At 73.1% G+C, this 461373-nt stretch carries 380 protein-coding genes, 7 tRNA genes, 5 pseudogenes and 2 riboswitches (1 of these 394 only partly in view); of the genes and pseudogenes, 234 read left to right on the forward strand and 158 right to left on the reverse strand.

Features of this window, described 5'->3' with window-relative positions; all coding sequences use genetic code 11:
- The 3 genes in view from AC5WRL_RS01570 to AC5WRL_RS01580 are tightly spaced (at most 36 nt apart) and all read left to right on the forward strand, a layout consistent with a single transcriptional unit that may run on beyond the window.
- Positions 1-14827 carry the 3' portion of a non-ribosomal peptide synthetase gene (locus tag AC5WRL_RS01570; protein ID WP_496086386.1) on the forward strand. The gene continues 770 nt to the left of window position 1, outside the view, so the window shows 14827 of its 15597 coding nt (coding positions 771-15597); its start codon lies beyond the left edge, outside the window; the stop codon is at positions 14825-14827.
- A 14-nt stretch (positions 14828-14841) separates the two neighbouring features.
- On the forward strand, positions 14842-15066 hold the full coding sequence (locus AC5WRL_RS01575; RefSeq protein ID WP_496086387.1) for an MbtH family protein: 225 nt from the start codon (positions 14842-14844) through the stop codon (positions 15064-15066).
- 36 nt (positions 15067-15102) lie between these two features.
- Entirely contained in the window at positions 15103-17424 is a 2322-nt protein-coding gene (locus AC5WRL_RS01580) for a lantibiotic dehydratase (RefSeq protein WP_496086388.1), read from the forward strand.
- Between the two features lie 35 nt (positions 17425-17459).
- Here AC5WRL_RS01580 and AC5WRL_RS01585 read toward each other — a convergent pair whose 3' ends face one another.
- Genes AC5WRL_RS01585 through AC5WRL_RS01595 form a run of 3 tightly spaced genes read right to left on the reverse strand, consistent with a single transcriptional unit; the run spans position 17460 to position 29350 of the window.
- The gene (locus AC5WRL_RS01585) at positions 17460-23057 is read right to left on the reverse strand and encodes a type I polyketide synthase (protein WP_496086389.1); all 5598 of its coding nucleotides are present in this window, start codon (positions 23055-23057) and stop codon (positions 17460-17462) included.
- Between the two features lie 37 nt (positions 23058-23094).
- Positions 23095-26952 carry an amino acid adenylation domain-containing protein gene (locus AC5WRL_RS01590; RefSeq protein ID WP_496086390.1) on the reverse strand — a complete coding sequence of 1286 codons (3858 nt, stop codon included), beginning with the start codon at positions 26950-26952 and terminating at the stop codon, positions 23095-23097.
- Complete coding sequence (locus AC5WRL_RS01595) at positions 26945-29350, reverse strand: lantibiotic dehydratase (protein WP_496086391.1); 2406 nt, start codon at positions 29348-29350, stop codon at positions 26945-26947. Before AC5WRL_RS01595 ends, AC5WRL_RS01590 begins: the two co-directional genes overlap by 8 nt.
- A 265-nt stretch (positions 29351-29615) precedes the next feature.
- On the opposite strand from AC5WRL_RS01595, the gene AC5WRL_RS01600 reads away from it, so the two are divergent.
- From AC5WRL_RS01600 to AC5WRL_RS01640, 9 genes are all read left to right on the forward strand, one after another.
- The gene (locus AC5WRL_RS01600; protein WP_496086392.1) at positions 29616-30728 is read left to right on the forward strand and encodes a hypothetical protein; all 1113 of its coding nucleotides are present in this window, start codon (positions 29616-29618) and stop codon (positions 30726-30728) included.
- The gene (locus AC5WRL_RS01605) at positions 30725-32698 is read left to right on the forward strand and encodes a non-ribosomal peptide synthetase (RefSeq protein WP_496086393.1); all 1974 of its coding nucleotides are present in this window, start codon (positions 30725-30727) and stop codon (positions 32696-32698) included. Before AC5WRL_RS01600 ends, AC5WRL_RS01605 begins: the two co-directional genes overlap by 4 nt.
- Positions 32695-34452, forward strand: a complete 1758-nt coding sequence (locus AC5WRL_RS01610) for a beta-ketoacyl synthase N-terminal-like domain-containing protein (RefSeq protein WP_496086394.1) — start codon at positions 32695-32697, stop codon at positions 34450-34452. Before AC5WRL_RS01605 ends, AC5WRL_RS01610 begins: the two co-directional genes overlap by 4 nt.
- Positions 34449-35807, forward strand: coding sequence for a DUF6002 family protein (locus tag AC5WRL_RS01615; RefSeq protein ID WP_496086395.1), 1359 nt, complete (start codon positions 34449-34451; stop codon positions 35805-35807). The genes AC5WRL_RS01610 and AC5WRL_RS01615 overlap by 4 nt, the downstream gene beginning before the upstream one ends.
- Before the next feature lie 144 nt (positions 35808-35951).
- A complete protein-coding gene (gene argC, locus AC5WRL_RS01620; protein WP_496086791.1) occupies positions 35952-36980 on the forward strand; it encodes an N-acetyl-gamma-glutamyl-phosphate reductase in 1029 nt (342 codons plus the stop codon).
- The gene (gene argJ, locus AC5WRL_RS01625; protein WP_496086396.1) at positions 36977-38134 is read left to right on the forward strand and encodes a bifunctional glutamate N-acetyltransferase/amino-acid acetyltransferase ArgJ; all 1158 of its coding nucleotides are present in this window, start codon (positions 36977-36979) and stop codon (positions 38132-38134) included. Before argC ends, argJ begins: the two co-directional genes overlap by 4 nt.
- Positions 38131-39057 carry an acetylglutamate kinase gene (argB, locus tag AC5WRL_RS01630; RefSeq protein WP_496086397.1) on the forward strand — a complete coding sequence of 309 codons (927 nt, stop codon included), beginning with the start codon at positions 38131-38133 and terminating at the stop codon, positions 39055-39057. Before argJ ends, argB begins: the two co-directional genes overlap by 4 nt.
- Positions 39054-40262: an acetylornithine transaminase gene (locus AC5WRL_RS01635; protein ID WP_496086398.1), complete on the forward strand. Its 1209-nt coding sequence runs from the start codon at positions 39054-39056 to the stop codon at positions 40260-40262. Before argB ends, AC5WRL_RS01635 begins: the two co-directional genes overlap by 4 nt.
- 28 nt (positions 40263-40290) lie before the next feature.
- Positions 40291-40824 carry an arginine repressor gene (locus AC5WRL_RS01640; RefSeq protein ID WP_496086399.1) on the forward strand — a complete coding sequence of 178 codons (534 nt, stop codon included), beginning with the start codon at positions 40291-40293 and terminating at the stop codon, positions 40822-40824.
- Between the two features lie 140 nt (positions 40825-40964).
- Here the strand turns inward: AC5WRL_RS01640 and AC5WRL_RS01645 are convergent, their stop codons facing one another.
- Both AC5WRL_RS01645 and AC5WRL_RS01650 read right to left on the reverse strand, forming a co-directional pair.
- On the reverse strand, positions 40965-42008 hold the full coding sequence (locus tag AC5WRL_RS01645) for a polyprenyl synthetase family protein (protein WP_496086400.1): 1044 nt from the start codon (positions 42006-42008) through the stop codon (positions 40965-40967).
- Between the two features lie 204 nt (positions 42009-42212).
- A complete protein-coding gene (locus AC5WRL_RS01650) occupies positions 42213-42764 on the reverse strand; it encodes a GNAT family N-acetyltransferase (protein WP_496086401.1) in 552 nt (183 codons plus the stop codon).
- A 295-nt stretch (positions 42765-43059) separates the two neighbouring features.
- Here AC5WRL_RS01650 and argH point away from each other — a divergent pair, with 295 nt between their 5' ends.
- The gene (gene argH, locus AC5WRL_RS01655; protein WP_496086402.1) at positions 43060-44493 is read left to right on the forward strand and encodes an argininosuccinate lyase; all 1434 of its coding nucleotides are present in this window, start codon (positions 43060-43062) and stop codon (positions 44491-44493) included.
- Positions 44494-44554: 61 nt separating this feature from the next.
- On the opposite strand, the gene AC5WRL_RS01660 is transcribed toward argH, so the two are convergent.
- Positions 44555-45556: a Gfo/Idh/MocA family protein gene (locus AC5WRL_RS01660; protein WP_496086403.1), complete on the reverse strand. Its 1002-nt coding sequence runs from the start codon at positions 45554-45556 to the stop codon at positions 44555-44557.
- Between the two features lie 159 nt (positions 45557-45715).
- On the opposite strand from AC5WRL_RS01660, the gene AC5WRL_RS01665 reads away from it, so the two are divergent.
- The 6 genes from AC5WRL_RS01665 (at position 45716) to AC5WRL_RS01690 (ending at position 59867) form a co-directional block, all read left to right on the forward strand.
- A complete protein-coding gene (locus AC5WRL_RS01665) occupies positions 45716-46567 on the forward strand; it encodes a DUF4132 domain-containing protein (RefSeq protein WP_496086404.1) in 852 nt (283 codons plus the stop codon).
- Positions 46564-51594 carry a hypothetical protein gene (locus AC5WRL_RS01670; protein ID WP_496086405.1) on the forward strand — a complete coding sequence of 1677 codons (5031 nt, stop codon included), beginning with the start codon at positions 46564-46566 and terminating at the stop codon, positions 51592-51594. The genes AC5WRL_RS01665 and AC5WRL_RS01670 overlap by 4 nt, the downstream gene beginning before the upstream one ends.
- Positions 51591-52766, forward strand: a complete 1176-nt coding sequence (locus AC5WRL_RS01675; protein WP_496086406.1) for an ATP-binding protein — start codon at positions 51591-51593, stop codon at positions 52764-52766. The genes AC5WRL_RS01670 and AC5WRL_RS01675 overlap by 4 nt, the downstream gene beginning before the upstream one ends.
- A 2-nt stretch (positions 52767-52768) precedes the next feature.
- Positions 52769-56731 carry a DUF5682 family protein gene (locus AC5WRL_RS01680; protein ID WP_496086407.1) on the forward strand — a complete coding sequence of 1321 codons (3963 nt, stop codon included), beginning with the start codon at positions 52769-52771 and terminating at the stop codon, positions 56729-56731.
- A 69-nt stretch (positions 56732-56800) separates the two neighbouring features.
- On the forward strand, positions 56801-58627 hold the full coding sequence (locus tag AC5WRL_RS01685) for a hypothetical protein (protein ID WP_496086408.1): 1827 nt from the start codon (positions 56801-56803) through the stop codon (positions 58625-58627).
- Positions 58628-58895: 268 nt separating this feature from the next.
- Positions 58896-59867, forward strand: a complete 972-nt coding sequence (locus AC5WRL_RS01690) for an aldo/keto reductase (protein ID WP_496086409.1) — start codon at positions 58896-58898, stop codon at positions 59865-59867.
- A gap of 13 nt (positions 59868-59880) precedes the next feature.
- Here the strand turns inward: AC5WRL_RS01690 and AC5WRL_RS01695 are convergent, their stop codons facing one another.
- A complete protein-coding gene (locus AC5WRL_RS01695; protein WP_496086410.1) occupies positions 59881-60561 on the reverse strand; it encodes a lysophospholipid acyltransferase family protein in 681 nt (226 codons plus the stop codon).
- Positions 60562-60767: 206 nt separating this feature from the next.
- On the opposite strand from AC5WRL_RS01695, the gene AC5WRL_RS01700 reads away from it, so the two are divergent.
- Positions 60768-61961 carry a glycerophosphodiester phosphodiesterase family protein gene (locus AC5WRL_RS01700; RefSeq protein WP_496086411.1) on the forward strand — a complete coding sequence of 398 codons (1194 nt, stop codon included), beginning with the start codon at positions 60768-60770 and terminating at the stop codon, positions 61959-61961.
- Between the two features lie 221 nt (positions 61962-62182).
- On the forward strand, positions 62183-62698 hold the full coding sequence (locus AC5WRL_RS01705) for a GNAT family N-acetyltransferase (RefSeq protein ID WP_496086412.1): 516 nt from the start codon (positions 62183-62185) through the stop codon (positions 62696-62698).
- Positions 62699-62730: 32 nt separating this feature from the next.
- On the opposite strand, the gene AC5WRL_RS01710 is transcribed toward AC5WRL_RS01705, so the two are convergent.
- A complete protein-coding gene (locus tag AC5WRL_RS01710) occupies positions 62731-63204 on the reverse strand; it encodes a hypothetical protein (protein ID WP_496086413.1) in 474 nt (157 codons plus the stop codon).
- Positions 63197-63574 carry a hypothetical protein gene (locus AC5WRL_RS01715; RefSeq protein WP_496086414.1) on the reverse strand — a complete coding sequence of 126 codons (378 nt, stop codon included), beginning with the start codon at positions 63572-63574 and terminating at the stop codon, positions 63197-63199. Before AC5WRL_RS01715 ends, AC5WRL_RS01710 begins: the two co-directional genes overlap by 8 nt.
- Before the next feature lie 563 nt (positions 63575-64137).
- Between AC5WRL_RS01715 and AC5WRL_RS01720 the strand changes: the two genes are divergently transcribed.
- From AC5WRL_RS01720 to AC5WRL_RS01755, 8 genes are all read left to right on the forward strand, one after another.
- Entirely contained in the window at positions 64138-65205 is a 1068-nt protein-coding gene (locus tag AC5WRL_RS01720) for a methionine ABC transporter ATP-binding protein (protein ID WP_496086415.1), read from the forward strand.
- On the forward strand, positions 65205-65873 hold the full coding sequence (locus tag AC5WRL_RS01725) for a methionine ABC transporter permease (protein ID WP_496086416.1): 669 nt from the start codon (positions 65205-65207) through the stop codon (positions 65871-65873). The genes AC5WRL_RS01720 and AC5WRL_RS01725 overlap by 1 nt, the downstream gene beginning before the upstream one ends.
- A gap of 98 nt (positions 65874-65971) precedes the next feature.
- Positions 65972-66835 (forward strand): MetQ/NlpA family ABC transporter substrate-binding protein, encoded by an 864-nt coding sequence (locus AC5WRL_RS01730; protein WP_496086417.1) that lies wholly within the window; start codon positions 65972-65974, stop codon positions 66833-66835.
- A gap of 121 nt (positions 66836-66956) precedes the next feature.
- Positions 66957-67565: a GNAT family N-acetyltransferase gene (locus tag AC5WRL_RS01735; protein WP_496086418.1), complete on the forward strand. Its 609-nt coding sequence runs from the start codon at positions 66957-66959 to the stop codon at positions 67563-67565.
- Between the two features lie 56 nt (positions 67566-67621).
- Positions 67622-68857: a precorrin-6y C5,15-methyltransferase (decarboxylating) subunit CbiE gene (gene cbiE, locus AC5WRL_RS01740; protein WP_496086419.1), complete on the forward strand. Its 1236-nt coding sequence runs from the start codon at positions 67622-67624 to the stop codon at positions 68855-68857.
- A 2352-nt stretch (positions 68858-71209) separates the two neighbouring features.
- Positions 71210-73093 (forward strand): nicotinate-nucleotide--dimethylbenzimidazole phosphoribosyltransferase, encoded by a 1884-nt coding sequence (gene cobT / locus AC5WRL_RS01745; protein WP_496086420.1) that lies wholly within the window; start codon positions 71210-71212, stop codon positions 73091-73093.
- Positions 73094-73210: 117 nt separating this feature from the next.
- Positions 73211-74467 (forward strand): uroporphyrinogen-III C-methyltransferase, encoded by a 1257-nt coding sequence (gene cobA / locus AC5WRL_RS01750; protein WP_496086421.1) that lies wholly within the window; start codon positions 73211-73213, stop codon positions 74465-74467.
- Positions 74464-75336, forward strand: coding sequence for a TrmH family RNA methyltransferase (locus AC5WRL_RS01755; RefSeq protein ID WP_496086422.1), 873 nt, complete (start codon positions 74464-74466; stop codon positions 75334-75336). Before cobA ends, AC5WRL_RS01755 begins: the two co-directional genes overlap by 4 nt.
- Here the strand turns inward: AC5WRL_RS01755 and AC5WRL_RS01760 are convergent.
- Together AC5WRL_RS01760 and AC5WRL_RS01765 are read right to left on the reverse strand one after the other, a co-directional pair.
- Entirely contained in the window at positions 75270-75548 is a 279-nt protein-coding gene (locus AC5WRL_RS01760; protein WP_496086423.1) for a hypothetical protein, read from the reverse strand. The two genes, AC5WRL_RS01755 and AC5WRL_RS01760, sit on opposite strands and share 67 nt — an antisense overlap.
- Entirely contained in the window at positions 75545-76360 is an 816-nt protein-coding gene (locus AC5WRL_RS01765; protein WP_496086424.1) for a phytanoyl-CoA dioxygenase family protein, read from the reverse strand. Before AC5WRL_RS01765 ends, AC5WRL_RS01760 begins: the two co-directional genes overlap by 4 nt.
- Positions 76361-76430: 70 nt before the next feature.
- Between AC5WRL_RS01765 and AC5WRL_RS01770 the strand changes: the two genes are divergently transcribed.
- The gene (locus AC5WRL_RS01770; protein WP_496086425.1) at positions 76431-77219 is read left to right on the forward strand and encodes a helix-turn-helix domain-containing protein; all 789 of its coding nucleotides are present in this window, start codon (positions 76431-76433) and stop codon (positions 77217-77219) included.
- Here AC5WRL_RS01770 and AC5WRL_RS01775 read toward each other — a convergent pair.
- On the reverse strand, positions 77204-78301 hold the full coding sequence (locus tag AC5WRL_RS01775; protein WP_496086426.1) for a serine/threonine-protein kinase: 1098 nt from the start codon (positions 78299-78301) through the stop codon (positions 77204-77206). The genes AC5WRL_RS01770 and AC5WRL_RS01775 overlap by 16 nt on opposite strands.
- Positions 78302-78617: 316 nt before the next feature.
- On the opposite strand from AC5WRL_RS01775, the gene AC5WRL_RS01780 reads away from it, so the two are divergent.
- Positions 78618-78785, forward strand: coding sequence for a hypothetical protein (locus AC5WRL_RS01780; RefSeq protein ID WP_496086427.1), 168 nt, complete (start codon positions 78618-78620; stop codon positions 78783-78785).
- Positions 78786-78976: 191 nt separating this feature from the next.
- Here the strand turns inward: AC5WRL_RS01780 and AC5WRL_RS01785 are convergent.
- From AC5WRL_RS01785 to AC5WRL_RS01805, 5 genes are all read right to left on the reverse strand, one after another.
- Positions 78977-79051 (reverse strand) — tRNA-Val (locus AC5WRL_RS01785).
- Positions 79052-79070: 19 nt separating this feature from the next.
- Positions 79071-79142: transfer RNA gene (locus tag AC5WRL_RS01790), tRNA-Val, on the reverse strand.
- 24 nt (positions 79143-79166) lie between these two features.
- Positions 79167-79238 (reverse strand) — tRNA-Val (locus AC5WRL_RS01795).
- Position 79239: 1 nt separating this feature from the next.
- A tRNA-Cys gene (locus AC5WRL_RS01800) sits at positions 79240-79310 on the reverse strand.
- Positions 79311-79332: 22 nt separating this feature from the next.
- Positions 79333-79405, reverse strand: a tRNA-Gly gene (locus AC5WRL_RS01805).
- 116 nt (positions 79406-79521) lie between these two features.
- Between AC5WRL_RS01805 and AC5WRL_RS01810 the strand changes: the two genes are divergently transcribed.
- From AC5WRL_RS01810 to AC5WRL_RS01820, 3 genes are read left to right on the forward strand one after another with little or no spacing between them, the layout of a single operon-like run.
- A complete protein-coding gene (locus tag AC5WRL_RS01810) occupies positions 79522-80601 on the forward strand; it encodes a chorismate-binding protein (RefSeq protein ID WP_496086428.1) in 1080 nt (359 codons plus the stop codon).
- Complete coding sequence (locus AC5WRL_RS01815; protein ID WP_496086429.1) at positions 80576-81403, forward strand: aminotransferase class IV; 828 nt, start codon at positions 80576-80578, stop codon at positions 81401-81403. Before AC5WRL_RS01810 ends, AC5WRL_RS01815 begins: the two co-directional genes overlap by 26 nt.
- Positions 81404-81411: 8 nt before the next feature.
- Entirely contained in the window at positions 81412-82254 is an 843-nt protein-coding gene (locus AC5WRL_RS01820; protein WP_496086430.1) for a GNAT family N-acetyltransferase, read from the forward strand.
- A 469-nt stretch (positions 82255-82723) separates the two neighbouring features.
- On the opposite strand, the gene AC5WRL_RS01825 is transcribed toward AC5WRL_RS01820, so the two are convergent.
- Positions 82724-83233: a DsbA family protein gene (locus tag AC5WRL_RS01825; RefSeq protein WP_496086431.1), complete on the reverse strand. Its 510-nt coding sequence runs from the start codon at positions 83231-83233 to the stop codon at positions 82724-82726.
- Positions 83234-83342: 109 nt separating this feature from the next.
- On the opposite strand from AC5WRL_RS01825, the gene AC5WRL_RS01830 reads away from it, so the two are divergent.
- Complete coding sequence (locus tag AC5WRL_RS01830; RefSeq protein WP_496086432.1) at positions 83343-83747, forward strand: hypothetical protein; 405 nt, start codon at positions 83343-83345, stop codon at positions 83745-83747.
- 85 nt (positions 83748-83832) lie between these two features.
- On the forward strand, positions 83833-84033 hold the full coding sequence (locus AC5WRL_RS01835) for a hypothetical protein (RefSeq protein ID WP_496086433.1): 201 nt from the start codon (positions 83833-83835) through the stop codon (positions 84031-84033).
- A gap of 17 nt (positions 84034-84050) precedes the next feature.
- Here AC5WRL_RS01835 and AC5WRL_RS01840 read toward each other — a convergent pair whose 3' ends face one another.
- Together AC5WRL_RS01840 and AC5WRL_RS01845 are read right to left on the reverse strand one after the other, a co-directional pair.
- Entirely contained in the window at positions 84051-84623 is a 573-nt protein-coding gene (locus tag AC5WRL_RS01840) for a CGNR zinc finger domain-containing protein (RefSeq protein ID WP_496086434.1), read from the reverse strand.
- A gap of 181 nt (positions 84624-84804) precedes the next feature.
- Positions 84805-85218, reverse strand: coding sequence for an SsgA family sporulation/cell division regulator (locus AC5WRL_RS01845; protein ID WP_003959770.1), 414 nt, complete (start codon positions 85216-85218; stop codon positions 84805-84807).
- Positions 85219-85553: 335 nt separating this feature from the next.
- Here AC5WRL_RS01845 and AC5WRL_RS01850 point away from each other — a divergent pair.
- The 3 genes from AC5WRL_RS01850 (at position 85554) to AC5WRL_RS01860 (ending at position 88386) form a co-directional block, all read left to right on the forward strand.
- Positions 85554-85625: transfer RNA gene (locus tag AC5WRL_RS01850), tRNA-Val, on the forward strand.
- Between the two features lie 166 nt (positions 85626-85791).
- On the forward strand, positions 85792-87771 hold the full coding sequence (gene thrS, locus AC5WRL_RS01855) for a threonine--tRNA ligase (RefSeq protein WP_496086435.1): 1980 nt from the start codon (positions 85792-85794) through the stop codon (positions 87769-87771).
- A 54-nt stretch (positions 87772-87825) separates the two neighbouring features.
- The gene (locus tag AC5WRL_RS01860) at positions 87826-88386 is read left to right on the forward strand and encodes an HIT family protein (RefSeq protein ID WP_496086436.1); all 561 of its coding nucleotides are present in this window, start codon (positions 87826-87828) and stop codon (positions 88384-88386) included.
- A 48-nt stretch (positions 88387-88434) separates the two neighbouring features.
- Here the strand turns inward: AC5WRL_RS01860 and AC5WRL_RS01865 are convergent, their stop codons facing one another.
- Positions 88435-90111 (reverse strand): AbeC-like domain-containing protein, encoded by a 1677-nt coding sequence (locus tag AC5WRL_RS01865; protein ID WP_496086437.1) that lies wholly within the window; start codon positions 90109-90111, stop codon positions 88435-88437.
- Positions 90112-90343: 232 nt separating this feature from the next.
- On the opposite strand from AC5WRL_RS01865, the gene pgsA reads away from it, so the two are divergent.
- From pgsA to AC5WRL_RS01940, 15 genes are all read left to right on the forward strand, one after another.
- A complete protein-coding gene (gene pgsA / locus AC5WRL_RS01870) occupies positions 90344-91015 on the forward strand; it encodes a phosphatidylinositol phosphate synthase (RefSeq protein ID WP_496086438.1) in 672 nt (223 codons plus the stop codon).
- Positions 91012-91944, forward strand: coding sequence for a phosphatidylinositol mannoside acyltransferase (locus AC5WRL_RS01875; RefSeq protein ID WP_496086439.1), 933 nt, complete (start codon positions 91012-91014; stop codon positions 91942-91944). The genes pgsA and AC5WRL_RS01875 overlap by 4 nt, the downstream gene beginning before the upstream one ends.
- A complete protein-coding gene (locus AC5WRL_RS01880) occupies positions 91941-93137 on the forward strand; it encodes a glycosyltransferase family 4 protein (RefSeq protein WP_496086440.1) in 1197 nt (398 codons plus the stop codon). Before AC5WRL_RS01875 ends, AC5WRL_RS01880 begins: the two co-directional genes overlap by 4 nt.
- Positions 93138-93182: 45 nt before the next feature.
- Positions 93183-93725, forward strand: coding sequence for a hypothetical protein (locus AC5WRL_RS01885; RefSeq protein ID WP_496086441.1), 543 nt, complete (start codon positions 93183-93185; stop codon positions 93723-93725).
- A 157-nt stretch (positions 93726-93882) separates the two neighbouring features.
- Positions 93883-94797, forward strand: coding sequence for a pyridoxal 5'-phosphate synthase lyase subunit PdxS (gene pdxS / locus AC5WRL_RS01890; protein WP_496086442.1), 915 nt, complete (start codon positions 93883-93885; stop codon positions 94795-94797).
- A 7-nt stretch (positions 94798-94804) separates the two neighbouring features.
- On the forward strand, positions 94805-95422 hold the full coding sequence (gene pdxT, locus AC5WRL_RS01895) for a pyridoxal 5'-phosphate synthase glutaminase subunit PdxT (protein WP_496086443.1): 618 nt from the start codon (positions 94805-94807) through the stop codon (positions 95420-95422).
- 60 nt (positions 95423-95482) lie between these two features.
- Positions 95483-96235: a YebC/PmpR family DNA-binding transcriptional regulator gene (locus tag AC5WRL_RS01900; protein ID WP_496086444.1), complete on the forward strand. Its 753-nt coding sequence runs from the start codon at positions 95483-95485 to the stop codon at positions 96233-96235.
- Between the two features lie 90 nt (positions 96236-96325).
- Positions 96326-96895, forward strand: coding sequence for a crossover junction endodeoxyribonuclease RuvC (gene ruvC / locus AC5WRL_RS01905; RefSeq protein WP_496086445.1), 570 nt, complete (start codon positions 96326-96328; stop codon positions 96893-96895).
- Positions 96892-97515: a Holliday junction branch migration protein RuvA gene (ruvA, locus tag AC5WRL_RS01910; protein WP_496086446.1), complete on the forward strand. Its 624-nt coding sequence runs from the start codon at positions 96892-96894 to the stop codon at positions 97513-97515. The genes ruvC and ruvA overlap by 4 nt, the downstream gene beginning before the upstream one ends.
- A gap of 54 nt (positions 97516-97569) precedes the next feature.
- Entirely contained in the window at positions 97570-98640 is a 1071-nt protein-coding gene (ruvB, locus tag AC5WRL_RS01915; protein ID WP_496086447.1) for a Holliday junction branch migration DNA helicase RuvB, read from the forward strand.
- A gap of 161 nt (positions 98641-98801) precedes the next feature.
- Positions 98802-99275 carry a preprotein translocase subunit YajC gene (gene yajC, locus AC5WRL_RS01920; RefSeq protein ID WP_496086448.1) on the forward strand — a complete coding sequence of 158 codons (474 nt, stop codon included), beginning with the start codon at positions 98802-98804 and terminating at the stop codon, positions 99273-99275.
- Between the two features lie 115 nt (positions 99276-99390).
- The gene (secD, locus tag AC5WRL_RS01925; protein ID WP_496086449.1) at positions 99391-101283 is read left to right on the forward strand and encodes a protein translocase subunit SecD; all 1893 of its coding nucleotides are present in this window, start codon (positions 99391-99393) and stop codon (positions 101281-101283) included.
- 1 nt (position 101284) lies between these two features.
- The gene (gene secF, locus AC5WRL_RS01930; RefSeq protein WP_496086450.1) at positions 101285-102442 is read left to right on the forward strand and encodes a protein translocase subunit SecF; all 1158 of its coding nucleotides are present in this window, start codon (positions 101285-101287) and stop codon (positions 102440-102442) included.
- Positions 102443-102446: 4 nt separating this feature from the next.
- Positions 102447-103007 (forward strand): adenine phosphoribosyltransferase, encoded by a 561-nt coding sequence (locus tag AC5WRL_RS01935; RefSeq protein ID WP_496086451.1) that lies wholly within the window; start codon positions 102447-102449, stop codon positions 103005-103007.
- Between the two features lie 221 nt (positions 103008-103228).
- Positions 103229-105658 carry a RelA/SpoT family protein gene (locus AC5WRL_RS01940; protein WP_496086452.1) on the forward strand — a complete coding sequence of 810 codons (2430 nt, stop codon included), beginning with the start codon at positions 103229-103231 and terminating at the stop codon, positions 105656-105658.
- Between the two features lie 96 nt (positions 105659-105754).
- Here AC5WRL_RS01940 and AC5WRL_RS01945 read toward each other — a convergent pair whose 3' ends face one another.
- Together AC5WRL_RS01945 and AC5WRL_RS01950 are read right to left on the reverse strand one after the other, a co-directional pair.
- Positions 105755-106942: a DUF349 domain-containing protein gene (locus tag AC5WRL_RS01945; protein ID WP_496086453.1), complete on the reverse strand. Its 1188-nt coding sequence runs from the start codon at positions 106940-106942 to the stop codon at positions 105755-105757.
- A 412-nt stretch (positions 106943-107354) separates the two neighbouring features.
- A complete protein-coding gene (locus AC5WRL_RS01950) occupies positions 107355-108200 on the reverse strand; it encodes a peptidylprolyl isomerase (protein ID WP_496086454.1) in 846 nt (281 codons plus the stop codon).
- A 128-nt stretch (positions 108201-108328) separates the two neighbouring features.
- On the opposite strand from AC5WRL_RS01950, the gene AC5WRL_RS01955 reads away from it, so the two are divergent.
- The 4 genes from AC5WRL_RS01955 to AC5WRL_RS01970 all read left to right on the forward strand — a co-directional run bounded on the left by AC5WRL_RS01955 (position 108329) and on the right by AC5WRL_RS01970 (position 112461).
- Positions 108329-109042, forward strand: a complete 714-nt coding sequence (locus tag AC5WRL_RS01955; protein WP_496086455.1) for an MBL fold metallo-hydrolase — start codon at positions 108329-108331, stop codon at positions 109040-109042.
- Between the two features lie 12 nt (positions 109043-109054).
- Positions 109055-110317, forward strand: coding sequence for a histidine--tRNA ligase (gene hisS, locus AC5WRL_RS01960; protein WP_496086456.1), 1263 nt, complete (start codon positions 109055-109057; stop codon positions 110315-110317).
- A 95-nt stretch (positions 110318-110412) separates the two neighbouring features.
- Entirely contained in the window at positions 110413-111048 is a 636-nt protein-coding gene (locus tag AC5WRL_RS01965; RefSeq protein ID WP_496086457.1) for a vitamin K epoxide reductase family protein, read from the forward strand.
- Between the two features lie 45 nt (positions 111049-111093).
- Positions 111094-112461, forward strand: a complete 1368-nt coding sequence (locus AC5WRL_RS01970; protein WP_496086458.1) for a replication-associated recombination protein A — start codon at positions 111094-111096, stop codon at positions 112459-112461.
- 24 nt (positions 112462-112485) lie between these two features.
- Here the strand turns inward: AC5WRL_RS01970 and AC5WRL_RS01975 are convergent, their stop codons facing one another.
- Positions 112486-113268, reverse strand: coding sequence for a DUF2470 domain-containing protein (locus AC5WRL_RS01975; protein WP_496086459.1), 783 nt, complete (start codon positions 113266-113268; stop codon positions 112486-112488).
- Positions 113269-113323: 55 nt separating this feature from the next.
- On the opposite strand from AC5WRL_RS01975, the gene rpsD reads away from it, so the two are divergent.
- Positions 113324-113935, forward strand: coding sequence for a 30S ribosomal protein S4 (rpsD, locus tag AC5WRL_RS01980; protein WP_043176910.1), 612 nt, complete (start codon positions 113324-113326; stop codon positions 113933-113935).
- On the opposite strand, the gene AC5WRL_RS01985 is transcribed toward rpsD, so the two are convergent.
- The gene (locus tag AC5WRL_RS01985; protein ID WP_496086460.1) at positions 113932-116190 is read right to left on the reverse strand and encodes an ATP-binding protein; all 2259 of its coding nucleotides are present in this window, start codon (positions 116188-116190) and stop codon (positions 113932-113934) included. The two genes, rpsD and AC5WRL_RS01985, sit on opposite strands and share 4 nt — an antisense overlap.
- Positions 116191-116402: 212 nt before the next feature.
- On the opposite strand from AC5WRL_RS01985, the gene AC5WRL_RS01990 reads away from it, so the two are divergent.
- The 13 genes from AC5WRL_RS01990 to nusB all read left to right on the forward strand — a co-directional run bounded on the left by AC5WRL_RS01990 (position 116403) and on the right by nusB (position 129260).
- Positions 116403-116837, forward strand: a complete 435-nt coding sequence (locus tag AC5WRL_RS01990) for a DUF948 domain-containing protein (RefSeq protein WP_496086461.1) — start codon at positions 116403-116405, stop codon at positions 116835-116837.
- 11 nt (positions 116838-116848) lie between these two features.
- Positions 116849-117196, forward strand: a complete 348-nt coding sequence (locus tag AC5WRL_RS01995; RefSeq protein WP_496086462.1) for a DUF6167 family protein — start codon at positions 116849-116851, stop codon at positions 117194-117196.
- Positions 117196-119862, forward strand: coding sequence for an alanine--tRNA ligase (gene alaS / locus AC5WRL_RS02000; protein ID WP_496086463.1), 2667 nt, complete (start codon positions 117196-117198; stop codon positions 119860-119862). Before AC5WRL_RS01995 ends, alaS begins: the two co-directional genes overlap by 1 nt.
- A gap of 5 nt (positions 119863-119867) precedes the next feature.
- Positions 119868-120332, forward strand: coding sequence for a Holliday junction resolvase RuvX (gene ruvX / locus AC5WRL_RS02005; RefSeq protein WP_496086792.1), 465 nt, complete (start codon positions 119868-119870; stop codon positions 120330-120332).
- Positions 120333-120458: 126 nt separating this feature from the next.
- The gene (gene mltG / locus AC5WRL_RS02010) at positions 120459-122231 is read left to right on the forward strand and encodes an endolytic transglycosylase MltG (RefSeq protein WP_496086464.1); all 1773 of its coding nucleotides are present in this window, start codon (positions 120459-120461) and stop codon (positions 122229-122231) included.
- Positions 122231-123073 carry a shikimate dehydrogenase gene (locus tag AC5WRL_RS02015; RefSeq protein WP_496086465.1) on the forward strand — a complete coding sequence of 281 codons (843 nt, stop codon included), beginning with the start codon at positions 122231-122233 and terminating at the stop codon, positions 123071-123073. Before mltG ends, AC5WRL_RS02015 begins: the two co-directional genes overlap by 1 nt.
- A gap of 97 nt (positions 123074-123170) precedes the next feature.
- Positions 123171-124355, forward strand: coding sequence for a chorismate synthase (aroC, locus tag AC5WRL_RS02020; protein WP_496086466.1), 1185 nt, complete (start codon positions 123171-123173; stop codon positions 124353-124355).
- Entirely contained in the window at positions 124352-124867 is a 516-nt protein-coding gene (locus AC5WRL_RS02025) for a shikimate kinase (protein WP_496086467.1), read from the forward strand. The genes aroC and AC5WRL_RS02025 overlap by 4 nt, the downstream gene beginning before the upstream one ends.
- Positions 124864-125967 carry a 3-dehydroquinate synthase gene (gene aroB, locus AC5WRL_RS02030; RefSeq protein ID WP_496086468.1) on the forward strand — a complete coding sequence of 368 codons (1104 nt, stop codon included), beginning with the start codon at positions 124864-124866 and terminating at the stop codon, positions 125965-125967. Before AC5WRL_RS02025 ends, aroB begins: the two co-directional genes overlap by 4 nt.
- Before the next feature lie 119 nt (positions 125968-126086).
- Positions 126087-127004 (forward strand): AAA family ATPase, encoded by a 918-nt coding sequence (locus AC5WRL_RS02035; RefSeq protein ID WP_496086469.1) that lies wholly within the window; start codon positions 126087-126089, stop codon positions 127002-127004.
- Between the two features lie 79 nt (positions 127005-127083).
- Positions 127084-128196 (forward strand): aminopeptidase P family protein, encoded by a 1113-nt coding sequence (locus AC5WRL_RS02040; RefSeq protein ID WP_496086470.1) that lies wholly within the window; start codon positions 127084-127086, stop codon positions 128194-128196.
- A gap of 70 nt (positions 128197-128266) precedes the next feature.
- Positions 128267-128833, forward strand: coding sequence for an elongation factor P (gene efp, locus AC5WRL_RS02045; RefSeq protein ID WP_496086471.1), 567 nt, complete (start codon positions 128267-128269; stop codon positions 128831-128833).
- A 1-nt stretch (position 128834) separates the two neighbouring features.
- Positions 128835-129260 (forward strand): transcription antitermination factor NusB, encoded by a 426-nt coding sequence (nusB, locus tag AC5WRL_RS02050; protein ID WP_496086472.1) that lies wholly within the window; start codon positions 128835-128837, stop codon positions 129258-129260.
- Between the two features lie 118 nt (positions 129261-129378).
- On the opposite strand, the gene bldD is transcribed toward nusB, so the two are convergent.
- Entirely contained in the window at positions 129379-129879 is a 501-nt protein-coding gene (bldD, locus tag AC5WRL_RS02055) for a transcriptional regulator BldD (protein ID WP_019434753.1), read from the reverse strand.
- 194 nt (positions 129880-130073) lie between these two features.
- Here bldD and pyrR point away from each other — a divergent pair, with 194 nt between their 5' ends.
- From pyrR to AC5WRL_RS02130, 15 genes are all read left to right on the forward strand, one after another.
- Complete coding sequence (pyrR, locus tag AC5WRL_RS02060) at positions 130074-130649, forward strand: bifunctional pyr operon transcriptional regulator/uracil phosphoribosyltransferase PyrR (protein ID WP_496086473.1); 576 nt, start codon at positions 130074-130076, stop codon at positions 130647-130649.
- Between the two features lie 93 nt (positions 130650-130742).
- A complete protein-coding gene (locus AC5WRL_RS02065; RefSeq protein WP_496086474.1) occupies positions 130743-131711 on the forward strand; it encodes an aspartate carbamoyltransferase catalytic subunit in 969 nt (322 codons plus the stop codon).
- Complete coding sequence (locus AC5WRL_RS02070; protein ID WP_496086475.1) at positions 131704-133008, forward strand: dihydroorotase; 1305 nt, start codon at positions 131704-131706, stop codon at positions 133006-133008. Before AC5WRL_RS02065 ends, AC5WRL_RS02070 begins: the two co-directional genes overlap by 8 nt.
- Positions 133005-133616, forward strand: coding sequence for a PH-like domain-containing protein (locus AC5WRL_RS02075; protein WP_496086476.1), 612 nt, complete (start codon positions 133005-133007; stop codon positions 133614-133616). Before AC5WRL_RS02070 ends, AC5WRL_RS02075 begins: the two co-directional genes overlap by 4 nt.
- The gene (carA, locus tag AC5WRL_RS02080) at positions 133613-134749 is read left to right on the forward strand and encodes a glutamine-hydrolyzing carbamoyl-phosphate synthase small subunit (protein ID WP_496086477.1); all 1137 of its coding nucleotides are present in this window, start codon (positions 133613-133615) and stop codon (positions 134747-134749) included. The genes AC5WRL_RS02075 and carA overlap by 4 nt, the downstream gene beginning before the upstream one ends.
- Positions 134742-138074 (forward strand): carbamoyl-phosphate synthase large subunit, encoded by a 3333-nt coding sequence (carB, locus tag AC5WRL_RS02085; RefSeq protein WP_496086478.1) that lies wholly within the window; start codon positions 134742-134744, stop codon positions 138072-138074. Before carA ends, carB begins: the two co-directional genes overlap by 8 nt.
- A 1-nt stretch (position 138075) precedes the next feature.
- Positions 138076-139197, forward strand: a complete 1122-nt coding sequence (locus tag AC5WRL_RS02090) for a quinone-dependent dihydroorotate dehydrogenase (RefSeq protein ID WP_496086479.1) — start codon at positions 138076-138078, stop codon at positions 139195-139197.
- Positions 139194-140039, forward strand: a complete 846-nt coding sequence (gene pyrF / locus AC5WRL_RS02095; RefSeq protein WP_496086480.1) for an orotidine-5'-phosphate decarboxylase — start codon at positions 139194-139196, stop codon at positions 140037-140039. Before AC5WRL_RS02090 ends, pyrF begins: the two co-directional genes overlap by 4 nt.
- A 212-nt stretch (positions 140040-140251) precedes the next feature.
- Positions 140252-140575: an integration host factor gene (locus tag AC5WRL_RS02100; protein ID WP_496086481.1), complete on the forward strand. Its 324-nt coding sequence runs from the start codon at positions 140252-140254 to the stop codon at positions 140573-140575.
- 36 nt (positions 140576-140611) lie between these two features.
- Positions 140612-141163 carry a guanylate kinase gene (gene gmk / locus AC5WRL_RS02105; RefSeq protein ID WP_496086482.1) on the forward strand — a complete coding sequence of 184 codons (552 nt, stop codon included), beginning with the start codon at positions 140612-140614 and terminating at the stop codon, positions 141161-141163.
- 52 nt (positions 141164-141215) lie between these two features.
- Positions 141216-141509: a DNA-directed RNA polymerase subunit omega gene (rpoZ, locus tag AC5WRL_RS02110; protein WP_496086483.1), complete on the forward strand. Its 294-nt coding sequence runs from the start codon at positions 141216-141218 to the stop codon at positions 141507-141509.
- Between the two features lie 249 nt (positions 141510-141758).
- Complete coding sequence (coaBC, locus tag AC5WRL_RS02115) at positions 141759-142973, forward strand: bifunctional phosphopantothenoylcysteine decarboxylase/phosphopantothenate--cysteine ligase CoaBC (RefSeq protein ID WP_496086484.1); 1215 nt, start codon at positions 141759-141761, stop codon at positions 142971-142973.
- 212 nt (positions 142974-143185) lie between these two features.
- Positions 143186-144394 (forward strand): methionine adenosyltransferase, encoded by a 1209-nt coding sequence (gene metK, locus AC5WRL_RS02120; RefSeq protein ID WP_496086485.1) that lies wholly within the window; start codon positions 143186-143188, stop codon positions 144392-144394.
- 45 nt (positions 144395-144439) lie between these two features.
- Complete coding sequence (locus AC5WRL_RS02125; RefSeq protein ID WP_496086486.1) at positions 144440-146569, forward strand: primosomal protein N'; 2130 nt, start codon at positions 144440-144442, stop codon at positions 146567-146569.
- 253 nt (positions 146570-146822) lie between these two features.
- Positions 146823-147332, forward strand: coding sequence for a hypothetical protein (locus AC5WRL_RS02130; RefSeq protein ID WP_496086487.1), 510 nt, complete (start codon positions 146823-146825; stop codon positions 147330-147332).
- Here AC5WRL_RS02130 and AC5WRL_RS02135 read toward each other — a convergent pair.
- Positions 147313-148059, reverse strand: coding sequence for a TioE family transcriptional regulator (locus tag AC5WRL_RS02135; RefSeq protein ID WP_496086488.1), 747 nt, complete (start codon positions 148057-148059; stop codon positions 147313-147315). The genes AC5WRL_RS02130 and AC5WRL_RS02135 overlap by 20 nt on opposite strands.
- Before the next feature lie 59 nt (positions 148060-148118).
- Between AC5WRL_RS02135 and AC5WRL_RS02140 the strand changes: the two genes are divergently transcribed.
- Positions 148119-149324 carry an erythromycin esterase family protein gene (locus AC5WRL_RS02140; protein WP_496086489.1) on the forward strand — a complete coding sequence of 402 codons (1206 nt, stop codon included), beginning with the start codon at positions 148119-148121 and terminating at the stop codon, positions 149322-149324.
- A 12-nt stretch (positions 149325-149336) separates the two neighbouring features.
- Here the strand turns inward: AC5WRL_RS02140 and AC5WRL_RS02145 are convergent, their stop codons facing one another.
- Together AC5WRL_RS02145 and AC5WRL_RS02150 are read right to left on the reverse strand one after the other, a co-directional pair.
- On the reverse strand, positions 149337-149984 hold the full coding sequence (locus tag AC5WRL_RS02145; protein ID WP_496086490.1) for a class I SAM-dependent methyltransferase: 648 nt from the start codon (positions 149982-149984) through the stop codon (positions 149337-149339).
- 75 nt (positions 149985-150059) lie between these two features.
- Positions 150060-150548 (reverse strand): hypothetical protein, encoded by a 489-nt coding sequence (locus AC5WRL_RS02150; protein ID WP_496086491.1) that lies wholly within the window; start codon positions 150546-150548, stop codon positions 150060-150062.
- A gap of 238 nt (positions 150549-150786) precedes the next feature.
- On the opposite strand from AC5WRL_RS02150, the gene fmt reads away from it, so the two are divergent.
- The 14 genes from fmt to AC5WRL_RS02220 all read left to right on the forward strand — a co-directional run bounded on the left by fmt (position 150787) and on the right by AC5WRL_RS02220 (position 163942).
- Positions 150787-151716: a methionyl-tRNA formyltransferase gene (gene fmt / locus AC5WRL_RS02155; protein ID WP_496086492.1), complete on the forward strand. Its 930-nt coding sequence runs from the start codon at positions 150787-150789 to the stop codon at positions 151714-151716.
- A gap of 84 nt (positions 151717-151800) precedes the next feature.
- On the forward strand, positions 151801-153234 hold the full coding sequence (locus AC5WRL_RS02160; RefSeq protein ID WP_496086493.1) for an RsmB/NOP family class I SAM-dependent RNA methyltransferase: 1434 nt from the start codon (positions 151801-151803) through the stop codon (positions 153232-153234).
- Positions 153235-153277: 43 nt separating this feature from the next.
- On the forward strand, positions 153278-153967 hold the full coding sequence (gene rpe / locus AC5WRL_RS02165; RefSeq protein ID WP_496086494.1) for a ribulose-phosphate 3-epimerase: 690 nt from the start codon (positions 153278-153280) through the stop codon (positions 153965-153967).
- A 149-nt stretch (positions 153968-154116) separates the two neighbouring features.
- Complete coding sequence (locus AC5WRL_RS02170; protein ID WP_496086495.1) at positions 154117-155106, forward strand: sugar-binding transcriptional regulator; 990 nt, start codon at positions 154117-154119, stop codon at positions 155104-155106.
- A gap of 165 nt (positions 155107-155271) precedes the next feature.
- Positions 155272-156708, forward strand: coding sequence for a GuaB1 family IMP dehydrogenase-related protein (locus tag AC5WRL_RS02175; RefSeq protein ID WP_496086496.1), 1437 nt, complete (start codon positions 155272-155274; stop codon positions 156706-156708).
- Positions 156709-156951: 243 nt separating this feature from the next.
- A complete protein-coding gene (locus tag AC5WRL_RS02180; protein WP_496086497.1) occupies positions 156952-157410 on the forward strand; it encodes a phospholipase in 459 nt (152 codons plus the stop codon).
- A 93-nt stretch (positions 157411-157503) separates the two neighbouring features.
- Positions 157504-157635: riboswitch (FMN riboswitch) on the forward strand.
- 176 nt (positions 157636-157811) lie between these two features.
- Entirely contained in the window at positions 157812-158894 is a 1083-nt protein-coding gene (ribD, locus tag AC5WRL_RS02185) for a bifunctional diaminohydroxyphosphoribosylaminopyrimidine deaminase/5-amino-6-(5-phosphoribosylamino)uracil reductase RibD (RefSeq protein ID WP_496086793.1), read from the forward strand.
- Positions 158895-159482, forward strand: coding sequence for a riboflavin synthase (locus AC5WRL_RS02190; protein ID WP_496086498.1), 588 nt, complete (start codon positions 158895-158897; stop codon positions 159480-159482). It begins immediately after the preceding gene.
- Positions 159479-160138: a nicotinamide riboside transporter PnuC gene (gene pnuC / locus AC5WRL_RS02195; RefSeq protein WP_496086499.1), complete on the forward strand. Its 660-nt coding sequence runs from the start codon at positions 159479-159481 to the stop codon at positions 160136-160138. The genes AC5WRL_RS02190 and pnuC overlap by 4 nt, the downstream gene beginning before the upstream one ends.
- A complete protein-coding gene (locus AC5WRL_RS02200; RefSeq protein WP_496086500.1) occupies positions 160135-161445 on the forward strand; it encodes a bifunctional 3,4-dihydroxy-2-butanone-4-phosphate synthase/GTP cyclohydrolase II in 1311 nt (436 codons plus the stop codon). Before pnuC ends, AC5WRL_RS02200 begins: the two co-directional genes overlap by 4 nt.
- Positions 161446-161498: 53 nt before the next feature.
- The gene (gene ribH / locus AC5WRL_RS02205) at positions 161499-161984 is read left to right on the forward strand and encodes a 6,7-dimethyl-8-ribityllumazine synthase (protein WP_496086501.1); all 486 of its coding nucleotides are present in this window, start codon (positions 161499-161501) and stop codon (positions 161982-161984) included.
- A 247-nt stretch (positions 161985-162231) separates the two neighbouring features.
- Complete coding sequence (locus AC5WRL_RS02210; RefSeq protein ID WP_496086502.1) at positions 162232-162504, forward strand: phosphoribosyl-ATP diphosphatase; 273 nt, start codon at positions 162232-162234, stop codon at positions 162502-162504.
- A gap of 72 nt (positions 162505-162576) precedes the next feature.
- Positions 162577-163425, forward strand: coding sequence for an ATP phosphoribosyltransferase (hisG, locus tag AC5WRL_RS02215; protein ID WP_496086503.1), 849 nt, complete (start codon positions 162577-162579; stop codon positions 163423-163425).
- Positions 163426-163432: 7 nt separating this feature from the next.
- Positions 163433-163942, forward strand: coding sequence for a PH domain-containing protein (locus tag AC5WRL_RS02220; RefSeq protein WP_496086504.1), 510 nt, complete (start codon positions 163433-163435; stop codon positions 163940-163942).
- On the opposite strand, the gene AC5WRL_RS02225 is transcribed toward AC5WRL_RS02220, so the two are convergent.
- Together AC5WRL_RS02225 and AC5WRL_RS02230 are read right to left on the reverse strand one after the other, a co-directional pair.
- Positions 163939-165825 (reverse strand): AAA family ATPase, encoded by a 1887-nt coding sequence (locus AC5WRL_RS02225; protein WP_496086505.1) that lies wholly within the window; start codon positions 165823-165825, stop codon positions 163939-163941. The two genes, AC5WRL_RS02220 and AC5WRL_RS02225, sit on opposite strands and share 4 nt — an antisense overlap.
- 13 nt (positions 165826-165838) lie before the next feature.
- Positions 165839-166411 carry a uridine kinase family protein gene (locus AC5WRL_RS02230; protein ID WP_496086506.1) on the reverse strand — a complete coding sequence of 191 codons (573 nt, stop codon included), beginning with the start codon at positions 166409-166411 and terminating at the stop codon, positions 165839-165841.
- Positions 166412-166564: 153 nt separating this feature from the next.
- Here AC5WRL_RS02230 and AC5WRL_RS02235 point away from each other — a divergent pair, with 153 nt between their 5' ends.
- Positions 166565-167929, forward strand: coding sequence for a C39 family peptidase (locus AC5WRL_RS02235; RefSeq protein WP_496086794.1), 1365 nt, complete (start codon positions 166565-166567; stop codon positions 167927-167929).
- 4 nt (positions 167930-167933) lie between these two features.
- On the opposite strand, the gene AC5WRL_RS02240 is transcribed toward AC5WRL_RS02235, so the two are convergent.
- A complete protein-coding gene (locus AC5WRL_RS02240; protein ID WP_496086507.1) occupies positions 167934-168728 on the reverse strand; it encodes a phosphotransferase enzyme family protein in 795 nt (264 codons plus the stop codon).
- A gap of 165 nt (positions 168729-168893) precedes the next feature.
- Here AC5WRL_RS02240 and AC5WRL_RS02245 point away from each other — a divergent pair, with 165 nt between their 5' ends.
- Complete coding sequence (locus AC5WRL_RS02245; protein ID WP_496086508.1) at positions 168894-170090, forward strand: acyl-CoA dehydrogenase family protein; 1197 nt, start codon at positions 168894-168896, stop codon at positions 170088-170090.
- A 7-nt stretch (positions 170091-170097) separates the two neighbouring features.
- Here AC5WRL_RS02245 and AC5WRL_RS02250 read toward each other — a convergent pair whose 3' ends face one another.
- Positions 170098-170532, reverse strand: coding sequence for a hypothetical protein (locus AC5WRL_RS02250; protein ID WP_496086509.1), 435 nt, complete (start codon positions 170530-170532; stop codon positions 170098-170100).
- A gap of 201 nt (positions 170533-170733) precedes the next feature.
- Between AC5WRL_RS02250 and AC5WRL_RS02255 the strand changes: the two genes are divergently transcribed.
- Positions 170734-172764, forward strand: a complete 2031-nt coding sequence (locus tag AC5WRL_RS02255) for an acetoacetate--CoA ligase (protein ID WP_496086510.1) — start codon at positions 170734-170736, stop codon at positions 172762-172764.
- 32 nt (positions 172765-172796) lie between these two features.
- A complete protein-coding gene (locus AC5WRL_RS02260) occupies positions 172797-173687 on the forward strand; it encodes a DUF8829 domain-containing protein (RefSeq protein WP_496086511.1) in 891 nt (296 codons plus the stop codon).
- Positions 173688-174354: 667 nt separating this feature from the next.
- Here AC5WRL_RS02260 and ptsP read toward each other — a convergent pair.
- Together ptsP and AC5WRL_RS02270 are read right to left on the reverse strand one after the other, a co-directional pair.
- Positions 174355-176025: a phosphoenolpyruvate--protein phosphotransferase gene (gene ptsP, locus AC5WRL_RS02265; protein ID WP_496086512.1), complete on the reverse strand. Its 1671-nt coding sequence runs from the start codon at positions 176023-176025 to the stop codon at positions 174355-174357.
- A 14-nt stretch (positions 176026-176039) separates the two neighbouring features.
- Positions 176040-176489 (reverse strand): PTS sugar transporter subunit IIA, encoded by a 450-nt coding sequence (locus AC5WRL_RS02270; RefSeq protein WP_496086513.1) that lies wholly within the window; start codon positions 176487-176489, stop codon positions 176040-176042.
- 193 nt (positions 176490-176682) lie between these two features.
- On the opposite strand from AC5WRL_RS02270, the gene clsA reads away from it, so the two are divergent.
- The 9 genes from clsA to AC5WRL_RS02315 all read left to right on the forward strand — a co-directional run bounded on the left by clsA (position 176683) and on the right by AC5WRL_RS02315 (position 185768).
- The gene (clsA, locus tag AC5WRL_RS02275; protein ID WP_496086795.1) at positions 176683-177291 is read left to right on the forward strand and encodes a cardiolipin synthase ClsA; all 609 of its coding nucleotides are present in this window, start codon (positions 176683-176685) and stop codon (positions 177289-177291) included.
- Positions 177292-177427: 136 nt separating this feature from the next.
- Positions 177428-179920: a sugar phosphate nucleotidyltransferase gene (locus tag AC5WRL_RS02280; protein WP_496086514.1), complete on the forward strand. Its 2493-nt coding sequence runs from the start codon at positions 177428-177430 to the stop codon at positions 179918-179920.
- A gap of 93 nt (positions 179921-180013) precedes the next feature.
- Positions 180014-180907 carry a DUF881 domain-containing protein gene (locus AC5WRL_RS02285; RefSeq protein ID WP_496086515.1) on the forward strand — a complete coding sequence of 298 codons (894 nt, stop codon included), beginning with the start codon at positions 180014-180016 and terminating at the stop codon, positions 180905-180907.
- Positions 180904-181236, forward strand: a complete 333-nt coding sequence (locus AC5WRL_RS02290) for a small basic family protein (RefSeq protein ID WP_019434707.1) — start codon at positions 180904-180906, stop codon at positions 181234-181236. Before AC5WRL_RS02285 ends, AC5WRL_RS02290 begins: the two co-directional genes overlap by 4 nt.
- 5 nt (positions 181237-181241) lie before the next feature.
- Positions 181242-182135 carry a DUF881 domain-containing protein gene (locus AC5WRL_RS02295; RefSeq protein ID WP_496086516.1) on the forward strand — a complete coding sequence of 298 codons (894 nt, stop codon included), beginning with the start codon at positions 181242-181244 and terminating at the stop codon, positions 182133-182135.
- A 430-nt stretch (positions 182136-182565) separates the two neighbouring features.
- Entirely contained in the window at positions 182566-183009 is a 444-nt protein-coding gene (locus AC5WRL_RS02300; RefSeq protein WP_496086517.1) for an FHA domain-containing protein, read from the forward strand.
- Between the two features lie 78 nt (positions 183010-183087).
- Positions 183088-183561 (forward strand): bifunctional nuclease family protein, encoded by a 474-nt coding sequence (locus AC5WRL_RS02305; protein ID WP_496086518.1) that lies wholly within the window; start codon positions 183088-183090, stop codon positions 183559-183561.
- A gap of 143 nt (positions 183562-183704) precedes the next feature.
- A complete protein-coding gene (locus tag AC5WRL_RS02310; protein ID WP_496086519.1) occupies positions 183705-184313 on the forward strand; it encodes a MerR family transcriptional regulator in 609 nt (202 codons plus the stop codon).
- Positions 184314-184352: 39 nt separating this feature from the next.
- Positions 184353-185768 carry a DNA polymerase IV gene (locus AC5WRL_RS02315; RefSeq protein WP_496086520.1) on the forward strand — a complete coding sequence of 472 codons (1416 nt, stop codon included), beginning with the start codon at positions 184353-184355 and terminating at the stop codon, positions 185766-185768.
- Here the strand turns inward: AC5WRL_RS02315 and AC5WRL_RS02320 are convergent.
- A complete protein-coding gene (locus tag AC5WRL_RS02320) occupies positions 185720-186127 on the reverse strand; it encodes a PRC-barrel domain-containing protein (RefSeq protein WP_496086521.1) in 408 nt (135 codons plus the stop codon). The genes AC5WRL_RS02315 and AC5WRL_RS02320 overlap by 49 nt on opposite strands.
- Before the next feature lie 149 nt (positions 186128-186276).
- Positions 186277-186374: riboswitch (glycine riboswitch) on the forward strand.
- Positions 186375-186562: 188 nt separating this feature from the next.
- On the opposite strand from AC5WRL_RS02320, the gene gcvP reads away from it, so the two are divergent.
- Positions 186563-189463, forward strand: coding sequence for an aminomethyl-transferring glycine dehydrogenase (gcvP, locus tag AC5WRL_RS02325; RefSeq protein WP_496086522.1), 2901 nt, complete (start codon positions 186563-186565; stop codon positions 189461-189463).
- 70 nt (positions 189464-189533) lie between these two features.
- On the opposite strand, the gene AC5WRL_RS02330 is transcribed toward gcvP, so the two are convergent.
- Positions 189534-190103 carry a hypothetical protein gene (locus AC5WRL_RS02330; protein ID WP_496086523.1) on the reverse strand — a complete coding sequence of 190 codons (570 nt, stop codon included), beginning with the start codon at positions 190101-190103 and terminating at the stop codon, positions 189534-189536.
- Between the two features lie 259 nt (positions 190104-190362).
- Between AC5WRL_RS02330 and AC5WRL_RS02335 the strand changes: the two genes are divergently transcribed.
- Positions 190363-191856 (forward strand): glutamate-cysteine ligase family protein, encoded by a 1494-nt coding sequence (locus tag AC5WRL_RS02335; protein WP_496086524.1) that lies wholly within the window; start codon positions 190363-190365, stop codon positions 191854-191856.
- Positions 191857-191968: 112 nt separating this feature from the next.
- A complete protein-coding gene (locus AC5WRL_RS02340) occupies positions 191969-192778 on the forward strand; it encodes a CPBP family intramembrane glutamic endopeptidase (RefSeq protein ID WP_496086796.1) in 810 nt (269 codons plus the stop codon).
- On the opposite strand, the gene AC5WRL_RS02345 is transcribed toward AC5WRL_RS02340, so the two are convergent.
- Both AC5WRL_RS02345 and AC5WRL_RS02350 read right to left on the reverse strand, forming a co-directional pair.
- Positions 192751-193581, reverse strand: coding sequence for a PhzF family phenazine biosynthesis protein (locus AC5WRL_RS02345; RefSeq protein ID WP_496086525.1), 831 nt, complete (start codon positions 193579-193581; stop codon positions 192751-192753). The two genes, AC5WRL_RS02340 and AC5WRL_RS02345, sit on opposite strands and share 28 nt — an antisense overlap.
- A 45-nt stretch (positions 193582-193626) precedes the next feature.
- On the reverse strand, positions 193627-194304 hold the full coding sequence (locus AC5WRL_RS02350) for a pyridoxamine 5'-phosphate oxidase family protein (RefSeq protein WP_496086526.1): 678 nt from the start codon (positions 194302-194304) through the stop codon (positions 193627-193629).
- A 46-nt stretch (positions 194305-194350) separates the two neighbouring features.
- Between AC5WRL_RS02350 and AC5WRL_RS02355 the strand changes: the two genes are divergently transcribed.
- Complete coding sequence (locus AC5WRL_RS02355) at positions 194351-195688, forward strand: aminotransferase class I/II-fold pyridoxal phosphate-dependent enzyme (protein ID WP_496086527.1); 1338 nt, start codon at positions 194351-194353, stop codon at positions 195686-195688.
- Between the two features lie 109 nt (positions 195689-195797).
- On the opposite strand, the gene AC5WRL_RS02360 is transcribed toward AC5WRL_RS02355, so the two are convergent.
- From AC5WRL_RS02360 to AC5WRL_RS02375, 4 genes and pseudogenes are all read right to left on the reverse strand, one after another.
- Positions 195798-197306: a hypothetical protein gene (locus tag AC5WRL_RS02360; protein WP_496086528.1), complete on the reverse strand. Its 1509-nt coding sequence runs from the start codon at positions 197304-197306 to the stop codon at positions 195798-195800.
- Between the two features lie 447 nt (positions 197307-197753).
- Positions 197754-199000, reverse strand: a pseudogene (locus tag AC5WRL_RS02365) (SMI1/KNR4 family protein).
- 52 nt (positions 199001-199052) lie between these two features.
- Complete coding sequence (locus tag AC5WRL_RS02370; RefSeq protein ID WP_496086529.1) at positions 199053-201611, reverse strand: alpha-L-arabinofuranosidase family protein; 2559 nt, start codon at positions 201609-201611, stop codon at positions 199053-199055.
- Positions 201612-201624: 13 nt separating this feature from the next.
- On the reverse strand, positions 201625-202788 hold the full coding sequence (locus AC5WRL_RS02375) for an aldose epimerase family protein (RefSeq protein WP_496086530.1): 1164 nt from the start codon (positions 202786-202788) through the stop codon (positions 201625-201627).
- A gap of 381 nt (positions 202789-203169) precedes the next feature.
- On the opposite strand from AC5WRL_RS02375, the gene AC5WRL_RS02380 reads away from it, so the two are divergent.
- From AC5WRL_RS02380 to AC5WRL_RS02405, 6 genes are all read left to right on the forward strand, one after another.
- Positions 203170-204030: a HipA family kinase gene (locus tag AC5WRL_RS02380; RefSeq protein WP_496086531.1), complete on the forward strand. Its 861-nt coding sequence runs from the start codon at positions 203170-203172 to the stop codon at positions 204028-204030.
- Entirely contained in the window at positions 204027-204425 is a 399-nt protein-coding gene (locus AC5WRL_RS02385) for a DUF3037 domain-containing protein (RefSeq protein WP_496086532.1), read from the forward strand. Before AC5WRL_RS02380 ends, AC5WRL_RS02385 begins: the two co-directional genes overlap by 4 nt.
- A 77-nt stretch (positions 204426-204502) precedes the next feature.
- Complete coding sequence (locus tag AC5WRL_RS02390) at positions 204503-205264, forward strand: SDR family oxidoreductase (protein ID WP_496086533.1); 762 nt, start codon at positions 204503-204505, stop codon at positions 205262-205264.
- Positions 205265-205355: 91 nt separating this feature from the next.
- On the forward strand, positions 205356-206030 hold the full coding sequence (locus tag AC5WRL_RS02395; RefSeq protein ID WP_496086534.1) for a uracil-DNA glycosylase: 675 nt from the start codon (positions 205356-205358) through the stop codon (positions 206028-206030).
- Positions 206031-206305: 275 nt separating this feature from the next.
- The gene (tuf, locus tag AC5WRL_RS02400) at positions 206306-207484 is read left to right on the forward strand and encodes an elongation factor Tu (RefSeq protein WP_496086535.1); all 1179 of its coding nucleotides are present in this window, start codon (positions 206306-206308) and stop codon (positions 207482-207484) included.
- Positions 207485-207551: 67 nt separating this feature from the next.
- Positions 207552-208406, forward strand: coding sequence for a spermidine synthase (locus tag AC5WRL_RS02405; protein ID WP_496086536.1), 855 nt, complete (start codon positions 207552-207554; stop codon positions 208404-208406).
- A gap of 10 nt (positions 208407-208416) precedes the next feature.
- On the opposite strand, the gene AC5WRL_RS02410 is transcribed toward AC5WRL_RS02405, so the two are convergent.
- Complete coding sequence (locus tag AC5WRL_RS02410; protein WP_496086537.1) at positions 208417-209370, reverse strand: DUF8017 domain-containing protein; 954 nt, start codon at positions 209368-209370, stop codon at positions 208417-208419.
- 19 nt (positions 209371-209389) lie between these two features.
- The gene (locus tag AC5WRL_RS02415) at positions 209390-210250 is read right to left on the reverse strand and encodes an EamA family transporter (protein WP_496086538.1); all 861 of its coding nucleotides are present in this window, start codon (positions 210248-210250) and stop codon (positions 209390-209392) included.
- Between the two features lie 111 nt (positions 210251-210361).
- On the opposite strand from AC5WRL_RS02415, the gene AC5WRL_RS02420 reads away from it, so the two are divergent.
- Positions 210362-210928 carry a helix-turn-helix domain-containing protein gene (locus AC5WRL_RS02420; protein ID WP_496086539.1) on the forward strand — a complete coding sequence of 189 codons (567 nt, stop codon included), beginning with the start codon at positions 210362-210364 and terminating at the stop codon, positions 210926-210928.
- Between the two features lie 25 nt (positions 210929-210953).
- Positions 210954-211508, forward strand: coding sequence for a YbaK/EbsC family protein (locus AC5WRL_RS02425; protein ID WP_496086540.1), 555 nt, complete (start codon positions 210954-210956; stop codon positions 211506-211508).
- Between the two features lie 24 nt (positions 211509-211532).
- Here AC5WRL_RS02425 and AC5WRL_RS02430 read toward each other — a convergent pair whose 3' ends face one another.
- A complete protein-coding gene (locus tag AC5WRL_RS02430) occupies positions 211533-212438 on the reverse strand; it encodes a serine hydrolase (RefSeq protein ID WP_496086541.1) in 906 nt (301 codons plus the stop codon).
- On the reverse strand, positions 212435-213340 hold the full coding sequence (locus AC5WRL_RS02435) for a LysR family transcriptional regulator (protein WP_496086542.1): 906 nt from the start codon (positions 213338-213340) through the stop codon (positions 212435-212437). The genes AC5WRL_RS02430 and AC5WRL_RS02435 overlap by 4 nt, the downstream gene beginning before the upstream one ends.
- Positions 213341-213466: 126 nt before the next feature.
- Between AC5WRL_RS02435 and bla the strand changes: the two genes are divergently transcribed.
- Positions 213467-214414, forward strand: coding sequence for a class A beta-lactamase (gene bla, locus AC5WRL_RS02440; protein ID WP_496086543.1), 948 nt, complete (start codon positions 213467-213469; stop codon positions 214412-214414).
- A gap of 4 nt (positions 214415-214418) precedes the next feature.
- Here bla and AC5WRL_RS02445 read toward each other — a convergent pair whose 3' ends face one another.
- Positions 214419-214847: a CoA-binding protein gene (locus tag AC5WRL_RS02445; RefSeq protein ID WP_496086544.1), complete on the reverse strand. Its 429-nt coding sequence runs from the start codon at positions 214845-214847 to the stop codon at positions 214419-214421.
- 59 nt (positions 214848-214906) lie between these two features.
- On the opposite strand from AC5WRL_RS02445, the gene AC5WRL_RS02450 reads away from it, so the two are divergent.
- The 8 genes from AC5WRL_RS02450 (at position 214907) to AC5WRL_RS02485 (ending at position 225481) form a co-directional block, all read left to right on the forward strand.
- Complete coding sequence (locus tag AC5WRL_RS02450) at positions 214907-215539, forward strand: IMPACT family protein (RefSeq protein ID WP_496086545.1); 633 nt, start codon at positions 214907-214909, stop codon at positions 215537-215539.
- Between the two features lie 98 nt (positions 215540-215637).
- On the forward strand, positions 215638-216729 hold the full coding sequence (locus AC5WRL_RS02455) for an LLM class flavin-dependent oxidoreductase (RefSeq protein WP_496086797.1): 1092 nt from the start codon (positions 215638-215640) through the stop codon (positions 216727-216729).
- A complete protein-coding gene (locus AC5WRL_RS02460) occupies positions 216726-217376 on the forward strand; it encodes an FMN reductase (protein WP_496086546.1) in 651 nt (216 codons plus the stop codon). The genes AC5WRL_RS02455 and AC5WRL_RS02460 overlap by 4 nt, the downstream gene beginning before the upstream one ends.
- Positions 217377-217448: 72 nt before the next feature.
- Complete coding sequence (locus AC5WRL_RS02465; protein WP_496086547.1) at positions 217449-218504, forward strand: pectinesterase family protein; 1056 nt, start codon at positions 217449-217451, stop codon at positions 218502-218504.
- A gap of 48 nt (positions 218505-218552) precedes the next feature.
- A complete protein-coding gene (locus tag AC5WRL_RS02470) occupies positions 218553-219338 on the forward strand; it encodes a class I SAM-dependent methyltransferase (RefSeq protein ID WP_496086548.1) in 786 nt (261 codons plus the stop codon).
- Between the two features lie 76 nt (positions 219339-219414).
- Positions 219415-220572 carry an exonuclease SbcCD subunit D gene (locus AC5WRL_RS02475; RefSeq protein WP_496086549.1) on the forward strand — a complete coding sequence of 386 codons (1158 nt, stop codon included), beginning with the start codon at positions 219415-219417 and terminating at the stop codon, positions 220570-220572.
- The gene (locus AC5WRL_RS02480) at positions 220569-224615 is read left to right on the forward strand and encodes an AAA family ATPase (RefSeq protein WP_496086550.1); all 4047 of its coding nucleotides are present in this window, start codon (positions 220569-220571) and stop codon (positions 224613-224615) included. The genes AC5WRL_RS02475 and AC5WRL_RS02480 overlap by 4 nt, the downstream gene beginning before the upstream one ends.
- 32 nt (positions 224616-224647) lie before the next feature.
- A complete protein-coding gene (locus AC5WRL_RS02485; RefSeq protein WP_496086551.1) occupies positions 224648-225481 on the forward strand; it encodes an SDR family oxidoreductase in 834 nt (277 codons plus the stop codon).
- Positions 225482-225552: 71 nt separating this feature from the next.
- On the opposite strand, the gene AC5WRL_RS02490 is transcribed toward AC5WRL_RS02485, so the two are convergent.
- Together AC5WRL_RS02490 and AC5WRL_RS02495 are read right to left on the reverse strand one after the other, a co-directional pair.
- Positions 225553-227244: a DUF885 domain-containing protein gene (locus tag AC5WRL_RS02490; protein WP_496086552.1), complete on the reverse strand. Its 1692-nt coding sequence runs from the start codon at positions 227242-227244 to the stop codon at positions 225553-225555.
- A gap of 104 nt (positions 227245-227348) precedes the next feature.
- Positions 227349-227891, reverse strand: coding sequence for a GNAT family N-acetyltransferase (locus AC5WRL_RS02495; RefSeq protein WP_496086553.1), 543 nt, complete (start codon positions 227889-227891; stop codon positions 227349-227351).
- A gap of 160 nt (positions 227892-228051) precedes the next feature.
- Between AC5WRL_RS02495 and sigJ the strand changes: the two genes are divergently transcribed.
- Positions 228052-228981 carry an RNA polymerase sigma factor SigJ gene (gene sigJ / locus AC5WRL_RS02500; RefSeq protein ID WP_496086554.1) on the forward strand — a complete coding sequence of 310 codons (930 nt, stop codon included), beginning with the start codon at positions 228052-228054 and terminating at the stop codon, positions 228979-228981.
- Positions 228982-229034: 53 nt separating this feature from the next.
- On the opposite strand, the gene AC5WRL_RS02505 is transcribed toward sigJ, so the two are convergent.
- Positions 229035-229784 (reverse strand): SDR family oxidoreductase, encoded by a 750-nt coding sequence (locus AC5WRL_RS02505; protein WP_496086555.1) that lies wholly within the window; start codon positions 229782-229784, stop codon positions 229035-229037.
- 128 nt (positions 229785-229912) lie between these two features.
- Here AC5WRL_RS02505 and AC5WRL_RS02510 point away from each other — a divergent pair, with 128 nt between their 5' ends.
- Positions 229913-230644: a GntR family transcriptional regulator gene (locus AC5WRL_RS02510; protein ID WP_496086556.1), complete on the forward strand. Its 732-nt coding sequence runs from the start codon at positions 229913-229915 to the stop codon at positions 230642-230644.
- Here AC5WRL_RS02510 and AC5WRL_RS02515 read toward each other — a convergent pair.
- From AC5WRL_RS02515 to AC5WRL_RS02540, 6 genes are all read right to left on the reverse strand, one after another.
- Positions 230634-231767: an ROK family protein gene (locus AC5WRL_RS02515; protein WP_496086557.1), complete on the reverse strand. Its 1134-nt coding sequence runs from the start codon at positions 231765-231767 to the stop codon at positions 230634-230636. The two genes, AC5WRL_RS02510 and AC5WRL_RS02515, sit on opposite strands and share 11 nt — an antisense overlap.
- Positions 231768-231817: 50 nt before the next feature.
- On the reverse strand, positions 231818-233248 hold the full coding sequence (gene purB, locus AC5WRL_RS02520; protein ID WP_496086558.1) for an adenylosuccinate lyase: 1431 nt from the start codon (positions 233246-233248) through the stop codon (positions 231818-231820).
- An 11-nt stretch (positions 233249-233259) separates the two neighbouring features.
- A complete protein-coding gene (locus AC5WRL_RS02525; protein WP_496086798.1) occupies positions 233260-234018 on the reverse strand; it encodes an SGNH/GDSL hydrolase family protein in 759 nt (252 codons plus the stop codon).
- Between the two features lie 25 nt (positions 234019-234043).
- On the reverse strand, positions 234044-235084 hold the full coding sequence (locus AC5WRL_RS02530) for a hemolysin family protein (RefSeq protein ID WP_496086559.1): 1041 nt from the start codon (positions 235082-235084) through the stop codon (positions 234044-234046).
- The gene (locus tag AC5WRL_RS02535; RefSeq protein WP_496086560.1) at positions 235081-236391 is read right to left on the reverse strand and encodes a hemolysin family protein; all 1311 of its coding nucleotides are present in this window, start codon (positions 236389-236391) and stop codon (positions 235081-235083) included. The genes AC5WRL_RS02530 and AC5WRL_RS02535 overlap by 4 nt, the downstream gene beginning before the upstream one ends.
- A 90-nt stretch (positions 236392-236481) precedes the next feature.
- Positions 236482-237219, reverse strand: coding sequence for a Mut7-C RNAse domain-containing protein (locus tag AC5WRL_RS02540; RefSeq protein WP_496086561.1), 738 nt, complete (start codon positions 237217-237219; stop codon positions 236482-236484).
- A gap of 81 nt (positions 237220-237300) precedes the next feature.
- Here AC5WRL_RS02540 and AC5WRL_RS02545 point away from each other — a divergent pair, with 81 nt between their 5' ends.
- The 4 genes from AC5WRL_RS02545 to AC5WRL_RS02560 all read left to right on the forward strand — a co-directional run bounded on the left by AC5WRL_RS02545 (position 237301) and on the right by AC5WRL_RS02560 (position 242546).
- Positions 237301-237972, forward strand: coding sequence for a TetR/AcrR family transcriptional regulator (locus AC5WRL_RS02545; protein ID WP_496086562.1), 672 nt, complete (start codon positions 237301-237303; stop codon positions 237970-237972).
- Positions 237973-238058: 86 nt separating this feature from the next.
- The gene (locus AC5WRL_RS02550) at positions 238059-239585 is read left to right on the forward strand and encodes an MDR family MFS transporter (RefSeq protein ID WP_496086799.1); all 1527 of its coding nucleotides are present in this window, start codon (positions 238059-238061) and stop codon (positions 239583-239585) included.
- Positions 239586-239745: 160 nt separating this feature from the next.
- Positions 239746-240567, forward strand: a complete 822-nt coding sequence (locus AC5WRL_RS02555; protein ID WP_496086563.1) for an SAM-dependent methyltransferase — start codon at positions 239746-239748, stop codon at positions 240565-240567.
- Positions 240568-240719: 152 nt separating this feature from the next.
- Entirely contained in the window at positions 240720-242546 is a 1827-nt protein-coding gene (locus AC5WRL_RS02560; protein ID WP_496086564.1) for a hypothetical protein, read from the forward strand.
- Here the strand turns inward: AC5WRL_RS02560 and AC5WRL_RS02565 are convergent.
- A complete protein-coding gene (locus tag AC5WRL_RS02565) occupies positions 242503-243825 on the reverse strand; it encodes an MFS transporter (RefSeq protein ID WP_496086565.1) in 1323 nt (440 codons plus the stop codon). The genes AC5WRL_RS02560 and AC5WRL_RS02565 overlap by 44 nt on opposite strands.
- Positions 243822-244481 (reverse strand): GntR family transcriptional regulator, encoded by a 660-nt coding sequence (locus tag AC5WRL_RS02570; RefSeq protein WP_496086566.1) that lies wholly within the window; start codon positions 244479-244481, stop codon positions 243822-243824. Before AC5WRL_RS02570 ends, AC5WRL_RS02565 begins: the two co-directional genes overlap by 4 nt.
- 185 nt (positions 244482-244666) lie before the next feature.
- Here AC5WRL_RS02570 and AC5WRL_RS02575 point away from each other — a divergent pair, with 185 nt between their 5' ends.
- Complete coding sequence (locus AC5WRL_RS02575; RefSeq protein WP_496086567.1) at positions 244667-246616, forward strand: heparinase II/III domain-containing protein; 1950 nt, start codon at positions 244667-244669, stop codon at positions 246614-246616.
- Between the two features lie 48 nt (positions 246617-246664).
- Here AC5WRL_RS02575 and rocD read toward each other — a convergent pair whose 3' ends face one another.
- The 4 genes from rocD to AC5WRL_RS02595 all read right to left on the reverse strand — a co-directional run bounded on the left by rocD (position 246665) and on the right by AC5WRL_RS02595 (position 249894).
- On the reverse strand, positions 246665-247912 hold the full coding sequence (rocD, locus tag AC5WRL_RS02580; RefSeq protein ID WP_496086568.1) for an ornithine--oxo-acid transaminase: 1248 nt from the start codon (positions 247910-247912) through the stop codon (positions 246665-246667).
- Positions 247912-248724, reverse strand: a complete 813-nt coding sequence (gene ddaH, locus AC5WRL_RS02585; RefSeq protein WP_496086569.1) for a dimethylargininase — start codon at positions 248722-248724, stop codon at positions 247912-247914. Before ddaH ends, rocD begins: the two co-directional genes overlap by 1 nt.
- Before the next feature lie 103 nt (positions 248725-248827).
- A complete protein-coding gene (locus tag AC5WRL_RS02590; RefSeq protein WP_496086570.1) occupies positions 248828-249343 on the reverse strand; it encodes an Lrp/AsnC family transcriptional regulator in 516 nt (171 codons plus the stop codon).
- 59 nt (positions 249344-249402) lie between these two features.
- On the reverse strand, positions 249403-249894 hold the full coding sequence (locus AC5WRL_RS02595) for a DUF1990 domain-containing protein (RefSeq protein WP_496086571.1): 492 nt from the start codon (positions 249892-249894) through the stop codon (positions 249403-249405).
- A 165-nt stretch (positions 249895-250059) separates the two neighbouring features.
- On the opposite strand from AC5WRL_RS02595, the gene AC5WRL_RS02600 reads away from it, so the two are divergent.
- From AC5WRL_RS02600 to rhaS, 10 genes are all read left to right on the forward strand, one after another.
- Positions 250060-250227 (forward strand): hypothetical protein, encoded by a 168-nt coding sequence (locus AC5WRL_RS02600; protein ID WP_496086572.1) that lies wholly within the window; start codon positions 250060-250062, stop codon positions 250225-250227.
- A gap of 77 nt (positions 250228-250304) precedes the next feature.
- Positions 250305-250811 (forward strand): MauE/DoxX family redox-associated membrane protein, encoded by a 507-nt coding sequence (locus tag AC5WRL_RS02605; RefSeq protein ID WP_496086573.1) that lies wholly within the window; start codon positions 250305-250307, stop codon positions 250809-250811.
- 23 nt (positions 250812-250834) lie between these two features.
- Complete coding sequence (locus tag AC5WRL_RS02610) at positions 250835-251446, forward strand: TlpA family protein disulfide reductase (RefSeq protein WP_496086574.1); 612 nt, start codon at positions 250835-250837, stop codon at positions 251444-251446.
- A gap of 10 nt (positions 251447-251456) precedes the next feature.
- Complete coding sequence (locus AC5WRL_RS02615) at positions 251457-253283, forward strand: ABC transporter ATP-binding protein (RefSeq protein WP_496086575.1); 1827 nt, start codon at positions 251457-251459, stop codon at positions 253281-253283.
- Positions 253280-253738 (forward strand): S26 family signal peptidase, encoded by a 459-nt coding sequence (locus tag AC5WRL_RS02620; RefSeq protein ID WP_496086576.1) that lies wholly within the window; start codon positions 253280-253282, stop codon positions 253736-253738. Before AC5WRL_RS02615 ends, AC5WRL_RS02620 begins: the two co-directional genes overlap by 4 nt.
- A gap of 83 nt (positions 253739-253821) precedes the next feature.
- Entirely contained in the window at positions 253822-254589 is a 768-nt protein-coding gene (locus AC5WRL_RS02625; RefSeq protein WP_496086577.1) for an AfsR/SARP family transcriptional regulator, read from the forward strand.
- 232 nt (positions 254590-254821) lie between these two features.
- The gene (locus AC5WRL_RS02630; RefSeq protein WP_496086578.1) at positions 254822-256342 is read left to right on the forward strand and encodes a sugar ABC transporter ATP-binding protein; all 1521 of its coding nucleotides are present in this window, start codon (positions 254822-254824) and stop codon (positions 256340-256342) included.
- Positions 256339-257334 carry an ABC transporter permease gene (locus AC5WRL_RS02635; RefSeq protein WP_496086579.1) on the forward strand — a complete coding sequence of 332 codons (996 nt, stop codon included), beginning with the start codon at positions 256339-256341 and terminating at the stop codon, positions 257332-257334. Before AC5WRL_RS02630 ends, AC5WRL_RS02635 begins: the two co-directional genes overlap by 4 nt.
- The gene (locus AC5WRL_RS02640; protein WP_496086580.1) at positions 257324-258310 is read left to right on the forward strand and encodes an ABC transporter permease; all 987 of its coding nucleotides are present in this window, start codon (positions 257324-257326) and stop codon (positions 258308-258310) included. The genes AC5WRL_RS02635 and AC5WRL_RS02640 overlap by 11 nt, the downstream gene beginning before the upstream one ends.
- 21 nt (positions 258311-258331) lie before the next feature.
- Positions 258332-259420 carry a rhamnose ABC transporter substrate-binding protein gene (gene rhaS, locus AC5WRL_RS02645; RefSeq protein WP_496086581.1) on the forward strand — a complete coding sequence of 363 codons (1089 nt, stop codon included), beginning with the start codon at positions 258332-258334 and terminating at the stop codon, positions 259418-259420.
- 48 nt (positions 259421-259468) lie between these two features.
- Here the strand turns inward: rhaS and AC5WRL_RS02650 are convergent, their stop codons facing one another.
- Complete coding sequence (locus tag AC5WRL_RS02650; RefSeq protein ID WP_496086582.1) at positions 259469-260182, reverse strand: GntR family transcriptional regulator; 714 nt, start codon at positions 260180-260182, stop codon at positions 259469-259471.
- A 150-nt stretch (positions 260183-260332) separates the two neighbouring features.
- On the opposite strand from AC5WRL_RS02650, the gene manD reads away from it, so the two are divergent.
- From manD to AC5WRL_RS02680, 6 genes are all read left to right on the forward strand, one after another.
- Positions 260333-261550, forward strand: a complete 1218-nt coding sequence (gene manD, locus AC5WRL_RS02655) for a D-mannonate dehydratase ManD (RefSeq protein ID WP_496086583.1) — start codon at positions 260333-260335, stop codon at positions 261548-261550.
- On the forward strand, positions 261547-262992 hold the full coding sequence (locus tag AC5WRL_RS02660) for a mannitol dehydrogenase family protein (protein ID WP_496086584.1): 1446 nt from the start codon (positions 261547-261549) through the stop codon (positions 262990-262992). Before manD ends, AC5WRL_RS02660 begins: the two co-directional genes overlap by 4 nt.
- A 76-nt stretch (positions 262993-263068) precedes the next feature.
- The gene (locus AC5WRL_RS02665) at positions 263069-264463 is read left to right on the forward strand and encodes an MFS transporter (RefSeq protein WP_496086585.1); all 1395 of its coding nucleotides are present in this window, start codon (positions 263069-263071) and stop codon (positions 264461-264463) included.
- Positions 264460-265497 (forward strand): L-idonate 5-dehydrogenase, encoded by a 1038-nt coding sequence (locus tag AC5WRL_RS02670; protein WP_496086586.1) that lies wholly within the window; start codon positions 264460-264462, stop codon positions 265495-265497. Before AC5WRL_RS02665 ends, AC5WRL_RS02670 begins: the two co-directional genes overlap by 4 nt.
- Positions 265494-266474, forward strand: coding sequence for a sugar kinase (locus tag AC5WRL_RS02675; protein WP_496086587.1), 981 nt, complete (start codon positions 265494-265496; stop codon positions 266472-266474). Before AC5WRL_RS02670 ends, AC5WRL_RS02675 begins: the two co-directional genes overlap by 4 nt.
- Complete coding sequence (locus AC5WRL_RS02680) at positions 266461-267099, forward strand: bifunctional 4-hydroxy-2-oxoglutarate aldolase/2-dehydro-3-deoxy-phosphogluconate aldolase (RefSeq protein WP_496086588.1); 639 nt, start codon at positions 266461-266463, stop codon at positions 267097-267099. The genes AC5WRL_RS02675 and AC5WRL_RS02680 overlap by 14 nt, the downstream gene beginning before the upstream one ends.
- A 117-nt stretch (positions 267100-267216) precedes the next feature.
- On the opposite strand, the pseudogene AC5WRL_RS02685 reads toward AC5WRL_RS02680, so the two are convergent.
- A pseudogene (locus AC5WRL_RS02685) lies at positions 267217-267579 on the reverse strand (RNA-guided endonuclease TnpB family protein); the annotation flags it as partial.
- Between the two features lie 240 nt (positions 267580-267819).
- Here AC5WRL_RS02685 and AC5WRL_RS02690 point away from each other — a divergent pair.
- The gene (locus AC5WRL_RS02690; RefSeq protein ID WP_496086589.1) at positions 267820-268248 is read left to right on the forward strand and encodes a hypothetical protein; all 429 of its coding nucleotides are present in this window, start codon (positions 267820-267822) and stop codon (positions 268246-268248) included.
- A 134-nt stretch (positions 268249-268382) separates the two neighbouring features.
- Positions 268383-269510 carry an NAD(P)-dependent alcohol dehydrogenase gene (locus AC5WRL_RS02695; protein ID WP_496086590.1) on the forward strand — a complete coding sequence of 376 codons (1128 nt, stop codon included), beginning with the start codon at positions 268383-268385 and terminating at the stop codon, positions 269508-269510.
- A 3-nt stretch (positions 269511-269513) separates the two neighbouring features.
- Here AC5WRL_RS02695 and AC5WRL_RS02700 read toward each other — a convergent pair whose 3' ends face one another.
- From AC5WRL_RS02700 to AC5WRL_RS02710, 3 genes are read right to left on the reverse strand one after another with little or no spacing between them, the layout of a single operon-like run.
- The gene (locus tag AC5WRL_RS02700; RefSeq protein ID WP_496086591.1) at positions 269514-271106 is read right to left on the reverse strand and encodes a Na+/H+ antiporter; all 1593 of its coding nucleotides are present in this window, start codon (positions 271104-271106) and stop codon (positions 269514-269516) included.
- 44 nt (positions 271107-271150) lie between these two features.
- Positions 271151-272194, reverse strand: a complete 1044-nt coding sequence (locus AC5WRL_RS02705) for an NAD(P)-dependent alcohol dehydrogenase (protein WP_496086592.1) — start codon at positions 272192-272194, stop codon at positions 271151-271153.
- Between the two features lie 32 nt (positions 272195-272226).
- Positions 272227-272604, reverse strand: a complete 378-nt coding sequence (locus AC5WRL_RS02710) for a DUF2255 family protein (protein WP_496086593.1) — start codon at positions 272602-272604, stop codon at positions 272227-272229.
- Between the two features lie 235 nt (positions 272605-272839).
- Here AC5WRL_RS02710 and AC5WRL_RS02715 point away from each other — a divergent pair, with 235 nt between their 5' ends.
- The gene (locus tag AC5WRL_RS02715) at positions 272840-273727 is read left to right on the forward strand and encodes a helix-turn-helix transcriptional regulator (RefSeq protein WP_496086594.1); all 888 of its coding nucleotides are present in this window, start codon (positions 272840-272842) and stop codon (positions 273725-273727) included.
- On the opposite strand, the gene AC5WRL_RS02720 is transcribed toward AC5WRL_RS02715, so the two are convergent.
- The 3 genes from AC5WRL_RS02720 to AC5WRL_RS02730 all read right to left on the reverse strand — a co-directional run bounded on the left by AC5WRL_RS02720 (position 273722) and on the right by AC5WRL_RS02730 (position 274777).
- Positions 273722-273949 (reverse strand): hypothetical protein, encoded by a 228-nt coding sequence (locus tag AC5WRL_RS02720; protein WP_496086595.1) that lies wholly within the window; start codon positions 273947-273949, stop codon positions 273722-273724. The two genes, AC5WRL_RS02715 and AC5WRL_RS02720, sit on opposite strands and share 6 nt — an antisense overlap.
- 16 nt (positions 273950-273965) lie before the next feature.
- Complete coding sequence (locus AC5WRL_RS02725) at positions 273966-274478, reverse strand: ECF-type sigma factor (RefSeq protein WP_496086596.1); 513 nt, start codon at positions 274476-274478, stop codon at positions 273966-273968.
- A 146-nt stretch (positions 274479-274624) separates the two neighbouring features.
- Entirely contained in the window at positions 274625-274777 is a 153-nt protein-coding gene (locus AC5WRL_RS02730) for a hypothetical protein (protein ID WP_496086597.1), read from the reverse strand.
- A 487-nt stretch (positions 274778-275264) separates the two neighbouring features.
- Between AC5WRL_RS02730 and AC5WRL_RS02735 the strand changes: the two genes are divergently transcribed.
- On the forward strand, positions 275265-278414 hold the full coding sequence (locus tag AC5WRL_RS02735; protein ID WP_496086598.1) for an NACHT domain-containing protein: 3150 nt from the start codon (positions 275265-275267) through the stop codon (positions 278412-278414).
- Positions 278415-278515: 101 nt separating this feature from the next.
- Positions 278516-279799, forward strand: a complete 1284-nt coding sequence (locus AC5WRL_RS02740) for a glycosyltransferase 87 family protein (protein ID WP_496086599.1) — start codon at positions 278516-278518, stop codon at positions 279797-279799.
- Here AC5WRL_RS02740 and AC5WRL_RS02745 read toward each other — a convergent pair.
- From AC5WRL_RS02745 to AC5WRL_RS02805, 13 genes are all read right to left on the reverse strand, one after another.
- Positions 279732-280967 carry an acyltransferase family protein gene (locus tag AC5WRL_RS02745; RefSeq protein WP_496086600.1) on the reverse strand — a complete coding sequence of 412 codons (1236 nt, stop codon included), beginning with the start codon at positions 280965-280967 and terminating at the stop codon, positions 279732-279734. The genes AC5WRL_RS02740 and AC5WRL_RS02745 overlap by 68 nt on opposite strands.
- 74 nt (positions 280968-281041) lie before the next feature.
- Complete coding sequence (locus AC5WRL_RS02750; RefSeq protein WP_496086601.1) at positions 281042-282322, reverse strand: SGNH/GDSL hydrolase family protein; 1281 nt, start codon at positions 282320-282322, stop codon at positions 281042-281044.
- Positions 282319-283656 carry an SGNH/GDSL hydrolase family protein gene (locus AC5WRL_RS02755; RefSeq protein WP_496086602.1) on the reverse strand — a complete coding sequence of 446 codons (1338 nt, stop codon included), beginning with the start codon at positions 283654-283656 and terminating at the stop codon, positions 282319-282321. The genes AC5WRL_RS02750 and AC5WRL_RS02755 overlap by 4 nt, the downstream gene beginning before the upstream one ends.
- Positions 283653-285269: a GMC family oxidoreductase gene (locus AC5WRL_RS02760; RefSeq protein WP_496086603.1), complete on the reverse strand. Its 1617-nt coding sequence runs from the start codon at positions 285267-285269 to the stop codon at positions 283653-283655. Before AC5WRL_RS02760 ends, AC5WRL_RS02755 begins: the two co-directional genes overlap by 4 nt.
- Positions 285262-286014, reverse strand: a complete 753-nt coding sequence (locus AC5WRL_RS02765; protein WP_496086604.1) for a 4'-phosphopantetheinyl transferase family protein — start codon at positions 286012-286014, stop codon at positions 285262-285264. The genes AC5WRL_RS02760 and AC5WRL_RS02765 overlap by 8 nt, the downstream gene beginning before the upstream one ends.
- Positions 286011-286775 (reverse strand): thioesterase II family protein, encoded by a 765-nt coding sequence (locus AC5WRL_RS02770; RefSeq protein WP_496086605.1) that lies wholly within the window; start codon positions 286773-286775, stop codon positions 286011-286013. Before AC5WRL_RS02770 ends, AC5WRL_RS02765 begins: the two co-directional genes overlap by 4 nt.
- A 1-nt stretch (position 286776) precedes the next feature.
- Positions 286777-287787, reverse strand: coding sequence for a R2-like ligand-binding oxidase (locus tag AC5WRL_RS02775; RefSeq protein ID WP_496086606.1), 1011 nt, complete (start codon positions 287785-287787; stop codon positions 286777-286779).
- 56 nt (positions 287788-287843) lie between these two features.
- Positions 287844-288884 carry an HAD-IIIC family phosphatase gene (locus AC5WRL_RS02780; RefSeq protein ID WP_496086607.1) on the reverse strand — a complete coding sequence of 347 codons (1041 nt, stop codon included), beginning with the start codon at positions 288882-288884 and terminating at the stop codon, positions 287844-287846.
- On the reverse strand, positions 288881-290020 hold the full coding sequence (locus tag AC5WRL_RS02785; RefSeq protein ID WP_496086608.1) for an acyl-CoA dehydrogenase family protein: 1140 nt from the start codon (positions 290018-290020) through the stop codon (positions 288881-288883). The genes AC5WRL_RS02780 and AC5WRL_RS02785 overlap by 4 nt, the downstream gene beginning before the upstream one ends.
- A complete protein-coding gene (locus tag AC5WRL_RS02790) occupies positions 290017-290283 on the reverse strand; it encodes an acyl carrier protein (protein WP_496086609.1) in 267 nt (88 codons plus the stop codon). Before AC5WRL_RS02790 ends, AC5WRL_RS02785 begins: the two co-directional genes overlap by 4 nt.
- A 49-nt stretch (positions 290284-290332) precedes the next feature.
- Entirely contained in the window at positions 290333-291184 is an 852-nt protein-coding gene (locus AC5WRL_RS02795; protein WP_496086610.1) for a 3-hydroxyacyl-CoA dehydrogenase family protein, read from the reverse strand.
- Positions 291181-300537 (reverse strand): SDR family NAD(P)-dependent oxidoreductase, encoded by a 9357-nt coding sequence (locus AC5WRL_RS02800; RefSeq protein ID WP_496086611.1) that lies wholly within the window; start codon positions 300535-300537, stop codon positions 291181-291183. The genes AC5WRL_RS02795 and AC5WRL_RS02800 overlap by 4 nt, the downstream gene beginning before the upstream one ends.
- A 16-nt stretch (positions 300538-300553) precedes the next feature.
- A complete protein-coding gene (locus AC5WRL_RS02805; protein WP_496086612.1) occupies positions 300554-302392 on the reverse strand; it encodes a fatty acyl-AMP ligase in 1839 nt (612 codons plus the stop codon).
- A 261-nt stretch (positions 302393-302653) separates the two neighbouring features.
- On the opposite strand from AC5WRL_RS02805, the gene AC5WRL_RS02810 reads away from it, so the two are divergent.
- From AC5WRL_RS02810 to AC5WRL_RS02825, 4 genes are all read left to right on the forward strand, one after another.
- Positions 302654-303889, forward strand: a complete 1236-nt coding sequence (locus tag AC5WRL_RS02810) for a beta-ketoacyl-[acyl-carrier-protein] synthase family protein (protein WP_496086613.1) — start codon at positions 302654-302656, stop codon at positions 303887-303889.
- Entirely contained in the window at positions 303886-304800 is a 915-nt protein-coding gene (locus AC5WRL_RS02815; protein ID WP_496086614.1) for an acyl-ACP desaturase, read from the forward strand. The genes AC5WRL_RS02810 and AC5WRL_RS02815 overlap by 4 nt, the downstream gene beginning before the upstream one ends.
- Before the next feature lie 32 nt (positions 304801-304832).
- The gene (locus tag AC5WRL_RS02820; RefSeq protein ID WP_496086615.1) at positions 304833-305081 is read left to right on the forward strand and encodes an acyl carrier protein; all 249 of its coding nucleotides are present in this window, start codon (positions 304833-304835) and stop codon (positions 305079-305081) included.
- A gap of 233 nt (positions 305082-305314) precedes the next feature.
- Positions 305315-305914, forward strand: a complete 600-nt coding sequence (locus AC5WRL_RS02825; RefSeq protein WP_496086616.1) for a DedA family protein — start codon at positions 305315-305317, stop codon at positions 305912-305914.
- 28 nt (positions 305915-305942) lie between these two features.
- Here AC5WRL_RS02825 and AC5WRL_RS02830 read toward each other — a convergent pair whose 3' ends face one another.
- The 8 genes from AC5WRL_RS02830 to AC5WRL_RS02865 all read right to left on the reverse strand — a co-directional run bounded on the left by AC5WRL_RS02830 (position 305943) and on the right by AC5WRL_RS02865 (position 314031).
- Positions 305943-307190 (reverse strand): Nramp family divalent metal transporter, encoded by a 1248-nt coding sequence (locus AC5WRL_RS02830; protein ID WP_496086617.1) that lies wholly within the window; start codon positions 307188-307190, stop codon positions 305943-305945.
- A 10-nt stretch (positions 307191-307200) separates the two neighbouring features.
- Entirely contained in the window at positions 307201-308181 is a 981-nt protein-coding gene (locus tag AC5WRL_RS02835; RefSeq protein ID WP_496086618.1) for a phosphotriesterase family protein, read from the reverse strand.
- 49 nt (positions 308182-308230) lie between these two features.
- Entirely contained in the window at positions 308231-309772 is a 1542-nt protein-coding gene (locus AC5WRL_RS02840; protein ID WP_496086619.1) for an MDR family MFS transporter, read from the reverse strand.
- A 156-nt stretch (positions 309773-309928) separates the two neighbouring features.
- Complete coding sequence (locus tag AC5WRL_RS02845) at positions 309929-310744, reverse strand: DUF4097 family beta strand repeat-containing protein (protein WP_496086620.1); 816 nt, start codon at positions 310742-310744, stop codon at positions 309929-309931.
- Positions 310741-311376, reverse strand: a complete 636-nt coding sequence (locus AC5WRL_RS02850; protein ID WP_496086800.1) for a response regulator — start codon at positions 311374-311376, stop codon at positions 310741-310743. Before AC5WRL_RS02850 ends, AC5WRL_RS02845 begins: the two co-directional genes overlap by 4 nt.
- Positions 311373-312605: a sensor histidine kinase gene (locus tag AC5WRL_RS02855; RefSeq protein WP_496086621.1), complete on the reverse strand. Its 1233-nt coding sequence runs from the start codon at positions 312603-312605 to the stop codon at positions 311373-311375. The genes AC5WRL_RS02850 and AC5WRL_RS02855 overlap by 4 nt, the downstream gene beginning before the upstream one ends.
- Complete coding sequence (locus AC5WRL_RS02860; RefSeq protein ID WP_496086622.1) at positions 312602-313237, reverse strand: DedA family protein; 636 nt, start codon at positions 313235-313237, stop codon at positions 312602-312604. The genes AC5WRL_RS02855 and AC5WRL_RS02860 overlap by 4 nt, the downstream gene beginning before the upstream one ends.
- A gap of 128 nt (positions 313238-313365) precedes the next feature.
- Complete coding sequence (locus AC5WRL_RS02865) at positions 313366-314031, reverse strand: LuxR C-terminal-related transcriptional regulator (protein ID WP_496086623.1); 666 nt, start codon at positions 314029-314031, stop codon at positions 313366-313368.
- A 645-nt stretch (positions 314032-314676) separates the two neighbouring features.
- Between AC5WRL_RS02865 and AC5WRL_RS02870 the strand changes: the two genes are divergently transcribed.
- The gene (locus AC5WRL_RS02870; RefSeq protein ID WP_496086624.1) at positions 314677-315357 is read left to right on the forward strand and encodes a response regulator; all 681 of its coding nucleotides are present in this window, start codon (positions 314677-314679) and stop codon (positions 315355-315357) included.
- Between the two features lie 19 nt (positions 315358-315376).
- Here AC5WRL_RS02870 and AC5WRL_RS02875 read toward each other — a convergent pair whose 3' ends face one another.
- Positions 315377-315784: a response regulator gene (locus tag AC5WRL_RS02875; protein WP_496086625.1), complete on the reverse strand. Its 408-nt coding sequence runs from the start codon at positions 315782-315784 to the stop codon at positions 315377-315379.
- Positions 315781-316974: a sensor histidine kinase gene (locus tag AC5WRL_RS02880; protein WP_496086626.1), complete on the reverse strand. Its 1194-nt coding sequence runs from the start codon at positions 316972-316974 to the stop codon at positions 315781-315783. The genes AC5WRL_RS02875 and AC5WRL_RS02880 overlap by 4 nt, the downstream gene beginning before the upstream one ends.
- A gap of 151 nt (positions 316975-317125) precedes the next feature.
- On the opposite strand from AC5WRL_RS02880, the gene argG reads away from it, so the two are divergent.
- Positions 317126-318571: an argininosuccinate synthase gene (gene argG, locus AC5WRL_RS02885; RefSeq protein ID WP_496086627.1), complete on the forward strand. Its 1446-nt coding sequence runs from the start codon at positions 317126-317128 to the stop codon at positions 318569-318571.
- 91 nt (positions 318572-318662) lie between these two features.
- On the opposite strand, the gene AC5WRL_RS02890 is transcribed toward argG, so the two are convergent.
- Entirely contained in the window at positions 318663-319712 is a 1050-nt protein-coding gene (locus tag AC5WRL_RS02890) for an ABC transporter substrate-binding protein (protein WP_496086628.1), read from the reverse strand.
- Positions 319713-319767: 55 nt separating this feature from the next.
- Here AC5WRL_RS02890 and AC5WRL_RS02895 point away from each other — a divergent pair, with 55 nt between their 5' ends.
- The 6 genes from AC5WRL_RS02895 (at position 319768) to AC5WRL_RS02920 (ending at position 326192) form a co-directional block, all read left to right on the forward strand.
- A complete protein-coding gene (locus AC5WRL_RS02895; RefSeq protein WP_496086629.1) occupies positions 319768-320847 on the forward strand; it encodes a FecCD family ABC transporter permease in 1080 nt (359 codons plus the stop codon).
- Complete coding sequence (locus tag AC5WRL_RS02900; RefSeq protein ID WP_496086630.1) at positions 320844-321881, forward strand: FecCD family ABC transporter permease; 1038 nt, start codon at positions 320844-320846, stop codon at positions 321879-321881. The genes AC5WRL_RS02895 and AC5WRL_RS02900 overlap by 4 nt, the downstream gene beginning before the upstream one ends.
- 110 nt (positions 321882-321991) lie before the next feature.
- Positions 321992-322804, forward strand: a complete 813-nt coding sequence (locus tag AC5WRL_RS02905) for an SAM-dependent methyltransferase (protein WP_496086631.1) — start codon at positions 321992-321994, stop codon at positions 322802-322804.
- A gap of 153 nt (positions 322805-322957) precedes the next feature.
- Entirely contained in the window at positions 322958-324298 is a 1341-nt protein-coding gene (locus AC5WRL_RS02910; RefSeq protein WP_496086632.1) for an extracellular solute-binding protein, read from the forward strand.
- A 31-nt stretch (positions 324299-324329) separates the two neighbouring features.
- Complete coding sequence (locus AC5WRL_RS02915; protein ID WP_496086633.1) at positions 324330-325277, forward strand: carbohydrate ABC transporter permease; 948 nt, start codon at positions 324330-324332, stop codon at positions 325275-325277.
- 6 nt (positions 325278-325283) lie between these two features.
- Positions 325284-326192, forward strand: a complete 909-nt coding sequence (locus AC5WRL_RS02920) for a carbohydrate ABC transporter permease (protein ID WP_496086634.1) — start codon at positions 325284-325286, stop codon at positions 326190-326192.
- Positions 326193-326325: 133 nt separating this feature from the next.
- Here the strand turns inward: AC5WRL_RS02920 and AC5WRL_RS02925 are convergent, their stop codons facing one another.
- From AC5WRL_RS02925 to AC5WRL_RS02935, 3 genes are read right to left on the reverse strand one after another with little or no spacing between them, the layout of a single operon-like run.
- Positions 326326-326685: a DUF6256 family protein gene (locus AC5WRL_RS02925; protein ID WP_496086635.1), complete on the reverse strand. Its 360-nt coding sequence runs from the start codon at positions 326683-326685 to the stop codon at positions 326326-326328.
- A gap of 8 nt (positions 326686-326693) precedes the next feature.
- Positions 326694-326942, reverse strand: a complete 249-nt coding sequence (locus AC5WRL_RS02930) for a DUF6186 family protein (RefSeq protein WP_496086636.1) — start codon at positions 326940-326942, stop codon at positions 326694-326696.
- A 49-nt stretch (positions 326943-326991) separates the two neighbouring features.
- Positions 326992-327882, reverse strand: coding sequence for a hypothetical protein (locus AC5WRL_RS02935; RefSeq protein ID WP_496086637.1), 891 nt, complete (start codon positions 327880-327882; stop codon positions 326992-326994).
- Between the two features lie 204 nt (positions 327883-328086).
- On the opposite strand from AC5WRL_RS02935, the gene AC5WRL_RS02940 reads away from it, so the two are divergent.
- The 3 genes from AC5WRL_RS02940 to AC5WRL_RS02950 are packed head-to-tail and all read left to right on the forward strand — an operon-like array spanning position 328087 to position 331060.
- Entirely contained in the window at positions 328087-328860 is a 774-nt protein-coding gene (locus AC5WRL_RS02940; protein WP_496086638.1) for an SDR family NAD(P)-dependent oxidoreductase, read from the forward strand.
- Positions 328861-328896: 36 nt separating this feature from the next.
- On the forward strand, positions 328897-330042 hold the full coding sequence (gene dgoD, locus AC5WRL_RS02945) for a galactonate dehydratase (RefSeq protein ID WP_496086639.1): 1146 nt from the start codon (positions 328897-328899) through the stop codon (positions 330040-330042).
- A 40-nt stretch (positions 330043-330082) separates the two neighbouring features.
- Positions 330083-331060: a sugar kinase gene (locus tag AC5WRL_RS02950; RefSeq protein ID WP_496086640.1), complete on the forward strand. Its 978-nt coding sequence runs from the start codon at positions 330083-330085 to the stop codon at positions 331058-331060.
- Positions 331061-331067: 7 nt separating this feature from the next.
- On the opposite strand, the gene AC5WRL_RS02955 is transcribed toward AC5WRL_RS02950, so the two are convergent.
- Positions 331068-332330 carry a cellulase-like family protein gene (locus tag AC5WRL_RS02955; protein WP_496086641.1) on the reverse strand — a complete coding sequence of 421 codons (1263 nt, stop codon included), beginning with the start codon at positions 332328-332330 and terminating at the stop codon, positions 331068-331070.
- Positions 332331-332342: 12 nt separating this feature from the next.
- On the reverse strand, positions 332343-334670 hold the full coding sequence (locus tag AC5WRL_RS02960) for a beta-galactosidase (RefSeq protein ID WP_496086642.1): 2328 nt from the start codon (positions 334668-334670) through the stop codon (positions 332343-332345).
- Between the two features lie 148 nt (positions 334671-334818).
- Between AC5WRL_RS02960 and AC5WRL_RS02965 the strand changes: the two genes are divergently transcribed.
- Positions 334819-335535: a FadR/GntR family transcriptional regulator gene (locus AC5WRL_RS02965; protein WP_496086643.1), complete on the forward strand. Its 717-nt coding sequence runs from the start codon at positions 334819-334821 to the stop codon at positions 335533-335535.
- Positions 335536-335555: 20 nt separating this feature from the next.
- Here the strand turns inward: AC5WRL_RS02965 and mnhG are convergent, their stop codons facing one another.
- The 7 genes from mnhG to AC5WRL_RS03000 form a co-directional block, all read right to left on the reverse strand.
- Positions 335556-335900 (reverse strand): monovalent cation/H(+) antiporter subunit G, encoded by a 345-nt coding sequence (mnhG, locus tag AC5WRL_RS02970; protein WP_496086644.1) that lies wholly within the window; start codon positions 335898-335900, stop codon positions 335556-335558.
- Positions 335897-336163 (reverse strand): MrpF/PhaF family protein, encoded by a 267-nt coding sequence (locus AC5WRL_RS02975; RefSeq protein ID WP_496086645.1) that lies wholly within the window; start codon positions 336161-336163, stop codon positions 335897-335899. The genes mnhG and AC5WRL_RS02975 overlap by 4 nt, the downstream gene beginning before the upstream one ends.
- Positions 336160-336756: a Na+/H+ antiporter subunit E gene (locus AC5WRL_RS02980; protein ID WP_496086646.1), complete on the reverse strand. Its 597-nt coding sequence runs from the start codon at positions 336754-336756 to the stop codon at positions 336160-336162. Before AC5WRL_RS02980 ends, AC5WRL_RS02975 begins: the two co-directional genes overlap by 4 nt.
- Positions 336753-338255 (reverse strand): Na+/H+ antiporter subunit D, encoded by a 1503-nt coding sequence (locus AC5WRL_RS02985; RefSeq protein ID WP_496086647.1) that lies wholly within the window; start codon positions 338253-338255, stop codon positions 336753-336755. The genes AC5WRL_RS02980 and AC5WRL_RS02985 overlap by 4 nt, the downstream gene beginning before the upstream one ends.
- Positions 338252-338689, reverse strand: coding sequence for a Na(+)/H(+) antiporter subunit C (locus AC5WRL_RS02990; RefSeq protein WP_496086648.1), 438 nt, complete (start codon positions 338687-338689; stop codon positions 338252-338254). Before AC5WRL_RS02990 ends, AC5WRL_RS02985 begins: the two co-directional genes overlap by 4 nt.
- Positions 338686-341565, reverse strand: coding sequence for a Na+/H+ antiporter subunit A (locus AC5WRL_RS02995; protein ID WP_496086649.1), 2880 nt, complete (start codon positions 341563-341565; stop codon positions 338686-338688). The genes AC5WRL_RS02990 and AC5WRL_RS02995 overlap by 4 nt, the downstream gene beginning before the upstream one ends.
- Positions 341566-341710: 145 nt before the next feature.
- Positions 341711-343024 (reverse strand): DUF6236 family protein, encoded by a 1314-nt coding sequence (locus AC5WRL_RS03000; RefSeq protein WP_496086650.1) that lies wholly within the window; start codon positions 343022-343024, stop codon positions 341711-341713.
- A gap of 113 nt (positions 343025-343137) precedes the next feature.
- Between AC5WRL_RS03000 and AC5WRL_RS03005 the strand changes: the two genes are divergently transcribed.
- A complete protein-coding gene (locus AC5WRL_RS03005) occupies positions 343138-343980 on the forward strand; it encodes a hypothetical protein (RefSeq protein WP_496086801.1) in 843 nt (280 codons plus the stop codon).
- An 8-nt stretch (positions 343981-343988) separates the two neighbouring features.
- Here the strand turns inward: AC5WRL_RS03005 and AC5WRL_RS03010 are convergent, their stop codons facing one another.
- Positions 343989-344411: an ArsI/CadI family heavy metal resistance metalloenzyme gene (locus tag AC5WRL_RS03010; protein ID WP_496086651.1), complete on the reverse strand. Its 423-nt coding sequence runs from the start codon at positions 344409-344411 to the stop codon at positions 343989-343991.
- Positions 344412-344491: 80 nt separating this feature from the next.
- Between AC5WRL_RS03010 and AC5WRL_RS03015 the strand changes: the two genes are divergently transcribed.
- From AC5WRL_RS03015 to AC5WRL_RS03040, 6 genes are all read left to right on the forward strand, one after another.
- Entirely contained in the window at positions 344492-344878 is a 387-nt protein-coding gene (locus AC5WRL_RS03015) for an ArsR/SmtB family transcription factor (protein WP_496086652.1), read from the forward strand.
- Complete coding sequence (arsB, locus tag AC5WRL_RS03020) at positions 344875-345948, forward strand: ACR3 family arsenite efflux transporter (RefSeq protein ID WP_496086653.1); 1074 nt, start codon at positions 344875-344877, stop codon at positions 345946-345948. Before AC5WRL_RS03015 ends, arsB begins: the two co-directional genes overlap by 4 nt.
- Positions 345941-346354 (forward strand): arsenate reductase ArsC, encoded by a 414-nt coding sequence (locus tag AC5WRL_RS03025; protein WP_496086654.1) that lies wholly within the window; start codon positions 345941-345943, stop codon positions 346352-346354. Before arsB ends, AC5WRL_RS03025 begins: the two co-directional genes overlap by 8 nt.
- A 95-nt stretch (positions 346355-346449) precedes the next feature.
- Positions 346450-347001: a hypothetical protein gene (locus tag AC5WRL_RS03030; RefSeq protein ID WP_496086655.1), complete on the forward strand. Its 552-nt coding sequence runs from the start codon at positions 346450-346452 to the stop codon at positions 346999-347001.
- 45 nt (positions 347002-347046) lie between these two features.
- A complete protein-coding gene (locus tag AC5WRL_RS03035) occupies positions 347047-347613 on the forward strand; it encodes a hypothetical protein (protein WP_496086656.1) in 567 nt (188 codons plus the stop codon).
- Positions 347610-348818: an MAB_1171c family putative transporter gene (locus tag AC5WRL_RS03040; RefSeq protein WP_496086657.1), complete on the forward strand. Its 1209-nt coding sequence runs from the start codon at positions 347610-347612 to the stop codon at positions 348816-348818. Before AC5WRL_RS03035 ends, AC5WRL_RS03040 begins: the two co-directional genes overlap by 4 nt.
- A gap of 2 nt (positions 348819-348820) precedes the next feature.
- Here AC5WRL_RS03040 and AC5WRL_RS03045 read toward each other — a convergent pair whose 3' ends face one another.
- From AC5WRL_RS03045 to AC5WRL_RS03080, 8 genes are all read right to left on the reverse strand, one after another.
- Positions 348821-350104, reverse strand: a complete 1284-nt coding sequence (locus AC5WRL_RS03045; RefSeq protein ID WP_496086658.1) for a hypothetical protein — start codon at positions 350102-350104, stop codon at positions 348821-348823.
- Between the two features lie 90 nt (positions 350105-350194).
- The gene (locus AC5WRL_RS03050) at positions 350195-351493 is read right to left on the reverse strand and encodes an NlpC/P60 family protein (protein ID WP_496086659.1); all 1299 of its coding nucleotides are present in this window, start codon (positions 351491-351493) and stop codon (positions 350195-350197) included.
- A 398-nt stretch (positions 351494-351891) separates the two neighbouring features.
- A complete protein-coding gene (locus tag AC5WRL_RS03055) occupies positions 351892-352935 on the reverse strand; it encodes an LLM class flavin-dependent oxidoreductase (protein WP_496086660.1) in 1044 nt (347 codons plus the stop codon).
- On the reverse strand, positions 352935-353177 hold the full coding sequence (locus tag AC5WRL_RS03060; RefSeq protein WP_496086661.1) for a tautomerase family protein: 243 nt from the start codon (positions 353175-353177) through the stop codon (positions 352935-352937). Before AC5WRL_RS03060 ends, AC5WRL_RS03055 begins: the two co-directional genes overlap by 1 nt.
- A 2-nt stretch (positions 353178-353179) precedes the next feature.
- A complete protein-coding gene (locus AC5WRL_RS03065) occupies positions 353180-354667 on the reverse strand; it encodes an aldehyde dehydrogenase (protein WP_496086662.1) in 1488 nt (495 codons plus the stop codon).
- Complete coding sequence (locus AC5WRL_RS03070; RefSeq protein ID WP_496086663.1) at positions 354660-355391, reverse strand: alpha/beta fold hydrolase; 732 nt, start codon at positions 355389-355391, stop codon at positions 354660-354662. The genes AC5WRL_RS03065 and AC5WRL_RS03070 overlap by 8 nt, the downstream gene beginning before the upstream one ends.
- 10 nt (positions 355392-355401) lie before the next feature.
- Entirely contained in the window at positions 355402-355953 is a 552-nt protein-coding gene (locus AC5WRL_RS03075; RefSeq protein WP_496086664.1) for an amino acid synthesis family protein, read from the reverse strand.
- On the reverse strand, positions 355950-356579 hold the full coding sequence (locus AC5WRL_RS03080; protein ID WP_496086665.1) for an amino acid synthesis family protein: 630 nt from the start codon (positions 356577-356579) through the stop codon (positions 355950-355952). Before AC5WRL_RS03080 ends, AC5WRL_RS03075 begins: the two co-directional genes overlap by 4 nt.
- Before the next feature lie 238 nt (positions 356580-356817).
- Between AC5WRL_RS03080 and AC5WRL_RS03085 the strand changes: the two genes are divergently transcribed.
- Genes AC5WRL_RS03085 through AC5WRL_RS03100 form a run of 4 tightly spaced genes read left to right on the forward strand, consistent with a single transcriptional unit; the run spans position 356818 to position 360092 of the window.
- Positions 356818-358434: a BCCT family transporter gene (locus AC5WRL_RS03085; RefSeq protein ID WP_496086666.1), complete on the forward strand. Its 1617-nt coding sequence runs from the start codon at positions 356818-356820 to the stop codon at positions 358432-358434.
- Positions 358421-358846, forward strand: a complete 426-nt coding sequence (locus AC5WRL_RS03090; protein ID WP_496086667.1) for an ester cyclase — start codon at positions 358421-358423, stop codon at positions 358844-358846. The genes AC5WRL_RS03085 and AC5WRL_RS03090 overlap by 14 nt, the downstream gene beginning before the upstream one ends.
- A gap of 26 nt (positions 358847-358872) precedes the next feature.
- Positions 358873-359376, forward strand: coding sequence for a flavin reductase family protein (locus tag AC5WRL_RS03095; RefSeq protein ID WP_496086668.1), 504 nt, complete (start codon positions 358873-358875; stop codon positions 359374-359376).
- 35 nt (positions 359377-359411) lie between these two features.
- A complete protein-coding gene (locus tag AC5WRL_RS03100) occupies positions 359412-360092 on the forward strand; it encodes a GntR family transcriptional regulator (RefSeq protein WP_496086669.1) in 681 nt (226 codons plus the stop codon).
- A gap of 113 nt (positions 360093-360205) precedes the next feature.
- Here AC5WRL_RS03100 and AC5WRL_RS03105 read toward each other — a convergent pair whose 3' ends face one another.
- From AC5WRL_RS03105 to AC5WRL_RS03130, 6 genes are read right to left on the reverse strand one after another with little or no spacing between them, the layout of a single operon-like run.
- Positions 360206-362104, reverse strand: coding sequence for an FAD/NAD(P)-binding protein (locus tag AC5WRL_RS03105; protein WP_496086670.1), 1899 nt, complete (start codon positions 362102-362104; stop codon positions 360206-360208).
- Positions 362101-363141, reverse strand: coding sequence for a dipeptidase (locus AC5WRL_RS03110; RefSeq protein WP_496086671.1), 1041 nt, complete (start codon positions 363139-363141; stop codon positions 362101-362103). The genes AC5WRL_RS03105 and AC5WRL_RS03110 overlap by 4 nt, the downstream gene beginning before the upstream one ends.
- A 28-nt stretch (positions 363142-363169) precedes the next feature.
- Positions 363170-363967 carry an ABC transporter permease gene (locus AC5WRL_RS03115; protein ID WP_496086672.1) on the reverse strand — a complete coding sequence of 266 codons (798 nt, stop codon included), beginning with the start codon at positions 363965-363967 and terminating at the stop codon, positions 363170-363172.
- Positions 363964-364887 carry an ABC transporter permease gene (locus tag AC5WRL_RS03120; RefSeq protein ID WP_496086673.1) on the reverse strand — a complete coding sequence of 308 codons (924 nt, stop codon included), beginning with the start codon at positions 364885-364887 and terminating at the stop codon, positions 363964-363966. Before AC5WRL_RS03120 ends, AC5WRL_RS03115 begins: the two co-directional genes overlap by 4 nt.
- Positions 364884-366053, reverse strand: coding sequence for an ABC transporter ATP-binding protein (locus tag AC5WRL_RS03125; protein WP_496086674.1), 1170 nt, complete (start codon positions 366051-366053; stop codon positions 364884-364886). Before AC5WRL_RS03125 ends, AC5WRL_RS03120 begins: the two co-directional genes overlap by 4 nt.
- Entirely contained in the window at positions 366046-367122 is a 1077-nt protein-coding gene (locus AC5WRL_RS03130) for an ABC transporter substrate-binding protein (protein ID WP_496086675.1), read from the reverse strand. Before AC5WRL_RS03130 ends, AC5WRL_RS03125 begins: the two co-directional genes overlap by 8 nt.
- A gap of 574 nt (positions 367123-367696) precedes the next feature.
- Between AC5WRL_RS03130 and AC5WRL_RS03135 the strand changes: the two genes are divergently transcribed.
- Positions 367697-368485 (forward strand): GntR family transcriptional regulator, encoded by a 789-nt coding sequence (locus AC5WRL_RS03135; protein ID WP_496086676.1) that lies wholly within the window; start codon positions 367697-367699, stop codon positions 368483-368485.
- The gene (locus AC5WRL_RS03140) at positions 368482-370713 is read left to right on the forward strand and encodes a zinc-dependent metalloprotease (RefSeq protein ID WP_496086677.1); all 2232 of its coding nucleotides are present in this window, start codon (positions 368482-368484) and stop codon (positions 370711-370713) included. The genes AC5WRL_RS03135 and AC5WRL_RS03140 overlap by 4 nt, the downstream gene beginning before the upstream one ends.
- Before the next feature lie 84 nt (positions 370714-370797).
- On the opposite strand, the gene AC5WRL_RS03145 is transcribed toward AC5WRL_RS03140, so the two are convergent.
- Entirely contained in the window at positions 370798-373080 is a 2283-nt protein-coding gene (locus AC5WRL_RS03145; protein WP_496086678.1) for a glycosyl hydrolase, read from the reverse strand.
- Between the two features lie 243 nt (positions 373081-373323).
- A complete protein-coding gene (locus tag AC5WRL_RS03150) occupies positions 373324-374352 on the reverse strand; it encodes an ArsR/SmtB family transcription factor (protein WP_496086679.1) in 1029 nt (342 codons plus the stop codon).
- Positions 374353-374524: 172 nt separating this feature from the next.
- On the opposite strand from AC5WRL_RS03150, the gene AC5WRL_RS03155 reads away from it, so the two are divergent.
- Positions 374525-374998, forward strand: coding sequence for a peptidase inhibitor family I36 protein (locus AC5WRL_RS03155; RefSeq protein WP_496086680.1), 474 nt, complete (start codon positions 374525-374527; stop codon positions 374996-374998).
- A gap of 32 nt (positions 374999-375030) precedes the next feature.
- On the opposite strand, the gene AC5WRL_RS03160 is transcribed toward AC5WRL_RS03155, so the two are convergent.
- The 4 genes from AC5WRL_RS03160 to AC5WRL_RS03175 form a co-directional block, all read right to left on the reverse strand.
- Positions 375031-375939 (reverse strand): SAM-dependent methyltransferase, encoded by a 909-nt coding sequence (locus AC5WRL_RS03160; RefSeq protein WP_496086681.1) that lies wholly within the window; start codon positions 375937-375939, stop codon positions 375031-375033.
- A 62-nt stretch (positions 375940-376001) separates the two neighbouring features.
- The gene (locus tag AC5WRL_RS03165) at positions 376002-377105 is read right to left on the reverse strand and encodes an alcohol dehydrogenase catalytic domain-containing protein (RefSeq protein ID WP_496086682.1); all 1104 of its coding nucleotides are present in this window, start codon (positions 377103-377105) and stop codon (positions 376002-376004) included.
- Positions 377102-378511 carry an aldehyde dehydrogenase family protein gene (locus tag AC5WRL_RS03170; protein WP_496086683.1) on the reverse strand — a complete coding sequence of 470 codons (1410 nt, stop codon included), beginning with the start codon at positions 378509-378511 and terminating at the stop codon, positions 377102-377104. Before AC5WRL_RS03170 ends, AC5WRL_RS03165 begins: the two co-directional genes overlap by 4 nt.
- Positions 378512-378519: 8 nt before the next feature.
- Positions 378520-379275: a (5-formylfuran-3-yl)methyl phosphate synthase gene (locus tag AC5WRL_RS03175; protein WP_496086684.1), complete on the reverse strand. Its 756-nt coding sequence runs from the start codon at positions 379273-379275 to the stop codon at positions 378520-378522.
- 247 nt (positions 379276-379522) lie between these two features.
- Here AC5WRL_RS03175 and AC5WRL_RS03180 point away from each other — a divergent pair, with 247 nt between their 5' ends.
- The 7 genes from AC5WRL_RS03180 to AC5WRL_RS03210 all read left to right on the forward strand — a co-directional run bounded on the left by AC5WRL_RS03180 (position 379523) and on the right by AC5WRL_RS03210 (position 390874).
- Entirely contained in the window at positions 379523-380380 is an 858-nt protein-coding gene (locus AC5WRL_RS03180; protein ID WP_496086802.1) for a helix-turn-helix domain-containing protein, read from the forward strand.
- 165 nt (positions 380381-380545) lie between these two features.
- Positions 380546-381409: an ABC transporter ATP-binding protein gene (locus AC5WRL_RS03185; protein WP_496086685.1), complete on the forward strand. Its 864-nt coding sequence runs from the start codon at positions 380546-380548 to the stop codon at positions 381407-381409.
- An 89-nt stretch (positions 381410-381498) separates the two neighbouring features.
- The gene (locus AC5WRL_RS03190) at positions 381499-382563 is read left to right on the forward strand and encodes an iron-siderophore ABC transporter substrate-binding protein (RefSeq protein ID WP_496086686.1); all 1065 of its coding nucleotides are present in this window, start codon (positions 381499-381501) and stop codon (positions 382561-382563) included.
- Positions 382560-384662, forward strand: coding sequence for an iron ABC transporter permease (locus AC5WRL_RS03195; protein ID WP_496086687.1), 2103 nt, complete (start codon positions 382560-382562; stop codon positions 384660-384662). The genes AC5WRL_RS03190 and AC5WRL_RS03195 overlap by 4 nt, the downstream gene beginning before the upstream one ends.
- Positions 384663-384690: 28 nt before the next feature.
- Complete coding sequence (locus AC5WRL_RS03200; RefSeq protein ID WP_496086688.1) at positions 384691-385752, forward strand: peptidase C39 family protein; 1062 nt, start codon at positions 384691-384693, stop codon at positions 385750-385752.
- Positions 385753-385905: 153 nt separating this feature from the next.
- Positions 385906-386721: a LamG domain-containing protein gene (locus tag AC5WRL_RS03205; RefSeq protein ID WP_496086689.1), complete on the forward strand. Its 816-nt coding sequence runs from the start codon at positions 385906-385908 to the stop codon at positions 386719-386721.
- A 205-nt stretch (positions 386722-386926) separates the two neighbouring features.
- On the forward strand, positions 386927-390874 hold the full coding sequence (locus tag AC5WRL_RS03210; RefSeq protein WP_496086690.1) for a glycoside hydrolase family 2 TIM barrel-domain containing protein: 3948 nt from the start codon (positions 386927-386929) through the stop codon (positions 390872-390874).
- A 53-nt stretch (positions 390875-390927) separates the two neighbouring features.
- Here AC5WRL_RS03210 and AC5WRL_RS03215 read toward each other — a convergent pair whose 3' ends face one another.
- Together AC5WRL_RS03215 and AC5WRL_RS03220 are read right to left on the reverse strand one after the other, a co-directional pair.
- Positions 390928-391230: a hypothetical protein gene (locus AC5WRL_RS03215; RefSeq protein WP_496086691.1), complete on the reverse strand. Its 303-nt coding sequence runs from the start codon at positions 391228-391230 to the stop codon at positions 390928-390930.
- 50 nt (positions 391231-391280) lie between these two features.
- Entirely contained in the window at positions 391281-391880 is a 600-nt protein-coding gene (locus tag AC5WRL_RS03220; protein WP_496086692.1) for a flavodoxin family protein, read from the reverse strand.
- Positions 391881-392064: 184 nt separating this feature from the next.
- Here AC5WRL_RS03220 and AC5WRL_RS03225 point away from each other — a divergent pair, with 184 nt between their 5' ends.
- A complete protein-coding gene (locus tag AC5WRL_RS03225; protein ID WP_496086693.1) occupies positions 392065-392937 on the forward strand; it encodes a helix-turn-helix domain-containing protein in 873 nt (290 codons plus the stop codon).
- A 76-nt stretch (positions 392938-393013) separates the two neighbouring features.
- Here the strand turns inward: AC5WRL_RS03225 and AC5WRL_RS03230 are convergent.
- Positions 393014-393235 (reverse strand): annotated as a pseudogene (locus tag AC5WRL_RS03230) (LLM class flavin-dependent oxidoreductase); the annotation flags it as partial.
- A 16-nt stretch (positions 393236-393251) separates the two neighbouring features.
- On the opposite strand from AC5WRL_RS03230, the pseudogene AC5WRL_RS03235 reads away from it, so the two are divergent.
- From AC5WRL_RS03235 to AC5WRL_RS03260, 6 genes and pseudogenes are all read left to right on the forward strand, one after another.
- Positions 393252-393997: pseudogene (locus tag AC5WRL_RS03235) on the forward strand (MFS transporter).
- 748 nt (positions 393998-394745) lie between these two features.
- Complete coding sequence (locus tag AC5WRL_RS03240) at positions 394746-395291, forward strand: GNAT family N-acetyltransferase (RefSeq protein ID WP_496086694.1); 546 nt, start codon at positions 394746-394748, stop codon at positions 395289-395291.
- Between the two features lie 13 nt (positions 395292-395304).
- Positions 395305-396288, forward strand: a complete 984-nt coding sequence (locus tag AC5WRL_RS03245; protein WP_496086695.1) for an amino acid ABC transporter permease — start codon at positions 395305-395307, stop codon at positions 396286-396288.
- A gap of 17 nt (positions 396289-396305) precedes the next feature.
- Complete coding sequence (locus tag AC5WRL_RS03250) at positions 396306-397058, forward strand: amino acid ABC transporter ATP-binding protein (protein ID WP_496086803.1); 753 nt, start codon at positions 396306-396308, stop codon at positions 397056-397058.
- 38 nt (positions 397059-397096) lie between these two features.
- On the forward strand, positions 397097-398071 hold the full coding sequence (locus tag AC5WRL_RS03255; protein ID WP_496086696.1) for an ABC transporter substrate-binding protein: 975 nt from the start codon (positions 397097-397099) through the stop codon (positions 398069-398071).
- 564 nt (positions 398072-398635) lie between these two features.
- Positions 398636-398863: a hypothetical protein gene (locus tag AC5WRL_RS03260; protein ID WP_496086697.1), complete on the forward strand. Its 228-nt coding sequence runs from the start codon at positions 398636-398638 to the stop codon at positions 398861-398863.
- Positions 398864-398995: 132 nt separating this feature from the next.
- Here AC5WRL_RS03260 and AC5WRL_RS03265 read toward each other — a convergent pair whose 3' ends face one another.
- Both AC5WRL_RS03265 and AC5WRL_RS03270 read right to left on the reverse strand, forming a co-directional pair.
- The gene (locus AC5WRL_RS03265) at positions 398996-399559 is read right to left on the reverse strand and encodes a helix-turn-helix domain-containing protein (RefSeq protein ID WP_496086698.1); all 564 of its coding nucleotides are present in this window, start codon (positions 399557-399559) and stop codon (positions 398996-398998) included.
- Positions 399556-399903, reverse strand: a complete 348-nt coding sequence (locus AC5WRL_RS03270) for a winged helix-turn-helix transcriptional regulator (protein ID WP_496086699.1) — start codon at positions 399901-399903, stop codon at positions 399556-399558. The genes AC5WRL_RS03265 and AC5WRL_RS03270 overlap by 4 nt, the downstream gene beginning before the upstream one ends.
- 100 nt (positions 399904-400003) lie before the next feature.
- Between AC5WRL_RS03270 and AC5WRL_RS03275 the strand changes: the two genes are divergently transcribed.
- Positions 400004-400942 carry an NmrA family NAD(P)-binding protein gene (locus AC5WRL_RS03275; RefSeq protein ID WP_496086700.1) on the forward strand — a complete coding sequence of 313 codons (939 nt, stop codon included), beginning with the start codon at positions 400004-400006 and terminating at the stop codon, positions 400940-400942.
- Positions 400943-401047: 105 nt separating this feature from the next.
- Here the strand turns inward: AC5WRL_RS03275 and AC5WRL_RS03280 are convergent.
- Positions 401048-401121: transfer RNA gene (locus AC5WRL_RS03280), tRNA-Pro, on the reverse strand.
- Between the two features lie 58 nt (positions 401122-401179).
- A complete protein-coding gene (locus AC5WRL_RS03285; protein WP_496086701.1) occupies positions 401180-402610 on the reverse strand; it encodes a lipase maturation factor family protein in 1431 nt (476 codons plus the stop codon).
- A gap of 92 nt (positions 402611-402702) precedes the next feature.
- Here AC5WRL_RS03285 and AC5WRL_RS03290 point away from each other — a divergent pair, with 92 nt between their 5' ends.
- From AC5WRL_RS03290 to AC5WRL_RS03315, 6 genes are all read left to right on the forward strand, one after another.
- Positions 402703-403689: an acetylxylan esterase gene (locus AC5WRL_RS03290; RefSeq protein WP_496086702.1), complete on the forward strand. Its 987-nt coding sequence runs from the start codon at positions 402703-402705 to the stop codon at positions 403687-403689.
- A gap of 141 nt (positions 403690-403830) precedes the next feature.
- Positions 403831-405435: an ABC transporter substrate-binding protein gene (locus AC5WRL_RS03295; RefSeq protein WP_496086703.1), complete on the forward strand. Its 1605-nt coding sequence runs from the start codon at positions 403831-403833 to the stop codon at positions 405433-405435.
- Between the two features lie 92 nt (positions 405436-405527).
- The gene (locus AC5WRL_RS03300; RefSeq protein WP_496086804.1) at positions 405528-406496 is read left to right on the forward strand and encodes an ABC transporter permease; all 969 of its coding nucleotides are present in this window, start codon (positions 405528-405530) and stop codon (positions 406494-406496) included.
- An 8-nt stretch (positions 406497-406504) separates the two neighbouring features.
- The gene (locus AC5WRL_RS03305) at positions 406505-407395 is read left to right on the forward strand and encodes an ABC transporter permease (protein ID WP_496086704.1); all 891 of its coding nucleotides are present in this window, start codon (positions 406505-406507) and stop codon (positions 407393-407395) included.
- A 44-nt stretch (positions 407396-407439) separates the two neighbouring features.
- Positions 407440-408357, forward strand: a complete 918-nt coding sequence (locus AC5WRL_RS03310) for an ABC transporter ATP-binding protein (RefSeq protein WP_496086805.1) — start codon at positions 407440-407442, stop codon at positions 408355-408357.
- On the forward strand, positions 408350-409057 hold the full coding sequence (locus AC5WRL_RS03315) for an ABC transporter ATP-binding protein (RefSeq protein ID WP_496086705.1): 708 nt from the start codon (positions 408350-408352) through the stop codon (positions 409055-409057). Before AC5WRL_RS03310 ends, AC5WRL_RS03315 begins: the two co-directional genes overlap by 8 nt.
- On the opposite strand, the gene AC5WRL_RS03320 is transcribed toward AC5WRL_RS03315, so the two are convergent.
- Positions 409041-409253 (reverse strand): hypothetical protein, encoded by a 213-nt coding sequence (locus AC5WRL_RS03320; protein WP_496086706.1) that lies wholly within the window; start codon positions 409251-409253, stop codon positions 409041-409043. The genes AC5WRL_RS03315 and AC5WRL_RS03320 overlap by 17 nt on opposite strands.
- Positions 409254-409377: 124 nt before the next feature.
- Here AC5WRL_RS03320 and AC5WRL_RS03325 point away from each other — a divergent pair, with 124 nt between their 5' ends.
- The 3 genes from AC5WRL_RS03325 to AC5WRL_RS03335 are packed head-to-tail and all read left to right on the forward strand — an operon-like array spanning position 409378 to position 412208.
- Entirely contained in the window at positions 409378-410499 is a 1122-nt protein-coding gene (locus tag AC5WRL_RS03325) for a sensor histidine kinase (protein WP_496086707.1), read from the forward strand.
- Positions 410496-411155, forward strand: coding sequence for a response regulator transcription factor (locus AC5WRL_RS03330; RefSeq protein ID WP_496086708.1), 660 nt, complete (start codon positions 410496-410498; stop codon positions 411153-411155). Before AC5WRL_RS03325 ends, AC5WRL_RS03330 begins: the two co-directional genes overlap by 4 nt.
- A gap of 24 nt (positions 411156-411179) precedes the next feature.
- The gene (locus AC5WRL_RS03335) at positions 411180-412208 is read left to right on the forward strand and encodes an MsnO8 family LLM class oxidoreductase (protein ID WP_496086709.1); all 1029 of its coding nucleotides are present in this window, start codon (positions 411180-411182) and stop codon (positions 412206-412208) included.
- A gap of 16 nt (positions 412209-412224) precedes the next feature.
- Here AC5WRL_RS03335 and AC5WRL_RS03340 read toward each other — a convergent pair whose 3' ends face one another.
- The 6 genes and pseudogenes from AC5WRL_RS03340 to xylB all read right to left on the reverse strand — a co-directional run bounded on the left by AC5WRL_RS03340 (position 412225) and on the right by xylB (position 417902).
- On the reverse strand, positions 412225-413043 hold the full coding sequence (locus AC5WRL_RS03340; RefSeq protein WP_496086710.1) for an SAM-dependent methyltransferase: 819 nt from the start codon (positions 413041-413043) through the stop codon (positions 412225-412227).
- Between the two features lie 114 nt (positions 413044-413157).
- Entirely contained in the window at positions 413158-413940 is a 783-nt protein-coding gene (locus AC5WRL_RS03345; RefSeq protein ID WP_496086711.1) for a bestrophin-like domain, read from the reverse strand.
- Between the two features lie 9 nt (positions 413941-413949).
- Positions 413950-414687, reverse strand: a complete 738-nt coding sequence (locus tag AC5WRL_RS03350) for a hypothetical protein (protein WP_496086712.1) — start codon at positions 414685-414687, stop codon at positions 413950-413952.
- 106 nt (positions 414688-414793) lie between these two features.
- Positions 414794-415012 (reverse strand): annotated as a pseudogene (locus AC5WRL_RS03355) (N-acetylmuramoyl-L-alanine amidase); the annotation flags it as partial.
- Positions 415013-415169: 157 nt separating this feature from the next.
- Positions 415170-416396 (reverse strand): ROK family protein, encoded by a 1227-nt coding sequence (locus AC5WRL_RS03360; protein WP_496086713.1) that lies wholly within the window; start codon positions 416394-416396, stop codon positions 415170-415172.
- 72 nt (positions 416397-416468) lie between these two features.
- The gene (xylB, locus tag AC5WRL_RS03365) at positions 416469-417902 is read right to left on the reverse strand and encodes a xylulokinase (protein ID WP_496086714.1); all 1434 of its coding nucleotides are present in this window, start codon (positions 417900-417902) and stop codon (positions 416469-416471) included.
- Between the two features lie 122 nt (positions 417903-418024).
- Here xylB and xylA point away from each other — a divergent pair, with 122 nt between their 5' ends.
- Positions 418025-419197 (forward strand): xylose isomerase, encoded by a 1173-nt coding sequence (gene xylA, locus AC5WRL_RS03370; protein WP_496086715.1) that lies wholly within the window; start codon positions 418025-418027, stop codon positions 419195-419197.
- A gap of 46 nt (positions 419198-419243) precedes the next feature.
- Here the strand turns inward: xylA and AC5WRL_RS03375 are convergent, their stop codons facing one another.
- Positions 419244-420287 carry a LacI family DNA-binding transcriptional regulator gene (locus AC5WRL_RS03375; protein ID WP_496086716.1) on the reverse strand — a complete coding sequence of 348 codons (1044 nt, stop codon included), beginning with the start codon at positions 420285-420287 and terminating at the stop codon, positions 419244-419246.
- A gap of 243 nt (positions 420288-420530) precedes the next feature.
- Between AC5WRL_RS03375 and AC5WRL_RS03380 the strand changes: the two genes are divergently transcribed.
- Positions 420531-422120, forward strand: coding sequence for a glycoside hydrolase family 43 protein (locus tag AC5WRL_RS03380; RefSeq protein WP_496086717.1), 1590 nt, complete (start codon positions 420531-420533; stop codon positions 422118-422120).
- Between the two features lie 197 nt (positions 422121-422317).
- Here the strand turns inward: AC5WRL_RS03380 and AC5WRL_RS03385 are convergent, their stop codons facing one another.
- Positions 422318-424225: a glycoside hydrolase family 127 protein gene (locus AC5WRL_RS03385; RefSeq protein WP_496086718.1), complete on the reverse strand. Its 1908-nt coding sequence runs from the start codon at positions 424223-424225 to the stop codon at positions 422318-422320.
- A 134-nt stretch (positions 424226-424359) separates the two neighbouring features.
- Between AC5WRL_RS03385 and AC5WRL_RS03390 the strand changes: the two genes are divergently transcribed.
- Both AC5WRL_RS03390 and AC5WRL_RS03395 read left to right on the forward strand, forming a co-directional pair.
- Positions 424360-426138 carry a family 43 glycosylhydrolase gene (locus AC5WRL_RS03390; protein ID WP_496086719.1) on the forward strand — a complete coding sequence of 593 codons (1779 nt, stop codon included), beginning with the start codon at positions 424360-424362 and terminating at the stop codon, positions 426136-426138.
- Positions 426135-427574 carry an RICIN domain-containing protein gene (locus AC5WRL_RS03395; protein ID WP_496086720.1) on the forward strand — a complete coding sequence of 480 codons (1440 nt, stop codon included), beginning with the start codon at positions 426135-426137 and terminating at the stop codon, positions 427572-427574. The genes AC5WRL_RS03390 and AC5WRL_RS03395 overlap by 4 nt, the downstream gene beginning before the upstream one ends.
- Positions 427575-427734: 160 nt before the next feature.
- On the opposite strand, the gene AC5WRL_RS03400 is transcribed toward AC5WRL_RS03395, so the two are convergent.
- The 5 genes from AC5WRL_RS03400 to AC5WRL_RS03420 all read right to left on the reverse strand — a co-directional run bounded on the left by AC5WRL_RS03400 (position 427735) and on the right by AC5WRL_RS03420 (position 432417).
- Positions 427735-428676: a DMT family transporter gene (locus AC5WRL_RS03400; RefSeq protein WP_496086721.1), complete on the reverse strand. Its 942-nt coding sequence runs from the start codon at positions 428674-428676 to the stop codon at positions 427735-427737.
- Positions 428677-428887: 211 nt separating this feature from the next.
- A complete protein-coding gene (locus tag AC5WRL_RS03405; RefSeq protein ID WP_496086722.1) occupies positions 428888-429652 on the reverse strand; it encodes an alpha/beta fold hydrolase in 765 nt (254 codons plus the stop codon).
- A gap of 183 nt (positions 429653-429835) precedes the next feature.
- On the reverse strand, positions 429836-431041 hold the full coding sequence (locus AC5WRL_RS03410; protein ID WP_496086723.1) for an ROK family transcriptional regulator: 1206 nt from the start codon (positions 431039-431041) through the stop codon (positions 429836-429838).
- Positions 431038-431343 carry an SGM_3592 family protein gene (locus tag AC5WRL_RS03415; RefSeq protein ID WP_496086724.1) on the reverse strand — a complete coding sequence of 102 codons (306 nt, stop codon included), beginning with the start codon at positions 431341-431343 and terminating at the stop codon, positions 431038-431040. Before AC5WRL_RS03415 ends, AC5WRL_RS03410 begins: the two co-directional genes overlap by 4 nt.
- Positions 431344-431451: 108 nt before the next feature.
- Positions 431452-432417, reverse strand: a complete 966-nt coding sequence (locus tag AC5WRL_RS03420) for a TerC family protein (protein ID WP_496086725.1) — start codon at positions 432415-432417, stop codon at positions 431452-431454.
- A gap of 223 nt (positions 432418-432640) precedes the next feature.
- Between AC5WRL_RS03420 and AC5WRL_RS03425 the strand changes: the two genes are divergently transcribed.
- Positions 432641-433870: an MFS transporter gene (locus AC5WRL_RS03425; protein WP_496086726.1), complete on the forward strand. Its 1230-nt coding sequence runs from the start codon at positions 432641-432643 to the stop codon at positions 433868-433870.
- On the opposite strand, the gene AC5WRL_RS03430 is transcribed toward AC5WRL_RS03425, so the two are convergent.
- Positions 433854-436160 carry a glycosyl hydrolase family 95 catalytic domain-containing protein gene (locus AC5WRL_RS03430; protein ID WP_496086727.1) on the reverse strand — a complete coding sequence of 769 codons (2307 nt, stop codon included), beginning with the start codon at positions 436158-436160 and terminating at the stop codon, positions 433854-433856. The genes AC5WRL_RS03425 and AC5WRL_RS03430 overlap by 17 nt on opposite strands.
- Positions 436161-436226: 66 nt before the next feature.
- Positions 436227-436595, reverse strand: coding sequence for an ATP-binding protein (locus AC5WRL_RS03435; protein WP_496086728.1), 369 nt, complete (start codon positions 436593-436595; stop codon positions 436227-436229).
- 265 nt (positions 436596-436860) lie between these two features.
- Between AC5WRL_RS03435 and AC5WRL_RS03440 the strand changes: the two genes are divergently transcribed.
- Both AC5WRL_RS03440 and AC5WRL_RS03445 read left to right on the forward strand, forming a co-directional pair.
- A complete protein-coding gene (locus AC5WRL_RS03440; RefSeq protein WP_496086729.1) occupies positions 436861-437685 on the forward strand; it encodes a Sco1979 family transcriptional regulator in 825 nt (274 codons plus the stop codon).
- 2 nt (positions 437686-437687) lie between these two features.
- Positions 437688-437924, forward strand: coding sequence for a DUF397 domain-containing protein (locus AC5WRL_RS03445; protein WP_496086730.1), 237 nt, complete (start codon positions 437688-437690; stop codon positions 437922-437924).
- Here AC5WRL_RS03445 and AC5WRL_RS03450 read toward each other — a convergent pair.
- Positions 437878-439110 (reverse strand): MFS transporter, encoded by a 1233-nt coding sequence (locus tag AC5WRL_RS03450; RefSeq protein ID WP_496086731.1) that lies wholly within the window; start codon positions 439108-439110, stop codon positions 437878-437880. The genes AC5WRL_RS03445 and AC5WRL_RS03450 overlap by 47 nt on opposite strands.
- A complete protein-coding gene (locus tag AC5WRL_RS03455; protein WP_496086732.1) occupies positions 439107-442061 on the reverse strand; it encodes a glycoside hydrolase family 2 TIM barrel-domain containing protein in 2955 nt (984 codons plus the stop codon). Before AC5WRL_RS03455 ends, AC5WRL_RS03450 begins: the two co-directional genes overlap by 4 nt.
- A 259-nt stretch (positions 442062-442320) precedes the next feature.
- Between AC5WRL_RS03455 and AC5WRL_RS03460 the strand changes: the two genes are divergently transcribed.
- Entirely contained in the window at positions 442321-443133 is an 813-nt protein-coding gene (locus AC5WRL_RS03460) for an SGNH/GDSL hydrolase family protein (RefSeq protein WP_496086733.1), read from the forward strand.
- Positions 443134-443773: 640 nt separating this feature from the next.
- On the opposite strand, the gene AC5WRL_RS03465 is transcribed toward AC5WRL_RS03460, so the two are convergent.
- On the reverse strand, positions 443774-445048 hold the full coding sequence (locus tag AC5WRL_RS03465) for an SWIM zinc finger family protein (protein ID WP_496086734.1): 1275 nt from the start codon (positions 445046-445048) through the stop codon (positions 443774-443776).
- The gene (locus tag AC5WRL_RS03470) at positions 445045-447906 is read right to left on the reverse strand and encodes an SCO1167/SCO6262 family helicase (RefSeq protein ID WP_496086735.1); all 2862 of its coding nucleotides are present in this window, start codon (positions 447904-447906) and stop codon (positions 445045-445047) included. The genes AC5WRL_RS03465 and AC5WRL_RS03470 overlap by 4 nt, the downstream gene beginning before the upstream one ends.
- 190 nt (positions 447907-448096) lie before the next feature.
- Here AC5WRL_RS03470 and AC5WRL_RS03475 point away from each other — a divergent pair, with 190 nt between their 5' ends.
- The 4 genes from AC5WRL_RS03475 to AC5WRL_RS03490 all read left to right on the forward strand — a co-directional run bounded on the left by AC5WRL_RS03475 (position 448097) and on the right by AC5WRL_RS03490 (position 451632).
- Entirely contained in the window at positions 448097-449209 is a 1113-nt protein-coding gene (locus AC5WRL_RS03475) for a fatty acid desaturase family protein (protein ID WP_496086736.1), read from the forward strand.
- Between the two features lie 43 nt (positions 449210-449252).
- Positions 449253-449435 carry a tail-anchor membrane protein gene (locus AC5WRL_RS03480; protein WP_496086737.1) on the forward strand — a complete coding sequence of 61 codons (183 nt, stop codon included), beginning with the start codon at positions 449253-449255 and terminating at the stop codon, positions 449433-449435.
- Positions 449436-449636: 201 nt separating this feature from the next.
- Positions 449637-450029 carry a roadblock/LC7 domain-containing protein gene (locus AC5WRL_RS03485; protein ID WP_030738511.1) on the forward strand — a complete coding sequence of 131 codons (393 nt, stop codon included), beginning with the start codon at positions 449637-449639 and terminating at the stop codon, positions 450027-450029.
- A gap of 496 nt (positions 450030-450525) precedes the next feature.
- Entirely contained in the window at positions 450526-451632 is a 1107-nt protein-coding gene (locus AC5WRL_RS03490; protein WP_496086738.1) for a DUF6397 family protein, read from the forward strand.
- A gap of 23 nt (positions 451633-451655) precedes the next feature.
- Here AC5WRL_RS03490 and AC5WRL_RS03495 read toward each other — a convergent pair whose 3' ends face one another.
- A complete protein-coding gene (locus AC5WRL_RS03495; protein WP_496086739.1) occupies positions 451656-454169 on the reverse strand; it encodes a DEAD/DEAH box helicase in 2514 nt (837 codons plus the stop codon).
- A gap of 126 nt (positions 454170-454295) precedes the next feature.
- On the opposite strand from AC5WRL_RS03495, the gene AC5WRL_RS03500 reads away from it, so the two are divergent.
- Positions 454296-455081 (forward strand): metal-dependent hydrolase, encoded by a 786-nt coding sequence (locus AC5WRL_RS03500; RefSeq protein ID WP_496086740.1) that lies wholly within the window; start codon positions 454296-454298, stop codon positions 455079-455081.
- A gap of 129 nt (positions 455082-455210) precedes the next feature.
- Here AC5WRL_RS03500 and AC5WRL_RS03505 read toward each other — a convergent pair whose 3' ends face one another.
- The gene (locus AC5WRL_RS03505; RefSeq protein ID WP_496086741.1) at positions 455211-457028 is read right to left on the reverse strand and encodes an ABC transporter ATP-binding protein; all 1818 of its coding nucleotides are present in this window, start codon (positions 457026-457028) and stop codon (positions 455211-455213) included.
- Entirely contained in the window at positions 457025-458797 is a 1773-nt protein-coding gene (locus AC5WRL_RS03510; protein WP_496086742.1) for an ABC transporter transmembrane domain-containing protein, read from the reverse strand. Before AC5WRL_RS03510 ends, AC5WRL_RS03505 begins: the two co-directional genes overlap by 4 nt.
- Before the next feature lie 199 nt (positions 458798-458996).
- On the opposite strand from AC5WRL_RS03510, the gene AC5WRL_RS03515 reads away from it, so the two are divergent.
- The 3 genes from AC5WRL_RS03515 (at position 458997) to AC5WRL_RS03525 (ending at position 461171) form a co-directional block, all read left to right on the forward strand.
- Positions 458997-459365: an ArsR/SmtB family transcription factor gene (locus tag AC5WRL_RS03515; RefSeq protein ID WP_496086743.1), complete on the forward strand. Its 369-nt coding sequence runs from the start codon at positions 458997-458999 to the stop codon at positions 459363-459365.
- Between the two features lie 63 nt (positions 459366-459428).
- Positions 459429-459848 carry a DUF6886 family protein gene (locus AC5WRL_RS03520; protein WP_496086744.1) on the forward strand — a complete coding sequence of 140 codons (420 nt, stop codon included), beginning with the start codon at positions 459429-459431 and terminating at the stop codon, positions 459846-459848.
- Between the two features lie 723 nt (positions 459849-460571).
- A complete protein-coding gene (locus tag AC5WRL_RS03525; protein ID WP_496086745.1) occupies positions 460572-461171 on the forward strand; it encodes a hypothetical protein in 600 nt (199 codons plus the stop codon).
- Positions 461172-461373 lie beyond the last annotated feature (202 nt).

Consider the following 461373-nt stretch of genomic DNA (forward strand, 5'->3'; position numbering starts at 1 on the left):
CACTGTGCTGCTCGCGGCGTTCACCGCCCTGCTGGCACGCACCTCGGGCAGCCAGGACGTGGTGGTCGGCGTCCCCGTGTCCGGCCGCGTGCTGCCCGAAGTGGCCCCGCTGATCGGCATGTTCGTCAACACGGTCGTGCTGCGCACCGACACCTCAGGCAACCCGACCTTCGGCGAACTGGTGGCCCGTACCCGCGACGCGGTGGCCGACGCGCTGGAGCACTCCCAGCTGCCGTTCCAGAAACTGGTCGAGGAACTGGCGCCCGAACGCGACCCCAGCGTCGCCCCGCTCTACCAACTCGCGTTCAACTACCTGCCCGACTCCGGGAACGAACAGATCGACACCGGCACCGCCAAGGACGAACTGGTGCTGGAACTGGGGCCGACGGAGGGACGGCTGAGCTTCCGCACCGACCTGTTCGACCGCCGCACCGCCCAGGCACTGGCCGACCGCTACGTACGGCTGCTGGCCGCCGCCACGCCGCACACCCGGCTGGCGGACCTGCCACCGGCCGGCCCCGAAGAGGACGGGGACCCGGGAGCGGACGGCCGGGGCCCGCACCGGGAGCTGCCGCCCGGGCTGGTGCCCGAGCTGTTCCAGACCCGGGTGGCCGCCCGGCCCGGCGCCCCGGCGCTGGCCGGTGACGGCATCCACCTCAGCTACGCCGAACTGAACAGCCGCGCCAACCGGCTCGCCCGGCTGCTCGTCGCGCGCGGCGCGGGCCCCGAGTGGCGGATCGCTCTGCTGCTGCCGAGATCCACGGAGATGATCGTCGCCGTGCTCGCGGTCTTCAAGGCCGGCGCCGCCTACGTCCCGGTCGATCCCGGCCTTCCCCCGCTCCGCCGCGAGTTCCTGCTGACCGACTCCGCGCCCGCGCTCGTCCTCACCCTCGGCGCGACGGCGGACGAGCACCTCCACACGGCCCCCGTACTGGCGCTGAACGACCCGGCGGTGCTCGCCGAACTGGCCCGGGCCGACGACACCGACCTCACCGACGCCGACCGGACGGCCCCGCTGCTGCCGACCTCCCTCGCCTATGTGCTGTACACCTCCGGATCCACCGGCCGGCCCAAGGGCGTGGCGGTCTCGCACACCGGGCTGAGCAACCTCGCCCACACCCACATCGACCTGCTCGGCATCGGGCCCGACGACCGGGTCGCCAACCGGTCCGCCTGGTCCTTCGACACCTCGGTGCTGGAACTGCTCTCCACCCTGCTGGCCGGCGCCACGCTCGTCGTCAGCCCGCACGAACCGGCCCTCCTCGGCGCGGAGCTGACGGACTGGCTGCGCCGCAACGCGGTCACCCACCTCCTCGCGCCGACCCCCGTCGCGGCCACCCTGCCCGCCGGTCCGCCGCCCGCCCTCCGGCTGGTCCTGGCCGGCGGCGAGGCATGCCCGGCCGAACTGGCCGGCCGGCTGGGCTCCGACGTGTCGTTCGTCAACTCGTACGGCCCGACCGAGACCACCGTCGTCGCCACCGCCTGGCGGGGCCGGCACCGACCCCCGACCGCCGTCGCGCCGATCGGCCGGCCGATCCCCAACACCGACTGCTATGTGCTGGACGCCTGGCTGCGCCCGGTGCCGACCGGGGTCCCGGGGGAGCTGTACGTCGCCGGCCCCCATGTCGCCCGCGGCTACCTCGGCCGGTTCGCCCTGACCGCCGAGCGGTTCGTGGCCGACCCGTTCGGGGCGCCGGGCACCCGCATGTACCGCACCGGTGACCGGGTGCGCCGCAACCACGACGGTGACCTCGAATTCCTCGGCCGGACCGACCGGCAGTTCAAACTGCGCGGCTACCGGATCGAACCGGGCGAGATCGAGACCGCGCTCACCGAACTCGCCGGCATCCGGCAGGCCGTCGCGGTGCTGACGGCCGAGGACCCGGCACGGCTGATCGGCCATGTGGTGGCCGAACCGGGCGCCCGGCCCGACCCCGAAGCACTGCGGGCCCACCTGGCCACCGTGCTCCCCCGGCACATGGTGCCGGCCCGGATCATGGTGCTGGACGCGCTGCCGCTGCTGCCCAACGGCAAGCTCGACCGCGCCGCGCTGCCCGCCCCGCCGCCGGTCGGGGACGGCGCCGGAGCCGGCCGGCGGCCCGTGACGGAGCGGGAACGGGTGCTGTGCGCGGCCGTGGCACACGCTCTGCGCCTGGAGGAGGCCGGCGCCGACGACGACTTCTTCCAACTCGGCGGCGACAGCATCTCGGCGATCACCGTGGTGGCCCAGGCGCGCGCCGCCGGACTGCGGATCACCGCACGGCAGGTCTTCCAGCACCGCACCCCCGCCGCGCTGGCCCAGGTCGCGCTCGCGGACGCTCGCCCGCCGGCACCCGGCGCCCCCGCCGGTGGCGAACCGGCCCCGCTCGTACACCTGGACCCAGCCGACCGGGACCGGCTGGCCGCCCGGCACCCCGGCCACCACGACGTACTGCCGCTCTCCCCGCTGCAACGCGGACTGCTCTTCCACGCCCGGTACGACGAGGACGAGCCGACACCCGACGTCTACACCGTGCAACTCGTCCTCGACCTCACCGGCCGGGTGGACCCGGACCGGCTGCGGGCCGCCGGGTCGGCGCTGCTGCGCCGCTACCCCAATCTGCGCGCCGGGTTCTGGACCGACGGCGCCGAACCGGCGCAGGTGATCCCCGCCCCGGGCCCCATGCCCTGGCAGGAACTGGACCTCCGCCCGCTGGACGCCGGACGGCAGGACGAGGAGATACGTTCCTTCCTCGACGCGGACCGGGCGCGCCGGTTCGACCTGTCCGCACCGCCGCTGATCCGCATGAGCCTGCTGCGGCTGGCCGACGACCGCCACCGCCTCGCCCTCACCAGCCACCACATCCTCATGGACGGCTGGTCCCTGCCGATGCTCCTCGACGAACTGCTCACCGGCTACGCGGGCGGCCCGGAGCTCCCGCCGCCGCCCGCCTTCCGCGACTACCTCGGCTGGCTGGCCGCGCAGGACCCGGAGCGGTCCAGGGCGGCCTGGCGGCAGGCGCTGGACGGCGCGAGCCCGTGCGCCGTGGCCCCGGGCGGCGCCGCCACCCGGCGGTCCGGCACACCGCGCCGGGTGGACGTGCCGTTCACCGCCGCCGAGACCAGCGCGCTCTCGGCGGCGCTGCGCGCCACCGGCGTCACCCTCAACACCCTCGCACAGACCGCCTGGGCCGTGGTCCTGGGCCAGCTCACCGGCCGCGACGACGTGGTCTTCGGCGGCTCGGTGGCGGGGCGGCCACCGGAGATCCCCGGTGTCGACCGCATGATCGGCCTGTTCACCAACACCGTGCCGGTACGCGTCAGGACGCGGCCGGCGGAAACCCTGACCGACCTGCTCAGGCGGGTCCAGGACGAACAGTCCGAACTGCTCGCCCACCAGCACACCGCCCTCGCCGACATCCAGCGCGACGCCGGCGGCGACCTGTTCGACACGATGACGACGGTCGAGAACTACCCCGACGCCGCGGGGCTGCTGACCGGGGGACCGGCCGGGGACGGCGGCGATCCGGACGGCCTGCGGCTGACCGGGGCGAGCGTCGACGACGCCACCCACTACCCGCTCAGCCTCACCGTGGTCCCCGGCACGCGGCTGCTGCTCCGCCTGGAGTACCGGCCCGACCTGTACTCCGCCACCGAGGCCGGGTCGATCGCCGCCCGGCTGCGGCACGTTGTGGCCGGCGTGGTGAGCGGCGCGGACGTACCCGTCGGCCGGCTGGCACTGGCCGACGCGGCCGAGCGTACGGCGCTGCTGGCCCGGGCGGCCGGGCCCGTACTGCCCGGCGGGCCGGTCGAAGGCCCCGCCGAGCTGGTGACCAAGTGGGTGGCGCCGGCCGGCGACCGCATCGCGGTGACGGACGGTGCGACGGCGCTCGGCTACGCGGATCTCGACCGGCGTGCCGACCATCTCGCCCGGCTCCTGACCGCAGGCGGAGCGGGCCCCGACACCGTCGTCGCGCTGGCGCTGCCCCGGACGCCCGCCCTGATCGTGGCGGCCCTGGCCGTCGCCAAGGCGGGCGCCGCGTTCCTGTGGCTCGACCCCACCTTGCCGGAGCGACGGCAAGCCCAACTGCTGTCCGGCGCAGGGGCGCTGCTCGCGGTCACCACGGCGGGTGACGGCGCGGGCCTGCCGCCCGGCCTGCCGGTGGTGACTGTGGACGCGGCGGACCACCGGGGCGCTGTGTCGCCCGCGGATTCGCCCCCTTCTGGCCAGCATGCCGTTATCGCGGCGGGTGACGGTGCCGAGCACGGTGGTGGTGCGCCGCTTGACGCTGCGCCGCGTTCCGATCTGCCGGTTCCGGCCGGGGATGCTCCCGGTCAACGGGGCGGCGAGCCGCCTTCGGCCGCCCCGCGTCCCGAGCCCCGTGTCGGCACCGCGATAGGTGACCGTGCGACGCTGCCGGCCGGTCCGTCGGTTCCGGACCCGCACTCGCACCCGCACCCGCACCCGGACGCGCCGGAGCACCGGGGCGGGGTGCCGTTCCCGGTTTCGTCGCGTTCCGATCGACTCGCTGTCGTCGCGGCGGGTGACGGTGTGCCGGCCCCGACCCCGGCGTGTCCGGACCATCTCGCCTATGTGCTGCACACCTCCGGGTCCACCGGAACTCCGAAGCCGGTGGCCGTCACCCGGCGCGGGGCGCACACCATGGTCCGGGCCCAGCTGGCCCGGTTCGCTCTCGACGGCGACAGCCGGATGGCACAGCTCGCGCCCTGGAGCTTCGACGCCGCGATGTCCGAATGGCTCACGGCCATGGCGGCCGGTGCCGCCGTCGTGCTGCCGCCCGCCGGGGAGCCGCTGGTCGGCGAGGCACTGGCCCGCTGGATCGACACCGCCGGGGTGACCCACGTACAGCTCACCCCCGCCGTACTGGCCACCGTGCCCGAGGGATCCCTGAGCGGGGTACGCACCCTCGTCGTCGGCGGCGAGTCCTGCCCGCCGGAGCTGGTGGCCCGCTGGGCACCCGGCCGGCTGATGATCAACGCGTACGGTCCCACCGAGGCGAGCGACACCGTGACGCTCGCCGACTGCCGGCCGGACGCCGGCGCGGGCTCCGCCCCCGGCGCCCGGGTGCCCATCGGCACCCCGGTGGCGAACACCTCGGTCCATGTGCTCGACGCCGCGCTGCGGCCCGTCCCGCCCGGCACCCCTGGCGAGTTGTACGCGGCCGGCCCCGGCGTGACCCGCGGCTACCTCGGCCGCCCGGCGTACACCGCGGAACGCTTCGTGGCCTGCCCCTTCGGGCCGCCCGGCGCCCGCATGTACCGCACCGGCGACCTGGCGCGCTGGACCACCGACGGCGAACTGGAGTTCCTCGGCCGCGCCGACCGCCAGGTCCAGCTGCACGGCGTACGGGTCGAACCGGCCGAGGTCGAGGCCGCGCTGGCCGACTGCCCCGGCGTCGGCCAGGCCGCCGTGCTCGCGGTCGGCGAACCGCCCCGGCTGGTGGCGTACGCCGCGCCCCGCCCGGGCGGCGAACTGCCCTCGCCCGCCGACCTGATCACCTGGCTCGCCCGGGTGCTGCCCCGGAACCTGGTGCCCTCCGCCGTGGTCCCGCTGCCCGCGCTGCCGCTCAACCGCCACGGCAAGATCGACCGGCACGCGCTGCCCGACCCGGCCGCGCCACGCCGCGCCGCCCACCGGGAGCCGGGCACCGAACGCGAACGCGTGCTCTGCGCCGCCGTCGCCGCCACCCTGAGCCTGGACCGGGTCGGCCCGGACGACGACTTCTTCGGCATCGGCGGCGACAGCATCACCTCGATCCAGCTCGTGGCCCGCGCCCGGGCGGCGGGACTGCGGCTGACCGCCCGGCAGATCTTCGAACACCGGACGGCCGCCGCACTGGCGGCGGTCGCCACCGCGCTGCGCGCCGAGGACGACGCGGACGTACCGGTCGGCCCGCTCGCCGCGTGGCCCATCGCCGCCTGGCTGCGCGACCGCGCGGCGCCGCTGGAGCGCTTCACCCAGTCGACCGTGCTCGGCACCCCCGCCGGCACCACCGAGGACCAGCTGCTGACGGCCATCGGCGCGCTGCTCGACCGGCACGACGCGCTCCGGCTGCGGCTGCTGCGCCCCCGGTGGACCCTGGACATCGCCCCGCGCGGCGCGGTCTCCGCCGCCGACTGCTGGCGGCGCGTCGACGTACGGGGGCTGGACCGGGACGCCCTGCGCACCGCGATCGACACCGAACGCGCCCGCGACGGAGGCGGGTTCGACCTCGCCGCCGGCGTGGTGCTGCGCGCGGTGTGGTTCGACGCCGGACCGCGCGAGCCCGGCCATCTGCTGCTGTCCATCCATCATCTGGCCGTCGACGGATACTCCTGGCGGGTGCTGCTGCCCGACCTGATCGCCGCCGCCGGCGCTGCGGCGGCCGGGCAACCGGTACGACTGCCCGCCGTGGGCACCTCACTGCGCCGCTGGACCCGGCTCCTCCACGAGCAGGCCGGCTCCAGCGACCGCCGCGCCGAACTGCCGTACTGGCTCGGAGTCACCGCCCCGACCGAGGCCCCAGCACTCACCCGGCAGCCCCTGGACCCGGCCCGGGACACGTACGGCCGGGCCCGGTTCCGTACCCGCCTCCTCCCGGCGGAGCTGACCGCCGAACTGCTGACGACGGTCCCGGCCGCCTTCGGCGGCACCGTCCAGGACATCCTGCTCACCGCGCTGGCCATGGCCGTCGCCGAGCACCGCCGGGGCCGCGGCGAACCGGACGACGGCAGCCTGCTGGTCGATGTCGAGGGCCACGGCCGCGAGGAGATCGCCGAGGGCGTCGATCTCACCCGCACCGTGGGCTGGTTCACCAGCATGTACCCGGTACGGCTGCGGCTCGGCGAGCCGCAGCCGGCCGAACTGTACGAGGGCGGGCCGGCGGCCGGCCGCGCCGTGAAGCGGGTCAAGGAGCAACTGCGCTCGGCGCCGGACGGCGGCCTCGGCTACGGCATGCTGCGCCACCTCGACCCCGACAGCGCCGCCGCCCTCGCGGACGGCGCCGCCGCCGAGATCCTCTTCAACTACCTGGGCCGGTTCGACGGGCGATCGGACACCGGCGCCTGGAGCCCGACCGTGGAGTCGGGCGAACCGGCCGGCGGGCTCGACCCGGACATGGCCATGCCGCACGCCCTGGAACTCAACGCCATGGTGGTCGGCGGCCCGTCCGGGCCCGCCCTGGCCGCGACCTGGTCCTGGGCCCCCGGCGCGCTCGACGACGCGACCGCCGCCGCGCTGGCGGATGACTGGCAGCGGGCGCTGCACGCGCTGTGCGCCCACGTACGCGCCCACGGCGGCGGCCGTACCCCGTCCGACTTCCCGCTCGCCCGGCTGGACCAGGACGAGGTCGACCTGCTGACACGTCAGCAGCCGGACGTCCGCGACATCTGGCCGCTCACCCCGCTCCAGGAGGGCCTGCTCTTCCACAGCGGCTACGACGACGGCCCCGACCTGTACACGATGCAGCTCTACATCGACCTGACCGGCCCGGTGAACGCCGCCGCCGTCCGGCACGCGGGCCGGCTGATGCTGCGCAGGCACCCGAACCTGCGGGCCGCGTTCCGCTGGCAGGGCCTGCGCCGCCCGGTCCAGATCATCACCGACCGCGACGACTTCGCCTGGCGGGAGACCGATCTCAGCGACCTGGCGGAGACCGACCGCCGGGCGGCGCTGGACCGGCTCCAGGCCGCCGACCGCGACCAGCGGTTCGACCTCACCCGGGCCCCCCTGATGCGGATGGCCCTCATCCGGCTCGCACCGGACCGGCACCGGCTGCTGGTGACCCACCACCACACCCTGATCGACGGCTGGTCCACCCCGCTGTTCGTACGGGAACTCCTCGCCCTGGCCGCCGACGGGGGCGACACCGGCACCCTGCCCCCGGTGCGCCCCTACCGCGACTTCCTCGGCTGGCTCGACGCCCAGGACCCGACCGCCTCCGTCGCGGCGTGGAGGCGGGCGCTCGCCGAACTGGACGGCCCCACCCTGGTGGCCGGCGACCGTGGTACGCGGCATCTGCCGGTCCGCCCGCGCGAGCTGACGGCCGAGCTGGACGCGGCCACCACCGCCGCCCTCACCGCCGCGCTGCGCGAACACGGGCTGACCCTGCACACCGTCGTACTCGGCGTATGGGCCACGGTGCTGGCCCGGCTGACCGGCCGCGACGACGTGGTGTTCGGCGCCACGGTGTCCGGCCGGCCGGGCGAACTGGACGGATCCGGCGACATGCTCGGGCTGTTCATCAACACGGTGCCGGTACGGATCCGGCTGCGTCCGGGTGACACGGTCGGGCACCTCCTGCGGGAGATCGCCGCCGGCCAGGCGGAGCTGCTCGCCCACCACCACGTGCCGCTCAGTGAGATCCAGCGGACGACGGGGCACGACGCGCTCTTCGACACCGCCGTCGTGGTGGAGAACTTCCCGGCCGGACCGCAGGAGGACCCCGGGGAGGCCGACGCGATGCGGGTCGCCGGGGCGGGCGGCTACGACGCCACGCACTACACGCTGGACCTGACCGTGGCGCCGCACGAGCGGCTGCGGATCGTGCTGCGCCACCGGCCCGACACCTTCGGGCAGGACGCGGCGGCGGCCGTCCTCGACCAGGTGATGGAGCTGCTGCGTACCGTGGTGGCCGAACCGGACGCCCCGGTGGGGCGGTTGCGGGCACCGGCCGGTGCCGAGCGGTCCCGCCGGCTCGCCGTGGGCGCGGCCCGGCCGTGGGCCGGCCCGCCCCCGCTGCCGGCGGACGGCCTCCTGCCGGAGCTGTTCGAGGCCCGGGCCGCCGCCTGCCCCGAGCGGACCGCCGTCGCCGACGGTGACCGGGCCGCGAGCTATGCCGAACTCAACGCCCGGGCCAACCGGCTGGCCCGCCTCCTGGTGGCCCGGGGCGCCGGGCCCGAGCGGGTGGTGGCGGTGGCGATGCCGCGTTCCGTGGACGCGGTCGTCGCCGTCCTGGCGGTGGCGAAGACCGGCGCCGCGTTCCTCCCGGTCGACCTGGACTATCCGGCGGAGCGGGTGGCGGTCATGTTCGCCGACGCGCGCCCCTGCCTGGCGGTGGCCACGGCCGCGACGGCCGGCGCGCTTCCGCCGGAGGTCGAGCCGCTGCTCCTCGACGAGGCGGCGGGGCGGGACGCGACAGCGGCTCCGGCCGCCCGGGGCGCGGGCGCCCGCACCGGGCGTTCCGGGGTGACCCCGACAGCTCCGCTTCCGGGGTCCCACGACGAAGCAGAGCCGGAGCCCGGCGGACCACGTCGGGCGAGCACACCGCCCAACGCCGAGCGGGCGGGCCTCCCGGAACCCGCCGCAGCCGCACCGGGCGGCGCGGGCCCGGCGGTCGCCGATCTCACCGGCGCCGACAGACTTGGGCCGCTGCGGGCAGCGGAGCGGGCGGGATGCTCGGCGGACGACGCGCCGGGTCCGGCGGACTCCGGCCCCATCGGTGCCGTGGGGGTGGCCGAGCGGGCGGGTTCTTCGGCATCTGCCGGCGTCGTACCGGCGGTCGCCGGTCGTGCGGGCGACGTGATCGGGCTGGCCGGCGCCGATCTCTGCGACGCCGATCGGCTCGGGCCGCCGTCGGCAGTGGAGCGGGCGGGGTTCGCGGCGGACGCCGGCCCGACCGGTGCCGTGGGGGCGGCTGAGCGGGCGGGTTCTTCGGCATCTGCCGGCGTTGTACCGGCGGACGGCGATCTCACCGATGCCGATCGGCTCGGTGCCCTGCGGTCGGGGCAGCCGGCCTACGTGTTGTTCACCTCGGGCTCGACCGGCCGGCCCAAGGCGGTGGCCGTGACCCATGCCGGGGTGGCGAACATGGCCGCCGTGCAGATCGACCGGTTCGGCGTGGACGCCGATTCCCGGGTGGCGCAGCTCGCTTCCTGGAGCTTCGACGCGGCCATGTCCGAGCTGTTCACCGCGCTGCTCTCCGGGGCCACGCTGGTACTGCCCCCACCGGGCACCGTGCTCGCCGGCGAGCCCCTCGCGCGCTGGATCGACCAGCGCAAGGTCAGCCACGTCCAGTTGACGCCCGCCGTCCTTGGCACCCTGCCCGACGACGCGCTGGCCGGCGTCGGCACCCTCGTCGTCGGCGGCGAGGCGTGCCCCGCCGAGCTGGCGGAACGCTGGTCGGCCGGGCGCCGGATGATCAACACGTACGGGCCGACCGAGGCCGCCGACACCGTCACCCTCGCCGACTGCGGCCCGGCGGCCGGCGCCGCTGTCGCGCCCATCGGCCGGCCGGTGCCGCGCGTCGGCGCGTACGTGCTCGACGCCACCCTCCAGCCGGTCGCCGAGGGCGCCACCGGTGAGCTGTACGTGACCGGCGCCGGGCTGGCCCGCGGCTATCTCGGCCGGCCGGGGCGCACCGCGGAGCAGTTCGTGGCCTGCCCGTTCGGGGCGCCGGGCGAGCGGATGTACCGCACCGGTGATCTGGTACGCCGCCGGCCGGACGGCCTGCTGGAGTTTCTGGGACGCGCCGACCAGCAGGTGAAGATCCGCGGGGTCCGCGTGGAACTCGCCGAGATCGAGGCCGCCGTCACCGCCCTCCCCGCCGTGGCCCGGGCGGCCGTGGTGGTCCGCGAGGACCGGCCGGGCGACGCCCGCCTGGTGGCCTACGCGGTACCTGCCCCCGGCGCCCCGCTGGACGGCGCCGCCGCCCGCCGGAGCCTGGCCAGGACGCTGCCGCGCGCCCTCGTGCCCGCCGCCGTGGTGGCGCTCCCCGAACTGCCCGTCACCCCCAACGGCAAACTCGACCGGGCCGCGCTGCCCGCGCCGCCGCCCGCCGCGGCCGGCGGCCGGGCGGCCCGTACCCCGGCCGAGCAGGTGCTGTGCGACCTGTTCGCCGACGTACTGGGCGTCCCGCTGGCCGGCGCCGACGACGACTTCTTCGACCTCGGCGGCCACTCCCTGCTCGCCACCCGGCTGACCGGCCGGGTACGCGACGCCCTCGGCACGGACGTGGACATCAGGACCCTGTTCGAGCACCCCACCCCGGCCGCCCTGGCGGCGGAGCTGGCCGGCCGCGAGGGCGGCCCGGCACGCCCGCGCCCGGAGCCCGCCGACCGGCCGGCGCGGCTGCCGCTGTCGCACGGGCAGCGCCGGTTCTGGTTCCTCAACGAGCTGGCCGGCGGCGCCGTCAACAACAGCATGCCGCTCGCCCTGCGGCTGCCCGGCGAGGCGGACGCCACCGCCCTGCGCCAGGCCCTCGACGACGTGGTGGCCCGGCACGAAAGCCTGCGCACGGTGTTCCCCACCGGGCCGGACGGCGTCCCCCACCAGCACGTGCTCGCCGATGGCCGGGCACCGCTGACCACCGCCGCGTGCGCCCCCGGGGAGCGGCCGGCGGCGATGGCCGCCGCGCTCGGCCGGGGCTTCGACCTCGCCACCGAAACCCCGCTGCGCGCCCACCTGTTCACCGCCGGCCCCGGCCAATCCGTCGTGCTGCTCGTCCTGCACCACATCGCCGGCGACGGCTGGTCGCTCGGTGTCCTCGCCGAGGACCTGCACACCGCGTACGCCGCCAGGCTGGCCGGCCGCGCCCCCGGGTGGCAGCCGCTGCCGGTTCAGTACCCCGATGTCACCCTGTGGCAGCGTGCCCTGCTCGGCGCGCCGGAGCGGCCCGACAGCCGGCACTCCCGCCAACTGGAGCACTGGCGCCGCACGCTGGCCGGCCTGCCCGACTGCACCCCGCTGCCCACCGACCGGCCGCGTACCGCCGCCACCGGCGACCACGGCGGTACGGTCACCCTCGATGTCGACGCCGAACTGCACGCCCGCCTGCTGGGCGTCGCCCGGCGCACCGGCACCACGTTGTTCATGGTGTTGCAGACGGCGCTGAGCGCCCTGCTGACCCGGCTGGGCGCGGGCACCGACATCCCGATCGGCACGCCGGTCGCCGGCCGCGGCGACCCGTCCCTGGACCGGCTCGTCGGCTGCTTCGTCAACTTCCTGGTGCTGCGGGCCGACACCGGCGGCGATCCGACGTTCCGCCGGCTGCTGGAGCGGGTCAGGGAGGCGGACCTCGCCGCCTACGCGCACCCGGACCTGCCCTTCGAGTCCCTGGTCGAAGCCCTCAACCCGGCCAGGACACCGGCCCGGCATCCGCTGTTCCAGGTGGTGCTGTCCCTCCAGACCGCCACAGCGGCGGCCCCGGCTGCCGAGGGCGGCTTCGAGGAACTGCCGGTCGAACCGGCCACCGCCCAGTTCGACCTGTTCTTCGAGGTCACCGAGCGGCGCGGCAGCGACGGCGCCCCGCGGGGCCTGGACTGTCACCTCGGCTACCGGGGCGATCTGTACCACCGCTCGACCGCCCGGGCGTTCCACCGCTGGTTCGGGACGCTGCTGAGCGCCATGGCCACCGACCTCGACCAGCCCGTCGGCCGGCCCCAACTGCTCACCGGCGGCGAGCGCCGCCGCGTACTGGAGGACTGGAACGCCACCGGGGCGCCGGCCGCCCCGGACGTGGTGACCGCCTTCCAGCGGCAGGTCCTGCGTACCCCGGACGCCGCCGCCGTCATCGGCGAGAGGGCCACCCTCAGCTACGCCGCCCTCGACCGGCGGTCCAACCGGCTCGCGCACCATCTCATCGGCCGGGGCGCGGGACCGGGCGCGCTGATCGCCCTGGAGCTGCCCCGGACCGAGGATTTCCTGGTCGCCGTGCTCGCGGTGCTCAAGACCGGCGCGGCCTACCTGCCGCTCGACCCCGGCCACCCCGCCGACCGACTGCGGCACATCCGGGCGGACGCCGCACCCGATCTGGTGCTGACCGCCGTGCCCGGCGACGGCGAGCCGGCGGTGGCCGGCTGCCCGGACACCGCGCCCGGCGACGCGGATCAGGCGGCGCGCCCGCCGTCCCCGTCCGACCCGGCGTACGTCATCTACACCTCCGCCACCACCGGTCCGCCCAAGGGCGTGGTCATCGGCCGGGGCGCCCTCGCCAATCTGCTCGCCGCGCTGCGCGACGTCCTGCGGCTGGCCCCCGGCGACCGGATGCTGTCGGTGACCACCGCCGCCTTCGACATGTCGGTGCCGGAGCTGTACGCCCCGCTGCTGAGCGGCGCCGCCGTGGTGATCGCCGGTCCGCAGACGGTCCGCGACCCGGCGGCGCTGGCCCGGCGGTGTGCCGGGACCGGGGTCGGCGTCGTGCACGCCACCCCCTCGCTGTGGCAGTCGCTGGCCGAATCGGTGCCCGGACTGCTGCCCGGGCTGCGGAAGTTCACCGGCGCCGAGGCGCTGCCCGCCGGGCTGGCCGGCCGGCTGACCGGCGCCGGCGGCGAGCTGACCAATCTGTACGGTCCGACCGAGACCACCGTGTGGTCCACCGCCGCCCGGCTCTCCGGCCCGGTGGACGGGCAGCCGATCGGCACCCCGCTGGCCAACACCCGGGCCTATGTGCTCGACGAACGGCTGCGGCCGGTGCCCCCCGGGGTGACCGGGGAGCTGTATCTGGCCGGCGCCGGGCTCGCGCACGGCTATCTGCGCCGGCCGGCGCTGACCGCCGAACGGTTCACCGCCTGCCCGTGGGGACCGCCCGGCGAGCGGATGTACCGCACCGGGGACCTGGCCCGCTGGACCTCCGCCGGGCAGCTGGAGTACGGCGGACGGGCCGACCAGCAGATCAAGCTGCGCGGCTTCCGGATCGAGCCGGGCGAGGTCGAAGCGGCCCTGGTCTCCCATCCGGCCGTGGCCAGGGCGGCGGTCATCGCGCGCGAGGACCGGCCCGGCGACCGGCGGCTGGTGGCGTACGTCGTACCGGCGGCGGGCGGTGCCATCGACCCGGCGGCGCTGCGCGCGCACGCGGGCCGCACCCTGCCGCCGTACATGATGCCGAACGCCGTCGTCGCGCTCCCCGTCCTGCCACGCACCCCGAACGGCAAGCTCGACCGCGCGGCGCTGCCCGCGCCGCCGGCCGCGCGCGCCGGCCTCGCCGCCCGCAGCCACCGCGAGGAACTGCTGTGCCAGCTCTTCGCGCAGGTGCTCGGCGTCCCCGAGGTCGGCGTCGACGACAACTTCTTCGACCTCGGCGGCCATTCGCTGCTGGCCGCCACGCTGGCCGGGCGGATCCGGGCCGAACTGGGCGCCGAACCCGGCCTCGGCCCGCTCTTCGCCCACCCGACGCCCGGCGCGCTCGCCGCCCGGCTTGACGGGGGCGGCGGCGACCGCGGCCTCGGCGTACTGCTGCCGATCCGTACCACCGGGCGCCTGGCGCCGCTGTTCTGTGTGGCGCCGATCGCCGGCCTCGCCTGGTGCTACACGGGCCTGCTGCGCCACCTGGACCCCGAACGGCCCATCTACGGCCTCCAGTCCCGGCTCGCGGCCCCGGACCGCCCGCTGCCCGGCTCGCTCGCCGAGGTCGCCGCCGACCACCTGGAACAGATCCGCGCGATACGGCCCACCGGTCCGTACCACCTGCTCGGCTGGTCGTACGGCGGGCTGGTGGCGCACGAACTGGCCGTGCGGCTGCGGCGCGAGGGGGCGCCGGTGGGGCTGCTGGCGCTGCTCGACGCCCACCCGGTGGCCGACGGCGACCTGGCCGTCCCCGTCGATCCGGTGGCCGCGCTGCACCGCCTGCTGGGCCCGGAGACGGCCGCCGAGCTGGCCACCGACCTGGCCGGGGTGGTGGCCAACAACGCCCGGCTGGCCGCGGCACACCGCCCCGGGCGCTTCGACGGCGCCATTGACCTGTTCCACGCGACGGCCGGACCCGGCCCGGACCGCTCGGCCGCCTGGACCGATCACACCACCGGTGACCTGCGCGTACACCGGATCGCCTGCGCGCACGACGACATGACCCGGCCCGAGCAGCTGCGCCGCATCGGCGCCGAGCTCGACAGCCGGCTGAGACGACAGCCCTGAAGGAGCAGCACACCATGACCAATCCGTTCGACGACGCCGAGGGCCGCTTCCTGGTCCTGGTCAACGACGAGGGCCAGCACTCGCTGTGGCCCGCGTTCGCCGAAGTGCCCGCCGGCTGGACGGTGGCGCACCCCGAGGACAGCCGCCAGGCGTGCCTGGACTACGTCGAGACGCACTGGACGGACATGCGGCCCCGCACTCTGGTGCGGTCGATGGAGGACGCCGGGCCGGCGTCCTGATCCGTCCCCCTCCCAGCAGCCACTGATCAGGAGCCGGTGACCACCTTGTCCGACCATCTCGTTCCCCTGCCCGGCACCCCGTGGAGCGTGTGGCGGCACACCCTCGTGCGCTCCGCCGGGTTCCCCGCCGACGGCGTCGCCGCCTTCGGCGCGCCCGGGCTGGCCAGGACCGTGGACCGGCTACTGGCGGGCGACGCCGGTGCGTCCGCCGACCTCGACGCCGCGTTCGCCGCCGCGCTGACCGACCTGGGCCGGGCCGTCCACGAGGTGTGCGCCGACCCGGGGTTCCGGCAGGCGGTCACCTGGCAGAACCCGGGAGCGCTCAGCTCCGTGGCCGGGGTGCTGCGCGACGGCCCCGGGGCGCGGCGCAACGAACGCCGCCGCCGCCGGGAGGAGATCGTCGCCAAGTACTGGCAGCGGTACTGCACCAAGAACGACACGATCGGCTTCTTCGGCCCGATGAGCTGGTCGACGGTGGACAACGGCGGTCCGCGCCTTGAGGTACGGCACGGGCCGGCGCTGGTGCGGCGCGGCGCGGTGCACTTCGAGTGGTGGGCGCTCGACGCGCTGGCGCAGCGCCTGGCGGCCGATGAACGGCTGCGTCCCTGGCTGCCGGTGGCCGTGCAGCCGCAGCTGCGGCTCGACGGCCGCCGCCTGCTGTGGCCGAACCGGCCCGCGCAGGAGCTGCCGGCCGGCGCCGCCGAGCTGGTGGCCCGCTGCGACGGGCGCCGGCGGGCCGGCGAGCTGGCGGCCTGGCTGACCGGGGACGGTACGTTCCGCCGCCCGGCCGATGTGTACGCGCAGCTCGACGAGCTGGCCGCCGCCGGGGTGCTGCGGCTGGGCTTGGACCTGCCGATGGACCTCGGCGCCGAACGGCTGCTGCGCGAGCGGCTGGCCGGCATCGGCGACACCGGGGCCCGGGCGTGGGCGCTGGCGACGATGGACCGGCTGTGCGAGGCCCGCGACGCGGTGGCCGCGGCCGAAGGACCGGACGAACTCGCCTCCGCCATGGGTGCGTTGGAGGACAACTTCACCGACATCACCGGCCAGGACGCCCGGCGGCGGCCCGGCGAGACCTACGCCGGCCGTACCCTGTGCCATCTGGACACCGTCCGCGACCTGGACATCACCGTCGGCGGGGACGTCCTGGCCAGGCTGGCCGGCCTGGCGCCGCTGCTCCAGTCGGCGCGCTGGCTGTCGGCCCGGATCGCGGAGGCGTACACGGCGGCGCTCACCGGGCTGTACCACGAGCTGGCCGCCGACGCCGGCGCGGTGGAAGTACCGCTGCACGAGCTGTGGTTCATGGCCCAGGCGCTGGTCTTCGGCGAAGAGCGGCCCGCGGACCCGGTGGTCGCCGACTTCCTGACCCGGTGGACGGCGGTACTCGGCCTGGCGGACGTCCGGCCCGGCACCGCCGAACTGCGGTTCACCGCAGGCGAACTCGGCGCCCGGGTCGCCGAGGCGTTCCCGGCCGACCGGCCCGGCTGGTCAGAGGCCCGGGTGCACAGCCCCGACATCCACCTGTGCGCCACCGACGCCGAGGCGCTGGCCCGTGGCGACTACACTCTGGTGCTCGGCGAACTGCACATCGCCTCCGCCGCGTTCGACACCCAGTTCTTCGCGCTCGGACACCCGGAACCGCACGTGCTGCGCGAGGCCCTGGCCGCCGACCTGCCGGACAGCCGGGTCCGGCTGCTGCTGCCGCCCGACTGGCCCCGGCACTGTTCCCGCAACGCGTACTGGATGCACGGGCCGCAGGATGTGGAACTGGGCTTCGTCCCCGCCCCGGGGGCGGACCCCGACCGGCTGGTACCGGTCACCGCCCTGACCGTGACCGAGACCCCGGACGGGCTGCTCGCCCGGGCGGCGGACGGCCGGCGCTGGCCGATCCTCGAAGTCTTCGCGAACCTGCTGGGCCTCCAGGCGTTCGACACCTGGAAGCTGGCCGGCGCCGGCGGCCACACGCCACGGATCACGGTCGACGACCTCGTCCTCGTACGCCGCACCTGGCGGTCCACGGTCGGCGCCGGCGGGCTGGCCGATGTCACCGGCGAGCGGCAGCGGTACGTGGCGGCCCGCCGCTGGCGGCTGGCCGCGGACATGCCCGAGCAGGTCTACGTCCGGGTCGCCACCGACATCAAGCCGCAGTTCGTCGACTTCACCAGCCCGGTGTACGTACGCCTGCTGTGCACCATGCTGCGCGCGGCCCGGGCGAAGGGCGGCGACGAGGTGGAGGTGATCGTCACCGAGGCGCTGCCCACGGCCGGGCACGCCTGGCTGGCCGATGGGCAGGGCCGCCGGTACTCCTCCGAGCTGCGGCTCCAGATCATCGATCCGGAGCCGCCCGGCCGGCCCTGACCACCCCTGACCACCCGGCCCGCGCCCGCCTCCGGTCAGCTCGGGCGCGGGCGCGGCAGGACCGGAATCGTGGTGGCCCCGGCGGTGGCGGGGCGCGCCGCCGCCGGGGCCTGCGGCTGGGCCGCCAGCAGTTCGGCGATGCGCTTGGCCATGCCCGCGACCGTGGGGGCGTCGAACAGCGTGCGCATCGGCAGCCGTACCCCGGTGGCCTTGCGGATCTGCGCGACCAGTTGCACGGCCACCAGCGAATTGCCGCCCAGCTCGAAGAAGTCGTCGTCCTCGGCGATGTCCTCCTCGCCGAGAACCGCCGTCCACACCCGGCCGACGGTGGCCACCAGGTCATCGCCGCTGTCCCCGGCACCGCCGTCGGCGCCGCCCGCCCGGCCCTGGCCGGCCGCCCCGGGTCCGGCGAGCACCGGCTCCGGGAGCTCGCCGCGCAGCACGGCCAGCGCCCGCCCGGCCCGCTCGGCGCTGCCGCGCAGCATGGCGTCGTACCGTCCCGGGGTGATCAGCACATGGGCCGCCGGCGCCGCGGCCACCACCCGGCCCAGCGCCACCAGACCGTCGGCGGGCCCGATCGCCCAGGGGTCGGCGGGCTCGGCGTCCGGCGCCGCCGGCTCCGGCGTGGTGGCGAGCCCCGCCCGGATCGCGTCCGGTTCGACCGCGCGCAGCATGAAGTCGGCGACCGTGACGAGCGGCCGTCCGGCGTCGTCGGTGACGGCGAAGTCCCAGGAGACGATGGCCGCGGCGTCGTCGTGCGCGCCGTCCCGCCACCGGTGCACCCACACCGCGGAGTCGAGCGGGGCGTGGATCCGTACCCGGCCGTAGCCGATCGGCAACCGGGTACCGCCGCCGCCGGGACCGACCGGCATGGTCGCCACGTCCAGCAGCGCGGGATGCAGCGGCCAGTCGGCGCCGTCCGGCTCGGCCGGGGCCAGCCGCACGAGTTCCTCGTCGGCGCCGAGCCACGCTTCGCGCAGGCAGTGCCAGCGAGGCCCGAACGTCAGGACCGGGTTGCTGTCGAGCTGCTTGCCGAAGTGCTCGACCTCGGCCGCCGACGCGGCGCACCGCCGGCGGATCGCCGCGAGGTCGAGCCGCGCGGTGCCGTCCGGCCGGACCCACGCGGCATGCCCACGGGTGTGGGTGTGCACGGAGTCCCCGCGCACACCGGCCACGGTGAACTCCACCCCGTCGGCGACCGGCCGCAGGGTGACGCGCAGCTCCGTAGGGGCGCCGTCGGGGGCGGTGACCGGCTCGATGAACGTGATGTCGGACAGCTCCAGTTCGCTGTCCACCTCCGGCGCGGGCCGCCAGGCGGTCACCGCGGCCCGTACGAGTTCGAGCTGGCCGGTACCGGGCATCACCGGCACCCCGGCGATGCGGTGCTCGTCGAGCAGCCAGTGCCGGGCGGCCGAGACGGTGCCCCGGCAGTACGCGGGGGCGCCGCCGGCGGCCGGCACCAGTTCGGTCAGCACCGGGTGGGCGATCGGTACGGTGCCGGGGGCGGCCGGCCGGCCCGGGCGGTCGCGGGCGGCGGCGCGGGCCGCCATCCCGATCCGGCCCCAGGCGCCCCAGCCCAGCGACAGCACCGGGGCCGGCCAGCCGTGGTCGGCGGCGGCGTAGGCGTCGAGAAAGGCGTTGGCGCCGGTGTAGTCGGTGTCGCCGATGCCGCCGACCACCGAGGAAACCGAGGAGAACAGGACGACCGTGTCCAGCGGAAGGTCCCCGAACACGGCCCGCAGGGCGAGGGTTCCGGTTACCTTCGGCGCGAGCACCGCGCGGGCGGCGTCCAGCGTCTTGACCTCCAGCATGCCGTCGCCCGGCAGGCCCGCCGAGTGAATGATGCCGTCCAGTCGCCCGAACCGCGCCAGCAGCTCTTCGCGGACCCGCCGCAGAGCGGCCGGATCGCACACATCGGCGGCCACCGGCAGCACCTCCGCCCCGGCCGCCTCCATCCGCTCCACGGCGGCGATCGCGGTGCCGGCCCGGCCGGCGGTGCCGCGCAACGCGCCCCACCGGTCCCGGGGCGGCAGCCCGGAGCGGCCGAGCAGGACCAGCCGGGCCCGGCAGCGGCGGGCCAGGTCCTCGGCCACCGCCAGTCCGAGGCCGTCACAGCCGCCGGTGATGAGGTAGACGCCTTCGGTGCGCCAGGGGCCGGCCGTGTCGTCCGGCAGCGGCACCCGGTCGAAGCCGCGTACCCACAGCCGGCCGCCGCGCAGCGCGAGCGGCCGGTCCGGGTCGAGGGCGGGGTCGCGCCACAGCGCGGCGGCCAGCTGGTCGGCGGCCCGCCCGGTGAGGCTCTGCCCGGCGTCGAGGTCGAGGTGGCGGGCGCTGGCGGCGGGAAGCTCCCGGTTGACGGCGAGCACCGCCCCGGCCACGGTCGCGTGTTCGGGGCGCCGCGCGTCGCCGCCGACGACGTCGTGCACGCCGGCCGTGACCACATCGAGGTGCACCGGGAGGTCGGCGGCCTCGGCGGCCAGCGCCCGGGCCAGGCACACGAGGCTGAGATAGCCGTGCTCCTGGGCGGAGTGGGCGGCGGCGATCGGGTCCGCGCCGGTCGCGGGGGCGGGCGACCAGGCGTGGACGATCCGTACGCCCTCGGTGAGGACCCCGTCGGCCAGCAGGGCCCGCACCAGGGCGAGATAGTCGTCGGGATCGGCGGGGCGTACGGTGTGGCCGCCGGCGCCGTCGGGGGCGTAGCCGCTGCCGGGGCGTACCCGGGTGACCGCCGTCCCGGCCCGGGTCAGCGCGGCGGCCAGGCCGTCCGTGCCCTCGCCGGCCTCGAAGAGTACGCAGCCGGGGGCGGGTCGGGCCGCGGGGGTGGGGGGCAGCCGCCGCCACACCGGCACCTGGAACCACTGGGCCGGCTCGGCCGGGGTCAGGTCCTGGTCCTCCGCGCCGGTGGTGATCCCGGCCGGGGCGGTCGCGGCGCGCGGCGGATCCGGCTCGATCCAGCAGCGGACCCGCTCGTACGGGTAGACCGGCAGCGGTACCCGGGCCGCCCGCTGCCCGAACGCCTCGGGGTCCAGCGGGAATCCGCGGGTCCACAGGGCGCCGGCGGCGGTGTAGCAGACGGTCGGGTCGTCGGCGGACTCGGTCGGCCCGGGCAGGCTGGGCAGCACCAGCGCGTCGCGGCCGGTCTGCATCCGTACCAGCCCGGCGAGCTGCCGGCCCGGGCCGCACTCCACGAACGCCCAGTCACCCTCGGCCAGCAGGGTGCCGACACACTCCCCGAAGCGCACGGTGCCGCGCAGGTGCCGGGCCCAGTACGCCGGGTCCGCGGCGTCCTTGGCCGTGAACCAGCCGCCGGTGACATTCGACAGGAAGCGCAGTCGCGGCGCCCGCCGGGGCACCGCGGCCACGGCGGCGGTGAACTCGGCGAGGATCGGGTCCATCATCGCGGAGTGGAAGGCGTGCGAGGTGCGCAGCTCGCGGCTGCGGATGCCGTCCTCGGCCAGCGCGGCGGCGAACTCCGCGACCGTGTCGGCCGGGCCGGCCACCACGCACACGCCGGGACCGTTCACCGTGGCGATCGACAGCGCCTCCGGCAGCCTCGGCGCGACCTCCTCGGCCGACCGCTGCACGGCGAGCATCGCGCCGGCGGGCAGCGCGTCCATCAGCCGGCCGCGCAGCGCGACCAGCCGCAGCGCGTCGGGGAGTTCGAACACCCCGGCGAGGGTGGCGGCGACGTACTCGCCGATGGAGTGGCCGACCATGGCGTCGGGGGAGTGGCCCCACGAGCGCCACAGCTCGGCCAGCGCGTACTCCACCGTGAACAGCGCCGGCTGGGTGTACGCGGTGCGGCGCAGCCGGTCCTCGGCGGCGTCCCGTTCGGCCCGGGCGGCCCCGGGGTCCGGGCCGCCGCCGTCGGCGAACAGCAACTGCCGCAGATCCAGGCCGAGATCCGGGGCAAGGAGTTCGGCGCAGGTGTCCACGGCGGCACGGAAGACCGGCTCGGTGCGGTAGAGCGACGCGCCCATGCCGGCGTACTGGGCGCCCTGGCCGGAGAACAGCCAGGCCAGCGCGGGGCGTTCCGGCCCGGCCTGGCCGGCCGGCCGGCGCTTGCCCGCCCGCAGCGCCGCGACCGCCGCCGCCCGGTCGGCGGCGACCACCACCGTACGGTGCCGGTGCTCGCGCCGGCCGGCCCGCAGCGTGTGCGCCACGTCGGCGAGGGCCAGTTCGGGCCGGTCGGCCAGGTGTGCGGCGAGTTCGTTCGCGGTGGTGGCCAGCGCCTCGGGGGTGCGCGCGGACAGTTGGAGCAGATGCGCCGGCCGCTCCGAGGGGGTGCCGGCCGGGTTCGGCGGCGCCTCCTCCAGGATGACGTGCGCGTTGGTGCCGCCGATCCCGAACGAGCTGACCCCGGCCCGGCGCGGCGCGCCGTCGCTGTCCCAGGTGGCCAGCGTCGCGTTGACGTAGAACGGGCCGGTCTCGAAGTCGATGGCGGGGTTGGGCGATTCGTAGCCGACACTGGGCGGGATCATCCGGTGCCGCAGCGCCAGCGCCGCCTTGATCAGCCCGGCGGCCCCGGCGGCCTGGCTCAGATGGCCCATGTTGGACTTGAGTGAACTCAGCCCGCACCAGCCCCGGTCGCCGCTGTCCCGGCCGTACGCCTGCGACAGCGCCGCCACCTCGATCGGGTCGCCGAGCCGGGTGGCCGTGCCGTGCGCCTCGACATAGCCCACCGTCCGGGGGTCGACCCCGGCCACCGACAGGGCGGTGGACACCACGGCGGCCTGCCCCGCCACGCTGGGCGCGGTGAAGCCCACCTTGTCGGCGCCGTCGTTGTTGACCGCGCTGCCCCGGATCACCGCGTGCACGTGATCCCCGTCGGCCTGGGCGTCGGACAGCCGCTTGAGCAGCACCACGGCGCCCCCGGAGGCCCACACGGTGCCCGTCGCCCCGGCGTCGAAGGGGCGGCAGCGGCCGTCGGCGGACTCCACCCCGCCCTCGACGTGCCGGTAGCCGTGGTGCAGCGGCAGCTCGATGGACGCGCCGCCGGCCAGGGCCAGATCGCATTCCCCGCCGCGCAGCGACTCGCAGGCGGTGTGCACGGCCACCAGCGAGGTCGAGCAGGCCGTGTGCACGCTCACGCTCGGTCCGCGCAGATCGAGGTGGTACGAGGTGGTGGTCGTGACGTAGTCGGCGAGATTGGCGTTGGACAGGGCCATCGAGCCGTCGAGCGCGTCGCTCACCGCGCGGTTGGCGCCCAGATGCCGCCAGTAGTACCGGGTGGGACCGACCCCGCCGTACACGCCGATGTCCCCGTCGAACCGCTTCGGATCGTAACCGCCGTGTTGCAGCGCGGAGTCCGCCAGCTCCAGAAAGAGCCGGATCTGCGGGTCGGCCAGCTCCGCCTCCCGGCGGGTCATGCCGAAGTAGCCGTAGTCGAACGACTCGGGGTGCTCCAGGGCGGACACCACCGGCACGTACGACGGGTCGTCGACCACCTCGGGGGACACCCCCGCCGCGAGCAGTTCGGCGCGCGGCACGGCACGGGTCGACACCACGCCGTCGACCAGGTTGCGCCACAGCGCGTCGACATCTGCCGCGTCGGGCAGCCGGCACGCCATGCCCACGATCGCGATCGGTTCGACGTCGTCTTCGCCGCCGGGGGTGTCGTGCGGGGTCGTCATTTTTGCCTCTCCGAGTCCGGAAACCGGGCGATGCTGTTCAGTTCGGCCCACGCCGCCGCGCGGCGCGGGACGGGGCGCGGCGCCGGCGGGCCAGGCCCCGGTCGGTGCCACGGTCCGCCCCGGCCGCCGGCGCGGCACCGTCGAGATGGGCGGCGAGCGCGCGGATGTTGGGGTGATGGAACAGGTCCACGACCCGCAGCTCCCGGCCGAGCGCGTCCGAGAGTCGCTGCCGCACGGTGACCAGCAGCAGTGAGGTACCACCGACGTCGAAGAAGTTGTCGGTGACCTTGATGTCCTCGCGCTCCAGGACCTGCCGCCACACGGCCAGCACGGCCGCCTCCGTACCGCCGCCGGGGACGGGGGACGCCGGGAGAGCAGGCGGCCCTCCCGGCCCGGGCCCGGCGGTCGTACCCTCCAGCAGATCGGTGTACGGATCGAGGCCGATCTCCCCGGCCGGGCGGTCCGGCGCGTCGAGGAAACCCTTCAGCAGGTGGACGTACGCGGCGAGCAGCCGCTCCGCGCGGCAGGCCGTGAAGCGGTCGGTGTTGTGCACGAGTTCGATCCGGTAGCGTCCGCCGTCCTCGGCGGCGTACACCGTCAGGTCGAACGGCGCCCCGGGCACCGGCACCGGCTCCGACGAGACGTCGAGCCCCGGCAGTTCGAGCCGGGGCTGCGGAAAGTTATAGGCGTTGAACAGCACCTGGACCAGCGGCTGCCGGGACGCGTCCCGGGGCAGCCGCAGCGCCTCCACCAGCCGTTCCACGGGCGCCTCCGGGTGGGCCAGGGCGTCCAGCAGTTCGTCCCGGGCGCCCCGTACCTGGGCCCGGAAGCTCCGGGCGGCGGCCGGGCGCAGCCGCAGCGGCACCACCTCGATGAAGAAGCCCACCAGATCCAGGAACGCGGGATGCCGGCGGTCCACCGCCGGGGTGCCGATGACCAGGTCCTCCCGCCCGGCGAGCCGTCCCGCGAGCTGACCGAGCACGGCCAGCAGCACCGCCGACGGCGTCGCCCCGCACTCCCGGGCCAGGGCGTGCACCGCCGAGGTGGTCCCGGCCCCCAGCAGGGTCTCCACCCGCCCGCCCCGGAAGCTCTGCTCGGCCGGGCGGGGATGGTCCCCCGGCAGTTCCAGCACCGGCGGCACGCCGTCGAGGTGCTCCAGCCACCAGCGCAGATCCGTCTCGGCGCGGCGGTCCGCCCGGTCGGCCCGCCAGGCGACGTAGTCGGCGAACGAGGCCGGGGCGGGCGGCAGCGGCGCCGCGCGGCGCGCGTACGCCGTACCCAGATCGTGCAGGAACAGACCCTGCGACCAGCCGTCGAAGACGGCGTGGTGGGCGGTGACCGCCAGCACGTGCTCGTCCGCGCCGACCCGGAACAGGGCCGCCCGCCAGAGCCGGTCCGCGGCCAGATCGAAGCGGGCCGCGGCGGTGCGGTGCAGTTGGGCGGAGAGGGCGCCGGCCCGTTCCGCCGGCGGCAGCGCCGTCAGATCGGTGACCGGCAGCGGGACCTCGCCGGGCGGGTCGATCAGCACGGCCGGCGCGCCGTCCACGGTCGGGATCCGCCAGCGCAGCACCTCGTGCCGCCGGGCGACCTCGGCCAGCGCGGAGCGGAGCGCCGCCGGGTCCAGCGGGCCGCGCAGCCGCTGCGCCAGCGCGATGTTGTAGGCGCCGCTGTCCACCGTGAGCTGGTCGAGGAACCACAGCCGGCGCTGCGCCGCCGACAGCGCCGGCGGATTGCCACCGGTCAGCTCCTGACCGGCCGGGGGAGCGGCGGCCAGGGCGGCGGCGATGCCGTCGACCGTACGGCCGCGCAGCACATCCTCGATCCGGATGTCCCGGTCCAGGTCGGCGCGCAGCCGGGCGACCAGCCGCATGGCGCCGAGGGAGTGGCCGCCGGCGTCGAAGAAGGTGTCGTCGCCGGACCGCACCGGCGCGCCCAGCACATCGGCCCAGGCCCGGGCGACCACGGCCGCCTCCTCGGTGTCCGGCTGCCAGCCGTCACCGGGATCCGTGCTGTCCGGTGCCGCCAGCCGGTGCAGCGCCGTCCGGTCGGTCTTGCCGGAGGCGTTGCGCGGCAGCGCGTCGAGCCGGACGAACCGCGCGGGCACCATGGCGTCCGGCAGCAGCCGGGCGCAGTGCTCGCGCAACTCCGCGTCCGAGGGTGCCCGGGCGGGGGTCACAAACGCCGTCAGCAGCGGGCCGGCCGGGGCCGGGACCAGATCGACGACCGCCTGCCGGACCCCGGGGTGGCCGGCGAGGACGGCCTCCACCTCGCCCGGCTCGACGCGGTGCCCGCGGACCTTGAGCTGCCGGTCGGCGCGGCCGAGATAGCGCAGGGCGCCGTCCGGCTCCCAGGCCGCCAGGTCGCCGGTGCGGTACAGCCGCCCACCCGAACCGGAGAAGGGGTCGGCGATGAACCGTTGCGCCGTCAGGCCCGGCTGACCGAGGTAGCCACGCGCCAGCCCGACGCCCCCGACCAGCAACTCGCCCGCGGTGCCCACGGGTACCGGCCGCAGCGCCGCGTCCACCACGTACACCCGCAGATCGGGCAGCGGGCGGCCGATCGGCACCGGCTGCCGGGGCCGGTCGCCGGTGGCGTCGTGGGCGGTGGCCTCGACGGTGGTCTCGGTGGGTCCGTACGCGTTGACGAAGCGCAGCCGCGGCGCCTCGGCGGGGCCGGCCCAGCGCCGTACCTGATCGGGCGCCACCGGTTCGGCGGTGGCCACCAGCACCCGCAGCGCGGCGAAATCGCCCGGATCCAGCAGCGGCAGCATCGACACCGGCGGGGTGGCCCAGGTGACACGGTGCGCGGCGGCGAACCGGCCGAGCCGGTCGGGCGAGCGGCGATCGGCCTCCGGCACCAGGGCGACGGTGCCGCCGGCGGCCAGCGTGCTGAAGATCTCCAGCACACTCACGTCAAAACCGAAGGAGGCGGTGGCCAGGGCGACGGTGTCCGCACCGATCCCGAACCGCTGCGCCGAGCCGGCCAGAAACGCGGTCACACTGCGATGGCTGACAACGACACCCTTGGGAACGCCGGTCGACCCCGAGGTGTAGATCACGTACGCCGGATGGTCCGGCAACAGGCGCGGTGAAACCAGCAGGCCCGGTGCGGCGTGGTGCGGTGGTCCGGTCGATCCGGGGGTGTCCGTCACGCCGGCCGGCTGGATCGGGGAGGTGACGGGCGGGAACTGGTGGTCCGTGGAGGGACGGTGCGGAGCGCCGGTATACGCCGAGGCGCCCGCGTGGCGGGTCCGATGGTCCGGTGACGGGCCCGACGGGAGCCGATCGTCCAGTGCGGCCCGGGCCGGGTCGCCCCCGACGGCGTCCTGGTCCCGGTACGGCTGTCCCCGTTCCTCGTCGAACCGCCGGCCGGTCCGGCCTTCCGGGCCGGTGCCCGCACCCGCCGTGCCGCCGGCACCCGCCGTAGCGGCCACGCCGGCCGGTTCCGTGGCCGGAGCGGGGCTGCCCAGCGGTACGAACAGCCGGTCCGGTGCCGTGTCGGCGAGCAGCGCGCGGCCCTCGGTGTCGACGACGGCCAACTCCGTGCCGGCGTCGTCGAGAATGGCCCGCAGCCTTGCGCGGGGGTGTGCCGGGTCCAGCGGCACATACGCACCGCCCGCGAGCATGACGCCCAGCAGCGCCGCGATCGTGTCTGGCCGGCGTTGGCCGCACACCCCGACCGTGACCTCGGGGCCGACGCCGAGGTCACCCAGCGTCCGGGCGAGTTGGCCGGCCGAGGCGACCAGTTCGGCGTAGGTCACCGCGCGGCGGCCCTGCCGTACCGCGATCGCGTCCGGGTGCCGCCGTGCCGCCGCCAGGACGGCATCCGGCACGGTCGGCGCGCCCGCCGCCGGCGGCTCCCCGCTGCCCCGGTGCCCGGGCACGGCCTCACTCATCGGTGCCTCGGTGCCCTCGCCGCGTGCGGCCTGCGGCGTGCGGCGGCACCAGCGGGTCGCGGACCTGCATCCGCAGCTCCGAGTAATAGGTGCGCCCGGCGGCGTCCGGCACCCAGGTGTCCTCGGGGAGCGGCAGCACCTCCGTGATCACCACCTCCACATCGGGCCCGCCGTCCAGCGCGGCGCGGCGCACCATGGAGGCGAGCGAGTACACCAGCGGTGGGCTGGTCAGATCCGCGTACGTCGGTTTGAGTTCGGTGCCCAGCCGGATGAACACCCGGTCCGGAAGGCCGAGTTCCGAGGCCCAGCGGCGGGCGGCGAGATACCGCTCGGCATACCCCTTGGCGGTGGCCAGACCGGTCGCCCCGACCGTGCTGCGCCACGTCTCGCGCTCCACGACGAGCCGGTCGATCGTCACCCGGGGGGTGTGCGGGCCTGCCGCGACCAGCTTGAACGCGTCCGCCGTGTGCATGGACAGGAAGTCGGCGAACAGTTCGAGCAGCGGCCACTCCTGCCCGTCGGGGTGCCGTGCCACCAGGTCGCCGTCCCGCTCGGTCACCGTCAGCGCGGTGACCGGCAGCAGCCGGGAGTGCTCGGCGCCGGGCGCCGGTGCGAAACCGAGCTGCCAGTTGTCCGGCGACCACAGCAGGTCGGCGACCCGGGCGGTCATCCGGGGAAAGTCGTCCGGCAGCAGCAACTGCACCCGGTCCGTGCCCAGATCACGGTCGATCGCGGACCGCAGGGCACCCGGCCGGGGGTGAGCCCGGCTGAACACACCGGTGCACAGGGTCAGATAGGCCGCGTGCAACTCGCCGAGCACCACGGTGTAGTCGCCGGCGGCCAGCCGCTCCGCACTGGCCGCGGCGATCTGCAGGTCCGGGCTGTGGATCCGGGCGGTGGACCAGCCGGGCCCGGGCGCGGCGAACAATTCGCCCGCGCGGGCGGCCAGTTCGGCCGAGCGCAGCTGTACCCGGGTGGTTCCCGGCGTCGGCTCCGTACCGCCCGTCAGCTTGGCCCACCGGTCGGCGAAGGCGGCCACCACGTCGTCGACCGGTCGCCGGCCGGTGCCGAAGAACAGGCCGTGCGCCAGGTAGCGCAGATCGCCCAGCGGTACGTCCCGGGTGCCGAGGTCGGCGCACAGGTCGGCGTACACCTCGCGCAGCGCCTGCCGGTACGCGGACGCCAGGGTGTGGCTGAGCCAGCGCGCGGCGGTGAGCAGGACGTCGAGCGCGGGCGCCAGTTCCGCCAGCAGCGGCCGGCCGAAGGACAGCTCCAGATCGCGTACGGAGTCCTCATGGCACAGCGTGCGGCCGGCGTACGTCTCCCCGGCCCGGCGGGCGCTGTCGAGCCCGGTCAGCTCGGTGAACACCTCGTTCAGCCGGGCCGTCGCGGCGTGCAGGGCGGCCGGGTCGCCGGCCGCGGCGGCCACCGTGGCGCGGGCGGCGTCCAGCCGGTCGAACTCCTCGCGGGCGGCGGTGCGGGCGGCCGGATCGCCGATGGCGTCGATGGCCGCGTGCAGAATCGGTTCGGCGGTGAGGTTGAGCGGCAGATCGATGCCCCAGCGCAGCACGCCGCGCTCGGTGAGACGCTCCAGCAGCATGAACCCGTCCGCCTCGCGGCGCACGGGGTGGCCGGCGTGCGCGACGAGTTCGGCCACCAACTCGGCGGCCGGGCGCGGCCCGGTCAGCAGACCGAGCAGCGCGGCCTCGGCGGGGGCGAGTTCGGTGGGCGCGGCCACCGGACGGTGCAGCATCCCGTCCCGTACCCACAGGTGCGGCTCCAGCGCCACGGGCAGGTGCGGCCGGAAACGCGGATCGGCGGCCAGCCGGTCCGCGAACGCCGCCAGGGCCCACCACTCGAAGTAGACCTGCCGCCCGGTCACCAGGCCGGGGCCCGGACGGGCCGTCACCACGGTGTCCTCGTCGGTCAGCCGGACCCAGCACACCGGGCCGAAGAAGCCGATGGTGTCGTTCTTGGCGCAGTAGCGCTGCCAGTAGCGGGCCACCACCGACTGCCGGCGGCGGGTCTTGCGGTCCTGCGGGGGGTTGGGGCCGGCCGCGCGCAGCCCGTCCAGGGACGACAGCACCCCGGGGTTCTGCCAGGTGATCGCCTCGCGGAACAGCGGGTCGCCGGCTATCTCGTACAGCCGGGCCCCGATGACGGCGGCTGCCTCCCCGAAGGCCGCGCGGTAGCCGGCCTCATCGAGGTCTCCGGCGAGCCGGGCCCCGGCGGCCGAGGCGGCGGCGGGCGAGGCGAAGACGCGCAGTCCAGCCGCCGGGAATCCGGTGGAACGCAGCACCGCGTCCCGCCACACCTGCCAGCCGGTGCCGGGCAGTTCGGCCAGCCCGACCGGCTCCTGACCCGCGCCGTACACAGCCGGCGCGGAGATCGGCGGCACCCTCAACCCAGGCTCCCCCCGGAAAACGCCCACAGTTGCCGGTGGTCGGCCGGCACCACACCGCCGCCCGGAACACCGGCCGGAGGGGGCTAAGTTGATCTCGCACTGAGTGGGCATGCTAGCCACGCCACCGGTGCTTGGGAAGTGTTCGCATACCTTTGCCGCGACCCCCTCCGGCACGGCTGGTGAGGCGTTACTATCCAGCCGTGCCGATACCGAAGATCACTTTCGCGACCGCGAGACCGCACGGACGGGACCCGGTGCGATGACGGCGGCGCCGAAGGTCGTGGTGATCGGCAGCGGTTCGCTGGCCACCGCCGTCTGCGCCGCCCTGGCCACCGCGCCCGGGCCGCCGCTGCGGGTGGTCGTGGCGGCCCGCGGGGAGAGCACGGGCCGGCTGTGCGAGCTGGCCGGCACCCGGGCCGCGCTGGCCGGTCGCGCCGTACGTTTCCGGCCACGGACCACCGGCCCCGATCCGCGGGCCGCGCTGCCCGCGTTGATCCGGGAGGAGGAGCCGGACGGTGTGCTGCTGTGCGCCTCCCACCAGTCGCCGTGGGAGCGGCGCGCGGCGCCCTCCGCCTGGACCGCCCTGCTCGGGCGCGGCGGCTTCGGCCTGACCCTGCCGCTTCAGGCGGACCTGGCCGTGGTGGCCGGCCGGGCGGCGGCGGAAGCCGGCGCCTGGTTCGTCAACGCCTGTTTCCCCGACGCGGTCAACCCGGTGCTGGCCGCGCTGCCGGTGCCGGTTCCGGTGCTGTGCGGCATCGGCAACGTCGGGCTGCTGGCGGCGAGTCTGCAGGCCCGGCTCGGCCTGCCCGACCAGCGTCGGCTGCGCCTGGTCGGCCACCATGTGCACCTCAACCCGCCGGGCCCGGCGGGCGAGGCGCTCGGCTGGCTGGACGACGAGCCGCTGGACGGCGTCACCGAGGCGCTGGCCGGCCAGCGGGCCTGCGAACGCCCGGCCCTCAACCAGGTGACCGGACAGGCCGGGGCGATGCTCATCGACGCGCTGGCGACCGGCTCCGAGCTGGACACCAGCCTGCCGGGGGTGGCCGGACTGCCCGGCGGCTACCCGGTGCGGATCAGCGGCGGGCGCCTCGCCCTGCGACTGCCGGCCGGACTGAGCCCGGCCCAGGCGGTGGCCGCCAACCAGCGCTGGTCGCGAGCCGACGGCGTCGTCGTCGAGGACGGGCTGGTCAGGTTCGCCCCGGCCGCGGCGGCGGCGCTGGCGGCGGCCGAACCGGGCTGGGAGCGCACGGAGTTCCCGGCCGAAGAGACCCCGGACGTCTGCCGCCGGCTGCTCGCGCTGCGCGAGCGGCTGCGCCGCACCCCCGCCGGGCCGCCGCCCCCCGCACCGGAAGGGAACGGTGAGCCCGGATGACCGCCACGCATGCCCACGAGGGGCGGCACCCGCACGAACCCATCCCCATCCCCATCCCCATCACCTTCGCCGACCGGCACCGGCGGCAGCCCGGATACCGGCCGCTCGCCCGCCACGGCACGATCCCGGCCGCCTTCGCGGCGCAGGCCGCCGGGCGACCCGACGCCCTGGCGGTGCTCGGCGAGGGCGAGCCGTGGACGTACCGCATGCTGGCGGACGCGGCGCGGCGAACGGCGCGCGCACTGCGGGCCGCCGGCCTCCGGCCGGGCGACCGGGTCGGCATCCTCCTGGAGCACTCGCCGCAGACCGTGGCCGCGATCCTGGGGGTCCTGTACGCGGGCGGCTGCTACGTACCGCTTGACCCGGCCCATCCCGTACCGCGCCTGGCCCAGCTCGTCGCGCTCGCCGGCCTCGACATCGTGATCTCCGACGGGGCCGTCCCGGCGGACCGGCTGCGGGCCGAACCGCTGCGGGTGCTGCCGCCGCCGGACCCGGCCGGCCCCGGCGGGCCGGACCTCCACCCCGACGAGCGGCCGGCCCACCCCGACGACCTCGCCTATCTGCTGTGCACCTCGGGGTCCACCGGCCTGCCCAAGGGCGTGCCGCAGACCCACCGCAATGTGCTGCACGGACTCGCCAACCACATCGAGAACTTCCGCATCACGCCCGCCGACCGGCTGAGCGTGGTGTCCTCCTTCAGCTTCGACATGGCGGTGACCGACACCTTCGCCGCACTGCTGGCCGGCGCGGCCACCGTCGTCGTGGACGTACGGCGGCACGGCCCCGCCCACCTCGCCCAGGCCCTGGCCGACCGGGGCGCCACCGTCTTCCACTCCACCCCGACCGTGTACCGCTACCTGGTCGACGCGCTCGGCGGGCGGCGCCTGGACACGGTCCGCGCGGTGGTGCTCGGCGGCGAGACCGTCACCCGGCACGACGCCGTGCTCAGCCGCGCGCACTTCGCGCCGGACTGCGTGTTCGTCAACGGATACGGGGCCACCGAGGCCAGCTTCGCCGTCCAGGACCACCTGCCGCCGGACGCCCCGCTGGAGCACGAGGTACTGCCCATCGGCCACCCGCTGGCCGGATACACCATCTCGCTGCTCGGGCCCGGGGGCGAACCCGCTGCCGACGAGGGGGAGATCGTCATCCACAGCCGGTACGTCGCGCCGGGCTACTGGCGGGCGCCCGAGCTGACCGCCGAGCGGTTCGGCCGCGACGGCGACGGCGGCGTGGCGAGCTACCGCACCGGCGACCTGGGGCGCCGGCTGCCGGACGGCAGACTGGCGTATCTGGGCAGGCTGGACCGTCAGGTGAAGATCCGTGGCATCCGCGTCGAACCCGGCGAGGCCGAGTACCACCTCGCGGCGCTGCCCGGCGTGCTGCGGGCGGTGGCGGTGGCCCGGCCCGACGCCAAGGGCCGCACCGAACTGCTGGGGTACGTGCAGCCCGCCGCCGGCACCCGGCTCGATCCGGGGGAACTGCGCCGCCGACTGGCGGACCGGGTGCCGGAGCACCTGGTGCCGCGGCTGCTGACCGTCCTCGACACCCTGCCGCTGACCAGCACCGGGAAGGTGGACACCCGGGCCCTGCCCGACCCGCCCCCGCCGCCGCCCGCGGCACCGGGCCCGGTGCCGCGTACCGCCACCGAAGAGGCGATAGCCCGGGCGTGGTGCACGGCCCTGGGCGCACCGGAGGTCGCCACCGACGCCGGCTTCTTCGATCTGGGCGGCAATTCGCTGCTGCTGACCGATGTGCAGCGGCTGCTGCGGGACAGCCTCGGGGTACCGGTGCCGCTGCTTGACCTGTACCGGTATCCGACCGTCGCCGCGCTGGCCCGCCACCTCGACGGCGCCGCCGACGGCGCCGCCGCCGCCCCCGCCGCCGACGGCGGCGCCGCGCCCGGCCTGCGCCGGGTCACCGAGCGGGCGGCGCGCCGCGCCCGCCGTGACGGGAAGGGGCGGCGGTGAGCGAGTACGACGACCGGATCGCCGTCGTCGGCCTCGCCGGGCGGTTCCCCGGCGCGGACAGCGTGCCGGAACTCTGGCGGCTGCTGCGCGACGGGACCGACGCCGTCCACGACTACACCGAGGCGGAGCTGCGGCAACTCGGCATCGGCCCGCGGCTGCTGGCGGATCCGGCACTGGTACGGTCCGGCGGGGCACTGCCGGGCGGCGCGCTCGACGGCATCGCCGCCTTCGACGCGGAACTCTTCGGCTTCGACGCCCGGGACGCCGCGCTGCTCGACCCGCAGCACCGGCTGTTCCTCGAAGCGGCCTGGGACGCGCTGGAGGACGCCGGCTGCGATCCCCGGCGCCACGACGGCGAGGTCGGGGTCTTCACCGGCATCTCCACCAACCGGTACTTCCTCCACCACCTGCTCGGCAACCCCGCCGCCACGGGTGGCGGCGACCCGGACGACTGGGAGGCGCAGCTCGCCACCCGGCCCGGCGCCGACTATCTGCCCGCGCAAGTGGCCTACCGGCTCGGCCTGCGCGGGCCGGCGATCGCCGTCCAGACCGCGTGCTCCAGCTCCCTCACCGCCGTCTGTACCGCCGCGCAGAGCCTCCTCGACTACGGCTGCGACCTCGCCGTCGCCGGCGGCGCGAGCGTCGCGCTGCCGCGCCACCGGCACACACCCGAGGGCCTGGTCTCACCGGACGGGCGGTGCCGGGCCTTCGACGCGGCGGCCGACGGCACCGGCTACGGCTCCGGGGCCGGCGCGGTGGTCCTCAAGCGGTACGCCGACGTCGACCCGGACCGTGACCGGGTGCACGCCGTACTGCGCGGCTGGGCGGTGAACAACGACGGCGCCCACCGCGCGGGTTTCGCGGCGCCGGGGGCGGACGGGCAGGCCGCCGTGGTCGCCGAGGCGCTCGCCCGCGCCGAGGTGAGCCCGCACGAGCTCGGCTATCTGGAGGCGCACGGCAGCGCCACGGTCCTCGGCGACGCCATCGAGCTCGCCGCCCTGCACCAGGTCTGGCGGGCGGCCGGCCCATCGCCCGCCGGGTCCTGCGCGCTGGGCACCGTCAAGGCCAACATCGGCAACCTGGACGCGGCGTCGGGCATCGCCGCGCTGGTCGGCGCGGTCCGCGCCGTCGCCGAGGGCACCGTCCCCGGCCATCCGCGGTTCCGCGAGCCGCACCCGGAACTCGGCATCGGGACCGGGCCGTTCACCGTGCCACGGACGCTGCGGCCCTGGCCGCACGGCGGCAGCCGGCTGGCCGGGGTGAGCTCGTTCGGGCTGGGCGGCAGCAACGCCCACGTGGTGCTGGAGCAGGCCGCCCCCTCCGCCCAGGCCCCGGCGCCCGGCTGGCAGTTGCTGCCGCTCTCGGCGCACTCACCGGCGGCGCTCGACGCGGCGGGCCGCCGACTGGCCGGGCATCTGGAGACCGCCGGGGCCGGTCTGCGGCTGGCCGACGTGGCCTACACCCTGGCCACCGGCCGCCGGGTCCTGCCGTACCGGGCGCTGATCGCCGCCCGCGACACCGCCGAGGCCGCCGTGGCGCTGCGCCGGCCCGCCGCACCGCTGCCGGCCGGGACCGGCCCTGAGCTGCGCGCCGTCGCCGACTCCTGGCTGCGCGGCGCGGACACCGACTGGACGCACTACCTCAAGGACCGCCCGGGACGGGTGTGCACGCTGCCCGGCCACCCGTTCCGGCGCCGGCGGCACTGGATCGACCCGCCGGCCCATCGGGCAGCAGAACGGGGAGGCACCACATGACCACCGCACTCGTCGCCGAGCGCAACCTGATCCTCGACTACTACCAGCGGCTGCCGCAGGCCGTCGCGGCCCTGGTGGCCGACCCGGCGCCGGTCACCGAACCCGGCGCCTTCTCGCCCGGCTTCGCGCTGCCGGAACCGGACGCCGGCGTCCGCGGCTTCTTCGAGCCGGCCCGGGCACAGTGGCGGGAACTGGGCACCTACGGCGGCCACCGGCTGGTCCTGCTGGACCTGGCGGGCAACCCCGGTACGCACACCACCAAGACCTTCCCGTCCCTGCTGATCGTCGCCCGCGCCGTGGAGTACATCCGCCGCACCGGCGAGCCGGTCATGATCCTCACGCCCACCTCGGCGAACAAGGGGACCGCGCTCCGTGACGCCGTCGCCCGCGCCCTGGCCGCCGGCCTCGCCACCCCCGACCAGCTGCGGATCGCCACACTGGCCCCGGCCTCCTGCCGGTCCAAACTGCGGGCCGGCAGCCTGACGGAGGACGCGGAACTACGGGCCCGCAACCCCCTCATGGTGTACGACGGCGAGCGCGCCGAGGACGTCAAGGCGCTGGCAAGGCAGTTCACCGACACCTACGCGGCGGACCTGAAGCGACGGCACGGCGTGAACCTGTGGTTCTCGCTCGACCTGCGCAACTACCTGGTGGCCGACACGGCGCGGGCCTTCTTCGAGCAGGACGCGGATCCCACCGACGCCGCCGGGCCGCGGCTGCACGCGCACGCCGTGTCGAGCGCGTTCGGACTGCTCGGCTACCACGCCGGCCGCGACGTGCTGGAGACCGCCGGCACGGCACGGGCGGCAAGCCGCCCGGCGAGCCTGCTCGTCCAGCATCTGGGCACCCCGGACATGGTGCTCAGCCTGCGCCGGGGCGGCTTCGACCGGGCCGGACTGCCGGCGTACGAGCGCGGCGCGGACGGACGGTGGCGGCAGCGGGCCGACCCGCACTTCCCGGGCGTCACCGACGAGGTGGAGGAGATCCTCGACCCGACCTTCTACACCCACCGCCCGGCCACCTCCCCGGCGATGAACGCCATCATCGGCCGGCACGGCGGCGACGGCATCGTGGTCTCGCGCCGCGAGTGCCTGGACCGCTACCCGGCGCTGCGGGACCTGGTCGCGGACCACCCGCGCCCGCTGCCGCAGGACCCGCGGGCGCTGCGCGAGTGGTCACTGGTCATGGCGCTCACCGGGGTGTGCAACGCGATCGACCGCGGCCTGGTCGAGGCGGACCGTGACGTGGTGATCCACGGCTCCGGCTGGTACAGCGCCGACGATGTCCGTACCCCGGCGGAGTCGGACCTCGTCCGGGTCTCGACAACGGAGGACATGGCCGCCGCGCTGCGGTGAGCCCGGGGAGACAGCGCGCCGCGCGCCTTCGGCCCGGCGCATCGGACACAAGATCCGCCGGCCGGGCAGGTGTCCCCCATTCGTGTGATTGCATAAAACTGCTGAGCTACGTATAGTCATGCCATAGCTGATGAGGAGGCGATGGTGGCCATGCGTGCTGCGGTGGCAGGGGCGAGCGGATATGCCGGTGGGGAGATCCTGCGGCTGCTGCTGGGGCATCCGGAGATCGAGATAGGGGCACTGACCGGCCACTCCAACGCCGGGCAGCGGCTGGGCGGGCTTCAGCCGCAGCTGTATCCGCTGGCCGACCGGGTGCTGGAGCCGACCTCCGCCGAGGCGCTGGCCGGGCACGATGTCGTCTTTCTCGCGCTGCCGCACGGACAGTCCGCCGCCGTGGCCGAGGAGTTGGGCGAGGACACGCTCATCGTCGACTGCGGCGCAGACTTCCGGCTGGCCGACCCAGGGGACTGGGAGCGGTTCTACGGCAGCCCGCACGCCGGGACCTGGCCCTACGGGCTGCCCGAGCTGCCCGGGGCGCGGCAGGCGCTGCGCGGGGCACGGCGGATCGCGGTGCCCGGCTGTTACCCCACCGCCGTGTCGCTGGCGCTCTTCCCCGCCTACGCGGCCGGCCTCGCCGAGCCGGAAGCCGTGATCGTGGCGGCGACCGGCACCTCGGGCGCGGGGAAGGCGGCCAAGCCCCATCTGCTGGGCAGCGAGGTCATGGGCTCCATGAGCCCCTACGGCGTCGGCGGCGGGCACCGGCACACTCCGGAGATGATCCAGAACCTCTCCGCCGTGGCCGGCACCCGGATATCGGTCTCCTTCACCCCCACCCTCGCCCCCATGTCGCGCGGCATCCTCGCCACCTGCTCGGCCAAGGCGAAGCCGGGGGTCACCGGCACCGCGCTGCGCGAGGCGTACGAGAAGGCGCTGGCCGGCGAGCCGTTCGTCCGGCTGCTCCCGGAGGGCCAGTGGCCCGCCACCGCCGCCGTCTACGGGGCCAACACCGCGCTGCTCCAGGTCGCTCTCGACGAGGCAGCCGGCCGCATCGTCGTCATCAGCGCCATCGACAACCTCACCAAGGGCACCGCCGGCGGCGCGGTGCAGAGCATGAACATCGCCCTCGGCCTCCCCGAGGAGCTGGGACTTTCGACGATCGGAGTCGCGCCATGAGTGTGACGGCAGCGCAGGGATTCCAGGCGGCGGGCATCGCCGCCGGGATCAAGGAGAACGGCAACCCGGATCTGGCGCTCGTCGTCAACCAGGGCCCGCGCCGCGCGGCTGCCGGAGTCTTCACCTCCAACCGCGTCAAGGCCGCCCCCGTGCTGTGGTCCGAGCAGGTGCTCAAGGGCGGCCAGGTCTCCGCCGTCGTCCTCAACTCCGGCGGCGCCAACGCCTGCACCGGCCCGCTCGGTTTCCAGGACACCCACGCCACCGCCGAGAAGGCCGCCCAGGCCCTGGGCGCGGAGCACAGCGCCGGGGAGATCGCGATCGCCTCCACCGGGCTGATCGGCCTGCGGCTGCCCATGGACGCGCTGTTGCCCGGCATCGACACCGCCGTCGCCGCGCTGTCCCGGCACGGCGGCGAGAAGGCCGCCATCGCCATCAAGACCACCGACAGCGTGCACAAGACCGCCGTCGTGGAGGGCGAGGGCTTCACCGTGGGCGGTATGGCCAAGGGCGCCGGCATGCTCGCCCCCGGGCTCGCCACCATGCTGGTGGTGCTCACCACCGACGCCGACCTGCCCTCCCCGGAGCTGGACCGGGCCCTGCGCGCCGCCACCCGCACCACCTTCGACCGGGTGGACTCGGACGGCTGCATGTCCACCAACGACACCGTGCTGCTCCTGGCCTCCGGGGCCTCCGGCAGCACCCCGGCCCACGAAGCGTTCGCCGAGGCCGTCCGCACGGTCTGCGCCGACCTGGCCCGGCAACTCGTCGGGGACGCCGAGGGCGCCTCCAAGGACATCCGGGTCGAGGTCATCAACGCCGCGAGTGAGGACGACGCCGTCGAGGTGGGCCGCTCCATCGCCCGCAACAACCTCCTCAAGTGCGCCATCCACGGCGAGGACCCCAACTGGGGGCGGGTGCTCTCCGCCATCGGCACCACCTCCGCCGTCTTCGATCCCGACCGGCTCAATGTCGCCATCAACGATGTCTGGGTCTGCAAGGACGGCTCCGTCGGCGAGGACCGCGACCTGGTCGACATGCGATTCCGCGAGGTCCGCATCACCGCCGACCTGGCCGCCGGTGACGCCTCCGCCGTCATCTGGACCAACGACCTCACCGCCGACTACGTCCACGAGAACAGCGCGTACTCATCGTGACCGACCAGCCCGATACCCCCACCCGTACCGCCCGCAAGCACACCGCGCAGCCCAAGGCCCGCATCCTCATAGAGGCGCTGCCCTGGCTCACCCGTCACCACGGCAAGATCGTCGTCATCAAGTTCGGCGGCAACGCCATGATCGACGAGGACCTCAAGGCGGCCTTCGCACAGGACGTCGTCTTCCTGCGGCACGCCGGGCTGCGCCCCGTGGTGGTGCACGGCGGCGGGCCGCAGATCACCGCCCACCTCGACCGCCTCGGCCTGGAATCCGAGTTCAAGGCCGGGCTGCGCGTCACCACCCCCGAGGCCATGGACGTGGTCCGCATGGTGCTGGCCGGCCAGGTGCAGCGCGAGCTCGTCGGGCTGCTCAACCGGCACGGCCCGCTCGCGGTCGGGCTCACCGGTGAGGACGCCCACACCATGACCGCCACCAAGCGCTACGCCGACATCGACGGCGAGCGGGTGGACATCGGCCGGGTCGGCGAGATCGCCGCCGTCGACACCGGCGCCATCGAGGCGCTGCTCGCCGACGGCCGCATCCCCGTCATCTCCTCCATCGCCCGCAGCGCGGACGACCACCACATCTACAACGTCAACGCCGACACGGCCGCCGCCGCCCTGGCCGCCGCGCTGGGCGCCGAAACGCTGATGGTGCTCACCGATGTCGAGGGCCTGTACGCGGACTGGCCGGCCAGCGACGAGGTCATCAGCCGGCTGACCGTCAGCGAGCTGGAGCGGCTGCTGCCGGAGCTGGCCAGCGGCATGGTGCCCAAGATGGAGGGGTGCCTGCACGCCGTACGCAGCGGGGTGCGCACCGCCCGTGTCATAGACGGGCGGGTCCAGCACTCCATCCTGCTGGAGATCTTCACCGACGAGGGCATCGGCACGATGGTCGTGCCGGACCAAGGAGAGCCGACATGAGCAGCAACCAGGACCTGATCGGGCGGTGGCAGGGCGCCCTGATGGACAATTACGGCACCCCCCGCATCCCGCTCACCCATGGTGAGGGTGCCCGGCTGTTCGACGCCGACGGCAAGGAATATCTGGACTTTGTCGGCGGCATCGCCGTGAACTCCCTGGGCACCGGGCACCCGGCTGTGGTGCGCGCGGTCTCCGACCAGATCGCGCTGCTCGGCCATGTCTCCAACCTCTTCATCGCCGAGCCGCCGGTCGCGCTCGCCGAGCGGCTGCTGGCCCTGGCCGGCCGCCCGGGCCGGGTCTACTTCTCCAACTCCGGGGCCGAGGCCGTCGAAGCGGCCTTCAAGCTGGGCCGGCTCACCGCCCGCCCGCACATGGTGGCCACCGATGGCGGCTTCCACGGCCGCACCATGGGCGCCCTGGCGCTCACCGGCCAGCCGGCGAAGAAGCGCGGCTTCCAGCCGATGGCCGGCGACGTCACCCATGTGCCGTACGGGGACGCCGAGGCGCTGCGGGCCGCCGTCACCCGGGACACCTCGCTGGTCATCATCGAGCCCGTGCAGGGCGAGAACGGGGTGATCGTGCCGCCGGCCGGCTATCTGGCCGCCGCCCGGGAGATCACCCGTGCCACCGGCACACTGCTGGTGCTGGACGAGGTGCAGACCGGCATCGGTCGCACCGGTCAGTGGTTCGAGGGCCTGGCGCAGGGGGTGGAGGCCGACATCGTCACCCTCGCCAAGGGCCTGGGGGGCGGGCTGCCGATCGGTGCCACGCTCGCCTTCGGCCCGGCCGCAGAGCTGTTCGGCCCCGGGCAGCACGGCTCCACCTTCGGCGGCAATCCGGTCTCCTGCGCGGCGGCGCTGGCCGTGCTGGACACCATCGAGTCCGAAGGACTGCTGACCCGGGTACGGCGGATGGGGGAGCGACTGCGGGAAGGCATCTGGCAGTTGGGGCACCCACTGGTCGACCGGGTCAGGGGTGCCGGGCTGCTGCTGGGTATCGTGCTCACCGAGCCGCTCGCCGCACAGGTGCAGCAGGCCGCCCAGGAGGCGGGCATTCTGGTGAACGCCGTGGCGTCCGACGTGGTGCGGCTGGCGCCACCGCTGATCATCGACGAGGCGGAGGTGTCGGCATTCGTCAGTGCCCTGCCCGGGGTGCTGGATGTGGCGGACGCGCAAGCGAAGGCGGCGGCACTGGCCCGCCGCTGATCGTGATGGACCGACCCGGAGAGGGAGCATGACCGATGACCGGCTGGGCAACGGCCCGTCCGTACCGCAGACCCGTACGGCCCGGCACCGCAGGATCGTCGACATCCTCAACCGGCAGCCGGTGCGCTCACAGAGTCAGCTGGCGAAGGTGCTCGCCGACGACGGGCTGAGTGTCACCCAGGCGACGCTCAGCCGGGACCTCGATGAGCTGGGCGCGGTGAAGATCCGCAACATCGGCGGCGAGCTGATCTACGCCGTGCCCAGCGAGGGCGGCTTCCGCACCCCGCGGGCGCCGCTGGGGGAGTCGGCCAAGGAGGACCGCATGGCCCGGCTGGCGGGGGAGCTGCTGATCTCGGCCGAGGCATCGGCCAATCTCGTGGTGCTCCGTACGCCGCCGGGCGCGGCACAGTTCCTGGCCTCCGCCATCGACCAGGCGGAGGTGCACGACATTCTGGGCACCATCGCGGGCGATGACACGCTGCTGCTGATCAGCCGCGATCCGGTGGGTGGTCAGTCCCTGGCGGACCATCTGCTGCGGGTGGCACAGAAGCAGCAGGAATAGGCCCGCCCCACGGACACCGCCCGGCCCGCGGCCGGGCGGTGTCCGTGGGCCCGGCCGGGATCAGCCGGCGCGCCGTGCCCGGAGCCGGCCCGCGTCCGGCGCCCGCGGCGCGGCGGTGCCGGCCCCGGCCGGCAGGCGCGTCAGCGGTCGCGGTGGCAGGCGAGTTCGGCCAGTGCGGTGAGGCGTTCGGCCGCCTCCGGCGCCGGGCGTGCCGACCGCAGGGCGGCCAGCGCCCTGTCCAACTCCTCGCGGGCGGTGCGCTCGGCCCAGGCCCGGCCGCCCGCCTCCGCCACCAGGCGGCTCAGTTCGGTGACCTGGCCGGCCTCGCCCTCCGGGTCCGCGTACAGGGCGGCGAGCCGCTCCCCGGCCGGGGTGCCCGAATCCAGCGCGGCGACCACCGGCAGCGACTTCTTGCGGCTGATCAGATCGGCGCCGGCCGGTTTGCCGGTGACGGCCGGGTCGCCCCAGATGCCCAGCAGATCATCCGTCAGCTGGAAGGCCATCCCCAGATGGGTGCCGAACCGGTGGAGCAGATCCGCCTGTTCCAGGCTGCCGCCACCCCACAGCGCGCCCAGCGCGCAGGAGACGGCCAGCAGGGCGGCGGTTTTCTGCTCGGTCATGGCCAGGCATTCGGCGAGGGTCACCTGGGAGCGTTCCTCGAAGCCGATGTCGGTCTGCTCGCCCTCGATGAGCCGGGTGGTGGCCTCGCTCAGCCAGCGGATGCCGGTGACGGTGTGCGGCTGCGGCGGGCCCTCGCACAGCACCCGGCCGGCGTGGATCAGCAGGGCGTCGCCGGCCAGCAGTGCGGCGGATGACCCGAACACCGTCCAGGCGGTCGCCCGGTGCCGGCGGGTGGTGTCGCCGTCGAGGATGTCGTCGTGGAGCAGTGAGAAGTTGTGCACCAGCTCCACCGCGACGGCCGGCAGCAGGGCCGAGGCCGCGGTGCCGCCGACCGCCTCGGCGCAGGTCAGCACGAGGGCCGGACGCAGCGCCTTGCCCTGCGGGGCGTTCTCGGGCCGGCCCGCGCTGTCCACCCAGCCGAAGTGATACGAGGCGACCCGGGACACGGGCGCGGGCAGCCGCTCGGTCCAGGACCGCAGCGCCGGGTCGAGGAGCTCGCGGGTACGGATGAGGGTGTCCTTGGCGGTGTGCTGCCCAGACGCCAGGTCGGGGACGGGGGTCATGGACGTGGTCTCCATTTCCTCGGCTGACGGATGACCGGGGACGGCTCCGCCGGGCCGGCGGGCGGCCGGCCCGGCGGTGACGCCTGGCGCTGTCAGCTTGACCGCTTTTAGGACAGGGCGGAACAGCGCATTCCGGATCGAATTCACGCCGGGCGCGCTCCCGTGCGCCGGCTTGGACCACCGTCGCGCGGCTGACCTGCGGGCTCAGCGTTCCCGCTGCCGCCATTCATCGGCCAGCAGTGCCCAGATCTCCAGATCCTGCCGTTCGCCACCCATTTCGAACACGCTGCGCATGGTGCCCTCGTGCGTCATCCCCAGCCGCTCGGCGACCGCGATGCTGGACGCGTTGGCGGGATTGACGTGCCAGACCACCCGGGACAGACCGCGTACCTCCACGGCCCAGTCGATCATGACCTCGGCGGCCCGGGTCACCAGTCCCCGGCCCTGGGCCGCCGGGGCCAGCCAGGCGCCCAGCTCGCAGGAGCCCTCCCCGGGGCTGAAGAGGTGGAAGATCATTCCGCCCACCAGGACGCCGTCCAGCCGGATCGCGTAGATCCGGGGTCCGTCGGCGGCTGTGCGGTCCGCGTACTGCTGGAGGAAGACCCGGGCCGACGCGGTGTCGGTGACCTTGTGGGCCCAGGGCAGCCACGGGGTGAGATGCTCGCGTATCGGCTCGGCGTACGCGGCGAACTCCGCCGCCTGCCAGGGTTCGAGGGGGCACAGCTCGGCGCCGTCGCCGAGGGGGTGACTGAGCACGGGGGCTTCCTCCGTGGGTGTCGGACCGCAGTGATCCGGTTCAGCGTATGACGGCCGCGCCCGGGGCTCCGCCGGTGCACCTGCCGACGACACCAGGCGCGGGCGGAGACGGTTTTGACGGGCCATGCGGAGGGATGCATAATTATTCGAGCCAGCGTATGCATCCGAAGGAGAGACCCGTGACCGAGCGCGTCGCACTCGCCCACTCGGGAGGGCTCGACCAGTCGATGTCCAAGGGCTTCATCGAGATCTCCGGCATGTCCGGCAAGATCGCCGCACGACGGGACCAGGCAAAGTGACCGACACCGCATCCAACGACGTCAAGCTGTGGGGCGGCCGGTTCGCCGACGGCCCGGCCGCCGCTCTGGAGAAGCTCAGCGCCTCCGTCCACTTCGACTGGCGGCTCGCCCCGTACGACATCGCCGGATCCCGCGCCCACGCCCGGGTCCTGCACCGCGCGGGGCTGCTCACCGGCGATGAGCTGGAGCGCATGCTGACCGGGCTCGACCGGCTGGCGGCCGATGTCGCCGACGGCTCCTTCACCGGCACCATCGCCGACGAGGATGTGCACACCGCCCTGGAGCGTGGCCTGCTGGAGCGGCTGGGCCCCGACCTCGGCGGCAAGCTGCGGGCCGGCCGGTCCCGCAACGACCAGGTCGCCACCCTCTTCCGGATGTATCTGCGCGACCACGCCCGGATCATCGGCGGCCTGATCGCCGACCTCCAGGAGACCCTGGTGGGCCTGGCCGAGGCCCACCCGCAGGTCGCCATGCCCGGCCGCACCCACCTTCAGCACGCCCAGCCGGTGCTGTTCGCGCACCATGTGCTGGCGCACTTCCAGGCGCTGTCCCGGGACGCGCAGCGGCTGCGGCAGTGGGACGAGCGCACCGCCGTCTCGCCGTACGGCTCCGGCGCGCTGGCCGGCTCCTCGCTCGGCCTGGACCCGCAGGCGGTGGCGGCCGACCTCGGATTCGAGGGCGGCTCGGTCGCCAACTCCATCGACGGCACCGCCTCCCGGGACTTCGTGGCCGAGTTCGCCTTCATCACGGCGATGATCGGCGTCGATCTGTCCCGGATCGCCGAGGAGATCATCATCTGGAACACGAAGGAGTTCTCCTTCGTCACCCTCCACGACGCCTTCTCCACCGGCTCCTCGATCATGCCGCAGAAGAAGAACCCCGACATCGCCGAACTGGCCCGGGGCAAGTCCGGGCGGCTGATCGGCAATCTCACCGGGCTGCTGGCGACCCTCAAGGCACTGCCGCTCGCGTACAACCGGGACCTCCAGGAGGACAAGGAGCCGGTCTTCGACTCCTGCGACCAACTGGAGATCCTGCTCCCCGCCTTCACCGGGATGCTGGCCACCCTCACCGTCCACCGGGAGCGGATGGAGGAGCTGGCGCCCGCCGGATTCTCGCTGGCCACCGACATCGCGGAGTGGCTGGTCAAGCAGGGGGTGCCGTTCCGGGAGGCGCACGAGAGCGCCGGCGAATGCGTCAAGGTCTGTGAGGCGGCGGGCATCGAGCTCGACCAGCTCACCGACGAGCAGTTCGCGAAGATCTCACCACGGCTGACCCCGGAGGTGCGTACGGTCCTCAATGTGCCGGGCGCGCTCGCCGCCCGGGACGCCCGCGGCGGGACAGCACCCTCCGCCGTCGCCCTGCAACTGACCGAGGCCAAGGCCGATCTCGCCGTACAGCGGCAGTGGAGCCGCCCGACCGGGGACTGACCGGATCGCCGCGAGCCGGGGGCGGCGCAAGACCCACCGCCCCCGGCTCCGCTGCTGCCCGCTATTCCCCCGGAAAACGCAGCCCGATCCGCTCCCGGGCCGCGTCCAGGGTCCGCATCACCGCGAGGCTGCCCTCCAGCGGCACCAGCGGGGACTCGGTCTCGCCCGCCCGCAGCGCCCGCATCACCTCCGCCGCCTGATGAGCGTACGTCTGATGCGGGCCGAAGTCCGCGAACTCCCGCGGCTGCGCCCCCTCCCGGTGCAGGGTGAAGCGGTCCGGAAAGAAGAACCCGCCGGGCAGCTCGATCCGGCCCGCCGAGCCGGTGACCGACGCCCGGTTCGCGGTGCCAGCCACCAGTGAGCAGGTCAGCGCCGCCAGCGCCCCGCTGTCGTAGCCGAGCAGCAGCCCGGTGTTCTCGTCCACCCCGCCGCTCATCCGGGCCCACGCCGTGACGTGCTGCGGCTCACCGAGCAGCAACTGGGCGAAGGACACCGGATACACCCCGAGATCCAGCAGCGCCCCGCCGCCGAGCGCCGGATCGCGCAGCCGGTGCTCCGGCGGGATCGGCCCGGCCAGACCGAACTCGGCGTGCACGGAACGGATCTCGCCGATCGCCCCGTCCCGTACCAGCTCGGTCAGCCGGCGGATCGCCGGATTGCAGTACATCCACATGGCCTCCATCAGGAAGAGGCCACGCTCCCTGGCCAGCGCCACCAGCTCGACCGCCTCGGCCGCGTTCAGGGTGAACGGCTTCTCGCACAGCACCGGCTTCCCGGCGAGCAGCGCGGTACGCACCGCCGCGTGGTGCGCGCTGTGCGGGGTCGCCACATACACGACGTCCACCCGTGGATCCTCGGCCAGCTCCCGCCAACTGCCGTACGCCGCCGGCAGCGAGAAGCGCTCCGCGAACCGCCGCGCCGACTCCGCGGTGCGCGAGCCGACCGCGACCACCTCGGCGTCCGGCATCGCCATGAGGTCCGTGGTCACCGAAGCGGCGATCGAACCGGTCGCCACAATGCCCCAGCCAAGGGGGGATATCGGGCTCTGCGTGGCCTCGCTCATCCGGCGCTCCTCCGTGCTGCGGACCGGCTCCGGCCCGCGTTGTCAGTGGGTCCCCCTACAGTTCGATCATCGTAGGCACGGTGCGGCCGTGCCGGGAGATCCGGGCCCGATCCGGGCGGCCGGACGCTGCCTTCGGGCAGGTACAGGGGAGGGACGGCGATGGGGTGGATCAGCGCGGGCGCCTATGAGGTGGCGCTCGACGACGGCGGCAAGGTCATCTGCCGCAACGCGAAGGGCCGGCAGCTGAAGTCCGTGCCCGCGAAGATCGCGGACGACCCGGCGGTCATCGGGCTGCGGCAGCTGACCGAGTGGCTGGACCGGCATGAGCGGGAGTGCCTGGCCACGGTGGAGCGCTGGATGATCCGCTCCCTGCCGGTGCCCGCCGCCGTCCTCGTCGCACTGTGGCCGGACACCGCCTGGCGGGCGGCGCTGCGCGACCTCGTCATCACCGACGACGGCGGCGAGGTGGCCGGCTATCTGCGGGACGCCGACCCCGCGCGGGGCCTTGGCCTGGTCGACCTGGACGGCGACAGCGTCCGCATCACACCCCAACAGATCCGGGTGCCGCACCCGGTGCTGCTGGCGGACCTGGACGAACTGCGGGACTTCGCCACCGAACTCGACCTGCGGCAGGGCGTACGGCAACTGCACCGCGAGGTGTTCCGGCGCACCGGTGAGGACCCCGGCGCGCGGTCCGTGGACACCTACGCCGGGGGCGTCTACCGGCAGTTCCGGTTTCTCGCCGGCCGCGCCGTCTCGCACGGCTACCGGGTACGCGGCGGCCAGGCGGTCTGCCCCGTCTTCGAGGACGGACGCACCGTCGAGGCCCGGGTATGGCTCGGCGACCCCGGCTACGACGAGGCCGAGACCGGGCCGCTGAGCTGGACCACCACCGACGGGGCCGCGCTGCCCCTCGGCGAGATCGGACCGGTCGCCTGGTCCGAAGGCATGCGCATGGCCGCCGACCTCTACGCCGGCCGGGACATCGAGAGCAGTGAGGAGCGGGCATGAGCGGCACCGAGGCCACCACCCCCACCACCACCGAGCGGCGGGCCGCCGCGCTGCTGGAGGCCGGCGCGATCCTGCCCGCCGGCAGCCGGTACGCGGACGACACCGACACCCTGACCGCCCGCGGCTACCGGCACCCGCTGCTGGCCGGCCGTACCGTCGTCCGCCTGGTGCCGGGCACCCTCGGCCCGGCCGAGGACCTGGCACTGGACTTCCTCGGCCTCACCCGGGAGACGGACGCCCCCACGGTGGGCCAGGTACGCCGCGAAACACTGGGCTTCCCCGCCTGGGCCCTGGTCAACGACCCCGCCAACGGCCACCACGCGCTCGCCCTCGTCCAGGACATCGAACGGCTCGCGGCCATGGCCGCCACCCGGGCCGGCGCCGCCAAGGACGGCTTCGACGAACTCGGCACCCGGCTCGACCGCTCCGCTCCGCACTTCCTGCCCACCTTCTACGAGCAGGCCGCCCGGGTTTTCCTCGCCCACGACAACACCAGCTACGCGGCGGCCTTCTTCGGCAAGGCCCGGGCCGCCGAGCGGGTGCACTCCCTGGACATCGACGAAGCCCGGCAGCGCGCCGTCTTCCTGGAGTTCGCGTTCGCCGGCGCGCTCACCGTCAAGGCGCTCAAGGAACATCTCAAGGACCTCACCGGGCGGCTGCCCGCCGACGCGGCCTGGGCCCAGTTCCGGCAGCTGACGGTGGAACGCTGCGCCGCCGGCCTGCCCCCGTACGCCTCCCTCCCGCAGGACGCCCGCTCCCTCATCCGCGCGGCCGGCCTCGACCAGCACACCGAGGAACGGGCCCTGCTCACCGAACTGCTGGCCTCCCCGGCCGTCGTACGGGCCCCGCTCACCTTCTGGCAGTCCTACCGGGACGCGATCACCGCACTGGCCAGGGACGAACCGGCCATCGGGCGCCGGCTGCTGGAGTTCATCCCGGCGGCGGCGGCCGACCACGCCGCCGACACGCTGTGGCTGAGCCTGCTCGCCGACGCCGGCGCCCAGTCCATGCTGACCTCGCCGGAGGACGGCGGCCCCGGACAGGGCGTCGACGCCGCCGGCTGGCTCTCCCGCTGGGCGGCGCATCTGCGCAGCGACTGGCAGCGCTCCGGCCGGTCCGCCGACACCTATGAGCTGGTCGGCAGGATGGCGGCGCGGCTGCGCACGGCCGGCCGGCCCGTGACGATCGCCGCCGCCGGCCGCTACGGCCGCACCGATCTGGAACTGCTCGACGTGGCCCTGGCGCACGGCATCCCGGTGACCGGCCCCGAAGAGTCCGGGGGCTGGGGCCGCGACCTGGAGCAGTGGCTGGAGGAGCCCTCCGACCGCCGCCGCGACCTGGCGGCCGTCGCCGCCGACCCCCGCTTCGCCCCCCTGCTGTCGGAGGCGGTGGGCGGTATCGGCGGCCGAACCGCCGCACAGCAACGGCTGGAGACCATCAGCGCCCATCCCGTGCTGCGCCGCGTGCTCCACGACTGGCTGGCCGACCGCGCCCAGGAGTTCACCCGGGTCCCGGGCCTGCCGGCCGCCGAAGCCGCACTGAGCGTGCTGCTGCCGTACCGTACGGCCGCCGCCGAGGTGAACCCCGAGGCGGTGGCCCGGATCGCCGCCCACCGGCTGCCGCCCCTGCTCGCGCACACCCTGCGGGCCGGCATCATCGACGAACTCGGCTGGCCCGCCCTGGAGGAGGCGGTCCGCCGCCTGGATGCCACCGGCCGCTCCACCGGGCAGCAGGGCTGGTTCGTGCTGGACGAGTCCTCCTGGCCCGCGCTGATCCTGGCCAACCCGGAGCGGGCCCTGGTGGTGGGCCCGGACGGGATCCTGCTGGACCACGAACTGCGCATCCCGGCCCGGCTGGAGAGCTGGCACCGGCCGGCGTTCCACTACACCGACGGCGAACTGCTGGTCAGCTGGCCACAGGACGGCAAGCACCGCGCGTACTGGTCCGCCCGCCCCGCCGAGATCTTCACCCCCACCGGCGCCACGTCCGGCGGCTGGCGGCACGCGCCCGCGCCCACCTCGGTGCCGCTGCCCGGCGGCGGCACCGCCACCGGAGCGGGCACCCTGCGGGCCGGCGACACCAGGCTGCCGACCGAACGGTTCGTGATGAGCGACGGCATCGGCCACTGGCGGCTCTCCCACCGCAACCGCGCGATGTGGACCGAGTACGACCCGGCCACCGGCGAGGGCGGCCGGGCCTCGCTGCCCGCCTTCCTGGCCGACGCCGCGGAAGGCCCCGGCGCCCTGCTGGAGCAGAACTGCACGCTGCTGCCGATGACACCGGGCCTGGAACACACCCCGCTGGGCACCGGTGGCGGCCTGCTCGGCTGGTGGACCCGGTACGACGCCACCACCGGCGACGTACGGGCCGGCGGCACGGACGGCCGTAGCACGGTCCTGACCGGCGTCCGGGGCGGCTCCGGCGCGCTGCCCATCGGCTCCCTGCTGCTGCCCGGCGACGCACGGCCGGTGGTCGCCGTCCTGGGCGACCACGTCTCCCTGTACGACCACGGCGCCGAGCAGCGCACCGGAGCCCTGGGGCAGGCCCGGAAGGGGCGCGGCAACGACGACTTCGCCGCCGGCACCCCGCTGCTGCCGCCCATTGCCCACTGGCACGCGCTGCGGCCCCGCGACGAGCACGGCTCGCACGGTCTGCGCGGGCTGACCGACGAGCATGCCGCCCGGCTGATCGCCGCCATCGGCGCGGCGCTGGAGGACCGCGAGCGGGCCGAGCGCGCCGCACGTGCCGACGACACCCGCACCCCCGAACAGCAGGAGCGGCTGCGCCACGAGCGCGACCAGGCCCTGCGCGCGGCCGTCGCCCGGGAGCTGCCCCAGGTCACCGACCCCGAACTGCGCCGTGGCATAGCCGGCATCACGGCCTGCGCGGTACGGGTGGGCCGCTCCCGGGAGCGCTTCACCAGGCCCCCGCAGCCCGCCGAGCTCCAGCGGGAACGGGCCATGTTCGAGGACTACCGGCCCGCGCACGGTGAGGACCGCACCCTCGTGCGAGCCGTCGCCGGAGGCGGTGCCGACCTCTCCGGGGCGTACTTTCCGCAGAGCTCCTGGCTGACGCTCCAGCAGATCCGCGCCGTCCAGCAGGTGATCACCGGCCGTCCGGCGGACGGCCGCCCGCTGCCGAGGCCGCACCGCAAGGAGACCCTGACCGGCGGCTGGACCAGCGACGAGTCCACGGTTCCGGGCGGCGGCGGAAACTGGCCCCGGCTGCTGACCGCCCTGCCCGCCCTCGGCTACCGCGCCACCGCCCCCGCCACCGGCGAAGCCGGGCGCGAAGCACTCCTGCTGCTGCTGTCCGCCCTCGCGGAAGGACCGCTCACCGGCGCGCCCGGCACCGTACGCACCCTGAAGCTGCGCGCGGCCGGCCGCGACCAGCAGCGGGCCGGCCAGGTGCTCCGGCACGGCCCGCGCACCGTCGTCATCCTCGGCCGGCAGCGGGGCTGCCATGGCCAGGACCACGCCTGCTGGACCGCTCTGGACCACGACCCGCGCGGCACGTTCGGCCCCGTCGCCCACTTCACCCACAGCGAAGAGGAGAATCACGACGCCGCACTGACCGGGGAGCGGGCCGCCGAACTGGTCCGGCTGACCAGGGAGCGGGGCCCCGCCCCCTGGCGGCCCGAAGCCGTCGACGCGCTCGCCGCCGCCACCGGGATCGGCCCGGCCCGGGCCGCCCTGCTGCTGGCGGCGCTCCCCGCCGAGCCGGACGCCGCCACCGCCGCGTCCATCGGCCTCAAGGCGGGCACCGCCAAGACGGCGGGCGAACTGCTGACCGCACTCACCCCCCTCGGCGACTTCCCGGCGGTGGTCGCGGCCCTGCTCCCCGAGCGCCTCGCCGGCCTGTGGAACACCGGCCCCGACACCACCGGGGCAGCGGCGCGGTGGCAGCACCGGTTCGGTGGCCTCTTGCTGCCCACCGAGGACACCATGACCCAACTCGGCTCCGGCGCGGCCGAACCCACCCTGGCCGTGCTCAACCCCCGGCACACCCCCTGGCTCAGCCGCACCACCAGCCAGCGCCTGGTCACCCACCCCCGGCGGCACGGCGAGTACACCGAAGTCGCCGCCGACGACCCCACCGCCGTCCCCGGCCTGGCAGACCTCGGCCAAGCCGTCCGTACCCTGCTGCACCTCGCCTACGTCCTGCCGTACGGCGACCCGCTGCGCGCCGCCCTGCCCGGTGCCCTGGCCGCGCTGCGCCACCGGCTCACCGATCCGGGGCTGCTGCTCACCGTCGGAAGCAACTGGCTGCCCGACGGCAGGCCGCTGTCCGCGGCGCTGCGCACCGCTTACGGCATGCCCAAGGAGGGCGGCGCGGGCCCCGACGGCCTCACCCTGGCCGGTGAGGTGTTCGTCCTCGCCCCCTCCTACGGTTCCAGCGAGGCCGTCCTGATCCGGACCGCCGCGCTCAAGGGGCCGGACGATCCCGCGATCGACCTGCTGGCCGGGCTCAGCGGTTCCACCGCGCACAGCGCCCTGTGGCCCGTGCACACCATCCTCCGTGACGGCCTCACCGAAGCCACCGCCGCCGGCCGCGACCCGCTGCCGTTGGCCGGCTACGCCCAGCACCCCGAGCACTCCGTCCCCGACGTGGTCACCGAGGTGGCCGCCACCCACGGCCTGAGCCGGGACGCCGCCGCGCTCTACCTCCAACTGCTGGCCCTGCCCGACCCCACCGACCGCCGGCTCACCCGCTGGACCGGCTGGAAGCCCGCCAGGAACAAGCGCGCCCGGGCCGAACTCGCCGCCACCGGCCTGGTGGTGGCGGCCAAGCGGGCGCGGGCCGGCCGCACCCTGTTCCTGCCCGGCGGCTGGCAGCCGCACGACGCCCCTCAACTGCCCATGGAGATCTGGAAGCACGGCCTGTACGCCGGCTCCGCCCCGAACCGGCCGCTGCCGCTGGGCTCCGTACCCGCGCTGTTCCGGCGCGCCTGGGCCCGTACCACCGAGGGCGACGCCCCGGGCTACGAAGAACTCACCACCCGCGCCACCAGGAAGGGCCGCCGATGACCAGCGCCGGCACCGCACCGAGCACCGAACCCCGGCAGATCATCCCGCCGGAGGACCAGTACGCCACCGAACTCGCCTTCCTGGCCGCGCACGACGCCGGCCCCCGCCCGCCCGGCTGGCGGCTCACTCCGCACGCCGCCGTCACCTTCGTGATGGGCAGCGACGGGCAGCCCCTCACCCTGCCCGCCGACACCGTCACCCCCCTCGGAGTGCCGCGCCGGCTCGCCATCCAGCAGAAGTTCGTCGGCGAACGCGCCCTGGTGGAACGCTGCGTCATCACCCTGGCCGGCGAACGCGGACTGCTGCTGGTCGGCGAGCCCGGCACCGCCAAGTCCCTGCTCTCCGAACTGCTGGCCGCCGCCGTCTGCGGCACCAGCGCCCTGACCGTCCAGGGCACCGCCGGCACCACCGAGGATCAGCTCAGATACGGCTGGAACTACGCCCTGTTGCTGGCCCAGGGCCCCAGCCGCACCGCCCTGGTGCCCTCCCCGGTGCTCACCGCCATGACCGCCGGTGCGGTCGCCCGGGTCGAGGAGATCACCCGCTGCCTGCCAGAGGTGCAGGACGCGCTCGTCTCCCTGCTGTCGGAGCGGCGCGTCGCCGTACCCGAACTCGCCGGCGGCCCCGACGCCCAACTGCACGCCGCCCCCGGCTTCACCCTCATCGCCACCGCCAACCTCCGCGACAAGGGCGTCTCCGAGATGTCCGCCGCCCTCAAACGGCGCTTCAACTTCGAGACCATCGGCCCCATCGCCGACCTCGACGCCGAGACCGCACTGGTACGCCGCCAGTCCCGGGCCGCCGTCGAACGCACCGGCGCCCGCTACGGAGTCGACGACGCCGTCCTCGAAGTCCTGGTCACCGCCTTCCGCGAACTGCGCGACGGGCGCACGGCCGAGGGCTGGGACGTGGAACGCCCCTCCACCGTGATGAGCACCGCCGAAGCCGTGTCGGTGGCCACCGCCCTGGGCCTGGCCGCCGCCTACTTCCCCGCCGACCGCGACCTGCTGCGGCTGCTCCCCGGCCATCTGCTCGGTGTGGTCCGCAAGGACGATCCCGCCGACGCCGCCCGGCTGCTCGGGTACTGGGACGGCGCGGTACGGCGGCGCGCCGAAGGGGGCGCCACCACCTGGCGCACCCTGTGGGACCTGCGCGCGGTACTGGAGGACTGAGCATGCTCCGCAGCACGGATGCCACGGCCGACGCGGCCGACGCCGACCGCGCCCGGACCGTCCTCGACGGGCTCACCGACCCGGCCGGACCGCTGCTGATCGGCGTACGGCACCACGCCCCGTCGCTGGCGGCGGTGCTGCCCGCCCTGCTGGACGCAGCCGCACCCGAGGTGTTGTACGTCGAACTCCCGGCGGACCTCCAGGACTGGCTGCCCTGGCTCGCCGACGAGGAGACCCACGCCCCGGTGGCGCTGGCCGCCGTCCCCGCCCGGCCGGCCGACGGCAGCGACGTGGCGGCCCCGGCGTTCTACCCGTTCGCCGACTTCTCCCCGGAGCTGGTCGCCCTGCGCTGGGCCGCCCGCCGGGGCGTCCCCGCCGTCGCCGCCGACCTGCCGCTGAGCGACCCCGCCTGGCGGCACCCGCGGCGCGGCGGCCCCCGGCGCCCCGGACTCGAACACGCCATGCGGGCCCGGCTCACCGGGCGCGACGGCGAGGACCTGTGGGACCGGCTGGTCGAGGTCGGCGCCCCCGGCTCCACCCCCGAGGCGGTGCGCCGCGCCGCCCTGCTGGCCGGCTGGGCGCTGCGCCGGGACGCCGAGGACGGCCCCGGGATCGACCCGCTCGATCTGCGCCGGGAGGCATGGATGCGGGCCCGGCTGGCCGAGGCGGCGTCCGCCGGCCGCCGCGCGGCGGCGGTGATCGGCGCCTTCCACGCGCCCGCCCTCACGGCCACCGCCACCGCCACCGACCTGCCCGAGCCGGCACCCTCGATCGCGACCCCGCCCTGGACGGTCTCCCTCATCCCGTACACCTACGCCCTGCTGGACGAACGGTCCGGCTACCCCGCCGGCATCCGCGACCCCGAATGGCAGCACCAGGTACTGGCGGCGGCCGGCGACCCGGAGCAACTGGCCGAGGCCCTCACCCGCACCACCGTCCGGATCTGCGCCCGACTGCGCGCCCAGGACCATCCCAGCGGCCCGGCCGACGCCCGGGAGATCATCCGGCTGGCCACCGACCTCGCCCGGCTGCGCGGGCTGCCCGCACCCGGCCGCGGCGAACTCGTCGAAGCCGTCCAGACCACCCTGGCCCAGGGCGAACCCCTGGGCCGCGGCCGGGCCGTGTCCCGCGCGCTGGAGCGGGTGCTGGTCGGCGACCGTACGGGGCGGCCCGCCCCCGCCGCCCCGCGCGGCGGACTGGCCCCCGCCGTGGAGGTGGAACTCGCCGAGCTGGGGCTGCCGGGACCGGAGAGCGGCACCGCCCCGGCCGGACGCGAACTGCGCCTGGACCCGCACCGTTCGGAGCGCGACCGGCGCCGTGAACTGCTGCTGCGCCGGCTGACGGTGTGCGGCATTCCGTACGCCACGGAGCACGAGGTCGGCGCGACGGGTGGCGCCGAGGCCGTCACCACCCGCTGGCAGGTGGCCTGGACCCCGGCCACCGCCGCCATGCTCGCGGCGGCAGCGGTACGCGGGGTCACCCCGGCCCAGGCGGCCGAGGGCACGCTGCGGGACCGGCACCGTACCGAACGGGACGCCGGCGGCCCCACCGCGGCCCAGGTGATCGCCGGACTGCGCGAGGCCGCCGGCTGCGCGCTCGCGGCCCTGACCGCCGAACGCCTCGCCGAGACCGCGGCTGTCGTGCCCGCCTCCGGCACCCTGCCCGAACTGCTCGCGGCGCTCACCCTGCTGGACCGGCTGCGCGAGCCCGCCGACACCGTCGGGACCACCGTCACGCTGCTGACCGGCGCGGCCGTGCGGCAGCTGGACGGGCTGACCGGCTCCGAGGACCCCGCCGATGCCCGCGCCCTGCTGGAGCTGGCCCACCGCGCCGACCCGGCCGGGGGACTGCGGCTCACCGACGCGCTGGCCCGGCTGGCCAGGGACGGCTCACCCCTGATGTCCGGTGCCGCGCACGCGGTACGGGTGCTGCTGGGGCAGCAGCCGCCGCAGGAGTTGGGTGAGCGGGTGGCGTCCTGGATCGACAACGCCACCACCCCGGCCGCCCGTACGGCCCTCACCGCCCGGCTGACGGGGCTCCTGACCGCGGCCGGGCCACTGCTGGAGACCGCGGCCCAGGCGCTGGCACCCCTGCTCGACCGGGTGGCCGAACTGCCCGACCAGCCCTTCCTGGCACGCCTCCCCGCCCTGCGCGGCGGCTTCGACACCCTCAGCCCGGCCGCGCGGGACCGCCTGCTGGCCGCTGTGGAGGACGAACTGGGCACCCCGATCGCCGCTTTGCCCGACACCGACCCCACCACCCTGGCCCACTGGACCACGGCCGACCTGACGGCCCACGACTCCCTGGCCGCCCTGGGCCTGCTGCCGGCGCCGACCGACGACATCGGGGAAGCGCCCGCCGGGCCCGTACCCATGGGAGCAGCCGCGCCGATCGCGGCCACGCCCCGCCCCGGCGGCCCGGCACTCCCGACCGGCCCGGCGACCGCGCGCGGTGCGGCCGGCTCGACGGCGAACGCGGACCCGGGCGGCATCCCCGGCACCCCCGCCGTGGCGGCGGGGATCACGAACGGTGCCGGGACACCGGCCGAAGCATCCGGTCCGGTGGCGGACACCGACCCGGCCGGCGCGACTCCCGCCGCCGGTCCGACGAGGGCGGCCGGCCGGGGGGCCACGGCCGGTTCATCCGCCTCCACGGCGGACGCGGACCTGGCCACGGCCCACCTCGGAATCCCTGCCGTGGCGCTCACCCCGGCGGAGACCACGTCGGGTGCCGGGAGGCCGTCCGGTGCGTCCGCGCCGACGGTGGCCCCGGCGACGGGCGGCCCCGGGAACCGGGACGCGGGCGGTGCCGTGACGGCTCCGTGCGACGGCCCCACGCCCGGCAGCGGGCCACGCGCGATCCCGCCGCGCGACCGGTGGCGGCTGGTGCTCGGGCGGGGTACGGAACGGCTGCCCGCGCGGGCGCGCTCCATGGCCACCGCGCTGGACGAGCTGTACGGGGCCGGTCGTGGAGAAGGCGCGGGCGGCGATCTCATCGGTGGCACCGGTGCCGGTGGCGGGCGTGAGCCCGCCTACCCCGGGGTCCGTGAGTGGGCCGGCGAACTCGCCGCCCTGTTCGGCCCCGGCATCCGCGAGGAGGTGCTGGCCGCCGCCGTCGCCGCGGGCCGCACCGATGCCGTCTTCGCCCTCGACCCGGACCGGGCCCGCCCCTCGGTCGACCTGCTGCGCACCGTACTGCGCCACGCGGGCGGCCTCCCCGAGGCTCGGCTGACCGCGCTGCGGCCCCTGGTACGGCGGCTCGTCGACGAGCTGACCCGGCAACTCGCCACCCGGCTGCGGCCCGCCCTCACCGGCACCGCCCTGCCCCGGCCCAGCCGCCGCCCCGGCGGCGGGCTCGACCTCGCCAGGACCGTACGCGCCAACCTCGGCACCGCACACCACGGCCCCGACGGCCGCGTCCAGCTCCTCCCCGAACGCCCCGTCTTCCGCAGCCGCGCCCGGCGCACCGCCGACTGGCGGCTGATCCTGGTCACCGATGTCTCCGGATCCATGGAGGCGTCCACCATCTGGTCCGCCCTGACCGCCGCCATCCTGGCCGGAGTGCCCACGCTGAGCACCCACTTCCTGGCGTTCTCCACCGAGGTCGTCGACTTCACCGACCAGGTGCACGACCCGCTCGGCCTGCTCCTGGAGGTCCGGGTCGGCGGCGGCACCCACATCGCGGCCGGGCTGCGGCACGCCAGGACCCTGGTCACCGTGCCGTCCCGCACCCTGGTGGTCGTCGTCAGCGACTTCGAGGAGGGCTATCCGCTGGGCGGGCTGCTCGCCGAGGTCCGCGCGCTGGTCGACTCCGGCTGCCAACTGCTGGGCTGCGCCAGTCTCGACGACGCCGGACGCCCCCGCTACAGCACCGGTACGGCCGGGCAGCTCGTCGCCGCCGGGATGCCCGTCGCCGCGGTCAGCCCACTGGAACTCGCCCGCTGGGTGGGGGAGAAGATCCGGTGAGGGCTCCCCACGAACCGGCGGCCCGTACCGCCGGCACCCCTCCGTCCCCGCCCTCCGCAAAGGCATGTGATGACCGACCCTGACACCGTCGCGCTGCCCCCCGTCGCAACCGAGGTCACCGCGCAGCTGGCGCAGGCCCTCAGCCCACGGCTGCGCAAGCGGCTGGACGCGGCAGCCGCGAAGCTCGCGGCCCGCCCCAGGAGCCGGGCCGCGGACCCGGATACGGTACGTGTCGCCGTCGACGACGACACCACCCTCGAACTCCACGCCCCCACCGGCACCGTCGACGCGGCGGACGCCATCCGCTGCGGCTGTCTGCTCGCCCCCGACTGCGTCCACCGGGCCGCCATCGCCACCGCCGCCCCGGTGGCCGAGCCCGCCGAGCCCGCCGAGCCCGCACCCGCCGTGCCGGCTCCGCCGGTGGCCTCGGCGGCCCCGCCGAGCACCCCCGCCGCGCCGGACGCCCCCGACCCGGAGCAACTGGCCGCCGCCACCGCCCTGTGGCGGGCCGGGGCCGCCGTGCTGGAGGCCGGCATCGAGGGAGCCGGGGCGCTGGTCCAGGCCGAGCTCCTGCACGCCGCCCACACCGCTCGCCTCACCGGCCTGTACCGGCCGGCGGCGCTGGCCATCGCCACCGTCAACGGGCTGCGCGCCGCCCGCGCCGCCGATCCGGGGCACCGGCTCGCCGACCTGACCGCCACCGTCCAGGAACTGCTGATGGTCTGCCACGCCCTGCGCCGGCCGGCCGCCCCCGGCGACGCACCCGCCTTCCCCGCCTTCCCGGCCCTGCGCGGCACCGCCCGCCGCCCCTACACCCCCGGCGGCTCGCTGCGGCTGTACGGCCTGTGCTGCGAGCCGGTCCGGGCCCGCACCGGTCATGCCGGAGTGGTCACCTGGGCGCTCGGTACGGACGGGCGACTGTTCGCCGTCACCGATGTGGCCCCCGGCGGCGCCGGCCGGGCGGCGGGCGCGGCGCGGCACACGGTGCGGCTCGGCGACGCCTCCTGCACCCACCACGAACTGGCCAGGGGCGGGCTGATCGTCTCCGGCGCCACCGTTTCCCCCGACGGACGGCTCGGCGCGGGCCGCGGGGTACGCGCCGTTCGGGCCGCGGGCGTGCCCTGGCACCAGGAGCCGGCCGCCGCGCTGTGGCGTACCCCGCTCGCGGAGCAGATCGCCCGGGCCCTCGACTCCCCGGAGCCCACCTCCGCCGGCGGTCTGATCTTCGCCGACCTCACCGTGCTGGGACCGGTCCGGGAGCCGGGTGCGGTGGACGTACTGGCCGCCGAATGCGCGGGACTGACGGTACGGATCACCCCGGCGGACGCACACCACGACCTGCCGCACCGGGACAACCTGCGGCTGCTCGCCGCCGCCCCCGGGCTGCGGATGCGTGTCATTGCCCGGCTGGTCCCCGCCGGCCATCCCCGGCTGCGGCTGCTGGCGGCCGGCCCCGACCCGTCAGCGGCCCCGGACCAAGGGCTGCGCACGCCCATCGATCTCGGCTACCACCGGTTGCAGCACGCCGATCTCCCCGGCGCGGGCCTCGCCCCCGCCCGGCCCGCCACCCTCCCGGAGCCGCCGGCGGCCCCGCTGCACCTGCTGCGCCGCCGCACGGAAGCCGCACTCGCGGCCGGCCGCCCGGCCATCGCCCTGCCCGGCAGTACGCAGACGGACCGTCAGCGCCTGCGCCACGCCGGGCTGTCCACCGCCGCCGAACTGCTGGTGGAACTGCACCGGGCCGCCGCCGAGCGCCCCCGCGACCACTTCGGCCGCCTGCGCCCCGCCGACCCCGACCGCTTCACCCGGGCATGGCTGGCCGCCGCCCACTACGACACCAGTACCACCCGCACGCTGTGCACCACCGCCTGGACACCCCCGGATTCCGTCCGATGACCCCGCCCCACCGCCCATGTCCGGCCCACCGGGCTCACCGGGCAGGTCCGGCCTCCGCAGCCCGCCGGGCCGGCGAGGCCCGCGCGCGGTGGGACAGCCGCCCGGCAGGTCCGGCTTGCGCGGCATGCCTGTCAGGCCCGGCTCGCCCGGCGTCCCGCTTCGGGGGCCGGTCGCGGCCGAGTACGCCGCGCCGCGCCGGGCTGGTGCCCCGCCCTGCCACCCGATGCCGCCGGGCCGTCCCCGGGCCGCCACGGGTAGCGTGAGACGTATGCCGTTCTCCCGTTTTTCCCCCGACGCGACCCCCGCCGCCCGGATCGGGTTGGGGCTGGCCGCGGTTGGCCGGCCCGGGTACATCAACCTGGGACGGGCTGGCGATCTGCCCGCCGAACGCACTGTCAGCGCCCTGCGCGAGCGCAGCCATCAGCTGCTGGACGCCGCCCACGCCGCCGGCGTGCGCTATCTCGACGCGGCTCGCTCCTACGGCCGGGCCGAGGAGTTCCTCGCCGACTGGCTGCACGCGCGCCCCGGTGTCCGCGATGTCGTCGTCGGCAGCAAGTGGGGCTACACGTATACGGCCGACTGGCGCGCCGACGCCGTCAGCCACGAGGTGAAGGACCACAGCGCCGCCACCTTGGACCGGCAGTACGCGGAGAGCCGCGAACTCCTGGGCGACCGGCTCGATCTGTACCAGATCCACTCGGTGACCCCCGACAGCCCCGTGCTGAGCGACCCGGCCGTCCTGGCCCGGCTCGCCGCGCTCCGTGCCGCCGGTCTCGACGTCGGCCTGTCCACGAGCGGCCCGCGCCAGGCGGAGACCATCCGCGCCGCACTGGAGCCGCGCTACGAGGGCGGTCCGCTGTTCCGCACCGTCCAGTCGACGTTCAACGTGCTGGAGCCGTCGGCGGGCACGGCCCTGGCCGAGGCGCACGCGGCCGGGCTGACGGTCATCGTCAAGGAGGCCATGGCCAATGGCCGGCTGGCCGGCGCGGCGGCCCCGCCACCGCTGCGCGAGATCGCCCAGGAGTACGGCACCGGGCCGGACGCCGTGGCGCTCGCCGCCGTGCTGCACCGGCCCTGGGTGGGGATCGTGCTCTCCGGCGCGGCGACCGTCCCCCAGCTGACGGGTAATCTGGCCGCTGCCCGGCTGCGGCTCGACCCGGGTGCCCTGGCCCGGCTCACCGAACTGGCCGAGCCGGCCGCGCGCTACTGGGCGCAACGCTCCGCCCTGCCCTGGAGCTGAGCGCCGGAACGCGTCAGGCGGCCCGCGCCTTGGTGGCGTACATGTCCACGTATTCCTGCCCGGACAGCCGCATCACCTCGGTCATCACCTCGTCGGTGACGGCCCGCAGCACATAGCGGTCGCGGTCCATGCCCTCGTACCGGGAGAAGTCCAGCGGCTCACCGAACCGTACGGTGATACGCCGCCCCCGCCCGATGCGCGGCAGGCCCTTGCCGCCCGGCTGCACCTGGTCGGTGCCGATCATCGCGAACGGCACCACCGGGGCGCCGGACATCAGGGTCAGCCGGGCGATGCCGGTACGCCCCCGGTAGAGCCGGCCGTCGGGGGAGCGGGTGCCCTCCGGGTAGATCCCGAAGACCTTGCCCGCCTCCAGCACCCGCAGTCCGGTCATCAGCGCCGCGACGCCGCCGTGCCCGCCGTCCCTGGCCACCGGGATCATGCCGACCCCGGTGAAGAACCACGCCATGATCCGGCCCTTGAGCGACCGGCCGGTGACGTACTCGTCCTTGCCGATGAAGTGCACCTGCCGCTTGGAGATCAGCGGCAGGATCACCGAGTCGATGAAGGTCAGGTGATTGCCCGCCAGCACCACCGGGCCCTCGCCCGGAATGTTCTCCAAGCCTTCGACCCGGGGGCGGAAGAAGAGCCTCAGCAGGGGGCCGAACAACGCCTTCAGCAGAACAAAACGGGACAAGATTCCCTCCGGTCGGATGGTGGCCGGCACGCGGGAGCGCACAGCTCAAGGACGATACTCGCGTCTGCGGGCTCCCCGTGCACGGGGTTCACGCAGCGGACACGCAATTTTGATGTGCCTTTGTCATGTCTGCACCCGAAGGTCCCCGTCCGGGCGCATCCTGCTCTCTACGATCGCCCTGACGCGTTCACCACGGAGGCAGCAGCATGGCGGCAGACCAGGAACCCGCGGCCGGCGGCCCGAACCACGACCGTACGCCGCTGGCCAGGCGCGCCATGCTGGGCGCCACGGTGGCCGGCGCGGGCGCCGCGGTGCTGCTGGGTGCCGCCGCCACCGCCCGCGCGTCCTGGCCACCGGCCGCCGGCCCGAACGGCGCCGGCGCCACCGGCGACCCGCCCGTCCCCACCGTCATCGCCCACCGGGGCGCCAGCGGCTATCGCCCCGAACACACCCTCGGCTCCTACCAGCTCGCCCTCGACCTCGGCGCCGACATCATCGAGCTGGACCTGGTGCCCACCCGCGACCACCAACTGGTCTGCCGGCACGAGAACGAGATCTCCGGCACCACCGATGTCGCCGACCGGCCCGAATTCGCCGACCGCGAAACCACCAGAACGGTGGACGGCGAAGAGGTGACGGGCTGGTTCACCGAGGACTTCACCGCCGCCGAACTCACCACCCTCGGCGCCACCGAACGCCTCCCGCGCCGCCGCCCCCACAACACCCTCTACAACGGACGCTGGCCCGTCCCCACCCTCGAAGGCGTCCTGGAATGGGCCGCCGACCGGGGCCGGGAACGCGGCCACCCCGTCCTGCTCTATCTGGAGATCAAACACCCCAGCTACTTCCGCTCCCTCGGCCTGGACATCGAGGAGCCGCTCACCAGGCTGCTGCACCGCCACGACCTGCACCGGGCCGATTCACCCGCCCTGCTCCAGAGCTTCGAGGCGGACACCCTGCGCCGGATGGCCGAACGGACCGACACCCGCCGCACCCTGCTGCTCGCCGAGGCCGGCCGCCGCCCGTACGACCTGGAGCGGGCCGGCGACCCCCGCACCGTCGCCGACCTCATCACCCCCGGCGGACTGCGCGAGATCGCCGGCTACGCCCACGCCATCGGCCCCACCCTCGACCTGGTCATCCCGCGCCACGACGACGACACCCTCGCCGCCCCCAGCACCCTGATCGGCGACGCCCACGACCGGGGACTCGCCGTCCACGGCTACACCCTGCGCAACGAAAACCCCTTTCTGCCCGCCGAGTTCCGCACCGGGGACGACGAGGCCGGCTACGGCGATGTCTTCGGCGCCGCCCGCGCCTACCTCGACCAGGGCATCGACGGCATCCACACCGATCACCCCGACACCGTGCTGCTGGCCGCCGCCGATGACCGGCGCTGATCTTTCTCCCCCGGCACGCCGGCTCATGCGCCGGGGCGCAGTCGTAAATCTCACAAGCCAGTTGCCGCCCGCACCCTCCCCAGGCGAGCCGGTTCCCCGCACAATGCTGGGGGCGCCAGGTCCGGTCAACCGGAGGGCGCCGTCAGGGCATTCACCGGCCGGTGGCGCACACCCTCCTTCACGTGCCCCGGCCCATCACCTCGTTGGGGAGACGTGAGCACATGGGCATGAGCGTCACGATCGACAAGGCGGCCGAGCAGGACGCCGAACAGATCCTCAAACTTCAGTACCTGTGCTTTCAGGCGGAAGCCGAGCTGGCCGGGAACTACCAGATCGACGCGCTGACCCAGACGGCGGGCGAACTGCGGGCCGAGATGCGGGCCGGCCTGGTGCTGGTGGCCCGGCTGGGCACCGAGGTCGTCGGCTCGGTACGCGGCACCGTCGACGCCGACGGCACCGCGTCCATCGGCCGGCTGATCGTGCACCCCCGGATGCAGCGCCACGGGCTCGGCGGCCGGCTGCTCGACCGGATCGAACAGCGCCTCGCCGCCGACGCCGACGCCGCCCGCTACCGGCTGCACTCCGGGCAGCGCGGCGAGGGCAACCTGCGGCTGTACCGCCGGCTCGGCTACGCCCCGGTGGCCACCGAGCACATCTCCCGGCAGCTCAACGTGATCACCCTGGAGAAGATCCGGGTGACCCGGCCGCTGCCGGAGACCCTGGCGGCCAGCGCCTGAACCGCGCGGAACCGCGAGCGAACCGCGCCCGGTCAGCCCACGTGCTGCCGGGACCGGCGCAGCCACAGCAGCCCGGTCACCGGCAGCACGAGCGGCAGGAAGAGATAGCCGCGCCCGTAGTCCGACCACACGGTCGCGTCCGGGAAGGCGGAGGGCTCCACCAGCGTCCAGGTGCCCACCGCCAGCACCCCGGCCAGCTCGGCTGCGCAGCACACCAGGGCGATCCGCCGCGCGCCCTCCCCGCCGCGCACCAGCGCCACCGTGATGAACGCGTAGACCAGCGCGGCGACAGCGGACAGCGCGTAGGCCAGCGGCGCCTCGTCGAAGCGGGTGGACAGCTGGTAGACGGAGCGCGAGGCCGCGCCCACCGTGAAGATCCCGTACAGCGTGACCAGCAGCCGGCCCGGGCCGTTGCGCAGCCCGCGCCGCCCCTGACCGCCTGGCTCGCGCGGGCCGTCGGACGACGTGGGCGGTACGGGGGCGGTGGGGATGTCCGGCTCAGCCAACGTGCACACCTCCCGCCCACACATCGTTCAGCCGCAGCTGGAGCACGGCCAGCACCACGGCGCCCGCCGCCACCGTCGCCGAGCCCCACCGGGAGCGTTCGCCCAGCGCGACCATGGCGACCACCGGCAGACACAGCGGCACGGCGACCAGATACGAGGCGAAGACCAGGGTGCTGTCGCCCGAGGGCCGCTCGCCGCCGGACAGCTGAACGACCCCTATCGCCAGCTGTACGAGGGTGAGCAGCAGCACCGCGCCCATGCCCAGGTAGTGCCAGTCCTTGACGGCCTGATCGCGCAGGGCGGCGTACGCGCACCAGGCGGCCAGCAGCAGCGCGGCCACGGCGACCGTGACGGTCAGGGGGGTGAGCATGGCGCCGACTCTACTGCGCGGCCGGAGACCCTCAGGACCCCACCCCTGACCCGCTCCTGGCCCGCCCCGGCTCCGTCCCGTGCTCCGTGGCGTTGGCCACAGTGGCCCCTTTCGCCCCTCCTGTCCTCCCCGGGGTACGAGCCCGGCCTGGCCGGTATCCGCGCAGGTCACGGGCGTTGCGGGGGCTCCGCGACGCCCTGCCCGTCAATCGGACAGGCTGTCCATCATGCGGACAGAACTGTCCGTATAAGGGACCCGGCACAAGCGTTCTGTTTTACTGGTCAGCATGACCGCGACGAGCATTCGCCCCCTGACGACCGAGGCAGCCACCATGCCCGGTGCTCGTTGTCGGGGCCGAATGTGTGACCGCTGAGGGCCCCCGCACGAGCCGTCTCGCGCCCCGAAGCGAACCCTGACAGCCGCCGGCCGACACCGATCCGGCCCGCCCCCGGCTGACTGCCCCGCGCTCATCTCTCGTTGTCCCGCGAACCCTGCGCGCGGACCTGCCCCGTGCCCGGCACGCCCAGCCGCGCGCCAGGACACTCGACTGTGACGGGAACCCAGTGATCACCACCACGGACCTCACCAAGGTCTACCACTCACGCGGCCGGGAGGTCACCGCGCTGGACGGCGTGAACCTCCACGTCCGGCCAGGTGAGGTCTTCGGCGTCATCGGACAGAGCGGCGCCGGGAAATCCACCCTGATCCGCTGCGTCAACCTGCTGGAACGCCCCACCTCCGGCACGGTCACCGTCGACGGCGTCGACCTCACCGCACTGGCCGGCCGCGGCACCCGCGCCGGCCGGCCGCTGCGCGAGGCCCGCACCCGGATCGGCATGATCTTCCAGCACTTCAACCTGCTCTCCGCCCGCACCGTGCAGGGCAACATCGAGCTGCCGCTGGAAATCCTCGGCCTCACCCGCCGCGCACGCGCCCGCAAAGCCCTGGAACTGCTCGACCTCGTCGGCCTCGCCGACAAGGCCCGCGCCTTTCCCACCCAGCTCTCCGGCGGCCAGAAGCAGCGCGTCGGCATCGCCCGCGCCCTGGCCGGCGACCCCAAGGTGCTGCTCTCCGACGAGGCGACCTCCGCCCTCGACCCCGAGACCACCCGCTCCGTACTCCAGCTGCTGCGCGACCTCAACCAGCAGCTCGGCCTGACCGTCCTGCTCATCACCCACGAGATGGACGTCGTCAAGACGGTGTGCGACTCCGCCGCCCTGATGCGGGACGGCCGCGTCGTGGAGTCCGGCGTGGTCTCCGACCTGCTGGCCACCCCCGGCTCCACCCTCGCCCACGAACTGTTCCCGCTCACCGGCGCCGCCGGCCCCGGCCGCACCCTGCTCGACATCACCTTCCACGGCGGCAGCGCCGGGCGGCCCGTCATCTCGCAGCTCGCCCGCGAACACGGCATCGACGTGTCGATCCTCGGCGCCGCCATGGACACCGTCGGCGACGCCCAGGTCGGCCGGATGCGCATCGAGCTGCCCGGCAGCCCCGAGGACAACGACCGCGCGCTCGCCTTCCTGCGCGCCCAGAACCTGACCGTCGAGATACCCGGCACGACCGGCCCGGCCGCCACGGCCACCCCCGCCGCACCGGCCGGCACCGTGCTCAGCAAGGAAGGTGCCTGATGGGCTGGGATCAGATGCGGCCCCTGCTGGAGCAGGGCACCATCGACACCCTCTACATGGTCGGCTGGTCCACCCTGATTGCCGCCCTCGGCGGACTGCCCATCGGCGTCCTGCTGGTGCTCACCGACCGGGGCGGACTGCTCGCCAACACCGTCGTCAACAAGATCCTCGGCGCCGTCGTCAACGTCGGCCGCTCGCTGCCGTTCATCATCATGATGGTCGCCCTGATCCCCTTCACCCGCTGGGTGGTGGGCACCGCCTTCGGCCCCACCGCCGCCATCGTGCCGCTCGCCATCGGCGCCATCCCCTTCTTCGCCCGGCTGGTGGAGACCTCGGTGCGCGAAGTGGACCACGGCCTGATCGAAGCGGCCCAGGCGATGGGCGGCGGCACCTGGACCGTCGTCCTCAAGGTGCTGCTGCCGCAGTCCCTGGCCTCCCTGGTCGCCGGACTCACCACCACCGTCATCGCCCTCATCGGCTACTCCGCGATGGCCGGCGCCGTCGGCGGCGGGGGGCTCGGCACCCTCGCCCTCACCTACGGCCACCAGCGGTTCGAAACCGACTTCATGTACATCATCCTCGCGGTCATCGTCGTGATCGTGACCATCGTGCAGTTGCTGGGCGACGGGCTCGTACGGCTCCTCACCCGCCGCGGACGCACCGGATGACCGGCTGACTGGCCCGGCCCGCGCCCCACCCCACAGACCCCCGGCATCCCCGGGACCCAGAAGAAACACCGCACCCGCGTCACCGAAAGGCACTTTTCGTGCGTACTCACCTCCGTACCGCCGCCCTCGTGGCATCCGCAGCCGCCCTCACCCTGGGCCTCGCCGCCTGCGGCACCGACTCCGACCCCAAGTCCAACGACGACGCGGGATCCTCCGCCGGCGACACCCAGAAGATCACCGTCGCCGCCAACCCCAACCCGCACGCCCAGATCCTCGACTTCGTCCGGGACAACCTGGCCGCCGACGCCGGGCTCGACCTGACCGTCAAGGAATTCAGCGACTACGTGCTGCCCAACACCGCCGTCCAGGACGGCGAAGTGGACGCCAACTACTTCCAGCACCAGCCGTACCTCGACGACTTCAACGCCAACCACGGCACCGACATCGTCCCGGTCGTCAACGTGCACCTGGAACCGCTCGGCCTCTACTCCAAGTCCCTGGACAGCGTCGCCGACCTCACCGAGGGCTCCACCATCGCCATCCCCGACGATGCCAGCAACGGTGGCCGCGCCCTCCAGCTGCTCGCCCAGAACGGCGTCATCGAGCTCAAGGACGGCGTCGGCGCGGGCGCCGTCCTCGGCGACATCACCGACGACCACGGCATCAAGTTCACCGAGCTGGAGGCCGCCAGCCTCCCGCGCGCCCTGGACGACTTCGACGCCGCCATCGTCAACGGCAACTACGCCCTTGAGGTCGGCCTCTCCCCGTCCGAGGACTCCATCGCCCTGGAAGAGGCCGAGGGCAACCCGTACGCCAACTTCCTCGCCGTCAAGGCCGGCCACGAGAACGACCCCGCCGTCCAGACCCTCGCCCGGCTGCTGAACTCCGACGAGGTCAAGCAGTTCATCGAGGAGACCTACCCCGGCTCCGTCATCCCGGCCTTCGGCACCCCCGGCGCCTGACTGCTACCCGGCGACCAGCCACCCCAGCACCGGGCCCCGGCGACCCAGCCGGGGCCCGGCGCTGCGCAAAAGCGCTGGATACTGCATGCTGTCCCCTCGGACCCCAGGTATGGAGCGGCGCATGACATCCCTCTTCCCCGACATCTCCATCAGCACCGAACGCCTCGTGCTGCGCCCCTTCGAGGAAGCCGACATCCCCCCGCTCGCCGACATGATGAACGACGAGCTGACCGCCTCCTGGACCACCGCCCCCACCCCGTACACCACCCGCGACGCCCACGAGTGGATCGTCAGACGGGCCCCCGCCGAACGCCGCTCCGGGCGCGGCATCGTCTTCGCCGTCACCGAACACCTCACCCAGCGGCTGGTCGGCAGCGCCCACCTGATGAACACCAACTGGCGCAACCGCAGCACCGAGATCGGCTACGTCATCGGCCCCTGGGCCCGCGGCGAGGGATACGCCGCCGAGACCGTACTCGCCGTCGCCCAGTGGCTCTTCCGCGACCAGCGCTTCGAACGCCTCGAACTGCGCACCGCGGCCGGCAACACCGCCTCCCAGCAAGTCGCCCAGAAGGCCGGCTGCGTCAGCGAAGGCGTCCTGCGCAACGCCCGGATAGTACGCTCGCGCACCGAGGACGGCGGCTGGACCGACATCCGCACCGACACCATCGTGTGGAGCCTGCTCCCCGAGGACCTGGAAGACCGCTGGGCCCCTGATCACGCACGGTAGGCTCAGCGGGACGTCCCACCCGCGACGAGTTCGAACGAGTCCAGGAGCCCCCGTACATGGCTGACCGCGTCACCGTGATCGGATGGGACGGCAGCCCGCTTACCCCGGGCGCGCGGTCCGCCCTCAGCGCCGCCACCCTGGTCGCGGGCGCCCCCCGGCACCTGGTGCTGCCCGACATCCCGCCCCAGGCCGAACGCGTCCAGCTCGGCAGCCTCGCCCTGGCCGCCGGCCGGATCGCCGCCCACCGGGGTACGGCAGTGGTCCTCGCCGACGGTGACCCCGGCTTCTTCGGCGTCGTGCGTACCCTGCGCAACCTCGAACACGGCCTGGAGGTCGAGGTGATGCCCGCCGTCTCCGCGGTGGCCGCGGGCTTCGCCCGGGCCGGCATGCCCTGGGACGACGCCCGGGTCGTCACCGCCCAGCAGCGCACCCTGCGCCGCGCGGTCAACGTCTGCCGCGCCCACCCGAAGGTCGCCGTCCTCACCTCACCGGGAGCCGGGCCCGCCGAGATCGCCCTGCTGCTCGGCGACGTGCACCGCACCTTCGTCATCTGCGAATCGCTGGGCACCGACCGGGAACGGGTGTCCGTACTCACCTCCGACAAGGTCGCCCACCACCACTGGACCGACCCCAACCTGGTCATCGTGGTCGGCGGAACGGGCGGCTCGGGCGGTACGACCGGCGCCGGCTCCGGCACCGGCGAGAGCTGGCTGGGCGGCCAGGACCCGGCCGCCGCCGTCGAACCACGCGGCTGGGGACTCGACCCCGCCGCCTACCAGCAGACCGCCCTGCCCGCCCCCGGCCGCACCCCCCAACTGCGCGCCCTGGAACTGGCGGTGCTCGGCCCGCGCCCGGGCGACCTGCTCTGGGACATCGGCACCGGCAGTGGCCTGGTCGCCCTGGAAGCCGCCCGGCACGGCGCCGCCGTCATCGCGGTCGACCGGGACGCCGACGCGTGCGCACTGGCCGCAGCCACTGCCCGGCGATTCGGCGCGCAACTGCACGTGGTCCACGGCGTCGCCCCACAGGCGCTGGAGTCCCTGCCCGAGCCGGACGTCGTACGGGTCGGCGGCGGCGGTCACCGTACGCTCGTCGCCTGCGCCGACCGCAGACCGCAGCGGATCGTCACCCACGCCATGACCCGCGACGAGGCGGAAGCGGCGGGGCGGGCGCTCAGCGGCGCGGGCTACACCGTGCGCTGCACGCTCCTGCAATCGGTGGAACTGGAGACCCAGGAGTGGACGGAACAGGGCCGCTCCGTGGTGTTCCTGTTGGCCGGAAGCCGTCTGTGACCAGCGCGAAGACAAACCGGGACCATCCCGGTCCACTCGTGCGACCCATGACCGGGGGCGGGCACCGGCAGCGGTAGGCTGGTGGATCGTTGTGCCGTCGGCCGGACTTGATGATTCATCCGCCAATGTCCGGATGAGCCCGGCGCAACTCGGCAGAGCACTACCGATGGGCGAGGGGTACGCATGACGGACACCGGCCGGATCCCCGAGGGGGGAGAGCCGGAAGCGGTCTTTCCCTTCCCGGACCAGGCGGACGATGTCGTCGAGGGTGAAGAGGAAGACCTGCTGATGCCGGGGGCACACGTCGCCTGGGGCGACGCGGCTCCCACCCCGCAGCCGATCACCCCGGCCGCCCCGAGACCGGCCCAACTGGCCCCCATTCTCCCCGCCCCGCGCCCGACCTGGCCCGAGGCCACCGCCACGGCAACGGACGGTGACGCCACGGCGGCGGGCGCGGCACCGGCGGAGCCGGCCCCGGCCCAAACCGCCCCCTCGCCCTCCGGCGCCACGCCCACGCCCCCCACCGCTGCGCTCCAGGGTCCGCCCGGTGCCGGGGCTCCGGCCGCCGACGCCGCGCAGGCAACACCGGCTGCGGCCGGCGGCGCGGTGGCATCGGGACCGGTGGCTCCCGCCGTCAGCGGTTCACAAGCGGCGGTGCCCGAGGCCGGCGGCCGGCCGAACCCGACGACACCGGCCGCTTCGGGCCCGGCGGTTGCGGCGGAGAACCCCGCTCCCGGCGCGGCGGCATCGGGGCCCGGAGCTGCGGGCCCCGACGTCGCGCAAGCGGCAGCACCGGCGGCCGGCGGCCGGCCGATCCCGGCCACACCGGCCGCTTCCGGCACGGCGGCATCGGGGCTTGTGGCGTCTTCTGCCGACAGCCCCCGGGCGACACCGCAGGCCATCGGGACCTCACCGGGGGTTTCCGGCACCACGGTCATAGCGGACAGTTCCGCTCCCGGGACGCCGGTACCGGGACCGGCGGCCCCGGCCGCACCGGGGACGTCCGGTGTTGCCGTCGCGGCGCAGAGCCACGTTCCCGGCGTCGAGGCTGCTGCCGTCGAGGGTGCACCCGCGCCCGGGGCTGCCGCGACCGGCAGCCCCCAGGCGGCCGGGGCCACCGCAACGCCGACCGGGGTGGCAGCCGCGCCGATCCCCCTCGCACCTCAGTCTTCCGACGCGGCGGGGCTTCCGGCCTCAGGCGAACCGGTGCCCGGCCCGTCGGCACAGGAGGCGCCCGAGGCCACCGGCACACCACGTACTGCCGAGCCGGGGATTTCCGGCGCCCCGGTCGTGGCCGGAGCAGCCGCCGGCGGGGCCGTGGCTCCCGCTGGTGCCGGGGTGTCGGCCGGGGCGAGCGCTGCCGCGAACGCTGACACGCCCGACGCGGTCGCCGGAGTTCCGGCGGGCCCGCCGAGTACGGACACGCCCGAGGTCTCCGGCGCGGCCATCGCGGCGGCCGGTGCCGTGCCGACCGATGGCGGCACGGTCACCCCCGGTGGACCGGTGCCCGCGGCCCCGGCCCCCGCCGTGATGGCGGCCGGTACGGCTGTCGGGGTTCCCGTGGCAGGCACCACACAGACCCCCACGATCCAGGCGGTCCGGGCGGAGGCTCCCGCTTCCGGCCCAACGAGCATGGAAACAGCGGCCGTTGCCGAGGCTCCGGCCGCACCGCCGGCTGACGGCCCTGTACCCGGTACGGTCGCCGACGCCGACACCGGCGGGGTGACCGGTGACGCGGTGGTCCCGGGCGCGCCCGGAGTCGCACCGACGCCGGACGACGCCGGCGGGGCCGTGCCGGCGGCCGGGGCTGACGCCGTCGACGCGATCGTTTCCGGCGAGCCGGGGCCCGTGCCGGCGGCCGGTGTCGCCGCGTCCGGCGATGTTGAAACCGACGGCGTGGCCGTGGGGCCGACGTCCGCCACCGACAGCGTCGACAGCGCCGACACGACCGTTCCCGGCGAGCCCGGCACCGGGTCTCCGCCCGAGTCCTCGGGCGGATCCTTGTCCGCCGCCGCCGGGGCGGGTTCCCCTGGGCCGGAAGCCGTGTCGCCGCCCGGCGTCCAGGGGCAGGTCACGGCTCCTGCGCGGGCCGACGGTGAGCCGGGGGCCGGTCCGGTGGCCGGTGGGCCCGGGCAGGCCACGGCCCATTCCGGAGGTTCCGCCGCTGTGATGGCCGCTGCCCCCGCTGCCCCGGCGGCTCCCGGCTCCGCGGCTGATCCTTCCGGCGCTGCCGCCTCCGCCTCCGGGACCACCGAAGACGCCCCGCCCGTATCGCCCGCTGCCGGGCCGACTACCGGCCATCCGGCCACCCCCATGACTCCTGCCGCCGACGGCCCCGTGGTTGCCGCGCCGGTGCCCGCACCCGACGGTGGTGCCCAGGCACCCGGCGCCACGGAGCCGGCCGGCGCCGCTGCCGCCGCGCCGGCCGGCGACTCCCCGGCCACCGGCGCGGCGGCCCCCGCACCCGCCGTCTCCACAGCACCGGCCGCCGCCGCTGTCTCCACCCCCGCCCCCGGCGGACCCCCGGCGGACCCCGCCGCGCTGCACCGGCTCATGCGCGAGCCCCGCGACGTCCGGCACGGCTTCCTCGCCGATCCCATCCCACACGAAGTCCTGCTGCGCGTCCTGGAGTCCGCGCACACCGCGCCCACCTCCGGGCACGCCCAGCCCTGGGACTTCGTCATCATCCGGTCCGCCGACACCCGCACCCAGGTGCACGAACTCGCCGTCCGGCAGCACGAGGCGTACGCCAAGTCCCTTCCCAGGGGCCGCGCCAAGCAGTTCAAAGAGCTCAAGACCGACGCGATCGTCCGGACCCCCGTCAACATCGTGGTCACCGCCGACCCCACCCGGGGCGGCCGGCACACCCCGCACCCGCACCAGCAGCCCCAACTCGCCCCGTACTCCTCCGCGCTCGCCGTCGAGAACCTGTGGCTCGCCGCCCGCGCCGAGGGGCTCGGCGTCGGCTGGGTGAGCTTCTACGACGACCGCGAGCTGGTCCGTACCCTGGGGCTCCCCGGCCACCTGGAGATCGTGGCCTACCTCTGCATCGGCTACGTCGACGCGTTCGCCGACGAGCCCGAGCCGGCTCAGGCCGGCCCCGCCCAGCAGCGCCCGCTGTCCTGGGTCGTGCACGAGGAGTCGTACGGCCGCCGCGCGCTGCCCGGCGCCGAGCCGCACGATCTGCTCAGCGAGACCCTGGAGGACATCCGCCCGCTCGACGCCCAGGCCCTGGCCGAGGCGTGGGAGCGGCAGAAACGCATGACCAAACCCGCCGGCGCCCTCGGCGCCCTGGAGGTCATCTCCGCCCAGCTGTGCGGCCTGTCCCGCAGCTGTCCGCCGCCACTGCCCGAGCCCGCCGCCGTCGCGGTGTTCGCCGGCGACCACGGCGTGCACGCCCAGGGCGTCACCCCCTGGCCGCAGGAGGTCACCGGTCAGATGGTGGCCAACTTCCTCGGCGGGGGAGCGGTGTGCAACGCCTTCGCCCAGCAGGTCGGCGCCGAGGTCTGTGTGATCGACGTCGGAGTGAAGAGCGACCTGCCCGGCCAGCCGGGGCTGATGCCCCGCAAGGTACGGGCCGGGACCGCCGATTTCACCGCCGGTCCTGCCATGAGCCGCGACGAGGCCCGGCGCGCCGTCGAGGTCGGCATCGAGACCGCCCGCGATCTGGTGGCGGCCGGCAACCGCGCGCTGCTCACCGGTGAGATGGGCATCGCCAACACCACCGTGGCCGCCGCGCTGATCGCCGTGTTCACCGCCACCGAGCCGGCCGAGGTCACCGGCCGGGGCACCGGCGTCGACGACGAGACCCACGCCCGCAAGGTCGATGTCGTACGGCGCGCCCTGCATCTGCACCAGCCCGACGCCGCCGATCCCATCGGCGTGCTCGCCGCGGTCGGTGGTCTCGAACACGCCGCGCTCACCGGCTTCATCCTCGGTGGCGCCTCGCTGCGCGTCCCGGTGATCCTGGACGGGGTCAGCGCCGGTGCCGCCGCCCTCGCGGCCCGCGCCATCGCCCCCGAGGCGGTGTCCGTCTGTGTCGCGGGGCATCGCAGCGCCGAGCCGGGCCACATGGCGGCGCTCACCGCGCTCGGTCTGCGCCCGCTGGTCGATCTCGATCTGCGGCTGGGCGAGGGCACCGGGGCACTGCTGGCCCTGCCGGTGGTGCAGAGCGCGGCCCGCGCGATGCGCGAGGTCGCCACGTTCGACGCGGCGGGCGTCAGCGGCAAGAACTGAGGACCGTACTGTGAGGGTGGCAGCCGGGGTGTCCGGCCCCCGCTGCCGCCCGCCTCGCCACAGCCGCTCCACCGTCGCAGCGGCGATCCCGCTCGTCCACCAGGAGCCGCGCCACCCATGCCAGAGCCACACCCCGACCAGCCCGACCAGCCCGATCACCCCGCCTACCCCGTCGGACTGCGGCTGACCGGCCGCCGGGTCCTGGTGCTCGGCGGCGGCACCGTCGCCCAGCGCCGGCTGCCGGCCCTGCTGGCCGCCGGCGCCGCCGTCGAGCTGATCGCCCCCGCCGTGACGCCCTCCGTCCAGGCCATGGCGCAGGCCGGTGAACTGCGCTGGGAACCGCGCGGCTACCGGCCCGGTGATCTCGCCGGGGCCTGGTACGCGCTGGTCGCCACCGACGATCCCGAGGTCAACGCCGCCGCCTCCGCCGAGGCCGAGCGGGAGCGGGTGTGGTGTGTCCGCAGCGACGACGCCGGCGCCGCCACCGCCTGGACCCCGGCCACCGGCCGCAGCGACGGGGTGACCGTCGCCGTGCTCACCGGCCGGGACCCGCGCCGCTCGGCGGCCGTCCGGGACGCCGTCGTCGAGGGGCTGCGCGAGGGCACCCTGGCCGCCCCGCGCCACCGGCACCGTACGCCGGGGGTGGCGCTGGTCGGCGGCGGCCCCGGTGATCCCGATCTGATCACCGTACGCGGGCGCCGGCTGCTCGCCGAGGCCGATGTGGTGGTCGCCGACCGGCTCGGCCCGCGCGACCTGCTCGACGAACTCCCCGCGCACGTCGAGATCATCGACGCCGCCAAGATCCCCTACGGCCGCGCCATGGCCCAGGAGGCCATCCACGAGGCGCTCATCGAGCACGCCAGGGCCGGCAAGTCGGTGGTCCGGCTCAAGGGCGGCGACCCGTACGTCTTCGGCCGCGGCATGGAGGAGGCCCGGGCGCTCGCCGCCGCCGGCCTCCGGGTCACCGTGGTCCCCGGGGTCACCAGCGCCATCAGTGTGCCCGGCGCGGCCGGCATCCCCGTCACCCACCGGGGTGTGGCCCACGAGTTCACCGTGGTCAGCGGGCATCTGCCGCCCGACCATCCGCGTTCCCTGGTGGACTGGCCGGCGCTCGCCCGGCTGCGCGGCACCCTGGTGCTGCTGATGGCGGTGGAACGGATGCCGGCCATCGCCGCCACCCTGATCGCCCACGGCCGGGACCCCCGTACCCCGGTGGCGGTGGTCCAGGACGGCACCACCGCCGCCCAGCGCCGCCTCGACGCCACCCTGGAGACCATCGCCGCCCGCATCGCCGGGGCCGGCGTCCGGCCGCCCGCCGTGATCGTCGTCGGCGATGTGGTGACCGTCGCGGAACGAGGAGACGACGCCCCGTGACCGCACCCGAGCTGATCCCCGTCACCGACCCCGCCGATCCCCGGCTCACCGACTACACGGCGCTGACCGATGTCGCCCTGCGCCGCCGCCGGGAACCCGCCGAGGGGCTGTTCATGGCGGAGGGCGAGAAGGTCATCCGCCGTGCCCTGGCGGCCGGTTATCCCATGCGGTCGCTGCTGCTCACCGACAAGTGGGCCGCCGCGCTGGGCGACGTCATCGCGTCGGCCGGCGCGCCCGCCTATGTCGTCACCCCCGAACTGGCCGAGCAGGTCACCGGTTATCACGTGCACCGCGGCGCCCTCGCCGCCATGCACCGGCTGCCGCTGCCCGCCCCGGCGGACCTGCTGGCCCGCTCCCGCCGGGTAGCGGTGGTGGAGGCCGTCAACGACCACACCAACATCGGCGCCATCTTCCGGGGCGCCGCGGCCCTGGGCATGGACGCCGTCCTGCTGTCACCGGACAGCGCCGATCCGCTCTACCGGCGCTCGGTCAAGGTCTCCATGGGCGCGGTCTTCTCGCTGCCCTACGCCCGGCTCGCGCAGTGGCCGCACAGCCTCACCGCGGTGCGGGAGGCCGGCTTCCGGCTGTTGGCGCTCACCCCTCACGAGCGGGCGGTGGATCTCGCCGATGCCCTCACCGACGACACCGGTACGGCGGCGCCGGACCGGATCGCGCTCATGCTCGGCGCGGAGGGCGACGGCCTCACCCCGCGCGCCCTGGCGGCGGCCGACACCTGGGTACGGATCCCGATGGCGCACGGTGTGGACTCCCTGAATGTGGCCGCTGCCGCCGCCGTGGCCTTCTACGCCGTCTCCACCAGCTTCTCGAAGAAGAACTCGTGTTTGAGGAACGACACCTCGTACTCATGACCGGGGGCCGGCGGAATCAGCTGCGACGCCTGGAACAGCCGCCAGCCGTCCAGCAACGCCGCCACCCCGCTGTCGTACGGCGGCTCGTCACTGTCGCCGGTGGTCGGGGAGGAGCCGCCGGTGCCGTCGTACCTGGCCCAGCCGATCACCCGCGAATCGAGCGCGGAGGTGCTGAGATACAGCACCAGGACCTGCTGCCGCGTCCCACTCATGCCGCCACCTCCTGGGGGCGGTTGGTCACCCGGGTCACCCAGTGGTCCAGATCGAAGCCCTGGTCACCCGTCAGCGCCCGCCACAGCAGCGCCCGGTTGTACAGTTCGAGCCGCCCGGTGGCCTGCTCGTACCAGGGGAAGACGACCCGCAGCTCTTCCAGCACCCGGGGATCGTCCAGATCGGAGGTGTCCCACAGCAGCCGCTGCCGCACGGTGGGATTGAAGCGGATCTTGAACATCCAGCGGTCGGCGCCGCTGTCGTTGCGCCGCCCCCCGTGCCACAGCCCGTGGTGGACGAACACCACGGTGCCGGCCGGGCAGGTGAGGCGCGACTGGCCGCGCAGATTCTGGTAGCGGCCGGTGTCGCTCTCATTGGTGCGCCGCAGATGGCTGCCCGGCACGGTCAGGGTGCCGCCCATCTCCAGCGTCACCTCCTGCGGGTAGTACATGAGCTGGACGTCGAAGGCGTCGGTGCGGACATCGATGATGGCGTCGCCGTGCAGCGGCTGGGCCGCGCCCTCGTCCGGGCGGCGTACGTGGACGGCGTGATGGTCCACCGCCGGATCCGGGCCGACCAGCGAGCGCAGCGCCCCGGCCACCGGCGGCAGTTCCACCAGCCGCCGGGCGAACGATCCCGGCCGGTACGCCTGTGCCAGGGGTGTGCCGTACGGAACCTCCGGCACTCCGTGCGCCAGGACGGTCAGTGCTTCCTCGTTCAGCTCCGGCGGGACCACCGCGTCCAGCCGCAGTGAGCCGTGGGCCACGAAGTGCGCCATGCGCACCGAACTCAGCAGATGCTGTTGTGGTTGCATGCCCCGACGGTAGGGAACGGGCCCGGTCCGCGGATCGGCCACAGTCACCCGGCACTGGTAATTTCTCACCATGCGCGCTGTCACCGTCTGCCTGGAACAGCCGCCGGTGGTCGCCGATATCGGAGTGGGCGTCCACGGCCCCGCGGGGGTGACGGATGTCTTCCGGCTGCCGGAGCTGTGGCAGCTGCATCTGTACCACTACCGTGCCGAGCTGACGGTGAACGGCACACCCCATACGATCCGGCCCGGCCGGGTCAGCCTGGTGCCGCCCGGCGTCACCGTCCGCTACCGGTATCACGCGCGGTCGGAGCATCTGTACGCCCATCTGCGGCTGGTCACCGGCCCGAGGGCGGACGCCCGCCCGGTACCGGTGATCCAGGACGCCGGCCCGGAACTTCCCCAGGTGACCGAGCAGTTCCAGCTGGCGATCGCCACCGCCCGAACCGAACCGGCGCGCTCGACGGCGGAGATCTGGTCCCTGCTGTGGCGCGTCGCACGGCTGACGCCGCCCGCTCCGCCCCGCACTCCGCATCCGGCGGTGGTGGCGGCCATGGGGCTGATCGAGGCGCGGCTGTCCGGCCCGCTCAGCGTGGCGGCGATCGCCGCCGCCACCGGCTTCTCGCACAACCATCTGACCCGGCTGTTCCGCTCCGAGACCGGCCGTACGGTGATCGGCTACCTCCGCTGGCGCCGGCTGGCGCGGGCCCGGCATCTGCTGCGTGAGTCCACCCTGCCGATCCCCGCGGTGGCGGCGGCGGTCGGCATCCCCGATCTCCAGGCGTTCAACAAGGCGTGTCACCGCGAGCTGGGGGCATCACCCCGCGCCATCCGCGGCGGCTTCGCTCAGATCGGGCCCTGACACCCCTGGGCCGCCGCGATGCCCAGCGCCACCAGCACCGTCACCACCACGAACACGATCAGCCGCTGCCGCAGCAGCCCGCCGTCCACCCCGCGCCGGGCCGGGGCGGGGGCGGGCCGCCGGGCGGCCGGGCGGGGAGCGGGGGCTTGGCGGGGCGGGGGAGCGGCCGGTTCGGGCCGGGTGGTTCGGGCCTGCTGCGCCGGGGCGGACGGCGCGGGCACCGCCGGGCGCGGCCGGGGGCGCGGGGCGACGGCGGTGCCGCGCGCCTCGCGGGCGGCGATCTCCTTGAGCCGGCTCGCCAGCTGGAGCGTGCTGGGCCGCTCCTGGGGTGCCTTGGCCAGGCAGGCGCGCAGCAGCGGGGCAAGCGCCGAGGGGGTGCCGCGCAGAATCGGCTCCTCGTGCACCACCCGGTAGAGCATCACCTCGGAACTGCCCTGCCCGAACGGCGAGTCGCCCAGTGTGGCGTACGCCAGGGTGGCGCCCAGCGAGAACACATCGGTGCCCGGGGTCACGGTCGCCCCCCGTACCTGTTCGGGCGCCAGGAAGCCGGGGGAGCCCACGGCGGTGCCGACATGGGTGAGGGTGGAGGCACCGGTGGCCCAGGCGATGCCGAAGTCGATGATGCGCGGACCCTTGGGCGACAGCAGGATGTTGGACGGCTTCAGATCGCGGTGCACCACCCCGGCCTCGTGCACGGCGACCAGGCCCTCCGCGAGGGATGCCCCGATCGCGGCGGTCTCGGCGGCGGACAGCGGGCCCTGTTCGGCGACCTTGTCGTGCAGCGAGGGCCCCGGCACGTACTGAGTGGCGAACCAGGGCCGGGAGGCGTCCAGGTCGGCGGCCACCAGGCGGGCCGTACAGCCGCCCCTGATCCGGCGCACGGCCGAGACCTCGCGGGCGAACCTGGCCCGGAACTCGTGGTCCTCGGCCAGGTCCGGCCGGATGACCTTGAGCGCCACCCGCTGGCCGCGCCGGTCCGAGCCGAGGTACACCACCCCCATGCCCCCGGCGCCGAGCCGGCGGTGGAGCCGGAACGCCCCCATGACCCGCGGGTCCTCGCGCCGGAGCCGCATCATCGCCATGTCTACCTCGCAGCCCGGTCCTTGTGCTGTTCAACAGCCGTCGCACAGCTTACGGACTGGGCGGCCACAACGCCGAGAAGGGCGTGCGCCGCGCGGGTCCCCTGGGGGAAACCCCTGGTGAATCCACTCGCTCCTCCACCCTGGGGAGTAGCTCCCCGGCCCCTGTGTCATCCCCTGGGAGGCCCCAGGTTCAATACGCCGGGCTGACGCCGGAGGTGGCCCCGGCGCCTAATGTTGAGGTCAAGCGGCGGGCGCAGCACTCGTCCCCCGAGGTCACCCGCCCGCCGCTTGCCAAGTACTCGACGGGAGTGGACAGATGGCGCAGATGCAGATGACGAGCGGTTCGCCCAGGGCGGCACGGCGTCATCCGCTGGTGGCGGTGGCCATGGTGCTGCCGCTGGCCATCGCACTCGCGGTCGTGATCGGCGGCGTCGATGCCGTCGTGACACAGGCGTCGTCCGTGGCCGGACTTCTGGGGCGCTGACAAGCGCTCCGGACCCGGGAGAGCGGCCCGGGTCGGGGACACCGGCCAACACCCCGTGGGGACGGGGGTCAGGCGGACGGCTAGTGTGCCCGGGCAGCTGGGGAGCTGCCCGGGCACCGCGTACTCCATCGGCACAGCCGGTGGAAGGACAAAGAGCCGGGAAGCTGTATGAGCTTCCCGGCTCTTCACGCTGGTGGACGATACTGGGATTGAACCAGTGACCTCTTCCGTGTCAGGGAAGCGCTCTCCCGCTGAGCTAATCGTCCGTACGGTGCTGATCTCGCGTGCGCGATACTGGGATTGAACCAGTGACCTCTTCCGTGTCAGGGAAGCGCTCTCCCGCTGAGCTAATCGCGCGGGCGGGTCCTTGTCAGGACCCAGTGGACGATACTGGGATTGAACCAGTGACCTCTTCCGTGTCAGGGAAGCGCTCTCCCGCTGAGCTAATCGTCCGAGGTGGAGACGGGATTTGAACCCGTGTAGACGGCTTTGCAGGCCGTTGCCTCGCCTCTCGGCCACTCCACCGGAGGGGGCCAGGCCCCCTTCGAGCGGACGACGAGACTCGAACTCGCGACATCCACCTTGGCAAGGTGGTGCTCTACCAACTGAGCTACGTCCGCAGTGTGTATGTCTCCCGGGCCGCTTCCGCTCCCCGGGTGACGTCATGAACTCTAGCGGATCCGCGGGCCAGCTCAAACTCGGTAGGGCCCCGCATCCGCGGCCTAGACTCGCACATGTGCACGACTTTGCTCCGCTTGCCCGTCTCGGTGGGGTCCTGGCCACAGATCTGCGAGATGTCACCAGCGACCCCGCCGCCCTGGAGTCCACCGGCTGGTGGGCCGTGGTCGCCGACTACGAGGGCGGGCTGCTCTGCGCCCGCTTCGCCCAGGTACGCCCCGCCCCCGCGCCGCGCATGCCCCCGCCCGGCCGCTGGCGGGGGCCCGACCCCACCGGCTGGCACACCTCCCTGGACCGCGCCGCCTACACCGCCGCCGTCCGCCGCATCCGCGAGCACATCGCGGCCGGCGAGGTCTACCAGGCGAACCTCTGCCGCGTCCTCACCGCCCCGCTGCCCGACCCGTCCGCCGCCGACATCGACGCCCTCACCGCGCTGCTCGCCCACGGCAACCCCGCCCCGTACGCGGGCACCGTGCGGCTGCCCGGACACGGCGTGGAGATCGCCACCGCCTCCCCCGAGCTGTATCTGCGCCGCCACGGCCGCACCGTGGAATCCGGCCCCATCAAGGGCACCGGCCGCACCGCCGCCGACCTGCTGCCCAAGGACCACGCCGAGAACGTGATGATCGTCGACCTGGTCCGCAACGACCTGGGCCGGGTCTGCGCCACCGGCAGCGTCACCGTCCCCGAACTGTGCGTCACCGAGCCCCATCCCGGCCTGGTCCACCTCGTCTCCACCGTGCGCGGCGAACTCGCCCCCGGCACCGGCTGGGCCCAGCTGCTCGCCGCCACCTTCCCGCCCGGCTCCGTCACCGGCGCGCCCAAACCCAGCGCCCTGAAGATCATCGAGACCCTGGAACGCGCCCCCCGCGGCCCGTACTGCGGCGGCATCGGCTGGGTCGACGCCGACCGCGCCACCGGCGAGCTGGCGGTCGGCATCCGCACCTTCTGGACCGACCGCACCACCGGTCGCCCCCTGCTGCGCTTCGGCACCGGTGCCGGCATCACCTGGGGCTCCGACCCGGAGCGCGAATGGGCGGAGACCGAACTCAAGGCCGAACGCCTCCTCGCGGTAGCGTCGGGCATCACGCACACGACAGGAGAACGACACCATGGCGCTGATCTGGCTGGACGGTGAGCTGCGGGACGCCGACAGCGCGAAGGTCTCCGTCTTCGACCACGGACTCACGGTCGGCGACGGAGTCTTCGAGACGCTGAAGACCGAAAACGGCCGCCCCTTCGCGATGAGCCGCCACCTCGACCGGCTCACCACCTCCGCAGCCGGACTCGGACTGGCCGCACCCGACCACGACGAGGTGCGCCGCGCCTGCCACGCCGTCCTGGAGAACACCGAGCCGGTGCCCTTCGGCCGGCTCCGCATCACCTACACCGGCGGCCGGTCCCCGCTCGCCTCCGACCGTGGCGACGCCCCGCCCACCTTGCTCATCGCCCACGCGGAGACGGCCCGCCGGCCCGACGCCACCGCCGTCATCACCGTGCCCTGGACCCGCAACGAACGCGGCGCGCTGGCCGGACTGAAGTCCACCTCCTACGCCGAGAACGTCATCGCGCTGGCCCGCGCCCACCAGCAGGCCGCCTCCGAGGCACTGTTCGCCAACACCACCGGCGCGCTGTGCGAGGGCACCGGCACCAACGTCTTCGTCGTCCTCGACGGCGAACTCCACACCCCGCCGCTGGCCGCCGGCTGCCTGGCCGGCATCACCCGCGCGCTGGTCATCGAGTGGAGCGGGGCGAAGGAGACCGACCTGCCGATGGACGTGCTGCACCGCGCCGACGAGGTCTTCCTCACCTCCTCCACCCGCGACGTGCAGGCCGTGCGCCGGATCGACGACCGTGAACTGCCCGGCGCGCCCGGGCCGGTGACAGCGGAGGCGCTGCGCGTCTTCCAGGCCCGCTCGGCCGCCGACATCGACCCCTGAAAGGCGAGATGACCACCACCGTGCGGCCCACCGGGCCCGAAGAGCGGTCGGCCCACGGGGGCCGCACCCGCCGTTATGACATACGCGTCAACTCCCGCCCGGTGGGCGCCCTGCGGCTGACCCGGCTTCCGGGGCCCGGGCCGGCCGGCGGCAGGATCGAGGAGCTGGAGGTCGCGGCGGCCGACCGCAGACGTGGGCGCGCCACGGTGGCCGCCCTGGCGGCGGAGGAGATCCTGCGCGGCTGGGGGTGCGTACGGGTGTCGGCGGACGTCCCCGCGGAGGCCGTCCCGGCGCTGGGCCTGTTCACGGCGCTCGGCTACACCGAAGGCAACCGCTGGCTGACCAAGCGGCCGGCCCGGCCCGTACCGCCGTTGCCGGCGGGCAGCGCGACGCGACCGATGGGGGAGGCGGAGTACGCGGCGTGGTCCACGGCGGAGCGGGACCAGCTCGCCGCCGGGCAGCGGCGACTGGGCGCGAGCCCGCGCGACGCCGCGGCGCACGCCGACACGCTGCTCGCCGCCCAACTGCCGCAGGGCCACCGCACCGACGGCATGATGCTGCGGGTGCTCAGCCACCACGGCGCCGATGTGGGCACCCTGTGGCTGGCGACGGCGGGCAGGCCGCTGCCGTACGGCGCGGACGGCTATGTGTACACGGTGCAGGTGGCCCCGGAGCACCGCGGCCTGGGCCACGGCCGCAGCCTGTTGCAGGAGGCCGAACGCCTCACCCACACCGCCGGCGGCACCCTGCTGGGCCTCAGCGTCGACGCGGACAACCCGGTGGCCCGCCGCCTGTACGACTCCCTCGGCTACCGCCCGGCGGCTCTGCGCCTGCACAAGCCGCTGCTCTGACCTCCGGGGCGCGCGTCCCGGGTCACCGCCCCGTCAGGAGCCGAGCACGCTCCCGCCCCCCCCGCAGGCCACGACCGCCCACACCCCGGCGCACCGGCCGGGGCCGGCCCGCGCACGGGGGAAGGGTGTGCGAGGCCGGTGTCTGCGGGGCGGCACGCCTGCCGCGCGCCGACCGCCGCAGGGCCCGCGCGGGGCGCCCGCACAGGTGCGGCCGCCCCGGTGTCCCGGGGAACGGTGTCCGCGGCTGGTGTCCGCCGGAGCCGTACGGGGTCACGCACGGCACATCGGGGCCGGTGCGCACGGCTTCGCTTCCCGGACGCGGTGAGCGGGCGGGTCCGCGTACTCCTGCCGCGACGGGCGACCTGTGCGCCGGCCGTTGCCGGGTGGTCGTGTTGCGGGATGCCCGGCCCCGGGGCGAGGCGGCTCACGGCCGACGCCGAAGCCGTGGGCGGTCACGCTCCCCGGTGGCTCAGACCTCGCCCAGTTCCGCCCGGACGATCTCGGTGATCCGCTCCAGCAGGCCGTCCTGGCTCTGGCCGCCGTCCAGGCGTTGGCCGGCGATCACGTACGTGGGGGTGCCGCGCACCCCCAGGGCCTGGCCCTCCGCCTGGTCGGCGTCGACCGCCAGCAGGTGGCGGCCGTCGATCAGGGCGGTCTCGATCTCGGCGGCGTCCACGCCGGTCGCCCCGGCGACCTCACCGAGCACCGGCTCACCCCGCTCCCGCAGGTCCGTGGTGCGCTCCAGCAGCGCCGGCCAGTACGCCTCGCCGCGGCCCTGCGCGTACGCCTCCTCGGCGGCCTGCGCCGCCGCCAGCGCGTGCTGGTTCTTGGCCAGCGGGAAGTGCCGCCGCCTGATCTCCAGCCGGTCGCCGAACCGCTCGCGCAGCGCCCGCAGGTCGCTCTCGGCGCGGTGGCAGTCGGGGCACTGGAGATCGCACCACACGTCGAGCACGACGGTGCTGCCGGTTGCTTCGCTCATACCCCCAGTCTCCCAGCCGCCCGCCCGGTGCCTGCCGCTACCCCGAATTGTCCCTGATCCCCCTGCTGCGGCCATGGCCTCACGGAGCGCGGCCAGGCAGGATGGAAGGATGCTGATCGGAACATTCTGCACCTTGCTGACCGCCGCCGGCCTCGGTGTGGCCTTTCTGGTGGCCAAGCGCCGCCGCTACGCCACCGCGCTGCGGGTGGCGGCCTTCGCGCTGCTGCCCGTGGGGCTCGCCATGACGGGCGTGGTGCGGTTCGTGCTCAACATGACCTTCAACCCGGTCGCCTGGGCCGGCCTGGGCGTGATCGGTCTCGGCGTGCTGCTCTTCCTGGTCGCCGGCTTCGCCGACGGCCGCAGGGGCGGCGGCGGTACGGGGCCGGCCGCGGCCGAGCCCGCCGCCGCCCCTGCGGCGCTGCCCGCCAAGCGCGGTCGCTCCGCCGCCCCGGCCACGGGCGGCGCGGAGGACTTCTCGGACATCGAGGCCATCCTCAAGAAGCACGGCATATGACCGGACCCTCGAAATAGCGAATCCCCGCTCAAATGAGGTGTGTTGATCGCGGCGGGGTCGGCCGCTGCGTCATGATCGCCGCGACATGGCGCACTTCACCGGGGAGCAGCACGCTCCCGATCCACCCACCCGGTCCGACCCGGCCGGACCTCCCGCCCCTGACCCCGGTGACCCGGAGGCCAGGGGTTGTCTGTTCGCACTCTCGCAGCCGCCGCTGATCCTGTTTCTCACCGTGATCGGCGTGCTGCTGCTCGTCTCGGGGGTGTATGACCGGTTCTGGCTGTAGCGGCGCGAGAGCCGCGCTCAGCCGGACTGCGAGGTCGAGCGTCGCTGCCGGGCCCGGTAGGCGGCCACATGGAGCCGGTTGCCGCAGGTGCGGCTGTCGCAGTAGCGGCGCGAGCGGTTGCGGGACAGATCCACGAAGGCCCGGCGGCAGTCCGGCGCGTCGCAGCGCCGCAGCCGCTCCCGTTCCCCGGCCACCAGGAAGAAGCCCAGCGCCATCCCGCAGTCCGCCGACAGATGATCGGCGACCGAGGCGCCCGGGGCGAAGTAGTGGACATGCCAGTCGTGGCCGTCGTGATCGGTCAGCTGCGGGGTGGTGCCGGCCTTGGCGACCATCGCGTTGATCAGCTCGGCGGCCTCCCGGTCGCTCTCCGCCGCGAACACCGCGGCGAAGAGCCCCCGCACCCGGCGCACCGCCACCAGGTCCTGCTCGGCGAGATCTCCCACCTGCACGCCGCTCAGATCGTGGGACTCGACATAGGAGCGCAGCTCCGCCACGGTGCTCAGCGCGTCCGGGGAGCCGTCGTCGAGGGCGGTGTTGAGCAGATCCACGGTATGGGTCAGTGCACACCGGGTGTCGTGGTTGATCAGCAAGCCGGCTCCCGGTGCGGTCAGGGGCGGTGGCCCGCCCTCCCTGGCGTTCCTGCCTCCGGACTTTAGCCGCTCCGTGACACGACAGCGCCGCCGCGTGGTCCGCGACGGCGCTGTGCGCTGTGTTCAACGCCGGCCCCGCGCCGTCGCCCCGAGTCGGACGGCGCGGAGAACCGGCGGGTCTCTAACTCTCCGCGAGGATGTGCGAGAGCTCGGTGTCGAGGTCGAAGTGCCGGTGCTCGGTGCCCGGCGGTACGGCCGCATCGGTGCGCTTGAGGAAGGATTCCAGGGCCCGGGCCGGGGCCTCCAGCAGTGCTTCGCCCTCCGGGGAGCTGAGTGCGATGCACACGACCCCCTGGCCATGACTCCGGGAGGGCCACACCCGGACGTCTCCCGTGCCGGTGGGCCGGTGCAGCCCCTCGGCGAGAAGATCGCGGGCGAAAACCCATTCGACGGTTTCTTCGGCTCCGGTGTGGAATGTGGCGTGTACGGCGTAGGGGTCCGCCGTGTCATACCGCAGCCCCGCGGGTACAGGCAGTGAAGACTCGCTCGATACAACGAGGCGCAGGTGCAGCTCGCAGCTGACCGTGGTGTTCATAAGCGCCAGGGCCTTTCGCTCAGTGTGCGCTCGGGGATTCGCACGTCGGCGAATTCGACATGCCACGTACGCGCCGGTTGTAAACCCCTCTGTCCTATTTGCGGTGCTTGACATCATTCGAATGGGCGAGTGCCATTTTGTGCCCGGTCGGCTACAGAGAGCACCCGTCCCGTCAACGAGTGATCCGCCATCCGGTGACGCCCGCCCGAGCCCCCCGCCGACCCGGCCGGCGGCGAGCTGCTGGACGCCGGCCGGGAGTTCATTTGGATCTGGGCCGCCGAGCTGTGTATGGTTCTTCTCGTGCCGAGGGGAACAAGCCCGAAAGCACCAGCCCAGGGCGATTAGCTCAGCGGGAGAGCGCTTCGTTCACACCGAAGAGGTCACTGGTTCGATCCCAGTATCGCCCACGCCCTGGGAAGGCCGGTCCGTCAAGGACCGGCCTTCTTGCGTTGGTTGGCCGGGCCCCGGACGCCCCCTCCCCAACCGTTTCGCGGCCGGGCCACGCCGCTCGGTACCATGCGAAACCGCAGCGAGCGCTGCGCATCGAGCAGCCGCCAACGTCAGGAGAGACCGGTGTCAGACGTCCGTGTGATCATCCAACGCGATTCCGAGCGGGAAGAGCGCGTGGTGACCACGGGCACCACGGCCGCCGCGCTCTTCGAGGGGCAGCGCTCCATCGTGGCCGCCCGCGTCGGCGGCGAGCTGCGCGACCTCACCCACCCGCTCGCCGACGGCGACGAGGTCGAGCCGGTCGAGCTGAGCTCCGGCGACGGCCTGAACATCCTGCGGCACTCCGCCGCCCACGTCCTCGCCCAGGCCGTGCAGGATCTGTTCCCCGACGCCAAGCTGGGCATCGGCCCGCCCATCAAGGACGGTTTCTACTACGACTTCGACGTCGAGCAGCCCTTCCACCCCGAGGACCTGGGCCGCATCGAGAAGCGCATGCAGCAGATCCAGAAGCAGGGCCAGCGCTTCGCCCGCCGGGTGGTCACCGACGACGAGGCGCGCGCCGAACTCGCCGCCGAGCCGTACAAGATCGAGCTGATCGGCCTCAAGGGCTCGGCCGCCGACGCCGCCGAGGGCGCGTCGGCCGAGGTCGGGGCCGGCGAGCTCACCATCTACGACAACATCGACGCCAAGACCGGCGAGCTGTGCTGGAAGGACCTGTGCCGCGGCCCGCACCTGCCCAGCACCCGGCTGATCCCGGCCTTCAAGCTCATGCGCTCGGCCGCCGCCTACTGGCGCGGCAGCGAGCGCAACCCGCAGCTCCAGCGCATCTACGGCACCGCCTGGCCCACCAAGGACGAACTCAAGGCCCACCTGGAGTTCCTGGCCGAGGCCGAGAAGCGCGACCACCGGCGGCTCGGCGCCGAGCTCGACCTGTTCTCCATCCCGGAGGAGCTCGGCTCCGGCCTCGCGGTCTTCCACCCCAAGGGCGGGGTCATCCGCAAGGTGATGGAGGACTACTCGCGCCGCCGGCACGAGGAGTCGGGGTACGAATTCGTCAATACCCCGCATATCACCAAGGGCAAGCTCTTCGAGACCTCCGGGCATCTGCCGAACTACGCCGAGTCGATGTTCCCGCCCATGGAGTTCGAGGGGCAGGACTATTACCTCAAGGCCATGAACTGCCCGATGCACAATCTGATCTTCAAGGCCCGCGGGCGTTCCTACCGGGAATTGCCGATGCGGCTCTTCGAGTTCGGCACCGTATATCGCTTCGAGAAGTCCGGTGTCGTCCACGGCCTCACCCGGGCCCGGGGATTCACCCAGGACGATTCACACATTTACTGCACCACCGAGCAGATGCCGGACGAACTCGACAGTCTGCTCACTTTTGTCCTCAATCTGCTGCGCGACTACGGCCTCAACGACTTCTATCTCGAACTCTCCACCCGGGACGACTCCGACAAGTTCATCGGTGAGCCCGAGGAGTGGGAGGAAGCCACCGAGACGCTGCGCCAGGCAGCCGGCAAGCAGGGCCTGGAACTGGTCATGGACCCGGGCGGTGCCGCCTACTACGGCCCCAAGATCTCCGTCCAGGCCAAGGACGCGATCGGCCGTACCTGGCAGATGTCCACCATCCAGGTCGACTTCCAGCAGCCCAAGCGCTTCAGCCTCGAATACACCGCCGCCGACGGCTCCCGGCAGCGGCCGGTCATGATCCACCGCGCGCTCTTCGGCTCCATCGAGCGGTTCTTCGCGGTCCTGCTGGAGCACTACGCCGGGGTCTTCCCGCCGTGGCTGGCCCCGGTCCAGGCGGTCGGCATCCCGGTGGGCGACTCCCACGTGCCCTACCTGGAGGAGTTCGGCGCCGAGGCCAAGGCCGCCGGGCTGCGGTTCGAGGTGGATGCCTCGGCCGACCGGATGCAGAAGAAGATCCGCAACGCCCAGAAGGCCAAGATCCCCTTCATGGTGATCGCCGGTGACGACGACGTCGCGGCCGGCGCGGTCAGCTTCCGCTACCGCGACGGCTCACAGAAGAACGGCATCCCGCGCGCCGAGGCGCTGCGCGAGATCGCCGAGGCCGTCGAGGCCCGCGTCCAGGTCTGACCGCCGGCCGTGCCGGGCGGTACGGGGCACCCCCCGTACCGCCCGGCACGGCCTATGCTGGCCGCCATGAACAGCGAGCCGGAGCAGCAGATCGGGGTGGGAACGCCGGACGCGTTCCAGCGACTGTGGACCCCTCACCGGATGGCGTACATCCAGGGCGAGGGCAAGCCGCACGGGGAGGGCGCCGGCGACGGTTGTCCGTTCTGTGTCATCCCCACCAAGAGCGACGAGGACGGCCTGATCATCGCCCGCGGCGAGCAGGTGTACGCGGTGCTCAACCTCTACCCGTACAACGGCGGCCACCTGCTGGTGGTGCCCTACCGGCATGTCGCCGACTACACCGAGCTGACCGGCGCCGAGACGGCCGAGTTGGCCGAGCTGACCAAGCGCGCGATGACCGCGATCCGCACCGCCTCCGGCGCCCACGGCTTCAACATCGGGATGAACCAGGGCAGCGCGGCCGGTGCCGGCATCGCCCCGCATCTGCACCAGCATGTGGTGCCCCGCTGGGGCGGGGACGCCAACTTCATGCCGGTGGTGGGGCACACCAAGGTGCTGCCCCAACTCCTCGCCGACACCCGACGGCTGCTCGCCGCCGCCTGGCCCGCCGGCTGACCCCCACCGCCACGCGCACGGCGGCGGGAGCCGGGACCGTACCGCGCCTCACATGTTGTACTCGTCGGCCTTACGGGGCTCCGCCGCCTGCACCGCGCCGCCCAGCGCCTGCGAACGGCCCTCGAAGCGGCTGATGTCCACGCCGTTCTCCTCCAGCACCTTGAACGCCGCAGCGTGCGCCACCCGCAGCACCGGGGTGGCCGCGCGCAGCGCGTCGTCCGCCATGAAGCGGTGCCGCCACGGCTTGCCCGCCCAGGTGTGCCGCAGCCCGAACGGCTCGGGCAGGGCGATGGTGCCGCCGTACGCGTCGAGCTTGGCCGGGAACCAGGTCAGCGGGGCGCGAGCGGCCAGCCGGACCACTTCCTTGGCGTCCACCAGCGGCAGCGGAATCTTCTTCTTCTTCCAGAACTTGACCGGATCGCGGATCTCCCTGGTCTTGCCGTCCGGGCCCTTGCGGAAGAAACCGTCGATCGGCCCCAGGGCGTGCCCGGTCACCTCGATCCGCAGCGTGTGGTGCAGCACCGTGACCGTGATCATCATGGTGAGCACCAACTCGCCGTCCCACAGCACGAACTGCACCCCGAGATAGTGCCGGTCCCCGCTGTCGAACTGCTGCTCGTTGCAGATCCGCTGCACCTCGATGTTGCTGATGCTGTACGAGTCGGCGGTGTCGCCCATGGGCCGGCTGATCTCCCCGGCGCCCTCCCCGACATGGCGGACCACCCAGTGCTTGATCGACGGGGTGGGGAAGCCCCCGGTGTGCAGCGGGCCGCGCTCCAGCATCCGCAGCTGGTCATGGATGGCGCGGGCGACGTCCCAGGCGCGGAACGGGTCGATCTCGCGGCCCGGGTCCCTGGGCACCAGCTCCTCGGCCAGCTGCCAGCTGCCCCAGCGCACGCCCATGCCCAGGATGCCCTTGGGGCCCGCGTAGTGCGCCACGTTGCTGTTCTGCTCGGCGGCCAGCTTGGCCAGCCCGACCCGCAGCCGCTCCGCCTCCTTGTCGTTGGGGTTCTGCGGCACCGCCTCGGGGATCATCGCCCCCGAGCCGCCGCCGCCCGCCAGATCCGCCCAGTGCGCGCGCAGATTCCGCGCGGTGTGCTCGGAGATCTGCCTGGCCCAGTACCAGCCGATGACGGGAGCCGGCAGCAGGCTCCACACGTACAGCCGGATCGGCCCGCCCAGCGGCACCCGGATCACCAGCAGCGCGATCAGGGCGGCGATCGCCACCAGCGTCAGGGTGCCCAGGAAACCGGCCTGCCGGCCCTGCGAGCCGGCGAAGGTGCGGCGCAGCTGGAACAGGCCCAGCCATATCAGCACGCCCGGCAGGAACAGCAGCCCGAAGATCGCCATGATCATGGTCAGCCGGCGGTCCCGCTGCTTGCGGATCCGCTTGGCGGACAGCGCGTGCTCCACCACCGTCTGCGGATCGGCCCCGAAGGACTGCACCAGCGGCTTGCGGTCGTCCGCGAGCATCCGGGTCTCCACGGCGCGGGTGAACGCCTCGCCCAGATTCGGCTCCAGGAGCGTGAACTTGCCCTTCTTCACCGCCGCGGCGTCATTGGGCTCCTTGATGTCCTCCGGCGGCACATCCCGGTAGGCGACCGAGGCCAGCGCCTGGCTCATCCCCGAGTGCCCGGTGCCCGCCCCGGACAGCGGCACCTGCGCGCCCGGCGCGAAGTCGAAATCAATGCCCGCCGCGTTGCGCAGATCGTCCAGCGCCGACATCGCAAACCCCCAGTCCTCACACTTCAGCCGCCCGGGTGGCCCGTTCCCCGCCCGGAGGACCGGCACACCTGCCCGCCGGGGTCAGCCTAGCGGCGGCGGGCCGCCCGCAGGGCCCGCTACGGCGATTTGCGGCCCGAGCCCCCTGGGGGCCCTTGACACCGCGCGGCGTGACTACGATGGGGCGGCCGGAGGCCGTTCGACCCCCGGCCCGTCACCGACCCCTGGGAAGGTCATGCTCAACAAGTACGCGCGTGCGTTCTTCACGCGTGTCCTCACGCCGTTCGCCGCGCTGCTGCTGCGGCTGCGGGTCAGCCCGGACGCCGTGACCTGCGTCGGTACCGCCGGAGTGATGGCGGGAGCACTGGCCTTCTATCCGCGCGGCGAGTTCTTCTGGGGCACCGTCGTCATCACACTGTTCGTCTTCTCCGACCTGGTGGACGGCAACATGGCCCGCCAGCTGGGCACCTCCAGCCGGTGGGGCGCGTTCCTGGACTCCACCCTGGACCGGGTCGCCGACGCCGCGATCTTCTCCGCGCTGGCCCTGTGGTTCGCGGGCAACGGGGACGACCTGCTGCTGTGCGCGGTCACCCTGGTCTGCCTCGCCAGCGGTCAGGTGGTCTCGTACACCAAGGCCAGGGGCGAGAGCATCGGGCTGCCCGTCAACGTCAACGGTCTGGTGGAGCGCGCCGAACGGCTGACCATCACCCTGGTGCTGACCGGCTTGGCCGGCTTCGAGAAGACCTTCTCCGTACCGCACATCGGGGTGCTGCTGCCGATCGCGCTGTGGGTGGTCGCCGTGGGCTCGCTGGTCACCATCGTGCAGCGGGTGGTCACCGTGCGCCGGGAGTCGGCCGAGGCCGACGCGGCCGACGCGGCGCACGCGGCACGGAACGGAGCGGAATGAAGCAGCGGCTGAGCGACGCGCTGTACGGCCTGGGCTGGGCCACCGTCAAACGGCTCCCGGAGCCGGCGGCCACGGCCCTGGGACGCCGGGTCGCCGACACCACCTGGCGCCGCCGCGGGCCGGCCGTACGCCGCCTGGAGGCCAACTACGCGCGGGTGGTGCCCGACGCCTCCCCGGACCGGCTGCGCGAGCTGTCCCGGGCCGGGATGCGCTCCTACCTGCGGTACTGGATCGAGTCCTTCCGGCTGCCGGTGTGGAACGAGGACCGCATAAGGAACTGCTTCCATGTGGCCGACTTCCACCAGGTCACCGACACCCTCAAGGAGGGGCGCGGGGTGGTGCTCGCGCTGCCGCACTGCGGCAACTGGGACGTGGCCGGCGCCTGGCTGGTCACCGAACTGCGCATGCCACTGACCACCGTCGCCGAGCGGCTCAAGCCGGAGACGCTGTACGACCGCTTCGTCGCCTATCGCGAGGGCCTGGGCATGGAGGTGCTGCCGCACACCGGCGGCTCCGCCTTCGGGATACTGTCCCGCCGGCTGCGCAAGGGCGGGGTGGTCGCGCTGGTGGCCGACCGCGATCTGTCCGCCTCCGGGGTGGAGGTCAGCTTCTTCGGCGAGCCGACCCGGATGCCGGCCGGGCCCGCGCTGCTCGCCCAGCAGACCGGGGCCGCGCTGTTCCCGGTCGAGCTGTGGTACGACGAGACCTCGGTGATAAAGGGCCGCGTCCACCCCGTGGTGGAGCCGCCGGCCGAGGGCACCCGGGCGGAGAAGACCGCCCTCATGACCCAGACCCTGGCCGACACCTTCGCCGCCGGTATCGCCCGGAACCCGCAGGACTGGCACATGCTCCAGCGGCTGTGGCTGGCCGATCTCGAACCGCGTCCCGGCGAGCCGGGCGCCGCACAGCGGGAGGACCGCGCGGCATGAGAATCGGCATCGTCTGCCCCTACTCCTGGGACGTCCCCGGCGGGGTGCAGTTCCACATCCGCGATCTGGCCGAGCATCTGATCCGGCAGGGCCACCAGGTGTCGGTGCTGGCCCCCGCCGACGAGGACACCGCGCTGCCCCCGTACGCGGTGGCCGCCGGCCGGGCCATCCCGGTGCCGTACAACGGCTCCGTCGCCCGGCTCAACTTCGGCTTCCTGTCCGCCGCCCGGGTGCGGCGCTGGGTGCACGACGGCGACTTCGACGTGCTGCACGTCCACGAGCCGGCCGCGCCCTCGCTCGCGCTCCTCACCTGCTGGGCCGCCAAGGGCCCGATCGTGGCCACCTTCCACACCTCCAACCCGCGCTCGCGGGCGATGGCCACGGCCTATCCCATCCTCCAGCCCGCCCTGGAGAAGATCAGCGCCCGGATCGCCGTCAGCGAGTACGCGCGCCGCACCCTGGTCGAACACCTGGGCGGCGACGCGGTGGTGATCCCCAACGGTGTCGATGTCGGCTTCTTCGCCGACGCCGAGCCCAAGGCGGAGTGGCAGGGGAAGACCATCGGCTTCATCGGCCGGATCGACGAGCCCCGCAAGGGGCTTCCGGTGCTGATGCGGGCGCTGCCCAAGATCCTCGCCGAACGCCCCGACACCCGGCTGCTGGTGGCCGGGCGCGGGGACGAGAAGGAGGCGGTGGCCTCGCTGCCCGCGGCGATGCGCTCCCAGGTGGAGTTCCTGGGGATGGTCAGCGACGAGGACAAGGCCCGGCTGCTGCGCAGCGTCGATGTGTACATCGCGCCCAACACCGGTGGCGAGAGCTTCGGCATCATCCTGGTGGAGGCGCTGTCCGCCGGGGCTCCGGTGCTGGCCAGCGACCTGGACGCGTTCGCCCAGGTGCTGGACGGCGGTGCGGCCGGTGAGCTGTTCCCCAATGAGGACGCCGACGCCCTGGCCGCCGCCACCGTGGCCCTGCTGGACGACCCCGAGCGGCGCGCCGCGCTGCGCGCGTACGGCAGCCGCCATGTGCGGCGCTTCGACTGGTCCACGGTGGGCAACGACATCCTGGCGGTCTACGAGACGGTCACCGCCGGCGGCGGAGCGGTCGCCCCCGACGACCGGGTCGGCCTGCTGGGCCGCCTCGGCCTCACCCGGGAGCCGAAGGAAGCGAAGCAGGCCAGGGACGCCAAGGAGTAATCCGGTCCGCGCGCCGCACCGGTGGGCCCGATAGGGTGACCGGCCGTGACTCTTCTCAGTTGGCCTCTGTGGATCGCCGTCGCGCTGGTGCTGATCGGCGTGTATCTCAGCTGGACGGCCGGGCGGCTCGACCGGCTGCATGCCCGGATCGACGCCGCCCGGGCGGCGCTCGACGCGCAATTGCTGCGCCGCGCCTCCATCGCTCAGGAGGTGGCCACCTCCGGCATCTTCGATCCGGCCGCCTCCATGGTGCTCAATCAGGCGGCGCACGCCGCCCGGCTGGCCGAGGACGAGCAGCGCGAGGTCGCCGAGTCCGAGCTGAGCCAGGCGCTGCGCGCGGTCCTGGGGGAGAACGACCAGGTGCGGGCGGTGCGGGAGGCACCGGGCGGAGAGGACACCGTTCAGGAGCTGGTGGCCGCGGTGCGCCGGGTGCCGATGGCGCGGCGGTTCCACAACGACTCGGTACGGGCGGCCCGGGCGCTGCGCCGGCACCGTACGGTGCGCTGGTTCCGGCTGGCCGGCCACGCGCCGTCCCCGCTGGCCTTCGAGATGGACGACGAGCCGCCGGGCGCGCTCGCGGCTGCCTGATCGTGCCGGGCCGCAGGCCACCGAGCGCGGATTGGCCCTTGCCGCCGGCCCGGTGGGCGGGTGTCATCGCTGGTGGTGGCCGGGCCGTTCGTGGCCGATGCCCACCCGGGCCTACGATGGTCATGTCGCACTATTAACTGCCGAGTGAGGTCAATTCGTGTCCAGCACGTCCCCCACCACCCCCCAGACCCCCGAGACCGGCACGGCCCGCGTCAAGCGCGGCATGGCCGAGCAGCTCAAGGGCGGCGTGATCATGGACGTCGTCACCCCCGAGCAGGCGAAGATCGCCGAGGACGCCGGCGCGGTCGCGGTCATGGCGCTGGAGCGGGTGCCGGCCGACATCCGCAAGGACGGCGGGGTCGCCCGGATGTCCGACCCCGACATGATCGACGGCATCATCGAGGCCGTCTCCATCCCCGTGATGGCCAAGTCCCGCATCGGCCACCTCGTGGAGGCCCAGGTCCTCCAGGCGCTGGGTGTCGACTACATCGACGAGTCCGAGGTGCTCACCCCGGCCGACGAGGTCAACCACACCGACAAGTGGTCCTTCACCACCCCCTTCGTCTGCGGTGCCACCAACCTCGGCGAGGCCCTGCGCCGGATCTCCGAGGGCGCGGCCATGATCCGCTCCAAGGGCGAGGCCGGCACCGGCAACGTCGTCGAGGCCGTGCGCCACATGCGGCAGATCAAGGGCGACATCGGCCGGCTGCGCTCCCTGGACAACCACGAGCTGTACGCCGCGGCCAAGGAACTGCGCGCCCCGTACGAGCTGGTCCGCGAGGTCGCCGAACTGGGCAAGCTGCCCGTCGTGCTGTTCTCCGCCGGCGGCGTGGCCACCCCGGCCGACGCCGCGCTGATGCGCCAGCTCGGCGCCGAGGGCGTCTTCGTCGGCTCCGGCATCTTCAAGTCCGGCGACCCCGCCCAGCGCGCCGCCGCCATCGTCAAGGCCACCACCTTCTACGACGACCCCAAGGTCATCGCCGAGGTCTCCCGCGGCCTGGGCGAGGCCATGGTCGGCATCAACATCGACACCCTGCCCGACACCGAGCGCTACGCAGGGCGTGGCTGGTAACCCGAAGATGACCGCGACACCCTCCACGAGCACGCCCGGCGCCCCGGCGGTGGGCGTGCTCGCCCTCCAGGGCGACGTCCGCGAGCATCTCGCCGCGCTCACCGCCGTCGGCGCCGACGCCAGGGCCGTCCGCCGCCCCGAAGAACTCGACGGCGTCCAGGGCCTGGTGCTCCCCGGCGGGGAGTCCACCACCATCTCCAAGCTGGCCGCCGCCTTCGGGCTGCTGGAGCCGCTGCGCGAGCGGGTACGGGCCGGGCTGCCGGTCTACGGCTCCTGCGCCGGCATGATCCTGCTCGCCGACAAGATCCTGGACCCGCGCTCGGGCCAGGAGACCATCGGCGGGATCGACATGATCGTGCGCCGCAACGCGTTCGGCCGGCAGAACGAGTCCTTCGAGGCCGCCGTCGATCTCGAAGGGGTGAGCGGCGGCCCGGTGCACGGGGTGTTCATCCGCGCGCCCTGGGTGGAGTCGCTGGGCGCCGGCGCCACCGCGCTGGCCCGCCACGACGGCCACCCGGTCGCCGTACGCCAGGGAAACCTGCTGGCCACGGCGTTCCACCCGGAGCTGACCGGAGACAACCGGGTGCACGCGCTGTTCACCGAGATGGTGCGGCGGGCGGATTGAGCCGCTGACGGTAGGATCTCCGGCACTGGTTCTGTTGGTGACATCTGAAGGAGCAAGGCTGTGTCCGGCCACTCTAAGTGGGCTACCACCAAGCACAAGAAGGCCGTGATCGATGCCAAGCGCGGCAAGCTCTTCGCCAAGCTGATCAAGAACATCGAGGTCGCGGCCCGGACCGGCGGCGCCGACCTGGACGGCAACCCGACGCTCTACGATGCCGTGCAGAAGGCGAAGAAGAATTCCGTCCCCAACACCAACATCGACCGTGCTGTCAAGCGCGGCGCCGGTCTTGAGGCGGGCGGCGCCGACTATCAGACGATCATGTACGAGGGCTACGGTCCCAACGGTGTCGCGGTCCTCATCGAGTGCCTCACCGACAACCGCAACCGGGCCGCCTCGGACGTGCGCGTCGCCATGACCCGCAACGGCGGCTCGATGGCCGACCCCGGGTCCGTGTCGTACCTGTTCCACCGCAAGGGCGTCATCATCGTGCCCAAGGCCGACCGCGCCGAGGACGACGTGCTGGACGCCGTGCTGGAGGCCGGCGCCGAGGAGGTCAACGACCTCGGCGAGTCCTTCGAGGTGGTCAGCGAGGCCACCGACCTGGTCGCGGTGCGCACCGCCCTCCAGGAAGCCGGGATCGACTACGACTCGGCGGACGCCAGCTTCCTGCCCACCATGCAGGTCGAGCTGGACGAGGACGGCGCCCGCAAGATCTTCAAACTGATCGACGCGCTGGAGGACAGCGACGACGTGCAGAACGTCTTCGCCAACTTCGACGTCGCCGACGAGATCATGGCGAAGGTCGACGCCTGACGCCCGCTCACCCTCCCTGTCAGTGCCGCCCGATAGCCTTCGTGGCCGGAGCACAGGTGCTGATCGGGGCACGGGGAGCGAGGGAGTCCGGTGCGGGTATTGGGTGTGGACCCGGGGCTGACCCGGTGCGGGGTCGGTGTGGTGGACGGCGTCGCCGGGCGTCCGCTGCGGATGGTGGCGGTCGGCGTGGTCCGTACCCCCGCCGAGCAGGACACCCCACAGCGGCTGGTGCTCATCGAGCGCGGCATCGAGGAATGGCTCGATGAGCACCAACCCGAGGCCGTCGCCGTCGAGCGGGTCTTCAGCCAGCACAATGTGCGCACCGTGATGGGCACCGCCCAGGCCAGCGCCGTGGCGATGCTGTGCGCCGCCCGGCGCGGCCTGCCGGTGGCCCTGCACACCCCCAGCGAGGTCAAGGCCGCCGTCACCGGCAGCGGCCGGGCCGACAAGGCCCAGGTCGGCGCCATGGTCACCCGGCTGCTGCGGCTGTCCGCACCCCCCAAGCCGGCCGACGCCGCCGACGCCCTCGCGCTGGCGATCTGTCACATCTGGCGCGGTGCCGCCCAGCAGCGGCTGCTGCGGGCCACCGCCACCGCGGCCGGCTCCGGCGCGCGGCGCACCACGCCCGTACGAGTTGCGAAGGGCACCATCGAACCGTGATCGCCTTTGTCCAAGGACCCGTCTCCGCACTCGCCCCCGACACCGCCGTGGTGGAGGTCGGCGGCATCGGCATGGCCGTGCAGTGCACCCCCGGCACCCTCGCCGCGCTGCGGGTGGGAGAACCCGCCCGGCTCGCCACCTCGCTGGTGGTCCGCGAGGACTCCCTCACCCTGTACGGCTTCGCCGACGACGACGAGCGGCAGGTCTTCGAACTCCTCCAGACCGCCTCCGGCGTCGGCCCCCGGCTCGCCCAGGCCATGCTCGCCGTGCACAGCCCCGACGGACTGCGCCGGGCGGTCGCCGCCGGGGACGAGAAGGCCCTGACCGCCGTACCCGGCATCGGCAAGAAGGGGGCGCAGAAACTCCTCCTCGAACTGAAGGACCGGCTCGGCGACCCGGTCGGCGGGCCGCCCCGCCCCGCCACCGCCCCCGCCGGGCCGCCCGACTGGCGCGAGCAGCTCATGACCGCGCTCACCGGCCTCGGGTACGCCCCCCGGGAGGCCGAGGAGGCGATCGGGGTGATCGCCCCGCAGGCCGAGGCGGTCGCCGCCGACGGCACCCCGGTCCCGGTTCCCCGCCTGCTGCGCGCCGCCCTGCAAACCCTCAACCGGGCCCGCTGAGGACCGGGACCCCCAGGAAACCCAGAAACCCAGGAAGACGAGGAAGAAGCCCCGATGAACTGGGACGAACAGCCACCGCAGGACACCGGCCGGCTGGTGGGGGCCACCGCAGAGGGGGAGGAGCTGGCCGCCGAGGCCGCTCTGCGGCCCAAGGACCTCACGGAGTTCGTCGGCCAGCCCAAGGTCCGCGAGCAGCTCGATCTGGTGCTGCGGGCCGCCCGGGCCCGTGGCGGCACCGCCGACCATGTGCTGCTGTCGGGGGCCCCGGGGCTCGGCAAGACCACCCTGTCCCTGATCATCGCCGCCGAGATGGGCGCCCCGATCCGCATCACCTCCGGGCCCGCCATCCAGCACGCCGGGGACCTGGCCGCGATCCTGTCCTCGCTCACCGAGGGCGAGGTGCTCTTCCTCGACGAGATCCACCGGATGTCCCGGCCCGCCGAGGAGATGCTCTACATGGCGATGGAGGACTTCCGGGTCGATGTCATCGTCGGCAAGGGACCGGGCGCCACCGCCATCCCGCTGGAGCTGCCGCCCTTCACCCTGGTCGGTGCCACCACCCGGGCCGGGCTGCTGCCGCCACCGCTGCGCGACCGCTTCGGCTTCACCGGCCACATGGAGTTCTACGCCCCCGCCGAACTGGAACGGGTGATCCAGCGCTCCGCCCGGCTGCTGGACGTCGTCACCACCGACGACGGCGCGGCGGAGATCGCCGGCCGCTCCCGTGGCACTCCCCGGATCGCCAACCGGCTGCTGCGCCGGGTACGGGACTACGCGCAGGTCAAGGGGGACGGGACGGTCACCCGGGAGGCGGCGGCCCGGGCGCTGGCGGTCTTCGAGGTGGACGACCGGGGCCTTGACCGGCTCGACCGCTCGGTGCTCCAGGCGCTGCTGAAACTGTTCGGTGGCGGCCCGGTGGGGCTGTCCACGCTGGCGGTCGCGGTGGGGGAGGAGCGGGAGACCGTGGAGGAGGTCGCCGAGCCGTTCCTGGTGCGCGAGGGGCTGCTGGCCCGTACCCCCCGGGGCCGGGTCGCCACCCCCGCCGCCTGGGACCATCTCGGACTGCGACCCCCCCAGGGGACATCGGCGGCCGGCGGACCACAAGAAGGTTTGTTCGAGTCGTGACCGCACGGGCTTACGCTGTAACGGAACTCCGATAGCATCCGAGACGTTGTTCCCCAGGCGCGGCCTCGTTAGACTCCGCCGACGTCATCCGACCCAGGACGGCATCCCCGCCCCCGAATACAAGGCCGCGACAGCGGTTATACGAAGGAAATTCCTCCACCGTGGATATCGCGTTTCTCTTCCCCTTCATTCTCCTCATCGGCGTCATGTTCCTGATGACGCGGTCGGCCAAGAACCGGCAGCGTCAGGCCATGGAAATGCGTGACGCGATGGAGCCCGGCACCGGTGTGCGGACCATCGGCGGAATGTATGCCGAGGTCAAGGAGGTCCGGGACGACACCGTCCTGCTGGAACTCGCACCGGGTGTGCACGCCCTGTTCGCCAAGAACGCCATCGGGGCGGTGCTGGACGCCGACGAGTACCAGCGCATCATCACCGGAGAGTCGCCGTACGACGACGAGGACACCCCCGTGGTCCCGGACGACGCCTCCTCGCTGACCGAGGGCGCCGGCGCCGATGACGCGGACCGGGTCGAACTGGGCAAGAAGGACTCCGCCGAGGCCGCCGCCGATGCCGACGCAGAGACCAAGACCGAGGACTCCACGCGCGACGGGGAGAACGGGTCCAAGTCCTGAGCCGCCGGTGCCGCCCGCCCCACCAGGGGATCGGCGCACCGGTCCGCCCGTCCATCACCCCGTCCGTCCGCGTGGCGGTCCCGGGCGCGGGTCGTAGGCAGAGAGAGACGAGAAGGTGGCGACACCGAAGAACGACTTCCGGTCCCCCAGGAAGCGGGACCTGTCCGGAGGTCAGGGGAAGCCGTGGCGCCCCCTGCTGCTGATCCTCCTGATCGTGGCAGGGCTCACGGCGGGCATGTTCGCCTCCGGGCACACCACGCCGCGACTGGGCATCGACCTGGCCGGGGGCACCAGCATCACGCTCTCGGCGACGACGGACGAGAAGAATCAGTCCGCCATCAACCCGACCAATCTGAACACCGCCGTCTCGATCATCGAGCGACGGGTGAACGGTCTGGGTGTCCAGGAAGCCGAGGTCCAGACCCAGGGCGACCGGAACATCATCGTCAACATCCCCAAGGGCACCGACAGCGAACAGGCCAGAGAGCAGGTCGGCACCACCGCCGAGCTGGGCTTCCGGCCGGTGCTCTCGGTGGGCTCGGCGCTCCCGCTCCCCGATGACACGGGCGACGGCACCGCCGACCAGGGCGACGGCACCGATCCGGGCACGGACGGCAGCGCCGACACCGGGGACACCGGCTCGGACAGCGCCGACACGGGCGACAGCGCCGACACCGGCTCGGACAGCGGCGACAGCGCCGACACCGGCTCGGACAGCGGCGACAGCGCCGACCAGGGCGACGGCACCACGGACCAGAGCCTGGCACCGACCGGCAACGGCGCGGCGACCGCCACCACCGCCTCCTTCCGTACGGACGACGCGGCCACCACGGACGACTCCGCCACCACCGACGACGCGGCCACCGACCCCGCGCAGGACCAGGCCCAGCAGGAAGCCGCGGATCTCCAGGCCCGGCTGGACGCGCTGGACTGCTCCACCGACGACGCCCGCAACGCCGCCCGCAAGGCGGCGGCCCAGGCGGACACCGACCAGCCCATCGTCTCCTGCGACGTGGACGGTGCCTGGAAGTACGCCCTGGGCCCGGTGGCGGTGCCCGGCACCGGTGTGAAGAGCGCCAACGCGGTCTACGAGACCCAGCGCGGCCAGGGCTGGATCGTGCAGATGGAGTTCACCAACTCCGGCGCCAACCAGTTCGCGGACGTCACCGGCGAGCTGGCCGCCCTGCCCTCGCCGCAGAACCAGTTCGCCATCGTGCTGGACGGCGAGACCGTCTCCGCGCCCAGCGTCAACCAGCGGCTCTCCGGCGGCAACGCCGAGATCTCCGGCTCCTTCGACCAGGAGAGCGCCGAGAACCTGGCCAACGTCCTCAAGTTCGGCGCGCTGCCGCTGACCTTCGAGGAGTCCAGCGTCACCACCGTGTCGCCCATGCTGGGCGGCGAGCAGCTCCAGGCGGGTCTGATCGCCGGCGCCATCGGCCTCGGCCTGGTGGTGCTCTACATGCTGTTCTACTACCGGGGCCTGTCGCTGATCGCGCTGGCCTCGCTGGTGGTCTCCGGGATACTGACCTACTCGATCATGGCGCTGCTCGGCCCGGCCATCGGCTTCGCGCTGAACCTGCCGGCCGTCTGCGGCGCGATCGTCGCCATCGGTATCACCGCCGACTCCTTCATCGTCTACTTCGAACGGATCAGGGACGAGATCCGGGAGGGCCGCACCCTGCGCACCGCCGTGGAGCGCGGCTGGCCACGCGCCCGGCGCACCATTCTGGTCTCCGACTTCGTCTCGTTCCTGGCCGCGGCCGTGCTCTTCGTGGTCTCGGTCGGCAAGGTGCAGGGCTTCGCCTTCACCCTGGGCCTGACCACGGCCCTGGACGTGGTGGTGGTCTTCCTGTTCACCAAGCCGGTCATGACGCTGCTGGCCCGGAAGAAGTTCTTCTCCGGCGGCCATGCCTGGTCCGGACTCGACCCCAAGCGGCTCGGCATGTCCCCGCCGCTGCGGCGTACCCACAAGCCGGTGACCGTTCCCAGCGACCCGAAGGAGGCGTGAGATGTCACGGCTCGGTGATCTCGGAGCCCGGCTCCACCGCGGCGAGATCGGCTACGACTTCGTCGGCAAGCGCTGGCTGTGGTACGGCGTCTCCATCCTCATCACGATCCTCGCGTTCACCGGCCTCGGGGTCCGGGGACTGCACATGGGCGTGGAGTTCTCCGGCGGTGCCGTCTTCACCACGGAGGCCACCGACGTCAGCGTGGAACGGGCCCGGGAGGTCGCCGAGGAGGCATCCGGCAGCCAGGCCCTGGTCCAGTCGCTCGGCAACAACGGCGCGCTGCGGATCCAGGTCTCCGGCCTGGACACCGAGCAGTCCCAGGTGACCCGGGAGGCGCTCGCCGACGAGCTCGGCATCCCGGCCCAGGACCTCAACGCCGAACTGGTTGGCCCCAGCTGGGGCTCCCAGATCGCCAACAAGGCGTGGCAGGGTCTTGCCATCTTCATGGTGCTGGTGGTCATCTATCTCGCCATCGCCTTCGAGTGGCGGATGGCCCTGGCGGCGCTGATCGCGCTCATCCACGACCTCACCATCACGGTCGGGGTGTACGCCCTGGTCGGCTTCGAGGTCACCCCGGGCACCGTGATCGGTCTGCTGACCATCCTCGGCTACTCGCTGTACGACACGGTGGTGGTCTTCGACGGTCTGAAGGAGACCACGAAGAACTTCACCAAGCAGACCAGCTTCACCTACGGCGAGCTGGCCAACCGTTCCCTGAACGGCACCCTGGTGCGCTCGATCAACACCTCGGTGGTCGCCCTGCTGCCGGTGGCGGCGCTGCTGTTCATCGGTGGCGGGGTGCTCGGCGGCGGCATGCTCAACGACATCGCGCTGTCGCTGTTCGTGGGGCTGACCGCCGGTGCCTACTCCTCCATCGTGATCGCCACCCCGCTGGTCGCCGACTTCAAGATCCGTGAGCGCCCCATCAAGGCGCACGACAAGAAGGTGCTGGCCAAGCGGGCGAAGCGGGCCGCGGAGGAGGAGGCCGGCACGGTGTCCGAGTCCGTGTCCGAGTCCGAGGTCGACGACACGCCGGTCGGCGGACCCGACGAGGACCAGGACGAGGCCGCCGCGGCGGCCGGCTCCGTGGTCGGCCCGCGGCGTCAGCCGGCCTCCCGCAACCGGGGCCGGGGCCGCCCGTCCGGAAAGCGGCGGTGACCCGATGACCTCGGTGACCCCTGACGCGGCCGGGCTGCGCGGCCTGCTGCTCGACCGGATCCGCGATGTCCCCGACTACCCCGAGCCGGGGGTGCTCTTCAAGGACATCACGCCGCTGCTCGCCGACCCGGTGGCCTTCGGAGCCCTCACCGACGCGCTGGCCGAGATCGCCGAAACCACCGGCGCCACCAAGGTGGTCGCCCTGGAAGCCCGCGGGTTCATCCTGGCCGCCCCGGTGGCGGTACGGGCCGGCATCGGCTTCATCCCGGCCCGCAAGGCCGGCAAGCTCCCCGGCGCCACCCTCGGGCAGCGCTACGAGCTGGAGTACGGCAGCGCGGAGATCGAGATCCACGCCGAGGATCTCACCGCGCAGGACCGGGTACTGGTGATCGACGACGTGCTGGCCACCGGTGGCACCGCCGAGGCGGCGCTGCGGCTGGTCAGCCGCACCGGCGCCCAGGTGGCCGGGTTCGCCGTGCTGCTGGAGCTGTCCTTCCTGGCCGGCCGCGACCGCGTGCTGGCCGAGCTGGGCGATGCCCCGCTGCACTCCCTCATCACCCTCTGAGACCGGCCCACAGCGCCCCGGACCGTGCCCCGCACGGTCCGGGGCGCTGCCGCGTTCCGCGGGCCGGTCCGCTGCGCCCGGCGGGAGCCGTTGCCCTAGGCTCGATACCATGGCAGTCCGATCGTTCTCCGGCCGGACTCTCCTTGGGCCCAGAGAGGCCCGGAGTACCGCTCCCTGTGCCGACCGTCCGCGGGCGGGACAGGGCCCGAAGAGGAGTGCCCTTGCCCGACGAGTCCCCGCCGCTCACCTCCACCCAGCGGAAGAAGACCGCACCGTCACCGGCCGCCACCCGGCGTGACGGTTCGGACGCCCACGCCCCGGCGCCGCCGGCCGCGGTGTCCGGGGTCTCGGGCCGCTCCGGCTCCTCCAACCGGGTACGGGCCCGGCTCGCGCGGCTCGGCGTCCAGCGCTCCAGCCCGTACAACCCGGTCCTCGAACCCCTGCTGCGGGTGGTCCGCGCCAACGACCCCAAGGCCGACACCGCCGTACTGCGGCAGATAGAGCGCGCCTATCAGGTGGCCGAGCGCTGGCACCGGGGCCAGAAGCGCAAGAGCGGCGACCCGTACATCACGCATCCGCTGGCGGTGACCACCATCCTGGCCGAGCTGGGCATGGACCCGGCCACCCTGATGGCGGGGCTGCTGCACGACACGGTGGAGGACACCGAGTACGGCCTGGACACCCTGCGCCGGGACTTCGGCGATCAAGTGGCACTGCTGGTGGACGGCGTCACCAAGCTGGACAAGGTCAAGTTCGGCGAGGCGGCCCAGGCCGAGACCGTGCGCAAGATGGTGGTGGCCATGGCCAAGGACCCGAGGGTCCTGGTCATCAAGCTCGCCGACCGGCTGCACAACATGCGCACCATGCGGTTCCTCAAGCGGGAGAAGCAGGAGCAGAAGGCCCGCGAGACCCTGGAGATCTACGCCCCGCTGGCGCACCGGCTGGGCATGAACACCATCAAGTGGGAGCTGGAGGACCTGGCCTTCGCCATCCTCTACCCCAAGATGTACGACGAGATCGTCCGGCTGGTGGCGGAGCGCGCCCCCAAACGGGACGAGTATCTGGCGACCGTCATCGACGAGGTGCTCGGCGATCTGCGCGGTGCCCGGATCAAGGCCACCGTCACCGGACGGCCCAAGCACTACTACAGCGTCTATCAGAAGATGATCGTGCGGGGCCGGGACTTCGCCGAGATCTACGACCTGGTGGGCATCCGGGTCCTGGTGGACACCGTCCGCGACTGTTACGCCGCACTCGGCACGGTCCACGCCCGCTGGAACCCGGTTCCGGGGCGGTTCAAGGACTACATCGCGATGCCCAAGTTCAACATGTACCAGTCGCTGCACACCACCGTGATAGGGCCGGGCGGCAAGCCGGTCGAGCTCCAGATCCGTACCTTCGACATGCACCGGCGCGCCGAGTACGGCATCGCCGCGCACTGGAAGTACAAGCAGCAGGCCCAGGCCGGCGCCTCCAAGATCCGCTCCGACGCCCCCAAGAAGGGCGACAAGGGCGAGGGCGTCAACGACATGGCCTGGCTGCGGCAGCTGCTGGACTGGCAGAAGGAGACCGAGGACCCCGGGGAGTTCCTGGAGTCGCTGCGCTTCGACCTGTCCCGGCACGAGGTGTTCGTCTTCACCCCCAAGGGCGATGTGATCGCGCTGCCGGCCGGCTCCACCTCCGTGGACTTCGCCTACGCGGTGCACACCGAGGTCGGGCACCGCACCATAGGGGCAAAGGTCAACGGCCGGCTGGTGCCGCTGGAGTCCACCCTGGACAACGGCGACACCGTGGAGATCTTCACCTCCAAGGCCGAGGGCGCCGGCCCGTCCCGTGACTGGCTGGGCTTCGTCAAATCACCCCGGGCCCGTAACAAGATCCGTGGCTGGTTCTCCAAGGAGCGCCGTGACGAGGCGATCGAGCAGGGCAAGGACCTGCTCACCCGCGCCGTGCGCAAGCAGAATCTGCCGATCCAGCACGTCCTCACCGGCGACTCGCTGGTCACCCTCGCCCACGAGATGCGCTACCCGGACATCTCCTCGCTGTACGCGGCGATCGGCGAGGGGCATGTCTCCGCGCCGAGCGTGGTGCAGAAGCTGGTGCAGGCCGTGGGCGGCGAGGAGGCGGCCAGCGAGGACATCGCGGAGACCGCGCCGCCGATGCCGGTCCGCGGCCGGCGCCGCTCCACCGCCGACCCCGGCGTGGTGGTCAAGGGCGCCGACGACGTGTGGGTCAAGCTGGCCCGCTGCTGCACCCCGGTGCCGGGCGACCCGATCATCGGCTTCGTCACCCGGGGCAACGGCGTCTCGGTGCACCGCACCGACTGCGTGAACGTGGACGCGCTCTCCCGGGAGCCGGAGCGGATGCTCGCCGTGGAGTGGGCCCCCACCCAGTCCTCGGTGTTCCTGGTCGCCATCCAGGTCGAGGCGCTGGACCGCTCCCGGCTGCTGTCGGACGTCACCCGGGTGCTCTCCGACCAGCACGTCAACATCCTGTCCGCCGCCGTACAGACCTCCCGGGACCGGGTCGCCACCTCCCGCTTCACCTTCGAGATGGGCGACCCCAAGCACCTGGGGCACGTACTCAAGGCGGTGCGGGGCGTGGAGGGCGTCTACGACGTCTACCGGGTGACGTCGGCCCGCCGCCCCTGAGTCGCCGCCGAGCCGGCCCGGAGCGTCCGGAAACGGCGGTGGCCCCCGTACGGAGTTCGTCCGTACGGGGGCCACCGCCGTGCCGTGTGCGCCCGGTCAGCCGCCGAACTCGGCCAGGCCCTTGAGCGCCTGGTCAAGCAGCGCCTGCCGGCCCGCCAGCTCCTTCTCCAGCCGGTCCGCCTTGGAGGCGTTGCCCGCCGAGCGGGCCTGCTCGGCCTGCCGGCGCAGCTTGTCCACCGCGTCCTGGAGCTGACCGGTCAGCCCCGCCGCCCGGGCCCTGGCCTCCGGGTTGGTACGCCGCCACTCGGCCTCCTCGGCCTCCGCGACGGCCCGCTCCACCGTGTGCCAGCGGCCCTCGATGGCGCCCTTGGCGTCACGCGGCACATGCCCGATCGCCTCCCAGCGCTCGCCGATGGAGCGCAGCGCCGCCCGGGCCGCCTTGACGTCGGTGATCGGCAGCAGCTTCTCGGCCTCGGCCGCCAGCTCCTCCTTGCGGGTCAGATTCTCCCGCTGCTCACCGTCGCGCTCGGCGAAGAGCGTGCTGCGGGCCTGGAAGAAGACATCCTGCGCGGCCCGGAACCGGGTCCACAGATCCTCCTCGGCGTCCCGGTGCGCCCGGCCCGCCGCCTTCCACTCGGTCATCAGCTCCCGGTAGCGGGCCGCCGTCGCACCCCAGTCGGTGGACGAGGACAGCGCCTCGGCCTCACCGATCAGCTTCTCCTTGCGGCGCCGGGTCTCCTCGCGCTGCGCGTCCAGCGAGGCGAAGTGCGCCTTGCGGCGCTTGGAGAACGCCGAACGGGCCTGCGAGAAGCGGTGCCACAGCTCGTCGTCCGCCTTGCGGTCGAGCCGGGGCAGGCCCTTCCAGGTGTCGACCAGGGCCCGCAGCCGCTCACCGGCCGACCGCCACTGCTCGCTGCCCGCCAACTCCTCGGCCTCGGCGACCAGCGCCTCCTTCGCGGCCCTGGCCTCCTCGCCCTGCTTGGCGCGGGCCTCCTTGCGCTCGCGGCGGCGCTCCTCGACCACGGTGCCCAGCGCGTCCAGACGGCGCCCCAGCGCGGCCAGATCGCCCACCGCGTGCGCCGCGTCCACCTGCTCCCGCAGATGACCGATGGCCGTCTGGGCGTCCTTGGCGGACAGATCGGTGGTCCGTACCCGGCGCTCCAGGAGACCGATCTCCACGGCCAGGCCCTCGAACTTGCGCTCGTAATAGGCGAGCGCCTCCTGCGGGGAACCGGCCTGCCACGAACCGACGGTCCGTTCACCGTCGGCGGTGCGCACGTACACGGTGCCCGCCTCGTCGACCCGCCCCCACGCTCCGCCGGCCGACGGGCCGCCGGCCGGCTCGCTGCCCGCATCGCCCGCTGCTACCCCGTTCGCTTCTCCGCTCGACAGGTCAAGCGTCGGCTCAGTACCTGTCTGCGGCCCGGTAGCCGGTCGCGCGTCGCCCGCTGCTACCCCGTTCGCTTCTCCGCTCGACAGGTCAAGCGTCGGCTCAGTACCTGTCTGCGGCCCGGTAGCCTGTCGCGCGTCGCTCACGGCGCCTCCTCACACGATGCCGTCGCTTCGCGCCACGGCATCTTCCACGAATTTCATCGGGCCCATCTGATCGGGGAGGGGCCCTGTACCCCGCCAAACATAGGCGACGGTCCGCCCGGCTGTCCGCCCCTGACGGAACGGAATTCCCGCCGGGCGTCCCTCAGCCCGCCTCCACCGTCGCCGACTCGATCACCACGGTGGCGTTCGGCGGGGTGTTCCCGGTGGTCGGATCGGTCGTGCTGCCGGCCGCCACGATGGTCTCCAGCACATCGAGACCCGAGGTGACCGTACCGAACGGGGTGTAGTCCGCCGGCAGCGGGCTGTCCTCGTACACCAGGAAGAACTGGCTGCCGCCGGAGTCCCGGCCGGTGTCCTCCTGCGGGTTGTACTGATTGGCCATCGCCACCGTGCCCGCCGGGTAGATGCCGTCCGCCACCTCGGGGGCGTCCAGATTCTCGTCCGGGATGGTGTACCCCGGCCCGCCCATGCCGGTGCCCGTCGGGTCGCCGCACTGGAGCACGTGAATGCTGTCGGTCACCAGCCGGTGGCACGGGCTGTGGTCGAGGTAGCCCTCTCCCGCCAGGAAGGCGAAGGAGTTGACCGTGTGCGGGGCCGCCGCGGCGTCCAGCGCGATCTCGATGTCGCCACAGGTCGTCGTCAGCCGCATCGTGTACGACGCCGCCGTGTCCACCGTCAGCTCCGGCTCCGCGTCCCACTGCTGCTCGGACGGCGCGCCCTCACCCGGGGCGGCGCACGGATCCTCCACCGGCGGAGCCTCGGTCTCCTGGTCCACCGGATCCTGCGCCGCCGCGTCCGTGGTGTCCTTGTCATCACTGAAGACGCCCATGGCAAGGGCCGTGCCGCCGCCCGCCACGAGCACCACCAGCACGGCCGCGAGTACGGCCTTGCGCCGCCGCGCCCTGCGCCACCGCTCGCCCCGGCGCTCCTGCTGGCGCTCCCACTTCGCCCGGGCGAGCTGCTTGCGCCGCTGCTCCTTGCTGACCACGCTGCTCTCCTCCTGGTCCTGACGTTCCCGGTAAGCCTTGCGCCACCGTATACGGGTTCGCCCGCCACGTACCGTCGCCGGTAGGCTTCCCGATCACAGCCGAAGCCGAGAACCACATAAGGACGCCTGTGCTCATCGCTGGCTTCCCCGCCGGGGCCTGGGGGACCAACTGCTACCTGGTCGCCCCCGCCGCGGGCGAGGAGTGCGTGATCATCGACCCCGGGCACCGGGCCGCCGAAGGGGTCACCGCCACCATCGCCCGGCACCGGCTCAAGCCGGTCGCCGTGCTGCTCACCCACGGCCATCTCGACCATGTCGCCTCGGTGGTCCCGGTCTGCGGCGCCCATGACGTGCCCGCCTGGATCCATCCCCGGGACCGCTACATGCTGACCGACCCCGAGAAGGCCCTGGGCCGCGCCGTCGGGCAGCAGCTGCTGGGCGAGCTGACCATCGGGGAGCCCGGCGATCTGCGCGAGCTGACCGACGGCAGCACGCTGGAGCTGGCCGGCCTCACCTTCGGCGTCGCGCACGCCCCGGGCCATACCCAGGGGTCGGTGACCTTCGGGATGCCGGAAGCCGAGGACATCCCCCCGGTGTTCTTCTCCGGTGACCTGCTGTTCGCCGGCTCCATCGGACGCACCGATCTGCCCGGCGGCGACCACGCCGCGATCCTGCGGTCGCTGGCACGTGTCTGCCTGCCGCTGCCGGACTCCACGGTCGTCCTGTCCGGGCACGGCCCCCAGACCACCATCGGCACCGAGCGCGCCACCAACCCGTATCTGCGGGAGATCGCCGCCGGTCAGGGCACCGGGAACACCCCGGCGCCGCGACGAGGAATGTGAAGACGTCTTTCCGTGAGCACCTTCTCCGCCCCCAAGGGCACCTACGATCTGCTGCCCCCCGACTCCGCGGTCTTCCTCGCCGTGCGCGAGGCCATCGCCGCACCGCTGCGCCGGGCCGGCTACGGCTATGCCGAGACCCCCGGGTTCGAGAACGTCGAGCTGTTCTCCCGGGGGGTCGGTGAGTCCACCGACATCGTCTCCAAGGAGATGTACACCCTCACCACCAAAGGCGGCGACCACCTGGCGCTGCGCCCCGAGGGCACCGCCTCTGTCCTGCGCGCGGCGCTCCAGAGCAACCTCCACCGGGTCGGCAATCTGCCGGTCAAGCTCTGGTACTCCGGCTCCTTCTACCGCTACGAGCGGGCCCAGGCCGGGCGCTACCGGCACTTCTCCCAGGTCGGTGCCGAAGCGATCGGCACCGAGGACCCGGCACTGGACGCCGAGCTGATCATCATGGCGGCCGACGCCTACCGGGGGCTCGGGCTGACCCGGGTACGGCTGCTGCTGAACTCACTGGGCGACGCCGAGTGCCGCCCCGCCTACCGCGCCGCCCTCCAGGACTTCCTGCGCGCGCTGGACCTGGACGAGGACACCCGGGCCCGGATCGAGATCAATCCGCTGCGGGTGCTGGACGACAAGCGGGAGTCCGTACAGCGGCAGCTCACCGGGGCGCCCATGATGCGCGACCACCTGTGCCAGGCGTGCAAGGCGTACCACGAGCGGGTCCGCGAACTGCTGACCGAGGCCGGCATCGCCTTCGAGGACGACCCCAAGCTGGTGCGCGGCCTGGACTACTACACGCGCACCACCTTCGAGTTCGTGCACGGCGGCCTCGGCTCCCAGTCGGCGGTCGGCGGCGGCGGGCGCTACGACGGGCTCTCGCAGATGATCGGCGGCCCCCCGCTGCCCTCGGTGGGCTGGGCGATCGGTGTGGACCGTACGGTGCTGGCGCTGCGTGCCGAGGGCGTCGGGCTCGATCTGCCGGCCGCCACCGACGTCTTCGCGGTGCCGCTGGGCGAGGAGGCGGCGCGCGCGCTGTTCGCCCTGGTCACCACGGTGCGCCGGGCCGGGATCGCGGCGGATCTGGCGTACGGCGGCAAGGGCCTGAAGGCCGCCATGAAGGCGGCCAACCGCAGCGGCGCCAAGTACGCCCTGGTGGCCGGTGAGCGCGATCTGGCCGAAGGCGTGATCCAGCTGAAGGATCTCGTCAGCGGCGAGCAGCGGCCGGTGCCGGCCGCCGACCTGGTCACGGAGCTGACGCGACTGCTCGGCTGACCGGGGTACGCCGAACGGGTGACGCGGGACCCTTGGCCAGGGCCGCCACTGGTGCAGAATTGGGGCCGTATCCGACGACGAGCGGGAATGGCGAGATGACGGCATCGGCGGTAGACGTGGCACGGACGCAGGAGCCTGCTCAGGACGACCCGGGGGTGGTGGGAGCGGGTCGCGGCTTCGCGCTGCTGCTGGTGATCACCGGCTTCATGGGTCTGCTGGCCGCGTGGGTGATCACCCTGGACAAGTTCCACCTGCTGGAGGACCCGGACTTCACCCCGGCCTGTAGCCTCAACCCGGTCGTCTCCTGCGGCTCCATCATGGAGAGCGATCAGGCGTCGGCCTTCGGGTTCCCCAACCCGATGCTGGGCCTGGTCACCTACGGCGCGGTGATCGCGATCGGCATGGGGCTGCTGGCCGGGGCCCGCTACCGGCGCTGGTTCTGGCTCGGCCTCCAGGGCGGCACCCTGTTCGGCGTGGCCTTCTGCACCTGGCTCCAGTACCAGTCGCTGTACGAGATCAGCGCGCTGTGCCTGTGGTGCTGCCTGGCCTGGGTCGCCACGATCTTCATGTTCTGGTACACCACGGCGCACAACATCCGGCACGGCATCATCCCCGCGCCGGCCGGGCTGAGGCGGACCTTCGAGGAGTTCCACTGGGTCTTCCCGGTGGTGCACGTCGCGATCATCGGCATGCTGATCCTCACCCGCTGGTGGGACTTCTGGACCAGCTGATCCGCCCCGGACGGACTGTCGGTGGGGTGACTTAGGGTTTCCGGTGTGGAGCCCGATCTGTTCACCGCCGCCGCGGAAGACCGTCAGGAGCGCGATCCGTCCGCCAGTCCGCTGGCCGTCCGGATGCGCCCGCGCACGCTGGAGGAGGTCCTGGGACAGCGGCATCTGCTGCGTCCCGGATCGCCGCTGCGCCGACTGGTGGGGGAGAGCGGCGGCGGTCCTGCCGGGCCGTCCTCGGTGATTCTGTGGGGGCCGCCCGGCACCGGCAAGACCACCCTCGCCCATGTGGTCAGCAAGGCCACCGACAAGCGCTTCGTGGAACTGTCGGCGATCACCGCCGGGGTCAAGGAGGTGCGCTCGGTCATCGAGGGCGCCCGCCGCTCCTCCGGCGCGTACGCCCGGGACACCGTGCTGTTCCTGGACGAGATCCACCGCTTCAGCAAGGCCCAGCAGGACTCGCTGCTGCCCGCCGTGGAGAACCGCTGGGTCACGCTGATCGCCGCCACCACGGAGAATCCTTACTTCTCGGTGATCTCGCCGCTGCTGTCCCGCTCCCTGCTGCTGACCCTGGAGCCGCTGACCGAGGACGATCTGCGCGGGCTGCTGCACCGCGCGGTGGCCTCCGAGCGCGGGCTGAACGGGGCGGTGGGGCTGCCGGCGGACAGCGAGGCACATCTGCTGCGGATCGCCGGGGGGGACGCCAGACGGGCGCTCACCGCCCTGGAGGCCGGCGCGGGTGCGGCGCTCGCCAAGGGGGAGCCGGAGATCACCCTGGCCACTCTGGAGGACGCCGTGGACCGGGCCGCGGTCACCTATGACCGGGACGGGGACCAGCACTACGACGTGGCCAGCGCGCTGATCAAGTCCATCCGGGGCTCGGACGTGGACGCGGCGCTGCACTATCTGGCCCGGATGATCGAGGCGGGGGAGGACCCCCGCTTCATCGCCCGGCGGCTGATGATCTCGGCCAGCGAGGACATCGGGATGGCCGATCCCACGGCGCTGACCACGGCGGTGGCGGCGGCACAGGCGGTGGCGATGATCGGCTTCCCCGAGGCTTCGCTGACCCTGAGCCAGGCGGTGATCGCGCTGGCACTGGCGCCCAAGTCCAACGCGGCCACGGTGGCGATCGGCGCCGCGCTCGCGGATGTCCGGGCGGGTCTGGCCGGGCCGGTGCCGGGGCATCTGCGGGACGCGCACTACAAGGGCGCGCAGCAGCTGGGGCACGGGGTGGGCTATCAGTACCCGCACGATCTGCCGGACGGTATCGCGGCCCAGCAGTACGCGCCGGACGCGGTGCGCGACAAGCGGTACTACCGGCCGACCCGGCGCGGCGCCGAGGCGCGCTACGCGGAGGTCGCCGAGCGGGTACGGGAGCGGCTGGCCGGGGGCGGCAAGGACCCCCGGCCGTAGCGTTCCTGCTCCGACTCCCGGCTGCTACTCCTCAGCGGCGGCCTCGAAGAGGTGGCGCATGGCCCGCCGCAGTTCGCCCACGTCCCGTACCGGCTCGGGGAATTCGAAGCGGGCGTCGAAGCAGTGTTCGCCGGCGCAGAACCGCACTCGCAGCCCGAACCGGTCCAGTCCGAGCGGCACCACCTGCCGCCACGCTCCGCAGCTGTTGCCCCGGTCCCCCAGCAGGGCGCACAGCGAGCGCAGTTGCTCCTCGTGGGAGGCGGCCAGATGCTGGAGCAGTTCGGCCTCGTGCCGGACCAGCGGATCGGGTGCCGCCGCCGCGAACTCGTCGGGCTCCACCTGGGCGGCGCCCCACAGATCGTCCGTGTACGCCTCGCCCACCTCCAGCCGCAGCATGGTCCAGTCCGGGCCCGGCACCGGACCCGCCGGATGCCGCCGGGCCAGCAGCTCGGCACCGGCCGCCCGCTCGGCCCCGGTGACAGCGGTCAGCCACCCGGCGACCCATCCGCGGCCCCGGATACGATGGGGTACGGAGACGGGGGCGACGTCAGTGATCTCCATCACGGCGGTAAGATCGTCACCTTGGGCATGAACGGCGGCTCTGGCCGCCGGGGCACGTGCCGGGATCAGCAGCACCACATCGCCGGAGGCCGCGACCGCGCGGGACTCGGGCGTGCTGAGCCCCGGTTCGTCCAGTTCGGTGCCCGGAATGGTCAGACTCGCTGACGCGTTCGACTCCACGAGGGTGCGCACGCGCTCGGCTGCGGTGGGTTGTTGGGTGCTGATGGCGCTCCCAGGTCGAAGCATGCGTTCTCCTCCGCTAAGGTAAGCCTCACCTAACTTACACGGAGGTTTGTTCCACGTGAACCAATCACGCCCCAAGGTCAAGAAGTCGCGGGCGCTCGGCATCGCACTGACCCCCAAGGCCGTCAAGTACTTCGAGAAGCGCCCCTACCCTCCCGGCCAGCATGGGCGTGGCCGGAAGCAGACCAGTGACTACAAGGTCCGGCTGTTGGAAAAGCAGCGGTTGCGCGCCCAGTACGACATCAGCGAGCGGCAGATGGTCCGCGCCTACGACCGTGCTCGCAAGGTCGAAGGCAAGACCGGTGAGGCTCTGATCATCGAGCTGGAGCGGCGACTTGACGCGCTGGTGCTCCGCTCCGGTCTGGCTCGTACCATCTACCAGGCCCGCCAGATGGTCGTACACGGTCACATCGCGGTCAACGACCGCAAGGTGGACAAGCCCTCCTTCCGGGTCCGCCCGGACGATGTGGTCACCGTCCGCGAGCGCAGCCGGGAGAAGCACCCCTTCCTGGTCGCCCGCGAGGGTGGCTACGCGCTGGACGGCGAGACCCCGCGCTACCTCCAGGTCAACCTCCAGGCCCTGGCGTTCCGGCTCGACCGGGACCCGCAGCGCAAGGAGATCCCGGTGGTCTGCGACGAGCAGCTGGTCGTGGAGTTCTACGCCCGCTAACTCGCGATCCCGCGGCCGTACCCCGGCTCTCCCCCATCGGGGAAGGGGTACGGCCCGGGGGGCGTGAACCGCTCCACCGGCCGCCGCAGCGACACCCTGACGGCCGCCGCCCGTACCGGCGCCGGGCCGCCGTCCCCGGGCCGCAGCGCCCGGTCCACCGCCGCCCGGAGATCCAGCGCCGCACCCTCGCGCCGCGCCTCCAGATAGTCCCGCTCACCCAGCGCCGCCCGGGCGATCCGCTCGCACTCCAGATGCGGCGCGTTGAAGTACCGCGAGCCGAACAGCGGCATCCCCACCGAGGGCCACAGCCGCTCCGCCGCTCCCTGGAGCACCGCCGCCTCCCGCGCCCGGTCCTCGTTCACCACGACCAGCGCCAGCAGCTCCAGCATCAGCACGGTCGCCACCAGATCCCGGAAGCCCGCGCTGATCGCCAGACCCTCCCGCAGCAACTCCCCGGCCCGCGCCGCCTCGCCCCGCGACCAGGCCGTGAAACCCAGGCCGTACAGGGCATAGGACCGCGCCCACAGCTCCCCGTGCTCCACGCATTCCCGGCGCACCTCCTCGCACAGCGCGACCGCGTGCGGCAGATCACCCCGGAAGGCGACCGCCAGGGCCAGCTCGACCCGCCCCAGCAGCACATGGCTGTTCAGCTCGCCCAGCTCCGCGTACCGCTCCAGCGCCGTGCCCAACAGCTCCTCGGCGCGCCGCACATCGTCCCGGATCAGCGCCAGGGAACCCATCCGCAGCATGCTGTAGGCGGCGGCCCGGTCGTCCCCCGTACGGTCCGCCTCCTCGGCGCACTCGTGCAGCGCAGCCAGCGCCGCGGCGGTGTCGCCCTGGAGCACGGCCACATAGCCGGCCAGGCCCAGCGCGCGCAGCCGTACCCCGCCATCCCCAGCCCTCTCCGTGCCGGTGTGCGCCGGCTCGCACCGCTCGCGCTCCAGCGCCCGCTCCAGCCAGTGCCGGCCCTCCTGGATCCGCCCGCAGCCCACCCAGCAGAACCACAGCGCGCCGGCCAGATACAGGGCATGCCGCGGGTCGTCGTCCTCGTCCACGGCGAACTCCAGCGCCGCCCGCAGATTGCCGAACTCATCCGTGATCCGGACCGCGACCTCCTCCTGGCGCGGGGAGAACCACTCCAGCTCGCACCAGGTGACCAGGCCCGTGTACCAGTCGCGGTGCCGCTCCCGCAGCCGGCGGGTCTGACCGGTGGCCGCCAGCCAGTACCCGCCGTACGCCCGCAGGGTGTCCAGCATCCGGTAGCGCACCCCGGACGGCGCGTCCTCACGGGTCACCACGGACTGGGCGACCAACTGACCCAGCACGTCAAGCACCTGGTCGGCGGGGAGTTCGGGGCCCGAGCAGACGTACTCGGCCGCCTCCAGGTCGAAGGCCCCGGCGAACACCGAGAGCCGCGCCCACAGCAGCCGCTCCCGGGGCGAGCACAGCTCATGGCTCCAGCCCACCGCGGTGCGCAGCGTCTGATGGTGCGGGGGCGCGTCCCGGCTGCCCCCGGTGAGCAGGGCGAAGCGGTCATCGAGCCGCTCCAGCATCTGCGACAGCGACAGGGTGCGCAGCCGGCCCGCCGCCAGCTCCAGGGCCAGCGGGATGCCGTCCAGCCGCTGGCACAGATCCGCCACCTGCGCCCGGTTGTCCGGCGTGATCGCGAAGCCGGGCTGTACGGCGGCGGCCCGGTCCGCGAAGAGCGCGGCGGCGTCCGGGGCCGCCAGCGGGGCCAGTGGGAAGAGCTGCTCCCCGGCGATCCCCAGCGGCCGGCGCCCGGTGGCCAGCACCCGCATCCCCGGCAGCCGGCGCAGCAGGTCCCGTACCAGGTGGGCGGATTCCGTCACCAGATGCTCGAAGCCGTCCAGTACCAGCAGCAGCCGGCGGTTGGCCAGCTGCTCCAGCAAGGTGGTGCGCGGCGCCCGCCCGGAGTGATCGGTCAGCCGCAGGGCCGCCACCACGCTGTGTTCCAGCAGCTGGGGATCGCGCAAGGTGGCCGGCTCGACCAGCCAGACGCCGTCGCAGAACCGTTCCTGCAACTGCCCGGCCGCGCGGGCCGCCAGCCGGGACTTGCCCACCCCGCCGGTGCCGGTCACCGTCACCAGCCGGGATCTGCTCACCCACTGACGTAACCCGTCGAGTTCGGTCTCCCTGCCGTGGAACGTGGTCAGCTCCACCGGGAGATTGCCCGGCGTACGCCGGGAGCGGGAGGAGTCCCGAGCCGGTGATCCGGCGCCCTCAATGCCTCGCATGAGAAACGGAGCGTACTCGGAAGTAAGCAGAACGTACAAACCTGAACGATTATCTCCGCCGTACCCTTGGCAGCACGCGCGAATATGCGGTACAGGGGCGCCCCGCCGGCGCGATAAGGTCGGGACCTGCCGCCGAAGCCGCCCGGCCGTCTGTCATGGTCAGCGGCGCGGCGCCCCCAACTGTCGGAGAATCCCCGAGGGAAGCGGTGCACGTGACCGGTGGAGAAGTGGCCGGCCTGCTGGTGGCTGTCTTCTGGGCGATCCTGGTCTCCTTCCTGGCCGTCGTGCTGGTGAGGCTGGCCCAGACGCTCAAGGCGGCCACCCGCCTGGTGACGGCGGTGACCGAGCAGGCCGTTCCGCTGCTCGGCGAGGCTTCCGCCACGGTGCGCACCGCGCAGACCCAGCTGGAGCGGGTGGAGACCATCACCACCGACGTCCAGGAGGTCACCTCCAACGCCTCCGCGCTCTCCGCCACGGTGGCCACCACCTTCGGCGGCCCGCTGGTCAAGGTCGCGGCCTTCGGCTACGGCGTACGCCGGGCACTCACCCGGCGCCCGGCCGGGCCCGAGCCGGCCGCCCGGCGCACCATCACCGGCCGCCGGCTGCCCGCCCCGCGCGCCCGGGCGCGCCGGGGCCGCAAGGACTGAGGAGCCCGACCATGTTCCGCCGCGCCTTCTGGTTCACCACCGGCGCCGCCGCCGGCGTGTGGGCCACCACCAGGATCCAGCGCAAGCTGCGTACCCTCGCGCCCGACAGCCTCGCCGCGAAGGCCGCCGACCAGGCAGCCGCCGCCGGGCACCGGGTGCGCGACTTCGCCCTCGACGTACGCTCCGGCATGGCACAGCGGGAGCACGAACTCACCGAGGCCCTCGGGCTCACCACCGACCCCGACGGCCCCGCCGCCGAGCACCCGAACCCGACCACCACCCTCCGGGCCGTGCCGCGCCCGACCGAACCCCGGGCCGTCATCCCCGGCCCCCACCCGACCCGAAAAGAGGACCACTGATGGAGTCGGCTGAAATCCGCCGCCGCTGGCTGAGCTTCTTCGAGAAGCGCGGGCACACCGTGGTGCCCTCGGCGTCGCTGATCGCGGACGACCCCACGCTGCTGCTGGTCCCCGCCGGCATGGTGCCGTTCAAGCCGTACTTCCTCGGCGAGGTCACCCCGCCCTACCCGCGCGCCGTCAGCGTGCAGAAGTGCGTGCGTACCCCGGACATCGAAGAGGTCGGCAAGACCACCCGGCACGGCACGTTCTTCCAGATGTGCGGCAACTTCTCCTTCGGCGACTACTTCAAGGAAGGCGCCATCACCCTCGGCTGGGAACTGCTCACCTCCTCCCAGGAGTCCGGCGGCTACGGCCTGGACCCCGAGCGGCTGTGGATCACCGTCTACGAGGGCGACGACGAGGCCGAGCGGATCTGGCGCGAGGTCATCGGAGTGCCCGCCGAGCGTGTGCAGCGGCTCGGCAAGGACACCAACTACTGGGACATGGGCGTCCCCGGCCCCTGCGGCCCGTGCTCCGAGATCAACTACGACCGCGGCCCGGAGTTCGGTGTCGAGGGCGGCCCGGCCGTCAACGACGAGCGCTACGTGGAGATCTGGAACCTGGTCTTCATGCAGTACGAGCGCGGCCCCGGCGAGGGCAAGGACTACCCCGTCCTCGGGGACCTGCCCGCCCAGAACATCGACACCGGGCTCGGCCTGGAACGTCTGGCGATGATCCTCCAGGACGTCCACAACATGTACGAGACGGACACCCTGCGGGTCGTCATCGACAAGGCCAGCGAGCTGACCGGGGTGCGCTACGGCGCCGACGGGCACTCCGATGTCGCGCTGCGGGTGGTCGCCGACCACATGCGCACCTCCGTGATGCTCATCGGCGACGGCGTCACCCCCGGCAACGAGGGCCGGGGCTACGTGCTGCGCCGCATCATGCGCCGCGCCGTGCGCAACATGCGGCTGCTGGGCGCCGATGGTGTGGTCGTCGGTGAGCTGGTCGACGTGGTCCTCAAGACCATGGGTCAGCAGTACCCCGAACTGCTGACCGACCGCAAGCGCATCGAGACCGTCGCGCTCGCCGAGGAGGCCGCCTTCCTCAAGACCCTCAAGGCCGGCACCAACATCCTCGACACCGCCGTCACCGACACCAAGGCCGCCGGCTCCGGCGTGCTCTCCGGCGACAAGGCGTTCCTGCTCCACGACACCTGGGGCTTCCCCATCGACCTCACCCTGGAGATGGCCGCCGAGCAGGGCCTGTCCGTGGACGAGGCGGGCTTCCGGCGGCTGATGAAGGAGCAGCGCGAGCGCGCCAAGGCCGACGCCCGCGCCAAGAAGCAGGGCCACGCCGACCTGTCCGCCTACCGCGAGGTCGCCGACGCCTCCGGGGGCACCGAGTTCATCGGGTACCTGGACACCTCGGGTGAGGCCACCGTGGTCGGGCTGCTCGTCGACGGGCTGAGCGCCCCCGCCGCCCACGAGGGCGACGAGGTCGAAGTGGTGCTGGACCGCACCCCGTTCTACGCCGAGGGCGGCGGCCAGCTCGCCGACACCGGCCGGATCGCCTTCTCCTCCGGCGCCGTGGTCGAGGTCCGCGACGTCCAGCGGCCGGTCCCCGGGGTCGTGGTGCACAAGGGCGTCGTCCAGGTCGGTGAGGTGACGCTGGGCGCCGCCGCCGACTGCCGGATCGATGTCGCCAGGCGCCGCTCCATCGCCCGCGCCCACAGCGCCACCCACCTCACCCACCAGGCGCTGCGCGACGCGCTGGGCCCCACCGCCGCCCAGGCCGGCTCGGAGAACGCCCCCGGGCGCTTCCGCTTCGACTTCGGCTCCCCGACCGCCGTGCCCGGCTCGGTGCTCCAGGACGTGGAGCAGAAGATCAACGAGGTGCTGGCCCGCGATCTCGATGTCACCGCCGAGGTGATGTCGATGGCGGAGGCCAAGAAGCAGGGCGCCATCGCCGAGTTCGGTGAGAAGTACGGCGACCGGGTGCGGGTGGTGACCATCGGCGACTTCTCCAAGGAGCTGTGCGGCGGTACCCATGTCCACAACACCTCGCAGCTGGGTCTGGTGAAGCTGCTCGGCGAGTCCTCGATCGGCTCCGGGGTACGCCGGGTGGAGGCCCTGGTCGGCACCGACGCCTACCGGTTCCTGGCCAAGGAGCACACCGTGGTCGCCCAGCTGACCGAGCTGGTCAAGGGCCGGGCCGAGGAACTGCCGGAGCGGATCTCCGGGATGCTGGGGCGGCTGCGCGAGGCCGAGAAGGAGATCGAGCGGTTCCGCGCCGAGAAGGTGCTCCAGGCCGCCGGCGGCCTCGCCTCCGGGGCCCGCGACATCCATGGCGTGGCGCTGGCCGCCGGGCGGGTGCCGGACGGCACCGGCGCGGACGATCTGCGCAAGCTGGTGCTGGATGTCCGTGGCCGGATCCCCGCCGACCGGCCGGCCGTGGTGGCGCTGTTCACCGTGGTCAAGGACCGTCCGCTGACCGTCATCGCCACCAATGAGGCGGCCCGTGAGCGCGGTTTGAAGGCCGGCGACCTGGTGCGTACCGCCGCCAAGGCGCTGGGCGGCGGCGGGGGCGGCAAGCCCGACGTGGCCCAGGGCGGTGGCCAGAACCCGGCCGCCATCGACGACGCGCTGGCCGCCGTCGAGCGGCTGGTCGCCGGGAGCGCGTGAGCGTGATGCGACGCGGCAGACGACTCGCCGTCGATGTCGGCGAGGCCCGGATCGGGGTCGCGAGCAGCGACCCCGACGGGCTGCTGGCCACCCCCGTGGAGACCGTCCCCGGGCGTGATGTGCCCGCCGCCCAGCGGCGGCTGGCCCAGCTGGTGGCCGAGTACGAGCCGCTGGAGGTCGTCATCGGGCTGCCCCGGTCCCTCAGCGGAAGCGAGGGGCCGGCGGCGGCCCGGGTGCGGGCCTTCGCCCAGGAGACCGCGCGGGCGATCGCGCCGGTGCCGGTGCGGCTGGTGGACGAGCGGATGAGCACCGTCACCGCCGCCCGGTCGATGCGGGCCTCCGGAGTGAACGCCAAGAAGGGCCGCTCGCGCATCGATCAGGCCGCGGCCGTGGTGATCCTCCAGAGCGCGCTGGAGGCGGAGCGGGTGTCCGGCAGCCCGCCGGGGCAGTGCGTCGAAGTGGTTGTCTGATCGCGATACGGTAACGTTCCGCGCGACATGGCATGTCGTTCCAGCAGACCCCGCCGCGGCGGGGTCACCGAGGGGCCTTCTCGCCCACGAGAGTGAATGGCTGCCGCCTGCGTCACAAGGGGATCGATGACTGAGTATGGCCGGGGCCCTGGCGCCCAAGGGTGGCAGCCCGAAGACCCGCTCTACGGAGATCAGGGCTGGGCCGACGGGCAGGGCCCCCAGGGCACCCAGGGTGCCCCGCAGGGCCAGGGCGACCCCTATGGCTCCTGGGACCAGTACGGCCAGCAGCAGTACCAGGAGCAGCAGCCTTACCAGCAGTACCAGCAGCAGCCGCACGATCCGTATCAGCAGTACCCACAGCAGCAGCAACCTTACCCTGAGCAACAGCAGTTCCACCAGCAGCAGGACCAACAGCAGGGCTACTACCAGCAGCCGGGCCAGGACCAGGGCTGGGACGCCCAGGGCCAGGGTCAGTACTACGCCGACCCGTACGCCCAGCAGCAGGGCGGGGGTTACGGCACCACCGGCTACCAGGACCCGTACGGCGGGCAGCAGCAACAGCAGGGCTACCCCGCCCCCGACGGCTACCAGCAGCAGCCCGGACAGCAGCCGCAGCCCGGCCCGCAGCAGCAGCCGGGGCAGCCGGGGCAGCCGGAGCCCGCGATCCGGCAGCGGCGGCCGGAGCCGGAACCGGCCGGTGCCCCGGGTGCGCCGGGACCGGACCCGGAGACCGGCTGGGACCCGGGGCCCGATCAGGGCGAGACCGACTTCTTCTCCCGGGCCGACGATGACGACGACTGGGACGACGAGCCGCGCGGGCGTGAACGCCGCGGCGGCAAGGGCAAGACCAAGGGCAAACAGCGCAACGGCTGTGCCTGCCTGGTCGTCGCCGTGGTGCTGGCCGGCGGCCTCGGCGGCGCGGCCTACTTCGGCTACGACTTCTACCAGAGCCGCTTCGGCCCGGCCCCCGACTACGCGGGGGAAGGCACCGGCGAGGTCCAGGTCACCATCCCGGCCGGGTCCTCCGTCTCCGCGATGGGCAACCTGCTCAAGGAGGCGGATGTCGTCAAGAGCCACGACGCCTTCGTCGCCGCCGCCACCAAGGACGGCGTCGCCCCCATCCAGGCCGGCGTCTACACCCTGCGGCAGCAGATGTCCGCCGAGGCCGCCGTCGCGATGCTGACCGACCCGGCTCAGCTCAACACGCTGATCATCCCGGAGGGTCTGAGGGCTTCCCAGATCTACACCGCCATCGACCTCAAGCTCGAACTGGCGGAGGGCACCACGGAGGAGGTCGCGGGCAGCGCCGATCTGGGACTGCCGGACTGGGCCGAGGGAGATGTGGAGGGGTTCTTGTTCCCCGCCCGCTACGACGTCGGGGACAGCACCACCCCGGAGTCCCTGCTGAGCGAGATGGTGGACCGGGCCGAGGCCGAGTTCACCCAGATCAATCTGACCGCCCAGGCCGAGCAACTGGGTTTCACACCGCGCGAGGTCATCATCATCGCCTCGCTGGTGCAGGCCGAGGCCCAGCTGGACGAGGAATTCGGCAAGGTCTCCCGGGTCATCTACAACCGACTGGACGTGGACATGCCGCTGGGCTTCGACTCCACGATCAACTACGCCAAGGGCACGTCCGACCTCGACATCACCATCGAGGACACCAAGCTGGATTCGCCCTACAACACCTACAAACACACCGGTCTGCCGCCCGGTCCCATCAACAACCCGGGACACGACGCCTTCGAGTCGGCGGCCTCGCCGACGGAAGGCCCCTGGCTGTACTTCGTCACCGTCAAGCCCGGGGACACCAGGTTCGAGGTGGAGTACGACAAGCACATGGAACACGTTGAGGACTTCAACGCGGAACAGGCCAGGAACCGCGAGAACAACGACTGATGACCAGCACACCGCCGCACCGCAGGGCCGCCGTCCTCGGCTCGCCCATCGCCCACTCGCTCTCCCCGGCACTGCACCGCGCCGCCTACACCGCGCTCGGCCTGCCCGGCTGGAGCTATGACCGCTTCGAGCTGACCGAGGACGGCCTGCCCGGCTTCCTGGCCGGCCTCGGCCCCGAATGGGCCGGGCTGTCGCTGACCATGCCGCTCAAGCGCGCCGTCATCCCGCTGCTGGACGAGATCGGCGAGGAAGCCGCCGCCGTCGAGGCGGTCAACACCGTGATCCTCGGCCCGGACGGCCACCGGCGCGGCGAGAACACCGATGTCCCGGGGCTGGTCGCCGCGCTGCGCGAAGCGGGCGTCACCCGGGTGCCCCGGGCCGCCGTGCTCGGCGCCGGAGCCACCGCCGCCTCGGCGATCGCCGCGCTGGCCCAGCTGTGCGACGGGGAGGTCACCGCCTATGTGCGCGGCCCCGGGCGGGCCGCGCAGATGCGCGGCTGGGGCGAGCGGCTCGGCGTCCCGGTCACCACCGCCCCCTGGGACGACGCCGCACAGGCGCTGCGCGCCCCGCTGGTCATCGCCACCACCCCGGCCGGCGCCACCGACCCGCTGGCCACCGCCGTACCGCCCGCGCCCGGCATCCTCTTCGACGTGCTGTACGAGCCCTGGCCCACCGCGCTGGCCGCCGCCTGGTCGGCGCGCGGCGGCCGGCTGCTGGGCGGCCTGGACCTGCTGGTGCATCAGGCGGTTCTCCAGGTCGAGGCGATGACAGGCCTGAGCCCCGCGCCCCTGAAGGACATGCGCGCGGCCGGCGAAACGGCCCTCGCGTCCCGCCAGGTGTGACCTCGTCCGGGTTCCGGACGCAGCCGCCGGCCGTGTTCCTGGGCGTGGGAGGATCGGGGGCATAGATGTGCAGGGGTCGAGCACCGAAGGAGCACCGTTGAGCAGGTTGCGCTGGCTGACCGCGGGGGAATCGCATGGTCCCGCCCTGGTCGCGACGTTGGAGGGGCTGCCGGCCGGGGTCCCGATCACCACGGACATGGTGGCGGACGCGCTGGCGCGGCGGCGGCTCGGCTATGGGCGCGGCGCCCGGATGAAGTTCGAGCGTGACGAGGTCACCTTCCTCGGCGGGGTACGGCACGGTCTGACCCTCGGTTCCCCGGTGGCGATCATGGTCGGCAACACCGAGTGGCCCAAGTGGGAGAAGGTCATGGCGGCCGACCCGGTGGACCCGGCGGAGCTGGCCGACCTCGGCCGCGCCGCCCCGCTCACCCGCCCACGCCCCGGCCACGCCGATCTGGCCGGCATGCAGAAGTACGGCTTCGACGAGGCCCGCCCGGTGCTGGAGCGTGCCTCCGCCCGGGAGACCGCCGCCCGCGTCGCGCTGGGCACCGTCGCCCGCTCCTACCTCAAGGAGACCGCCGGCATCGAGATCGTCTCCCACGTGGTGGAGCTGGGCGGCGCCGCCGCCCCGGCCGGCCGGGTGCCGCTGCCCGGCGATGTGGCCGCCCTGGACGCCGACCCGGTGCGCTGCCTCGACCCGGGGGCCGGCGCGGCGATGGTCGCCGAGATCGACCAGGCCCACAAGGACGGTGACACCCTCGGCGGCGTCGTCGAGGTGGTCGCGCACGGCGTGCCCGTCGGGCTCGGCTCCCACGTGCACTGGGACCGCCGGCTCGACGCCCGGCTCGCCGCCGCCCTGATGGGCATCCAGGCCATCAAGGGCGTCGAGGTGGGCGACGGCTTCGCCCTGGCCCGGGTGCCCGGTTCCCGGGCCCACGACGAGATCGTGCCCACTCCCGAGGGGGTACGCCGCTCCTCCGGCCGCTCCGGCGGCACCGAGGGCGGCCTGAGCACCGGTGAGGTGCTGCGGGTACGGGCCGCGATGAAGCCGATCGCCACCGTGCCGCGCGCGCTGGCCACCATCGACGTCACCACCGGCGAGGTCGCCGCCGCACACCACCAGCGTTCGGACGTGTGCGCCGTGCCGGCCGCCGGAATCGTCGCCGAGGCCATGGTGGCGCTGGTGCTGGCCGACGCGGTCGCCGAGAAGTTCGGCGGCGACTCGGTCCCCGAGACCCGGCGCAACGTCACCGCCTTCCTCGACCACCTGGAGATCCGGTGACCGCTCCCCGCGTGGTGCTGGTCGGCCCGCCCGGCAGCGGCAAGTCCACGGTGGGCGCGGTGCTCGCCGAGCGGCTCGGCACCACCTTGCGGGACACCGACACCGACATCGAAACGGGCGCGGGCCGCGCCATCGCCGACATCTTCGTCGAGGACGGCGAGGCCCGCTTCCGTACCCTGGAGGCCGCCGCCGTACGGGCCGCGCTGACCGGTCACGACGGCGTGGTGGCGCTGGGCGGCGGCTCCGTCCTGGACGCCGGCACCCGGGCACTGCTGGCCCCGCTGCCGGTGGTCTTCCTCCAGGTCGCGCTGCCCGACGCGATCCGCCGGGTGGGCCTGGACTCCGCCCGCCCGCTGCTGGCCGTCAACCCGCGCCAGCAGTGGCGCACCCTGATGGAGGCGCGCCGTCCGCTGTACGAGGAGGTCGCCAGCACGGTGATCGACACCGAGGGCCTGACACCGGAAGAGGTCGCCCAGGCGATCGTCGACGCGATGGAGCTGACCGCCGCATGAGCACCCCACGTCCCACGCAGCCGACCCGGATTCCCGTCGCCGGCAGCGCGGGCACCGCCCCCTACGACGTGCTGGTGGGCCGGGCCCTGCTGGGCGAGCTGCCCGCGCTGATCGGCCCGGCGGCCAAGCGGGTGGCCGTGCTGCACCCCGAGGCGCTGGCCTCCACCGGCGAGGCGCTGCGCGCCGATCTCGCCGAGCAGGGGTACGAGGCCATCGCCGTTCAGCTGCCCAACGGTGAGGAGTCCAAGACCGCCGAGGTCGCCGCCTACTGCTGGAAGGCGCTGGGCCAGACCGGCTTCACCCGCACCGATGTGATCGTCGGCGTCGGCGGCGGCGCCACCACCGATGTCGCCGGATTCGTCGCCGCCAGCTGGCTGCGCGGGGTGCGCTGGGTCGCCGTGCCCACCACCGTGCTCGGCATGGTGGACGCCGCCGTGGGCGGGAAGACCGGCATCAACACCGCCGAGGGCAAGAACCTGGTGGGTGCCTTCCACCCGCCCGCCGGGGTGCTGTGCGATCTGGCCGCCCTGGAGTCGCTGCCGGTGCACGACTACGTCTCCGGGCTCGCCGAGATCATCAAGGCCGGCTTCATCGCCGACCCGGCGATCCTGGAGCTGATCGAGGCCGACCCCGAGGCCGCCAGGAGCGCGGTCGGCCCGGCCACCGCCGAACTGGTGGAGCGCGCCATCCGGGTCAAGGCCGAGGTGGTCTCCGGCGATCTGAAGGAGTCCGGGCGGCGCGAGATCCTCAACTACGGGCACACCCTGGCGCACGCCATCGAGAAGAACGAGCGTTACAACTGGCGGCACGGCGCGGCCGTCGCCGTGGGCATGGTGTTCGCCGCCGAGCTGGGCCGGATCGCCGGCCGGCTGGACGACGCCACCGCCGACCGGCACCGCGCGATCCTGGAAGCGGTCGGACTGCCCGTCACCTACCGTGGCGACCAATGGCCCAAGCTGCTCCAGACCATGCGGGTCGACAAGAAGACCCGGGGCGATGTGCTGCGCTTCATCGTGCTGGACGGGCTGGCCAAGCCGGCCGTGCTTGAGGGCCCCGACCCGGCGATGCTGCTGGCCGCGCACGCGGAGATCGCCGCCTGAGCCTGGGCGTCTCGTTCCGATCTCCGCGGGGCCGCGCCGCCGGCCACCGGGCACCTCCTGCCCGAAGGCCGGGGGAGACAGGGCCCGATCCACGAAGATCCGAACGAGACGCCCACCCGATGACGCCGGGCGGCGGCTGTGGTCCCTGCCACAGCCGCCGCCCGGAAAATCAGGACAGACATGGACCGTCCCGCCGTACCGACCCGGCGGCGGGCCGGGCCAGGCACTTCACGGCGGCACCGCACGTTCCCCGGGCGTCACCCTGGCCGGGTACGGTGTGTCACCGACCGGCAAAGCCGCGCGGAACTGACTGCCGTGCCCTCAGACATCGGAGTGGAAGCCGGATGCATCAACCCGGGATGCCCCCGCCGCCCCCCGCGCCGCTCGACGGCGGAACCGGCGGGCAGCTCCAGCTGCCGACCGGCACCGTGGTGCCCGCCCCGCCGCCGGCCCCCGCCCCCGCGCACCCCGATGTCTCGCACACCGGGGTAGCCGTGCTGCTGATCGGCCCGGCCGGGGCCGGCAAGACCACCGTCGCCCGCTACTGGGCCGACCGCCGCCCGGTGCCCACCGCCAGCATCAGCCTGGACGATGTCCGCGAATGGGTACGGGCCGGGTTCGCCGACCCGCGCGCCGGGTGGGACGACCGCTCCGAGGCCCAGTACCGGCTGGCCCGCCGCACCTGCGGCTTCGCCGCCCGCAACTATCTGGCCAACGGCATCTCCTGCATCCTGGACGACGCGGTTTTCCCGGACCGGCCCGCCGTGGGCCTGGGCGGCTGGAAGCGCCATGTCGGCCCCGGGCTGATACCCATCGTGCTGCTGCCGGGCCTGGACATCGTCCTGGAGCGCAACGCCGCCCGCAGCGGCACCAGGAGGCTGTCCGACGAGGAGGTCGCCACCATCCACGGCCGGATGGCCGGCTGGTACGGCTCGGGGCTGCCGATCATCGACAACTCCCGGCACGATGTGGCCACCACCGCCCGCATGCTGGACGAGGCGGTGGCCCGCAGCCTGTCCAGCCCGCCCGCCTGGTGAGCGGTGGCGCGGACATCCCCGCGCCACGTTAGGACGTGTTGAAGGCGCCCCGCGGCGCCGCGCTGCGTAGGCTCGGTCCATGTCCGAGGTACATGCCGCCCGGCGCTCCCGGCTGCGGGCCCGCTGCTCGGCTGCCGGCAGCACCGCCCTGGTCGTCTCCCGCCCCGCGAACGTCCGTTATCTGGTCGGCACCGCCCCCGCCGACGCGGTCCTGCTGGTGGGCCGTTCGGGGGACGATGTGCTGCTCTCCCACTGGGAGGCGGCCGACGCCGTCGCCGACCCCCGCCCCGCCGACACGGAGGGGATGCGCACCGAGGTGCTGCACGGGGAGAGCGATCCGGCGATCGCCGCCGTGGCCATGGCGATGAAGGCCGGTGCCGACGCCGTGGCCGTCGAGGAACACCATCTGACCGTCTCCCGGCACCGGGCGCTGGCCGCCGGCGCCCCCGGGGTACGGCTGACCGACCTGGGCCGGGCCGTGGAGGAGCAGCGGCTGGTCAAGGACGAGGACGAGATCGGCGCGCTGCGCATCGCCGCCGAGATCACCGACCGGGCGCTGGGGGAGCTGCTGGAGTCGATCCTGGTCGGCCGCACCGAACGGCATCTGGCGCTGGAGCTGGAGCGGCGGCTGGTGGACCACGGCGCGGACGGTCCGGCCTTTCCCACCTCGGTGGCCACCGGCACGCACTCCGGGGTGGCCGGGCACCGGCCCACCGACCGCCGGGTGGAGGAGGGCGACTTCCTGTCGGTGTGCCTGGGCGCCCGGTTCCGCGGCTACCGCTGCCGGATCGGCCGCACCTTTGTGATCGGCTCCAGCCCGGCCGACTGGCAGATCGAGCTGTACGACCTGGTGTTCACCGCCCAGCGGGCCGCCCGCGAGGCCCTGGAGCCGGGCAACGAGTACCGCGCGGTGGACCGGGCGGCGCGTGCCGTACTGGAGGCGGCGGGCCACGGTTCGGCGCTGGGCCCGGCCACCGGGCACGGGGTGGGACTGGAAATCGGGGAGGACCCACGGCTGTCCCCCGCCGCCATGGGTAGACTGGGCCCTTGTGTGCCGGTCACCGTCGAGCCGGGAGTACACCTCCCGGGCCGGGGCGGCGTCCGGATCGATGACACGCTCGTCGTCCGCTCCCCGGCGGACGGCGGACCTGAACTACTTACCATCACGACCAAGGAACTTCTCGCGCTGTGACCGGCTGAGCCCGGCGCGCCGGGGGTTCCTCCGGTCCCCCCAGCAGCAGTCTGTAGGAGATTCCGCGACCGTGGCCACCACGAACGACCTCAAGAACGGCCTCGTGCTCAAGCTCGACGGCGGACAGTTGTGGTCCGTTGTCGAGTTCCAGCACGTCAAGCCCGGCAAGGGCGGTGCCTTTGTGCGCACCAAGCTCAAGAACGTGCTCTCCGGCAAGGTCGTCGACAAGACCTTCAACGCCGGCACCAAGGTCGAGACCGCCACCGTCGACCGCCGTGGGATGCAGTTCTCCTACAAGGACGGCGCCGACTTCGTCTTCATGGACACCGAGACCTTCGAGCAGCTGCCGATCGACCCCAAGACGGTGGGCGACGCGGCGAACTTCCTGCTGGAGGGCTTCGAGGCCACCGTGGCCATCTACGAGGGCAGCCCGCTGTTCGTGGAGCTGCCGGCCTCGGTCGAGCTGACCATCGAGTACACCGAGCCGGGTGTACAGGGCGACCGCTCCACCGGTGGCACCAAGCCGGCCAAGCTGGAGACCGGCTACGAGATCGGCGTCCCGCTGTTCATCACCACCGGCGAGAAGATCAAGGTCGACACCCGTTCCGGTGACTACCTCGGCCGGGTGAACAGCTGACGTGTCCGCGCGCAGCAAGGCGCGGCAGCGGGCGCTCCAGATCCTCTTCGAGGCTGATCAGCGCGCTGCCGACCCCACCGACGTCCTGGCCGAGTGGACGCGCAAGGCCCTGAGTGATCAGGGAAATCCGCAGGTCAACCCGTATACCAGGGAGCTGGTGGAGGGGTTCGCGGAGCGGGCGGAGCGGATCGATGAGCTGCTGACGCAGTACACGATCGGCTGGCCGCTGGACCGGATGCCGGCCGTGGACCGCAACATTCTGCGGCTGAGCGCCTTCGAGCTGATCTGGCGGGACGATGTGCCCGATCCGGTGGTGCTGGACGAGGCCGTGCAGCTGGCCCGGGAGTTCTCCACCGATGACTCGCCGGCCTTTGTCAACGGTCTGCTGGGCCGGCTCAAGGAGCTGAAGCCCTCGTTGCGGCGCTGAGACCGAGACGCCATGGCAGGGGCGGGCGGCGGGCCTGATGGCCGGCCGCCCGCCCCTGTGCCGTGCGCCGCCACCGGCGGCGCGCTGCGGATGCGACGCGCGTTGCGTACGCCCCGGGTCAGCTCTCCTCGGCCTGCACCGCACGACGTGCGTCGGCGCCCAGCACACCCCAGCTGATCAGCTGTTCGGTCAGCACCGAGGGGGACTGGTCGTAGATCACCGCGAGGGTGCGCAGGTCGTCCTGGCGGATCGAGAGCACCTTGCCGTTGTAGTCACCGCGCTGGCTCTGGATGGTGGCGGTGTAGCGCTGGAGCGGGCCGGCCTTCTCGCTGGGCAGCGTGGCGAGCCGCTCCAGGTCGAGCACCAGCTTCGGCGGCGGCTCGGCGGCACCGCCGGGCGTGGTGCCGGGCAGCAGCTCCTGGACCGGGACGCCGTAGAAGTCGGCCAGCTCCGCGAGGCGCTGCACGGTCACCGCGCGGTCGCCGCGCTCGTACGAGCCGACCACGACCGCCTTCCAGCGGCCCTGGGACTTCTCCTCGACCCCATGGAGCGACAGACCCTGCTGGGTACGGATGGCCCGGAGCTTGGCTCCGAGCTGTTTGGCGTATTCGCTGGACATGTGTCTCCCCGGACTGGCGGTTTGTTACTCAGTGTGATGTTACGCAGCGTGATATCTCCCGTCAAGCCGGACCGGCTTCCTCCTCTCTGACCTGGGGCGATGCGGAGCGTATCGAGTGCCCTGCTATGGTTCATTCGAACACCAGACGTCCTTTAAGGCCCGTCCCGTGAGGCGGGGAAGGAGGTCCGTTTCGTATGGACACCCATGACTCACCCCCGGCCCGTTCCGTACTGGAAGCGCCGGACATCGCGCGGGCACTGACCCGCATCGCCCACGAGATCGTCGAACGCGCCAAGGGCGCCGACGATGTGGTGCTGCTGGGCATCCCCACCCGAGGGGTCTATCTGGCCCACCGGCTGACCGCCCGGCTCGCCGAGATCACCGGACACCCGGTGCCCGTGGGATCGCTCGACATCACCATGTACCGCGACGATCTGCGGCTGCGCCCGGCCCGCGCCCTGGCCCGTACCGAGATCCCCGGCGCCGGCATCGACGGCGCCCTGGTCGTCCTGGTCGACGATGTGCTCTTCTCCGGCCGCACCATCCGGGCCGCCCTCGACGCGCTCGGCGACATCGGCCGCCCCCGCGCCGTCCAGCTGGCGGTCCTGGTCGACCGGGGCCACCGCGAGCTGCCGATCCGCGCCGACTACGTCGGCAAGAACATCCCCACCTCCCTGCGGGAGACGGTCAAGGTCCAGCTCACCGAGGAGGACGGCCGCGACGGCGTCCTCCTGGGCGTACGCGAGGACGCCCCCGCCGCCGACCGGTAGCGCACCCGTACGGCCCGGCCCCACCCCGGCCGCGCCGTGCCCGGGCCTGCCCGTACGCCCTTCCGCTCCCCGAACACCTCTGGGAAGGCAACGATGAAGCGCCATCTCACCTCGGCCACCGACCTCAGCCGCGACGACGCCGTCCTCATCCTCGACACCGCCGAGGAAATGGCCAGGATCGCCGACCGGCCGATCAAGAAACTGCCCACCCTGCGCGGCCGAACGGTCGTCAACCTCTTCTTCGAGGACTCCACCCGGACCCGGATCTCCTTCGAGGCCGCCGCCAAGCGGCTGTCCGCCGACGTGATCAACTTCTCGGCCAAGGGCTCCTCCGTCTCCAAGGGCGAATCCCTCAAGGACACCGCCCTCACCCTCCAGGCGATGGGCGCCGACGCCGTCGTCATCCGGCACCACGACTCCGGCGCCCCGCACCGGCTCGCCACCTCGGGCTGGATCGGCGGCTCCGTGGTCAACGCCGGCGACGGCACCCACGAACACCCCACCCAGGCCCTGCTGGACGCCTTCACCATCCGCCGCCGGCTGGCCGCCGGGGCCGGCCTGGGCAGCGACCTCACCGGCCGCCGGATCACCATCGTCGGCGACATCCTGCACTCCCGGGTGGCCCGCTCCAACGTGCAACTGCTGCACACCCTGGGCGCCGAGGTCACCGTCGTCGCCCCGCCCACCCTGGTGCCCATCGGCGTCGACCACTGGCCCTGCGCCGTCTCCTACGACCTGGACGCCGTGCTGCCCAAGTCCGACGCCGTGATGATGCTGCGCGTCCAGCGCGAACGGATGAACGCCGCCTACTTCCCGACCGAGCGCGAGTACGCCCGCCGCTACGGCCTGGACGGCGACCGGATGGCCCGCATGCCGCGGCACGCCATCGTCATGCACCCCGGCCCGATGAACCGGGGCATGGAGATCACCGCCGAGGTCGCCGACTCCCCCCGCTGCACCGCCGTCGAACAGGTCACCAACGGCGTCAGCATCCGCATGGCCGTCCTGTATCTGCTGCTCGGCGGAGCCGAGCCCGCCGCCACCAAGGAAACCCATGAGTGAGACCGCAACCCACCGGCGCACCCTGATCAAGGGCGCCAGGATCCTCGGCGGACGCCCGCAGGACCTGCTGATCGAGAACGGCGTCATCGCCGAGACCGGCACCACCGTCCCCGCCGCCGGCGCCACCGTGATCGAGGCCGACGGCCAGATCCTGCTGCCCGGCCTGGTCGATCTGCACACCCACCTGCGCGAGCCCGGCCGCGAGGACTCCGAGACCGTCCTCACCGGCACCCGGGCCGCCGCCGCCGGCGGCTACACCGCCGTGCACGCCATGGCCAACACCTTCCCCGTCGCCGACACCGCCGGCGTGGTCGAGCAGGTGTGGCGCCTGGGCCGCGAATCCGGCTACTGCGACGTCCAGCCGATCGGCGCCGTCACCGTCGGACTGGGCGGCAAGCAGCTCGCCGAGCTGGGCGCCATGCACGACAGCGCGGCCGGCGTCACCGTCTTCTCCGACGACGGCAAGTGCGTCGACGACGCCGTGATCATGCGCCGCGCCCTGGAGTACGTGAAGGCGTTCGACGGCGTGATCGCCCAGCACGCCCAGGAACCCCGGCTCACCGAGGGCGCCCAGATGAACGAGGGCACCGTCTCCGCCGAGCTGGGCCTGACCGGCTGGCCCGCCGTCGCCGAGGAATCGATCATCGCCCGCGACATCCTGCTCGCCGCCCACGTCGGCTCCCGGCTGCACATCTGCCACCTGTCCACCGCCGGCTCCGTGGAACTGGTGCGCTGGGCCAAGTCCAAGGGCTGGCGGGTCACCGCCGAGGTCACCCCGCACCACCTGCTGCTCACCGACGAGCTGGTGCGCTCCTACGACCCCGTCTACAAGGTCAACCCGCCGCTGCGCACCGAGGCCGATGTGCTGGCGCTGCGCGAGGCGCTCGCGGACGGCACCATCGACATTGTGGCCACCGATCACGCCCCGCACCCCCACGAGGACAAGGACTGCGAGTGGGGTGCCGCCGCCATGGGGATGATCGGGCTGGAGACCGCGCTCTCCGTGGTCCAGCACACCATGGTCGACACCGGGCTGATGGACTGGGCCAAGGTCGCCGACCGGATGTCGTACGCGCCCGCCGCCATCGGCCGGCTCGCCGGACACGGCCGCCCCGTCGCGGTGGGGGAGCCCGCCAACCTCACCCTGATCGACCCGGCATACCGTTCGGTGGTGGACCCCGCCGGATTCGTCTCCCGCAGCCGGAACACCCCCTACCGGGGACGCGAGCTGCCGGGCCGGGTGACGCACACCTTCCTGCGGGGCCGGGCAACGGTCACGGACGGGAATCTCACATGAGTCACATCATCACGGCGCACCTCATCGTCCTCGCCGACGAGAACGTCGAACGCAAATCGGCCGAGGTCACCGACTGGGCCGAGCGCATCGGCTGGGTCGTCGGCCTGCTGCTGCTCGTCGCCCTCGTCTACTGGCTGATGCGCGAGGGCTGGAAGTGGCGCGGCAGCCTCCAGGGCGACCTGCCCGAGCTGCCCGCCTTGCCCGTCGCCCCCGGCGAGCCCCGGCTGCGGATGACCGGCCGCTACCACGGCTCCACCACCGCCGGCCAGTGGCTGGACCGCATCGTCGCGCACGGCCTGGGCGCCCGCAGCCGCGCCGAGCTGACCCTCACCGACGAGGGCATCGCCGTGGTACGCCCCGGCGCCCCCGACTTCCTGATCCCGGCCGCCCGGATCCGCGAGGCCCGGCTCGACAAGGGCATCGCCGGCAAGGTCCTCACCGAGGGCGGGCTGCTGGTGATCACCTGGGAGCACGGCGACCGGCTGCTGGACTCCGGCTTCCGGTCCGACCGGGCGCAGGAGCACGCCGCCTGGATCCGGGCCCTGGGACCGGCCTCCGCCGCCCCGTCCGCCGCCGGACCGCACACCCCCGAAGAAGGTGCGAAATGACCACCGACGCCACCCGTACCCGCCCCGCCGTACTCGTCCTGGAGGACGGCCGTACCTTCCGTGGCCGCAGCTACGGCGCGGTGGGCCAGACCCTGGGCGAGGCCGTCTTCTCCACCGGCATGACCGGCTACCAGGAGACCCTCACCGACCCCTCGTACCACCGCCAGGTGGTCGTCATGACCGCCCCGCACATCGGCAACACCGGCGTCAACGACGACGACCCGGAATCCGGCCGGATCTGGGTGGCCGGCTATGTGGTGCGCGACCCCGCCCGGATCCCCTCCAACTGGCGCGCCACCCGCACCCTGGACGCCGAGCTCACCGCCCAGGGCGTGGTCGGCATCTCCGGCATCGACACCCGCGCCCTCACCCGCCATCTGCGGGACCGCGGCGCCATGCGGGTCGGCATCTTCTCCGGCGACGCGCTCGCCACCGAGGACGAACTGCTGGCCCGGGTGCAGGCCGCCCCCGCGATGACCGGCGCCGACCTGGCCGCCGAGGTCGCCACCACCGAGCCGTACACCGTGCCCGCCCACGGGCAGCGCCGCTTCACCGTGGCCGCCGTCGACCTCGGCATCAAGGGCATGACCCCGCACCGGATGGCCGAGCGCGGCATCGAGGTCCGGGTGCTGCCCGCCACCGCCACCCTGGAGGAGATCTACGCCACCGCCCCGGACGGGGTGTTCTTCTCCAACGGCCCCGGCGACCCCGCCACCGCCGACCACGCCGTCGCCCTGATGCGCGGCGTGCTGGAGCGCGGCACCCCGCTGTTCGGCATCTGCTTCGGCAACCAGATCCTGGGCCGCGCCCTGGGATTCGGCACCTACAAGCTCAAGTACGGCCACCGGGGCATCAACCAGCCGGTCAAGGACCGGGCCACCGGCAAGGTCGAAGTCACCGCGCACAACCACGGATTCGCCGTCGACGCCCCGCTCGACACGGTCTCCGACACCCCCTTCGGCCGCGCCGAGGTCTCCCACGTCTGCCTCAACGACAACGTCGTCGAGGGGCTGCGACTGCTCGACCGGCCGGCCTTCAGCGTCCAGTACCACCCCGAAGCGGCGGCGGGCCCGCACGACGCGGCCTACCTCTTCGATCGCTTCGTCTCCCTGATGGAGGACCAGCGTGCCTAAGCGCACCGATATCCAGTCCGTCCTGGTCATCGGCTCCGGTCCGATCGTCATCGGACAGGCCGCCGAGTTCGACTACTCGGGCACCCAGGCATGCCGCGTACTGAAGTCCGAGGGACTGCGCGTCATCCTCGTCAACTCCAACCCGGCCACCATCATGACCGACCCGGAGATCGCGGACGCCACCTATGTGGAGCCGATCACCCCGGAGTTCGTCGAGAAGATCATCGCCAAGGAGCGGCCCGACGCGCTGCTCCCCACCCTCGGCGGCCAGACCGCCCTCAACACCGCCATCGCCCTGCACGGCGCCGGCACCCTGGACCGGTACGGCGTGGAGCTGATCGGTGCCAACGTCGAGGCCATCAACAAGGGTGAGGACCGCGAGCTGTTCAAGGGCGTGGTCGAGGCGGTACGGGAGAGGACCGGCCACGGCGAGTCCGCCCGCTCGGTGATCTGCCACTCCATGGCCGAGGTGCTCGCCGGCGTGCCGGCCCTCGGCGGCTACCCCGTGGTGGTCCGCCCCTCCTTCACCATGGGCGGCGCCGGCTCCGGCTTCGCCCACAACGAGGAGGAGCTGCGCCGCATCGCCGGCCAGGGCCTGGCCCTGTCGCCCACCACCGAGGTGCTTCTGGAGGAGTCCATCCTGGGGTGGAAGGAGTACGAGCTGGAGCTCATGCGCGACCGCGCCGACAACGTGGTCGTCGTCTGCTCCATCGAGAACCTCGACCCGATGGGCGTGCACACCGGCGACTCCATCACCGTCGCCCCCGCCATGACCCTCACCGACCGCGAGTACCAGATCCTGCGGGACATCGGCATCGCCGTCATCCGCGAGGTCGGGGTGGACACCGGCGGCTGCAACATCCAGTTCGCCGTCAACCCCGAGGACGGCCGGGTCGTCGTCATCGAGATGAACCCCCGGGTCTCCCGCTCCTCCGCGCTCGCCTCCAAGGCCACCGGCTTCCCGATCGCCAAGATCGCCGCCCGGCTCGCCATCGGCTACACGCTGGACGAGATCCCCAACGACATCACCGAGCAGACCCCGGCCTCCTTCGAACCCACCCTCGACTACGTGGTGGTCAAGGTTCCCCGGTTCGCCTTCGAGAAGTTCCCCGCCGCCGACTCCGCCCTCACCACCACCATGAAGTCGGTGGGCGAGGCCATGGCGATCGGCCGTAACTTCACCGAGGCGCTGAACAAGGCGCTGCGCTCCCTGGAGAAGAAGGACTCCCAGTTCGACTTCACCGGTACCCCCGGCGACAAGGCGGAACTGCTCGCCACCGCCACGATCCCCACCGACGGCCGGCTCAACACCGTGATGGCCGCCATCCGGGCCGGCGCCACCCCCGGCGAGGTCTTCGAGGCCACCAGGATCGACCCCTGGTTCATCGACCAGCTCTTCCTCATCCACGAGATCGCCGGGGAGCTGGCCGCCGCCGAACTGCTGGACGGTGACCTGCTCGCGCACGCCAAGCGGCACGGCTTCTCCGACGCCCAGATCGCCGGCATCCGCGGCCTGCGCGAGGACGTGGTCCGCGAGGTACGGCACGCGCTGGGCGTACGCCCCGTCTACAAGACCGTGGACACCTGCGCCGCCGAATTCGCCGCCCGCACCCCCTACCTCTACTCCTCCTACGACGAGGAGAGCGAGGTCGGCCCGCGCACCAAGCCCGCCGTCATCATCCTGGGCTCCGGGCCCAACCGCATCGGCCAGGGCATCGAGTTCGACTACTCCTGCGTCCACGCCTCCTTCGCGCTGAGCGCGGCCGGCTACGAGACCGTCATGGTCAACTGCAACCCCGAGACCGTCTCCACCGACTACGACACCTCCGACCGGCTCTACTTCGAGCCGCTCACCCTGGAGGACGTCCTGGAGATCGTGCACGCCGAGCAGCAGGCCGGACCGCTGGCCGGCGTCATCGTCCAGCTCGGCGGCCAGACCCCGCTCGGCCTGGCGCAGGCGCTCAAGGACAACGGCGTGCCGATCGTGGGCACCTCGCCCGAGGCCATCAACCTCGCCGAGGAGCGCGGCCACTTCGGCCGGGTCCTGGAGGCGGCCGGGCTGCCCGCCCCCAAGTACGGCACCGCCCGCTCCTTCGAGGAGGCCAGCGCCATCGCGGCCGGCATCGGCTACCCGGTGATGGTCCGCCCCAGCTATGTGCTCGGCGGGCGCGGCATGCAGATCGTGTACGACGAGCCCTCGCTCGCCGACTACCTCCAGCGGCACGCCGGACTGATCTCCGAACACCCCGTACTCATCGACCGGTTCCTCGACGACGCCATCGAGATCGACGTCGACGCCCTCTACGACGGCCAGGAGCTCTACCTGGGCGGCGTGATGGAGCACATCGAGGAGGCCGGCATCCACTCCGGCGACTCCGCGTGCGCCCTGCCGCCCATCACCCTCGGCGGCCACGACATCAAGCGGCTGCGCACCTCCACCGAGGCCATCGCCGCCGGCGTCGGGGTCCGCGGGCTGATCAACATCCAGTTCGCGCTCTCCGGCGACATTCTCTACGTGCTGGAGGCCAACCCCCGCGCCTCGCGCACCGTCCCCTTCACCTCCAAGGCCACCGCCGTACCGCTGGCCAAGGCCGCCGCCCGCATCTCGCTCGGCACCACCATCGCCGAGCTGCGCGCCGAAGGACTGCTGCCCGCCCACGGCGACGGCGGCACCCTGCCCATGGACGCCCCCATCTCCGTCAAGGAGGCCGTGATGCCCTGGTCGCGGTTCCGCGACGTGCACGGGCGCGGCGTGGACACCGTCCTGGGGCCCGAGATGCGTTCCACCGGCGAGGTGATGGGCATCGACGCCGTCTTCGGCACCGCCTACGCCAAGTCCCAGGCCGGCGCCTACGGGGCGCTGCCCACCAAGGGACGGGCCTTCATCTCCATCGCCAACCGGGACAAGCGCGCCATGATCTTCCCGGCCCGCGCCCTGGTCGAACACGGATTCGAGCTACTGGCTACCTCCGGCACCGCCGAGGTGCTGCGCCGCAACGGCATCGAGGCCACGGTGGTGCGCAAGCAGAGCGAGGGCGAGGGACCGAACGGCGAGAAGACCGTCGTCCAGCTCATCCACGACGGACACGTCGATCTGATCGTCAACACCCCCTACGGCACCGGCGGCCGGCTCGACGGCTACGACATCCGTACCGCCGCAGTGGCCCGTGGCGTGCCCTGCCTCACCACCGTGCAGGCACTGGCCGCCGCCGTCCAGGGCATCGACGCCCTGCGGCACGGCGATGTCGGGGTCCGCTCGCTCCAGGACCACGCCCGGCATCTGATCAGCGCCAGGGAAGCCGCCGGCACCGGGGCGGGCGCCTGAGATGGGACGCGCCTACTCCCTGCTCTTCCGTACGGTCCTCACCCGGATCGACCCCGAACGCGCCCACCAGCTGGCGTTCGGGGCGATCCGGGCGGCGGCCTCCGTCCCGGTGCTGCGCGACGCGGTACGGGCCGCCTTCGCGCCCCGCTTCCCGCAGCTGCGGGTGCGGGCCCTGGGCCACACCATGCCCGGGCCGTTCGGGCTCGCCGCCGGCTTCGACAAGAACGCGGTGGGCATCGACGGGCTGGCCAAGCTCGGCTTCGACCACGTCGAGATCGGCACCGTCACCGGACAGCCCCAGCCCGGCAACCCGCGCCGCCGGCTGTTCCGGCTGGTCGCCGACCACGCCCTGATCAACCGGATGGGGTTCAACAACGACGGCTCCGCCGCCGTGGCCGCCCGGCTCGCGCGGCGCGACCGGCGCCCCGGCGGCCCCGTGGTGGGCGTCAACATCGGCAAGACCAAGGCCGTCCCCGAGACGGAGGCGGTCGCCGACTATGTGACCTCCACCGAGCGGCTGGCCGCCCACGCCGACTACCTCGTGGTCAATGTCTCCTCGCCCAACACCCCGGGGCTCCGCGCCCTCCAGGCCGTCGACCAGCTGCGCCCGCTGCTCACGGCGGTCCGCGAGGCCGCCGACCGTACGGTGCCGGAACGCCGGGTGCCGCTGCTGGTGAAGATCGCCCCCGATCTCGCCGACGAGGACATCGACGCGGTCGCCGATCTCGCCCTGGAGGTGGGGCTGGACGGCATCATCGCCACCAACACCACCATCGGCCGCGAGGGTCTGGCCACCCCCGAGGCCGAGCTGGCGGCCATCGGCGCCGGCGGGCTGTCCGGCGCCCCGCTCACCGAGCGCTCGCTGGAGGTGCTGCGCCGGCTGTACGCCCGCACCGGGGGCCGGCTCACCCTGATCGGGGTCGGCGGCATCACCACCGCCGAGGACGCCTGGGCCCGGATCCTGGCCGGCGCCACGCTGATCCAGGGCTACAGCGGCTTCATCTACCAGGGGCCGGCCTGGCCCCGGAGCATCCACCGCGGGCTGGCCGGGCAACTGGCCGCCAGCCCCTACCGGACGCTGGCCGAGGCGGTCGGCACCGATGTCAGGGAGGGCCGGGCATGAGCGCGCCGGAGCCGTTCGGCGCCCGGCTGCGCCGGGCCATGGACGAGCGCGGGCCACTGTGCGTGGGGATCGATCCGCACGCCCAACTGCTCGCCGACTGGGGACTCGGCGACGACATCGCCGGGCTCGAACGCTTCACCCACACCGTGGTGGAGGCGCTTGCCGACCGGGTCGCCGTGCTCAAGCCGCAGTCCGCGTTCTTCGAACGCTTTGGCTCCCGGGGAGTGGCGGTCCTGGAGCGGGCCATCGCCGACAGCCGGGCGGCCGGGGCGCTGGTGGTCACCGATGTGAAGCGCGGCGACATCGGCTCCACGATGGGCGCGTACGCCACCGCCTATCTGGAGCCCGGCGCGCCGCTGTTCTCCGACGCGATCACCCTCACCCCGTACCTCGGCTTCGAGTCGCTGCGGCCCGCGCTGGAGCTGGCCCGCACCCATGGCGCCGGGGTCTTCGTGCTCGCCCTCACCTCCAACCCGGAGGGCGCCCAGGTACAGCGGGCCACCGCCGCCGACGGGCGCCCGCTGGCCCAGCTGATGCTGGACGCCATCGCGCGGGAGAACGCCGGGGCCACCCCGCTGGGCTCGGTCGGCGCGGTGATCGGCGCCACCTTGTCCACGGCGGGCGTGGACCTGGCGATCAACGGCCCGCTGCTGGCCCCCGGCATCGGCGCGCAGGGCGCCACCGCCGCCGATCTGCCGAAGCTGTTCGGCGACCGGAGCGGTCAGGTGCTGCCCAGCGTCAGCCGGTCGGTGCTGCGCCGCGGACCCGCGGTCGAAGCACTGCGGACGGCGGCCGAAACCGAGGCTCGGGAGCTCTTCACGGCGCTCCATGACCACCGTTGAGCCCTCTGCCGTAGAGAAATGTCCGAAAAGTTCGTACTGATTGAACGCTGACCTGGACTTTTTGACGATTCTCGCTGACTCAAGCCGCAACGGCCGCTAGTCTCCGACGAGAGCGGAGCAGCCAGGCATCCAGCCGACTGCCCGCCGGCGCGCGGCCGGATGGCCACGCGTTGTCCGTATCCAACAGATTCGACACCCGAGGTGACGTAGGCGTGGCTCTTCCGCCCCTAACCCCTGAACAGCGCGCTGCCGCGCTTGAGAAGGCCGCCGCGGCTCGCCGGGAGCGCGCCGAGGTCAAGAATCGGCTCAAGCACTCCGGCGCCTCCCTGCAGGAGGTCATCCAGCAGGGCCAGAAGAACGATGTCATCGGAAAGATGAAGGTCAGTGCGCTGCTGGAGTCGCTGCCCGGCGTCGGCAAGGTCCGCGCCCGGCAGATCATGGAGCGTCTCGGCATCTCCGAGAGCCGCCGGGTCCGTGGCCTGGGCTCCAACCAGATCGCCTCGCTGGAGCGTGAGTTCGGCGACAAGGCGGCCTGATTTTTCCGCTCCCTGGGGAGACGGGATAATCGGCACATGAACGATCGTCCGCGGCTGACCGTGCTCTCCGGCCCCTCCGGGGTCGGCAAGAGCACGGTCGTCGCCCATATGCGCAAAGCTCATCCGGAGGTGTGGCTGTCCGTCTCGGCCACCACCCGTCCCCCCCGTCCCGGGGAGCGGCACGGGGTGCACTACTTCTTCGTGGACGACGAGGAGTTCGACAAGCTCGTCGCCAACGGAGAGCTCCTGGAGTGGGCCGAGTTCGCCGGCAACCGTTACGGCACCCCTCGCCGGGCCGTCCTGGACCGGCTGGAGTCCGGAGAGCCCGTCCTCCTGGAGATCGATCTCCAGGGCGCCCGGCTGGTGCGCTCCTCGATGCCGGAGGCGCGGCTGGTGTTTCTCGCGCCGCCCAGCTGGGAGGAGCTGGTGCGCCGGCTGACCGGGCGGGGCACCGAGCCGCCCGATGTCATCGAGCGCCGGCTGACCGAGGCCAGAAAGGAACTGGCGGCCGAGTCCGAGTTCGATGTCACCCTCGTCAATACGTCGGTCGAGGACGTCGCGGGCGAGCTGCTAGCCTTGCTGTGTTAACCAGGGGGCAGTATTTCTTTCCCCCGCCCCCGAACCCTGCGGAAGGTAGAGCGTGTCCTCTTCCATCACCACGCCCGAGGGCATCATCAACCCGCCGATCGATGAGCTGCTTGAGGCCACCGACTCGAAGTACAGCCTGGTGATCTACGCCGCCAAGCGCGCGCGCCAGATCAACGCGTACTACTCCCAGCTCGGCGAGGGCCTGCTGGAGTACGTCGGCCCGCTCGTGGACACCCATGTGCACGAGAAGCCGCTGTCGATCGCGCTCCGCGAGATCAACGCCGGCCTGCTGACCTCCGAGGCCGTCGACGGCCCGGCGGACCCGACCCCGCGTTCGAGCCGCTGACGGTGGCCCGCCCGGCGCATCCCGCCTGGCCCACGACGCCTGATACGGCACCTCGCCGTGTTGTCGGGCTCGGCCGAGTAGCCCACTACGAGGCCGACCCTTCGCCTTGCGATGTACCGCACCAGACGTCGTGGGCCTGACCGGCGTGATGTGCCGGGCAGGCCACCGCACCACCCGCACCGCATCGATCCACCCACGGGCCCGGCAGCGCGCTGCCGGGCCCGTGGTCGCGCCGGGAGAAGGACAGCAATGGACAAGCCGAAGATCGTTCTGGGAGTCAGCGGCGGCATCGCCGCGTACAAGGCGTGCGAGCTGCTGCGCCGGCTGACCGAATCCGGCCATGACGTCCGGGTGCTGCCCACCGCCAACGCGCTGCGCTTCGTCGGCGCCGCCACCTGGGCGGCGCTGTCCGGGCACCCGGTGGACACCGAGGTCTTCGAAAGCGTCCACGAGGTGCCGCACGTACGGATCGGGCAGCAGGCCGAGCTGCTGGTGATCGCGCCCGCCACCGCCGATCTGCTGGCCAAGGCGGCCCACGGGCGGGCGGACGACCTGCTCACCAACACGCTGCTCACGGCGCGCGCCCCGGTGATCTTCGCGCCCGCCATGCACACCGAGATGTGGGAGCACCCCGCCACCCAGGAGAACGTCGCCACCCTGCGCCGCCGCGGCGCCGTGGTCATCGAGCCCGCCAGCGGCCGGCTCACCGGCGCCGACACCGGCAAGGGCCGGCTGCCGGACCCCGGGGAGATCTTCGAGATCTGCCGCCGGGTGCTGGAGCGGGGCGCCGAAGGGGCCGCGCCCGATCTGGCCGGGCGCCATGTGGTGATCTCCGCGGGCGGCACCCGCGAGCCGCTGGACCCGGTGCGCTACCTGGGGAACCGCTCCTCCGGCAAGCAGGGCTACGCGCTGGCCCGTACCGCCGTGGCCCGGGGCGCCAGGGTGACCCTGGTGGCCGCCAACACCGCGCTGCCCGACCCGGCCGGGGCCGAGGTGATCCCGGTGGGCACGGCGCGGGAGCTGCGCGAGGCCGTCCTCAAGGCCGTCGCCGACGCCGACGCGGTGGTCATGGCGGCGGCGGTCGCCGACTTCCGCCCGCTGCGCGAGGCCGACAGCAAGATCAAGAAGCGGGACGGGGTGGAGCCTGAGCCGATCGCCCTGGTGCGCAACCCCGACATCCTGGCCGAGCTGTCCGCCCACCGGACGGCGCCCGGTCAGCTGGTGGTGGGCTTCGCCGCCGAGACCGACGACGTGCTCGCCAACGGGCGGGCCAAGCTCGCGCGCAAGGGCTGCGATCTGCTGGTGGTCAACCAGGTGGGTGGCGGCCTCGCCTTCGGCACCGAGGAGAACGAGGCGGTGATCCTGGACGCGGCCGGCCCCGAGACCCCGGTGCCGCACGGCCCCAAGGAGGCGCTGGCGGACCGGATCTGGGACGTGGTGGCCGGTCGCCTGCCGGCGCCCTGATGCCGTACGACCCCGTGCGCCGTCTCGTACAGCGATCCACCTCTCCCCAGGCCGGGGCAAGACCGTTACTGTAAGACAGGGCCCGGCGGCCGTGGTGGGATCCACGCGCCGGCGACCCTTGAGCCGATAGACTCGAACCGACCGCCTCCGGAGGGCTCCGGAGTGAGGTCGGCCCAGTTCAGTCAGCAGCCGCTGCAACCCCAGGGAGCGATGTGTCCCGCCGCCTGTTCACCTCGGAATCCGTGACCGAGGGTCATCCCGACAAGATCGCCGACCAGATCAGCGATGCCATTCTCGACGCCCTGCTCCAGGCGGACCCCACGTCCCGGGTGGCCGTGGAGACGATGATCACCACGGGTCTGGTGCATGTGGCCGGTGAGGTCACCACCAAGGCGTACGCCGACATCGCGTCCCTGGTGCGCGGCAAGATCCTCGACATCGGCTACGACTCCTCCAAGAAGGGGTTCGATGGTGCCTCCTGCGGAGTGTCGGTCTCCATCGGGTCGCAGTCCCCGGACATCGCCCAGGGAGTGGACACCGCCTACGAGTCGCGGGTCGAGGGCGAGCTGGACGAGCTGGACCGCCAGGGCGCGGGCGATCAGGGTCTGATGTTCGGCTACGCCTGTGATGAGACCCCCGAGCTGATGCCGCTGCCGATCCGGCTGGCGCACCGGCTGTCGTACCGGCTCTCCGAGGTGCGGCGCAACGGGACGATCCCGTATCTGCGGCCGGACGGCAAGACGCAGGTGACCATCGAGTACGACGGCGACAAGGCGGTGCGGCTCGACACGGTGGTGGTGTCCAGTCAGCACGCCTCGGACATCGATCTGGAGTCGCTGCTGGCCCCGGACATCAAGGAGTTCGTGGTCGAGCCGGAGCTGAAGGCGCTGGTCGCGGACGGTATCAAGCTGGACAGTGAGGGGTACCGGCTGCTGGTCAATCCGACCGGGCGGTTCGAGATCGGCGGTCCGATGGGGGACGCCGGGCTGACCGGGCGGAAGATCATCATCGACACCTATGGCGGGATGGCCCGGCACGGTGGCGGCGCGTTCTCCGGCAAGGACCCCTCCAAGGTGGACCGGTCGGCTGCGTACGCGATGCGCTGGGTGGCGAAGAACGTGGTCGCGGCCGGGCTGGCCTCGCGCTGCGAGGTGCAGGTCGCCTACGCGATCGGCAAGGCAGAGCCGGTCGGGCTGTTCGTGGAGACCTTCGGCACCGCCACGGTGGAGCCCGAGCGGATCGAGAAGGCCATCGGCGAGGTCTTCGACCTGCGGCCGGCCGCCATCATCCGCGACCTCCACCTCCTGCGCCCGATCTACGCCCAGACCGCCGCGTACGGACACTTCGGGCGCGAGCTGCCCGACTTCACCTGGGAACGCACCGACCGCGTCGACGCCCTGCGCACCGCTGTCGGACTCTGAGCAGGCCGGCTCGGTGGTGTCCGAGCCATCTGCTGTACTGCACGGGTGAGTGGCGAGCAGGAACACCGGGCGGCGGGTGCGGAGCAACTGGCGCTGATCCGGGCGAGTGTGCGGGCCGGCCGGAAGGAGCCGCCGGCCCGCCCCCGTACCTGGCGGGGCGCGCCGCTGGCCGAGGGGCTGCCGGTGGCCCGGGTGCTGGTGGACAAGGGGCTGGTCCATCTCGACCGCTACTTCGATTACGCCGTGCCCGCCGCCATGGACGCGGACGCCCAGCCGGGGGTCCGGGTCCGGGTGCGGTTCGGCGCGGGGGAACGGGGCGGGCGCCGTGAGGGCGGTGGCCTGATCAACGGCTTCGTCGTGGAGCGGCGTGCCGTCAGCGACTTCCCCGGCACGCTGGCCCCGATCGCCCAGGTGCTCTCCACCGAACGCGTTCTCACCCCGGAACTGCTGCGGCTGTGCCGGGCGGTCGCCGACCGGTACGCGGGGGCACTCGCCGATGTCGTCCAGCTGGCGGTGCCACCGCGCCGGGCCCGCCCCGAGAAGCAGCCCTCACCCGCCGCGCCGGCCCCGCCCGCCGCGCCCGGGCCCGGCGGCTGGGACCGCTATCCGCGCGGGGCGGGCTTTCTTTCGGCGCTCACCCGGGGTGAGGCACCGCGCGCGGTGTGGACGGCACTGCCCGGCCCGGGATGGCCCGATGAGCTGGCACGGGCGCTGGCCACCGCGCTGGCCGCCGGGCGCGGGGCCCTGGCCGTGCTGCCGGACGGGCGGGCCGCCGCCCGGGTGGACGCGGCGCTCGGCGCGCTGCTTGGCCCCGGCCAGCATGTGCTGCTCACCGCGGACACCGGGCCGGAGGAGCGGTACCGCAACTGGCTGGCGGTCAGCCGTGGCGCGGTGCGCGGGGTCATCGGCACCCGGGCCGCGATGTTCGCGCCGGTGCGGGAACTGGGTCTTGCCGCGATCTGGGACGACGGCGACCAGGCGCACGCCGATGAACACGCGCCCCAGCCGCACGCCCGCGATGTGCTGTTGCTGCGCGCCACCCATGAGCGTGCCGGGCTGCTGCTGGGCGGGCACGCGCACACCGTGGAGGCGGCCCAGCTGGTGGCCACCGGATTCGCCGCTCCGCTGGCGCCCGACCGGGAGACCGTGCGGGAGGCCGCGCCGCTGGTGCGGACCGTCAGTGAGACGGACGAGGCACGGGACGCGGCGGCCCGCAGCGCGCGGCTGCCGACGCTCGCCTGGCAGACGCTGCGCGACGCGCTGGGCCGTGGCCCGGTACTGATCCAGGTGCCGCGCCGCGGATACGTACCCCGGCTGGCCTGCGAACGCTGCCGTGAGCCGGCCCGCTGCCGGCACTGCCACGGGCCGCTCACCGTGCCCGACGGGGGAGAGCTGCGGTGCGGTTGGTGCGGCCGGGAGGAGCCGGCCTGGCACTGCCCGGAGTGCGGGGGCGGACGGCTGCGGGCCGTGGTGGTCGGCGCCCGGCGCACCGCGGAGGAGCTGGGCCGGGCCTTCCCCGCCGTGCCGGTCCGCACCTCGGGCCGCGACCACATCCTGGACACCGTGCCGGACCGGCCCGCGCTGGTGGTCTGCACCCCGGGCGCCGAGCCCGTGGCGGAGGGAGCCGGGTACGCGGCGGCGCTGCTGCTGGACGGCTGGGCCCTGCTCGGCCGGCCCGATCTGCGGGCCGGGGAGGAGGCGCTGCGCCGCTGGCTGACGGCGGCGGCGCTGGTCCGTCCGCAGGGGGCGGGCGGCACGGTGGTGGTGCTGGCCGAACCCACGCTGCGCCCGGTGCAGGCCCTGGTGCGGTGGGACCCGGCCGGTCACGCGGAGCGGGAACTGGCCGACCGGGCGGCGCTCGGACAGCCCCCGGTGTCCCGGATGGCGGCGGTCAGTGGGCCACCGGAGGCGGTGGACGGACTGCTGGAGATGGCCGAACTGCCCCCGGACGCGGAGATTCTGGGCCCGGTTCCGCTGCCCGTACGGGCGCCGGGCCAGCCCCGCAGGCCGGGTGACCCGCCGCCCGGGGACGTGTGGGTGCGGGCCCTGGTCCGCGTCCCACCGGGCAGCGGCGGCGCGCTGGCCGCCGCCTTGAAGGCGGCCCAGGCCGCGCGGTTCACCCGCCGGACGGGCCCCCCGACCCGGATCCGGATCGACCCGCCCGACATCGGCTGAGGCGCCGTTCGCGGTGGCGGCGGTGCGGGCCCGTACCACCGGCCGGGGAACGGCAAACGCCCCGGTGGCGGCGGCCCGGGTGGCTGCCCGGGGCGGCACATTTCACGCTGCCCGGGATGGCATGGCGCATGCCCGGAGCGCTCGGGCAGCATGATCGGGTACCACCTGCACAGCAATTGGCCGGCTGACCATCTGATGGATGTCGCCCGTTCAGGGCGTTCCCCCACAGCAGGAGGGTTCTCAATCTATGCGCATGCGATCGGTTCTCGCTGCCCTGGCACTCACCGGTACCGCTCTCGTCGCCGTCCCGCCGGCGGCCGGGGCGGTGACGGGTTCCGAGGTGACGCCGTACTCGGACAAGCTTTCGCACGAGCACGCCGTCGAGATGTTCGAGGAGGTCGGTATCACCTGGTCGTCGGTGGGCAACTGCTCCGATCGTGAGGATCGGGCGTGTACGTCCTTCGAGCAGCTCAACCGGGAGTCGGCACAGGCCGCGCAGGTCCTCAAGCGGTCCAGCGGCTGTGATGTGAACATCATCGGCGGTACGGAGCGCGGGCACGCGGCCGAGCCCTGGAGCCACTGGGACGGCCACAAGCTGGACTACACGCTGAACAGTTGCCTCGACGACTACATCATCAGCACCTTCACGAACACCGGTCCGCGCCCCGATGGGGTGCGCATGTACCGCACGCCCGCCGGTAACTACTACCTGCGGTACAGCGACCACTGGGAGGGCATGTACTTCAACTGCGACGGCTGCTGACGGCCGGCCGGCTCTCACGGTCGTTGAGGTACGCCGCCAGTTCGGCGGCTCCGGTCAGCATCGCCCGGGCGCGGGCGGACAGCCGGCCGTGCCAGTCGTGCAGCGTTGCCTCCAGTGGCTCAGGACCGCCGGCCTCCCGCAGCCGGGCGATCAGCGGGGCGATCTGTTCCAGCAGATAGCCGCCCCGTCGCAGCTGGTGGGTCAGCCGGGCGTCCCGTACGGCGGCCTCGTCGTAGACGCGGTAGCCGGTCAGCGGGTCGCGGCGCGGGAGCACCAGTTGGGCCTGCTCCCACTTGCGCAGCGTCGCCGGCCGGACGCCCAGCTTGCCCGCCAGCGGTCCGATGAAGGTGTCACCGGGCACGGACTCCGTGGGGAGCGGGGTCAGGTCGCGCAGGGCGCTCTCCACCGCCTGGAGGGTCCGCCGGTCGTCGCGAAGCTGGGCGTGGCTCTCGTCGATGAGCTGGAACGCCTCATCGATCGCGTCCCGGTGCACCGCCCGCATGATCGCGGTCGCCGTCGCATGGCTGTGGCCGGGCACCAGGGCGAGAAACGTGCGCAGCGCCCGCGCGTGCAGCGGGGTGTAGGTGCGATAGCCGTGCGGGGTGCGGTCGGCGTCCGGAAGGATGCCGGCCGCCTCGTAGTTTCTGACGGCCTGGGTGGACAGCCCGTGCCCGCGCGCCAGATCGATCGGCCGCAGCCGCTCACCGCTTTGAAGGTTTCTTCCCATCGTCCTTGCCAAAATCGCGGAAAAGTCTCAACCGGTGGTTCAACGATAGCGTTGAATCCATGGTTGCTGACATCAAGGACACCCTTCATCCGGTCGAGGCCGCCGCCGTCATGAGGCTGTTTCCGGCCCGGCCTCCGCTCCTCGCCCTGGGCGAGCCCACCCACGGCGAGGACACACTGCTCGACCTGCGCAACGAGCTGTTCCGGCAACTCGTCGAACAGGATGGCTACCGAACGATCGCGATCGAGAGCGACTGCCTGCTGGGCCTGCTGGTGGACGACTACATCACCTCGGGCACAGGCACGCTCGACGAGGTGCTGGATCTGGGCTTCAGCCACGGACGGGGCGCCTCCGCCGCCAACCGCGAACTCGTCCGCTGGATGCGGGAGTACAACGCGGGCCGGGCGCCCGGCGAACGGCTCCGCTTCGCCGGCATCGACGGCAGCCCGCTGGAGATCACCGGCGCCACCAGCCCCCGGCAGTCCCTCACCGCGCTCCACGACTACCTCGCGGCCCAGGTGGACCCGGATCTGCTGCCCTGCACCGCGGACACCCTCGACCGCCTGCTCGGCCCCGACGAACCGTGGACCCACCCCGCCGCGATGACGGAACCCGCCCGATCCGTGGGGCGGTCGGCCGAGGCCGCCGAACTGCGGCTGCTCGCGGACGATCTGGTGTCGCTGCTGGAGGAGCAACTGCCGCACCTGACCACGGCCACCTCGGGGGAGGAGCGGGACCGGGCCCGGCTGTACGGGCGCACCGCCACCGGCCTGCTGAGCCAGCACTTCTGGCTGGCCGACTCCTCACCGGGGCGCCTGACCCGGCTGCTGGGCGTGCGGGACCGGATGATGGCCGGCAACCTCCTCGCGCTGGCCGAACGGGGCCCGGTACTCGTCCACGCCCACAACGCCCACCTCCAGCGGGCCAGGAGCAGCACGCGGATGGGCGAGGTGCCGCTGGAGTGGTGGAGCGCCGGCGCGCTGGTGAGCGCGCGGCTGGGGCGGCGGTACGGCTATGTGGCCACGGCCCTGGGCACCCTGTGGCACCGGGGGGTGGGCACCCCGCCGCCGGACACTCTGGAAGGACTGCTGTACGCGCTCCCGCAGGACCGCTGCCTTCTCGACTCCCCCCGGCTGGCCGCCGCCGTCGACGGCGACCCGCCGGCGCCCAGGGAGTCCGCATGGTTCGGCTACGCGCCGTTCGACCCCGCCCACCTGGCGGACAGCGACGGCGTGGTGTTCGTCAAGGACGTCCCGCGCAGCTAGGTTCTGCGGCCGTCACCGCGGCAGTCGGCGCAGGCGCAGGGTGTTGTCCCTGTGGTGGATTTCCCTGCCGTCGGGAAGCACCCGGCTGCGCTCGTACTCCTCGTCGGTGACGACCTCCCAGGCGCCTTCGGGGAGCTCCAGGGAGTCGACGACCTCCGCCGGGGTCGGGAAGTGCGCGTCGGGGTGGTCGTGTCGCTCCGGCTGGTCGATGCCGGTGGGCCAGCCCGCGTGGCCCACGATCAGCAGCGTGCCGCCGGGAGCCACCGCCGCCGCGGCGGCGCGCAGGATCCCTTCCCGGGGGAGTGCGACGGTCGAGTGCAGAAACTGCGCGCAGACCAGATCGAACGCGCCCGCCGGGAAGGATTCCCCCAGATCGTGCCGCTGCCAGTCGATGCGGTCACTCACCCCGCGCTCCGCCGCGTGCGCCGCCGCGCGGTCCAGGGCGACCCGCGAGATATCGGTGGCGGTCACCCGCCAGCCCCGGGCCGCCAGCCACACCGCGTCGGCGCCCTCGCCGCAGCCCAGCTCCAGCGCGCTGCCCGCGGTCAGGCCGGACACCTCCCGCACCAGAGCGACGTTGGGCTCGCCGCTCCAGATCCGGCCGTTCTCCCGGTACCGTTCGTCCCAGTACTCCTGGGCCGAACGTTCTTCCTTCGACATGGGATTACCTCCGTTCACCGGAGATGGTCCGCCCCCGAGCGGCCCATGGCAAAGGATGTTGCCGAAACGGCAAGCTCACCCGTTGCGCGGACCCGGGAACGGCGCGGCCACCGGCTGTGACGGCTGCGGAACGGCCCCCAGCGGCTCGCGGCCCAGCGGCTCACGGCCAAGCGGCTCACGGCCCAGCGACTCGCGTACGGCCGTGTCCCGCTCCGCCATCCGCCGGGTGCCGTAACGGCGGTGCACCGCCTGCTTGGTGACGCCCAGCGCCGAGCCCACCGCGTCCCACGAGAAGCCCAGCGAACGGTCGAAGTCAACGGCCGCCGTCACCAGCGTCTCCACGCTGTCCCGCAGCTCCTGGGCCAGCCGGACGGTCGGAGCCGGGGCACGGCCGTACACGACGAAGCCGGCCGCCGAGCCGGTGCGTCGCGGGCGGTACACATTGCCCAGCTGTGCGGTGAGTGTGCGCAGCGCGTCCACCTGGCGGCGGACCCGCTCGATGTCCCGAACCAGCAGATGCAGGCTCGCTCGTGCCTGGGCGTCAGGGGTGGCGTGCTCGGCCATGGAGACCCTCTCGAACCGGCGTCAGGGATTGTCGGAATGGTCAATCTGCCTTGACCAACGCCTCACCCGTGGCCTGGGTCACGCTGATGGAGCGCATCGTCCGAGCCAAGGGGCGCGTTGCGCTCCGCACGCCCTGGGGGTTCACGCCGGTGCGGACCGTAGACTGACGCACCGTTTCCGTGTTCTCCCCGTACACCCCCGTACTCCCGTACTCACCCGAGAAGGTGACACCCGCACCATGAGGCTCGTGTTCGCCGGCACCCCCGAGGTGGCCGTCCCGGCCCTGGACGCCCTGCTCGCATCGGACCGGCACGAGGTCGCCGCCGTGGTCACCCGGCCCGACGCGCCCGCCGGCCGCGGCCGGCGGCTGGTCGCCAGCCCCGTCGCCCAGCGTGCCGAGGAGGCCGGGATCGAGATCCTGCGCCCCGAGCGCCCGCGCGACCCCGGCTTCCAGGACCGGCTGCGGGCCATCGCCCCCGACTGCGCCCCCGTCGTCGCCTACGGCGCGCTGCTGCCCGAGTCCGTTCTGGAGATCCCCCGGCACGGCTGGGTCAATCTGCACTTCTCGCTGCTCCCCGCCTGGCGCGGTGCCGCCCCGGTCCAGCACGCCGTCATCGCCGGAGACGAGGTGACCGGCGCCTCCACCTTCCAGATCGAGAAGGGCCTGGACTCCGGGCCGGTCTTCGGGGTGCTCACCGAGGAGGTGCGCCCCGAGGACACCAGCGGCGATCTGCTCACCCGGCTCGCCTTCGCCGGCGCGGGACTGCTGGCGGCCACCATGGACGGCATCGAGGACGGCAGCCTGCGCGCCGTACCGCAGCCCGCCGAGGGCGTCACCCTCGCCCCCAAGCTCTCCGTCAACGACGCCCGGATCGACTGGGACCACCCCGCGCTGGGCGTGCACCGCCTGGTACGCGGCTGCACCCCGGCCCCCGGCGCCTGGACCGTCTTCCGGGGCGAGCGCCTCAAGGTGCGCCAGGTCGCCCTCGCCCCCGAGCAGCAGGCACTGGCCCCCGGAGAGCTGGCGACCGGCAAGCACAGCGTCCACGCCGGCACCGGGTCGCACGCCGTCGAACTGATCTGGGTACAGCCCCAGGGCAAGAAGCCGATGGCCGCGGCCGACTGGGCCCGCGGGGTCCGGGTACGCCCCGGGGAACGGCTGGGCTGAGCCACCGGCCCCCGAACGTAGGCTTGACCCCCGGGCTCGCCCCCGCACCACCCCGCACCAACAGCAGTCGGAGTCATCGTCCCCGTGAGCAATCGGCCGCCCCGTCGTCCCGCCAGGCCCTACCGCCGTCCCCGCAAGGACCCGGTGCGTTTCCTCGCCTTCGAGGCGCTGCGCGCCGTCGACGAACGCGACGCCTACGCCAACCTCGTCCTGCCCCCACTGCTGCGCAAGGCCCGCGCCGCCGGGGACTTCGGCGACCGCGACGCCGCGCTGGCCACCGAGCTGGTCTACGGCACGCTGCGCCGCCAGGGCACCTACGACGCGGTACTGGCCGCCTGCGTGGACCGGCCGCTGCGCGAGGTCGACCCACCCGTCCTCGATGTGCTGTCGCTGGGCGCGCACCAGCTGCTGGGCACCCGGATCCCCACCCACGCCGCGGTCAGCGCCAGCGTGGAGCTGGCCCGGGTGGTGCTGGGCGACGGGCGCGCCAAGTTCGTCAACGCCGTGCTGCGCAAGGTCGCCGCCCACGATCTGGACGGCTGGCTGGAGCGGGTGGCCCCGCCCTACGACGAGGACCCCGAGGACCACCTGGCCGTCGTGCACGCCCATCCGCGCTGGATGGTCTCCGCCCTGTGGGACGCGCTGGGCGGCGGCCGTACCGAGATCGAGGGGCTGCTGGCCGCCGACAACGAGCGCCCCCGGGTCACCCTCGCCGCCCGGCCCGGCCGGATCACCCCCGCCGAACTGCTCGCGCAGGCCGGCCCCGAGCGCGCCACCGCAGGCGAGTGGTCCCCGTACGCGGTACGGCTCGCCGAGGGCGGTGAACCGGGCGCCATCGACGCGATCGCCGACGGCCGCGCCGGGGTGCAGGACGAGGGCAGCCAGCTGGTCGCCCTCGCGCTGGCGAACGCCCCGCTGGCCGGGGACGGCGGCGACACCCGCTGGCTGGACGCCTGCGCCGGCCCCGGCGGCAAGGCGGCGCTGCTGGCCGCGCTCGCCGCCGGGCGCGGCGCCGCCCTGCTGGCCGCCGAGAAGCAGCCGCACCGCGCCGCCCTGGTGGCCCGCGCGCTGGCCGGCAACCCGGGCCCGTACCAGGTGGTGGTCGCCGACGGCACCCGCCCCGCCTGGCCGGCCGGCGGCTTCGACCGGGTGCTGGTCGATGTGCCGTGCACCGGCCTGGGCGCGCTGCGCCGCCGCCCCGAGGCCCGCTGGCGCCGTACCCCCGAGGACCTGGAGCGCTTCGCGCCGCTCCAGCGCGGGCTGCTGCGCGAGGCGCTCAGGGCGGTCAGGACCGGCGGTGTGGTGGGGTACGCCACCTGCTCGCCGCATCTGGCCGAAACCCGCTCCGTCGTCCACGACGTGCTGAAGAATCCGGGCAGTCCCGCCGCCGAATGGCTGGACGCCAGACCACTGCTGCCGGGGGTGCCCGCCCTGGGCCAGGGACCCGACATCCAGCTGTGGCCGCACCGGCACGGCACCGACGCGATGTATCTGGCGCTGCTGCGCCGCACCGCGTGACCGGCGTCACCCGACCCCCGGAGCATGCTGAATACTTAAGGACATGGCACAGATCAACCCCAGCATCCTGTCCGCCGACTTCGCCCGCCTCGCCGAGGAGGCCCGGGCCGTCGAGGGAGCGGACTGGCTGCACATCGACGTGATGGACAACCATTTCGTGCCGAATCTGACGCTGGGCCTGCCGGTGGTGGAGTCGCTGCGCAAGGCCACCGACACCCCCCTGGACTGCCATCTGATGATCGAGGACCCCGACCGCTGGGCCCCGGCCTACGCGGAGGCGGGCGCCGGTTCGGTCACCTTCCACGCCGAGGCGGCCACCGCCCCGATACGGCTGGCCCGGGAGATCAGGGCGCAGGGCGCGCGGGCCTCGATGGCGCTGCGCCCGGCCACCCCGATCGAGCCGTTCGAGGATCTGCTGCCCGAACTGGACATGGTGCTGGTGATGACGGTGGAGCCCGGCTTCGGTGGGCAGGCGTTCCTGGATGTGACGCTGCCCAAGATCCGCCGCACCCGGGAGCTGATCGACCGGCACGGGCTGCCGCTGTGGCTCCAGGTGGACGGCGGCGTCTCGGCCGCGACCATCGAGCGCTGCGCGGAGGCGGGCGCGGATGTGTTCGTGGCCGGCTCGGCGGTCTACGGCGCGCAGGACCCGGCGGCTGCGGTGCGCGGGCTGCGGGAGCAGGCGGAGCGCGCGGCGGCCGGCGCGGCCCGTGGGGCCGGCGCCGCCGGGTGAGGGAGTACGGCGTCCCCGCCCGGGCGGGTCGGGCGCGACAGACATCAAGGACCTTACGGATCTGCGAGGATGAACACGCGGACCGTGAGCGGGACAAGCCGGAGGACTGAGAGGTGAGTGCCGTGTCGACCGGGAGGTCAGCCGCACGGATGGGACCCGCTGAGCTGATGCAGGCGGCGGCGATGGCCCGCCGCTTCTATCTGGAAGGCAAGTCGAAGATCCAGATCGCGGACGAGTTCGGGGTGAGCCGGTTCAAGGTCGCCCGGGTGCTGGAGTCCGCCGTGGAGCACGATCTGGTGCGGATCGAGATCCGGGTGCCGGCGGAGCTGGACGCGGACCGCTCCGACGCGCTGCGGGCGCGGTACGGGCTGCGGCACGTGGTGGTCGCCGAGTCGCCCTCCGAGACCACCGATGACACCCCCGACCCGGAGCATCTGGGTGAGGTGGCCGCCGAACTGCTGGGGGAGCTGGTCGCGGAGGGGGACGTGCTCGGCCTCGCCTGGGGACGGTCCACGATCCACATGGCGGCGGCGCTGCGTGAGCTGCCGCCGTGCACCGTGGTGCAGCTGACCGGGGTGTACGACGCGGGCACCGCCGAGCGCGGCTCGGTGGAGGCGGTACGGCGGGCCGCCGCCGTCTCCGGCGGGGAGGCGCATCCGATCTACGCGCCGATGCTGCTGCCGGACTCGGCGACGGCGGACGCGCTGCGCGCCCAGCGGGGGATCGCGGCGGCGTTCGAGTACTTCGACAAGGTGACGATCGCGGCGGTGTCGATCGGCTCCTGGGAGCCCGGCATCTCCACGGTGCACGACATGCTGAACAAGGACGAGCGCGAGCACTACGCCTCGCTCGGGGTGGCGGCCGAGATGTCCGCGCATCTGTTCGATTCCGAGGGGCGTCGGGTGGGCCGCGATCTGGGGGAGCGGTGCATCACGGTGGAGGCCGAGCGGCTGCGCCGGATCCCGGAGGTGGTGGCGATCGCGGGCGGCCGGCGCAAGGCGGCGGCGATCGGCGCGGTGCTGCGGTCGGGGCTGGTGACCAGCCTGGTCACGGACACGACGGCGGCCGATCAGCTGCTGGCCCAGCCGCCCGGGGTGCGGCCGGCGCTGGAGCGGGCCGATCCGGACAGCGTGCGGTGAGTGGGGTGCGCAGATCACCCGATCGGCCAGGTGTTCGCCCGGTCCGGGGTGGATCGGGGATAATGCCGTAGGAGCCGCGTGCGAACGCTGCCGCTCCCACCCTCCCTCGGCCCTCGGCCGGGAGGTGCCCCAAGGCAATGCGAGACGCAGGTGGAGAGAGCCGGCATGAAGTTCCTCAATGACTCCCGACCGTCATATGACCTGACCTATGACGATGTGTTCATGGTCCCGGGCCGCTCGGCGGTGGGGTCCCGGCAGGATGTCGATCTCGCCACTCCGGACGGCAGTGGCACCACCATCCCCCTGGTGGTGGCCAACATGACGGCCGTCGCGGGGCGGCGGATGGCCGAGACGGTGGCCCGCAGAGGCGGCCTGGCCGTCATTCCGCAGGACATCCCGCTCGATGTGGTCACCGAGGTCACCAGCTGGGTCAAGCAGCGCCATCTGGTGCTGGACACCCCCATCACCCTCGCGCCGTCCCAGACGGTGGCCGACGCCCTGGCGCTGCTGCCCAAGCGGGCGCACAACGCGGGCGTGGTGGTGGCCGAGGGCCGCCCGGTGGGCATCGTCACCGAGGCCGATCTGCTGGGCGTGGACCGGTTCACCCAGCTCAGCGAGGTCATGTCGAAGGACCTGCTGGTGCTGGACGCCGGCATCGACCCCCGGGAGGCGTTCGCCACCCTGGACAGCGCGCACCGCAAGATCGCCCCGGCGGTGGACGCGCAGGGCCGGCTGGCGGGCATCCTCAGCCGCAAGGGCGCGCTGCGCGCGACGCTCTACCGGCCGGCCACCGACGCGGCCGGCCGGCTGCGGGTAGCGGCGGCGATCGGCATCAACGGCGGCAGCGTCGCGCGTGCCGAGGCGCTGCTTGCGGCCGGGGTGGACACCCTGGTGGTGGACACCGCGCACGGTCACCAGGAGTCGATGCTGGCCACCCTGCGGGCGGTACGGGCACTGGCTCCGCAAGTCCCGGTGGTGGCGGGCAATGTGGTCTCGGCCGCCGGGGTGCGGGATCTGGTCGAGGCGGGCGCGGACATCATCAAGGTCGGGGTCGGCCCCGGCGCGATGTGCACCACCCGGATGATGACCGGCGTGGGCCGGCCGCAGTTCTCCGCCGTGCTGGAATGCGCCGCCGAGGCGCGGAAGTTCGGCAAGCATGTCTGGGCGGACGGCGGGGTGCGGCACCCGCGCGACGTGGCGATGGCCCTGGCCGCCGGCGCCTCCAATGTGATGATCGGCTCGTGGTTCGCCGGAACGCATGAGTCGCCCGGCGACCTCCAGCAGACCGCCGAGGGCCGGCTGTACAAGGAGAGCTTCGGCATGGCATCGGCCCGCGCGGTCCGCAGCCGCACCAGCGAGGAGTCGGCGTACGACCGCGCCCGCAAGGGGCTGTTCGAGGAGGGGATCTCCACCTCCCGGATGTACATCGACGCCGCACGCCCCGGTGTGGAGGACCTGATCGACTCCATCGTGGCCGGGGTGCGGTCCTCCTGCACCTATGCGGGCGCCCGCACCCTGGAGGAGTTCGGCGACAAGGCGGTGGTCGGCATCCAGAGCGCGGCCGGCTACGCCGAGGGCAAGCCGCTGCACGCCAGCTGGTAACCCTCGCACCCGTCCCAGGGGCCCGGAACGCACCGCGCGTTCCGGGCCCTTCGGCATGCGGTCACCCGCCGGCCGGTGCGCGCCGTGGCAACTTCCGGACGGGGCGGCGTCAGGAAGTTGCAGGTGAATCCAACTGATGTTCCTCAGAAGAGTGTTGAGGTTTCGTCAGCCGCTCCGTAGGTTCTCACTCCGGAACCCCCCATCGGCCCGCGATCCGGGCCGCCGAATTCCGGAGGACGCGTCATGCGCCTGCGTCATCGCCTCGCCACCGCCGTCACCGCACTCGCCCTGGCGCTCGGCGCCGTGGCCGTCTCGGCCGCGCCGGCCAGTGCCGCACCCGCCGACAAGCCGCAGGTGCTCTCCAACTGGACCCAGACCAGCGCCGCCAGCTACAACTCCTGGCTCGCCGCCCGGAACAACCAGGCCGCCTGGTCCGCGTACGCCTTCAACTGGACGACCGACTACTGCTCCATGTCGCCCGACAACCCGCTCGGCTTCCCCTTCGAGCTGTCGTGCGCGCGCCATGACTTCGGCTACCGCAACCACAAGGCCGCGGGCATCTTCGACGCCAACAAGGCCCGGCTCGACAGCGCCTTCTACGAGGATCTGAAGCGGGTCTGCGGTCGCTACTCCGGCATCAGCAAGGCGTCCTGCGACGGCCTCGCCTGGACCTACTACCAGGCCGTCAAGGCGTTCGGCTGACCCACCGCCACCCGGCCCGCGCTGTGAGGCGCCCCACACGGGCGCACACGGTGCGGGCCGCCGTGGCAGACTGGTGGACGTACAACACGACACAAGCGCACTCCGGGGTCGGTGAAACTCCGAGCCGGCGGTTACAGTCCGCGACCCGTCCGCCCACCAGCGGCCGGTTGACCAGGTGGAATTCCTGGACCGACGGTTAAAGTCCGGATGGGAGGCAGTGCGCGACGGAGCAGGACCGGCATGTCCGGCCGCGCCGCCGTCCCCGCAGCACGGGGCGTCCGCGCGTCCCCGGCCAGCCCCCTGCCGCCGTTTATCCCGTGATGCCCCGGAGTCCGTGCCCGAAGAGGCAGGAGGACCCGGTGGCCACCCCACCCGACGCGCCCGCGGCAGAGGCCGAGGCGATGCGCCACGCCATCGCGCTCGCCGCCCGGGGCCTGGGCCATACCAGCCCCAACCCCGTCGTCGGCTGCGTGATCCTGGACGCCGCCGGACAGCGCGCCGGCGAGGGCTGGCACCAGCGGGCCGGCGGCCCGCACGCCGAGATCCACGCCCTGGAACAGGCCGGCGAACGCGCCCGCGGCGGCACCGCCCTCGTCACCCTCGAACCCTGCAACCACACCGGCCGCACCGGCCCCTGCGCCCAGGCCCTCATCACCGCCGGAGTACGCCGGGTCCGCTACGCCGTCGCCGACCCCAACCCCATCGCCGGCGGCGGCGCCGCCACCCTGCGCGCCGCCGGGATCACCGCCGAGCCCGGCCCGTACCCCGAGGAGGCCACGGCCGGCAACATCGCCTGGCTCACCGCCGTACGGCACGGCCGCCCCCACGTGCACTGGAAGTACGCCGCCACCCTCGACGGCCGGATCGCCGCCGCCGACGGCAGCAGCCGCTGGATCACCTCACCGCAGGCCCGCGCCGACGTGCACCGGCTGCGCGCCGAGGCGGACGCCGTCGTGGTCGGCGCCGGCACCGCCCGCGCCGACGACCCGCACCTCGCCGTACGCGACCTCCCCGGCGCCCGGCAGCCACTGCGGATCGTCGTCGACACCGAGGGCACCGCCGTCGGCCCCGGCGCCCGGGTGCTGGACGACGCCGCGCCCACCCTGATCGCCGTCGCCGACGACCTCCCCGTCGCCCGGCCGGCCCACACCGCCGACGTGGTCCGGCTGCCGCGCGCCGGCAGCGGGCCCGGCCTGGACATCCCCGCCCTGCTGGCCGCCCTGCACCGGCGCGGCATCCGCTCCGTCCTGCTGGAGGGCGGGCCCACCCTGGCCGGGGCGTTCGCCGCCGCCGGCGCCATCGACCGGGTCACCGGCTATCTCGCCCCCGCCCTGCTGGGCGCCGGCCCCGCCGCGCTCGGCCCCGCCGGAATCAGCACCGTCGCGCAGGCGTTGCGCCTGCGGGTCACCGACTGGGACCGCGTGGGTCCCGATCTGCGCGTCACCGCCGTCCCCGTCCCCGTCCCCACCGGCAAGGAGTCCTGAATGTTCACCGGAATCGTCGAAGAACTGGGCGAGGTCGCCGCCATCGAGACACACGGCGACTCCGCCCGGCTGCGGCTGCGCGGACCGCTGGTCAGCGAGGGCGCCGCCCACGGGGACTCCATCGCCGTCAACGGGGTGTGTCTGACCGTCACCGAAACCGGTGAGGGCACCTTCACCGCCGACGTGATGGCCGAGACCCTGCACCGCTCCGCGCTCGGCGTCCTCACCACCGGCTCCCGGGTCAACCTGGAACGCCCCATGGCACTCGGCGGCCGGCTCGGCGGACACCTTGTCCAGGGCCATGTGGACGGCACCGGCACCGTACTGTCCCGCGAGCCGGCCGAGCACTGGGAACTGGTCACCGTCTCGCTCCCCGGCGAACTCGCCCGCTACGTGGTCGACAAGGGCTCCATCACCGTGGACGGCGTGAGCCTGACCGTGGTCGAGGCGGCGGCCGACCGCTTCACCGTCAGCCTCATCCCCACCACCCTGGCGCTCACCACCCTCGGCATCAAACAGCCCGGCGACCCCGTCAACCTCGAAGTCGACGTCATCGCCAAGTACGTGGAGCGGATGGTGACCCGATGAGCTCGCTCTTCGATCCCCTGCACGAGGTCGCCTTCCGCGCCTTCGGACAGGACGTCATCTGGTCCGACATGACCGGCAATCTGATCGGCCTGGCCGCCCTCGCGCTCGGCTGGCGGCGCTCGATCTGGACCTGGCCCGCCCAACTGCTCTCCGGGCTCGTCCTCATCGCCGCCTACGCCTCCGCCCACCTCGGCGGCGGCGTCGGCAAGCAACTGCTGGTCATCATCGTCGCCCTGTGGGGCTGGCGGCAGTGGCGCGGCGGCCGGCAGCAGGCGGCCGACGGGCAGATCGCCGTACGGTTCGCCACCGCCCGTGAACGCCTCGCGCTGGCGGCCGGCGCCGTCGTGGGCACGGTCGCCGTGGCCGGGTTGTTCACCGCCGTGCCGTCGCTGTCGTGGAACCCGTGGCCCGACGCGTACATCTTCATCGGCACCCTGGTGGCCATGATCGCCCAGGCCAGGGGACTGGTGGAGTTCTGGTTCGCCTGGCTGCTGGTCGACGTGGTCGGGGTGCCGCTCGCCTTCAGCAGCGGGCTGGCGTTCTCCGGACTCGTCTACGTCTTCTATCTCGTACTCGTCCTGTGGGGCATGCGGGACTGGTGGCGGCGCTCCAACGCACCCGCCTCCCGCCCCGTTCTCGAAGGAGCAGCAGCATGACCAGCGCCGCGACGGACCCCGAACTCGCCCTGGACCCGGTGGAGCGGGCCATCGCCGACATCGCGGCCGGCCGGCCCGTGGTCGTCGTCGACAACCCCGACCGGGAGAACGAGGGCGACCTGATCGCCGCCGCCGAGAAGATCACCCCCGAGCTCGTGGCCTTCATGATGAGCGAATGCCGCGGGCTGATCTGCGCCCCCATGGAGGCCGCCGACCTCGACCGGCTCCAGCTGCCGCAGATGGTCACCGACAATACCGAGCCGATGGCCACCGCCTTCACCGTCACCGTGGACGCCGGCCCCGCGCACGGCGTCACCACCGGCATCTCCGCCGCCGACCGCGCCACCACCATCGCGCGGCTCGCCGACCCGGCCGCCACCGCCGGGGACTTCGTCCGCCCCGGCCACATCTTCCCGCTGCGCGCCCGCCCCGGCGGGGTGCTGGCCCGGGCCGGCCACACCGAGGCCGGCGTCGACCTGGCCCGGCTCGCCGGACTGCGGCCGGCCGCCGTCATCGTGGAGATCGCCGGCGAGGACGGCACCATGCTGCGGCTGCCCGAACTGGTGCCCTTCGCCCGCAAGCACGGCCTGTCGATCATCTCCATCGAGGACCTGATCGCCCACCGCTGCGCCGCGCAGCCGGCCCCCGACCCGGCCGGCACCGCGCCGGACGAAGCCCCCGCCGTACGCCGCGAGGCCGTCACCACCCTGCCCACCGCCCACGGCGAGTTCCAGGCGTACGGCTACCGCTCGGCACCCGACGGCACCGAACACCTCGCCCTGGTCGCGGGCGACATCGGCGACGGCGAGGACGTCCTGGTCCGCGTCCACTCCGAATGCCTGACCGGCGACATCTTCGGCTCCCAGCGCTGCGACTGCGGCCCCCAGCTGGCCGCCTCCCTGGACCGGGTACGCGCGCAGGGCCGCGGCGTCGTGCTGTATCTGCGCGGTCACGAGGGCCGCGGTATCGGGCTGCTGTCCAAACTGCGCGCCTACGAACTCCAGGAACGCGGCCGGGACACCCTGGACGCCAACCTCGAACTCGGCCTGCCCGCCGACGCCCGCGACTACGGTGCCGGCGCCCGCATCCTCGCCGACCTCGGGGTGCGCTCCGTACGGCTGCTCACCAACAACCCGGCCAAGACCGCGGCGCTGAGCGCGTACGGGCTGCGGGTCACCGGGCGCGAGCCCATGCCGGCCCCGGCCGGACGGCACAACCTGCGCTATCTGCGGACCAAGCGCGACCGGATGGGCCACGATCTGCCCTGGCTGGACGGCGCCGAACTGCCGGCCTGCGCCGGGCAGTGACCCCACCCGACCCCCTCGTACACCTCTCCCCCCCCGAAAGGCAGGCAACACAGATGAGCGGAACCGGCGCCCCCGAGGTGACCGTGGAGTACGGCGGCGACCTGCGGGTCGCGGTCATCGCCGCCCAGTGGCACCGCACCGTGATGGACGGCCTCCTCGACGGCGCCCGCCGCGCCCTGGACGAACTGGGCGTCGCGCACTCCACCGTGCTGCGGGTGCCCGGCAGCTTCGAGCTGCCGGTCGCCGCCCGCGCCCTGGCCGGCCAGGGCTACGACGCGGTGGTCGCCCTCGGCGTCGTCATCCGCGGCGGCACCCCGCACTTCGACTACGTGTGCCAGGGCGTCACCACCGGCCTCACCCAGGTCAGCGTGGACACCGGCATCCCGGTCGGCTTCGGCGTGCTCACCTGCGACACCGAGGAGCAGGCCCTGGACCGGGCCGGGCTGCCCGGCTCCGCCGAGGACAAGGGACACGAGGCGGTCACCGCCGCCGTCGCCACCGCCGCCGCCCTGCGCTCCCTCGGGGCTGTCATTACCTAGGGCGCCCTGCCTGCGACGCCTGACACGCACGCTCGCCGCACTCCGCTTCGATCCGTCGCTGCCCTTTTACCGAGACCTTGGAAGCAGCGCTGCCGAATCACCCGAGTACGCCCAGTACGAGGGCGATCCGGCGCCTTGCGATCGCACGCACCGGACGCCGCGGGCCGCCGGGCGCCCCATGTGACGACAGCCCCAGCCGCACCCGCGCGGTGACCCGCGCCGCGCACGCCGTAGGCTGAGCGTCACCATGGCCAACAAGACATTTGAGCAGCTCTTCACGGAACTCCAGCACAAGGCCGCCCACGGCGACCCCGGCAGCTCACGCACCGCCGAGCTGGTCGCCTCGGGCGTGCACTCCATCGGCAAGAAGGTCGTCGAGGAGGCCGCCGAGGTATGGATGGCGGCCGAGCACGAGGGCGCCGACCGCACCGCCGAGGAGATCTCCCAGCTGCTGTACCACCTCCAGGTGATGATGGTCGCCCGGGGCATCTCCCTGGACGATGTATACGCTCATCTGTGAGCCGCGAGCCCTCCCGCTCAGCCGCCCGACACAACACACCACCACCCCGCACTCCCGAAGGAAGCACGCCCCATGCTGCGCATCGCCGTCCCCAACAAGGGTTCCCTGTCCGAGCCTGCGTCGGCGATGCTCCATGAGGCCGGCTACCGGCAGCGCAAGGACCGCCGCGAGCTGGTGCTGATCGACTCCGACAACCAGGTCGAGTTCTTCTTCCTGCGGCCCCGCGACATCGCGGTCTACGTCGGCTCCGGCAAGCTCGACATCGGCATCACCGGCCGCGATCTGCTGCTGGACTCCGGGGCGGACGCCGAGGAGATCAAGCAGCTGGGCTTCGCCGCCTCCACCCTGCGGTACGCCACCCGGCCCGGCACCGTCACCGACGTGAGTGAGTTCGGCGGTCTTTCCATCGCCACCTCCTTCCCCGGCGTGGTCCGCGCCCACCTCGCCGAGCACGGCGTGAGCGCCTCGGTGGTCCGGCTGGACGGCGCCGTGGAGACCGCCATCCAGCTGGGGGTCGCCGAGGTCATCGCCGACGTGGTGGAGACCGGCACCACCCTCCGTCAGGCCGGGCTCGAAATCATCAGCGCCCCGATCCTGGAGTCGGAGGCCGTCGTCATCCGGCGCCGCGGCGACGATCGCGCCGAGCCCAAGGTCGAGCAGTTCCTGCGCCGGCTGCAAGGCGTCCTGGTCGCCCGCCGCTACGTGATGATGGACTACGACATCCGCGCCGAACTGGTCGAGAAGGCCGTGGCCCTCACCCCGGGCCTGGAGTCCCCGACCGTCTCCCCGCTGCACGATCAGGGCTGGGTCGCGGTGCGGTCCATGGTGCCCGTCCAGGACGCCCAGCGGGTGATGGACGACCTGTACGACATGGGCGCCCGCGCGATCCTCACCACCGGCATCCACGCCGCCCGGCTGTGAGCCCCCCATGCCCCGTACCGAGAAGGACACCCCGGTGACCGCCGCCCCGCCCTCCCTGCCCGCGCTCCCCGTGGTGTTCCGGCCGCTGCTCACCCGGATCATCCTGATGAGCATCGGCGCGGTGGTCTTCACCGTGCTGTTGGTCATCGCCCTCATCGTGCCGGTCAGCGCCAGCAGCTGGGGCCTGGGGGACCGGTTCACCGTGGCCGGCAGCGGCATCGCCGCCTGGGGCGTGCTCGCGGTGCTCAGCCGCCCCAAGGTGCTCGCCGACCCGGCCGGGGTGACCGTCACCAACCTCACCACCCGGCGGCGGCTGGCCTGGGCCGAGATCGTACGGGTCGGGCTGAAGCCCGGCGATCCGTGGGTGACCCTCGACCTCGCCGACGGCTCCACGCTGGCCGTCATGGGCATCCAGCCCGGGCTCGCCCGCGAGCGTGCACTGGCCGACGCCCGCGCGCTGCGCGCCCTGGTCGAGGCACACAGCAACCCGGCCGACACCCGCCAGGGCCCCGGCTAGGACAGCGGCGGGCGCCGGCCCCCTTCCGGGCGGCCCCGTCCGCTGGACGCCAGCACCTCCCCGTACGCCTGCATCAGATCCGGCAGCCGCAGCGTCGCCAGCTCCTGCCGGTTCGGCGTGGTGGCCGACTCCGACAGCCGCATGTCCCGGAAGGCGCAGCCCGTCTCGTACAGGGTGCGCACGAACCGGCCGTTGCCCAGCTCGTCGATCCAGCCCTCGGCCACCACATGCGCGCTGATGCTGCGCAGTTCCTCCAGCGCCTCCGGATCCCACACATCGCCGTGATCCGCCGCCAGCAGCTCCCCGATCGCCGTCAGTTCCACCGGCCGGTAGCTGGGGAACTCCACCCGGGCCGAAAACCGCGAGCCCAGGCCCGGGTTGGCGTTCAGCAGCCGGTCCATGCCCTGCGGATAGCCGGCCAGGATCACCACCAGATGCTCCCGGCTGTCCTCGGCCCGCTTGAGCAGCACCTGAAGCGCCTCGTCCCCGTACGCGTCGCCCTTGCTGTAGCCGGAGTGCACCAGCGAGTACGCCTCATCGATGAACAGCACCCCGCCCAGCGCCGAATCGATCAGCCGATTGGCCTTCACCGCCGTCTGGCCCAGGAACTCGCCCACCAGATCGGCCCGCTGCGCCTCCACCAGCCGGTCATGGCTCAGCAGCCCCAGCGCGTGGAAGACCCGCCCCAGAATGCGGGCCACCGTGGTCTTGCCGGTGCCCGAGGGGCCGGAGAAGACGAAGTGCCGCTTGGGCGGCTGCACCGGCAGCCCCTGCCCGGAGCGCAGCCGCGCCATCCGCAGCTGCGCGGACATCGCCCGTACCTGCTCCTTCACCGGCTCCAGGCCCACCATCCGGTCCAGTTCGGCCAGGGTGCCGGCCAGCAGCGCCGGATCGGGGGCCGGCGGCAGCCCGGGGCCGGCGGTGACGGGCTGCGGGCCGTGCCCGCCCACCGGCCCGGGGCGGCCCGGGGCGCCGGCCGCCCGCCCCTCACCGGCCGCGGCGGGCAGCAGCCGCCCCTCGCCCGCCCGGCCCGGCGACGGCAGCGGCAGCGGGGCCGCGGCCGGACCGTGCGGGGACAGCGCCAACTGCGCGGTGTCGGCGTCCTCGACCGCCAGCGCGGTCAGCCGCTCGGCGGTGTCCATGAACTCCGCGTCCACCTGATGCACCGCCCGGTAGAGCGGGATCGCCGCCGCGCTGCGCCCGCTGCCCTCGCGGGCCCGCGCCAGCCAGTACCGCAACTCCTTGCGCTGCGGCTGCTCGCTGCGGCAGCGCATCAGGGCCGCCGCCAGCAACTGCTCCGCCTGGTCGTACATTTCGAGCCGCACCCGCGCCATCCCGGCGAACAGGCCCGCCTCCACCCCCAGTTGCGGATCGCCCAGCAGCGTGGAGGTGAGCCGGTAGAGCCCCTCCCAGTCCCGGGTGAGATAGCAGCGGCAGGCGTGCAGAAAGCGGGCGTACCCATCGGTGTCCGGCGCCGGGCACTGGGCCAGCGCCCGGTCCAGATCGGGCAGCCGATGACTGTCCAGCAACTGCGAGGCGTGCGCCAGCAGCAGATCGCGATCGGTCTCCAGCACCGGCTGCACCCACCAGCCCAGCCAGTACCAGGAGCTCAGCGGCCGGCCGTGCCGGGCCCGCTGCTCGCCGAACCGCGCCCGGTGCCGGTACATCTGGAGCAGCGCCGGAGCCACCTCGGTGCGCAGCGCGTGCAGCCCGAGCCAGGCGTCCGCCATGCCCGGGTCCTCCCGTACGGCGGTGCGGAACTCCTCCTCGGCCTCCGGATAGGCGGCGGCGGCGTACGCGTCAACGCCGCGCAGCCAGGCCAGATCGGCCCCGGTGTGCGGACCCTGAACGCCTTGCGTGCCAGACATCATGACGACCCCCATGCGCGGATACCGCTCAGCTGTCGCACCTCGGTGACATCAGGATATCCGCCGCGGGTTCGGAGGGATCATCGGCGAAGTGCCGGCGTTCGGCGGGCTCCCAGCCGCGCCAGAAGGCGGCCTGCGCGGGGCCGTCCCGGCGCCGCCCGGCGGCCCAGGCGCGCTGCCGGGGGACCGCCAGCCAGATGAGGTGCGCGAGATGGCCGCGCAGCGCCCGGCGGCCCGCCCCCACCCCCTCCAGCAGCACCACGGGGGCGGGCGGCAGGGCGGTGGTACGGGTGTAGGCGCGCCGCTCCCAGTCGTACACCTCGTAGTGGGCGGTGGCGCCCCGGGCCAGCGGGTCCAGGATCTGCGCGGTGAGCCGGGGCATCCAGCCGAACAGCGCGTCATGGCTGGCGAGGTCGTCCAGATGGATCACCGGGGCGTCCTCCAGGGCGGTGGCCAGCCGGGCCGCCAGGGTGGACTTGCCGGAGCCCGCGTAGCCGTCGATGCCCACCAGCCGCACCGGGCCGAGCGAGGGCGGCAGGGCGCGCAGCCGGGCGGCGAGTTCCCGCAGGTCCGGCGGGGCGGGGGTGGGGGAGGCGGGCATCACTCCAGCGTAGTACCAGTGGTGGAACCAATAGTGACGCGCACGGTTGCCCCGGGGTTACTGGCCGTCAGCTTCCGCAGCCGCGATAGTGGGAGGCCGCATCCTGCGACCCGAACGGGAGGGCACACCGTGACCGAGACGCCACGCCGTACCGTGCTGACCGCCGCCGCCATCGCCGCCGTGACCGCGGCGGCCACCACCGCGACCGCCACCGGAGCGGCGGCAGCCGCCGTACCTGGCCGGCGCGGCGCCCAGGACCCGGCCGTCGGCACCGTGGCCGGCTCCACCATCGAGTACCACGCCTGGACCTCGGCCGCCGACTGGCGCTCGGGCAGCGCGCAGGGCACCGCGCTGGTGTCCGGGGACCGCTCCGGGGTGCTGCTGCGGCGCTCCCAGGGCACCGTCGACTACACCGACCCGCACACCGGCACCACCTCGGCCTGGGAGCACGCGGTCTGGCTCTCTCCCGAGCACCGGGTGAGCACCCCGGGCAGTGAACTGATCGCCTCGTGGAACACGGACACCCCGGCCGGCACCTTCGTACGGATCGAGGCGCTGGCCACCTACACGGACGGCACCGAGAGTCCCTGGTACACGCTGGGGGTGTGGGCCTCGCGCGACACGGACCTGCGGCGTACCTCGCTGAACGGCCAGCGGGACGGCAAGTCCAGCGTGTGGACCGACACGGTGGCCATCAACGACACCGACGGGCCGCTGCGGATCTCCGGCTACCGGCTGCGGGTGACGCTGCACCGCAGACCGGGACTGTCGGTCACCCCGGTGGTGTGGCGGGTCGGCGCGATGGTCTCCGACGTGCCGGACCGGTTCGAGGTGCCGGCCAGCGTCCCGGGTCCGGCCGCCGGGACGGAACTTCCGGTACCGCGCCGCTCGCAGAACATCCACATCGGCCGCTACCCCGAGTACAACGGCGGCGGCGAGGCATGGTGCAGCCCGACCTCCTCCACCATGATCCTCGAATACTGGGGCAAGGGGCCGAGCCCGGCGGAACTGGCGTGGGTGAACCCGGCCTACGACGATCCGCAGGTGTGCCACGCCGCCCGGTACACGTACGACTACGCGTACGAGGGCTGCGGCAACTGGCCGTTCAACACCGCCTATGCCGCCTCCTACCCGGACATGCAGGGCGTGGTCACCCGGATCGCCTCGCTGGCGGACGCCGAGACGCTGATCGCGGCCGGCATTCCGCTCATCACCTCGCAGTCCTTCCACCAGGCGGAGCTCGACGGAGCCGGCTACGGCACCTCGGGCCATCTGATGACCGTGATCGGCTTCACCGCGGACGGCGACGTCATCGCCAACGACCCGGCCAGCCCCAGCAACGCGGCGGTGCGCCGGGTCTACAAGCGGCGGCAGTTCGAGAACATCCTGCTGCGGACCAAGCGGCTGGACGCGAACGGCGTGGTGCGCGGCGGCAGCGGCGGGGTGGTCTACGTCCTCTTCCCGGCCCGCCCGACCGCCGCCCAGCGCCGCGCCCTGGCGGCCGTCGGGGTGTGCTGAGCGGTCAGCCGTCCAGCAGCGCGGTGAGCCACAGCTCCGCGCGCCGCTCGGTGTACACGGCGTCGGCGTACCAGACCTCGCCGTGGCCCTCGCGCCACAGGGCGGCCCAGGGCTGGTCGCCGGCGGCGTGCCGCCGGCGCAGGAAGTCGTGCATGGCGCGGGCCCGGGGCGCCAGCAGCGGCACCAGGGCACGCCGCCGGGCCTCGTCGAGTCCGTAGGCGTCCACCAGGGTCCGCAGCCGGGTCGCCGCCTCGGGGTCGCCGCGCCGCCAGTGCGGGTGCGCCATGAGCGGGACGAATCCGTGGGCGGCGTAGGCGAGGTCCCACAGCCGGCTGCCGGGGGCGGCGTTGTCCCAGTCGATGAACGTCCAGCGGCCGGTGTCGCCGTCCTCCGCCACCAGATTCCATGGGGCGAGATCGTGGTGGGCGATGATCTCGTGGCCGACGTCCGGGACGAGGGAGTTCCAGCGGGCACCCGGTGGCGGGGTGAAGTCCGCGACGGCATCGTGGAGGTCGCGGATCAGCCGGCCGACCCGGGCGAGGCGGGCGGTGGGTTCCACGAGGGCGAAGCGGTGCGGCCACACCGACTCCCCGGGTGCCAGGCTCAGTACCTCCCGGCCCTGTTCGTCCATGCCCAGCGGGCGCGGAGCGGCGGTGAAGCCGCGCTCGCGCAGATGAGTCAGCAGCGCGTGCACCGCCGGGGTCCAGAAGCCGGCTGGGCGCCGTACGGTGTCGCCCACCCGTACCACCCCGGCGCTGACATTGCCCCCGGCCAGTGGCTCTTCCTGATGATCGGACACGGTGCCAGGGTGGCACGGCGCACCGGTGACGTGGGAGCGGGTTTCGGGCATACTCCCAACCGCCGGACCGTGGTGATCATCCGCGGCCGGCCGACCGATGACTCCGAGGCAGCGCCGCCGCAAACGCATCGCGCGCTGTCCGGTGCCCCACAGGGAGGAAAGCGCGTGACGATCTCCGCCGAGGGACTTCAGCCGGTACGGCGAACCCTGCCCACCCCCGAAGCCCGCGATCTGCTCGATCTGGTGCGGGAGCTGATCCAGCGCGAGATCGCGCCCGCCGTGGACGAGGAGGAGGCGGCCGGGGTCTTTCCCCGCGCGCTGTTCCGTGAGCTGTCGCGCACCGGGCTGCTGGGCCTTCCGTATCCGCAGGAGTACGGGGGCGGGGAGCAGCCGTACGAGGTGTATCTCCAGGTGCTGGAGGAACTGGCGGCGGCCCGGCTGACGGTGGGGCTCGGGGTGAGCGTGCACACCCTGGCCTGTCACGGGCTGGCCGGCTTCGGCACCAAGGAGCAGCGCGCCGAGTGGCTGCCGGCGATGCTGGGGGAGGGGCTGCTGGGGGCGTACGCGCTGTCCGAGCCGGCCGCCGGGTCCGATGCGGCGAGTCTGCGGACCCGGGCCGTACGGGACGGCGACGACTGGATTCTGACCGGCACCAAGGCGTGGATCACCCATGGCGGCATCGCGGACTTCTACACCGTGATGGCCCGCACCGGGGCGGACGGGCCTGGTGGGATCACCGCGTTCCTGGTGCCGGGGGACGCGGCCGGGCTCAGCGCCGCCGCCCCCGAGCGGAAGATGGGCATGAACGGTTCGCCGACCGCCCAGCTGCACTTCGACGGGGTGCGGGTGCCGGATGCCCGTCGGCTCGCCGACGAGGGCGCGGGGCTGCGGCTGGCGCTGGCCGCGCTGGACTCGGGGCGGCTGGGCATAGCCGCCTGTGCCATCGGGGTGGCCCAGGCGGCGCTGACGGCCGCGCTGGAGTTCGTGCTGGGGCGTCAGCAGTTCGGCAAGCCCGTCGCCGACTTCCAGGGGCTGCGGTTCATGCTCGCCGACCTGGCCACCCAGATCGAGGCGGGCCGGGCGCTGTATCTGGCGGCGGCCCGGCTGCGGGACGCGGGGGAGCCGTTCGGCCGGCAGGCGGCGATGGCCAAGCTGTTCTGCTCCGACACCGCGATGCGGGTGACCACCGACGCCGTACAGCTGATGGGCGGGTACGGCTACACCGCCGATTTCCCGGCCGAACGCTATATGCGGGAGGCGAAGGTGCTCCAGATCGTGGAGGGCACCAATCAGATTCAGCGCGCCGTCATCGCCAGCCGGCTGATCGGCGGCGGCAAGGACCGCGGCAGCCGGCGCGGTTAGCCGCGGTTCAGGCCGCCCGGCTCATCAGGTCGGTCACCCGGCCCGCCCGGGTGGCCGGCGCGGTCGCGTGCGAGAACGGCTGGAGGCGCCAGTGCAGGCCCTCCGGCAGCGCGACCCGGCCCGGGTGACCGGCCGGCGGCTCCACCGGCAGGAACACCACGGCGCCGTCCCCGTCCCCGCCCACCCGGCGCCCGGAGCCGGCGCACACGGTGAGGCCGAACGGCTGCCACCGGGTGGGGCACCAGGCGTGCTCGGGCAGCGTCAGGTCCCGCTCGGCCAGCGCGACGGGCTGGGCGCACTCCGGGCACCAGACGCGTACCGCCCAGCTGTCGAGATGGTCGGCGGCCCCTTCAGCCGGCTCGGCCGGCTCATCGGGATCGCCGTCTTCCAGAAGATCGGGTTCATCGTCGATGCGGTGGACAGTGGTCGGTACGGAGCGCATGGCATCCCCCTCGGACGGCGCGGTGGCCTGGGCCACAGCAAGCACTTCCCGCCGGTCAGCGCGGTTAATCGCGGCGTTGATCAGGACCCCGACGGGAGTTTGTGGCGTTCATCACACTGGATCGCGGCGAGTGGGGGCGCCGCCGATCACCTGGCATCCTCACGCCCACCCACCCCCCAACCACCCCTGCTGGGAGCCGCCTTGACCACCGAAACCCACCCCGCCGCCCCCGAACCGCTGTGGCGCCCGGCGCCCGAACGGATCGCCGCCGCCCACCTGACCCGCTTCCACGTCTTCGCCGCCGAGCAATACGGCGCGCCCGACCCCGTACCGGATGATCCGGCCGCCGGATACGCGGCGCTGCACCGCTGGTCGGTGACCGGGCTCGACGCCTTCTGGCGGGCCGTCGCCGACTGGTTCGCGGTGGATTTCCACAGCCCGTACCAGCGGGCACTGGCCGATCCGGCGATGCCGGGTGCGAGCTGGTTCCCCGGGGCGACCCTCAACTACGCCGAACACGCGCTGCGGGCCGGCCTGGAGCCGGGGCGGGCGGCGGAGCCGGCGCTGCTGCGGGTGGACGAGAGCCAGCGGCCCGAGCCGGTCAGCTGGGAGCAACTGCGCCACCGGGTGGGCTCGCTGGCCGCCGCGCTGCGCCGGCTCGGGGTGCGGCCGGGGGACCGGGTCAGCGGCTATCTGCCCAACATCCCCGAGGCCGTCGTGGCGCTGCTGGCGAGTGCCGCGGTGGGCGCCGTATGGACCTCCTGCGCACCGGACTTCGGGGCGCGCAGCGTGCTGGACCGGTTCGCCCAGGTGGAGCCGGTGGTGCTGATCACCGTGGACGGCTACCGGTACGGCGGCAAGGAGCACGACCGCCGGGCGGCGGTCGCCGAACTGCGCCGCGAACTGCCCTCGCTGCGCGCGGTGATCCATGTGCCGCTGCTGGGCACGGAGGCGCCCGAGGGCACCCTGGAGTGGGCGGAGCTGACCGGGGACGCGGTGGAACCGGAGTTCACGGCCGTGCCGTTCGACCATCCGCTGTGGGTGCTGTACTCCTCGGGCACCACCGGGCTGCCCAAGGCGATCGTGCAGTCCCAGGGCGGCATCCTGCTGGAACACCTCAAGCAGCTGGGGCTGCACTGCGATCTGGGGCCCGGCGACCGGCTGTTCTGGTACACCTCCACCGGCTGGATGATGTGGAACTTCCTGGTATCCGGGCTGCTGACCGGCACCACGGTGGTGCTGTACGACGGCAGCCCCGGACATCCGTCCGTCGATGCCCAGTGGCGGATCGCCGAGCGGACCCGGGCCACGCTGTTCGGCACCTCCGCCGCCTATGTGATGGCGTGCGCCAAGGCCGGGGTGCGGCCGGGCCGGGACCTGGAGCTGAGCGCCACCCGCTGCGTGGCCACCACCGGATCGCCGCTGCCGCCCGACGGGTTCCGCTGGCTGCACGAGGAGGTGGACCCGGGGCTGTGGATCGCCTCGGTCAGCGGCGGCACCGATGTGTGCAGCTGCTTCGCGGGGGCGGTGCCGACGCTGCCGGTGTATCTGGGCGAGTTGCAGGCGCCGTGCCTGGGCACCGACCTGCGCTCCTGGGACCCGGCGGGGAAGCCGCTGGTGGACGAGGTGGGGGAACTGGTGGTGACGACGCCGATGCCGTCGATGCCGCTGCGGTTCTGGAACGACCCGGACGGCGCCAGGTACCGGGAGAGCTATTTCGACACCTATCCCGGGGTGTGGCGGCACGGCGACTGGATCACCCTGACCTCCCGCGACACCGTCATCATCCATGGCCGGTCCGACTCGACCCTGAACCGGCAGGGGGTACGGATGGGGTCGGCCGACATCTACGAGGTGGTGGAACGGCTGCCGCAGATCAGGGAGTCGCTGGTGCTGGGGGTGGAGGAGCCGGGCGGGGGGTACTGGATGCCGCTGTTCGTCCGGCTCGCGGACGGGGTGGTGCTGGACGAGGAACTGCGGGCCGTGATCCGGCGCACCATCCGGGAGCAGCTGAGTCCGCGTCATGTGCCCGACGAGATCCTCGCGATCGACGCCGTGCCGCACACACTGACCGGGAAGCGGCTTGAGGTGCCGGTGAAGCGGCTGCTTCAGGGCACGCCGCTGGAGAAGGCGGTCAACGCGGGGTCGGTGGACGATCTGGCGGCGCTGCGGTTCTTCGAGCGGCTGGCCCGCGAGCGGGCGACTGTCAGTGGCGATGATTACGGTGGGTGATCGTAAGGTTCTGATCCGTTGAAGGGGGAATCATGGCACGGCACGGGAACGGGCGGCCGGTCGGCCGCCGGGAGAGCACCGGCACGGTGGGGGTGATCCCGGACGCCGCGGGCTTTGCCCGGATGCGCCGCTACCGGAGCTTCCGCTTCACCGACCACGGTGGCTATCTGCGGCACACCGAGCGGCTGCTGCGAACGCTGGCGGGTGAGGCGGGGCATGTGCGGGTGGCGCTGTTCGACCCGGAGGGCTTCGCGGTGTGGTGCGCGCGGGAGCGTCTGGAGCCGGACAGCGCGCTGAGCCGGGCCCGGTACACGGCGGTGGACGCGGCGCGCGGCGCCACACTGCCCTTCACCGGGCGGCGCCCGCTGCGCGGGCTGCTGCCGGAACTGCTGGTGGAGCGCGAGCGGTTGCGGTGCTGGGAGCGGGCCACGGCGGTGCTGGGCGAGGCAGGCGGGTGTGTGCGCTGCGGGGAGCCGCTGGCCCGCTGCGCGTTCCGGCGGGCCGCCGGGGTGCTGCCACTGCTCCTGGCGGGGCCGGGCGGGCCGGGCGGGCCGGGCGGGACGAGCGGGCAGCGCCGGCATGTGGTGTGCACGGTGCTGGTGCGGGGCGTGCCGCTGTCGGCCGTGCTGGACGCGGCCCCGGAGCCGACCGAAGCGGCGACGCTGGCGCTGTGCGCGGTGCTGGCGGTGGCTCTGGCCACCGGTGCCCCCGGTGGCCTGGTCCTGCGGACGACGGCGCGGCGCGGTCGTACGGAGGCGATGGGCTGGCGGCTTGAGGCCGGTGAGGTCGTGCCGCTGACCGAACCCGAGGTCTTCAGCGCCTACTGCACCGACCCCCTGACCGGCGACCCGATCCCACCCGAACACGGAGTCGACTACCGCGACGCCCCAGCCTTGCCGGCCATCCTCTGCGAGGGCGGATAGCAACCCCCGGGCCCGGAGCCGCCGGGGGGCGTGGAAGCGACACCCGGGGGCCAGTACGACGATGCCCGCCCCCACCGCCAACAGGTGGCGGTGAACCGGACCGACGCGGCCCGCCCCCCGGGCGCCGCCAGGTCCGGTCGGGACCTGTCGGTTCCCGGTACCTGGGGCACAGGGTGACGGTGTGCCGCCCGGTCCACCCCGCGAACCCCGCAGAGGCGGACGGGGCGCCGGTCCGGCGGGGTCCTGGGCCGGGGCGGTGCCGCTTGTCGGGTGGGCCCGGATGCCGGGTCGGCCGTTCCGTTGCCTGCGGTCGGGGACACCTCCCGGCCGCAGCGCGGGGGAGTCCCGAGCCTGAGCGGCGCTGTCCGCCGGGCAGCTCCCCCGGTGTCGGCTCGGGCGATCGGCCTGCCCGTGTCCGGGCATCTCCCGGCCCAGCGCTGGGGGACTCCTGGGACCGGCCGCTGTCGTCCGCCATGGGGCAGGGCCTCGGCGCCGGCCCGGCCGATCGGCCGGGGGGAGGCGTCGGTTCGTGCGATGTGGAGCGGGGCCGGTGCGGGCTTCGCGGCCGGGGTCCGGACGCAATTCTCCGGCCCGGGGCCGAACCAGCCGCGCCGCAGGCGGCGCGTCGTGGAGCCGGTGCCCGATGGGCACCGGCTCCACGACGGAGTCAGTCGGCGGACAGGGCGGCCTGGGCCGCCGTACGGGCCTCTTCCGCCGATTCGGCCGCCCGGGCGGCTGCCGCCGCCCGTTCGCACTGGGACAGGGTGTGGCGGGCCAGGGTGGCGCGGACGTAGGGGATGGCGGAGGCGCTCATCGACAGGCTGGTGACGCCCAGGCCGGTCAGCACACAGGCCAGCAGCGGGTCGGAGGCCGCCTCGCCGCACACGCCGCAGCTCTTGCCCTCGGCCTTGGCCGCGTCGGCGGACAGCGCCACCAGGTCCAGCAGCGCCGGCTGCCACGGGTCCTGAAGCCGGGAGACCGCCCCGACCTGGCGGTCGGCGGCGAAGGTGTACTGCGCCAGGTCGTTGGTGCCCAGCGACAGGAACTCCACCTCCTGGAGCACCGAGCGGGCCCGCAGCGCCGCCGACGGGATCTCCACCATCGCGCCGAACTTCGCCCGCAGCCCCGCCGCGCGGCACGCGTCCGCGAACGCCTTCGCGTCCGCCCGGTCGGCCACCATCGGGGCCATCACCTCAAGGTAGACCGGCAGCCCCTCGGCCGCCCGCGCCAGCGCCCGCAGCTGGGTGTCCAGCACCTCGGGGTGGTCCAGCAGCGTCCGCAGTCCGCGGACGCCGAGTGCCGGGTTGGGCTCCTCGCCCGGGGAGAGGAAGGCCAGCGGCTTGTCCGCGCCGGCGTCCAGCACCCGCACCACCACCCGGCCCTCGGGGAACGCCTCAAGGACCTGGCGGTAGGTGGCGGTCTGGGTCTCCAGCGACGGCGCCCGCTCGCTGTCGTCCAGGAACAGGAACTCGGTACGGAACAGGCCCACGCCCTCCGCGCCGGCCTCCAGCGCGCCCGCCACATCGGCCGGGCCGCCGATGTTCGCCAGCAGCGGCACCTTGTGACCGTCCGAGGTGGCCCCGGGGCCGGTCGACGCCGCCACCGCGGCCTTGCGCTCCTCGGCCGCCCGCGCCAGCGCCGCCCGCTGCTCACCGCTGGGGTTCACGGTGATCTCCCCGGTGCTGCCGTCCACCGCGACGACCGTGCCCTCGGCCAGCTCCCCGACGCCGGGCAGCGCCACCACGGCGGGCACCCCCAGCGCCCGCGCCAGGATCGCGCTGTGGCTGGTCGGGCCGCCCTCCTCGGTGATGAAGCCGAGCACCAGCGCCGGATCGAGCAGCGCGGTGTCCGCCGGCGCCAGATCGCGTGCCACCAGCACGAACGGCTCGTCGCTGTCCGGCACCCCGGGCATCGGCACCCCCAGCAGCCGGGCCACGATGCGGTTGCGTACATCGTCCAGGTCGGCGACCCGGCCGGCCAGATACTCACCCGCGGCGGCCAGCAGCTCCCGGTACGCGCCGAACGCGTCGTACACCGCACGCTCGGCGGTGCTGCCGCCGGCCACCCGGCGCTCCACGTCCGCCATCAGCTCCGGGTCCTGCGCCATCAGAGCCTGTGCCTCAAGGACCGCCTGGGCCTCGCCACCGGCGAGATTGCCGCGCGCGACGAGGTCCGCGGCCACGGCGTCCACCGCCTGCCGGGCCCGCGCCGTCTCGTGCCCGGTGTCCTGCCCGGGCACCTGCCCGGCCGGCGGCTCCAGCACCGCGGTGCCCATGTGCCGTACCTCACCGATGGCCACGCCATGACTGACGCCGACTCCCTGCAGCATTGTCTCCATCACACCTGTCTCCGTCAGTTCCAGCCGAAAAGCGGGTCACCGGCCCGGACCTCGATGTCCGCGGCGACGTCGGACAGGGCGTCGGCGGGCGCCTGGAGCGCCACCACCGGGCACACCGGCGACTTGCCCGCCGCCGCCACCGCGGCCGGGTTCCACCGCACCACCGGGTCACCCCGGCGCACCGTGTCGCCCTTGTTGGCCAGCGGCTCAAAACCCTGTCCGTCCAGTTGAACCGTATCGAGGCCCAGATGGGTGAGGACGCCCCGTCCCCCTTCATCGACCACCACATAGGCGTTCGGCCGCAGCGAGACGATGATGCCGTCGACCGGGGCCACCGCCGTACACGGGGCGAGCGGTGGCTCGACGGCCGCGCCGGAGCCGACCACCGCCTCGGCGAACGCCGGATCGGGGACGTCCGCGAGGGGGATGGCCCGCCCGGCCACCGGCGATGTAACAGTGGTCATGAAGGGCCTCTCAAAGGGCGAAAACAGTCAGGGTCCATCACTTTTCGGACGGCACGCCATATAAAAGCGTAAGTCATGGGATCCGGAGCCCCCCGATCACCGGTCGCCCCGCGCGGTACCCGACCCGCCCAGCCCGGTAAGGTCAAGGCGCACATCGGCCGGAACAGGCATGAACAAAACAGGAGGCTTCCGGGTGGACGTCCAGGAGACGGACATTCAGACCGACCGGGTCTTCACCATCCCCAACATCCTCAGCATGGCCAGACTGCTGGGCGTGCCCGTGTTCCTGTGGCTGGTTCTGTCACCGGTCTTCGACGGCCCGAACCGGGACGGCTGGGCCCTGCTGGTCCTGGTCTTCAGCGGAGTGAGCGACTACCTCGACGGCAAGCTCGCCCGGCGCTGGAACCAGGTCTCCGGCCTGGGCCGGATCCTGGACCCGGCCGCCGACCGGCTCTACATCCTGTCCACCCTCGTCGGCCTCACCTGGCGCGACATCCTCCCCTGGTGGCTGACCGCGCTGCTGCTGGCCCGCGAGGCCATGATGGCCGTCACCGTCTTCGTCCTGGACCGCCGCGGCTACGCCCCGCCCCAGGTCAACTATCTGGGCAAGGCCGCCACCTTCAATCTGATGTACGGCTTCCCGCTGCTGCTGCTCAGTGACGGCAGTGGCGCCATCGCCTCACTCGCCGCCATTTTCGGATGGGCGTTCGTCGGCTGGGGTACAGCGCTCTACTGGTGGGCAGGAGTCCTGTACGTGGTCCAGGTCCGCCGGATCCTCACGGCGGATGCCACGGCCGACTGAGCCCGCCCTGGCAGTGTCGCAGGGGCCTGGCGCCCGCACGTGCCGCTGTTTTCCGGGGAAGCCACCCCGGGCCCGGGCCCCTCCAGACGGGTGCGGTCGGCATGACTGCCGTCTCCCCAAGGAGGACACTTCCGATATGAAGGCCGTCGTAATGGCTGGTGGCGAAGGCACCCGGCTTCGCCCCATGACCGCGAGCATGCCCAAGCCGCTGTTGCCGGTCGCGAATCGCCCGATCATGGAACACGTGCTCCGGCTGCTCAAGCGGCACGGTCTCACCGAGACCGTGGTCACCGTGCAGTTCCTCGCCTCCCTCGTCAAGAACTACTTCGGCGACGGCGAGGAGCTGGGGATGGACCTCACCTACGCCAACGAGGAGAAGCCCCTGGGCACGGCCGGAAGTGTGAAGAACGCCGAGGAAGCCCTCAAGGACGACTCCTTTCTGGTGATCTCCGGGGACGCCCTCACCGACTTCGACCTCACCGACCTCATCACCTTCCACCGTGAACGCGGCGCCCTGGTCACCGTCTGTCTCACCCGGGTGCCCAACCCACTCGAATTCGGCATCACCATCCTCAAGGAGGACGGCCGGGTCGAACGCTTCCTGGAGAAACCCACCTGGGGCCAGGTGTTCTCCGACACCGTGAACACCGGCATCTACGTGATGGAGCCCGAGGTCTTCGACTACGTCGAACCCGACGTCCCCGTCGACTGGTCCGGCGACGTCTTCCCCCGGCTGATGAAAGAGGGCCGGCCCATCTACGGCTACGTCGCAGAGGGCTACTGGGAGGACGTGGGCACCCACGAGAGCTACGTCAAGGCCCAGGCCGACGTCCTGGAGGGCAAGGTCGACGTCGACATCGACGGCTTCGAGATCTCCCCCGGAGTCTGGATCGCCGAAGGCGCCGAGGTACACCCCGACGCCAAACTGCGCGGTCCGCTCTACATCGGCGACTACGCCAAGATCGAAGCCGGCGCCGAAGTACGCGAACACACCGTCATCGGCTCCAACGTCGTCGTCAAGTCCGACGCCTTCCTGCACAAGGCAGTGATCCACGACAACGTCTACCTCGGCCCGCAGAGCAATCTGCGCGGCTGCGTCATCGGCAAGAACACCGACATCATGCGCGCCGCCCGGATCGAGGACGGCGCCGTCATCGGCGACGAGTGTCTGGTCGGCGAAGAATCCATCATCCAGGGCAACGTCCGCGTCTACCCGTTCAAGACCATCGAGGCCGGCGCCTTCGTCAACACCTCCGTCATCTGGGAATCCCGCGGCCAGGCCCACCTCTTCGGCGCCCGCGGCGTCTCCGGGATCCTCAATGTGGAGATCACCCCCGAACTCGCCGTCCGGCTCGCCAGCGCCTACGCCACCACCCTGAAAAAGGGCTCCACCGTCACCACCGCCCGCGACCACTCCCGGGGCGCCCGCGCCCTCAAACGCGCCGTGATCTCCGCCCTCCAGGCCAGCGCCATCGACGTCCGCGACCTGGAGAACGTCCCGCTGCCCGTCGCCCGCCAGCAGACCGCCCGCGGCAGCGCGGGCGGCGTCATGATCCGCACCACCCCCGGCGTACCCGACTCCCTCGACATCATGTTCTTCGACGAACGCGGCGCCGACCTCTCCCAGGCCGGACAGCGCAAGCTCGACCGCGTCTACGCCCGCCAGGAGTACCGCCGCGCCTTCCCGGGGGAGATCGGCGACCTGCGCTTCCCCGCCAGCGTCTTCGACGCCTACACCGGTGCCCTCATCCGGGCCGTCGACACCACCGGCGTCCCCGAATCCGGACTCAAGATCGTCGTGGACGCCGCCAACGGCAGCGCGGGACTGGTGCTGCCCAGCCTGCTCGGCCGGCTCCGCGTCGACTCCCTGGTCATCAACCCCGGCCAGGACGAGGCCCGTCCCACCGAGACCGCCGAGACCCGGCGCGCCGGACTCGTCCGGCTCGGCGAAATGGTCTCCTCCTCCCGCGCCGCCTTCGGCGTCCGCTTCGACCCCGTCGGCGAACGGTTCGCCCTCGTCGACGAACGCGGTCGCATCATCGAGGACCAGCGCGCCCTGCTCGTGATGCTCGACCTGATCGCCGCCGAACGCCGCAGCGGCCGGGTCGCGCTGCCCGTCACCACCACCCGCATCGCCGAACAGGTCGCCGCCTACCACGGCACCCAGGTGGAGTGGACCACCACCTCACCCGACGACCTCACCCGTGCCGCCGGCAAGGACGCCGTCTTCGGCGGGGACGGCCAGGGCGGCTTCATCATCCCCGAGTTCTCCAGCGTCTTCGACGCCACCGCCGCCTTCGCCCGGCTCACCGGCCTGGTGGCCCGCACCCAGCTCTCGCTCAGCCAGATCGACGCCCGCATCCCCCGCGCCCACGTCCTGCGCCGCGCGGTGGCCACCCCCTGGGCGGTCAAGGGCCTGGTCATGCGGCGCGTCGTGGAGGCGGCCGGCGACCGCTCCATCGACACCACCGACGGAGTACGGGTCGTGGAACCCGACGGCCGCTGGGTACTGGTGCTGCCCGACCCGGCCGAGGCCGTCACCCACCTGTGGGCCGAGGGCCCCGACGACGCCACCGCGCAGGAACTGCTGGAGCACTGGTCGGCGGTGGTCGAGGGCGCCGACCACTGACCGGCCCCACCGGCTGACCACCCGGCCCGGACCGTACGGTCGCACCGCCTCCCCAGGGGCCCGTTTCGAACTCCCCCGGGGCGGCGTGCGACCATGTCCGCCATGTCATCGCAGCCCAACGGGCCACGCCCGCCGGCGCGCCCCGACGCCTCTATGTCGCTGCTGACCACCGTCATGAACCACACCCTCGACGAGGGTTACGCCCAGGCGGCGGCACGCAGACACAGCGAGGGCACCTCGGGCCTGCCACGCAGCCTGCGCGCCAAGCTCTGGCTGGCCGCCGGCCTGGTGCTGGCCGGCCTGGTGGTCACCCTCGGCGCCGTCCAGGCCCGAGAAGCGGCGCCCACCGTCGCCCGGGAACGCCAGGAACTCCTGGACCGGGTCGAATCCGGCACCGAGGCGATGGACGCGCTCCAGCACGAGGTGGACGCGCTGCGCACCGAGGTCGCCGCCAAGCAGCGCGAACTGCTCAGCGACAGCGGCGGTGACCCCGGTGAACTCACCGCGCTGCTCGCCGGAGCCAGCGCCGTCCAGGGCCCGGGGCTCGAACTCGTCATCAATGACGCCAAGGGCGTGGCCGAGGGCGGCGGGGACGCCAGGGAGGGCTCCGGCTTCGACAGCGGCCGGGTCCGGGACCGCGACCTCCAGCGGGTGGTCAACGGACTGTGGACCTCGGGCGCCGAGGCCATCGCCGTCAACGGGCAGCGGCTGACCGCCGTGTCGGCCATCCGCGCGGCCGGCGACGCCATCCTCGTCGACAACCGGCCGCTGGTCCCGCCGTACACCGTCCAGGCCATCGGCGATCCGGAAGCCCTGCGGGCCCGCTTCGACACCACGGTGGACGGCCAGTACCTGGGCGTGCTGCGCGACAACTACGGCATCCGTGCCGCCACCTCCGACAAGCAAGAGATCCGCATACCCGCCGCCACCAGCCTCACGGTCCGGACGGCGGAACCCGCGGACACGGGAGAAGGAAACACACAGTGATCGCCGTACTGGGGCTCGTGCTGGGCGTCGTGGCCGGAATCCTCACCCGGCCCGTGGTGCCCATGGGACTTGAGCCGTATCTGCCGATCGCCGTCGTCGCGGCGCTCGACGCGGTCTTCGGCGGGCTGCGCGCCATGCTGGACGGGATGTTCGACGACAAGGTCTTCGTCGTCTCCTTCCTGTCCAATGTCGTGGTCGCCGCGCTGATCGTCTTCCTCGGCGACAAGCTCGGCGTGGGCGCCCAGCTGTCCACCGGCGTGGTGGTGGTCCTGGGCATCCGGATCTTCTCCAACGCCGCCTCCATCCGCCGACACCTCTTCCGGGCGTGAGCGGCATGAGCGACCCCGAGCAGGACCGCGACCCCGAGCAGCCCCGGCCGAAGCCGAAGCTCAAGCCGCAGCTGGGACAGCAGCCGGAGCCGGAGCCGGGCCCGGGGCCGGTGCGGCCCGCGCCGCCCGCCGCACCGGCCCCGCCCGCTCCCTCCCCTCCGTCCGCCCCGTCCGCCCCACTCAGCGGGCGGGCGGCCCTGCGGGCCGGCCTGTGGCCGCCGCGCGTCACCCGCAGCCAGCTGATCGTGGCCGGACTGCTCTTCGTCCTCGGCCTGGGGCTGGCCATCCAGGTACGGGCCGCCAGCGCCGATGACAGTGCCCTGCGCGGCGCCCGCCCCGAGGACCTGGTGCGCATCCTCAGCGATCTTGAGGACCGCACCGGCCGCCTGGAGGACGAGAAGAATGCCCTGGAGGAGCAGCGCACCGATCTGGAGACCAGCTCCGACCAGGCCGAGGAGGCCCGCCGGCAGACCGCCGAGCGTGAGCGGCAGCTGGGCATCCTGGCCGGCACGGTGGCCGCCCAGGGGCCGGGGATCGAGCTGCGGGTGACCGACCCGCGCGGCGCGGTGCGCGCCGACATGCTGCTGGACGCGGTCCAGGAGCTGCGGGCGGCCGGGGCCGAGGCGATCCAGATCAACGGCGTACGGATCGTGGCCGGGACGTTCTTCACCGACGAGAACGGCCAGGTGCGCATCGACGGCCGGACGGTGACGGCCCCGTTCGTGATCGACGCCATCGGACGGCCGCAGGACCTGGAACCGGCGCTGAACATCCCCGGCGGGGTGGTGCAGTCCCTGGAGAAGGAGCAGGCCACGGTGACGGTGGAGCGGCCGGAGACGGTCGTGGTGGACGCCTTGCGATCGGCAGAGCGCCCTGACTACGCTCAGTCGTCACCGTAGCCGGGTGCCATCGCCGGGGGGCTGCCCGTTGTGGTGGCTCTCGGTAAGGGAAACTGAATGCGGGCCGCGTACGTTGGCAGAGTGTCCGGCGCGGCGGATGAGAGACAATGGACCGCCCGTCCACTGACGGGTCGGGCTAGGTGCGAGGGGATCGCTGGTGAGTTTTTTCGCTAGGTTGTTCGGCAGGCGTCAGGGTGGCTCGCACAGCGCCGCACGGCCTCATGCCCGCAGGGGCGAGCAGCCTGCGGGAGCGCCCGCCACGGAGGCGGGACGCCCGCTGTTCCGTGACGAGGTCGACGGCCAGGCCGGCGGCATAGGCTCCCAGGCTCCCGCGGCGCAGGCCGGCGGCACGCCCTGCGGTCGCTGCGGCAGCCGCAACGCCCCGTCGAGCCGGTACTGCTCGCAGTGCGGCAACCCGCTGCGGCCGGGTGTGGAGGGCCTCTCGGAGACCACCTCCACGATCTCGATCTCCGGCCTGGAGGCGTACGACTCCGAGGTCACCGGGCAGCACGCGGTGATGCCCGCGCTGTCCCCCGAGGCCCAGGCCGCGGTGGACGCGCTGCCGCCCGGCTCGGCGCTGCTGGTGGTCCGGCGCGGGCCGAATTCGGGCAGCCGCTTCCTGCTGGACGGTGACCTCACCACCGCCGGCCGCCATCCGCAGAGCGACATCTTCCTGGACGATGTGACGGTCTCCCGCCGCCATGTGGAGTTCCGCCGCCGTCCGGAGGGCGGTTTCTCGGTGTTCGACGTGGGCAGCCTCAATGGCACCTATGTCAACCGCGAGCCCATCGACTCCGCGGTGCTCGCGCACGGTGACGAGGTGCAGATCGGTAAATACCGGCTGGTCTTCTTCACCGGCCAGTACGGTGGGTGACGGCTCCCGGAGAGCGCACGGCGCCGCCCGGCGGTGTTCGACTATCCAAATGCCCCGGTCACGACCTAGGGTTGCTGTGTGAACCAGCTCGACGTCGTGGGTGTCAGGGTCGAATTGCCCAACAACCAGCCCATCGTGCTCCTCCGTGAAGTGGACGGCGATCGCTACCTCCCCATCTGGATCGGCCCCGGGGAGGCCACCGCGATCGCCTTCGCCCAGCAGGGGCTGGCCCCTGCCCGACCGCTGACGCACGACCTGCTGAAGAACGTGCTGGAGGCGATCGGGCAGGAGCTCACCGCCGTACGGATCACCGATCTGCGCGAGGGTGTCTTCTACGCCGAGCTGGTGTTCGCCAGCGGGGTCGAGGTCAGCGCCCGGCCCTCCGACGCCATAGCGCTCGCACTGCGGGCCGGCACCCCCATCTACAGCAGCGAAGGGGTGCTGGACGACGCGGGGATCATCATCCCCGACGAGCAGGAGGACGAGGTGGAGCGGTTCCGGGAGTTCCTGGACCAGATCTCCCCCGAGGACTTCGGCTCCGGCAATCAGTAGCGGGGCGTGGCGATCGTTGACCCGCTGAGTGTGCATGCTTAGCGTCTGTGGGGCATGTCTTGGGAGGAGCGCTGTGCGCGTGCTCATCGTCACACCCGGTGAGCGACGAGGGCACGGTCGGGGCGTGCGGAACGGAGGCCGGCGTGACAGGTAATGGCGAGGGTACGGCGGCGGGCGGGATCTCCCCGCTGCCGGGCGCGCCGCCGCACCGCCCGCTGCGGGCGCCGGCCGCCCCCCAGGGGCACGGCGCCGAGCGGGAACAGCTCGGCTACCGGGGCCCCAGCGCCTGCGCCGCCGCCGGGATCACCTACCGGCAGCTGGACTACTGGGCGCGCACCCAGTTGGTGCAGCCCAGCATCCGCCCGGCGCACGGCTCGGGCACCCAGCGGCTGTACAGCTTCCAGGACATCCTGGTGCTCAAGATCGTCAAGCGGCTGCTGGACGCCGGGGTCTCGCTCCAGAGCATCCGCACGGCGGTGCGCGCCCTGCGCTCCGCCGACCTCGCGGAGCTGGCCGGGCTGACCCTGATGAGCGACGGTGCCACCGTCTACCGCTGTGAGTCCCCCGAGGAACTGGCCGAGCTGCTGCGCGGCGGCCGGGGCATCTTCGGCATCGCCGTCGGGGCGGTGTGGGGGGACGTGGAGACGGCACTGGCGCAGCTCCAGGCCGAGCGGGTGGACAGCGGCGAGGTGATCACCGGCCGCCACCCCTCCGACGAGCTGGCCCGCCGCAGACAGCGCGGCACCCGCTGATCCGGGCGATTGTCAGAGCCGTACGGCACCATCGGGAGGGTGAGAGGCCAGCCGACGATCCTGCACCTCGACATGGACGCCTTCTACGCCTCGGTGGAGCAGGCCGCCAAGCCGTCGCTGCGGGGCAAGCCGGTGATCGTGGGCGGGCTCGGCCCGCGCGGCGTGGTGGCCACCGCCTCGTACGAGGCCCGGCGGTTCGGGGTGCACTCGGCGATGCCGATGGCCCAGGCCCGGCGGCGCTGCCCGAACGCGGCCTATCTGTATCCGCGCTTCGACGTCTACCGCGCGGTCAGCGACACCGTGATGGGGATGCTGCGCGAACTGTCCCCGCTGGTGGAGCCGCTCAGTCTGGACGAGGCGTTCGTCGATCTGGCGGCCGGGGGCTCGGCCCACACGGCGCGCGAGGCCGAGACGGTGGGCCACCAGCTGCGCGGCCGGATCCTGGCCGCCACCACCCTGACAGGCTCGGTCGGTCTGGCCGGCTCCAAGATGCTCGCCAAGATCGCTTCGGAGCGGGCCAAGCCGGACGGCCTTGAGCTGATCGTGCCCGGCACCGAGCGGGAACTGCTGGCTCCGCTGCCGGTACGCACCCTGCCCGGGGTCGGCCCGGCCACCGATGGCGTACTGCGCCGGGCCGGGATCAGCACCGTGGGCGATGTGGTGCGGGCCGGCGAGGTCGAACTGCTGCGGCTGCTCGGCACCGCGCACGGCGGCGGGGTGCATGCCATGGCGCTGGGCATCGACGACCGCCCGGTGGTCGCCGAACGGGACGCCAAATCGGTGTCGGTGGAGGACACCTTCGATGTGGACCTCACCGACCGGGCCCGGGTGCGCCACGAGGTGGACCGGCTGGCCGAGCGGTGTGTGCGCCGGCTGCGCGAACACGGCCGGTCCGGGCGCACCGTGGTGCTGAAGGTGCGCAGCCACGACTTCTCCACCCTGACCCGCTCGGACACCCTGCGCGGGCCGACCGACGATCCGGCGGTGGTGCGGGAGCTGGCCGCCCGGCTGCTGGAGGGGGTGGACACCACCAACGGCGTCCGGCTGCTGGGTGTTGGTGTCACCGGACTGGCGGATTTCACCCAGGAGGATCTGTTCGCCCAGACGGGCGCCACCGTCGAGGCCGAAGCCGGGACCGGGGCCGAGGAGGAGGGCCGCGGGGCGGACCGGCCGGCCCCGGACCCCGGCCCCGGCCCCGGCCCCGGCTCAGAGCCCGAGCCGGCGCCCGACCGGCGCTGGCTGCCGGGACTGGATGTGACGCACACCGAGTACGGGCCCGGGTGGGTGCAGGGCAGCGGCGTGGGGCGGGTCACCGTGCGCTTCGAGACGCCCGGGTCGGCGCCGGGCCGGGTGCGTACCTTCGGCGTGGACGATCCGGCGCTCGGCCGCTCCGCCCCGCCGCCGCTTCAGCCCTCCTCGTCCGGCGGCGGCGAGGCCAGCCGGCCGAAGTCCTGATCCGGCGGCGCCGACTCCTGCTCCGGTCCCGCCATCGGCACATCGAGACCGTAGTGGTGGTACAGCTGCAACTCCTGCTCGGGGGACAGATGCCGGCCCACCCCGAAGTCCGGCGCGTCCTTGATCAGCGACCGGTCGAAGGGCACCCGCAGCGCGTCGTCGACCACCTCGCTGGGCTCCAGCGGCACAAACGCGTCCCGGCTGAAGAGACCGGTGCGCACAGCCGCCCATTCGGGTGCACCGGTCGCGTCATCCAGATAGACCTCGTCCACCGTGCCGATCTTGGCTCCATTGCGGTCGAACGCCTTGCGCCCGATCAGGCTGCGGGGATCGATATCGGTCTGCACGGTTCCTCCCACGGGTCATCACTGCCGGGCCGCACGCCCCTTCGCCCTTACGTAACGGCACATACCCGAAGCTGGCCAGTCGAGTGCTGCCGCCACCGGTCGCGGGGCTCCGGCTCCATGGTCGCAGCCCCAGGGCCGCTGGTAGGCTCGAAAACGGTTGTTGACCTCGTGCGGGAGAGTCCACCGGCCCCCGGGCCGGCGGCGCCGAAGGAGCAAATCCTCCCCGGAATCTCTCAGGCCCCCGTACCGCACGCGCGAAACCACTCTGGAAAGCAGGGTGGCGGCCGGACATCCGTCCCGGCCCCGCCCTCACCGACGGTGAAAGCCGCGCCGACGCCCCGCCCGGGGCAACGACGCGGTGAAGCTCTCAGGTTGAGATGACAGAGGGGGAGGCCGCAGCAGGCACCGCCCGGTGGTTGCGGGTCCCAGCGACCAGGAGGCCCCCAGATGTCCGAACGCCCACTCCCGCTCAGCGCGCTGGAGCACGGCTCGCCCTTCGCGGCCCGCCACATCGGCCCCGACGCGGCCGACCGGGCGAAGATGCTCGCCCACGTCGGCTTCGGCTCCCTCGACGAACTCACCACGGCCGCCGTGCCCACCTCCATCGCAGGCACCGGGCCGCTGCGGCTGCCCCCGGCCCGTACCGAGGCCGCCGTGCTGGCCGAGCTGCGCGAGCTGGCCGACCGCAACCAGGTCCTCACCCCGATGATCGGCCTGGGCTACTACGGCACCTTCACCCCGCCGGTCATCCTGCGCAACGTGATGGAGAACCCGGCCTGGTACACGGCCTACACGCCCTACCAGCCGGAGATCTCCCAGGGCCGGCTGGAGGCCCTGCTGAACTTCCAGACCGTGGTCGCCGACCTCACCGGGCTGCCCACCGCCGGTGCCTCGCTGCTGGACGAGGGGACCGCCGCCGCCGAGGCCATGGCACTGTCCCGCCGGGTCGGCAAGGTCAAGCAGGGCGTCTTCCTGGTCGACGCCGACACGCTGCCGCAGACCGTCGCCGTGCTGCGCACCCGCGCCGAACCCACCGGGGTCGAGGTGGTGGTCGCCGACCTCGCGGCGGGCATCCCGGACGCGATCGCCGAGCGCGGCGTCTTCGGCGTCCTGCTCCAGTACCCCGGCACCGGCGGTGCCGTCCGCGACCCGCGCCCCGTCATCGAACGGGCCCACGAGCTGGGCGCGATCGTCACCGTCGCCGCCGATCTGCTCGCTCTCACCCTGCTGACCTCCCCGGGCGAGCTGGGCGCCGACCTCGCGGTGGGCACCAGCCAGCGGTTCGGCGTACCGATGGGCTTCGGCGGCCCGCACGCCGGCTATCTGGCGGTCCGCGAGGCGTACGCCCGCTCGCTGCCGGGCCGGCTGGTCGGTGTCTCCCGGGACGCGGCCGGCAAGCGCGCCTACCGGCTGGCGCTCCAGACCCGCGAGCAGCACATCCGCCGCGAGAAGGCCACCAGCAACATCTGTACGGCGCAGGTGCTCCTCGCCGTGATGGCCGGCATGTACGCGGTTTACCACGGCCCGGACGGGCTCGCCGCCATCGCCCGGCGCACCCACCGGTACGCGGCGCTGCTGGCGGCCGGGCTGCGGGCCGGCGGGGTGGAGGTGGCGCACCGGGAGTTCTTCGACACCGTGACCGCCGAGGTACCTGGCCGCGCCGGGCAGGTGGTGGCCGCCGCCCGCGCGGCGGGCATCAATCTGCGGCAGGACGGCCCCGACCGGGTCGGCATCGCCTGCGACGAGACCACCACGCGTACCGAACTGGCCGCCGTCTGGGCCGCCTTCGGGGTGGACCCGGCGCTCACCGACCTCGACACTCTGGACGCCGCCACACCGGACGCGCTGCCCGGCGCGCTGCTGCGCACCGATGAATACCTCAGCCACCCCGTCTTCCACGAGCACCGCTCGGAGACCGCGATGCTGCGCTATCTGCGCCGGCTCGCCGACCGGGACTACGCGCTGGACCGGGGCATGATCCCGCTCGGCTCGTGCACCATGAAGCTCAACGCCACCGTGGAGATGGAGCCGGTCACCTGGCCGCAGTTCGCCGCGCTGCACCCGTTCGCGCCGATCGAGCAGGCCGAGGGCTACCGCACCCTGATCCGGGAGCTGGAGGACGGGCTCGCCGAGATCACCGGCTACGACAAGGTCTCGCTCCAGCCCAACGCCGGTTCGCAGGGCGAGCTGGCCGGGCTGCTGGCGGTGCGCGCGTACCACCGGGCGAACGGTGAGCCGCGGCGCACCGTGTGCCTGATCCCGTCCTCGGCGCACGGCACCAACGCCGCCAGCGCCGTGATGGCCGGGATGAAGGTGGTGGTGGTCGCCACCGGCGAGAACGGCGATGTGAACGTCGAGGACCTGCGCGCCAAGATCGAGCGGCACCGCGAGGAACTGGCGGTGCTGATGGTCACCTACCCCTCCACGCACGGGGTGTTCGAGGAGGGCATCCAGGAGATCTGCGCGGCGGTGCACGACGCGGGCGGCCAGGTGTACGTGGACGGCGCCAACCTCAACGCCCTGGTGGGGCTGGCCCGGCCGGGGCGGTTCGGCGCGGATGTCTCGCACCTGAATCTGCACAAGACCTTCTGCATCCCGCACGGTGGCGGTGGTCCCGGTGTCGGTCCGGTGGCGGTGCGCGCGCACCTGGCCCCGTATCTGCCGGGTCATCCGCTTCAGCCCTCGGCCGGTCCGGTGGACGGGCCGGTGGGCCCGGTGTCGGCGGCGCCGTGGGGCTCGGCCGGGATTCTGCCGATCTCCTGGGCCTATCTGCGGCTGATGGGGCCCGAGGGGCTGCGCGCGGCCACCCAGACCGCGGTGCTGGGGGCGAACTACATCGCCAAGCGCCTTGAGCCGCACTACCCGGTGCTGTACACCGGGCCGGGCGGTCTGGTGGCGCACGAGTGCATCATCGATGTCCGGCCGCTGACCAAGGCGACCGGGGTCAGCATCGACGATGTGGCCAAGCGGCTGATCGACTACGGGTTCCACGCCCCGACGATGTCGTTCCCGGTCGCCGGAACGCTGATGATCGAGCCGACCGAGAGCGAAAATCTGGCCGAACTCGACCGATTCTGCGATGCGATGGTCGCGATTCGTGCGGAGATCGACCGGGTGGGGGCGGGGGAGTGGCCCAAGGACGACAACCCGCTGGCCGGTGCCCCGCACACCGCGGCCCAGCTGGCGGAAGCCGAGTGGACGCACCCGTACAGCCGTGAGGACGCGGTCTTCCCCGGCGGCGCGGGCCGGGAGGACAAGTACTGGCCCCCGGTACGGCGGATCGACGGCGCCTACGGCGACCGCAATCTGGTGTGCTCCTGCCCGCCGGTGGACTCCTACGAGGGCTGACGCCCCCGGCCTCCGGGCCGGAGCACCCCCACGGGGGTGCTCCGGCCCGGGCCCGTACGGTCGCCGCCGGTCAGCCGGTCGGTGCCGCGATGGTCAGCCGGCCCGCGAGCAGCGGCAGCAGGGTGTCCACCCGCACCGGACGGTCGGCCGCGATCCCCGGCGGCGCCGGAGCGAGCGGCACCAGGACGTCGTGCGGCAGCGGGGCCCCGGCGGCCGGATCCGCCGCCGGGTCCGAGTGCAGCCACAGGGTGAGCATGTACAGCTCCGGAATCGACAGCAGCCGGGGCTGATAGCTGCCGGGAAGCGTCTGGGCGCGCCGCACGGCCCGTTCGGTCGAGGCGATATAGGGCCCTTCACCGAAATGCGAGAAAGCCCAGCCGTCGGGGGTGAGCATGGTTTCCGCGGCTCCGACGGCACGGCCGCCGCTCTCCAGCAGAAAACGCCAGCCGGTCAGTTGGGAACGGGCCGCTCCGGCGGGGTCGAGGACCGGCAGCAGCCGGTGCACGGGCAGGGGAAGTGCGGGGCGCAGGGCTCCCCGATTCAGATACAGCGGGTGCTGGGAACTCACCGTGGAGGACTGGAGTGCCGCACTCAGGCTGCGCTCGGCGGCAGCGGGGGCGGGCGGGATGTTCAGGGGCATGTCGGGTCGCCTCTCGCTTCGGAGTAGGTCGCCTCTTCCAGGGGAGACATGGCGCTAGTGGATGTTATACGACGCATGTTCTCGTTTTGTTTCCGCTAGCCGACCGGAAAAGTTTCGGCAAGAGGTAATCAGGCCGCCCTGTGTGCGAACTATCCCTGTGGGATATGCCCATGTGTGGGCCGCGCCACTCACTGCCCGGTGTTATCACCCGATGGTCGTGGGCAGGATCGGTGCACCGACGGACGAGGAGGTGTGCCGCATGGGTGCGAAACTGGCGGCCGACCGGTTCGATCTTGCTGACCGGGAGCTTTTCCGGACCCGACTGCACGCGTGTGTGGAGAGCCTGCGCCGACTGCTCGCCGAGCGGCGCTTCGACGGACCCCGCGAGTCCATCGGCCTTGAGGTGGAACTCAGCCTCGCCGACCGCGACGGCGCCCCGCGCATGGTCAATGACGCGGTGCTGGCCAGAATGGCCACCCGGGACTTCCAGACCGAGCTGGGACAGTTCACCCTCGAATTCAATATGACGCCGCGCGCCCTGGCGGGCCGGGTGTTCGACGACCTTGCCGAGGAATTGCGAATCGCCTTCGGTTATGCCGACGCGGTGGCCGGGGAATTCGGTGCCAACATCGTGATGATTGGAGTTCTGCCGACCGTCACGGGAGACGAACTGGCTCCCACCAGCCTCTCCCAGGTCGACCGCTATATGCTGCTGAACGACCAGATACTGGCGGCACGCGGCGAAAGCATCAAAGTCGAACTTTCCGGCGCCGAAACCCTGGAGCGCTCCTTCGACTCCATTGCCCCGGAATCCATCTGCACCTCCGTCCAATTCCATCTCCAGGTCACCCAGGACCGCTTCGCCGACATCTGGAACGCCGCCCAGTGCGTCACCGCCGCCCAGATCGCGGTGGGCGCCAATTCCCCCTTCGTCTTCGGCACCCAGCTGTGGCAGGAGACCCGGCCGCCGTTCTTCCTCCAGGCCACCGACAGCCGTCCCCCGGAGCTGGCCGCGCAGGGCGTACGCCCGCGCACCTGGTTCGGCGAACGCTGGATCGACTCCGTCACCGATCTCTTCGAGGAGAACCTGCGCTACTTCCCCGCACTGCTGCCGCTGTGCGACGAGGAGGACCCGCTCGCCGTCCTGGCGGCCGGCGGCATCCCACGCCTGACCGAACTGGGCCTGCACAACGGCACCGTCTACCGCTGGAACCGCCCGGTCTACGCGGTGGCGGACGGCGTACCGCATCTGCGGGTGGAGAACCGGGTGCTGCCCACCGGCCCCACCGCCACCGACACCGTCGCCAACGCGGCCTTCTACTACGGACTGGTGCGCGCCCTCGCCGACCAGGAACGCCCGGTGTGGCAGCGGCTGCCCTTCGCCGCCGCCGAGGAGAACTTCCACACCGCCTGCCGGGACGGCATCGACGCCGAGCTGACCTGGCCCGACCCGGACGGCGAGGGACTGATCACCCGCCCCGCCCCGCGGCTCATCGAGGAGACCCTGCTGCCGCTGGCCGCCGCCGGCCTGGACGCGTACGGCATCCCCGCCGCCGACCGGGACCACTACCTGTCGGTCATCGCCGAACGATGCCGCCGCCGGATCACCGGAGCCGGCTGGCAGACTCGGATCTACCACCAGGAGGTGGCGAACGGAGCCGACCGCCGCACGGCCCTGTCCCGGCTCGTGACCCGCTACTGCGAACTGGCGCGCACCGACGCGCCGGTGCACAGCTGGCCGACCGGGATCTGACCGCGCCGCGCGCCCGCACCGCTGTGCCGCCCCGGACTGTCCGGCCCTGGTGCGACGGAGCGTTGGCGCGGCGAACGGAGCGAAGGTGCGGCTGTTGAACCCGGAGAACCCCCTGTGGGCGGGCGGCGGCGGGCGGGTACCGGCGCTGCCCGGGGAGAGCGACCGGCGGACCCTGGGCCGGGAACTGCTGCTGGTGCTCGCCCTGTCGCTCGGCGCCAGCGGCGTCGCCGCGCTGATCCGCTTCATCGGGGCCCTCACCCGCCCCGGCGGTCTCGCCGACCAGGCCGCCACCCTCAACGGCTCGCGGGCCCCGGGCCGCCCCTGGCTCGACCTGGTCTGGCAGGTGTTCGCGATCAGCACCGCCCTGGTGCCGGTGCTGCTCGTCGCCCATCTGCTGCTGCGCGAACCGGGCCCGGGCGGCGCCGGGCTGCGGGTCATCGGCTTCGACCTGCGCCGGCCACGCTTCGACCTGGCCTGGGGCGCCGTCGTCGCGGCCGGCATCGGCGGCAGCGGCATCCTGCTCTACCTCGGCGCGCACGCGGCCGGCGCCAACCTCACCGTGGTGCCCGAGTCACTGCCGTCGGTGTGGTGGAAGTTCCCGGTGCTGATCGCCGCCGCGCTCCAGAACTCCATCCTGGAGGAGGTGATCGTCGTCGGCTATCTGCTGCGCCGCCTGGACCAGCTGGGCTGGAGCGCGCCCGCCGCGCTGCTCACCTCCGCCCTGCTGCGCGGCTCGTACCACCTCTACCAGGGCATCGGCGGCTTCCTCGGCAATGTGGCGATGGGCGTCATCTTCGTGTGGCTGTACCGGCGATGGGGGCGGGTGATGCCGCTGGTGGTGGCGCACGCCCTGATCGACATCGTGGCCTTCGTGGGGTACGCGCTGCTGGCCGGTCACGTGGGCTGGCTGCCCACCGCCTGATCGGGGCCGGCCAGCAACTCCCCGTCGATGACGGTCACGGCGGTGCCGGTCAGCAGCGTACGGTCGCCGGCCACCTCGACCCGTACGGTGCCACCCCGGGCGGAGAGCTGCCGGCCGGTCAGCCGCGTACGGCCGGTGCGGCGCGCCCAGAACGGGCCGAGCGCGGTGTGCGCGCTGCCGGTCACCGGGTCCTCCGGGATGCCGACGGCGGGGAAGAAGCCCCGGGAGACGAAGTCATGGCCGGCGGTGGCCGGGTCGGCGGCGGGCGCGGTGACGATGAGCCGGTCGCGGGGGTCCAGGCGCGGGGTGAGCGCGGCGACGGTCGCCTCGTCCGCCAGCTCCACCAGCAGATCACCCAGCCCGGGCCCGGTGTCGTGCACCGACAGCGGCTCGGCCCCCAGCCGGTCGGCAAGGCCGGGCGGCGTGGCGACCGGGGTGAGCGGGGCGGTCGGGAAGTCCAGCGTGATGGAGCCGGCCGCGTCCTGCGCGGTGGTGAGCACCCCCGAGCGGGTGGCGAACCGCAGCGGGCCGGCGCCGCCACCCGCGCCGTACAGCACATGCGCGGTGGCCAGGGTGGCGTGGCCGCACAGGTTGACCTCTGCGGACGGGGTCAGCCAGCGCAGCTCGTAGTCGGCGTCCGGCCGGCCGGGGGTGGGCACCGCGAAGGCCGTCTCGGACAGATTGACCTCGGCGGCCACCCGGCGCAGCCACTCCTCGGCCGGCCAGGATTCGAGCAGGACCACCCCGGCCGGGTTGCCGGCGAAGGGGCGGTCGGTGAACGCGTCGACGATGCGGATCCTCATGGCACCGCACGGTAGGCGGGGCCCGCCGAGGCGGGCCATGGCCAATCAGACGGCGGTGGACCGGGGGCCGGCCAGATAGCCGGGGAGGGGGATACCGGCGGCCAGATCGGCGGCGGGGACCGGCGTGCCGCGCCGGACACCGACCGGCACCAGCCCGCTCCAATGGGGGAGCGCCAGGTCTTCGGGATCGTCGTTGGGGCCGCCGGTACGCGCCTTGGCGGACACCTCGGTCAGCTCGATGGCCAGCACGGCGGTGGCGGCGGTCTCCTTGCGGTCGGCCGGGCGGCAGTCGGCGGACCGGCCGGGGATGGCCTGGTCGACGATCGCGTTCAGGGCGGTGGCCTTCTCCTGCGGGTCGGTCACCGGGCGGGCCGTGCCGTGCACCACTACCGAGCGGTAGTTGACGGAGTGGTGGAAGGCGGAGCGGGCCAGCACCAGGGCATCGACATGGGTGACGGTCAGACAGACCGGCAGGCCCTCGGGGGCGCCGGACGCGGTGCGCAGCGGGTAGGAGCCGGTGGAGCCGTGGACGTACAGTCGTTCGCCGATCCGGGCGTAGAGCGTGGGGAGCACGACGGGAGCGCCGTCGCGGACGAAGCCCAGATGGCACAGACAGCCGTCGTCGAGGATGCCGTGCACCAGCTCGCGGTCCCAGGAGGCGCGGTCGGCGGACCGGGTCGGGGTGGTGCGCGCGGTGCGCGGATAGCTGTCGTCGGCCGGCATGGGCGTCTCCTTGCGTCCGGTTATGCATTAGTGCATAATGTTGTTTGTGCTAGGAGATTATCGCATCACGGGTCGGGGTGCCGCCGATATCGCCGCCAGCGTGGAAGCCGGCATCGGCTCCGGAGCCCTGCCCCCCGGCCAACTCCTCCCACCCCAGCGGGAACTGGCCGCCACCCTCGCCGTCAACCCCAACACCGTCGCCGCCGCCTACCGCGTCCTGCGTGAACGCGGACTCATCGAGACCGCCGGCCGGCGCGGCAGCCGGGTACGCCACCGCCCCGACCCCGGCGCCCACCGCGAGGACACCATCCGCGTCGAAGTACCGCCCGGCGCCCGCGACATCTCCGACGGCAACCCCGACCCCGCGCTGCTGCCCCCGCTGGGCCCGGTCCTGGCCGCAGCCGCCGCCCGCTTCGCCGATACCCCGCCGCTGTACGGCACCCCGCCGGTCAGCGAACGGCTGGCCACCGCCGCCCGTACCGCACTCACCGCCGACCGGGTGCCCGCCGGCCCGCTCACCATCACCTCCGGCTCCCTGGACGCCATCGAACGCGTCCTGGCAGCCCATCTGCGCCCCGGCGACACCGTCGCCGTCGAGGACCCGGGCTGGGGCAGCCTGCTCGACCTCGTTCCGGCGCTCGGACTGCGCCCGGTACCGATGGCGGTCGACGACGAGGGGCCGCTGCCCGGCGACGCGGAACGCGCCCTGGCCGGCGGCGCCCGCGCCATGGTGGTCACCGCCCGGGCCCAGAACCCCACCGGAGCCGCCATCACCGCGGGGCGCGCCGCCACCCTGCGTGCCCTGCTGGCCGACCGTCCGGGCACCCTGCTCATCGAGGACGACCACGGCCACCACATCGTGGATCTGCCGCTGCACACCCTGGCCGGGACCACCCGGCACTGGGCGTTCGTGCGTTCCGCCGCCAAGGCGTACGGCCCCGACCTGCGGGTCGCCGTGCTCACCGGCGACGAACTGACCGTCGAACGGGTCGCCGGCCGGCACCGGCTCGGCCCGGGCTGGGTCAGTCAGCTGCTCCAGGAGACCGTCGCCGAGATCTGGCACAGCGGGGCGGTGGACCCGGCAGCGGTCGCCGCCGCGTACGGGGGCCGGCGGAACGCGCTGCGCGCCGCGCTCGCCGACCGGGGCATCCCCGCGCACGGCCGCAGCGGCATGAACCTGTGGGTGCCGGTCCCCGAGGAGACCGGCGTGGTCTCCCGGCTGCTGACCGCCGGCTGGGGTGTGGGCCCCGGCGCCCGCTTCCGGCTGTCCTCCCCACCCGGCATCCGGCTCACCGTCTCCACCCTCACCCCGGCCGACATCACCCCCCTCGCCGACGCGGTGGCCACCGCCCTCACCCCCGCCGCGGCCCGCAGATACGACTAGGCCGTCTCTTTTGGATCTTCGTGGACCAGGCCGCGTCCTCGGATGCGGTGCATCGCAAGGCGCCGGGAACTGCCCGAAGGCCCATGGGCCATGAGCACCGTGACGACGACTAATCCCTGACTTTGAGGAAGCGCATCCGGGTGGCGCCATTGCTGTCGGTGCCGCCGGCCTCGGCGTTGGTGATCTTGCCGCCGGTGAGGACGAACATCAGGTGCAGGCGCACCGTCCGGGGGCCGGAGGTGACCGTGTACTCGGTCATGATGTGGGTGGTTCCGCCTTGCTGCTCCTGCCCCACCGCGTTGATCGCGGCGAGCTGGGTGAAGCTCGTCAGGAGGGTGTCCGTGGTCTCGTCCCTGAGCCAGCCGATGATGTAGCCGCTGCCGCCGATGGCGGTACCGAGCGCGTAGCGCACATCACTGTCGATGTGGTACACCCCGGCTTCCGGCAGCACGATGTCGGATTCCGGGATCGGCACGTCGGCACCGGCCCCGGCCAGGAGGTTGGCGTGCTGCCGCTCGGTGTTGAGGAACCCGCTCACCGGCGTGAGACGGGCGCCGATCTGCCACCTTTCGGGGCAGCCGGGCGACCCGGTGACATCGATGTCCACCGACCGTTCGGCGCCGACGTTGCCGCCGGGGGCGATACCCGTCACGTCGATGCGCGGCACGAGCAGCCCACCGGTCGTGTTCCGCGCGGCATTGCACGGCGACGGGTCCAGGGCAGGCGTGTCGGGCGCGTACAGACAGCCGTCGGTGCCCCGGGTGAGGGCGTTGCCCCGGTCGGTGGAGAGGCACGGCGGGCGGGCGGTGCCGCAGCCGTCCTGGCAGGAGGCGACCGGGACGACCGGCGGGACCGGGGCGTAGGGAGTCGAGCCGTCGAGGGTGTCGCTCGTGCAGGTGACCGCGCCGTCGCAGTTGCGGCAGGTGGTCCGCAGGAACGTCGTGCCGCAGCCCGGTGCGGACGCCTGGACAGTGAGGACGAAGCTGTCGACGGTCCACTGCTTGGGGCCGACTCGGCAGCCGTCGTCGTTGCCCGTTTCCAGGTTGAGTTCGACGACGATCCTTCCCGCGAGGACGTCCGCGAGGGGCACGGTGGTGGGTGGGATGACGCCGTGGTCCTCGCCGCCGGCCGGCAGATCGGGTGGGCCCAGGAGATCGGTGTGGATCGGGGTCGTGCCGTTCCACAGGGCGAAGCGGCCGTAGAGCTGACAGGCCGTGCTCCTGCCGTCGTTGCGGACATGGACGGAGGCGCTGATCGTGACACCGGTGGGATCGCCGCGCAGTGACGCGGGGTCGATGTGCACGACGCCGGCGAGCCAGGTGTGCTGGCCGTTGTGCGTTCCGTCGTCGGCCGGGAACGTACCCGTCCCGCTGCTCAGGATGGTCTGGGCGACGACCGGGTCGAGCGCGGCATGGGTGTTGGCGATGGTGTAGTACGGCGTCGGGTCGGTGCTGCGCGCGGTCGCCGCGACCCGGTACGGCGCGGAGTCGCGCAGCGGGGTCGTCTCGCAGCGCTCGCCCGGCTTGGAGCCGGGACAGGCAGCGGGGGGACAGGCCGGCTTGGCGGGCCGGCAGTCGCCGATGGTGATGGGGGACTGCCCGCAGCCGCATCCACTCATGGGTCAACTCCTTTGGTGAGGCGGGGTGGTGGCAGTGAAGAGGTGTACCGTGCCGCTTCGGCGCGATGGGGGCGCAAAGGGTGGTGCGCCCGCTTCGTCGTCCGCAACGGAGAAAGTTGGGCCGGGCAGGCGTGTTGAGGGAAGTCCGCGGGCCTGAAGCCGGCCGCGCGGCCGGGGAGCGGAGGGAAGACCGTAGGGCGGGCGGCTCGCCGGGCCGTGGCCGGTCAGGTCCGTGGAGTGGAATCGGAAGCGGCCATGCCGGCCTCTCTTCGCGATGCTGCTACGAGCCCTGGGGCAAACCGTGTTGGGCGCTCGGACGCAGGAATACCCGAAGCGCGGTCACTTGGCCTCTTCGTTGCCGCCCCTACTGTACTATCCAGTGATCTGTCAGGCATTACCCCGTTAGAGTGGCTGATGTCTCCGTCAAGGTGGCAGAGCGCTCACTTGTCACCGGAGCATGTCCCCGAGGCCGGCCCCGATGACCGTCCGCACGACCGGTGGGTGGCCCCAGAGGGTGAGGAGCCGATCCGCGATGTCCATGATCGGCAGCGGATTCCCATCGCCGTACGGTGGGATGCTCGCCGCCAACAGGCCGCGCGGGACGGCTCCCGCGTCGAGGAGCACGCGCCACTCCCGCGAGCCGAGTCGCAGGAACTCCAGCCCGGTCAGCCCGGCGATCTCCAGGGGATCGGCGAGCGTGCCGCCGGACGCGATGAGCGTCCGCAGCCGGGGCAACCCGATGACAGGGGCGAGGCTGAGCGGCGCGTCCTTCCGGCCGCCGATGTCGAGCACCTCCAGTTCCGGGTGGGCGGCGGCCTCGATGCTGGGGAGGTGGTGCCCGCCGACCCGGGCCACGACCGGTGATTGCTCCGCGTGACGGCGGTGGCGTCGCTTCTGCTGACGGCCGGTCAGGACCAGGTCGGTGAGGGAATCGGCGATCAGGTCCGCGCCGATGCTCTCTTCGTGGCTGAATGCTGATCACCTGTCCGGTGTGTCCGCCGGGGCCGGGGGTCAGGTCGATCGCTGTCGCGTCACCGCCACCGTTGTCGCCGAAGACGATCCAGCCGGGCGAGCCGACCACCCCCTGCACCGTAGGCCGCCCTGAGCTGTTGGGCAGGGCGATCCCGAGCCGGGCTTCCGCCGCGGCGATCTCCGCGGCGGTGGCGCCGATGGCATCGGGGAGCCGCTGCCGCAGCGTCCGCTCCAGCAGCGCCGCGTCCGCCGACGGCGCCGGAGCCGGCCCGTGCACCGGTTCGGGGAGCCGGCGCCAGGGCTCCGGGACGGAGTTCGCCACCAGCACCAGCGAATGGCCGTTGCGATCCAGGCCGGCACGGACAGCGGGGGCCGGCCGGAGCAGGTGGAGCAGGTGCTGTTCGGCCGGGCGAGACCTCCAGGACGAACACCACGCTGTCGATGCCGTCCTGGGCGAGCGCGCCACGGATTCGGGTGACCGTGTCGAACTCGCCCCGGCCGTGCCCGGCCCGGGCGGCACCGTCCGGTGGCGGGCGGTGAGAATCCAGGGACGGATTCCATGATCCCCGGCTGATGTGTCCTGCCACCCGGCCACCGGGGGCGGCCAGCCGTTCCGGATGGGCAGCTCGCAGCAGCCGTATCAGGGGCTCCCAGGTGGTGACGTCATGCATCGAGGACGACGGATGCCTCCGGTCGGGCGGTGAACGTGACACGGAGATCATCGCGGAGGGCAGTGACATCCCGGCCCCGTCCGGTGGTTGCCGGGAGTGGGGGTCAACGGATGGGCAGGCGGAGGAAGGTGATGGAGTGGGGTGGGAAGGTGTACGTGAAGCGGTTGGTGACGTTCCGGAATATCGACCGCTGGGGGGCGATGGGTTGGGCGGTCTCGGTGTGGACGGTGTCCGGGTCGCCCTGGAGGGTGGTGACCTGGGCGGTGCCGCCGGCCCGGGCGCCGTCTCCCAGGTCGATCTCGGTGATCGCCGCGGCCGGCTGGGCGTTGACGACCTTGATGATCAGTTCGCCGGTCTCGTGGTCCCGGGTGACGACCTGCCGGAACGGTTCGGTCGTGGGCTCCGTGAAGCCGCCCCACCGCCGGCCGTCGAGGAACAGGGTGACCTGCCGGCCGCGGATCTCGACGCGGATGTCGTACGTGCGGCCGGTCTCGACGCTGGGCCCGGCGTCGATCACCTGGCTGCGGGCGCCGCCCACGGCCTGCTCGACGGCCGATCTGGTGTTGTTCCAGCCACCCAGGTTCCACCAGTAGTAGCGGCCGGGGTCCTGGACACCGAAGCCGATGAGGAAGCCCTCGCTGCCCGCGCGTTTGGTCGCGGTCACCTCCAGGTCGTAGTTCTCCCAGCCGGGGTGGCCGGCGGTGATCAGGTTCTCGGTGGACGAGATGTCGGACTGGACGAGGGCGCCGTCGACCACGGCCCAGTCGCCGGACGGGCCGGTACGGGTCCATTGGCCGTCTCCGGCGGAGAAGTCGTCCGCCAGCAGGATCTCGCCGTCGGCCGAGGTCACGGTCACGTCGTGGTAGGCGACCGAGGTGTTCCAGGTGGCCAGGCCGACGCCGCCGCGCAGCGGTGCCTCGGTGCCGGGCGTCGGGGTGGCCGCGCTGGGTACCACCTGGTCGCCGGTGTGGGTCGCGAACAGCTTCTGCACCTCGTAGCTCGGTGATCCCCAGCTGGTCCGGTTGTTGAACCAGATCAGATCGGGGCGCCACTGGGTGCCGCCGGTGTGGGCCAGCAGCGGCGCGTAGGCCGCCATCCGGACGAGGTCGGCGTTGCGTTCCAGCCCCGTCATGTAGGCGGCCTCGGCGAGCGCGTTGGCGTAGCGGTTGTCACGGGAGGCGTACTCGCCGAGGAAGACATCGGGACCTGCGCGGTCGTAGGAGTCGTAGCGTTCGTTGTTGCTCAGGAACCAGTGCGGGGACTGGTAGTAGTGCTCGTCGACGAGTTCGACGCCCGCCCCGCGGTTCAGCTCCCAGGCCCGGTCGAAGGTGGGACCGCTGTCGGAGGGGCCCGAGTTGCCCACCACGGTGATGCCGGGATGGGCGGCCTCGATGGCGTCCCGGAACCGGGTGAAGCGCTCGAAGAACGCGTCGGGCAGATTCTCCTCGTTGCCGACCTGGACATGGGTGAGCCCGAACGGTTCGGGATGGCCCATCGAGGCGCGGACCGCGCCCCAGGGGGAGGTGGCGGGGCCGTTGGCGAACTCGATCAGGTCCAGGGTGTCCTGGATGTGCCGGGCCAGCAGTACGGGATCGTCGGTGACCCGGTTCTCCCCGCAGCCGGTGACCAGGGCCGGCACCACCGGCAGCGGCATGGCGCCGATGTCCTCGGCGAACTGGAAGTACTCGAAGTAGCCCAGGCCATAGCTCTGGTTGTAGCCCCAGAAGTTGTGGTTGACCGCCCGTTCCTCGACCGGGCCGACCGTCTCCTTCCACTGGTAGGAGCGTTCCCGGGGCCAGTCGGGCGCCGCGTACGCCTGGTGGGTTCCGGTGTTGACCAGGCAGCCGCCGGGGAAGCGCAGGAACCCCGGCCGCAGTTCGGCGATCCGCTCGGCCAGGTCCCGGCGCAGGCCGTTCTCCCGCCCCAGGAAGGTGTCCCGCGGGAAGAGCGACACCATGTCGAGCCGTACGGTGCCGGCGCCGGCCGCCGTCACCGCGAGCCGGCCGTCGGCCGCCGAGCCGGTGGCGGTGAGGGTGCCGGTGTACTTGGCCCACTCGTCGCCCTGTACGGAGAGGGTGAGCGCTTCGGCGAGCGGCCGGCCGTCCGCGGCGGCCAGGGCCACGGTCAGCGCGGTGCCGCCGGGCCGGTCGCTGCGGGCCCACACCGAGAAGTCGTAGGCGTCGCCCGAACTGATCTGCATGCCGGTGAAGAAGCCGTTGTTGCGGACGCCGAAGCCCGCTCCCGCGCTGCCGTCGCCGTCACCGTTGAGGTCAAGGCGCAGATACTGCCGGTTGGTCTCGTTGAGCCGCAGCGCGTCGTCGGCCACCTCGGCGGTGCCGGTGGCGCCGCCGAGGGAGGTCACGGACCAGGCGGTGAGCGGGTGGTAGGAGGAGTGGTCGGCCGGGCCGAACTCGAAGGAGCGGTTGCGCACCAGCTCCGCGTAGAGGCCGCCGTCCGCGGCGAAGTTGATGTCCTCCAGGAAGATGCCGTACATCGAGTCGGAGATGTCCGGGCCGTCGGCGGCGGTGTCCACGGTGATGCGGTAGTCGGGGGTGGGCGCGGCGGCGGCCCCGCCCACGGCGGGTGGCACGACCAGGGCCGTCACCGCGAGGAGGCCGGCCAGGGTGATCCGGCGGCGTGGCGGGTGAGATCTGCGGCTCATGCGTACTCCTTGGTCAGCGGGTGCCGAAGGTGTGCACGGTGCTGGAGCGGTAGGTCTCACCGGGGCGCAGCACGGTGCTGGGGAAGTCCGGCTGGTTGGGGGAGTCGGGGTAGTGCTGGGTCTCCAGGCACAGGCCCTCGCTCTGCCGGTAGAAGCGGTCGGTGCTGCCGCTGAGGGTGCCGTCGAGGAAGTTCCCGCTGTAGAACTGCACGCCGGGCTCGGTGGTTAGGACGGACATCGCGCGGCCGGAGGCGGGGTCGTGCAGGGTGGCCGCGTGGCCCGGGCGGGCGGTGATCCCCTTGTCGAGCACGAAGTTGTGGTCGTAGCCCTGCCCGTACCGCAGTTGCGGATGGGCGCGGCGGATGTCCTGGCCGATCGGTTTGCGGTTCCGGAAGTCGAAGGGGGTTCCGGCGACGCGGGCCAGTTGTCCGGTGGGGATCAGTGTGGTGTTGACGGGGGTGTAGCGGGACGCGGCGATCTCCAGTCGGTGGTCGAGGATGCTGCCGGTACCCTCGCCGCTGAGGTTGAAGTAGGTGTGGTTGGTGAGGTTGACCACGGTGGGAGCGTCGGTGGTGGCGCGGTAGTCGATGCGGAAGTCGCCGTGGTCGGTGAGGGTGTAGGTGACGGTCACATCGAGCGTGCCGGGGTAGCCCATCTCGCCGTCCGGGCTGACGCGGCGCAGGGTGAGGGTGGCCGGGCCGTCGGCGGTGATGTCCCAGACGCGTTTGTCGAAGCCGGCGTCACCACCGTGCAGGCTGTTGGGGCCGTCATTGCGGGGGAGTTGGTAGCGCTGCCCGTCGAGGGTGAAGCGGCCCTCGGCGATCCGGTTGCCGTAGCGCCCGATCAGCGCGCCGAAGTAGGTGGTGGCGGTCAGATACGGCTCCAGGGTGGCGAAGCCGAGGGAGATGTTGGTGCCGCGCCCGTGCCGGTCGGGCACGTCGAGGGTCTGCACGATGCCGCCGTAGCTGAGCACGGCGAGCCGGGTCCCGCCGCGGGCGAGGGTCCAGCGGTCTATCCGGGTGCCGTCGGGCAGCCGGCCGAAGTCCTCCCGGCGGGGGACGCCGTCACCCGGGCGGCCCCGGTCGGTGGCCCGGGCGGTGCCGGCCCCGGCGACTCCGGTGGCGGCGGCGATCCCGGCCGCGGCCGAGGTCAGAACGGTGCGTCTGTCGGGACTCATGGTGGATGCGGCTCCTTGAGGGGAGATGAGGCGTCGGGTGGAAGGGCGCGCACATCGCCGCGAACTCGGGAGCGGCTGTCACGCCGTAACTGTCCAGTATCCCGAACGTAGTTCGAAATCCGGGGCGAACGTAGTGACGTGACGATGTCCCGTCAAGAGGGTGGGCTTCGGCGGCGGCCTCGCGGACCCACGCCGTCCGCAGGGCAGGGGGTCAGCCCCATCACCCCTGTGGGCGCGGCCGATCCGCCGCCGGGCGAACGCCCCGGCGGTGTCGACGCCGCAACGGACGCGCAGCACCGCCGTCGCCCCGGGCCGCCGGACCGGGAGGCACCGTCGGACCACCGTTGATCAAAGCGGCCGGCCGGCCGATAACCTGGGGGAATGCTGCGCGAAACGTTCGCAACCCGCTATGTGACCCCTTTGCGGGAGGGGGGATCGCTGCCCGGGATCGTCGAGGCCGACGACCTGGGCACCTATGTCATGAAGTTCACCGGTGCCGGGCAGGGCCGCAAGACCCTGGTCGCCGAAGTGATCTGCGGCGAACTGGCCCGCCGGCTGGGGCTGCGGGTCCCCGAACTGGTGCGAATGGAGCTGGATCCGGTGATCGGCCGCTCCGAGCCCGACCAGGAGGTGCAGGAACTGCTCAAGGCCAGCGGCGGACTCAACCTCGGTATGGACTTCCTGCCCGGCTCCCTCGGCTTCGACCCGCTCGCCTACCAGGTCGACCCGGCCGAGGCCGGCCGGGTGGTGTGGTTCGACGCCCTCACCGGCAATGTCGACCGCTCCTGGCGCAACCCCAATCTGCTGGTGTGGCACGGCGATCTGTGGCTCATCGACCACGGCGCCGCCCTGATCTGGCACCACAACTGGCCCACCGCCGCGAAATGGGCCGAGCGCCCCTACGACGCCTCCGACCACGCCCTGGCACCCTTCGGCCCCCGGATCGCGCAGGCCGCCGCCGCGCTCGCCCCCAAGGTCACCGCCGCACTGCTGGCCGAGGTCACCGCCCTCGTCCCCGACGAATGGCTCGCCGACGAGCCCGGCTTCGACACCCCCGACGCGGTGCGCGCCGCCTACGCCGGGGTACTGGCGGCCCGGGCCCGTACCATCCATGAGCACCTCACCGTGGGACCGCCCACCGCCGACGAGCCCTCCCGGGCTCCCGGCTGGCTGACCGGCGGCCTGCCCCTCACCACGCAGTCCACCGCGACCGCCCGGACCACCCAGGACGATGCCCGATGAGCAACCCCCCGGCGCGGCGGCGCGAGGTCTTCGAGTACGCGCTGCTGCGGGTCGTTCCCCGGGTGGAGCGCGGCGAGTGCGTCAACGCGGGCGTGCTGCTGTACTCCAAGGCCCACTCCTTCCTGGCCGCCCGCACCCACCTGGACGCGGACCGGCTGCGCGTCCTGGACCCGGACGTGGATCTGCCCGGGGTACGGGCGGCGCTGCGGGCCGCCGAGCGGGTCTGCGACGGCGGCAGCACCGCCGGGCAGGCGGCCGGGGACGATCCCGGCCGGCGATTCCGCTGGCTGGTCGCCCCGCGCAGCACCGTCGTCCAGCCCGGACCCGTACACACCGGGCTGACCGCCGATCCGGCGGCCGAACTGGACCGGCTGCTCACGGTGCTGGTGCGCTGACCGGCGGCGCCGTTGACACCGGGTCGACGTGCTCCTAGCGTCGCCTCGGCCACCACTCGACGGCGAGGAGAGACAGCATGTCCAGCACTGAGCAGCGGGTCGCGATCGTCACCGGAGCGGCCCGGGGCATCGGCGCAGCCACCGCGCTGCGGCTGGCCGCCCAGGGCCGCGCCGTGGGCGTACTGGACCTCGACCCCGAAGCCTGCCGGGAGACGGTGGAGAAGATCACCGCCGGTGGCGGCAGCGCGCTCGCGGTGGGCTGCGACGTCTCCGACGGCGACCAGGTCCGCGCCGCCGTGGACCGGGTCGCCACCGAACTCGGGCCGCCCGTCGTCCTGGTCAACAACGCCGGGGTGCTGCGGGACAATCTGCTGTTCAAGATGGACGAGAGCGACTGGGACACCGTGCTGGGCGTCCATCTGCGCGGCGCCTTCCTGATGTCCCGCGCCTGTCAGACCCACATGGTGGCGGCGGGCTTCGGCCGGATCGTCAGCCTCTCCTCGTCCTCCGCGCTCGGCAACCGCGGGCAGGCCAACTACGCCGCCGCCAAGGCCGGACTCCAGGGCTTCACCAAGACCCTCGCCAAGGAACTGGGCAAGTTCGGCATCACCGCCAACGCGGTGGCGCCCGGCTTCATCGTCACCGACATGACGGCCGCCACCGCCGCCCGGGTCGGCGTCGGCTTCGAGGACTTCCAGGAGGCGGCGGCCGGGAAGACGGCGGTGGGCCGGGTCGGCGTCCCCGAGGACGTGGCCCGCGCGATCGCCTTCTTCACCGGCGACGACGCCGGATTCGTCTCCGGCCAGGTGCTGTACGTGGCGGGCGGGCCGCTGAACTGACACGGTGCGGGCGGCGGTTGTCAGTGCCACCGGGTACGTTCGTGCGCGTAACAACTCTTGGCGCACCATCGGAGGTCGCGACGTGATCGGCATGCTGCCCGCATCCTGGCAGGGCCCGCTCGGCGAGGAACTGGACAAGCCCTACTTCAAGGAGCTGACCGAGTTCGTCGAGGAGGAGCGGGCCCGTGGCCCGGTGTTCCCGCCCCGCGAGGAGGTCTTCGCGGCACTGGAGGCCACCCCGTACGACCGGGTGAAGGTGCTGATCCTGGGCCAGGACCCGTACCACGGCCGGGGCCAGGGGCACGGGCTGTGCTTCTCGGTCCGCCCCGGGGTGAAGACCCCGCCCTCGCTGCGCAACATCTACAAGGAGATGCACAGCGAGCTGGGCCACCCCATCCCCGACAACGGCTATCTGATGCCGTGGGCGGAGCAGGGCGTGCTGCTGCTGAACGCGGTGCTGACGGTGCGCGAGGGCGAGGCCAACTCGCACAAGGGCAAGGGCTGGGAGACATTCACGGACGCGGTGATCCGCGCCGTGGACGCCCGCCCCGACCCGGCGGTCTTCGTGCTGTGGGGGAACTACGCGAAGAAGAAGCTGCCGCTGATCGACACCGACCGGCACGTGGTGGTGCAGGGCGCGCACCCCTCCCCGCTGTCCGCGAAGAAGTTCTACGGTTCGCGCCCCTTCACCCAGATCAACGAGGCCATCGCCGCACAGGGCCACCCGGCGGTGGACTGGCGGATCCCGGACCTCGGGGTGTCCTGACCGGAGAGCGCGGAAAACCCTTCGACACGCCCGGCCCCGACGGGCCACCATGGCGCACATGTTCCGGCAGACCTTCCCCGCAGTGCCGTCCGCAGCAGCGGACGCACCGAAGGCTGCCGTCTTCTTCCACGTCGCAGACGGCGCCCGACGCTGACCCTCCCCGGATCGCACCGCGGACCCCGCAGGGGGAGGGTCGGCGGGAACGCGGGGTCCGCGCGCCGGCCGGGAAGGCTCCCGGCCGGCGCCACACCGGCGCAGCCGCGAAGGAAGAGACCATGCCCAAGCAGGCATACGTTCGCACCAAGCCCCACCTCAACATCGGCACCATGGGCCACGTCGACCACGGCAAGACCACGCTGACCGCCGCCATCACCAAGGTCCTCAGCGACCGCGGCACCGGCACCTTCGTGCCGTTCGACCGCATCGACAAGGCCCCGGAGGAGGCGGCCAGGGGCATCACCATCACCCTCTCGCACATCGAGTACGAGACGGACACCCGGCACTACGCCCACGTCGACATGCCCGGGCATGCCGACTTCATCAAGAACATGATCACCGGCGCCGCCCAGCTGGACGGCGCGATCCTGGTGGTCTCGGCGGTGGACGGGGTGATGCCGCAGACCGCCGAGCATGTGCTGCTCGCCAAGCAGGTCGGCGTCGAGCACGTCGTGGTGGCCATGACCATGGCGGACGTCGGCGACCCGGAGCTGATGGACCTGGTCGAGCTGGAGGTGCGGGAGTTGCTCACCGCGCAGGGGTACGCCGGAGAACTGCTGCCGGTGGTACGGGTCTCAGGACTCGGCGCGCTGCGCGGCGAGCCGCGCTGGAGCGGGGCCGTCGAGGCGCTGCTGGACGCCGTCGACACCTATGTGCCGGTGCCCGACCGGTACGTGGACGCGCCGTTCCTGCTGCCGGTGGAGAACGTGCTGACCATCACCGGTCGCGGCACGGTCGTCACCGGCGCCGTCGAACGCGGCACGGTGCGGGTGGGCGACCGCGTGCAACTGGTGGGCGCCGGCGGCACCGAGACGGTGGTCACCGGTCTTGAGACCTTCGGCAAGCCGATGACCGAGGCGCAGGCCGGGGACAATGTGGCGCTGCTGCTGCGCGGGGTGGCCCGCGACGTGGTGCGGCGCGGCGACATCGTGGCCCACCCCGGCAGCGTCACCCCGCGCCGCACCTTCACCGCCGAGACCTATCTGCTCTCGGCGGCGGAGGGCGGCCGGCGCACCGGCGTGGCCAGTGGCTACCGGCCGCAGTTCTACATCCGCACGGCGGACGTGGTCGGCGACATCACGCTGCCGGACGGCGGAACGGCGCTGCCCGGGCAGGCCGTCACCATGACGGTCGAGCTGGGCCACCCCGTACCCCTGGAGCCGGGCCTCGGCTTCGCGATCCGCGAGGGCGGGCGCACGGTGGGCGCCGGGCAGGTCACGGCGGTCACCGACGGCTGACGACCCGACCACCGTGGCGGGCGGGTGCTGGGGCACCGCCCGCCACGGGCCGGGGGACAATGACCGGGTGAGCGAGCACGAGGCGATACCGGTGATCCGGCCCGTGGCGTACGGCACCGCCCGGCTGCTGCCCGACCTCGACCGGGACGGGGCCTGGCTGCTGACCGTCGACGGCGCCCCCCAGTCGTACGTCGATCTGCGCGACCCCACCCACCTGGAGTTCGAGTACACCCGCCGGCTCGGCCACGTACTGGACACCGTGGCCCCCGCCGGTCAGCCGCTGGACCTGCTGCATCTGGGCGGCGGCGCGCTCACCCTGCCCCGGTACGCCGCCGCCACCCGCCCCGGCTCCCGGCAGCGGGTCATCGAGGCGGACGGGCCGCTGGCCGCACTGGTCGCCGAACAGCTCCCGCTGCCGCCCGGCGAGCCCATCGACCTGCGGGTCGGCGACGCCCGGCAGGAACTGGAGGCGGCACCGGCGGGCTCCCGCGATCTCGTGATCGCCGATGTCTTCGACCGCTCCCGCATCCCCGGGCCGATGACCACCCTGGGCTGCGCACGGGCCGCCGCCCGCGCGCTGCGCCCCGGCGGCTGCTACGCCGCCAACCTCGCCGACGCCGCGCCGTTCGGCTTTCTGCGCTCCCAGCTCGCCAACCTCACCGAGGTCTTCGACGAGCTGTGCCTGATCGCCGAGCCCGCCGTGCTGCGCGGCCGGCGGTTCGGCAACCTGGTGCTGCTCGCCTCCCGCGCCGCACCGCTGCCGCCCCACGGCCTGGCCCGCAAGGTGGCCGCCGACCCGTTCCCGGCCCGGCTGGTGCACGGCGCCGAGCTGGCCCGGCTCACCGGCGACGCCCGCCCCGTACCGGAGGACGCCGCCCGCCCCTCGCCCCTGCCGCCCGCCGGGGCGTTCGGCGTCGGGTGAGCGCCGGCCGCTACTCCGCCCCCTGGTCGTCCGCCACCGGGTACGGGCGCAGGCTGTTCATCATCGCGTCGATCGTCTCCTGGGTCGGTTCCTGCGGAAACCCGGTGTCCGTCACCAGGACCCAGGTGGCCAGATCGCCCTCAAGGTCGATATAGGAGAAGGTGACCGCCTTGCCGCCCTCCGGGACCCCGCACGCCGCGTCCGGATCGTCCGGCAGATCGGTGACCGTGGCCGTCACGGTGTACCCGCTGATGCCGTGTTCACTGGTGAACGGCGCCGGCTCCGAGATCTCGAACGTGCCCTGCTGCTCCTGGTCATAGGCGGACAGCACCCAGTTCATGGCCTCGTTCCTGGCGGCCTCCTCGATGCCGGCCGCGCCCTGGCCCGCCTTGGTGCCGGCCACCGCCCGGACGCCCGGCTGCTCCGCCTCGGCGCACCAGCCGTACATGTACTCGACGGGGCCGGTCATGGCCACCAGCATGGCGTCCGGCTCCGCGCCCTCCCGGTGGTCCTGGTAACCGATCAGGCTGCTCTCGGAGTTGGTCCGCCAGTCCGGCGGCACATCGAACGCGTTGTGCTTGTCGGTGTTCGTCTGCACCTTCCAGTCCGGGGCGACCACCGGGTCCGGCTTGCTGACCACGGAGCGCCGCGGGTCGTCGGGGGCGGGGCGGGCGCCGGCCGGGCTGTCGTCGTCGCCGGTGGCCGGCGCGGCGGACGGCTCGGGGCCGTCGCGGAGCACCAGCACCGTCGTGATCGCCGCCGCCCCGAGCACCGCGGCTGCCACCACGACGGCGATCGCCGCCCTGCCCCGGCCCCCGCCGGGCGGCGGCGCGGCGGGCGGGGTGGGCGCGTACCCCTGGTACGGCGGTTGGTACGGATACGGCGGCCGGCCGCCCGGCCGCTGATACGGATTGCTCCCCGTGGCTGCTGGGCCGCCCCCCGGCTGTGTTTCTTCTGGCCTCATGGCACAGGAGAATAGAGAACTATCCGGACGCCAGCAGCAAGGTGCCCGTCATCGCCAGCCCCGCCCCGGCCGCCTGGACCAGCCGCAGCCGCTCGCGCAGCACCCCGCGCGCGGCGAGCGCGGTGATCAGGGGATCGAGGGAGGCCAGCACGGCGGCGATCGTCACCGGCCCGATCCAGGCCGCCAGCGCATAGGTGGCGTTGCCCGCGACATCCGCCAGCCCGACGAAGCCCAGCGCCGGCAGCGCGGTGAGCAGCGCCCGCCGCCCGCCCTCGGGCAGCACCGGGTCGCCGCGCCGCACCGCCGCGTACAGGGCGGCACCGCCCACCGCCACGCTGCACGCCCGCTGCACGAACAGCGCCAGCAGCAGCCCCAGTACGGTGCTCGACGCGTGCACGATCAGCACCAGTACGGTGCCGAAGCCGGCCGCCGAGAGCAGCGCCAGGGCCACCGTGCGGCGCTGCACCCGGGCGCCGCGCAGCTGGGGGCCGCCGGCCAGCAGCACACCGAGCAGGGCGATGCCGATGCCCGTGTACTGCACCGGTGCCGGCCGCTCGCCGAGGATCAGCGCCGCCCCGATGGGCACCATCACGGAGGTGGCCGCCAGCGGGGAGACCACGCCCATCGGCCCGTGCGCCAGCGCCCGGTAGAAGCACAGCAGCGCGGCCGGTCCGATGAGCCCGGCCGCCGCCGCGAACCACAGCCCGGGTCCGGCCTCGCCCCAGGCCCCGGTGACGGTCACCACCACACCGAGCACCAGGGCGGACAGCACCTGTGAGACCACCACCACGGTGAGCGCGGGGGTACGCCGGGACAGCAGCCCGCCGCCGAAGTCGGACAGCCCCCACAGCAGACTGGTGACCAGGGCCAGGGCTACCATCGAATACCTCGCAGTACAGTGCGTTGGACGAAAGGGACCGGCGTACTGTAGCTCATTTCATTGCACTGTGCGATGCAGAATATGTGACCCCAGTGGGAGGGCCGCCCGCCTGTGACCGACCTCGATCAGTTCACCCAGTCACTCGCCCGCAACCTCCGCCGGCTGCGCACCGAACGCGGCTTCACCCTGGACGCGCTCGCCGCCAGGGCCGGCATCAGCCGGGGGATGCTCATCCAGATCGAGCAGGCCAGGACCAACCCCAGCGTCGGCACGGTGGTGAAGGTCGGCGACGCCCTCGGGGTGAGCATCACCACGCTGCTGGACTTCGACCAGAGCCCCACCGTACGGCTGGTGACCGGCGACCGGGCCGTCCGGCTGTGGTCCACCGAGGCCGGCAGCCACAGCACCCTGCTCGCCGGTACGGAGGCCCCCGGCCCGCTGGAGCTGTGGCGCTGGCGGCTGATGCCGGGCGAGGGCAGCGACTCGGACCCGCACCCGATGGGCACCAGCGAACTGCTCCATGTCACCACCGGGGTGCTCACCATCGTCCTGGACGGCGAGCGGCACGAGGTGCCCGCCGATGCCTCGGCCTCCTTCGAGTCCCACGTGCCGCACAGTTACCGCAACGAGGGCCGGGCACCGGTGGAGTTCATGCTGGCCGTCTCGGTGCCGGCCTGACCGGCGCGGCGGGTAGGGTGCCGCCATGCGCGCCCCCATCGGAGATTTCGCCGAAGCCCGCCCGGCCATCGACTGCCAGGACCTGCTGCCGGCACCGGTCGTCACCGCCCTGCGCGAGTGGTCGGGGCCGGTGCCCGTCGAACAGGTGCTGTTCGTGGACACCGACCCGGAGAAGGCCGACACGGCGGTCTTCGTGGCCACCTACGGCGCCGACCTCGGACGGGCCTCGGCCAACTGTGTGGTGACCGCCGGAAAGCGCGGCGGCGTCACGACACTCGCCGCGGCCGTGGTGCTCTCCACCACCCGGGTCGACGTCAATGGTGTGGTGCGCCGTCAGCTGGACGCCCGCAAGGCGTCGTTCGCGCCGATGGAGCAGGCGGTGGCGGACAGCGGCATGGAGTACGGCGGCATCACCCCCATCGGGCTGCCGGCCGGCTGGCCGGTCCTGGTGGACGCGGCGGCGGCCGATCTGCCCTGGGTGCTGATCGGCAGCGGACGCCGCCGGGGCAAGATCATCCTGCCCGGCAAGGCGCTGGCCACCCTGCCCGGGGCAACCGTGGTGGAGGGCCTGGGCCGCTGACCCAACCCGGCCGCCGCGCGGGGGTCAGCCCTGCCGCAGCTGGTCGCGCAGCGCCCGCGCCACCCGGCCCATGAGCGCCTCCGCCGCCGGCTGCCGCCCCGCCGCGACCCGCGACTCGGTGAGCGCCGTCACGGCGAACATCTGACCGTCGTCGTGCTCGACCACGCCCGTCTCATGACGCAGGTTCAGCAGCGTGCCGGTCTTGGAGGACCACTGCGTGGCGTCCGAGCTGAAGTCGGGGGCGAGCCGCTGGCGCAGCAGATTGGCCCCCATCAGTTCCCGTATCCGCGCGGCGATCCCCGGATCGATCGCCGAGGGCGTCCACAGGGCCTGCAACAGCTCGGTGAAGGCCCGCGCGGTACCGGTGTTGGCGCGGGAGATGTCCAGCTGCCACACCGGATGGCCGCGCCCGCCGGTGCCGGCCCCGATCGCCAGGGAGTGCGCGAGATGGGTGTCCGCCGGGTCGAGCCGGTCCGCCGGGGTGTCCTCCAGATCGCCCATGGTGTGCCGTACGAACACGCCGCCCAGGCCGAACCCGGCCAGGATGCGGGCCACCTCGGCGGGCGGGGTGAGCGCGAACAGCGCGTCGGCAGAGGTGCTGTCGCTGATGGAGACGCCCAGGTAGAGCAGATCGTCGACGGCCATCCGGGCCGGGTGCCGGAACCGGCTCAGCCCGGTCGGCCCCGGCGCGGCGACCCGGCCCGGGGCCACCTCGATCTGCTGGGCGGCATCCAGCTCGCCGCGCCGCACCCGCTCCAGGGTGGCGATGGCCAGCGGGATCTTCACCAGGGAGGCGATCGGGAGTTCGAGATCGGGGTCGATGCCCAGCTCGTCGCCGGTGGCCAGATCGCGCACCAGGAACGAGCCGCGCAGCCCGCCGTCCCGCAGCGTCGCGCGCAGCTCCCGCAGCAGCCGGTCCTCGTACGTCATGCGGCCGTGCCCGCCCGCTCCGGCTCCGGCTCCGGCTCGGCACCGAGGCAGCGCGCGATGCCGGGGCCCAGCAGGCCGCGGATCCGGTCGGCGTCCGCGCGTACGGTGGCGGCCACGGCGAAGCCACGGGCCAGCGGAAGCTCGCCGAGCGGACGCCAGAACAGCCCGAGTTCGGCGGCCTGCGCGGCCGGGCACAGCAGCAGATCGCGCGAGCACAGCACCTCGGCGGCGGCCGAGGCCGGCGAAGGCGCCGACAGCAGCTGGGACGGCCGCAGCCCCACCGCGTCGCGCAGCCGGGCCAGCGGATCGCGGATGTGCGGCACCTCGTCCTCGGGCTGGAGCCACACCCGGCGCGGGGGCTCGTGATCGGTGCGCCCGGCGCGCAGGGTCTCCAGATGGATCCGCGCCCCGGTGGGCGCGGCGGCCCCGGCCAGGCCCAGCGGTACGGTCCACACCGCCTCGCCGGCCGGCACCGCGACCAGGGCGGCGCGTACCTCCTGGACCCGGAGCCGCTCGGCGCGTTCGGCGGGCGGCAGTGGCCGTGGCTCCAGGGTCAGCTCGTGACGCCGGGCGTCGGCGATCAGCCGGGCCAGCGCGGCGACCGGGCAACTGTCAGGGACGGCGAGCCGGAAGGGGCGGCGCTTGGCGGTCTCCGCCTCGTGCTCCAGCAGTTCGGCCAGCTGCACGAGCCGGCGGGCGTGCGGCAGCAGATCGCGGCCGAAGGGGGTGAGGGTGGCCCGGCGTACGGAGCGCTCCAGCAGGGGTTCGCCCAGATGCCTCTCCAGCGCGGCGATCCGGCGGCTGGCCACCGACTGGGCCATCCGCGCCGCTGCGGCGCCGACCGTGAAGCTGCCGCGTTCGCTCACCTTCACGAAGGCGCGGCAGGCACCGACCAGATCCATGGCCGCGACCCTATGCCACTTCGGCATGGAAACAGGCATTCGGGTCTTGGACGGTATGGGTGGCCGGGCGGGAGGGTGATCACGCGGGCGGGGACCGTCCCCGTCCGGGTGTGAAGAGGAGTGATCATGCGGGTGCACAGGAAAGCCGGCGGCCGGTTCCTGGCGGGGGTGCTGGGGGCGCTGGTGCTGGTGCCACTGGTGGGCTGCGGCGCGGGCGAGACCGGTGGCGGCGCGGCGGAGGGCGGGTCGGCGGCGGCGGTGGGGGCCGTCGTGGACGGCGGCGTGACGCGGGAGTTCGTACGGCTTGAGGAGCGGTACGACGCCCGGCTCGGGGTCTACGCGGTGGACACCGGCACCGGTGCGGAGATCGGCTACCGGGAGGACGAGCGGTTCGCGTACGCCTCCACCTTCAAGGCGCTGCTGTGCGGGGCGGTGCTGGAGGAGTACGGCCTTGCGGGCATGGACGAGGTGATCCCGTACGGGGAGGACGATCTGGTGGAGAACTCCCCGGTCACCGAGGAGCATGTGGCGGACGGCGGGATGAGCATGCTCGACCTGTGCGACGCGACCGTCCGGTACAGCGACAACGCCGCCGCCAATCTGCTGTGGCCCAAGGTCGGTGGACCGGCGGGTCTCCAGGAGCGGCTTGCCGCACTGGGCGACGACGTGACGCGCATGGACCGCTACGAGCCGGCGATGAGCGAGGGGGCGCCGGGCGATGCGCGGGACACCAGCTCACCGGCGGCGTTCGCCGGCGATCTGGCCGCCTTTGTACTGGGGGATGTACTGCCGGAGCCGGAGCGTGAGCAACTGACCCAGTGGCTGGTCACCAATCAGACCGGCGACGCGCTGATCCGGGCCGGCGTCGCCGAGGGCTGGACGGTGGGAGACAAGACCGGTGCGGCCGGATACGGCGGGCGCAACGACATCGCCGTCCTGTGGCCGGAGTCCGGTGAACCCCCGGTGGTGCTGGCGATCTTCTCCACCCGGGAGCAGGAGGGTGCCGACTACGACAACGCGCTGATCGCCGACGCCGCGGCGGTGGCGGTCGGGGCGCTGGGGCACACCGGGTAGTCGCTCAGCGCGGCAGCCGGGGGATCTCGATCGCCGGGCAGCGGTCCATCACCATGTCCAGACCGGCCGCCCGGGTGCGTTCCCGGGCGGCCTCGTCGACGACGCCGAGCTGGAACCACACCGCCTTGGCGCCGATGGCCACCGCCTCGTCGGCGACGGCCCCGGCGAGCGAGCTGTTGACGAAGACGTCCACCACGTCCACCGGGAACGGGATGTCGGCGAGCGTGGCATAGCCGCGCTCGCCGTGCACCGTCTCGGCCTTGGGGTGAACGGGCACGATCCGCTTCCCGAAGCGTTGCAGCACCTCGGCCACGCCGTACGCGGCGCGCCGCTCGTTCGCGGAAAGGCCCACGACGGCCCAGGTGTCGCCGGTCTCGGTGAGGATGCGCCGTACGGCGTCCGCTTGTGTGTCGGTGTTCCTGTCCACAGCCATACCCGCGTCAACGACCGCCCCGGCCACGCCATTCCCGGGCCGCGCCTTAGGCTGGCCGGATGCGGGACGCGTATGTGACGGTGGCCGGTGCGGGGGGTGTGCACGAGACGGAGGTCAACCGTTCGCGCTTCGTGTGCGCGCTGGCACCGGCCGGTACCGAGGAGGAGGCGGTCGCGATCCTCGCCCGGGAGCGGGCGGCGCACCCCACGGCCACCCATCACTGCTGGGCCTATGTGATCGGCGCGGAGTCGGGCGTACAGAAGTGCGGTGACGACGGCGAGCCGGGCGGTACGGCCGGGGTGCCGATGCTGCGGATGCTGACCCGGCGGGAGATCCGGTACGCGGTGGCGGTGGTGACCCGGTACTACGGCGGGGTGAAGCTGGGCGCGGGCGGGCTGATCCGCGCGTACGGCGGGGCGGTCGGGGCGGCGCTGGACGCGGTGGGCACGGTGACCCGGCGGCGGTACCGGCTGGCCGCCGTCACGGTCGATCATCAGCGCGCGGGCCGTCTGGAGCATGAGCTGCGCGCGAAGGGGCACGCGGTGCGTGGGGTGCGGTACGGGGCCGGCGGCGTGATGATCGAGGTGGCGCTGCCGGCGGCGGAGGTACCGGGCTTCGAGGGCTGGCTGGCGGATGCCACGGCCGGCGGGGCGCGGCTCGATCTGGGCGCGGATACGTACGGCGCGGGCTGAGCGGGGCGGCGCGGTGGGGCGGGAATAGCGGTGCGGGGGACACCGTTCCACGGATATAGTTGAACGGTCAACGAATGAATGACATGGAGGCGGGCACGATGCAGTTCGGCATTTTCACGGTCGGTGATGTCACCACCGACCCCACCAACGGCTCCACGCCGAGCGAGCACGACCGCATCAAGGCGATGACCACCATCGCGCTCAAGGCGGAGGAGATCGGCCTCGACGTCTTCGCCACCGGCGAACACCACAACCCGCCGTTCGTCCCCTCCTCCCCGACCACCATGCTCGGCTGGATCGCCGCCCGCACCGAGCGGCTCATCCTGTCCACCTCCACCACCCTCATCACCACCAACGACCCGGTGAAGATCGCCGAAGACTTCGCGATGCTCCAGCATCTCGCCGACGGCCGGGTCGATCTCATGCTCGGACGCGGCAACACCGGCCCCGTGTACCCCTGGTTCGGCCAGGACATCCGGCAGGGCATCCCGCTCGCCATCGAGAACTACGCGCTGCTCCACCAGCTGTGGCGCGAGGACGTCGTCGACTGGGAAGGCCGCTTCCGCACCCCGCTCCAGGGCTTCACCGCCACCCCCCGCCCGCTGGACGGCGTCCCGCCCTTCGTATGGCACGGCTCCATCCGCAGCCCCGAGATCGCCGAACAGGCCGCGTACTACGGCGACGGCTTCTTCGCCAACAACATCTTCTGGCCCAAGGAACACTTCAAGCGCCTCGTCGACCTCTACCGCGACCGCTGGACCCACTACGGCCACGGACCCCGGGAGAGCGCCATGGTCGGCCTCGGCGGACACTTCTTCATGCGCCGCAACTCCCAGGACGCGGTACGCGAGTTCCGCCCCTACTTCGACAACGCCCCGGTGTACGGCCACGGCCCCTCCCTGGAGGAGTTCACCGACCAGACACCGCTCACCGTCGGCAGCCCGCAGGAAGTCATCGACAAGACCCTCAGCTTCCGGGAGACCTTCGGCGACTACCAGCGGCAGTTGTTCCTGGTCGACCACGCCGGGCTGCCGCTGAAGACCGTGCTGGAACAGCTCGACCTGTTCGGGGAAGAGGTACTGCCCGTCCTGCGCCGGGAGTTCGCCGCCCGCCGGGCCGACGGCGTACCCGATGGACCCACCCACGCCGCGCTGGTCGCCGCCGCCACGGACGAACGGATCCCCTCATGAACGCGCTGAAACTCACCGTCATCACCGCCGGCCTCGGCAAGCCGTCCACCACCCGGCTGCTCGCCGACCGGCTCGCCCAGGCCACGACCGGACAACTGACCGAGCACGGCCGGGAGGTGACCACCCGCGTCATCGAACTGCGCGAGCTGGCCGGGGACATCGCCCAGCACCTGGTCACCGGATTCCCCGGGCCCGCGCTGCGCGAGGCGCTCGACGCCACCACCGGCGCCGACGGCATCATCGCCGTCACCCCGGTCTTCAACGCCTCCTACAGCGGACTGTTCAAGTCGTACGCCGACCTCCTGGAGGCCGAACAGCTCGCCGGCCGCCCGGTGCTGATCGCCGCCACCGGCGGCAGCGCCCGGCACTCGCTGGTCCTGGACCACGCGATGCGCCCGCTCTTCGGCTATCTGCGCGCGGTCACCGTACCCACCGGGGTGTACGCCGCCGCCGAGGACTGGGGCGGCGGCACCGACCCGCTCGTCGACCGGCTCCCGGACCGCATCCGCCGGGCCGGCCGGGAACTCGCCGCGCTGATGGCGGGCGGCACCGGGGACCGCACCGGAACCCCGGCCGCCGCCCCCGCCGAGCACCGGGAGGTCATCCCCTTCGCCGAACAGCTCGCGGCGCTGCGCCCCCAGCACTGAGACGGCAACCAAACCGGGGCCGGCGGCAACCAGGGTGCGTCAGACACCACCCGCCCGCAGAACGGATGACCCATGCGTTCGCGTACCCGCGCCCTGGCCGCCCCCCTGCTGCTGACCGCCGCCCTGCTCACCACCGGCCTGACCCCGGCCGCCGCCGCCCCGAGCGCCGCCCCCCAGAGCGCCGCCGCCTGGACGGTGGCGGCCGACGGCCCCGCCGCCTTCGCCGGCATCCAGGCCGCCATCGACGCCGTCCCCGCCAACAACACCAACCCCGTCACCATCACCGTCCAGCCCGGCGTCTACCGGGAAGTCGTCCTGGTGCCCAGCAACAAGCCGCACATCCGGCTGGTCGGCAGCACCGGCCGGGCCGCCGACGTGACCATCGTCTACAACAACTCCAGCGGCACCCCCAAGCCGGGCGGCGGCACGTACGGCACCAGCGGCAGCGCCACCTTCGCCGTCGACGCCGACGACTTCCAGGCCCGCAACATCACCTTCGCCAACGACTTCGACGAGATCGCCAACGCCAACCAGCCCAACCACCAGGCCGTCGCCCTGCGCACCCGCGGCGACCGCATCGTGCTCTCCAACATCGCCGCCCACGGCGACCAGGACACCCTGCTGCTGGACAGCGCCAGCAAGGACCGCCAGGGCCGCGTCCACATCTCCAACTCCACCATCAGCGGCAACGTCGACTTCATCTTCGGCCGCGCCACCGCCGTCATCACCAACTCCGTCATCCAGGTCACCCGCCGCCCCGACGGCTCCTCCGCCGGCTACGTCACCGCCCCCTCCACCGCGCCGCAGTTCCCCGGCTTCCTCATCATCAACTCCACCATCACCGGCAACGTCACCGACCGCACCTACTACCTGGGCCGCCCCTGGTACTCCGGCGGCGACGCCACCCTGCACCCCCAGGTCACCATCCGCGACACCCAGCTGTCCGCCGCCATCCGCACCGCGCCCTGGACCGACATGAGCGGCTTCCCCTGGCAGGGCGCCCGCTTCGCCGAATACCGCAACTCCGGCGCCGGCTCCGGCGCGGCGAGCAGCACCCGCCCCCACCTGACCGACCAACAGGCCACCACCCACACCCCGACCACCTGGCTCGGCGGCTGGACCCCGTAAGGCCATTTACCGGTTGCCGGGGCCGGCACGGTTTCCTAGGCTCCGTACGTGATCGCTGCCGGGTACGACGAGTTGATCGCCGCCGCGATGGCGGCCCCGGTCACGGGCTGGGACTTCGCCTCGCTGGCCGGGCGGGTACGGGGCTCGGATCCCTCCTGGTCCTACCCGGAGCTGGCCCGCGCGCATCTCGCCACCGCCGACCGCCTGCTGGACATCGACACCGGTGGTGGCGAGTTGCTGGCCTCGCTCCAGCCGCTGCCCCGGCACACCTGGGCAACCGAGGGATGGCCCCCGAATGTCGCCGTCGCCCGTGACCGGCTGGCACCGCTCGGGGTCACGGTGGTGCCGGCCCCCGAGCGGGAGCGCCTGCCGCTCCCGGACCGGTCGGTCGACCTCGTGCTGAACCGGCACGGACGACTGGCCGCGCCCGAGATCCGGCGGGTGCTCCGCCCCGGCGGCATCCTGCTCACCCAGCAGGTGGGCAGCGAGGACTGCGCCGAGCTGAACGACGCCCTCGGCGCCCCGCCCGCACACCCACCGGGCAGCTGGACCCTGCGCACCGCGGGGGACGCGCTGTCCGCGGCGGGCCTGACGCCGACCCGGATGGAAGAGGAACACCCGGTGCTCACGTTCCACGACATCGGAGCCGTGGTCCATCACCTGCGCCTGGTCGCCTGGCAGATCCCCGACTTCAGCCCCGAACGGTATGACGCTCCCCTGCGCCGCCTCCATCGGCGGATACGCGCGCAGGGCCGCCTCGACGTACGGGCGCACCGCTTCCTGATCACCGCGAGGGGTTGTTGTCCGGCATCTCCCGTACCGCCCTTGACGTAGGTTGCTTCCATGACGGAGATCCGCCGGTACGGGACGGCGGTGGAGAAGAGGGCAGCATGTGGGTCGGGTGCGGCCGGTGAGGTTTCTGCACACCTCGGACTGGCATCTCGGGCGGGGGCTGCACCGGGTGTCCCTGCTCGACGCGCAGCGTGTCTTCCTCGACCATCTGGTGGCGACCGCCCGGCAGCGTGAGGTGGACGCGGTGCTGGTCGCCGGCGACATCTACGACCGGGCCGTGCCGCCGCTCGCCGCCGTCGAACTCTTCGACCACGTGCTGCACCGGCTGGCCGACGCCGGCATCCCCGCCGTCATGATCTCCGGCAACCACGACTCGGCGCGGCGGCTCGGCGTCGGCGCCCGGCTGATGGCCGGCTCCGGCATCCATCTGCGGACCGACCCCGCCGACTGCGCCACCCCCACCATGCTGCGCGACGACCACGGCGAGATCGCCGTGTACGGGCTGCCCTACCTCGAACCCGCCCTCGTGCGCGAGCACTTCGCCGCCGACGCGGCCCGGCACAGCGCGGTGCTCGGCGCCGCCATGGACCGGGTACGGGCCGACCTCGCCGGCCGCCCCGCCGGAACCCGGGCCGTGGTGCTCGCCCACGCCTTCGTCACCGGCGGCGCACCCTCCGACAGCGAACGCGACATCACCGCAGGCGGCGCCGCCTCCGTACCCGCCACCCTCTTCGACGGGGTGCACTACGCCGCGCTCGGCCATCTGCACGGCTGCCAGACCCTCACCGACCGGGTGCGCTACGCCGGCTCCCCGCTCGCGTACTCCTTCTCCGAGGCCCGGCACCGTAAAACGATGTGGCTGATCGACCTCGACGCGGCGGGCGAGGTGCGCGGCGAGCGCGTCGACTGCCCCGTACCCCGGCCGCTCGCCCGGCTCACCGGGCGCATCGACGACCTGCTGGCCGACCCGGCGCTGGACCGGCACCGCGACCACTGGATCGAGGCCACCCTCACCGACCCGGCCCGCCCCGCCGAGCCGATGGCCCGGCTCACCGCCCGCTTCCCGCACACCCTCGCCCTGGCCTTCGCCCCCGAACGGGCGGCGGGCGAGGACCGCCGCAGCTACGCCGAGCGGCTGCGCGGGCGCGACGACCAGCGGATCGCCGAGGACTTCATCGCCCACGTACGGCCGGGGCAGGGCCCCGACGCGCGCGAACGCGCCGAACTGCGCCGCGCCCTGGAGGCCGCCCGGGTGGCGGGGAGCGAGGACCGATGAGGCTGCACCGGCTGACGCTGACCGCCTTCGGACCGTTCGGCGGCACCCAGCACATCGACTTCGACGCCCTGTCGGCCGGCGGCCTCTTCCTGCTGCACGGGCCCACCGGGGCCGGCAAGACCGCCATCCTGGACGGGGTGTGCTACGCGCTGTACGGCTCGGTGCCGGGGGCGCGTCAGCAGGCGCCCGGCGGGCTGCGCAGCGACCACGCCGAGCCGGGCACCCCGACCGAGGTCGTCCTGGACCTCACCGTCGGCGGGCGGCGGCTGGAGATCACCCGGCGGCCGGAGCGGGAACGGCCCAAGAAGCGCGGCACCGGGGTCACGGTGGAGCGGGCGTACAGCGCGCTGCGCGAGCGGGCCCCGGCAGGAGCGGACGGCTGGCGGGCGCTCAGCCGCTCGCACCAGGAGATCGGTGAGGAACTCGGGCAACTGCTCGGTATGAACCGGGAGCAGTTCTGCCAGGTGGTGCTGCTGCCGCAGGGCGACTTCGCCCGCTTTCTGCGGGCCGGCGCGGAGGACCGGGCCAAGCTGCTCGGTCGGCTCTTCGACACCCGCCGGTTCGCGGCGGTCGAGCAGCGGCTCGCCGAGCGGCGCCAGACGGCGGCGGCCACCGTACGGGAGGGGGACGACCGGCTGCGTTCCCTGGCGGACCGGCTGCGGCAGGCGGCCGGGGCGGGTGAAGCGGGCGAGGAATTGCTGCCCTGGGCAGCCCAGTTGCGCAGCCTCGCCCGCGAACAGCGGGACATCGCCGCACAGGCCCTGCGGGCGGCCGAGGCCGGCCACGCGCGGGCGCAGCGCGAGCTCGCGGAGACGACGGAACGGGTACGGCGCGCCGAACGGCTGGCCGAGGCCCGCCGCCGCGCCGCGCGCTGGGACGCGCAGCGGGACGAGCGCGAGCGCACGGAGCGCGAACTGGCTGCGGCCCGGGCCGCCGACGCCGTCGCCCCCGCCCTGCGGCTGCGGGACGCGGCGGACGCGGAGCACGCGGCTGCCGCCGGGGCCGACCGGGCCTCGCGGGCCGCGCTGCCCGCCCCGCTGCGGGCCGTCCCGGCGGGGCGGCTGGCGGCGGAGGAACGTACGGTACGCGGTCGGCTCGGCGCGCTGGCCGCCGCGCGGCAGGTGGAGGACCGGGCCGGCCGGCTGGCCGCCGAACTCGACGCGCTGGCGGCGGTGGTGACCACCGACGAGGACCTCCTGGCCGCCACGACCGCGCTGCTGGACGAACTCGGCGGGGAGCGCGAACGGCTCGTGCACCGGGTGGAGGCGGCGGAGGCGGCCCATGCCCGGGCGGACCGCCGGGCGCAGACGCTGGCGGACACGGAGCGCCGGCTGGCCGCCGCCCGGCGCCGGGCCGAACTCGCCGACCGGATGGGCGAGGCGGAAAAGGACGAGTTGCTCGCCCGGGAGACGGCGGCGGGCGCGTACGAGGAGTGGCTCGACCTCAAGGAACGCCGGCTGCGCGGCATGGCCGCCGAACTCGCCGCCGCCCTGCGGGCGGGCGAACCGTGCGCGGTGTGCGGCTCCACCGAGCACCCGCGCCCGGCGCGCGGCGGACCGGACCCGGTGTCGCCGGACGACGAACGGGCGGCGGAGGCGGCGCACCGGGCCGCGTCGGCCCAGCGCGACCGGACGGCGGCGGCGCTGGCCGCCCTGCGCGAGGCGTACGCCGCGGCCGACGCGGCGGCCGGTACGGACCGGGCGGCGGCCCTGGCGGATCGGCTGGCCGAACTGGAGCGGGCCCAGCGCGAGGACCTGGCCGCCGCCGGGGACGCGGACCCGGCCCAGCGGGACCTGGCCGCCGCCGAGCGGCGGCACGTGGAACAGGTGGCGTTCCGCCAGGACCTCGAACAGCGGGTGGCGGCCCGTACGGCCCAGGTCCGTTCGCTGCGAACCGAGCACGAGGGGCTGCGGGCGGAGATCCGCGCGGCACGGGGCGAGGCCGCCAGCGTCGCCGAACACGCCGCCGCGCTGTCGGACCTGGCCGACCGGCTGACCACGGCGGCGGAGGCGGCCCGTACGGCACAGGACAGCAGGACCCGGCGGTCGGTGGCCGACGTGGCCCTCACCGAAGCGGCCCACCGGGCGGGCTTCGCCACCCCCGAAGCGGCATCCGAAGCGCGGCGATCGGCGGACCGGCAGGAAGAACTGGAGCGCCACCTGAACGACTGGCGCACGGAGGCGGCGGCGATCCACGCCCTGTTGACCGAGGCAGCCGAACCGACACCGCCCGCCACTCCCACTCCACCCACCTCATTGGCCCCGGCACCCCGACACGGCGCGGCTGACGGTCTCGCACCCGAGCCGGTGCCGGTGCCGGTGCCGGCGACTGCGGGAGCGGACGCCCTGCCGGCGCCAGCCGTTACACCCGGCCAAGGGACCCTGGCCATCCCGCCCCAGGACACGCCGGCCGACCGCCTCACGCCCATGCCGGCTCACCCGCTCGCGTCGGTTGTTGGGCCCGATCAGGTAGCTGTGGTCCGGGGCGAGCCGGTGTGGGTGGGTGCGGAAGCAGACCATCACCCGGCCTCTCGGCTGCCGGGTGATGGTGGTGACACACCGGCAGCGGGGACCGGCGGTGCGGATCGCCGGGACGCGCCCCGCCCGGCCCTGGCCATCCCGTCCCGGGATGAGCCGGCCGACCGCCTCACCGGCGAGCCGGTCGGCCGGCTGTCTGCGTCGGCTGTGGCGTCCGTCCAGGCGGCCTTGGCGGCCACGTCACGTCACGACCCGTCCGACCGCCTCACGCCCGTGCCGGTCGTGGCGGTTGGGGGACTGGCTCACCCGCTCGCGTCGGTTGTTGGGCCCGGTCAGGTGGCCGCGGCTCGGGACGAGTCGGCTGACGGTCTCGTACCCGAGCCGGAGGCGGAGCACCTCCCCACGCCTCGGCTGCCGGGTGGTGGTGGGACGCCGGCAGCGGGGGCCGGCGGTGCGGATCGCCCGGGCGTGCCCGGCGTTTCACCGGGTCGGGCGGGTGCGGCCGTGCCGCCGGGGGACGGTGGTGGCGAGGGGCTTGCGACCGGGCCGGTCCCGGCGGCGATCGCAGTTCACCGGCCCGCGCCCACGCCGCCGTCCGATGGTGCCGGCGCGCCGGCCCGCGGCCTCGTGGCAGCGGCGGCAGGTGTTGCCGCTGAGGGCCTGGACCCGTGCGCTCTTCCGGCAGTTCCGTCGCGGGACGGTGCCGACGTCCCGGGTGATGGGCGGTCGGTGTCGGTCGTTCTGCCCGGTGACGTGCCGGTCGCGGCCGAGGCGGCGGATGCGCGCGGCGGGGGCCCGGACACGCGCGACCCGGTCATGCTGCCGGCGCACGGTGGCGTGGCGGGCGGTGAGGCCGCCGTGGTGCTCGGTGCCGTGCGGCGGGCGTTCGAGGTGGCCACCGTGCGGTTGCGGGAGGCGTCCGCCGCCGACAGTGCGGCCGGGGTGCGGTGCCGGGAGCTGGACGTGTTGTCCGATCGGCTGGCCGGGGAGGCCCGCGCGCTCGCTCCGGTACGGGAGGAGGCCGCGCGGATCGCGCGGCTGGCCGGGCTGGCGGCCGGGACCGCCGCCGAGAACAGTTACCGCATGCGGCTGGAGACCTATGTGCTGGCCGCCCGGCTGGAGCAGGTGGCGCAGGCGGCGGGGAGCCGGCTGTACCGGATGTCCGCCGGCCGCTATCAGCTGGCGCACTCGGACAGCAAGGCCACCCGGGGCCGTTCCGGGCTCGGGCTGCATGTCCTGGACGCCTGGACCGGGCGGGCCCGGGACACCGCCACGCTCTCCGGCGGCGAGTCCTTCTTCGTCTCGCTCGCGCTCGCCCTCGGCCTGGCCGATGTGGTGGCGGCGGAGGCCGGCGGGCAGCGGCTGGACACGCTGTTCATCGACGAGGGCTTCGGCAGTCTCGACGAGCAATCCCTCGACGAGGTGCTCGACGTGCTGGACTCCCTGCGCGAGCAGGACCGGGCGGTCGGCATCGTCAGCCATGTGCCGGATCTGCGGGCCCGCATTCCCACTCAGCTGGAAGTCATCAAGACCGCCGGCGGGTCGGCGGTGCGGAAAATCGGATGATGCGAGACGTCCCGTCTCGTAGCGTGCGGGGTATGACCCCGCATCAGCCCCCACCGCATCCCCTCCTCGGCCGTGCCGCCCTGGTCACCGGCGCCAGCCGGCGGGCCGGGATCGGTTACGCCGTGGCCCGGCGGCTCGCCCTCCTCGGCGCGAGCGTCTATCTGCACCACCACACCCCGCACGACGCCGAACAGCCCTGGGGCGCCGACCCCGAGGGCCCGGAGGCGCTCGCCGACGCCGTACGGGAGGTGGCCGCCCCGGCCGCCCGCATCGCCCACGGGGCGGGTGATCTCGCCGACCCCGCCGGGCCCGCCGCCCTGGTCGACGCCGCCGCCGACGCCCTCGGGGGGCGTCTCGACATCCTGATCGCCAACCATGCCCAGAGCGGCTACGACGGCTCGCTGGACGTCCTCACCGCCGACATGCTCGACCGGCACTACCAGGTCAACGCCCGGGCCTCGGTCCTGCTCGCCCAGGCGTTCGCCCGCCGCCGTACGGCCGCCCCGGGCCCGGGCCCGCGCACACCACCCGGCCGGATCGTCATGATGACCTCGGGCCAGGACGTACGCGGCGGCATGCCGGGCGAGGTCGCGTACGCGCTCTCCAAGGGCGCCATCGCCTCCATCACCCGTACCCTCGCCACCGCCCTCGCGCCCCAGGGCATCACCGTCAACACCGTCAACCCCGGACCCATCGGCACGGGTTATCTCACCGGCGAACAACACGCCGCCGTCGCCGCGCTCTTCCCCGGCGGTCGCTGGGGCTCCCCCGACGACGCCGCCCGGCTCATCACCTGGCTGGCCGGCGACGACGGCGGCTGGGTCACCGGTGAGGTCATCAACTCCGAGGGCGGCTTCGCCCGCTGACGGGTACCGGACAGCGGACAGCGGGTGGGGGTGGGACCGGCGCGCGAGCCGGTCCCACCCCTACTCTCACCTCACAGCGCCGACAGTTCGGCCTCCAGGTCGTCCAGACCCAGCGAGCCCTGCGACAGCGCCGCCATGTGCCACTTCTTCGCGTCGAAGGCGTCACCGTGCGCCGCCCGCGCCGCCTCGCGGCCCCGCAGCCAGGCCCGTTCGCCCAGCTTGTAACCGATGGCCTGACCCGGCATGCCCAGGTACCGCACCAGCTCGCTCTCCACGAAGTCCGCCGGCCGGCCGCTGTGCTGCCCGAAGAACTCCTGGGCCAGCTCCGGCGTCCACCGCTCGCCCGGGTGGAACGGCGAGTCCGCCGGGATCTCCAGCTCCAGGTGCATGCCGATGTCGATGATCACCCGCACCGCGCGCATCATCTGACAGTCCAGATAGCCCAGCCGGCGCTCCGCGCTGCTCAGGAACCCCAGCTCGTCCATCAGCCGCTCGGCGTACAGCGCCCAGCCCTCGGCGTTGGCCGAGACCATGCCCACGGTGGTCTGGTAGCGCGAGAGCTGGTCCGCGACGTGCGCCCACTGCGCCAGCTGGAGGTGGTGGCCCGGCACCCCCTCGTGGTACCAGGTGGAGACCAGGTCGTAGACCGGGAACCGGGTCTCGCCCATCGTCGGCAGCCAGGTGCGTCCCGGCCGGGAGAAGTCCAGCGAGGGGCTGGTGTAGTACGGTGCCGCCGCGCTGCCGGGCGGGGCGATCATCGACTCCACCCGCTTGACCCGGTCGGCCAGCTCGAAGTGGGTGCCGTCCAGCGCCTCGATGGCCTCGTCCATGAGTTCCTGGAGCCAGACCCGGATCTCCTCGACGCCCTCGACGGCCTCGCCCTCGGTGTCCAGGTGGCGCAGCGTCTCCCAGGGGGTGGCGCCGGGCAGGATCTTGGCCGCCTCGGCCTTCATCTCGGTGTGCAGCCGGTGGAATTCGGACCAGCCGTACGCGTACGCCTCGTCCAGATCCAGATCGGTGCCGTTCCAGTAGCGCACCCAGCGGGCGTAGCGCTCGCGGCCCACCGTCTGCGGAGCGCCCGCCACGGCGGGGGAGTAGGTGTCGGCCAGCCACTCGCGCAGTTCCGTGATCGCCCCGGTGGCGGCCCGCGCGCCCTCGGTCAGCTCCGCGCGCAGCGCCTGGGGACCGTCCGCCACGAACCGCGCGAACCAGCTCTTCTCCGCGCCGTCCGCGGCCCACTCCTCCAACTGCCCGATGACGGTGGTCACCTGCCGGGGCCCGGCGAGCAGCCCGCGGTCGAGGCCGGCGGCCAGCGCGGCCCGGTAGCTCGCCAGCGAGGCCGGTACGGCGTGCAGCCGGCCGGCCACATCCGCCCAGTCGGCCTCGGTGTCGGTCGGCATGAGGGTGAAGACGCTGCGCACATCGTGCACGGGCGAGAACAGGTTGCTGATCTGCCGCAGGTACTCGTCGGCCTCGTGCACGGCGAGTTCGGCGGTGAGCCGCTCGCGCAGCAGCCGGGCGCAGCGCCGCTCGGCGTCGCTGTCCGCTCCGGGGCGGGTCTCCGCCTGGGTCAGCTCCCGCAGGGTGTGCCGGATGAGTTCGGCCCGGGCCCGCAGGCCCTCGGGGGAGTAGTCGGGCAGCAGCCGGGCGCTCTCGGCGACCCCCAGGAAGGTGCCGGTGATGGGGTCGAGTTCGACGAGCGCGTCAACGTAGGAGTCGGCGATGGCTCGGGGCAGCACGGGGCTGGTGGTCTCTTCGGACATGCGCCCCATCCTCGTACGTGACCCCCCGATTCGTCACTACTGATTTGCCCGGTCGTTACTGTCGTGGCCGGTCAGCGGTCTCACGGGCCCCCGGCCAGGGCTGTTCAGGAGACGGGGGCCGGGCCCAGCGGGGCGGGCAGCGGGCGGGCGGCCAGCGGGGCGGAGAGCACCACCGTGCCGCCGTCCTCGTGCCGGCTGACCGTCAGTCCGGCCGCGCGCAGCATGGCCGAGGTGGCGTGTTCGGCGGTGCCGCCCGGGGCGGTCACGGCGTAGATCTCGGTGTAACCGGCGTCGCCCGCCAGGGTGAGCAGCCGGCGCAGCAGGGCGGTGCCCACCCCGCGCCGCTGCCGGGCGTCCGGCACCAGCAGGGCCAGTTCGACCTCGTCCCCCTCGCCGTCCCACAGCAGATGCCCCAGGCCGGCCAGCGCTCCGTCCCGGTCGCGGGCGGCGACCCCGTGCCCGTACCGGGGGCTGAGCAGGTGCGGCAGCAGCCGGTCGGCCTCCGCGGTGTCCGCCACGCCCTGGTAGCGCTCGCGCAGGGTGCGCGGCGAGCAGCGGGCGTGCAGTTCCCGGGCGGCGGCCAGGTCGCCGGGCCCCACCGGGTCCACCGAGCGGACGATGGTGCGCTGAAGCGAGGAGTCAGCCATGGGAGCACTGTCCCGTGCTGGTGTTGCCCGGCCACGAACGTCCTGTGACCGCGGGGTTAAGGATGCTTCGGTGGTAAATGCGGCCTTCGCTCGGCCGGGCCCCCATGCCATGGTCCGAGCGTAACCCGGTGCGCGGGCAATGCCGTCCTGCGGGGATGGGATGCTGGCCGGCGTGGACGATGACGGGCTGGAGATCTTCGAGGAACACCGGGCTCTGCTGTTCGGCGTCGCCTACCGCATGCTGGGCGCCGTGGCGGACGCCGAGGACATCGTGCAGGAGACCTGGCTGCGCTGGTCCGGCGCGCGGCGCGGCACCGTGGAGCATCCCCGGGCCTATCTGATACGGATCACCACCCGGCTGTCGATGGAGCGGCTGCACCGGCTGCGCGAGGCACGCGAGACCTATCCGGGCAACTGGCTGCCCGAGCCGCTGCCCACCGCGTACGCGTCCGTCCCGGCCGGCGCGCCCGGGGCGGCCGAGGCGGTGGACGCGGCGGGGCCCGCGCTGCGCGCCGAGTCCGTGTCACTGGCGGTGCTGGTGGTGCTGGAATCGCTCAGCCCGCTGGAGCGCGCGGTGTTCGTGCTGCGCGAGGCGTTCGGGTTTCCGTACCAGGAGATCGCCGAGGCGCTGGGGCGGGGTGAGGCGGCGGTACGGCAGCTGGGCGGCCGGGCGCGGCGGCATGTCGCGGAGCGGCGGCCCCGGTTCGAGGTGGATCCGGTGCAGCGCCGGGATCTGACCGAGCGGTTCCTGGCGGCAGCCACCCGGGGTGATCTGGACGGGTTGCTGGCGCTGCTGGCCACCGATGTCCAGGTGGTGGGCGACGGTGGCGGCCGGGGCAAGGCTCCGCTGCGGGTGATCACCGACGCGGAGAAGGCCGGAAGGTTCTTCACGGGGATCGGCGGCCGGCGGCCGGTCGCGTTCGGGGTCGGCTTCGTGGAGCTGAACGGCGGCCCGGCGATGCTGGTGACCAGCCAGGGGGTGCCCCACTCGGTGTTCCAGCTGGAGGTGGCGGACGGCCTGGTGAGCCGGGTCTATCTGATCGCCAACCCGGACAAGCTGCGGCATCTGGCGGTGCCGGCCGGCGGCTGACCCGCGGTCAGCCGCCGGCCGGCACGACGAAGATCCGAACGAGAGGACACCCTCTAGAGCCCGCCGGAGACCCGGAGCACCGCGCCGGTGGTGTACGAGGCGTCGTCGGACAGCAGCCAGGCGACGGCCCCGGCCACCTCCTCCGGTTGGCCGGGGCGCCGCATCGGCACCCGGTCCGGGTTGCGCCAGGGCCGCTGCGGATCGCCCATCGCGGCGTGCATGCCGGTGACGATCATGCCGGGCTGTACGGAGTTGACGCGTACGCCGTCCGGCGCCAGTTCCTTGGCCAGGCCCACCGCCAGGGTGTCCACGGCGGCCTTGGTCGCCGCGTAGTGCACATACTCGCCCGGGCTGCCGAGGGTGGCCGCGCCCGAGGAGATGGTGACGATCGCGCCACCGGTGCCGCCGTACCGGGTGGACATCTCGCGGGCCGCGCGCCGGGCGCACAGCAGGGTGCCCATCACATTGACGTCCACCACCCTTCGCATCAGCCCGGGGTCCGTCTCGGTGAAGCGGCCCAGCGGACCGGTGATCCCGGCGTTGCACACCGCGCCGGTGACCGGGCCGAGGGTTTCCACGGCGGTGTCGAAGAGACGGTCGACCTGTCCGGCGTCGGTGGTGTCCACCTGGACGGTGACGGCCCGGACGCCCGCCTCCCGTACCCGGGCCGCGGTCTCCCCGGCCGCTTCGCCGTCGCGCTCATAGCCGATGGCCAGGTGATGTCCGGCGCGGGCGAGCCGGACCGCGACGGCGGCGCCGATGCCCCTGCTGCCTCCCGTGACCACGGTGACGTGCTGTTTCATGCCACGACTGTATCCAGGTACCTCGGTACCGTTGCGGAGGGATTGGTCTTGACCAACCCGGCCCGCCGCCCTAGTGTCCGCCATATACGCAACAACCTTGCATAATCACGGGGTTCGGGGAGGCCACCATGGCAACGATGGAACAAACACGGGAGCAGGAACCGAAGTACTGGCATCTGCGCACCCTGCTGTCCAAGGCGCTGGACACCGAGTTCTCGGTCGGCGAGATCCTCCCCAACGAGCGTGAGCTGGCCGCCCGCTTCGGCGTCGCCAGGGCCACCCTGCGCCAGGCCCTGGAACAACTGGAGCTCGAAGGCCGTCTCCAGCGCCGCCGCGGGGTCGGCACCACCGTCGCCCCGCCGCGCCTCGGCGTGGACCTCAGCCCCTCCCAGCACTCGTGGCCCGGCTGGGCCGGCGACCCCTGGACGGCCACCGCCGCCGCGCCCGCGCCGGCACCGCCCGCCGTGGCCCGGCTGCTGGACATCCGGGCGGCCGAACCCGTCGAGATCATCCACCGTGTCCTGACCACCCACGGCCAGCCGGTGGCCACCGAGCAGTTGTACGTACCGCTCGCCGCCGAACCCGCGGACGCCGCCAAGGGACCCGAGCGCGCCCGGCAGTTGCTGCGCCGGCTCCAGGAGACCGACCCCATCGGCCAGGACCGCACCGTCGAACTCGGCGCGGCCGGGGCGGAGGCCGCCCGCCGGCTGGAACGGCTGCCGGGTTCCCCCGTCCTGCTGGTCACCACCCGCTACTTCGCGGCCGGCCGCACCGCCGCGGCCTCCGTCGCCACCTACCGGGCCGACACCTGCCGGCTCACCTTCGCCAACCAGCCGGCCCTGTCCACCTTCAGCAGCTGACCCCGGGCGCGGAGCCCGGAACACCGTCCCCCGCCGGGTGGATCGCGAACATCTCCGACTCCGCCCGGTCCAGTGCCATCCGCAGTGCCCCCGAGGCGATCGCGTCCGCGCCCAGTACCGACACCGCGACCCTCGGGGGACGCAGACAGTACCGGGTCAGCTCGCGCGCCAGCGGCTCCACCACCCCGTCGAGCCCCGACGCCCAGCCGCCGACCACCACCAGCTCCGGGTCCAGCGCCAGCACCAGCGCCGTCACATCGTGGGTCAGCCGCTCCACATACCGCTCCACCGCCGCCCCCGCCAGCGGCTCACCGGACCGGGCCCGCTCCAGCACCCGCCCCACCGCGGCCTCGTCAAGCGCCGCCAGCGGCCGGCCGTCCGTCGACAGCAGCCGCTCCGGCGTCGCCCCCCGGCCCAGCAGATGCAGCGCCCCGATCTCCCCGGCCGCCCCGCCGTACCCCCGGTGCACCCGCCCGCCGATCAGCGACCCCGCGCCCGGCGACAGGCCCGCCAGCACCATCACCACATCGTCACAGCCCACCGCCGCGCCCAGCCAGCGCTCACCCACCGCCGCCACGTTCGCGTCGTTCTCCACCGCCACCGGCGCCCCCAGCGCCGCGCCGAGCCGCTCGCCCAGCGGCAGCCCCGTCCACCCCGGCAGCGCCGTGCACAGCCGCACCGAACCGTCCGCCGCCATGATTCCCGGCGAGCCCACCCCGACCGCCCGCACCGACTCCCGCGCCACCCCGGCGGCCAGCAGCGCCGCCTCCGCCGTCCCCTCCACCAGCGCCAGCCGCTCGGCGGCCGACGCCTCCGCCGACACCGCACGCACCGCGGAGCCCACCCGCCGCCCCGACAGATCGGCCACCAGCACCGCCACCCGCAGCGCGCCGATCTCCACCCCCAGCAGATGACCGGCCTCGGCCCGGAACCGGAACCGGCGGGCCGGACGCCCCACCCGGGGCGCCCGTACCTCGTCGTCGGCCGCCGCGTACCCCGCGCCCAGCAGCGACTCCACCACCTGCTCCACGGTGGGCCGGGACAGCCCGGTGACCGCCGCCAGCTCGGCAAGCGACGGACTGCGCCCCGAATCCCCGGCCGACCGCAGCGCCCGCAGCACCACCGCGGAATTGATCCTGCGCAGCAGGGACGGATCCCCGCCCTCCCACGAGGTCAGAGAATCGCCCCCGGCGTGTACGCGGCAGCCTTCGGATACCGCTTCGCCACATCCTCCACGGCCGCCACCACGGCGGCCACCTGCTCGCCCGCCGCGCCCGTGAACGACAGCCGGTCCGCCATCAGCGCCGCCAGCTCGGCCGCCCCCAGCGGGATACGGTCGTCCGCCGCCAGCCGCTCCAGCAGCTCATTGCGCTCGCCGCCCTCCCGCAGCCGCAGCGCGGACGCCACCGCGTGCTCCTTGATCACCTCGTGCGCCGTCTCCCGGCCCACCCCGGCCCGTACCGCCGCCATGAGCACCTTGGTGGTCGCCAGGAACGGCAGGAAACGGTCCAGCTCCCGGGCCACCACCGGCTCGAACACCCCGAACTCGTCCAGCACCGTCAGGAACGTCTCCACCAGCCCGTCGAACGCGAAGAACGCGTCCGGCAGCGCCACCCGCCGCACCACCGAGCACGAGACATCGCCCTCGTTCCACTGATCGCCCGCCAGCTCGCCCACCATCGAGGCATGGCCGCGCAGAATCACCGCGAGCCCGTTCACCCGCTCGCACGAACGGGTGTTCATCTTGTGCGGCATCGCCGAGGACCCCACCTGCCCCGGCTGGAAGCCCTCGGTCACCAGCTCCTGCCCGGCCATCAGCCGGATCGTCTTCGCCAGCGAGGACGGCGCCGCCGCCAGCTGCACCAGCGCCGAGACCACCTCGTAGTCCAGCGACCGCGGATACACCTGCCCCACCGAGGTCAGCGCCCGCGCGAAGCCCAGATGCCCGGCGATCCGCGCCTCCAGATCCGCCAGGGCGGCCGGGTCGCCGCCCAGCAGGTCCAGCATGTCCTGCGAGGTGCCCACCGGGCCCTTGATGCCACGAAGCGGATAGCGCGCCAGCAGCTCCTCCACCCGGCCGAAGGCCACCAGCAGCTCGTCCGCGCCGGTCGCGAACCGCTTGCCCAGCGTGGTCGCCTGCGCCGCCACATTGTGCGAGCGCCCCGCCATCACCAGCCCCGCGTACTCGCCCGACAGCCGGCCCAGCCGGGCCAGCAGCGCCACCGTACGGTCCCGCACCAGCTCCAGCGACAGCCGGATCTGCAACTGCTCGACGTTCTCCGTCAGATCCCGCGAGGTCATCCCCTTGTGGATCTGCTCGTGCCCGGCCAGCGCGTTGAACTCCTCGATCCGCGCCTTCACATCGTGCCGGGTCACCCGCTCGCGCTCGGCGATGGACGCCAGATCCACCCGCTCCAGCACCCGCTCGTAGTCGGCGAGCGCCCCGTCCGGGACGGCCACCCCCAGATCCCGCTGGGCGCGCAGCACCGCCAGCCACAGCCGGCGCTCCAGCACCACCTTGTACTCGGGGGACCACAGCCGGGCCAGCTCCGCCGAGGCATAGCGGCCGGCCAGGACATTCGGAATGCGGGGCTTGTCTGTCACGGCACCGGATTCTACGGCGGGCTGAGCTCGGGTCGCTTCGGTGCCCGCCCGTCGCCCGAGGACCGGCCGGTCAGCCGCCGCCCGATCCAGGGCAGCAGATGCTCGCGCGCGAACCGGACATCCGCCCCGACCCGCTGGGCCAGCCGTACCGGGGACGGCGGCGGCAGCGGGGCGTCCCAGTCGAACTCCGGCGCCCCGCCGAGCCGCTGCCACACCGCCTCGGCCACCCGGCGGTGGCCCTCCGTGGTCAGATGCAGCCGGTCGTCCGCCCACAGCCGCGGATCGCCCAGCGCGGAGGAGGCGTACAGATCGACCACCACCGCCCCCTCGTGCCGGGCCGCGAGCGCGTCGATGTGGGCGTACAGCTCCTCCATCCGCGCCCGGTAGCGCTCCAGCACCGGACCGGTGCGCCCCGGCGAGCGCATGAGTACCAGCGTCCGGCACGACGGCGCGAGCCGCTTCACCGCCTCCTCCAGCAGCCCGCACACCCGGGGCAGATCGCAGCGCGGGCGCAGCACGTCGTTGAGGCCGCCGACCAGCGTGATGAGATCCGCGCCCATCGCGGCGGCGGCCGGCACCTGATCGCCGGTGATCTGCCCGATCAGCTTGCCGCGCACCGCCAGATTGGCGTACCGGAAGCCGGGCCGCCGCTGCGCCAGCCGGCCGGCCAGTAGGTCGGCCCAGCCCCGGTACGAGCCGTCCGGCAGCGCGTCGGACATCCCCTCGGTGAACGAGTCCCCCAGCGCGACAAAGCTGCGGATCGGTTCCATTTCCCTCGCCTTCACGCCGGCGATGCTATCGAGGCGCCGCCGACGGGAAAGGACCCCCCGGGGTACCCACCAGCTCGCGCAGCACATCCTCCATCGTCACCACCCCGGTGGGCCGCCCGTCCGGGCCCATCACCGCCGCCAGATGCGTCGCCCCGCCGCGCATCGCGGTCAGCACCTCGTCCAGCGGCGTACCGGCCCCGACCCGCGCGATCGGCCGCAGCGCCGACACCGCGAACGGCAGCCGCGGGCGGGCCGCGTTCAGGGCGTCCTTCACATGCAGATAGCCCAGCACCGCGCCCCGCTCGTCCAGCACCGGGAACCGCGAGAAGCCGGTGCGCGCCGACAGCGCCTCCAGGTCGTGCGGGCTGATCCCCACCCGAGCCGTCACCACCGCGCCGCGTGGCCGCATCACCTCGCCCACCGGCCGCCGCGCCAGCCGCAGCGCGTCCCGCAGCCGCCCGGTGGCCCGCTCGTCCAGCAGCCCGGCCGCCCCCGAGTCGGAGACGATCCGGTCCAGCTGCTCGTCGGAGAAGACCGCCACCACCTCGTCCCGGGGCGTGACCTTCAGCAGCCGCAGCAGCGCGCTCGCCAGCGCGTTGATCCCCCGCACCAGGAGCGACAGCGCCCGGGACAGGGCCAGCAGCGGCGGGCCGAGCAGCAGCGCGCAGCGCAGCGGGGTGGCCAGCGCGATGTTCTTGGGCACCATCTCGCCCAGCAGCATGTGCAGATACGTGGCCACGGTCAGCGCCACCACGAACGCGATCGGGTGGATCGCGCCCTGCGGCACCCCGACGCCGTGCAGCAGGGGCTCCAGCAGATGGGCCATGGCCGGCTCGGCGACGATGCCCAGCACCAGCGTGGTCAAGGTGATGCCCAGCTGGGCGGTGGCCATCAGCAGCGACAGATGCCGCAGCGCCTCCAGCACCCGGCGGGCGCGGGCGTCGCCCTGCTCGGCGAGCGGGTCGATCTGGCTGCGGCGCACCGAGATCAGCGAGAACTCCCCGAACACGAAGAACGCGTTGAGGAGGATCATCAGCAGCCCGGTCAGCAGTTGCAGCGCGGTCACCGCAGCTCCTCGGGGGACGGTACGGGGGCGGTGAGCCTGACCCGTACGACGCGGTGGTGGTCGGTGCGCAGCGCCGCCAGCTCCCAGCCGGCGCTGTCCACCCGGTCGCCGGCCGCCGGAATCCGGCCCAGCTCGGTGGCGATGAAGCCGGCCAGTGTCTCGTACGGGCCCTCGGGCAGCTGGAGGCCGATGACCTGGAGCTGATCGCGGCGCACCGCGCCGTCCGCCTCGTAGACACCGGGGCCCAGTGGCAGCAGATCGGGTGCCTGGCGCGGGTCGTGCTCGTCGCGGACGCTGCCGACGATCTCCTCGATGATGTCCTCGAAGGTGAGCACCCCGGCGGTGCCTCCGTACTCGTCGATGACCACCGCCATGGGGCGCTCGTCCGACAGTTCCTCCAGCAGCCGGTCGGCGGGGAAGGTGTCGGGCACCAGCAGCGGCTCGCGCATGAGTTCGCGCACCGGGGTGTCGGCCCAGCGCTCGTCCGGGACCGCGAGGACGTCCTTGAGCCGGACGATGCCGCGCACCGTGTCCAGGCCGCCCTCGCACACCGGGAAGCGGGACAGGCCGGTGGTGCGGATGGCGTCGGCGACGTCCTGGAGGGTGGCGTCGCTCTCCAGGGCGGCGACCCGCACCCGGGGGGTCATGATGGACTGCGCGGTCAGCGCGGACAACTGGATGGAGCGGACGAACAGCTCGGCGGTGTCGGCGGCCAGCGTGCCCTCCTCGGCCGAGTGCCGGGCCATGGCCACCAGTTCCTGCGGGGAGCGGGCCGACGCCAGCTCCTCGGTGGGCTCCAGGCCCAGCCGCAGCAGCACGCGGTTGGCGGTGTTGTTGAGATGCCGGATGAAGGGCCGGAAGGCGGAGGAGAAGCCGCGCTGGAGCGGGGCCACCCGGCGTGCGACGGCCAGCGGGGAGGAGATCGCCCAGTTCTTGGGCACCAGTTCGCCGATCACCATGAGGACCACGGTGGACAGGGCGGTGCCCAGCACGAGGGCGAGGGTGCCCGCCCCGCCGCTGGGCAGCCCGGCCGCGCGCAGCGGGCCGGCCAGCAGCGCGGCGGTGGAGGACTCGGCGAGCATGCCGATCACCAGGCTGGTGAGGGTGATGCCGAGCTGCGCGCCGGAGAGCTGGAAGGTCAGCGACCGCACCGCCGCGAGCGCCCCGGGGGCACCCGGCAGCCCGCGCTCGGCGGCGTCCTCCAGCACCGAACGCTCCACGGTGGTCAGGGAGAACTCGGCGGCCACGAACACCCCGCAGGCCACGGTGAGCAGCAGGGCGACGCCCAGCAGCAGAACCTCGATCACGGCACCACCACCGTCCTGACGGAAGGGGACATAACGCCCCACTGTACGAGCCGGGGGGCCGGTGCGCCGGGAGGCGAGGGGCGCTCGGTGTCAGCCGTGGGCGGCCGGGCCGAATTCCGCCAGCGCGTCGGCCACGATGGTCTCCAGATGGTCGGAGTGGGCGCCGCGCCAGTAGACCCGGGCGCACTGGGCGCAGCGGGCGAAGACGTCGTACGTGCGCCGGGTGCCGCCGTCCAGGTCCGCCGCCACCTCGTCCTTGCCCACGCTCTCCAGCGCGCCGTTGCACGCCGTGCACCGGGTCCACGGGGCCAGCCGCGGGGCGAACCGGCCCAGTACGTCGCGCAGCTGGTCATCGGGCCGGTCGCTGTAGACGAAGGCGCCCGCCCACAGCTCCCGGCGGCGCAGCAGGCCCCGGTCGCGGGAGAGCAGCACCCGGCGCTCGGCGGCGGACCGGGCGGCCAGCGCCGGGTCGCCGATGTCCTCGCTCTCGTACGCGGCGTCCACGCCCAGCAGTCGCAGCCGGCGCGCCAGGGTGCCCAGATGCACGTCCAGCACAAAGCGCAGCGGCGCGCCCGGCACCTGCTGCGGCCGGGTCACGGCGGCCACCTCCACGCGCTCGCCGCCCCGGGGGACGTAGGAGAACTCCACCGGCCGGCCATCGGCGAGCAGCGTGCCGATCTCGGTGAGCGGGGTGCCGCAGGACTCCACCAGATGGCCGAGCGTGGACACCTGGTCGGCGGTCGCCGACACCCCTTCCGCGCGCCGGCGCGCGGAGAGCAACGGGTGGAGTTCTGGGGCGAAATGGAGCCGGATCTCATCGGTACGCACCCGGCCAGCATCCCATTCGCCGGCCCCGGGTCACCGGAAATTAATTTTGCAGAGTCTGCACTTTTGCATACCCTGCAAGGTGTGCCGACCGAACCGCGACCCCCGGGGCTGCGCGACCGCAAGAAGCGGGCCACCCACCGCGCCCTCACCGAGGCGGCCGTCCGGCTCGCGGCCGAGCACGGCGCCGAGAACGTCACCGTCGAGGCGATCAGCGAAGCGGCCGGCGTCTCACCGCGTACCTTCTTCAACTACTTCGACCACCGCGACGAAGCTTTCGTCATGATCGACGCGGATGTCGCCGAGCGGGTACGGCGGGCGGTGCGCGACGCCCCGCCCGGGCGGCCCCTCCTGTGGGTCGTCGCGGACGCCTACGCCGCGGAACTGCCCGACCCGGGCACCGACCACGAACTGTGGGAGCTGCGGGTGGAAATGCTCCGCAGATCCCCACAACTGCTCGCGCGCACCCTGGGCGTGCACCAGGCCGACGAGCAGAAGCTGGCGGACAGCATCGCCGAACGGCTGGCCGCCGCCGGCACCACCGACCCCGGTGTCTACCCCCGGCTGCTGGCCGCCGTCGCCAACACCGCGGCGCGGGTCGCCATGGAGCACTGGAGCGCCGACCGTCGCCGCCGGCCCGTCCCGGACCTCTTCCGGGAGGTCTTCGGCCACCTCGCGGCCGGACTGCCCGCGCCGGTGCCCGGGCCGGCGCCCGGGCCCGCCGCGGCCCTGACCACCACCCCGGCCGGGTCCTGAGGACCCGGCCGCCACCCTCACCACCGCACAGCGAGAAGGACATCGTGACGCTCACGACCGAGGCGCCCGAGGAGACTCCGGGCGCCATGACCAACCGCCAGATACTCCAGGCGATGTCCGGCCTGATGGCCGGCATGTTCGTCGCCATCCTGGCCGGCACGGTGGTGGCCAACGCCCTGCCCCGCATCATCACCGACCTCCAGGCCAGCCAGTCCGCCTACACCTGGGTCATCACCTCCGAACTGCTGGCGATGACCGCCACCGTCCCGTTGTGGGGCAAGCTCTCCGACCTCTACAACAAGAAGCTGCTGCTCCAGCTCTCCCTGGCGCTGTTCCTGGTGGGCTCCCTGCTGGCCGGCTTCTCCCAGGGCGTGGGCCTGCTGATCTTCAGCCGGGTCGTCCAGGGCATCGGCGCCGGCGGGCTCACCGCCCTCGTCCAGATCGTGATGGCCGCCGTGATCCCGCCCCGCCGGCTGGGCAAGTACGCCGGCATCTTCGGCGCCGTCTTCGCGGTCGGCACCGTCGCCGGACCGCTCATCGGCGGCGTCCTGGTGGACACCTCCTGGCTCGGCTGGCGCTGGTGCTTCTTCATCGGCGTGCCGTTCGCCCTGGCCGCCATCATCATCCTCCAGCGCACCCTGACCCTGCCCACCGTGCGGCGCGAGATCAAGATCGACTACCTGGGTGCCGGCCTGATCGTCGCCGGGGTGTGCGCCCTGCTGATCTGGACCACCATGGCCGGCAACCAGTTCGACTGGGCCTCCTGGCAGACCGCCGCCCTCACCGGTGGCGGAGTGGTCCTGCTCGGCCTCGCCGTCCTGGTGGAATCCCGGGTGCCCGAACCGGTCATCCCGCTGACGATCTTCCGCAACCGTACGGTCACCCTGACCACCGTCGCCAGCCTGTTCGTCGGGGTCGCCATGTTCGGCGGCACGGTCTTCCTGTCGCAGTACTTCCAGATCGCCCAGGGCAAGTCCCCGACCGTGGCCGGCCTGATGGGCCTGCCGATGATCATGGGCCTGCTGGTGTCCTCCACCCTCGCCGGCCAGGTCATCAGCGCCACCGGGCGCTGGAAGATCTACCTGGTGGCCGGCGGCATCGCCATGACCGCCGGGCTCGGAATGCTCGCCACCATCGACGCCGACACCGGATTCGGCCTGCTCAGCCTCTACATGGCGCTGCTCGGCATCGGCGTCGGCCTGCTGATGCAGAATCTGGTGCTGGCCGCCCAGAACGACGTACCCGCCGCCGACCTGGGCACCGCCACCTCGGTGCTGTCCTTCTTCCGCAGCATGGGCGGCACCATCGGCACCTCCGTACTGGGCGCGGTGCTCGCCAACGGGGTCACCGCCCGGCTCGGCGGCTTCGACGCCGGCGGCGGCGACGCCCACTCGGTGCCCGACATCTCCCAGCTGCCCGACGAGGCCCGCGAGGTCGTGCAGAACGCCTACGGCTCGGCCACCGGCGAACTGTTCCTGATCGCCACCCCGTTCGCGGTACTGGCGCTGATCACCGTGGTCTTCATCAAGGAGAAGGCGCTGAAGACCACCAACGCCACCCAGCGGCTCGCCGAGGAGGCCCGTCAGGAGGAGCAGGCCGCCACGGCCGGCTGACCCCACCCGCCCGCCCCAGTACGACCGCGCCCGCCCCGCACCCGCACCCCGGGGGCGGGCGCGGTCGCGCTCGGGACAGGGGGCCCAACCGGGTGTGACGGATCGTCGGTTCTGTGCATCATGGGACCCCGGTCCCTCTAGCGATGGTGAGTTGACCCCGATGGGTGAGTACAGCAAGGACGTACGGGAGACGGCGGCGGCCCCGGAGATCGACACCTCGGTGCCGCACTCGGCCCGGATCTGGAACTACTGGCTGGGCGGCAAGGATCACTACGAGGTCGACCGGATCGCCGGCGACCAGTACGCCGAGACCTTCCCCGAGATCTTCGACATCGCCCGGGTCAGCCGCTACTTCCTGCACCGCACCGTGCGCCATCTGGCGGGCGAGGCCGGCATCCGGCAGTTCCTGGACGTGGGCACCGGCCTGCCCACCGAGGACAACACCCACGAGATCGCCCAGCGCGTCGCCCCCGACGCCCGCGTCGTGTACGTGGACAACGATCCGCTGGTGCTGGTGCACGCCCAGGCCCTGCTGACCTCGACCCCGCAGGGCCGCACCGACTACATAGACGCCGATCTGCACGACCCCGCCCGGATCCTGCGGCTCGCGGCCCGCACCCTCGACCTCGGCCGGCCCGTCGGGCTGATCCTCTCCGATGTGATGGGCCATGTCCCCGACGACGCCCAGGCCCTGTCCATCGTGCGCGAGCTGGTGGGCGGGCTGCCGCCGGGCAGCTATCTGATGCTGTCGCACGGCGCCGCCACCACCCGGGAGATCGTGGAGGCGCAGGACGACTACAACGACAGCGGGGCCGTCCCGTACCGGCTGCGCGACCACCAGCAGATCAGCCGGTTCTTCGACGGACTGGAGCTGGTGGAGCCGGGCGTGGTGCCCATGCCCGAGTGGCGGCGCGACGTCGGCGACCTGAGCGATCCGGTGCCCGGCGCCGGGATCGGCGCACTCGCCCGCGTCCCCGGCTGACCTGCGGCGGTGCCGGCCGGAAGCAGCCGGGTAAGCGGTTTCTGCCGATCTTCTTGACGGCCCCGCCGACCCCGGCATAGCTTCCGGCTGCACCGCGAACGGGCCCGCCCGGACGCGGTGGTCACCGGCGCCCACCGAAGGGTCACAACGACGTGATAGCCCGCAGGACGTTTCTGGCCGGCACCGCCACCGCCGCCTCCGTCGCCACCACCGGCCAGGCCGCCGCCCGGGAACCCGGCCAGGACGCCGCCCCCGGCGCCACGGGCCCGGCCGTGGACCACGACTTCCTCGCTCTCCTCACCACCGCCGCCGACGACCGCGCGGCACAGATCCTGGCCGGCTACCCCGGCCACATCACCGAACTGCGCGACCGCGGCCGGGCCCGTACCGCCGCCCGCTCGGTACGCACCCTGGTCTCCGTCCAGGTGCACCCCGCCTCGGCGCACCACCACGACCCCGCCCTGCTGGAACCCCTGCGCGAACTGACCACCGCGCTGGAGGAGGAGCAGCACGAGGACGGCCTGTACGACCAGGGCGCGGTGCACTCACCGCCCGACACCGCGTTCTCCATCGTCGATCTGAACACCGCCTACGCGCTGCTCACCGCCGACGCGCACGGCCCGGCCGAGGAGATCCGGCGGCGGATCGCCCGCGTCCTGCGCAAGTCCGGGCCGGGTCTTGCCACCGGCGGCGTGCACACCGCCAACCACCGCTGGCTGGTGTGCGCGGCGCTGGCCAGGGTGCACCACTGGTGGCCCGACCCCGCCTACCGGCGCCGCATCGACGACTGGCTCGCGGAGGGCATCGACCAGTTCCCCGGCGGCGAGTACAGCGAGCGCAGCGCCACCTACGCGGCCGTCGTCACCAACCCCGCGCTGCTGACCCTCGCCCAGACCTACGGCCGCACCGACCTGTACGCCAACGTCCGGCGCAATCTCGCCGCGACCGTGCCGCTGATCGAGCCCAACGGCGAGATCGAGACCGTCTACTCGCGGCGCCAGGACCAGACCGCGCTGCGCTATCTGCCGGAGTTCTGGCTCCAGTTCCGGGAGCTGGCGATCCGCGACCGGGACGGCACCTTCGCGGCGGTGGCCGCCACCCTCGCCGAACGCGGCACCGGGCAGACCTTCGGCGAGATCCCGCTGGGCGACCGGCTCGGCGAGGTGCTCGACCGCCCCCTGCTGGCCCGCCCGCTGCCGCCCGCCACCCCGGAGCCGGCCGAGTTCGTCCATCACGACACCGACTGCCGGCTGGTCCGGGTGCGGCGCGGCACGCACACCGCGACGCTGTTCGGCGGCACCGACCTGCCGGAGAAGAAGGCCATCGCCTCGGGGCTCTCCTCCAACCCCACCTTCTTCAAGATGCGCCGCGGCGCCGCCATCCTGGACTCGGTTCGGCTGTCACCCCAGTTCTTCTCACTCGGCCACTTCCGCGCCGAGAACCTGGAGCCGTACCAGGGCGGCTGGCGGCTCACCGCCGAGGTCGCGGCCGGCTTCCACCAGCCGCTGCCCCGCCGGCACCGGCGCCGCGACGGACTGTACGAGCTGAGCAACGACGGCCGGTTCTGGTCCGCGATGGACTTCGAGCACCGGGAGAAGGAATACCGCACCCTGCGCACCGAGGTACGGGCGAAGGAGACCGGGAACGGCGGCTGGCAACTGTCCTTCGACGTCGGGCCCTCCGAGGTGCCGCTCGCCCTGGAGCTGTGCTTCCGGCCGGGCGGCCAACTGGCGGGCGAGGGGCTCGAACCGGTGCCCGACTCCCCGGACACCTGGCAACTGGTGAGCGGCGAGGGCTCGTACACCGTGGGCGAGGACCGGATCGTCTTCGGTCCCGGCAACGGCAAGGGCGGCAAGCAGCCCCCGTACGTCGACCCGGGCGAGCGCTACACCTGGATGAGCGGCCGGCTCACCCCGGACGGCGTCCGGGTGCTGATCACCGGCCGCTCCCCGCTGACGTACCGGCTGACGCTGCGCTGACCGCGGCCCGCCCCCGTACCACGGGCGCCGGGTGGCGGTCCCGCTCCCGGCGCACGGTCCGGCCGTACAGCCGCAGGATCTGGGTCACCCCCAGCGCCATGAAGCCCAGCACCACCGAGAACGCGATCCGGTAGCTGTCGCCGGTGGCGTCCAGCAGCAGGCCCACCCCGAGCAGCGCCAGCATCGAGGCGGTGAAACCGCCGATGTTGACGATCCCGGAGGCGGTGCCGTGCCGCTGCGGCGGGTTGCCCAGCCGGGCGAAGTCGAAGCCGACCGCCGAGGCCGGCACACAGCCGCCGAGCACCACGCACAGCAGCACCAGCAGCCAGCCGGGCGCCCGGTCGCCCGGCCAGCTGATCGCCGCCGTCCAGACCACCGCGACGGCGGCCGTCACCGACAGCACCACCGGCAGCCGGGCGGCCCGCCACCGGGTCAGCAGCCAGCCGAAGGGCAGCCCGAGCACCAGGCTGGTGAGCACCACCAGGGTGAGCAGTTCACCGGCCGCCAGCCGCTCGTACCCCTGCGCCTGGACCAGGAACGGCAGCCCCCACAGCATCAGGAACACCATCGCCGGGCACTGGGTGGTGAAGTGCGTCCACATGCCGAGCCGGGTGCCGGGCTCGCGCCAGGCGGCGCCGATCTGGCGGCGGACGGCGCCCCGGCCGGCGGCCGGCGGCGGCTCGGGCTCCTGGCCGCGCGGCCGGTCCCGCAGGAAGAGCACCAGCGGGACGAGGACGATCAGCCCGCCCACGGCGCTGCCGGCGAAGGCGGTGACCCAGCCGGAGTGCTCCAGGACCCGGGAGAACACCAGGGTGGTGGTGAGATTGCCGGTCATTCCGGCCAGGCCGGTGAGCTGGGCCATCATCGGCGCGCGGCGGGCCGGGAACCAGCGGTTGCCCAGCCGCAGCACCGCCAGGAAGGTCATCGCGTCGCCGCACCCCAGCAGGGCGCGGGCGGCCAGCGCCGTGCCGTAGGAGGGGGCGAGGGCGAAGCCGAGCTGGCCGGCCACGAGGAGGGCCAGGCCCAGGATCAGCACCCGCCGGCTGCCGAGCCGGTCCACCATGACGCCGACGGGTATCTGCATCGCCGCGTAGACGAGCAGTTGCAGGATGGAGAAGACGGACAGCGCGGAGGCGCCCACCTCGAACCGGTCGGCGGCGTCCAGGCCGGCCACCCCGAGGGAGGTGCGGAAGACCACGGCGGTGAAGTAGACGCCGACCGCGATCAGCCACACGGTGACGGCGCGCCGGCCGCCGGGCGGATCGACGGGGCCGCTCACCGGATCTCCCCCCGGGCCAGCTCGGACACCCGGCTCACGTGCCGGACGGTCACGGTCAGCGCCGCCTCGGCGTCGCCGGCCCGCAGCGCGTCGAGGATCTCCTGGTGTTCGGCCAGCGCCAGGGCGATCCGGTCGGGACGGGAGCGGGCCACGGCCACGCCCATCCGCAGCTGCCGGTCGCGCAGTTGGTCGTACAGCCGGGAGAGGATGGCGTTGCCGCCGCTGCGGACGATCTCGGCGTGGAAGGCGCGGTCGGTGGCCGCCATGTCGGCCAGCGCGCCGGCGGCGGCCTGGGCGCGGTGCAGCTCCAGCAGTCCGGCCAGCCGGTCGGTCAGCCCGGGCGGGGCGGGGACCGCCTTGCGCACCGCGTGGGTCTCCACCAGCAGCCGGGTCTCCACCACGTCGGCGATCTCCTGGGCGGAGACGGGCAGCACCATGGCGCCCTTCTTCGGGTAGAGCCGCAGCAGCCCTTCGCTCTCCAGGCGCAGCAGCGCCTCGCGCACCGGGGTGCGGGAGACGCCGGCCGCTTCGGCCAGCTCGCCCTCGGTGAGCAGCGTGCCGCCCTCGTAACGGCGGTCGAGGACGGCACGCTTGATGTGGTCGTAGACGTGGTCGGCGGCGGGGGGACGCTTGGGGGCGGCGGCGGACTGCGGCATGCGCACAGCATAGATACAACAGGGATGCGCCGTGGCGCCGGTCCGGCATCCGGGCAGCGGGACGGTACGGGAGCGGCCGGTGAGCCACCGGCCGTTGACATGATCGAGTCGCACGAACCAGGCTGATCCCCATCGGAGTCGCGGCAACCGGCCGCTCCCGTACCGTCCCCGCAACAGGAGCAGACGTGGCAGGAGCCGCAGCCGCGACCACCGGACCGCTGACCGCCCGGCTCCCCCTGCTGCACCCCGGCGCGGGCCCGGAGCCGGCCGCCGCGCTGCGCGACGCGCCCCGCCGCGTCCCGGTGCCGCCGGTCACCGACCGCGCCGTCTGGGACGCCGTCGACCCCGCCACCCGCACTGGACTGCTGCGCCGCGCCGCCGCCGAACTCGCCCGCCCCGCCCCGGTACTGCGCGCCTCCGACTGGGCCAGGACCTTCCGCGACGGCGTCCGCACCGCATACGAGGACCAGGCCCGCGCCCTGCGGGTGCGCACCACCGTGTTCGCCCTCGCCGCCGTGCTCACCGGCGAGAGCGCCCCCGCCACCGCGCCCGCGGGCGACACCCCGCACCTGGACGCCGCCATCGACGGGCTGATCGCCCTGTGCGAGGCCACCACCTGGTGCTGGGCCCCGCACGACGGCCACACCGCCGCACGCGGCGAGGTGCTGGCCGACCCGGACCAGCCCTATGTGGACCTCGGCGCCGCCGAGGTCACCACCCTGCTCGCCTGGGCCGACCACGCCCTGGGACCGCACCTGGACCGGCGGGCGCCCGGCCTGCGCCGCCGGCTGCGCCGCGAGACCGACCGGCGGGTCCTCACCCCCTTCACCACCCGCCGCGACTGGCCCTGGATCGGCATCGACCGCCCCGCCGACAACTGGAACCCCTGGATCCACGGCGCCGTTACCGCCGCCGCGCTGCTGCTCACCGACGACCCGGACCGTACCGCCGCGCTGCTCCGGCTCACCACCGCCGGGCTGGACCGCTTCGTGGCCACGCTCCCCGACGACGGCGGTATCGACGAGGGCGTCGCCTACTGGTGGCACGGCGCGGGCCGGCTGCTGGAGACCCTTGATCTGCTGGCGGCCGTCGGCGGACCGGGACTCGACGCCCGCGACCTGCCCGTACTGCGCCAACTCGCACGCTTCCCGCACCGGATGCATCTGGGCGGGGACTGGTACGTCAACGCCGGGGACGCCGCCGCCCGGCTGCCCGACAGCCTGCCCTGGCAACTGCTGCACCGCTGGGGCGGCGCGCTGCGCGACCACGCCGTGCGCGACCACGCGGCGGCCCGGGGCCGCGCCGCCGCCCTCGCCGCCTACCCCGAGGCCGGCCTGGGCAGCGCCCTGACCGCACTGGCCGACCCCGGCTGGCGCGCGGCGCGCGGTGGGCCGGCGCCGGGCGGCGACCGCTGGCTGACGCCGGGGGAGTGGCTGCCCCGCACCCAGGTGCTGCTGGCCAGGGAACGGCCTGGCTCCACCGGCGGCCTCACCGTCGCCGCCAAGGCCGGGCACAACGCCGAACGCCACAACCACCTGGACGTCGGCAGCTACTGGATCGCCCTCGACGGCGCCCCGCTGATCATCGACCTCGGCCAGCCCACGTACACCGCCGACAGCTTCGGACCGCGCCGCTACGACGCCTGGCCGCTGAGCAGTGACTGGCACAACCTCCCCGCGCCGGGCGGCGGCACCGGCCAACGGCCCGGCGCGGAGCGGGCAGCCCGCCGGGTGCGGGCCGAACTGCCCCCCGGCGGTGCCGAGTTCCACGCCGACCTGGCCGGTACGTACCCGGCGGGTGCGGTCGACGAGCTCACCCGGGCCATCCGGCTGGTACGGACCGGGCCGCCGCACATCACCGTCACCGACCGCTGGTCACCGGCCGCCCGGCCGGTGCTGCTGCGGCACATCGTGGCGGGCGAGGTCACCCTGGGCCGCGGCGAGGCGATCGTGCGGGGCGGGGAGGGCCGCGCCCTGCGGATCAGCTGGGACCCGCGCGACGCGGACGCCGCGCTGGAGCGCCGCGAGCTGACCGACCCCCTGCTGCGCGCCTCCTGGGGCGACCACCTGACCCGGCTCACCCTGACGGTGAGCCGGGCCACCGAAGCGACCGTCCGCTTCGACCGCGCCCCCTGACCGGGGCCGGGTCCGGAGGCCCCCGGTCGAACGCCGTGCGAGGCGCACTCAGTCCCGGGCGTCCAGGACCTCGCCGATGGTGTCCAGGGCTCGGGTGAGTTCGTCCTCCTCGATGGTCAGGGGCGGTGCGACGCGGATGGTGGAGCCGTGGGTGTCCTTCACCAGCAGGCCACGGGCCATCAGACGTTCGCTCAGTTCGCGCCCGGTGCCGATCGCCGGGTCGATGTCGATGCCCGCCCACAGGCCCCGGCTGCGGAACCGCAGCACCCCGTGGCCCGTCAGCCGCTCCAGGCCGGCCGCCAGCACCTTGCCGAGCCGCGCCGCCCGGTCCTGGTACTCCCCGGTGGCCAGCAGCCCGATGACCGCCGTGCCGATGGCCGCCGACAGCGGATTGCCGCCGAAGGTGGAGCCGTGTTCGCCCGGCCGCAGCACGTCCATCACCGCCCGGGTGCCGACCACGGCCGAGACCGGTACCAGGCCGCCGCCCAGTGCCTTGCCGAGCAGCAGCAGATCGGGCCGTACCGCCTCGTGGTCCAGCGCCAGGGTGCGGCCGGTGCGCCCGAGGCCGGACTGGATCTCGTCGGCGATGAACAGCACCCCGGCCCGCCGGGTCGCCTCGCGCACCCCGCGCAGATAACCGTCGTCCGGGATGATGACGCCCGCCTCGCCCTGGATGGGCTCGATCAGCACGGCCGCCGTGGTCTCGTCGAGCGCCGCCTCCAGCGCCGGCAGATCGTTGTACGGCACCACGGTGAACCCCGGCGTGTAGGGCCCGAAGCCCTCGCGTGCCACCGGGTCGCTGGAGAAGCCGACGACCGTGGTGGTGCGGCCGTGGAAGTTGTTGGCGGCCACCACGATCCGCGCCCGGTCGCGTGGCACGCCCTTGACCTCGTACGCCCACTTGCGGGCGATCTTGATGGCGCTCTCCACCGCCTCGGCGCCGGTGTTCATCGGCAGGGTGACATCGAGCCCGGTCAGCTCGGCGAGACCGGCGGCGAAGCCGGCCAGCCGGTCGTTGTGGAAGGCACGGGAGGTGAGGGTGAGGGTGTCCAGCTGACGGTGGGCCGCCGCGACCAGCTCGGGGTGCCGGTGCCCGAAGTTCAGCGCCGAGTAGCCGGCCAGCAGATCGAGATAGCGGTGCCCCTGGGTGTCCTCCACCCAGGCGCCCTCACCCCGGGCGATGACCACCGGCAGCGGCCGGTAGTTGCGGGCCACCAGTCGGTCCTCGGCGGCGATGACGGCGGCCGGGTCGGCGGCGGCGTCGGTGGTGTTCGCGGTGCTCTGGGCAGTGGTCATCAGAGTCGGATCTCCTGTGTGCAGCACTTGATTCCGCCGCCGGCCTTCAGCAGCTCGGAGGTGTCGACCGGCACGGGGACGTAGCCCCGGTCGGTCAGTTGGGCGATGAGATCGGTGGCCCCGGGGGCGATGAGCACATGCCGGCCGTCCGAGACCGAGTTGAGGCCGAAGGCCAGCGCGTCCTCGCGGCTCGCCAGCACCGCGTCGGGGTAGCGGCGGCGCAGCGCGGCCCGGCTGCCCGGGGAGAACGCCTCGGGGTAGTAGGCGATGGTGGTGTCGTCCAGCGCGAACAGCGCGGTGTCGAGGTGGTAGAACTGCGGGTCCACCAGCCGCAGTGAGATGGTGGCCCGGCCGAAGTACTCTTGTGCGGCGATATGCGCGGCGGCCGAGGTGCGGAATCCGTAACCGGCGAGAATATCGGCCCCGACCGGCACCAGATCCCCTTCGCCCTCGCACACCTCTTCGGGGCTGACGACAGGAAAGCCGTTCTCCTTGAACCAGCGATTGAATTCCGCCGCCTCCGGCTGCCGCTGCGCGGCGTGGAACCGCGAGCCGAGCACCTTGCCGTCCAGCACCAGGGCTCCATTGGCGGCGAACACCATGTCCGGCAGCCCGGGCACCGGTTCCACCAGCTCCACCGTGTGGCCCAGCTCCCGATAGGTGCGCACCAGCGTGTGCCACTGATCGAGAGCCCGATCCCTATCCACCCGGGAATCTTGTCGCATCCACGGATTAATGACGTACGCCAGCTCGAAATAGCGTGGCTCGCACAGCAGATATCGGCGTTCTCGGCCGACCGTGACAGGCGCCATCGAGGCACTTTTCCTTTCGCCGGAGAAGACAACTCCACGCTAAGGACAAAGACACCTTCCCGACAAGCGCCGGTCATTGCACGCCGCTTAAGAATGTTGCGTGTCAGCCCGGCTCGGCGGCGTTTTCCGCCGCGCCGCTCAGCAGTGGCCGCAGCGGCGCCCCCGAACCGCCGCCCGGCAACAGCTGGGTGAGCACGATCCGGCTGTCCGTCCGCCGCACGAACGGCTCGGCCCTGATCCGCTCCAGCACCCGCTCGAAGTGCTCGATGCCCCGGGCCCTGATGTGCAGCAGCGCGTCCGCGTCCCCGGTGACCGTCATCGCCGCCACGATCTCGGGGTGGTTGCGCGCCACCTCCGACATCCGGCTCGGCGGCGCGGCGCTGTCGCAGTACACCTCGACGAACGCCTCCATCCCCCAACCCATCACGTCCGCCCGGACGGTGGTGGTGAAGCCGGTGATCACCCCGGTGGCCCGCAGCCGGTCCACCCGCCGCTTGACGGCGGGCGCCGAAAGCCCCACCCGCCCGCCGATCTCCACGAAGCTCACCCGGGCATTGGAGGTCAGCAACGCCAGAATGGTGCGGTCCAGCTCATCGACGACCGGCGGCAGATGCGTCATGGGGGCGGCTCCGGTTCTCGTGATTCCTCACATCGGGGACAGTCGTTCACCGCTAATGATCACCGCTGCGGGGCTCCGTGCCCACCGCTCACCGCGACGTGTACCGCCCGGGCGTAGCGGCGCGCGATCAGCCGCTGCACCGCACGGCCCAGCGGCCCCGCCGCCCGCGCGTACCAGGAGGCCGGCCGGCTCAGCGCCCGCACGGTGAAGGTGACCACTCCGTCCGCCGCCAGCTCCACGACGAACGCCTCCTCGCCGCACACCGGATGCCCGGCCAGGGTGCCGTACCCGAATCCGATCCGGTCGGGCTCCCGCACCGTCCACACCACCTCGCACGGCGCGCGCAGCGGCCCCAGACCGACCGTCACCCGCACCCCCGGCGCGGCGAGCGGCGCCCGGGCCCGTACGGTCAGCCCGGCGCCCCGGTGCGCCCCGAAGCGCAGCACGCACTCCCCGGCGGCGGCGAACACGGCCGCCCCGTGTCCCAGCCGGACCCGCACCGCCGACTCCCGGAAACCCTCCGGCGCCGGCGGGTCGTCATCCCTGGTCATGCCGGGTGTGGGGCAACTGAGCGTCACCCGCCGAGTATACGAACGTGACCCGGCCACCGGCGACAGATCCATGACAGATCGGTGACAGAGCACGGCGCAAGACTTGGCGCGTTGTTCCCCGCGCGACTCCCACGGGGGGAGTCGTGATCCCGGAGAGGAAACGCCATGAAGAAGATGATCCGCTCCCTGGCCGACAAGGCCGCCGTGCGGCTGCTGCCCCAGACCGAGGCTTCGGCCGCCTGCGCCTACGAGAAGTGGTGCGACAAGTACTCCGGCTCCACCTGCGTCCGCTGGTGCTGGATCAACGGTGACTGTACGACCAAGTGTGGCTGATCGGTCACTGAGGCACCCGGTGGTCTCCGCGCCGTCCGCGCGGAGACCACCACCAACGGAAACGGAGAGGCGGCCGGATGACGGGGATCGCCCTGTTCGGGCAGCTGGCGCTCGCGGCGGTGTTCGCGCTGTCGGCCGCCCTCAAACTGCGGGACTTCCCGGCGTTCGCGACCCATGTACGGGCCACCCTCCCGCTGCCGGCCGCCCTGACCCGCCCGGCGGCGGCGGGCACCGTGGCCGCCGAACTCCTGGCGGCCCTCGCCCTGCTCGCGCCCCGGCCGCCCTGGCTGGGGCCGGCCCTGGCCATCGCGCTGCTCGGCGCCTTCACCGTCTATCTGTCGACACTGCTGCGGGCCGGACGAGGGGCGTCCTGCGGCTGCGCGGGCAGCACCGACCGGCCGGCCTCCGGCATCCATGTGCTGCGCAATGTCCTGCTGATGCTGCTGGCCGCCGTCACCTGGCTCGCCGCGGCCGGGGCGGCGGCCGACCCACAGGCGCTGACCTACGCCTTCGTCGCCGCCCCGGCGATCGCCGCCGGGGCCCTGCTGCTGTATCTCGACGAACTGGTCTCGCTCTTCCGCTGACCGGGCACGAAAGGCTTACTCCCATGGGGACCACCCTCGCCCTGACCCTGTCCGTCCTGGCGGTGCTCATCGCCTCGGCGGCCTGCGGCCTCGCCCTGGCGATCGCGCTGCGGGTGAAGAAGCTCCTGGACCCGCTGGTCGAGGAGGGCACGCTCAGCGGCCGGGGCCCCGAGCCGGTGGGTCTGGGACGCCCGGTGCCCCGGGTCGGACCGCTCACCGACATCCACGGGGAACCCGTCGAGCTGCCGGCGCCCGGCACCGGCCCCTGGGTGCTCACCTTCCAGTCGGTGGGCTGCCCCGGCTGCGCCGAGCAACTGCCCCGCTACCAGCGGTTCCTGCACTCCCGGGGCATCGACCGCGACCGGGTGTTCTCCCTGATCAACGGGGACGGCGGCGAGGGCGAGAGCGGCGAGGACGGTTTCGCGCTGTACCGGGACGGTCTCGACGGCGTCAGCCGGCTCATCCGGGTGGACGAGGAGACCAGCGCCCGCTTCGTCGACGAACTCGGCCTGGCCGTATGGCCCACCTACCTGATCATCGCGGCGGACGGCACCGTGGCGTACTCCGCGCAGAGCTCGGCCCGGCTGATGGGCACCGACATTTCCTTCGCCCGCCCGCCGGCCGTTGCCTCCTGAGCCCGGCGCCATGACGCGGCGGAGCACCGGCGGCGCCCGGGCCGCCCTGGAACTGGCGGCCCGCGCCGCGCCCGGCAAACTGCTGGGCGGCACCGCCGTCACCCTGATCAGCGGCACCTTCCCGGTGGCGGTCGGCTGGCTCACCAAGCTGCTGCTCGACCGGCTCGCCGACGGCGCACCCACCCGGGAGCTGATCCCGCTCGGCGTGCTGCTGGTCGCCGTCGGCATCGCCCAGGGCGTCACCCCGCACCTGACCGAGTTTCTGCGGGCCGGCCTGGAACGGGACATCGGGCTGCTGGCGCAGGGCCGGCTTTTCGCCGCCGTCAACCGCTTCACCGGGCTGCGGCCCTTCGAGGACCCCGAACAGCTCGACCGGCTGCGGCTGGCCAAGCAGTCGGGACGGGACTCCCCGCACCGCATCGTCGACGGGGCGCTGAACGGGGTCGGTTCCCTCATCACCATCGCCGGCTTCCTCGGCTCGCTGCTCGTGCTCGCCCCGGCCATGGCGGTGTTCGTGCTGCTGTTCGGCGCTCCTATCCTGGCGGCCGAGATCGCGCTGTCCCGCCGCCGGGCCCAACTGCTGTGGAGCATCGGCCCGACCGAACGCCGGGTGATGTTCTACGACCAACTGCTCTCCAGCGTCCAGGCCGCCAAGGAGATCCGGCTGTTCGGCGTCGGCGGCTATCTGCTGGAGCGGATGCAGCACGCCCGGCGCGGCGCGGACACCGAACTGCGCGCCATGGACCGGCGGCAGGTGTGGACCCAGACCGGGCTCGCCGTGCTGGCCGCCGCCGTCTCCGGCGCCGGACTGCTGTGGGCCATCCGCGCGGCGGCGACCGGCTCGCTGTCCATCGGAGATGTGGCGATCTTTCTCGCCGCGGTGGCCGGGGTGCAGAGCGCCATGGGCCGGGTGGCCACCTCGACCGCCCAGATCCACCACGCGCTGACGCTCTTCCAGCACTACCACGCGGTCACCACCATGGGCCCGGACCTGCCGCTCGCCCTCGCCCCCGCCGCGCCGCCGGTGCTGCGGCGCGGCATCGAACTGCGCGATGTCTGGTTCCGTTACTCACCGGACCACCCCTGGATCCTGCGCGGCGTCGATCTCACCCTCGAACACGACCGCACGCTGGCCCTGGTCGGCCTCAACGGAGCCGGAAAATCCACCCTGGTCAAGCTGCTGTGCCGGTTCTACGACCCCACCCGGGGCGCCATCTACTGGGACGGCACGGATCTGCGGGACCTCGACCCGGCCCGGCTGCGGGAGCGGATCGGCGCCGTCTTCCAGGACTTCATGGACTACGACATGACCGCCCGGGAGAACATCGCCCTCGGTGACATCGACGCGCTGCACGACCAGCCGCGCATCGAGGAGGCCGCCCGCCGGGCCGGCAGCCACACCACCCTGGCGGCCCTGCCCCACGGCTACGACACCCTGCTGACCAGGATGTTCACCTCGGAGTCCGACAAGTCCGACCCGGCCACCGGGGTGGTGCTCTCCGGCGGGCAGAGCCAGCGCGTCGCCCTGGCCCGCGCCTTTCTGCGCGACCGCCGGGAGCTGATGATCCTGGACGAGCCGTCCTCCGGCCTGGACGCCGAGGCCGAGGCCGAGATCCACGCCGCACTCGCCCGCTACCGCACCGGACAGGCCAGCCTGCTGATCTCGCACCGGCTCGGCACCCTGCGCGACGCCGACCGGATCGCCGTCCTGGCCGACGGCCGGGTGGCCGAGCACGGCACCCACGAGGAACTGCTCGCCCAACAGGGCCGGTACGCCCGGCTCTTCCGGCTCCAGGGCGCCGGCTACCGGGAGCACGGGACGGAGGTGGGGGCATGATCCCCGCCCGTCCGGTTCGGCGCTTCCTCGGCAGCCGGCTGGTGCTGGTCACGGTGCGCGGCGTCAGCATGCTGCCCACCCTCCACCCCGGGGACCGGGTGCTGGTACGCCGTGGCCGCCGCCCCGCCCGGGACCGGCTCGTGGTGCTGGAACAGCCCGACACCGCCCGGCTGTGCTGGGACACCGCCCCGGCCGGCCTCGGTGCACCGGAGCTGGCGGTGGGGGAGCGGCCCTGGCTGATCAAACGGGTCATCGGCCTGCCCGGCGACCCGCTGCCCGACCCCGGCTGCGTCCCCGAACACCTGGCCGGCGCCGCCCGGGTGCCGGCCGGCACGCTGCTGCTGCGCGGCGACAACCCCCGGGTCTCCCTGGACTCCCGCCAGCTGGGCTTCGTACCGCTGGACCGGGTGCTGGGCACCGTATGGCGGCGCCACCGGGAGCCCGTACCCCGCTGACTCGCCATGCGGAATCCATGCGGAAACCGTGCGCCCGGCTGCCACAGTCGCCCCACAACCCCCAGGAGATTGGCTGGTGAACGGTGGACATCACCCTGCTCGGCGCGATATCCCTGCGTGGCTCGGGGCCCGGAACCGCCCCGCTCCAGGAACGGACCGCCACCCTGCTGGCCTCGCTCGCCTGGCGGCCCGGTGAATACCTCGCGGACGACCTCGTCATCGCCCACATCTGGGGCGAGGACCTGCCCCGGCACCCCCGGGACGCGCTCTACACCTGCGGCACCCGGCTGCGGCACGCGCTGCGCGGCTCCGACGTGCGCGGCGGCGCCGAGCCGCTGCGCCGCCGGCGCGGCGGCTATGTGCTCGACATCGATCCGCAGCTGATCGACCTGCATCTCTTCCGCCGGCTCGCCGAACGCGCCCGCCGCGCCGCCCGGGCCGGCGACGACCGGGGCGCGCTCGGTCTGTACGACCGCGCCGTGGAACTGTGGACCGGCCCCCCGATGCCCGATCTGCGCTCGGCCTGGGCGGCCGGGGTCAGGGTGACGCTGCGCCAGGAGTGGCTGACCGCCCGGATCGGCCGGGCCGAGGCGGGACTGCGCCTGGGGCACCACATCGAGCACGTTCCCGCGCTGTACCGGCTCACCGAGGAGCAGCCGCTGGACGAGTCCGTCGCCGGGCTGCTGATGCTCGCCCTGCACCGGGCCGGCCGCCAGCACGAGGCGCTGGCCGCGTACCACCGCATCCGCCAGTGCCTGATCGCCGAACTCGGCGACGAGCCGGGCCCCGGACTCCGTGATCTCCACTCCCGCCTGCTGCGCCGTGAGCCGTTGCCGGCCGGGGGCGTCTGACACATCCGGCCCGCCGGCTGCCCCTCCCCGTTTCCGGGGGAGGGCAGGGACGCTGTCGCGCCGGCCGCCGCGGGCTGCGCCGGCGTGCCGTGTCCTTCACCGCCCCGGGGCGGGCTCGGCGCGCCCGGTGCCGGCCGTGCGCCCCGCCGCCGGTCCCCTTGACGCGTGCATGGCTTGGCCCTACTCTCTTCAGTCTCCTCTTGAATCGATTCATGCGGAGAAATGGAGAGCCGTGCCCGGTCCCACCACAGCCCAGCCCCCAGCCCTCCAACTGCGCGGCGTCGCCAAATCCTTCGGCGCCGTCACCGCCGTCCGCGACGTCACCCTCGCCCTGCACCCCGGCCGCGTCCACGCCCTCGCCGGCGAGAACGGCGCCGGAAAATCCACCCTCGTCCGCATGCTGGCCGGCGCCCACCGCCCCGACCGGGGCACCCTCGAACTCGACGGCCGCCCCACCGTCCTGCGCGATGCCGCCGCCGCCCGCGCCGCCGGCATCGCCGTCATCCACCAGGAACCCACCCTCTTCCCCGACCTGTCCATCGCCGAGAACCTCTACATGAGCCGCCAGCCCACCGGCCGGCTGCGCCGCATCGACCGCCGCGCCCTGCGCACCGCCACCACCGCACAGCTCGCCCGGCTCGGCGTCACCCTCGACCCCGACCGGCCCGCCCGCGGCCTGTCCATCGCCGAGCAGCAACTCGTCGAGATCGCCCGGGCACTCTCCCTGGACGCCCGGATCTTCGTCATGGACGAGCCCACCGCCGCGCTGTCCGGCGCCGAGGTCCAGCGACTGTTCACCGTGGTGCGCGCCCTGTGCGCACGCGGCGCCGCCGTCCTGTTCATCTCGCACCGCTTCGAGGAGATCTTCGCCCTCGCCCACGACATCACCGTGCTCCGCGACGGCCGATGGGTCTCCACCGACCCCGCCGCACACCTCACCCCCGACACCGTGGTCCGCCGCATGGTCGGCCGCGACATCGGCGCCCTCTTCCCCAAACGGCCCACCACCCCCGGCGACACCGTGCTGCGCGTCGAAGGACTCACCCGGCACGGCGCCTTCACCGACATCTCCTTCACCGTACGGCGCGGCGAAATCCTCGCCCTGGCCGGCCTGGTGGGCGCCGGCCGCAGCGAAGTGGTGCGCGCCGTCTTCGGCGTGGACCGGTACGACGCCGGCACCGTCACCGTGGCCGGCCGCCCGCTGCCGCCCGGCTCCCCGGCCGCCGCCATGGCCGCCGGGCTCGCCCTCGTCCCCGAGGACCGCCGCCAGCAGGGCCTGGTCCTGGAACTGTCCGTCGAACGCAACACCGCCCTCACCCGGCTGCGCCGCCTCGCCCGGCACGGCCTGCTCACCACCCGCCGCGAACGCGCCGAAGCCCGGCACTGGACCGAGCGGTTACAGGTACGGCACAGCGGCACCCAGGCCCCCGCCGGCACCCTGTCCGGCGGCAACCAGCAGAAGATCGTGCTGGCCAAATGGCTGGCCACCGCACCCGCCGTCCTCATCCTCGACGAACCCACCCGGGGCATCGACGTGGGCACCAAGGCCGAGGTGCACCGGATGATGTCCGAACTGGCCGCCGACGGCATGGCCATCGTGATGGTCTCCTCCGAACTCCCCGAAGTCCTCGGCATGGCCGACCGCATCCTGGTGCTCCACGAGGGCCGCGCCACCGCCACCCTCCCCGGCCCCACCGCCACCGCCGAATCCGTCATGGCCGCCGCCACCGGGCAACCGGGGGAGCGGCCATGAGCAGAGCCCACCCCCGCGAACTCGGCGTCCTGGCCGCCCTGGTCCTGCTGATCGCCGTCACCGCCACCGCCAATTCCCGCTTCCTGTCCGCCCAGAGCATCCGCGACCTGCTGCTGTCCGCCGCCATCCTCACCGTCCTGGCGGCCGGCCAGACCATCGTCGTCCTCACCCGCAACATCGACCTGTCCGTCGGCTCCGTACTCGGCCTGGCCGCCTTCGGCACCGCCGACCTGCTCTCCACCGCCCCCGGCATCCCACTGCCGCTGGCCGCCCTCGCCGGCATCGGCATCGGCGCCCTGTGCGGCGCCCTCAACGGCGCCCTGATCAGCTACGGCGGCGTCCCCGCCCTCGTCATCACCCTCGGCACGCTCTATGTCTTCCGCGGCCTCGCCCACTCCTGGGCGGCCGGCCGGCAGATCAACGCCGCCGACCTGCCCCGCCCCTTCCTCGACCTGGGCACCGCCACCGTCGCCGGCATCCCCGTCCTGGCCCTGCTCGCCATCGCCGTGGTGCTCGCCGTCGCCCAGTGGCTGCACAGCTACCGCAGCGGACGCGAGCTGTACGCGATCGGCTCCGAACCGGCCGCCGCCGAGCGCGCCGGCATTCCGGCCGGCCGCCGGGTCCGTACCGCCTTCCTGCTCAGCGGCTCCCTCGCCGGGCTCGCCGGAGTGCTGTACGCCGCCCGGTACGGCACCGTCGACGCCACCGCCGGGCAGGGCCTGGAACTCCAGGTGGTCGCCGCCGTCGTGGTCGGCGGAGTCGCCATCTTCGGCGGCAGCGGCACCGCGCTGGGCGCCGCCCTCGGCGCGCTGCTGCTCACCTGCATCGGCAGCTCCCTCGCGGTCCTGCGGGTCGACCCTTTCTGGCAACAGGCCGCGGTCGGCGCCCTCATCCTGGCCGCCATCGGCCTGGACCGGCTGCTCACCGTCCAACTCGCCGCCCGTACCGCCCGCGCGGCCCGTACCGCCCCGGAGGCCCCCCATGCCGGCTGAGACCCGCGGGGTACCGGGCGCCCTGCGCCGCTGGGACACCGCGCTGCTCGCCACCCTGCTGCTGGTGACGCTCGTCGCGGCCCTCGCGGTGGACGGCTTCGCCACCGGCCGCAACGCCCAGTTCCTGCTGCTGGACGCGGTTGCCATCGGTCTGGTGGCGCTCCCCGTCACCCTCATCGTCGTCACCGGCGAGATCGATCTGTCGGTGGCCAGCACCCTGGGGCTGTGCAGCGCCGTGATGGGCCAGCTGTGGCTGGCCGGCTGGCCGCTGGAGCTGGTGGTGCTCGCCGCCGTCGCGCTCGGCGCGCTGCTCGGCGCCGTCAACGGCGTGTTCGTCACCGGCTTCGGGCTCCCCGCCCTCGCCGTCACCATCGGCACCCTCGCCGCCTACCGCGGGCTGGCCTTCGTGGTGCTCGGCGACCGCGCCGTCGCCGACTTCCCCCGTCAGTGGACGGACGCGGCCGGCGGTACGCTGCCGGGCGGCGCGATCCCCACCGCCATGCTGCTCACCGCCCTGGCGGCGGCCGGCTGCGCGGTGCTGCTGCACGCCACCCCGCTGGGCCGCGCGCTGTTCGCCATCGGCAACAACGCCGAGGCCGCCCGGTTCTCCGGGATCGCGGTGGCCCGTACCAAGTTCTGGCTCTTCGTCGGCTGCGGCGCCGTCTGCGGCCTGGCCGGGGTGTTCTGGACCCTGCGCTACGCCAGCGCGCGCGCCGACAACGGTCAGGGCCTGGAACTCGCCGTGGTGGCCGCCGTCCTGCTCGGCGGGGTGTCCATCTTCGGCGGCCGGGGCACCCTCGCCGGGGTGTGCGCCGGGGTCCTGCTGCTGGTCACCCTGCGCAACGCCCTCCAACTCGCCGACGTACCCGCCGACACCCTCGACATCGTCACCGGCACCCTGCTGATCGGCTCGGTGCTCGCCCCCCGGGCGCTCGCCGCGCTCCGCCGCCGTACCCGCACCACCGGCATCACCTGACAACGAGGAAGGGATTCGGACATGCCCGTACACTTCGGCCGGCCCCGCATCGGTACGGCGGCCACCGCGCTGGCGGCGCTGCTGCTGCTCGCCGCCTGCTCCGGCACCACCCGGGGCGGGGACGACGGCACCCCCGAGCCGGGGGCCGGCCCGCGCTCCACCGCGTCGGCCGACCCGGACGCGCCGCTGCGCGAGGGCCTGGCGGTGGCCTTTCTCCCCAAGCAGGTCAACAACCCCTATTTCACCGTCGCCCGGGGCGGCGGCGAGCGCGCCACCACCGAGTTCGCCGGCACCTTCAAAGAGGTCGGCCCCTCGGAGGCCAGCGCCTCCTCCCAGGTCAGCTACATCAATACCCTCACCCAGCAGGGCACCGATGTGATCGCCATCTCCGCGAACGACCCGGGAGCGGTGTGCGGAGCGCTCAACAGCGCCCGGGACGCCGGGGCGCACGTGGTGACCTTCGACTCGGACGCCCGCGCCGAGTGCCGCGACGTCTTCATCAACCAGGCGGTGGCCCAGGACATCGCCCGTACCCAGATCGAGCTGATCGCCGGACAGATCGGTGGCGCCGGACAGATCGCCATCCTGTCGGCCACCCCCAACGCCACCAACCAGAACACCTGGATCGCGCTGATGGAGGAGGAACTGGAGCGCCCCGAGTACGCGGACATCGAGCTGGTCGCGGTGGCGTACGGCAACGACGAGGACGAGAAGTCCTTCCAGGAGACCCAGGGCCTGCTGCGCTCGCACCCGGACCTCGCGGGCATCGTCTCCCCGACCACCGTCGGCCTCGCCGCGGCAGGCCGCTATCTGTCCGGGTCCGAGTACGGCGGGCGGGTCGCGCTGACCGGCCTGGGCACCCCCAACCAGATGCGGGAGTTCGTCCACGACGGCACGGTGGCCTCCTTCGCCCTGTGGGACCCGGCCGATCTGGGCTATCTGGCCGCCTACGCGGGCGCCGCGCTGGCCTCCGGGCAGATCACCGGCGCGGAGGGCGAGACCTTCACGGCCGGGGAGCTGGGCGAGTTCACCATCGGAGCGGACGGCGTGATCGCCCTGGGCCCGCCCACGGTCTTCGACGCCGCCAACGTGGACGCGTTCGACTTCTGAGCGGCCGTGCCACCGCACGCCGGGAGTGCCGGAGGCCGGACGGCTCCGTCACTCCCACACCACCACGCTGCGCCGGACCGGCACCGCCGTCGAATCGGTGGCGAAGAGTTCGGGGGAGTGCGCCCGGATGCGTTCGATGTCGTGGAAGACCGCGCGCAGATGGGTGCGCATGGCGGTACGGGCCAGTGTCACATCGCCGCCGAGCACGGCTTCCAGGATCTCGCCGTGCTGCGCGGCGAACCCGGCCGAGGTGGCGTTCTCGTACAGCCCGAGCCGCCGGGCCCGGTCCAGATGGCCCTTGGCGGCGGCCACCGTGGTCCAGGCGCTGGCGTGCCCGCTGAGCCGCAGCAGCCCTTGGTGGAACGCCTCGTCCAGCTCGAAGAACTCCTCAAGACCCAGTCCTGGCCGGCGCTGCCGCTCCAGATTGTCGCGCAGTTCCGCGACCACCGTCTCGTCCAGTTCCCCCGGAAGGTCCTCCAGGGAGGCCAGCTCGACCGCCTCGCGCAGAAACTGGGCGTCGGCGACCTGGGCCGGGTCGACCCGGGCGACGAAGGACCCGATCTTGGGGAAGACCTGCACCAGGCCCTCCTGGGCCAGCATGATCAGCGACTCGCGGACCGGGGTGCGGCTCACCCCGAGGGAGGCCGCCAGCTCGTTCTCCGAGAGCGCGGCGCCGGGGGGCAGCTGAAGGGTGAGGACCATCTGGCGCAGCGTGGTGTAGATCGCGCGTCGTGAGGTCCGCCGCCGGTCCGATTGAGCCATGCGCCCCATCGTATCGGTGGCCGGGCGCCGCCGGGCGGGCCGGTGGCCTGGGGAAAACGCGCCGCCGAAAGTATTGCCGTTCTGCGCGACAAGTGCTTGTATACAAGCCCTGTCGGGCAGACGCCCGCGATGACGCGAGCGACAAGGAGAATGGCTGCTGTGAGCACCATCGAGCGCGCCGAGGTGTTCGTCGCCTCCCCGGGACGCACCTTTGTGACCCTGCGCATCACCACCTCGGACGGTGTGACCGGCCTCGGTGACGCCACCCTCAACGGCCGCGAACTCGCCGTCGCCGCCTACCTGCGCGACCACCTCGTCCCGCTGCTCATCGGCAAGGACCCGGCCCGCATCGAGGACATCTGGCAGTACCTCTACAAGGGCGCCTACTGGCGGCGCGGCCCCGTCACCATGACCGCGATCTCCGCCGTCGACACCGCCCTGTGGGACATCAAGGGCAAGACCGCCGGACTCCCCGTCTACCAACTGCTCGGCGGCCGGTCCCGCGACGGCGTGCTCGTCTACTCACACGCCAGCGGCACCGACGTCCCCGCCCTCCTCGACGACGTCGACCGTTTTTTGTCCCTGGGCTACAAGGCCGTCCGCGCCCAGGCCGCCGTCCCCGACGTCGGCGGCACCTACGGCGTCCGCAAGGGCAAGGTCTACGAGCCGGCCGCCACCGCCCTCCCCGACGAACAGCCCTGGGACACCGCCGCCTACCTCAACTTCGCCCCCGGCTACCTCGAAGCCGTCCGCGACCGCTTCGGCTTCGGCTTCCACCTCCTGCACGACATCCACCACCGCCTCACCCCCATCGAGGCCGCCCGGTTCGGCAAACGCGTCGAGGACGTCCAGCTGTTCTGGATGGAGGACCCCACCCCCGCCGAGAACCAGGAAGCCTTCCGCCTCATCCGGCAGCACACCACCACCCCCATCGCCGTCGGCGAAGTGCTCACCTCCATCTGGGACGTCCAGCACCTCATCACCGAACAGCTCATCGACTACGTACGCACCACCGTCGTGCACGCCGGCGGCATCACCCACCTGCGCCGCATCTTCGACCTCGCCGCCCTCTACCAGGTACGCACCGGCTCGCACGGCGCCACCGACCTCTCCCCGGTCAGCCTCGCCGCCAACGTCCACCTCGACCTCGCCGTCCCCAACTTCGGCATCCAGGAGTACATGGGCCACCCCGACGAGACCGCCGAGGTCTTCCACGGCGGCGTCACCTTCGCCGACGGCATGCTGCACCCCTCCGAAGAACCGGGCCTGGGCGTCGAATACGACGAGGCCGCCGCCGAACGCTTCCCCTACCAGCCGCGCTACCTCCCCGTCGCGCGCCGCCTGGACGGCTCGGTGCACGACTGGTGACCACCACCGGCCCCCTCCCGCTCAGCCGCGCCACCGCACACCGGCTCCCCGCACCGCAGCGCCCGGCCACCGGCCCCGACACGCCCCGCACCCGCGTCGTGCACTTCGGACTCGGCGCCTTCCACCGCGCCCACCAGGCCGTCTACACCGAGAACGCCGCCGCCCGCTCCGGCCAACCCTGGGGCATCACCGCCGTCGCCCCCCGCTCCCTGGACGTGGTGCGCGCCCTGCGCGGCCAGGACTGCCTCTACTCGCTGACCGAACAGCGGCCGGACGGACCGGCCACCAAAGTCATCGGCGCGCTCACCGGCGCCCTCGCCATGGTCCCGGACGCGGCCCGGATCGACGCCCTGCTCACCGACCCCGAGGTGACGGTGGTGACCCTCACCATCACCGAGAAGGGCTACCACGCGCGCGGCGGCACCCTGGACCCCACCGCCCCCGCCATCGCCGCCGACCTGGCGGCGGCCGGCGACCCGGCCCGGCTCCGTACGGTCATCGGCCGGCTCGCCGCCGCCCTCGCCGCCCGGATGCGGGCCCACGCCGCGCCCCTCAGCGTGGTCTCCTGCGACAACATGGCCGGCAACGGGGCCGTGCTCGGCGCCGCCGTCCGCGCCTTCATCGAGGCGAGCGGCTGGCCCGACCGGCACACCGTGCTCGACCGGCTGGCGACCGCCGTCACCTTCCCCGCCACCGTCGTCGACCGCATCGTCCCCGCCACCACCGACGCCCACCGCGCCGCCGCGAGCGCCGCGCTCGGCCTCACCGACGCCCTGCCGGTGACCGCCGAGCCCTACCGGCAGTGGGTCCTCCAGGACACCTTCGCCGCCGCCCGCCCACCCTGGGAACTCGACGGCGCGCTGTTCGTCCCCGACCCGGCCCCGTACCAGCTCACCAAGCTGCGGCTGCTCAACGGCTCGCACTCCGCCCTCGCCTATCTCGGCCTGGCCACCGGCGCCACCACCATCGACGGCACCCTCGCCACCGACTGGGGCGAACCCCTGGTGCGCGCCCTGTGCGCCGAGATCGCCCCCACCCTGCCCCCCGGCGGCCCCGACCCCACCGGGTACGCCGACGCCCTCGTCACCCGCTTCCGCAACCCGGCGATGGGCCACCGGCTCAGCCAGATCGGCTCCGACGGATCACTGAAGATCCCCGAACGCTGGCTGCCCGCCCTGCGCACCCTGCGCGCGGCCGGCACCGCCACCCCCGTACTCGAACTCGCCCTCGCCGGCTGGGTGCACGCCACCCGGCCCGGCGCCACCACCGCCGACCCGGCGGCCACCACCCTGGCCGCGCACTGGCAGCCGGCCGACCCCGCCGGCACCGTACGCGCCCTGCTCACCGCCCTCGGCGCCTCCGACCTGGCCGACGACCAGGCACTGACCACCGCCGTCGCCGCCCACCTGCCCGCCCTGCGGGCCGGCCGCGTCGAGATCTGACCCCCCGGGCACCACCACCCCGCCCGTCCCCCTCCCCGGCGCACCGCGCACAGCAGCAAGAACAACGGAGTTCACGATGACGACCAGCGCCACCACGGAGCCCACCGGCGCCGTGCGCAGAAGCACCCGCGACCTCACCAGAGCCGCCGTCTCCGGATGGCTCGGCACCGCCATGGAGTTCATGGATTTCCAGCTCTACTCCCTGGCCGCCGCCATCGTCTTCAACAAGATCTTCTTCCCCGACGTCAGCCCCGCCATCGGCCTCATCGCCGCCATGGCCACCTACGGCGTCGGCTACGTCGCCCGCCTCGCCGGCGCCGTCTACTTCGGCCGGATGGGCGACCGCATAGGCCGCAAAAAGGTCCTCGTCATCACCATCGTCATGATGGGCGTCTCCACCACCCTCATCGGCGCCCTCCCCACCTACGCCACCATCGGCATCATGGCCCCGGTCCTGCTGGTCGCCCTGCGCCTGGTCCAGGGCTTCGGCGCCGGCGCGGAGATCGCCGGCGCCACCGTCATGCTCGCCGAGTACGCCCCGCCCAGGCGCCGCGGCCTGGTCGCCTCCCTCGTCTCGCTCGGCACCAACTCCGGCACCCTGGCCGCCTCCGGACTGTGGGCCATCCTGCTCGCCGTGCTCACCGAGGAACAACTCCTCGCCTGGGGCTGGCGACTGCCCTTCCTGCTCAGCTTCCTGCTGCTGATCTTCGCCGTCTGGCTGCGCCGCAACCTCAAGGAGAGCCCGGTCTTCGAGGAGCGCCCCGACGTGGTCGACGGCGTGGCCCTCACCCGGGGCGAGCTGAAGACCGCCGCCGTGACCGAGGACCAGGACCGGCACGCCGGCACCCTGGAGGCCGGACTGCGCCAGCGCAAGGGCAAGGCGTTCTTCCTCGCGCTGGGCCTGCGCTTCGGCCAGGCCGGCAACTCCGGGCTGGTGCAGACCTTCCTGGTCGGCTACATCGCCACCACCCTGGCCGTCGACCGGGCCATCCCCACCGACGCCATCCTGTACGGCTCGCTGCTCGGCTTCGTCACCGTGCCGCTGGTCGGCGTCCTCGGCGACCGCTTCGGCCGCCGCCCGCTGTACATCGCGCTCACCACCGCGACCATGATCCTCGCCTTCCCCCTGATGCTGCTGATCGCTCACGGCTCCACCGCCGCGCTCATGCTCGGCATGGTCCTGGCCCTCAACATCGGCGTCCTGGGGCTGTTCTCCCTGGAGTCCGTCACCATGGCCGAACTCTTCGGCTCCCGCACCCGCTTCACCCAGCTCGCCGTCGCCAAGGAGATCGGCGGCGTCCTCGCCACCGCCATCGGCCCGGTGCTCGCCGCCTCCCTCACCGCCGCCACCGGCAGCTGGTGGCCGATCGCCGCCATGCTGATCGTCTACTCCGCCATCAGCCTCACCTCCGCCATCCTCGCCCCCGAAACCCGGGGCCGCGACCTGGTCCGGCTGGAGGACGCGGCATGAAAGCGGTCGTCGTTCACGGGGCCGGGGACGTACGCGTCGACGAACTCCCCGCGCCGGCGCCGCCCGGGCCGGGCGAGGTGCTGCTCGCCCTGGAGTGGGGCGGGATCTGCGGCTCCGACCTCTCCTACTGGAAACACGGCGCCTCCGGCACCGCCACCCTCACCGGGCCCATGGTGCTCGGCCACGAGGTCGCCGGCCGGATCGCCGCGCTGGGCCCCGGCGTCACCGGGCTGACGGACGGCCAGCCCGTGACCGTCCACCCGGCCAGGCCCACCGCCGACTCGGTCCTGCCGGCCCGGCTCGCCGGCCGCACCAACCTCCACTCGCGGGTACGGTACTTCGGCTCCGCCGCCTTCGACCCGCACACCGACGGCGGCTTCAGCCAGTACCGCACCGTGCCCGCCGAGCAGATCCGGCCGCTGCCGGCCGGCGTCAGCACCGAACACGGCGCCCTGGCCGAACCGCTCGCCGTCGCCCTGCACGCCGTCCACCGGGCCCCCGAGGTACGCGGCCGGACCGTCCTGGTCAACGGCGCCGGACCCATCGGCGCCCTGCTGGTGGCCGCCGCGCTGCACCGCGGCGCCGCCACCGTCATCGCCGCCGACCTCGCCGCGTCCTCGCTCGCCGTCGCCCGCGCCATGGGCGCCGCCGACACCCGCGACCTCTCCCGGGGCGCGGCCCTGCCCGAGGACATCGAGATCGTCTTCGAGGCGTCCGGCGCACCCGCCGCGCTCGGCCCCGTCCTGCGCGCCACCGCACGCGGCGGCACCCTCGTCCAGGTCGGCAACCTGCCCGGCACCCCGGCCCCCGCCGCCCTCGGCGACCTGGTGACCCGAGAGATCAGCTGGCTCGGCTCCTACCGCTTCACCGAGGAGATCGACGACGCCCTGACCGCCCTGCGCGACGGCCTCGACGTCGCACCGGTCATCAGCCACCGCTTCGGCATCGACGACGCCCCCGCCGCCCTCGCGGTGGCCGCCGACCCCGCCGCCGGCAGCGGCAAGGTCATGCTGCGCCTGGCGGCCGGCCGGTGACCGGGCCCGGGGCCGAGGTGATCTGCCTCGGCGAGACCATGGCCGTGCTCGCCCCGGCCGACGGCCGGCCGCTCGCCGGCAGTACCAGCCTGGCCCTGGGCATCGGCGGCGCCGAATCCAATGTCGCCTGCGCCCTGGCCGGCCTCGGCCACCGCGCCGCCTGGGCCGGGCGGGTCGGCGAGGACCCGTTCGGCGCCCGGGTCCTCGCCGACCTCGGCGCCCGGGGCGTCGACATCAGCGGCGCCACCGTGGACCCCGAGCGGCCCACCGGCCTGTACGCCAAGGACCCGGGACCGGACGGCACCACCCGTACGTACTACTACCGCCGGCACTCCGCCGCCGCCCGGATGGGCCCCGAACTCGCCGGTCTGCCCGCCCTGCGCGCCGCCCGGATCCTGCACCTCACCGGCATCACCGCCGCCCTGTCCGACAGCTGCGCCGCACTCCTGGACGCCCTCGTCGTCCGGCGCGCCGCGCCCGGCCCACTCATCTCCTTCGACATCAACCACCGCCCGGCGCTGTGGCGCGGCCTGCCCCGGCAGGCCGCCCCCACCCTGCTCGCCCTCGCCCGGGCCGCCGACGTGGTGTTCACCGGCCGCGACGAGGCGCAGGCACTGTGGGGCACCGCCCGCCCCGAGGAGATCGCCGAACTGCTCGCCCCCGCCCCGCTCATCGTCGTCAAGGACGCCGAACTCGGCGCCACCTCCTTCAGCACGACCGACGGCACCACCTTCGTCCCCGCCCGCCCGCTGCGCGTGGTCGAACCGGTCGGCGCCGGCGACGCCTTCGCCGCCGGCTACCTCGCCGCCCTGCTGGAGAACCGCGACCCCACCGCCCGGCTGCGCCTGGGCCACCTCGCCGCCGGCGCCGCCCTGCGCACCGCCGCCGATCTGCCCACCCTGCCGCCGCGCACCGCACTCGACCCCTGGCTCACCCTCGACGACGCCGCCTGGAGCACCCCCGATGACCAGCACTGACCCACCCACCGCACTCGATCCGCTGGCCGCCGACCGCGTCATCGCCGTCGTCCGCGCCCCCGCCATCCCCGACGCCGCCGCGCTGTGCGCCGCACTGCGCGAGGGCGGCATCCGCTGGGTCGAGTTCACCTACACCACCCCCGGCCTCACCACCCACCTGCGCCGCGCGGCGGCCGACGGCGGAGTCGGGGCCGGACTCGGCGCGGGTACGGTGCTCACCGCCGCACAGGCCGAGCAGGCGATCGAGGCCGGGGCCCGCTACCTGGTCACCCCCGGCATCCGCCCCGCCGTCGCCGAAGCCGCCGCCGAAGCCGGCGTCCCCGTCATCATGGGCGCCCTCACCCCCACCGAGGTCGGCCAGGCCCTCGACCTCGGCGCCGCCGCCGTGAAGATCTTCCCCGCCCACACCCTGGGCCCCCGCCACTTCACGGACCTGACCGGCCCCTACCCCGGCACCCCGCTGGTCGCCTCCGGCGGGGTGAACGCCACCAACGCCGCCGCCTTCCTGACCGCCGGCGCGCTGGCGGTGTGCGCCGGCTCCGACGTGGTCCCCCCGGCCGCCGTGGCGGCCGGCGACTGGCGGCGGATCACCGACCGGGCCCGGGAGTTCATGGCAGCGCTGTGAGCCCCGGCCACGGTCGGCGCGCGTGGGGCATGCGCGACCGGTGAAGCGAATCCCGCTCCCGTTCTGCCCGGCGGGGTGCTTGGTTGACCTACTCTCCCTCGTGTTCGAGGGGGGTTCCTACGGCTCGCGCCGTGGGGTTTTCTGCTTCGTCGCCGGTTGCCCGCCCGGAGTGCTCCGTTGAGGTCTTGCACCGGCTCCACAGACCGATGCCGCCGGCCCGGCGGCCTTGAGGTTGCGTGCCGCGTTCACGTCCCGGTCATGGGACGCGCCACAGCCCTCGCACGTTCAGGTGCGGACGTGCAGAGGCATGCTCGCGGCGAGGGTGCCGCAGGCGGAGCACAGCTTCGAGGAGGGGAAGAAACGGTCGACCGTGATCACTTCCCGCCCGTACCAGGCCGCTTCGTACTCCAGCATGTTCCGGAACTCGCTCCAGCTCGCATCCGAGATCGCCCGGGCGAGCGTGTGGTTCTTGACCATGTGGTGACGTGCGATCACATCCGCGGGGTCAGAGCACCGCGATCCGCCCTGGCGGCGCAGCACAGCTCCTTGCCCTTCTCCGCAGTAGTCTGTTTCCGCCCCTGCCTGAAGGCAGGGGTATCCACGGAAGATTCAGATGAACCGATCCCAGTGACGCTCGGCCCGGACCTGAGAGCTGACATGAGCTGACAGGACCTCTCCCACCCCGCGCTCCCCGAGCGCTGTGAAGTGAAAGTTCGACCCATGTGGCTTGGCTGCACGCCAGTCCTCGCCGGCGACCCCGGCCCGGCCGGGCGGGAGATCTCGGGGTGGCGCGTTCCCGGCATCGGTGAACTCGACGTCGAGTCCGAGGGCTTTCGGCTGTCCGTGCTGCCCACCGGCGGGACTTTGCGCGTGGAGCTGGCCTTCGCCGCCGGGTACGCCGAGTCGGAGACCGAGCCGTACCGCCCTGTGGGACCAGTGACGTTGACGCTCGACGACGTACGGTCCATCGCGCTGCACACGCCGGGCGCGCCCGCCGATCCGCTGTGGAAGAGGGTTCTCCGCGGAGACCCGCACGACGAGATCCTGCGCATGACGTGGGACGAGGACGACGACGTCCTGTATGTCCGGGACGGCGGTGTCCTCGTATCCTGCCGCGGCGGAGCCTGGCACTGGGCGGCCGGCGCGTAGGCGGCAGGGTCCCGGGCGTCAACGGACCGGCCCGTACGGTACCCGGTCGGTGGAATACCCGGCCGATCCCTGGCCTCCCGGACCCGCGCGGGCCCAGCATGGCGGTGCAGCCCAGCCCGGCCGAGGGAGACGCCATGCCCACTACCACCACCACCGCCGCAGTGGTCCGGCCCGGCAGCGGGTCCTTCGCCTGGGAGGAGATCCGACTGGACCCACCGCGCGCCGACGAAGTGCTGGTCCGCATCGTCGGCGCCGGCATCTGCCACACCGACCTCGCCGTACGGGACGGGCACGTCCCCGTGCCGCTGCCCGCCGTGCTCGGTCACGAGGGCGCGGGCGTGGTGCTGGCGGTGGGGGACCGGGTGACCAGGATCGCGCCCGGCGACACCGTGGTGCTGTCCTTCAGCTCGTGCGGCGCCTGCGGCCCCTGCCGACACGGCCGCCCCGCCCACTGCGACACCTTCCTGCCGCGCAACGCCTCCGGCGCCCGCGCCGACGGCACCAGCCCACTCCACGACGCCGCCGGCGCCCGGCTGTCGGGCCGCTTCTTCGGCCAGTCCTCCTTCGCCGCCCTCGCCCTCGCCGACGAACGCTGCGCGGTGCCGGTGGAGGTCGCCGACGAGGACGAACTCGCCCGCCTGGCCCCGCTCGGCTGCGGCGTACAGACCGGCGCCGGCGCGATCCTCAATGTGCTGCGCCCCGGGCCGGGCGACACCGTCGCCGTCTTCGGCACCGGCGCCGTCGGCCTGTCCGCCGTGATGGCGGCGGCCCTCACCGGCGCGGTACGGATCATCGCCGTCGACCTCCGCCCCGACCGGCTCGCCCTGGCCCGCGAACTCGGCGCCACCGACACCATCCACGCCGGCCAGGACGACGTCGCCGGACAACTCGCCGAGCTGACCGCCGGCCGGGGCGTGGACCACGCAGTGGAGAGCAGCGGGGTGCCCGCCGTCCTGCGGCAGGCCGTCGACGCGCTGGCGGTCGGCGGTACGGCGGCGGTCCTCGGCCTGCCGCCGGCCGGCACCGAGGTGGCGTTCGACGTCAACGCCCTGCTGATGGGCCGCACCGTGCGTGGCGTGTACGAGGGCGACAGCGATCCGGCCACCTTCATCCCGGCCCTGGTCGCCCTGCACCGCGCCGGACGCCTCCCCTTCGACCGGCTGATCCGCAGCTACCCGCCCGAGCGGATCAACGAGGCGGCCGGGGCCGCCGCCTGCGGCGAGGTCATCAAACCGGTGCTGCGCTTCCCGGCGAGTGCCTGACGCTCACTCGGCCGGCTCGCGGCGGGTCAGCCGGACCTCCTCGATGTCCAGCCGGGCCTGGATCTGCCGCAGCACCGTGTCATCGATCCGCCGCTCGTCGCGCAGCCGCAGCACCGTGGCCCGCTTGTGGGCGATCATCGCCAGCCGCAACTGCGCATAGTGCCGGTTGTGCCGCACGGCCCGCTCGTCCTCGTCGTCGCCGTCCTCCGTGCCGGCCCGCAACACCGCCAGATGCGTCTCGTACTCCGACCGGGTCCGCTCCAGCACCTCCGGGGCCGTACCGAGCCCGGCCGCCACCTCCGGCAGCGCCGCCAGCGCCTCCTCGGCGGCCATGGTCTCGGCGAGCTGCCGTTCCGCCTCCACATCGGTGTCGCGCGGCAGCCGTGCCCACCGCACCACCGCCGGCAGCAGCAGCCCCTGCGCCACGATGGTCACCGCGATCACCCCACAGGTCACACAGATGATCAGATCGCGCTCGGGGAACGGCGCCCCCGAGTCCAGGGTGCGCGGCACCGACAGCGCCACCGCCAGTGAGACCGCGCCCCGGAAGCCGGCCACCCCGCTGACCACCCGGACCCGCGCCCCCACCCGGCGGGCCCGCTGCTGCGGGCGGCGGTCCAGCGCCCGGATCACATAGGGGGAGGTGAACAGGAACGCGAAGCGCACCCCGATGACCATCCCCGAGACCACCACCACGGCCAGCGCCGCCTTGGCCACCCCGGCACTGCTCAGCCCGCGCACCGCCTCCTGCGCCTGGATCCCGACCAGCACGAACAGCGACCCGTTCAGCGCGAAAGTGGCCAGCGACCAGAAGGCGATCGCCTGCCGCCGGGTCTCGGCGCTCGCCACCCGCGGCCCGGCCTGGCTCATGATCAGCCCGCACACCACCACCGCCAGGACCCCGGACGCGTGCACCGCCTCCGCCAGCAAGAACGCGGTGAAGGGAATGAGCACCATCGCCACATTGCCCAGCAGCGGATCCGCGAGCAGACCGCGTACCCGCACCCCCGCCCAGGCGACCACCGCCCCCGCCAGCGCGCCGGCCCCGTAGGAGAGCACAAAGAGCGCCGTGACATGCGGCACGGTGAAGTGCTCCGCGCCGACCGTGATACCGGCCGCCAGCCCGTACAGCACCAGGGCGGTGCCGTCGTTCACCAGACTCTCGGCACGGAGCGTGGTGATGGTGCGGCGCGGCAGCGCCCGGGCCAGCACGCTGACCGCCGTCGCGTCGGTGGGCGCCACGGCCGCGCCCAGCACCCACGCCGGCCCCCAGGGCAGCCCCAGCGCGTGCCCGACCACGGCCACCGCCCCGGCCGTGGCGATGACCAGCACGGTGGACAGCAGCACGATGACGCGCAGATTGCTGCGGATCTCGCGCAGCGAGGTGGTCAGGCTCTCCCAGTACAGCAGCGCCGGCAGAAACAGCAGCAGCACGGCCTCGGGCGGCAGCCGCACCTCGCGCAGCGCCGGGACGAAGCCCAGCAGCACCCCGCCGATGAGCAGCACGACGGGCGGGGCGACGCGCAGCCGGCGTCCGATGACATGCCCCAGCACCAGGGCGGCGCCCAGGACGACGACGAGGACGAGTGCGAGCAAGGCGGTCCTCCCGGTGGCGTGCCCACCGGCCGGCGGAGGCTCGCTCAGGCCATGGTCGACACGTCGATCACGAAGCGGTAGCGGACATCGGAGGCGAGGATCCGCTCGTAGGCGTCGTTGATCTGCTGCGCCGGTATCAGCTCGATCTCGGAGCCGATCCGCTGCACATCGCAGAAATCGAGCATCTCCTGGGTCTCGGGCAGCCCGCCGATCATCGATCCGGCGAAGGTGCGGCCCGAGGTGAGCAGCGAGAACACATTCAGCGACAGCGGATCGGCGGGCGCGCCGACATTGACCAGGGCGCCCTCGACGGCCAGCAGCGACAGATAGGCGTCGAGATCGAGGCGGGAACTGACGGTGTTGATGATCAGATCGAAGGAGCCCGCGAGCTGCTCGAAGGTCGCCGGATCGGCGGTCGCGTAGTAGTGGTCGGCGCCCAGCCGCAGCCCGTCCTCCCGCTTCTTCAGCGACTGCGACAGCACGGTGACCTCAGCACCCATGGCGTGCGCCAGCTGCACCGCCATGTGCCCCAGACCGCCCAGACCGACCACCGCGACCTTCGTACCCGGCCCGGCACCGAACCGGCGCAGCGGCGAGTACGTGGTGATCCCCGCGCACAGCAGCGGCGTTGCGGCGGCCAGCTCGACGTTCTCCGGCATCCGCAGCGCGAACTCCTCCGTGACCACGATGTGGGTGGAGTAGCCGCCCTGGGTGATCCGGCCGTCCTCGTCGAGAGAGCCGTAGGTGAGAGTGGCGCCCGCCGTGCAGTACTGCTGCCGGCCGGCCACGCACTGGGCGCAGCTTCCGCAGGAGTCGACCAGGCAGCCGATGCCCGCCTTGTCGCCGGGCGCGAAGCGGGTGACCTCCGCGCCGACCTCGGTGACGATGCCCGCGATCTCATGACCCGGGACGACCGGGTAGTGGGCATCGCCCCATTCGCTGCGGACGTGGTGGATGTCGGAGTGGCAGATACCGGCGTACTTCACCTCTATCAGTACGTCGTGCGGGCCGACCTCGCGGCGTTCGACGGTGGTGGGGGTGAGCGGCTCCGTCGCCGAGGTGGCGGCGTAGGCGTTGACAGTGAACACGTTTCTCCGTGACATCAAAGGAATCGGTGGAATCAGGTGCGCGGCAGCAGCCGCATGGTGGTCGCGTTCGCCCCGTCACTGGTGACGGAGTCGACGATGGAGTCGGCGTAGCGCCGGTACTTGGCGCGGTAGGCCGCGTCCACCTGGTCGTTCAGGGCGGGGTCGGCGTCGGTGAAGGTCACGTCCTTCTCCACACCGCCGGCCCGGATCCGGCCCTCCTGGCGGGCCCGGGTGCCCCGGTACCAGTCGGAGGTGGTCCCGTTGACGGACCGCACGTACAGGTCGTCGCGGTCGCGGACCACCCAGATCGTGCGCCAGCTGCTCAGCGAGCCGTCGGCGCGCAGCGAAGCGATGCGCAGCTCCTCCGCTTCCGCGACCTCGGTCAGTTCGTCGTTCGTCCATGCGCTCATCGGATGGCCTCCTCGCGATGCGTGATTCCTGCCGGTAGCCAACGGCCCCCGGGCAGGGACCGCCCGTATGACGGGGCGGTCGGAGTGGGGCCATCACCCGTACGGACGGCTCCCAGCCTGCCGCCCGCGACGACCGGGTGGCAGACCGCGCCGTGCCGGGGCGCACGGTTCGGGGGTGCGACAGGGCCCCTCACCCGGCACCCGGCCCGCCCGCCGGCGCGCGACACTGGAACACATGAGGCGTGAGCGAACAGGCGGCGGTACGGAGCTGGGCCGGTTCCTGCGCGCCCGCCGCAACCAGACCACCCCCGCGCAGGCCGGCCTGACCGTCGGATCCGGGCTGCGCCGCACCCCCGGGCTGCGCCGCGAGGAGCTGGCCACCCTGGCCGGGGTGTCCATCGACTACTACACGCGGATCGAGCGCGGCAAGGAGACCCGGCCCAGCCCGTCGGTGATCGACGCGCTGGCCCGCGCCCTGCGGCTGGACGAGGCCGAGCACGAGCATCTGCGCGACCTCGCGGTGCGCTCTGCCCGCCAGGCACCGGAGCCCGCGGTCGCCCCCAGCCGTACGGTGAGCGCCGGTGTCAAGCTGCTGCTGGAGGGGCTGCGGCCCTTCCCTGCGCTGGTCCTCAGCCGCAGCATGGATGTGCTGGCCTGCAACCCGGGCGGGGCGCGGCTGTACCCGGGGCTCGCGGAGTGGCCGGCCAGGCAGCGCAATCTCGCCCGCTACATCTTCCTGCATCCCAGCTCGCGGGAGCTCTTCACCGACTGGGACTGCCAGGTCCGCGGCTGTGTCTCCGGGCTGCGCACCCTGGCCGGAACCGATCCGGACGCCCCGGACCTGGTCGGTCTGGTGGGAGAACTGCTGCTGAAGAGCCCCGAGTTCGCCAAGCTGTGGGACCGCTACGAGGTCCGGCCGCACAATCAGGGCCGGAAGACCTTCCACCACCCCGAGGTCGGTGACCTCACCGTGGGCTATCAGGCGCTGGTGCTGGACGGAACCGCCGGCCAGCGCGTCAACGCGTACTTCGCCGAACCCGGCACCCCCGAGTACGACGCCCTGGTGCTGCTGGACATCTCCGCCCGTGAACACATGGGCGCCGACGCGACCGGCATCTCATGAGGTACCGCGACCGCGCGGGCGCCGCCGGGCCGGACCGGGCGAGCAGGCCGCCCAGGCGTCGTAGAGGTGAGCGAGGTGATGCCGGTCCTCCGTCGACCAGTGGTGGCCGCGACTGGAGACAAAGGCCCGGATGGCTTGGTTGATGGCGTCGGCGGCGCGTTCCATCTGCTGTCCTGACGGTGGTGCCGGGGAGGGCAGGGGCAGGGGAGGGCGTGCGGTCATGGTGGGTACTCCGGGCCTATCCGAGAACTTCGGCGCGCGTTGTCGTCGGGATGTCGGCGCCACGCAGCGCCTGGCTCAGCGTGGTGGTGAAGGGCGGCCGTAGGTCCCGCTGGTCCATCCGGCGTTTGACGGCGTCCCGCGACCAGCGCCTGCTCAACGTCTTTGCGCTCATCCCCAGGGCGTCGGCGATCTCCACATTGCTCAGCCCGTCGAGCCGGGCCTTGCGTACGGCGGCGGCCTCCAGATCGTCCCGGGGTAACCCCGCGGAGCGCAGCTGTTTGAGCAGTTCCCTCGTCGCCTCGGGCCCAGGGCTGAGCGCCAGGGCCTCGATGAGATGGGCATGCCCGGTGAAGTCGGCCGCGACGGCGGCGGCGTAACCGTCCTCCACTTCCTCGGCCTTCGGTGTGTCGACGGCGCTGCGTACGCGGTAAGCCGCGTCCCGGCAGCGCTTGTCGCAGTACTCCTTGGGGCGGCCGGAGCGGTTCGGTGTCACGTTCAGGTGGCACTTCGGGTTCTTGCAGTGGGTCATGATGCCTCGGGTGGGCAGGGCGGGCCGCGCGGCGGCCCACCGGTTCCGTCGTCGTGGTGGCGCCGGCGGCGAAGAGACGCCGGGTCGGCACCCGGGCCGGGCGGGCCACACTCCGCATGACCCGCCGGCCGGTCGGTTGGGCCGGATCAGCCGATGCGGATGCGGTGATAACGCAGCTGGGAACCCCGGGCGGCGGCCAGCGCGATGAGCGCGGCCACCGCGTCCAGCGGATCGGGCCCGCTCCACAGCAGCACCAGGGGCAGCGCGACCACGGCGATCAGCGCGGCGGCGGGCACCATGACGGCGGTTTCACAACGAGGGGTGGTTTCGGGGGCGGGGACCTGCGGAATGCTACGGTCACCACGCCGGTCCAACTGGCCCGTTAACGGGGACACTAAGGCCGACGGTACACGTTCGGGAGACATCGTCCTCCTAGATGCGTGGTTTGCACAGTCGAAGGGGAGCCCGGGCTGGTTGGCCGCCTACCGGGCCCCTTCGCGTGCCTGGACGCTACCTGTTCAACCGTACGAGACGCCAGCACTACCAGACGTAATCACCATCATCGCGCTGGAGGGGCGGCGAAAAGCCTCAGTAATATGCCACTGGCGGTCAAAAACGGTCAGGCTGACAGGCGTTCCGATGAAGAACCTTCGCTGACCCACGCACGTCCCTGCTGCGCTGGCGCCCGAGCCGCTCCATCCGATAATGGCCCTCTGCCGGTTCGCGGCTCGCTCGCCGTGACCGCCAACCGGGGCACAGGCGCCCCGGACCGTGGAGGGTGAACCTGTGGACGCAGCGGCAACGGTGGGACTACGCCTCGGCTCGGCGGCAGTCGCGCCACTGATCAAAAAACTCTTCCGAACCGAACCGGCGGGCGCCGGACTGGTGGGCAAACCGGTGCGGCTGGGGTCGCTGGTCGCGGTGGGCGGCGAGAAGCAGAGCCTGACGCGGCGTGAACTGGAGAAGCTGGTACGGGAGCTGGTGGACCGGGCGGTGCGGGCGGCCGGCCCGCATGACGAGCCCGCACGAGGGGAACACGAGTTTGTTGTCTGGGCGCTGACCGATACTCTCGTTGGCCTCGGTGAGCTGGAGATGGACGATGTACAAGCTGTGGGCCTCGGCCCCGAAGGTCTCGCCGAGGCTCTACTGGTCCGCCGTCGACTCGGATTATCGCGAGACGCGGAACTGTTCCACGATCGACTGTTGCGCCTGGCTTGCCTGCACATCATTGACTTCTTCACGAAGCGCTCCACCTTCGTAGCCCGCACCCTGGTCGAGCAGACCAGGAAGACCGAACAACTCGTGCGGGCCCTTGACCTGCTGGTGGATCGGCTGCCCACCAAGCACACCGAGGACGCCGAATTCGAGGAGCGATATCGGCGGCACATCGTCACCAAGCACGGCCGGCTCACCATCTTCGGCATCGACCTGGACGACGAATGGCCGCTGGATGACGCGTATCTGAGCCTGGAAACGACCGACAGCGAGTTCTATGGAGTGACCGAGGGGCCGGACAGCGACGTCATGCGCCGTTCCGCCCCGCCCCGTCGCGCGGAACGGGCACCGGCCGGGCTGGATCGCGTGCTGCTGCGGGGCGTTGCCGGGGCGGGGAAGACCACCCTGGTGCAGTGGCTCGCCGTCACCACCGCCGAACACCGGCCGACGGACCACCTGATCCACCTCTACGGACGGGTGCCATTCGTCCTTCCCCTCCGTACCCTGACCCGCGCTGGTAACGAACTACCCGCACCCCGCGACTTCCTGAGCACGATCGGCTGCCCGCACACGCCGCCCACCGGCTGGGCGGAGCGGGTGCTGTCCACCGAGCGCGCGTTGCTGCTGATCGACGGCATCGACGAAGTCCCGGAACCGCGCCGCGACGCCACCCGCCGCTGGCTGCGGGAGCTGCTCCGGGAGTTCCCCGGCAATGTCTGCCTGGTGACGGGTCGGCCCTCAGCAGTCGGAGAGGACTGGCTGGCGGCGGACGGCTTCCGCGAGTTGTCGCTCTCGCCCATGAACCGGGAGGACGTGGCGGCCTTCATCAAACGCTGGCACCACGCGGCCGACGCGGGCCAGGAGCGGGCCGAAGCACTGCTGACCGCCGTCCGAAGTCGCCAGGACCTCGGCCGACTGGCTACCAACCCCCTGATGTGCGGCATGATCTGTGCCCTCCATCGAGCGAGCCATGGGTATCTGCCGCGCGGGCGGGAGGAGTTGTACGAGGCGGCGTTGCGGATGCTGCTGGAACGGCGGGACCGGCAACGGAGCATCGACCAGGGCATGCAGATGGATGCCAGGTCGCAGACACTGCTCCTGGAACGACTGGCCTACTGGCTGATCCGCAACGGCCAGCACCAGATGGAACGCGCGGACGCCATCGACCTGATCGACCAGGTCCTGCCCACCATGCACCGGGATGCGGCGCAGGGATCGGCAGAAGACATCTACCGACACCTGCTCAACCGCTCCGGCCTGCTGCGCGAACCAGCCGAGGGAGTCGTCGACTTTGTCCACCGCACCTTCCAGGACTACCTGGCCGCCCGCGCGGCCGTCGAAAACCGCGACTTCCCGCTTCTGGTGCGCAACGCGCACCTGGACCAGTGGGAGGACGTCATCCGAATGGCCGTGGCCCATGGCCGGCCGGAGGAACGTAAGCGACTGCTGAGGCAACTGATCAAGCGCGGCGACACCGTGCGCAAACACCGAGTCCGGCTGCACCTGCTCGCCATGGCGTGCCTGGAGCATGCGACACAGCTGGACCCAGAAGTTCGACACCAGGTGGAGCGCCGGGCCGCCGCGCTGATTCCACCGAGGACGGTCGGTGAGGCCATGGCGTTGGGCGCGGTTGGAGATGTGGTGCTGGAACTACTGCCGGGGCCTGATGGGTTGACCGAGGACGAGGCGCAGGCAGTGGCGTACGCGGCTACTGCGGTGCGCACTGATGCGGCCCTGCCAAAGCTCGCTGAATTTCGCACGCACCCCTCCCCGGCGGTGAGAAACGCCGTGGTGTCCAATTGGGGTGCATTTGACTGCGATCGATTCGAAGCGGAGATTCTCTCCGGGCTTTCACTCGACGGTGGGCCGCATCTCAGAGCGGAAACGCTGAATGAACTGACGGCACTTAAGAGGATGCGGGATCATCCATACCTGGCCTTGTTCGGCGATTTTTCAGAGGAGGAGATAGTCGAGGCGTTGGGGACGAAGACGTTGAAAGAATTATCGCTCAGCAGCAGTCGAATCAAGAGCCTAGGATTCCTGCGGATTTTCCGCTCCATTGAACGCCTCTCCTTGATCGACGGACCGACGATTCATGATCTGACGCCGCTGGCGAACCTTTCGCTGCGGCAACTGCTGTTGCGCCAGCTACCCAAACTGCGGGACCTCCGATGTCTGAACATGCTCCCCCACCTGCGGATTCTTTATGTGGGAGACGGCCTGACCGTCCCACGCCTCGATGCCCTGCCGACCAGCGTTCCGCTCACCGATCTGGGTGTGCCGCCGACCGTCACCGACCTCACCGGGATCGGTGTCTGGCAGGAGCTCGATACGCTGCGGATCCTTGATTCGGAGGACAACATCCCCAACATCCTGTCTCCGGAGAGCCTGGCGGCCATCGCCGAATTGCCGGTGCTGACCCGATTGATCATCGCGCCGGAGACGGTGCGGGCATTCCGTGAAGTCCGCATCCAGCTGCCCGAGGTCAGCTATCTGCATCTCACACAATCCCAGGAGGCTCCAAATCTTCGGGACGTGGCTGCCGTACTCCCCGGTCTGCGCAGCTTGCGCGTGTCCTGCCTTCCTCCTGACCTGGACCCTGCCCCACTGATGGAACTTCAGGAACTGCACACCGTGTATATGCAGGGCAGCGCCCGCATCGCCAATCCTGAACGCCTGTCACAGGTCACCGTGCATCAGGCGCTGGAGTCCCGCTACTAGCGGAGTGCTGATACAGCAAAAGAGTGACGCCGGTTATCGACTCAACGAGACTCACCTTCGCCCGCCAGTCAGTGCCACCCCACCGCCCTAGGGTGGCGCGCGTGATTTCCGTTGTGAGTGGGGTTTCGGAATCGCGGTCGGCCGCACTGCGCGGGGCCGCCCCGCTGCTGGTCGCGATCGGCTGTGTCCTCTCCTTCGCCGGCAGCGCGCTCGCCCAGGTGGGTCTGGGGCTGCCGATAGGGGATCTCGACGTGTACCGCGCCGAGGGCTGGGCCGTGCGCAATGGCGGCGACCTCTACGATCTCTCGGTCACTTCCCATGCGCTCCAGGCCACCTATCCGCCGTTCGCCGCGCTGCTCTTTGTGCCGTTGACCCTGCTTGGCGTTGAGGCCATGCGGGTCGTGGTCTGTCTGGCGAACTTCGTTCTCGTCATCGTCCTCGCCCAGCTGTCCCTCCGGCTGGCCGGGGTCCGGCCCGCCGGGGCCTGGCGGTGGGCCGCGCCGCTCGCCATTGGCGCCGTCGCCGTGTGGTGCGAGCCGGTGTGGGCGACCATCCGATACGGGCAGATCAATCTGCTGCTCGTCGTCCTCGTGCTGTGGGATCTGACCCGGCCCGCCCATCATCGGCTGGCCGGGGTCGCCATCGGGATCGCCGCCGGGATCAAGCTCACGCCCGCCATTTTCGCCGTGCTGCTCACCGCGGCCGGGGTCATCGTTCTCGTCCGGCGGCGGGAGGGCGCCTTCCTCGTCATCGCCACCCGGGCCTGGGCCGCCTTCGCCGGCACCATCGCCATCGGCGCGCTCGTGCTGCCCCGTGAGTCGTGGCGGTACTGGACGGACCTGGTGCTGGCCGATGACCGGGTCGGGGCGGCCGAGGCGTCGGCCAATCAGTCGTTGCGCGGGGTGCTCGCCCGGCTGCTCCACACCGGTGAACTCCCCGCCTGGTGGCTGCCGGTGGCGGCCGGTGTCTGCTGTGCCGGGCTCGCCGTCGCCGTCGCCGCGCTGCTGGCCGGGGAACGGGCCTGGGCCGTGGTCGGCTGCGCGGTTACGGCGCTGCTGGTCAGCCCCGTCTCGTGGTCGCATCACTGGGTGTGGGCGGTGCCGGTGGTGGTGCTGCTCGGTGCGGAGGCCGGCCGGCGGCGTTCCCGCTCGTGGTGGGCGGCGACCTGTGCGGCCGTCCTGCTCTTCTGTTCGTACGTCAGCTGGCTGCTGCCGCACGACGAGACCCGGCCCGAGCTGCATCTCTCCCTGGGTCAGCAGCTTCTGGCCGCCTCCTACCCGCCGGTCGGTGTCGCGGTGCTGGCCGCCACCGCCGTGCTCACAGCACGGCCCGGAACCCGGGCAGTCTCCGCAGCCGTTCCGCGAGCGGAAAGCTCAGTGAGATAGCCGCCGCCGTCACCAGCACCCACGCGGTCAGCGGCGCCGGGTCCAGCGGCGCGAGGGCGAACTGCAACGCCACCACGATCGGCAGATGCACGATGTACACCGTGAACGCCGAACCGGCCAGTGAGCCGAGCACCGGGCCTTCGCCGCCCAGCCGTTCCCGGAACAGGATCAGCAGACCCAGGCACAGCGCCGTGCACAGGAACGTCTCGTACCCCGCCCACAGCGCGGCCTGCACCGTCAGTCCGCCCGTTCCGTACCAGAAGGCCCCGGTGCCGCCCGCCGCGAACAGCAGCAGCGAACCGGCCACGCCACCCGCCAGCCACACATAGCCGGTACGGGCCGGGATCGCCGTGAGCCAGCCGTGCCGGTGGGCGAGGATGCCGGCGGCGAAGAACGCCGCGTACTGCGCCAGCCGGGCCGGTTCGGTCTGGATGAACTCCGCCACCGGCACCCACTCGTCCAGCGGGTACCACACCCGGATCACGAAGGTGGCGACGGCGACGGCGAGCGTGAAGTACACCAGCGTGCGGTGGCCCGGTACGGCCGGCACGCGGGCTTCGCGGTCCCGGCGACGCAGCCGGCGCACGGCCCCCGCCGCCTTCCGGGCCAGCACGTACAGCAGGCAGTAGACCAGCAGGTTCTGAATGAACCACAGGTGCCCGAACTGGAGGTCCGGCCAGATGGGGCCGGTCCAGTCGGCCGGGCGTTCGCCGAGGCCGAGAAAGACGTCCGCGTAGTAGCGCGGGAAGGAGAGCGCGGGCTGGTCGCGGTAGACGAGGTAGTACCCGTACAGCAGCACCGGGATGATGGTGACGGTGCCGGCCAGGAACGGGATGCCCAGCCGGCGCAGCCGCCCGCGCACGAAGGACCAGGTGCCCCGGCGGTCCACCGAGGCGGGGACGAAGCAGGCGGAGACGAAGAAGAACAGAGCCATGAAGAACGTGCCGTTGAGGGTGGAGAACGCGGCGAGCGCGTCGCTGCCGCGCTGGTCCGCCACGTACCACCAGTCGGCCGGACCGTACGCCTGGGCCGCGTGGTGGGCGATCACCAGCATGATGAGGGCGACCCGCAGGTTGTCCAGATACGCCGTCCGCCGCCGGGGCTCGTGGTGCTCCCCGAGCGGCGGACGGGTGGGCGTGGGCCGGGTGAGCGGCCTGGTCGTGTCCATGTATCTCAGGCTAGGAATTCCGGTGGCTCACCGTCATGATGCTGGCTACCGGGCCCTACTGTGCTACTCCGCAGTCAGCTGAGGGTGCACTCCTTACGTTCGCTCATATGTGCGCCGACCTGCGGTCCCACCGACAGACAGCCCAGATCGAGGGCCTCGGCCAGCGCGCGGTACCCGGCGTCGTTCGGATGCAGCCCGTCACCGGAGGCGTAGGCGGGGTTCAGCCGCAGCGGGTCCGCCGGGTTCTGCCACACCGCGTCCGCGTCCAGGATTCCGTCGAAGCCGCTCTCGTCCCTGATCCAGGCGTTGAGCGTCTGCCGGACGGCCTCACCGGCCGCGGTCCACTCGGCGGCGTCCCGGAACGGCGGCAGGGTGGCGCCGATGATCCGCAGGCCGCGCGCGTGGGCGCGGTCGATCACGGTGCGGTAGGCGGCGATGATCTCGGCGGCGGTGGGCGCGTCGTCGGGGAAGTACGCGGCGCCCAGGATGTCGTTGAGCCCTTCGAGCCAGATGATGTCGCGGACTCCGGGCTGGGTGAGGACGTCCTGCTCGAAGCGGCCGAGGGCGCCGACGCTGCCGTACTCGGTGTCGTTGATGACCTGGTTGGCGCCGATCCCGGTGTTGAGGACGCCCACCTGGCCGCCGAGCCGGCGGGCCAGCACGCTGGGGTACGAGCGGGCGGCGTCCAGGGTGGAGCCGACGCCGTCGGTGAGGGAGTCGCCGAAGGTGACCACGGAGCCGGGGTCCCCGGCGGTGGCGACCTCCAGGCCGCTGACGAAGAAGAACGAGGTGAGGGTGGTGGGGAAGGCAGCCGCTGTCGCATCGTTCCTGTGGTCGCCGGGCTCCGATACGTACACGGTGCGGTTGGCCAGCCGGTGCCAGGTGGTGGGCCCGGTCGGTTCATCGACATACAGGCTGGCGATGACGTCGGTGTCGGGGCGTACCGCGAAGGCCACCGGGTCGCTGGTGATCTCGGTACCGGGGGCGAGGGTGACGGACGCCGCGCCGCCGAAGGTGACCGGGACGCTGCTCCCGGGGGCGATGCCGCCGGTCCCGCGCGGCAGGGCGACCGACAGCGCGTCGATGGTCAGCGGGCCGCTGCCGTACACATTGGACAGCCGCACCCGTATCCGGTCCCCGCCCCGGCTGACCCGGAGCGGCTGACGGATCGTCCGGTCCTCGAAGCCGGCAGCCGACACCCCCGTACTGAAGGGCACGGTCGGCGCGGCTGACCAACTGCCGGTCCACGCCGTACGCGCCGCCGGATCGGTGGCGGCGGCGTGCGCGCCGGTGGTCAGTGGCGCCAGCAGGGCGAACAGGGCCAGGGCGAGTGGTGCGGCTCTGCGGATTCTCATCGTCGGCCTCCGGAATCGGTCATGGGCAGGGGAGTGCAGTCCCGGCGCTCCCCGGTGGGTTCGGCGGTGTCGGCGGCGGCCTGGGGTCCCACCGACAGGCAGCTCAGGTCGATGGCGTCGGCCAGTGCCCGGTAGCCCGCGTCGTTCGGGTGCAGCCGGTCGCCGGTGTCGTAGCCGGGGTTCAGGGCGGCCGGGTCGGCCGGGTCGCGCCACAGCCGGTCCAGGTCGATGACCCCGTCGAAGTCGCTCTCCTCCCGGATCCACCGGTTGAGGGTCTGGCGCATCGCCTCGCGCTCCTCGGTGAACTCCGGCACGCCCCGGAACGGACCCAGCGTCCCGCCGATGATCCGCAGCCCGTGCGCGTGGGCGCGCTCGGTGAGGTCCCGGTACGCGGCGATGACCTCGTCGGCGGTGGGCGCCTCGTCGGGGAAGTAGTGGGCGCCGAGGATGTCATTGATGCCCTGAATGAAGATCACATCGCGGACTCCGGGCTGCTCCAGCACATCCCGGTCGAAGCGGCCGAGGGCGCCGACGCTGCCGTACTCGGTGTCGTTGATGACCTGGTTGGCGCCGATCCCGGCGTTGAGCACCCCCACCCGGCCGCCGAGCCGGCGGGCCAGCACGCTGGGGTACGAGCGGGCGGCGTCCCGGGTTGAGCCGACCCCGTCCGTGTGCGAGGCGCCGATCGTCACCACGGAGCCGGTGTCCCCGGCGGTGGCGACCTCCAGACCGGTGACGAAGAAGTACGAGGTGAGGGTGGTCGGGAACGCCTCCGCCGTCACCGCTTCCGTGTGGTCGCCGGGTTCGGACACGTACACGGTGCGGTTGGCGAGCCGGTGCCAGGTGGTGGGCCCGGTCGGTTCGTCGACATACAGGCTCGCGATGACGTCGGTGTCGGGGCGTACCGCGAACGCCACCGGATCGCTGAGCGCCTCGCCGCCCGCCGGGATCGTCACGGACGCGGCGCCGCCGAAGGTGACCGGGACGCTGCTTCCGGGCACGATCGCGCCGTTGCCGCCCGGCAGCGCCAGCGACAGCGCGTCGATGGTCAGCGGGCGGCTGCCGTACACATGGGACAGCCGCAGCCGTACCACCGCCCCGCCCCGGGTCGCCCGCAGTGGCTGCCGGATCGTCTGATCAGCGAAGCCCTCCGCCGAGACGCCGGTGCTGAACGGGACAGCGGGCGCCGTCGCCCAGCTGCCGGTCCAGCCGCCGCCAGGGGTCGCGGGCCCGGCGGCCTGCGCGGTCCCGGCGGCCGGCGGGGCCATCAGCGCGGCGAGCAGCGCGCCCACCGCCGCCCCGGCCGCCCCGGCCCGTGCCCTGGGTAATCTCATGTCGCCGTCTCCATCTCCCGGCGCCGCACCGGGCGGCTGCCGATCAGCTGCGCGGCGCGCAGCCCGACCACGATGGACGGCGCGCACGTATGGCCCCGGATGATGTGCGGGATGACCGAGGCGTCCGCGATCCGCAGCCCCTCCACCCCGCGCACCCGCAGTTCCGGGTCGACGACCGAGGCCGGGTCCCGGCCCATCCGGCAGGTCGCCACCGGGTGGTACAGCGAGTGCGAGCACGCCGCCACCACGTCCTCCGGGTCGGTCACCCCGGCGGCCGGTTGCAGACTCCCGGCGGCGTACCGGGCCAGCGCCGGGGCGGCCAGCACCCGCTCGCTCCACCGCGCCCCCGCCACCAGCGCCGCCCGGTCCGCCCCGTGCGGATCGCTCAGATAGCGCGGGTCGATCAGCGGGGCACGGTCCGGATCGGGGGAGGCCAGCCGCACCTCGCCCCTGCTGTGCGGCTGGAGCAGCACCGCCCCCACCGAGAACGCGTGCCGGTCGCCCAGCGTCAGCCCCTCGTCGAGATAGGGACCGGGCGCGAACAGCAGCTCCAGATCGGGCAGCGGCAGCGACGGATCGCTGCGCGCGAAGGTGTACGCCTCGCCGAGGTTGGAGGTCAGCTTGCCCCGGCGGTACCGGCCGTAGCGCACCATCTCCCGCGCCGAGGCCGCGTCGTACAGGCTGACCGGCTCCCGGCAGGCCATCACCCGCATGGTCACCAGATGGTCCGCCAGATTCCGCCCCACCTCGGAGCGGTTGGCCACCACCGGAATGCCGAACCGTCGCAGTTCCCTGGCCGGGCCGATCCCGGACAGCTTCAGCAACTGCGGGGTGTTGACCGCGCCGCCGCACAGCACCACCTCGGCGCGGGCCGCCGATGTCACCGGCGCGCCCTCGCGCAGATACTCGACGCCCACCGCGCGCCGCCCCGCGAATAGCACCCGGCGGGCGGCGGCCCCGGTGCGCACGGTCAGGTTGGGCCGTCCGGCGGCCGGGCGCAGAAAGGCGTCGGCGGTGCTGAACCGGGCGCCTTCGCGCTGCGTGACGGCCGTCAGCCCGCCGTGCTCGGCGGTCGCGTACCCGTCCACCGACGCCTCCGTGAGGCCGGCCTCCTGACAGGCCGCCAGAAAGGCCGCGGTCAGCGGGTTCGGGTCGCGCTGCATCCGCACCGGCATCGGTCCGCCGCCGGTCCCGCGGCCCGCCGTCAGCGGATCCTCGCGGTCCTCCAGCGACTCGAAGCACCGGGTGACGGCCTCCCGCCCCCAGCCGGGGCCGGCCAGCCGCCCCCAGGTGTCGTAGTCCTCGGGGAAGCCACGCACCCACATCATGGCGTTGACGGAGGAGGAGCCGCCCAGGGTGCGTCCGGCCGGCCAGTAGATCGGCCGGCCGCCGAGCGCGGGCTGCGGCACGGTCCGCCGGGCCCAGTCGTACGGGCCGCCGAACAGCGACAGATAGGCGGCCGGCACCCGGATCGCCTGGTCGCCGTCGACCGGGCCGGCCTCCAGCAGCAGGACGGTACGGGCCGGGTCGGCGCTCAGCCGCTCCGCCAGCGGCGCCCCCGAAGCACCCGCACCGACAATGATGTAGTCGTATGCGTCGTCTGGTTCATTCATGGTGGGACACCCCTTCCGGTCGGGTCGCGGCCACCGCGCCCGGCGTCCACGACCAGGTGCGCAGCCGGGTCAGCGGACCGCGTACGGTCACGGCTCCCGCGTAGCCGGCGGGCAGCGCCAGCCGCCGCACCCGCCATGCCGCGCGGTGCCGGCCGCCGGAGAAGATCGCGGCGTCGGCGGTGGCCTCGGCGAACCGGACCTCGAAGCGGTCCAGCGGCCGGGCCAGGCCCACGCCCAGCGCCTTCACATAGCTCTCCTTGCACGTCCAGTACGCCCAGAACGGCACCCCGGCCCGTACCGCCGCCGCCTCCGCCGGGGCGAACAGGCGCTCGGCCAGCGCCGTACGGTCCGCGCCGGTGCTCCGCTCGATGTCCACCCCGACCGGCCCCGGCGCGGCAACGGCCAGCAGCGCCGCCCCGGCGGTGTGGGAGAGGCTGAACGACAGCCGCGCGTCCGCCAGATACGGCTTGCCGTACCGTCCGGCGCTGAACCGCAGCCCCGCCGGGTCGCGGTCCAGATAGCGGCCCAGGATGTCCCGCAGCGCGGTGTGCGCCACGGTGAACGCCGTACGGTCGCGGTCGCGGGACATCGCGGCGGCCCTGGCCCGTTCCCCGGCGTCCAGCAGCGGCGGCAGGCCGGGCGCCGGGTCCGTGCCGGGCAGCCCGATGTGCCACACGTCCACCGTGCCCGTGACCAGGCCCGTACGGTAGGGAGCGCGGGTCGCGGCCGGCGCCGGCCCGCTCACCGGGCCCCCTCCAGCGCCGCCCCGATCGGCCCCAGGACCGACGCCGGATCCTCGTACGGGAAGAAGTGCCCGCCCGGCACCACCCGCAGCGCGAACGACGCGCTCGTGTGCCGCTCCCACGGCCGCACCCAGCGCACCGGCACATTGCTGTCCAGCGACCCGGCGAACGCCGTCAGCGGCACCGGCAGCGCCGGCTCCGACCGGTGCTCGTACGTCAGATTGACGGCGATGTCCGCCCGCAGCAGCGGCACCATCAGCTCGGTGAACGCCGGCTTGGTCAGGATGTGTTCGGGGATTCCGCCCAGCGAGTGCAGAAAGCGCAGAAAGTCCGGCGCCGGCAGCTCGTGCACCGGCCGGCCCGGCGCCCGTACCTGCGGCGCCACCCGGCCCGACACGAACAGCGCCACCGGCAGCCCGCCGCCACGCCGCCGCAGCTCGTGGGTGAACGCGTACGCCAGCAGCGCGCCCATGCTGTGCCCGAACACCGCGAACGGCCCCGTGAGCACCGGCAGCAGCACCTCGGCCGCCGCGCTCACCAGCGTCCGCGCGTCGCGCAGCGGCGGCTCCCGGAACCGGCTCTCACGGCCCGGCGGCTGCACCGGGCACAGCGCCGTGCCCGGCGGCAGCGCGCCCCGCCAGGCGTGGAAGACCGAGGCTCCCGCCCCGGCGTGCGGAAAGCACACCAGCGGCAGCGCCCCGCGCGGCGGCGGGCCGCCCGGCAGCCAGTCGGCGGCCGTGCCGACCGAGGTGGTGGCGTCCACGTCAGCCCGCCACCCGGCTCTCGCCGGCCGCCCCGCCGGCCGCCCCGTCGAACGGCAGGGCCAGCGCGCGGCGCTCCTCGTCGGCGATCTCCTCCTCCAGATCCTCCGAGACGGTGTCCCGCCGCAGCCCGCCCGAACTCTCCGACAGCGCCGACTCGATGGCGTGCAGCCGCCGTCCCGCGCACTCGGTGGCGTACTCCAGCAGATCCCGCATCACCAGCCCGAACAGCTCCGCCGGATAGTCCCGGGTGGCGTGCTGGATCTGCCGGATGGCGTGCGGCAGCAGCTCCCGCATCCGCCGGGTGACGATCCCCCAGTTGTCCGGATCGGCCGCCACCAGCCGGCGGCAGGTGTACGTGCCCCACGCCATGTGCCGCCGCTCGTCGTCCCTGATCCGGGCGATCATCTGCCGCATGCCGGGGAAGATGTTCAGCTCGGTGCAGATCCGGGTCCAGGCGAAGTACCCGGTCAGCGCGAGCACCCCCTCCACCACATGGTTGTAGGTGACCGAGGCCCGCACCTGGTTCTGCGGGGTCGGCTCGTGCCGCAGCCGGTCCAGCGACTCGGGCAGCGCGTCGAAGAAGATCCGCCGGTAGCCCGGATTGTCGGCGACCAGACCGTTCAGGTCCTCGTGCAGCCCGACCGCGTCCAGCCACAGCCGGAACACCTCGGTGTGCTTGGCCTCCTCGTAGCAGAACTGGGTCAGATACATCTCGTCCGCCAGCCGGCCCTCGTTCGACATCGCGGCCATGAACGGCTGGAGATCGTGCGTGACGGCCTCCTCGCCCGCCAGGAACATCGCGCACAGCCCGGTGAACGCCTCCCGTGACACATCGTCGAGCCGCGCCCAGTCCTCGGCGTCACGCGAGAAGTCCAGATCGGCCGGGTTCCACGCCTTGGCATGCCCCTTGCGGAACAGCCGCAGCGGCAGGGACTCGAAGTCCAGCCCACCGGAGGCCAGCGCCGAGAAGTCCTTGCGCTGGGGCTGCCGTACGTCGTACGCGGTCATCATGGGTCCTTCCTGCTGGGGGGAGAGGGGACGGGAGGGGAAAGGAGGTGCGGCGCGGATCAGCCGCCGGTGCGCAGGTCCAGGTACGGGGGCGGCTCGGGCACCTCCGCGTCCGCCGCCGTCAGCACCAGGCGGTCGCCGTGCCGGCCGGTCTCCTCGAAACCGGCGAAGCGGTACGTCACATACATCACCCGGTTGCGGTCGGTGGGGACGAACTCGGCCGTCAGCCGGGCGCCCCGCCGCCGGGCCAGCCGCATCACGTGGTGCAGCAGCACGGTGCCCACGCCCCGGTTCATCACCCGGCACGACATCAGCAGCAGCTTCAGCCGCCACCGCTCACCCGCCGTCTCCACCAGGGCCAGGCCGATCCGCCCGTACGAGCCGAACCGGTCCTCCAGACCCGCCATCAGCAGCAGATGGTCCGGCGACGCCGACAGCCGCTCCAGCTCCTCGTAGGAGTACGTGGCCCCGGTGGAGTTGAGCTGATTGGTGCGGACCGTCAGCTCCTCCGCCCGCTGGAGATCGCTCACCCGCGCCCGGTCGATGGTGAAGACCATCCCGAGGGTGGCCAGGAACTCCTCGCCCGCCCCCGCGAAGCTCTCCTCCGCCCGCACCCGCGCCTCGCCGCTGCGGTACATCTCCCGCCGCCGCGCCGCGTCCTCGGTGCGGAACCGCGGGGTGAACTCCGGCCGGCCCGCCAGCTCACCGGCCTCCTCGGCGCTCACGCACAGCACCTCCGGATGGGCGAAGGCCACCTCCTCCAGCTCGAACGGCTGGTCATCGATGAACGCCAGCGCGTCGATCCCGATGTTCAGGGACTTCGCCACCGCCTCCACCGACACCGACTTCGGGCCCCAGGTGATCTGCGGGGCCAGGAAGTACTCGGCGATGCCCAGCTCCTCAAGGCGCCGCATCGCCGCGTCGTGGTCGTTGCGGCTGGCGATGGACAGCAGGATGCCCCGCTCGTCCAGCGCGCGCAGCGTCTCCAGGACGCCCGGCCGCAGGGGGACGTCCCCGTCCTCCAGCAGCACCCCGTCCCACACCGTGTGATCCAGGTCCCACACCGCGCACTTGACGCGGCCACGGCCGTCGCTCGTCATGACGTTCCCCCTCCCGGTGTCCGCGGGCGCCCGGCGCCGGCGGTGGTCAGCGCGTGCTGCGCGATGAGCACTTCCTGGATCTGGGAGGAGCCCTCGATGATCTCCATGATCTTGGCGTCCCGGAACCAGCGGTGCGCCGCGTGCCCCTCGGCGCAGCCCACCGCGCCATGGATCTGCACCGCGTCGGCGGCGGCCCGCATCGCGGCGGTCGAGGCGAAGTACTTGGCCGCGCAGGTCGCGGTCAGCGTCGCCGGATCCCCGGCGTCCTTGAGCGCCCCGGCATCGCGGCACAGCGCCCGCGCGGCCCGCAGATCCACCGCCATCCGGGTGATCAGCCGCTGGATCAGCTGGTGTTCACCCAGCAGCGCCCCGCCCTGGCGGCGCGTCGCCGCGTGGCGCACGCTGCCCTCCAGGGCCGCCGCGATGATGCCGGTGCTGCCACTGGCCACACTGTGCCGGCCGATGTCCAGCACCCCGGTGGCGATCGCGGTGCCCATGCCCTCCGCGCCCAGCAGCGATCCGGCCGGCAACCGGGCACCGGTGAACCGGATCTCGGCGGTCAGCGCCGCCCGGGTGCCGAGCAGACCGCGCACCGGGGTACGGACCACCCCCGGCACGTCGGCCGGCACCAGGAACGCGCTCACGCCGCGCCCGGTGCGGGCGAACACCAGCAGCACGTCGGCGCGTTCGCCGCCCGTCACCCACTTCTTGTGGCCCTCCAGCAGCCAGCCGCCGTCCGGCGCGGGCCGGGCGGACGCCTGCACGGCGGTGAAGTCCGAGCCGGCCGCCGTCTCCGTCAGACAGAACGCGCCCAGCTCCGCCCCCGCCGTCAGCGGCTCAAGCCAGCGCTCGCGCACCGCAGCCCCGCCCCAGCGGTCCACCGCGTACAGGGCCATGCTGTGCACGGTCAGCAGGCTGCGCAGCGACGAGCAGCCCCGGCCGATCTCCTCGTGCAGCGCGGCGAACTCCACCATGGAGCCGGTGCGCACCGCCCCCCACCAGCCGTGCTCGGCCACCGCCCGCAGCAGCCACTCGGGGATCGCCTCGTCGCGGTCGAACGCGTCCGCGTGCGGGATCAGTTCGGTGTCGACAAAGGTACGGGCGCGGTCGGTGCCGGGCGGCGCGGCCGTGCTCACGCCTCACCCACCGAGGCGGCGTCCGGCGTGCGCAGCCGCCCGACGAGGGCGGACATGGCCGCCACGGTGCGGAAGTTGTCCAGGGACATGTCCTCGTTGGGAATCCGCAGCGCGAACTCCTTCTCCAGGAACATCACCAGCTCCATGGCGAACAGGGAGTTGACGAACCCCAGGGTGAAGATGTCGACATCGTCGTCGAGTTCGACGCCCGGGAAGCGGGTGAGCACGAAGTCCCGGATGGTGTGGCCGGTCTGTTCCGACATTCCGATTCTCCTTGAACACGTTCGGGGTGAGCGGGGGTGTGGGGAGGGGTCACGCCGCGTCGGCGTAACGGAAGAAGCCCTCGCCCGACTTGCGGCCGTGCAGGCCGGCGTAGACCATGCGCTGCAACAGCGGGCACGGCCGGTACTTGCTGTCCTGGAAGTTCTCGTACAGCACATCGATGCTGTAGAGGATGGTGTCCAGGCCGATCAGGTCGGCCGTGGCCAGCGGCCCCATCCGGTGGCCGAAGCACTCCGTGAAGATCCGGTCGACCTCCCCGGCCGACGCCACCCCGTCGGCCACCAGGAAGACGGCCTCGTTGATGGTGAGCATCAGCACCCGGTTGGAGACGAAGCCGGGGGAGTCGTTCACCAGGACGCCGCTCTTGCCCACGCCCGCCAGCAGGGACAGCGCGGTGTCGATGGTCTGCTGCGAGGTGTGCCAGCCCTTGATGACCTCCACGGTGGACTTCATCGGCACCGGGTTCATGAAGTGCATGCCCAGCACCCGGTCCTGCCGGTTGGTCCTGGCGGCCACCTTGGTGATGGGGATCGCCGAGGTGTTCACCGCGAAGACCGTCCGCGGCGGGCACACCTCGTCCAGGCGCGGATACAGCTCCCGCTTCAGCTCCCAGTTCTCGGTGATGTTCTCCACCAGGAACTCCACCTCGCCCAGCTCCGCCAGGTCGGTGGTGTAGGTGACGCGCCCCGTCATGTCCGCGCGGTGCGGCCCGGTGGCGCCCAGCAGCGCGCCGAACCGCTCGTACCGCTCGACCTCCGAACGCGCCCGGTCCAGCGCCTCCTTGCTGCGGTCGGTGAGCACCACCTCATGGCCGTGCTCGGTCAGATTCTGGGTGAGCCCGGTGCCCATCACCCCGGCACCCACCACTCCCACACGTGTCATATCGACGTTCCTCTCAGCGTTGCGGGTTTCGTCGCGGCCGGTACGTCCGTGCCGCCGTCGGCCGACCGGGCCAGCCGCACCACCTCGCGTACCGTCGGCGCCTCGTACAGCACATGCGGCGGCAGCCACGGGCAGTTCAGGGCGGCCCGCATCCGGTGCACCAGGTCGACGCCCAGCAGCGAATTGCCGCCCAGTTCGAAGAAGTCGTCCTCGGCGCCCACCCCGGCGACCCCGAGCACCTGGCCCCACAGCTCGGCCACCGCGCTCTCCTCGCCCTCGGCGGGTTCGGCGTAGGCCACCGCCAGTTCGGGGCGCGGATGCCGGGCGCCCGCCGGGTCACCGGCCCGGCCGGCCAGCTGCGCCAGATCGAGCGACGCGGTGATCGAGGCCAGTTCGCCGATGTCCTGCGAGCAGACCACCACCTGCTGGTCGGGCCCGGCCAGTACCTTCAGCAGGGCCTGCCAGCCCTCGTCGAAGGTGATGCCGATCCGTTCCCGGTTGGTCCGCAGGAAGGCGGTGGTCGACTCGTCGAAGCCGGCCAGCGCCATGTCCCAGGCGTTCCACCGCCATTCACCCCAGTCGATGGTCACCACCCGGGGCCCGCCCGGGGAGTTGGCGGCGTCGCTCGCGTGCCCGCCGAGCGCCGCGTTGGCGGCGCAGTAGTCCGCCTGGCCCGGTCCGCCGCCGGTGACGGCGGCCGTGGACGAGAACAGCGCGAGGAAATCCACCCGTTCGCGGGCGAGGCGGTCGCGCAGCGCCTGCGCGCCGGCCAGCTTGGGGCGCAGCACCGCCGTGGCGTCCTGCGCGGTCTTGAACTGCATGACGCCCAGACCGGGTACGCCCGCCGCGTGCAGCACGCCGTCCAGCCGGCCGAAGCGCTCCAGCGCCGCGTCCACCGCCCGGTCGACCGAGCCGGGGTCGGCCGCGTCCATCGCCACCACCAGCACCTGCGCGCCGTCCCGCTCCAGGCCGCGTACCTCCTCGATCCGGCGCACGACCTCCTCGGGGGTGTCCTGGTCGGCGGCCAGCCGCGCCCAGTGCTCGCGCTCCGGCAGCCCCGAGCGGCCGGCCAGCACCAGCCGGGCCCGTACCGAGGAGGCCAGCTGCCGGGCCATGGCCAGCCCGATGCCGCCCAGGCCACCGGTGATCAGATAGACGCCCTCCGGCCGCAGCACGTCGGTGGGCTGGGGCGCCGGCCGGGGCGGCAGCGGGCTGTGGGTGCCCGCCCAGCGGCGCCGGCCGCGCAGCGCCAGCTGCCGCTCGTCAGGCCGCGCGCGCTCGCCGGTCAGCTCGGGCAACAGCCGCCGGGCCAGCGCGGCGGTCGCCTTCCTGCCGCGCGGCACGGTCACATCGATGTGCCGGACATCCAGGCCCGGGTACTCCAGCGGGGCCACCTTGCACGGTCCGGTGACGGTGGCCTTGGCCGGATCGACGGGCTCGCCGCCGGTCACATCGAACGCCCCGGCGGTGATCACCGCCACCGCGCTCGGTGCCCCGGCCCCGGCACCGCCCGCCGCCTGGAGCAGCGCCAGCAGGGAGTGGAAGGTGGCGACGGCGCGTTCGGTGCCGCGCAGCGCGTCCGGTATCGGGTCCACGCCCCACAGATGGGCCACCCGCAGCGGCGCCTCGTCCTCGGCGCGCAGCGTGGTCAGCAGCTCGCTCCACTGGCCGGCGTCGGCCGGGTCGAGGGTGAAGGCGTCCGGGGCGGTACGGGCGAGGCGGGTGCCGGGGGTGGCCAGTACGGTGTCGGCACCGGCCGCCCTCAGCTGTGCGGCCAGGGCGGGGGCCAGGCCGGTGGTGTCGGTGAGCAGCAGCCAGCGGCCGGTGGCCGCGGCCGGCTCGCGCGGCGGCAGCTGCCGCCAGCCCGGCACCGAAAGCCACTGGTCGACGGGCAGTTTCGGCAGCGCGGCCAGCCGGCTGCCCGGGGTGCCGCCGGCGGCCGGCAGCGGGCGGGCGCCGCGCCCGGCCCGCTCGGGCGTGTCGATCCAGTACCTGGCGCGCTGGAACGGATAGGTCGGCAGCGGCACCCGGTTGCGGATCTCGCCGTCGTGGTAGGCGGCCCAGTCCACGGCCGCGCCGAGCGTCCAGGCCCGGGCGAGCGCGCCGTGCAGGGCGGTGAGCGCGTCGTGCCGCCGGGCGTGGGCGGGCAGCACGGGCAGCACCGTTTCGGCCGGCCGCTCCCGGGCACCGTCGTCCGGGCCGAGGACCAGCAGCAGCCGGTCCGGCTCGGCCGACGGCACCCCGCCGCCGGCACCGCGCGCGGGCTCGGCGGCCAGCAGCCGCCCGGCCCAGAACGCCGGATCGGTGGCCCGTGCCGCGTCCGGCGCCGCACCGGGCAGCGCGGGCGCCGCCAGGGTCACCTTGGCGCGGATCCAGGACGTCAGCTGCTCGGCGGCGTCCCGGGCGCCCTCGGCGGTGAGCCTCGCCTGCTCGGCGAGGACACCCAGCGCGTCCTCCAGCGACAGCACCCCGGCCACCACCGCGGCCGTCAACTCGCCCACGCCCGTACCGCGCACGGTGTCGGGGCGCAGCCCCCATCCGGCGAACAGCACGGCCAGCGCGTACTGCGCCGTGAAGGCGGCGCACGCGGTCACCTCCGGCGCGGCCGGCTCGTCCCCGGCCCCGTTGATCACCTCCAGCACGTCGGTGCCCAGCAGCGGTCGCAGCACCGCCCGGCACCGGTCCACGGCGGAGCGGAACGCCTCCTCGGTGCGGTACACCCCGGCCGCCGCGCCCGGATACCAGGCGCCGGCCCCCGGGAAGACATAGCCGACCGGCCGCTCCCGCAGCCGCTCGCGCCGCTCGTACCCCTCGCCGCCGCCCTCCAGCAGCCGCAGCGCGTCCTCGGTGCCGCGCACCACCAGGGCGCGCCGCTCGTCGAACCGCTGCCGCCCCACCTGGAGGGTGAACGCCACATCGGCCAGCGGCAGTCCCGGATGCCGGCGCAGATGCCGGGCCAGGTCGCGCCCGGCCTGCTCCAGCGCCTGCCGGTTGCGGCCGGACAGGGTCAGCAGCTGGGTGTCCCGGCCGGGTGAGCCGGCCCGCTGCGGGGGCGCCTCCTGGAGGACCACGTGCGCGTTGGTGCCGCCCATGCCCAGCGAGTTGATGCCCGCGATCCGGGGCCGCCCGTCCGGCGACTCCCAGGGCGTCAGCGCGGTGTTGACCCGGAACGGGCCGTGCTCGAAGTCGATCTCGGGGTTGGGAGTGGTGAAGTGCAGGCTCGGCGGCAACTGCCGGTGCTGGAGCGCCAGTACGGTCTTGATCAGCCCGGTGGCGCCGGCCGCCCGGTCCAGATGCCCGAGGTTGGTCTTCACCGAGCCGACCCTGGTGTTGCCGGCCGGGGCCCCGGCGAACGCCCGGCCCAGCGCCGACATCTCGATGGGGTCGCCCAGTTCGGTGGCGGTGCCGTGCGCCTCGATGTACGAGACCTCCGCCGGACGCACCCCGGCGTCGGCGAGCGCCCGGCTGATCACCTCGGACTGGCCGCGCACGCTGGGCGCGGTGAAACCGACCTTGAGCGAGCCGTCGTTGTTGACCGCCGAGCCCCGGATGACGGCGGCCACCGGGTCGCCGTCCGCCAGCGCCCGCGACAGCCGCTTCAGCAGCACCACCGCCGAGCCGTCGCCGAAGATGGAGCCCCGGGCGGCGGCGTCGAAGGTACGGACATGGCCGTCCGGTGACTCCATGCCGCCCTCCTGGTACACGTGGCCGACCCGGTCCGGGACCCGGACCGACACCCCACCGGCCAGTGCCATGTCGCACTCGCCGGCCAGCAGGGCGCGGGCCGCCAGATGGGTGGCCACCAGGGACGTCGAGCAGAAGGTCTGCACGCCGAGGGAGGGCCCGGAGAGGTTGAAGCGGTAGGAGACGTTGGTGGTGAGGGCGTCCTTGTCGTTGCTGATGACGACCTGGTACTCGTTGACGGACGCGGCCGTCTCGGGGTCCTCGTACAGCTTGCGGATGTAGGTGGAGATGTTGGCGCCGCCGTACACGGCCACCGAGCGCGGCCGGTCGCCGTCGCCGTAGCCGGCGCTCTCCAGCGCCTCCCAGCAGCACTCCAGGAACAGCCGCTGCTGCGGGTCCAGCAGCCGGGCCTCGCGCGGGTTGTAGCCGAAGAACTCGGCGTCGAACATCGCCACGTCCTCCAGCACCGGGCGGGCCCGTACGTAGTCCGGCCTGGCGGCCTGTTCGGCGGGCACCCCGGCGGCGACCAGCTCCTCCTCGGTGAAGAACGAGATGGTCTCCTCGCCGTCCCGCAGCACCTGCCAGAACCGATCGAGGTCCGCCGCGCCGGGGAAACGCCCCGCCATGCCGATGACGGCGATCGCGTCGTCGTCCGGCACCGCCGGAGTGGCCCGCGGCACGGGCGGGGCTACGGGTACGGGGGCGGGTCCGGGGGCGGGTGCGAGGGCGGGTGCGCGGACGGGCGCCGGGGCCGGCTCGGCGACCACCGGGGCCGGCGGGGCCTGCGCCACCACCGGCCCGGCCGCGCCGCGCTCGCGCAGATACGCCGCCATGGCCGTGATGGTCGGCGCCTCGAAGAGCGCCACCGCCGGCAGGGTGAGCCCGAACTCCTTGCCGATGGAGTTCATCAGCTGCATCCCGATCAGCGAATTGCCGCCCAGATCGAAGAAGTTGTCGTGACTGCCCACCTCGGCGGAGCCCAGGGCCACCCGCCACAGCGCCGCCAGCCGCCGTTCGGCGTCCTGGCCGGCCTGACCGGCTGCCGCGCCCGGGCGGGCGAACGGCTCCGCGCCGCCGGGCACCGGAACCGGGGCCGGGGCCACCGGCCGCGCGCCACCGGTCCAGGCCGCCAGCCGGGCGGTCAGATCGCCCTGGGCGACGACCAGCCGGTCCGCGCCGCCCAGCACCCGGTCCAGCACGGCGAGGCCCTGCCGAGGGGTGAAGGAGTACCGCTTCAGGGAATCGCCGAGGCCGGCCGCGCCGGGCCCGTCCACCGTGGACCGCCAGGTGTCCCACGCGATGCTCTGCCAGCCCGGCCGGCCCAGCGCCGTCTGCTCCTGCGCGAACCGGTCCAGGAAGGCGTTGGCGGCGGCGTACGCGGTGAAGCCGAGCCCGCCCAGCACCGCCGACATGGACGACATCAGGAGGACGAAGTCCGGCCGCTCGCCGGCTAGCGCGGCGCCGAGCGCGACGGTGCCGCGCACCTTCGCGTCGAAGTGGGCGGCCACCTGGGCGTCCGTCAGCCCGGCCAGCGGGGCGAACACCTCGGCGTCGGTGAGCCCCGCCGCGTGCACCACGCCGCGCAGCGGCCCGAACTCCGTACGGGACCGGGCCACCACCGCGCCCAGCGCGGCGGGATCGGCCACATCGGCGGCCATCACCTGTACCCGGGCGCCGCGCCGCTCAAGGTCCAGCACGCCGCGTACCCGCCGCGCCACCGGGCTCTGCGGCCCGGTCAGCAGCGTGTCCCACCGCTCGCGGGGCGGCAGCCCGGAGCGGCCGGTGAGCACCAGGCCGACGCCGGGCGCGCGTTCGGCGAGATGCCCGGCGATGACCAGGCCAAGCGCGCCCAGGCCACCGGTGATCAGTACCGCGCCGTCCGCGCGCGGGGCCACCGGCGCGGTGGCCGGCCGGTGAGCCGGGCGGTACCGCTGGACGAAGCGCACCCCGCCCCGTACCGCGACCAGGTTCTCCTCGCCGGAGCGGGCGAGTTCGGCGGCGACCGTCTCCGCCGCCCGATCCGGCGCGGCGGCCTCCGCCGGGGCCAGATCCAGTTGCCGGCAGGACCAGCCGGGGTACTCCTGCGGAATCGTCAGGGCCGGCCCGGTCAGCGTCGCCTTGACGGCCTGGACGGGCTCCCCGTCCCGTACCGCCTGCGCCCCGTCGGTGACCACCAGCAGCCGCACCGGCTCCCGGACCCGGCCCGCCAGCGCGGTGGTGGCCCGTACCAGCGCGGTGAAGCCCAGCGCCTGCGCCCGCTCGGCGCTTGGCCGTTCCGCGCCGGTGACCGACCACAGCTGCACCACGGTGCGCGGGAGTTGGTCCTCGGGCAGTTCGTCGAGCAGCCGCGCGTGGTCCCCGGCGTCGCCGGGCCGCACCGTGAACGACCCGGGCCCGTGCTGGGCGAACGCCGCGCCCTCGGTGACCACGACGGCCGGCCCGCTCGCCCGCAGCCTGTCGGCCAGCCGCTCGCCGACGCCCAGCGCGTCGGCGTAGATCAGGAACGGGCCCGCCACCGTACCGGCGGTGCCGTCCGCCGGCTCCCAGCCCTGGGCCCACACCTGGGGCGCCGGGGGAGCGGCGGGTACATCGGCCGGTGCGGTGGGCTGTGCGGTGGGCTGTGCGGTGGGCTGTTCGGCGGGCTCGGGCCAGAACCGCCGGTGTTCGAACGGATATCCGTCCAGGGTCACCACCCGGCCGGTCTCCCCGTCCGGCGCCAACTCCACCGGCACGCCACGCTCCCACAGCCGGGCCAGCGTCGCCGCCACCAGCGCCCCGGGCCCGCGCCGGTCGGCCGCGCCCGGCAGGGTCGGCAGCGCGGTCAGCTCCGCCGCGCCGCCCCCGGCGGTGGCTATCTGCGTGGCGAAGCTGGCCAGTTGGCCGGGCCCCGCCTCCAGGAGCACCCGGGGCCGGCCGTCCGCCAGCCGCCGTACGCCCTCCGCGAAGCGGACCGTGGAGCACAGATGCCGCGCCCAGTACCCCGGGTCCCGGGCCTGCTCGGCGGTGATCCAGTCGCCGGTGACATTGGACAGATAGGGGACGGCCGGCGCGCCGCGCGGCACCGAGGCCACCAGCGCGGCCAGTTCGGCGGCCTGCCCGGCCAGCGCCGGATGGTGCATGGCCCGGTCGGTGGCGATCCGCATGAACGCCACCCGTTCGGTGCGCAGCCGCTCCTCGAAGGCGCTCACCGCCGCCACCGGGCCGCTGACGACACAGGTCAGCGGGCCGTTGGTGGCGGCCAGTACGACGTCCTGGGTGAGCAGCGGCGTCAGCCGCCCGGCGGGCAGCGCCACCGTCGTCATCGCCCCCGGCTCGGCGCCCGCCACCAGGCGGGCCCGCCGGATCACCAGCAGCAGCGCGTCGGACAGCGAGAACACCCCGGCCAGGCACGCCGCCACATACTCGCCCAGGCTGTAGCCCAGCAGCGCGCCCGGCGTGACGCCGTGCTCGCGCCACAGCGCGGCGCACGCGTAGTCCACGGCGAACACCGCCGCGTGCCCGACCTCCAGCCGCTGGTGCAGCGGCGAACCGGCGTCCGCCCCGCCGAGCGCGGCGGCCGGCCCGAACGCCCCGGAGGGCGCCGTCTCCCGACCGCCCGCCGGGTACAGCACCTCCCGCAGGTCAAGACCCAGCTCCGCCCCGGCGGCGTCCGCGCACGCGTCGAACGCCGCCCGGAACGCCGGCCGGCTCTCGTACAGCGCCCGCCCGGAGCCCACCCGCAGCTCGCCGGTGCCGGGCAGCAGCAGTGTCACCGGCACCCCGGGCCCGCCCGGCGGCACCGCGCGGACGGTGCCGCCGGGCGCGAGCCGGTCCAGGGCGGTGGCCAGCTCCTGGTGGTCCGCGCCGCTCACCGCCGCCCGCTGCTCCAGCACGCTGCGGCCGGTCCGCAGGGTGCGCGCCACATCGTCCAGGCGCGGCGCGTCCTGGCCCGCCAGCCGGGCGGCCAGCTGACCGGCCATGGTGCGCAGCGCGTCCGGGGTGCGCGCCGACAGCGTCAGTACCCGGTCCCGGGCGGGTTCGGGCGCGCGCTCGGCGGGCGCCGGGGCCGCCAGCACCACATGACTGTTGGTGCCGGACCAGCCGAACGAGCTCACCCCCGCGATCCGTGGCCCGCCGTGGCGCGGCCAGTCGATGAGCCGGTCGGGCAGCAGGGTCGGGCAGGCGTCCCAGTCGATGGCGCCGCTGGGTTCGTGGTGGTGGAGGTTGCGCGGAACGGCGCCGTGTTCCAGCGCCAGCACCGTCTTGATCAGCCCGGCCATGCCGGCCGCGCCCGTCAGATGGCCCACATTGGTCTTCACCGCGCCGACCACCAGCGGCCGGTCGGCGTCCCGCCCCGGGCCGAACACGTCGTGCAGCCCGGCCATCTCGATGGAGTCGCCCAGCAGGGTCCCCGACCCGTGCGCCTCCACGAAGTCCACGTCGTCCGGGGTCAGCCCGGCGTCCGCCAGCGCTGCCCGGATCACCGCCCGCTGCGCGGTGCCGTTGGGCGCGGTGAGCCCGTTGCTGGTGCCGTCCTGGTTGACGGCCGAGCCGCGGAGCACCGCCAGCACCCGGTGGCCGCGCGCGGTGGCGTCGCTCAGCCGCTCCAGCACCACCACGCCGCAGCCCTCGCCCATCAGGAACCCGTCGGCGGCGGCGTCGAAGGTCTTGCAGCGGCCGTCCCGGGCGAGCATCCGCATCTTGGAGCCCTGCCGGTACGTGTCGGGGTGCAGGATCGCGCTCACCCCGCCGACCAGCGCCAGCTCGCTCTCGCCGGACCGCAGGCTGCGGGCCGCCAGATGCAGCGCCACCAGGGAGGAGGAGCAGGCGGTGTCCAGCAGCAGCGCGGGCCCGCGCAGATCGAGCAGGTACGACAGCCGGCCGGCCACCACGCTGGAGGCGGTGCCGAGTCCCAGATACGGGTCGTCGAGCACGTCGGGGCCGCCGCGTTCGCGCTGGAGCGAGGCGTACTGGTTGCCGGGCATCATCCCGACGAAGACGCCGGTGGCGGAGCCGCGCAGCCGGTCCGGGGCGCAGCCGGCGTTCTGGAGCGCCTGCCAGGCCACTTCGAGCAGCATCCGCTGCTGCGGGTCCATCCGCAGCGCCTCGCGCGGCGAGATCCCGAAGAACGCGGCGTCGAAGCCGGCCAGTTCGTCGACGAAGGCGCCCTTGGTGGTGTAGGCGGTGCCGGGCGCGTCGGGGTCCTCGGCGTACCGGGCGTGGGCGTCCCAGCGGTCCGCCGGTACGTCGGCGGACGCGTCGTATCCGGCGGCCAGCAGCTCCCAGAACCGTTCGGGGCTGTCGGCGCCGCCGGGGAAGCGGCAGGCCATGCCGACGACGCACACCGGGTCCTCGTCCACCGCCGGGCCCGTTCCGGTGTCCGGTCCTGTGGCCGGTGCCGGTGCCGGTGCCGGTGCCGGTGCCGGCGCGGCGGGCACCAGATGGGCCACCAGCGCATCGATGGTGGGATGGTCGTACAGGGCGGTGGGGGAGAGCTGAAGCCCGAACCGGTCCGCCAGCTCCCCCGACAGGCTCACCGCGTCCGTGGAGTTGACGCCGTAGACATCGAACGGGGTCCCCGCGTCGACCTCTTCCGCCGCCACACCGCTCATCTCCGCGACCCGGCCGGCCAGCCAGGACCGCAGCGCCCCGGCCGGGGCGGGCACGGATGTTCCGCTGTCGTCGCTCATGGCTCCCCAGTCCCCGTCAGGCGAGTTGATCGGCATCGAAGCTCCCCGCGCTCCAGCGCTCACGGCACTCCGCGCGCTTGATCTTGGCGCTGGAGGTGTACGGCAGGACCCCGGGCCGCAGCAGCCCCACCTCGCTCACCCGCACCCCGTGCTCGGCGGTCACCGCGCGCCGCACCGCCGCCTCGATCTCGGCGGCCGGCACCGCGCCCCGCGGCACCTGCGCACCCTCGGCGACCGGGCCGCGCAGCACCGGGTGGCGGCGCTGGACCTCCACCAGCACCACCAGCTGCTCCTTGCCGCCCTCGTCCACCGAGAACGCCGCGCAGCGGTCCTCGCGGATCGCCCGATGGCTGCGCGAGACCGCGGCCTCGATGTCGTGCGGGTAGTAGTTGAGGCCGTCCAGGATGATGACGTCCTTGCGCCGGCCGGTGATGAACAGCTGCCCCTCGTACAGGAATCCCAGATCACCGGTGCGCAGAAACGCCAGCTCCGGGTCGTGCGGCAGCCGGGCCCCGAACGTCTCCTCGGTGATCGCGGGCGCGTCCCAGTAACCGGAGCCCACGCTGTACCCGGAGACATAGACCTCGCCGATCTCGTCCGGCGCGCACGGCTCGCCGGTCACCGGGTCCACCACCCGCAGCGTCAGCGACGGCTGGATCTGGCCGCAGCCCACCAGCCGCCGCTCCCGGGCCCCTTCGGCGGCCGGCCGTACCCGGCCCGCCACCAGGGCGTCCGCGTCGAAGGACCGGATCACCGGCTCCTCCGGCGCCGGCCCGCCGCTCACCATCACCGTGGACTCGGCCAGCCCGTAACAGGGGAAGAACGTCTCGCGGCGGAACCCGGCGGGCCCGAACTTCTCGCAGAACCGGTCCAGGGTCTCCGGGCGCACCGGCTCCGCGCCGACCGCCGCCAGCCGCCACCCGGACAGATCCAGCTTCGCCAGCTGCTCCGGGCCGATCCGCCGCACACACAGCTCATAGGCGAAGTTGGGCGCCACCGAGATGGCGTCACCCCGGTCGGAGATCGCCCGCAGCCAGTTGAACGGATGCTGGACGAACGCCAGCGGCGGCATCAAGGTCGCCTCGAACCCGGCGAACAGCGGCTGGAACACCGCGTTGACCAGGCCCATGTCGTGGAACAACGGCAGCCACAGCACCACCGGCGGCGGCGACTGACCCTCCGCCAGGTCCCCGCGCGCCCCATTGGTGTGAATGAGCGCCAGATTGTCCAGCACATTCGCGTGGGTGAGCATCACCCCCTTGGGCAGCCCGGTGGACCCCGAGGAGTACTGGAGGTACGCCACGGTGTCCCGGCCGATGTCCGGCGCCCGCCAGGCATCCGCCGCCCCGCTGTCCACCCCGTCGGTGGCCAGCCGTACGACGCCGTCCAGCGCCGCCGTCACCTGCCCGCTGCCGGCCAGCTTGTCCAGCACGGCCGCCGTACTCGCGAACACCGCCGGCCGGCAGGACGCCAGCACCGCCTCCAGCCGGTCGGTCTTCGCACCGTCCCGGCCGGTCTCCACGGGCGGGATCGGCACCGCGATCATGCCCGCGTACAGCGCACCGAAGAACGCCGGTACGAAATCCAGCCCCGGCCCGTAGTTCAGCAGCACCCGGTCACCGGGGGCCGCGATGCTCAGCAGTTCCACCGCGATGGCCCGGGCCCGCAGATCGACCTGGACCGGGGTGAGCGAATCGCTTTCCGTCACCCCGTTTTCCAGAAAGGAGAAATAAACGCGGTCGGGCTCCTCCGTCGCCCGCGTACGGCACATGTCGACCAAGGTGAGCCAGCCGGGCTCATCGGCCTCCGGCGCGGGCGCGCCGACGGCAGCGGGAGAAAAAGTGCCCTGCACCATGCCTGACCTCTCATCCGAGGAGCGGTGAATTCAAACCGACCGGAATTCCGGGGCGAGCGGTGGCCATCTTAGGCAAGCGGTACAGGGCCCCGGCAACCGTCCTTGGAAGAGGTTCGGATCCATCTTTGGAATGAGTCAACAGCCGTCTGCGGGAGGGCCGTTATTCGTCCCTCAGCGGCTATTTTCCGGCCCTTGCCATCCGTACGCTTCTGCTGCACAGGCGCACCGGCCGACACGGAATTCCCGAGAAAGGGTTGTGCTGTGCTGGACCAACGTGAACACGTACGCCCCGAAGTGGTGGTGACCGGCATGGGCGCCACCACCCCGCTCGGCGGGGACGTCCCCACCAGCTGGTCGGCCCTGCTGGCCGGCGAATCGGGCATCACCACCCTGGAAACCCCCTGGGCCGAGCGGCTACCGGTACGGATCGCCGGCGTACTGCGCAAGGACCCTTCCGAGATCGTCGACCGGGTGCAACGCCGCCGGCTCGACCGCAGCCAGGAAGCCGCCCTGGTGGCCGCCCGCGAGGCATGGGCCGACGCCGGCGCCCCCCAGGTGGACCCCGAACGGCTCGCCGTCGTCGTGGGCACCGGCATCGGCGGCGCGCTCACCATGCTCGACCAGGACGACCGCCTCGAAGAACTCGGCCCCCGGCTGCTGTCCCCGTTCACCATCCCCCGGCTGATGCCCAACGGCGCCGCCGCCGTGGTCTCCCTGGAACTCGGCGCCCGGGCCGGCACCCACGCCCCCACCAGCGCCTGCGCCTCCGGAGCCGAGGCACTGGCGGTCGGCGCCGCGCTGATCCGCTCCGGCCGCGCCGATGTGGTGGTGGCCGGCGGCACCGACGCCTGCCTGCACCCGCTGTCCATCGGCGGCTTCGCCCGGATGGGCGCCCTGTCCACCCGCAACGACACCCCCGAACTCGCCTCCCGCCCCTTCGACCGGGACCGGGACGGCTTCGTCATGGCCGAGGGCGCCGGGATTCTCGTCCTGGAGCGGGCCGGGTTCGCCCACGCCCGCTCCGCCCACCCCTACGCCGCGCTCGCCGGCACCGGGGTCACCTCCGACGCCCACGACATGACCACCCCCGACACCCGGGGTCAGGTCCGCGCCATCACCGAGGCCCTGCACGACGCCGGCCTGGGCCCCGCCGACATCACCCATGTCAACGCCCACGCCACCGGCACCCCGGCCGGCGACATCACCGAGGCCCGGGGCATCGCCCAGGCGGTCGGCAGCCACCCGGCCGTCACCGCCACCAAATCCGCCACCGGCCATCTGCTGGGCGCCGCCGGGGCCGTGGAGGCCATCTTCACCGTGCTCACCCTGCGGCACGCGCTGATCCCGGCCACCCGCAACCTCACCGACACCGCACCCGAGGTGGAACTCGACCTCGTCACCGGGGAACCCCGGGCCGCCTCGGTCACCGCCGCCCTGTCCACATCCTTCGGCTTCGGCGGCCACAACGTGGTGCTGACCTTCAGGAGTCCGACGTGAAGCTCGACGTGCTGGCCGAACTGGAACCGGTCGTCGCCCAGAACCTCGACCGCCATCTGTCCATCGCCAAGGAGTGGATGCCGCACACCTACGTCCCCTGGGAGGAGGGCCGGGACTTCACCGAACAGCCCTGGCACCCCGACCAGTCCCGGCTCACCCCACAGGCCCGGATCGCCCTGGAGGTCAACCTCCTCACCGAGGACAACCTGCCCAGCTACCACCGGGAGATCGCCAACCGGTTCGGCCGGGACGGCGCCTGGGGCACCTGGGTGGGCCGCTGGACCGCCGAAGAGGGCCGGCACGCCATGTGCATCCGGGACTATCTGCTGGTCAGCCGGGCGGTGGACCCCGACCGGCTGGAGGCCGAACGGATGGCCGTGATGCAGGCCGGCCACCACAGCGAACGGATGGGCGCCGTCGAATCACTGGCCTATGTCTCGCTCCAGGAACTGGCCACCCGCATCGCGCACCGCAACACCGGACGCTTCGTCAACGACCCGATCGCCGACCAACTGCTGACCCGGGTCGCCGCGGACGAGAACCTGCACATGATCTTCTACCGCTCCCTGGTCTCCGCCGCCCTGGAGATCGACCCCTCCGAAACGGTGCGCGCCATCGCCAAGGAAATCACCTCCTTCGCCATGCCGGGGACCATGATTCCGAACTTCACCCGAAAATCCCTGGTGATCGCCAGATCCGGCATCTACAACCTGCGCATTCACCACGACGAAGTGGTGCGCCCGATGCTCAAACACTGGCGGATCTTCGATCTCGAAAAGCTCGACCCCACGGCGGAGGCGGCCCGCGAGGAGCTGGCCGCCCACCTCGATGTCCTCGAAGTCCAGGCGGAAAGCCAGCAGGAGCGATTCGCCGCCTCGGCCGAAGCCCGCCGGGCCCGCACAGCTCATTGACCAGCCCACCACGGCAGAACCTGGAGAACCTCATGTCCGAGCAGTCCATCCTCACCTCGGTGGCCGGCATCGTCGAGGAAATCGGCGGCATCCCCGCCACGGATGTCACCCCCGAGAAACACCTCATCCAGGACCTGAACATCGACTCGCTCGCCCTCATCGAAATCGCCGTCGCGGTCGGGGAGGAATTCAAGATCGAGCTGAGCGACGACGAACTGAAGGAACTGCGCACCGTCCAGGACGTCGTCGAGCACATCGAGAAGGGCCTGGCGGCCCTGTGACCCCGCCCGCCGACTGACGGCACCACCACCGCCCACCAGGAGCGGCCGGCCCCGGGCCGGCCGCTCCCCGCGCTTGCCGGCACCCCCGCACCGCCGGCGGCGGCCCTGTGGAGCTCCGCAACCCGGCAGGGGAGCTGTCCGCAGCGCCCCCGCGCGTCACGATGCGTAGTCTGTCGGTACCGGAAGGGGGCGGCCGGCCCCCGGGCAACCGACGACGCACGGAGAGACCATTCGTGAGCCACAGCGGTGCATTCATCCCGATCGCGGCCGTGTATCTGCTGGTGGCCCTCATCGTGTTCGCCGGCCGGACCGGCCTGCACACCGTGGTGATCCCCGCCGAGGCCGCCGCCCTGTTCGCCGGCGCGGCCGGCGGCGGCGCGCTGGCCCCGGCGGTCGATGTCCCGATCGCCACCATGATCGCCGTGGTCGCGCTGTCCGCCATCGCCGCCTCCGCCGCCGCCTACACCGCCGGCCACCGGCTGGGACCGCCCGCGCTGGGCTGGCGGGTGCTCATCGTCCGCCGCGAACGGCTCCTCCAGGCACACCGGTTCCTGCACCACAGCGCCCGCTCCGCGCTCTTCCTGGGCCCCTTCACCGGCTTCCGCCGCCACGTACTGCCCGCGCTGGCCGGGATCACCGCGCTCCCGTACCCCCGCTTCCTCACCTGGACGGGCCTGGGCACCGCGGTGTGGACCCTGCTGCTCGTGGGCCTTGGCGGCCTCGCCTCCCAGCACGCCCAGGGCGCCACCCGGATCACCGCCGTCCTCTTCCTCGTCGCGGTGATCTCCCTGGTGGCCGCCGACTTCACCGCCTGGCGCCTGCGCACCAGGTGAGCGGCCCGCGCGGCAGGGCGTCAGGGCGTCAGGGCGCCAGCACCAGCCACAGCAGAAACGCGTTCAGCGCGATGATCGCCGCCGCGATCACCCCGTAGAGAACCGTCACCCGCCGGGAGTTGACGTACCGGCCCATCACCGAGCGGTCGCAGGTGATCACCAGCAGCGGCACCAGCGCCGGGGCGATGCCGAAGGACAGCACCACCTGGGACAGGATCAGCGCCTGGGTGGGATCCCACCCCGCCATCGCGATGACCACCGCCGGGGCCATGGTGATGGTGCGCCGGATCACCAGCGGGATCCGCGCCCCGGTGAACCCCTCCATCACGATCTGCCCCGACAGTGTCCCGATGCCCGACGAGGACAGCCCGGCCGCGAGCAGCGCCAGCGCGAACACCAGCGCCGCCGCCGGACCCACCCAACCGCCCAGCGCCGCGTGGGCGTCGGTCAGCGACGCCACCTCGAACAGCCCGGAGCCGTGGAACGCCCCAGCCGCCACGATCAGCATCGACGCGTTGATCACCCCGGCCAGGCTCAGCGCCACCAGCACATCGAACCGCTCCGCGCGCAGCGCCCGGTCGATCTCCTTGCCGTTGCCGGCCACATGCCGGCGCAGCACCAGCGCCGAATGCAGATAGATCGCGTGCGGCATCACCGTGGCGCCCACGATGCCCAGCGCCAGCAGAGTCGCCCGGTGATCGGCGCCGCCCGGCACCAGACCGGACACCAGCGCCGTACCGTCCACCCCCGAACGCATCATCAGATAGCCGAAGCCGGCGCACATCAGACACAGCATCGCGGCGATCGCCATCTCGAACGGGCGGTGCCGCCGGGACTGGATGCCCAGCATCAGGTACGACAGCGCGCCGGTGAGACAGACCGCGGCCGGCAGCGGCATCCCGAACAGCAGGTCCAGCGCCACCGCCGTGCCCATGAACTCGGCGATGTCGGTGGCCATCGCCATCACCTCGGCCTGCAACCACAAGGCCCGGGTGGTACGCGGCCCGAACCGCTCCCGGCACGCCTGGGGCAGCGAACGACCGGTGACAATGCCCAGCTTCGCCGACAGGAACTGCACCGGCATCGCCACCAGTCCGGCGGCGATCACCACCCACAGCAGGGTGTACCCGTAGCTGCTGCCGCCCTCGATATTGGTGGCGAAGTTCCCCGGGTCCACGTAGGCCACCGCCGCCACGAAGGCCGGGCCGAGCGCCCGCAGCGCCGTCACCGGTACGGGGGCGTGCCGCCGGCGCCGTACCGTTGGTGGAGTGCTCACCGCGCCCGCCTCAGCCGGCCAGGAAGCGGCGCGGATTGTCCACCAGCATCCGCTGGATGTCGGCCTCGGCGACGCCGAGTTCACGCAGCCGGGGCAGCACGCGGTCGCTGATGTGGGTGAAGTTCCACTCGGGCAGGCCGCGGGCCTTCACCGCGTCCGGGTCGGGCGCCAGATAGTCGGGGAAGCAGTGCGCGTCGTGCGAGAGCACCATCCGGTCCGCGTACCCGCGCCGGGCCAGCGCGGCGACGGTGGCCACCCGCTCCTCGGTGCCGCCGAACAGCGAGAGCCCGAACCGGTCCATGCCCAGCGTGGCCCCCGAGTCCGCCAGCTCCATCAGATAGTCCAGATCGGTGCTGTCCCCGGCGTGACCGATCAGCACCCGGGTCAGATCCACCGACTCCTTCGCGAACAGGTCCAGCGCCAGGCGCCCGGCGCCGCTGCCGCTGTCGGTGTGCACGCTGATGGGCGCCCCGGTCTCCCGGTGCACGGAGGCCACCGCCCGGGCCACCCGCTCCACCCCCGGCACCAGACCCGGCGCCTCCACACAGCACTTGAGCAGCGCCGCGCGCACCCCGCTGTCCGCGATCTGGGAGGTGAGGTCCTTGGTGAAGTCGGCGATCATCGGGTCCGGCTGGTCCAGCAGCAGCCCCGGACCGCGGAAGGCGTAGTGCTGCGGCACCGCGTCGAAGGTGTAAAGGCCGGTGGTCACCACGATGTTCAGCTCGGGCACCCGCTCGGCGACCCGCCGGATCAGCCGGATGTCCCGCCCGATGCCCTGCACCGTCTGGTCGACCAGGGTACGGATGCCCCGCCCCGCCAGCTCCCGCAGCTTGCGGGCCGCGTCCTCCACCCGCTCCTCCTCGTCCCACCAGGCGCCCACCCCGTAGTCGCGCACATACTCCGGAGAGAGGACGAACAGATGCTCGTGCATGAGAGTGGGGCCGAGATCCTCGGGCGCGACGGAACCGAGCACGGTGGGTATGCGGGACACACTCACTCCTTGGGGAGGCCGGTGGGGAAGGGGAGCGGGGAAGCGGGGGCTACGCGTCGTCCCGCACCGTGCGGCGCAGCGGGACGGCGGGGATGAACCAGGCGAGCAGCAGCATGGCCGCCGCGAACGGCAGGGCCGCGGCGAACACCAGATGGATCGAGTCGGCGAAGGCTTCCGCCACGGCGGGGCGCGCCGACTCGGCTATGCCGCCGCCGTGCCGGGCGATCGCGTTGTAGGCGTCATCGGGGTCCACCCCCGGCGCGGCGCCCGGCAGGGAATCCCGCAGCCCGCGCAGCAGCAGCGCGCTGAACAGCGCGGTGCCCACCGCACCGCCCAGCGCCCGGAAGAACATGGTGGCGGCGGTGGCGGTGCCCAGATCGGCGTGCGGTACGGCGTTCTGCACGATGAAGACCATGAGTTGCATGTGCAGCCCGACCCCCACCCCCAGCAGCGCCAGCGGGATGAACAACTGCCACAGCGGGGTGTGCGTCTCCAGCAGCGTCAGCCCGCCGAAGCCGGCCAGCACCAGCAGTGAGCCGGCGATCGGGAACCGCCGGTAGCGGCCGGTCGCCGACACCCGGATCGCGGCGGTCATCCCGGCGCCCACCGCGAGACCCATGGTGGGCACCAGCACCAGTCCGGCCACCGTGGGGCCGGTGCCCCGGCTCACCTCCACGAACTGCGGCACGTACACGATCGTCCCGAACAGGGCGATCCCCAGCAGCCCGGAGGACGGCACCCCCAGCGCGAACACCGGATTGCGGAACAGCCTGGGCGGCAGCACCGGTTCGGCCGCGCGCCGCTCCTGGAGCCAGAACAGCACCCCGAGCAGCACCGCCGCCGAGCCGAGCCCCAGGATCTGCGGCGATCCCCAGGCGTACTCGTTGCCGCCCCACACCGTCACCAGCAGCAGCGCGGTCACGGCGGCGGCCAGCAGCGCGGCGCCGGTGTAGTCGATGGCGGGGCGGGGCCGCCGGGGGGTGTGCGGCACCCGGAAGGTGAGATAGGTGATGATCAGACAGGTCAGCCCGAGCGGCACATTCACATAGAAGATCCACCGCCAGCTCAGATGCTCGGCGAACACCCCGCCCAGCAGCGGCCCGCTCATGGAGCCGATCGCGAACACCCCACCGGTGTAGCCCTGTACCCGGCCGCGTTCGGAGGCCGGCACCAGATCGGCGAAGCCCGAGGTGGCCAGGTTCATCAGCCCGCCGCCGCCCAGCCCCTGGAGCGCGCGCATCGCGATCAGCATGCCGATGCTGGTGGACGCGCCGGCCAGCGCCGAGGCGACCACGAAGATCGTCACGGCGGCCAGGAACGTACGCCGCCGCCCGTACAGATCGCCCAGCTTGCCGTGGATCGGCGCGGACGCCACCGTGGTGATCAGATAGGCCGTCACCGCCCACGACACCGAACCGGTGACATGGAACTCGCGGGCGATCGCGGGCAGCGCCGTCGCCACGATCGTCTGGTCGAGCACCGCCAGCAGCAGCGCCATCGCGAGCCCGCTCAGCGCCACCCTGGTACGGCGCGGCAGTCGACTGGGACCCATCTCCGTGCTGACAGCCGCGGCTGCCTCGCTCCTGGTCACGCGGAACCGGCCTTCCCTGGAAAGGACGCTGAGCGCATTCCATGCTAGGGAAATCGGCCGCCCCGCTCATCGGTCGCCCGATGGAATCCCGTTCCGCCTCCGGTAGGTTTCCGCACCGCCCCGGGAATGAGCAACCCTGGCCGCGCGGTGCCGAATTCAGGGTGCGCCGGCCGGGCTCACCCGCACGCTTCCGTCCCGGGTGGAGACCGTCACCGTACGCTCCGAGGAGGGGTACGAGGCGAGCCCGATGCCGGCGTCCCCGCCGCGCTGCCCGATGTCCAGCGCGTAGCCGCCGGGCGGCTCCGGAAGCACCAGCGCCACATCCCCGTCCCGGGAGGAGACCCGCACCCGCGGCGGCGGCGCCGTGAAACCCAGCGACACATCGCCGTTACGGGTGGCGACCTCCGCCGCCCCGGCCAGCCCGCTGCCCGTCACCGCCCCGTCCCGGGTGCTCAGCAGCACCGGCCCGGCGCTGTCGGAGACCTCCACCGCGCCGTCCCCGCCGGCCACCTCCACCCCGCCCGCGACCCCGGTGACCCGCACCGCCCCACCGGCCGACACCCGTACCGCCACCGCCTCGGGCACGGTGAGCGTCACCGACGAGCCGCAACCGCGCCCCGGCAGCCCCGGGCAGCGCACCGAGAGCCGCAGCGTCCCGCCGTCCTCCTCCTGGACCACCCGCGGCTCGAACAGCGACCAGCTCAGCTCCCAGTGGGCCCGTACCGTGTCCGTCCCCGGCTCGGCGCGCACCGTCACCGCGTCGCCGGCGCTGACCTCCACCCGGTCGAAGTCCCCCGGATGGCTGCTCTCCTGCTGCCCACCGGTACGGGTCAGGTGCGAGGCGATGAACACGCTCAGGAACAGCACCACGCACGCCGCCGAGAGACCGCCGGTGATCAGCAGCCGGCGGTCCGGGGCGGGCGGCGCCGGACGTGCCTCGCGAGCGGCGCCGGTGGTCGTGGCGGCCGTCATGACTTCAGATAGTGGACCACGGCGAGAATGCGCCGGTGCGAGCCCTCGGCCATGTCCAGACCCAATTTGCGGAAAATGGAATTGACATGCTTCTCCACCGCGCTGCTCGACACATAAACCTGCCGCGCGATCGACTCATTGGTGTGCCCCTGGGCCATCAGCGACAGCACCCGCGATTCGCGCTCGGTGAGCGTGCTGAGCGGATCGGTGCGCCTGCTGCGCGCGAACAACTGCCGGATCACCACCGGATCCAGCGCCGTGCCGCCGTGCGAGACCCGCTCCAGGGCGTCCATGAACTCCTCGACCCGCGCCACCCGGTCCTTCAGCAGATAGCCGATGCCGCCCGCGTCATGCGTCAGCAACTCGGTGGCGTACCGCTCCTCCACGTACTGCGACAGCACCAGCACCCCCATCGAGGGCCAGCGCCGCCGGATCAGCAGCGCCGCCTTGAGCCCCTCGTCGGTGTGCGTCGGCGGCATCCGCACATCCACCACCGCCACGTCCGGGGTGTGCCGCTCCACCTCCACGATCAGTTCCACCGCGTCCCCGGCCCGGCCCACCACCTCGTGCCCCTCGTCCTCCAGCAGCCGGGCCACCCCCTCGCGCAGCAGCACGGAATCCTCGGCGATCACGACGCGCACGGCAGCTCCACGGTCATCACGGTGGGCCCGCCCACCGGACTGGTCACGGACATCTCACCCTCGACGGCGGCAACTCTGCGCATCAGCCCGGAAAGACCCGCCCCCGAGGTGTCCGCGCCGCCCACTCCGTCGTCCTCGATCACTATGAGAGCACGCTCGCCCTCGGCGCGGATGCTGACCCGGATGAGATCGGCCGCCGCGTGCTTGGCCGCGTTGGTGACCGCCTCCGACACCGCGAAGTACGCCACCGGCTCGATCCCGGCGGGCAGCCGCCACGGCAGCCGGTAGTCGATGCGCACCGGCACCGCCGACCGCTCGGCCAGCGCGGACAGCGCGGCGTCCAGACCGCGGTCGTCCAGAATGGCCGGATACACCCGCCAGGCCACATCGCGCAGTTCGGTCAGCGCCTGGAGCGCGTTCTCGTGCGCCCGGTCCAGGGCGGGCAGCAACTCGGCGCCGGGGCGCCGCCCGTCCGCCACCCGGCTCGCGGTGCGCCGGGCGCCCGCCAGCAGCAGCGCCAGCGCCACCAGCTGCTGCTGGACCCCGTCGTGCAGATCCCGTTCGATGCGCCGCCGTTCGGCGTCCACCGCCTCCACCACCGAGGCCCGCGAGCGGATCAGCGCCCGCACCCGGGCCGCCAGCCGGGCCGGCTCACCGGGTCCCAGCAGCCGGTGCGCGGCACGGGCGTCCCAGCGGGCCAGCGCGCCGGCGCCCCACGGCGCCAGCGCCAGCACCGCCGCCCCGGCCAGCACCCGTACCGCCTCGCTCAGGAATCGCGGATCCGCCCGGTACAGCGGCGAGGCCACCAGCGCCACCCCGAAGGACCAGCACAGCAGCACCGCCACCCCGGCCGGCAGACCCACCGTCACCCGGCCCACCAGCCACGAGCCGGTACGCCGCCCGGTGTCGGCCAGCACCTCGTGGTACGCCTCGGCGCCCGCGTCCTTCGCCGGCACCCCCGTCCGCGGCTCGGGGACCGACGCGGTGGGATCGGGTACGTCCGCGACACCACAGGCCCGCAGCCTGGCCCGTTCGGCGCGCCCGGCGCGCAACAACACGTCCTGGCGCACCTGTTCGCCACGCCGCCGCCACCGCCGGTGGCCGGTCAGCGGCAGCGCGATCAGTGTCAGCAGCGCCACCGCGCCCGCCGGCACATTCAGCAGCGCGTGCACCGTACGGGCCAGCGTCAGTTCCGCCGCCGGCCGCCATCGTCCGCTCATCCCGCCGCCCTCCCTGCCGTGGCCGGCCACCGGCCCCGGCCCCGGCCCCGGCGGCGCCGGGCCAGCAGCCACCACACCCCGCCGGCCGCGCCCGCCGCCGCGCCCAGCGCCCACACCGGGGCCGGACCCGCGACGGCGCCGTGCCCGCCGTATCCCACGGCCACGTACAGGCCGGTCCAGCACACCTCGGCCAGCAGCGCGAAGGCCGCGAACCTGGCCACCGGATAGCCGCTCAGGCCGGCCGCCGCCGCACCCGTGGCCCGCCCGCACGGAACGAACCGCAGCGGTACCAGGAACGCCCCGCCGCCGCTCCGTAACCGTGCCGAGGCCGCGCCGGTCAACTCGGCCAGCCGCGCCCCGCGCAGCGCTCCGGGCACCGGCCACGGCCGGCCGGCCACCCGGCCGCGCAGCCGCCGCGCCGAGCCGTACACGCCCAGATCGCCGGTGAGTGTCCCCGCCAGCACCGCCGAGGCCACCAGCACCAGTGACAGATCGCCGCGCGCCGCCAGCATCCCGGCGAGCACCACCAGGGTGCCGTTGGGCGCCAGCGGGGCGGCGGTGGCCAGAAACAGCACCGCGTACGCCCACGGTTCGGCATGGCCGGCTGCCGCCGCCAGGCTGTCCGCGTCCACCCTCACGTGCTCCTCTCCGGCTTCCCGGGTGTCAGTGTGCCAGCGGGTGAAAGCCCCGGCCATGGGGCCGGGCGGCCACTGGGGTGAGGTCCCTCGCACCCCCGCGCTGCGGAGGACCACACCCTTCGTCAGTGCGGGGCGAGCCCCTTGCGATGCGCCAGGATTCCGGCCTGCAACCGGTCCCGCAGCCCCAGCTTCGACAGCACATTCGAGACATGGGACTTCACGGTGGCGATCGTCAGACTCAGATCCTGCGCGATCTCGTTGTTCGACATCCCCAGCGCGATCCCCTTGAGCACCTCCACCTCCCGTTCGCTCAGCTCGGAGAAGGCGCTGCCCTGCGACCCGTTGGCCGGCGGCAGGATCTTGAACCGGTCCAGCATGAGCGAGACCATCACCGGGCACAGGTACGCGTTGCCGCGCGCCACCGCCCGTACCGCCTCGATCAGTTCATGCCGGGTGGTGGATTTCAGCAGATAGCCGCGGGCGCCCAGCTTCAGGGCGCGGAACAGACTCTCCTCGGAGTCCCGGCTGGTGATCACGACGATCTTCGCGCGTAAACCCTGGGCCTGGGCAAGGATCTCCAGGGCTCTCTCCCGGCCTACCGTCAGGTCGGTGAGGATGACATCGAGCGGGGTCCGCCGGGCGGTCAGTACCGCGTCCCGGGGCGAATCCGTGACGGTCAGCAACTCCATTCCCTCCTCGTGGGTGAGGACGGCACTGAAGCTGTCCCGCGCCAGCCCCTCGTCGTCGACGAGGGCGATCCGAATGGTGCTGTGGTGTTCGTTACGCATGTGTTCTCCGTGGGGGAGTGGCACGAACGGCGTGAAACGCAGCGCGCAATTCTGATCATCCGGGCAGCGCACGGCAGAGCTCCGCCCGTGCGGCACGACAGCGGGCAGGTCAAGGTCAACTCCTGGTCAGGGCCCCGTGATCGCATGACGCGATACCTGTGCGCCGAAGAGCTGTGAGGCCAGTTCGGGTGGGACGGTGTGTGGTCGGGACACCGCTGGGTGGCAGTGGGACCGGCGGAACTCGTGAGCGCTGGCCCATGACAGCACGCCCGCCGCGAAGGCGGCATCGCCGCTAAGGATGCATCCGTGGCTGCCCCATGCACTCTTGAGAATGACGCCGGACCGCCCGCCGGCCGCCGCCCGTCCGCCGTGAGAGGGAGCACCCGGCGTCGAACGGAGGAGCCACCACCCGTCGTTCCCGGACCCTCCGGCACCACCGGCCCCTGCCCTCGCCACTGGTCGGCCCATTGGCGCCCGGGGGTGCGGCCTTGATGCGCTTCCCCGCCATGGATGAGGATGACCCCCAGCGCGCACGGACCCGCCCGGGAGACACCGCCGCCTGCCCGCCCCCAGGACCAGGGGACGGCGGCGGGATCGCTCCCGTGACGCACGGGCATGGGGAACGCGACCTGGGGGAAGGTGACGATGGCAACGCAGCGCCATGTGTCCGTGGTGATCGCGGACGACGAACCGGTGGTCCGCGAGGGACTGCGGCTGATCCTGGAGACCCAGCGCGACCTGTGTGTCGTCGGCAGCGCGGGCGACGGCCGCCAGACCGTGCGCCAGTGCGCCGAACTGCGCCCCGACGTCCTGCTGCTGGACGTCCGGATGCCGCAGGGCGACGGTCTGTGGGTGCTCGCCGAGCTGACCCGCCGCGGCCTGCTGGGCCACGGCGGCTGCCGGGTGCTGATGCTCACCACCTTCAGCCTGGACGAGTACGTGGACGAGGCGCTGGCCGGCGGCGCCAGCGGGTTCCTGCTCAAGAGCAGTTCCTACGAGGAGGTGCTGGCCGGGGTCCGGGCGACCGCCCAGGGCGACGGATTCCTCAGCCCGAGCGTGACCCGGCGGATCATCGACGGCTACGTCCGGGGCCGGTCCGACCGTACGGTGGACGCCTCCGACGCCGCCCGCGTCGCCGCCCTGACCGCCCGCGAACGCGATGTGCTCCAGCTGCTGGGCGAAGGGCTGAGCAACCTGGAGATCGCCGAGCGGCTGTCGGTGTCGGAACACACCGTCAAATCCCATGTCAGCAGACTGCTGAGCAAGACCGACTGCCGCGACCGGGGCCAGGCCGCCGCCCTGGTGCGCAGGGCCGGCCTGCGCTGACCGGGGCCCGCGCCCGTACTCACCCCTCCCGCCCCGCCGCGTGGGCCGCCCGGACCGCCGCCACCAGCTCCTCCCACGGCAGGCTCTTGAGCAGCACCCCCCGCGCGCCGTGCGCCGCCGCGTCCGCCAGATACCGCCCGTTGTCGAAGGTGGTGAGCATCAGTACCTGGGTGGCGCCCGCCCCCACCAGCCCCTGCCGGAACAGCGAGGACAGCACCCACAGCCCGTCCCGGCCCGGCATCCGCACATCCAGCAGCGCCACATCGGGCCGCAGCTCGGTACAGGTGCGCAAGGCCGCCTCACCGTCGCAGGCGGTGCCCACCACCTCCACGCCCGGCTGGGCCTCAAGGATCAGCCCCAGGCTCTCGCACACCGTCGACTCGTCGTCGGCGATCACCACGGTGATCGGCCGCGGCCCCGCCCTCACCACGCCCGCCCGGTCCGCTGCGGAAGCGGCACGGACGCGGTGACCCCGAAGCCGCCGTCCCCGGTGCCGCCCGCCGTGAACGCGCCGCCCAGCGCCGTCACCCGTTCCCGTATCCCCTGCAACCCGGTGCCGGCCCCCGGCACCGGCTCCACCTGGTACGGGGAGCGCGCGGTGGTCACCGCCAGCCGTACGGCGGTCTCCGTCACCACCAGCTCGATGGCCACCGCACCGCCCGGGGCGTGCCGGCGGGCGTTGGCGAGCGTCTCCTGGACGATCCGGTAGCACATGAGCTGCACCGGCTTGGGCAGCGCGCCCGGCTCCCCCCGGGTCTCCAGCCGCACCGGATTGCCGGCCTGCCGCGCCGACTCCACCAGGGCGGGCAGTTCGGCGAACGAGGGGGCGGGCGTCAGTGGCGCCTTCTCCGGCGTCCCGTTGCGCAGCACCCCCAGCAGCTCCCGCATCTCCACCGTCGCCTGCCGCCCGGCGGCGGCCAGCGCGTCCACCTGCCGGTTCGCCCACGGGGGCAGGTCCGCGGACCGGGCCCGGATGGTCTCGGCGTGCACCACCAGCAGCGTCAGCGAGTGGGCCACCACGTCGTGCATGTCACGCGCGATCCGCACCCGCTCGGCCGCCGCCGCGCGCTCGGCGAGCAGCGCGTGTTCGCGCTGCGCGTCGGCGGCCCGCCGCCGTACCGTCTCCAGGGTCAGCCGGTGGCTCTGCACCACGATGCCCAGCGCGCAGGCCACCGGCACCGGGGCGACCGCCGCGAACACGTCGGAGCCGCCGCGCCAGTCGGGGCTCGCGGTGGCGTGGTTGACCATCACCCCCAGGCACACCAGCACCGTGCCGCCGCACACCCCGGTCAGCGCGCGGGGCACCGAGCAGTACGCGCCCACCGCGTACAGCGAGAACGCCAGCGGCAGGACCGCCAGATTGCCCAGCTGCACCTCCTGTGCGGCGCACCAGATCTCCATGGCGGCCAGCGTGAGCAGCGTTCCCGCGAACCCGGTCAGCGGCCACCGGCGCCGTAACAGCAGCCCGCCGGCGGCGACCGCGGTGTGGATCGCCAGCGCCGTCCAGGCCGGCCGGGAGCCGTCCGTGGTCGCCTGGTCCAGCAGTGCCGGTGAGACGGCGGCGAGGGCGATCAGCGGATCGAGGAACTGCGGCCGGGGCAGCGGGAACGAGGTCATCGCCCAGACAGTAGGGGCCGCGCCGGGAGGTGGCATCGCTCGTACGAATGAGTCTCCGGCGGTAAAAGGGGCCCCGGAGTGGCTCTCCCGGATGATCTCCCGCTCCGACCCCGACTTTGCATGATCATGCGTATTTGTGCATACTCTTCCCATGTCCAAGGTCCTCACCTCCCTCCCCGCCGGCGAGCGCGTCGGCATCGCCTTCTCCGGCGGCCTCGACACCTCGGTCGCGGTCGCGTGGATGCGCGACAAGGGCGCCGTCCCGTGCACCTACACCGCCGACATCGGCCAGTACGACGAGCCCGACATCGGCTCGGTGCCCGGCCGCGCCAAGACCTACGGCGCCGAGATCGCCCGCCTGGTCGACTGCCGCGCCGCGCTGGTCGAGGAGGGGCTGGCAGCCCTCGCCTGCGGGGCGTTCCACATCCGCTCCGGCGGCCGGGCGTACTTCAACACCACCCCACTGGGCCGCGCCGTCACCGGCACCCTGCTGGTGCGGGCGATGCTGGAGGACAACGTCCAGATCTGGGGCGACGGCTCCACCTTCAAGGGCAATGACATCGAGCGGTTCTACCGCTACGGGCTGCTCGCCAACCCGCACCTGCGGATCTACAAGCCCTGGCTGGACGCCGACTTCGTCACCGAGCTCGGCGGTCGCAAGGAGATGTCCGAGTGGCTGCTGGCGCACGGCCTGCCCTACCGCGACAGCACGGAGAAGGCCTACTCCACCGACGCCAACATCTGGGGCGCCACCCACGAGGCCAAGACCCTGGAGCACCTGGACACCGGGGTGGAGACCGTCGAGCCGATCATGGGCGTCCGGTTCTGGGACCCCTCCGTCGAGATCGCCGCCGAGGAGGTGACGATCGGCTTCGAGCAGGGCCGGCCGGTCACGATCAACGGCAAGGAGTTCGGTTCCCCCGTCGAGCTGGTGATGGAGGCCAACGCCATCGGTGGCCGGCACGGCATGGGCATGTCCGACCAGATCGAGAACCGCATCATCGAGGCCAAGAGCCGTGGCATCTACGAGGCGCCCGGCATGGCCCTGCTGCACGCCGCCTACGAGCGCCTGGTCAACGCGATCCACAACGAGGACACCCTCGCCCAGTACCACAGCGAGGGCCGGCGGCTTGGCCGGCTGATGTACGAGGGCCGCTGGCTGGACCCGCAGGCCCTCATGGTGCGCGAATCCCTCCAGCGCTGGGTCGGCGCGGCCGTCACCGGCGAGGTGACGCTGCGGCTGCGGCGCGGCGAGGACTACTCGATCCTCGACACCACGGGCCCGGCCTTCAGCTACCACCCGGACAAGCTGTCCATGGAGCGCACCGAGGACTCGGCGTTCGGCCCGGTGGACCGGATCGGCCAGCTCACCATGCGCAACCTCGACATCGCCGACTCGCGCGCCAAGCTGGAGCAGTACGCCGGGATCGGCCTGATCGGCACCGGGGGAGTGGTCACCGGCGCCGCCCAGGCCGCCGCCACCGGGCTGATCGGCGCCATGCCGGAGGGCGGCGCCGAGGCCATCGCCTCCCGGGGCGAGGTCGACGCCGACGACGAGCTGCTGGACCGCGCGGCGATGGAGTCCGGCACCGACTGACGCACGAGGAGTGGGCGGGCCGGGCCGGCCGGGCGCGTGAGGCACCCGGCCGGCCCACGGCTCAGCTCGGCGGGCTGCCGCCCGCGCCGGGTCAGGGCAGCAACCGCCGCTCCAGCTCCGTGAGCACCCCGGCGGCGGCCGTGGGGCCGGTGTTCAGATAGAAGACATCGTCGTCCACGGGCACCGCCGTGCCGCCGGCCACCGCCTCCAGGGTCGGCCACAGCGGTGCCCGCGTCAGCTCGGCGGCCTTCTCCGCGTCGCCCTGGACCCCGTAGAACACCCAGTCGGCATCGGCGCGGTCCAGCTCCTCGTTGCTGATGTCCTGTGAGGTCTCGTCGAACTGCTGGCTCTCGGGCCGGGCCAGCCCGGCGTCCTCGGCGATCGAGCCGGTGAACGAGGGCACACCGAACACCCGCAGCCGGTCGGCGTTCAGCCGCAGGAAGGAGACGGTGGGCGGTTCGTCAAGGGCCGCGCCGAGTTCGGCGGCCTCGGCGTGGAAGGCGTCGAGCACCCCCTGCGCCTGCTCGGTACGGCCCAGGGCGTCGGCCAGCAGCAGGAAGTCCTGCTTCCAGTACAGGCCGGTGCCCTGGGTGGCGACGGTGGGGGCCAGCCGGCTCAGCGCGGTGTACAGGGTCTCGGCGTCCTTGCCGGCCGCGTTCATGAGGATGAGATCGGGGTCGAGATTGCCGATGGTCTCCAGGTCGGGCTCCACCCGCGAGCCGACATCCGCCACCTGGGCCAGCCCGTCGGCGAACTGCGGGAACGCGTCGTGCAGATAGTCCGGTACGAGCTCGGCGCCGTCGCCCCGGGTGCTGCCGGCCGGGACCACCCCGAGGGTGAGCAGCGCGTCGGCCTGGCCGGTGGAGATCACCACCACCTTCTTGGGCTCGGCCGTGATCTCGGTCTCCCCGGTGAAGTGCCGCACGGTGCGCGGGAACCGGCCGTCCTGCGCCCCGCTGCCCATACCGTCCGGGATGACCCGGGGGGCGGTGTGGACGGTTTCGGTGGGGCCGGAGGTGGTGGGCGCGGCGGACGGATCCGCCGGATCCCCGGCGGCCGAACAGCCGCCGAGCAGCAGGGTTCCGGCCAGGGCCAGCAGGGCGGGGGTGAGGCCGCTTCGACGATGACGAGACATGGACATGGGAAGTTAGCTTAGGCTGTCCTAAGCAACAAGGAGTAGCCGAGAGGGATATGCCGTGAGTCACAACGTGCGGGAATGCCGCGCCGACCCGCCCACTGCATCACTCTCCGTATCCGCCGACCGGCGGGGGCTCCCGCAACACCCCCTGCGACGCGCGCTGTTGTGGCTGGGATGCGTCGCCCTCGTCCTGCTGCTCGCCGGCCTCAGCCTCTCCGTGGGCGCGCGCGGCATCCCGCTCGCGGACGTGTGGCACGTCGTCCTGCGGCCCGACGACAGCCGTGAGTCGATCATCGTGTGGCAACTGCGCATGCCCCGCACCCTGCTGGCGGTCGCCGTGGGCATGGCCCTGGCCGTGGCCGGGGTCCTCATGCAGGCCCTCACCCGCAACCCACTGGCCGAACCCGGACTGCTCGGCATCAACGCGGGCGCCGCACTCGCCGTGGTCGGCTCCATCGTCTTCCTCGGCATCCACGGCACCGCCGGCTGGATCTGGTTCTCCTTCGCCGGATCACTGCTGGCCGCCGCCCTCGTCCACACCCTCGGCTCCGGCGGCCGGGGCGGCCACCAGCACATCCGCCTGGTCCTCGCCGGCGCCGCGCTCTCGGCCTGCCTCGGCGCCTGCACCGGGATCCTGACCATGTTTCACAGCGAGGCGTTCGACTCCTACCGCTTCTGGGTCGTCGGCTCGCTCGACAACCGGGGCGCCATGACCGCGCGGACCATCGCCCCCTTCGTCGCCGCCGGAGTGCTCATCGCCCTCGCGCTGGGGCCCGCGCTCAACGCCTTCGCACTCGGCGACGCCCTGAGCACCGGCCTCGGCCTGCGCCCGTCGTGGATCCGGGCCGCCGGCTTCGCCGCCGTCATCGCGCTGTGCGGGGCCGCCACCGCCGCCGCCGGACCGATCTCCTTCGTGGGCCTGGTCGTTCCCCACGCGCTGCGGCTGCTGCTCGGCCCCGACCTGCGCCTCCTGCTGCTGTTCGCCCTGCCCGCCGGCCCCGCCCTGCTGCTGCTCAGCGACATCGCCGGACGCGTACTCGCACCGCCCGGCGAGATCGAGGCCGGAATCGTCACCGCGTTCATCGGTGCCCCGGTGCTGCTGTGGCTGGTCACCCGCCGCAAGGGGGCCACCGCATGACCGCCCCGCGAAACGGCCACCGCCGCACCCGATGGGTGCTGGGCGCACTGCTGGCCGCGTGCGCCCTGGTGTGGACGGTGACGGTGTTCACCGGCACCTACCGGATCGGCGCCGGCGGGGTGTGGGACGTGTTCACCGGCGGCGGTTCACCCGCCGACCGGTTCATCGTGCTGGACCAGCGGCTGCCACGGGTGACCGCGGCCCTGCTGGTCGGCGCCGCGCTCGGGCTCTCCGGCGCGCTCTTCCAGAGCCTGTCCCGCAACCCGCTCGGCAGCCCCGACATCATCGGCTTCACCACCGGCTCCGCCTCCGGCGCGCTGCTGGTGATCCTGGTCGCCGACCCCGGGGGAGTCCAGCAGACCCAGGGCGCGGGCGGGATCGGGGTGGGCCTGGGCGCGCTGCTCGGCGGTCTGGCCACCGCGATCGTGGTGTACGCGCTGGCCGCCGTCCGCTCCGTCAGCGGCAACCGGCTGGTGCTGGTCGGCCTCGCGATCGGCGCCATGCTCGCCTCACTGAACGACTATCTGCTCACCAGGGCGGACCTCCGCTCCGCCGAACAGGCCAAAGCCTGGCTGCACGGCAGCCTCAACGCCATCGGCTGGCAGGGCGTCACCCCCGTCCTGATCGCCCTGCCCCTGCTGCTGGGCCCGGCCCTGGCGCTGGCCCGGCCGCTGCGGCTGCTGGAGATGGGCGACGACCTGGCCCGCGGCCTGGGCGTACCCGTCCCCCGCGTCCGCCGACTGGTCCTGCTGCTCGGCGTCGCCCTGGCCGGCGCGGCGATCGCGGTGGCCGGTCCGATCGGTTTCCTCGCCCTGGCGGCACCCCAGCTGACCCGCCGGCTCACCCGCGCCCCCGGCGTCACCGTGGGCCCGGTGATGGCCATGGGCGCCCTGCTGCTGGCCACCGCCGACCTGCTCGCCCAACGCCTGCTTGCCCCCTTCCAGATCCCGGTCGGACTGGTCACCGGAGCCCTCGGCGGCGGCTATCTGCTGTGGCTGCTGGCCGGTGACCGCGACCGCGCCCGGGCCGGCTGACCGCCCCGCCGTGGTGGGGGAGTGCCGCAAGTGATCCGGGCGTGGGTGGGTGACAGATGCCAACGGGGAGCAGACGATGAAGGAACGCTTCAGCTCCCAGGGAGGCAGCCATGAGCACAGCCGATGACGCCCACCACCGCTCCGCCCCGCTCAAGATCGACACCACCGTGCCGCACTCCGCGCGGTTCTGGAACTACTGGCTCGGCGGCGACGACTGGTACCCCGTCGACAAGGAACTGGGCGACGCACTGCGGGAGCAGTACCCCACCATCGCCGGCATCGCGGTGGCGTCCCGCGAATTCCTCGGCCGCGCCGTCCGCCACCTCGCCCGCGACGTCGGCATCCGGCAGTTCCTCGACATCGGCAGCGGACTCCCCACCGCCGAGAACACCCACCAGGTGGCCCAGCGCTACGCCCCCGACTCCAAAATCGTCTACGCCGACACCGACCCCACCGTCCTCATGCACTCACAGGCCCTGCTCACCTCCACCCCCGAAGGAGCCACCACCTATCTCGACGCCGATGTCCGCGACGTCGACGTCATGCTGGAACGGGCCGGCGCCGACCTCGACCTGGACCAGCCGGTCGCCCTCATGCTGCTGTCCATGCTCGGCCACATCGAGCCCGACCCGGCCGCCGAACTCGTCCAGGAGTACACCCGGCGGCTGCCCTCCGGCAGCTACCTGGTGACCTGCGACAGCATCGACGACCCCGAAGTCATGGCGCTGTGCGAGGACTACGCCGCCTCCGGCGCCGCCCCCTACTATCCGCGCTCCGAGGCACAGCTGGCCGCCACCGCCGCCGGCCTCGAACTGCTCCCGCCGGGACTCGGCCCGATCGCCCTGTGGCGCCCCGACCACCCCAGCGTGCAGCCCCCGCAGGACCAGCTGTACCAGTGGGGACTCGTGGCCCGGAAGCCCTGACGGCCGGCCGGCTGCGCCCCGGGTCGCCGACCGGCGACCCGGGGCGCCCGGCCCGCACCACCGAAAGCCATCCGGTCACCTCTCTTCACGGGAGTTGCCCCCCGATGTACAACCCTCCGGAACAACCCCAGCGTCGGGCCGGAGAGGTGCGAGATGACCGGAGACCATCCACGACACCGCGGCGGGCCACCGATCGGCCGGCGCGGGCTGCTGCGCCTGACCCTCGCCGCCTCCGGAGCGACCCTCGCCCCCGGCCTCCTCACCGGCTGCGCCGTCCCGGGATCGGGCGGCGGCACCGGACTCACGGTCTGGGACCTGTTCTCCGGCGGCGACGGCCTGCTGATGGACGAGATGATGGACACCGTCCGGGCCGGCCCGGACGGCTTCTCCCTGGACCGGACGATCCTGGAGTGGGGCCCCTCCTACTACACCAAGCTGGCCATGGCCGCGGCCGGCGGCCGGGGCCCCGACGTGGCGGTGCTCCACCTCTCCCGGATGGCCGGGTACGCCCCCGGCGGCCTGCTCGACCCCTTCGACGTGGACCTGCTCGCCGAATTCGGCATCACCCGCGCCGACTTCCCGCCCGCCCTGTGGGACCGCGCCCAGTGGGCCGGCGGACTGTACGCCGTCCCGCTGGACACCCACCCCTTCATCGTCTTCTACGACCTGGACGTCGCCGAACGGGCCGGCGTCCTGGACGACGCCGGCCAACTCCGCCAGCCCGGCACGCCAGAGGCGACGCTGGAGACCGCCGCCGCGCTCGCCGACGCCGGCGGCGGCGCCGGACTGATCTTCGGCCACGTCACCGACTCCGCCCAGAACTGGCGGATCTTCAACGCCCTCTACGCCCAGACCGGCGCCGCCTTCGACCTGCCGGACGACGGCCCGGCCATCGACACCGACGCCGCGCTGCGGGTCGTCTCCTTCCTCCAGGAACTCTTCGACGGCCGCACCAACCCCAACCACCTCGACTACTTCGGCGCGCTGGCCGCCTTCAGCGAGAGCCGCGGCGCGATGATCGCCGTCGGCGAATGGGAACTGCCCAACCTGCGCGGCACCGGAATCCGGCTCGGCGCCGCCCCGTTCCTCAACGTCTTCGGAGCACCCGCCGTCTCCACCGACTCCCACAGCTACGTCCTGCCCCGCCAGGAGAACCCCGACCCCGCACGCCGCCGGGAGGCGCACCGCTATGTGGCGGCCATCCTGCGGCGCTCCCTCACCTGGGCGACGGCCGGCCACATACCCGCCTACCGGCCGGTGCTCGACGAACCCGAGTACGCCCGCCTGAACCCCCAGTCCTCCTATGCCGAGGCCGGCGATCTGGCCGTACTCGACCCGCCCAACTGGTTCGCCGGCTCCGGCTCCGTCTTCCAGCAACGCATGTCCCAGGCCCTCCAGTCCGCCGTCCTGGGCAACGCCTCCGCCGAGTCCGCCGTGCGGCGGATGGTCCGCGAGTGCGAGGGCCTGCTCGACCAGCCCAACCCCGTCCGATGACGTGGCCGACGGAGACACAAGGAGCGCGCCGATGAGCACCACCGCTTCCCGGGACACCGTCACCACCGGGCCCGGCACCGGACCCGAGGGGCGACCGGCGCCCGGCCACCGCCCCGCACCGCGAAGGCGCCGCACCGGAGCGCTCTTCGTGCTCCCCTTCGCCCTGGCCTTCGCGCTGTTCATGGCCTGGCCCATCGGCCACGGCATCGTCATGAGCCTCACCGACGAATCGCTCACCCTCACCGGCACCTCCTTCGTCGGCCTCGCCAACTACGCGGAGGCGTTCGGCGACGCCGCGGTCTGGAACTCCCTGGGCAACACGGTCTTCTTCACCCTGATCACCACCGTGCCCCTGGTACTGATCGCCCTCGCCATGGCCCTGCTGGTGCACACGGGGCTGGCCGGCCAGTGGCTGTGGCGCCTCGCCTTCTTCGCCCCCTACCTGCTGCCGGTGGCGGTGGTCACCCTGATCTGGCAGTGGCTCTACCAGCCCGACCTCGGCATGGCCAACCAACTGCTCGGCACGCTCGGCATCGGCCCGGTCGGCTGGCTCTCGGACGACGCCGTCGCCATGTGGTCGATCGCCCTGCTCACCGTCTGGTGGACCGTCGGCTTCAACTTCCTGCTCTATCTGGCCGCGCTCCAGTCCCAGCCCGACAGCCTCCTGGAGGCCGCCGCCCTCGACGGCGCCGGCGCCTGGCGCCGGCTGTGGTCCATCACCCTGCCCCAACTGCGCCGCACCACCGCCCTGGTCGGCATGCTCCAGGTGCTGGCCTCGCTCAAGGTCTTCGACCAGATCTACATCCTCACCAAGGGCGGACCCAACGACACCACCCGCCCCATCCTGGAGTACATCTACGACGTCGGCTTCGCCGGCTACCGGCTGGGCTACGCCTCCGCCATCTCCTACCTGTTCTTCTCGCTCATCATCGTCATCTCCATCGCCCAGCTGCGGTTCTTCCCGCGTCAGGAGGGCTGAGCGACCATGCCCGCCACCACGACCCCCCGCACCAGCGGAACCACCCGCCCCCGTCCCACCGCCGAACGCGCCGGATCAGCCCTGCTGCTGGGCCACGGCCGACTGCCCCGGGCCCTGGCCGGCGGCGCGCTCACGGTGTTCGCCCTGCTGTGGCTGCTGCCGTTCGCGGTGGCCGTCGCGACGTCCTTCCAGAGCGAACGGGATGTCTCGGCGCCCGGCCTCAACCCCGTCAAGGGCGCCTTCACGCTGGCCTCCTACCGGCATGTCATCGAACGCGGCAACCTGCCGCTGTGGGGCTTCAACAGTCTGCTGATCGCCACCGCCGTCACCGCCATCACCGTGCTGATCTCCACACTGGCCGCGTACGGCTTCTCCCGGGGCACCTTCCGTGGCCGCCGGGTGCTGCTCGCCGTCACCGTCGCCTCGATCATGGTGCCGCCGCAACTGCTCATCGTCCCGCTGTTCCAGCAGATGCTGGCCCTCGACCTGGTCGACACCTACTGGGCCGTGATCCTGCCCCAGGTGGTGGCGCCCATGATGGTCTTCATCCTCAAACGCTTCTTCGACGCGGTGCCCCGCGAACTGGAGGAGGCCGCCCGCCTCGACGGCGCTTCCGAGCTGCGGGTGTTCCGCTCCGTGGTACTGCCGCTGTCCCGGCCGATCGTCGCCGCCGTCTCGGTCTTCGTCTTCATCGGCGCCTGGAACAACTTCCTGTGGCCGTTCATCATCATCAACGACTCACGGCTGATGACACTGCCGGTGGGCCTCGCCACCGTGCGGGAGTCGTACGGCGTCCAGTACGCGCAGTCCACGGCCTCCGCGATGCTGGCCGCCGCCCCCCTCATCATCGTCTTCCTCTTCTTCCAGCGCCGCATCGTCAGATCCGTGGCCACCACCGGTCTCGGCGGCGGCTGACCCACCCTCGGCCCGGCGGAAGGCCCAGCACCGGATCGTGCTCGCCCGCTCGTCCTCCGGGGGACGCCGGCCGTCCTCGACCGGGGCGGCTCGGGTCGACCCCGATGAGGCCCTGGACCGGGCGGGGAGGCTGCTACCGGGTCTTCCGCCGTGGCCGGGTGCGCCGGGTGGCCAGCCAGCTGGCGGCGAGGAAGAGCGGGAGGGTCATGGCCATCAGGGTCAGGGTGCCGGTGACGGCGTGCAGGACGAAGGAGGGGTTGTGCCGGGCCAGGCCGCCGTAGTAGCCGACGATCACCACCATGAGCAGCAGCCAGCCGCACACAGCGGTCTGGATGACCTGGCGCACCAGCTCCGGCCACCCCCGCCGTTCCGGATGGCGCCGGCGGGGCAGGCCGTGCGGGTCGGCGCGGATGATCCGCAGCCCGATCCGGAGGTAGATCATCAGCAGCACATAGACGACGCAGACGGTGCCGATCGCGAGCTTGTCCGCCATCGGGGCCGCTACAGGACCGGGCCGCGGAGCAGGAAGTGCCAGCCCTGCACGAACGCGTGCCAGCCGAACCAGAGCCAGGCGGCGAACAGGGCCCACCGGCCGATCTGGTGGCGCATCACCGCCTTGAGCGTCTGGCTGAGGGTCGGGAAGGAGTCGACGGGGTTGATCAGCCCGATGGCCTCCCACGCGAACAGGCAGGCGAAGAGAAGAGCCCACACCAGATAGCCGATGTGGGCGTTGTGCGGCATTTGGTACATGCGGACATCGTCCCGCACCGGATCATCCCGGGGCGGTATTGAGGGCCGGTCAACGGGTGAAGCGGTACGTCATGCTGTCCGTCAGGACGCAGAAGCCCGGCGACATCACGATCACCCGCAGGGTGCCGGTGCGCCGGTCGTAGTCGATGCCCTGCACCTCGAACGTGCCGGAGCAGGCACTGCGAAGCGGGAGTTGACGCAGCGCCGTGACCCGGCCGGAGACATCCGCCGTGCCGTTCGGCTCGCCGGAGAGGTCGACCTGGAGCAGCGGCTTGGTGATGCCGAACAGGCTGCCCTGCGGGTCGTCGGAGGAGCACAACAGGGTGGTCGGCCCGGAGAAGTCGCAGCCCTGCACGTCGCGTACGGGGCGGTCGAGGTGGACGGTGGCGACCTGCGGGAGGTTGGCCGCGGGGGAGGTGGCCGGGTTGACGCCGGGAGTGGGGAAGACCAGCAGCCGGTTCATCGTGCCGTACTCACCCGCCAGCATCCACTGGCCGTCGGGGGAGACGGCGACCCAGGAGTTGTTGAGCGCCTCGCCGGGGCTCAGGGTGTGCACGTACTCCGACCAGCCGCCGCCGGGGGCCTGTACCCGGAACATCTTGGTGCTGCCCGAGTCCCGCTGGTACGGCTCGATGTAGTGGCCGTCGTAGGAGGCGTCGGGGTCGCCTACGTGGTTCCAGCCGCGGAGTCTGAGGTCGGCGGGGATGGTGCCGATGCCGGTGTAGCGGAAGGGGCTGTTGGCCGGGATCTCGATGGAGGTCAGGCCCTGGCTCTCGGTGAGGGGATCGGCGCGGTCGGTGCCGATCTCGGTCCAGGTGTCCGCCGCCGGGGTGGCTGTGGTGGCGGCGGCGGGCGGGGCGGTGGACAGTACGGCGGCGGTGACGAGGGAGAGCAGGCCGGTGAGGGCGGCCTGGTAACGGGGCCGGGTACGCAGGGACATGGGGGGTCCGCTCCTCGGAAGGGGTGGGGGACGCACTCGGCGGACAGTACGGCGCGGCACCCCGTCATGTACAGACCAATGAAAGGCGGAATCCGGCCCGACCTCTTGGCGGACACCGTTAATTCATATTTAATGGTGCGGGCCGGCCCGCCCATGGGCTCGCGCCCTTCCCCCCGTCGCGACGAAGCCAACCGGGAGCCGCGTGTGAACCCGCCCCCGCCCCAGGAGCGCCGATCCACCGGGCCCTGCGCCGTGGTCACCGGCGCCGCCTCCGGCATCGGCGCCGCCACCGCGCACCGGCTGGCCGCCGACGGCGCCGGCGTCGTCCTGGTCGACGTACGGGACACCGCCGGAGAGGAGACCGCCGACGCCATCCGGGTCGCCGGCGGACGCGCCGTCTACCGCCACGGCGACGTCCGCGACGAAACCCACTGGGACGGCGTACTGCGCACCGCGCACCAGCACTTCGGACCCGTCGCCGCACTGATCAGCAACGCCTACACGGTGCGGGTCGGCGCGGCCGACGCCATCGACCGCACCGAGTGGGAGCGGCAACTGGCCGTCAACCTCACCGGCACCTTCCTCGGCTTCCGGGCCTGCCTCGCCGACCTGCGCGCCACCGCCGGCAGCGCCGTGTTCGTCTCCTCCGTGCACGCCCTGGTCGGCCTGCCGGGCCGGCCCGCCTACGCCGCCACCAAGGCGGCACTCACCGGACTCGTGCGGCAACTCGCCGTCGAGTACGGCGCCGACGTCCGCGTGAACGCGGTCCTCCCCGGGCCGGTCCTCACCCGGGCCTGGGACGACATCGACGAGGCGGACCGGCGGACCAGCGCCGAGCAGACCGCCCTGGGCCGGCTCGGCCGCCCCGAAGAAGTCGCCGGCGCCATCGCCTTCCTGACCGGCCCCGACGCCTCCTTCGTCACCGGCGCCTCACTCGTCGTCGACGGCGGCTGGAGCGTCCTCAAGACCTCCGCCTAGCAAGCGCCCCACCCCACGCAGCGCAGGAGCCCACCCATGAAGATCACCCGCGTCGAAACCTTCGCCGTTCCGCCCCGCTGGCTGCTGTGCCGGATCGAGACCGACGAGGGCATCGTCGGCTGGGGCGAGCCCGTGGTCGAGGGCCGCGCCGCCACCGTACGCACCGCCGTCCACGAACTCGCCGAACTCCTCCTGGGACAGGACCCGCTGCGCATCGAGGACCACTGGCAGGTGATGACCAAGGGATCCTTCTACCGGGGCGGCCCCGTACTCTCCAGCGCCGTCGCCGGCCTCGACCAGGCGCTGTGGGACATCGCCGGCAAGTCGTTCGGCGCCCCGGTCCACGTCCTGCTCGGCGGCCCGGTGCGCGACCGCGTCCGCACCTACAGCTGGGTGGGCGGCGACGAGCCCGCCGAGATCTCCGACGCGGTCGCCGCCCTGGTCGAAGCCGGCTTCACGGCCGTCAAGATGAACGCCTCCGGACGGATGAACCGGCTGGCCACCACCCGCGACATCGACGCCATGGTGCGGCGTGCGGCGGCGGCCCGCGAGGTGCTGGGCCCGGACCGGGACTTCGCCCTCGACTTCCACGGACGGTTCACCGCCGCCAACGCCCGCAAGATGCTGCCGCACCTGGCCCCCTTCAACCCCCTGTTCGTCGAGGAACCCGTCCTGCCGGAGTACACCCGGCTGCTCGGCGACCTGGTGGCCGGCTCCCCGGTGCCGATCGCCACCGGCGAGCGGCTGTACTCCCGCACCGACGTGCTGCCCGCCCTCCAGGCCGGCGTGGCCGTCCTCCAGCCCGACCTCTCGCACGCGGGCGGCATCTCCGAGGTACGCCGCATCGGCGCGCTCGCCGAAACCTTCGACGTCCCGCTCGCCCCGCACTGCCCGCTCGGCCCGGTCTCGCTCGCCGCCAGCCTCCAGATCGCCTTCAGCACCCCCAACTTCCTCATCCAGGAACAGAGCATCGGCATCCACTACAACCAGGGCGCCGAAGTCCTCGACTACCTCGCCGACCCCGAGGTGTTCCGCTTCCACGACGGCTGCTTCCTGCGCCCCACCGCGCCGGGCCTGGGCATCGAGGTCGACGAGCGCGCCGTCCGCGCGGCCGACAACAGCACCCCCGACTGGCGCGGGCCCGTGTGGCGGCACTCCGACGGCTCGTTCGCCGAATGGTGACCGCCCCGGCCCGCCGCGCCGAGCGACAGGAGCACCCCGCATGAGCCAGTACCCCGGAACAGCCACGCCCGACGTCCTCACCTTCGGCGAGACGATGCTGTCCCTCCAGACCGACGGCCCACTGGCCAACGGAGCCCCGGCCCGTACCGCCGTGGCCGGCGCGGAGTCGAACGTCGCCATCGGAGTGGCCCGCCTCGGCCACCGGGCCGCGTGGGCCGGCCGGCTGGGCGCCGACGAACCGGGCCGGCTGATCCTGCGCACCCTGCGCGGCGAAGGCGTCGACGTGACGCACGCCACCACCGACCCCGACGCGCCCACCGGATCGCTGCTGCGCGAACGCCTGGTGTCCGACGTCACCCGGGTGCACTACTGGCGCGCCGGATCCGCCGCCTCCCGCCAGCGGCCGGAACACCTCACCGCGGCGCTGGCGGCCGGCGCCCGCGTCCTGCATCTCACCGGCATCACCTGCGCGCTCGGCCCGGGCCCCGCCGCCGCCGTGACCGCCGCCGCCGACCACGCCCGGGCGCACGGCTGGACGGTGGTCCTCGACATCAACCACCGGGCCCGGCTGTGGAGCCGGCAGCAGGCGGCGAGCACCCTGCGCCCGCTGCTCGGCTCCCTCGACATCCTGATCGCCTCGGACGACGAACTGCCGCTGATCGCCGGCGACGCCACCACCGGCGGCGAGCCGGACCGGGTGGCGGAGGTCCTGGCCGCCGGGGCCCGCGAGGTGATCGTCACCCGGGGCGGCGCCGGCGCCGACCTGTACGACGCCGAAGGCCACCACCTCCACCAGCCCGCCCACCGGGTCACGGTGGTGGACCCGGTCGGCGCCGGGGACGCCTTCTGCGCCGGCTACCTCTCCGGGCTGCTGGACGGCCTCGCCCCGGCCGACCGGCTCCGCCGGGCCGGTATCACCGGAGCGTTCGCCGTCGCCGGCCGCGGCGACTGGGAGAGCCTGCCGCACCGCGACGAACTTGGCCTCCTCCAGGCCCCGCCCGGCAGCGCCATCCGCTGACGCCGGCTCAGGAGGACAGCAGGGCGTTGCACTCCCGCTGCAACGCGATGTCGGCCCACATCGGGTGCTGCGGTGCCGCGTTGGAGCACACCACCGACCCCCACGCCCCGGCCCGCACCGACTCGGCCACCGCCAGCCGGCACAGGCCCGCGCCCACCGGGCCCTCCTCGAACGTGCCGTACAGCGGGGTGTAGCCGACCCAGCCCTCCCCGAAGACGAACGGGACGCCGGCCGCCGCCGCCCAGTCGGCGGCGGCGGCGATCCAGACGGTCAGCAACTGCTCCATCGCGGCCCGGTGGACGGCGTACCGGTCGTACAGCCAGGCGTCCCAGCGCGCCGGGTCGCACCAGTCGTGGAGGTAGATCTCCCGGGGGCTCAGCACCGTGGCCGCCAGCCGCCCGCGCTCCCCGGCCGGCGGCTGCCACTCCTCCAGGTCGGGCGCGTCCGGCCGCAGGAGTTCACGCCGGGCCCGCTCCTGGGGGAAGGGCCGGGAAGGGTCGCGCAGCGCGAAGGCGTCCAGCAGTTCGTTCAGCACCCCGTAGACATAGGGGTGGAAGACCGCGACATCGATGTCCCGGGGCACGCCGCGCAGCGATCCGACCGGCACCTCCGCGTAGTTGACCGTCACCATCCGGTCCGGGTGCCGGGCCCGGAAGCGTGCCAGGCCGCGTTCCAGCCGCGGGCGCAGCGCCACCACCCGGTCACCCGCCAGGCCGTCGGCGAGAAAACCGGCCTGCACCTCGTTGTGCAACTCGGTGAACGCGATCCGGTCGTCCAGGCCGTCATGGGCGGCCAGGAAGGAGATGAGATCGGCGAGCGCGTCGGCCAGGGCCACCGGGCGCCGCTCGGGGTCGACCGCCATCAAGGCGTCGAACCAGGCGCGATCGCGGGCGAAGGACGCCGACTGCTGATACTCCCAGCTGGACAGGATGACAAAACAGTCGTGCCGCCTGGCCGCCTCGAACAGCGCCAGCAGCCGGGCACGGCCATCGATCTCGGTGTCGGCGCGCACGTCGTACCAGCGCACCCGCCGGCCGTACCCGCCACCCAGCGGCCCCAGACGCAGCCGGCCGGTGTCCAGGCCGGAGCCGAAGAGCAGATACGGCATCGCGCAGATCCGGACGGTGTTGTAGCCGCGCTCCACCGCCTCGGCGAAGGCGCGGTCCAGATCGGCGAACGGCTCGCCGGGGCCGGTACGGGTGTACCAGCTGAAGTCCCACAGCGTGATCCGCAGAGCATCGGGAAGATGATCGGGCCGGGCGATCGGCATGGTCGGGACCTCTCAGGAGAACGGCAGGGTGATCCGGTGGACGGGAAGCAGCTCGGCACGGTCCACCGAGGCCCGGCCGCGCGCGGCGGCCAGCCCGGCGCGCGCCGACGGATCGACGTACACCGCGCTGTCCGGGGGAGCCGGCAGCACCCGGAGTTCGACGCCGTGCGCCACCACCCCGTCCGCGAACCGGCGCAGGCCGATCTCCCAGTCGGGGCCGTACCAGAAGTGATCCGCCACCAGCCGGCCGCCGACATAGGCGCGCGCCGCATCACCGGTGTACGACAGCCGCAGCAGCACCTCCCCCTCGCCTTCGAGCACCTCCGCCGGGATGTCGACGCGATGGACGGCCGCCGCGTCGAAGTCCGCGTCGCGCGGGGCCGAGGCCCGGTGGTGCGGCCCGCCGGTGCGGGCGGGCGGCGCCACGGCGTTGGCCCGTACGCACTCGACCACGGCCGGCCGTACCCCGCCGGCCGTGGTCGGGGTGAGGGTCCACCGGGCGAAGCTCCCCCCGCCGTCCGGGGTGAGCACCGCGAGCGGGACCTCCCGGCGCGTGGTGTGCAGCCGCAGCTCGGCGCCGTCGGCCAGCACCGGCTCCGGGCACAGCACCAGCCGGTCCGTGCCGCCGACGGGGACCCGCTGCGCCGTCAGGGCCTGCTCCTCGGAGAGCACCAGCAGCCGGACCGGCCCGCCCGGGCCGGTCACCGACACCAGCGCCCCGTGGCCCGGCTCGGGCACACTCACCACCACCGATCCCGGCGAGCGCTCCACGGTCACGGGCCCCGACACCTCGCACCCGGCCGGCAGCGCGAACTGCGCGGTGATGCCCGCGGTCGCCGCGAACACCGCCACCGGCACCCCGTCCAGGTCGAGCCGGGTCACCGGCTGCGCGCTGGCCCACTCCACCCGCAGCCCGTGGCCCGCGTCATAGCCGAGCGGCCACACGAAGTGCGCGCCCGAAGGGATCGTCACCTCCTGGGCGGGCAGGGTGATCACCCGCTCGCCGGACCGCACCCGGAAACGTACCCCGTGCCGGTCCGGCAGCGGCTCGTGCGGCTGATGGTTGTTCACGAACACAAAGCCCCGCCGGTCATCGGCGCGCACCGACCAGCGCAGTGACGTCACGTCGTCCAGCCCGGCCGGGCCGGAGTCGGGCAGGTGCAGCGGCAGGTCCGCCAGGTCCTTACCGCTGTCCCGGATCAGCAGATGCTGCAACCGCAGCGCGTGGAAGGACGGCCGGACCTGCCCGTACTCCCCCAGCGGCGCCTGGAAGTCGTAACTGATGACCGGCAGGTCGTTGGGGTAACCGGTGGCGTGCGACTCCTGATTGGGCAGCGCCCCGCCCTGCCACTGCGAGCCGCCGTGGTACAGGTAGTAGCCCTGCCACACCGAGCCCGAGCCGAGCTTGGTCAGCGCCAGTGCGGAGACGTCGGCGGCCGGCACCAGGGGCCGCCGGTGGTAGGCGATCGCCATGCCGCCGCCCAGCTCACAGGTCGCGTACGGGTGGCGCCGGTCGTCGGGCCCGGTGCCGGCCGGGGCGGTGGAGCGCAGGTCGGCACCGATCGCGTGGTCGTCGCGGATCGGGGTGAAGAAGTAGTGCCGCCGCATCCCACGGGCCCAGCCCGGGTGGGCGTCCTCCCAGAACGCCTCGGGGTACCCGCCGTACAGCGGAAGCAGCACCTGCGGGGGAAGGTCGGCGGCCCCCCAGGCCGTCGCCGTCCACAGCGGCGCGCTGATGCCCACCCGCTCGGCCAGGGCGCGCAGCGTGCGCAGATGGGCCGGCTGGTCGTACAGCTCGTTCTCCACCTGGACGGCCACCACCGGGCCGCCGTCGTCGTGGGACAGCCCGCGCAACTCCTGGGCGATCCGCGCGTAGTAGCGCTCGACGAGCGCGAGATAGCGGGGGTCGTCGGTGCGCGGGACGCAGTCCGTGTCCGCAAGCCAGTCGGGGAAGCCGCCACCCCGGCATTCGCCGTGCGACCACGGCCCGATGCGCACGGCCGCGTGCAGCCCGAGTTCGGCGCAGTACGCAAGGAAGCGCCGCAGGTCGAGGTCGCCGTCGAAGCGCAGGGTGCCGCGCTCCTCCTCGTGCTGGTTCCAGAAGAGATACGTGGCCACGATGTCGATCCCGCCGGCCCGCATCTTCAGCAACTCCTCGCGCCAGGTGGCGGCGGGAGCACGGCTGAAGTGGAACTCGCCCATCACCGGCAGCCACGGCCCGGCGCCGCGCAGCAGCCTGCGGCTGTCGGCCGCCACCGGCACCAAGGTGCCCGCCCGGCTGCCCATCGGCAGCCGGTCCGGCGGCGGTCCGGGGCGGTCGTGGAGGTGCAGCGTCAGCATGACCGGTAACTCCTGCGGGGCGGGCGGCGGCCGGGGAAGTGGGTTCATCGTCGGGGCAGCCCGCACCCCTGTCAAGATGTATTCATAAATAATGCCCAGCGATAGACTGCGGTGCTCACCACCCCACCTCCACCCCGAGGAGAACCGCATGGCGTCCTACTCCGGCCGTGGCGTGCACGGACAGGTCGTCCACCGACTGGGCGCCCGCATCGTGGGAGGTGAGATCGCCGAGGGCGAGATACTCGACATCGGCGCCCTGGGCGCCGAATGGGACGTCAGCCTGACCGTCCTGCGCGAAGCGCTCAAGGTGCTGGCCGGCAAGGGACTGACCGACGCCCGGCAGAAACGCGGCACCTACGTGCGAGCACGCACCCACTGGAACCTGCTGGACGCCGACGTGATCCGCTGGCGCATGGAGACCGGGGACGGCACCCAACTGCTGCGCGATCTCGCCGATGTGCGCTCCATCGTCGAACCCGCCGCCGCACACCGCGCGGCCCTGCACCGCACCGACGCCGACCTCACCGACCTCACCACCGCCCTCGACGCCATGGGGAGGGCACAGCGGTACGCCGACGCGGCCGAAGCGGACGTGGCCTTCCACCGGGCGCTGCTCGCCGCCACCGGCAACGAGATGCTGCGCAGAATGGACCTGCTGCTGGAACCCGGCCTGCGCGAACGCGACCACAGGGTCCACGCGCACGCCGACGCCGCCGATCCCGTCCCCAGCCACCGCGCGGTACTCGACGCCGTACGGGACAAGGACCCCGCCCGAGCCGAGTCCGCGATGCTGGAACTGCTGGCCAAATCGGCCGAGGACCACGCCCACCTCACCCACCCCGACAACGGCCCGCCCCACCACTGAACCCGCACCCCGCGCGGCGATCACCGACGGGGCGGCTCCAGCCGCTCGGCCAGTTCGTCGACCGTCAGCCGCTCCCGCGCCACCGCGTCCGTACGGTAGGCGATCCGCGCCACCACATGGCCCGTCACCGGGGCGGTGACCAGCGTGAACACCCCGATCAGCAGCAGCGAGGGGGCACTGGGCCCCACCTGGTGCACCGCCGCACCCACCAGCACCAGCAGCAGCCCCAGCGTCTGCGCCTTCGCCGCCGCGTGCAGCCGCGCGAGGGTGTCGGGGAACCGCACCACCCCCACCCCCGCCAGCAGCGAGAACACCGCCCCGCCCAGCATCAGCACCGACCCCACGATCTCCCGCGCCCCGGTCACCGCATGTCCTCCCGTCGCTCCACCAGGCGGGCCGCCGCGATCGTCCCGATGAACCCGAGCAGTGCCACCACCACCAGCACATAACCGCTGACCCGGTCGCCCCGGATCACCGTGCCCAGCACCGTCCCGGAGATGATCAGGGTGACCAGCGTGTCCAGGGCCACGATCCGGTCCAGCGCGGCCGGACCGCGCACCAGACGCGCCGTCACCAGCAGCGCGGCGGCACAGATGAGGGCCAGCGCGATCGCGGCCACCGTCGTCATGGGGAACGCTCCTTGTCATGGGCGGCGGACAGCGCCAGCAACCGCCGCTCGATCCGGGCGACCGCCGCCCTGCGGCCCGCCGCGTCGGCGGCACCGCGCAGCGGCAGCGCGTGCACGTACAGCAACCGGCGCTCCCGGTCCACCTCCAGCACCAGCGACCCGGGCGCCATCAGGGTCAGCAGCGCGATCGTCGCGATCTGCGCGTCGGTGCCGGCCCGCAGCCGCACCTCGACGATGCCGGCCGGCGCCGGCGGCCCGCGCCGTACCGCCTGCCGCGCGACCAGCACCGAGGAGACCACCAGATCCCACAGCAGATAGCCGGCCAGGGCCACCAGACCGGCCAGCCCCGACAGCCGGGGCAGCGCCCACCGGCGCCCCGCCGAGCGCGGCGGCAGCGCGAACGCGGCCCGCACCCCCACCGCCACCACGACACCGGCGAGCAGCGTCGGGACACCGAACCTCCCCCACAGCACCGCCCACAGCAGTGTCAGCCACAGCACCGCTGGCACGTGCCGCCACGGCCGCCGCCGGACCCCGCGCCGCGGCGTGCCGCGCGCCCCGCCCTCCCGCGCGTCCCCGGGATCCGCCCTCATCCGGGACCACCTCCCAGTACCGCGTCCCGATAGCCGTCCCGATCCACCAGATCCCGGGCCGCCGCCTCACTGATGTCGCCCAACAGGCCCGCGCCGACCGCGATCGCCACGCCCAGCGCCACAATGCCCACCGTCGACGCCAGCATCAGCACCCCGCCCGCCTCCCGCCTCGGCACCGGACGGTCAGGACCCGCCGAGAACACCGCCCGCCACACCCGGGTCATCGCGTACAGCGTCAGCAGACTGGTCACCAGCGCCGCCGCCACCAGCGCGCTCACCGCCCAGCCGCCCCGCGCCCCGCCCGCCTGCAACAGCACGAACTTCGCCACGAAACCGGAGGTCGGCGGGATACCCGCCAGCGCCAGCGCCGGCAGCATGAACAGCCCCGCGACCACCGGCGGCGGCGGCGCCCGGTGCGCCAGCGCGGCCAGCGACGACGTGCCGGACAGCCGCACCACGATGCCCGACACCAGGAACAGCCCGGCCTGCACCACGATGTGATGCGCCGTGTACAGCACCGTGCCGGTCAGCCCGGCGACATCCGACAGCGCGAGACCGAACAGCATGAACCCGATGTGACTGACCAGCACGAACGACAGCAGCCGGTTCATGTCGTCCTGCGCGATGGCGCCGAGCACCCCGGTGAGCAGCGTCAGCACCGCGACCACCGCGAGCAGCACCCACACCTCCTCGCGCGGGAACATGAGGGTCTGGGTGCGCACCATCGCGTAGATGCCGACCTTGGTCAGCAGCGCCGCGAAGATCGCCGTGATGGGCGCCGGGGCGGTCGGATAGCTGTCCGGCAGCCAGAAGTGCAGCGGCACCATCGCCGCCTTGATGCCGAACACCACCAGCAGCAGCACACTCAAGGTGGCCGCCACCCCCTCCGGCGCCGCACCCATCCGCACGCTCAGATCGGCCAGATTGACGGTCCCGGTCGCCGCGTAGCACAGCGCGATCGCGGTGAGGAACAGCAGCGAGGAGGTGAGGCTGGTGATGGTGTACGTCATCCCGGCCCGGATCCGCCCCGAGCCGACCCCCAGGGTCAGCAGCACATAGGACGCGGTCAGCATCATCTCGAAGGCCACGAACAGGTTGAACAGATCGCCGGCCAGGAACGCCATCCCCACCCCGGCCGTCAGCAGCAGATAAGCGGGATGGAACGCGATGGGGGAGGACTGGCCGAAGTCCGCGTTGCCCTGGCCGATCGCGAAGACCAGCACCGCCAGCGCCACCGCGAGCGACACCGTCAGCAGCAGCGCCGAGAGCCGGTCGGCGACCAGCGCGATGCCCAGCGGCGCCGGCCAGCCGCCCATCGAGGCGGCCTGGGTTCCGTCGCGCTGCGCCAGCACCAGCAGGACCACGGCGTCGGTCAGGGTCAGCGTCAGCACGCCCACCCCGAGGAGTTGTTGGGTGAGCCGGCTTCCCGACAGCGCGAACGACAGCGCGGCGACCAGGACGGGCAGCAGCACCGGCGCCACCAGCAGCCAGGCCGTCACGGCCGCTCCCCCCGTTCCCCGGGCGCGGCCCCCGCACCGGCGGAGCCCGCGGCGGCTCGGGCCTCCGCGCGGTCGTGCACCGTACCGATCCGGCGGTCCTCCACGTCGTCACGGACCTCGTCGTGCCCGTCCAACTGCCAGGCCCGGTGCACCAGCGCCAGCAGCAGCGTCGTGATGCCGAACGTGATGACGATCGCCGTCAGCGCCATCGCCTGCGGCAGCGGATCCGCCAGCCGCCCGGCGTCCCCGTGACCGCCCGTCACCGGCGGCGCGGCCGGGGCGCCGCCGGTCAGCATGAGCAGCAGATTCGCCGCGTGCCCCAGCACGATGACGCCCAGCAGAATCCGCATCAGGGACCGGTCGAGGAGCAGGAAGAACCCCGTCGCGAACAGACCGCCCACCACCGCGGCCATCACCAGGTCCAGCGTCGTCATGTCACCGCCCTCCTCCGGCCGGGACCCCCGTAGGGGGCCAGGGTGTCGCCGGCGTCGCGCACCCGGTCCAGCGCGTACAGCAGCTTCAGGCACACGCCCAGCACCAGCAGATACACCCCCAGGTCGAAGAAGACATTGGTCGCCAGATGCAGCGAGCCGAGCACCGGCACATGGGCGTGCAACTGGGCGCTGGACAGCGGCGTTCCGCCGGCCGCCAGCGGTGCGAGGGAGGTGACCGCCGCCAGCACGAGCCCGGCACCGGCCACCGCGCGCGGGGTCACCGGCAGCGGGAACGCCGCCTCGGCCGACCGCCCCGCCAGATAGCGCAGCACGAACGCCTGACCGGCCACCAGCCCGCCGGCGAACCCGCCGCCCGGCCGGCTGTGCCCGGCGAACAGCAGATACACCGACAGCACCAGCACCGCGGGGAACAGCACCCGCACCACCACCTCCAGCAGCAGCGAACGCTCCCGGTGCGGAAGATCCAGCGCCTCCGGCAGCCACATCTCGCGCGGCACGTCCCAGTGCGCCTCACCGAACCGCGCCGACCGGCGCAGCCGTTCGTCCGGCCGCCGCCGGCCGCCCACCGGCCGGCCGCGCCCCGGTCCCCGGCGGCCCAGCAGCGCCGCCGCCCCGATGACCGTCACCAGCAGCACGCTGATCTCTCCCAGGGTGTCCAGCGCGCGGAAGTCGACCAGCAGGGCGTTCACCGCGTTGTACGCACCGGTCTCCGGCGCCCGCTCCAGGATCTCGCGCGGCAGATCGAGCGACCGCCGTGCCGCCGTCGCCGACACCGCGAGCGCCGCGACACACACCCCGGCCAGCGTCGCCACCACCACCCGGAACCACACGGTCCGCCGCTCGGTGCGCTGCGGCGAGAAGTCGGCCGGCAGCCGCCGCAGCACCAGCACCACCGCCACCACCGTCAAGGTCTCCACCAGGAACTGGGTGAGCGCCAGATCCGGCGCGCCCTGCACCAGGAACAGACCCGCCACCCCGTACCCGATCGCACCGACCAGCAGCACCGCCGTCAGCCGCCGGCCGGTGATCACCAGCGCCACCGCCGCGGCCAGCACCACCGCCGCCAGCGGCAGCTGCACCGCCGAGTGCCAGGCCGTCATGTCCGGCAGCGGCGGCCGGTGCCACAGCAGCATCGTGCCCGGCACCGCGATCACCGTCAGCAGCAGCACCGCCAGATACACCGGCAGCGAACCCACCTGGGTGTGCCGGGTGAACCACACCGCCAGCCGGCCCAGCCCAGCCACCGTGCCGTCGTAACCGCGCTGGCCGTCCGGCAGCGACGGCAGCCGGACCCGCACCCGCTCCACCCCGCGCCGCCCCACATGCAGCAGCACCCCCGTGACCACCATCGCCGCCGACAGCAGCAGCGGACCGCTGATCCCGTGCCACAGCGTCACGTGGTACGGCCCCGCCGGATCCGGCACCAGCTGCGCGGAACGCGCGTACGGCACGGTCAGATCGGCGGTGACCCGGAACCACACCCCCAGCAGCAGCGAGGCCGCCGCCAGCACGCACACCGGCAGCACCAGCACCACCGGCACCCGGCCCAGCGCCGTACGCGGCACCCCCGGCTTGACGGCGAACGCGCCCCACACAAACCGCGCGCAGTACGCCACCGTCAGCGCCGACCCCAGCGCCAGCCCGGCCACCGCCCACCCACGGCCCGCGAACTCCGCATGCCACAGCGCCTCGTACGCCGCCTCCTTGCCGAGATAGCCCACCAGCGGCGGCAGCCCCGCCATCGACGCCACCGACAGCACCGCCGCGCCGCACACCACCGGCAGCCCCCGGCCCACCCCCGACAGCCGGTGCAGCTCCCGGGTGCCCGCCGCCCGCTCCAGCACCCCCACCGTCAAAAACAGCGCCGACTTGAAACAGGCGTGCGCCAGCAGCATCTCCTCACCCGCCAGCATCGCCGTCTGCCCGCCCGCGCCCAGCAGCGCCGTCAGCATCCCCAGCTCACTGACCGTCCCATAGGCCAGCAGCAGCTTCAGATCGGTCTGCCGCATCGCCCGCCACGCGCCCAGCACCATCGTCAGCAGACCGATCGCCAGCACCGCCGGCTGCCAGGGCTGCACCTCGAACAGCGCCGGGGTGAGCCGGGCCACCAGATACACCCCGGCCTTGACCATCGCCGCCGCGTGCAGATAAGCACTGATCGGGGTCGGCGCCACCATGGCCGCCGGCAGCCAGGCCGACAGCGGCAGCTGCGCCGACTTCGCGAACGCCCCGCACAGCACCAGCACCACGGCCACCGTCAGGGCGCCGGACGGGGGCGGCGGATCGGCGACGAGCTGCGAGATGCGGTACGTGCCCGCCGCCCGGCCCAGCAGGATGAAGCCGAACAGCATCGCCAGCCCGCCGCCCGCCGTCGTCAGCAGCGCCTGCTCGGCCGCCTTACGGTTCGCCACCCCCTGGCCCCGGCCCGCGATCAGCAGGAACGAGATCACCGAGGTGAGCTCCCAGAAGATGTACAGGGCGATCAGATGATCGGCCGTCACCAGCCCGAACATCGCCCCGGCGAACCCCACCAGCAGCCCGGCCTCCCGGCCCCCGGCGGCGAAGTACCCCGAGCCGTACACCAGGACCAGCGCCCCCACCCCACTGATCACGAACACCATCAGCAGCGAGAGGCTGTCCAGGCGCAGCACCAGCTCAAGATTCAGTCCAGTGGCCCACGACAGGGTCTCCTGCGGCACCTCCCCGTCCAGCACCCGGCCGCTCCACAGCGCCGCCCACACCACCGCCGCCAGCGGCACCAGCACCGCCAGCAGCCAGGCGGCGCCCCGGTGCCGTCCCGCCAGCAGCGGCAGCACCAGGGCCACCAGCGCATGCAGGCCCAGCAGCGTCAGCACAGCGCTCCTTCCCACGGCACCCGGTGTCGGACAACCCGTCACGATCATGGGGTCCCGGCCCGCTCACCCCCCGAAGCACCCGATCGGTCGCGTGTCGCACCGGCGCCGCCTCCGGCCGCGGCCTCCCGCTCGCCCTGCCCGCCGCTCAGGCGGGCCGGCGACGCCGCCCGGGGTCGGCCCGGCGGATGGCGGAGCGGATCCGCGCGACGGTGTCCGAGGGGCCGAGTTCGTGGCGGAGATTCAGCAGATAGCCGGCCGGGTGGCCGGCGACGATCTGCCTCCGCCGGCCGAGCGCGCTGCTCGACGCCCCGACGAGACACCCCGCGACCACCCCCGCACCGGTGACGACGGAGGGCAGCTGCACCGAGCCGGCCAGCACCCCGAGCGCCGCCGGCGGAGCGAGGGTCTGAAGACTCAGGACGGCCCGCACGGGCTCCAGACCGAGCCGGCCCAGCTCACGCTCCATCCGCGCGATGGGCTGCGCGACATGCCGCTCGACATGGTTGCGCAGCCTGGCCGCCCGTACCTCGGGGTCCGGCACCTGACTGATCTCGACGAAGTCCGGGGTGAGCGAGTCGAGGAAGGCGCGGTACGTCATGAGTTCCGGCAGCAGTCTTCGGCGGGCCTCGATGATCCGCTCGACCGGCAGCCGCGCCAGATTCCGGGGCAGCACCGTCTGGAGGGCCAGCACCGCGAACACCTGGCTGTGGTCCGTGGGATCCTCCGGCGCCGCCGCGCTCTCCTCGTCGTCGGCGAGCAGGATCCGGGCCATGGCCTCGACCGTCCACCCCGACGCGACGGAGCACATGGGCGGCTGATCGGTGATCGGGGTCATCCCGTTCTCCCGCGCGACAGCGTTCGCGAGGACCGCCAGATACACCCGCGCCAGCCTGCGGTGCATCAGGAAGTCGGCATCGTGGCGCACCGCACCGTCCGACGCCCGGCGCCAGCGGTATTCCCGATGCATCAGCAATCCGGCCCGCTGGAGCCGGTCCCGCAACGCGTAGGACACCTTGGCCGGATGCACTTTCTCCAACCGGGCATCCAGCGGCGGCCGACCCTCGTGCACGCCGTACCCACGGGGGGGTTCATAGCCGAGCGCCGGGGCCCCGTACCGGGGTACGAGTTCCTCCTGATGCCGGTCGAGGAAATCGAGAAACAGCAGCTGCGCCTGGTCCTCGGTCTCCAGATGCCGGAGCCGGAAAGCGCGTTCCGGATCCGCGCGGGCCAGCATCTGTTCGTCCACCAGCGTGCCGTGGGGGTGGCCTCCCCGACCCGGCCGCACCTCCACGATGAAGCCGAGCTCGTCCCGCAGCCGTCCGACGGTGTCGGAGTCGCGCAGGTCGGTGTAGTCGTACGGGTGGATGCGTCCCAGCTGCGGCCAGTGCAGCGCGGCGGCCTTGACCCAGGCATCGTCGGGCAGATTGACGTACGGGAAATAGAGGGCAACGTCGCTCATGGGCCCCACCCTGCCCCGGGTCACCGCCCCGGCGGTAGCCCTGTCGACCCGTCGCTCTCCGCTCCCCGGATCGCGGGCCTTTCCTGCCTAGAGTCCCTGTCGTGGTCCTCGGGATGATCTGCGCGCTCGGCTGCGCCGTCTGCTACGGCACGGCTTCCGTCCTCCAAGCCATGGCCGCCCGTGGTGCCGTCCCCGGCACCGGCTCGGGCGTGGACGCGGCCCTGCTGCTGCGGGCGCTGCGCCAGTGGCGCTATCTGCTGGGGTTGTCGCTGGACGGCACGGGCTTCGTCCTCCAGATCGTGGCGCTGCGCACGCTGCCGATCTACGCGGTGGGGGCGGCGCTCGCGGCGAGCCTCGCGGTGACGGCGGTGGTCGCGGCGCGGCTGCTGCCGGTGCGGCTGGGGCGTGCCGAGTGGGGGGCGGTTGCCGCGGTCTGCGCCGGGCTGGCGCTGCTGGGGCCGGCCTCCGGTGCGGAGGGCGACGAAGTGGGGTCGGACGCGCTGCGCTGGTCGATGCTCGGCGCGGCGGCCGGGGTTCTCGCCGTCGGTGCGGCGGCGGGACGTCTGCGGGGGAAACCGCGGGCCCTGGCACTGGGCCTGGGCTCCGGCTTCGGGTTCGGTGTGGTGGAGGTCTCGGTGCGGCTCATCGACTCGGTCGCGCTCGCGGGTCTGGTCACCAACCCGGCGCTGTACGCGCTGCTGCTGGGCGGCGGGGCGGCGTTCCTGCTGCTGACCTCGGCCCTGCACCGCGGCTCGGTGACCGCCGCGACCGGCGGCATGGTCATCGGCGAGACCATCGGCCCGGCCCTGATCGGGGTCGTCTGGCTCGGCGACCGCACCCGCGAGGGGCTGGCCCCGCTGGCGATCGCGGGCTTCGCCGTCGCCGTCGCGGGTGCCCTGGCCCTGGCCCGCTTCGGTGAACCCCCGGCGCCGCCGGGGGAATCCCCGGCGGCGTGACGGCCGCGTCAACCGCCGCAGGCACAGCCCTCGGCGGCCGGTGCGGGGCTCTTGCCCATCCGGTCGGCGTCGGCCTTGACGACGTAGACCTCCCACGGCTCCTGGCCGGGGCCGTGGACCCACACCTTGTCCTGGAGGGCGTAGCAGCAGGAGGTGTCGTTCTCCTCGAACGTCGCGAGCCCGGCGTCGCGGAGCCGGTGGGTGGCGGCGGTGACCTCTTCGGTGGTGTCGACCTCGACGCCGAGGTGGTCCAGGCGGGTGTGTTGGCCCGGCTCCCCCTCGATGAGAACGAGCTTGAGCGGCGGGGTGGTGATGGCGAAGTTCGCGTAGCCGGGGCGCCGCTTGGCCGGCTCGACGCCGAACAGCTTGGTGTAGAAGGCGATGGAGGCTTCGAGGTCGGCGACGTTGAGCGCGAGCTGGGCACGGGACATGACGGTCTCCCCGATCTTCTTGCATTGATGTCTGTCGATTCAAGGTTGCGCCTTGGATCGAAAAACGTCAACATAGAAGCATGTCGAAACAAGAGCTTGTGGTGCTCGGCCAGGGCGACGGCGCCGCCGGCGGCGACGACGGATGCTGTCCCGCCCTGCTGACCGCCCCGTTGGACGAGGCGCAGGCCGCCGAGCTGGCCAGGGTGTTCAAGGCGCTCGGCGACCCCGTGCGGCTGCGGCTGCTGTCCATGATCGCCTCGCGGGACGGCGGTGAGGTCTGCGTCTGCGACCTCACCCCGGCGTTCGAGCTGTCGCAGCCGACCATCTCCCACCACCTCAAGCTGCTGAAGCAGGCCGGTCTCATCGACTCCGAACGGCGCGGCACATGGGTGTACTACCGCCTGCTGCCACAGATGACCGACCGCCTGGCCACGGTTCTCACCCGCCCCGCCGGCCCGGCCCGGTGAGCACCGACACCGCCGTCACCGTGGCGCCGGGGCGACTGCCCCTCCCGGACCGGCTCCTCGCCCTGTGGATCCTGCTCGCGATGGCCGCCGGCCTCGGCCTGGGCCGGCTCCTCCCCGGGGTGGGGGACACGCTCGCCGAGATCACCGTCACCGGGGTCTCCCTGCCGATCGCGCTCGGCCTGCTCGTGATGATGTACCCGGTACTGGCCAAGGTCCGCTACGACCGCCTGGACACCGTCACCCGCGACCGGCGCCTGCTCATCCCCTCCCTGGCCCTGAACTGGATCGCCGGTCCCGCGCTGATGTTCGCGCTGGCCTGGATCTTCCTGCCGGACCTGCCCGAGTACCGCACCGGGCTGATCATCGTCGGTCTCGCCCGCTGCATCGCGATGGTCATCATCTGGAACGACCTCGCCGGCGGCGACCGCGAGGCCGCCGCCGTCCTGGTCGCGCTGAACTCGGCGTTCCAGGTGATCGCGTTCGCCGCCCTGGCCTGGTTCTACCTCAGCGTGCTGCCCGGCCGGCTCGGCCTGGAACAGGCCACCCTGGACGTGTCGTTGTGGGAGATCGCCCGCTCCGTGCTCATCTTCCTGGGCATCCCCCTGCTCGCCGGGTACCTCACCCGCCGCATCGGCGAGCGGGCCAAGGGCCGTGCCTGGTACGAGACCCGGCTGATCCCGCGCATCGGCCCGTTCGCCCTGTACGGGCTGCTGTTCACCATCGTGGTCCTCTTCGCCCTCCAGGGCGACGCCATCACCGCCAAGCCCCTGGACGTCGCCCGGATCGCCCTGCCGCTGCTGGTGTACTTCGTGGTGATGTGGGCCGGCTCCCTGGCCGTGGGCCGCGCGGTCGGCCTCGATCACCCGAGGGCGACAACACTGGCGTTCACCGCCGCCGGCAACAACTTCGAACTCGCCATCGCGGTGGCCATCGCGACCTTCGGCGCCACCTCGGGGCAGGCCCTGGCCGGAGTGGTCGGCCCGCTCATCGAGGTCCCGGTCCTCCTGGGCCTGGTCCATGTCGCCCTGTCCGCCCGCCGTTTCTTTCCCGAAGGGTCCGCCCGTGTCTGAGCCCAAGCCGTCCGTCCTGTTCGTGTGCGTCCACAACGCGGGCCGCTCGCAGATGGGAGCCGCGTTCCTCACCCACCTCTCCCGGGGCCGGGTCGAGGCCCGCTCCGCCGGGTCGGTACCGGCCGACGCCGTGCACCCGGTCGCCGTGCGGGCGATGGCGGAGCGCGGCATCGACATGTCCGCCGAGACACCGAAGGTGCTGACCGTCGACGCCGTGCGGGCGTCCGACGTGGTGATCACCATGGGCTGCGGCGACGCCTGTCCCGTCTTTCCCGGCAAGCGGTACCTCGACTGGACGCTGGAGGACCCGGCCGGTCAGGACATCGAGGCGGTCCGCCCGATCCGCGACGAGATCGAGCGCCGCATCCGCCTCCTGCTCACCGAACTCCTCCCCGAGCGCCCCTGATCCGGCCCCGGCCCGCCGTGGCCGGAATCGGCGGGCGCGATCGTGTCCGATACTGGGTCGACCGGCGAGCGGCGGCGGGTGGAGGGGTGATGGACATGCGTGGGCACAGTGGCGAGGACGAGGCGGAGCCGGAGACGGAGGAGCGGCCGTCCGACCCGGAGGGGGAGCGGCTGGGGCAGCGGATCGAGTTCCTGTTCACGTACGTGCAACCGCTGGGGCGCCGGTACACCTTGAACGAGGTGGTGGACGGCATCCGCGACTCGGCGGGGCCGAGGGATTCCAAGATCTCGGTCGGGCGGCTGTGGACGCTGCTCAAGGGGCGGGCCGGAAACCCCACGGTGGGGACCCTGCGCGCACTGGGGGACTTCTTCGGCGTCCCGCAGGCGTACTTCATCGACGACGAGGTGGCGGACCGGGTCGCCGCACAGCTGGCGCTGATCGCGGCGATGCGGGCCAACGACGTACGGTCGGTGGCGCTGCGGGCCGCCGCCGTGGCGACGATGTCGGCGCACGGCGTCGACGCGGTCCGCTCTCTGGTCGAACGCAGCGGCGCGCTGGAGGCCGGGGCCGGGGCCGGGGCCGGGGCCGAGGCCGAGACGGGTGGCAAGGGGACCGGGGCGACGGACCCCACCGGGCCGCTCGTTTAAGATCCGCTCGGTGACGGGGGAACTGTTGCTGATACGGGAGCGCGTATGGAGGGCCGGGAGTGGCGCCGGTTCAAGGCTCGCTGTGACGATCTGATCGGTCGGCTGGCCGTCCCCGGGCCGTTCACGATCGAGGCCCTGGCCGAGTCCGTGGCCCGGCGGCGCGGACGGCCGCTGCGGCTGATTCCGCTGCCCAGGACCGACGCCGCCGGATCGGGGATCTGCGGGGTGTGGATCGCCCTCGGCGACGCCGATCACGTGTACTACTCGGTGGTGACCAGCCCTGTCCACCAGGCGCACATCGTGCTGCACGAGCTGGCCCACATCCTGCTGGAACACCGCCAGGACGGCGAACCGGACCACGCGAGCCTGGGCCGGCTCTTCCCCGACCTCGACCCTGCGATGGCCGCCCGGCTGCTGGCCCGTGACCGCACCCGGAGCACCACGGACCAGGAACAGGAGGCCGAACTGCTGGCCTCCTTGATGTGGCAGCACTTCGACAGCCACCCGGTCATCCGGCCGGGTTCCTCCCACCAGTCGGCCGACACCCTCTCCCTGGTGATGTGCACCTTCGCCGACGCCTACGAGTGGAAGGGGCCGATCGAGGCCGTATGAGGCTGTACGAGATGGCCGTGCTGCCGCTGCTGTGGTTCCTCGCCCCGTACGGGCTGGGCAGATGGCGGTCCGCGCCGCGCCGCAACCGGATGCTGCTGGTGGTGTGGGCCTGCTTCACGGTCTCGGTCACGCTGGGCACCCCGGCGGTGCGGCGGGTGGTCGACGCGCTGATCGGCGTGAACAGCGTCACCAATCTGCCGGTGCATCTGCTGGGGATGGCCGGCACGACGGCCGTGGTGGAATTCGTCCGGGAGATGACGGGGCGGGCGGACGGGCGGCTGTCGCGGTGGAACCTGGCCGCGCTGGCGGCCGGATCGGCCGCCGTCGCCGCCGCGTTCGCGGTGATGCCCCGACCGCACGGCGACATCGATCTGCTGACCTACAGCCAGAGCTCGGTGGCGGGATACCTCTACTGGGCCTTGCTGACCGGATACACCGCGCTCGGTCTGGCGGCGGCGGCGCGCATCTGCTGGATCGACCGGAAGTGCGCCATGCCGGGCCCGGTCCGCACCTCGCTGTGGCTGATGCGGACCGCCACCCTGCTCGGCGCGGCCTATCTGCTCCATCGCTTCGCCTATGTGACCGCGCATTACGCCCGGATGTCCCTGCCGACCTCGGCCGTCGTCGCCGGCACCACCCAGGTGTTGCTGGCGCTCACCCTGCTGCTCTTCGCGCTCGGCGTCACCTGGCCGGCGCTCGCCGACTACCGGCGCAAGCGGGCGGCCGTCCGGCAGGCCGACCGGATCGCCCCGCTGTGGCGGCGATTGCAGGCCGCGATGCCGGGAGTGGTGCTGCCGCTGCCGCAGGAACTGCGGCGCAAGAACCCCCGGCTTCGGCTGTACCGGTATGTGATCGAGATCCGCGACAGCGCGCTCGCGGTGGAGGCGCACCTCGGCGCCGGCCATCCGCCCGCCGCCGAGGCCGCGTTGCGGGCGGCCGGCATCGACGGCGCCCGACTGGCCCCGGCCGTCGAGGCGGTGCTGCTGCGGTACGCCCTCGCGGCTCAACTGGCGGGTCGGGAGGCGGTGCACGGCGGCCGGCCGGAGGTCCGGGACCCGCTGGACCTGGACGCCGAGATCCGCTGGTTCGAACAGGTCGCGGCGGTCTGGGAGCTGCCCGCGGTGGTGGCCGCCGCCGCCCAACTGGCCACGTTCGGCGTGCCGGTGAGTGGCACGCCGAACGATGGTGGTGGATCCGGCCGCTGAGATCAGCCCTTGGCGTCCCAGTTGCCGGCGACGGGGATGTCGCCGGTGGTGCCCCACTTGATGACCTTGGTCTTGCCGTCGTCGAGTCGGAGGTGGAACTCGCTGGTGGAGGGGCGGTAGATGCCGATGTTGCCGGCGTGGCCGCCGTCCCAGTTGGCGGAGACGGGGCGGTCGCCGGTGGTGCCGTACTTGATGACGGTGGTCTTGCCGTCGTCCATGCGGAGGTGGAACTCGCTGGTGGAGGGCCGGTAGATGCCGACGTTGTCGGCGTGGCCGCCGTCCCAGTTCCCGGAGATCGGCACGTCGCCGGTGGTGCCGTACTTGATGACGGTGGTCTTGCCGTCGTCCATGCGGAGGTGGAACTCTCCGGTGGAGGGCCGGTAGATGCCGACGTTGCCGGCGTGCCCGCCGTCCCAGTTGGCCGAGACGGGGATGTCGCCGGTGGTGCCGTACTTGAGTTCGATCAGGCCGCCGTCGTCCTTGCGCAGGTGGAAGGTGCTGGTGGAGGGGCGGTAGATGCCGACGTTCTCCAGGTGGCCGCCGTCCCAGTTGCCCGACACCGGGATGTCGCCGGTGGTGCCCCACTTGATCGTCTTGAGGCTGCCGTCGTCGTTGCGCAGGTGGAAGGTGCTGGTGGAGGGCCGGTAGATCCCGACATTGTCCGGACCCGGGTCGACGGGAGGGGTGACCCACAGCGCGTCCACGATCCGCTGGCCGTCGGCGGCCTGGACCTGGTACCGGTCCGGGTAGGCGGATCGCTGGACCGCCTGGCAGACCTCGCCGATCGGCCGGGTCTGCCAGTTCGAGACATTGAGCAGCGCGTTGAGGAAGGCGTTGGTCGCCCAGGTCGGGTTCATGCGCTGGTCGAAGGAACCCCAGCTGGCCCGCTGCTGGAACAGACCCACGCTGTCGTGGTCCTCCATGTTGGGGTTGTTGCGCAGGGTGGTCTCGACGATCGAGGTGGTCACGGCGAGCACGGCGGCGCGCTGCGGAAGGCCGCGGTCCTGGACGGCCTTGACGATCGCCCGGGCACAGGACACCCGGTACGCCGTCAGGTAGTTGCGCAGGGTTCCGGTCAGGCTGCCGCTGAGCCGGCTCGCGATGGTGGAGTCCGAGGCCAGGATCGTCCCGCAGGAGTAGTCGGGGGCGGCGAGGGCGAAGGCCGTCGGGTTGGAGAGGTCGAACTCGTCGTCGGCCTGGGCGGCGGGCGCGGCGCTCAGGAGCGCGGCGGCGATGGCCGTGACGGTGACGGCGGAGGCAAGACGATGACGCGCGGTGCGGTTCACAGGGGGGTTCTCGGCTTCCGGTCGGATGACAATGGGGTGGGTGCCCCGGTGGCGTGGCGGGGGAGGCCACGCCACCGGGAGATCGGGGGGTCAGCCCTTGGCGTCCCAGTTGCCGGCGACGGGGATGTCGCCGGTGGTGCCCCACTTGATGACCTTGGTCTTGCCGTCGTCGAGTCGGAGGTGGAACTCGCTGGTGGAGGGGCGGTAGATGCCGATGTTGCCGGCGTGGCCGCCGTCCCAGTTGGCGGAGACGGGGCGGTCGCCGGTGGTGCCGTACTTGATGACGGTGGTCTTGCCGTCGTCCATGCGGAGGTGGAACTCGCTGGTGGAGGGCCGGTAGATGCCGACGTTGTCGGCGTGGCCGCCGTCCCAGTTCCCGGAGATCGGCACGTCGCCGGTGGTGCCGTACTTGATGACGGTGGTCTTGCCGTCGTCCATGCGGAGGTGGAACTCTCCGGTGGAGGGCCGGTAGATGCCGACGTTGCCGGCGTGCCCGCCGTCCCAGTTGGCCGAGACGGGGATGTCGCCGGTGGTGCCGTACTTGAGTTCGATCAGGCCGCCGTCGTCCTTGCGCAGGTGGAAGGTGCTGGTGGAGGGGCGGTAGATGCCGACGTTCTCCAGGTGGCCGCCGTCCCAGTTGCCCGACACCGGGATGTCGCCGGTGGTGCCCCACTTGATCGTCTTGAGGCTGCCGTCGTCGTTGCGCAGGTGGAAGGTGCTGGTGGAGGGCCGGTAGATCCCGACATTGTCCGGACCCGGGTCGACGGGAGCCGGCGGGGTGACGTCGTCGACGATGCTGTTGTTGCGGACCGGCTTGAAGGTGCCGTAACCGGAGTAGTACGGGTACGGAATGGTCCGGTAGTGCACCCCGCTGCCGGTGAACTCGTACCCCCGGTAGGAGCTCTTCGACGCGTCGGTCCAGCCGGCGAACAGGACGATGTGACCGCTGGCGCCCGCCGCGTCGTTGAGCAGGGCGTCGCCCGGCTTGAGAGCGTCCTTGGTGATCCAGGAGGCGTAACCCCTGGGGACGAAGCTGGTGGTGTCGAGTCCAGGGGTGCCGAGCTTCCAGGCCATCGACACATAGCCGGAGCAGTCGGTGCGGTATCCCTGGTACGTGTTGGTCCAGCTGTACTGGAGTCCTCTGCCGACCCAGTTCGCCGCCCGGTTGATCACCTCGGTGCGGGTGATCTGGGGGCCGACGGCCAGCGTGGAGAACTCGGCGGGCGCGCCCTGGCCGGCGCCGCCCTTGTCGATGGCCGCGATGGCGGCGGCGGAGGGCGGAATGTCGTCCCCCGCGGCGAGGGCCGGGGTGGTGGCGATGACGCCGGCGAGCAGCGCGGTGGCGGCTGCGAGGGCCAGCGTGCGGTGGCGCACGTGCGTGTTGGACATGTGTGGTTCTCCCCGCTGGATGCAGATGTGGGACTGCGCTCGGCCCGCCCGCTCGGCGGGACCGCTTCGTGACCGGGGTCCGGCGTGGTTCACCGGTGCGCCTGATGCTGATGTGACGGCTGGTCACGCAGGAGCATCATTGAGCCGCTACTCGGCGGTAGTCAATGTTTAGTGAAAGAGAGCTGTAGGCAACCTGACATGATCCGCACACGGCAAGGCGGCGCAATATGGCGAACTGTCCGGGCAAAGTGCGGAGAGACGCAGGTGGGAGAACCAGCCACCGGCGGCCCTGTTATGGCTCAAAAGTTTCACTATAAAGGCAGGGTGTGAAAGGTCGAAGGGCCCCGTCCCGCCGCAGCGGAAGGGGCCCCGGCCACCGGAACCAGCACGGTGCCGCATCAGGAGAAGGCCGGCACGACCTCCTTGATGAACAACTCCAGGGACCTGCGCTTCTCCTCGTGCGACAGTCCGGTGTCGATCCAGAAGCTGTACTCGTCGACGCCCAGTTCCTCGTACGCCCGCAGCCGCTCGATCACCTCGGCCGGAGTGCCGATCATCGCCGTCCGGTGCAGCGACTCCGGCTCGAACTCGGGCCGCCCGTCGAACTTCGACTCCGGGCTGGGCGCCAGAAACCCGTTCCGCGGGGTGGACCGGTTGCCGAACCAGGCGTCGAAGCTCCGGTAGAACCGGTTGATCGCCTCCGCCGCCGGGCGCCAGCCCTCGGGCTCGTCCGGCGCGTGCACATGGGTGTGGCGCAGCACCATCAGATCAGGGCGCGGCACCTCGGGGTGGTTGGCCACCGCCGTGTCGAACTTCCGCTTCAGATCGACGACTTCCTCATCCCCCTGCATCAGCGGAGTGACCATCACATTGCACCCCTGGGCCACCGCGAAGTCATGGGAATCGGGGTCCCGGGCGGCGATCCACATCGGCGGTGTCGGCTGCTGCACCGGTTTGGGGGTGCTGGTCGAGGTGGGGAACTGCCAGATCTCCCCGTCGTGCGCGTAGTCGCCCTGCCACAGCGCCCGGACGGCCGGCACCAGCTCACGCAGATGCTTCCCGCCGTCCCGGGCCGAAAGCCCGCCCGCCAGCCGGTCGAACTCGAACTGGTACGCGCCCCGGGCCAGCCCCACCTCCATCCGGCCGTTGCTGATCACATCGAGCAGCGCGCACTCACCGGCGGCCCGGATCGGATGCCAGAACGGGGCGATGATGGTCCCCGCGCCCAGCCGGATGGTGGAGGTCCGCGCGGCCAGATGGGCCAGCAGCGGCATCGGACTCGGCGAGATCGTGTACTCCATCGCGTGGTGCTCACCGATCCACACGGTGCCGAACCCGCCCGCCTCGGCCATGAGAGCCAGCTCGGAAAGGTTCTCGAACAACTGCCGGTGACTGACCTCCTCGTTCTCGCGCTCCATGTGCACGAACAACGAAAACCTCATCACTGCTCCTCGTCTGCTGTCGCTGTCGCTGTGGTGGCCGGACCCCGCCCCGCCGCGTCCATCTCGGCGAGGGTGACGTCACCGGTGGCCCAGTGCGTACGCGGAACCTCGTGGAGAACCACCCGGATGTACTCCGGCCGGGTGCTCGCGGTGCGCAGCACCGCGGCGTGCACCTCGTGGATCAGCTCCCGCAACTGCGCCGGAGTGCGGCCCTCGGCCAGGGTGATGTCGATCTGGGGCATCGTCAGCTCCGCATCGTGAACGGGTCGGCCACCGGCTCCTCGCTCGTGTTGATCCACACACTCTTGAGCCGGGTGTACTCCTTGACCGTCTCGGTGCCGTGCTCCACGCCGACCCCGCTGGTCTTGAAGCCCTGCCGCGGCGACATCGGGGACATGGCGCGATAGGTGTTGACCCACACGGTCCCCGCGTCCAGCCGGTCCGCCATCCGGTGGGCCCGGGACAGGTTCGTCGTCCAGACCCCGGCCGCCAGGCCGTACTCGCTGTCGTTCGCCAGCCGCACGACCTCCTCCTCGGAGTCGAACGGCATGATCGCCAGCACCGGGCCGAAGATCTCCTCGCGCACCACCCGCATGCTGTTGTCCACATCCACGAGGATGGTGGGCTCGTAGAAGTAGCCGCCGAGCCCGCCGTCGGTGGCGCGCCCACCGGTCAGCACCCGGGCGCCCTCACCGCGTCCCAGCTCGACATAGCCCGCCACCTTGTCCCGCTGCGCCGCGAAGGCCAGCGGACCCAGCTCGGTCCGCTCGTCCAGCGGGTCGCCGATCCGGATGCTCCCGGCCCGCTCGCTCACCCGCTCCAGCAGTTCGTCGTAGACCGACCGGTGGGCGAACACCCGGCTGCCGGCGATGCAGGTCTGACCGGCCGCCGCGAAGATCCCGGCGACCACCCCCATCGCCGCGTTGTGGATGTTCGCGTCCTCGAACACGATGTTGGGTGACTTGCCGCCGAGTTCGAGCGTCGAGCCGATGAACCGGCTCGCCGTCGTCGCGGCGATCCTGGCCCCGGTGCCGGTACTGCCGGTGAAGGAGATCTTCGCGAGATCGCGGTGATCGACCAGCGCCTGCCCGGCCTCGGCACCGAACCCGGTCACGACATTCACCGCGCCCGGCGGGAACCCGGCCTCGACCGCCAGCTCGGCCAGCCGCAGCACCGTCGCCGAGGTGTACTCCGAGGGCTTGATCACCACCGTGTTGCCGGCGCACAGCGCCGGGGCCAGCTTGCTGCTGGTCAGTGTCAGCGGGGAGTTCCACGGGGTGATCGCCCCGACGACACCCAGTGGCTCCCGGGAAGTGTAGTTCAGCACCCGGCGGTCGGAGGTGGGGATGACATCGCCGTGAATCTTGTCCGCCAGACCGGCGTAGTAGTGGTAGTACTCCGGCAGGGTGGCCAGCTGCCCGCGCATCTCGCGCAGCAGCTTGCCGTTGTCCCGCGTCTCCATCCGGGCCAGATCCCCGGCGTTCTCCGCGATCAGATCACCGAGCCGGCGCAGCAGATGCCCCCGCCGGGTCTGGCTGAGGTCACGCCAGCGCGGATCCTCGAACGCCTCCTTCGCGGCGGCCACCGCCCGCCCGATGTCCACGGCGTTCCCGCGCGCCGCTCGGTACAGGACCTCGCGGGTGGCCGGGTTGGTGCTCTCGAAGTACTCGCCCGACGCGGGCTCGACCCGTGCGCCGCCGATGAAGTGCCCCAGCGTGGTGAGTTCAGACATGTGCGCGTTCTCCGATGAACGAGGTGAGGACGTCGACGAACGCCTCGGGGCGCTCGACGGGCAGCATGTGACGTGCCCGGGGGACGATCACCGCACGGCAGTCGGGCAGCGCGGAGGCGAGCCGGCGGGTCATCTCGGGGGTGGAGCCGGGGTCCTGCTCGCCCGTCACGGCCAGCGCGGGCACGGCGATGCCGCCCAGCTCCGGGGCGAGTTCGGCGTCCGCCGTGGCGAACACCCGATAGCAGCCCAGAAAGGACCCCAGGTCGCCTGCGAGCAGGGTGGCCTCGGTGCGGGCGATCCGGTCGGCGCCGACCTCCGTACCGGCGTACCACCGCTCGATGGAGGCGGCGGCGCTCGCCGCGAAGTCGGCCCGCGCCGCGCCCAGCCGCTCCAGCACCGACGCCCGCTCCCGGGGGGTGCGCTCGCACACCGAGCTGACCGAGGTCAGGGTGGCCACCCGTCCGGGGTGACGGAGCGCCAGTCGCTGGGCGACCAGCGCGCCGAGCGAGAATCCGACCAGATGCGAGCCTGCCGGGATCTCTCCGGCGACCCCGTCGGCCAGGTCGGTGAGGGTCACCCCGTCGTGGACCGGTGGGCGGGTGCCGTGGCCGGGCAGGTCGGGGGTGAGCACGGTGAAGCGGTCGGACAGGAGCGCGGCGGCGGGCTCCCACATGGTGTGGTCCAGCCCGACGCCGTGCAGCAGCACGACGGTCGGCTTGCTCATGGCGGCGGGCCTACTGCTCGGTCGACAGCGGCGCCAGGCGCTGCTGCGGCCGGCCCTGGGCGGCGGCGGCGAGTGCGACCACGATCTCGCCCGGGTGCGGGGCGTCGGTGATCCTCACCTCGACGCTCTGGTGGTGCGAACGGATCGTGGCGTCGGTGATGTGCTTGAGCGGGATGTCGAAGAGCACGCCGGCCGGCCCGCGCTTCTCGACCGCTGGCAGCAGCGTGGTGGCGTCGGCGGCCTTGCGGAAGTGGTCGCCGAACCTGAGCGTGTGGATCAGGGCCGAGCCGTGCTCGATCTCGCCGTCGAGGCCGACGATGGCGGCCTTGCCGTACGCCTCGGCGGGGGCGTCGAGCGCGTCGAGCACGGCGGGGGCCAGCAGCGCGCCGAGGTCGGAGGCGTGCGCGTCGATGCCGGGGTTCAGGTCCTCGACGAATCCCTGACCGGCCCACGGGTTCTCGATCACGGCGGCGACGACGGCGACCCGGGCCGGGCGGCCGACCTCCCGGCCGCCCTCGGTTCGGATCTCCTCGACGACGGTCACGATCTTGCGGATGTTCATGAGCGGGTGGCCTCCAGGGTGTCGGCGGTGACGGTGCGGTCGGTGGTGCGGTCCCCGATGCGGGGGTGCGGGCGGGGTCCCGTCGAAGCGGCGGCGATGACGACGAGTTCGTCGGCCCGCGGGGCGTCCGGTACCCGGGCGCTGATGGTCTGGTAGTGGCTGCGGGTCGCGGCGTGGGTCTTGTGCCAGAGCGGGACGGTCAGCGTCTCGCCGGCCTCGCCCCGGGAGTCCGCGAAGCAGATGATCGACTCGCCGCCGAGGAACTCCCGTACCAGATTGCCGAAGTACGGGGTGTGGATGAGGGCACCGGCGTGTTCGATCTCGCCCGCGGTGCCGACGACGGCGGCCTTGCCGAACGCTTCGATCTCCTCCACCCGGCCCAGGGCGCCGATGAGACGGTCGGTCAGCAGTCTGGCGAGCACCGGGGCGATACGGCCCTGCTGCTCGGAGAGATCGGCCGCAGGACCGGCGCCCACCCAGGGGTTGCGGATGACAGCGGCGACGCTGGCCCGCCGGGCCGGCCGCGCGGGCGCCGCGCCGGCCTCGGTGAGGACGACATCGCGGTAGAGCACGAGCTTGCGGAGACCGATGCGTTCGTCAGGACGATCCGAGATGCGCTCTTGCATGCCACAGGACGATAGGCACCTCACTGGTTTCGGTCAAGAGGTCGAGCCCCGGGACTTCCCCGAACCCCCGCCAAGCCGCGGTCCGTCCCTAAGAAGTCACCGTCCACCTGCTGATTTGAATGAAATCTCGGATCGGTTCCCGATGGGTTCGCACCGGACCCTTGACGCTCAAACTGTGCCATGCCTTACTGCTTCTTGCATGCCAGCGACGAAGCTGTCTGCGGACTCAAGGAGTTTCATGTCCAGTCGCCTTCGAACGGGAGCGCAACCAACGCCCCGGACAACGCCGGGAGAAACCGACGCCGAACCCGCCAAGGCCGGCGGGGCGCTCAGCGGGCTCGGCTCGGTGTTCTGGACATCGATCGGCATCTCCACCGTCTTCGTCGCCTGGGCGGTGCTCTTCACGGAGAACCTCAACAAGGTCACCAGCGCCTCGCTGGACTGGGTCACCGCCGGCTTCGGCTGGACCTACCTGGTGGTCACCCTCGCCATCCTGATCTTCCTGGTGTTCCTCGCCGTCAGCCCGGCCGGCGACATCCGGCTCGGCAAGGACACCGACCGCCCCGAGTTCTCCACCCCGACCTGGCTCGCGATGCTCCTCGCCACGGTCATGGGCATCGGACTGATCTCCTACGGCGTCGCCGAACCCATCTCCCACCTCGCGAACCCGCCGCACGGCCTCGCCGAGCCCCACACCCCGGACGCCGCGGTGCGGGCCCTCCAGTACTCCTACTTCGACTGGGGCCTGCACGCCTGGGCCATCTTCGCCGTCTTCGGCCTCGCCATCGCCTACTCCACCCACCGCAAGGGCCGCCGCACCCTCCCCAGCCAACTCTTCGTCCCGCTGCTCGGCGACCGCGTGAACGGGCCGATCGGCAAGGCGATCGACATACTCGCCGTCTTCTCCACGCTGTTCGGCACCACGACGTCCCTGGGGCTCGGCGCCCTCCAGATCAACAACGGCCTGGGCACCCTCTTCGGCATCCCGGTCAACTCGGCGAGCCAGGTGGTGATCATCGCCGCCGTCACCTCGCTCTTCACCATCTCGGCGGTGACCGGGATCAACAAGGGCATCAAGTACCTGAGTCAGGGCAGCACCCTGCTGTCCATCGCCTTCATCGCCTTCATGCTGATCGTCGGCCCCGCCACCTTCATCGCCAACCTGTACGTCGAGTCCGTGGGCCAGTGGGCCAACGACTTCCTGCGGATGAGCCTCCAGGGCACGGCGTTCGGCGGGCTCGAATGGATGCAGCTGTGGACCTACTTCATGATGGCGTGGTGGGTCTCCTGGGGAGCCTTCGTCGGCATCTTCCTCGCCCGCATCTCCCGGGGCCGCACCGTCCGCGGCTTCATCATGGGCGTACTCGTCGTCCCCTGCCTGGCGTTCTTCACCTGGTTCACCGTCTTCGGCGGCACGGCCATGCACATCGACCTGTTCGAGGGCGGCGACATCGCCCGGCAGACCGCGGCCGACCTCAACAGCGCGTTCTTCGCCACCCTCGACCACTTCCCGATCGCCGGCGCCACCTCACTGATCGCCGTCATCCTGATCGTGATGTTCTTCATCACCAGCGCGGACTCCAACACCTACGTCCTGAGCATGATGACCTCCGACGGATCGCTCACCCCGCGCCGTCCGGTCCTCATCCTGTGGGGCGTCATCACCGGAGCCACCGCCGTCGCCCTCATGCTCGCCGGCGGACTGACCGCCCTCCAGAACACCGTCATCGTGACGTCCCTGCCCTTCCTCGTGGTCATCGCCGGTCTGACGGTGTCCTTCTGGAAGGAACTGAACGCGGACCGACAGCACGAGAAGAAGGAAAAGAAGAAGGAGAAGACCGATGTCCCACACTGACGCCCGCCGCGCGCTCATCGAACAGAGCTGGGCCGCCGCCTGGGGGAGAGGAGACGTGGACACCCTCGACACGCTCCTGAGCCCGGCCTACCTGCGGTACGGCCGCGACCCGCGGCCACAGGACCGCGACGCCCTCAAGGCCACCATCCTCGCCACCCGCGCGGCCTTCCCCGACCTGACCACCACCATCGACGACCTGGTGATCGACGGCGACCGCGCGGCGATCCGCTGGCACAGCGACGGCACCCACCTCAACCCGTTCCTCGGCGTCCCCGCCACCCGACGCCGGGTCCACGTCGAGGGCGCCACCTTCGCCCGCTTCGAGGCCGGCCGGATCACCGAGGAGCACGTCACCTGGGACCCGCGGGCGCTGCTCTCGGCGCTCGGCATCATCCCGGTGGGACAGGACTGACGACCACGATGACAAGGAGCACCCCCATGACCACCGTTGCCCAGCAGCCCGGCATCGACGTGATGAAGCAGGTCAACCGGCAGTTCGTCACCGGAGTCACCGTCGTGACCGCGATGGACGGAACCACCCCCAAAGGGCTGGCGGTCAACGCGTTCTCCAGCATCTCCCTCGACCCCGCCACCGTGATGGTGTGCGTCCAGCGCACCTCCGCCACCCACGACTGCCTGTTCCGGGCCGATCACCTCGCGATCAACATCCTCTCCACGGAACAGCTCGACGTCGTCGCCACCTTCGCGGCCAAGTCCGACGACAAGTTCGGAAACCTGGAATGGGAGAGCGGCCCGTACGGCAGCCCGCTCATCGCGCGCAGCAGCGCCCGGATGGAGGTCGAGATCCGCGAACGGCTCCAGGCCAGCACCCACACCGTCTTCATCTGCCGGGTGGTGCACGCGACGGTCGCCGAGCACCAACCGATGGTCTACAGCGCGGGTAAGTTCTTCGACGGTGGCGCGCTCGCGCCGCTGGGATGACCAGCGGGCGGCTCGGGAGACGGAGGACGGGACCGGTGCATCGCGGACAGAGCGAACCGAAGAACGGGTCGATGCAGGCCAGGGTGATCGCCGAGATGCGCAGCCGCATCATCCGGGGCGACATCAGGCCCGGAGCGCCGCTCGCCGAACTCGCCCTGGCGGACGAGTTCGGCGTCAGCCGCACACCGGTGCGCGAAGCACTCAAACAGCTCCAGACCGAGGGGCTGGTCGAAATCCGGCCCCGGGTCGGCACCTTCGTCACCGCCCCGTCCCGCCGGGAGATCACCGAACTCTTCGAGATGAAGCAACTCCTGGAGGGAGCGGCGGCCCGGCTCCTCGCCCAGCGGGGCCGGGTCGCGGAGATCGGCCTGCTGGAACAGAACCTGCGCGAGGCGGACGACGCGGTGGCCCGGGATGACCGGGAGCGGTACGCGGTGCTGGTGCAGGAGTTCCACGACTTGCTCATCGCAGGGGCCGACAACAGCAAGCTGGAGGCGCACTACCGGATGCTGATGAACCAGCTGGCGTACTCCCGGCTGGTCACCACCTCCCTGAGCCAGCCCGGGCGGGCCCGGCAGTCGGACCGCGAGCACCATCTCGTCCTGGAGCTGATCCTGGAGAAGGACGGCGACAGCGCGGAACACGTCATGCGCGAACACGTACGAGCCAGCCGCCGAGCCCTGCTGGCCGGCCTCCCCACCGACGAACCCCACTGATCACCACAGCCACCGCCATCGGAGCGCCGCACGGGCGATGCCCTCCGCCCGACGCAGGGCGCGCCCGTACGCGGTGCCGCCTGGGGCGCGACGCCGTGCCGCGGCCCGGTGCTTCACGCCCTGCGGGGGTGCCCCGCGCCGATTGCCGTCGTGAGTGCCGCGTGGGCCGTCCGGTGCGCCTGGCGGAAGAGGGCGGCGTTGCCGTCGGCGCGGGCGCCGATCGCCGTGTTCCATTCGACGCCTTCCAGCGGGATGCCGCACGCGAACAGGTCGGGCTGCGGTGCTCCGGTCGCGTCCCGGACCCGGCAGGCGGCGCCATCCACGTCCAGCGCGCCGGTCGGGTCCGCCGGGTGGACCCCGCCGGGGCGATGAGCGCGGCCGAGGCCGCCGGAGACCAGCGAGCGGAGCAGCGCGCTGCCGGTGGTGGCCAGATCCGGGCCGGGCAGCCAGGCGTCCAGCAGCGCACCGGCGTGCACCGGCGGCCCGTCGACCGTCGCGGACCGGCCGCTGAACAGCCCCGCGGCACGGTCGCCGGCCACGGTCAGCCCCGCACCCGCGAACTCCACGACCCCGGCCTCCGCCAGCGCGAGAAGTTCCGCGATCCGGGAAGCCGGCGGGCCACTGGCCGTATGCGCGCCGAACGCCCGGAACCACCGCAGCTCCCGCTGCCCGCCCGGGCCCAGCACCCCGGCCGCCGCGATCTTCCGTACCTGCCCCTTCGTCGCGGCGACGGCCGCCGCCGCGGCCTTGAGCGGGCTGTGGTCCGGGTCCCGGGCGGCGGCCAGATCGGCGCGCAGGAATCCCCGCATCCACTCACCCAGCGCCGCACGGTCGGGGAACACCACACCGTCCAGCGGACGGTCCAGCGCCGCCGGGTCGAAGCGGTCCGCCGGGTCGGCGAACGCCTCGGCCAGCAATTCGGCCCACTGCGGCGAACCGTGCTCCACCGCGCCGTACCGGGCCACAAACCGCTCCGGCGACAGCCGCGACATCCCCGGGCGCAGCCGCAGCGCCGTCTCGTACCACGCCGCTCCCGCCTCGCGCGCGATCAGCGGCCACACCTGGGTACGGAAGTCGACACCGCCCGGCTCACCCTCCGTCAGCCGCCGCGTCCGCGCGTCGTCGAAGTGCCGCAGCCGGTGGGCCCGGGGCATCGACCCCGGCGCCTGACCCCGGGCCAGGTACGGAACGCCGCGCCCCGAGCCGGCGATCAGCCGGGGCTCCCTGCCCGACGGCAGATAGCGCAGCGTCCCGTCCCGGCGCTCGGCGAACCGCCCGCCGCGCCCGGTGGTGAGCAGGGTGACCTGGTCGAAGAAGTTCAGCGCCAGCCCCCGCACGAGTACGTCCGTTCCCGGCTCCAGCCGGTCCAGCGCGGCCTCGTGGGGATACCCCGGCGGCAGATGCACCAGCCCGTGCCGGCCGGCGAAGCCGCTCAACTCGCGCTGCTCGCGGCCGGGCACCTGGTCGGTGTGCCCGGTCGCCAGCACCACGGCATCGGCCCGCAGCGCCGGCCCACCGCTCGCCAGCCGGACCCGCAGCCCGCCGCCGGCCACCCGCTCCAGCGCGGTGGCCCGGGTCCGGTGCCGCACCACCCGGACCCCGGCCGGCACCCGCGCCAGCAGCCACTCGTACGCCCACGTCAGATAACGCCCCATCAGCGCCCGGCTCGGATGATCCCACGGCGCCAGGACCGGCTCCCGCCCCGGCGCGTACTCCCGCGACCACTCCAGCAGCCCGGGGCCGGTCAGCACCGGCCCCGCCACCCGCACCGAGGCGTCCGGGAACGCGGTGGCGTGCCCGGCCAGGGTGTTCATCAGCAGCGCGGCCGGCTGGCCGGGCGACCACACCCGGCCCGCCCCCGGCTCACCCGGCTCGACGACGTGCAGGTCGGCGCCGGTCCCCGCCCAGGGTCCGCCGGGGCCCAGGTGGGCGAGCAGCGCGCCCAGCACCGCCAGGCCGCGCGGCCCCGCGCCCAGCACCGCCACCGAGACCACGCCCCGGCCACCGCTCACCTCGGGACGTCCCAGATCTCCGCCAGCACCCGCCGCAGATTGCCGCCCAGCACCGCCGTGATGTCGGCGGCGCTGTAGCCGCGCCGCGCCAGCACCTCGGTGATGCGCGGGAGATCGGCCGGGGTACCCATGCCCTCGGGGTGGATGAGGTCCAGATTGAGATCGTCCCCGACGATCGGGATCTCCGGGTACAGCCGCCGTACCCGCGCCATGCCGGCCTTGGAGTACTTGCGCTCGTCCCCGACATCGGTGCCGACGATGACATGCTCGATCCCGGCCAGCTCCACCAGGTGGTCGATGTTGTCGGCGAACACCTCCGGGTCCGCGCCCCGGGTGAGCCCGGTGGGGGACAGGAAGCCGGACTTGGCGGCCAGCCCGAACACCCCGCCCCGCGCGGCGAGTTCCCGCACCACCTGATCGCTCTTGTTGCGCGGGCTGGCCACCGAACGGGTGAGCCCGGCATGTGTCACCAGCACCGGCTTGCTCGACGCCTCGATGGTCTCCAGCGTGGAGCGCTCACCGGTGTGCGACAGATCGAGGGCGACCCCCAGCTCGTTGCACTCCTTCACCAGCGCCCGCCCGAACCGGCTCAGCCCGCCGTTCGCGCTCTCCCCGCTGCCGTCGGCCGCGTAGTTGCGGTTCTGGTAGGTGAGGCCCATGAAGCGCAGGCCCATCTGGTACAGGGCGTGCAGCCGCCACAGATCCTCACCGACCGGCTTGCTGTCCTCGAACCCGGCGAACCACGCCACCGTTCCCTCGGCGTGCGCCCGGTCCACATCGGCGAGATCGCGCGCCTGGAAGACCCGCCCGCCGGTCTGCGCCAGCCGCCGCTGCCAGCCGGTGATCCCGGCCGCCGCGCCGTCGTAGTCCTGGGAGATGGACACCGCGTGGTTGACGGCGGTGACACCGGAGGCGGCCAGCTTGCCGAGATAGATCTCATCGGCCCAGTTCAGCGGGGTGCAGTCCAGGGCGTTGAAGACCACGCTGGCACGGTGCAGTGCGGCCGGGTCGAAGGCCGGGGCGGGCGCGGTGGACACGGAGACTCCAGGGGGTGGGGTTGGGGGGTTACGAACGCAGGCTCTGGCGCAGCCCCAGGCCGCGCTCCACGAGCACGACGGCCACGACGGACAGCAGGACCAGGCACACCGACAGCGCCGCGATGGACGGATCGCTGCGGTACTCGACGTACTGGAGCACCGCGACCGGCAACGGCCGCACGGTGTGGCCGGAGACGAACAGCGAGATCACCGTCTCGTCGAAGGAGAGCAGAAAGGCGATGATCCCGCCGGAGAACAGCCCGGGACGGATGGCCGGCAGGGTGACCCGGCGGAAGACGGTGAACGGACCGGCGCCGAGCGTACGGGCCGCCTCCTCCGCCCGGGGGTCGGCACCGGCCAGTGCCGCCGACACGGTACGCACCACATACGGGATGGTGACGCCCAGATGCGCCAGGATCAGCCCCCAGTACGTGTCGGTCAGCGGAATCGGCGCGAACAGGATCAGCAGCGCCAGGCCCAGCACGATGTTCGGCACCAGCAGCGGCGACAGGAACGCCGCCTCCACCGCGCCCCGCCCGCGAAAGCGCAGCCTCGACAGCGCCAGCGACGCCGGGACGCCGCAGACCAGCGCCAGCAGCGTGGTCGTCGCGGCGGTCACCGCGCTGACCTTGAGCCCGTCCTGGAAGTCCGGGTTGGCGAACACCTGCCGGTACGGTTCGAGACTGAACCCCTCCGGCGGGAACCGCAGATAGGTGCTGGTGTCGAACGACTCGATGAAGACGATGATCACCGGCGCGAGCAGAAACAGATACAGCACCGTCAGCAGGACGGCCCAGCCGATCCGGGCCGCGAGGCCGGCCTTCATGACGCTCCCCCCGCCCGGCCGGTGATCCTGGCCTCCAGCGCGCGCTGCGCCCACAGATGGAGGGCGACGACCACCCCGAACAGCACCAGCAGCACCACGGACAGCACCGCGGCCACCGGCCAGTTGAGGGAGTTCATCGCCTCGTCGTAGATCTCGGTGGCCAGCACGAAGACCCGGCCGCCGCCGATCAGCCGGGGGGTGACGTACCCGCTGAGACTGAGCACGAAGACCAGCAGCGAGGCGGTGATGACCCCGGGCGCGGTCAGCGGCAGCACCACCCGGCGCAGCACCGACAGGCGGCCCGCGCCGAGTGAGGCGGCGGCGCGCTCCAGTTCGGGATCGAGCCGGCCGAACCCGGCGAGCATCGCCAGGATCGCGAACGGCAGGTAGATCTCGGTGGAGGCGATCACCACCCCCGTCATGTTGTTGGCGAGCCGCACCGGGTCATCGATCACCCCGATGGCCAGCAGCGTCTTGTTGATGACGCCCTGGTTGCCGAGGATCGCCATCCAGCCGAAGGTACGGGCCACCGAGGAGATCAGCAGCGGCGCCACGGCCAGGGCGAACAGCACACTCCGCCAGCGGCTGGTGGTGCGGGCCAGGAAGAGCGCCACCGGATAGGCCAGCAGCAGGGTGAAGACGGTGGTGAGCACGCCCAGTCGCACGGTCTGGCCGATGACGTTCCAGTAGTGGGCGCTGGACAGTACGTCCGTGAAGGTGGACAGGGTGACGGTCTGGAGGATCGCGCCGCCGTCCAGCGGCCGGTTCAGCGCCATGCGCACCACCCACACCAGCGGCAGGGCGTACGTCAGCAGCAGCGCGAGGGCGCCGGGCGCCAGCAGCCACAGGGCCGGGCGGAACCGCCTGGCCCGGGCCGGTGCCGGGGCCGGTGGCGTGGTTGCGGTGGTGGCCGTCGTCACGCGGTGTCCTCGGCCCGGTCGGCCACCAGCCGGGGCGCGGCGGCGTCCCAGCCGATGACGACCTCGGTGCCCGGGCCGAAGGTCTCGCCGGTGCCGGCCGGGCGCTCCACCTCCAGCTCGGGGCCGCCGTCAGCGGTACGTATCCGGTAGGCGATGACCTCTCCGCTGTAGCCGGCCGACAGCACCGTCCCGCGCGGGCCGCCGTCGCTGCCCGTCCCGGCGGAGCGGAGCGTGATCCGGTGCGGGCGCAGCATCACGGTGGCGCTGCCGTGCTCCGGCGCCGCGCCGCCGGTGGCCCGGACGGTGCCGAGGCCGGGCACGGCGACCTCGGCACCGCCGGGGCCCCGGCCGGTGACCGTACCGGTCACCAGGTTGGCGCGGCCGACGAATGCGGCGGTGAACCGTCCCGAGGGCCGCTCGTAGACGTCCTCGGGGGTGCCCAGCTGCTCGATCCGGCCGGCGTTCATCACGGCGACCCGGTCCGCCATGGACAGTGCCTCGCGCTGGTCGTGGGTGACGAACACCGTGGTGATCCGGGTCTCCTGGTGGATCCGGCGGATCTCGTCCCGCATCACACCGCGCAGTTGGGCGTCCAGGTTGGACAGCGGCTCGTCGAGCAGCAGGACGTCCGGCTCGATGACCAGGGCTCTGGCCAGGGCGACGCGCTGCTGCTGGCCGCCGGAGAGCTGGGAGACCCGGCGGTCGCCGAGATGACCCAGCCGCACCAGGTCCAGCGCGCGGGCGACCCGCTCGCGTACCTCGCTCTTGCCGGTCTTGCGCATCTCCAGGCCGAAGGCCACGTTGCGGGCGACATCCAGGTGCGGGAAGAGCGCGTACGACTGGAAGACCACGCCCATGTCCCGGCGGTGGGCCGGCAGCCGGGTGATGTCGCGCCCGCCGACCGCGATGGTGCCGGCGCTCGGTTCGATCAGTCCGGCGATCATCCGCAGCGTGGTGGACTTGCCGCAGCCGGAGGGGCCGAGCACGGCGAGCAGTTCGCCGTGCTCGACGGTCAGGTCCACGCCGGCCACGGCGGCGCCCGCCGTACTACCGCTTCTGCCGGGGAAGACCTTGGTGATCCCGTCCAGCCGCAGATAGCCGTCCCCGGGGGCGGGGGCCGCCGCCCCCGCCGTCCGGTCCGCGACCGCCGGCCCCCGGTCAGCCACCGATGACCTCCTGCTTGATGCGGTCGACCCAGGAGGTGTAGCGGGTGGTCAGCCAGCTCCAGTCGACGGGGATCTGCTTGGCCTGCTGCTCGTCGGAGGCGGTGGTGCGCTCCCGTACCTCGGGGGCGAGTTCGACGTCCTGGTTCACGGGGGCGTAGTAGGCGGCCTCGTCGAACGCCTTCTGGGCCTCGGCGCCGATCGCGTAGTCGATGAACTTCTGCGCGGCCTCGGCGCGGGGGGTGTTGTTGACCAGGTTGATGGTGTTGATCTGGGTCACCGTGCCCTCCTGGGGCAGCACCGGCTCGACGACCCCGCCCGAGGTGTCCTTGTAGTACTGGCCACGGGCGTTCCAGCCGACCGCTACCCCGGCCTCACCGGACTGCACGGCGGTGTAGACGTCGGGTGCGGGCTGCCAGGTCTCCACGCCCGGTGCCAGCTCCTTGAGCCGGTCGATGGCGGGGTCGATGTCCTGCTGGTAGTCGGTGCCCAGGAGGTGGGAGAGCGCGATGATCAGCGCCACGCCGCGGGTGTCGGCGATCGGCATGGCGAGCTTGCCGCGGTACTCCTCGTTCCACAGGTCGTTCCAGCTGGTGGGCGCCGTGTCGATGTTCTCGGTGTTGTAGAGGATCGACAGGCTGTCCAGGGTCAGGCCGGGTCCGAAGCCGTCCTTGCTGCGGGCGCTGTCGACCAGCCGGTCGAGGTTGGGCACCAGCTCCGGGTCGAGGCGGGCGAACAGCCCCTCCTCGTTGGCGGTCGGGGCCACCGAGCTGTCCATCAGCGCGACGTCGGCGGCCGGGCGCGAGGTGCTGGCCCGCAGCTTGGCCAGCACCTCGGCGGAGTTCTGGATCGGTACGTAGGTGACCTTGATGCCGGGGTTGGCGTTCTCGAAGGGCTTGATGACGTGCTCGGTGAACTCGTCCTGGAAGGTTCCGTAGAAGCCCATGAACGTGATGGTGGTGGTGTCACCGTCCTTGGCCGCGGTGTCCGGCGAGGCGCAGGAGGCGGCCAGTACGGCGGTGAGGGCGGCGGCGGTGGTGAGGGCCAGCGGACGGCGTGGGCGAGTGGGCATGACGGGGCTCCGGATGGGGTGACGAGCGGGGGAGGGACGGACGCGGTGGGCGTCCCGGGGACGACGTCCGGCCGTCAGCGGCGGTGTGCCGCCGCGCTCACGGGGGAGCGGAGACCGGACGTCGGGCTACAGGAGCCGCCGGGACAGGAGCGACGGAAGCCCGGGGGCGGCCCACTGACCATGTCCGTCCTCCTTCCGCGAGAATTCGTCCGCATGCTGACCGATGAAATGAGACACCGCGGGGCGAGATGCGTCCCGCTCGTCCGCCACGTGTGTGCCGCCTGAGCAAAGTAGCCCGCTCCGGCCCTCACCGTAAAGCCCTGACCGGCGGAAACGATGCCCGCGCCGGGCTGGTACGGGGGCTTGCCGCCGTCCTGCGGCCGGGCCGTCCTGATGCATCAGGTGGCCGGGTCCCCGGGTCGCGGCACCGGAAAAGGGGACTTTCGGTGCCACCTGATGCATCAGGCTGGCCCCTGCTTTTCGGCCGTCGCGTCCGATAGCCTCCGATGGACCGTCGATTTTGCTCCAACGGTGTCTCGAATATCGAGACGATGTCCAGAAGGTGAGACGCGTGATGCCGGTTCCGGCCTATCGCAGGGTGGCGGACCAACTGCGGCAGCGCATCGCGGCCGGCGAATTCGCCGACGGCCGACGACTGCCCTCCCGCGCGGAACTCTCCCGCCAGTACGGCGTCGGCTCGAACACCGCCGCCGCGGCCGTCCGCCTGCTGGCCGCCGAGGGCACCGTCAAAGGCCGCGCCGGCCGGGGCAGCTATCTGCGGGAACAACCCTCCACCGGGACCATGGCACGCTCCTGGACCAGGGAACGGCTGCTGGGCACCCTCGCGGTCTCCGGCCCGGCCGAGGGCGGGGCGGAGGACGGGGACGGGGACGCGGGCCGGACCGTCCGCAGCACCCCCACCTCGACCACCGAGCCGGCCGCCCCCGCCATCGCCGCCCGGCTCGGCCTCGACCCCGGGGCACAGGTGGTGTGCAGCCGCTACCGGCTCAGCCGCGACGACCTCCCCGCCATGGTCTGCGTCAGCTGGGAGCCGCTGGAGATCACCGGCGGCACCCCCGTATCGCTCCCCGGCGCGGGCCCGATGGCGGGCGAGAGCGTGGTGGCCCGCATGGGATACATCGGCATCCGGGTGACACACTCCACCGAGACCGTCACCGCCCGCCCGTGCACCCGCGAGGAGGCCATCGCCCTGGACCTCACCCCCGGCGCCGCCGTGGCCGCCATCGAACGCACCTACTACGCGGACGCGCTGGCCCTGGAAACCGCCGACCTGGTCGTCCCGGGCGAACGCTTCCGGCTCGCCTACGAGATCCCCGCCAACAGGACAGGCCCCACCGCATGACCACCCCGATACCCACCCCGGACCCCGCCCCCCGCTGGCGCCTGCTGCCGGGCCGCACCGACGGCGAACTCCTCCTCGCCATAGCCGAGTTCGACACCCCCTTCCTGCTCACCGCCTCCCTCTCGCACGGACTGGGATCGAGCGCCCTGGCCCTGGACCGCGGCAAGGCCGGCCCCGACCACGTCGCCGAGTTCCGGCGCTCCGGTGACCGGGTACTGCTCCTGGTCCACAACAAGCACCACCGCGCCGGCGGCGACGCGCCCGCCACCCGGGCCGGCCGCGAAGCCTTCGCCGGCTCCGTACTGTGGAGTGGCCGGATTCTGCGCGAGGAAGGCCCGGCGGCCGTCGTCGACATCACCGCACTCGCCCTCACCGACCTCCACGGCATCGCCGCCCATCTGCGCGAACGCGACCAGGGCGACTACACCGTGGACCCCGCCACCAGCCTCGCCCGGCCCCAGGACGCCTCCGGCGGCCCGCACGGCGTCCGGCTGCCCGCCCTGCTCACCCTGCGCGGCCGGGCCACCGGCGAGGCCGTACGCTCCCTCGCCCCCCTGCCCGACGCCCTCACCCTGGTCCAGCACCTGGAACTGCTGCCGCTGCCCGCCACCTCGCTGCCGGCCCGCCCGTACCACCCGGCATCCGGCGGATACGGCATGGGCCCCCGCGACCACAGCCTGCCCGTGCCCGGCACGGTGGTGCGCCTCCAGCCCCGGTTCCGGCTGGCCGAACCCGACGGCACCCCCCGCCCGGTGGTCTTCCTGGTCGACCCGGCCATCCCCGAGCCGCTGCGCTCCGCCGTCGTCGAGGGCGGAAACTGGTGGCAGGAAGCCTTCGAAGCCGCCGGCCTCCCCGGAGCCTTCCGGGTCGAAACCGCCCCGCCCGACCTCGACCTGAGCGACCCCGCGCACAGCACCGTCTGGTGGGTCCACCGCGACGGCCGCGGCTGGTCCTACGGCCAGACCCTCTCCGACCCGCGCACCGGCGAGGTCCTGCACGGCCGGGTCCGGCTCGGCTCCCAGCGCGTCGCCCAGGTCACCGCGCTCGCCGAAGCCCTCCTCGCCCCCTACGGACAGCCCGACGAGGCAGCACGGCTGGCCGCCGTCGAAGACCTCGTACTGCGCCGCATCCGGCACCTGGCCGCCCACGAGATCGGCCACGCCCTCGGCTTCATGCACAACTTCGCCAGCCACCACCATCCCCGACCGTCCGTCATGGACTACCCCCACCCGCACCTCACCGTCACCCCCGACGGCCGGCTGGACACCACCCGCGCCTACAGCGGGGGCCTCGGCCCGTGGGACCACCACCTGGTCGCCCACGCCTACGGACGATTCCCCGGTGAGGACACCCCCACCGCCCTGGCCCGGCTGCGCCGCGCGGCCACCGACCGGGGCCTGCTGTACACGGCCGACGAGGACGCGAACGGCCCCGATGCCGCCCACGCCGACGCCGTGCCGTGGACGGTGCCGGTCCCCGACCCGTTCGCCGCGCTCGACCAGACCCTGGAGGTACGCCGGGTAGCCCTCGCCGGCTTCTCCCGCGCGGTGCTGCCCCCGGACCGGCAGACCGGCGAACTGGAGGACCGCGCGATCCTCCTCCACCTCTACCACCGCCACCAGCTGACCGCCGTGGCCCGCCTGGTGGCCGGCGTACGGTACGACTACGCGCAGGCCGGCGACGACGGCGCGGCCGGCACCACCCCCGTCCCCGCCGCCGACCAGTGGCGCGCCCTGCGCCGCACCGCCCAACTGCTGGACCCCGCCGTGCTCGCGCTGCCGCCCGCCGTGCTGACCACCCTCACACCCCCGGCCATCCGCTACGACCGCGACCCCGAGGCGCTGCGGGGCCGGGCCGGGCGGGTCTTCGACCCCCTCACGGCGGCGGAGGCCGCCGCCGCCCTGGTCACCGGTGAACTGCTCAAGCCGTCCCTGCTGAACCGGCTGGCCTGGCAGCACGCCGTCGACCCGGAACTCCCCGCCCCCACCGATGTGGTCGCCGCCCTGCTGGCGGCGATCGCTCCGGCGGCCCACGCCCCGGCCGACGGCGTCACCCGGGCACTGCTGGAGACGGCGGCCGGCGTGGTCCACCGGGGACTGCGCGCCCTGCTCGCCGACGAGAGCACCCACGAGGTCGTACGGAACGCCGTCCGGGACCAGCACCCGGCCGCCGCCGACAACTCCCCGCTGCCCGCGCCGCCGTGGATCCCGCCGGGCGCTCCGCTGTGAGCGGCCCGTGGGCCACGGACCGGAAGGAGAACGCCGTCGGCCGGCCCCGTGGCGGGGCCGGCCGACGGCGGCGGTCGGGTGACGTCAGCCGGTCGAGGTGGCGGAGGCGCGGGCCGGGACCGTCAGTGTGGTGCCGTCGGAGAAGGTCACCGTCCGCTCCGCGCCGGCGTAGTTGTGCGCCGTGTAGGTGCGTACACCGTCCTTCTCGAAGACTGCGGCGGTCGGGATGTCGGCCGTCACACCGAGGTTGACCGTGCCCACCGTGGCCAGGGTGTTGATCCAGTGGTAGGTGTGGGCGCGGGTCTCGCCGGCCTCCGGCTCGTACGCGTCACCGTCGGCGTCGTAGGAAGCCTTGGCGGTCTCGGGGTCGGCGAGGGCCTGGAACTCCCACAGCAGGTCGCGCCACTCCTCGAACGGCCCGCCGTTCTGCTCGACCAGGTGCTCCAGATTACGGTGCACGGCCTGCGGGTCGGCGGCCAGATGCAGTGAACCACCGGTGACGGGCAGCACGTTGATGCCGTGGATCTCCTCCGGGTTGGCGGTCCACCAGGTGGCGTAGGCGGCGCCGGAGCCCCAGACCATGCCGACGATCGGGTGGGTGTAGTCGTCGGGGTAGACCGCCTGGTCGGCGTCGAACCAGTACTGGCGGATCGACTCGGCCTCGGTGGTCAGCAGGAAGACGCCCAGATCACGCAGCTGGTCGTCACCGGTGGCCGAACCCCACAGGATGAGGCCGACGCTGAGGTTGATCGACTCCGAGGACGACTCCTGGTTGTTGCCGGCGGCGAAGCCCTGGTGGCCGGAGGCCCAGCTGTGGCCCGCGTACGGGTCGAAGCCCCGCAGGAACGGGTAACGGTCGTCGTCACGCGCCGGGTTGGCGGTGTCGCGGATCAGCTCGTTCACCATGCCGCCCCACGCGGACTGCTCGGCCCACTCGGGGTCGAACTGCGCGACGATCGCGGCGGCCATCACGAAGTAGCTGTAGTGGAAGTGGTGGTCGTTCAGCTCGGTGTCGCTGCCGTAGGACGCCGGATACCCGGTGAGGGTCGACCAGTCGGAGTCGTAGGAGAACTCCGCCGGGCCGCCCACCGTGAACCACTCCTGGAGCCGGTCCTTGATCAGCGTCAGCAGCCGGTCGCGGGAGGCGTCGTCGCCGGCCTGGTCGGCGATCGTGGTGAGCTGGGCGAGCTTGCCGAGCTGCTTGCCGGTCCAGTAGGTGTCGGTGGCGCCCTCGAAGGGATCGGCCGAGCCCAGGACATCGGCGAGGTAGCCGCCGAGACGGCCCTCGTCGATGCCGTCGCTCTCCGGCAGCACCGGCAGCACCCCGGGCACCGACTGGGTGGTGGTGAAGGAGTTGCCTTCGCGGACCTTCAACGCGCCGCGCGGCGAGACGTACTCATGGTCGAGCAGCGCGTCGTCGGTGTGCAGCCACTGGTGGCGGTAGAGCGCCTGGAGGGTCCCGGTCTCCGAACCCTCGCGGGCCTCCGTCTCCAGGGTGTAGGTGGCGCTGACCTCCCCGGCCGCCGGGTCGTAGTTCCAGGACACCTCGGAGCCGGTGACAAAGCTGAAGGCGTACTGACTGTAGGTGTCCAGCGCCTCCCGCTCGGGCAGCAGCGCGACCGAGTAGTAGTCGCTGCCGCCGAGCGCCGCCGTCACCGAGGTGCCGGAGACATTCCAGTCGCTGCCGCTGGGCGCGAACAGCGCGTAGTGGTGGCCGGCGACGGTCACCCCGAGGACGTTGCCGTCGTCGGCGAAGACCTCCGGGGTGCCGTTGGTGATGATCTCCGCGTCCCCGCCGTTCGCCTCCGCGTACACATACGGCAGACCGTGGCCGATGGTGGCCCGCAGTTCGCGGTCGCCGTCGCCCCAGTAGGGGGTGACGGTCCAGTCGGACCAGCCGTCCGCCTTCACATCGGGCGAGTTGAGGCCGGCGACGCTCAGGGTCAGATCGGCGGTGTGCGGGTACTCGTACTGCCGCCCCTCACCGACGATGGCGTGGCCGGTCGGGTAGCCGACCTGGAGACCCTGCGCAACGGCCTGGTAGGTGAGGGGATGCCCGTACATCGGCTGGGAGTACGGGTTGTCGGGGTAGCGCTTGAAGACGAGCGAGGACCACCATTTGTTGGTGGGCACCGGCTGCCCGGCGACCGCGTCGGTGACCTGCGGCAGCACCGGGGTGCCCATGTTGTCGGTGGGACCCTGGGCGCCGGCCGGGCGGGTGTCGGAGTAGCTGCCGCTGCCGACCGGGACCTCGGCGGCTCCGGCGGAGGGGATCACCAGGGCGCCGGTGACGGCTGCCGCCGTAGCCGCTGCCGCGGCCGTCAGTGCGATCCGGCGTCGTCGTCGGCTCACGCGATGCTGGCTCATCTGCTACCTCAAAACGTGGGGGAACACGGGCACCACCGGAAAAGCGCTTCCGGCCCTCGCGAAGCTAGGAGGCGGCCTGACCACCTGTCAACGGAGCCTCTTCCGCCCCGGAACCACACCCCACCCCCAGGACGCCGGGTCCAGCCGCAGGTGGAGGGCGGTTCCCACCCGCTGCTCCCCGGCGGCTGTCCCGGCCGGAACGCCCCGGTGATCAGCGTCGGCTCAGCCGCGCTTAAGCGCTGGTTAAGACGCGGCCCCCGGGTCCTCGGAGCCGAAGCGGCCCCCCATGGCCGTCAGCGGCGGGACCGTCCCGCAGCGCAGCAGCGTGACCCCCATCGGGGTCAGCGAGTGCGTCACCGTCCTGCCGCTGCGGACGCTGCGCACCAGACCCGCGTTGCGCAGCACCGCCGCGTGCTGGCTCGCCGAGGAGGCCAGCACCCCGGCCCGGCAGGCGAGTTCGCTGGTGGTGCCACTGGACTGAAGGGCTTCGAGGACGGCCGCCCGGGCATGCCCGAGCAGCGCGGCCAGCGCCAGCCTGCGATCGGCGGGAGCCTGCTGCCGGCCGTCGTCGGGAATCCGGTGCTCCACCGGATGGACGAGCACGGGTGTGTCGTCGTTGTGCACCAGCGTCACCCCCGTCCGATGGCAGAAGAACGACGGGGCCAGCAGCAGCCCCCGGCCTTCGAGATGGAGATCCCGCTCCACCGGGTACTCGGCCTCCAGCACCCGCCCCCGCCAGCGCATCGACAGCGGCAAGGAGGCCAGCATCGCCGTGCTGCCCTCGCTGAGCACCCGGTCGGCGGCCCGCGCCCTGCTGTGCTGCGCCTGGCCCGAGATCGCCTCCCAGTACGGCTGAACGGCCACCCGGTGATACGCCGTCAACGCCGCCTTGAGGGCGCTCAGCGCGGGCACCCGGCCCCGGCCCAGCTCCCTGATCCACGACGAGGGCGCGCGGTCCTGCGCCAGCGCGGCCATGTCCCGGCCCAGCTCGGCCCGTGGCGTACTCAGGACCCGATCCAGCGCCTCGTCCAGACAAGCATGCGGCGGAGTGAGGAAGTCGGGAAAGTATCCCCGTGGCGGCACCAGCGCGGCGAGCGGCTCCCACGCCCGGGGCAGCCGGGCGCACACCGCCCGCCGCCACTGCTGCAACAAGAGCCCGCCGTCCCGGCGTTGCAGCCGGTGCAGGCTCAGCACGGTCTCCCACATCGGCAGCGGCCCCGCCGCCATCCGGGTACGCCCGAGATCATCCGCCGTGAAATGAATACGGAGCACGTGGTCCCCCCCGCTGCCCATACCGTACGTTCCCCCGTTTATGCCCTTCTTCCCTACCACACCGACGGCGGCGCCAGTCAGCATTCACGCAGGGCTGAAACGAGCGGCGCGCCGGCGGTGCGGCGGGCAGCGTAGGGGTGCAGACAATCTCGGACGACACGAGGGGGACGGCATGCGACTGCGCAAGAGGCTCGTCATGACGGCGGCCACCACGGCACTGGCACTGGGCGGCCTGCTGGGTGCGGGAGTTGCCCCGGCCGGGGCCGCGACGGAAGCGACGCCGACCGCCGGGAGCGGCATCTCGGTGGCCCCGGGCGAGGCGATCGGCTTCAGCGACGTCGGGGCACTGGCCTACAGCTGTGACAGCGGCTACATCTGCTTCTACTCCAAGGCCGATGGACAGGGCAGCAAGTGCCAGTGGAGCTCGGCACTCAACCCGGACACCCGGCCCCAGTGCAGCTGGATGAAGGACGGGACGACAGCCAAGTCCGTCTACAACCGCACCAGTCACCGCTACCACTACTACCTGGACAAGAACTACAAGAACCGGCTCGGCAGCACGCTCAGCGGCAACAAGGGCAACCTCGCCGGCAGCTACACCATCGGCTCGCTGTGCCGGCACGACGCCAAGGGCTGCCCGAACTGACCGGCCCGCGCGTTGCCCCGGCCCGGCGGACGTCAGGGCCGGGGCTTGCGCGCGAACACCCACCGGTTTCCCTCCAGCGCGTCGTTCGACTCGGGGAGCGGCCCGCGTCCGTGCTGCCGGGTGAAGTCGAAGGGGGTACGTACCCGGGTGGACCAGCCCCTGGCCGTCAGGTCGCCGGCGGAGTCGGGCCGGGGCCCCTTGTGGAAGAGCTGGAGCAGGTCGATGCCGATCTGTTCCCGCGTCGCCGTGTACGTGGCGCTGTCGCGGTACTTCAGCAGGTCCTTCTCCACCTTGGCCTCGAAGGCCAGCGCGCTGCCCGCCGTGGTCAGTTGGTCCACCGTGTCGATGAGGCGCCGCTCGGCGGGGCCCGGCAGATAGAACAGCAGCCCCTCGGCCAGCCAGACACTCGGTGCGGCCGGGTCGAAGCCGGCCCGGGTCAGCGCGGTGACCCAGTCGTCGCGCAGATCGGCCGGTACCGGGACCCGCTTCGCCCGCGGGACGGCGGCCGGCAGGTCCGCGAGCACCCGGTCCTTGAACCCCAGCACGCCCGCCCGGTCGATCTCGAAGACCACGCGGTCCGGCGGCCACTCCAGCCGGACCGCGCGGGTGTCCAACCCCGCCCCCAGCAAAACCACTTGGCGGGCACCGGCCCGGACCGACCGGAGCACGAAGTCGTCGAGGACCCTGGTCCGCAGGCCGAAGTAGCGGGCGAACCGCCCCCACAGCGGGTTGCCGTCCCCGTCCGGGACCTGCTCGATGCGCACCGGCCAGCCCGCGCACGCCGGGGCGGCGCGTACGAAGGCTTCCGCGTAGATGTCCTGGGCCAGGCTGTCGTGGCGGTGGGTCTCGATCGCCCGGGAGGCGGCGACCAGCAGGGCGGTCAGACCCACGCCTTCGGCCACGCCTTCCACGTCCAGGTGCTGCGGGGCTGTACCGGCCATATGTCCTCCAAGGGAGCGGGAGTGGGGGAGCGCGAGGTGCCGGCCGGCGCCGGGAGCCCCGTTCATCGGCCGCCACCCTGCGGAAGCAGGACGGGCTTGACCACGCGCCCCGCCTCGCAGTCGCGTTCGGCCTCGTTGATGTCGGCCAGCGGGTAGGTGCGGATCAGTTGGTCGAAGGGGAAGCGTCCGGCCCGCCACAGCCCGGTCAGCCGGGGTATCAGCAGCGCGGGCACGGCGTCCCCCTCGCAGATGTGGCGGATACGGCGGCCCCGGTCCAGCGTGCCCACCTCCAGCCGCAGGGCGGTGTGCAGCCGTGCCACCAGGCCCAGGACACCGGTCGGACGCAGCGCCCGCAGCGCGTCGTTGATGAGCTGGGGTGAGGCCGTGGTGTCCAGCGCGTACCGCGTGCCGCCGTCGGTCAGCCGCCGGATCCGCTCGGGCAGTCCGGTGGCCGTGGCGGGCAGCGGGATCGCGCCGAACCGTTCGGCCAGCGCCAGCCGCCCGGGGTGCCGGTCGACGGCCACGGTCGGCGCGCCGGCGGCGGTGGCCGCCATCACGGCGGCCAGGCCCACCGCTCCCGCGCCGAGAACCGTGAGGGTGTCGCCGGGGCCGGCGCCGAAGGTGTTCAGTACGGCCCCGGCGCCGGTGAGAAAGCCGCAGCCCAGCGGCCCGAGCAGTTCCAGGGGCAGGGTGGGGTCGACCCGGACGGCGTTGCGGGCCGGGACCAGCGCGTACTGCGCGAACGAGGACTGGCCGAACCACCGGGGCGCCAGCGCCGCGCCGCGCCGGTCGGTGAGCCGAGGCGGGTCCTCCGCGCGTCCGCCGAACAGGTTGAGAGCGGCGAAGGAGTCGCAGTAGGCGGGTGCCGCGCCACGGCAGTTCCGGCAGTGTCCGCACGAGTCGAAGCTCAGCACCACAGGGTCACCGACGCCGATCGGGTTGTCCCGGCCGCCGCCGGCCACCACGACCCCGGCCCCCTCATGGCCGAGCACCGCGGGCAGCGGACTGCGGCCGGCCGATCGCCGTACCGCGAGATCGGTGCGGCACATCCCGCAGCCCGCGATCTCGACCAGCAGTTCCCCGGCGGCGGGCTCCGTGGCCAGCGCCACCTCCTCCACCTCGAACGGGGCCCGGTACCCGCGCAGTACGGCCGCCCGAAACCTCATGGCCGGCCCTCCTGCGGGCGGTGGACGACGAACGGCCGGAGGTTGCCGTACAGCCCCCACGGTCCGCCCGCGACGCCGACCCCGCTGTTCCTGACACCGGCGAAGGGCTGGGCGAGGGACAGTTCGGCATGGTGGTTGATCCAGGCCGTGCCGCATTCGAGCCGGCCGGCCACCGCCTCGGCCCGGTCGGGATCGGTGCCCCATACGGAGCCCCCCAGGCCGAAGCCGGTGCCGTTGGCCGCCTCGACGGCCTCGTCGAGGGTCCGGTACGGCAGCACCGGCAGGACCGGCCCGAACTGTTCCCCGGTCACCACCGGGCTGTCGGGCGGGACATCGGTGAGGATGGTGGGGGCGAAGAAGTAGCCGGGACGGTCCAGCCGGTGGCCGCCGGCCGCGGCCCTGGCCCCGTCCGCCAGAGCCTGCCGGGTCACCCGCTCGACCCGGGCCAGCTGGGGGGCGTTGTTGACCGGGCCCAGCCGGGTGTCCGGGTGCAGGCCGGACCCGACGGCGACGGATTTCGCGCGCTGGGCGAGGGCATCGACGACCTCGGCGTGCAGCCGGGCCGGGGCGTAGACGCGTTTGACCGCCATGCAGACCTGTCCGCAGTTGCGGAACGCGGCCCAGAACAGCCGGTCCGCGATCCGGTCCACGTCGACGTCGTCCAGCAGGACGGCGGCGTCGTTGCCGCCCAGTTCCAGGGTGACCCGGGCGAGGGAGGCCGCCGCCGCCCCGGCCACGGCCCGCCCGGTGGGCACCGAGCCGGTGAAGGTGACATGGCGAATGCCCGGGTGGGCGGCGAGGCGGGCGCCGAGGGGCTCGCGGCCGGTGACGACCGTCAGCACGTCCTCCGGCAGGACGGAGGCGATCACGGAGCCGAGCACCGTGGTGGCGAGGGGGGTGAACGGGGAGGGTTTGAGGACGACGGTGTTGCCCGCCGCGAGCGCGGGAGCGAACTTCGCCGCCGCGAGTTGGAGCGGGAAGTTCCACGGCACGATCGCGGCCACCGGCCCCAGCGATCGCCAGCGGATCTCGCTGCGTACGGGGCGGCCGTCGTCGATCCGCCGCGTTCTGGGGGCCAGGTCCGCGAAATAGCGCAGCCTGGCGACCGTACGGGCGACCTCCGCGGACGACTCGGCCAGTGGCTTGCCCTGTTCCCGGGTCAGCAGCCGGGCGAGGCCGTCGCCGGCCCGCTCCACGGCGTCCGCCGCGGCCCGCAACGCGCCGCTGCGGGCGGCTGGGTCGGCGCGCCAGCCGGGCCAGGCCCGGTGGGCCCGGTCGATGACGGCGTCCAACTCGTCCGGCCGCCGGTCGGGAGCCTCGTCGAAGATCTCCCCGCTGGCCGGGTCCACGACGGCGAACCGCGCGGCCCGGCGGCCGGCAACCCCATCGGGCTCGCAGATCGGCATACCGGCGGTCAGCTCACGGCGGCGACGCCGGCCGCGTGCTGCCGGGCGTGCCGGTCCATCTCCGCCCGGAAGGCCGCCACCAGATGCGGCCGGATCCGCCCGGCATTGCGGTCGCCTCCCTCGCAGACCGCCCCGCGCACGCCCACGATGTCCGTCCCGATGCGGGTCAGCGTGCCGAGATCGGCCTCCTTGACACTGCCGGCGAGGGCGGCGAGCAGCCCGGCACCGTGGGCCAGCCGGACGAACTCGGCGCAGACCTCCGGCGGAACGTGGTCGAACAGCCGTGTCCCGTCCTTGACGGCGGTGTCGAGCATGGCGGCGTCGGCGCCGGAGCGGGCCGCGATGTCGGGCAGGGCGAGCGGGTTGACACAGCCGATCCGGTGGGCGTCGGCATAGCCCGAGGCGACGACGAGCGCCCCGGGACGGTGGTCCTTCACCGCCCGGACGACCGCGCGCATGACCTCGATGCCCTGCTCGGGCGTCGTACATCCGTAGAGACCGACCTTGATGTACGTGGCGCCGGAGACGACCGCGCCGAGCGCCGCCTGGGCCACCGTGCCGGGCTTGTACGGGACGTCTCCCACGGTGGCGGAGACCGGTTTGTCCGCCGGGACCGCGTCGCGGATTTCCTTGATGACCCAGGGGAAGTTGGCGCCGAGCGAGCCCTCGTCGGGCTTCTTGACGTCGACGATGTCGAGGTGCTGCGCCGCCGTCGCACAGTCGCGGGCCTCTTCGATGCCGTCCGGGGAGATGAGAAGCAACACGAGGGGTTCCTTCCGCCGGGTCCGCCTGGCCGAGGACAGGGGACAGGGTGCGGATCACCCGGTTCGGGCGCCGCGGCTTCATCATTTCCGCCGCCCGTGATCACCGGTAGAGCGTGCGGAGTTCCCCCCGGGGCGCTCGCGGCCACGGGCGGTGCGCGGCGCGCACCAGGCGTGAAGTGGCCTCCTGGCCTGCCCGGATAGACTTGTGGGCATGGTCGGACCGTCCCGTGGTGAGGTGAGCCCCGGGATGTGGCGGCGCGAGCCGGGTACGGCGGTGCGCCGGGCCGGGCCGCTCCCCGGGCGGGCGGCGGACTCCTTCGCCATCATCCCCGGGTTCCGGATTCCCCCGGTGCCCACCGAGTGGGCGCCGCACTCGCACGCCCTGCACGAACTCGTCTGGGTACGCGGGGGCACGCTCACCTCCCGGGTGGCGGACCGCGTCTTCACCGTGTCGCAGGGGCACGGGCTGTGGATGCCGGCCGGCATGGTGCACGGGGGCCGGGCGACGGCGGGTGCGGAGTTCCACGACGCCTTCTTCGCCCCGGACCGCACCCCGTTCGCGTTCGGGGAACCGAAGACGATCGCGATGACGCCGCTGCTCGAATCGCTGCTGGTCCATCTGTCCCGGGCGGATCTCGACGCGGCGGCCAGGGCGCGGGCGGAGTCGGTCGTGTTCGACGTGCTCCGGCCGGCCGAGCGCCAGTTCGCGTTGCAGTTGCCCGGTGACGCCCGGATCGACGTCATCGCCGAGGCCCTGCTGGACGATCCCGCCGACGGCCGCTCGCTGGAGGAGTGGGCGCGGTCGCTGGGGATCAGTGACCGCACGATCACCCGGGCGTTCCGGCACGCGACGGGTCTGTCGTTCGCGCAGTGGCGGCAGATGCTGCGCGCGCACCGGGCGTTGACGCTGCTCTCCGAGGGCTTCGATGTGATGTCGGTCTCCGACGCGCTCGGTTACGCGCAGCCCAGCTCGTTCATCGCGGCCTTTCGGCGGGTCATGGGAACGACGCCGGGCGCCTTCTTCGCCGCGGCAGACGGGGGCGACGGGGGCGGTGGCATCCCGGGAGATGTCCGGAATCCCGTATCGCGTGTCCAGACCTCCTGATTGTCGACATCGCGAGCGGAATATAACCTGCTCGGAGTTAGGTAACCCTTAGTTGTTGCTCGCCGTGCACGGCGCTGTCCGTGCGCGCGAGAATCCGCCCCCGGCCGGTGACGGCCGGACGGAGGGTGCCGCGCTCCTTGCCCCTCCGACCGTCCGGACCACTCCATGCTCACAAGCCCCTTCCGGCGCGCCGGTCACCCCGTGACCGACCCCGCCGCGCCGGTCGCCGCCCTCAACGGCCATGACCTGGTGCTGCGGTACGGCGGCACCCCGGTCGTCCACGGCGCCTCGCTGGCCCTGGAACCCGGCCGCGCGACCGCCCTGGTGGGGCCGAACGGCAGCGGGAAGTCCACCCTGCTGCGCGCACTCGCACGACTGCACCGGGTGGACGGCGGCCGGGTGACACTCGGCACCCCCAACGGGCCCGCCGAGCGCGACACGGCCCTGCTCAGCGCCCGCGGGTTCGCCCGCGAGGTCACGCTGTTCTCCCAGTCCAGGCCCACACCCCAGGGGCTGACGGTCGCCGAGGTCGTGGCGTTCGGACGCCACCCCTACCGGAGGGGCTTCGCCGGACCGACCGCCGAGGACCGCCGCGCGATCGAGCACGCCATGGGCGTCACCGGCGTACGGGACATGGCCGGCCGGCCGGTCGGCGAACTCTCCGGCGGAGAGATGCAGCGGGTCTGGCTCGCGGCCTGCCTGGCCCAGAACACCGGCGTCGTCCTGCTGGACGAGCCGACCAACCACCTCGACCTGCGCTACCAGATCGAAACGCTCGACCTGGTGCGCGACCTCGTCGGGGAACACGGCATCGCGGTCGGCATCGTGCTGCACGACCTCGACCAGGCGGCCCGCGTCGCGGACACCCTGGTCCTGATGCGCTCCGGCCGCGTGCACGCGGCCGGCCCACCCGCCGACGTGCTCACCGCCCGGAACATCGGCGAGGTCTACGAGATCCGGGTCGAGGTCGGCGTCGACCCCCGCACCGGCCGGCTCCGGATCGACCCGCTCGGCCGGCACCCCGCCTGAGGCGGCGCCCGCGCCACCACACCCCACCCACCACATCGCCGGGCATCTCAGCCACGATGCGCGTCTCATCGCAGGAAAGAGGATTTTTCATGAACCGTGCCCGTCGCCTGGCGGCATCGGCCACCACCGGGCTCATCGTGCTCGCCGCAACGGCCTGCGGCACCACCGACGTCGACAAGGGCGACACCGGCGGCAACGCCGACGCCCCGCCCGCGTCGCAGAGCTGCGCCGAGGACAGCACGACCACCTCCACGGACCCGGTCTCCCTCACCGACGGCGTCGGCCGGCAGGTGCGGCTCGACAAGCCCGCCGAACGGATCGCCGTCCTCGAATGGCAGCAGATCGAGGACGCCCTGACCCTGTGCGTCACCCCCGTAGCGGTCTCCGACGCGGACGGCTACCGCACCTGGGTCAGCGCAGAGGAACTGCCCGACGGGGTCACCGACATCGGCACCCGGGGGGAGCCCGACCTCGACACCCTCTACGCGGCCGACCCCGACCTCATCGTCGTGGAGGCGTTCGACGCCGACGACGAGACCATCGCGCGGCTGGAGAAGCGAGGCGTCCCGGTGATGGCCACCCGGGGCGCGAACCCCGAGGACCCGATCGGCAACATGCGGGAGGTGTTCAGCATGATCGGCGAGGCGACGGGGCGCACCGAGCGGGCCGGCCAGGTACTCCAGGAGTTCGACGAACACCTCGCGACGGCCAAGCAGCAGGTCACCGACGCCGAGCTGCCGACCAGGGACTTCCTGTTCTTCGACGGCTGGCTCCAGGGCGGCAACCTCACCGTCCGCCCCTACAGCAAGGGCGCCCTGTTCACCGAGATCGGCGAAGAGCTCGGCCTGAACCCCGTGTGGAGCGAGGACATCAACAGCGCCCACGGCGACGGCGGCGTCAACGCCTCCTACGGCCTCGCGCAGACCGACATCGAGGGCCTCACCGCCGTGGGACACGCCAACCTCTTCTACGCCAACGACGAAGGCGTCGGGGGGTACGTCGAAGCGCTGGAGAAGAACCCGCTCTGGCAGACCATGCCGGCCGTGCAGGAGGGCCGCGCACACGCCTTCCCCGCCCGGGTGTGGGGCGCCGGCGGTCCGCGCTCCTGCGCGCAGGCGATCGACGCGTACGTCGACGTACTCGACCAGAGGTGAGCACAGCACGCACCTCGGCACCCCCGGTGGAAACGCCGCCCCGCACCGAGCGCGGCGGCGCTCCCACCGGGGTGGCCGTCCTGGCACTCCTGCTGGCGCTGACCGCCCTGGTGGGCCTGTGGCACCTGACGCAGGGCACCTCGGGCGTCGGCGCCGGCGACCTGCTGCGGTACCTCGCCGGGGAACGCCGGAACACCGGCGCGACACCGGTCGGCGAGATCCTCGTCGGCTCCCGGCTGCCACGGCTGCTCGCGGGCGTGGCGGTCGGGCTGGCCCTCGGCTGCGCCGGCGCGCTGCTGCAATCCGTCACCCACAACGCACTCGCCTCCCCCGACACCCTCGCCGTCACGGCCGGGGCCCACCTCACCCTGTCGCTCGTCGCGGCCTTCGGTCTCGCCGTCCCGCTGTGGGCGTCGGGCGCCGTGGCCTTCGCCGGCGGCCTGGCGGCGGCGGCACTCGTGCTGCTCCTCGCCGGCCGGGCCGCGGGCACGGCCGGCACCCGGCTGATCCTCGCCGGATCGGCCACGGCGATGGCCCTCCAGGCGGCGACCTCGATGCTCCTCATCCTCTTCAACCAGAACACCACCGGGCTCTTCGCCTGGGGGAGCGGCTCGCTCGCCCAACTGAACATCGACGCCTCGACGCGCGCCCTCCCGCTGATCGCCGTGGTGCTGTGCGTCGCCCTGGCGCTGTCCCGGCGGCTGGACGTGATGAACCTCGGCGACGACGCCGCCGCCACCCTCGGCGTGCCGATCCGCGCCACCCGGCTGACCGCCGTGCTCTGCGCGGTGCTCCTGACCAGCACGGCGGTGACCCTCGCCGGCCCGATCGCCTTCGTCGGCCTCGGCGCCCCCGTACTGGCCCGGCTGGTCGCGGGACGGGTCCGGGCGCTGCGCCGGCACCTGTTCCTGGTACCGGCCGCCGGGCTGCTCGGCGCGCTGCTCATCCTGCTCGCGGACGCGACGCTGCGCGCGGTGCGGGGCGCGGACGGCGCCGCCGCCATTCCCACCGGCGTGCCCACCGCGCTGCTCGGCTCCGTGGTGATCGTGGTCCTCGCCCTGCGGCTCCGCGACACCGGCGGGCTCCGGCAACCCCCGCACGTACGGGTCGCCGCACGGTCGCGCCGCGCGTTCCTCCTCGTCGTGCTCGGCGCGGTGATCCTCCTGGCCGGGGCCGCCCTGGTGGCGCTCCTGGCGGGCAGCCTGTGGCTGCGGACCGGGGACATCGCGCTCTGGGCCCGAGGCGACGCCCCCGCCCTGATCGGGCAGGCGCTGGAGGACCGGGTCCCGAGGGTGCTCGCCGCCGTCCTCGCGGGCGCGGCACTGGGACTGGCCGGCTGCGCCGTACAGAGCGCGGTACGCAACCCGCTGGCCGAGCCGGGGGTGCTCGGCATCACGGCGGGCGCCGGACTCGGCGCGGCGGCCGTCGTCACCTCCGGTCTGTCCGGCGGACGGCCGCTGCTCATCGCGACCGCCGTCGCGACGGGGCTCGCCACCTTCGCGCTGATCGCCCTGCTGTCGTGGCGCGGCGGCTTCCTCCCCGACCGGTTCGTCCTGATCGGCATCGGCTGCGGGTACGGCCTCAGCGCCATCACCACCTTTCTGCTGCTGCGCGCCGACCCGTACCACACGCCCCGGATCTTCACCTGGCTCTCCGGCACGACGTACGGGCGCACGCTGCCGGACGTCGTACCGGTGGCGGTGGCCCTGGCGCTCGCCCTCCCGGTGCTGCTCGCCATGCGCCACCAGCTCGACCTGCTCGCCGTCGACGAGGACACCCCGCGCATCGTCGGCGTACGGCCGGCCCGTACCCGCTTCGCCGCCCTGTCGATCGCCGCCGTGCTCGCGGCGCTCAGCGTGATCGCCGTGGGTGTCGTGGGCTTTGTGGGCCTCGTCGCCCCGCACCTCGCCCGGTCACTGGTGGGCGCCCGGCACGGCCGGGCGATCCCGGTCGCGATGCTGCTCGGCGCGCTGCTGGTCTGTGTGGCCGACACCCTCGGCCGCACGCTCGTCGCACCCGCCCAGATCCCGGCGGGCCTCATGATCGCGCTGGTGGGCGGCCCCTACTTCATCTGGATGCTCCGCCGGTCCCGCGCATGACCCTCCCTCCGACCCATCAGGAGCCATCGTGCAGAGCACCGTCATCCCGTTCGAGCAAGGCACGCCGCCGACGCCCCTGAGCCGGCTCGCGCCCCACGAGGTGTGGCAGCGCTGGCAGTCGGCCGACCGCTCCGCGCACACCCCCCACATCGTGGCCGTCACGGGTGACGACGAGGAGAGCTGGGCCGCGGCGGCGCTCGTGACGAGCCGCCCGCACACCTCCTACCTGAAGATCGTCGACGCCGTGGGCGAGGTGCCCGCGGCCGTCCGGGCCGTCGTCGCCCACGCCCGCGGCCGGGAACTCGCGCAGGTCAAGTGGGAAGGCTGGACGGTGCGCCCCGAGGACGCCGCCGCCACCGGCTTCACCGCGTTGCGTCCGCCGCTCACGCGGGCCGCGGACGAGGCCGGGCCGGCCGCCGGCTACGTCCGCTGGCTGGGCGACGGCACGGGCACCGAACCGCCGTACTACCACCAGAGCACGTACTTCTCGTGCGGCGCCGTCACCGCCCTGGTCGCCCAGGCGCACGCGGGGACCCGGCCGGCACCGGCACTCGACCGGGACACCGAGCTGACGTTGTGGCGGGAGGCGACCAACTTCCCGGCCTGCGAACCCGTCGGACTGGGTGTCGCCGTCCGCCGGGCGTGGCCGACCTCCCCGGTCACGGTCCACCTCGACGTGGACCGCCCCGTTCTGCTCGACCACCTCTCCGAGAGCGAGCAGGAGTGGCGCGCCCACCTCCAGCGCATGTCTCGCGGGGAAGCCGGCCGCATCGGCGTGCCGATCGTCCCGCATCGCCTCCCGGTGGCCGCGATCCGGAGCGCGATCGACCGACGGGAGCACGTACTGCTCCTGGTCTCGCTCGCCGGGATGCAGGGCTTCGACGTACCGCACTGGGTGCTCTGTCACGGCACTGTTCCCGGTGCTGTTGTGATCGAGGACCCGTGGGCCAACGCGGCCACGGGCGACACCTGGCTGGACGCCCACCTGCTGCCCGTCCCCGACTGCTCACTCGACACGATGTCGGCCATCCCGCCCGACCCGTTCCACGGCGCCGTGACCATCGGCCGCCCGCAGCCCTCGATGGTCTGAAGAAGCCGGCGGCGGCATTGACCTTGGGCCATCGGAGTTTCACTATAGTGAAATTCTTTCAGGTGCTGATCACTTCAGATCGCCACCGCAGCCATCCGCATGGAGGTCGATGTGACCGAACGCGCAGACCAATCCCTATCTCTACTGAACGGGATGAGCCGCCGTCGGCTGCTCACCGGGGCAGCGACCATCGCTGCCGCGACGGCCGCCGGCACGCTCGGCACCGCGGGACGGTCCCATGCCGCCGAGACCTGGGAGACCGTGCTCGGCACGGACTCGTTCGCCGGCTACCCGAGCCTGGAGGCGAACTGGAACTACCGCTACCCCTGGGGCCCGGACCACAACGGCAGCGCCCGCATGTACGCCAGTACCACCGACCACGACCACGTCTACCTCTCCGGCGACGGCGTGCTGACGCTGCGCGCCGCCCGCGTCACCGGGGACGAGGGCACCAGCGCCTCCCCGCCCCATCTGCCGATCCGCTACCACTCGGGCGCGATCCACGCCAAGCACCGGATCACGATCACCGACCAGTTCCCCGACTACGAGGTCGGCGGCGAGTTCCAGGTGCCGAGCGCCCCCGGCACCTGGCCGGCCTTCTGGCTGAACGGGGTCGACAGCTGGCCGCCGGAGAGCGACATCGTGGAGTTCATGGGCGACAACCGCAACTGGTTCAACACCTGGCGCACCGCCTCGGACGTGGCGCGCACCATCGTCCCGGTCTCCTCACCCGGCAACTGGCACAAGTACCAGGCGTGGATCACCAAGGTCAACGCCACCGACGTGGACATCCACTACTACCTGGACGGCACCTGGACCGCCGTACACCGCGGCACCGGCTTCGTCGGCAAGCCGCTCCAGCTGATCTGCAACCTCCAGATGGAGGGCCCGTCCGGAGACTCCGGCCCGACCACCGACACCTATTACCGGGCCCGCAACGTCTCCATCGGCCGCACCAGAATCAGTTGACCCCCGCCCTGTCGCGCCGCACCGGGACAACCCACCGGACGGCGGGCGGCGGCCAACCCGTTGAAAGCGGCCCGGGGCGGGTGCCCCCACCACCATCGGTACGTACCACCAGTACCGTCCGGTCCGGACTGGACAACTTCCGGGTGCGCAAGTAGAACGCGTGGTGTCACCGCTCCGCACGCGCCGTCGTCCGAGGGGTCCTGCCATGCCGCACTCATCCGCTTCCGCATCCGAGTCCCGGTCCCCGGCGGGCCGGCCCCCGGGGCCGCCCGTGTTCAGCCGGCGCCGCCTCCTGGAGGGGGGCGCCGCCGGCTTCGGCGCCCTCGCCCTGGGCGCCCTCCCCGGAACCGCCGCCCGAGCCGCCACCCCGGCCACCACCCACGCCGCCTATCCGGAGTGGAACAACAACATCGCCGTCTTCGACATCGGCTCCGAGCCGCCGCACACCACGCTCATGCCGTACGCGGACGTCGGCCAGTCACTGGCCGGGGACAGGACCCGCTCGCCGTGGCGGCTCGACCTGGACGGGCCGTGGCGGTTCGCCTGCTCCGACCGGCCGCAGGACCGCGATCCCGGGTTCCACCGTACCGACCTCGACGACAGCTCCTGGGACACCATCGCGGTGCCGTCCTGCTGGCAACTGCACGGCTACGACCGCCCGATCTATGTCAACATCACCTATCCGTGGTGGGGCCCCAACGGCCTGGGCGAGGAGGCGCAGCCGCCCTTCGCACCGACCCGCTACAACCCCGTCGGCCAATACCGCCGCACCTTCACCCTTCCGCGCGACTGGACGGGACGGCAGACGTTCCTGCACTTCGAAGGCGTCAAGTCCGCCCACTACGTCTGGGTCAACGGCGAGCCGGTGGGCTATCGCGAGGACTCCTACACCGCCGCCGAATACGACATCACCCCGTACCTCACGCCCGGCACCAACCAGATCGCCGTCGAGGTCTACCGCTACTCCGACGGCGACTGGCTGGAGGACCAGGACATGATCCGGCTGAGCGGGATCTTCCGCTCGGTCTACCTCTTCTCCACACCCGTCGTCCACCTGCGCGACTTCACCCTCGACACCCCGCTCGGCGAGGACCACACCACCGCCGAACTCTCCGTCACCGCCGCCGTCCGCGCCTACGATGCCGCCGGCGCCACCGGCCGCTACACCGTCGAGACCCAGCTCTACGACGACCGGGGCCGGGCCGTCTGGCAGCGCCCGCTGAGCCGGCCGGTTGACCTCGGCTCCGCCCCGGCCGGCCAGGACGTCACCGTCCGGGCGGCCAAGTCCGTGCCGGAGCCGAAGCTGTGGTCCGCCGAGCACCCCTACCTCTACACGGCCGTGCTGCGGCTGCGCGACCCGGCGGGCAGGGTGACCGAGATCCTCTCGCACCGGGTCGGCCTGCGCGAATTCGCGATCAAGGACGGCCTGATGCGCATCAACGGCCGCCCCGTCTCCCTCCGCGGCACCAACCGGCACGAGATGCACCCGGAGCGGGGCATGTCCCTCACCCGCGCCGACATGGTGCGGGACATCGGGATCATCAAGCGGATGAACATGAACACCGTCCGCACCTCGCACTACCCCGACAATCCGCTGTGGCTGGAACTCGCCGACGAGTACGGCCTGTACGTGGTGGACGAGACCAACCTGGAGACACACGCCATCAGGGGTGAGTACCCCGGCAATCACCCCGACTGGACCCTGGCGTGCGTGGCCCGCGCCCGGAACATGGTCCACCGCGACAAGAACCACCCCTCCGTCGTCATCTGGTCACTCGGCAACGAGGCCGGCACCGGCAGCACCTTCGTCGCCATGCACGACTGGATCCGATCCCACGACCCCAGCCGCGTCATCCAGTACGAGGGCGACGACCGCCCCGGAATCAGCGACATCCGCTCCGAGATGTACACCAGCCCCGCCGGCATCGAGCGCCGGGCGCAGGACACCGGGGACACCAGGCCGTACGTCCTGATCGAGTACTCCCACGCGATGGGCAACTCGAACGGCAACTTCAAGAAGTACTGGGACATCATCCGCCGCCACGACGTGCTCCAGGGCGGCTGGATCTGGGAATTCGCCGACCAGGCCCTCACCTGGCCCACCCCGGCGCGCATCCTGCTCACCGAGAGCGGACCCGCCGCTCTCCACGGAGAGATCCTTGCCCCCGCCGGAACCTTCGACCGCGCCACGGGAATCAGGGGCGGCACCGTGTTCGCCCGCGACACCGCCCTCGACATCACCGGCTCCCTGACGCTGGAGGCGTGGATCACCCCGCACTTCACCGGCAACCACCAGCCGATCCTCGCCAAGGGCGACACCCAGTACGCCCTGAAGCAGACCAACCAGCACCTGGAGTTCTTCATCCACGCCGCCGGCCAGTGGATCACCGCCCGCTGGGCGCCGCCGGCGGACGGCTGGACCGGCCGGGAACACCACATCGCGGGGGTCTTCGACGCCTCGGCCGGCACGCTCACCCTCCATGTCGACGGCGAGGTGAAGGCCACCCAGACCACCACGCTGCGCCCGGCCGACAACACCGCGCCGCTCGCGCTCGCCACCGACGCCGACAACTGGACCCGGGAGTTCAGCGGCACCATCGCACGAGCGCACGTCTACGCCCGCGCGCTCACCGCGACCGAACTCGCCTCGGACCGGCGGGGCCCGGGCGACGACGGCGTACGGTTCTGGTTCGACGCCGCCGACGCCGGGTACACCGAACGGCGCCCGAAGGAGCGGACCTTCCTCGCCTACGGCGGCGACTGGGGCGACTTCCCCAACGACGGGAACTTCTCCGGCGACGGCATCGTCCTCGCCGACCGCGCCCTCACCGCCAAGGTCGCGGAGATCAAGCGGATCCACCAGGCCATCGACGCCGCCCCGGCCGACGGCGCCGACACCCTGACCACCGGCACGATCACCCTCACCAACGAGTACCTCTTCACCAACCTCCGCGAATTCCGGGGCAGCTGGGCCCTCATTGCCGACGGCGAAACCGTGCAGCACGGCCGGCTGACCCGTACCCAGCTGGATCTCCCGCCGCTGTCCGGCAAGGACATCACCATCCCCTTCAGCAGACCGCGCAACCCGGCGCCGGGCACCGAGTACTTCCTGCGGCTGTCGTTCACCCTCAAGGAGCCCACCCCCTGGGCCGACACCGGCTTCGAGGTGGCCGCGCAGCAGCTCGCCGTCGACGCCGGCAGCCCGGCCGTGCGCGCACAGCCCCTGCACTCGGTGCCGGCCCTGCGCCACGACGACCGCGACGCGTCCATCGTCGTGACCGGCGAGGGCTTCTCCGTCACCCTGGACAAGCTCAGCGGCGTCATCACCTCCTACGAGGCCGGCGGAGCCCGGCTGATCGACTCGGGGCCCGCACCGAACTTCTGGCGGGCGCCGACCGACAACGACAAGGGAAACGGACAGCACACCCGCAACCAGACCTGGCGCGACGCCGGCGCCCGCCGGAAGGTGACGGAGGTGCGCGCGCTCCCGCTGAGCGACCGGGCCGTCGAGATCACCGTCACCGGCACCCTGCCCACCACCGTCGAGTCCGCCTACACCACGGTGTACACCATCTTCGGCAACGGCGAGATCAAAATCGACAACACGCTGCGCCCCGGCGCCGCCACCCTGCCCTACCTCCCGGAGGTCGGCACCATCCTCTTCCTCCCCGGCCGCCTGGAGCACCTGCACTACTACGGCCGCGGCCCGCAGGAGAACCACTGGGACCGCAACAACGGCACCGACGTGGGCCGTTACTCCGGCACCGTCTCCGGCCAGTGGGCCCCCTACAGCCGCCCCCAGGAGAACGGCAACAAGACCGACATCCGCTGGGTCGCCCTGACCGACCGCCGGGGCAGCGGACTGCTGGTCTGCGGCGAACCGCTGCTGGAGTTCAACGCCTCGCACCACACCCCCGAGGACCTGTCCCTGGGCCGCCGCCACGACTACCAGCTCGACCCCCGCGAGGAGATCGTCCTGCGGCTGAACCACCGCCAGATGGGCGTCGGCGGCGACAACAGCTGGGGCGCGCACACCCACGACGAGTACAAGCTGCTCACCCACCGCGACTACACCTACACCTACCGGCTCCGCCCTCTGCCGAACGTCACCGAAGCCACCGCCCTGTTCCGTCGCCCGACAGCGACGAGCTAGGAGCGGCTGACACATCCGCCGGTCCGCCGCCGTCACCGGCGGCGGACCGGCCGCTACCGGGGGTCGCTGACGGACCGCTGCACCCCCGAACGTACGCCCCCGGCCGACCTGGACGAAGCAAGGCGGGCGAGAGCGGCGTTGGCCCTGAACAGCGCCGGAACGAGCAGGTAGGCGGCTATCGGGACGACGATCGCGGTGAGGATCAGGGTGCGCAGCGCGAGCGGCAGGTTCGCCGTGGGCGGACCGATCATCGCGAACACGACTGTGATCGTGGGGTAGACGGCCAGCCACGTGATCAGCGCCCGGCGATGCACGGACGGAGCCGCCGGTGCGGGGGCGGGGGTGGGGGTGGTCATGGGATGTTCTCCGGTGTGCAGGAGGAAAGAGGAAAGGGGAAGCCGCCGCTTCAGGAACCCAGCGCGGCGCGACCGGCGGCGAAGAACCGGGCCTCGCGGGCCACACGGGCGCCGAGATGTTCGGCGGTGGCGATGTCCGACGTGTGGATGGCCTCCGGGCCGGCGTCGTTCGGGCTCTGGCCGCCCACCCCGGCGAAGTAGCCGAGGCGGTTGAGATCGTTCTCACTGCCGGTGGTCGAGCCCCAGCCGGGCAGCAGTCCCAGGCCGACCCAGTGCATGCCGTGCTGGGCGGCCAGGGTGGCGAAGTAGCCCAGCGTGGAGGACTTGTCGCCGGACTTGCCACCGGAGTGGGTGAACCCGGCGGCCAGCTTCCCGGCCCACGACTGGGCGGCCCAGCGCTTGGCACCGGCTTCGGCAAAGGCGTGGAAGGCCGCCGAGGCGGTGCCCATGTAGGTGGGCGAGCCGAAGACGATCGCGTCCGCGGCGTCGAGCTGGGCCCACCGCTCGTCCGTGATCCTGTCGACCGGGACGGACACGGTATCGGCGCCGGTGGAGGCGGCGCCCCGGGCGACCGCTTCGGCGAGCACGGCAGTGTGTCCGAACCCGGAGTGGAAAGCGATGACAACGCTGGGTCGGATCGAAGAAGACATGATGGTTCTGCTCCTGGACATGAGGTCATCCGGCGTACGTCCACCACGGTGCCCCGGCCGCGCGCGGCGGAACAGGGACAGATCCCTCCCCGGCTCCGCCCTCCCCGGCCGCCGGGCGGGCCGGGGAAGGGGGGAGGGTTTTCTCCCCCTGACACGGCGATCCTCCGATGCGAGACTGAAGGACATGAACCGCGATCGTCACCGCCACGACTTGGGAGATTTCCTCAGGGCCCGCCGGGCCGAGGTCACCCCCGAAGCCGTCGGTCTGCCCGAGGGCGGTTCTCGTCGGGTCGCCGGACTGCGCCGCGAGGAGGTCGCGGTGCTGGCCTCCATCAGTACGGACTACTACGCGCGGCTCGAACAGGGCCGCATCGCGGCCTCACCCGCGGTTCTGGCCTCGCTCGCCCGGGTGCTGCGCCTCGACCACGACCAGCGCACGTACCTGTACGAGCTCGCGGCCGGGGCCGGCCACCGGCCCCCGCCCCGCCTCCTCGCGGGCCCCACGGTGCAGCCGCAGGTCCGGCACCTGCTCGACGCCATGACCTACGCCCCCGCCTGGGCCTTCGGACCACGGACCGAGATCGTCGCCTGGAACGCCATGGCCGCCGCGCTGGTCACCGACTTCGCCGAGATCCCCCCGCCGGAGCGCTACTACATCAGGCTGCTGGTCACCGACCCGGCGATGCGCGATCTGTACGCGGACTGGGAAGGCGTCACCCGGCTCGGCATCGCCCAGCTGCGGATGCACAACGCGGCCCATCCGGACGACGCGCGGCTGGCCGGGCTCGTGGATGAACTCTCGGCCCGTGACGCACAGTTCCGGGAATGGTGGGCAGCCCACGACGTCGCCGCACGGGGAACCGGCACCAAGCGGCTGCGGCATCCGGTCGTGGGTGATCTGGACCTGGACTGGAGCGTGGTCACCTGGGGAGCCGATCCCGACCTCCAGCTCATTGTCTGGACCGCGCCGCCGGGCACCGTGTCCTACGACCGGCTGCGCCTGCTGGCCTCCTGGGCCGCGGCCCCGGCCCACGCCATCAGCGGCCGCCTGCCCTGACCTCCCGGAAACGACGGCTCCCGGGAATCGGTCACCCGGGCCGGCCGCCTCGGCGGGCGGTCCGTGGCCCGGGCAGTCACCGGCGGGCCCATGCCTCGGCCGGCAGCCGGTAGGAACGCACCCGGTCGGCGTGGTCGTGGGTGATGGTGGTGATCAGCAGTTCGTTCGCGCCGGTCGCCCGGCGCAGGACGTCCAGCTGTCCGGTGACCTCGTGCGGTGCGCCGGTGAACTGGGTGTCCACCCGGTCCGCGACCAGCCGCCGCTCCTCCTCGGTCCAGGGCAGCGCGCCCGCCTCCTCGGCCATCGCCCTGGTCATGACCGGTATCCCCATCGCCCTGTCCCTCGGCGTGCCCGCCGGCACCTTCCTCGGCGACGCCATCGGCTGGCGCTACGCCTTCGGGCTCATGTCGGTGCTCACCGCCGGCCTGCTGGTGTGGATCCTCGCTCTGGTCCCGGACCATCCCGGCCGGCCGGCGAACGCACCCCGGTCCTCGGCGCGCTGAACATCACCGGCGTGCGCCCCGTCCTGTTCGTCACCCTGGTCTTCGTCCTGTCCCACACCGTCCTGTACACCTACACCGCCACCTTCCTGGACCGTCTGGGGCTGGAGGGCTCCACCGGTCCGATCCTGCTGGTCTTCGGCATCGCCTCGATCGTCAGCGTCGTGATCACCGGCCAGCACATCGACCGCAGGCCGCGCGCCCTGACCTTCGTCAGCATCATCCTGGTCGCCGTGGCCGCCGCCATCCTGGCCGTGCTCGCCGACAGCACCCCCCTCGTGTACCTCGCCGTCGTGCTGTGGGGCCTGGGCTGGGGCGGCGCTCCCACCCTGCTCCAGACCGCGGCGATCGATGTCGGGGGCGATGCGGCGCAGGCCATGCTGGGCACCCTGTGGAACGCCGCGATGGCCGCCGGCGGCGTGGTCGGCGGTGTCCTGCTGAGCGCCTTCGGCTCCCAGTCCTTCCCCTGGAGCGTGCTGATCCTGCTGGTACCGGTCACCGCGGCGGTGGTCCTCTCCCACCAGGGCTTCCCCAGCCGCCGCGCCGGGGTCGCCTCATGAGCGCCGCGCACGCCCCGGAGGCCGGCCCCGGTCTGCGACCCGGGCCGGCCACGCCGGGAACGCCCCGACGCCCTGACCGGTGCTGTCGTCCCACCGATCCACCGGACCTTCGACGTTCAGCCGGCGGCCTGCGCGTCGGGTACGAGCACGGCCGCTGCGGCAACCCCGCCAGGACCGCCCTGGAGGTGCGCGCCCGCCCGGCTCCGCACCCTGTGCCCTGATCGGTCATCACGGACCAACTGGCCTACCTGCGCCAGGCGTTGGACCGTATGAGGTGACGCTGCCCCCGCGCGAAGGGCAGCCGTCGCCGAATCTGCCGGGTTCCGGGAGTGGTGTTGACGCGGCCGGGGGCCAATGCTCAACTACGGGGGTGAACTTCCCGCTGGCACTGGTCACGCGCGACCACATCGACTTCTGCCGGGTGTGTTCCGCCGCCTGTCGCGCCTGTCGCGCCTAGGCCCGCCGGACACCCCCCGCCCACGGCCGCCGGCCCGGCACCGCGCCGCGGCACCCGGACGAGGAAACTCCGCCGCCTCGCGGAGCGCCGCACCGGCGGACCGCGTCCGTCGTCCTGACCCGGCACCGGGGCGCCCCGGCGCGGACACCCGCCACGCCTGAGACACCCGGTGCTCCGGGCACCCGCTCCCGTACCAGGCGGTCAGCCCGCCGACCACGGGTCCCTCCCCCCGCCCGCTTCCGCACGGCCGTGCGGAAGCGGCGCGTCCCCTCCTGGCTGAAAGGCTGCCCCATGCCACCGGAGCCGACCGGCGCCGCCCCGCCGGCCCACCGTCGCCGCCCCGCCTGCCACCCACCGCTCACCCTGGTCAGGGTCGCCGCCGGCGATCCCCTCGCCCAGCCACTGCTGGAAGAACTGGAGTACGAGTACGTCACGCGCTACGGCGACAGCGCCCGGGCGGAGATGACCCGCTACCCCGACGACGACTTCGCCCCGCCCCACGGCACCCTTCTGCTGCTGCTCCACAACGGGCAGCCGGTGGCCGGCGGCGCCTACCGCCGCTGGGACGCGGAGACGGCCGACCTCAAACGGATGTGGACCCACTCCGCCCACCGGCGCCGCGGCCTGGCCCGCCGGGTGCTCGGCGCACTCGAACAGGAGGCGCACGCGAACGGCTACCGCCGCATCCGGCTCACCACCGGTCCCCGGCAGCCGGAAGCCCGCGCCCTCTATCTCGCCACCGGATACACCCCCCTGTTCGACCTCACCGCCGATCCGCCGGCCACGGGGCTGCTGCCCTTCGAGAAGCCGCTTCCCGGCCCGGCCGCGATCCGGTGAGAGGGAAGCACCCATGGACAGCACCCTGCGTGCGACACGCCCCGCCCCGGACCCCGCCGTCTCCGGCGCCGCACATCTGCTGACCCTCAAGGTCATCCCGACCCGACACTACGGACGCTGGATCGCCGGCGCCGCCGTACTCGTCCTGCTCGCCCAGTTCCTGCACGGCCTGGCCACCAACCCCGGCTGGGACTGGAAGACGTTCTTCACCTACCTCACCACCGAGACCGTCCTCAAGGCCGTCTGGCTCACCCTCCAGCTGACCTTCTGGGGCACGCTCCTCGGCTTCACCCTGGGCATCGTCCTCGCCCTCATGCGGCTGTCCGACAGCCGCATCCTCCAGAGCGTGGCCTGGACCTACGTATGGGCGTTCCGCTCGATCCCGCTCATCGTCCAACTGCTGTTCTGGTTCAACCTGGCCTACCTCTACCAGGAACTGGGCATCGGCATCCCCTTCGGCCCCGTCCTGTGGGAGTTCGAGACGCTGCGCCTGATCGGAGCCATCCCGGCCGCCGTCATCGGCCTGGCCCTGCACCAGGCCGCCTACGCGGCGGAGATCGTGCGCGGCGGCGTACTCGCCGTCGACCCGGGCCAGCGGGAGGCCGCCGCCGCGCTGGGCCTGCCCCCGCTGCGGCAGCTGCGCCGGATCATCCTCCCGCAGGCCATGCGCGGCATCCTGCCCAACGCCGCCAACGAGATCATCTCCCTGTTCAAGGGCACCTCCATCGTCTCCGTGATGGCGATCGGCGAACTCTTCTACCAGGTACAGGTCATCTACGGCCGCAACGGCCGGGTGGTACCGCTCCTGATGGTCGCCACCGTCTGGTACATCGTCCTCACCACCGTGCTCTCCGTCGTCCAGTACTACGTCGAGCGGCACTTCGCCCGGGGCGCGGGCGACCGCGCCCCGCGCCCCATCCTCCGTCGACCCCGCCCGGTGCCGCGCCGAGCACCGGCCGCCGGGCCGCTCGTCCCACGCGAGGAGAAACGTCGGTGACCGGCACCGGACACGTCATGATCGACATCCGCGATCTCCACAAGCGGTACGGCACCACCGAGGTACTGCGGGGCGTGGACCTGAGCATCCGCGCGGGTGAGGTCGCCGTCCTGCTCGGCCCCTCGGGATCCGGCAAGTCGACCCTGCTGCGCGCCATCAACCACCTGGAGAAACCGGACCGCGGACTGGTGTGCGTCGACGGCGAGCCGATCGGCTACCGCCGGGCGGGCAACACCCTGCGCGCGCTGAAGGAACGCCATGTCCTGCGGCAGCGCACCCACATCGGTTTCGTCTTCCAGAACTTCCATCTCTTCCCCCATCTGACCGCACTGGAGAACATCACCGAGGCGCCGCTCTCCGCGCTCCGCCGCCCCCGCGCCGAGGCCGTCGCCACCGCGCAGGCGCTGCTGGCCCGGGTCGGCCTGGCCGACCGGTCCTCCGCCTACCCGGCGCAGCTCTCCGGCGGTCAGCGGCAGCGGGTGGCCATCGCCCGGGCCCTGGCCCTGAACCCCAAGGTGCTGCTGTTCGACGAACCCACCTCGGCCCTCGACCCCGAACTGGTGGGCGAGGTCCTCGACGTCATCAGGGATCTGGCCCGCGGCGGCACCACCATGCTCGTCGTCACCCACGAGATCGCCCTGGCCCGCGAGTCCGCCGACACGGTCCTGTTCATGGACGAGGGCCGTATCGCCGAGCGCGGCACTCCGGGTGAGCTTCTGGACAACCCGCGCCAGGCACGTACCCGCGCCTTTCTTTCCAAGGTCCTGTGAGCATCGTCCCCCGTCCTCCGGCAGAGAAGAGCAAGATCATGTCCGGTCCGTCCCAGCGCCGACTCCCACTCGCCGTCGCCCTGCTCCTGGGGCTGTCCCTCACCGCCTGCGCCGATCCGGTGGAGGACCCCGCGCCCGGTGGCGGGACCACCACGGCCGGCGGCTTCCATCTCGGCCCCGACCAGGACCGGGTGACCACCGAACCGGTCGCCGCGCTCGCCGCGTTGCTGCCCGAGGAGATCCGCGAGCGCGGCACACTGGAGATCATCAACACGGCCGGCACCGCCCCACCACTCAACTTCTACGCCACCGACGACCGGACGGTCATCGGCGTCGAGACCGACATCGCCTCGCTGGTGGCCGACGCGCTGGGACTCGAACCCGTCTTCAACGTCGCCGAGTGGGCCAATGTCTTCGTCGGTCTGGACAGCGGGCGCTACGACGTCGGCTTCACCAACATCACCGTCACCGAGGAGCGCAAGGACAAGTACGACTTCGCGACCTACCGGCTGGACAACATCGCCTTCGAGGCGCCGAAGGACTCCGGGTGGACGGTGGAGGGCCCGCCGGATGTCGCCGGCCGCACCATCGGTGTCAGCTCCGGCACCAATCAGGAGGAACTGCTCGTCAACTGGAGCGCGGAGAACACCGTCGCGGGCCTGGAGGCCACCGACATCAAGTACTTCCAGAACCCCTCGGACTACTACCTCGCGCTCTCCTCCGGCCGCATCGACGCCTACCTCGGCCCCAACCCGACCGCCCGCTACCACGCGGCCGTCACCGGGGAGACCGAGGTGATCGGCTCCTTCTCCGGTGCGGGCGACGAGCTCCAGGGCGAGATCGCCGCCACCACGAAGAAGGACAGTGGACTGGTCATCGCCCTCAACGAGGCGCTGAACGCCGTGATCGAGAACGGCACCTACCACCAGGTCCTCGAACGGTGGGGCCTGGCGGACGAAGCGGTGCAGACCTCCGTCATCAACCCACCCGGCCTGCCACGCAGCGCTCCCTGACCGGTCCTGGCCGACGAGGACCGCCGTCCAGGCAGCGTGACCCCCGGGCCCGGCGGGCCCACACGATCCCCGACGGGACGGCCCGCCGCCACCCGCGGGTACTGCGGCTCACCGGCCTCCGTCCGGCGAACGGAGCAGCCGGACCTGATGGAAGCCACCGAGGCGGCCACCCGGCCCTGACCTGAGGGCCTTGCAGTGCGGGCCCGCTTCAGTACATGGTGAGCTGTTCGTGCTCGGACCGGTCGAGGTGGACGATCCGGCCCCGGGGCAGGACAGGGCACGCGACGGCGGAACCGCACCCGGCAGCGCAAAGTACGCCGCAACCATGGCCGGCGACCGCACCCTGAAGTTCCGCGGCTCTGAACTCCTCCTCGTACAGGCCGAGTACCTCACCCAAGATCCCATTACTGCGACTGGTAGGCACGCATGTTGAGGTGTCGCATGTTCCACCTGCCAGGGCTGGGACGGGTCGCTCTGAGTAGTGAGGTCGGTGCTCGTGGTCGGGCCCTGGACAGGTAGGTTCACGGTGGTGTGTTCGAAGCACTTCTGAGGGGGAGGCCACCGGTGGACGTTGTGGCAATCATGGAAGCACTGGCTGAACAGGGCATCACCGTGCTCTTCAAGGCCGACGCCGAGCGGATGGCAGAGCGGCGCAAGCCCTGGACATTCGTGGCCAGTGGCGCCCCCTTGCGCGACGACATCCTCGTGCGAACCGATGCCGCCTCGGTGGAGCAGTGCCTCGAATCCTGCCTGCCTCGCCTGCGCGAATTGGGATTTTCGCTGCCCGAATGACGAGAGCGGTCAACCGGGGTACAACGTGCCGACCCACCGCGTGTGGTCGCGGGGGCGTATCGGCTCCAGGGTGCCGCCGGCCTCGGTGACAAGCCGGGTGGCGGTCTTGTCGTGGTAACCGAGGGCCTTGGTTCAGATATCCGGCGAGGCGTTCAAGGATCTCGTCTGCGATTTTCGTCCATACGAAGGGTTTCGGGTCTTCGTTCCAGACCTTGATCCAGCCACATCGCGGACCTTCTCGATGAACGGTGGATCCTTGAAGAGCTTGACGGTGTCCACCAGGTGGGGTTTGAGGCCGAAGGTCCGCCAGCTCCGCGAGATCGCCGACTGCGACAGGCCCACCTCCTTGGCCATCGTCCGGGTCGACCAGTGCGTGGCGTCCCTTGGTGTGCTCCCCAGTGTCCTGACGATCACCTCTTCCAGCTGATCGTCGGTGATCCTCCTCGGCCCGCCCGGACGAGGCTCGTCGGTCAGGCCCTCCAGCCGGTCGCGCACGAACCGGGCCCGCCAATGGCCGACCGTATGTGGCTCGACACCCAGACGGGCGGCAACGTCCTTGTTCGCCACGCCGGTTGCGCTCTCCAGCACGATCCGACACCGCAGAGCCAGGGCCTGCGAAGAGGTCCGGTGCCCGCCGCCGGACACCCCGGCCCGATCGCGAGAGATGCTCAACGGTAGAGCGATGTTCCGCGTCACGCCTCGCTTCGCGCAGGGAGATTTCGTTCGCTCCAGTGGGACAACGGCCGCAGGGCGGAGATCAGCTCCTCGGCGTCGGGGGTGAGGGCGTACGTGATCTGGACCGGCGTGCTGGGGACGACTGTGCGTTCGATGAGCCCACGGCTCTGGAGCTGCTTGAGTCGCAGTGTCAGCTGCGGATCCGAGATGCCCGGGACCAGAGCGCGGTACTCCTTGAACCGGCGGGCGCCCCGGGCCCCGGCGAGCAGGATCGGTCCGGTCCAGCGGACCCCGATGATGTCGAGCGCGCGCAGGATGCGGTGGCAACTCTCCTCGTCGACAGAGGAGTCAGGCGATCTGGTCACTTCTCCAAAGTAAGTAACTTCGGTGCTCTTTGTCGATGCGGGCAGCAGGGATGGATGCTTTTTGAGCTACTCGCAAGCAGATCGAACAAGGAGTAACCGTATGACGACAGTACTGGTGGCGGGCGCAACCGGTAGCCTCGGCAGCTCGATCGTGAAGAACCTTCTGGAGCGCGGCGCGGACGTACGAGCACTGGTCCGTCAGTCCTCCGTGGACAAGCTGGTGGCACACCCGAATCTGACGCTGTGCGTCGGCGACCTGGCAGACGGGTCCGAAGGTCTACAGCGGCACGTCGACGGTGTGGAGGTCGTGGTGTCCGCAGTCCAAGGTGGACCGGAGGTGATCATCGACGGGCAGCGGGAGTTGCTGCGCGCAGCGGAGCGGGCCGGCGTACACCGTATGATCCCGTCCGACTTCTCGATCAACCTCTTCGGGTACGGCTACGGCATCAACGTGCTGTCCGACCTGCGCCGGGTATTCGCGGACGAGTTCGCGACCTCTACGGTCGCGCGTACATCGGTGGCGATCGGCGCGTTCCCGGAGTATTTTCTTGGCCCGGTCCACGAGGTGCTCGACCCGGTCGCGGGCACGTTCTCGGTATGGGGCGACGGCACGGGCGCGATCGACATCACCACGATTGCGGACACCGCCGCGTTCACGGCCGCCATCGCGCTCGACCCGAAGACCGCGGGCCGCGAGGTGCACGTGGTCGGCCAGCAGCTGTCCATGCTGGACCTGCGGAACGAGATCGAGGCGGCCTCCGGGCGGCGATGGGAACTGGTGCGCAGGGGCACCCTTGACGACCTGCGCGCGGAGATCGCGCGTCGGCAGTTCACGGCGTCCAGCGTGGTCGAATACGTAGCGCTGCAAGCCCAGGTTGCGATGTTCGACGGAACGGCCTCGTTGCGCGACGTGCGCAACGACGACTACCCGGACGTGATACCGACCTCGGTGGCTGCCTATCTGGCCCGCCGGGGTGCGGCGCACTTCGCGGTGCCCCGGGCGGCCCGGCACCCGGGCGAGTGGCCGACCCCTGTCTGAGATCCACCGCCCGGTACGGTCCAGCACACGACCCAGAGGTACCGGAAAACGCACCAGGGGCCGCTCTCCTTCACGGAGAACGGCCCCTGGCCTGTACCTGTACCGTCGGGACGACAGGATTTGAACCTGCGACCCCTTGACCCCCAGTCAAGTGCGCTACCAAGCTGCGCCACGTCCCGGCACCTTCTGACCTGGAGCTTTGCCCCTCGTCAGCGGGTAGTAGAACTGTACCCCATTTCAGCGGGTGCTTGCTCGGGGCGGCAGGTGGTCGCCCAGGGCGGTGCGGTGCCACCAGGTGTGGGTGGCGCGGCGTTCGGCGGGGGTGGTGAAGCGGTAGCGGTACAGGCGGGCCCTGATGTACGCGGGTGGGGCGTCGGGGAAGGGGTTGACGCGCAGCAGGCGCAGGGTGGGGCGGTCGCCGGCCAGCAGGCGGTCGATGAGGCGGGGGAGCCAGGGGGCCGGGTAGCCGGGGGTGAGCGCCGCGAACCACATCAGCCAGTCGAGCCGCAGGTGGAACGGGGCGAACTGCCGTGGCCGGCGGTCCACCGCTCCCGGTTTGCCGTGGAACTCGTACGCCCGCCACCTGCTGTCGGCGGTCGGCCGCCGGTCGGTGGTGCCCTCCAGTACCACCTCGTAGCGCTGCCGGGTCACGGTGCCGAAGGCGCCGTAGGTGTTCACCAGGTGGAGGCTGTTGAACGACCGGTTCATCGCCTGGCCGGGGGAGAGCAGATTGCGTACCGGCCAGTAACTGAGCACCGCGACCAGCAGCGTCACCGCCCCGGTCAGGACGGCGAACCACACCGGCGCATCCCCCTGGCCGCCCGGCGGCGACGGCAGCGGCAGATGGCGGGCCGCCAGGGCGCCGTCCACCGCCGCCACGGCCAGCAGCAGGGTCAGCCAGTTCAGCCAGGCGAAGTTCCCCGAGGCGATCAGCCACAGCTGGGTCACGATCACCACCGCCGCCGCCCAGCTGCCCACCGGCTGTGGCGCGAACAGGGCGAACGGGACGATCAGTTGCGCACCGTGGTTGGCCGCCGCCTCCACCCGGTGCAGCGGCCGGGGGAGGTGGTGGAAGTACCAGCTGAGCGGGCCCGGCATCGGCTGCGTCTCGTGGTGGTAGTACAGGCAGGTCAGCCGCCGCCAGCAGCGGTCGCCGCGCCACTTGATCAGCCCGGCGCCCAGCTCGACCCGGAAGACCAGCCAGATCAGCAGATAGAGGGTGGGTACCGGCGGGGCGATCTCCGCGTTGCCGAGGAAGATCGCCACGAAGCCCGCCTCCAGCAGCAGCGTCTCCCAGCCGAACGCGTACCAGACCTGGCCGATGTTCACGATGGACAGCTGGAGCAGCCACAGCAGGAACCACAGCAGCATCGACACCCACAGCGGGACCGCGTCGGCCGCGCCGAGCGCCACCGCTGCCGCCAGTACGGCGCCCGTCCCCGCCACCGCCGTGAGCCGGCGGTCGGTATAGCCGAGCCGGAAGAGGCCGGGGGCGTCCCGGAACCGCACCGTGCGCAGAAACAGCGGTGCCGGAGTGAGGCCCCGCTCGCCGGCCAGCGGGCGGAACTCGCGCAGCGCGGTCAGGAAGGCGATCAGGTAGATCACCGCCAGCCCGCGCTGGATCACCACTCTGCTCAGCCAGGCGTCGGGGTCGCCGAACCACTCCATGCCGTATCCGTATCATCCGCCCGTTGACCAGCGGGGGAACAGCGGCTTTGCTTCTGGCTGGTAAGCGCTTCACCTTCGAGAAAGAGGCCCCGATGCCGCTGACCGATCTCCCGCTGGACGAGCTGCGCGGGTACCGTCCCGAGGTGCCGGCCCCCGCCGACTTCGACGATTTCTGGGCCAAGACCCTGGCCACCGCCCGCGCCGCCGCCGGGCAGCCGGCCACCTACACGCCGGTCACCGACTCCCCGCTGGCCGCCGTGGAGGTCTTCGATGTCCGCTTCCCCGGCTGGGGCGGCCAGCCCATCGCCGGCTGGCTGCTGCTGCCGCGCGGCGCCCGGGCCCCGCTGCCCGCCGTGGTGCAGTACATCGGGTACAGCGGCGGGCGCGGTCTGTACACCGACCATCTGCTGTGGAGCGCCGCCGGGTACGCGCATCTGGTGGTGGACAGCCGAGGTCAGGGGCATGACACCCCGGACCCGGACCCGATGCCCACCCCGCAGTACGTCAGGGGCTTCATGACCCGGGGCATCGACGACCCGGAGACCTACTACTACCGCCGGATCATGACCGACTGCGTGCGCGCGGTGGACGCGCTGCGCGAGCATCCGGCCGTCGACCCGTCCCGGATCGTGGTGGCCGGCGGCAGTCAGGGCGGCGGTCTCGCCCTGTCCACCGCCGGGCTCGCCGGCGACGCGGTGGCCGCCGCCCTGGTCGATGTGCCGTTCCTGTGCCACTTCCGGCGCGCCGCCGACATCGCGGGCGACGGCCCGTACCCCGAGATAGCCGACTACCTGGGCATGCATCAGCGGCACGATCCTGACCGGGCCTTCCGTACCCTCAACTACTTCGACGGGCTGCACTTCGCGCCGCGCGCCGCCGCCCCCACCCTGTTCAGCGTGGCGCTGATGGACCCGGTCTGTCCGCCGTCCACCGTCTTCGGCGCCTACAACCACTACGCCGGGGAAAAGGACATCACGGTCTGGCCGTTCGGTGACCACGCCGGCGGCCGTGGCTCCCAGCCGGTGGAGCAGTTGCGCTGGCTCGCCGCCCGGGGACTGGGCGGTGCCACCGTGAGCTGAGCGCTTTCCCCGCACCGCCCCCGGTCATCCGCCGGGGGCGGTGTCATGTCCGTCACCCTGTCCGCCCTTCCCCAGTAACAACCCGTGCGCTTTAATTGCGAACGTTTCGCAATAACGTCAGATGTTCAGGAGAGGGTGCACATGACGGCCCGGACCGTACGGACAGCGGTTGCGGCACTCGCCGCCGGCACCATGCTGGCGCTCGCCGCCTGCTCCACGCCCACCGAAGGCGACCGCGGCGACAGCGGCGCACCGGGCGGCGCCGACTCCCTGGTCGTCGGCATCGCCGGCGAGCCCGACACCCTCAGCCCGCTCCTCGGCTACGGCAAGGACGGCAACTCCAAGCTCTTCGACGGACTGCTGAGCCGCGACGCCGACATGAACCTCCAGCCGGCCCTCGCCGCCGCCCTCCCCGAAGTCAGCGACGACGGCCTCACCTACACCTATCCGCTGCGCGAGGACATCACCTTCAGCGACGGCGAGCCCTTCACCGCCGCCGACGTCGTCTTCACCTACGAGACCATCCTCGACGACGCCACCCTCAACCCCAACAAGGACGAACTCGACGCCCTGGACACGGTCGAGGCCACCGACGACCACACCGTCGTCTTCACCCTCGGCTACCCCTACGCGCCGTTCGCCGAGCGCACCGTCCTGCCCATCGCCGCCGCCCACGCCGCCGCCGGCCAGGACATCAACACCGGCCCGTACAACACCGATCCCATCGGCACCGGCCCCTACCTCCTCACCGGCTGGACCAGGGGAGAACGCCTCACCTTCCGGGCCAACCCCGACTACTGGGGCGGCACACCCGAGGTCACCCGCCTCACCATGGCCGTCATCCCCGACGACGACATCCGCGCCACCCGGCTGCGGGCCGGCGACCTCGACGCCGCCGTCCTGCCCCCCAACCTCGCCGCCACCTTCGACGGCGAAGCCGGCCTCACCACCCTGCACGCCGAGAGCGCCGACTTCCGCGCCGTCACCCTGCCCACCGGCCACCCCGTCACCGGCGACCGCGACATCCGCCGCGCCCTGGACCTCGCCGTCAACCGCGAACTGATGGTCGACAGCATCCTCACCGGCGCCGGCCACCCCGCCTACGGCCCCGTCCCCACCGCCGGCGACTGGTTCGCCGAAGGAACCGAGCGCCCGTACGACCCCGAGGCCGCCGGCCGCCTGCTCGACGAGGCCGGCTGGACCACCGGCGGCGACGGCATCCGCGCCAAGGACGGGCAGCGCGCCGCCTTCACCCTCTGGTACCCGGCCGGCGACCGGCTGCGCCAGGAACACGCCCTCGGTTACGCCTCCGACGCCAAGGAGATCGGCATCGATATCACCGTCGAATCCGGCTCCTGGGAGATCATCGAGGGCCGGATGGACACCGACGCCGTCCTCTGCGGCGGCGGCGACCCCGCCGACCCCGACTTCGAGCTGTACGGCCTGCTGTACTCCGCCCTCGCCGGCGAGGGCTGGAACAACATGGCCCGGTACGACAACCCCGCCGTCGACGAGCAGCTCGACCTCGGCCGCCGCAGCGCGGACCCCGCCGAACGGGCCGCCGCGTACGACGCCGTGCAGCGCGAGTTCGCCGCCGACCCCGGCTACACCTTCCTCACCCACATCGACCACGTCTACGTCATGAAGGACGCGTGGGACGGCGTCAGCACCCAGACCGAGCCGCACGACCACGGCCTGGGCCACGGCCCCTGGTGGAACGTCGAGGACTGGCGGATCCGTCCGTGACCACCGGCACCACCGGCACCACCGGGGCCCCGGCCCGTACCGCCGCCCAACGCGGTACGGGCCAAGGCCGCCCCGCCCTGCCCTGGGCCGCCATGGCCCGGCTCACCGGCCGCCGCGCGCTGGCCGCCGTCCCCGTCCTCGCCGTGGTCACCCTCGGCATGTTCGCCGTCGCCGCCGCCTCCCCCTTCGACCCGGTCCGCCAGTACATCGGCTCCGACGCCATCGGCGCCTCCCAGCACACCCTCGACACCCTGCGGGCGAACCTCGCCGCCTCCGGCAGCTTCGCCGAACAGTGGTGGGCCTGGCTCCGCTCCGCCCTGACCGGCGACCTCGGCCAGTCCCTGACCCTGCGCCAGCCCGTCACCCAGGTCATCGCCGAACGCGCCGGCTGGTCCCTGCTGCTGTGCGGCTGCGCCTTCGTCATCTCCCTCACCCTGGGCACCGCCCTCGGCGTGCTCGCCGCCCGCCGCCCCGGCTCCGTCCTCGACCGCGGCGTCACCTCGCTCAGCTACGTCCTCCAGGCCGCCCCGCCCTTCTGGCTCGCCCTCCTCGCCATTTGGCTGTTCGCCCTCCACCTCGGCGTCACTCCGGCCGGCGGCCTCACCGACACCGGCTCCGACACGATCACCGCCGGCTCCGTGGCCCGCCACCTGACACTGCCCGTGGCCGTACTCGCCGTCTCCCAGCTGCCCTGGTTCGTCCTCTACACCCGCCAGGGCGTCCTGGACGCGCTCCACGAGGACCCGGTACGCGGCGCCCGCGCCCGCGGCATCGGCGAACGCACCGTGCTGCTGGGCCACGCCCTGCGCTCGGGACTGCTCCCCGTCCTCACCCTCATCGGCACCCGCGTCCCCGAACTCATCACCGGCGCCCTGCTGGTGGAGACCGTCTTCAGCTGGCCCGGCATGGCCTCCGCCACCGTACGGGCCGCCACCGCCACCGACTTCCCGCTGCTGGCCGCGCTCACCGTGATCTCCGCGCTCGCCGTCCTCGCCGGGAATCTGCTCGCCGACCTCCTCTACGGGCTGGCCGACCCACGCGTCGACCACGACGAGATGTGACCCCGCCCATGACCGCCACCGACCCCCACCCGGCCACCGGCACCCCCTGGCGCGGCCGGGCCACCACCCGGCGCGGCACCCGTACGGTACGGGCCTGGTCCGCCGGCCTCCTCGCCGCCGCGGCAGCCACCGCCGCCCTCCTCGTACCCCTGCTCCACCCGCTTGACCAACAGGCCGTCGACCTCACCGCCAAACTGCTGCCCCCCTCCGCCGACCACCCCTTCGGCACCGACGAGGTCGGCCGCGACCTGCTGCTGCGCAGCGTCTACGGACTGCGCGTCTCCCTGCTGGTCGGCCTCACCGCCGCCCTCGTCGCCTCCCTCCTCGGCCTGCTGGTGGGCGCCGCCGCCGGGGCACTGGGCGGGCGCACCGACCGCGTCGTGATGCGCGCCGTGGACACCTTCACCGCCGTACCGCACCTGCTGATGGGCATCTTCATCGTCGCGATGTTCCGCCCCGGCATCTGGCCCGTGGTGGCCTCCGTGGGCCTCACCCACTGGGTATCCACCGCCCGCATCGTGCGCGCCGAAGTACTCTCGCTGCGCTCCCGCCCCTACATCGACGCGGCCATCTCCGGCGGCGCCTCCCGGCTGCGGATCGCCCGCCGCCACCTGGTGCCCGCCGTACTGCCCCAGGCCGGGCTCGCCGCCGTCCTGATGGTGCCGCACGCCATCTGGCACGAATCCGCGCTGTCCTTCCTCGGCCTGGGCATCCCCGCCCACCAGGCCAGCCTCGGCACCATGATCAACGGCGCCCGGGGCTCCCTGCTCACCGGCGAGTGGTGGCCCACCCTCTTCCCGGGCCTGTTCATCATCGTGCCCACCCTCGCCATCGCCGGGCTGGCCGGCCTCTGGCGGGAGCGGATCAACCCGCGCCGCCGATCGGAGCTGGTGCTGTGACCACCCTGCCGCTGTCCGTACGCGGGCTGTCCGTGCGCTTCCTGATGCCCGCCGGCGCCCCCGTCGCGGCCGTCGACGACGTCTCCTTCGACCTCGCCGCCGGCGAGTGCCTCGCCCTGGTGGGGGAGAGCGGCTGCGGCAAGTCCGTCCTGGCCGGTGCCCTGCTGGGGCTGCTCCCCGGCAACGCCCGGACCCGGGGCAGCGCCCTGCTGGCGGCCGAACCCGGCACCGCGCCGCTGGACCTGCTCGCCGCCGACGAACGCACCATGGCCCGCACGGTACGCGGCCGGCGCCTGGGCCTGGTGCCACAGAGCCCGGCCGGGCACCTCACCCCGGTGCGCACCGTACGGTCCCAGCTGCGCGAGACCATCCGCGAACTGCACGGCACCCGGGGCACCGCCCTGGCCGCCGCCACCCGGGAAGCCGCCGCCCGCGCCGCCTTCCCCGCCGACCACCTCGACCGCTACCCGCACCAGCTCTCCGGCGGCCTCGCCCAGCGCGCCGCCACCGCTCTCGCCCTGGTCGGCGACGCCCCGCTGCTGATCGCCGACGAACCCACCACCGGCCTCGACCGCGACCTGGTCGCCCGCACCGTCGACGAACTGCGCCGGCACACCGACGACGGCCGCGCCCTGCTGGCCATCACCCACGACCTGGCCGCTGCCGCACGCATCGCCGACCGGGTCGCCGTCATGTACGCCGGCCGCATCGTGGAACTCACCCCCGCCGCCCGCTTCTTCGGCACCCCCGGACCCCGCCACCCGTACGCCGCCGGACTGCTGGGCGCCCTGCCGGAACGGGACTTCACCCCCATCCCCGGACAACCGCCCGCACTGGACGCCCTGCCGCCCGGCTGCGCCTTCGCCCCGCGCTGCCCGCGCGCCACCGCCCGCTGCGCCGAACCGCCCCAGCTGCTGAACGGCACGGCCTGCCACCACGCCCCGGAGCCCGCCGATGCCTGAACCCGCCGCCCCCGCCCTGGAACTCACCGGGATCACCGCCGGCTACGAACGCCGCCCCCCGGTCGTCCGCGACATCTCGCTGCGCGTCGCCGACGGCGAGGCCCTCGGCCTGCTCGGCCCCTCCGGCTGCGGCAAATCCACCCTCGCCCGGGTCGCCGCCCTGCTCCACCGCCCCCGGTCCGGCACCGTACGCCTGGCCGGTCAGCCCGTCACCGGCTTCCGGCACCGCGCCCCGCGCGCCCTGCGCACCCGCGTCGGCGTCGTCTTCCAGCAGCCCCGGCAGGCCGCCGACCCCCGCCTCACCCTCCACGACCTGATCGCCGAACCGCTGCGCGCCACCGCCGACACCACCCGCCTCGCCGACCGCGTCACCGCCCTCGCCACCACCACCGGGCTCGGCACCGAACTGCTGCGCCGCCGCCCCCACCAGGTCAGCGACGGCCAACTCCAGCGCGCCTGCCTCGCCCGCGCCCTCATCCTCCGCCCCGCCCTGCTGATCTGCGACGAGATGACCGCCATGCTGGACGCCTCCACCACCGCCGCCCTGGTCGCCGTCGTCGAGGAGTACCGCCGCGCCAGCGGCGCGGCCCTGCTCGCGGTGGGCCACGACCGGGTGCTGCTGCGCCGCTGGTGCGACCGGGTCGAGGACTTCCCGCTCCCCGCCCCGGCCCAGGCCACCCCGGTCACCCCGGGCGCCTGATCCGCTCCGCCCCCGCGCACACCGCCACCCCCAGCACGATCAGCACGAGGTTCGCGAAGATCTCCATCCCCGCCAGCGGCCCGCCCATCCGGTGCACCAGTGACCACGGACCGAACCAGTCGATCACCTCGTAGACCAGACCGGCCACGCCGTTCAGCACCAGCAGTACCCCCACGCCCTCCAACACGCTCTTCATACCCGCCATGCTGGGCACCGGCCCCGCACCCGGGCAGCGGCCGAAGGTATACCGCCGCCCGACTTCGGTACCGGACCCCCGGCCGCCCCGCCGCCGGCCCCTCCCCGCCCGCTACCGTCGAGGCATGGTCATCCGCAGCCGACGCGACTGGATCGTCGACATGAGTGCCATCGCGGTCGCCGCCTCCTTCTCCGTCCTCACCTCAGGGGTGCTCTTCGGCGAGGTGCGCGAGCCGCACTGGCTGGTGGTCGTCGACCAGATCGCCGCCGCCGGCGCCTGCGCCGCCCTGTGGCTGCGCCGCGCCCACCCCTTCGGCGTGGCCCTGGCCCTCGTCCTGGTGTCTCCCTTCTCCCACTTCATGGGCGGGCCGCTGTGGGTGGCCCTGTTCACCGCCGCCGTGCACTGCCGCCCCCGCGTGGTGGCCCTGCTCGTCGGCCTGTCGTTCGCCCTGCGGCCGGTTTCACTCGCGCTGCGCCCCGAGTCCAGGGTCCCGGACGGAGCGGTGATCATCGCCTCGCTGGTGATGGTGACCGCCGTCATCAGCTGGGGGATGACCGTACGGTACCGGCGCCGGTTGCTGACCACCCTGTACGAGCAGGCGCAGCGCACCACCCGGGAGACCATCGCCCGTGAGATGCACGATGTGCTCGCCCACCGGCTCTCGCTGCTGAGCGTGCACGCCGGCGCCCTGGAGTACGCCGCCGGCGCCTCCCCGCAGGAGGTGCAGCGCGCCGCCGGGGTGATCCGCGACAGTGCCCATCAGGCCCTGGAGGAACTGCGCGACGTGATCGGCGTGCTGCGCGCCGCCCCCGGCGAAGCGCCCGGGGCCGAGAGCGTCCGGCCGCAGCCCACCCACCGCGAACTGCCGCGGCTCGCCGAGGAGTCCCGCCGGGCCGGCGCCACGGTCACCCTCGACCAGCGGCTGGCAGGCCCCGACGCCGACGCACTGCCCGAGCACACCGGCCGCACCGTCTACCGGATCGTCCAGGAAGGACTCACCAACGCCCGCAAACACGCCCCCGGCGCCGAGACCACCGTCACCGTCGACGGCGGGCCAGGCACGGGCGTGACCGTCGAACTCCGCAACCCCGTCGGCGCGCCCCAGTTGCCCGCCCGGTTCATCCCCGGCTCCGGCCAGGGCCTGACCGGGCTCCGCGAACGCGTCACCCTGGCCGGCGGCCACGTCGAGGCCGGCCGGGTCCGCGGACAGTTCCGGCTGCACGCCTGGCTACCGTGGCCCCCATGACGATCCGGGTACTGCTCGTGGACGACGATCCGCTGGTCCGCTCCGGGCTGCGGCTGATGCTCGGCGCCGCGCCCGACCTGGCGGTGGTGGGCGAGGCGGCGGACGGCGCCGAGGTCGCCGCACTGGTGGCGCGGGTCACCCCCGATGTGGTGCTGATGGACATCAGAATGCCCGGGGTGGACGGCCTCACCGCCACCGAGGCGCTGCGCACCGCGCCCGCCCCGCCCGAGGTGGTGGTCCTCACCACCTTCCACGCGGATGACCAGGTGCTGCGCGCGCTGCGCGCCGGGGCGGCCGGCTATGTCCTCAAGGACACCCCGCCCGCCGAGATCGTCGAGGCGGTACGCCGGGTCGCGGCCGGTGACCCGGTGCTCTCCCCGGCCGTCACCCGGGGGCTGATCGGCGCCCTCACCAGCGGCGAACGCGACACCCGCCGCGCCCGGCGCAGGCTGGACGCACTCGCGGACCGGGAGCGGGAGGTCGCCGTCGCGGTCGGCCGGGGGCTGTCCAACGCCGAGATCGCCGCCACGCTGTATCTGAGCGTGCCCACCGTCAAGGCGTACGTCTCCCGGATCCTGGCCAAGCTGGAGCTGAACAACCGGGTGCAGATCGCGCTGCTCACCCAGGACGCCGGCGTCATCGACCGGGAATCCTGAGCGCCCGCCGCTGTTGCACACAAGGTGGACGGAACACAGGCGGTACGGACGAAGGTGCGCTGGTCGGTGCTGGACCGGGCGCTGATCCGGCGGGGTCGGAGCGCCGCCGGGGCGCTGCGGGAGACGGTGGAGTTCGCCCGGGAGATCGAACGCCTGGGGTACCAGCGGTTCTGGGTCGCCGAGCATCACGCCGTCCCCGGCATCGCCGGCTCCGCCCCCACCGTGCTGGCCGCCGCGGTGGCAGCCGCCACCTCCCGGATCCGGGTGGGCACCGGAGGCGTGATGCTCCCCAACCACCGGCCCCTGGTGATCGCCGAGCAGTTCGGCGTCCTGGAGTCCCTTTTTCCCGGCCGCATCGACATGGGCCTGGGCCGCTCGGTCGGCTTCACCGGGCCGGTCCGCCGCGCGCTCGGCGTCGACAAGGCGGCGGCCGACCGGTTCGGCGAACAACTCACCGAGCTGCTCGGCTACTTCGGCGAACCGCCGGACGGCAGCGCCGCCGTTGCCGCCATGCCGTCCCAGGGGCTGCACGTCCCCGCCTACGTACTGGCGGTCGGCTCCGGCGCCGACATCGCCGCCGCCCACGGCCTGCCGGTGGTGCTGGCCCTGCACGCCGACCCCGACCGTACACTGGCCGCGCTCGACCGCTACCGGGCCGGCTTCCGTCCCTCCGCCCAGCAGCCCGTGCCCCATGTGCTGCTCGCCGTCAACGCCGCCGTCGCCGCCACCCGCGAACAAGCGGCGCTGCTCCAGCTCCCCGAGGCGTGGGCCACCGCCCGCTCCCGGATCGACGGCGTCTTCCCGCCCCTCGACCCGCCGCACGAGATCGCCGGCCGCGCCCTGAGCGAGCGCGAGCGCGGCTATCTGGAGCGGTCCAGGGCCGGGCAACTGTACGGCGACGGTCCGCAGATGGCCGCGCGGCTGGACGAACTGCTCGCCCGCACCGGCGCCGACGAGGTGCTGGTCACCCTCACCACCCACGACCCGGCGGACCGGCTGGACTCCTACCGCAGACTGGCCGCGCTCGCCGGTCTGCCCGGCGGCGCGGCCTGAACGGCGTCCCCCACCACTACTTCTTGTACGCGATGCCCCCGCTCATCAGCCGGTGGGCCACACTCAGCGGCTCGGCGACCGGCTCGTCGGGGCGCCACTGCGGCAGCGCCACCACGCCGGGCTCCTGGAGCTCGTACCCCTCGAAGTAGTCCTCGATCTCCGCCATGGTGCGGAACCGGCCGGTGCCCAGGAACTCCAGCATGGTCTCCTCCACGGCACGGGCCTCCGGGCCGGTGTCGGAGAAGCAGGTGATCGCCAGGTAACTGCCGGAGGGCACCGCCGACATGTAGGACTGGACGATGCCCTTGGGGTCCTCGTCGTCGTGCAGATGGTGCAGGATACCGATCAGCAGCACCCCGACGGGCTGCGAGAAGTCGATCAGCCGCTGCACATCGGGGTGGTTGAGCACCCCCTGCGGGTCGCGGAGATCCGCGGTGACCACCGCAGTCTGGTCATCGACCTGGAGCAGCGCCTGCCCGTGCGCGAGCACGATCGGGTCGTTGTCGACATAGACCACGCGCGCGTCGGGGGCGTGCCGCTGCGCCACCTGGTGGGTGTTCTCCAGAGTGGGCAGCCCGGCACCGAGATCGATGAACTGCCGGATCCCGGCCTCGGCCGCCAGATGGCGCACGATCCGGCCCAGGATCTGCCGGTTGTACTGGCCCACGTCGCCGATGTGCGGCATGGTGATCCGCACCTGGTCGGCGACCACGCGGTCCACGTCGTAATGGTCCTTGCCACCGAGAACGGCGTCATAGACCCGGGCGATGCTCGGCTTGCTCGTATCGATGAAAGTGGACTGGCCCTGCTCGGAGGCGGCGTTCTCGTGTGACATCGCGGTTCTCCATCCCTCAGCACGTGCGGGTCACACTAGCCGCGCCCCACCGGCCCCGCGAAGCTACCCCGGCCTAAGCCGACACACTGTCAAGTGGGCGACTGCCGCAGACAGTTACCCATCACCGGACAGAACCTGGGGGAAGAGGGACTGGAACGCCTCCGTCGAGTCGGACAACCCCCGGGCGAACGGGGCGTCGAAGTGCCAGATGAGATACAGCAGGAACACGATCAGCGCGCTGAACAGCCCGGCCAGCAGCAGCTCCCGGCCGGTGCGCCTGATCTGGAGCGCGAACAGCATCCCCACCACCACGGCCCCGCCGGTGATCAGCCCCACCCACACCACCCCCGGCAGGGTGGGCTCCGCGCTCATCCCGCGGGCGGCGCGGGCCTCGGCGGCGGTGGCCAGTTGGTAGTGCATCCCCTCGTACGCGTAACCCTGCGGGCCGGTGGCCGGCTCCAGCGCCGACACCGTGTCCCGTATCTCCGCGAACAGCCGGTCGCCCTCCGGGCCGAGTTCCTCGTTGTCGATCATGTACGGCCACTCCTCGTTCACGGTGTGGCCGACGTAGGTGTCCACGGACAGCCGGACGGCCGCCTCGGTCTCCGCCGGGAAGACCCGGGCCCGCTCGCCGAGTTCGTGCAGCGCCTGGGCCTCCTGGCGTACCCACTCCTCGGCGGCGCCCCGTTCCTCCCACACGCCGGCGATGGCCAGCCCCAGCACGATGGCGTACACCATCCCGATCATCATCGTCATGTACTCGATGACATCGGGGGTGTCGGAGGAGCCGCCCGCCTGTTCCTGGACGGTGGCGCGGCGGTGCCGCAGTTGTACGGCCACGAAGATCACCGCGCAGGTGGCGGTGATGGTGAGCAACAGGGTGAGCCAGTCGGACAATCGGATCTCCTAGGAGGTGCTGCGCGGCCCCGACCGGGTCCGTGGGCGCAGGATGGCGGCGGCCAGTACGGCGGGGGCCAGGATCAGCAGGGTGCGGGTGGTCATCGGCATGCCGCGGTCGGCCCGGTCCGCGCCGGTCGGGGGCGGCCCCGCGACGATCTGCACCGCCTCCGGTTCGGGGACGGGCTCCGGCGAGGGCACCGGCTGCGGTTCCGGCGTGGGCACCGGCTCGGGCGGGGGCTCGGGAGCCGGTTCCGGTGACGCGCTGGGGGCCGGCGGCGCCTGCGGTACGGGCTCGGGTCGAGGTTCGGGTGCGGGCGCCGGTGGCGCCGGCGGTGCCGGGGACGGCGCGGGCTCGGGCGGCTCAGGGGGCGCCGGTGGCTCGGGCGGAGCGGGAGGCTCGGGCTCCGGTGGCTCCGGTGGCTCGGGGGGTTCGGGGGGTTCGGGCGGCTCCGGGGGTTCCGGAGGCTTGGGCGGGCGGCAGGCCCCACCGGAGATCACCACGGCCGAGGCGCCCCCCGAGGTGCTCACCGACACCGAGGAGCCACCGCATGTCCCGCCGTGCCGGATCACCACGGTGGCCGAGCCGCCCGGACCATCCGCCTCGATGGTCATGCCGACGCCGGAGCCGGGACCGAACAGTTCCCCGCCCGCCGTGCCGGCCGCCACCCCGGAGGTGGCGGCCAGCACGAGGAGCACACATCCGGCGCCGACCGCGGCGCGTCGCGCTTGCTGCCCAGTGGTCACGGAGGCGATTGTGCGCGGGGCGCCGTCAAGGTCGCCCGGCCGTGACGATGTTTTCGCCTGATGTGATGAAAAACGGTGCGGTGGTGCATGGTTGGGCGATTGCCGCTCAGGCCGCCCTGACCAGCCGCACACAACGGTCCCAGTCCCACAGCGGACCCGGGTCGGTGGGGGTGGCGCCCGGCACCTCGTGGTGACCGACGATCCACGACCGGGCCCTGGCGATGCCGAACCGGTCGCGGATCCGCGCCGTCAGGGTCGCCGACTTCTGGTACATCACGTCGGTGAACCACCGGGGCTGATCCACCCAGCCCTCGTGCTCGATGCCCGCGGCGAGGACGGCGGAGCCGCGCAGCAGTGATCTGCGGGACGGCCGGGGGACGTTCCGGGCCATGGGGGTCTCCCGGGCTGCGGGCGGCGCCCGCCGGAGCGGGCGGAAGGATCACATGCCGACCGCCCGCCCGCCCCTGCCGAGAGCCGGGCGGTCATGCCATCGGCCCGACCTGAGGCGGCGTCAGCAGCCGGGCCGGCGCGTCGAGCGCGCCGCGCACCGCACTGCGCGCCGCGCCCAGCAGCGGCCCGGCCGGGCCGATGAGCGAGCCGGTCACCGGCGTCGCGGTGGTACGGCCGCCGGCCGTCAGCATGGTGCGGCGGGCCAGCTCCCGGCGCACCGGCGGCAGCAGCCAGGGAGCGAGCCCGGCCAGTGAACCACCGATCACCACCCGCTGCGGATCGAGCAGATTCACCGCCCCCGACAGCGCGATGCCCAGCGCCGTCCCGGCCTCCCGCACCGCGCGCAGCGCGGCCCGGTCGCGCCCCGCACAGCGCTCGGCCAGTTCCCCGGTGCGCACCCCCGGCTCGGCGCCCGGATCAAGCCCCGCCGCGCGCAGCAGCGCCGCCTCGCCCGCGTAGGTCTCCAGACAGCCCCGGGCACCACAGGAACACCGCGGACCCCCGGGCCGTACCGGGACATGGCCCAGTTCGCCCGCGAAGCCGTGCGCCCCGCGCAGCACGGCGCCGTCGACCACGATCGCCGCGCCGATCCCGATCTGCGCGGACACATGGATGAAGTCGGCGGGTCCCGCCGCGCCCCGGTCCTCCCACAGCTCGGCCAGCGCCCCGAAGTTGGCCTCGTTGTCCACCGTGAGCGGGCCCCGGGTGGCCGACCGCAGGGGCGCCAGATCCACCTCGCGCCAGCCGAGATTGGGCGCCCGGGTGACCGTGGCGGTGCCCCGGGCCACCAGCCCCGGCACGGCCACCGCAAGGCCGGCCGGCCACAGCCCCAGCGCGGTGACGTCGGCGGCCAGCCGCCCCAGCAGCGCGGTCAGTCCGTCCAGCACCACCACCGGATCGCTGCCCTCCAGCGGCATCCGGCGATCGAGGCGGGCCCGTACCGTACCGCGCAGATCCATCGCGCAGACCGACAGATGATCGACCCCGATCTCGGCCCCGAAGCCGCACGGCCCCCGGTCGGCGAGCAGCAGCTGACTGCCCGGCCGCCCCACCGTCCCGGACCGGCCGGGGCCGCGCTCGGTGAGCAGCCCGCCGCGCAGCAGTTCGTCCACGAGCGTGGACACCGCCGCCCGGGTCAGCCCGATCCGCCCCGCCACCTCGGCCCGCGACAGCGCCCCCTCATCGGCGAGCGCGTGCAGCACCCGCGAGAGATTGTGCCGGCGCACCTGGGCCTGCGACTGGGGGGATGTGCCGGTCAAGGGAACTCCAGGGGTGGTACGGGTCGGGGAGGACGAACGCCGCGCGGCGGCCCCGTCGGCCAAGGGAACACCTCAACGGGGGCCGAGCAGCGCAGCCGCGTCGTGCAGGGTCGTGGACAGCCGGTGCAGGGCCGCCTCGTCGCGCCGCACCGCCTCGTACGCCGGGCCCTGTGCGGTGTTCCAGTCCCGGGCCACCGCCGACGCGTCGCGGCCCAGCAGCAGGCCCGCCGCCTGGGCCGCGGCGCCCAGGGCCACCAGTTCCTGGGCCGCCGGGACCACCACCGGGCGGCCCGACAGCCGGCGGACCGTCTCGCGCCAGGCCACCCCGCGCGCCCCGCCGCCGATCAGCAGGATCGGCTGTGCCGGGTCGGCGTCCGCGTCCAGCACCCGCTCCAGCGCCTCCAGCAGCGCGAACACCGCCCCGTCGTAGGCGGCCTGGAGCAGCTGACCGCCGCTGGTGTCGTGCCGCAGCCCGGTCAGCAGCCCGCTCGCGTACGGCAGGTCGGGGGTCCGCTCGCCGTCCAGGAACGGCAGCACCACGGCCTCGCCACCGGCCTCCACCGCCTCCCGGTCCCGGCCCAGCAGCGCCGCGAACCGGTCCACCGCCACCGTGCAGTTGAGTGTGCAGGCCAGCGGCAGCCAGTGCCGCCCCGCGTCCGCGAACCCGGACACCACGCCGCTGCTGTCGGCCGGCCGCCGCTCGGAGACCGCGTACACCGTGCCGGAGGTGCCAAGGCTCAGCACCGGGCGCCCCGGCACCAGGCCGAGCCCCAGCGCGCCCGCCATGTTGTCGCCGGTGCCGCCCGCCACCAGGATGCCCTCGGGGAGCGGCAGCCCGGCCCGTACGGTGCCGGCCGGCTCACCGGCCGGCACCACACGCGGCAGCAGCGCGGCGTCCAGGCCGATGTGGTCGAGGATCCGCGCGTCGTACGACTCGCTCGCCGTCGACCACCAGCCGCTGCCCGAGGCGTCCCCGCGGTCCGTGGTGCCGCCGCGCACACCCTGCCCGGTGAGCCGGCCGGTCAGATAGTCGTGCGGCAGCCGTACCGCCCGGGTGGCCGCCACCGACCGCGGCTCGTGCTCGCGCAGCCACGCCCACTTGGTCGCCGTGAAGGAGGCGGCCGGTACGCTGCCGGTCCGCTCCGCCCACCACGCCGCCCCGCCCAACTCCTCGACCAGCCGGTCCCGCTGCGGCGCGGAGCGGGTGTCGTTCCACAACAGCGCGTTGCGCACCGGGGCACCGTCCGCGTCCAGCGTCACCAGTCCGTGCTGCTGCCCGGCCACCGAGACCGCCGCCGCCTCCCGCAGCACCGGGCCGCACTGCTCCAGCGCCTCGCCCAGCGCCCGCCACCACTGCCCGGGATCGCTGTCGCCCTCGGCCGTCACCACGTGCGGCGCCTGGCCGCGCGCCACCACCGTGCCGGTGGCGGTGTCCACCACCAGTGCCTTGGTGGACTGCGTGGAGGAATCCACGCCCACCACGAGAGGTCCATCGGGTGCGGCCATGATCGCGTCCTTCCGTCGCCCGGCGCCGACGGTGGCGGCCGGGGGCTTCCACTCCGGGGCAGGGGCATACTAATTTGTCAACGGACATGACGAATAGCTGTAGCGCACACCGAGGAGCCGCGATGTCCTACCAGCCCACCCCCGACGACAGGTTCACCTTCGGTCTGTGGACCGTCGGCTGGCGCGGCAACGACCCGTTCGGCGACGCCACCCGCCCGGCCCTGGACCCGGTGGAGTCGGTGCACCGGCTCGCCGAGCTCGGCGCCCACGGCGTCACCTTCCACGACAACGACCTCATCCCCTTCGACGCCACCGAGGCCGAGCGCGACGCCATCGTCAAGCGCTTCAAGGCCGCGCTGGACGCCACCGGGATGAAGGTCCCGATGGCCACCACCAACCTCTTCACCCACCCCGTCTTCAAGGACGGCGCCTTCACCGCGAACGACCGCGACGTACGCCGCTACGCCCTGCGCAAGACCATCCGCAACATCGACCTCGCCGTCGAACTGGGCGCGCAGACGTACGTCGCGTGGGGCGGCCGGGAAGGCGCCGAGTCCGGCGGGGCCAAGGACGTCCGCGACGCCCTGGACCGGATGAAGGAAGCCTTCGACCTGCTCGCCGAGTACGTCACCACCCAGGGCTACGACCTGCGGTTCGCCATCGAGCCCAAGCCGAACGAGCCGCGCGGCGACATCCTGCTGCCCACCGTCGGCCACGCCCTCGCCTTCATCGAGCGGCTGGAGCGCCCCGAACTGTTCGGCGTCAACCCCGAGGTGGGCCACGAGCAGATGGCCGGGCTCAACTTCCCGCACGGCATCGCCCAGGCGCTGTGGGCCGGCAAGCTCTACCACATCGACCTCAACGGCCAGCACGGCACCAGGTACGACCAGGACCTGCGGTTCGGGGCCGGCGACACCCGGGCCGCGTTCTGGCTGGTCGACCTGCTGGAGCGGTCCGACTACACCGGCCCGCGGCACTTCGACTTCAAGCCGCCGCGCACCGAGGACATCTCCGGCGTGTGGGCCTCCGCCGCCGGCTGCATGCGCAACTACCTGATCCTCAAGGACCGGGCCGCCGCCTTCCGCGCCGACCCGCAGGTCGCCGAGGCGCTGCGTGCCGCCCGCCTGGACGAGCTGGCCACCCCGACGCTGGCACCGGGGGAGACCTCGGCCGGGCTGCTCGCCGACGTCTCCGCCTTCGAGGAGTTCGACGTGACCGCCGCGGCCGAGCGCGGCATGGCCTTCGAGGCGCTTGACCAGCTGGCGATGGACCACCTGCTGGGCGTCCGGGGCTGACCACCGGCCCGCCGGCCGCCGTATCCGCGCGGAGCGGGTACGGCGGTCAGGCCGGCAGCCCGCGCGGCGGGGCGGTGGAGTGGCGCGGCACCAGCCGGGTGGACAGCTCGGTACGCACCCCCTCCGGCCGTTCGCCCGCCATCAGCCGCAGCAGCAGCCGCAGCGCGGTGCCGGCCATCTCCGCCAGCGGCTGCCGCACCGTGGTCAGCGCCGGGCTGGCCCAGCCGGCCTGCGGCAGATCGTCGAAGGACACCACGCTCATGTCCGCCGGCACCCGCAGCCCGCGCGCCGCCAGCGCCTGGTAGGCGCCGAGCCCCATCGGATCGGAGCAGGTGAACACGGCGGTCGGCGGCTGGGGCAGCGCCAGCATCCGCTCCATCTGCTGCCGGGCGCCCTCCTCGGAGAACGCCCCGTACCCCACGTACTCCGGCGGCACCCGCAGCCCGGCCGCCGCCATCGCCGAGCGGTAGCCGGCCACCCGCGCGGTGCTGCACCGCTTGCGCCGGTAGCCGCCGATCACCGCGATCCGCCGATGGCCCAGGGCGATCAGATGTTCCGTGGCGCTCACTCCGCCCTGCCAGTTGGTGGCCCCGACCGAGGGCACCCCGGGCGGCGGTTCCAGCACCGGGTCGATCATCACGAACGGGATGCCGTGCTGCTCCAGCCAGCTGTACTGGGTGGCGTTCAGCTCCGCCAGATTGAACAGCATCCCGGCCGAACCGCGGGCACACAGCCGGTCCAGCCAGCCACGCTCGGGCCGCCCGCCGCGGGTTCTGGTGAGCGCGGCCGAGACCACCACCGACACCCCCGCCTCGTGCGCCGCCTGCTCCACCCCGTGCAGGATCGCCCCGGACCACGGGGAATCCAGCTGATGCATCACCAGATCGATCAGCGCCGGCGGCCGGCCCGCCGTGAACCGTGGCCGGCGCACATAGCCGAGCCGGTCCAGCACCTCGGTGACCCGGCGGCGGGTCTCGGGGGAGACGTCCTCCCGGCCATTGGCGACCTTGGAGGCGGTGGGCACCGACACCCCGGCCTCTCGGGCTATCACGGCGAGTGTCGGCCCTCCGGCTGCCGCGGGACGGACCATGTGAACTCCTCCTCTCCCGGTCCCGGCCGGCGAAAGTTTCGAATATCGCGGATCAGCCGGTCGGTACATTGACCTGATAGCAAGCGCTTCCTACGTTAAGGGAACGCCACCTGCCTGGGAAGAGTCCTGTCGCAGGCCACCGAAGTCCCGAAAGAGTTTCGAAAACCGCCGCCCGAAATCCCGAACAGCGGCCTCGCATTTCCGGCCGCTGTCCGCGCCGTGCCACCGCAGAAAGGGCCCCTCATGACGCCGGGTCACCTCCGTAACCCCGTCCTGCCCGGATTCCACCCCGACCCCAGCATCGTGCGGGTCGGCCCCGACTATTACCTGGCCACCTCCAGCTTCGAATGGTTCCCCGGCATACCGCTGCACCACTCCACCGACCTCATCAACTGGACCCCGGCCGGCCACGTACTCACCCACCCGGGACTGGCGGATCTGCGCGGCGTCCCCGACTCCGGCGGCGTCTGGGCCCCTTCACTGAGCCACCACGACGGCCGCTTCTGGCTCGTCTACAGCATCGTGCGCACCACGACCGTGCCCTACAAGGACGTCGACAACTATCTGGTCACCGCGCCCACCATCGACGGGCCGTGGTCCGCACCCGTCTTCCTCAACTCCTCCGGCTTCGACCCCTCCCTGTTCTTCGACGACGACGGCCGGATCTGGCTGCTCAACCTCCAGTGGGACCAGCGCGCCGGGCACGACCCCTTCGCCGGCATCGTGCTCCAGGAGTACGACCCGCACCGCGCCGCCCTCACCGGCGCGCCCCGGATCATCGCCCGGCACACCGAACTCATCGAGGGCCCCAACCTCTACCGGCGCGACGGCACCTACCACCTGATGCTCGCGGAGGGCGGCACCGGCTGGAACCACGGCATCCGGATGGCCCGCGCCGACCGCATCGAGGGCCCCTACACCCTGGACCCGGCCGGCTCCCTGCTCACCACCCGAGACGCCCCGAACTGGCCGCTCCAGAAAGCCGGCCACGGCGAACTGGTGGAAACCCCCCAGGGGGAGTGGTTCCTCGCCCACCTCGCCTCCCGCCCGCTGGCCACCCCGGACGGGCCGCGCAGCGTGCTCGGCCGCGAAACCTGCCTCCAGCGCGTGGAATGGACCCCGGACGGCCGGCTCCGGCTGGCCGGCGGTGGCCACCACCCCGCCACCGACGTGCCGGGCCCGGCCACCGCGCACGCCGTACGCGCCACCGGGCCCGCCCCGGTACGGGACGACTTCACCGGACCCGCCCTCGACCCGGCCTGGTGCGCGCTGCGGGTCCCCATCGACGACAGCTGGGCCACCCTCACCGACCGGCCCGGCCATCTGCGGCTGTACGGGCGGCACAGCCTCGCCTCCCTCTTCGACCAGTCACTGCTGGCCAGACGGCTGACCACCACCCACTGCGAGGCCACCGTACGGCTGGACCACGATCCCACCCACCCCACCCAACTCGCCGGGCTGATCTGCTGGTACGACACCGGGACGCACTGCTATCTGCGCGTCACCCACGACGAACGGCTGGGCCGGGTGGTCGGGGTGATCACCGCCGACCAGGGGGCGTACGACGAGCCCGGGGAGCAACTGCCCACCGGCGACTGGCCCCAGCTGTGGCTGCGCGCCACCATCAGCGGCGCGGAACTGCGCTTCGCCGCCTCGCCGGACGGCACCGACTGGCACCCGGTGGGCCCGGTGCTGGACGCGAGCAAACTGTCCGACGACTACGGCTCCCGGCTGCGCTTCACCGGCGCCTTCGTCGGGCTGTGCGCCCAGGACCTGGGCGGCACCCGGACACCCGCCGACTTCACCTCCTTCACCCTGCGGCCCACCGCCTGACCCGGCACAGCACCCGCGCCTGCCGCACGCCCCCGGCGGCGCCGGGGGCAGTCGCGGGCCGGCCGGGGGCGCGCTCCCCGGCCGGCCCGGGGGAGCGCGCCCATCGCCTCGGTCGGCTTCTCCGGATCTTCGCGGAGCCGCGCCGCCGGCCACCCGGGGAGACCCGGCCCGATCCATGAAGAACCGAAAGACCCGACCTAAGCCCGCGGCAGCCACACCCGCATCGCGCCGTCGGCGCGGTTGGCCCACGCGTAGTACGGCACCGCCGTCAACTCCACCGGAGCGCCCGCCGGGGCATCGGCGCCCGCCCCGTACGGCCACCAGTCCTCCCCGGCGCCCAGGGCGCCCCGCACCCGGCCGCCGGCCGTCAGCACCGTGACCCCGCCCAACAGCGCGGGCCGGTGCTCGGCCGCCGGTGCCCGCCCGGTGTCCAGCACCAGCTCGTCCAGCCGTACCCCGGGCGGCAGATCGGCCTGCTCCAGGCAGTACACCAGCGGCCCGCGCTCCAGCGCGACGGCACCACGTACCGCGTCCACCCTCGGATGGGGATGAGTGAACCGGGCCTCCAGCGGCAGCTCCAGCACCACCCGCTCCCCGGGCGCCCACACCCGCCGCAGCCGCAGCCATCCGGTGGCCGGCCGGTCCAGCGTCTCGCCGTCCAGCCGGAACCGGTCCGCCCACGGCGGGATCCGCAGCGCCAGCGTCCACATCCGGGCCGGCGCCTCATCCACCGTGACCTCGATCCGTCCGTGCCACGGATAGTCACCGGCCACCGTGACCGCCCCGCCGCCCGCCGCGTACGAACCCGCCGCGTACTGGTGCAGTTGCAGCCCCGTGGTGTCGCCGCTGGCCATGTAGTGCGGCAGTGAGGCCAGCAGCCGCATCACATTCGGCGGGCAGCAGGCGCACCGGAACCAGGGCGTACGGCGTGCGGACTGGTCACCCGGCCGCGACTCGTACTCCTCGCGCACCTGAAGCGGGTTGACGTACAGCCAGTGCTCACCGTCCAGCCCCACCCCGGAGAGAAACCCGTTGTACAGGGTGCGCTCGATCAGATCCGAGTAGTGCGCCCGACCGGTGAGCAACGCCATCCGCCAGCTGAACTGGATGGAGGCGATCGCCGCACAGGTCTCCGCGTACGCCCGGTCCGGCGGCAACTCGTACGGGTCGCCGAACGCCTCGCCCTCGTACCGGGAGCCCACCCCGCCCGTCAGATACGTCTTGCCGCGGGTCATCTCCGCCCACAGCTCCACCAGGGCGTCCCGCAGCGCCTTCTCGCCCGTCTCGGTGGCCAGATCGGCGGCCCCGGCCAGCAGATACAGCTGCCGCACCGCGTGCCCCGTCACCGACCGGGCCTCACGCACCGGCACCCGGTCCTGCCAGTAGGCGGAGCCGGGCGAACGGTCGTGGCCCCGGTCGAAGCCCGCCTCCAGCGAGCCGTGGCCGCGCAACTCCACGAAGTACGCGGCCAGCTCCAGCCAGCGCCGCTCGCCGGTCTCCCGGTACAGCTCCACCAGCGCCGTCTCGATCTCCGGATGCCCGCACACCCCGTCCACGGCCTTGCCCGGACCGAAGGTCTCCTCGATGTGCGCGGCGAACCGCAGCGCCACCGCCAGCAGCGCGTCGCGTCCGGTCGCCCGGTGGTGCGCGATCGCGGCCTGGATCAGATGGCCCGCGCAGTACAACTCGTGGCCCCAGGCCAGCTCCCGCCAGCGCAGCTCGGGGTGCTTCACCTGGTAGTAGCTCTGGAGATAGCCGTCGGGTGCCTGGGCGGCGGCCAGCAGGCCGATCAGCCGGTCCACCTCGTCCGCGAGCGCCTGGCCGGGCGTGTCGGCCAGCTGCCAGGCGGCGGCCTCCAGCCATTTGTGCACATCCGAGTCCTGGAACTGGAAATCCCCGGTGAACGCCGCGTCCTCGGCCCCGGCGGCGGCCCGCAGATTGCGGAGATTTCCGGCCGCTTCCAGCTTCTGCGGCCCCTGCGGAATGCTGACCTCCGCATTGGTACGCCGCCGGATGGCCCAGAAACCGCCGGTGATCTCGGCGGCGCCGGCGGGCCGCAGCCGGGCGTGCGCGTTCTCCGTCAGCCGTATCGGACCGTCAGGCATGGCGAAATTCCTCTCCGCAAGCGGTTACTGCGGCGCAGATTAACAGCCATACGTCCACTTTCCGGTTCTTTCGAAAGTTCTCAGCGGCCCGGAAGGACTCCCGCCCGACCGGCGCGGCCCTTACCGTAACGGGCATGTCCCGCCATGCCCCGTCGTACACCAATCCGCTGATCCGGCAGCGCGCCGATCCGCACATCACCCGGCGCCCGGACGGCAGTTACTGGTTCACCGCCACCGTGCCCGCGTACGACCGCATCGTGCTGCGCCACGCCGACACCCTCCAGGGGCTGTCCGAGGCGCGGGAACACACCATCTGGCGCCGGCACACCGGCGGCGAGATGAGCGCCCACATTTGGGCCCCCGAACTGCACTTCATCGACGGCGCCTGGTACATCTACTTCGCCGCCGGGCGCGCGGAGGATCCCTGGGCGATCCGGATGTATGTGCTGCGCAACGCCTCGCCCGACCCGCTGAGCGGGATGTGGAGCGAGCTGGGCCAACTGCGCACCCCCTGGGACTCCTTCTCGCTGGACGCCACCACCTTCGAGCACCGCGGCACCCGCTATCTCGCGTGGGCCCAGCACCATCCGCAGCGGGAGAACAACACCTCGCTGTTCCTGGCCGCCATGGACACCCCGTGGTCCATCACCGGCGCCCCGCTGGAGGTCAGCCACCCCGAACTGGAGTGGGAGACCGTCGGGTTCAAGGTGAACGAGGGCCCCGCCGCGCTGATCCGGGGCGGCCGGGTCTTCCTCGCCTACTCGGCCTCCGCCACCGACGCCCACTACTGCGTGGGACTGCTCACCGCCGACGCCGACCGCGATCTGCTGGATCCGGCCGCCTGGACGAAGAGCCCGGTGCCGGTCTTCCGCAGCAGCGAGCAGAGCGGCCAGTACGGGCCGGGCCACAACAGCTTCACCGTCGCCGAGGACGGCACGACCGACCTCCTCGTCTACCACGCGCGCGACTACCGCGACATCACCGGCGATCCGCTGAACGACCCCAACCGGCACACCCGCGTCCAGCCGCTGGCCTGGCGCGCGGACGGCACCCCTGACTTCGGGGTGCCGGCTCCCGACGGCCCGACCGCACCGACTCCGGTCACCGCGGCGGTCACCGGGTTCCGCTACACGATGACCGGGTTCACCCAGCACGGCGAGCCCCGGCTGTTCGTCGCCCAATCCGCCGACGCCCTGCACTACGAGCCGCTGCCGGAGCAGCCCGGCTACGCCCCGCCAGCCGGGCTGCTCCGCGACCCCAGCCTGCTCCGGCACACCGATGGCTTCTACTACCTCGTCCACACCACCGGCTGGGAGGGCGACACCATCGGCTTCGCGCGCAGCACGGACCGGCTGCGCTGGAACCATCTGCGCGACCACCGGCTGCGGGTGCCGGGGCTGGTGCGCACCTGGGCACCGGAGTTCTTCCGGGACGAGGACGGCAGCATCCATGTGATCGTCTCCCTGGACACCACGGGGGACCATCGCTTCACCCCCCACGTGCTCACCGCGACCAGCGGGAGCCTGACCTCCTGGACGGAGCCGCAGCCGATGGCAGGTCTTGACGGGTCCAACTACATCGACACCTGTGTGATCCGCGTGGACGGCACCTATCACGCGATCACCAAGCAGGAGACCACCAAATATCTGGAGCACGCCACCGCACCGGCCCTGACCGGCCCGTACACCGTGCAGGGCACCGGCGACTGGGCCGGCTGGGGCAGCTGGGTCGAGGGCCCCGCGCTGGTACCGCTGGACGGCGACGGCTGGCGGCTTTACTACGACGCCTACCGGGACGGCGCGTACCGCTACAGCGACACCCACGACGGGCTGCGTACCTGGAGCGCACCGCGCGAGCTGCCCGGACTGTCCGGCACCGTACGGCACTTCTCGGTCCTGCGGGAGGAGATATGAGCGGGCGTGGCGCGTGGCGGCTGTCGGTCGCCGCCGTACTGGGGCTGCTGCTGTCGCTGCTGATGATCTCGCCGGCGCAGGCGGCGCCGGTCACGGTGCTCAACGGCACTCAGTTCACCGACCCCAACGGGCAGCCGGTGCACGCCCATGGCGGCGGAGTCATCAAGGTGGACGGCTACTACTACTGGTTCGGCGAGAACCGGCAGGAGAACAGCAACGGCTTCCGCTATGTCTCCGCCTACCGCTCCACCGATCTGCGGAACTGGCAGTTCCGCAACCACGTCCTCACCCAGTCCTCCGCCCCCGAACTCCAGGCCGCCAACATCGAGCGGCCGAAGGTGATCCACAACCGGGCCACCGGCCAGTTCGTGATGTGGATGCACAAGGAGAACGACCAGAACTACGGCGAGGCCCGGGCCGCCGTCGCCGTCTCCAGCACCGTGGACGGCAACTACACCTGGCGCGGCAGCTTCCGCCCGCTGGACCACATGTCCCGCGACATCACCGCCTTCGTCGACGACGACGGCACCGGCTACATGGTCTCCGCCGCCCGTGAGAACTACGATCTGCACATCTACCGGCTGACCGCCGACTACACGGGCATCGCGGCCCTGGTCGCCAACCCCTGGCCGGGCGGCCACCGCGAGGCGCCCGCCCTCTTCAAGCGGGACGGCGTCTACTTCATGCTCACCTCCGGCGCCACCGGCTGGAGCCCCAACCAGCAGCAGTACGCCACCGCCACCTCGCTCGCCGGGCCGTGGAGCGCGATGGCCAATGTGGGCGACTCCACCACCTTCAACTCCCAGACCGCCTACGTGCTCACCATCCAGGGCACCTCGGCCACCTCCTACCTCTACATGGGCGACCGCTGGGGCAACTCCTTCGGCGGCCGGGTCAACGACTCCCGCTATGTGTGGCTGCCACTGACCTTCCCCACCGCCCGCACCCTGAGCATGAGCTGGTCCCCACAGCTCACCATCGACACCGCGGCCGGCACGGTTCGGGGCGACGGAGGCCCGTACCAGACGCTGGCCGCCCGGCACTCGGGCAAGTGCGTCGACATCCCCAGCCAGTCCCAGACGGTCGGCGCCCAGGCCATCCAGTACAGCTGCAACAACGGCCTCAACCAGCGGTTCTGGGCCCGGGACGCGGGCGGCGGGTATGCCGAGCTGATCTCGCGGCACAGCTCGCTGTGTCTGGCGGCCTCGGGTGGCTCCGCCGCCGACGGCGCGGCCGTGGTGCAGACCACCTGCACCGGCGCGAGCAGCCAGCAGTGGCGGCTCGCGGACGCCGGCGGCGGGTATGTCCAGCTCATCGCCCGGCACTCCGGCAAGTGCCTGGACGTGTCCGACGAGTCCACCGCCGACAACGCCCGGCTGATCCAGTACGCCTGCGGCTCGGGCGGCCACCAGCAGTGGCGGTCCACCACCGTGTGAGCCCGCCCTGCGGAGCGGCCCTTCCCGGGGGACCGGTGGAGGGCCGCGCCGGGAGCAGGTGTCCGGTGGCGCTTCCGGTCATGGGATTCCCGCGACGTCCCCGGCCCTTCGGGGGACGGGGACGTCGCGGGCCCGGCCGGCGCCATGGGCCGACCGGGCCTCAGCGGCGCCGCACGGTGAGCACCAGGAGCGCGGCGACCACCAGCGCCACCCCGCCCCAGCCCCAGCCGCCGAGCCGCTCACCGACCACGGCCACCCCGAGCACGGCCGCCACCACCGGCTCGAAGAGCGTCAGTACGGTCGCGGCGCTGGCCCGTACCCGTACCAGACCGGCGCCGAACAGCAGATACGCCAGGCACATCGGGATCACCGCCAGATAGCCGATGACCGCCAGGCCCCGGCCCGATCCCAGCAACGGCCCGCCGGTCACGGCGAACAGCGGCACCAGCACCACCGCGCCCAGGCCGAACAGCGCGCCCATCGTGGCCCGTGAGGGGTGGCCGTGCCGGATCAGCCGCCCCGCGTAGTAGGCGTAGCCGGCGTACGCGGCGCCCGCCAGCAGCCCGAGTGCCACCCCGGCCGGGATGCGCGAGCCCTCCGCCCCGCCGTGCCCGCCGGCCGCCACCAGGACGGCACAGCCGGCCCCGGCCGCCCCGGCCGCGGCGAGCCAGCGGCGGGTCAGCCGGGTTCCGTCCAGCAGCCGTTCCAGCAGCGCGGCGAAGACGGGGGCGCAGCCGAGCGAGACCACGGTGCCCACCGCGACCCCGGCCCAGGCCATCGAGGTGTAGAAGGCGAGGGGGTAGATCACCACGCCGAGCGCGCCGAGCAGTGCCCAGCGCAGTGCCTGCCGGCCGGCCCGCAGCAGCGTGAGGGTGGAGCGGCCGGCCAGGGCCAGGGTCAGCAGCCCGCCCAGGCCCATGGTGCCGGCGCCGATGGCCAGCGGGGAGGCGCCGGCCGGTGCGAAGGAGGCCACGGTGCCGGTGGTGCCCCACAGGGCTGAGGCGGCCAGTATCAGCAGCGGCCCGCCGCCGGGCCCGGCCGGGTGGGCGGCGGCGGTGGGGGAGAGCGCAGCGGAGGAAGAGGAAGATGCGGTCGAAGACATGATGGTGAGTGCGTCCTGCTCCGTCGGAGATCCGGTTGAGGGATGCGGAGTGAGGACATACGGAACAGCGGCCCCGACCCGGGATCAGTGGCCCGGGTGGGCCGGTGCCGCGCGGTGTGCGCGTGCGCCGTGCGCCCTCAGTGGGCGGCCGGCGGCGGAGTGACCGCGTGCCAGTAAGTCGATCGCATGAACATAAGAGTAGGGGATCGGATCACCCCTCCTCGCACCACCCCGTCAGCAACTCCACCAGCTCCGCCGGACGCTCCTCGTGCAGATAGTGGCCGGTGCCCTCCCACAGCACCGCCCGCGACCGCGGATGGCTGAACGTCGTCTCCTCCCAACGCGCCGCCGCCACCCGGTTGTGCAGCCCCAGCACCGGACAGCGCCGCCGCGCCAGATAGGACTCGGCGGCCGGCCGCAGCCCGAAGGCATCCGGTGCCAGATACATCGCCTCCCGGTACGCCAGCAGCACCGCCGGATCCATCGCCGCCATCAGCCGCTCGTGCCGGGACCGCACCTCGGGCGGCGTCGCGTCGACGAAGGCACCCCGTACGAAACGCACCGCCCAGTCCGCACCCTCGCGGCGCAGTTCCTCCTGCTCGACCGGCAGCCGCCCGGCCTCCGCCGGATCCCCGCCGTACGCCGTGGCGATCGCCACCACCGACCGCACCAGCTCCGGATGTTCCACGGCGAGGGCCGTCGCCACCTGCCCGCCCATCGAATGCCCGACCGCCACCACCGGACCCACCCGGCGGTGGCGCAACTCGGCGGCCAGCTCCCGGGCGGCGGCGCGCGGCGAGAGCGTGTGCCCGGCGGCGGGGGTACGGCCGTGGCCCGGCAGATCCGGCACCAGCACCCGGTACCGGGCGGTCAGCGCGGGCAGATGCGGCGCCCAGTCCGCCCCGTCACTGCCCCAGCCGTGCACCAGCAGCAGCGGCACCCCGCCGTCCCCGGAATCCGCCACATACAACGGCATCTCGTGCTCCCGCGCTCGGTAACCGGTTACCCCCGGCGCGGGCAGCATACCGGCGGTATCCACGGACCGCCGGACGAGCAAAGCCGAAGGGGCCACAGCAACCCCGCGTCGCCCCGACCCGCCCCGGAAACCCGCAGCATCGGCGTCCGTGACCCGCGCACAACCACGCCGCGCTCCCCGCCCCTACGCCAACGCGCCCTCCAGCGCGAACGTCGCCGCCCCCAGACTCACCGGATTGCCCGCCACCGGCGACCGCACGATGTCCACGCTCGCCAGCGGCCGGCCCAGCGCGTACCGGCCGACCGCCTCCCGTACCCCGGCCAGCAGCGGCGCCCCGAACTCCCTCGCCACCCAGCTGCTGAGCACCACGACCTCGGGGTTGAGCAGATTCACCAGATCGGCGACCGCCGCTCCCAGCTGATCCGCGCAGATCTCCAGCACCCGCCGCGCCACCGGATCACCGGCCCGGCAGCCGGCCGCCAGCGCCGCGATGGTGCCCATCTGGTCCCCGGGCCGCAGCAGCGCGCTGTCCGGGGAGAGCTCGGTCAGCGTCCGGATGATCCCCGGCGCCCCCACATAGCTCTCCACGCAGCCGCGCCGTCCGCAGCGGCAGGACCGCCCGCCGTACGCCAAGGTGGTGTGTCCCCACTCCCCGGCGCTGTTGGCGGCCCCCCGGTGCACCGCGCCGCCCAGCGCGAGACCGGCCCCCACCCCGGTGCCCAGATTCACCACCACCGCGTCCTGCCGCCCGCGCGCGGCGCCGAACCACAGCTCGGCGACCGTGGTGGCGCGCAGCGGATTGTCCAGATACAGGCGGTACGGGATGCGGCGGGCCAGCAGTCCCAGCAGCGGCACCTCGTGCCAGTCCCAGTTCGCCGCGAAGACCGAGACCCCGCCTTCCCGGTCCACCACGCCCGGCATGCTGACGCCGACCCCCAGCACCGGCACGCCGGCCCGCGCGTCCGCCGCCAGCACCCGGGAGACCGCGCCGGCCATCCGCTCCACCACCAGCTCCGGGTCGTCCTCGCCCGGCGCCAGCGGCAGCCGCGCGGTGGCCAGCACCCGCAGCGTCAGATCGAACAACTCCGCGTGCACATAGGTCTCGGCCACATCCACGCCGACCAGCACGCCGCCGGCCGGATCCACCGCCAGCAGCGCCCGCGGCCGGCCCCCGGCGGAGTCCTCGAAGCCGGCCGGCCGCACCATCCCCAGCCGGTGCAGCTCCCCGACGACGGTGGCCACCGTCGCCTGGCTGAGCCCGGTGGCGGCGGCCAGCGCGGGCCGCGACACGGGGCTGCCGGCCAGCACCCGGCGCAGCACGCGATAACGGTTGGCGGTACGGATGTGCCGCGAGGAACGCCGCGCCTCCCGGCCGTCCGCCGTGCTCACTCCTGCCCGTCGCCCTTGTTCTTGCGACGGAACCAGCGGCGCTTCCGGGGCCGCTGGGCCCGCTGCCGCCGTCGGGAGGAGCTGAAGATCCAGCCGGCCGGCGGCTCGTCCGAGCGCCACGGCTGCGGATCGGGAGCCTGGTTCTTCCAGCGCTCGGTCAGCATCCTGGTGCGCGCGGTGGGCTCGGAGACCTCGGCGCCGCGCACGAAGTTCTCATCCAGCACCACCTCGTCCCAGCTGTCCCGGCCGGGCTGCTCTTCCTCGCCGCCCGGCTCGTCCCGGCTCTTCGGCCCCGTCCCCATGACCCGCCTCCTGCTGTCGCCGACTGTGTGCCGGACGTCACACCCAATGGAGTAAACGTTCCATCGCCCTGTCGTGTTCCTGCCCGGCCCGCACCCTACCGAAGACCCTCAGGAACCGGTCTTCGAGCCCTCCGTCGTCTTCCGGGTCGCGTACAGGGAGGTGATCGTGGTGATGGCCAGCACCCCGCCGATCACCCCGAGCGAGAGCGGAATACCGATCTCCGGCACATGCACCCCGCTCTCGTGCAGCGCGTGCAGCACCAGCTTGACGCCGATGAAGCCGAGGATCACGGACAGCCCGTACGAGAGGTGGACCAGCTTCTTCAGCAGCCCGCCGATCAGGAAGTACAACTGCCGCAGCCCCATCAGGGCGAAGGCGTTGGCCGTGAACACGATGTACGGGTCCTGGGTGAGGCCGAAGATCGCCGGGATCGAGTCCAGTGCGAACAGCACGTCGGTGCTGCCGATCGCCAGCATCACGATGAGCATCGGGGTGATCAGCCGCTTGCCGTTCTCCACGACCGTCAGCTTGGTGCCGTGGTACTCGTCGGTCGCCGGGAACCGCCGTTCGACCGCCTTCAGGAAGCGGTTCTCCTCGAACTCCTCCTCCTCGTCGTCGCTGCGGGCGTCCTGGATCAGCTTCCAGGCGGTCCAGATGAGGAAGGCACCGAAGATGTAGAAGACCCAGGAGAAGGTGGAGATCAGCGCCGCGCCGGCGGCGATGAAGATCGCCCGCAGCACCAGCGCGATCAGCACACCCACCAGCAGCACCCGCGACTGGTACTTCGCCGGCACCGAGAACTTCGCCATGATCAGCACGAAGACGAACAGATTGTCCACACTCAGCGACTTCTCGGTCACATAGCCGGCGAAGAACTCCCCGGACGCCTGGCCGCCCCCGAAGACCGCGACGCCGATGCCGAACAGCACGGCCAGAAGTATCCAGATGACGGTCCAGGTGCCCGCTTCCTTGAGCGAGACCTCATGGGGCTTGCGCCCGAAGAAGAAGTCGACAGCGATGAGGGCGCACAGCACCACGACGGTGAGCACCCACATGGGCAACGAGACGTCCACTGATCCTCCGGTATATCCGTTGTCCCGCCCATCCTGCCCGACCCCCGCGGCCACTGCGGTATCCCCCCGTAACCGCACGCATCAGGTCCGCGCCACGCACACATCCGCTGCCCATCGTTTCCCCTGCCGTCTCCTGGCGTTCATCCGACCGGATGGGGCGGGCGCTACGCCTGGGGCGAAAACCGGGTGCGGGCCCCCTCGGCGACCGGAATGATGCGGGAACATGGGACAAAGTGCCGCAGGGCTGCGGAGCTACGGTGAAATCTTCCGGGTGCCGGGCGCCAAACGGTTCATCGCGGCAGGTGTCATCGGCCGGATGCCCACCGCGATGCTCAGCCTCGGCACCGTGTTCCTCGTCACCGCGATCACCGACAGCTACGCCACCGCCGGCCTGGTCTCCGCCGCCGGCGCCCTGTGCTTCGCGCTGATCGTTCCGCAACTCGGCTATCTCATCGACCGCTTCGGTCAGCGCCGGGTGCTGCGCCCGCTGGCCGCCGCGTTCGGCACCGCCGCCACGCTGTTCCTGCTGGCCGCACAACTGGACGCCCCGGTGTGGCTGCTGTGCGCCACCGGAGCGGCCTTCGGCGCCTTCATGCCACCGGTCGGCGCGATGGTCAGGGCCCGCTGGAGCCATCTGGCCGAAGGTCACGGCAGCGGCCGGCTGCTCAAGTCCGCCTTCTCCTTCGAATCCGTCGCCGACGAGCTGATCTGGGCCGTGGGCCCGCTGCTGGTCGCCTTCGCCGTCCTCGGCCACCCCGCCGCCGGCGTCGTCGCCGCCGCGCTCACCGGGGTGACCGGCTGTCTGCTGCTGGCCGGCCAGCGCGGCACCGAGCCGCCGGTCGCCCCACCCCGCCCGGTCCGTACCCGGGCCATCACCGCGCACGGCATGCCCTGGATGTGCGCCGTCTACCTGTTCACCGGCGCCATGTTCGCCGCCTTCGAACTCGCCACCATCGCCTTCGTCGACCACTACGGCCGGACCTGGATGACCGGCGCCGTCCTGGGCACCTACGCCGTTGGCTCCGCGATCGGCGGCCTGTGGTACGGAGCCCGCGACTGGTCGCTGTCGCTGGACCGGCTCTTCCTGCTCACCATCGCCTCCGTGGTGGCGGGCATGGCCCCGCTGTGGGCCATGCCCGGCGTCCCCGCCCTGTGGGCCATCTCGCTGTTCGCCGGCATGCTCACCGCGCCCGCGATCATCGCCGGCTACAGCCTGGTCCGCGAGGGCGTCCCCGCCCACATGCTCACCGAGGGCCTCACCTGGCTGTCCACCGCCGTCGGCGTCGGCCGGGCGGGGGGCGTCGCCCTGACCGGCGTGGTCGTCGAGCACCACGGGCCCCGCTGGGCGTACGCCCTCGCCCTCGGCTTCGGCTCCCTGGCGGTGGTCATGGGGCTGTCCGGCGCCCGCGCCCTGCGTGCCATGGCCACCACCCGGCTCACCCGCGCGGCGTGAGCAAATAGACCTCCCCGGCCCGGGTCCCGAACACCGTCACCCCGTCCGCCTCCCGCTCGGCGGCCACCTCGGCACCGTTCACCGTGACCGTCACCGGCTCAGCCGTACGGACCCGGGCGGTTCCGTCCGCGCGGGAGCCGATCCGGGCCTCGGTCAGCGCGCCGCCCGACCAGGACAGCTCCACCTCGAAGCCGCCGCGCGCCAGCAGCCCGCGCACCCGGCCCCGTGGCAGCGCCCCCGGCAGCGCCGGCAGCAGTTCCAGCTCCGCGCCGTGACTCTGCACCAGCCACTCGGTGATCCCCGCGGTCGCCCCGAAGTTGCCGTCGATCTGGAACGGCGGATGCAGATCGAAGAGATTCGGCGCGGTCCGCTCCGGCGTCAGCTGATCGGTCAGAAGCTTGTACGAACGGTCGCCGGCCGCCAGCCGCGCCCAGAAGTTGATCTTCCATCCCAGTGACCAGCCGGTTCCCGCGTCCCCGCGCTGTTCCAGCGTCACCCGCGCCGCGTCGAACAACTCGGGGGTGTGCCGGGTGATCTGCGCCCCGGGGTGCAGCCCGTACAGATGCGAGATGTGCCGGTGTCCCTGCTCGGGGGCCAGGGCGTCCCAGTCCTGCTGCCACTCCTGCAACTGCCCCTGGCCGCCCACCCGCATCGGCGGCAGCCGGTCCGCGGCGGCCCGCACCTCCGCGCGCAACTCCTCGTCCACCGCCAGCACCCCGGCGGCGGAGTCCACCGCCGCGAACAGATCCCGTACGATCTGCCCGTCCATGGTCGGCCCGGCACACAGCGTGCCGCCCACGCCCTCGTGGTGCGCGTTCTCCGGGGAGATCGACGGAACGGTCACCAGATGGCCGGTGTCCGGATCGACCACCAGCGCGTCCAGGAAGAACCGGGCCGCCTCCGCCAGCACCGGATAGTCGGCGCGCAGCCGCTCCGCGTCCCCGGTGAAGCGATAGCGCTCCCACACCGCCAGCGACAGCCAGGCCCCGCCGGTGGGCCACATCCCCCAGGTCGCCCCGTCCACCGGCGCGGTGCCCCGCCACAGATCCGTGTTGTGGTGCGTGACCCAGCCGCGCGCCCCGTACATCTCCTTCGCGCTGCGCGCACCGGTGATCCGCAGGTCGTGCAGCAGGGCGAACAGCGGTTCCCAGCACTCCAGCAGGTTCGCCGGACCGGCCGGCCAGTAGTTCATCTCGGTGTTGATGTTGATGGTGTACTTCGAGCCCCACGGGGGATCGGTCAGGTCGTTCCACAGCCCCTGGAGATTGGCCGGCTGGCTGCCGGGCCGGGAGGCCGCGATCAGCAGATAGCGGCCGTAGTGGAAGTACAGCGCGGCCAACTGCGGATCGGCGCTGCCGTCCCCGAACGCCGCGACCCGCTCATCGGTGGGCAGCCCCGCCGCCTCCGTCGCCGGGATCTCCAGCGCGGCACGGTCGAACAGGGCCGCGTGATCGGTCACATGACGTTCCAGCAGCGCCTGGTACGGCCGTCCGGCGGCCCCGGTCAGATCGCGCAGCGCCCGGGCCGCCGGATCGCCTCCCAGATCCTGCCAGTCGACGTGATTGGTGCCTGCCGAGATCAGCAGGGTCACCGTGTCGGCCCCCGACACCCGCAGCACCCCGTCCGCCGAGGAGACCGCGCCCCCGGTGGCCAGCGCCCGTACCAGCGCCCGGAACCGCACCCGGCCGGCGATCCCCTCCGCGTCGCCGCCGCGGCCGTCCAGCGCGATGGTGGCGCTGTCCGGGGAGAGCGCCGTGGTGGCCATCGGGCTGTCGAAGGAGGCCGAGAACCCCACCGCGCCCGGGGCGTCCGCGCTCAGCCGTACCACGATCACCTGGTCCGCGGCGCTGGCGAACACCTCGCGGCGGTGCCGTATCCCCGCCCGGACGAACTCCACGCTGTGCACCGCCCGGGACAGATCCAGCTCCCGGCGGTACCCGCTCACCGCACCGGCCCCCTCGAAGGCCAGCCGCAGACTGCCCACGGTCTGATACGGCATCTGCCGCACCGGTTGGCCCATCACCTCGGTCTCCAACAGCCGGTGCGCCGCCTCCCACTCCCCGGCGAAGACCAGCCGGCGGGCCCGCGGCAGCGCGGCGGCGGCCCCCGGATTGTCGTACCCGTGCGGCCCGCCCGCCCACACCGTGTCCTCGTTGAGCTGCAACTCCTCGGTGTCCGTACCGCCGTACACCATCGCGCCGAGCCGGCCGTTGCCCACCGGCAATGCCCGCAGCCACTCATCGGCCGGACGGGAGTACCACAACACGTACGGGGAGCCACTGCGCTGCATGCCGAACCTCTCGGTAACTGCGGTACGCACGCCGGGAGATGGCCCCGCCGGCGGGCGGGGCACCGTTCAGCGCGCGGCCGGGCCGATCGCCAGGTCGGCCCAGACTACGTGCCCGCCCCCCGCGTCCCTGGGCCGAACCCCCCACACCTCGGCCAGCGTGCACACCAGCAGCAGCCCCCGGCCGCCCTCGTCCTCCATGGTGGCGGCCGTGGGCATCCCGGCCGGGCCCGAGCCCGCGCTGGAGACCGCGATCCGCAGCAGCGACCCCAGTATCCGCACCTCGCAGCCCACCGAGCGGCTGCCGGTGTGCCGCAGCGCGTTGGTCACCAGCTCCGAGACCACCAGCTGCGCGTTGTCCGTCAGCTCCACCGGCGAGCGCCACTCGGTCAGCTGGGCCCGGACCCGGCGCCTGGCCTCGCCGACGGAGGCGTCCACGGCGGGCAGCTGGAAGCTCAGACGCTCGTTCCCGAGAAGGGAGGTGTCATAACGCTCTAAGGGCTGAGCGTGTGAGGAGGAAGCCACCCCCATACTCTGAGTGTTGACCGTCGCATCCGGCAAGGGGCATCCTGCAAATTACAGAACCGTTGATATCACTCTGTTGTACTTGCCGGGGTGCGTGGCACACTGCTGTCCGATGACAGCGGCTGGATGGGGGCGGGCAGTGGCAGGAACGCCGGGCGCGGCACCGACCGCCTTGCGCGTGGTACTGGGCAGACGGCTCCAGGACCTGCGCGAAGAGGCCGGGTACACCTTCGAGGAAGCAGCCGCCGCCCTCGACGTCACCCACGCCACCATCCGCCGGATGGAGAAGGCCCAGGTCGGCCTCAAGGTCCCCTACGTGGAAAAGCTGCTGCGGATCTACGGAGTCACCACCTCCGAGGAGATCGAGGGCTTCCTCAACCTCGCCCGCGAGGCCAACCGGCCCGGCTGGTGGCACCACTACCGCGATGTGCTGCCCGAGTGGTTCAGCGCCTTCGTCTCCCTGGAGGCCGAGGCCGACCAGATCCGCGCCTACGAACCACACTACGTACCCGGGCTGTTGCAGACCGAGGCATACGCCGCCACGGTGCTGCGCTCGGGCATGCCGCACGCCCCGGCCAGCGAGATCGACCGGCTGGTCGCGCTGCGGCTCGCCCGCCAGGACCTGCTCCAGCGCAAGCAGCCACCGCTGCTGTGGGTCGTCCTCGACGAGACCGTGCTGCGCCGCCCCTTCGGCGGACCCAACGTCATGCGTGCCCAGATCTCCCGGCTGATCGAGGCCGTCTCCGCACCGCATGTACGGCTCCAGATCATGCCGTTCAGCGCGGGGCCGCATCCCGCGATGTACGGCCCCTTCCACCTCTTCCGGTTCCCCATCCCCGAACTGCCCGATGTCGCCTGTGCGGAGAGCCTGATAGGCGCCGCGTACTTCGACCAGCGCGAGGATGTCTCACAGTTCCGGGAGGCGCTGGACCGGATGTGCGCACAGGCCGCACAGGTGCACCGTACTGAGGTCATCCTCAGTCGTATTCGCAAGGAGATCTGACCATGGATCGCATATACAACGGCATGCCGGCCAGCCAACTGGCCACCGAGGGCTGGCGCAAGCCCTGGAGCGGCGGCAACGGCGGCAGCTGCGTGGAGGCGCTGCGGCTGCGGGACGGCCGGGTGGCGCTGCGGCAGTCCACCGACCCGGACGGCCCCGCACTGATCTACTCCGGCCATGAGATGGCCGACTTCATCCAGGGTGTGAAGTCGGGGGACGCCGACTTCCTTCTGGTGTGAGCCCGGTTGCGGTGGCCCGGACCAGCCACCAGGTGACCAGCAGGGCGGCGGCGGAGAGCACGCTCAGCAGCACCGGCACCGCGCGGATGCCGCTGATGCCGATGCCGAGCCCCAGCACCGACGGGGCGGCCACCCCGCCCAGTGACGAGACGGCGAACACCCACGCCCCGGCCCGGCGGGCCTGTGGCACCGTGCGGTAGAGCCAGGTCAGACCGGTCGGAAAGACCGGCGCGATGAACAGCCCGGCGGCGGCGTACGCGTACGGCGCCGCCCCCGGTATCAGGGTCAGGGCCAGCGCCCCGGTGAGCCCCGCACCGCACACCGTCAGAATGCGCTCGGCGGACCAGCGCAGCGCCAGCGGCAGCACGGCGAACCGGCCCACCGTCATCATCAGCCAGAAGACCGAGGTCGCGCCCGCCGCGTACGCCGTGCCGTACCCCACCGCCTCCAGATGGCTCGCCTCCCAGTTGCCGGTGCCCGCCTCCACGGCCACATTCAGCACATAGAGCGCGAAGAAGCCGCACAGCACCGGGGACAGCAGGCGTACCCGGGCCGCGGCCGGATCGCCGGGAGCGCCCGGCCGGGGCGGCGGCGCCGGCTCCCGGTCGCGCACCCCGCGCAGAAACAGTGGCAGCACGGCGGCCAGCACCGCGCAGCCGGCGAAGGCATACGGGTAGTCGGCCGGACCCAGCAGCGCCAGCAGCGCCGGGCCGGCCACCGCCCCGACGCCGAAGAAGGCGTTGAGCACATTGAGCATCGCGGTGCTGCGGACCCCGAAGCCGACCGCGAACAGATGGTTGAGACCGAAGTCGACCACGCCGAAACCCAGACCACCGACGAACGCCGCCAGCAGCGCCAAGGGCCAGCTGCCGGCCAGCGCGAACCCCGACCCGCCCACCGCCATCAGCGCACAACCGACGCCCAGCAGCGTCCGGTTGCCCAGCCGGCTGCCGATGGCGTCCACCGCGAGGACCCCCAGCAGGCCGCCGGTGAAGTGGGCGCTCAGCCCCAGCCCCGCCCCCGCCGGGGAGAGCCCGAACTCCTCGCGCAGCGCCGGGATGGCCGGACCGTACAGCGCCTGGAGCGCGCCCAGCAGGACGAACGCGGCACAGGAGGCGGCTGCGGCCACCGGGCTGAACAGCCCGGTGGCCGCAGCGACGCCGGCCCGCCCGGTGGTCGCCGTCACCGGCCGCCCAGTTCGCGCAACACCACCGAGAAGGAGGCCGGCTCCGGGGTCAGGTGATACTGCGGCAGCGGGCCCGGGCCGCAGGACTGCGAGCCGATGCCGTGCTGCCCGGCGTCCAGGTGCACCCACACCGTGTCACCCGGCGTCAGCTCCGGGGTGTGGGTGGCCGCGTCCAACTGCTCGGTGGTCCAGCGGCGGGCGCCGAACCACAGGGGCCGCTCCCCGGCGGTCAGCCGCAGCCCCGGGGCGTCGGTGCCGGGCGCCCGGCGCAGTTCGGCCCAGCGGACCCCGTCGCGGGCGCCGTTCTCCTGGGGCCGCACATAGGGGGTGTGCAGGGCGTCGACGGTCGCCTCCCAGCGGCCGATCCGGGCGGCGGCCCGGGTGTCCGGGTACGCCTCGCCGGGCCCGCCGCCGTACCAGCGGGCGAAGCCGTAGCCGGCCGGCAGTCCCAGGCGCAGGCCGAGCCGGGGCAGCGGCACCTGCCAGTCGCCCTCGGGGGTCACCTCGACATCGAGCCGCAGCTCCCCGTCCTCGCTCGCGGTCCAGCGGTAGACGGTGGCCAGCCCGACATCGGTGGCGGCCGGGGCGACCCGGGTGCGTACGGTGAGCGCGCTCTCGCCCGGCTCCACGGCGTCCACCCGGTGCCGGACCCGGTGCAGGCCCAGATCACGCCAGCGCTGGGCGAGCCGGGTCTGCTTCACCCACTCCATACCCTCGTCGTTGTCGGTCGGGGCGCGCCAGATGTCGAGCCGGGGGCCCTGGTGGAGGGTCAGTCCGGCGAGCGAGCGCAGTTCACCGGTGGCCGCGTCGAAGACGGCGGGGCCCAGCGTCACGGTGGTGCCCTCCCGGCGCGGTGCGACGGCGGGCACGCCCGCGCTCGGAGCGGTACGGGGGCGTGCGGCGTCCGCGAACTGACCCCACGCCACCTCGTGCCCCGCAGGGGCCCAGTCGGTGTCCGCGGCCAGCGCGGCGGTCACGGTCCAGATCCCCTCGCCGGTGGCTCCGGTCACGGGGACGGCGGGCAGCGGCAGGTCGGCGTGCGCGTCCGGGGCCAGCTCCGGCACGGTCAGCTCGCCGGAGGCGATGGGCTCCCCCTCGACCTCGTAGCGCCAGCCGAAGGCGAGGTGCCCCAGACCGAGGAAGTCATGGCCGTTGCGGACGGTGATCGTCCCGGCCGCGGAGTCCCCGGTGATCCGCACCGGTTCGATGACCTTCTTGTACTCGATCAGCCCCGGGGAGGGGGTGCGGTCCGGGAAGAGCAGACCGTCGCACACGAAGTTGCCGTCGTGCAGCTCCTCCCCGAAGTCACCGCCGTACGCGGAGTACGGGCGCCCGTCCGCGGTCCGCCTGGGCAGCCCGTGGTCGATCCACTCCCACACGAAGCCACCCTGGCAGCGCTCGTAGGTCTCGAACAGCCGCTGGTACTCGCTGAGCCCGCCGGGGCCGTTGCCCATCGCGTGCGCGTACTCGCACAGCAGGAAGGGCAGCGAGGCGCGGTGCGCCTCCAGGGCCGGGTCCTCCAGCGGCTCCTCGGCGCGCTGCCCGATCCGTTCCACCTCAGCGTGCGAGGCGTACATCCGGGAGAAGAAGTCGGAGTCGCGGTAGGTGGGGTCGTTCTCGTAGTGCACGGCGCGGGACGGGTCGCGCTCGCGGATCCACGAGGCCATGGCGGTCAGCCCGTGGCCGGCGCCGCATTCGTTGCCGAGCGACCAGATGACCACGCAGGGGTGGTTCTTGTCGCGCTCCACCATCCGCTGCGCCCGGTCGACCAGGGCGGGGACGAAGCGGTCGTCGGCGACGGGGTTGCCGCGCCAGTCGGGGAAGTAGCAGAAGCCGTGGGTCTCCAGGTCGGCCTCGTCGATCACCCACAGGCCCAGCTCGTCGCACAGATCGAGGAAGGCGGGGTGCGGCGGGTAGTGGCTGGTGCGCACCGCGTTGATGTTGTGCCGCTTCATGAGTTCGATGTCGGCGCGCATGGTGGCCTCGTCCACGGTGCGGCCGGTGTCGGGGTGGAACTCGTGCCGGTTGACGCCGCGGAAGAGGATCCGCTTGCCATTGGCGCGGAACAGCCCGTCGCTCACCCCCACGGTGCGGAAGCCGAGGCGCAGCGGGATGCGTTCGCCGGCTGTGGCCAGTTCGCCCGCGTACAGCCGGGGGTGCTCGGCGGACCACGGCTGGACCGGGACGCGTACCTCCTCGCCGGTGGGCACCTCGATACCCAGTTCGGGGACGGTCACGGTGCCGGGCTGGTCGGAGTCGACGCGCAGGACGCCCTCGCCGGTGGTGTGGTCGTAGCCGGCGTGGGTGAAGAAGTCGGTGGGGGAGTGCTCGGGGCGGTGCAGCAGGGTGACATCCCGGAAGATGCCCGGCAGCCACCACATGTCCTGGTCCTCCAGATAACTGCCCGCCGACCACTGGTGGACGCGGACCGCCAGGACATTCCCCCCGGGCCGCAGCAGGGGGCCCACCGCGAACTCGTGCGGCAGCCGGCTGCCCTGGAAGATGCCGAGCTCCTGGCCGTTGAGCCACACCCGGGCACAGGACTCCACGCCCTCGAAGCGCAGCACGGTGTCGCCGCCGGCCGGCCAGTCGGCGGGCAGGTCGAAGACATGGCGGTGATCGCCGGTGGGGTTCTCGGTGGGGACGCGCGGCGGGTCCACCGGGAAGGGATAGCTGACATTGGTGTACGCCGGGGCGCCGTGGCCCTGGAGCACCCAGTGGCCGGGGACGGCGACGCGGTGCCAGTCGCCGGTGGTGAGGTCGGCGTCGTCGCTGGTGAAGTCGGTGTCCGCGCCCTCGGCGGTGGGCGAGAGCCGGAAGTCCCAGGTGCCGCCCAGGTTCAGCCGGGCGGCGTCGGAGGCGGCGTACCAGGCGCGGGGCGGCAGTGCGCCGGTGCCGGGCGAAGGCTGCTCGTAGTAGGGGAGCGGGACGTCCTTGGGCCGGGTGTGCATGCGTCTCCTCGGGCGGCGTGCTGTTGATATGTGTGCAGCGCTGTTCGATCACGCTAGAGCGCGAACCGACTTCCGACAACCCCTGGGGAAAGTCAGAAAACCGACAAGAGCCGCGGGCCGGCCACAACCCAGGCGCCCCTTTTGTCGTTGGATTTAACGTTCCGGCAATTCCCGTGGCATGGACGCGACTTGCGCCGGGTACGGCGCACACCGAGCGAACCGCCAACCAACCCCCCACAGACCTTCCTTGGGAGGCTCCATGACATTGCTCCGCACGGTGAAGCTGGCCGCCACCGCGGCCCTCACCCTCTGCGTCACCGCCCTCGCCCCCGCCGCCGCATCCGCACAGGACACCCCCACCGCCGCGGCGACCTCCTATGTGGCGCTCGGGGACTCGTACTCCTCCGGCGTCGGCGCCGGCAGCTACGACAGCGGCAGCGGCGACTGCCGCCGGTCCACCGTCGCCTACCCGCAGCTGTGGGCCAACGCGAACGCCCCCTCCTCCTTCGCCTTCACGGCCTGCTCCGGCGCCCGCACCACCGATGTGATCAACACTCAGCTCGGCCCGCTGAACGCCGGGACCACACTGGTGAGCATCAGCATCGGCGGCAACGACGCCGGCTTCGCCGACAGCATGCAGACCTGCGTACTCAACGGCACCAGCGCCTGCCTGGCCGCAGTCGCCACCGCCAACCAGTACATCGCCACCACCCTCCCCGGCCGGCTCGACGCCGTCTACGACGCGATCCGGGCCAAGGCCCCCAACGCCCAGGTGGTCGTGCTCGGCTACCCGCGCATGTACCAACTGTCCGGCAGTTGCGCGATCGGCATCAGCGAGGAGTCCCGGGCCGCCATCAACGGCGCCTCCGACCATCTCAGTGAGGTCACCGCCAAGCGGGCGGCGGATCACGGCTTCACCTACGGCGACGTCCGTCCGGCGTTCACCGGCCATGAGATCTGCTCGTCCGACGCATGGCTGCACAGTGTGACCCTGCCGATCAACGACTCCTACCACCCCACCGCCACCGGCCAGTCCCGTGGCTACTACCCGGTTCTGGCCGGCCTGGCCTGACCCCCCGATGGGGCCGCCTCCGAAAGGAGGCGGCCCCATCCCCATCCCCGCCCGCCACGTGCCAACTCGCCGGCACGGGCCACCCTGGGCACCGATCGGCACACCTCACGCCACCGGCCGGATGGCCGGCCGATGGCGGAACCCGGTCGCCGCCGGTGTCCCCCCGCGCTGCCGACGACACGCCCGGCACGGGCAGTCGCGGCCCACCGCCGATCCCCGGTGCCGGCGCCACCTGCCGGTCCGGCATCCGACCGGCGTCGCGAGCCGGCCCGCACCGCCGCCCGGGGGCACCCGCCCGCGCCGGCCGGGGCCGCGGAGTCGGGCGGACCCGTCGCCCGGCGCCCGCACGACGGCCACCCCGGTACCGGGACTCCCACGGCCCTTCGCCCCCGTTGTCCGGCCACCCGGGCGAGCCCGTGCCGGCACCTCACTCCACCGAACCGGCGGAACCGCCCGCCCGATGGCCCCGGCCCGGCCCACCGGCCGTACGGGAGCCGGCGGCGCGACGGTCCCCGTCCGCGTCCCGAACCGGTGCGGCCGGCCCCGGCCGGTGGTCCCCCGGCCCCCGCGCCCGCTTTCGCGGGTCTCCGTACCCGCCCCACCGCACGCGCCTCGCCCGCCCGCGGCGGGGCGGCGGCACTCACCCCGGCCCCGCGGTCCCCTCCCGTGCTGTCAGCAACGCGACGGCCGGGTCGCCGGCGGGGGAGCCCGCCGGCGACCAGTGGCCCGCCTCCTTGCGGAACGGCCACCACCGGCCGTCCGCCCCGTACCGCAACTGCGCGCCCTCACCGATCGCCGTCCAGTGCGTGCCGGCCGCCCGCAGCCGGGGCCGCGCCGCCGCGTCGTCCGCCCACGCGCCGGCCAACTGGGCCACCGCCGAGGCGGGCGCCGCCCCCGGCGGATCCTCCAGCACCGCGAGCCCCGCGCTGCCACCCGCCCGCCAGGCCCGTACCGCCAGCCGCAACTCCCGCACCGTACGCCGGCAACCGCGCGCCAGCCGGGCCGTCACCGGATCCGCCGGGCCACCCGCCGCCAGCCGGACCGCGTCCTGCCACACCTCCCACTCGGCCGGCACCGGCTGCCCCGCGTGGTCGGGCCGCAGCGCCGGCGCCAGCAGCGCCCGGGCGCGGGCCGCCGCGTCGGCGGCCAGAAACTCCAGCGCCGCCGCGTCCACCCCCGGCGCGTCGCAGGGCACCAGCGCCGGCGGCGTTCCCGCCCGCTCCACCATCGGCGGCGCGGCCGGCAGCGCGGGATCGCCGGCCGCCGCCCACGCCGCGTACCGCTCGGCGGCCGGCACCCCCTCCGGCGCGCTCCGCCCCGGCTCCGGGGAGGGCGCCGAGGCGGCCCGCACCTCCCGCAGCACCTCCTCCTCATCGCGCCCGCGCAACAGCAGCAGCACCCACGGATCCTCGTCCAGCAGCCGCGCCGCCTGGTAGCACAGCGCCGCCGTGTGCTCGCAGTGGTCCCACTCCCCGCACTCGCACTCCGGCTCCAGATCACCGATCCCCGGCAGCAGTTCCACCCCGGCCGCCGCAGCGTCCGCCACCAGATGCGGCGGCACATCCCGGTCCAGCAGCGCCGCGATGTGCCCGGCCTCGCCCGCCACCACCGCCAGCAGCCGCTGCCACTCCTCCGGCGCCAGCCGGCGCAGCGTCACATCCGCCCGCCACCCCACCCCGTCCCGGTCCCGTACCACGGCGGTCAGCCGCCCCGGCCGTACCGACACCGCGCCCACCATGCCCGCCCGGGCGTTCCGCCGGCCCGCCGCCAGCCGCGCGCCCTCCAGCGCCGAGTCCTCCACCGCCTTCAGCCAGCTGACCCCCCACCAACTGCTCGCGAACCCCCGCCCATGGGCCGGCGGCAGTGCCGCGAACACCCGCTCGCTCTCGTTCCGGGGTTCCTCGTCCCAGGTCATGTCACCCTCCGCAGCGTCACCAGATCCGCCAGCTCGGCATCCGTCAATTCGCTCAGCGCGGCCTCCCCGGAGCCGCCCAGCACGGCGTCCGCCAGCGACTGCTTGCGCCGCAGCAGCGCCGCGATCCGGTCCTCGACCGTCCCCTCCGCGATCAGCCGGTGCACCTGCACGGGACGGTCCTGCCCGATGCGGTACGCGCGGTCCGTCGCCTGCGCCTCGACCGCCGGATTCCACCAGCGGTCGAAGTGGATGACGTGCTCGGCCCGGGTGAGATTGAGCCCGGTCCCGGCCGCCTTGAGCGACAGCAGGAACACCGGCAGCTCACCACGCTGGAAGTCCCGTACCAGCTCCTCGCGCCGGGCCACCGGCAGTCCGCCGTGCAGCAGCGCGGCGGGCACCGCGCGGGCCGCCAGGTGTTCCGTCAGCAGCCGCGCCATCCGCACGTACTGGGTGAAGACCAGCACCTGGGCGCCGGACGCCAGGATGTTCTCCAGGAGTTCGTCGAACGCCTCCAGCTTCCCCGAGCGTCCCGCCAGCCGGGGCGCGTTCTCCTCCTTGAGGAACTGGGCCGGATGGTTGCAGATCTGTTTGAGGGAGGTGAGCAGCTTGACGATCAGCCCGCGCCGGGCCACCCCCCGCGAGTCGGCGATCTCGGCGAGCGTCTCGCGCACCACCGCCTCGTAAAGACCGGCCTGTTCGGGGGTGAGCGACACCGCCCGGTCGGTCTCGGTCTTCGGCGGCAGCTCCGGGGCGATGCCCGGGTCGGACTTGCGGCGGCGCAGCAGGAAGGGCCGTACCAGGGCGGACAGCCGCTCGGCGGCGGCCGGGTCGGCGCCCGACTCGACGGGGTCGGCGTAGCGGGCGCGGAAGGCGGTCAGCCGGCCGAGCAGGCCGGGGGTGGTCCAGTCCACGATGGCCCACAGCTCGGAGAGGTTGTTCTCCACGGGGGTGCCGGAGAGCGCGACCCGGGCGCGGGCGGGTACGGTGCGCAGCGCCTTCGCGGTGGCGGAGGCGTGGTTCTTGATGTGCTGGGCCTCGTCCGCGACGACCAGGTCCCACTCGGCGGCGCCGGCCAGCTCGGCCGCGTCCAGCCGCATGGTGCCGTAAGTGGTGAGCACGAACCCCCTGTCCGCCAGGTCAGCCGGCCGGCGGGCGGGGCCGTGGTAGCGGCGCACCGGCGTGCCGGGGGCGAACGTCTCGATCTCCCGCTGCCAGTTCCCCAGCAGTGAGGCCGGGCACACCACCAGGGTCGGCCCGCACGGTCCGTCGAGGGTGCGGCGGTGCAGATGGAGCGCGATGAGCGTGATGGTCTTGCCCAGACCCATGTCGTCGGCGAGCACCGCGCCCAGGCCGAGCGAGGTCAGCCGGTGCAGCCAGCCAAGACCGCGCAGCTGGTAGTCGCGCAGGGTGGCGGTGAGCGCGGGCGGCTGCGGCACGGGCCGGTGCAGGGGGCTCTCGGGGTCGGCGAGTTGGCGGCGCAGCTCTTCCAGCGCGCCGGTGGCCCGTACCTCGATCTGCTCCTGATCGTCGGTGTCACCGGCGTGCTCGCCCTCCACCCGGCCGGTGAGCGCGGCGCGCAACGCCTCCACCGCCGTGAGCTTGCGTTCGGGGCGCGCCCGGGCGCGGCGCAGCGCCTCGGGGTCCACCAGTACCCACTGGTCGCGCAGCCGGACCAGGGGGCGGCCGGATTCGGCGAGCCGGTCGAGTTCCGCGCGGGTGAGCGGGGTGTCGCCGAGGGCGAACCGCCAGTCGAAGGCGGTGAGGGCGTCGGGGGAGAGCAGGCCGGTGCCGGGGCCGCTCGCGGAGCGGTCGTCGTCGGCGCCGACGACGGCGTGGGTGCTGAGGGTACGCACCAGGTCGCGGGGCCAGTGCACCTGGACGCCGGCGGCGGTCAGCGCGCGGGAGACGGGCGCGCCGAGGAGTTCGGCGATCTCCTCGTCGGCGAGGTCGACGGCGTCGGGGACGGCGGCGGACAGCAGTGGGGTGAGGGCGTCCCAGGCGGTGGCCGCGCGGCGCAGGGTCAGCAGGGCGTTGGTGCGGGCGGTGGGGGAGAAGGCGCCGGCCGGGGCGGTGCCGGCGAAGACCTGCGCGGCGTCGGCGACGACGGTGGGGTCGGTGAGGCTGTGCAGTTGGGCCACGGCGCGGAACCGGCCCCGGGCGGTGTCGAGTCCGTGCGCCTCCACCCGCAGGGAGAGCCGTACCCCGGCGTCGTGTCCGGCGGCGACCTCGGCGGCCCAGGTGCGCAATTGGGGGCGGCGCTGGGCGGGGCGGTCGGCGCGGTCGGCGAAGGCGGGGCCGCCGGCGGCCAGGGCGGCGGCGGGGGTGCGCGGAAGGGTGTCGGCGACGGCGTCGAGGAAGGCGCGCAGCAGTTGGCGGGGCGCGGGCAGCCGCAGCGGGTCGGCCGGTCCGGTGCTGTCCCCGGGCAGTGGTACGGCGTGGGCGTGCACCGGCATGGCGTCGGCGAGTTCGCGCAGCCGTTCGGCGTCGGCGGTGTCCAGCGGCCCGAGCCGCCAGGCGTCGTACTCCTGGGGGCTCAGTCCGGGCAGCAGCCGCCCCCGGGCGGCGAGTTGCAGGGCGAGTACGGCGGCGGCGCCCCAGTACGCGGCGGCGCCGGCGCCGGCGGCCCGGGCCCGGGTGAGCAGCGGCAGGGCGTCGCGCACCGGCAGCACCAGTGCGGGGACCGTCACCGCCGCCACGGTGTCCCCGGCGGCCGGGAGGACGACGGTCAGCTCGCGGGGCTCGGCCGTGACGGTCGGCGGTGGCCGGCCGGGCAGGGCGGGTGGCGAGCCGTCGGGCTGCCAGAACGCCACCTCGGAGGCGCGCGGTGGGTCAGCCGGGAGAAAGACGGCGGCGCTCATGCATTCCTCAAAGTTGACTAGCCGGCGGGAGCGGCCGAGGGTACCCCATGGCCGGGGCCGGGTGGAAACCGCACAACGGGGGTGGGGCTGGGTACACCATGATCCGGGGGTTGCTGCCATGGCGGCCGGCAGCCGGCGGTTCATAGGTTCATCACAACCGATCCGCCGACCCCGTACCGGAGTTGCCGCCATGCCAGAAGCGCCGGCCCCCGCCGTGCCCGTGCCCGACATCGAGGCTGTGCCGCCCGCACCCCACGGGGACGAGTTCGCCCCGCTGCTGCGGCAGATCAGGGGCCAGGGCCTGCTGGAGCGGCGCCGCGGCTGGTACGCGGTCTCCATCGCCGTCAACGCGCTCGCGCTGGCCCTCGTGATCGGCGCGATGGTGCGGCTGGGCGACACCTGGTGGACACTGCTGCTGGCCGTACCGCTGGCGCTGTTCTCCACCCGCACCGCGTTCTTCGGGCACGACGCCGGGCACTCCCAGATCGCCGGACGGCGGGCCAACCGGCTGCTCGGGCTGATCCACGGGAATCTGCTGCTGGGGATGAGCTCGGCCTGGTGGAACGACAAGCACAACCGACACCACGCCAACCCCAACCACCTCGACAAGGACCCGGACGTGGGGGTCGGGGTGATGGTGTGGACCGCCCACCAGGCGGAGAAGCGGCAGGGGTTCGGCCGCTGGCTCACCCGCAACCAGGCGCGGCTTTTCTTCCCGCTGCTGCTGCTGGAAGGCATCGCGCTGAAGGTCTCCAGTCTGCTGATGGTGCTGTCGGCGCGGGGCTGGGAGCGGCAGGGGCTGCGGCCCCGGCTGCTGGAGGGGCTGCTGCTGGCGGCCCACCTGGCCGGGTACGTGCTGCTGCTGGGCACCGTGCTGTCGCCGGGAAAGGCGGTGGTGTTCGGCCTGATCCACCACGCGCTGTTCGGGCTGCACCTGGGGTCGGTCTTCGCCCCCAACCACAAGGGCATGGAGATCCCGGGGCCGCAGGACCGCTGGGGGCATCTGCGCCGGCAGGTGCTCACCTCGCGCAACGTACGGGGCGGGCTGGTCACCGACTGGCTGATGGGCGGGCTCAACTACCAGATAGAGCACCATCTCTTCCCGAGCATGCCGCGCCCGCATCTGCGGCTGGCCCGTCCGCTGGTGCGGCACTACTGCCGGGAGGCGGGCGTGAAGTACACCGAGACCGGGCTGCTCGACTCCTACCGGCAGGCGCTGAGCCACATGCACGCGGTGGGTGCGCCGCTGCGGGCCGGTCATGTTCCGGGCGGAACGGGGGACACTGGGAGTGCGTTCAACTGAGGGGCGGCACCGGCCGCCCCTCGCGGCGGAGAGGAATCGGACGATGTCGACAGGTGCGAAGGTCGCGATCGCGGGGATCGCCGCGGGACTTGTGGTGTGGTGGCTGACCAGCTTCTGGATCGCGGCGCTGGTGATCTTCGGGGTTCCGGCGGGTGCGTATCTGCTGCTCGACCCCTCCCAGCGGCGCCGGGTGCGCCGGGTGGGGCGCAAGGAGCTGGGCCGCTGAACCGGGGGCGCCCACCGGGCGCCTCCGACCGGTGAGGTGTGAGATCCCTCATGGCGTGTTCCCGATGGCACCCGCGCGTGCGGCCCCGGAGGGGAAACGGTACGGTCCCTTCCGGATAGCGGTGAAAACAGGTGGTTGCCGACGGCCTCTTACTGGGGAAGGCTGACACAGCAGTCGCCTTACGAGAAGGGGGAGCTGGGGATGGCACTGAGCACCACACTCGACTGGATGCTGGACGATCTGGTGAAGCGCCTGCCGCGCGTGCGGCATGTCCTGCTGCTGTCCAGCGACGGTCTGGTGACGTCGGTGAGCAGAGGGCTGAAGCGCAACAGCGCCGAACATCTGGCGGCGGTGGCCTCCGGGTTGCACTCCCTCGCCAAGGGGGTGGGAGAACACTTCCGCAGTGGCGGGGTCCGGCAGACGATGATCGAGTTCGACGACGGCGTGCTGCTGGTGACGGCGGCGGGTGACGGCAGCTGTCTGTGCGTGCTGGCCGGCTCGGACGCGGACATCGGGCAGGTCGGTTACGAGATGACCCTGCTGGTGAACAAGGTGGGCGAACACATGGGACTGCCGGCCCGCGAGACCCCGTAGTCACTCTATGGAGTGATATCGCCACGTTTTGTTGCGGCGAGTGGTCGCGCGCCCTACTCTGATTACAGAGAGTAGTCAGAAGCGGCGAGAAGAGGCCACCATGTCCCCCCACTCCCCCCACCAGCACTTCGAACCGACCCCGGCCGGCACCACCGGCACCGGGCCGGACAGCATCCGAACCGGTCCCCAGCGGCCCGGAAGCCCGGAAGCACAAGCACCGGGCCTGCCGACCACAACCCCCACGACCGGCGAGGCGCCCAAGTCACCCGAAGGTGCCCATCCCGATGCCCCCGGGGGCACCCCGCCGAACCCGACCCGCCACCCCCCGGGCACAGCCGAAGCTGCCCGGCCCGAGCCCCCGAGGCCCCACCCGCCCACCGCAACCTGCGCCCGGACCACACCGGACCCGCCCGCCCACGCGCCCGGGCCCCGCCCACCGGCCGCCGGCCCGATCCGTACCACCGAGGCCACCGGTGCGGCCGGTACGGTTCCGCCCGTGCGCTGCCGGACCACCGGCCCGCAACGCACCACCATCACGGACATCCCCGGCGGCACGGCGGCGGAAGCCCGCCCCGTGCTTTCCCGCGCACCGGCCGCACCCGGGGCGACCCGACCCGGGAACACACCGAATCCGCCGGCCTGCGCCCCCGGGCCGGGCACACCGGCCGCTGCGGTGCCGGCCGGTGCCAGGACGCCGGCCACCGGCGGCTGCGGCGCCGCGCCTTTGCGGGCGGGCCCGTGCCCCGGCCGGCCCACCGTGGACGCCCACGGCGCCCCGCCCCTTCTCGGGGACGAGGACGACACACAGCCGCAGCCCGGCGATGTGCCCATCGGTGACTGGACCTGCGCCACCCGCGCCGCCGTCCGGGAACTGGGCATGAGGCGCCACGAGTTCGAGGCAGCCCTCGACCTGGAGGAGCTTCCCACCGTGGCCTGCGAGGGCGCGCCCTGGCGCCGCAGGGTGCCCAAGGCCGCGCTCGACCGGCTGCGCGGTGACCGCCGCACCCGGTCCGGGCTGCGCGATCGCGTCCATCTGGTCAACGCCACGGCCGGCGCCGACCTGCTCGGCATCAGCACCGCCCGCTTCGCCCGGCTGGCCCGGGGCGGCTGCTTCGGCCCGGTCGGCTTCCACATCAACCGCTACCACGCCATCGTGTGGCGGTATGCCGCCGGCGAGCTGCGCGACCTCGCCGGGCACCGCCCGGACCTGCTGCGCGGTCCCGTCCCCGAGGGGCTGCGGAAAGCCCTCGCGGCGGGGGAGGACTGGCGGCCCAGGAAATGGCGCGCCCGTCGCACCGCCCTGCTGGGCCGGCAGGCCACCGGCCCCTGGGAGAAAGCAGCGGTCCAGGCAGCCGTCCTGGAGCCGCCCACCCTGCGCGAGGCGGTCCCCGACGCCGACGAGCGCGCCCGTCTCGGCCGGCTGCGCCCGCCGCTGCTCAGCGGCGATCCGGGCGGCACTCGCACCGGGCTCGTCGCGGGGGTGCTGCTCGCGACCGACCCGGAAGAGGTCCGCTGGTACCGGTCACTGCTCCTGCTCCACCTCGCCGACGCCAGGGCCGCCCGCCCCGCGCCCGGAACGGCCCCGGCGCCGTGCCCGGCATGACCCGCCCCACCGGCCCCGGGCGGTCAGAGCTGACCGACGTCCACCACCTGCAGGACGGCGCGGCCCTCGGCATCCGAGGCCGTCAGATCCACCTCCGCCGTGATGCCCCAGTCGTGGTCACCCGCCGGGTCCGCGAAGGTCTGCCGCACCCGCCACAAGCCGTCCTCGGGCCGCTCCTCGATGCTCAGCAGCTTCGGCCCCCGCGCGTCGGGCCCGGTGCCCAACTCGTCGTACTCCTCCCAGTAGGCGTCCATCGCCCGCGCCCACCGCTCCGCGTCCCAGCCTGCCTCGCCGTCCAGCTCGCCCAGCTCGGCGGTACGGTCCCAGGCCGCCAGCTCCACCCGGCGGAACAGCGCGTTGCGCACCAGTACCCGGAACGCCCTGGCGTTCGCGGTGACCGGCTTGACCTGGTCGGCCCGCTCCTGGGCCTCCTCCGCGTCCTCCTCGGCCGGATTGGCCAACTGCTCCCACTCGTCCAGCAGACTGGAGTCGACCTGGCGCACCAGCTCGCCCAGCCAGGCCGTGATGTCCTGGAAGTCCTCCGACTTCAGATCGTCGGGGACGGTGTGCTCCAGCGCCTTGTAGGCCCCGGCCAGATAGCGCAGCACGATGCCCTCGGTACGGGCCAGCTCGTAGTGGGAGACGAACTCCGAGAAGGTCATCGCCCGCTCGTACATGTCCCGCACCACCGACTTGGGGGACAGCGGGTGGTCCCCGACCCACGGGTGGCTCCTGCGGTAGAGGCCGTAGGCGTGGAAGAGCAACTCCTCCAAAGGCTTGGGGTAGCTGATGTCCATCAGCCGCTCCATGCGCTCCTCGTACTCCACCCCGTCCGCCTTCATGGTGGCGACCGCCTCGCCGCGTGCCTTGTTCTGCTGGGCGGCCAGGATCTGCCGGGGATCATCCAGCGTCGACTCCACCACCGACACCATGTCCAGCGCATAGGAGGGGGACTCCGGATCGAGCACCTCGAAGGCCGCCAGCGCGAAGGTGGACAACGGCTGATTGAGCGCGAAGTCCGCCTGGAGGTCGACCGTCAGCCGTACGGTGCGGCCCTGCGCGTCCGGCTCGGGCAGCCGTTCCACCACGCCGCCGTCCAGCAGCGAACGGTAGATGGCGATCGCCCGCCGGATGTGCCGCAACTGGGCCCGGCGCGGCTCGTGATTGTCCTCCAGCAGCCGCCGCATCGCCTCGAAGGCGTTGCCGGGGCGGGCGATCACCGACAGCAGCATCGCGTGGGTGACCCGGAACCGCGAGGTCAGCGGCTCCGGCTCGGCGGCGATGAGCTTCTCGAAGGTGCTCTGGCTCCAGTTCACAAAGCCGTCGGGGGCCTTCTTGCGGACCACCTTGCGCCGCTTCTTCGGGTCCTCTCCCGCCTTGGCCAGCGCCTTCTCGTTCTCCACCACGTGCTCGGGGGCCTGTGCCACCACAAAGCCGGCGGTGTCGAAGCCGGCCCGCCCCGCCCGGCCCGCGATCTGATGGAACTCCCGGGCCCGCAGCACCCGCACCCGGTTGCCGTCGTACTTGGTCAGCGCGGTGAACAGCACCGTGCGGATCGGCACATTCACCCCCACCCCCAGGGTGTCGGTGCCGCAGATGACCTTCAGCAGGCCGGCCTGGGCCAGCTTCTCCACCAGCCGCCGGTATTTGGGCAGCATCCCCGCGTGGTGCACCCCGATCCCGTGCCGCACGAACCGGGAGAGATTACGGCCGAAGGAGGTGGTGAACCGGAAGTTCCCGATCAGCGCGGCGATCTGGTCCTTCTCCGCCCGGGTGCACATGTTGATGCTCATCAGCGCCTGGGCCCGCTCCACCGCCTGCGCCTGCGTGAAGTGGACGATGTAGACCGGGGACTGATGCGTCTCCAGCAACTCGGTGAGGGTGTCGGTGAGCGAGGTCGTCCGGTACTCATAGCTCAGCGGGACCGGACGGGTGGCGGAGCGCACCACCGTCGTCGGCCGGCCGGTGCGGCGGGTCAGATCCTCCTCGAACCGCGACATGTCGCCGAGCGTCGCGGACATCAGGACGAACTGCGCCTGCGGCAGCTCCAGCAACGGGATCTGCCACGCCCAGCCGCGGTCCGCCTCGGCATAGAAGTGGAACTCGTCCATCACCACCTGGCCGATGTCCGCCTGCGCGCCGTCCCGCAGCGCGATGGAGGCCAGCACCTCGGCGGTGCAGCAGATCACCGGCGCGTCCGCGTTGACCGAGGCGTCCCCGGTGAGCATCCCGACGTTCTCGGTGCCGAAGATCTTGCACAGATCGAAGAACTTCTCCGAGACCAGGGCCTTGATCGGCGCGGTGTAGAAGGTCACCTCGTCCCGGGCCAGCGCGGCGAAGTGCGCGCCTGCCGCCACCAGGGACTTGCCGGAGCCGGTGGGCGTGGACAGGATGACGTTCGCTCCCGAGACCACTTCGATCAGCGCCTCCTCCTGAGCGGGGTACAGAGAGATCCCTCGCTCTTCCGCCCATGACGAGAACGCGTCAAAGAGGGCATCGGGGTCGCTGTCGGCAGGCATCTGATCGATAAGGGTCACCGTCCCATACTGCCCGCACCATGCGGCGAAACCGCAACCGGCTGCTCATCCCAAGATCACATGGGACTACGCTGTGCCGCCAACAGAACTCCACAGACGACGAGTAGAAGGCGGGGGCGCACCCAAATGATGGGACCGGCGCATTCACTGTCCGGCGCGATGGCCTGGCTGGGGGTGGGCCTGGCAGCAGCCGCCGCCGACCATCCGATGCCCTGGCCCGTCCTGCTGGCCGGCACGCTCATCTGCGCGGGCGCCGCCCTCGCACCCGATCTCGACCAGAAGGGCGCCACGATCTCCCGCGCCTTCGGACCACCCTCCAGGTGGCTGGCCGGCCTGATCGACAAACTGTCCGTGGCCGTCTACAACGCCACCCGCGCCAAGCGCGAGCGGCGCCGCTCCGGCGGCCACCGCACCCTCACCCACACCTGGCCCTGGGCCCTGCTGATCGGTGCCGGCTTCTCCGCCGGCGCCGTCCTCTTCGGCCGCTGGGCCGTGCTGATCATCCTGTTCATCCACATGGTGCTCGCCGTGGAGGGACTGCTGTGGAAGATGGCCCGGATGTCCAGCGACGTCCTGGTATGGCTGCTCGGCGCCACCAGCGCCTGGATCCTGGCCGCCGTCCTCGACGAGCCCGGCAACGGCTCCACCTGGCTGTTCAGCGAGCCCTACCTGTGGCTGGGCATCCCCATCGTGCTCGGCGCCATGGTGCACAACCTCGGCGACGCCCTCACCATCTCCGGCGTCCCCGTCCTGTGGCCGCTCACGATCAAGGGCCGGCGCTGGTACCCGGTAGGCACCCCCGCCTTCATGCGCTTCAAGGCCGGCGCCTGGGTGGAGAACAAGGTACTGATGCCGGTCTTCATGGTCGTCGGTGCCGCCAGCGGCATAGGCGCCCTGGTCCTGGCCGCCTGAACGCGGCTCGGGCCGCCGCCCGGCGGAGCCGACCGCCCCCGGTGCCGGCAGCCGGGCGGTGCGGTGCCACCCCGTTGAGGGAAGCACCGCACCGCGACCCGGTCGCCGGCCGGACACCGGCCCGCCGCGTCACCGCACCGTCTCGGCGTCATCCTCCCGGGCAGGGGACCCGTGCCAGGAGCGCCACAGCGCCGCGTACGCGCCGTCGGCCGCCACCAGTTCGTCATGACTGCCCAACTCACTGATCCGGCCGTCCTCCACCACCGCGATCACGTCCGCGTCATGCGCGGTGTGCAGCCGGTGCGCGATCGCGATCACCGTACGGCCCTCCAGCACCCGGCCCAGTGAACGCTCCAGATCCCGGGCCGCCCGCGGATCCAGCAGCGAGGTCGCCTCGTCCAGCACCAGCGTGTGCGGATCCGCCAGCACCAGCCGGGCCAGCGCGATCTGCTGCGCCTGCGCCGGAGTCACCGCCACCGCACCGGATCCCACCTCCGTGTCCAGGCCCTCCGGCAGCTCCCGCACCCAGCCGTCCGCGTCCACCGCACCCAGCGCCGCCCACAGCTCGGCGTCCGTCGCACCCTCCCTGGCCAGCAGCAGATTGTCCCGCAACGGGCCCACGAACACATGGTGCTCCTGGTTGACCAGCGCCACCTGCCGCCGTACCAGCTCCGCCGGCATCCCCGCCAGCCGCGCACCACCCAGCGTGATGTCCCCGCTGCCCGGCGCGTAGATCCCCGCCAGCAGCCGGCCCAGCGTCGACTTGCCCGCCCCCGAGGGACCGACCAGCGCCATCCGGGTCCCCGGCGGCACCCGCAACGACACCCCGTGCAGCACATCACGGCCCGCCGCATAACCGAACCGCACCCCCTGAGCCGTCAACTCCCGGCCGTCCGGCGACAACGAGGCATCCGCGTCGCCGTCCTCGATCTCCCGCACCCCCACCAGCCGCGCCAGCGACACCTGCGCCACCTGCAACTCGTCGAACCAGCGCACGATCATCCCGACCGGCTCCACCAGCATCTGCGCCAGCAGCGCCCCGGTGGTCAGCTGACCCACCGTCATCCAGTCGTTGAGCACAAAAGTGCCACCGATCATCAGCACACCGGACAGAATCAGCGCGTGGTAGACGTTGATCGTCGGAATCAGAATCGTCCGCAGCCACAGCGTGTACCGCTCCCACCGCGTCCACTGACCCACCCGCAGCTCCGACAGCTCCACCCGCGCCGCCTCAAGACGGTGCACCTCGATCGTGCGCCCCGCGTCCACCGTCTCCGCCAGCGCGGCGGCCACCGCCGCGTACCCCGCCGCCTCCGCCCGGTAGGCACCCGGCGCCCGCCGGAAGTACCACCAGCACCCCGCCACCAGCACCGGCAGCGCGATCAGCACCCCCAGACCCAGCGCCGGAGCCGTCACCACGATGCCGCCCAGCAGCAGCCCCGCCCACACCACGGCGATCGCCAACTGCGGCACCGCCTCCCGCATCGCCTGCGCGAGCCGGTCCACATCCGTGTTGATCCGGGCCAGCAGATCCCCCGTACCCGCCCGCTCCAGCACCCCCGGCGGCAACGCCACCGACCGCACCAGAAAATCCTCGCGCAGATCCGCCAGCATCCGCTCACCCAGCACCGCGCCGCGCAGCCGCACCATCCGTACGAAGAACGCCTGCACCGCCAGCGCCACCGTGAACAGCGCCACCGTGCGTACCAGATGCAACTCCTCGACACCCGCCGACAGGTCCTGCACCACCCGCCCCAGCAGATACGGGCCCACCATGGACGCCAGCACCGCCAGCGTGTTCACCCCCACCAGCAGGGCGAACGCCCCCCGGTGCCGCCGCAACAACTCCCGCACATACGCCCGCACCGTGTGCCGGCCCGCCACCGGAAGAATGGTGGCGTGCTCGACCGACGCCGGATCGTAGTCGGGTGGCGAAACGCCGATCATGCCGTCTCCTCCGCATAGTGAGTGGGCAGCGGCTCCCGCGTGACAACCGCCCGATACTCCGGGTGCGAGCCCAGCAACTCCCGGTGCGCCCCGCTGGCGGCGACCCGGCCGTCCGGCACGAACACCACCTCGTCCGCCCGGTCCAGCAACAGCGGCGACGAGGTGAACACCACCGTGCTGCGCCCGGCCCGCAACCCCGCCAGACCCTCCGCGATCCGCGCCTCGGTGTGCGAGTCCACCGCCGAGGTCGGCTCATCCAGCACCAGCACCTCCGGATCGGTCACCAGCGACCTGGCCAGCGCCAGCCGCTGCCGCTGCCCACCCGACAGCGAGCGGCCCCGCTCCGTGATCCTGGCCTCCATCGGATCCCCCGCCGGCCCCTCGGCCGCCCGCGACAACGCCGCCAGAACGTCCTCGCACTGCGCCGCCGCCAGCGCCCGCCCGACCTCGACCTGCCCCGAGGACGGCACCGCCAGCAACTCCCGCAGCGTGCCGGACAACAGCACCGGATCCTTGTCCTGCACCAGCACGGCGGTACGCGCCACCGCCAGCGGCACCCCGTCCAGCGGCACCCCGCCCAGCAGCGCCGAAGGCTCACCCCGGCCGTGCAGGGGATGGCCGCCCAGCCGCTCGGCGAGCCGCTCCGCGATGTTCGGATCCCCGCACACCACCGCCGTCAACAGCCCCCGCCGGGCCACCAGACCACTGGCCGGATCAGTGAGATCACCACGCGGCGGCCCGACCTGCCCGGCCGCCGCCACCACCCCACCGGTCTCCCGCAGCAGCCCCAGCACCCGCACCGCCCGCTTCGCGGACGGACGCGAGAACGTGAACGCCATCGCCGCCTCCTGGAACAGCCGCAGCGGGAACATCAAGAACGTGGCCGCCCCGTACACCGTCACCAGCTCACCCGGCGTTATCCGCCCCTCGCCCGCCATCCTGGCCCCCTGCCACACCACCGCGATCAGCAGCAGCCCCGGCATCACCACCTGCACCGCGTCGATCAGCGACCACATCCGGGCGCTGCGTACCGACGCCGCCCGTACCTCCTGGGAGGCCCGCCGGTAGCGGTCCAGGAACAACTCCTCGCCGCCGATGCCGCGCAGCACCCGCAGCCCGGCGACAGTGTCCGAGGCCAGCTCGGTCGCCCGCCCCGACTTCCAGCGCTCCGCGTCCGCGCGGCGCACCGCCATCGGCAGCAGCGGAACGAAGGACAGCACCACGGCCGCCACCCCCGCGAACACCAGCAACCCCAACTGCGGCTCGAAGATGATCAGACCGGTGCACACCGAGAGGGTGACCAGCACGGCCGCCCCGAACCGGGAGACCGACTCGACGAACCAGCCGATCTTCTCCACGTCCCCCGTGGAGACCTTGACGATCTCACCGGCCGCCACCCGCTGCGTGAGCATCCCGCCCAACTGTGTGGCGCGCCGGGCGAGCAACTGCTGGACCCGGGCCGCCGCCGTGATCCAGTTGGTGATCGCCCGGCGGTGCAGCATGGTGTCGCCGAGCGTCATGAAGACAGTGATGCCGAACATCAGCAGGCCGGTGAGCGCCAGGTCGCGCCCCGAGCGGTTCACCACCGCCTGGACGACCAGCCCGAGTGCCACCGGCAGCATGGCGATGCTCGCCTGGTGCAACACGCCCCAGCCGAGGGCCTGCGCCTGACCGCCCGCCTGTTTGCGGAACAGCCACAGCAGAAAGCGGAAACCCGACCGGACGTCGGGTTCACCGGGGTCGGAATGCGGAAGATCGCGAATGTGCATGACATCCCAGAGTCAGTACGTGCGGAACTGGGCAACCTGGCCAGCCTCATGGGCCGGGGCCGCCAAAATCAACGGGTTTTTCCCGGCCACCGCCGCAATTCGCCGGGGCGTGCGGAAAACCTCCGATAATCCCTCGGAAATGCTTTCCCACCGTCGGCCGCGCTCCCGGCCGGCCGGGGCCGCCACGTACCATACGGGGATGGGACATGGAGCCGACCGCCGGGGCGCCCCGGCCGCCAAACTGGACGCGGAGAGCGCCGCATCCGTGGCCGCGACCCTCCAGGCGCTGGCCACTCCCTCCCGCCTGCTGATCCTCTCCCGGCTGCGCGAGGGCCCGCTGCCGGTCACCGAACTCGCCGAGGCGGTCGGCATGGAGCAGTCCGCCGTCTCCCACCAACTGCGGCTGCTGCGCACCCTCAGCCTGGTCAGCGGCAGCCGCCAGGGCCGCAGAATCGTCTACAGCCTGCACGACCACCATGTGGCACAGCTCCTGGACGAGGCCGTCTACCACATCGAACACCGCCGCCTGGGCCTGCACGACCAGGCTCCGCAGCCCCGGCCCTCCTGAAGGGCGTTGCCGAAGGCTGTTCTTTGCAGGCCGGGCCCCGGTGGAGGCGGTGGTGATCGCGCGGTGACAGCGAGGTTGTGCCTGTGGGCGAGGGCCTGGACGGTCCCCGGCGCCACCCGGCGGGACCGGGAGCGGCTCATCGGACCGGGCGGCGGTCAGCGGGTGCACGCCATCGAGTACGACCGGCCGGAACGGATGCGCACCACGGTGCTGTACGCGTACCGGCTGCCGGCCCACCCCTTCCGGCCGTTCGGAGATCCCGTTCCGCACGCCCACGTGGCCACCGTCGCCGTACGGCCGCTGGGACCGGCGGAGCCGGTGGGGGATCTGCTGGAGCTGCACCGGGCGGCAGGCATCCAGCCGCGGGTTCTCGACAACCTGTGGCCGTACTGGGCGGCCGTGACCGCCGGCAGCCTGGGGTTCAGCGGCATCAGGCTGCGCAATGCGAAGCCTGCACCGCCTCATCGGGGCCCCGCGAGCTGATTCCCGTTCAGAAAAGGAATGCGCGAGGTGTTGACGCCGGGCACCCGTGCTCCCACCATGAGGGGCATCCCCGCTGAGTGGGAGCGCTCCCATCCGGGTCGCGTGGTGCGCGCCCGCTCAGCGGTGGGTTCAGCTCGTCGCGCTCCACGGAGAAGGGCCGCAGCCATGCCATCCCCCACGTCGCCCCGCACCCGGCCGAGCCGGGCCGTCCCATGACCACCGGGCCGGTGACCCGTACCCCTTGCGAACGCCCGGCGCCCCGGCCGGTCCCGGACCGCCGCCCGCTGTTGTGGGCGCGGCTCCGTGAGACCAACCGGCGCAGTGCGTTCAACCGGCGAAGCCGGGGCGAGGGCCTGTAACCAGCAGTACGGCGGCAGCCGCCCCCGATGGGCGGTGGTTGCCGGACCCGTGCACCGACTTCCCGCACCCGTCGGCGTGCCGCCGCTCCGGACCCCCGCGCAGGGGGAGCCCCGGCGGGTCGCGGGCGCCGCGCCGCTCCGGTCCTGTCAGGGACGGCAGGGACCGGAGCGGGCCCGCTCCGGACGGCCACCGCCCCCAGCCGGGCGGCCGTCCGGGGCGGACGCGGCGCCGCTCCGCATGAGGTGCCAGAAATGCGCCGTCGTCTGGGAGCGCTCCCAAATGTACGGGTTCTCCCGGCGTTTCCACGAGGCCCCGGCCGGCGGCTGTCCGAGCCATGACCATGACCGAGAAGGGCCTCTCGACATGCCATCACCCACCACCGCGGAACCCTCCGCCCGCGCCTCCCGGCGCTCCGCCCCACCGCCGGCCGCCGATCTCCCGCTGCCGCTTGCGGTCCGCCGCGCGCTGGCGGTGCTGCGGATCGCGACCGGCGTCATCTTCCTGTGGGCCTTCGTGGACAAGACCTTCGGCCTCGGCTACGCGACCGCCTCCCAGAACGCCTGGCTGAACGGCGGCTCCCCGGCCCGCGGCTACTTACTCGGCGTCAGCGCCGGGCCGCTGGAGTCCGTGTACCAGTCCTGGGCCGGCCAGGTCTGGGTCGACTGGGCGTACATGGCCGGCATGTTCGGCATCGGCGCGGCGCTGCTGGCCGGGGTCGCGCTGCGGCTCACCGCGCTGGGCGGCGGCCTGATGCTGCTGATGCTGTGGCTGGCCGAGTGGCCGCCGGCCCGGCATCTGTCGGACGGTACGCCGAGCATGTCGCCGAATCCGCTGGTGGACCAGCACGTCGTCTACGTCGTCGCCCTGGCGCTGCTCGCACTGTGCTCGGCCGGCCGGACCTGGGGCCTCGGCGGCATCTGGGCCCGGCTGCCGCTGGTGGCCCGCAACCCCTGGCTGCGGTGAAGGACCGCGGGCGCGCGGGGAGTGAGTGACGGCCTCCCCCCGCGCCCGCCCCGCCCGGCACACCGGCCCGCCGCCCACGGACGGACCGCTGCGCCGGGCCCCCGGGCTCCCGGGCGCGCCCCACCCCCTCGCACACGGCCGACGCCGCCCGGACGCGGTCGGGGTGCGGGGCCCGCCCCGAAGCGCGCGGCCCGCGGGCGAT

The sequence above is a fragment of the Streptomyces sp. NTD107 genome (assembly GCF_059510435.1).

What these genes read in the sequence shown, in the direction of transcription:
- AC5WRL_RS03295 (WP_496086703.1), top strand. Translation starts at nt 403,831, where the DNA reads ATGACGGCCCGGACCGTACGGACAGCGGTTGCGGCACTCGCCGCCGGC.
- AC5WRL_RS02485 (WP_496086551.1), top strand. Translation starts at nt 224,648, where the DNA reads ATGACCCCGCATCAGCCCCCACCGCATCCCCTCCTCGGCCGTGCCGCC.
- AC5WRL_RS02525 (WP_496086798.1), bottom strand. Translation starts at nt 234,018, where the DNA reads ATGGAACCGATCCGCAGCTTTGTCGCGCTGGGGGACTCGTTCACCGAG.
- AC5WRL_RS02230 (WP_496086506.1), bottom strand. Translation starts at nt 166,411, where the DNA reads ATGCCCGCCTCCCCCACCCCCGCCCCGCCGGACCTGCGGGAACTCGCC.
- AC5WRL_RS01760 (WP_496086423.1), bottom strand. Translation starts at nt 75,548, where the DNA reads ATGAGTGGGACGCGGCAGCAGGTCCTGGTGCTGTATCTCAGCACCTCC.
- AC5WRL_RS02640 (WP_496086580.1), top strand. Translation starts at nt 257,324, where the DNA reads ATGCCGGCTGAGACCCGCGGGGTACCGGGCGCCCTGCGCCGCTGGGAC.
- AC5WRL_RS02140 (WP_496086489.1), top strand. Translation starts at nt 148,119, where the DNA reads ATGGTTGCTGACATCAAGGACACCCTTCATCCGGTCGAGGCCGCCGCC.
- AC5WRL_RS02170 (WP_496086495.1), top strand. Translation starts at nt 154,117, where the DNA reads ATGGGACCCGCTGAGCTGATGCAGGCGGCGGCGATGGCCCGCCGCTTC.
- AC5WRL_RS02790 (WP_496086609.1), bottom strand. Translation starts at nt 290,283, where the DNA reads ATGTCGGAACAGACCGGCCACACCATCCGGGACTTCGTGCTCACCCGC.
- AC5WRL_RS02650 (WP_496086582.1), bottom strand. Translation starts at nt 260,182, where the DNA reads ATGGCTCAATCGGACCGGCGGCGGACCTCACGACGCGCGATCTACACC.
- AC5WRL_RS01585 (WP_496086389.1), bottom strand. Translation starts at nt 23,057, where the DNA reads ATGACGACCCCGCACGACACCCCCGGCGGCGAAGACGACGTCGAACCG.
- AC5WRL_RS02345 (WP_496086525.1), bottom strand. Translation starts at nt 193,581, where the DNA reads ATGAGGATCCGCATCGTCGACGCGTTCACCGACCGCCCCTTCGCCGGC.
- bldD (WP_019434753.1), bottom strand. Translation starts at nt 129,879, where the DNA reads ATGTCCAGCGAATACGCCAAACAGCTCGGAGCCAAGCTCCGGGCCATC.
- AC5WRL_RS01995 (WP_496086462.1), top strand. Translation starts at nt 116,849, where the DNA reads ATGTTCCGCCGCGCCTTCTGGTTCACCACCGGCGCCGCCGCCGGCGTG.
- AC5WRL_RS02220 (WP_496086504.1), top strand. Translation starts at nt 163,433, where the DNA reads ATGCCCCGTACCGAGAAGGACACCCCGGTGACCGCCGCCCCGCCCTCC.
- pnuC (WP_496086499.1), top strand. Translation starts at nt 159,479, where the DNA reads ATGAGCTCGCTCTTCGATCCCCTGCACGAGGTCGCCTTCCGCGCCTTC.
- AC5WRL_RS01685 (WP_496086408.1), top strand. Translation starts at nt 56,801, where the DNA reads ATGACCGACCCTGACACCGTCGCGCTGCCCCCCGTCGCAACCGAGGTC.
- AC5WRL_RS03390 (WP_496086719.1), top strand. Translation starts at nt 424,360, where the DNA reads ATGTCCCGCCATGCCCCGTCGTACACCAATCCGCTGATCCGGCAGCGC.
- carA (WP_496086477.1), top strand. Translation starts at nt 133,613, where the DNA reads ATGACCACCGACGCCACCCGTACCCGCCCCGCCGTACTCGTCCTGGAG.
- pyrF (WP_496086480.1), top strand. Translation starts at nt 139,194, where the DNA reads ATGAGCGCGCCGGAGCCGTTCGGCGCCCGGCTGCGCCGGGCCATGGAC.
- AC5WRL_RS03215 (WP_496086691.1), bottom strand. Translation starts at nt 391,230, where the DNA reads ATGACCACCCCCACCCCCGCCCCCGCACCGGCGGCTCCGTCCGTGCAT.
- AC5WRL_RS02065 (WP_496086474.1), top strand. Translation starts at nt 130,743, where the DNA reads ATGAAGCGCCATCTCACCTCGGCCACCGACCTCAGCCGCGACGACGCC.
- AC5WRL_RS01780 (WP_496086427.1), top strand. Translation starts at nt 78,618, where the DNA reads ATGGCGCAGATGCAGATGACGAGCGGTTCGCCCAGGGCGGCACGGCGT.
- AC5WRL_RS03000 (WP_496086650.1), bottom strand. Translation starts at nt 343,024, where the DNA reads ATGAGCGACGTTGCCCTCTATTTCCCGTACGTCAATCTGCCCGACGAT.
- AC5WRL_RS02035 (WP_496086469.1), top strand. Translation starts at nt 126,087, where the DNA reads ATGACGCCGGGCGGCGGCTGTGGTCCCTGCCACAGCCGCCGCCCGGAA.
- AC5WRL_RS03015 (WP_496086652.1), top strand. Translation starts at nt 344,492, where the DNA reads ATGTCGAAACAAGAGCTTGTGGTGCTCGGCCAGGGCGACGGCGCCGCC.
- AC5WRL_RS02570 (WP_496086566.1), bottom strand. Translation starts at nt 244,481, where the DNA reads ATGCCGCAGTCCGCCGCCGCCCCCAAGCGTCCCCCCGCCGCCGACCAC.
- AC5WRL_RS02200 (WP_496086500.1), top strand. Translation starts at nt 160,135, where the DNA reads ATGACCAGCGCCGCGACGGACCCCGAACTCGCCCTGGACCCGGTGGAG.
- AC5WRL_RS01835 (WP_496086433.1), top strand. Translation starts at nt 83,833, where the DNA reads ATGGCGCACTTCACCGGGGAGCAGCACGCTCCCGATCCACCCACCCGG.
- cbiE (WP_496086419.1), top strand. Translation starts at nt 67,622, where the DNA reads ATGGCTGACCGCGTCACCGTGATCGGATGGGACGGCAGCCCGCTTACC.
- AC5WRL_RS02190 (WP_496086498.1), top strand. Translation starts at nt 158,895, where the DNA reads ATGTTCACCGGAATCGTCGAAGAACTGGGCGAGGTCGCCGCCATCGAG.
- rhaS (WP_496086581.1), top strand. Translation starts at nt 258,332, where the DNA reads ATGCCCGTACACTTCGGCCGGCCCCGCATCGGTACGGCGGCCACCGCG.
- AC5WRL_RS01770 (WP_496086425.1), top strand. Translation starts at nt 76,431, where the DNA reads ATGCGCGCTGTCACCGTCTGCCTGGAACAGCCGCCGGTGGTCGCCGAT.
- AC5WRL_RS02745 (WP_496086600.1), bottom strand. Translation starts at nt 280,967, where the DNA reads ATGGACACGACCAGGCCGCTCACCCGGCCCACGCCCACCCGTCCGCCG.
- AC5WRL_RS03505 (WP_496086741.1), bottom strand. Translation starts at nt 457,028, where the DNA reads ATGATCGGCGTTTCGCCACCCGACTACGATCCGGCGTCGGTCGAGCAC.
- AC5WRL_RS02130 (WP_496086487.1), top strand. Translation starts at nt 146,823, where the DNA reads ATGCGATCGGTTCTCGCTGCCCTGGCACTCACCGGTACCGCTCTCGTC.
- AC5WRL_RS03160 (WP_496086681.1), bottom strand. Translation starts at nt 375,939, where the DNA reads ATGGCCGGTACAGCCCCGCAGCACCTGGACGTGGAAGGCGTGGCCGAA.
- AC5WRL_RS02150 (WP_496086491.1), bottom strand. Translation starts at nt 150,548, where the DNA reads ATGGCCGAGCACGCCACCCCTGACGCCCAGGCACGAGCGAGCCTGCAT.
- AC5WRL_RS02180 (WP_496086497.1), top strand. Translation starts at nt 156,952, where the DNA reads ATGCGCCTGCGTCATCGCCTCGCCACCGCCGTCACCGCACTCGCCCTG.
- AC5WRL_RS03320 (WP_496086706.1), bottom strand. Translation starts at nt 409,253, where the DNA reads ATGAAGAGCGTGTTGGAGGGCGTGGGGGTACTGCTGGTGCTGAACGGC.
- AC5WRL_RS02720 (WP_496086595.1), bottom strand. Translation starts at nt 273,949, where the DNA reads ATGACCGCACGCCCTCCCCTGCCCCTGCCCTCCCCGGCACCACCGTCA.
- AC5WRL_RS03240 (WP_496086694.1), top strand. Translation starts at nt 394,746, where the DNA reads ATGCCACCGGAGCCGACCGGCGCCGCCCCGCCGGCCCACCGTCGCCGC.
- AC5WRL_RS02360 (WP_496086528.1), bottom strand. Translation starts at nt 197,306, where the DNA reads ATGAGTGGATGCGGCTGCGGGCAGTCCCCCATCACCATCGGCGACTGC.
- AC5WRL_RS02935 (WP_496086637.1), bottom strand. Translation starts at nt 327,882, where the DNA reads ATGTCCCTGCGTACCCGGCCCCGTTACCAGGCCGCCCTCACCGGCCTG.
- AC5WRL_RS02870 (WP_496086624.1), top strand. Translation starts at nt 314,677, where the DNA reads ATGGCAACGCAGCGCCATGTGTCCGTGGTGATCGCGGACGACGAACCG.
- AC5WRL_RS03290 (WP_496086702.1), top strand. Translation starts at nt 402,703, where the DNA reads ATGCCGCTGACCGATCTCCCGCTGGACGAGCTGCGCGGGTACCGTCCC.
- AC5WRL_RS01935 (WP_496086451.1), top strand. Translation starts at nt 102,447, where the DNA reads ATGACCTCGGTGACCCCTGACGCGGCCGGGCTGCGCGGCCTGCTGCTC.
- pyrR (WP_496086473.1), top strand. Translation starts at nt 130,074, where the DNA reads ATGGACACCCATGACTCACCCCCGGCCCGTTCCGTACTGGAAGCGCCG.
- AC5WRL_RS02925 (WP_496086635.1), bottom strand. Translation starts at nt 326,685, where the DNA reads ATGGCGGACAAGCTCGCGATCGGCACCGTCTGCGTCGTCTATGTGCTG.
- AC5WRL_RS02980 (WP_496086646.1), bottom strand. Translation starts at nt 336,756, where the DNA reads ATGAGGGCGGATCCCGGGGACGCGCGGGAGGGCGGGGCGCGCGGCACG.
- tuf (WP_496086535.1), top strand. Translation starts at nt 206,306, where the DNA reads ATGCCCAAGCAGGCATACGTTCGCACCAAGCCCCACCTCAACATCGGC.
- AC5WRL_RS02730 (WP_496086597.1), bottom strand. Translation starts at nt 274,777, where the DNA reads ATGGTGCCCGCCGCCGCGCTGATCGCCGTGGTCGCGCTGCCCCTGGTG.
- AC5WRL_RS01600 (WP_496086392.1), top strand. Translation starts at nt 29,616, where the DNA reads ATGACGGCGGCGCCGAAGGTCGTGGTGATCGGCAGCGGTTCGCTGGCC.
- AC5WRL_RS01725 (WP_496086416.1), top strand. Translation starts at nt 65,205, where the DNA reads ATGGGCTGGGATCAGATGCGGCCCCTGCTGGAGCAGGGCACCATCGAC.
- AC5WRL_RS02930 (WP_496086636.1), bottom strand. Translation starts at nt 326,942, where the DNA reads ATGTACCAAATGCCGCACAACGCCCACATCGGCTATCTGGTGTGGGCT.
- AC5WRL_RS03225 (WP_496086693.1), top strand. Translation starts at nt 392,065, where the DNA reads ATGAACCGCGATCGTCACCGCCACGACTTGGGAGATTTCCTCAGGGCC.
- AC5WRL_RS03070 (WP_496086663.1), bottom strand. Translation starts at nt 355,391, where the DNA reads ATGAGCAAGCCGACCGTCGTGCTGCTGCACGGCGTCGGGCTGGACCAC.
- AC5WRL_RS03095 (WP_496086668.1), top strand. Translation starts at nt 358,873, where the DNA reads ATGACCACCGTTGCCCAGCAGCCCGGCATCGACGTGATGAAGCAGGTC.
- AC5WRL_RS02270 (WP_496086513.1), bottom strand. Translation starts at nt 176,489, where the DNA reads ATGACCACTGTTACATCGCCGGTGGCCGGGCGGGCCATCCCCCTCGCG.
- AC5WRL_RS02665 (WP_496086585.1), top strand. Translation starts at nt 263,069, where the DNA reads ATGACGACCAGCGCCACCACGGAGCCCACCGGCGCCGTGCGCAGAAGC.
- AC5WRL_RS02335 (WP_496086524.1), top strand. Translation starts at nt 190,363, where the DNA reads ATGGGTGCGAAACTGGCGGCCGACCGGTTCGATCTTGCTGACCGGGAG.
- AC5WRL_RS02040 (WP_496086470.1), top strand. Translation starts at nt 127,084, where the DNA reads ATGTCCGAGGTACATGCCGCCCGGCGCTCCCGGCTGCGGGCCCGCTGC.
- AC5WRL_RS02910 (WP_496086632.1), top strand. Translation starts at nt 322,958, where the DNA reads ATGACCGGAGACCATCCACGACACCGCGGCGGGCCACCGATCGGCCGG.
- AC5WRL_RS02635 (WP_496086579.1), top strand. Translation starts at nt 256,339, where the DNA reads ATGAGCAGAGCCCACCCCCGCGAACTCGGCGTCCTGGCCGCCCTGGTC.
- AC5WRL_RS02555 (WP_496086563.1), top strand. Translation starts at nt 239,746, where the DNA reads ATGGGTGAGTACAGCAAGGACGTACGGGAGACGGCGGCGGCCCCGGAG.
- AC5WRL_RS02670 (WP_496086586.1), top strand. Translation starts at nt 264,460, where the DNA reads ATGAAAGCGGTCGTCGTTCACGGGGCCGGGGACGTACGCGTCGACGAA.
- AC5WRL_RS03185 (WP_496086685.1), top strand. Translation starts at nt 380,546, where the DNA reads ATGCTCACAAGCCCCTTCCGGCGCGCCGGTCACCCCGTGACCGACCCC.
- AC5WRL_RS03155 (WP_496086680.1), top strand. Translation starts at nt 374,525, where the DNA reads ATGCGACTGCGCAAGAGGCTCGTCATGACGGCGGCCACCACGGCACTG.
- AC5WRL_RS01615 (WP_496086395.1), top strand. Translation starts at nt 34,449, where the DNA reads ATGACCACCGCACTCGTCGCCGAGCGCAACCTGATCCTCGACTACTAC.
- AC5WRL_RS01815 (WP_496086429.1), top strand. Translation starts at nt 80,576, where the DNA reads ATGGCGCTGATCTGGCTGGACGGTGAGCTGCGGGACGCCGACAGCGCG.
- AC5WRL_RS03470 (WP_496086735.1), bottom strand. Translation starts at nt 447,906, where the DNA reads ATGAGCGCCGCCGTCTTTCTCCCGGCTGACCCACCGCGCGCCTCCGAG.
- AC5WRL_RS01865 (WP_496086437.1), bottom strand. Translation starts at nt 90,111, where the DNA reads ATGTCGGCGCTGGACGATCTGCGCAACGCGGCGGGCATTGATTTCGAC.
- AC5WRL_RS01775 (WP_496086426.1), bottom strand. Translation starts at nt 78,301, where the DNA reads ATGGCGATGATGCGGCTCCGGCGCGAGGACCCGCGGGTCATGGGGGCG.
- AC5WRL_RS02900 (WP_496086630.1), top strand. Translation starts at nt 320,844, where the DNA reads ATGACCGCCCCGCGAAACGGCCACCGCCGCACCCGATGGGTGCTGGGC.
- AC5WRL_RS01575 (WP_496086387.1), top strand. Translation starts at nt 14,842, where the DNA reads ATGACCAATCCGTTCGACGACGCCGAGGGCCGCTTCCTGGTCCTGGTC.
- sigJ (WP_496086554.1), top strand. Translation starts at nt 228,052, where the DNA reads ATGCTGGCCGGCGTGGACGATGACGGGCTGGAGATCTTCGAGGAACAC.
- AC5WRL_RS02775 (WP_496086606.1), bottom strand. Translation starts at nt 287,787, where the DNA reads ATGATGACCGCGTACGACGTACGGCAGCCCCAGCGCAAGGACTTCTCG.
- AC5WRL_RS02385 (WP_496086532.1), top strand. Translation starts at nt 204,027, where the DNA reads ATGAGCAACCCCCCGGCGCGGCGGCGCGAGGTCTTCGAGTACGCGCTG.
- AC5WRL_RS01985 (WP_496086460.1), bottom strand. Translation starts at nt 116,190, where the DNA reads ATGCGAGGCATTGAGGGCGCCGGATCACCGGCTCGGGACTCCTCCCGC.
- AC5WRL_RS03340 (WP_496086710.1), bottom strand. Translation starts at nt 413,043, where the DNA reads ATGTCACACGAGAACGCCGCCTCCGAGCAGGGCCAGTCCACTTTCATC.
- AC5WRL_RS02460 (WP_496086546.1), top strand. Translation starts at nt 216,726, where the DNA reads ATGAACGCGCTGAAACTCACCGTCATCACCGCCGGCCTCGGCAAGCCG.
- AC5WRL_RS03090 (WP_496086667.1), top strand. Translation starts at nt 358,421, where the DNA reads ATGTCCCACACTGACGCCCGCCGCGCGCTCATCGAACAGAGCTGGGCC.
- AC5WRL_RS03050 (WP_496086659.1), bottom strand. Translation starts at nt 351,493, where the DNA reads ATGTCCAACACGCACGTGCGCCACCGCACGCTGGCCCTCGCAGCCGCC.
- AC5WRL_RS02145 (WP_496086490.1), bottom strand. Translation starts at nt 149,984, where the DNA reads ATGTCGAAGGAAGAACGTTCGGCCCAGGAGTACTGGGACGAACGGTAC.
- AC5WRL_RS02330 (WP_496086523.1), bottom strand. Translation starts at nt 190,103, where the DNA reads ATGCCCCTGAACATCCCGCCCGCCCCCGCTGCCGCCGAGCGCAGCCTG.
- AC5WRL_RS03460 (WP_496086733.1), top strand. Translation starts at nt 442,321, where the DNA reads ATGACATTGCTCCGCACGGTGAAGCTGGCCGCCACCGCGGCCCTCACC.
- AC5WRL_RS02620 (WP_496086576.1), top strand. Translation starts at nt 253,280, where the DNA reads ATGATCCCCGCCCGTCCGGTTCGGCGCTTCCTCGGCAGCCGGCTGGTG.
- AC5WRL_RS03130 (WP_496086675.1), bottom strand. Translation starts at nt 367,122, where the DNA reads ATGCCCACTCGCCCACGCCGTCCGCTGGCCCTCACCACCGCCGCCGCC.
- ribD (WP_496086793.1), top strand. Translation starts at nt 157,812, where the DNA reads ATGCGCCACGCCATCGCGCTCGCCGCCCGGGGCCTGGGCCATACCAGC.
- AC5WRL_RS02890 (WP_496086628.1), bottom strand. Translation starts at nt 319,712, where the DNA reads ATGTCCATGTCTCGTCATCGTCGAAGCGGCCTCACCCCCGCCCTGCTG.
- AC5WRL_RS01975 (WP_496086459.1), bottom strand. Translation starts at nt 113,268, where the DNA reads ATGCTTCGACCTGGGAGCGCCATCAGCACCCAACAACCCACCGCAGCC.
- hisG (WP_496086503.1), top strand. Translation starts at nt 162,577, where the DNA reads ATGCTGCGCATCGCCGTCCCCAACAAGGGTTCCCTGTCCGAGCCTGCG.
- AC5WRL_RS02490 (WP_496086552.1), bottom strand. Translation starts at nt 227,244, where the DNA reads ATGTCCGAAGAGACCACCAGCCCCGTGCTGCCCCGAGCCATCGCCGAC.
- AC5WRL_RS03060 (WP_496086661.1), bottom strand. Translation starts at nt 353,177, where the DNA reads ATGCCCCAGATCGACATCACCCTGGCCGAGGGCCGCACTCCGGCGCAG.
- AC5WRL_RS02855 (WP_496086621.1), bottom strand. Translation starts at nt 312,605, where the DNA reads ATGAGCGGACGATGGCGGCCGGCGGCGGAACTGACGCTGGCCCGTACG.
- AC5WRL_RS03480 (WP_496086737.1), top strand. Translation starts at nt 449,253, where the DNA reads ATGTCGACAGGTGCGAAGGTCGCGATCGCGGGGATCGCCGCGGGACTT.
- AC5WRL_RS03525 (WP_496086745.1), top strand. Translation starts at nt 460,572, where the DNA reads ATGCCATCACCCACCACCGCGGAACCCTCCGCCCGCGCCTCCCGGCGC.
- fmt (WP_496086492.1), top strand. Translation starts at nt 150,787, where the DNA reads ATGAGGCTCGTGTTCGCCGGCACCCCCGAGGTGGCCGTCCCGGCCCTG.
- AC5WRL_RS02495 (WP_496086553.1), bottom strand. Translation starts at nt 227,891, where the DNA reads ATGGCTGACTCCTCGCTTCAGCGCACCATCGTCCGCTCGGTGGACCCG.
- AC5WRL_RS02990 (WP_496086648.1), bottom strand. Translation starts at nt 338,689, where the DNA reads ATGACGACGCTGGACCTGGTGATGGCCGCGGTGGTGGGCGGTCTGTTC.
- AC5WRL_RS02210 (WP_496086502.1), top strand. Translation starts at nt 162,232, where the DNA reads ATGGCCAACAAGACATTTGAGCAGCTCTTCACGGAACTCCAGCACAAG.
- AC5WRL_RS03445 (WP_496086730.1), top strand. Translation starts at nt 437,688, where the DNA reads ATGGATCGCATATACAACGGCATGCCGGCCAGCCAACTGGCCACCGAG.
- manD (WP_496086583.1), top strand. Translation starts at nt 260,333, where the DNA reads ATGGCTGCTGTGAGCACCATCGAGCGCGCCGAGGTGTTCGTCGCCTCC.
- rpe (WP_496086494.1), top strand. Translation starts at nt 153,278, where the DNA reads ATGGCACAGATCAACCCCAGCATCCTGTCCGCCGACTTCGCCCGCCTC.
- AC5WRL_RS01700 (WP_496086411.1), top strand. Translation starts at nt 60,768, where the DNA reads ATGGCGGCAGACCAGGAACCCGCGGCCGGCGGCCCGAACCACGACCGT.
- AC5WRL_RS01690 (WP_496086409.1), top strand. Translation starts at nt 58,896, where the DNA reads ATGCCGTTCTCCCGTTTTTCCCCCGACGCGACCCCCGCCGCCCGGATC.
- AC5WRL_RS02805 (WP_496086612.1), bottom strand. Translation starts at nt 302,392, where the DNA reads ATGGTGCAGGGCACTTTTTCTCCCGCTGCCGTCGGCGCGCCCGCGCCG.
- AC5WRL_RS01670 (WP_496086405.1), top strand. Translation starts at nt 46,564, where the DNA reads ATGAGCGGCACCGAGGCCACCACCCCCACCACCACCGAGCGGCGGGCC.
- gcvP (WP_496086522.1), top strand. Translation starts at nt 186,563, where the DNA reads ATGTCCGAACGCCCACTCCCGCTCAGCGCGCTGGAGCACGGCTCGCCC.
- AC5WRL_RS02295 (WP_496086516.1), top strand. Translation starts at nt 181,242, where the DNA reads ATGAGCGACCCCGAGCAGGACCGCGACCCCGAGCAGCCCCGGCCGAAG.
- AC5WRL_RS03305 (WP_496086704.1), top strand. Translation starts at nt 406,505, where the DNA reads ATGACCGCCACCGACCCCCACCCGGCCACCGGCACCCCCTGGCGCGGC.
- AC5WRL_RS03065 (WP_496086662.1), bottom strand. Translation starts at nt 354,667, where the DNA reads ATGTCTGAACTCACCACGCTGGGGCACTTCATCGGCGGCGCACGGGTC.
- AC5WRL_RS02950 (WP_496086640.1), top strand. Translation starts at nt 330,083, where the DNA reads ATGAGCCAGTACCCCGGAACAGCCACGCCCGACGTCCTCACCTTCGGC.
- AC5WRL_RS02390 (WP_496086533.1), top strand. Translation starts at nt 204,503, where the DNA reads ATGTCCAGCACTGAGCAGCGGGTCGCGATCGTCACCGGAGCGGCCCGG.
- AC5WRL_RS01820 (WP_496086430.1), top strand. Translation starts at nt 81,412, where the DNA reads ATGACCACCACCGTGCGGCCCACCGGGCCCGAAGAGCGGTCGGCCCAC.
- AC5WRL_RS03245 (WP_496086695.1), top strand. Translation starts at nt 395,305, where the DNA reads ATGGACAGCACCCTGCGTGCGACACGCCCCGCCCCGGACCCCGCCGTC.
- AC5WRL_RS02760 (WP_496086603.1), bottom strand. Translation starts at nt 285,269, where the DNA reads ATGAATGAACCAGACGACGCATACGACTACATCATTGTCGGTGCGGGT.
- AC5WRL_RS02960 (WP_496086642.1), bottom strand. Translation starts at nt 334,670, where the DNA reads ATGCTGACGCTGCACCTCCACGACCGCCCCGGACCGCCGCCGGACCGG.
- AC5WRL_RS02075 (WP_496086476.1), top strand. Translation starts at nt 133,005, where the DNA reads ATGAGTCACATCATCACGGCGCACCTCATCGTCCTCGCCGACGAGAAC.
- AC5WRL_RS02445 (WP_496086544.1), bottom strand. Translation starts at nt 214,847, where the DNA reads ATGGCTGTGGACAGGAACACCGACACACAAGCGGACGCCGTACGGCGC.
- AC5WRL_RS03330 (WP_496086708.1), top strand. Translation starts at nt 410,496, where the DNA reads ATGACGATCCGGGTACTGCTCGTGGACGACGATCCGCTGGTCCGCTCC.
- AC5WRL_RS02350 (WP_496086526.1), bottom strand. Translation starts at nt 194,304, where the DNA reads ATGCCGGCCGACGACAGCTATCCGCGCACCGCGCGCACCACCCCGACC.
- AC5WRL_RS02450 (WP_496086545.1), top strand. Translation starts at nt 214,907, where the DNA reads ATGCGGGACGCGTATGTGACGGTGGCCGGTGCGGGGGGTGTGCACGAG.
- AC5WRL_RS03285 (WP_496086701.1), bottom strand. Translation starts at nt 402,610, where the DNA reads ATGGAGTGGTTCGGCGACCCCGACGCCTGGCTGAGCAGAGTGGTGATC.
- AC5WRL_RS01605 (WP_496086393.1), top strand. Translation starts at nt 30,725, where the DNA reads ATGACCGCCACGCATGCCCACGAGGGGCGGCACCCGCACGAACCCATC.
- AC5WRL_RS02615 (WP_496086575.1), top strand. Translation starts at nt 251,457, where the DNA reads ATGACGCGGCGGAGCACCGGCGGCGCCCGGGCCGCCCTGGAACTGGCG.
- AC5WRL_RS01640 (WP_496086399.1), top strand. Translation starts at nt 40,291, where the DNA reads ATGACCGATGACCGGCTGGGCAACGGCCCGTCCGTACCGCAGACCCGT.
- AC5WRL_RS03315 (WP_496086705.1), top strand. Translation starts at nt 408,350, where the DNA reads ATGCCTGAACCCGCCGCCCCCGCCCTGGAACTCACCGGGATCACCGCC.
- pgsA (WP_496086438.1), top strand. Translation starts at nt 90,344, where the DNA reads ATGCTCAACAAGTACGCGCGTGCGTTCTTCACGCGTGTCCTCACGCCG.
- AC5WRL_RS03325 (WP_496086707.1), top strand. Translation starts at nt 409,378, where the DNA reads ATGGTCATCCGCAGCCGACGCGACTGGATCGTCGACATGAGTGCCATC.
- coaBC (WP_496086484.1), top strand. Translation starts at nt 141,759, where the DNA reads ATGGACAAGCCGAAGATCGTTCTGGGAGTCAGCGGCGGCATCGCCGCG.
- AC5WRL_RS02820 (WP_496086615.1), top strand. Translation starts at nt 304,833, where the DNA reads ATGTCCGAGCAGTCCATCCTCACCTCGGTGGCCGGCATCGTCGAGGAA.
- AC5WRL_RS03030 (WP_496086655.1), top strand. Translation starts at nt 346,450, where the DNA reads ATGCGTGGGCACAGTGGCGAGGACGAGGCGGAGCCGGAGACGGAGGAG.
- AC5WRL_RS03210 (WP_496086690.1), top strand. Translation starts at nt 386,927, where the DNA reads ATGCCGCACTCATCCGCTTCCGCATCCGAGTCCCGGTCCCCGGCGGGC.
- AC5WRL_RS02610 (WP_496086574.1), top strand. Translation starts at nt 250,835, where the DNA reads ATGGGGACCACCCTCGCCCTGACCCTGTCCGTCCTGGCGGTGCTCATC.
- AC5WRL_RS03385 (WP_496086718.1), bottom strand. Translation starts at nt 424,225, where the DNA reads ATGCCTGACGGTCCGATACGGCTGACGGAGAACGCGCACGCCCGGCTG.
- AC5WRL_RS03375 (WP_496086716.1), bottom strand. Translation starts at nt 420,287, where the DNA reads ATGGTCCGTCCCGCGGCAGCCGGAGGGCCGACACTCGCCGTGATAGCC.
- AC5WRL_RS02605 (WP_496086573.1), top strand. Translation starts at nt 250,305, where the DNA reads ATGACGGGGATCGCCCTGTTCGGGCAGCTGGCGCTCGCGGCGGTGTTC.
- AC5WRL_RS02965 (WP_496086643.1), top strand. Translation starts at nt 334,819, where the DNA reads ATGGCGTCCTACTCCGGCCGTGGCGTGCACGGACAGGTCGTCCACCGA.
- AC5WRL_RS03075 (WP_496086664.1), bottom strand. Translation starts at nt 355,953, where the DNA reads ATGAACATCCGCAAGATCGTGACCGTCGTCGAGGAGATCCGAACCGAG.
- AC5WRL_RS03425 (WP_496086726.1), top strand. Translation starts at nt 432,641, where the DNA reads ATGGGACAAAGTGCCGCAGGGCTGCGGAGCTACGGTGAAATCTTCCGG.
- AC5WRL_RS02880 (WP_496086626.1), bottom strand. Translation starts at nt 316,974, where the DNA reads ATGACCTCGTTCCCGCTGCCCCGGCCGCAGTTCCTCGATCCGCTGATC.
- AC5WRL_RS02175 (WP_496086496.1), top strand. Translation starts at nt 155,272, where the DNA reads ATGAAGTTCCTCAATGACTCCCGACCGTCATATGACCTGACCTATGAC.
- AC5WRL_RS03085 (WP_496086666.1), top strand. Translation starts at nt 356,818, where the DNA reads ATGTCCAGTCGCCTTCGAACGGGAGCGCAACCAACGCCCCGGACAACG.
- AC5WRL_RS03190 (WP_496086686.1), top strand. Translation starts at nt 381,499, where the DNA reads ATGAACCGTGCCCGTCGCCTGGCGGCATCGGCCACCACCGGGCTCATC.
- ribH (WP_496086501.1), top strand. Translation starts at nt 161,499, where the DNA reads ATGAGCGGAACCGGCGCCCCCGAGGTGACCGTGGAGTACGGCGGCGAC.
- AC5WRL_RS02280 (WP_496086514.1), top strand. Translation starts at nt 177,428, where the DNA reads ATGAAGGCCGTCGTAATGGCTGGTGGCGAAGGCACCCGGCTTCGCCCC.
- aroB (WP_496086468.1), top strand. Translation starts at nt 124,864, where the DNA reads ATGAGCACCCCACGTCCCACGCAGCCGACCCGGATTCCCGTCGCCGGC.
- AC5WRL_RS02550 (WP_496086799.1), top strand. Translation starts at nt 238,059, where the DNA reads ATGACCAACCGCCAGATACTCCAGGCGATGTCCGGCCTGATGGCCGGC.
- AC5WRL_RS02680 (WP_496086588.1), top strand. Translation starts at nt 266,461, where the DNA reads ATGACCAGCACTGACCCACCCACCGCACTCGATCCGCTGGCCGCCGAC.
- AC5WRL_RS03005 (WP_496086801.1), top strand. Translation starts at nt 343,138, where the DNA reads ATGATCTGCGCGCTCGGCTGCGCCGTCTGCTACGGCACGGCTTCCGTC.
- AC5WRL_RS03170 (WP_496086683.1), bottom strand. Translation starts at nt 378,511, where the DNA reads ATGCCGATCTGCGAGCCCGATGGGGTTGCCGGCCGCCGGGCCGCGCGG.
- AC5WRL_RS03035 (WP_496086656.1), top strand. Translation starts at nt 347,047, where the DNA reads ATGGAGGGCCGGGAGTGGCGCCGGTTCAAGGCTCGCTGTGACGATCTG.
- AC5WRL_RS02590 (WP_496086570.1), bottom strand. Translation starts at nt 249,343, where the DNA reads ATGACGCATCTGCCGCCGGTCGTCGATGAGCTGGACCGCACCATTCTG.
- AC5WRL_RS02430 (WP_496086541.1), bottom strand. Translation starts at nt 212,438, where the DNA reads ATGACGTACGAGGACCGGCTGCTGCGGGAGCTGCGCGCGACGCTGCGG.
- AC5WRL_RS03455 (WP_496086732.1), bottom strand. Translation starts at nt 442,061, where the DNA reads ATGCACACCCGGCCCAAGGACGTCCCGCTCCCCTACTACGAGCAGCCT.
- AC5WRL_RS01590 (WP_496086390.1), bottom strand. Translation starts at nt 26,952, where the DNA reads ATGAGTGAGGCCGTGCCCGGGCACCGGGGCAGCGGGGAGCCGCCGGCG.
- AC5WRL_RS03040 (WP_496086657.1), top strand. Translation starts at nt 347,610, where the DNA reads ATGAGGCTGTACGAGATGGCCGTGCTGCCGCTGCTGTGGTTCCTCGCC.
- ruvB (WP_496086447.1), top strand. Translation starts at nt 97,570, where the DNA reads ATGAACTGGGACGAACAGCCACCGCAGGACACCGGCCGGCTGGTGGGG.
- AC5WRL_RS03300 (WP_496086804.1), top strand. Translation starts at nt 405,528, where the DNA reads ATGGCCCGGCTCACCGGCCGCCGCGCGCTGGCCGCCGTCCCCGTCCTC.
- AC5WRL_RS03415 (WP_496086724.1), bottom strand. Translation starts at nt 431,343, where the DNA reads ATGGGGACGGGGCCGAAGAGCCGGGACGAGCCGGGCGGCGAGGAAGAG.
- alaS (WP_496086463.1), top strand. Translation starts at nt 117,196, where the DNA reads ATGGAGTCGGCTGAAATCCGCCGCCGCTGGCTGAGCTTCTTCGAGAAG.
- ddaH (WP_496086569.1), bottom strand. Translation starts at nt 248,724, where the DNA reads ATGGCGCCTGTCACGGTCGGCCGAGAACGCCGATATCTGCTGTGCGAG.
- AC5WRL_RS02725 (WP_496086596.1), bottom strand. Translation starts at nt 274,478, where the DNA reads ATGACCCACTGCAAGAACCCGAAGTGCCACCTGAACGTGACACCGAAC.
- AC5WRL_RS02695 (WP_496086590.1), top strand. Translation starts at nt 268,383, where the DNA reads ATGCCCACTACCACCACCACCGCCGCAGTGGTCCGGCCCGGCAGCGGG.
- AC5WRL_RS03010 (WP_496086651.1), bottom strand. Translation starts at nt 344,411, where the DNA reads ATGTCCCGTGCCCAGCTCGCGCTCAACGTCGCCGACCTCGAAGCCTCC.
- AC5WRL_RS03310 (WP_496086805.1), top strand. Translation starts at nt 407,440, where the DNA reads ATGCCCGCCGGCGCCCCCGTCGCGGCCGTCGACGACGTCTCCTTCGAC.
- AC5WRL_RS01680 (WP_496086407.1), top strand. Translation starts at nt 52,769, where the DNA reads ATGCTCCGCAGCACGGATGCCACGGCCGACGCGGCCGACGCCGACCGC.
- ruvX (WP_496086792.1), top strand. Translation starts at nt 119,868, where the DNA reads ATGCGACGCGGCAGACGACTCGCCGTCGATGTCGGCGAGGCCCGGATC.
- AC5WRL_RS03405 (WP_496086722.1), bottom strand. Translation starts at nt 429,652, where the DNA reads ATGCCGTTGTATGTGGCGGATTCCGGGGACGGCGGGGTGCCGCTGCTG.
- AC5WRL_RS03135 (WP_496086676.1), top strand. Translation starts at nt 367,697, where the DNA reads ATGCCGGTTCCGGCCTATCGCAGGGTGGCGGACCAACTGCGGCAGCGC.
- xylA (WP_496086715.1), top strand. Translation starts at nt 418,025, where the DNA reads ATGTCCTACCAGCCCACCCCCGACGACAGGTTCACCTTCGGTCTGTGG.
- AC5WRL_RS02510 (WP_496086556.1), top strand. Translation starts at nt 229,913, where the DNA reads ATGGCAACGATGGAACAAACACGGGAGCAGGAACCGAAGTACTGGCAT.
- mltG (WP_496086464.1), top strand. Translation starts at nt 120,459, where the DNA reads ATGACTGAGTATGGCCGGGGCCCTGGCGCCCAAGGGTGGCAGCCCGAA.
- AC5WRL_RS01715 (WP_496086414.1), bottom strand. Translation starts at nt 63,574, where the DNA reads ATGCTCACCCCCCTGACCGTCACGGTCGCCGTGGCCGCGCTGCTGCTG.
- AC5WRL_RS03250 (WP_496086803.1), top strand. Translation starts at nt 396,306, where the DNA reads ATGATCGACATCCGCGATCTCCACAAGCGGTACGGCACCACCGAGGTA.
- AC5WRL_RS02480 (WP_496086550.1), top strand. Translation starts at nt 220,569, where the DNA reads ATGAGGCTGCACCGGCTGACGCTGACCGCCTTCGGACCGTTCGGCGGC.
- AC5WRL_RS02380 (WP_496086531.1), top strand. Translation starts at nt 203,170, where the DNA reads ATGCTGCGCGAAACGTTCGCAACCCGCTATGTGACCCCTTTGCGGGAG.
- AC5WRL_RS03255 (WP_496086696.1), top strand. Translation starts at nt 397,097, where the DNA reads ATGTCCGGTCCGTCCCAGCGCCGACTCCCACTCGCCGTCGCCCTGCTC.
- AC5WRL_RS02800 (WP_496086611.1), bottom strand. Translation starts at nt 300,537, where the DNA reads ATGAGCGACGACAGCGGAACATCCGTGCCCGCCCCGGCCGGGGCGCTG.
- AC5WRL_RS02915 (WP_496086633.1), top strand. Translation starts at nt 324,330, where the DNA reads ATGAGCACCACCGCTTCCCGGGACACCGTCACCACCGGGCCCGGCACC.
- AC5WRL_RS01845 (WP_003959770.1), bottom strand. Translation starts at nt 85,218, where the DNA reads ATGAACACCACGGTCAGCTGCGAGCTGCACCTGCGCCTCGTTGTATCG.
- AC5WRL_RS03165 (WP_496086682.1), bottom strand. Translation starts at nt 377,105, where the DNA reads ATGAGGTTTCGGGCGGCCGTACTGCGCGGGTACCGGGCCCCGTTCGAG.
- argG (WP_496086627.1), top strand. Translation starts at nt 317,126, where the DNA reads ATGTCCAAGGTCCTCACCTCCCTCCCCGCCGGCGAGCGCGTCGGCATC.
- AC5WRL_RS03500 (WP_496086740.1), top strand. Translation starts at nt 454,296, where the DNA reads ATGATGGGACCGGCGCATTCACTGTCCGGCGCGATGGCCTGGCTGGGG.
- AC5WRL_RS01665 (WP_496086404.1), top strand. Translation starts at nt 45,716, where the DNA reads ATGGGGTGGATCAGCGCGGGCGCCTATGAGGTGGCGCTCGACGACGGC.
- AC5WRL_RS03465 (WP_496086734.1), bottom strand. Translation starts at nt 445,048, where the DNA reads ATGACCTGGGACGAGGAACCCCGGAACGAGAGCGAGCGGGTGTTCGCG.
- gmk (WP_496086482.1), top strand. Translation starts at nt 140,612, where the DNA reads ATGAACGATCGTCCGCGGCTGACCGTGCTCTCCGGCCCCTCCGGGGTC.
- AC5WRL_RS02750 (WP_496086601.1), bottom strand. Translation starts at nt 282,322, where the DNA reads ATGAGAATCCGCAGAGCCGCACCACTCGCCCTGGCCCTGTTCGCCCTG.
- rocD (WP_496086568.1), bottom strand. Translation starts at nt 247,912, where the DNA reads ATGACCACTGCCCAGAGCACCGCGAACACCACCGACGCCGCCGCCGAC.
- AC5WRL_RS03220 (WP_496086692.1), bottom strand. Translation starts at nt 391,880, where the DNA reads ATGTCTTCTTCGATCCGACCCAGCGTTGTCATCGCTTTCCACTCCGGG.
- AC5WRL_RS03115 (WP_496086672.1), bottom strand. Translation starts at nt 363,967, where the DNA reads ATGAAGGCCGGCCTCGCGGCCCGGATCGGCTGGGCCGTCCTGCTGACG.
- AC5WRL_RS03485 (WP_030738511.1), top strand. Translation starts at nt 449,637, where the DNA reads ATGGCACTGAGCACCACACTCGACTGGATGCTGGACGATCTGGTGAAG.
- AC5WRL_RS01965 (WP_496086457.1), top strand. Translation starts at nt 110,413, where the DNA reads ATGACGGCATCGGCGGTAGACGTGGCACGGACGCAGGAGCCTGCTCAG.
- secF (WP_496086450.1), top strand. Translation starts at nt 101,285, where the DNA reads ATGTCACGGCTCGGTGATCTCGGAGCCCGGCTCCACCGCGGCGAGATC.
- AC5WRL_RS02415 (WP_496086538.1), bottom strand. Translation starts at nt 210,250, where the DNA reads ATGGTAGCCCTGGCCCTGGTCACCAGTCTGCTGTGGGGGCTGTCCGAC.
- AC5WRL_RS02435 (WP_496086542.1), bottom strand. Translation starts at nt 213,340, where the DNA reads ATGGATCTGGTCGGTGCCTGCCGCGCCTTCGTGAAGGTGAGCGAACGC.
- AC5WRL_RS03055 (WP_496086660.1), bottom strand. Translation starts at nt 352,935, where the DNA reads ATGAGGTTTTCGTTGTTCGTGCACATGGAGCGCGAGAACGAGGAGGTC.
- AC5WRL_RS02600 (WP_496086572.1), top strand. Translation starts at nt 250,060, where the DNA reads ATGAAGAAGATGATCCGCTCCCTGGCCGACAAGGCCGCCGTGCGGCTG.
- AC5WRL_RS02975 (WP_496086645.1), bottom strand. Translation starts at nt 336,163, where the DNA reads ATGACGACGGTGGCCGCGATCGCGCTGGCCCTCATCTGTGCCGCCGCG.
- AC5WRL_RS03395 (WP_496086720.1), top strand. Translation starts at nt 426,135, where the DNA reads ATGAGCGGGCGTGGCGCGTGGCGGCTGTCGGTCGCCGCCGTACTGGGG.
- AC5WRL_RS01705 (WP_496086412.1), top strand. Translation starts at nt 62,183, where the DNA reads ATGGGCATGAGCGTCACGATCGACAAGGCGGCCGAGCAGGACGCCGAA.
- argJ (WP_496086396.1), top strand. Translation starts at nt 36,977, where the DNA reads ATGAGTGTGACGGCAGCGCAGGGATTCCAGGCGGCGGGCATCGCCGCC.
- AC5WRL_RS02395 (WP_496086534.1), top strand. Translation starts at nt 205,356, where the DNA reads ATGCTGCCCGCATCCTGGCAGGGCCCGCTCGGCGAGGAACTGGACAAG.
- pdxT (WP_496086443.1), top strand. Translation starts at nt 94,805, where the DNA reads ATGACCGCGACACCCTCCACGAGCACGCCCGGCGCCCCGGCGGTGGGC.
- AC5WRL_RS01825 (WP_496086431.1), bottom strand. Translation starts at nt 83,233, where the DNA reads ATGAGCGAAGCAACCGGCAGCACCGTCGTGCTCGACGTGTGGTGCGAT.
- AC5WRL_RS02285 (WP_496086515.1), top strand. Translation starts at nt 180,014, where the DNA reads ATGTCCGCCATGTCATCGCAGCCCAACGGGCCACGCCCGCCGGCGCGC.
- AC5WRL_RS02410 (WP_496086537.1), bottom strand. Translation starts at nt 209,370, where the DNA reads ATGAGGCCAGAAGAAACACAGCCGGGGGGCGGCCCAGCAGCCACGGGG.
- xylB (WP_496086714.1), bottom strand. Translation starts at nt 417,902, where the DNA reads ATGGCCGCACCCGATGGACCTCTCGTGGTGGGCGTGGATTCCTCCACG.
- AC5WRL_RS03275 (WP_496086700.1), top strand. Translation starts at nt 400,004, where the DNA reads ATGACGACAGTACTGGTGGCGGGCGCAACCGGTAGCCTCGGCAGCTCG.
- AC5WRL_RS02920 (WP_496086634.1), top strand. Translation starts at nt 325,284, where the DNA reads ATGCCCGCCACCACGACCCCCCGCACCAGCGGAACCACCCGCCCCCGT.
- AC5WRL_RS02135 (WP_496086488.1), bottom strand. Translation starts at nt 148,059, where the DNA reads ATGGGAAGAAACCTTCAAAGCGGTGAGCGGCTGCGGCCGATCGATCTG.
- AC5WRL_RS02845 (WP_496086620.1), bottom strand. Translation starts at nt 310,744, where the DNA reads ATGACGGCCGCCACGACCACCGGCGCCGCTCGCGAGGCACGTCCGGCG.
- AC5WRL_RS02015 (WP_496086465.1), top strand. Translation starts at nt 122,231, where the DNA reads ATGACCAGCACACCGCCGCACCGCAGGGCCGCCGTCCTCGGCTCGCCC.
- AC5WRL_RS03400 (WP_496086721.1), bottom strand. Translation starts at nt 428,676, where the DNA reads ATGTCTTCGACCGCATCTTCCTCTTCCTCCGCTGCGCTCTCCCCCACC.
- AC5WRL_RS02455 (WP_496086797.1), top strand. Translation starts at nt 215,638, where the DNA reads ATGCAGTTCGGCATTTTCACGGTCGGTGATGTCACCACCGACCCCACC.
- AC5WRL_RS01735 (WP_496086418.1), top strand. Translation starts at nt 66,957, where the DNA reads ATGACATCCCTCTTCCCCGACATCTCCATCAGCACCGAACGCCTCGTG.
- AC5WRL_RS02225 (WP_496086505.1), bottom strand. Translation starts at nt 165,825, where the DNA reads ATGGGGGTCGTCATGATGTCTGGCACGCAAGGCGTTCAGGGTCCGCAC.
- ptsP (WP_496086512.1), bottom strand. Translation starts at nt 176,025, where the DNA reads ATGGAGACAATGCTGCAGGGAGTCGGCGTCAGTCATGGCGTGGCCATC.
- AC5WRL_RS02710 (WP_496086593.1), bottom strand. Translation starts at nt 272,604, where the DNA reads ATGAGCGCATGGACGAACGACGAACTGACCGAGGTCGCGGAAGCGGAG.
- dgoD (WP_496086639.1), top strand. Translation starts at nt 328,897, where the DNA reads ATGAAGATCACCCGCGTCGAAACCTTCGCCGTTCCGCCCCGCTGGCTG.
- AC5WRL_RS01645 (WP_496086400.1), bottom strand. Translation starts at nt 42,008, where the DNA reads ATGACCCCCGTCCCCGACCTGGCGTCTGGGCAGCACACCGCCAAGGAC.
- AC5WRL_RS02070 (WP_496086475.1), top strand. Translation starts at nt 131,704, where the DNA reads ATGAGTGAGACCGCAACCCACCGGCGCACCCTGATCAAGGGCGCCAGG.
- AC5WRL_RS02795 (WP_496086610.1), bottom strand. Translation starts at nt 291,184, where the DNA reads ATGACACGTGTGGGAGTGGTGGGTGCCGGGGTGATGGGCACCGGGCTC.
- AC5WRL_RS01875 (WP_496086439.1), top strand. Translation starts at nt 91,012, where the DNA reads ATGAAGCAGCGGCTGAGCGACGCGCTGTACGGCCTGGGCTGGGCCACC.
- AC5WRL_RS03515 (WP_496086743.1), top strand. Translation starts at nt 458,997, where the DNA reads ATGGGACATGGAGCCGACCGCCGGGGCGCCCCGGCCGCCAAACTGGAC.
- AC5WRL_RS03140 (WP_496086677.1), top strand. Translation starts at nt 368,482, where the DNA reads ATGACCACCCCGATACCCACCCCGGACCCCGCCCCCCGCTGGCGCCTG.
- AC5WRL_RS02465 (WP_496086547.1), top strand. Translation starts at nt 217,449, where the DNA reads ATGCGTTCGCGTACCCGCGCCCTGGCCGCCCCCCTGCTGCTGACCGCC.
- AC5WRL_RS02250 (WP_496086509.1), bottom strand. Translation starts at nt 170,532, where the DNA reads ATGCGCTCCGTACCGACCACTGTCCACCGCATCGACGATGAACCCGAT.
- AC5WRL_RS03475 (WP_496086736.1), top strand. Translation starts at nt 448,097, where the DNA reads ATGCCAGAAGCGCCGGCCCCCGCCGTGCCCGTGCCCGACATCGAGGCT.
- cobA (WP_496086421.1), top strand. Translation starts at nt 73,211, where the DNA reads ATGCCAGAGCCACACCCCGACCAGCCCGACCAGCCCGATCACCCCGCC.
- AC5WRL_RS03205 (WP_496086689.1), top strand. Translation starts at nt 385,906, where the DNA reads ATGAGCCGCCGTCGGCTGCTCACCGGGGCAGCGACCATCGCTGCCGCG.
- AC5WRL_RS02505 (WP_496086555.1), bottom strand. Translation starts at nt 229,784, where the DNA reads ATGAAACAGCACGTCACCGTGGTCACGGGAGGCAGCAGGGGCATCGGC.
- AC5WRL_RS02425 (WP_496086540.1), top strand. Translation starts at nt 210,954, where the DNA reads ATGCGCGCCCCCATCGGAGATTTCGCCGAAGCCCGCCCGGCCATCGAC.
- AC5WRL_RS01660 (WP_496086403.1), bottom strand. Translation starts at nt 45,556, where the DNA reads ATGAGCGAGGCCACGCAGAGCCCGATATCCCCCCTTGGCTGGGGCATT.
- AC5WRL_RS01860 (WP_496086436.1), top strand. Translation starts at nt 87,826, where the DNA reads ATGCTGGCCGCCATGAACAGCGAGCCGGAGCAGCAGATCGGGGTGGGA.
- AC5WRL_RS02955 (WP_496086641.1), bottom strand. Translation starts at nt 332,330, where the DNA reads ATGCCGATCGCCCGGCCCGATCATCTTCCCGATGCTCTGCGGATCACG.
- AC5WRL_RS02865 (WP_496086623.1), bottom strand. Translation starts at nt 314,031, where the DNA reads ATGCGTAACGAACACCACAGCACCATTCGGATCGCCCTCGTCGACGAC.
- AC5WRL_RS03080 (WP_496086665.1), bottom strand. Translation starts at nt 356,579, where the DNA reads ATGCAAGAGCGCATCTCGGATCGTCCTGACGAACGCATCGGTCTCCGC.
- AC5WRL_RS02090 (WP_496086479.1), top strand. Translation starts at nt 138,076, where the DNA reads ATGGGACGCGCCTACTCCCTGCTCTTCCGTACGGTCCTCACCCGGATC.
- AC5WRL_RS02370 (WP_496086529.1), bottom strand. Translation starts at nt 201,611, where the DNA reads ATGAGCCGCAGATCTCACCCGCCACGCCGCCGGATCACCCTGGCCGGC.
- bla (WP_496086543.1), top strand. Translation starts at nt 213,467, where the DNA reads ATGCGGGTGCACAGGAAAGCCGGCGGCCGGTTCCTGGCGGGGGTGCTG.
- AC5WRL_RS02595 (WP_496086571.1), bottom strand. Translation starts at nt 249,894, where the DNA reads ATGACCAGGGATGACGACCCGCCGGCGCCGGAGGGTTTCCGGGAGTCG.
- AC5WRL_RS01880 (WP_496086440.1), top strand. Translation starts at nt 91,941, where the DNA reads ATGAGAATCGGCATCGTCTGCCCCTACTCCTGGGACGTCCCCGGCGGG.
- AC5WRL_RS02690 (WP_496086589.1), top strand. Translation starts at nt 267,820, where the DNA reads ATGTGGCTTGGCTGCACGCCAGTCCTCGCCGGCGACCCCGGCCCGGCC.
- AC5WRL_RS01765 (WP_496086424.1), bottom strand. Translation starts at nt 76,360, where the DNA reads ATGCAACCACAACAGCATCTGCTGAGTTCGGTGCGCATGGCGCACTTC.
- AC5WRL_RS03180 (WP_496086802.1), top strand. Translation starts at nt 379,523, where the DNA reads ATGTGGCGGCGCGAGCCGGGTACGGCGGTGCGCCGGGCCGGGCCGCTC.
- AC5WRL_RS02715 (WP_496086594.1), top strand. Translation starts at nt 272,840, where the DNA reads ATGAGGCGTGAGCGAACAGGCGGCGGTACGGAGCTGGGCCGGTTCCTG.
- AC5WRL_RS01635 (WP_496086398.1), top strand. Translation starts at nt 39,054, where the DNA reads ATGAGCAGCAACCAGGACCTGATCGGGCGGTGGCAGGGCGCCCTGATG.
- AC5WRL_RS03430 (WP_496086727.1), bottom strand. Translation starts at nt 436,160, where the DNA reads ATGCAGCGCAGTGGCTCCCCGTACGTGTTGTGGTACTCCCGTCCGGCC.
- AC5WRL_RS03510 (WP_496086742.1), bottom strand. Translation starts at nt 458,797, where the DNA reads ATGCACATTCGCGATCTTCCGCATTCCGACCCCGGTGAACCCGACGTC.
- AC5WRL_RS02755 (WP_496086602.1), bottom strand. Translation starts at nt 283,656, where the DNA reads ATGAGATTACCCAGGGCACGGGCCGGGGCGGCCGGGGCGGCGGTGGGC.
- AC5WRL_RS03380 (WP_496086717.1), top strand. Translation starts at nt 420,531, where the DNA reads ATGACGCCGGGTCACCTCCGTAACCCCGTCCTGCCCGGATTCCACCCC.
- AC5WRL_RS02780 (WP_496086607.1), bottom strand. Translation starts at nt 288,884, where the DNA reads ATGACGAGCGACGGCCGTGGCCGCGTCAAGTGCGCGGTGTGGGACCTG.
- AC5WRL_RS02260 (WP_496086511.1), top strand. Translation starts at nt 172,797, where the DNA reads ATGGCACGGCACGGGAACGGGCGGCCGGTCGGCCGCCGGGAGAGCACC.
- AC5WRL_RS01830 (WP_496086432.1), top strand. Translation starts at nt 83,343, where the DNA reads ATGCTGATCGGAACATTCTGCACCTTGCTGACCGCCGCCGGCCTCGGT.
- AC5WRL_RS01675 (WP_496086406.1), top strand. Translation starts at nt 51,591, where the DNA reads ATGACCAGCGCCGGCACCGCACCGAGCACCGAACCCCGGCAGATCATC.
- AC5WRL_RS02905 (WP_496086631.1), top strand. Translation starts at nt 321,992, where the DNA reads ATGAGCACAGCCGATGACGCCCACCACCGCTCCGCCCCGCTCAAGATC.
- AC5WRL_RS02375 (WP_496086530.1), bottom strand. Translation starts at nt 202,788, where the DNA reads ATGAGTCCCGACAGACGCACCGTTCTGACCTCGGCCGCGGCCGGGATC.
- AC5WRL_RS03145 (WP_496086678.1), bottom strand. Translation starts at nt 373,080, where the DNA reads ATGAGCCAGCATCGCGTGAGCCGACGACGACGCCGGATCGCACTGACG.